We start from the raw sequence: 410107 nt of genomic DNA, 5'->3' as shown, positions 1-410107 counted from the left end.
GCCTGCGCTATTGGATGCCGTGTAAGTAAAACTGTCGGAGCCGGTATAGCCTATGTTTGGCGTGTAGGTAATGGATGTCCCGGAAGCGGTTGCCGTACCGTTTCCAGCTTGGTTCACAATCGCAACAGAAGACGCAACGCCGCCCGATAGGTTCAGCACGATTGGATTGTTCGCGCTATTTGCTGCTACTGTTTTCGATACCGCCCCAGCGATTGGAAGCTGCTCGGCGATGGCGAGGGTATAGCTGACGGAGCCGGAGGCGCTGTTGGCGTCGGTCATTGTGATGCTAAAGCTGGAATTACCAGCAACGGTCGGCGTTCCGAAGATTTCGCCAGAAGACGAATTGAGCGACAGGCCAGCCGGGAGACTATGACCGTTGGCAAGTCCGAAAATGTATGGAGCCATGCCATTGGAAACAGAAATTGCGCCACTGGAGTAAGCAGCGCCTTCGGTCGCTCCAGTCAATGGACCTGTCGCTGGCGACACACCGAAGGTCGGTGGCGATACGGTATTGGTCACGGTCGCACTTATCGACGAACCCGCATTGTTGCTCGCGGTATAAGCAAAGCTGTCAGGGCCGGAGTAACCAGCATTTGGCGTATAGCTGATCGAAGTGCCAGACGCAGTTGCAACACCCTTTGCGGCCTGATCTGTAACAACCACGGAGGACGGCGCACCACCAGTGATGCCCAAGGTGACAGGATTGCTTGTGGAGTTGGCAGCGACTGTGACAGACACATTACTGGCAACTGGCGCGATGTCGTTGATCGAGAGGGAGTAAGGCCTCGACGTCGTGAAAGGTGCACCGGTTCCAGTGGTACTGTCCGTGACGGCAATGGTGACGTTAAAAATACCCGTCGCTCCGGGAGTGCCAGAGAGGACCCCGCCGGGGGATAAGGTGAGACCACTGGGCAATGCAACCGCCGCAATCGCATAGGTATAAGGCGAGTTTCCGCTGGAGGCCGTAAAGCTTTGGCTACAGGCGCTATTGAAAATGCCATTTGACAGTGTTGATGGGCTGAAGACGATAGATGGTGGATCAATGGTCAAACTGTAAGCAGCATTATCGCTGACGGCGCCAGAATCCGTTGCAGTTATGGAGAAGCTGGTGCGTCCAACAGCAGTTGGGGTGCCTTCAAGCACGCCCGCACTGGAGAGCACGAGGCCTGCCGGCAGCGCACCACCGGTCACCACGTAGGTGTAGGGACCGGCTCCGCCAGACGCTGTCAATGTTTGACTGTAATTCACCGCTGCCTGCCCGGTTGGCAGCGTGCCAGCCATTGGCGAGAATGTCAGAGTGGGAACCACAACCGTTATCGTCACCGTTGCAGGTGTCGATACACCGGCGGAATTGGATGCCGTATAGGTGAAGCTGTCAGAGCCAACATAGCCTGCATCGGGTGTATAAGTAATCGACGTTCCGGAAATACCTGCCGTGCCGTTCGTCCCTTGAGTGGCAATGCCAAAAGATGATGCGGTGCCGCCAGACAGGTTCAGTACAATCGGGTTGTTTGTGCTGTTCGCATTCACCGTGGCAGACACAGAACCTGCGATGGGAAGCTGCTCGGCAATGACGATCGAGTAGCTGACCGATCCCGTTGCGCCATTGGCATCCATAACGTCAATGGTGACGTTAGAGATGCCAGCAGTCGTCGGCGTTCCGGTAATTGCACCGGAAGGACTTAGCGACAAGCCCACAGGCAGCGCCGAGCCATCGGCCAGCGCAAAATTGTAGCTGGCCTGACCGTTGGAGGCAACAATCGCGACGCCGGAATAGGCGACACCTTGAGTTCCATTCGTCAAGGCGCCCGCTGCTGGCGAAAATGCCAATGTCGGTGCCGAGACAGTTATCGTAACTGTTGCGCGTGCGGATGCTCCGGCAGAATTTGTAGCGGTATAGGTAAAGCTGTCAGAGCCGGAATAACCGGCATTGGGCGTATAGGTGATTGATGTGCCAGACGCAGTTGCAGTACCTTTTGTGGCTTGATCGGCGATCGCAAACAAGACTGGAGCGCCGCCTGTCGTGGTGCCGGTAATTGCATTTGCTGCGCTGTTTGCGGCAACCGTTGCAGATACGGCCTGCGCGACGGAAAGTTGCTCCCAATGACGATGGAGTAGCCTACCGATTCCGTTGCGCCATTGGCATCCGTGACATTGATGGTGAAGTTAGCGGTGCCCGCAGCCGTCGGCGTTCCGGTAATTGCGCCGGAAGAACTTAACGACAAGCCAACAGGCAGCACCGAGCCGGTGGCCAGTGCGAAATTGTAGTTAGCCTGGCCATTGGAGGCAACAATCGTGACGCCGGAATAAGCGATGTCTTGGGTTCCACCTGTCAAGGCGCCTGCTGCTGGCAAAAAGGCCAGAATTGGAGGAGAGACGGTAATCGTCACCGTTTCAGGTCTGGATGTACCGGCTGCGTTGGTGGCTGTGTAGGTAAAACTGTCGGGGCCGGAATAGCCAGCATTCGGCGTGTAAGTGATCGAGGTGCCGGAAGCAGTTGCCGTGCCCTTTGTCGCCTGAGACGCAACAGTCACTGAAGTAGATGTGCCACCGGAGATGTTCAGCGAAATGAGATGGTTTTCACTGTTGGCGGCGAGCGTTTGGTGACTGCTTCTGCAATCGGAAGCTCGTCCATCGTCATGGTGTAAGATGCCGACACCGAGGCGGTGACGGAATCTGTAACCGTGATTGTAAAGCTGTATTGACCTGCCGTAGTGGGCGTTCCGGTGATCTGGCCGTTCGAAGAATTGAGCGAGAGACCCACAGGGAGAGTGGACCCGCTGGAAAGCGCGAAGATGTAAGCCGGGGCACCACCTGCCGTAGAAAAAGTTGTCGCGTTGTAAATCACCCCAACCACGCCTGATGTCAGCGCTCCGGTCACGGGCAGAAGCTCTAGCGGCGCGGTATAAGTGAAGTTCTGTGTCTGCGTCGCATCACCATTCTCGTTTTTAACGCTAACGACGACCGCACCAGCTACGCGAGGCGGAGCGGTGGCGATAATCTTGGTGGGACTGATCACGGTGTAGTTTGTTGCGTCCACCCCACCGAATGTAACTTTATCTGTCATAAAGAAGCCTGTTCCTTCGATTGTGACGGACGCGCCTCCGGTTGTTGAACCTGCTGTTGGTGGATGTGACCGTAGGAGTATTGTTGTCGTAGCAAGCGATCTGAAGAGTCACCGAACTCGGTGAAGCTGGCTGCGAGTTATCCACGAAAACTCTGCGGTTACAGGCGACCAGACTGTTTCAGCGAAGGTCGCTGTGTCAGCAGCGACTGCGACATCAGGCCCTACAAACGACGCATATCTGGCGGCTCTAAACACAGCTTCACTGGGGATTTACTCCTCAACAACATCAAACTCTGTCTCACTTGGCGGCGTGAGCGCCACACTGGAAGGCTCTCCATCCATTCCAGCCCTGAGCCTGACAGTGCCGGATGTTGCGGTCGGCGGGCAGCGTTGCGGTTAGTGTCACCGGTGCTGGGTTTCCAATCGATATTCGTCCCTCCTCCCAAGCCATCAACTTCATTATTTGCATCAACGGAATATTCCCCACACGAGCGTAATGGAGGGAGAAGCGGTTGTGGATATTCAACTGCTTTCAGCAGACATTTTTCTTCCTCATATGGGCAGTGATTTTTCGCTGCTGAGTGATGGCGAAGTGTTTATGACACTGACGCTTGCAGATTGCCGAATGTATCCGCGAGGAACAAAGCCTGGAACGGCGAGGACGGCTTTCACCATGCTGCTAGAAGCGCCCGAGAGCCATGTGCCACTTGGCAACCATGGGTCTTTCATCATTCGGCATGAAGTTTTGGGAGAATTTGGCCCCGTACATGTGGGGCGGGTCATCAGCACCCGGCCGGATGTAGCTGTGCTCGAAATCATCTTCAACTGACGTGTACCACTCCACGATTTCAAAAATACATCAGCCCGTTTCGCTCACACAGAGACGGCTGATTTTCCGCTGTCCACACTGATTTTCCAAAGGTTGGCCTTTATGAACGGCTTCAACGGATCATTCGACCTTCCCGGTGGTATCGCCCTGCGCTTCTGCCGCGCCTCAGACGAGGATTTTCTTCTTGACCTGTTCATGCAAGCCCGCCCGTGGCTAGCATGGGCGTAGGGAAGGAAAGATTTCATTCGGGATTTGTATGAGCAGCAATATTCCATCATGCGACAAGGGCAAGAGAGTGTTTATCCCGAACACCTCGATCTTCTGATCGAGCGTATTGGCGAGCGCGTTGGGCGGGTTGTTGTAGACCTTGGATATGCAGACTGGCGGATCAGTGAAATCGAGATCATTTCCGCTGCAAGAGGATCAGGCATTGGCTCCAACGTCGTTCGCGGCTTGCAGATCGCCGCCAAACGGGGCATGCGCCCGCTGACGATTTCAACACCTGTCTTCGGCCCCAACAACAGCCAGCAGCTTTATGAGCGACTGGGATTTCAGGTGGCTTCGGTAGCCCCTCCCCTCGTGCATATGATCTGGCAGCCTTAACCTGCGCGATGAGAGGCGGACGAACGGCTGAGAATATCTATATTTGCCAGCCAGATCCCGCGAAGGCGCATAACTTCAGCTACAGCCAGTTACCGTTTCAAAGAGCACGATCGTTACAAGAAACCAACATCGAAACTTCTGCTTTCTCCTCCCGCAAAGCCTTCCATTATGACTGTCTTTGGCGAAAATTTCATGTCGACATTCACTTGAAATCTGATATATCAGATTTCAAGTGGCGCGTTTGTTGTCAATTGGGGATGTCTTTTCAGTGAACAAGACTATGGGCTTGCCGTCGTCGGACGACCGTATCGCACGGCTTGATCCGCAGCTCTTAACCACGCTTCGCGACCATGTTCACCGGACTTTGAGGACAGCCATTCTGTCGGGTCGTTTTTCTCCCAACGAGCGCGTGAACGAGCGTCAGCTTGCAGAGCAGCTTGGCGTCAGCACCACACCTATCAAAGAGGCACTGCGCCAGTTGGAGGCGGAGGGGCTGGTTGAAACGCTTGCCAGACGCGGCGTTATCATTCGTTTCGACGCAAGCTGGGCAGAGGAGATGATCCTTGCCCGTGCAGCTCTGGAATCCATGATCGCCCGTCTTGCGGCCAAACGGTTGAAAACAGACGCGATTGAAGCGCTGGAGCACACCGTCGATTTGATGCGAACAGCGACGGCAAACGCTGCAGCAGATGATCTCATCACGCTCAACGAAACGTTTCACGACCAAATCCATGTGGCATCGGAGTGCCCGTATCTGGCTCGCATGATCGAGCGTCAGCAGTTTTACGACGCGAGCATTCGTCGAGTCATTCATCTGGACCCGTCAGAACGCGCCAAGGCGCTTGCAGAGCATGTGGACATTGTCGCCGCCATTATTTCAGGCAACAGCGATCAGGCAGAGAGGGTGATGCGCGACCATGTCGTGCGTTCGGGAGACACATACTTGAGCATCGTTTTTAACCGTCAGGGGGAGATCTAAGGTGAGCGAAGCAATAGAGAAAGTCCGCAAGGCGCTTACGGGCATATCGGGAGTGCCCGTTACACCTTATGCGGCGGACGGAAGCATCGATACATCCAAGCTTTCAGCGCTAATCGAGGGACTCGCGGAGGCACGGGTTCAAAACCTGATGGCCGCTGGAAACACGGGGGAATTCTTCACCCTAACGCTGGACGAAGTTCGTCTTGTACACCGAACGGCAATCAAGGCTGCGGCTGGAAAAGCTTTGGTCAGCGCTGCGGTTGGTCGCTCACTGACCGAAGCTAAGGCATTGGCGCGCGATGCGATTGCCGAAGGTGCGGGCGCTATTATGGGACATCATCCCATGGACCCCTTTGCCGGACCGAGCTATCAGGCAAAATATTTTCTAGAGCTTGCAGATTTCTCGACGGTTCCTGTCATCGCCTATGTGCGGAGCGACAGCTTTTCCGTTGCTGATTTCCGCAAACTGGCACTGCATCCCAATATCGCCGGTATCAAATTCGCTTCTAGCAATCTCATGCTTCTGGCCGAGGTTATTCGCGCCACGAAGGATGCACCCGCAATCTGGGTGTGTGGTTTGGCCGAAGGCTGGGCACCAGCATTTTATGCGATGGGTGCACGCGGATTTACCTCTGGCCTCGTCAATGTCTTCCCGGAACGGTCCCACGCCATTCATCGCGCGCTCGAAGCAGGCGATTACAGGACGGCCCGTGATCTCATCGACGGTATTGCGGGCTTTGAAGCTCTGCGCACCAAATATCTCAACGGCGCAAATGTCACCGTGGTGAAGGAAGCGCTTGGCATGCTGGGCAACGATGTCGGTCCGGTGCGTGTTCCGGGCGTGGAGGCGCTCAATGAAGCCGAACGCGCCGAGTTGAAAGCCATCGTGGAGCGTGTGCGTAGCGAAGCGCGTGCCGCCTAGCTGAGAAAATAATGCCTACTATCGCAAAAGACCTGTATGCATTGGGTCGATGAACGTCCGCGTCCGTGTGTCAAAACAGAAGCGAGCGAAGGTAGTTCCGGCTGGGCAGGGTCATGATCACGGCCCAGCCTAGACGCTTCGGTCGCGTCGCCGGGTTGGTGGCTGGCGACCGGGCGAAGATGACTATTGTAGATGGGAGGATCGACATGAATTCGGAACGGGCGGCCAGCCAGATTGCATCGGACATGCACCCGGATCGGGAAGCGCTGCTGCAAATCATGACGTGGGAGCGCCAGCCAGACGATATTCGTTCTTCAGCACAACGTGCATTCAAAGCGAGACTTTCCGAGGTTGCGGGCGCAGACATTGCCGAGACGGCTTACATCGCACAGCAGGCGAACATTTTAACGTCCCGGCTGCAACTGGGCCACAATTCCTGGATTGCGGGCCACACCATTGTGCGTGGCGATGTGGAATTCGGCGCTCATTGTTCCGTCAATCCTTACGCCTGCATCTCCGGCAAAGTGACCTGTGGGGACGGCGTCCGCATCGCATCGCTGGTCTCCATCGTGGGCTTCAATCATGGCTTTGATGATCCTGACGTGCCGATCTATCTCCAAAAACATGAAAGCCTTGGCATTACGATTGGCGATGATGTCTGGATTGGCGCCAATGCCGTTGTGCTCGACGGTGTGAACATCGGTAAAGGTGCTGTTATTGCGGCTGGATCGGTTGTCGCAAAAGACGTGCCCGAAATGGCAATCGTCGGTGGGGTGCCTGCCAAAGTTATCCGGAAACGGGGCGAGAAGACGCCCGCAAAAAAATCCCGCCGCAGTGAAGCGGTGGCTGCCCTTCACCGGATCGGCGAAGCTGGCGCATCCCAATGGCGCACGATCCTTCAGAATGCCCAGAAGGACGGCCAATATATTTCAGCGGGAGCCGATGGCGTACCGCATGCAAGCCTTCGGCACCAATGCGATGCCATAGAAATCGCAGCCGGTTTTGGCCATGCGCCAACCGGCCAGGACGCTGAAGACTTGATCGCGCGTCTGAGGTCTTTGCAAGATCCAGCAACCGGTTTCTTTCCCGATCCTTTCCTGCCACCGGCCGCCAATTCCGACATTCGCGAGGATTATCCCGCACTCTATAACGTACTGGCAATCGGTTATGCACTGGAAGTCCTTGGCTCTCATCCGCAGCACCCCATCTCAGGGGTCCAACTGGATACGACGTCGCTATGCGCCTGGTTAAACGCACTGCCATGGAGCAGTCGCGCCTGGAGATCGGGAGATCGGGTGGACGCCATAGGCACTGCGCTTTATTTCAATAGCCGTTATTTCAGCGGTGGTTTGGAGCGTGAAGCATTGTTCGGCTGGTTGACCATGCACGCCGACCGGGCAACAGGGCTGTGGGGCAAACCCACCGCAAAAGAAGGACTGCTACAGCCTGTCAATGGTTTTTACCGCCTGACACGCGGCACCTATGCCCAATTTGGGTTGCCCGTCCCCTTTCCCGAAGCAGCCATCACATCGGTCATCACCAACTACCGCAACTATTCCAGCTTTTCAGGTGATACCTACACGGCCTGCAACTTGCTCGACACGGTCCACCCACTCTGGCTTTGCCTGAAGCAAACCGACCTTATGCGCACACAAGCGGAAGAGATTGCCGAAAGCGTCATTCTCCGTGGTGCAGAGCGCTGGCAGGAAAACGGCGGCTTTGCTTTCGCAGACGGTCAACTTCCCAGCCTGCAAGGCACGGAGATGTGGCTCTCCACGCTACACATCGCCGCAAATATTCTAGGAATAGCCGATAATTTCGCGTTTGTGCCGCAGGGCATACACCGGACACAGGCCGTGGGAATGGGACTATAAAGTTCGCTATGGAGAGAGAAGGGCGTGCGTATAGTTTTGCGTCGCAATCCCTCTCTCAACCATAGAGACAAGCGGGTTGCGCCGCGCTAGTATAGTCCTTGGCACAAAAGATAGCGTCACGACCCTATTGCAGAATGACTATACGGCAGTCAGCCCAGACCCCATTTCATGGTCTCGCATGTATTCGACCGTCAACCGTTCGACGGCCCATACCTAAAATATCGATCAACCTATCAACGTAAGGAGAAACCTCGATGGGTTTTGTAACGACAAAAGATGGTGTCGAAATTTTCTATAAGGATTGGGGTCCGAAAGACGCCCAGCCGCTGGTGTTCCATCATGGATGGCCGTTGAGCGCGGATGACTGGGACACTCAAATGCTTTTCTTTCTGTCAAAAGGCTACCGCGTTATCGCACACGATCGGCGCGGTCATGGACGTTCCACGCAGGTATCGGAAGGTCACGATATGGATCACTACGCCACCGACGCTTTCGCGGTCGTCGAGGCGCTCGATCTGAAGAAGGCCGTCCACATTGGTCATTCAACGGGTGGCGGTGAGGTCGCCCGTTATGTCGCCAAACATGGCGAACCGTCTGGCCGCACAGTGAAGGCAGTGCTGGTGTCTGCAGTGCCGCCAATTATGGTAAAGTCCGCAGCAAACCCGGAAGGCCTGCCTATCGAGGTTTTCGACGGCTTCCGTGCTGCATTGGCCGCCAACCGTGCGCATTTCTACCATGAAGTTGCCGCTGGCCCGTTCTACGGCTTCAACCGCGATGGCGCAAAAGTTGATGAAAGCGTGATCCAGAACTGGTGGCGGCAGGGCATGGCGGGTGGCGCGAAAGCTCACTATGACGGCATTAAAGCTTTCTCCGAGACGGATTTGACGGAAGATGTAAAAGCCATCAGCGTTCCCACGTTGGTTCTGCATGGAGAAGACGACCAGATCGTCCCAATCGCCGATTCCGCACATAAGTCAATCAAGCTGCTGAAAAACGGCACCTTGAAAACCTATCCTGGCTTTTCGCACGGCATGCTCACTCTCAATGCCGATGTTCTGAATGCTGACCTTCTAAAGTTTATTGAGACCTAAAACAAAAAGGGCGGCCGCATGATTGCAGCCGCCCTTTAGTATTGTTTGCCAAACCACTTCCTTAAAGGTCAGTGATAAAGCCAAGCGTCTTATTTCTTGATTGCTTCTACGTCGATGTCGAGCGCGAAGTTCGGGCCGAGGCCAAAGTCCTTCAGCTTGGTGATGCCAAACTCAGTACCGTCAAAACCACCAGTTGCCGAGAAGCCGGTCTTGATGGTTTTTGCGTCCCAAGGCAGCGGGGACTCATTGTTCCAAGTCACGTCAAGCGTTACTGGCTTTGTTGTGCCAGCCAGCGTCAGGTCGCCAGTCACTTTCGCAGTCTTTTCGCCGGTCTTTTCGATGGCTGTGCTTTTGAAGGTGATTTCAGGGAATTCCTCGACGTTCAGGAAGTCCGGGCTTTTGAGGTGCGTGTCACGCTTTTCGTGATTGGTGTCGATGCTGGCCGCATCGATTTTCAGCTCGATCGAGCTTTTCGTAACGTCGTTCTTATCGAAGGAGATGGTGCCGGAAACCGATTTGAAATCGCCATGGGCATTGGCCCAGCCTGCGTGGCTGGTCTTGAAGTTTACCCACGCATGCGTTGGATCGATCTCATAAGAGTCGGCAGCAAAAGCCGTGCCAGCGAGAAGGCCAAAAAGGGCCGCGGTCGTTGCAAGAAGCTTCATAATATTCTCCATTGGGAAGATGCCCGACGACATGTCGGGATGGGTTATCAGCCAGAAAATTGAAGTCCGGCGATGAGGATGCCCGCGATTGCGGGAATGGCTGCCACGAGACCATAAACAAGCGGTCGCACCGAAATGGCGGCCCCACTGAAACGGCGCGTGTAGACGGAAGACAGAGGAACGACCACAAGCGTTAAGCCCACTGCAATGAGTGCGGCCGACGACGCGACCGGTGCAAGCATGGCCGTGGTCAGCAAGCCCAAATAGGCGACCCATGCAAATGCCAGGCCACTGATGCCGCTGAGCGCGAATGCCGAACCATCGCCGCGCAGATGTCTGATATAGCTGACAAGCAGATAACCGCCGAAAAGGGCCGTGAGCGCACCGTTGAACATGGCCATGCCCATGTAGCCGCCGAGAATGGCAACAAGTGCAGTGGCAAGCGATGTTGCAAAAACAGCCTGCGGCAGAACGGAGTTTTGAGCCTCGTCACTCGTTTTACGTTGTACGGCAGACCAGACGACACCCGCAACGGCGATCGCGACCAAAGCCAATGTGATAATCAGTTTCTGGTTATTACTGGCAAGAATATTCTTCCCGATCCACCAGACCGGCAATCCGAGGCCAATCAATGCTGCCGCGGCAGCAAAAACCGTGGATCGCGAACGAAAGCGCCAAGCGGCAGCGGCCAAAACAACGGACCCTACGGCAAAAACATAGGGCAATTTGTGAACAGCGCGCACGGGCGGAAATGCTGGAACGCCTTCAAGAACGATAAATATCGCAACCGCGCTGAGCGGAACAAGCAGGGCAAGAACGGCGGTTTGAGCGTTTAAAAAGCGTCGGGAAAAAAGAGCAATTGCAACACCCAATGCCAGTGGAAAGGCAATAATTGTCGTCAGCATTGTTTGTAGCATTTGGTCGCTATACCTTTGAAATCTAAATTAGAATATCTTTCGATGCGGCGTAAAAATCCGCGTGATCTGCGCACGACGCTATTCTGACTTCTCTCCTCGTTGCAACCGGTCAGTCCACACGACCCCGTCACATTGGCGTGAGAGCGCGGGGTGACACTTCGTTCAATAAAAGTGAACAACGCAACCAATCATGCGCAAGCATCTTGCTTAAGAGGCTTTCGACGCATTAGTTACGCATATTCTTAAAAACTGCGGGGTTAGCGGTGGCAAAATTATCTGCGTTCGTCCGTCGAACGCTTATCATGTTGGGACTAGGTGTTGCCTTGCTTCTGGGCATGGTTGCGACGTCTCTGTGGTTGGTTCAGGTCAACAACAAATACTCGCAGGAAACCGCAGATCTGCGTCGCCTACGTGCATCCATCCTCGACGTTCTGACCACCGTGCAGGATGCCGAAACCGGGCAACGCGGCTATCTCTTGACGGGCGATGCGCAGTACCTCGCTCCCTATCAGGATGCGTTGGGAACGCTTGGAAAAAAACGTGCGCTTCTTGCAGAGCGCGTCGGCGTTCGCCCCGAATACGCCCCGGATTTGCAAAGTTTGCAAAGCAATATCGATAACAAACTGGCAGAAATCGGTAAGACGGTTGCCCTTGTGAAAGAAGGCCGCACACAGGAGGCCGTTGATCTCGTTCGTGGTGATACCGGCCTTGTCTATATGCGTGACATACGCGAAACGCTGGATGGTTATCAGCAGCGGGCGGATGACCGTCTTCGCATCATCGTTGCCGAACAACTGTCAGCAGCAGAAAACCTGCGCTGGGTCACGATCGTTGGCTCAATTGCGATCATAGGCGTGGTTGGCAGCGCTCTGTGGCTCATCACCAAATACATCCGCGAACTCATGCGCTCGCGCGAAGAGGTCGATGAGCTGAACCGGGGTCTGGAAGAGCGGGTGAATGAGCGAACCAGAGACCTGATCCGCGCCAATCAGGAAATCCAGCGTTTCGCCTACATCGTCACCCATGACCTCCGCGCCCCGCTTGTGAACATCATGGGCTTTCTGTCGGAGTTCGATGCCTCACTGAAACCCGTGCAGGCATTCGTTCTTGCTGACGGCAAAGCGATCCCGGAGCAGCAGATCAAAGATGCCAGAATTGCTGTCGAAGAAGATCTTCCCGAAGCCATGGGTTTCATCCGGTCCTCCACACGCAAGATGGACCAACTCATCAATGCGATCCTCAAAATTTCTCGCGATGGGCGCCGGAAACTGCAAGCCGAGAAAGTCGATATCAAAGACCTTCTGGTCACGGCAGGGGCCAGCGTTCAACATCAGGTCAGCGCCACCAACGGCGCCGTCGATGTGGATGTGCAAAGTTTCACCGTGATCAGTGACAGGATTTCACTGGATCAAATCCTTGGCAATCTGTTTGACAACGCCGTCAAATATCAGATGCCCGGAAGACCGCTGCAACTATCGGCCCGCATCCTGCCACAAGGGCGCGGCTCGGTACGGGTCGATATCAGCGACAATGGACGCGGCATTGCCGAAGACGATCATGAACGCATTTTCGAACTCTTCCGCCGTGCCGGACCGCAGGACCAGCAGGGCGAAGGCATTGGCCTTGCACATGTGCGTTCGCTAATCAGAAATTTAGGCGGAGATATTACGGTCGCATCCGAACTCGGCAAGGGAAGCACCTTTCAACTGACATTGCCGACAGATCTGCGGAAAATTACGCGAGGGAACGACATATGAAAGCAACAGGCCAGGAAGTCACGATCGTTATGGTCGAAGACGATGAGGGACACGCGCGCCTTATCGAAAAGAATGTGCGCCGCGCAGGCGTGAACAACGAGATCGTTCCCTTCACGCTGGGTCACAAAGCGCTGGATTTCATTCTTGGGCCGGAGCGCGATGGCCTCGTCAGCAAGGACCGCTACCTTCTGATTCTGCTTGATCTGAATTTGCCGGATATGTCAGGGATCAAAATTCTCGAACAGATCAAAAGCAATGAGCACACAAAGCGCATGCCGGTTGTGGTTTTGACGACAACCGACGATGAGACGGAAATTCAGAAATGCTATGATCTGGGCGCGAATGTCTATATCACCAAGCCAGTCGACTATGAGGGTTTTGCAACGGCAATCAGAAACCTCGGCCTCTTCTTCTCCGTAATACAGGTTCCTTGAAAGCTTAATGACGTTGCGAATACTCTATGTCGATGACGACCCAACGCTTGCAAAGCTCGCAGCCCGCGTGCTTGGTCGGCATGACATAACTGTGGTTCACGCAGCCTCTGTCGCGACTGGCCTAGAGGAGTTCAATGCCGGTGTGTTTGATGCTGTGGTCCTGGATCACTATTTCCAGAACGGCACCGGCCTTCAGTTTCTGAAAAGCATTGGTGACGCCTGCCGGAAAATTCCGGTTCTGTATGTAACTGGTGCCAGTGAAGCCCAAGTTGCCATCGATGCGCTGAAAGCCGGCGCTGCCGATTACGTCATCAAGAATGTTGCAGATGACTTTTTTCCGCTTTTGCTGAACTCCATTCAGCAGGCGCTGGAGAACTTCCAGCTTCGCCGTGAGAAGGAAGAAGCCGAACGGCTGCTTGTTCAGGCAAAAGAACGCGCCGAGCTGATGGCAAAGGAAATGAACCACCGCATCGCCAACAGCCTGTCTTTGGTCTCTGCCATGATCCGTATGCAGATGAATGCGGTGGCCACCGAAGAAGCCCGCACCGCGCTTCTGGAAACCCAAAGCCGTATTTCCGCCATCGCTGGCGTCCATCGCAGCCTTTACACGGCAGACAATGTCGGCGAGGTCGAGCTTTCCGCCTATCTCTCGTCAATCATACAGGATCTCGCCAAGTCTGCTCCAGACAGCGAAAAAATTCGTATCACGACGGATATGGAAACGATAAAGGCGTCACCAGATCAGGCCGTGGCGCTGGGTGTTATCGTCACGGAACTGACAACAAACGCTTTGAAATATGCCTATCCCGATGGGGTTGGTGACATCCGCATTCTTTTGAAGACACATGAAAACACCATGCGTCTGATCGTGGAAGATGACGGCATCGGCATGAGTGTCCAAAACCCACCAAAGGGAACAGGCCTTGGCACACGGCTGATCACCGCCATGGCGCAGAGCCTGCGAGCAAATGTCAGCCAGTCCAACACGCAATCTTCCCAAGGGGCATCTGTCTGCGTGCAATGGGAAGAACACGGCACCGCCCGCTAACTCAAGCGGGCGCTCTGAGGGACTGGATTAGAACCCCGGTGCCATTGCAACTGCCTGTGAGGCAGGCGCACCAGACATCACCACAATCGGTGCACGGTCAGGAACACGATTGTAGAGATCAATGATGTCCTGGTTCATCAAACGCACACAGCCGGACGACACCGATTTTCCGATGGTCCACCACTCCGGCGAACCGTGCAGACGATAGATCGTGTCTACACCATCCTTGAAGATATAAAGGGCGCGTGCACCAAGCGGGTTTGAAAGACCCGGTGCCATACCGCCATTCGCAGCGCTATAAGGTTCAAGCTCCGGCTGGCGCCCGATCATTTCCGTTGGCGGCGTCCAGCGGGGCCACTGGCGCTTGTACTGAATGACGCCCCTGCCCGCCCATTCGAAACCGGCACGACCAAGACCCACGCCATAACGCATCGCCTGATTGTTCTCGTAGGTCAGGTAAAGAAAATGGTTTGCCGTATCCACGACGATTGTGCCGGGGCGTTCTCCCGTCGGATTTTCCACCATCTGGCGGTAAAAACGAGGGTTGATTTTCTCGTAGGGAATGGCGGGTAGAGGGAACTGCTCGTCCGGCTTTGCACCATAGATTTCTGCGTAGAACGGATCCGCCACCGGCTTCGTATTCACGGCAGCCTCACGCGGTGTGGTGGTGCAACCGGCAAGCGCCGTTACTGCCAAACCTCCTGTGCCCAAAAGGAAAGACCGGCGGGTGGTGTCATGCTTCAACAATCTATGTCCTCGTCAATGTGTCATCTCGCACCCGCAAATGGGTCTGCGAGCGCCGCTTCGGGGCGGCTGATAGGGTATTTTGTGCCGGAAACTTTTTCCGCCATGCTTTTTGCGCCGTTGTTTTTCAACAAAGCTCGGAAACTGGGGTGCATTCCGCCGTCGACATAAGCGTTGGCAACGCTTGAAGTTCCCTCGCTGATGGCCAGTGCCAGCTTTTGTTGCTCGGCATCCAGTTTCGCAGCAACAGCCGGTTCCGTTTGGTTGATCGCAGGAGGGCAGCTTGCGATCGGGTCGGACGGCTCGCCATTGGCAAACTCGCTGTTGAACACGTACCGGCGACCGCAGACAGACACTTTCGGCTGACGCTTTGTCAGCTCGAAATAATCGTAACCTTCCTTCAGCGTTTTCCAGAATGGGAAGTTTGGATCGTTTTTATAAGCGGCCATGTTGCGGGTCGTCATGCGGAACGGATAGGCCTGAACCTGAAAGCGGTCCTGTCCGCCCTTCAACGCCCTGTCGGCAATTGCATAGATTTCGCCAACCTGCTGATCCGTCATGGCGTAACAGCCGGAAGAAGAGCAAGCGCCATGCACCATCAGCGCCTCACCCGTATAACCAAGTGCGGCTTCCAGGCGGTTGGGATAACCAAGGTTGAAGGACACGTAATATTGCGAGTTCGGGTTCATCATGCCCGAAGAGACATGATAGAAACCTTCTGGTGCCTGCCTGTCACCGCTCTTGGTTTTTGGTCCAAGTTTGCCGGACCAGCGACACATGGGATAGGTCTTGAACAGGGCATAGGCGCCTGTCTTGTCGACCTTCCAGACCTCAAGTTCGCTTTCCTGCTTGAAAATGCGGACAAGAACGGGACTTTCCGCTTTCATGCCTTTCGCAGACATGGCAGCGGCAATTTTGGACGACAATTTTGGTGGAGCCCTATCGGCGCTATCAAGACCCATGGATGTGCACGCCGCAAGCGCGCAGCACAACACAGCAACAGCCGTTGCTCTTTTCGATAAGTTCAGGATGTTTCGAAGCTTCGCTGGAACGAGCCTCGAAAAATTTGGATTGATCATCAAAACGCCTTGCCCGCCTCTGTAAGCGAAACCGTACATAGAGAAGTTGACCGCAAGACGGCAACCACCCTCGAGGACAAAGAGTCGTGAATTTACGTTACGTCTTCGTTAATCATACGAACACAACTAAGTGAGCCTGCCCACTCAGAGAACCATTGGTGGCTCGTCATTTTCGTCCGGATTTGGAACGGGTTGCTCATCCGGGAGGATGTCGGGCTCGGGTTCTTGTATTGGCGGAACCTCTGGTATGGGAGCGATGGGAGGCGGCATCGACGGAACTGGCTCGACCGGGATAACACTCATCACATCAACCTATCATTTAACAAACTGACGGGCAGCACTCTGTCCAAAATCGCCAATTGGTCCACTTGCGTTCGCCAACATAGGTCCATTCAAACTTGGTGCTGCCCGTATCTCAATTTACGCGAAGTAAACGATGTGCGTCGCGAAGAGTTCCAATTCAGTGCGGATCAGGCAAAACCGAGGGAGTTGCGCGCGATCTCCCGCTTATCGCCATAATCGCGCAAATGGGCGTCGTGGCCATATTCACGGGCAACCGTTCTGCTGACCTGAAGTTCAGGCATTTGCAGCAGCGCATCTGCGTAAGTACCCGTTTCATCTTCGTGATTAACGGTGTCCGGTGTGGTTTTTAAAAAATCAAACATGGCTTCCTCCCATTCACGATTTTTAACGCATCAGCTGGCGCTGTGTTCCCTCCGAATAACGCAACAACCGATGTATTCTAAAACAATCTTATACCACGCTTTTTTGACAATTTGTTACGGCACATCATTAAGAAAATATCAGTTTGCCGACCCGGACGATTGCCGCAACACCAGATCGACCGGCCAAAGCTCCTGACACTCGTCAACAGGTCGGCCCGCGATGATTTGCAACAGCAAATCCGTCACCCGCTCTCCCGCCATTCGCAGCGGAGATCGCGTTGTTGAAAGCGATGGCAACATGCTTTCAGGCGTCAGATAAGGGAACACGTCATCATGGGCGATGACAGAAACATCCTTGCCGATTGTGAGGCCAAGCTGGCTGGCGGCGCGGTACACCCCCTGCGCCGTCATCATGGCACCGGCAACGAAAGCCGTCGGGCGTGAGGCTTTTTCAAGCAGCGATCGTGCGAACTGAAACGCAGTTTCCTCACTGAACGGCGCAGACAGAACCATGCGTGGATCAAGCGCCATATCCATTGTTGCCAACGCATCGCGATAGCCATTTTCGCGGTCTATCACAAACGTCATGCCCTTGGGGCCGTTGATGAACGCAATGTTGCGATGCCCCCGCTCCAACAGGTGAACCGTAGAGAGATAAGTCACGGCGTGGTTGTCGATATCCAGCCAGGCATGTTCGAATTTCGAATCGGAGCGACCGTGGATGATGAAGGGAATGCCGAGCTTGTGCAGAAGCGCTATCCGTTCGTCATCAGGGCGCGGTGAGTGGATGATGATGCCATCGACCCGACCGCTCGCGGCCAATCTGCTGAAGATTCTGAGTTCGTCGTTGAGATCGTTATCCGTCGTCACACTGACGACGATATCCGTGTCCTCACCCTCCAGACGGCTGGCCATGCCGCCCATAAATTCTGAGAAAAAATAACCGTTGCCACTTCGGCCCATAACGACGCCGATGGCACCAGCCTTGCCCGTTGCCAGACGCACGGCATTCACATTCGGTCGATAACCAAATTTGCGAGCAGCCTCCATCACCCGTTCGCGCGTTTCCTGCCGCACTTCAGGATAACCGCCAAGCGCCCGGCTGACCGTTGTGGGCGACAACCCCACTTTTTCCGCAAATTCCTTGAGCTTCATAAGTCCCGCCGTTTTCTCTTGCATGCGTCGATATGCGGGAAGTTTCAAGACGTCAAAAATTGAAAACGATTTCAAATGTTAATTAGAAATGGGACTCGGACTCAAGCACGAAATTGACAGATCACGATAAACTCTATGAAATCTCCGAACAACAGCGACGAAAACAACCCTATTGACACGTCATCAGGAATTTGACAGCTTTCAAAAGTCGAAAGCGCTTTCAATTTAGAGGATAATTGGAATCGCCATGGAGGAGTTTGACAATGAATATTTCAATGAGAGTTTTGGCTTTGTGCGGCAGCGTGTTGTCCACGGGCTTTGCCGCGCAGGCCGCGGAAATTTCGATTGCTGCGAATTCTACAGGCAAGGGCCTGAATTTCATTCGCGAACAGGTGAGCGTGTTTGAGAAGCAAACCGGCCACAAGGTGAAGATTGTGAGCATGCCGCCGTCTTCGAGCGAGCAGTTTAGTCAGTATCGCCTGTGGCTGGCAGCCGGAAACACGGATGTTGATGTTTACCAGACAGACGTTGTGTGGGCACCGCAGCTGGCAGAACAGTTCGTGGACTTGACGGAGGCCACAAAGGACGTCATCGGCCAACATTTCCCTTCCATCGTTGCATCGCAAACAGTGGATGGCAAGCTTGTGGCAATGCCGATGTACACCGATGCTCCGGCCCTATTTTACCGCAAGGATCTGCTTGAGAAGTACAGCAAGCAGCCACCGAAAACGTGGACGGAACTGGCGGAAACCGCCAAGGACATTCAGGACAAGGAACGCGCGGCTGGCCTGAAAGACATCTGGGGCTTCGTGTTCCAGGGTAGCGCCTATGAGGGACTGACCTGCAACGCGCTGGAATGGATCGCCTCTGCCGGCGGCGGGCGCATTGTCGAGACGAATGGTGACATCAGCATCAACAATGAGAAGGCTGCGGCAGCCCTCGACATGGCAAAAAGCTGGATCGGCACGATTTCTCCGCAGGGCGCCCTTGCCTACAAGGAAGAAGAAGCGCGCGGCATCTGGCAAACGGGCAATTCTGTCTTCATGCGCAACTGGACATATACATATGCACTCGGCAATGGCGCTGACAGCGCAATCAAGGGCAAGTTCGGCGTTGTCCCTCTGCCTGCGGGCGCTGAAGGCATAGCACCCGCCTCGACCTTGGGCGGCTGGAATGTTGCCGTCTCCAAATATTCGAAACATCAGGATGTTGCGATTGCGCTGGTCAAATTCCTCGGCTCTGCGGAAACGCAGAAGAAGCGCGCGGTGGAACTTTCGAACATGCCAACCATCGCAGCGCTTTATGACGACAAGGACGTTGCTGCCGCCCAGCCCTTTATGCCGCTCTGGAAACCCATCTTCGAAACCGCCGTGCCGCGCCCATCGGCGGCAACCAAGGTGAAATATAACGAGGTGTCCGCAAAGTTCTGGGGTGCTGTTCACAACACGCTTTCTGGCACCGGCTCGGCAGCTGAAAATCTCGAACTTCTCGAAGTCGAACTCACCGACCTCAAGGGCAACGGCTGGTAATTCAGCTTTTACCCATCAAGCGGCTGTCACAGGCCGCTTGATGTCTCTTCAAACGGTGGGAATATTTGATGACCAAAACCGCCCATGACCGTCATGCGGCAGCAATCATGACGGGCTCCGATCTACAATCGGAACGTCTGCGCTCTGCCTGGCTGTTTCTAGCACCAACATTTTTGACGCTTGCGCTCGTCGCCGGCTGGCCGCTGGTAAGAACCGTGTGGTTCAGCCTGACCGATGCGTCTTTGACCAATCTTTCCGGCGCACAATTCGTCGGCCTGAAAAACTATCTTTCATGGATCACGCTCAGCAGCGGTCGCACAGTTTACCGTGGCCTTCTTGCCGACCCGGCCTGGTGGGGTGCCGTGTGGAACACCATGAAATTTACGCTGGTTTCCGTTTCCCTGGAAACCGTCCTCGGCCTGATCGTTGCACTGGTTCTGAATGCAGAATTCAGAGGGCGTGGCCTCGTGCGCGCCGCCATTCTCATTCCCTGGGCCATCCCCACCATCGTATCTGCCCGCATGTGGGCGTGGATGTTGAATGACCAGTTCGGCATTTTGAATGACATGATGCTGAGCCTTGGGCTCATTTCATCAAAAATCGCTTGGACCGCCAATCCTGAAACGGCAATGACCGCCGTGTTGATCGTAGACGTCTGGAAAACGACTCCGTTCATGGCGTTGCTCATTCTGGCCGGTCTTCAAATGGTGCCGAAGGATATGTATGAGGCGGCAAAAGTCGATGGCATTCATCCCATCAAGGTCTTTTGGCGCGTTACTCTGCCAATGATCCGCCCCGCGCTGATGGTTGCGGTCATTTTCCGGATGCTGGATGCGATGCGCGTCTTCGACCTCATCTACATTCTGACGCCGAACAATTCCCAGACCAGAACCATGTCGGTTCTTGCCCGCGAAAACCTGTTCGACTTCGACAAGTTCGCCTATGGCGCAGCGGCATCGACCATGCTGTTCCTGATTATCGCCTCCATCACCATCATTTACATGTGGCTTGGGCGGGTCAACACGGATGGAGGAGCACGATGACAGCCTCTCACCTCATCAAAAATACGGCGTTCTACGCTCTCGTCACCATCATCGTCGTCTTCGCCATCTTTCCATTTTATTACGCGATCCTGACGAGCTTCAAAACCGGAACGGCGTTATTCGATATCACCTACCTGCCGACGAGCATCTCCTTTGCAAACTATAGCGACGTGTTGGGCAATGACAGCTTCTTGCGCAATTTGGGCAATTCGCTGTTGGTCGCAACCTGCGTCGTCGTTCTGTCGCTATTTCTCGCAGTCACAGCGGCTTATGCTTTGGCGCGGGTGCGGTTCAGAGGACGTTCGCTTCTGCTTTTGACGATCCTCTCGGTATCGATGTTTCCGCAGATCGCCGTTCTGGCGGGCCTGTTCGAACTCATCCGCTGGGCTGGTGTCTTCAACACACCGCTTGCGCTGATTTTTTCCTACATGATTTTCACGTTGCCCTTCACCGTCTGGGTTCTGACAACCTTCATGCGTGACTTGCCAGTGGAAATCGAGGAAGCGGCGATTGTGGATGGCGCATCGCCATGGGTCATCATCACGCAGGTTTTCATGCCTTTGATGTGGCCTGCGCTGGTGACGACGGGGCTTTTGGCTTTCATCGCGGCATGGAACGAATTCCTGTTTGCTTTGACCTTCACCTCATCCAACGAGCAACGCACCGTGCCCGTGGCAATCGCGCTGCTGTCCGGCAGTTCACAATTTGAAATTCCATGGGGAACGATCATGGCGGCTTCCGTCATCGTTACCGTCCCCCTCGTTATCCTCGTTCTGATCTTCCAGCGGCGCATCATCTCCGGCCTTACGGCTGGCGGCGTCAAAGGTTAGGAGATACTTTCATGACCAGCATTCAACTGCGTAATATTCGCAAATCCTTCGGGGCCTTCGACGTTATCAAAGGCATCGACATGGATATTCACTCCGGTGAATTCATGGTGTTCGTCGGCCCTTCCGGTTGCGGCAAATCCACGCTTCTTCGCCTCATCTGCGGTCTGGAAGAAATCACCGGCGGCGAACTGTCTTTCGACAACGCGGTCGTCAACGCGCTCACCCCGGCCAATCGTGGCGTGGCCATGGTGTTCCAGTCCTATGCGCTTTATCCGCATATGACGGTATTCGAGAACATGGCATTCGGCCTGAAGCTTGCCGGTTCGACAAAGAATGACCGGCGGAAGCGCGTCGAAACAGCAGCGGAAATGCTGCAACTGACGCCCTATCTTCAGCGCCTGCCAAAACAGCTTTCCGGCGGTCAGCGCCAGCGCGTGGCCATTGGCCGCGCTATCGTGCGCGATCCGAAGGTGTTTCTGTTCGATGAGCCGCTATCAAACCTCGATGCCGCATTGCGTGTGGCAACCCGTCTCGAAATCGCCAAATTACACCGCAGTATGCATGACACGACAATGATTTATGTCACGCATGATCAGGTGGAGGCCATGACGCTTGCCGACAGAATTTGCGTGTTGCGCGATGGCCGTGTCGAGCAGGTTGGCACGCCGCTGGAACTCTACGAAACGCCTGTCAACACATTCGTAGCCGGCTTTATCGGCTCTCCAAAAATGAACTTCCTTACCGGAAAACCTGCCGAAAGTTACGGCGCTCACACCATCGGCATCAGGCCGGAACACATCATCGTGGACGGTGGATCAGGCGGCTGGACGGGCGAGATCATTCACTCGGAAATGTTGGGTTCAGACAGCTTTATCTATCTGGATATGGGAACGGCAGAGCCAATCGTTGTGCGTGAGGAAGGTGTTTCCAACCGCCAAACCGGCCAGAAACTTACCATCTCGCCGGTGGCCGAACATATTCACCGCTTCGATGCGCAAGGCATCGCAATCCAGAAAATCGAAACGCGCGGTGCCGCGTAAACAATCCAAGACCCTCTTCACCGGCAGTTCGTCTTAACGCGCCGGTTTTATCAAGGAGCATAACATGACTATCAATACCGTCGTCTGGGGCGAAAATATTCACGAGCATATCAACGAAACGGTTCGTTCGATCTATCCCAACGGCATGCACAACACGATTGCCGATGCGCTGAACAAGACTCCGGACATCAACGCCACAACGGCCACCCTTCAGGAACCTGAACACGGGCTTTCGCAGGAACGGCTGGACAGCACCGATGTTCTGGTGTGGTGGGGCCACAAGGACCACGGCGCGGTTCAGGATGAGATCGTCGAGCGCGTTGCGAAGCGCGTCTGGGAAGGCATGGGCCTTATCGTGCTGCATTCCGGCCATTTCTCCAAGCCGTTCAAGCGCTTGATGGGAACCCCATGCGCGCTGAAATGGCGTGAGGCGGGCGAGCGTGAACGCGTATGGACGATCAACCCTCGTCACCCCATTGCAGCCGGTCTGCCGGAGCATTTTGAACTGGAAAATGAGGAAATGTACGGCGAGCAGTTCTCCGTGCCGGAACCTCTCGAAACCGTCTTCATCTCATGGTTCCAGGGCGGTGAAGTGTTCCGCTCCGGCCTGACATGGCGACGCGGCGCTGGCAATATTTTCTATTTCCGCCCCGGCCACGAAACCTACCCCACCTATCACGATGCCAATGTTCAGACAGTCATCAGCAATTCGGTAAAATGGGCTTACAATCCGGCTGGCGCTCTCAAAAGCATCCATGATGCGCCTAATGTTCCGGTCGATCAGGCCCCGGAGCCGATTGAAGAACGCGGCCCGAAACTCCACACGGCCGGCGAAGCAGGTTACAGGTAATCGATCATGAGACTTCTTATTCTTGGAACCGGCGGCATGGCCAATAACCATGCCATGTATTTCTCACAAATCTCCGGCGTCGAGCTTGTCGCGGCGGTGGATGTGGATGATGTCATCGTGCGGGCTTTTGGAGCCCGCCACAACATTTCCCAGACCTTTACGTCACTGGATGAAGCGATTGCTTGGGGGCAGTTCGATGCGGCAGCAAACGTCACGCCAGATTCGATCCACCACGCCACCAGCCTAAAACTGCTGGCAGCGGGCAAGCATGTTTTCTGCGAAAAACCTTTGGCGGAAACCTATGTCAAGGCTGCGGAAATGGCAGATGCGGCAGAAAAATCAGGCCTCGTCGCCATGGTTAACCTCACCTACCGCAACGTCGCGCCGCTTCAGGCGGCCCGGCAAATGGTTCTGGACGGCAAGATCGGCAAGTTACGGCATCTGGAAGCGTCTTATCTCCAAAGCTGGCTGGTGTCCAAAGCCTGGGGTGACTGGATGACCGAGAGCAAATGGCTCTGGCGTCTCTCCACCAAACACGGCTCCAATGGTGTGTTGGGTGATGTCGGCATTCACATCCTCGACTTTGCTTCTTACGGCGCGGGCAGCGATGTGGAACGCATTTTCACCCGCCTGAAAACCTTCGACAAATATGAAGGCAACAAGATCGACGTCTATGACCTCGATGCCAATGACAGCTTCACCATGACGGCCGAGTTGGAAAACGGTGCCATGGGCGTTATCCATGCCAGCCGTTGGGCAACAGGGCATCTCAACGAGCTTCGCCTTCGTCTGCATGGAGACAAAGGCGCGCTCGAAGTCATCCACACTCCGGAATACTCCACACTTCGGGGATGCCTCGGTGAAGACGTCGAAAAAGCCATCTGGAAAGATATCGCAGTTGAGCGCGTTGAGACCAACTACGAAAAATTCGCCAAGGCTGTGATGCAAGGTGGACAAGCGGACCCGAACTTCCGCCACGCCGCCAATCTTCAGAAGGTCCTCGACCTCTCAATCGTCACCGACCGTGAGCGACGCGAGCTTGCGGTTTCGGACTGAGCCGAACCAGATTTGATACTCAAATCCAGAAGGCGGTCATTTTGGCCGCCTTTTTTATGTCGAGAACGTTCCACACCCTATATTTTGCGATGCATTAAAATGAGTGCGGTGCAGCATTCGAAATTGGCTTGCCTTGAAATCATAATATGACTTTAATGCCTACATACTATCAGTTTGCAGGTTCGATATGCAAGTCAGCCCACAGCCCTTTACGAAAATCGCCGCTGTCGGGAGCTATTATCGATCTCTCTAAAACCACATGAAACATAAGGGTTAGAGAAGTGAAAATCGCTATTGTCGGATGCGGGTCACGTCACAAGATGTTCCGCGACTCCGTGACCGAAGATTACCCGGACAAACACGAAATCGTTGCCCTGTGCGACAGCAACGCACACCGCTTGGGCGAGGCTGCAAAAGCCATTTCCAAACCCGGTACCAATGGCGTGCCGACCTATCTTGCCGAAAATTTTGATCAGTTGATTGCCGAGCAAAAGCCAGACACTATCGTTGTCGCTACGCCGGACTTTCTGCATTCGGATTACATCATCAAGGCGTTTGAGGCTGGATGTGACGTTATCTGTGAAAAGCCGCTGACCATCGATCTTTCACGCCTGAAACAGATTGTGGATGCGCAGGCCCGTACAGGCCGCAAGGTTATGGTCACGTTCAACTACCGCTATTCCCCTGCCCGCACACAAATCAAGGAAATGCTCTCGTCTGGTGTCATCGGTACGATAACCGCAGTTGATTTCCGCTGGCATCTGGACCGGGTGCACGGCGCGGATTATTTTCGACGCTGGCACCGCCACAAGGAAAATTCCGGCGGTCTTCTTGTCCATAAATCAACGCACCACTTCGACCTCCTCAACTGGTGGCTTGCATCCGCGCCGACCGAAGTTTTCGCCTCTGGCCAACGCGCCTTCTACCGTCCTGAGACAGCCGTGGAGCTGGGGTTGCAAGATCACGGCCCCCGCTGTGCAGACTGTCCCGTGGCGGAGAAGTGTGCCTTCCGGCTCGACCTCTCCGCCGATGCGGCTTTGCGTGCGCTTTATCTCGATGCAGAAGACGAGGATGGTTATTTCCGTGACCGTTGCGTCTTCGATGCAGATATCGGCATTGAAGATACGTTGCAGGCCCACATTCGGTATGCATCCGGCGTGACCGCCAACTATACGCTAACTGCCTATTCTCCCTGGGAAGGACTGGAAATCCGCTTTCAGGGCACCAAGGGCGAAATCACCCACAAGCATATCGAAGTGCATGGCGTGTTCGGTGGCATTCGCGACCACGCCGATGAAGAGGCGATCACCACAGAACTGCATCTGGCCGGTGAAAAACCGCAAAAAATCGACGTGCCAAAAGCCACAGGTCACCACGGCGGCGCAGACCCCGTTATGCTGGGTTATATCTTTGCTCCGGAAACCATGGAGCCGGATCGCTTCAACCGGGCATCCGACCATGTGTCTGGCGCGTGGTCCATTCTCACCGGCATAGCGGCAAACGCGTCGATTGAGACTGGTTCAGCGGTTAACATCCAGTCGATGCTGACATCACGCGGCATCAAAATCTGATACTGGTTATTTTTGGGAAATGACGGAGGCAGGCGGAAGTCTGCCTCAATTCGTTTGGGCGTGGCAAAGCAGGAACGTTGAAAAGGCCCATAAACGGAAAAAGCCTGCCGCGGGAGGAGGTGCGGCAGGCTTTAAACTTGATCGACAACTGGGAGGAGGAGTGTTGCCGATCCCATCTCGCGACGCTGGGAGGAGGAGTGCGTCGCTTCGATGATTTGAATATAGCGATCCCTACAAAATTTAATAGAGCAACTCTCGCAATGCAGCGATGCATTATTGCATAGCTTGAAAATCCGTGCCGAGTTTTTAAGCAGTGCCGGATATTCGTCGGTGATTATACGTCCCGATGCACCTGAAAACCGGCAAAGGACTGGTTCACTGGCATCAACTCAATGCTATTGATGTTGATATGCTTGGGCTGGGACGCGACCCAATGGATGGTATTTGCGATATCATCCGGCACGATTGGATTGACGCCCTTGTAAAGCGTATCGGACGCGTCCTGATTGCCGCCGGTGCGGACAACGGTGAATTCCGTTTCGCACATACCCGGTTCGATGGACGTGACGCGAACGCCTTTTCCATGCATGTCAGAGCGCAGGCCAAGCGAGAACTGGCGCAGAAACGCCTTCGTGCCCGCATACACATTGCCACCCGCATAGGGCCAGTGCGCCGCAACCGAAGAAAGGTTGATAATCATGCCGCGGCGTTCGATCAAGACCGGCAATAGATGATGCGTGATGTTCAACAGGCCGGTGATGTTGGTGTTGACCATAGTGTGCCAGTCTTTCAGCGGCACACCTGGAGCCGTCGCCGTGCCCAGCGCCAAACCGGCATTGTTGACCAGAATGTCGATGTCCTTGAACTCCGCAGGAAGCACATCGAATTCAGACTGCATCGCAGCTTCGTCCGTAATATCAAACACCATACCGTGAAAGGCAGGCCCAAGCTCCTCGCGAAGAGCGGCAATGCGATCTGCACGGCGGCCAGTTCCAACGACTTGCCATCCGTCCTTTGCAAAAAGTCTTGCTGTGGCCTGTCCAAATCCGGACGTGGCGCCCGTGATCAGAATTGTTCCGCTCATATGAATATCTCCGTTTTTAAACGTCTATTTTTAAAGAAGCTTTCGCGCCGCAATCGCAAGGCATTCCTTGAAGGCTGTGAGATCGGTATAGAGTGCGTCCGCAGGCGCATCGCTCACGACCACCACACCGCCGCGCCGAACAATGCCACCATGCAGCATCAAATTGTCCGCCATATCGAAGTTCTCGATGGAAAGACCGTCGGCACCTCTGTAGCGCCCGGTTTCATCCTGCGTCGAGACATCACCATAATAACGCATGATGCGCGTGAAATGGTTTGCCGCCACGTTCGTATAGGCGAAAACCGGCTTGCCCAGCGCGCACATGAAGCCGAGTTCGTAGCTCGTGCCGGTATCTGCGGCGATGCCGCGAAACGGCGTGAGGTTGGCGATGACGGCATCCGCCTCTATCATCATCTGCTCGTCCACGGCATTGATGTTGCAGCCATGCTCGATTTTCGTGTCTGCGGGCGGGATCAGGAGGTCGCCGGGTGAAATCGGGGTAAAACCCGCTTCACGGGCGAGGGCTGCTTTGACATCAAGCATTTCACGGGCATTCGAAAGGAAGACTTCCGGCCCGGCAAGGTATATTTTTACTGGCATGAATGACTGGCGCTTCTAAAAAACAGGAAACTTACATGCCAACCTAACCCGTGTTTCCGTTGCTAGGCAAGGCCATGTTGGCCACTGAAAAGCAACATAAGCGGTATCGCGCCCCCCGAGTTTCCGTTATACGCCCCATCACACATTCAGCAGCGGAGCAAACCATGGCAGCAAAAATCCGTTATCACGAAGGCGATATTTCCACGAGCGATGCAGCTCGTTATACCGGCGCCATCGCAATCGATACGGAAACACTTGGCCTCGTTCCGCGTCGGGACCGGCTGTGCGTGGTCCAACTGTCGTCCGGTGACGGCACCGCGGATGTGATCCGTATTGCGTCCGGCCAGAAAGAAGCGCCGAACCTCGTTGCCATGCTGGCAGACCCAGCCCGCCAGAAAATTTTTCATTATGGCCGCTTTGATATCGCCGTTCTTTTCCACACCTTCGGCGTTACTACTACGCCGGTTTTCTGCACCAAGGTCGCCTCGCGTTTGTGCCGCACCTATACGGATCGTCATGGGCTAAAGGACAATTTGAAAGAAATGCTGGAGGTGGATATTTCCAAAGCACAGCAGTCTTCCGACTGGGCCGCAGAAAAACTCTCCCCGGCACAACTCGAATACGCAGCCTCTGACGTGCTTTATCTCCACGCATTGCGTGACAAGCTCACCGCACGCCTCATTCGCGATGGTCGTTATGAGCACGCCGAAGCCTGCTTCGCGTTTCTACCGACCCGCGCCAAGCTGGATTTGCTCGGCTGGGATGAAACCGATATTTTCGCTCATAGCTAAAGCATATCTGGTAGCAGCGTGCAGCGGTTTTGCGACGAAGACATGCTTTAACGTCCGCACATATACTTAGCGGATCGTTAATCTTTCACCGCCATTCTTCAATCTGATGATTCGATGCGTTTTCATGCAACTGCGCTGCGAAAGCTGCGTTGTATCTGATCAATGCGCCGCATGAGCGGACGGGAATAACACCTGCGTCGTCGCCAAGGCTCGCCTCTTAGGAAACAAGAGCCATTTCAAGGTTGGTAGTGTTTGGGCCACCCAGGCACTTATCGACAAGAGGGAGCGCGCCATGCTGTCGCCTGTGAGTGCCGTTTCAGCGGCTGATATTTCTTTTCAGACATCCAGTTCGCGGCAGGAGACTACACCTCCCGTCAGCATTCAGCCTCCCGTTCTAAAAACAGAACCGGATGCAGCAAATATTTCAACAAGTGCCAATATTCGCGCTGTTTCAGGAGAGCTTCAACTTTCGCAAAATGCGGGCGTGCTTGCCGAAACGCTTGGCAAACTTATGAACATTGCGCGCATGGATGGCGAGCCTACCGATGCTTACGTCAACCGCTTGGTGGCAAGCATGCAGTCTTTGCCAGCAGACCAGAAGGCGATGCTGGAAAAAGAGTTGGGCAGCATTTTAAAGGGTGTGACCCTGTCCGTCCTCGCCGATGCTCTCAAAAACTCGGCGGGTCCGGATGCAGCAAGACTGGCCATCATGTTCGAGCTTGCGCGCTCCACCAATACGGCGCGTGGCACACGCAACGTTTCGTCCTATCTGCAAGACATCTTGCCGCAAAGCAGGGCGATGCCTCCGCTTTCAACATCTGTCTTGCCAGCGTCTGCCCTGGCAGATGACAAGCCACAGGCTGTCGCAGGCGGAGCGACCGGCCAACAGCCCGTGAAACAAACAGCTACGAGGCTGCCAGAGCCAGCGAATAACGCAGCGCTGAAACAATCGGCAGAGCCATCACTATCCAACACAGGGGCGGCGACGCGCCCTGTACCCCAGCAATCTGCCTCGGGGCAGGTTGCCGCTTCAGTGATGACCAAATCGCCGTCATCCATTGCAGAAATAGCATTGCCGGTACCCGGCACCATACTGGCCGGTGAACACGACACACCTGAGCAAGTTACCAAGCCTATATTAGCAATCAAACAAGAAACTCCCGCGACGAATGTGAGCGCCAATCCGGACGCCGATCTGCAAAACGCGGATACGGGTTCACGCTCGTCCATCGCGTCACCCACCCCGCAAGATGGCCGCCAAAATCTCCCGGCAATAATCAATCAATTCTCGGGCGCTAGTGCAAAGGATATGGAAAAGCTGCTTCTCGCTGTTCTGCTCGGCAAATTGCCAGCCAGTGCAGAAACGACTATGGCAGCGGCACTCGCTCTCAGCACACCTGAAACAAACGCCGAACCGATAACAAAGTCTCCATTGCCGCCCACAGCTGGACACGCAAAACCGGAAACTACGGCAGAAGAGACTGCGCTTTCCAACAGCCGCCCTGAAATGCTTGCGGCGCAAAAGGCGGCGCTGACCGCAGATCTTAAAACTGCGATTGCGGAGCACCCAACATTGTTTGCCGCTATTGCAGCCGTGGTGACCAAAGAAGGAATACCCCTGCCCTTCGTTCAATATCCAGCGGCAAAAGACGAGCAAGAATCCGACGCGCCCCCCAGAGGTCGGTGGCCGTCTTCTGGTGACGGCTCGGAGCAGGAAGAAGAGGGTGGAGAATCGCCCCAAGACGATTCTGCTGAGGAAGAGCGTGTCGCGGCCAATGACGAAAACGTCGACCGCTCTCTATCCGAAGGCGCGAATGAGGATGGCCGAACCGGCAACGCTGAATCCTATTATCTCAAGATGAGCAGTTTCAGCTGACACTTTTAAAAAGTGCAGACAACAAAAAAACCGCCGGATCGCTCCGGCGGTTTTCTTATTTCACAAGAACCGAACGATTATTCGGTGCGGTTCTTCAGAGCTGCGCCGAGGATGTCGCCGAGCGAAGCACCGCTGTCGGACGAACCGAACTGAGCAACTGCTTCCTTCTCTTCTGCGATTTCCAGAGCCTTGATCGAAAGCATGACCTTACGGTCTTTCTTCGAGAAGTTGACAACGCGGGCGTCGAGAACCTGGCCAACCGAGAAACGCTCTGGACGCTGATCGTCGCGATCGCGTGCCAGGTCGTTGCGGCGGATGAAGGACGTGATGTCTTCATGAGCAACGAGCTTCACTTCGATGCCACCTTCGTTCACGCCGATAACTTCAGCGGAAACGACAGCGTTCTTGCGCAGTTCGCCAGATGTTGCGGCTTCGCCGACAGCATCCTTGCCAAGCTGCTTGATGCCGAGCGAGATACGCTCCTTCTCAACGTCAACGTCAAGAACAACAGCCTTCACGGTATCGCCCTTGTTGTATTCCTCGATGACCTGTTCGCCTGGACGGTTCCAGTCGAGGTCAGAAAGGTGAACCATGCCATCAACGTCGCCTTCGAGGCCGATGAACAGGCCGAATTCGGTCTTGTTCTTGACTTCGCCTTCGACTTCAGTGCCGGCAGGATGGCTGTAGGCAAATGCCTGCCATGGGTTTTCGAGGGTCTGCTTGAGACCAAGCGAAATGCGGCGCTTGGACGGGTCAACTTCGAGAACGACCACGTCAACGTCCTGAGTCGTGGACAGGATCTTGCCGGGATGTACGTTCTTCTTGGTCCAGGACATTTCAGAGATGTGGATGAGGCCTTCGATGCCTGGCTCCAGCTCAACAAATGCGCCGTAGTCTGTGATGTTCGTAACAGTACCGGAGATCTTCTTACCAACTGGATATTTGGCAGAGATGCCATCCCAAGGATCAGACTCGAGCTGCTTCATGCCGAGCGAGATGCGGTGGGTTTCCTGGTTGATACGGATGATCTGAACCTTGACCGACTGGCCAATGTTGAGGATTTCCGAAGGATGGTTGACGCGGCGCCATGCCATGTCCGTGACGTGCAGCAGGCCGTCGATGCCGCCGAGGTCAACGAACGCACCATAATCGGTGATGTTCTTGACAACGCCGTCAACAACCTGGCCTTCTTCGAGGTTCTGAACGATTTCAGAACGCTGCTCAGCACGGGACTCTTCGAGAACCGTACGGCGCGATACAACGATGTTACCGCGGCGCTTGTCCATCTTGAGGATTTCGAAGGGCTGTGGGTTGTGCATCAGAGGCGTAACGTCGCGGATCGGACGAATATCGACCTGCGACCGTGGAAGGAACGCAACAGCGCCATCCAGATCGACGGTGAAGCCACCCTTGACCTGGTTGAAGATAACGCCTTCGACGCGTTCGCCAGCTTCGAACTTGGCTTCGAGCTTGACCCAGCTCTCTTCGCGGCGAGCCTTCTCGCGCGACAGAACGGCTTCGCCCAGAGCATTTTCAATGCGCTCAACATAAACTTCGACTTCGTCGCCGACCTTCAGGCCGCCGTCCTTGGAACGGGCGCCGAATTCCTTAAGCGCGATGCGACCTTCAACCTTGAGGCCAACGTCAACGATCGCAACGTCTTTTTCAATCGCCGTTACAATACCCTTGGCTACATAGCCTTCGGCAAGATCATTGGAAGAAAAGGACTCTTCAAGCAGCGCTGCGAAATCGTCGCGCGTGGGGGTAGCTACTGACATTAAATCTCCTGAGAGTGTCCGGCTGAAGGACACACAAGCACCGGGGGTTCGTGTTGATGATTCCCGAAATCCATGCCCGCCTCTTCTGTTTTGAGGCTTCCGGCGCAAGGCATGTTTTTAAGGACATTCCATTCTAAAACGAGGACCGGCTTGACCGGTTCCCGCAAATTCATTTGTTCAAGGCCGCATCGATGATCGACTTGGCCACCATAAACGCCGCCTCTATACTCATTTCTGACGTATCAAGCAAGTGCGCGTCTTCTGCTGGCTTCAAAGGGCTGTCCGCACGCCCCATATCGCGCTCGTCGCGCTTTTTCACATCCGCAAAAACGGCATTGTAATCCGCAGCCTCTCCCGTTGCGATAATCTCGTCATATCGGCGGCGGGCACGTACTTCAGGTGAGGCGCTTACATATAGCTTCACATTCGCATCAGCACACACAACAGTGCCAATATCGCGGCCATCCAGCACCGTTCCCGGCTGTTTGCTCGCGAAAGCGCGCTGCGCCTGAACCAGTGCGCGCCGCACAGCAGGCATGACGGCGACTTTGGATGCTGCCTCCCCCACCTCGTGCTTGGCCAGCACCGTACGATCAAGGCCGCTCAGGTCAAGGTTCAGCGCGGTTTTCTCCGCAATACTCTCATCATCAAGCGGCAAACCGGCGTCTAGCAGCGCCTTGGCAGTTGCGCGGTAGGTTAGTCCCGTATCCAGATGGTGAAATCCGTAAGTCTCGGCAATTTTGCGAGAGAGAGTGCCTTTGCCCGCCGCAGCTGGCCCATCGATGGCAATGGTGAATGTCATTATAGATATATCCTGCTTGCGGCCTGACCAGAATGCTCGGCAGATGCTTATTATAAGCGCCAGAGAGCATCATCAAGAGAGGGTGGACGTACGCGTGTATATCCCGATTATAAAGTTTATCTTTGACAGGAAAGGCATCAGCGATTAATGGGACCGGCTAGAATTTTATCGTCTACTGCCGGAAACACGGCGTAAACACCGAACTCATCTCACAATTTGAGGCTTAGACAGTGGCAAAAGCGGACCTTGGTACCAAGCGCACAGACCCGGATACCGGCAAGAAATTTTACGACCTGAATCGGGACCCAATCGTTTCTCCTTACTCCGGCAAGTCCTGGCCGCTTTCCTTCTTCGAGGAAACCACAGCTGCCAAGAAGATGGAGCAAGCCGAGGAAGAGGAAGAAGTCGCAGAAGTCGATACCGAAAATACGGAAGTCGAACTCGTGCCACTGGAAGACGCTGATGGCGACACCAGCGGCGATGACATTCCAGATATCGGCGGCGATGACGACGAAGTTGAACTCGACGATGACGACGACACCTTCCTCGAAGCAGACGAAGATGACGATGATGACGACGTTTCCGGCATTATTGGCGTAAACGGCGACGACGACGAGACCTGATTTCCACAGGATTCATCACCCGGCGTCAAAAAAATGTCGCCGGGTGAATTTTTCGACTTGCCATCTTCCAGAAGCGGAAGTATCAAGCGCCACCGAACGCAAACAACCGCGTCGGTTCCCGGAACCGGATCAAAAATGCCGGAACCCTTTGTGGGGCTATAGCTCAGCTGGGAGAGCGCTTGCATGGCATGCAAGAGGTCAGCGGTTCGATCCCGCTTAGCTCCACCAAATCTCCCCATACGGTTTTATTGATCAAAAATAACAACGACTTAAGTTGCGTTTGCGCGGCTTACAGAGCGAAGTCAATTCGCGGCTCACTCCACAAACACGCGTACGCTTGACGCCCTTCCATCCGCATCGATGACTGTCAGCGTGGAAAATCCTTGGCCCTCCGGTTTCCACTCGCTGCTGCGGCGGCGTGCGGGTTCTGGCAACGGCTTGCCATTTGCAAGCCAGCGAAAGGGTGCGCGGCCACCCTGCAATTTGAGAACGAGTGGTGAGAGTTCGCCGCTTTGGCTGGAGAGCTCTATGCGTGCGCCTTCGGGCGGATAGACGATCTGAGGTGAAGCTTCACGCCTTGAAGCCGAGAGAAGACCGCTTGACGTTACGCTAAACCGGCGCTGGTTTGCAGGCAGGTCATTATAGGCCAATCGTGATGTGCCTGATGGCGCTGGCGGAAACGGCGTGATCGCCACGCCTGATTTTGTGAAGGCTTCGAACAATATGGGTGCGGCGGAAACGTAACCTGCAAGCCCCGGCACAGAGCCATTGTCCGCACGCCCGGCCCAGACGCCAATAACGTATCGCCCATCGAAACCCACGGACCAAGCATCACGATAACCATAGCTGGTGCCGGTTTTGTAAGCGATGCCGCGTTGCTTCATGCCCAATGGAGGCAAAACGCCAGAGAGAACATCGGTAATGTTCCACACCGCTGATTTTGAGAACAGAGGATCGACATCCAGCACTTGCGGAGTGTTGCGCACTCCATCGCCGAGCTTTATCGGCTGGCCGCCATTGGCAAGAGAGGCGTAGAGTTGGACAAGATCGACAAGTGACAAACCGGCGCCGCCGAGCGCGATTGCCAAGCCGGGGGCTTCAGCTTTTGGCAGCGTCATTTGAACTGAAGCGCGGCGGAAGCGGACCATGAGGGCGGCCGGGCTGACGGCATCCAGCAGGCGCACCGCCGGAACGTTGAGCGACAATTGCAGGGCTTGGCGAATGCTGACATCGCCTTGATATTGCATGTCGAAATTGCGCGGCCTGTAACCCGAGAAATCCGCTGGGCGATCCTCAATGATGGTTTCTTGCGCAATGAGGCCGTTTTCGAAGGCAAGACCATAGATAAAGGGTTTGAGCGTCGATCCGGGAGAGCGCACGGCACGGCTCATTTCCACCCAGCCACGGCGGGACGTATCGAGGAAATCGGACGAGCCGACATCGGCAAGTATCTCACCCGTGCGACTGTCTGCCATGACGATGGCGACGGAGACTTTATCGCCGAGTTTCTGCCCGGCATGTTTCGCCAGCGTTTCCAATTCGCTCTGGATGGGGAAACGCAAAGTAGAGCGGATTTCGACCGATTGCGGAAACTTGGTGCGAGCGGCTTGAGCCAGATGCGGCGCGTAGGAGGGCAGATCACGGCGTTTGGTGGGGATAGAAGCGATGGCCGCACGGGCAGCCTCCCCCTCACCCACCACGTGTGAAACGGCAAGCCGTTGCAGTACGCGTTCGCGGGCCTGTTTGGCCGCTTCCGGGAAACGATCCGGGCGGCGTTTTTCCGGCAATTGCGGCAGGGAAACGAGGAGTGCTGCTTGGGCCGTGTCCAAGCGTCGCGGTTCCTTACCAAACCACGCGAGACTTGCGGCCCGCACGCCTTCCAGATTACCGCCATAAGGCGCGATGTTGAGGTAGATGTCGATGATATCGCTCTTGCTGAGCCGCCGTTCGATCTGCCATGCGCGCAGGATTTGCAGGAGCTTCGCGCTGAGTGAACGATCTGTACGCGGCTCTATCAACCGCGCCACCTGCATGGACAGCGTCGATGCACCGGAGACAATCCGGCCATTGGTCAGCAATTGCCAACCAGCACGACCCAATGCCTGAAAATCAACGCCGCTATGGTCGAAAAACCGTTGATCCTCATAGGCGATCAGCATCTTCACAAACTGTGGATCGACTTCTGCCTGTGTTGTGTGCAGCCGCCATCGGCCGTCCGGTGTCGCGAAAGCGCGCAGCAGCTTGCCGTCTGCATCCAGCACTTCTTGCGAAACGATGGCCGCGTTTTTAAGCGGTGGCGGATAGGCGCGGTCCAGACGATTAAGCCCATACACGGCAGCGCTGGTCAGCACTGCCGCCACGACGAAACCACAAAGGAAACCGCGCCACATGACCATTATTGCGCTGAGCGAACCTCCATGCGGCTGGTTGCCGTGCGAGCAGAGAATTGCGGGCGATACATATCTTCCACCGTTGCTGCCGGGTTATCATATGTTCCGGGCGTTACGGCGCGAACCACATAGGCCAGCGTGATTTCGGAGGCGTCGCCCGCTGCAAGGTCCATGGCCGCAACGAAGCGATCATAGCGGAACTCGGTGTGTGCGGCTTCGGTTTCCGGCAGCCAATCGAAGTTGGACAGGGCGGCACTGTTGACGAGGCCGGGATTATCGATCTCGAAGCCCGAAGGCAGAAGATCGGTCATGACGATGCGCGATTGCCAGTCGTTTTTCGGTGTGACGGTCAGAACCACGACATAGCGCTCGTTCTGTTGTGCCTCGCTGATATTCACCTCTCCACCCTCCAGAGAATAATAGGTTTTCTGGATTTCAAAGCCATTACCGCCTGCTGGCAGCGGTTGGGCGGGCGGCGCGACCGTGGTGACGACAGCCGTGACGGTTTCCGTGGACGCATTGGTAATTTTTACGGGCGATTGCAGCAGTTCATCACCGCTCAGGCTTTTGCTATAGCCACCTTCCAGCAACGCGCCGTTGATATCGAGTTTGACGTCCTTGTCTTCATCCTTCAAAGCGTGGGCCGCCAACAGCATCCATGCCTGCTCCTGCGTGCTGGTGTAAGGCTTGGCATCCCATGCCTTGGCAACGGCACCGGCCAGTTGCGGCACCACCGCTGGCACCGGACGGCTTTCTGCCGCAAGCGCCAGAGAGGCCGCACCATCGCGCAAGGCAGAACCATAATCCGCACGGGCAAAGCTGACTTTGGTGCTTGATGTTGCCATGCCGAGCGATGCGCCGAACACCGATTTGGAGCGGGCCGCATCGCCATACAGCGAAAGGGCCGCGCCAATCTGCGCTTTGGAAAGCGGGGTCGGGAAATCATTCAGCGCCGTGTCTGCATAATAGCGCAGATCGTTGATCGCCGCTTTGCGATTGCGGGCCAGAACATAGAGCGAATAGGCAATTTCATTGCCGCGATCTTTCACGTTGCTGTCAATGGCCAGCCCGTTTTGCAGGTTGGTCAGGGCCTGCACCATGGCCGTTTCCGGCACGTCATAGGATTGCTCCCGCGCCCGTGTCAGGAAGTCAGTGATGTAAGCGTCGAGCCACAAATCACCCTCCCCCGGCGACCAGAGACCGAAGCTGCCTGAGGAGGATTGGAAGGACAGCACACGATAGATCGCATCCTGTACGCGTTTGCGAAGGTCCGCATCATCCGCGCCGCCACGCTGCTTCATCAGCTCGGACACATAGAGCAAAGGCAATGCGCGGCTGGTGGTTTGCTCCGCGCAGCCATAGGGGTATTTATCCAGCATCATCACCAGTGCCGGAACATCGAAGGCCGGGGAGCGCGTGACATTGACTGCCACAGACGACCCGATCAACATGCTTTCGGCCAGCAAATTGCCATCCACCGTCAGGCTGCTGTTGGGGGCAATCTGAATATTGCGGCGTGTGGTGACAGGCAGCACGGCGGGGCGCACCGGAATGTTCAGCGCCTGTTCCAGTGAAAGACCACTGGCATTCGTGAGCTTGATTGTGATCGCTCCCGCACCGGGAAGTTCGCCGGTCAATGGAACGGTGAGTGAGGTTTCGCCGCCTTTTGCGAGGGCAAGCGTCTGCGACACTTCCCCCTGGTCCACAGTTAGCGCTGTGTTGCTGCTGATGTTCAGCGCGTAGTCGCCAGCATCGCCATCCGTATTGGCGACATCGATGCGCAGTTGCGAGATATCGCCGGGGCTAAGGAATTTTGGTGCGCTGGCGGTGATGACCACGGGATCGCGGATGATCACGTCCGACACTGCATGGCCGACCCCGTTTTTGGTCCATGCTACGGCCATCACCCGCGCTGTGCCGTTAAACTGCGGAATATCAAAGTTAATGGTGGCTTTGCCCTGCGCATCCAGCTCCACTGGACCTGCAAAAAATGCCACCAGCTTTTCTGTGGGCGGACTGCCCTGAAGGGCCACCTGCCCACCATCGCCGCCGGTTCTGAGACGACCTGTTGCGCCAAGCGAACCATCGATGAGACGACCGTACAGATCGCGGATTTCTAAGCCGAGGCGGCGCTGGCCAAAATACCATTCATCCGGTTTTGGCGGTTCATAGCGCGTGAGATTGAGAATGCCGACATCAACGGCGGCTATGGTGACATAGGCTTTGTCACCCGCACCGGCACCGGCAACTTGCACAGGAATTTCCAGCGCCTGCCGTGGCAATGTCTGTTTGGGAAGCGTGAGTGCGATTCCGAGTTTGCGCTCGCCGGGGTCGACTGCCAGCCATTTCACGCCAATAGCGCGCATGGGCATGCGGCTTTCTTGCGCATCGCCGGGGCGGAACAGTGTGGCGGTGACGTAGGAGCCTGCGCCCCAGTCTTCGGTTACCGGAATGGCGACCTCACCGCCACCTTCGCCGATATCCACGTTTTGAACGGAGATCAGTTTTTCCGAACCCGAAGCGACCATCAATTGGCCTGCAAAGCGCGACGTGACCTGCAATTTCGCGGTTTCACCGATTTTGTAACTCTGCTTGTCCAGAGCGATTTCCAAGGCATCCGGCGTTTCGGTAGAACTGGCGGACACGAACCATCCGGCGTCAAACTCTACGCTGGAAACAGGCCCATCATTCTGCGCGGATTCGACTTCCAGACGATAACGGCCCCATGTCACAGGCGCCGAAATCTCGCCGCCATTCGCATCCACAGACACAGTGCCGGTCTCGACCTGCTTGGTGTAAACCACCGGCTCGTAACGCCATGAATTGCCCTGTCGATACCATTGATAATTGCGTTCAACCTTGATGAGCTTCCACGTTAGCCCTGCCATGGCCTGTTTTGCGCCATCAACGGCAAGTCCGATGACGTGGAAACGGCCGATGGAATTTTCGGCCAGATCACCAGAAAATTCCGGCTTGATGCCGATCATGGCGCTATCGGATTTTACCGGAAGCGTCAGCGAACGCTCCACAGCGCGGCCACCGGCCTCTGCCATGCGCAAGGTGATGTTGGCGGAAAGGAACTGTGTGGTGGATGGCAGATCTGTGAGCGCTACATTGAATGTGGCTTTGCCGTTTTCATCGAGGGTGGGAAGATCATCCAGCGTGGTGCGGCTTTCCTCTTCCGTTTCTTCGTCTGCCAGACCGAAGACATAACCTTGGAAACCCGGATGGGTACGGGTTGGTTTTAGGGCCACATCACCCTCAAGCTCCAGACCGGCAGCGGGTGCGCCGTAGAGATAACGACCATCCACATCGATTGCAGTTTCGCTCGCGGGGTCGATTTCCTTTGCTTTGCTGGTCAGGTCGAATTCAGTGCGGTCAGGTACGAAATCATCAACGAGGAAGGATTTCTCGCTGATGGCAGTGGCTTTCGGATCGGTATGGATGCGCAGCGTCCATGTGCCGCGCATGGCATTTTGCTGCAAGGCAAGATCAACCGCGTAACCACCCAGCGCCTTGCCATCACTTACGAAGCGACGATCTTCCACACCATCGGGACGAGAGAAGATAAAGGTCAGCGGCAGATTTTCAACGGCGTTGCCTTCGATATCTCTGGCAAGTGCTGCCGAATGCACGGTTTCGCCAGCGCGGTAAATGCCACGTTCCGTCCAGCTGAAAACGTCGATTGCCCCCGGTGCGGCACGACCTGTCACGCCGCGGTCGGAAAGATCGAAACCGGCGCGGGTCATATCAAGGAACACGTAATCCTTATCGCCATCGCGTGCCGTGATGACGGCGGGGGCTTGGCCCGCGGTGCCGCGCATCAGACCTGCGGAGAACGTGGCGCGGCCTTGCGCGTCGGTGGTGGCAGAGCCGAGGATTTCGTTGTTTTTGGCCAAAAGCTGGAGTGTCACACCGTCCAATGGTTTGGCAGTGCTAAGGGCGCGCACGAAAACATTCAGGCCATCGGTTCCGGCATAGGTGGTGATGCCGGTATCGGACACAAGGAACCATTGTGTTGCCCGGGAATCCCAGTTTTCTGGAGGGGTTCCGGGCGGAACGGCGGTCAGAACATAAATGCCGGGTTTGCGCTCCGGCAAGGCCTCATCCACCGGGAAGCTGGTGACGACATCCTTGTTCAACTCGCTCTGGATATCGATCCCGCCCTGCCAGACGAGTTCACCGATTTCGTTTTCGATCCGCTCGGCATTATAGCCGTCCATCTGCGTCAAAAATTGCGAGTTGGTGAGCAAGGACGCGATGTTGCGGTCGCCGACACGATAAAGCTTCAAATCGGCATGATCGATATTAACGGATACCAGCGGAATACCACGACGGGCGGTGCCGGGAAGAACGAAGTTTTCGCCTGTAAAACGCACAGAGCCGGACCTGTCTCGAACGTAGATATCGAGATCGACCTGTTTCTCCAAAGGTTCTTCCACCGAGGACGGAAGACCGGCGCGCAGGGCGATTTTGTATCGCTGGCCATGCGTCAGGCCTTCCACGCAAATCTCGCTCCCTTTAGCCTCGATGGCTTTCGGGGCCGCGCCATCCAGTATGAGGAAGGACGAATAATCGACGCCGTTTTTAACGAGCGGCTCTGAAAATTGCACACAAGCACGGGGGCTGACGCTATCGGTATCGACCGTGTTGCCGATGACCCGGAAACCTTGGCGCGTTTTCAAATCCGCATAAATGGCGCGTGTCTGCGGAACATTGGACAGGGTGAGGCTTGTTTTGTAAGCATTCAACGCAGCGCGGTAGCTTTGGGTTTTCTCCAAGGATTGCGCAAGCGCATTCAAAGCACCCGTTCGGGCAGTAACCGTGCGGCTCAACTGATAGGCGTTGAGGGCAGCAGGCGCTGCTTGCCCCTGAATTTCATAATTATTGTCGATTTTTGTAGCCGTTCTGGAAAGCTCGGCCCAGATTGCGGCGTCATCAGGGTTGAGCGAAAGCGCGGCCTTGTAATTTTCTACAGCAGTTTGAATATCGCCCGTCGTTGCCTGCTGGCGGGCCAAAGAGAGAAGCGCTTCGCCGCCGCTTGCCTGAGAAGAGTCCGGTTCAGGAAGATCAGTCTTCAAACGCCGAGCCTGTTGGTAAAGGCTATCCTCAACGAAAGCCAGTTTCTGCGGCGCGCCGATATCCGGCTCGTTGGCAGTTTCCACGACCTTGCCTGCGATGGCACCGGGAAAGGCGTTAAGCTGATTGAAATCCGATTTGAGGAAACACCATTTCACCTTTGGATTATAGGTGAAGGCCTTGCAGGATTTATCATTTATGCAGATGGTTTCGCATTGCGGCAAAGAAACATTCTGTTCCGTGCGAAGGTCGAAACCAAAATAATCGCCATTTTGTGTTGTGACGACTTTTCGCGATGCCTCCTGTGCGGAGACAGGCTGGATGGCCAGCGTTGCACAGACGAAAAACAGGCTTTTCAGAATAGCACGCATGGACATCGGTAGCTCCCCCGGTAACGCATGACCGGCGCGACTCTGATCGAATTCCGCCTTAAAAGTCAACGTAAAGTGATGCGTTGCCGCTGGAGCCTCCACAATCGGTCATCCTATAAGTTTTGACCTGGCTATGGAGCTACCGCGATATGAATCTTCTAATATAAAATCATAAACTCATAGAAAGGTGGTTTTTCGATCCGGATTTTGTTGAGCGCATCCGTTGTTCAGCCACCTCGCTTCATTGACATACGATCGTCACCACATATATGTATGATGACTTTATCGGAAATATGATTGGGCAGACAATGAGCCAGACACACTATACAAATCGCTTCGCCATCGACCCGAAGACAGCCGCGAAATTCAACACGGAAGAGCTTCGCGAAAACTTCCTACTGCCACCGCTGTTCGTCAACGACACCGTGCAGCTGCATTACACAAATTACGATCGTATGATCGTGGGTGGCGCTGTGCCTGTTTCTGGCTCTCTCGAACTCGAAGCCATTAAGCCTACCGGCACGAAGTCTTTCCTCGACCGTCGCGAATTGATCGTTGTCAACATCGGCGGCAAAGGCACAGTGACTGTGGATGGCACGGCATTTGAAACCGGCACACGCGACATGGTGTATGCTGGCCTCGGCGCGAAAGTTTCCTTCGCATCCGCTTCTGCAGATGCCCCTGCCAAGTTCTACTTGCTGAGCGCACCAGCGCACGCCGCCTACCCTGCCAAGCACATCAGCATCAATGATGCAAAACGTGTGGACCTTGGTTCGCAGGCAACCAGCAACGAGCGCTCCATCTTCCAGTTCATCCACCCGGAAGGCGTGAAGACCTGCCAGCTGGTTGTTGGCATGACCAGCCTTGCACCGGGTTCGGTTTGGAACACCATGCCATGCCACATTCACGACCGTCGCATGGAAGCCTATCTCTATTTCGACCTCCCAGAAACCGCCCGCGTCTTCCACTTCCTTGGTGAGCCAAGCGAAACCCGCCATCTGGTTCTGAAAAATGAAGAAGCTGCCCTTTCCCCAGGCTGGTCGATTCACTCAGGCGCAGGCACGGCAAATTACTCCTTCATCTGGGCCATGGCTGGCGACAACGTCGACTATACCGATGTCGACCTCGTCACTATGGATGACCTTAAGTAAGGGACTGCAAACATGAGCCAGAGCAACGCCTTCGTAAGCGCCGATGACGGTCAGTGGACGCCCACTGAACCCGGCGTCTCACGCCGGATCATGGCCTATCTGCCGGAACTGATGATGGTTGAGGTTGCTTTTGAAGAGGGTGCCATCGGCTCCCTCCACTCGCATCCGCACATTCAGGCCAGCTACGTCGCCGAAGGCCGCTTCGAAGTGACGATTGATGGCGTGACGCAGGAACTGACGCAAGGCGGCACGTTCATCGTCAAGCCCGATCTCATTCACGGCGTTAAAGCGCTGGCAAAGGGGCGTCTCATCGATACGTTCACGCCGCATCGCGCTGAATTTTTGTGATGAAAATGGGCCAGCCTTCAGGGGCTGGCCTATTTATTCATGAGGATGACTTTTTATTCGGCGATATTTTTCGTCATTCCGGACTTGAGCCAGGATGAGGGAGTTTGAGGGGCCGTATTTTATAAAAGTGGCTCTATCAGCCAACGTCGCTCAATCCTCTATCCTGCGCGCTTCTGAAATCAGCATAATCGGAACACCATCCCGTATCGGATAGGCCAGCCTGCCGCTTTCAGAAATCAGCTCCTTGCGTTCGCGATCATAAGAAAGCCGCCCCTTTGTTAGAGGACAGACCAGAAGGTCAAGCAGCTTTGGATCGACATTGCTCAGCTTTTCATCCATTGCCGTGTCCTTACTGCAATATGGTTCCGCCTTCGGCGCCGCCCTGAGCAAGAACGATTTCCGTAATTGCGATTAGCGTATCTGCCCTTGATTTAAGGTCTGGCGCTTCCAGAAGGGCTTGTTTCTCCGCAGGGCCGAACGGCGACATCATAGCAAGGGAATTTACGAGAACGCGGTTTCCGGCGCGCTCCACGCTTTCCCAATCCGCTTCCAACTGGTTTGCATCCAGAAAAGCCCGGAAGACCCGCAGAAGATTTTCGCGGTCAACCGATTCCTCGTCGTGATCGCCGTTGAGGTCAGAGATGAAAGGCGCGTGCCGGAAGGTTCGATAGGGTTTGTTGACCACCACTTCCTCCAGCAATCGAAAACGACAAATGCCGCTGAGTGAGACGAGGTAGCGCCCGTCTCCCGTTTCTGAGAAGGACGTGATGCGGCCAAGACAGCCGACTTGGCTCAATGTACCGCCCTCTCCGCCACTAATAGGCGCCTGAAGGGATGGCTGCACCATGCCGATCAGACGGTCACCGGCAATCGCCGCATCGAACATTGCGAGATAGCGCGGCTCGAATATATTCAGCGGCAATTGCCCTTCCGGCAGCAGCAAAACACCCTGCAAAGGAAAAACGGGCACCAGTTCCGGCAGATCGGTGCTTTTCAAATATCGTGCGTTACCGACATGCATCAAATGAACCCTCAATTTCGAGATGTCTGCGCCCTTATTCATAAGTGTGGTTCGCAGACCTCCATCGCAAGACGTCGCTTACGAAAACAATATGGAAGACAGTTTTCGACGCCCGGAAACCGATGCCGGATCTTTAAAGCCCCAGCTCTCGAAGAACTCCACAAGCTGCTTGCGCGCGCCGTCGTCTTCAAAGGTACGATCTTTGCGCATAACGGTCAGCAGTTGATCTGCGGCCTCATCACGCCTGCCCTGGGCGTTGAAAATCTTCGCCAACTTTATGCGCGCATCATGATTGTCCGGATTGGTGGCAAGTTCGCGTTCAAGTGCCGTAGGATCGCCCAACAGGCGCGCTTCTTCATGTTGCGCGAGTTTCTTCGACACCGCCTGAATGGCCGCATTGGCACGTAATTCATCGGGAATAGATGCCAGAAGATCGCTTGCCCGCTGATATTCACCAACAGCTATCATGCATTCGGCAATGCCAGCCACTGCTGTGGCGTTTTCCGGGTCAACCTGCATGACGAAACCAAAAAGCTGTGCAGCCCCTTGGTGATCGCCGGCTGCCAGCAATTGATTTGCTTCCGCCAGAGCAGCGTCTATTTCTGCTTGTGGATCATTGGCGGCAGGTCCAGCGATCTTGTCGATGAACTCCTTGATCTGGCTTTCCGGAACTGCACCCATAAAGCCATCCACAGGGCGACCATCCACAAAGGCGACGATGGCTGGGATGGATTGGATGCCGAGCTGGCCGGGAATGGACGGGTGATCATCGATATTCAGTTTGACGAGTTTAACGCGACCGCCAGCCTCATCGACCACTCTTTCCAGAACTGGCGTCAATTGTTTGCACGGCCCGCACCAAGGCGCCCAGAAATCGACGAGAACGGGCTGACGCGTCGATTCCTCCATGACATCTTTGGAGAAGTTCGCCGTTGTCGTGTCTTTAACGTGGGACGGCGGTGCCGCGCTGCTTGGCGCGCTTCCATAATTCGCGGAGGCGCTCATTTGTCCACCAAGTGCTGATCCGTAAGGATTGTCTGTGCCGCTCATCCAAGCTCTCCATTAATCGCGCATCATTTCGCCGTGCTGGCGCAAAGATCGTACTTTACTCGGTCACTTTCAAGACGAGCGGCGTGTGACCTGTCGCATCCAGAAAACGAATGAGATCATCCCGACCGATCGTGGTCGTTGCGTCGTTCGAAAGTGGGTGTCCGTTGATCAGCTCATGTTTCATCAACTCACTATCAAGCACAAATGTCACTTTATTGTCCGTGTCATTGATTGCGCCAAACACTGTGACAGAACCGGGAATGACGCCCAGATATTCCAACATCTTTTCCGGCTTGCCAAACGACACTCTGCTTGATGCATCGATGACTTTGTGAACGGTTTTCAGATCGACCGCTGCGTTCTCTTCAACGGTCAGAACGAAATAGCGGTCTTTCTTGTCCTTCACAAAAAGGTTCTTCGTATGCCCGCCCGGAATGCGATCGCGCAGCGATTCCGACTCGGAAACGGTGAAAACCGGCTCGTGCTCTGTTGTTGTGTGTTTGATGCTCAGCCTGTCCAGCAGAGCAAAAAGGTCCTGCGCGGTCTTCGGTAAACGGTCTGTCATTGTGCTTTCTCGCGCTATTGGCCTCAGGGTTTCCGTGCCATTCTCATTAGGCCGTCAAACGGGCTTTTGCAATCGGCATTGAATTTTCCCATCAAAAAAACCAAGCGTTTTCCGTATGTTGAGTACTTTTTTGAATTTTTCTCTACCTTTTTGTCATTTCCCTGTTGCATTTAAAAAGGGGTTGAGCGATATAGCACTCGTCGCCGCAACGCAGCGACCCGCGGTTCAGCGAACTACCCCGAACCAGCGGATTATGAGCGGGTGTAGCTCAGGGGTAGAGCACAACCTTGCCAAGGTTGGGGTCGAGGGTTCAAATCCCTTCGCCCGCTCCAATTTTCTTCGAAGTGAGAAAATTGAGAAATAAGTCGTAAGAATGGACATTCCTTGTTGGGCAAATCGGCTGCTATATGCCTTCAAGCCTATTGAAGATCCAGCCTTGAAATTCAGCTAAAGCCTCCGCTATAAGTGTCCAATGTGTTTGCTAGCAACCTCATCTTGATGGTGATCCTCTCGTTGCGGCTTCATTGATTCCGATTTTTCGGTGGTTGGCCAAACCTGCATTTCACGATGTCAGCCAGAATCATATTCTGACTTTTTTTGAAGACCCTTCAGGATTCTCGATCCGAATGATCGCATTGGTTTGCATAAGCTTTTGGCAAACTTCGATTCGATGAACCCCAGTCTCCTCGCCATTGCGGCTATCGGTCAAGACAACATCGCCGCCAAGCAAAGACGTCAAAACACGCAAAAGGGCGCGTTATCCACGCGCCCTCCTGACATCACAAGCCCATCGAACAATTATCTGTTTTTGCTGACGACCTCAAAGCGCGAATACCAAGGGCTGACGATCATGCCTTTGATGTCGCTACGATAAGCAGCTGTATCAACCACCTCCGAGAATGGCTGGATCGAAATAACCAGCTCATCCATATAGGCCTGAATATCCTCATAGACCTTCGCCTGTTTGGCCGTATCACGCTCTACCAGTGCCTGCTCGATCATCTTGTTCAGCTTCTCATCGAAAAAGCTTGTGCGCCAACCCTGATAGTTCGTGAGCTTCGCCTCGTCGGCATTGTTTGGGTTATAAACCATGGCGCGCAGGTTGTTGTCCGGGTGCGGCTGCTGTCCACCGCCGCCACGACCAACGAGAAGTTCGAACTTACGCTCACGCATCGCGCCGTAAATCTGATCGCCGGAACCGCTGATCAGCTCAGCCTGAATACCGGCCTGCCCAAGCGTGTTCTGGATCGCCGTCGCCGCTTTCATGAAAGGGTCTTCGGAAAGGACGCGCAGAGTTGTCTTGAAGCCGTTAGGATAACCAGCTTCCGCCAGCAGGGCTTTTGCTTTTGGAATATCAAGTTTGAAGCCCTCGTCCGGCAAAGAACCGAGAACACCGGTGCTGATCGGACGCTGGTGAAGCTTGCCGTAATAAGGCATCACGGCCTTATCCAGACCTTCGTAATCGATCAGATAACGAAGAGCTTCTCGGACTTTTTTGTTGGCGTAGCGCTCATCTTTCATCGAAACGCCGAGGTAATAGAAGCCCGAACCCGGCGTGGATTCGATGGTGATGGCCTTATCCGCTTCAAGCGACTTCAAATCGGGCGCCTGTAAGGAATAAGCGACATCGATATCGCCCTTTTCAAGCATCAGGCGCTGCGACTGCGATTCTGGCAGATGGCGCATCAGAACGCGCTTCATAGCGGGCTTTTCACCCCAGTAATCGTCATTGCGGGCAAGAATGATGAACTCGTTGGATTTCCACTGACCCAGCTTGAACGGGCCAGAGCCGGCAGAGTTCAATGTCAGCCAAGCCGCGCCAAGGTCGCCGTCTTTTTCGTTTTTAAGTGCCACTTTGCTGTCGATGATGGAGCCAGGACCATTTTGGCCGAGAACCATCAGCAGCAGGTTCGGATCGTCAGGCTTGGGCAAATTCAGAACGAAGGTGTGCTCGTCTTCGGCAACGAACAGCTTGTCGGCCTCTTCAACCTTGTAACCGCGCGTCTTCAGAAATGAGGACTGTGCGAGGTTGCGCGAAAGCACCCGCTTCAGGCTCCAGACGACATCATTTGCCGTGATCGGATTGCCAGAGGCGAATTTTGCATCTTTGCGCAGATGGAACTTGATAGAATTTCGGTCTTCGGACACTTCCCAGCGCTCCGCAAGGCGTGGCTGAATGCTCCGGTCTTTTTCAGAGAGAATAACCAACGTGTCATACACGTTGTTAAGAACCTGTACGGTTTCGCGGCCCGTGATGGCGGCAGGGTCCAACGTCAGAATGTTACTCATCGTTGTTGCGACGACCAACTGGTCTTTCGGCGTTTCGGCCAGAGCGGTGAGCGGCATCGCTCCGATCAACAGCGCACCGAGCGCTACTGTTGTCAAAAACTGTCTCATATTTTCCTCCCAATAGGCCGCTTTTTCTTTGCGGCGTTCGCGTTTTGACTAGTCTGCCGCTCCTCTGCGGCAGAACTGATCACCAAAGAATGCTGCGGACAGGCGCGACGAGTGCCCGGCCGATTTTTGCCGTCGCTTCTGCTTCAAGATGAACGCCATCCACCGGCGATGCACTCGCAACCGATCCCGCATCGAAAAATGCACAATTCACCTCTGCAGCCAGCTTTTCATACAGCGGCGCCAGACGTTCAGATTCGGCGATACGCCGTCCGGCAGCGGGCGCTCCCGCAGGTCCGGCAACGCATGGCGGAGGCGCAACGATCAAGAGTTTCGGCTGCGCAGAGCGCGGCTTGTATGGAAAAGTCTCAACGATCTGCGCTAAACGCCGCATCCCGGAAAGCGCGCTTTCCGCCTGACCGCCATGGACGGGCTTGAGATCGTTCGTGCCGAGCATGATGATGACCAAATCAAGCGGCATATGGCTGGCCAGCGAAACCTCCAGTGCCTTTGCGCCGTTGCGGCAGGCAGGACCAGTGTGGTCATCATAACACGTGCTACGTCCGCCCAATCCTTCGGCAAGGACTTTTGCCTTACCGCCGAGTTCGGCCTCCAAAACTTCCGGCCAACGATACTCGGGTGGATGGCGCAACCCCGTTGCCGGGTCTGCTCCCCATGTCAGGCTGTCTCCAAAAGCGAGTATCGTTTTTACCATGGCTTTATCTCACCCGGTTGTTTTCGATGAAATTGAAGTCGATGTCTTCACCGAGACCCGGACGATTTGGAACATGCACAAATCCATCCCTATCCATTGGGTCAGAGAGGGATTTCAGATAGTCGAAACCATCATCATATTCCAGGAACGGATGGAGCAAGCCGCGCTCATACCAGCGGCAATTTTTGGTAGCCGCAACGACATGCAGGTTCATGGCCGTGTTGCCGTGAACTTCGCATTCTACGCCGAAAGACTCTGCCAGATGCATGGTTTTCAGTGCAGGCGTGATACCGCCAACATCGTTCACGCCGGTTCTGAGAATATCACAGGCGCCAGATTTCAACCATTCAGCGCGATGCCAATGCTTGCCAGCCGCACTTTCCGGGCCAACAACCGGGATATCGAGATTATCGGCCAGCCACTTGTAAGATGACATGGACTGCTCATCCATCGGCTCTTCGATCCAGTCGAAATCAAGCTTCTCAAGACCGCGACCCAGCGCCAGCGCATCCGTGCGGGAATACCAGTGGAAGGCGTCGATCATCAGGCTGATATCTGGACCAACCGCCTCACGCACAGCGGCGCAGGCCTTCAAATCCATCTTCACATCCGGCGCCCAGCTGACAGGTGGCATCCAGGTGTGAAGCTTGATGCCCTTATAGCCACGCTTGACCAGCGTTTCTGCGAAGCGACCGTAATCTTCCGGCGTCGCAAGACCGCCTTCCAACTCGTCACCGCACATGATCGACCCGTAAGCCAGCACCTTATCGCGATAGCCACCGATCAACTTGTATACAGGTTGGTCGAGCGTGCGACCCGCCAAATCCCACAGCGCGCAATCCACGACAGCAAGGGTGCGATCCGTCAGCTGCGCGGCGGATCCACGCTGCCAGTGTGCCAGATCCTGCCACAAGCGCTCACGGTCACGGTGATCCTGACCAATCAAGACCTTTTTTACGAATTTTTCGATGACATGAGGGCGCACAATCTCCGACGCGGTAAAGGAATGCCCTTCTTTTCCGTCTTCGGTGCGAATTGTGAGCATAGCCTGCTCGACCTGATGTGCTGGACCTGGATGAGCATGCCCGGCGCTATCGGAATGGCGACGGGTTGTTGTTTTGAACACCCGTACTTCGACGTCGGTAATAATCATCTTTCCTCCCAATGCAGCCCGGTGGCCGACGGCAATCTGTAATGCATCCTATTAGACAGATAATCACGTAATTGTCAAACATGTATGACATGTTTGTCGAAGCGCCTTTTGTATGCCCATGCGCTTAGACTCCTCAGGCGTTGTGCGACCGACCAGATCAACATCTAAATCACGCTTTTTCATCTTGGTGGTTTTCTATTGGCTCAGAACCATCTAAAAACCCGAGGCTTCCTCCGCAATCCATTGCCAGAACTCAGAGTTTTTCATGCCTTCGCAATCAACCGGCCAATCAACCGGATATCTCTACGCGCTTGCCGCTTTCACCATTTTTGCGGCGCAGGATGGCATCTCAAAACATCTGGGCGTGTCTTACCCACCAGTTTTTGTCGCGATGCTTCGTTATTGGGCGTTTGCAGTTTTCGTCGTGCTGCTGGCGGCAAGATCGGCAGGCGGCGTCAAAGGCGCGGCATTCGCAAACCGTTTCTGGCTTCAGGCAAGCCGGGGTGTTGTTCTTGCAGTTCAGATCGTTTTGTCGATCATATCCTTCTCCATCGTTGGGCTGGCGCATAGCCACTCGATATTCGCCTCAACACCGCTGATCGTTGCGGCATTGTCGGTGCCGATCTTGGGTGAGAAAGTCGGATGGCGGCGCTGGTCTGCCATCATGGTCGGATTTCTGGGTGTTCTAGTTATCCTCAAACCCGATGAGAACGGCTTTGATCTGACGCTGTTGATAACATTCGCAGGTGCAGTTCTGCTGGCACTTTATGGCGTGCTGACGAGGCTCGCCAGCCGCACGGATACAGCGATGACCAGCTTTTTCTATACCGGCGTTCCCGGAGCATTTGCCCTGACGCTCGTAGGTCCGTTTTTCTGGGTCAACATGGCACCCGTCGACTGGGGCTGGATGCTGGCGCTCTGCATCACCGGCATGAGCGGACATTACCTGCTCATCCGCGCCTTTGAGTTGGCGGATGCTGTGTCGATACAGCCGTTCTCCTATTATCAGTTGGTGCTTGTCTCCATTCTCGGCGTTAGCCTTTACGGAGAAGTTCTCAGCACGCACATGATCATCGGCGCCGCAATCGTCATCGGCGCCGGGCTTTTCACGATATGGCGTGAGCGAATGACAGCCCGCCAACGACGTCTGGAAAACCTATAAAATCTTTTCCATTGGCAGCGATGGCGCTCCGGCCATGGCCGCCTCACATCTCAGCAACATGCCATAAAGATCACGCGGTTCGTCGGGATCGGCCAGCAGATCAAGCTCCTCATAAAGACCCGTCGCCGCAAGCTTCGATCTGACATATCGAAGCGCCGAAAAATCTTCGATGGCAAAACCAACACTGTCAAAAAGCGTGATCTGCCTTTCGTTATTCCGTCCATAAACCAGCCCCGCCATAACCTGCCAAAGCTCGGTCACGGCATGATCTTGCGGCAATTGCTGAATTTCGCCCTCGATGCGGGTCTGTGGTGGATACTCCACGAAAATATCGGAACGAAGCAGGATGTCCCTGTGCAGTTCCGTCTTGCCGGGGCAGTCTCCACCCACCGCATTGATGTGAACGCCGGGACCAACCATATTGTCTGTCAGAATGGTCGCGCATTGCTTGTCAGCTGTCACAGTCGTGATGATGTCGGCACCCTCGACAGCTTCTTCAGCGCTCTTGCATATCGTGATAGAGAAACCTTGGCCCTCGAGATTTTTCTGGCATTTGAGGCTGGCCGAGGAATCGATGTCGTAGAGCCGCAGCTGGTTCACACCCAGAATGGCCTTGAACGCCCGTGCTTGAAATTCGCTCTGCGCACCGTTGCCGATAATCGCCATCGACCGTGATTCTTCACGAGCGAGATATTTCGCTGCAACCGCAGAGGTGGCGGCAGTGCGTAGTGCCGTCAATATCGTCATTTCCGACAGCAGCATGGGATAGCCATTACCCACATCGGACAACACGCCAAACGCCGTGACGGTCTGGCGGCCATTTTTCGTGTTTTTCGGGTGCCCGTTGACATATTTGAAGCCATACAGCGCACCGTCGCTTGTCGGCATCAATTCAATGACGCCCTCCTCAGAATGGGACGCGATGCGAGGCGTCTTATCGAATTTTTCCCAACGCAGAAAATCTTCCTCGATGACATCTGCAAGCTCACGCAAGAACGTGTCGAGGCCCACGCTCAGCACAAGCTTCATCATATGATCGACGCTGACGAAGGGAACAATATTGAGATTTGGTATGTTTGTCATTTTGACACCTCCCCTTAATCCGCTCTCGTGGGACGATCCATCACACGCTTGCCCATCAGGCTTGCGGTCAGGTCCACCATCAATCTGGCCGTGCGGCCACGTTCATCCAGAAACGGGTTCAACTCCACAAGGTCGAGACTGGACACGAGGCCGCTATCACACAGCATTTCCATCACCAGATGTGCCTCACGGAATGTGGCGCCGCCCGGCACAGTGGTGCCAACCGCAGGCGCGATGGCAGGGTCGAGAAAATCAACATCCAGACTGACGTGCAGCAAGCCGTTTACCGCTGCGACACGCGCAAGAAACTCACGCAACAGGACGGCAACGCCATGCTCATCGATCATGCGCATATCATGCACGGTAACCCCTGATTGCCTCAGCGCGGCACTTTCGGCAGGATCGACACTGCGAATGCCGATCATGCAAATGTTTGCGGGGTCAACAGGGTGGGTGAGCGCAGGGAAATAACCATCAAACCCTTCACGCCCACTATAATAAGCAACAGGCGTGCCATGCAGATTGCCGCTGCGTGTCGTTTCCAGCGTGTGATAATCCGTATGTGCATCCAGCCACAATACGAAAAGCGGCCGGTTCCGCGCCGCTGCACGGCGCGCCATACCCGCCACGCTGCCTGCCGAAATTGCATGGTCCCCGCCCAAGAAGATCGGCATCGCATTTTCACTTTCCTGAAACGCAATCTCGACCAGAGCTTCGGTCCAGGCCACGGTTTCAGCCAGGTGGTGAACTGCGGGGTTTGGGTGGACGAGTTCACCAAATGGCGCGGGCGCAACATTTCCAAAGTCACTGACCTTATGCCCCAGCTCTTCCAATGCAGATTTCAAACCGGCAATGCGAAGAGCACTCGGCCCCATTTCACAACCAAGTTGTCCCGCACCAATTTGCAGGGGCACCCCAATCAGCTTGCAATCCATAACGACCTCCGTGTCAGAATGAGCAATTGAAACACGGCGATGTGGCAGATCGAACAATAAATATTGGCAAAATAGCGTTATATGCCTACCATATTGATCAATTCATTTTTCAGAATGGAAACTCGTGGACGACCTTGATAAAAAACTGATCACGCTTCTTCGCCACAATGGCCGGCGCAGTATTTCCGATCTTGCACTGGAAACAGATACCTCGCGCGCAACCGTGCGCTCCCGGATCGAACGTCTGGAACAGAGCGGCTCGATCATTGGCTACACCGTTATCTTGCGCGCCGACACGGTGGAAGAAGCGGTGCGCGGCATTATGATGATCGAAATCGAAGGCCACGTCACAGACAGGGTCATCCGTGCGCTAGGAGGATTTCCTGAGATTTCAGAAATTCACTCCACCAACGGCCGCTGGGATTTGATCGTAGAACTCAGTGCCAGCACCTTAACGGATTTCGACGCGATCCTGCGCCGCATCCGCCTCGTACCCGGCATCACCGGCAGCGAAACCAGCCTTTTGCTTTCCACACCCCGCTCTACGAGAGCCAGACTTTGACCCAGGATGACAATATCGCTGACCAAACGCATTTTTCGACTTGCATAACGAGACAAATCATTTATACGACGCCCTTATCAAAGCGGCGCAGCCACTTAGACTGTGCTGGGGAATAGTTCAACGGTAGAACGACGGACTCTGACTCCGTTAATCTTGGTTCGAATCCAGGTTCCCCAGCCAAAACTTTTTATCCCAGTAATTTCAAAGCCTTACGGGCAACCGCGCACCTCAAAGCGTACTGCGTTATGTAGCTCTTATCAACATCGCATTAGATGACCAGCGTATGAGGGTTTGATTTTGGTAACTTGAGATGCCGACGCTTTCTCTAGCTTCGATATTTCGAACTCGCCAATGGCCACGTTATTCCCCTTGTGCCGCGCCTAGAAAGCCAGCATCCCTCTGATGGATAGCATGGGGTCTGCTACGTCCCAGAAGACCTTTCCGGACACAACGCAAATTATAGCCCAGCAGACTTTTCGATGTAACGCTGGACGGGTGGACTGATCGGTAATCTCAACAAGAGGGAATGCCCACTTCGTATAACTAAACAGAATGCGATAGGCCCATAGCCCGACGAAACCGAGATAAATGTAGGCTGCAGCGGCGATCACATGGCCGGTGCTTGGTAGCTGATTGTTGATAAAGTCAGACGAGAGCCAACATAGATAAAACGCGAACGGGATACCTATGATCATCTGAAAGAAGTCGTAGACGAAACTCCCGTGAAACCAAGTTCGAAACGGTCGTCTTCTAAAGATTTGCCTCTTGACCGTAGCCTCGATACCAGCGACCCAGCCGTCCCGAGGACCACCGATTGTAAGACCTGAGAGATTTTCTGTCGGTGAAGAAATCGAGCCGCTGGCATCTAGTAAGGCTGGCTGGGAAAAATCAAGCAAAAGCCCAAAGCGATGTTCAGGTTCGAACCCAGTTCTGTGCTTATAAGGTGCCACATTTGACATGTAGATGCGCGATATGTGTGGGCCATTCGCTTCTAAATCAATCACGTTTCGCGAAGACTCGCTTTTCGACGAGTTGTCGCTGAAGTCCACGGTCACAACCACCTTGAAGACCTGATCGCGAAGTTCCGCTTTCACACCAGCGAATTCCTCGTCTGTCTGGTCCGCTCTCTTCACTAATCCCGACAACTCAATATCGCATTGTTCCTGCACTATTCTAGTGAGGCCATCATAGATGCGGCGAATGCCTTCAAGGGTGAAGGCCACAGAGCCTAATTGAACATTTTTGAACGTTGAACTCGACAAAGAGCTACCTCCGATTTGGAGACAGGATACCGCATTTTTGACGAAAGGGAGCGTGTACGTGCGGCATTCAACAACTTCCTTGCTGAGCAGAGAACTTGGTAAATCAAATGGCGCGGACGGGATATCTACCAACGCGCACCCTGAGAGGCGCTTAGCAGGACACTTCAAATGAACCAGAGTTTCCCTCAACACCGCCTCCACGCTCACCATGTCCAGCCTTGAGATCGCAGAGCTGACGAAGAAGGCACACAAGAATGTGCTTGCCGACATCCGCACAATGCTGACCGGACTCAACAAAGCTGCGGCTGAGTTTTCAGCCACGGCTCAGTACGCTGGCCCGAACAACTCAAAGCCCTCGTTGACCGTCTTCCTTTTCCCTCAGCGCGAGACCTTCATCCTCATCTCCGGTTATTCGATCGAACTCCGTGCCCGCAGCTTCGACCGTTGGATGGAATTGCAAGAGCAGTAGGCGAAGACGTAGGTTGCTCCGATTAAGGCCACTGAAGCGTCCACTATGATCGCAAAGCATTCCGCCGACATGCAGGCAACGATTGCCAGACGAAACGTTGAAAAAATGCGGGCGAATTCCCTGTCTCTTCAAATGCTTCGTTGGAACCTATTCACATCGGGATAAGTTATTGAAAAATAATGATCTTGTTCGTCTTGACGAAACTCGATACCCAGAGTCTAACGGCATTGTTCTGGCCAGAACGCTTCGCTCTTAACCCGTTTCATGGACTCTCAAGATGCCCATTCAACTCGCCGCATTTGGCCACAGTATCGAAATCGACAACCGCCTTCCGCAGGCATTCTACATATTCACAAACAAGCACGAGTTCGTATGGAGCCGGGAGGAATGGTTCGAGTGGCCGTCAGGTAAATGGCGGCGATGGGTGATCGAGAAAAAGACCAGTCAATCACCACTCATTTAAGAGAGCAAGATAAGCCCATTTTAATTACCACGCACTTTAGGAGAAAACCGGAGAGGAAGACCAACATCTTGAATGAAAGGGAATAGAGGATAACTGATAAAATCAGAATGATCTCTATCTGGTATTTCATGAATTGATGATGGTGATGAAAACCTCAATCCACTTTTAGTCTTCCTTGATGTGCAAATAGAGGTTTCTTTAACAGCGAAACCCCGGCCACCTCCAACCCCGCACGGTCCACTCATGGACACTCGATTTCCGAGAGTGCGCAAGCTGGCCTTTCAACATAAACGTCAGCCGTTTTCATGGGTGTGGTGACCCTCGGCCCTCTTGTGGCGACTTCAAGGCTTAGCCTCGTGGTCAGCAGACTAGAGGGCCGTTTGCATTTCACCGCCCCGCAACCACCACCACAAAACCCTGAGAAATTATCATGCACAACGAAACATCCCTTGGTCGGGATGATGGCGCTTCCTGACCAGTGACGTGGGCAAGTTTCTGGAGCTGAACAACACCGACACCAACGACTGCCTTGAGATACTGGAACACTGGGGTGTGCCATTCGTCCAGGAGACGGTTACTGATCGTGGCAAGGTCATTGGCCCTGTCGGCCTGATCACAGAGCAAGATTACCGTAAGCTAGCAGTCGAAGCAACGAAACACCGCGCAGCATCGGTCTCTGTCGGTGAGATTTGCTGAAGACTCCGTCCGTCGGTTGATCCTCCACTGGCAATGTCTGGTGCGTTAGTAGACTTAGCAAAATTGGGAAGACGGCGTGCGAGCGCTCTCTCAGCTAGCAAAGCCCAGTGCTAAGCTGCTCGAAAGATTTGGTCCGAACACAGAGATTGGCCCGCAGATCATCGACACCATCATTTCTGGTGTTGAATTGCTGGCGATGAGAGGCCGGCCTCCGACTGAGTTAAGGAGCTGGCTCTCACACTTTCTGAACGCCGAGACTAGGAGAATTAATCGTGTCAACGCCTCGCATCACGTCCTCCTGGACGCACTCATGCGATCTTACTTTCTTTGTGAAGCCCTCGACGGTCGCACCGGAAAGGGTGCCGACCCGTTGGCTCCCAGAGCCAAGCCGGAAAAAAGGCCCGATATTGCCCGAGGCTATCAGGACACAAGTCAACACGATCGCGAAGTTCGTGAAGTGGTGGGGTCCGTCTCAAAAGTGTACGCATGGCGCGCCCAGGTCATAGCTTCAAACGGTGCACTAGGGGCCGCAGACGGCTTCGCCCAAGAGGCACTAAGGCATCTGTCCGAGAATGCGTGGAGCATCAACCGCCACTACGAATCGAACGGAATGCGCGCGAAGGCCGCAGAGAGCATTGCTGTTTTGGCTGGAGAGCCAACGCTTGCCAAAGATGTTGTTCAACTTGCGCTCACTGTCAGAAAAAGCTGGTCGTCGTATAGTGCGACGAATGCCAACACGCTGCTAGCTCGACTACGCAATGTGAAGGCTATTCACGACGATCTCTTATTGAGTATTGCCAATGAAGCTCGTGACGTCCGACGCGATAAAATTGGTGCTGCAGATAAGTCTTCTATTTTGGCTCGATTTGCTGAGGTCGTCCTCTCTTGGAAGGTTTCTGGCGGCCACCGCAGAGGCCGATCTCTGAATGGCGAACGGATGCAACGGATACTGAGATTCTCGCTGAGATCATGGTGTCCGACCGACCAGGCTATCTTGTGGTCGATCAATCAGCCACAACAGCGTCGCGAACTTTTCGCCATGAGGTGAGGGTACACACCAGCCTCGTATCTCCAGGTACAGCCCCCGCACTCGTGCGAGCCCTACAAACGACCTGGGATGATTCTGACTACCGGATTCCGCCAGAGGGAAATGATCTTGAAATCGATGACGGGGATTACGTGCTGCGGGGCTGGCTGAAAAGCAGCTTTGGTGACGGCCGATTTGATCATAATGACCGCTTTTCCAATTCGGCGCGCCGAATTGAATGCGAGCCGGGGCGCACAATTACAAGCGTGCTGGGTCTATCTAGATCGACTGACCGAGGCGTTCGTTGGTTTCGTTCAAATCATTCCGAACCAACTTTCATCTACGAGGCGTGGGGACATCCTGAGGTAGAGGACGATCGCGAAATTTACTACAACGACTATGTTCGGTCTGGCGGCTACCGACTCTTGGTCCGTATCTCGGACTTGGCTGAATTCCTTCATGGCCAAGGAATGGATTTGATTCTGGAAGCGGGGTTGTACCGTGACGAAAAAGGCAAAAGAAGCTCTTCCTATGACAATAAAGAATCGACCGAAGTTAGATTCGATCGGCTCTTCCTATTCAAAATGGACGGTACGATACAAGCTGCCGAACGAGACTTTGGAACTTGGCGACAAGATAGTGAGCGCACTTAATCTACATAGAACTGTGGACACACTGGGTCGGTGGAAAGCCCACCACCTCGCTGAAGTGGTACTTGCAGTCAGGGATGCCAGCGGATCTGAAAGGGCAGCGGCAGAAGCAAAACTCGCAAACTTAATGTATAACTTCAACCGCCCATCCCCTGGCCGCTTTCGTTATTCCGAAGGCTACGATCTGAAGAAGGTAGCGCCAATCCTATACGAAATTTTAGGTAAAGATTGATGTTTACTCAGGGTGGCCAAACCACAGATTGGAAGCGCTTTTGGCGTGCCCACACTCTTAGATCAATGACCGAAACGAGGGCGCAAAGCTGCCAGGCGCTTTATGACTGAGCCACCGCATACTTGGCCCTTTGTCATGCGGGCACAATGCACATTCACATAAGAATAGCTGCGGACCCTGTTCCTTTGATTTCGCTTTACCGCTTTTTGCAGACTGCTGCGTTGCAGATGCGGTGCGGATACTGCGATAAATCGTTTATCGCCCTCGCTGTGCTATCGCTTTCAGAATGGCAGAGGGTTGTCACCATGAGAAACTAGATCGCGTTATGTAGACTTGGATCGGTGCGAAACGTCAAAAGTCTGAGATCCTTTCCATCTCGTGGCATAAATTTCACGTTTATTTCGCCAGTATTTCTGGCTTCGTAGGTGCCATCCGGCAGCTTGGAACGTAAAGGCATCTGGTTCCCGCCGAGGATATAAATCCCGTCTTCAACTTCGGTAACAAAGAAGCCAACATGCCCATTCGCCGCCTTTCGCTTATGTTGAAAAACGACAATATCTCCTTGCGTCGGTTTCTCTGTGCCCGTCCCCCAATCGCTAAATGATAATGCGGCGGCACTTTTCGTACCCCCAATTGTAACTGAATTACTGCGACCCCGTAGTCCTTGCTCGATGCAGGAGTTTACGAATGCTGCACACCAGGGAGTTATGTCGCCATTTGGCGTACGCAGCACGGTAGCATCAAAAAAGCTGACAATAAGTGGATTTGCTCTAACGGGCCACTCTGTTCCGTAGGTAAAGGAATTGGCACCTAACTCATCGTCCAGAAGACCAGTAGACAGGCTGTAATAGAACTGCGCGACGTCGAATGCCGTAGCATTGGTCGGCGCCCGCGATAAAATCAGGCGTGCGAGCCTTACCTCGTCACGGTAAGGCGGGTCATTGCCTCTTGCAGGTGGGGCATTTGCAAGCAACTCATCTAGAGTCGGCACGATCACATCGGGCTCAAACCCAACCGGCGGGGCCTGGCCAAAAAACTCAGGAACCGCCTGAGCCCAACGCGGAGTTAAGAACTGCGCGCTGCCGACTCCGAATGCTAAGCTCATAAAAGATCTACGTCCGCAATGGGTCATGTCCATCTCCCTACCATTTCAATCTGTCGTGACAATCGCGAAAGCTGCCCAGTAGACAGGGTGGGCTTCCCTTATCGATTTGGCCGAAGCAAGCGTCGCCTTCATCGACGCTTGGAGCGAGTCGGCAATGCCGCCATTCCCGGCCATGACACCATCCATCATTCCGGCCAGGATCCGCGCCGTCGCCTGGGAATCGACGTCCCAAGACGACACAAGAACATTTCGCGTACCAGCGAGGAGGAAGGAACTTGTCAGGCCGGAAAATGCTTCCTGGGAGATGGCACTACCGGCGCCAGTCGAACATGCGGAGAGGATAACGAGGCGGGCTCCGATCCGGAATTGAGCGATCTCATCGGGGATCAGGAGCCCGTCATCCTCTTGACCGGAATCACCAGGGGGAGTCAAAACAATACCGGGTGCATTTGCGCCGTTTGCGCGGATCGCATGCGTCGCGAAGGCGATCACTTCGTACCGCGCCAGTTCGCCACTTTCGTTCAATTTCTTCAGCCGGTTTTCACGCGCTTGTGCCTGTGTCCATACATCTGCATGCTGGAATTGCGAGGCCATGTGGTTCAGCTCGCATTCCGTTTCGGGAAGTGAAACAAGCCCTCCAAGTACGCTCGAATCCGCGATCTGGTCTATCTCTCCCCTTGAACCAGGCATGTAGACGCTCCCTTCGACGGGATAGGCTCGAACACGACGGGACGCCCTTTCGAACACCTTTTCACAATCAACAGTGACCGCCTGTTTATTCGCGAATATCGGATTGCCCAAGCCAAGAAACGTGCCTTTGGAGACCTCTTTCGAGCCTTCCTCGTTCAGACGCCAGATCGCTAGCGAAGGCACCGTCTCAATTGAGAATTCGGAAACCAGCCATGGTGCGTTTCGATAGGCCGCTACACCTGCAAGCACGTCGGGCTTTTTTGCCGTTAACAGCGCAAAAGAGAGATCTGCCAGTTCGCCATCGGGGATTAGGATCAGTCGACGCTTGTTGGCGATCGCCGGCATCAACGGCTCTATCAGATGCTTGTATAGTTGCGTGGAGGCTTCGAAATCAAATACGTAATATTCGCTCTCGTGCCCCGACTGCATCGGCTTGGAAGAATCTTCGATGTTCTGTCTTACCGTTCCTGCAAGCAGAGAAAGCTTGGCTGCATCAAATTCGCGGTCTGTGAGAACATGCAACTCCGTGCGCTGTCGTGTTGCGACAACCGCATAGACTGTATCACCCAGAATGCGATAGTGAACCAGGGCCTCGTCTTTTCCGATACCGTTCAGTTGGTCCGGAATGCGGCCAGAGGCGTCGGCCACGGCCTTTGCGAAGGTCTGTACAAACCCGAATAGCAGCGGCGTATCATAAAAAATGGAAACTGCAGATTCCTTGATCTGCTGGATGACGTCTGTTTGCAGCGGATTTTCAGTAGCCGACGACTGCTTCAGTTGCTCATATAAGATCTCTCTCAACCGACTCCATCTTGAACCATTCAGAACCGTTCCAGTAGCATCGCCCAGCGAGATTTTTCGCAGAGCTTTCCCTCGAAAATACGCTGTCGCCGCAGCGCTCTGGTGAGAGGCTGCTATAACCTCCAACGCTTCTCTTGCCAGCGCGGTAGCGCGAGTAGGGTCGGATTCTGCCGTGTATTCCTGAGCGAGCGCCCGCATGTAATTTTCCGCTATCGCGTTTGGCAATATCGGCAGCGCCCGAGGTGCAGTGATCGGTTCAAGCGGATCCCGCGACAATCTTGCGAGGTACGATTCCTTTCCAATGTTCAAGCTAAGCCGGAGGACAGGAAGATCGCCGATGTCGTTCCCAACATAGTCATCTGTCAGGTAACGTAGCGCGTCTTCGGGAGGCCTTTTTGCAAGTTCGGATGCGATATCGACGCCGCGAGACTTGTAAGAATATGCTTTATCTTTGCTGTAAGCGAAATTCGCGATCCGTTCGTTATCGATTAGGAACGGCCTCGACAGTAACGCATGCCTTACAGTCAATGTTTCCTTTGCCCAACCTATCTTATCAAGAGCCTTTCCGACATCGACTAAAACCTCAGCGAATGCTTCGTTTGCAGGGTCGTCTTCCTGAAGCGCGGTTGTCAACTCAAGGATTTCCGCCAGATCGTCGCGAACGCGCTGATTGTCATGTGTTTCAACACGAGTTGCACCAAGGGCTTCTTCCCGAAATTCATCAACCGTCCAGAAACCGCTGGCAATCTTTGCAAGGTAGCGACTGCGTGTAGAAGCGTTCGCAATCTGCGTCGCGGACTGCATCGCCTCTCCGAATAGCCGACGCGCCAGCGGTATAGCTGTCGCATCCTCAGGTAGCGTCTCGGCGATCGCCATCAAGCCATCGACTCGATTATCTGCCGCCCCAAAGGTGGTTACAAAAGCCACAGCCTCATCGAACGCCCCAAGCCGCGCGAGAGCCTTTACTCTACCCAGCATATCATGTTCGTATTGGCTTCGAGCTTTGCTGGTTAGGAGACTCCGCATGTTCGTGGATATGGCACCGGGATCCAAGCCGCGATCCAACAAATCATTGACGATTTTTGCGGCAATGTTGGACCGATCCTCTTCCGGAAGTTCGGTGGTATAGGTTAAGAAGTCGGCCGATTTCTCTAGCAGACCAGAATTGGCCAGCCTTTCCGCGATGACGGACCTAGCCTTTCCGTAGGCCTTGATGAGACCTTCATCGAGAGCGTTGGAGGCTCCGGTCGGCTTGGGATAGAGGTCTTGAGCCACACCGTCGGCGAAGTCCTCGCCTTTAATATGAGTGGATGCCGAAAGAAGTAACGGAAAGGAATTGCTGTTTTTCGTGGACGCCGATTTGACGGCGTCGATCGCTAGCGACAAGACCTCATTGGCTTTAACGACCTCGCCACTGTCAAAGAGCCGTACCGCCAAGCGAGGCAGAAGGTCGAGATTTCCCGAATATGGTCCACCTGCAGCCAAAAGCCTATCCGCTTCCTTGCCTTGTCCGCACTTAAAAAGAGGCATCATGCCGTCCAGCGCGTCGAAAACGCTGCTGCCCGACCGAACAGAGCTCAACGCAGTGGATGAAAAGCGAAGAGCACTATTGCAATCCTCTTTAACGAAGGCGGACATCGATAGTCTGGCCGCCAAAGCTTGCCTGGAGCCCTGATCTTCAATACCCAGCAGACGTGATTCAGCCCTTCGAAGCAGAGCTGCCGATTTCTCTCCCGGTTCCAAGCCTTTCAGGTGTGAGAGGATTCTGCTCAGATCGTCGGCCGGTAGAAGCTGATCGGCAAATTCTTCCGCTAACTCGAACCTTTTGTGCCTCGTGGCCTCCAGTATCAACGCTCCGATACTAGCACTCGAATGCAACTCTTTCAGGAGAAGGCGCAACCCCGTATCCCCGCCTGCTAGAAGAGTAAGCGAAACAATTGCCGGCGCCTCGCTGCTGATTTCCTTTTCGTTCGCGGTGGCAACGAAGACTCTCATCGCCGCGGGCGAGAGTGCAGCCACCTGCTTTTTCCTAATCTCGCTATCCAAGCGATCAAGCGCTGCCGTTGAAAGAGAAGACGGGAGAGAGCTCTTAATCTCTTGTAGCGAAGTCATCGACAGCTTTGAAAAGAATTCTCCGTAAAAACTGTTGTCCGTTTGCGGAGGCAAATTGTGGTACAATTGGAGTGCTTCAGATTCTCTTCCGTGATCGGCAAAAAGTAATAAAAGTGATTTTATTCCACGACTGTCGCCGTCGGGTCTTATTGCGTGTTGACGTAATGAAATATCTGTCGCCAATAGCTGAGCAAGATGCGAGAATTTCCCACCTATCTTACTACGCTCCACTGTAAGACGTTCTTCGATAAGATCAAGAAATGGACGCGAGATACCGGTCCCCAAGGCCGTCAAATATATATTGCGGTGGGCATCAGCCTGCAGCTCCGAGATCGTCTCTTCAACCGGGTCGATCGACCACAACGCACGGACCCACTGAGCGACCACGTCGGCAATCTGCGTTAGGTCGCTATTGGTCTTGCGGACTTCGCTATCGTCGAGAAAATTCTTCGCGATCGTCAGCGCCTTCTGATAAGCTCGCGCCAGAACAACTGGTGACTTTGTCGCTCGCGCTTCCTCAACTAGCTTGTCCGTCACCGCATGGACTTGATCGATAGTGTTGAGACAGTTGAACACGGCATCAAAACGGATGGCTCCCGGCGCGCGGGCTGGATCATCCAGCTCTCTCACAAAGTCTTTTACGACAGGCTCCAATCCCACGTTCTCGTAGGTAGCCCCTATCTTCTCGTCCTCCAGGATTGAGAGCGAAAGGCGGAGCATCTTTGCTGCGAGTTCTATATGTGGAGAGATGTTGCAGACGTCTTTGAGCACCCTCACCTTCTGCGAAAAGAGCAGCATTTGCCCCAACTCCCCGAGGACAGTTGCCAACTCCGGTGTTCCTCTCGGAAGCTGAAGAAGTTTGGGCCCTATTTGCAATGCAAGATCACGCGCCTGGTCCTTCCGCCCTGTCAGCCCTGCAATAGACGCAACTAACTTTGCCTGCGATATGGTTCCGCCTAAATTGGCTTCTTGTGTGCCCAAGCGCCCAATCAACGCCTGGAAGGCAAGGTCTTCAAGATTCATCCTGTTAAGAGCATCCACCGCCCTGCTGTACTTCTCGTTGCGGGAAGCTGGATCGGGAATCGCATCGAAAGCCTTGAAGATCTCCATCGCCTTACGGGATATCATCTCTCGATCCGCTTCGCCTACTCCGCTAGACTTATAACTGGATGCCGCACTAAAAAGCGCGTCGCCGACTTCGCTTGTGGTTTGCCCATCCGCGCCGTTGTCTTTAGAAAGATCAAAGGCGGCCATAAGCATTTCGACAATGGAATGCGGACTGTCGTCGCCAATGGGAACGCTTGTTGCTACTCGTTGAGCGCTCTCCACAATGAACTTTACAAAGAATGGACTATCCCCCAAAGGGCCATCAGCAATTGCAGGCAAAAGTTTGCTGAATACCGTCGCTGCCCTGTCGCTGTTCGACTGTGAAGAGACCTCAACCCCCAAGACGAATGCTACCATAACCGGCAAGCATTTCGATTGGGAATCTACTCTTGAAGAGCACACAGCATTCTGCCCGGTGACAGGAGGTGGAAGAAGTTTGGTTACCCTTCGAAGGATATCGTTTACTGCAGATAATCTAGCTTTAACATTATCGGGGGATGGGTTTCCTAACGGATCTTGAAGGACCTCGTCTGTTGTATCAAGCAGCATGCCAAGCATGTGCGAAACATCACACACAATATTGCGGTCATCCGAAGCCTCTTTCAAAGAAAGGCTACAAACATCTTGCAGTGTGCCACGAATTGACTGCACATCTGCGCCATCCAGCGTTTCGGCAACCATAAGCCCGAAGGCTAGATTGCTTTCGTTGAAGAGCGGGGCCTCGGATTCCAAGTCTTTTAAAAGGATGTCCGAATAGAGTAGTTGGCCTTTGTAAGCCCTTGGGATTATTGAAGCAAGTCTTCTAAGAGCAACGCTGAAGCATTCCCTACGGGATCGCCCATTGCCTTCGCACGCAAGGATAGCCGACATCGTTGAAGGGCTATCAGCAGCAATCGCCATGGACCGTATCGGCATAAAAGATAAAATGAGAATGGCAGCAAGAATAACTGTATTGATGCGGCTCATATCTCCCTCCCCCAAGGTAACAGTACCTCCGCCCAAACATAAAACCGGTCATTGAGAGAATGCGTCTGGTCTCTATCTCAGTCAACGTGATTTTTGAAGCGGCGACGGCGGACCAAATCTACCCGGCGCCGATAGGCGCTTGCGGCACAAAATATTGTTTACTCGGGAAATTCGATTTTTATGACGAGGGTTGAAGATCAATGCCAGCGCGGCTTTCATCCGGAAATAATTACCGCTCCTTCCTCTGTTGACTGATGCCCTAAGCCAGGGCACAAAGGTGGCATCCACGGTCGCTCGCGATGGGAAAACAGAGGGAATTTCAAGGCGATTCCGATAAGTCATTGAAATCATGTGAGAATCCAAGCCCCCAGGCAGCACGTTTTTTTGGACCTATTCCCTCTTTCAGTGGTTGCCATACCCCACCAGAAAACGTGGCGTTTTTTCAGCTACTTAGCGTAATTTCCCGCCAATTAGAATTTGGCGTTTCCCGAATACCAGAGATGCTTCGAACTCTTAAAATGATGGCTGGGGACCCTGTTCGACTGCTTCAAACAGTCCAGGAATCTGCCTCTTCCTCGGCACGGATCGCTGCCATGGCCGTTTCTAGGTTTTCCAGCGCCAGATCGAACTGGTCGGGATGCTAGGCGCGCGACCGCCGAAGAAAGCAAGTGCATAAAGTTACCCTAAGGCCGACGCCTACTGTTGAGACTGACTGGCGATCCAATCGCGTATACCAGACAGCCCCTTAAAGTCTTCGGCACAGCGTGATCGCGTTCGCGGATCGACTTCGGTCGCCATAGCGCTCAAAGCGTGTCCAGGGCCTAGTTCCAGAAATGCACTTGCGCCAGCCTCCCGACAGCTCTCCAGGCAACTGGCCCATTCAACTGTATGCGATATCTGATCAGCAAGCTTGGTCGCACCTGATGAGACGTCAAGTACCATAGCGCCGTCGATGCCGCTGAAGAGACGAACCCCATTAGGCACCCCAGAGCAGATCGCCGCTTTCGCCAGAGAAGATGCGAACGCGGCAGATGCGTTGGCGAGTCTTGGCGTATGCGAGGCAACATGGACTTTAAGACGGACGATACGCTCGGCGCCGCTGCGAACTGCCCCTTCTTCGAAAGTTTGGAGGGCAGCAACTGTGCCGCCCACGACGAAGCCATTGCCGGGATTGGCGATCGCAATTGCAGTTTCCTGAGTACGGCAGAGTCGTTCGATTGCCTCCCGCTTCAGTCCCCGGACAAACGTCAATCCTTCGCGACCGCGGCTTGCCGCGTTCATCGCCTCCGCGCGGATCGCAACCAGCCGGAGCGCCTGTGTCCCGCTGATGAGCCCTGCCAGCGCCCAGGCGGCAACCTCGCCAACGCTATATCCGGCGACTAAACGGCGTGCGGAAAGCGCGTCGCCCAGCGCAGCCTGCAACGCGACCGCCTGCAGCACACACAGGATCTGCGCTGTACGATTTTCCTCGAGCGCTTCAGGCGATGCGCTGCGCACGAGTTCGCGGGGATCTTGGCCGTCCAGCAGTTCGGCCGCGACAGTGAAGAACTCCGCCGCCTCTGGTGCGTCGGCGACCAGATCGAACATTCGAGCGTGCTGTTGCCCTTGACCTGAACAGAGAATGGCGATCGGCAAAGCGGGCTCCTATCGTGGATAGAGGAAAAGGATGGCGGCGCCCACCGTGACCATGCTGCATATCGTGCTGGCGATGACCATCGAACCCGCCTCCCTGGAGGCGACATTGTAGTTGACGCCGAAAAGGATACCGAAAAAACCTGATGGAAGTGCCGCCAGCAAAATAGCGACAGCGGCAACATCGGGTGAAGTCGGAATGACCCGCGTGAGGCCGAAGACGAAAAGCGGTTGCGCGAGATTGGATAGAAGAGTAGCCGCCACGACCTGCCGGTCAAGCTGGAAAGGCTGCGAAGACAAAACCAAGCCGGTGAGGAACAATGCGACTCCGCCCGCAGCCTGGCCGATCAACTGGAGCGATGATGTTACCAACACGTCGAGCTGAAGGCCCGAAAGAGACACAAGAGTGCCGCACACCGGTGCAAGCACGATCGGCTTAGCTACCGCGTCGATCACGGCCTTGCGCAAGCGAGTAGCCGCGTTGGACTGCGTCCCATCTGCCCCGGTTCTCGACAGTTCGAGGATGAGCAGCGTGATCGGAGTCGGCAAGATGGAGCCCGCAGCAATGGCGACAGCCACATGGACCGTCGCCTGAGGCCCGATCACCGCCAGCATGATTGGCAGCCCGGCAGCGGCGTAATTCGGAAGCGCGATCGTCAACGCCTGAACTGCGGCTTCGCCGTGCGACGCATTGTCTCTCAACTTCAATCCATACCAAATGGCGTAGAAGGCCATCATGGTGACGGCAAGCAATAGGAAAAGAGTACCCTCTGCGAACATCTTCTCGCGCGCAGTCGTAGCCGTAGCGACGAACAGCGAAGCTGGCAGCGCAAACTGCATCACCAGCGCATTCAATTCGGTCACATGGTGGTTGTCTATCGTGCGATGCTTTCCAGCAAAATAGCCGAGTGCAATCACAAAGAAGATAGGGACCAAGGCCTGCAGAATGATCTCGATCATGGCGTCAGCTCTCCTGCAGCTCGACGAATAGTGCCATACCAAGCAGATCGGCACATCCGCCGGGGCTTAGCCTGCGTGCTACGAACGCGTGGTGCATTGCCACCGCTCGCCTGTACCATTCGGGTGCCACGCAGCCTCCCGCTTCGAGAAAGGCACAGGCCTCCTCTTGAGCAAACCGAAGGCCCTCCAGGCCTCCACGATATAGCAAGTTGGTATCTGTCACGCGCGCTACGAGCGTCATCAACGCATGAACCTGTGCGGCATCCGTATCGAGGGGCGCAAGCCGACGTCCATCTTGGAGCGCCGGTATCGCCACGGTGTAAAGAGATGGAAAGCCTGCTGCGGCTTCGGCACGGGCGCCGCCCGCACCATGTTGTCTTGCCACTTTGCTGCCGTGGCTGTGGAGATGAACCGGGCCACCGACGATATCTGCGCCCCAACGATGTGCAACCACGCGTCCGAGAGTGCCTGACACAGCGTAGCGCGCCCGGAAACCCGCTGCGGCACAGAGCAGCCCCATCCCAAAGATGGCCCCGCGATGCGTGTTTACCCCACCCGTCGCGATCATCATCGCGCGCTCCGCTTCGATCCCGATTGACCGAAGCCTATCCATTTCTGCACCTGCGGCCCCGGCCTCGGCGAGGCGTGCGAAAAACGGTTCGAGGACGTCCGCACTATGGTTCATCATCTCGGCGTCCATGTCGTGATGCGCGCCACTATCGACCGGACTGACGAGGCCCGGCTTTGGATAGGTCGCGATCTCTCGTTTCAAGCAAAGCGTCGCGGCCTGTCCGATTACGCCTGTATCCAGTCCAGTTGTCGGAGAAAGAAGTGCGGTCATGAGAACACCATGTCGCGAGCAACCAGCCGGTTGCTATCCGATGATTTGGCCAAGACCTCATGGGCTCCGCTTGCCCATTCGCGCCATTGGATGGCAAGCCCGCCAGGGGTTACAATCTCACCGTCAAGCGTCACCGTCGACGCCGCGTCGATCGGCTTGATCGCAGCAACTATGCGATCGACGTCGCCAAGCGTCGACGCGTACCACAGGAGATCGATATCTGACGTTTCCGAGAGATACGGCAGGTCTGTTAGAAATTGCCAGGCAAGGCTTCCGAAGCAGCGCGTATTGGGTTCGACTGCCAACAACGCCTCGAGAGCAGGTCGCCACGTGACAGGGGCAGCGTCGATCACATCCGCAATTCTTGGCGGACTGGCGATCGACGCTACAGCTTCGAGTGGTGCTGCGAAGGATAGTCGCCTTTTGCCCAATGAGGGTGGCAGGGGAAGGCCGAGCGGCACACTGTCTTTGCTGTCGCTGCAAAGCCGCCGACGTGCGATGAGCGGTCGTCCGAACATCGCCCAATCGGCGACCTCAGCGAGATCTCGGGTATCCCCATGCGCCTCGATGAGTGCACTCCAGGATGCGGGGTAGAGATAGACGAGCTGATGTCTTTCGAAATACATCGGATCATCCCCTTTCCCGTGCAAGGGTGACAATCTCGTCGACGATCCCTTCAGCCTTCAAACGCCCCCCCCGCTCATTACCAAGGGCCGCCCGATCATCGCCACTTCGAGGTCGGGCGAGCAGCGCTGCGAGCTGATCGGCCAACGGCAGTTCGGGATCCCATGTTTCGGCAATGGCGCCGGTCTGAGCGAGATTTTCGAGACCCGGCGCAAACACGGGGGTTGCCTTCGCTTTCTCCTTTAAAACGTCAATCGGCAGCTTGGTGACGCGCGCCATCGACGGCAGGTCCATCACCTCTGGGTGAGCGCCGGGCAATGCAACGAGCGTTCCGCACGCCAGCGCCGTCGCGATAAAGGCGCCGGCGGCACTGCCTCCATAGAGCAGGCCCACGGTCCGATGTCCCCTTGTTTCGGCGAGCAAAAGCGATTTGGCGAGGTGCGCGAGATATTCGCTCAACCCGAGAAGCTCGTCGCGCCTGCTCATTCGTTGGCTTGAGGTATCGATGAGCAGCATGATGGGACTCGCATCCGCAGTGAACGCAATCTTCAACACATGGTCTGCAAGACGTATCGCCTCATCGATACCGATCGCGCTGCCGCCGCCAACGCTGATCACATGGATCATCGTACCATCGAGTGCAGTCGCAGTACCAAACGAAAGATCGCCATCAGCCGTCAATTGGTGACCCGTCGGGGAAAGTGAATTTAGGATTTCAGCGGGTGTCATCTGCGCTCTCCCTGTGCTTAGCGGCAAGTACCGCGAACTCTTCTGCCGGCATTGCCGGGATGTCGTCCGGGATATCGATCCCGAGTGCAGCCCAAATGTCGGTTGCGTCAGGTGCATCGCCGAACCGGGTGATACGGCGCTCAAGCCTGTTCTGTTCGGCAACCAGCGTTTCGGTCGTCAGCGAGGCGGACCTGGCAAGGCCGGCAGCCGCCGCGGTGCGAAAGGCGGCGGCATCATCAGCGACGAAAGCATCGGCCCCACCGATAAGCATCCGATGTTTTCCGCCCATCGTCCGCCAGACGAATGCGCGATCGCGGGAATCAAACTCCTCGACGCCCTTGTTCGTCTCGATGACCTCCGGACCAGAGACGCTGATCCGCCCCTGCTCCGAAACAATCAGCATCGAGCAGCATCCAGCGATCAGCCCCCCGCCGCCGTAGCAGCCGGCGCGCCCGCCGATCAGCCCGACGACACGGCATCCCGCTGTCCGCGCTTCGAATATGGCGCGCATGATTTCGGCGATCGCCAGTTCACCGGCATTTGCTTCTTGAAGACGGACGCCGCCGGTATCAAACGCGATGACGACATCGCGCTGCATTAGCTTTGCGGCACGGAGGAGACCGGTGAGCTTGGCACCATGAACTTCGCCGAACGCGCCACCCATGAAGCGGCCCTCCTGGGCCGCAACCAAAACGTCTGTGCCCATGATGGTCGCCGCACCGACGACAATCCCGTCGTCAAATTGCGCGGGCAGATCAAAAACCGCGAGGTGCGGGCTGATCTCTCTGCGCTCCGGGCCGATGAACTCGGCGAAGCTGTTGTGTTCGACCAGAGCTGCGACGCGGTCGCGCGCACTCGCTTCGTACCAACTTTTGTGGGAAGCAGTCATTCCTCTGGCTCCTCGATCAAGCGGACGCCTTGGGCGAGCCGCAGTGAGACGGTATCGGGGCGCGCGCCGCCATCGTTTATGGCGATGCGCAGGCCCCCGGCGGGACGGCGTGCGACGAAGTCTGAGGTGACCGCCTCCCATAGTTCGCGAAAACCGTGGGCGGCCGTGTTTATCTCGATCGTGCAACGGTCAGGCGCGACGCCTCGCTCGAGCAATATTTCGAGATTGCCAGATGCGACGACTCCGACCAACGCCATCGGCCGCTTACCTTGCGCAGCGGCAGTTGCCGCCAGATCAAATCGTAGTTTTTCCATAACAGAAGCGTCTCCTTACCAGTTGCGAAAGCGGCTCGGCGGCTGGTAAAGCCCGCCTGAAGCCAGCATCAGGTCTTTGATGGATTTTGCGGCGAGCAGATTTCGGTTGGCATCGAGCGGATCGATCCCGAGATCTTCCGGTCGCTGGATCACTTTCCGTGCTCGCAACCTCTCGACCATCGCCTTATCGCGACGTCGGCCAATTTCTGTATAGCCGGCGACACCGCGGATTGCCTGCTCCCGCTCATCTGCGTTCTTGCAGAGCAGCAGGTTGGCGATGCCCTCTTCCGTAACGATATGCGTGGTGTCGTCCGCGTAGACCATGATCGGAGCGAGTGGCAGGTTGAGTTTTTCGGCCAGTTCCAAGGCGCCGAGCTTTTCGACGAAGAGTGGCGTATTGCCTTCGCCAAACGTCTCCCCAATTTGGACGACCAGCTTGCGGCCACGCCTGAGCGGTGATGGCGTGTCGGGATCTGCCTCGGCGCCCGCCTGAAGCCAGGGTGCGCTGGGATGGCGCCGCCCGCGGGCATCGGACCCCATATTGGGCGCCCCACCGAAGCCTGCGACGCGATCGGCCGTGACGGTCGAGCTGTGTCCGGAAAGGTCAATCTGCAGCGTCGAACCGATGAACATGTCGCAGGCATACAAACCGGCAATTTGGCTGAAGGCTCGGTTCGAGCGCAGTGAGCCATCCGGCCCGGTAAAGAAGATGTCGGAGCGTGCGGCAAGATAGTCTTCCATTCCAACCTCCGATCCGAAGGAATGGACCTGTTCGATCCAACCCGCCTCGATCGCGGGAATGAGCGTGGGATGCGGGTTGAGCGCCCAGTGCGTGCAGATTTTGCCCTTCAAGCCGAGTTTTTCGCCATAGGTCGGCAGCAATAGCTCGATCGCCGCCGTATTGAACCCGATGCCGTGATTGAGACGACGCACACCATATGGCGCGTAAAGACCCTTGATCGCCATCATCGCGGTCAGAATCTGGGTTTCGGTCATCGCCGCTGGGTCGCGCGTGAACAAAGGCTCAACATAGAAAGGCTTCTTCGCGTCAACAACGAAGTGGACCCGGTCGCCGGGAATGTCTACGCGGGGAACCTTGTCGACAATTTCCTCGACCTGGGCAATGACGAGGCCGCTCTTGAAACTGGTCGCTTCGACAATGGTCGGCGTGTCTTCGGTGTTCGGGCCGGTGTAAAGATTTCCGTCGCGATCTGCGCAGACGGCAGCGATGAGAGCAACGTTGGGCGTCAGATCGACGAAATAGCGCGCGAAAAGCTCAAGATAGGTGTGTACAGCACCGAGCTCTATTTGCCCGCCGAAGAGCAGTCGGGCAATACGCGCGGATTGCGGTCCCGAGTACGAGAAATCGAGCCGCTTTGCTATTCCCTTTTCAAAGAGATCCAAATGTTCGGGCAACACGACGCCGGACTGGATCATATGCAGGTCGTGGATCTTCCCCGCATCGACATTTGCAAGGGCCCTCGCAAGAAGATCCGCCTGTTTCTGATTGTCGCCCTCGAGGCAGACACGGTCTCCCGGTTTCAAGACTGCCTCCAGAAACCTCTCAAGCGCGGAGGCCTTTACGACCTTGCCGACAGCAAACGCAGTGCCCGCGTCGATCCGTTCTCGCAATGCCTCTCTCTGTGTGTTCCAGTTTTTCATTTCGCTATCCGATCCAATTCAAAGCTGGTGTTCATAATGCACCCTGAGCAGGGCCTTGTTTGACGGGGCGATCCAATCGGGTCAGGACGCACAACTTCACAATTCGCCGTGCGCCCCGGATTACCAATCCGCCAACCACTGTCTTTAGGGCAAGATCCTAACGGTACCGGGCGACCAATCGGCGTCCGCGTAGTCGCCGCGCGCGAAGTCAGCCCAGAGCTTGCGCATATGCCTGCCGATCGGCTCGATCTTAGACCAGTCGGAGCCGGCAACTGCGGGGGCGGATCGCCAGGCTTGTTCGCTACCCAATAAGAACGGCAGCTCGATGCAGTGGCATGCGCCTAGCCCTGTGCCGGGCGACTCCCAGTCAAAGCGATAAAGCAAGGCCCGATGTCCCTTTTCCGCCATATCGCGCACCAGACTTCGCGAACCGCCCTCGAACAGCTCGTTCATTTCGCGCGTCTCGTCGAGAAAGCGGGTCTCAGTTCCAGGACTAGGCTTGACCTGCTTTTGCAGAAGAACGAACGGCAACGCGTCATCTCTGCACCAGCCGGCAATGACATCGACGCCTAAGCCGCTATCGGCAGGCGGCAGAACCGCACTCCAGAGAGCCAGTCTTTTTAGCTTGGCAGCAAGTCTGCCTTGAGCGGCGATGAGTTCGTCGATTGTCGCGCTGCGTGGGTCGCCTCCGAGTTCGTCCAGAAACATATCCGAAATCGTGTCCGCCTCGGCGCGGGTGTGGGCGAGACCATACGCGCCGCTTTGCAAAATCGCGCGCTTAAAGAGGTCTCCGCCATGCCCCCAAGCAAGCATCGTAGCTATCGAAAAGCCACCTGCCGATTGCCCGAAAACCGTGATGTTGTCGGGATCACCACCGAACAACCCGATATTGGCCTTGACCCATCGCAGCGCGGCAACTTGGTCGGCCATAGCCGGGCTCGGATCGCTCCCGCCAGGCTGCTGAAAGTAGCCAAAAACGCCAAGACGATAGGTCACGGATACAACGACGAGGTCCTGTTCAGAGGCGAGCTTGTCGCCATCGTGCCAGGAAAGTTCACCGCCACCCGTCACAAATCCTCCTCCATGGAAGAAGACCATTACCGGCCGCTTGCCCGACAGCGCCGGGCTAAAGACCGAGAGAATCTGACAATGTTCACTCATCTCCATTTCAGGCATCGGCCCCTGCACCAACTCAAGGCGAGAAGGAAGCTGGGGGCATATTGGCCCCCGCTCGGTGAGACGCACGCCGTCCCAAGGAATCAGCTCAGGCTGCTCGAAACGAAGAGAATGGGCGTACCGTATGTTTCGGAATATCTCGATGTCGGGCATGACTTTGGTTCTCCTAGCGGCTTAGAAACAGATGGCTTTGCTCGGCAAGCCATCTATCAACTCATGCTCAGCCCATCTTTCAGCTACGAATCGCGCATGCCACTAAGCAGACGGAACAGCGCCTCACGAGTTTGCGGCTGGGCTTCCATATTGAAGCGTCTCGGTACTCCACCTGAGCGCTTTCTGCATCTTATGTATTTTTATAATTACATAAGGTCAACTAATGTATGCAATAAATCCGTATATTTTCTTTAATGAGTACATATGGACGATTTTTTGAAGTCGGTGTTTTTCGTCCCGTGGACATATTGGTGGTGATGTTTTAAGGGTTAAACACGATCAATCCGCGCGAGGGACCGAATGAAATATCCTGACGAAATCGACGCCGACGAGAGCGTGGAATCCCGTGGGCGCCTCTCTGATCGGATTCTAAACGCACTCACTGACGACATTGCTGCTGGGGTTTTGACAGCCGGTACGGCTCTTGATGAGAAGCAACTTGCTGACCGCTTTGGCGCATCGAGAACGCCTGTAAGAGAGGCCTTGCGCCAATTGGCAGCCAGCGGCCTGGCGGAAAATCGTGCCCGCCGTGGAATGGTTGTCACGCGCATGACGCCGGAACGGGTCATGGAGATGTTCGAGACGATGGCAGAGATCGAAGCGTTATGCGTTCGCCTCGCCACGTTCAGAATGACGCCGCTGGAGCGCAGTCATCTCATGGAACTTCACGCGAAGTCCGTTGGTCTCGTAAGTGCGGGAGACTTTGATGGATACGATGAGTTCAATCGCGACTTTCACGAAAGCATATATCGCAGCACTCACAACGATTTCCTCGCGGAGCAAGCAATCGGTGTAAGAAGCAGGCTCAACAGCTTCCGTCGTACGCAGCTTAGGCACGGCGACCGCCTGCTGAAATCTCGTGAAGAACACGAGGCTATCATGCAAGCAATAGCTGAAGGGGACGGAGAAGTCGCGGCGCGGAGGATGCGCGCTCACATGCTAAATGCGGCGACGTCTCTACGACAGTATATCGATATACATTCTGAATAGAGGTTTTGCGCCATTAGATGGCACCTGCGCGAAGTCTGGTAGACGGCTCATGATGAACGCACGAAGCCCAAATCGCCCCCGCCCCGCATAATCGGCACCCTAACGTTAGCGCGAGCTATAGGCTCCGCTGCGGTTCAACGAGGTCGAATTCGGTGAGCGTAATCTGTCGTTCGCAATACAGCGAGGTAGTCGGAATAGCTGCTTGCCGTAACGAAGCGTCGAAAGCCGCCATACCGCAATCGGCCCCTCATTGGTCATCTGAACCCGCGTAGCAGCGCCTGTTTCATAGCGCGCTATGGACGAGGCCGTACCCAAGGCGATACCGCTGGCTGGCAGCTAATTCGAAATTCGAAAGCGGAAATTATTTCCGCCAGCTCGCCCGGTCGACTGAAACCCAAAGCCAGGGCACAAAGGTGGCATCCACGGTCGCTCGCGATGGGAAAACAGAGGGAATTTCAAGTAATTTCAACTAAGCCTTTGAAATTATGTGATAATCCAGGATCCCCAGTCATTATTTCCTTTTTCAAAACAAACAGCCACTTAGACAAAAATCGACCGGAATATGTTTCCGGGCCATTTGGCTCGCGCTCCGGGGCATCCAACACCGGAGTCTGTCAGTTTTATTCTGCACCATACCTGTATCTGCTCAATATCTCTTGCGCCGAGCAGATTGGCTGGTGTGCGCCCTCAAGTGACGCACACCTCAAACTCTCTGCGAAACTAACCAGCGGTCTCCTGCTCCACGTCGCGATGAATTTTCAAAAGCTCTGCATATGCAGAACGGTTGCTGGCCAGAACCGGGTGGCCAACCAGCAGATCCTCTCCCTTGCATGGGAAAGGCATAAAATCACCGCCCGCCTCTTTCACTAGGCAGAAACCCGCCATGCAGTCCCAAGCGCGCATGTAGGGCTCGTAATAACCGACAAGGCGGCCAGCGGCGACGTAAGCGAGCATCAGTGCGCCTGAGCCGTTGCGGATGAAGTTTCCGCCCATTCCCAACAGTGCCGTGACAACGGCGCCAACACGCTCTGGCGTGACATAGTTGTTGCAGCCGATACCGGTGAGAGCATTCTGGATGGTGCGCGATGGGTCGAGAACCAGCGGCTTGCCATTCAGGCTGGCGCCCAGCCCTTTGGCCGATGTATAAAGCTCGTTTTCGCATGGCACCTGTATGACGCCAACGACGGGAATGTTGTCGTGCAGTACCGCAATCGATACGCACCATGATGGCATGCCGTTCACGAATGGGGCCGTGCCATCGATGGGATCGACCACCCATGTATAACCAGAGTTTCCTTCTTGATACCCGTATTCTTCACCCAGAAAACCATCGTCCGGCAAAGCTTTGGCGACTTTTTCGCGCAGAAGGGTCTCCACGTTTCTGTCCGCTATAGAAACGACATCCTGTAGATCGCGTTTGGTTTCTATCACCAGTGTTTCGCGCTTGTTGAAATAATCAAGCGCAAGCGCCCCTGCTTCCGCTGCCAGCGATTTTGCCAGAGCAAAACGCGCTTCAATAGCGCTGTCATGTGTCGTCATCATGCTGTCCTTTAATTGCATATCATATCTCAGCCGTTGATCAGGGCTATACCGCGGTTCTTGAACCCCAATGTGACATCACTGGCCGGAGAAAGGCTCGCCTCCATGGCATGGTCGATGATGAACAGAGTGCCAACATCGGTTTCCACCTCGTATTCAATGTGACCGCCCAGATAGGCACTGTGAAGCACCCGCCCCGCTAACCCTTGGCCGCCCGGAACGCCGATGGTGATGGAACCAGGTCTGATCGCCAGTTTCGCAGTACCGGGTTTTGCGCCATGCCCACGCACACGGTAATCGACGCCACCGACACGGATCAGCGCCTGCTCCCCATCCACATCGATGACTTCGCAGGCGATAACATTGGCCTCGCCCATAAAATCCGCGATGAAGGATGATGCCGGTGCTTCATAAAGCTCACGCGGTGCACCGGACTGAGCAATCTCACCGTCCTTCATAACGATGATGCGGTCGGAAACGGCCAGCGCCTCATCCTGATCATGCGTCACATAAACCGCCGTGAAACCCAGCCGCTGCTGCAATTCCCGAATTTCCGTTCGAACTCTACGGCGCAGGCGGGCGTCGAGATTGGACAGAGGTTCATCAAGCAACAGAACCTGAGGCTCAAGGACCAGCGCACGCGCAACCGCAACACGTTGCTGCTGGCCACCGGAAAGCTCTGCCGGAAGCCGCTGTCCCATCCCTGCGAGCCCAACAAGTTTAAGGCCTTCTTCCGCCTTTTCCCGTGCGTCTTTTTTGTTCAGGCCCGAAGATTGCAAACCATAGGCCACATTGTCGAGTGCGCTCATATGGGGAAACAGCGCGTAGGATTGGAACACCATCGAAACGTCGCGTTCATTGGCGGGCAACATGGTCACATCGGTGCCACCGATCAGAATGCGGCCGGAAGTGGGGTGCTCCAGTCCGGCCAACATGCGAAGCGTCGTCGTCTTGCCGCAGCCAGATGGGCCAAGCAGGGTCACCAGCGTTCCCGGCTCGATGGTCAGCGACAAATCCGGGATGGCCGTGAAAGCACCAAACGTCTTGCGAACATTTTGAAAGGTGACGGAGCCGGGTTTTACTTTGATCATGCGGTTTTCTCCTGAGCGAGAGGAACTGGGGCGGCGGTGGTGACACCGGCAACGCGATTTTCGCGACGCAGACGGCGTTCACCCACGAGAAGCTGGAAGCCTGTGATGACGGTGATCATCACGACGATCAGCATGGAAGAATAAGCAATCGCCACGCCGTATTCACCGTTTTCGACAAGGCCGACGATGTAGGAGGTCGCCATATTGTACTCGGCACTGACGAGGAAAATGACGGCACTGATGGAGGTAATTGCGCGGACGAACGAATAGACGAGCGCCGCCGTAATTGCCGGTCGCAACAGCGGCAGGATGACTTTGCGAATGGTGCGGAAACTATCCGCCCGCAATGTCAGCGAGGCTTCATCAAGGCTTTTGTCCAACTGGCTCATGGCTGCAATGCCGCCACGCACGCCGACAGGCATATTGCGGAACACGAAGCAGGCAATCAGGATCAGTGCCGATCCCGTCATTTCGATGGGTGGCAGATTGAAGGCCATGATGTAGCTGACGCCAATGACGGTGCCGGGAATGGCAAAGCTCATCATCAGCGCAAACTCGAAGATGTTCTTTCCAGCAAATTTCTGCCGTACGATGATGTAGGCGGTGAGCAGGCCGACCGCTGCGGTCAAGGGTGCTGAGACGAGTGCGATTTCCATGGTCGTCCAGAAGGAATTCCACGCAACGCCAGTCCACGCGATGCTGCCATTGTTGAAGCCGATGGAAAATGCACGAATATAATGATCCAGCGTCAGGGAACTGTCCAAGCCCCATGTTTTCACAAAGCCGCCGATCAGGATCATGCCATACACAACGATGGTGAACAGCATCCAGGGCACGACGACTGCGTGGACGCCGATAGAAAGACCACGGGGCAGCGCGATGTGTGCGCCGCTATCGCCCTTGCCTGTCACCGTCGCGAAGTTTTTGCCGGACAACCACACGCGCTGCGCAAGGAACGCCGAGAGCGTGAAGCAGAGCAGAACCATGGCGAGAACGGCTGCGCGGGATGGATCGTTTTGAGACCCGACAACCGCAAAGAAGATTTCGGTTGAGAGCACCCCGTGGCTTCCGCCAAGGACCAATGGATTGCCGAAATCGGCCATGCTCTCGATAAAACCAATCAGGAAGGCATTGGCAAGACCGGGCTTCATGAGTGGAAGCGAAACCCGCCAGAAGGTGCGCCAGCGATCTGCGCGCAGGGTCTGAGATGCCTCCTCCATGGACGGGCTGACGCCTTCAACGACGCCGATCAAAACCAGAAAGGAAATAGGCGTGAAGGACAGGACTTGCGCAATCCAGATGCCCGTCAAACCGTAGAGCCAACGTCCGGGTTCAATGCCGAACAGGCTTGAGAGACCTTCCGTAACAACGCCCGCGCGACCAAACAGAAGCGTCAGCGCCAGACCAATGACGAAGGGCGGCGTGATGATTGGCAAGACAGTCAGAAGACGCAGGCCCTTTTTGAACGGAAAGCGTGTTCGAGTTGCGACAAGTGCAAATCCCAGACCCAACAAGGTGGACGCAGATGCGGTCATGATCGCAAGAAGCAGCGTGCGCCACGCCACGCCACAACGTTCTTCACCCGTTACGCAGCCAAGGCTCCAGATGCCGGGGTCCTGCATATTGCGGATGAAGCCATCAGGATTGAAGGTGCCGTCAAAAGCCTGCACGGAAGCGATGAACATGCTGCCGATGGGATAAAATACGAAGATCGTCACGAGGAATATCAGCATCGAAATCGACGCAACGATGAAGGCATCCCCCTTCATCACGCCACGTTCCGCCAGCCCGAAAGCAAACAGCAGAACGAAAACCACCGCCATCACAATAGCACCGGCACCCATAGAGGGTTGACCATTGGAAAGTGCGCCGAACAGGTTTTCGCTGATGCTCCATGTCCAGCCGGTAAAACCGATTGCCAGTCCTTGAAGAGACAAAAACAGAAGACCTGCCCCGCCGATCCACGCCAGCAATGATCCGCGTTTCATAGGATCCTGCACAGGTCGCACCAGACAAGCAGCAAGGAACAGAAGTGGCACTCCGGCCAGCCAGACTTTTCCATAGAGAAAAATCTCTAGAAAGCCGGGTGCGGTACTTTCGGAAGAGAGAAATCCCGGGAGCCAGCTAAAGCCGAAAAAACCGCCTTCAATTCGATACCAAGGAACCAGAATGAGGGCAGCAGCCCCGAGCGCAAGGACGATGTCCAGCCTGCGATTGCCACGTCTCATGGCTTACCTCGCTTGTGTCGTAATCATAAAAAGGGGAGCGGCAACCCGGAGTGAATTCCGGGCCACCTTTTAATAGTCTCGTTGAAAATCAGTTCGCGACTGCGCCAACTTCACGGTCCCAACGTTCCAGCAAGGCCTTGCGCTTGGCCGGGTCGCCATAGGTTTTGAAGTCATAATCGATGAGCTTGATGTCTTCGAACTTCGGCGCTTCCTTCGGTACTTCTGCGGTTTTGTTGGAAGGCAGCTGGAAGGATTTTGCATCCTTCATGCGGGACTGCACCTTGGACGTTAGAGCCCAATCATACCAGGTCTTGGCGTTTTCCAGATTGCGGGCGCCCTTGATGATCGACATGGAGCCGATTTCGTACCCAGTGCCTTCGCATGGTGCGATGGATTTGACCGGGAAACCTTCCGCGGTCTGCGCGACAGCATCGTGCATGAAGACGATGCCCAACGCTGTTTCACCGCGTGCTGCGGCTTTAACTGGCGCCGAGCCGGACTTGGTGTATTGGGAAATATTGACGTTCAGCTTCTTCAGATAGTCAATTGCCTGGTCTTCTCCCATGATCTGCACCAGAGACGCGAGTGCGGTGTAGGCCGTACCGGATGAGTTGGGATTGGCGATCTGGATTTCGCCCTTCAGTTCCGGTGCCAGAAGATCGGCCCAGCATAGAGGCTCTTTATATCCCTTGGTTTTGAAGATTTGCGTGTTGTAACCCCAGCCAAGTGCACCGGCATAAACGCCGACCGTGCGATAACCCGAACTCGCCGCCTGCTTGGTGGCCCAATCCTGCAACTGGTCCAGCATAGGCGATTTATATTCTGCCGTCAGATTTTCAGAAGCGGCCTGCATGTGCGGGTCACCCGTACCAGCCCACCAAATGTCGGTTTTGGGATTGCGCGATTCTGCACGCACCTTGGCATAGGTTTCACCCGATGAGAGGCGAACCATGTTGACCTTGATATCGTGGTCCTTTTCGAAATCGCCCTTCATTTGTTCGCAAATCACCACGTCTGCGGAGCAGATGAGGTTGAGGTCACCGGCTGCCTGAGCCGAGACTGCGCTAAGAGCCGTTCCGGCAAAAAGCAGTGTGGAAAGAAGTGAAATTCGCATGCGTTATCCTCCTGTTGCTTGCGATAGGGTGTGATTGGAAAAGGCACAGCCTCTCCATCACGGCAGGGGAAACCCGCGCCGCGTCGTCTTGTGTTGCTGTGTTAAATCGTTGTTTGCCTGTTACTGGGAGACAGTTATTTCGGCATCGAAGCGCCTCAGAAGCCGACTTCGCTCTCCAGCTTGCCCGAAGGTGGCGAAATCGTAATCCACCATTTTAATCAAAGAGATATCCGGTGCGGCAGGCGGCAATGCTGCCCGCGCGTTCGATGGCACTTGATTTTGACCCGCAGCGGCGCCCGTGGCCTGACCTTCGGGGCTCAATGCAAATTCCACGAAGGCCTCCGCTGCTGCCAGATTGTGTGAGCCCTTTACGATGCTGACGGCACCAATTTCATAACCCGTACCTTCGCAGGGAGCGACGATAATCAATGGATAACCCTCCTCTTTCTGGGTCACGGCGTCATGCATGAAGGAGATGCCAATCAGGGTTTCGCCCTTGGCTGCCGCCTTTACAGGTGCGGAGCCGGACTTTGTGTATTCCGTAATATTACGGTTGAGAGAACCGATGTAACGAAACGCTTCGTCTTCTCCGAAAAGCTGAACCAGCGTGGCCAGCATGGTGAAGGCGGTGCCGGATGAATTCGGATTGCCGGATTGTATCTGCCCACGATACGCCTCGTTCGACAAATCCTTCCAGCATGTCGGTGCGGGCAATCCCCGCGCCGTCAGCAATTGCGAATTATAGGCGAAGCCCAACGCCCCGGCATAAATGCCAGACGCGTACTCTCCCGACATTTCAAAAAAGTTCTGCGCCCATGGCAACATATCCGCTTGATGTTTGGGCACATAACGCTCCAGCAGTCCTTCTGACGCGGCCTGCAAATGCGTATCGCCCGTGCCACCCCACCAGACATCCACCGTCGGCGCTGATTTTTCCGACCGAAGCTGATCGAGAATTTCACCGGTGCTTTTTCTGACGATAGCAACGTCTATGCCGGTGCTGGCCTCAAAGGATTGCTGCATGGTAACGCACCATGCTTCGTCCGTGCCGCACAGGACGTTCAACCGCGCATCGGCCAAGCCGTGACTTGCAGTACACAGCCACGCGGCCATGCCCACAGCTAAAGCCGATATTGCTTTCAAACGAACCTCCCTCTTGGAACCTCCCCGTTCCAATCTCCGCAGTCAGCATGTCAGATTTGGCGGTAGCCGCAATCGAAGAATGATTACCAATTTTGCACCGCAGCGCCGAAGAAAATTACATTCATTACAAATATGACGACGGCAATAATCAGCAACACTTTGAATATCCGCATTGAACGCCGTATGGTGATGACGGGAGGACTACGCAGTGCTGAATCAGAAGGTGCGAATTCTGATCGTCGAAGACGATCCGGACATGGCAGAGCTTATCTCGGATTTGATCGAGGCGGAGGATTGGACGCCGATTTGCGCACGATCCGCCGAGGAGGCAAGCGCCATATTGCTGCATGAGCAGGTGCATCTGGTTCTTGTCGATCACAATCTGCCCGGCACATCCGGCCGCACCTTTGCACAGCGGCTGCGCACGCAGTATGATCTGGGGATTGTGATGGTCACTGCCGCTGGCAGTGCGGCCGATCGGGTCTTGGGTCTGGAAACCGCCGCCGATGACTACGTGGTCAAACCCTTTGAGCCGATTGAGCTGACAGCCCGCATCAAAGCAGTCCTGCGACGCACCATACCGTCGCTCAAGCACGAGAAAGACACGGAAAAGGACCATACGCGCTCATCCCTGTTGCTTGGCGATTGGGCGATAGACCTCAATGGCAGACAGGCCACATGCCTCACCGACCGCAGCCGCACATTGACGTCGGCGGAGTTTGCCCTGCTTGAAATTCTGGCCGCGACACCGAACCAACCTGTGAGCAGGGCGCAGATTCTTGACCGGCTCGGCTCCGAAAGCGATCGCTACATCGACCGCAATGTGGATGTGCTTGTTCTGCGGCTGCGGCGCAAAATAGAACTCAACCCCGATCTGCCGCGCCACATCAAAACGCGCCGCGGAAAAGGATATGTTTTGCACACCGATGAAACAGAGCTTTTGCCGTGATCAGCCGCTCCTTCCTGTCATCCATCGCGTTTCGTCTGCCCTTTGCCATCCTGTTCATTTGTCTTCTAGTTTTCAGCCTCTCAGTCATCGCCATCTATGGTTTGCAGCGTGCCCGTGACGAAATGGCGGCTTACGGGCTACAGGCCTTTTCCAGTTTGGCCAAAGCATCCCTCGTCTCACGGCAGGTGTCCGATCTGGTGTCGAGCGCGCCGTTTTTGATGAATGCCGCCTCTCCCTACCGGGTTTCAAGCGAAAGTCGCGCTGTGGTTTCGCAGGTCGACGGTCTGCTGACCATGATAGGGCGTGATGCGGAAGAGCCTATCATAAAAGGTTTCGCAAGCGGACGGATTGTGGAACTGCTCGACCTTATTCGCACCCAGACACAAGCGCTGGCCAGAGATGCCGATGCAGCACAAAGCCACAAGGCAGAGGCCGCAGCGGCGCTGGGTGAGATTGCCACGGGCGAAGGCGTCAAAGACGGCGGTTTGAGGCGCCAGTTGAACAGCATCGTGCAGGCCGTATCTGCGTCTGACAGCCTTTTCCAGCTCGGAGAACTTCGCAGGCGTTATGTGGTTGAGACGGCCGCGCAGCAGGGCAGAGGCGAGCCGGACTTTCGCATCTCGCCAGCAGAGCTGCGTCCCTATGAGCGCGTGTTTGAAGCACAAACGCGTTATCTGCTTCAAATGTTTGGCATCCGCGCCGCCGTTTCAAAACTGCATGAGGTTTCGCGCGATCTTTCCCATGCCACGGAAACCCAAAGCGATGCGGTAGCGCGTGGGCTGAACGACGATCTGATTTCCACCTCCGATGCACTCAACAGACTTTTGATAATTGTTGCGATCGCCTCGCTTCTCGTTCTTGCCATGGCAGTTTTTTCAATCCGCTCCGTCATGCGCGTTTCACGCGGCATCGTGTCCCTATCAAACGGCATGAATGCACTTGCCAAGGGAGAGAAAAACGTTGGTCCTCCAACCTATCGCGGAAGCGAAACGGAACTTGTTCGCCTTCTCGATGCCTTTCGTGCCTTTAACGAAAGTGTCGAGCGCGTATCACGGCTGAGGCGCACAGCGGAGGCGGCCGCAAGAACCATCCGCTCCACCTTCCGCAACATGAATGAGGGTATCGCGCTGTTTGATGCAACAGGCCGACCGATCACCATGAACCGGCGCGTCATCGATCTGATCGGCAAGTCTGCGGTATCGCGCAAATTGCCTCTACAACGGTTTGTCGAGACCATTCCGGAAATCGATCCCGACCTGCTGCCCACACCAACACAGGACGGCTATTTGCAGGACCGCTCCGTGATACGTCATCGGGCCGAGGGTCAACAAGTCACCGAGATTTCCCTATCACGCCAGCCGGATGGCGGCATCGTCCTTCTGGCCCGCGATGTGACGGCTATGGATCGCCAGGAAGCGGAGGCCGCCAAAGCGCAACGGTTGGACGGCATCATGCGTATGACCCATCAGGTCAGCCATGAAGTCGGCAATATGATCGGTATCATCACCGGCAGTCTCGGCCTTCTGGAGCGGGAAGCCGGTTTCAACGACCGCCAGAAACGACATATCGCACGCATACGCAAGGCTGCGGATAGAGGGAGAGCGCTCGCAAGCAGTATGCTTTCGGTTGGTAGCCAGCAACCGATCCACCCGACCCCCATGGATATTGCCAACTTGCTTCGAGGCATGGTGGACATTCTGGAAATCGCTGTCGGTCCAAAGTGCCGTATCGAACTGGAGCTGGAAGAGCACTTGCCGACAATTCCGCTGGACCCCGCTTTGTTCGAACAATCCATTTTAAACCTCTGCCTAAACGCCGCAGCCGCAATGCCGAACGGAGGTCTGATCACTATCAGCGCTGCGCAAACCGGCGACGCGTTGCTGGTTCGTGTCAAAGACGAAGGCGTTGGGATGACGGCTGAAGCCGTGGACAAAGCATTCGAACCCTATTTTACGACAAGGGGCGACCAGGGTGGAGCCGGTCTCGGTCTGGCGGTTGTCTATGGATTCGTGCGCCAAAGCGGAGGGGAAGCGCATATCCATTCCACTGCCGGACAAGGTACGACAATTCAACTTACATTCCCATGCAGCACGTGCTGATGAAACCGAAACCGGTCGTTACGATCGATCAGCGAGCGGCACTGCGAGTGTCACTTCGTTGCAGCGTTTATCGCCGCTTTCCCAAGCGTCGTGCGGATCATATGGTTTTGCGGGGCATGGGCGCGGGCAGTGATCGCATCACGATGGTGGCGCTCCAGACCGTAATCTCTGCGAAGACCGCGATTGCCGCCGAGTTCGAGTGCGAGATCAGTCACGGAAACCGCATTGTCGATGACCACATGACGAACGGCAAGTGCATCCGTGCCGACCGGCGTTCCCCGGTCAACGTCCCGCGCAAGCGAGGTGAGCAGGCGTCTGTTGGTTGCCAGCAAGACTTCGATCTGGCCCAACCCTTCCTGAATGCGTGGGATAGAGGAAAGTGGCGCACCAAGGCTTGAGGGAGCATGGCCGTTGAGGTGCTTCAGCAAATCGTTGCGGGCCGAAAGCGCTACGCCCTGATAGACTGCAGGCAGAAGCGTGAAGAAGTTGTGGCCGTCTGCTTCGTCGCGACGCAAGGGTTCACTTGCGGGTTGTTCGGCAACAAGGTCGCCAAGCGGCACCCTGACGTTTTCCAGCACCAGATCATGGCTGGCCGTGCCATACATGCCTGCCGCTTCCCACGCTTTGACGTAGCTGATGCCTTTTGCGTCCAGCGGCACGAGAAGCTGGACCAAACGTGGCGCTTCTTCCTCAGTCAGTGCCAGAACAATCGCCCATTTCAACCCCGGCAGGCCGGTGACGAAACTTTTACGGCCACTGACGATCCAGTGACCATCTTCAATACGCGCGACCGTTTCAGGCCTCCCGCCATGTGCAGGTGAACCCATGCCAGGCTCTGCCTGCGCATTGTTGATGAGCGCCAGTCCGTCCACATTTGCCGTCAGAACCTTGGACGCCAAGGCTGCGGGCCATTTGCCACGCTTTACCGCAAAATGAACGCTGTAATGCATGGCGAGAATAAGCGCCGTCGACGGGTCGCCGCTGGCGATGGTCGAAATCACAGCCTGCGCCTTTTCCAGTCCTTCGCCCCACCCACCCTGTTCAGCCGCCGTGACGAGGCCGAGCAAGCCGGATTCGAACAATGCCTGAAAATTCGGATGCGAGAATTCACCAGTCTTGTCATAATCCGGCGCGGTTTTTGCAAACTCGACCGCCAATGTTTTGGCAATCTCAACCGGATCAACCGACTGAGTGGACGTCAATTTCACGGCGGAGAGTTGAGCACTCATGCGGCTTACCTTTTGGCTATGACTTTTGGATCAATGGCAAATCTTGAGCACTGGCTTATGATGTTGCCAGATAGGCGAATGCGAGGCTTCCCGCCGCACCCTCTGCGCCAACCGTGTGATCTGCCAGTCTCTTGTTGTAGATGGTAATTTCCGGCGTGCTGACGATGTCGATGGCTGGTACGTCTTCCACCAGAATCTGCTGGATATCCTTCCATTGCGCAAAGCGCTTGGACGGATCGATTTCAATCGCTGCGGCTTCCAGAAGCGCATCGACTTTCGGGTTGCTATAGGCAGCGCCGTTGGAGAAAGGCACGCCCTTCTTGAAGTTCTTGCTCCAATACAGACGCTGTACGCCAACCGTTGGGTCGAACAGGTTGCTCATGCCTTCATAGGCAAAGTCAAAATCGCGATCCGTGTAGATACGCTTGGTATAGGTCGCAAAATCCTGCGTGCGCACGCTGACCTCGATACCGACCTTCGCGAGCGCCTGGCGAATATAGTCTGCGCCGCGCGGATAACCTTCGCCGGGAACGTAATCGAGATTGAGCTTGGCACGAATGCCATCAGGACCGCGTTTGTACCCTGCCTCATCCAAGAGCGTCTCTGCCGCCTTGAGATCGATCGGATAGGTTTTCAGATCGTCCACATACCATTTCGACAACTTTACACTGATCGGTCCGGTGATAGGTGCGCCGTAACCGTAGTTGACGGTGTTGAAGATGACATTGCGGTCAATGACATGCGCGAAGGCCCGGCGCACACGCACATCCTTGAAAAACTCTCTTTCAAGGTTGAATTCGACACGGCTGATGCTGTTGATATATTGGTAGCCACGCGTATCCAAAGCGATATTCGGCAAGGCCTTCAAGCGATCAAGATCGCTGTAAGGAACAGGTGTGCCAGGCGCCAGATCGATCTCACCGGATTCGATGGCGATACTGCGCGCAGCGGAATCATTGATGAAGCGCACGACGAGACGGTCCAGATATGGGCGCGGCTGATCCCAATAAGCGGGGTTACGCTCATAGACGATGTGGCTGCCGCGCACCCATTCCTTAAAGATGAACGGGCCAGTGCCAACCGGGGCGTAGTTGGCCGGATTTTCCTGAACCTTCGTGCCTTCGTAGAGATGCTTCGGAACGATAGGCGTTTCACCCGCTGCAAGTGCAGTGATGAGATAAGGCGCAGGTTTGGAAAGCACCAGCACTGCCGTCAACTCATCCGGCGTTTCCACATCTGCCAGATTGAGGAAGGTGTTGCGCCCACGCGGATGCACTTCTTTCAGTGTCTTGACGGAAAAGGCGACATCGGCAGAGGTGAAAGGCTTGCCATCGTGCCATTTCACGCTGGGTCTCAGTTTGAATGTGTAGCGCAGGCCATCCGGGCTGATCTGCCATTCCGTTGCCAGAAGCGGCTTGGGATTGAGATCGAAATCGTAGGACAGCAGACCTTCGGTTACCTTCGGCGACACATAAAACGAATTGAGCGCCGTGTGGGCAATCGTCGTCAAAACCGGTGGTTCAGTGGCCAGCAGGAAGGTGGCCGAACCGCCACGCACGGGCTCTGCGGCACGAACAGTCAAGCCTGAAATTGACAGGGCACCCAGCGCCACCGAGGCATTCAGAAAGGCGCGTCTGGTGGGTTTCTTGAAATCACTCATGAAAACATCTTCTCTCTGAGCCCGAAAAAACAGGGCAATTCTTGTGATGGCGATTTTGAGGAATTTGTTTCGCGGGAACCTTCTGTTAGAGCATGAACGCCCAACAATCGCAATTTTGCGAAATTATCTTTCCTATTTAATCGATTTTTCTGACAAAATCAGAAAATATTTCCAATACTCTTTGACAAATTCCATAAACTTAGTCAACTAATAACGCGCACAGAATGGGCGCTCAGGGCCTTACAACGCATAAGAGTAAAGAGCCGATGTCGAATACCAAGAGGATATTACTCCGGGCACGCCGTGTCGCCATTCAAGCGATTCCGACGATATTTGGCATTGTCATATTGAACTTTTTCCTGCTGCAACTGGCGCCGGGTGATGCGGCAGATGTTCTGGCCGCAGAGTCGGGTTCTGCAACCGTAGAGACGATGGCAGAGCTTCGCTCGCGCTTCGGACTAGACCTGCCGGTGGTGCATCAGCTGACGAATTATCTCGGCAATCTTGCCCAATTCAGCCTCGGTTATTCTCCACGCTACGGCATGCCGGTTGCCGACCTCATCGGCCAGAGACTGCCGGGAACCTTGGCGCTGATGGGCGCGTCTCTCACTCTTGCCATTGTCGTCGGGGTGTTTCTCGGCTCCATCATGGCGCTGTTTTCAGGAAAACTGCCGGACCGGATCATTTCCATCGGTTCGTTGATTTTTTATTCTGTGCCCGGTTTCTGGATCGGGCTGATGCTCATCCTCACATTTTCCGTAAAACTGGGTTGGCTGCCTTCCGGCGGAGACAGCACGATCGGCAGCGGCCTGACCGGCTTTAGCGCTTTTGCAGACCGTGCACGGTACATTGTCTTGCCGGCGCTTTCGCTGGCGCTCTATTTCCTCGCCATCTATGCGCGCTTGACCCGCGCTGCGATGCTGGAGGTCAAGTCTCAGGATTACGTGCGTACGGCTCGCGCAAAGGGTGTCTCGCCCATCCGTTTGACCCTTCGCCACATTCTGCGCAATGCGCTCATTCCCATCACCACCATGGCAGGCATGCACATTGGCGGCCTGTTGGGTGGAGCTGTTGTGGTGGAAACCGTGTTTAGCTGGCCGGGGCTTGGACGCCTCGCATTCGAAGCCGTGATGGCGCGCGATTTCAGCGTTCTGCTCGGCATCCTGCTTTTGTCGTCCCTCGTCGTCATCATCGTCAACGCAGCCGTAGACCTTTTTCAGGCATGGCTTGATCCCCGCATTGGAGAAAGCCGATGAGCCTTTCCGACACCACCTCCATTCTGCATGGCGCGGACATTGTCGTGCAAAAACAAACGGATGCTGCTACCCAAAGGGCAAAGGAACAGAAACCTGACGATCAGGGCTGGCCTTTTATCCATGCGCCGGACGCCCTTTCTGCACGCACCACCACGGTGCCGCGTCGCGGGTTGCGCCGTGAAGTCAAGATTTTCCTGACCAACCCCAACGCCATCGTCGGGCTTCTGTTTCTGGCTACCGTGCTTATCACAGCACTGATCGCACCCATTCTTTATCCGGGCGATCCGCTGGAAATGGTGTCGCGACCATTTTTGTGGCCGGGCCAGAATGCTGCCTATCCGCTCGGAACGGACTCCATGGGACGGGATGTTCTGGCAGGCATCGTGCACGGCGCACGTATTTCGTTGACCGTTGGCGTCGTTGCAACATTGATCGGGCTGACAATCGGCATCACAGTCGGCGCCTTTGCCGGTTATTTCGGCGGCTTGGTCGATGATATCCTCGTCAAGCTGATCGAAATTTTCCAGACCTTGCCGAACTTCGTGCTGCTGGTGGTGCTGGTCGCCATTGCCCAGCCCTCTGTTACCACGGTCACATCAGCCATCGGCATCATCACCTGGCCGCTCGTTGCCCGCCTGACCCGTGCCGAATTTCGCGCCATTCGTGAGAAGGATTATGTGGTCGCCGCCCGCAGTCTCGGTTTCGGCCACGCGCGCATCGTCTTTACCGAAATTCTGCCCAACGCCTTGCCGCCGATTATCGTCACGTCCTCGGTCATGGTCGCAGGCGCGATCCTGATGGAAGCAGCACTTTCCTTCATGGGACTGGGCGATCCCAACCGTGTATCGTGGGGTTCGATGATCGGTTCTGGGCGCGATGTTATCCGCACCGCATGGTATCTCACCGCCCTTCCCGGCCTTGCCATCGTCTTCACGGTTATCTCCCTCAACCTCATCAGTGATGGGCTGAACGATGCGCTCAATCCCCGCTTTTCGGAGGAACGTCGATGAGCAATCTGATCGAAGTCCGGGATTTATCCGTCAGCTTTGGTTCGGCCCAACCGGTTAAGGGCGTCAGCTTTGACGTCACACCCGGTGAAATGCTGGCCATCGTGGGCGAAAGTGGTTCCGGAAAGTCGCTAACAGCACTTGGCTTGATCGGTCTCCTGCCGTCCCACGCCAAAATCGGCGGCAAAATCCTGTTTGAAGGCCGTGATCTGCTTTCGCAAACCGAGCGGCAGTGGAGAGGGATCCGTGGCCGCGATATCGGCATGATTTTCCAGGAGCCGATGACATCGCTCAATCCGGTCCTGACCGTTGGTGAGCAGATCATCGAAGTGCTTCGCATACATGAAAAAATCGACAAGCGTGAAGCACGCAAGCGTGCGATAGCGCTGCTGGACCTCGTCAACATTCCTGAGGCGGGACGGCGGGTGGATGATTATCCGCATCAACTTTCCGGCGGTATGCGCCAGCGTGTGATGATCGCCATCGGCGTGGCCTGCAATCCAAAACTGCTGATTGCCGATGAGGCCACGACCGCGCTGGATGTGACAATTCAGGCACAAATTCTTCAGCTTCTCGACAATCTTCGCCGCGATCTCAACATGGCCGTCATCCTCATTACCCACGATCTTGGCATCGTGGCGCAATGGGCGGACCGGGTGATGGTCATGTATGCGGGGCGCAAGGTGGAGGAAGGTCTGCCCGAGCCGGTGTTCGAGCAGCCCTACCATCCATACACACGCGGTCTTCTCGCCGCATCGCCGCGTGCTGAGGTGGGACAGCATTATCGTGACGGGCCGCTGCTGGAAATCCCCGGCTCTATCGTCTCAGCAACAGGTGAAAAAGGCTGCGCCTTTCGTCCTCGCTGTCCGAGCGCCCGCGGTTTTTGCGGGCAATATGTGCCGCCTTTGAGGCTCATTTCGGAAGGCCGTTATGCTGCCTGCCCATTCGTTTCCACCATAGACACGCAGGTATTCCATGACGCTCTTGTCAGTGCATAAGCTTTCCACCCACTATAAGGGAGGTCGCGGCACCGTGCGCGCCGTGGACGACGTCTCGCTGGATATTGAGTCTGGCGAAACGGTTGCGCTCGTGGGTGAATCCGGTTGCGGCAAATCCTCACTCGGCAAGTCGCTGATGCGACTGGTGGAGCCATCATCCGGCAGGATCACCTTCAAGGGGGCGGACGTGACCGCCATGTCGTCATCCGAACTGCGCGGTATCCGCCGCCGTATTCAGATGATTTTTCAAGACCCTTTCGCCTCGCTCAATCCGCGCCACACGGTCCGCACCATCCTCACTGCACCGCTGAAAGTGCATGGTCTTGGTGATGCGACACAGCGGCAGGAGATCGTTGAGTCGATTATCGCGCAGGTCGGTTTGCCACCGGATGCGCTTGACCGGTATCCGCACGAATTTTCTGGTGGGCAGCGCCAGCGCATCGGTATTGCCCGTGCGCTAATCCTCGAACCGGAACTGGTGGTGTGCGACGAGCCCGTGTCGGCGCTTGATCTTTCGATACAGGCGCAAATTCTCAATCTGCTGGTGGAGATGAAGAAGCGGCTCTCACTATCGTATCTTTTCGTGTCGCACGACCTGTCCGTGGTTCGCTATTTTTCGGACCGTGTTCTCGTCATGTATCTCGGCAAGATCGTGGAAAGCGCACCGACTGCGGAACTTTGGGCCTCCCCAAAGCATCCTTATACGCGTGCATTGCTGGCTGCCGTTCCAGATCCCGCCCGCCGCAAACAGGCGGCCCCGATTTCCGGCGACCTGCCAAGCCCGCACAACCCGCCATCCGGCTGCCGTTTCCACACGCGCTGCCCACTGGCAACCGATCTCTGTCGCGAAAAAGCGCCAGAATACAGCCTATTCGGCGAGAACCACGCAGTGGCCTGCCATTATGCCACCTGACATGACAAGGAGTTAAACCATGGTCGATTATAATTATCTCGGGCGCAGCGCGCTGAAAGTATCGCCGCTCAGCCTCGGCACGATGATGTTCGGCGGTCCCACACCGGATGACGTTGCCTTCCGCATCATCGACAAGGCGCGCGAACAGGGCATCAACTTCATCGATACGGCTGACGTGTACCACGACGGCAAATCGGAAGAAGTCGTCGGACGCGGTATCAAGTCCAGCCGTGACCACTGGGTTCTGGCAACGAAGTTTGTCAACTCGCACACCAAAGGCCCCAATCTCGGCGGCCATTCGCGCAAGTGGGTGATCGAAACCGTTGAAAACTCGCTGCGTCGCTTGAATACCGATTACATCGATATTCTCTATTTCCACCGCGCCGTTTTTGACGCACCGCTGGAAGAGCCGGTGCGTGCCATTGCCGATCTTATCCGCGCTGGCAAGCTGCGTTACTTCGGCGTTTCCAACTTCCGTGGATGGCGCATCGCGGAAATCGCACATCTTGCCGACCAGCTTGGCATCGACCGCCCAGTTGCCAGCCAGCCGCTTTACAACATCGTCAATCGCACCGCAGAAGCAGAACAGCTTCCGGCAGCGGACCATTACGGCCTCGGCGTTGTGTCCTACTCGCCGCTGGCACGTGGCGTATTGACCGGCAAATACCAGCCGGGTCGGGAACCGGGTGCAGATACCCGCGTCGGTCGTGGAGACAAGCGCGTTCTGGAAACCGAATGGCGCCCAGAATCGATCGAAATCGCTCAGAAGGTTGCGGCCCACGCAGCTGCAAAGGGCGTCTCCGCCGCCGACTTCGCCCTCGCTTGGGTTCTCAACAACAAGCTCGTCACCGCCGCCATCACCGGCCCACGCACAGAAGCCCATTGGGATCGTTACGTCCGCGCTCTGGATGTGAAGATCGATGCGGAAGACGAAGCACTGGTCGATAGCCTCGTGACCACGGGCCATCCCTCGACAGCCGGTTTCAACGACCCAAGCCATCCGGTGGAAGGTCGTGTTGCACGCAATCTTGAGCCCGCGCCGCGCCTGGCTGTCCAGCCGCGCGCCGTTGCCTGAGTTGCAACGATAACACCGTCTGCGACGTAACCCATGTCGCAGACCTCTGATCCTCCAAGGAATAGCGCGATGCCCAAGACCTTACAGACATCAGAAACCGTAAACCCTTCTTCTTTGGGCACCCCCACTCGCGAAGACATTCTGGCCAGCGCAAGAGAAATTGCGGCGGCGGCAGCAGAGGATGCGGCACGCCGGGAGCGGAACCGGGAACTGCCATACGACGTTTTTGCCCAGATCAAACAGGCGAAAATCGGGACGTTGCGCATTCCTCAATCCAAGGGTGGTCCGGGCGGCACTATTACGGACTACATGGACGTCCTTATGATCCTTGGGGAAGCGGACAGCAACATTCCGCACGCGCTGCGCAGCCATTTCAACTTCACTGAAAATTTAGCGCTTGCACCTCTCGAACTTGAAGATCGTCGCCACTTGGAAAATGTCCTTGCAGGCAAGCTCTTTGCCGGTGCCAGCACCGAACAGGGCACGAAGCGCCCCGGCGAAATCACCACGCGCCTGAGCCTGGATGGAGATCGGTTTCGTCTGAACGGGCGCAAATGGTACGCGACCGGCACGGCCTTTGCCGATTACGGCTCCTTCAGCGCGATTGACGAAGACGATCAACCAATCGGCGTACTTATCCCGCTGGATCGCGCGGGCATCACCGTTCTGGACGATTGGGACAGCATGGGCCAGCGCACGACAGCCAGTGGTGGTGTCATTCTGGATAATGTTGAAGTCCTGCCCCATGAGTTGATGACACGAAAACTGGGCACCCAGATCGGACGTCATTCATCCGCCATGCGCCAGCTTCACCTTGCAGCGTCTGCAACAGGCTCTGTTCAGGGTGCCGTCAACGAAGGCATCCAATATGTTTTGCGCCAGGCCCGCACCACGCTGCATAGCGCCGCTGAAACGGCAAACGAAGACCCCTTCGTGCAGAAAACGGTGGGGGAACTCAGCGCCGGTGCGTTTGCAGTTAAAACACTGATCCGCGAAGCAGCACGCACGCTCGATAGAACCGCAGCGGCGATTGCCACGGGTGATGAAGAGGCCATCGAGGCCGCGCTGCTGGAAGGTTCGCTTGCCGTGGCGCGCACGCAGATCATTGCCTCCCAGCTTTCGCTGACCGTTGCCACCAATATCTTTGAACTGGGGGGCGGTTCGGCCACATCGTCAGAGCGGAATTTCGACCGGCACTGGCGCAATATCCGCACGGTCTACAATCACAACCCCTTGCAACATAAAGCTCGGGTCGTGGGTGATTATCTTCTGAACGGCACCACCACCAACCTCAAAGAAGGCCGGGTATTCTGACACTGGGGGCAACGGTCATGAGAACAGAGCTCATCTCTCCTTCGAAGGGCCAGCCAGCCTTGCGGTTGCCGACCCTTTCGCGGTTGCCGCCCTTGACTGCCTTGCGCGCCTTCGTGGTGGCCGCGCGGCACGCCAGCTTTTCGCGTGCTGCCGATGAGCTGCACGTCTCGACCACGGCCATCGGCCAGCAGGTTCGCATTCTGGAAACCCATCTCGGCCAACCCCTGTTCAGCCGTCAGCGCGGAGAACTGGCGCTGACGGAAGCGGGTGCCGCGCTCTATCCCGGATTGGCAGATGCTTTCGACGCGATGATCGGCAGTCTATCCGATCTCATTCGTTCGGGCGCACGATCAAAACTGAGCGTTATGGTCGACCCCTCATTTGCCGCACGCTGGCTTGCGCCACGGCTCGGTCGCTTCAACGAGGCGCTGGGCGACATCGAAGTTTCCATTGAAACGCCGGGCAGAGGCACCATCGATCTGTCGCATTTCGAGGCGGATTGCGCGATTGTTGCCACCAACGAACGTGCACCCGGTTTCGTCTACGAGCCTTTGTTTGATGATGCCGTCGTCGCCGTCTGCACACCAGAATTTTCGGAGAGAAACAGGCTGTTCGGCCAGCCGGAAAGATTGCGCGACCTCGGTTTTGAAGTTTTACGCGGCAACAGCGCCGACCCGGATTTTGAATGGACGAATTGGCTGCGCGCCTGCCGCATTCCCCTTCGACTTGCGGCGACTGGCCCGCGTTTCGCCTATCAACCAGCGCTGATCGAAGCGATACTCGCTGGCCACGGCATCGGTCTTGCGCGTCTTTCCCTTATTTCAGATGAGTTAAGCCGCAGAAGGTTGATCACCCCCTTCGGTGTGTCTCAACCGGCCTCCAGCCGTTACCATCTGATCACCACGCAAGAAAGACGCTGGCAACCGGAAGTCATTTCGCTGCTTTCGCTGTTGAGAGAGGAAAAGTCCTCTCTCGAAGTCGCGGCTTGATGTTTTATGCGCTTTGACGCTGCGTTTCACGCGCAGCGTAAATATTCTCCGGCCTTGGCAATCCATAATGATCGCGCAATGTGCTGCCTTCATATTCTTCCCGGAATAGACCGCGCTTTTGCAGGATCGGAACGACCTGATCGATAAACAGGTCGAGACCGCCTGTTAGCCAAGGCGGCATGATGTTAAAACCATCCGCAGCACCTTCGCGGAACCAGGTTTCGATCCAGTCCGCCACCTGCTCCGGCGTGCCGGCAATGACCTTATGGCCGCGGCCGCCTGCCAGCTTGTGCAGCAATTGCCTGATTGTCGGGTTTTCCCGATCGATAATATCGAGAACCAGTTGATGCCGGCTGCTGCCTGCCTGCGCTCGCGTTGCATCCACCGCATCCTGCGGCAAAGGCTTGTCGAGATCGGCACTCCCGAGATCGATGCCGGTAATGCGGTTGAGTTGTGTCAGTGAAAACGCAGGCTGGATGAGATCGTTGAACTGCGCTTCCAGCTTGATCGCTTCCATTGCTGTCGCGGCGATGAAAGGGCTGATTCCCGGCAGAATCTTCACATGGGCAGGATTGCGGCCTGCGGCCGCAACCCGTTTTTTGATGTCCGAATAAAATGCCTTGCCGCTTTCCAAAGTCTGGTGCGCGGTAAAGATGGCTTCAGCATAACGCGCAGCAAAACCACGCCCCTCTTCCGAAGCACCGGCCTGCACATAAACCGGTCTACCCTGTGGGGAGCGCGGCAAATTCAGAGCGCCCTTGACCTGATAAAACTCACCCTTGTGATTGGCGGGGTGAATACGATCCGTTTCAGCAAACAGCCCGCTTTCCTTATCCGCGATAATAACGTCATCTTCCCAGCTATCCCAAAGCTTTGTGACAACATCGATGAACTCGGCCGCCTGTCGGTAACGATCCGCATTGGCAGGGTGCTTGGCCAAACTGAAATTGGCTGCTGCCGTATCGACAGATGTGGTGACGATGTTCCAGCCCACGCGCCCGCCGCTGATATGATCGACAGAGGCGAAGAGCCGGGCGAGATTATAAGGCTCGTAGTACGTCGTTGATGCCGTTGCGACGAAACCGATTTTTTCCGTTACCGCCGCGAGAGCGGCAAGCATGGTGATCGGCTCTAGCCTGTGTTTGGCAGAGTAACGAATATTGCTGTCCAGAACCGGGGCATCAGCAAAGAAAATCGCGTCCAGTTTCGCTGCTTCCGCTCTTTTTGCGATATGCTGATAGAGCTTTATATCGGTGACGCGATGCGGCTCCGACTCCGGGTGACGCCATGCCGCCTCGTGGTGCCCGCCCGGATAAATGAAAGCATTGAGAACCAGCTTTTCGGATTTTCTGCTCATGATTGTCCCGATCCTGATTTTATCAAGGGAGGAGTGCAGCTAGAGCTGCACTCACGCCTCCTTTGTCAGCCACGCCTTTGCCAGATTGCCACCCAAGCCCTCTGCGCCAACCGCGTAGTCCTTCACCCGCACGCTGCCGACAACCGGCTGGATGGGGGAAACGAGGTTGATGACGGGGAGGTCTTTTGCCACGATAACCTGAAACTCCTTGAAGAAGGCCGCGCGCTTTTCGATATCCGGCTCCACGGCTGCGGCTTCCAGCAGCCGGTCGACCTCAGGGTTTTCATAGTGGCTGGCATTGGAGAACGGCAGGCCGATCTTGAAGTTCTTGCTCCAGTAAACGCGCTGCACACCGGCTGTTGGGTCAAACGTGTTGGAAAGAGATTCCACCGAAAGATCCCAGGCGCGATCCGTGTAGACCACTTTCACGTAGGTCGCGAAGTCGAACTTCTGGATGTCAGCTTCGATGCCGATTTTTGCCAGAGCCTGGGAAATGAAATCCGAATAGGTCTGCGGGTTAAACGGGTTGGTGGTCACGCGCAGCTTGAAGCGTTTGCCGCCTTCCTTGCGTGGAAAACCGGCGTCATCCAGCAGCTTTTCCGACAGCTTGGTATCAAACTTGGCAAAGCCGATATCTGGATTGTGGAACTTCGGCAAGCCGGGACTAATCGGTGTTGGCGACGGAACGCCGTAACCGTAAAGCACGATGTCGATCAGAGATGGCACATCGATAGAGTGGGCAATGGCCTGACGGACTTTCAAATCCTTCAGATATTGGTTTTCAAGGTTGATGACGAGCTGGTTTTGCTGACCGGCATAGGCATAGATGCGGTCGTCCACCTTCAGCGTCGGAACGGCCTTCAGCCGCTCCAGATCAGCAAGCGCGACAGGGTTTGGCCCAATATCACCCTCGCCGGTTTCGAGGGCCGCGGCTCTTGCACCCGCGTCGTTGATAAGGCGCACGATGACGCGTTCCAGATGAGGACGTGGCGCATCCCAATATTCCGGGTTCTTTTCCAGAAGAATATGGCTGCCCGGCACCCATTCCTTCAGCACGAAGGGACCACTGCCGATAATCTGGGCCGTCTTGGGGTTTTCGGTCGGCTTGAAGGTTTCGAAAATATGCTTCGGAACGATGGGCGATTCAGAGGATGCCAGGGCTGTGATCAAACTTGGCGTTGGTTTCGCAAGCTTCACCTTGGCAATGTGCGGGTTGGACGTATCAACGCTTTCGACCTGCGAGAACGTAGCGCGGCCACGCGGGTGGGCTTCTTTCAGGCGCAGGATGGAGAAGGCAACGTCTTCCGATGTCACCGGCTTGCCATCATGAAACTTTGCCGCTGGCTGCAAATGGAAGACATATTCGAGACCATCCGGCGAAACGGTCCACTCCTTCGCCAAGCTTGGTTTCGGCGTCAGATCATAATCATAGGTCAACAGACCATCATAAATCTTCGATCCGATAAACTGTGGGCCGCCCGCACTGGTGTTGATGGCAACAAGCTGGGTTGGTTCCGGGAAATACACGATCTTGAGTGTACCGCCGTCAACCGGCTCTTCGGCGGCTGCAAAGCCGCCACCCGGCACGGCGATAAAAGCGCCAGCGGCGAGTGCGATTTTGTGAAACTGGCGTCTGGAAAAACTCATTTGCGTCTCCGAAAAATAAGAAAAACGGGCATCAATGCAGATGCGGAAAACCGTGGCGCTCGGCCAGAAGCTGAAGGATGCGCTTGGTGTCCTGAATGAAGCGCTTGTCGCCATGCGTGGCGGCGTCTGCCGGAGCATCGCCTGCGAAAATCAACAGCGGAAGCGGCTGGTTCTCCTCACCCACTTCGGCGATTACGGCCTCACGCGGACGCTGGAAACCGACGCGATGAATATCAAGCTTCTCAGCCAGTTGCGGAAAGCCAGCAAGCAGTCCTTCAATCTGGTTGCAATGCGGGCATACGAATTGGACACCCGGCTGTTTGGGGTCTTCAAAACCGGGCGAAATGAGAAAAAGCGTATCTTTAGCCATGGTATCCATCATGTTGAATTACAGTCTGATGGAACACTGCAAGGCAATCTTGTGCGGGTCTAGAAAGGTATTCTTGCCGACGCAGGAAGAATACCTTTCTTTAGAAATCGCATCGAAATGGGGTTCTTTAGAAAATCGTTTCAGCACGATTTCGTTTTACGCAACGTGAAAAAGGGGCAAACGGTTTGCTGCAAAGTCGGCAAGCACGCGACGGCACAAAAACGGCTTTCGAGAACAGAGGCAACAAAAAACCCGGCGAAAGCGCCGGGTTTTGAGTGAGGAAACAACGTCCATCAGCTTTGTGGCTGCTTCCAAGCCGTGGCGAGGTCGCTGTAAGCGATATCAATTGTAGTCACGAGCGATTGCAGATTGGCTCTGCGTAGAATGACGGTTGGCAGTGCGACGATTGAGAAACTCGGCAGATCGTCGCCGGTGATCTTCTGGATCGCCTTGAACTGAGCAGCGCGCTTTGTCTCGTCTCCTTCAATAGCCGCTGCGCGGAAAAGGTCATCCACCTGCGGATTGTTGTAATGCGCTGCATTGACGTAAGGAGCCGGGTTCTTGATGCCATCAGACCAGTATAGGCGCTGAACACCCGCTGTCGGATCGAACAGACGGCTGATGCCGTTTACCGTGATGTCGAAGCCACGTTCCGTGTAGACACGCTTGATAAAGGTGGCCAGATCGCCATCGACAATCTCGATCTTGACGCCCAGCTTGCCGAAGGATGAGCGCAGGTAGTCTGCCGTCTTTTTGAAGACATCGGACGGGAGATACGCGATACGCAAGGAAAAGCGTGCTCCATCCGCTCCCTTTGGATATCCGGCCTTGTCCAGCAATGCATTGGCTTTCGCAGGATCGAAAGGATAACTGAACGGCGCTTCATCGTTGTAAGCTGTAAAAACAGCCGGAATATTTGAACCGGCTGGCTTGGCCGTGCCATAGAAAATCGCGTCATTGATGAAGTTGCGATCAATCGCATGGGCCAGCGCGTGACGCACTTCCTTCTTGGCCAGAATGGAATTTTCAAGGTTGAATTCCAGAATGGCGGTGTTGTTGAGATAAGCGTCCGTGTAAACTTCCACCGACAGTTTCTTGTCCTGCCGCAGACGCTCCAGATCTCCAAAGGCAACATCTGACGCGTAATCTGCTTCACCCGTTTCGACAGCGATGGTTGCCGCTGTTGCATCCGCAAAGAAGCGTGCGACAAAACCCTCCAGATGCGGCAGACCGGCCTGCCAGTAATTTGGATTTCGCTTCAGCTTGACGTAGCTGCCGCGTTTCCACTCTTCAAACACGAATGGTCCAGTGCCAATAGGCGCATTGCCGTTCGGGCTCTCATTGTATTTATCCGTGGGGTAGGCATGTGCCGGCAAGATCGGCGTTTCCCCGCCCGTCAAAGCCCGAAGAAGATATGGTGTCGGCCTGGAAACAACCACAACCGCTGTTAGCGGGTCGGGGGTTTCAACATCGGCAATATTGGCGAAGGTGATCCGCGCACGCGGGCCGACCTTCTTGAAGGCCAGCAGCGAGAACTTCACATCCGCCGATGTAAAATCCTTGCCATCGTGCCATTTCACACCCTTGCGCAGCTTGAACGTGAGGCGCAATCCGTCAGCCGATAGCGCCCAGCTTTCGGCCAGAACAGGCTGCGGATTGAACTCGCCGTCGAACTTGACCAGCCCTTCATGAATTTTCGTTGAAATGGCGCGGGTGCGAGTGTTGCTGTCGGAAAGCGGCACCAGGGTCGTCGGCTCACCAAGTCCTGCGAAGGTTACGATCCCACCCTTGCTGGGTGTTTCGCCTGCCGCAAAAGAAATCGACGGCAGCAATGTCGCCCCACCTAAAGCGGCGCCCAGCAGCAGCGCCTTACGTCTTGTCAAATCCATGATCTGTTTCCTCTATTCTTTTTAAATTATTGCGTTTTCAGGCGATTTTCGACCAGCCGTGCGAACAGGGTTGAGCCGACCGGCAAGATGTCATCATCAACAATAAAACCCGGATTGTGGGCTGGAACGGTGCCGGAATGACCGAGCGTGAAAAACGCGCCCGGCGCATGTTTCAGAAAATCTGCGAAGTCTTCGCTTCCCAGAAAGCGACCCGGTTCGGTGGAAACACGCTCGGTTCCTAAAACCTCGCGGGCCACATTGGCCACGACGTCCACAGACGCGGCGTCATTGGTCAGAACTGAGAAAATATCGCGAATATCCACCTGCGCCGTCAGCCCATGGGCTGCTGCGACGTGGTCCGAGATTGTGCGGATACGCTGCCGGATGGTCGCGCGCACCGTGTCAGAAAAAGCGCGGACTGTTCCGGCGAGCGAGGCGGTTTCCGGTATGACGTTATACGCAGAACCGGCCTCGATGCGGGTGATGGAGAGTACGGCCGGTTCAGTGGCAGGGACATTGCGGCTGACGATGGTTTGCAATGCCTGAATCAGTTCGCCCGTGGCCGGAATAGGGTCATGCGCAACATCTGGATGTGCCGCATGGGCGCCTTTTCCCTTCAACCGGATATCGAAGAAATCCGCGCCCGCCAGCACGGTGCCATGCGACACTTTAAGGTGGTTGGGCGCGGCATGGGTCGAATTGTGAAGCCCATAAATCTCATCAACCGGAAAATCCTTGAACAACCCGTCCGCGATCATCGCGCGCGCGCCGCCCAAACCTTCTTCCGCAGGCTGAAAAATGAAAATGACCGTGCCGGAGAAATCCCGTGTCTCAGCCAAATAACGCGCCGTACCGAGCAAAATCGTCGTGTGAACATCATGCCCGCAGCCGTGAAATTTATCCGGATAAACAGATGCGTAAGGCAGTCCTGTTTCTTCCGGCATGGGCAGGGCATCCATGTCGGCGCGCAAACCGATCACACGATTGCCCGCCTGTTTTCCTCGCAGGACCCCGACCACGCCGGTCTTGCCATAACCCCGATGTACTTCGATGCCCCATGAGGCAAGCTTTTCAGCCACGATGCCGGATGTGCGAACTTCCTCGAAACCGATCTCCGGATGCCGGTGCAGATCGTGGCGAATGGAAACAAGCTCAGGCACATAGGTGCCGATCAGATCGATGATCTTGGGTTGCGATGTCTTGACGGGATCGACGGCGATATTCACAAGGCTTATCCTTCGGGCAATAGATAGACGCTTCCGCAATCGGTACGATTGCGGGTTCGGGCATTTCAGGAATTGTTTGTCTGTTGCTTAGAGCCGCAGACCCGCCTCTTTCATCAACGGCAAAATACGGTCGCCGAAATATTCGAGGTCTTCGCGGAAATCGTAAAAATTCAGTTGCACGCCATCGATGCCGGTCTTTTTCAGCGCCACGAGCTGCTCCACCACTTGCTCCGGTGAACCGATAATCTCGATGTTGCCGCCGAGATTGCGACCCTGCTTGTGGCTGGCATCACCACGCCCGCGCCAGGCGTGTGCATCGCTTTCATAGGTGTTCGTCGCAAAAGCGCGTTTTCCGACTTGGGGTTTTCCGGCTTCGATAGCATCCGCATAAGCAAAGGCTTCAGCCTCCGTATCGCGGCTGACGATAATCGGATTAATCAGCGTTTTCACGTCGCGACCATAGGATTTGGCGCGATTTTTCACCGTCGTCACATGGTCCGGCAGAGTTTCCAGCGCGCTGTCGATATGCGCACCGCCTGGCGAGGTGACGAAGACCAGATCGGAATGACGAGCAGCAAAATCGATCCCAGCCGGTGAGCCCGTTGCTGTGACAAGGTTTGGTCTCCCAAAGGCAGGTTTTGGTGTGATCCAGCCATTATTGATCGCCCACGGATTGAGCTTGCCCTCGTAGCTGAAGTTTTCCGTTTCACCCCAGAGACGGTTCAAAACATCGAACAATTCACCCGCCATATCGTAGCGCTTGTCATGCTCGATCCGCTGCCAGCCGAACATTTCATGTTCAATGGCGCGGTGGCCAGTGACGATGTTGATGCCCCAGCGACCCTTGGCGATGTGGTCCAGCGTCGCACCATATTTTGCCAGATGCAATGGATGCAGCGGGCCATATAGAACATGGATGGTGGAGATCAGCAGAATGCTTTTCGTCGCTGCTGCCATCGCACCAAGTGCAATGAAGCTATCCAGAGACGAGTCGCCGTCATATCCGCCCTTCGGCAGCCACTGGGTGCGGCTAAAGGCAATTTCAAAGCCGAGCTCTTCGGCCCGCTGCGTCACTTCGAGATTGTAGTCGAATGTCCAGCTGTTGCTGGTGGGGTGACTGGAAAAGTTGATATCTTGCAGATTGAGGAACAGTCCAAGCATCAAAGGCTGTTTGGCCGCGCGGCTGAGCGGGCTTTCCTCAAAATCGAATGGCCGTTTCAAATCCAGCCCTTCGGTCAATGACGGGTTAAGCGGCGCAGTCAGTGCCATGTTTTCTCACCTTTCGGATCATTCGTTTTTATTGGGGGAGCGGCAAACTGGTTGCGCACATAAGTCTCCACCGTCCGTGGCTGCTGGCCGGTAATCTGGGTGATGGTATCGGTCACGGAAGCCGCTAACCCTTCGCCAATGAGCTGGACGAACTCACCGATAGCGCGCTGGTCGAACGGATCGAGATGTGGCGGCAGTGCCGATGAGGGTTTTTGCGAAACGCCGATAGGGCGTTGCAGCACGCGCGCGATGATACGGGCGATTTCCAGTGCCGTCAGCGCCTCTGTGCCGGTAAGAATGAGCGGTCCAGTGATTGGTGCCTGCGCCACCAATGCATGGACTGCGACATCGGCAATATCCTGCGCATCGATAAAAGAAACGGCGGCATCGCCATACCGGGTTGGCAAATCTTCCCCCTTGCGGGCGGCAGCGATAACGGGTGCAAGCCCCACCTGCATCCACGCATTTGGCCGCAGCACCGCGTGTTCTATGCCACTTACCGTAAGGTGCTCTTCCACGGCTCTATGTGCGGCACCGGAGACCGAACGGTCTGCATTACGGATTGTCCAATCGGAGCCGGATATTTTGACGATCCGTGACACACCCGCAGCCTTGGCAGCATCGATTACCGCAGTCTGATAGGTCACCAGATATTCGCTGATCGGCGACAGCAGAAACAGCGCACGAGTCCCAAGCGCCGCTTCTTTAAGGCTTGCCAGATCGGCAAAATCGCCGCGCACAATCTCAACCCTATCGCCCCACAACACTAAGGCGTCATCCGGGCGTCTGGTCAGCACTCGCACGCGCTCGCCGTTGTCGAGCAAACGCTGAACAACAAGCTTACCAAGTCTTCCGGTGGCGCCGGTGATGAGAATGGGGCCGGTCATATATCAGCCCCCTATGTTTCAAGCGACTGGCGTGCCGTGGCCAACGGACGCGGATCGACCCAAGACTGCACATCGAAATCTGCCGGAATGAATTTCCACTGATAGAGAAAATCCTTAAAATGGCTGATGGCGTCGATTTCGGCAGGATCAAGATCGAGGACGAGATGGCGATATACCTGCGGGCCATTTGCGGCCAGAACCGCATCTTCGCTGATGCCGATTTCCCGTGCGATGGAGCGAACGGCTTCGCCCGGATTGTTATTGGCCCAATCCGCCACACGCTGCACCGTCGCCACCAGTTCGGCAACGAGATCGGGCCGCTCATCTGCAAATTTGGCATCCACCGTCAAAGGGCGGGGCGTTCCGTTGTTGATGCGGATTTTGGGATCGGGATGGAAACCAGTGGATACGATCACGCGCGCTCCAACAAGGTTAGCAATCGTCACTCCCTCGGCACCTTTAACGAAAAACGCATCAATTTCGCCACGATGCAATGCCGCAACCTCTTCACTGTATGGAAAACGACGCTTCAAGCCATGAAACCTGTCGTCTGTCGTGCCCAACAAAACCGGCTCGTTAGACACCAGATCGACCAGCTCCACATCGTCAACAGCAAGGCCCGAAATCGTCAGAGCCGACACAATTCCCTTCAGGGACGTTGCGCGCTGGAAATCGATGGATTCGTTTGGCCTTTTTGGCAGGCCGATCCGCCTGCCCTTCAAATCTTCACCCGTTGCAATTTTTGCACCGGGAAGAGCAATGACTGCCTGAAATTCGTCTGTTCGCGTCAACCCGATCAACCGCGTCTGGCGGCCCCCTGACCTTGCCCAGATCGGTGGGATATTGCCCCCTTGGCGGAAAGACCAGTCCAGACGGTGATCGAAATGGCTTTGCCGGATGGCTGGATCGGCCGCATCGCGAATGGAGGAGACGCTGACGCCATGCGTAGCAAAACTTTGTTCGACCCATCCCAACTGCGCCGCGATAGAAAGCGGCGTCGGTGCCGGGCACCGGGCGTACCAGACATTGTCAGGTTGGTTTATCTCGCGAAGCGCCGCATCAGCCATCAGCATCGATCCTTGCAAACTCTATCCAAGGATCACGCTACACGCTCATAAATATTTTCTATAGATATAGTATGCTATTTCGTGAGCGACAGGAGAAAACTGTTTCGCCTAATCGATGCTGTGTAAAGCGATTGCGCGACGCATATGGAATGAACGTCGCGCAAGCTTGTTTGCATTATGGTGCCAGTTTGTGCATGAGGTCCGCGATTTGTCTGTGCGGTGGCGGGCCTTTCTGTGGGCCGAGCGCTTCGGTTTTGCCGTCTTGGCGAACAAGATAGCTGGCGCGGACGAAACCATTATCGAAACGGCCCTGCACGGTTACGGCTTCATTCGCTTTGACAAGATCGCCATCGTCACCCGCTGGCCCGGTTTCGACCAGTGCTTTGCCGCTCTCATCCTGCAAGATGAACTTATTGCCATAGATTTCAGCGACCGTTCCCTTGATGGTGACGAGGCTTGATGTTGGCATGGTGGAAATTGCGACCGGCGTAACCGGTGCCATTTCAGGCGTTGGGCGTACCAGTTTCATGGCACCTGCCCCACCCACGACGCCGATGGCGAGTGCGACCGCTGCGGCGGCAATCGGCAAAGCGTAACGTCTGCTGTGTTTGTGTGGCGGTGGAACCGGCGCTGCATGTTCGTGAATTTGGTCTTCGTTCTGCATTGTGATGCTCCTCTTAATCAGTGACGATCACAATCTAGACCACGCATCCACTCGCCTCGCTGAACCTTCCTGTTCAGTTTGAGTTAAGCTGCCATCTTTAAGTTTTCGGTTTTCCCTCCTCAACGAAAGTCCACCTTATGCGCGTCTTGCTCGTGGAAGATGACGAAGATCTCAGTGGCCGGATTGCAAGCGCCCTTCGGCTAGAAAACTTCGTTGTCGACATTGCTCGGAATGGCGAAGACGCTTTGCATGCAGGACTGACGGAACTGTTCGATGTCGCGGTTCTGGACCTCGGCCTTCCGAAAATCGATGGGATTGCCGTGCTGAAAGGATGGCGTGAGGGGGAGCGAAATTTGCCAGTGCTGGTTTTGACGGCACGAGATGGTTGGCCGGATAAAGTGGCAAGCTTCAAGGCCGGAGCAGATGACTTTTTGCCAAAACCTTTCAAGGTGGAGGAACTGGTGCTGCGGCTTCGCGCGCTGGTGCGACGAGCGGCAGGCTATGCATCGGCAAGGCTGAACTGCGGGCCCCTGGTCTTTGATGCGCAGTTGGGAACATTCGAGCTGGATGGCCTACCGCTGAAATTGACCGCACTGGAATGGCGCGTGCTGTCGTGCTTGATGTTGCGCAAAGAAACCATCGTGGACCGGCGCGAACTGAACGAGCGTGTTTATGATGGCGATGCAGAGGTGGATTCCAATTCGATCGAAGTCATCGTTGCACGGCTGAGAAAGAAGGTTGGCGCGGAGCGGATAGAGACCGTGCGCGGGCGAGGTTATATGCTGACCGCAATGGTGGCGTCTTGAAAATAGTGCGCCTTAATCAACCCAAATCTATCGCGGGACGACTACTGTTATTTTCGGGCCTCTTCGTCACCGCCGCTCTTGTCGTTGCCTCGGTGATTTTATGGCTGGCTTTGAAAAACGTGGTGCGCGAACAGGTCGATCAGCGTCTCGACACGCAGATCGGCGCGCTCACCGGTGCCGTCACGCGGTTGCCGGACGGTGGACTTTCGCTGTCCACTGCGGTCGATCCTCCACCGTTTGATCGTGTCGGATCGGGCTGGTACTGGCAGATCGACGCGAACGAAAAACGTCTGACGTCACGCTCTCTGACGCAAAATTCAATAGATGCTCCACCTGCACGGCAAGACTTGCGGCATATTTTTACCGGAATGGCGTCCCCCGGTGAAAGCAAAGACAGCCAAGGGAAGGCACTTTACACACGCCAAGCCATCCGCAGCATCGACGGCGTGATGATGACGTTTACCGCAACGGCACCGATAGCTGCGCTGAATGATCCGGCCGTTCGTGCGCTTTTTTGGCTGATACCCTGCATGCTTCTACTGGGTGTTGTGCTGCTGGCTGGAACGCTTTGGCAGATACGGTTCGGCTTGCGGCCACTCTCACATATGGTTGGTGATATCGACGCGATCAATCGCGGAGAACTGGCGCGTCTGCCGCCACAGCAAACACCGGAGCTTGCTCCTCTATCGCTCAAGACAAACGCGCTCATCCTCTCAAACGAGGAGCGCCTGACCGCAACCCGCATGCAATTTGCTAACCTCGCGCACGGTCTCAAAACACCGGTTGCCAGTCTTTTGCTGGCACTCGACGATGGCAATGACCCGGATGGCAGTTTGCGTAAACTCAGCCGCCGGATCGATCAAAGGATCAAGCATCACCTCAGCGCTGCCCGCCATGCCATGGCATCCGGCGGCAGTGCTGCGAGCACCAGCGTTTCAACTTCGGTGACAGATTTGCATCTGGCAATCGGTTCGATCCATGCGGAGAAAAAGATCGCGTTCGAGACTGATATCGATGCAGCATTGAAGGTTGCGTGTGATGAAAACGATGTCGAGGAGATGCTCGGCAATCTGATGGACAATGCTTTCAAGTGGGCATCGTCGCGTGTCAGCGTCACTGCGCGGCGGCAGGAGGCCTTTGTGCGGATTACCGTCGCTGATGATGGGCCGGGTATTGCAAAAGACCGGCTGGACGCCGTGCTTCTACCGGGTATCCGGGAAGACGAACGCGTTCCGGGATCAGGTTTTGGCCTGACTATTGTTAAGGAACTGGCTGAACTTTACGGTGGGGCGCTGCTTCTGGAACCCGCATCTCCCACCGGCCTTGTCGCGACAATCAACTTGCCTGCATCTGTGCAATCGTCCAGCCGGCTATCGCGCTCTCGCTAGCTCGCTTTCACCACTCAATGGCGCTTCCATCATAGGCCAAGAAATGGCCTGATTGCTCTGGGTGTAACTGATCCAGCACAGACAGCATGGCAGTGGCGCTTTCAGACGGCGCCATGCGTGCGTGCCCGGCGGCGTATCCCTCTGTCAGCGTCGTTGCCACGGTTCCGGGGTGTATGGCCACAACAGCCGCATGCGGATGGGTACGTTTGATTTCGACTGATGCGGTGCGAACGATCTGGTTTAACGCCGCTTTGGATGCCCGGTAGGAAACCCAGCCACCGAGATGGTTGTCTCCAATGGAACCGACGCGGGCCGAAAGAAATGCCATCAACGACCTCTCGCCCCGCACAAGCTTGGGGGTGAAATGTTTCAGCACCAGCGCTGTGCCCAGCGCATTCAGTGCAAACTGCTTCATCATGGCGTCGGTCGTTATTTGTTTCAGGGATTTCTCCGGCCCGACACCCTCAATCGTCAGACCTCCAGTTGTGCAGAACACAAGATTGAATTGGCCCTCCAGTTTTGCGGCTGCATCTGCAACGCTGTTTTCATCGGTGACATCCAGACCATCATGCCGCCGGGACAACAATACAAGGTCGCCGCATCTGGGATCGTCACCGATCGCCTTAGCTACAGCGGCACCTATGCCGCCACTCGCACCGATCACGATGGCGCGGTATCCTTCCGGCAGTGATGTCATCGACATGGTCAGTCCTTCGTTTCTAGACGGCAACGCCATCGTCAAGCTTTTTCAAAAAGGTACGAGCACTGTCTTTATAAGTATTTTGCTGCCCTTCTTCCATGCGTCGCCAATTGGCGTAGGGCTGGGCGAGCCTGCGATTACCAGAAAGTTTTTCTTTGTTACGGTCCAAGAAATCCCAATAAAGCGCATTGAATGGACAGGCACCCTCGCCGGTCTTGCGGCGCACGTCATAGTGACAATCTTCGCAATAATCCGACATGCCGGAAATATAAGCACCGCTGGCGGCATAGGGTTTGGAGCCGAGCATGCCGCCATCGGCAAACTGGCTCATGCCGATAACGTTTGGCAGTTCCACCCACTCATAGGCATCGGCATAAACCTCCAGATACCATTCATGAAGGGCAAAGGGGTCAAGACCCGCAAGCATGGCGAAATTGCCGGTTATCATCAATCGTTGAATATGATGCGCATATGCGTTGTCGATTGTTTCACCGATGACTGTCGCAAGACAGGCCATGTCGGTCTTTCCAGTCCAGAAGAAACCCGGCAATGGCCGTGAGGCATCAAAGAAGTTGCGATGGGCATAGTCCGGCATAAACTGCCAGTACACGCCGCGCACATATTCCCGCCAACCGATGATCTGGCGAATAAATCCTTCGACGGCATTAAGAGGTGCCTGGCCCTGCAAATAGGCCCGTTCCGCCGCCTGACACAGCGATAAGGCGTCAAGGAATCCGAGATTGATATAGAAGGAAAGCAGCGAGTGATTGAGGAAAGGATCATCCTTCACCATCGCATCCTGCGTTTCTCCAAAACCACGCAGAAAATCTGCGATGAACGCATCCGCAGCCTTTTCGGCATCAGTGCGTGTGACGGCAAATGAGAAGCCTTTGGCAGAACCCATATGCTTGGGAAACCGCGCCTCAACCAATTCCATAACGTCACACGTTATCTGATCGGGCTTAAACTCCGGGTGTCTCGGGCGGAACAGGTCTGGTTTTGCAGGTGCGCGATTTTCGCTGTCGAAGTTCCAACGCCCGCCAACGGGTTGGTCGCCTTCCATCAGCAGGCGGGTCTTGCGTCGCATTTCGCGATAAAAAAACTCCATCCGCAACTCACGTCGCCCTTCCGCCCAAAGACGGAACTCCTCATGCGAGCAGAGAAATCGCGTGTCCGCGCGAATATCGACAGGAACTGCGATCTCCGCCTCCCACGCCTTTACTGCTTGCATCACACGCCACTCGCCGGCCTCGGTTATCACGATGCGTTCCGGGTGGAGTGTGGCAACAGCGCGCTTCAGCTCGCCAGAAAACGAACCGGAATTTCCTGCATCGTCCAGCCGCACGTAATGCACACTGAAACCCTGTGCGGACAACTCTTCTGCAAAATGCCGCATGGCCGAAAGCACAAGGACAATCTTTTTGCGATGGTGACGAACATAGGTCGTTTCCTCTGCCACTTCGCACATAAAAATGACGTCACGCTTTATGTCTGCTCCTGCAAGACTGGATATGCCCGCAGACAGTTGATCGCCCAATATGAAAATAAGATGTCGGCAGGAAGTCATAGAAAAAGCCCCGGTGTTGTCTTGTGAGACTACGAGCGAATGCGACGAGCGGATGACCATTGGCAAGGGTTTATTGTAACGACGGGCTTCCCCACTCGCATACCCATGACATCACTTTTCACCAGACATAACCGACCCGCTTGACACGAATGAACTAACTGGTACAAACATTCCAACGACTGATAATCGATATCCGGGAGGAGCCGGTGTAGATACGTCTATAAGTTGAAAAGATGAGGGAGCATTTCGGCGTTTTGATGTGTCGAAATGGGCTGAACAGGGCAGATACAAGCTCTGGACGCAATGGAGGAGGGTTTATGGCATATACGCTTGATTTTTCGGTGGTCTATGACCGCCTGCCAGAATTGCTTTTCGCGTGTCTTGCCACGATGGGCCTTGCCATCGCTGGTATGTCACTTGCCACCATCATCGGCGTTTTGGGCGTGATCGCACGCCGCTCAAGATTCAAGTTTCTGCACGGGCTGGTCATCGGCTTCGTGGAAATCATCCGAAACACCCCGTTTCTCGTACAGATTTTCTTTATCTTCTTCGCTTTGCCGCAGATCGGCTTGCGTCTCAACCCCACTGTAACAGCCATCGTGGCGCTGGCCCTCAACGGCGGAGCCTACGCCATTGAAATCATTCGTGGCGGTGTGGATGCGGTTCCAAAGGGCCAAGTCGAGGCCGGATTGGCGCTTGGGCTGCGGCGGGCACAAATCTTCCGCCACATCATTCTCACGCCCGCACTGCGCGCCGTTTATCCTTCGTTGACCAGCCAGTTCATCATGCTGACGCTGACGACATCCGTGTGCACCTCGATTGCTGCATACGAGTTGACGTCCGTTGCGCAGAAGATTGAGGCAGATACCTTCCGTTCTTTCGAGGTCTATTTCTCGATCACGCTGCTCTACCTCGTCATTTCCTCGCTGATGATGGGCGTTTTCGCGCTCATTTCCCGCACGTCATTCAGCTATCCGGTCAAGTGAGGAAAACACCATGGCAACCATCGGTCCCAACGAGTTGTTTTTCCTTATGCAAGGCCTAAAATGGACACTTGCACTGACCCTCATCGGCTTTATCGGCGGCGGCGTGTTCGGGCTCTGCGTAGCGCTTGCCCGCACCGCAGAAAATCCCCTCAGCAGACGTGTGACAGCTGGTTACATCGCCGTGTTTCAAGGCACCCCGCTTCTGATGCAGCTCTTTGTGGTCTATTATGGCGTGGCACTGGCCGGTCTTGATGTCGACGCGTGGATTGCCGTTGCCGTTGCATTCACCCTGCATGCCAGCGCGTTCCTCGGAGAAATCTGGCGGGGTGGCATTCAGGCCGTGCCGAAAGGGCAGGAAGAAGCAGCAAAGGCACTTGGCCTGCATTACGTCTCCAGAATGAAGGACGTTGTGTTGCCGCAAGCTCTCAAGATTTCCCTGCCTGCGACCATCGGCTTTCTTGTCCAACTCATCAAAGGCACATCGCTGGCAGCTATTGTCGGCTTCGTGGAGCTATCCCGCGCCGGGCAGATCGTGTCCAACCAGACGTTCAAACCCCTCACGGTCTTCGCCATCGTCGGCTTGATCTATTTCCTGATTTGCTGGCCGCTCTCGCTTTGGGGTGCGGGCGTCGAAAAAAGGCTTCAGACCACGTCCCGTTAAAAAAATCTTATCAGCTTTGTAAGGAGGAGCAAAAGATGAAGTCCAACACTATGACAATGAAACGCCGGGTATTGCTTGCGCTGGCCGCAGCAGCCGTCGCCATGCCGTTTGTCGCACCGGGCAACGCATTCGCTGGAACCGTTGAAGAAGCGAAAGCCAAGGGCAAGGTCGTTATCGGCATTCAGGGTGACAATTCGCCGTGGGGTTTTGTGAACTCCACCGGCGTGCAGGATGGTCTGGACGCTGACATCGGCAAGGCATTTGCGGAATATCTTGGTGTGAAGGCTGAGTTCGTACCGCTGGCCGTCGCAAACCGCATTCCAGCCCTGCTGACAGGTAAGGTCGACGTGTTGTTTGCCACCATGGGCATGACCGCTGAACGCGCCAAGACAATCCAGTATTCCAAGCCATATGCGGGCAACGTGCTGTCGGTTTATGGACCGAAGGAAAAAAAAATCGCTGGTTATGACGATCTGACCGGCGTTGCGGTCGGCGTGCCGAAATCCAGCGCAATGGATACGTCCATTACCGCCGGTGCTGGCACCAAGGCAAATATCCTTCGGTTTGACGATGATGCTGCCAACATTCAGGCGCTGATCTCGGGCCAGGTCGAAGTCGTGGGTGGCAACCAGTTTTACGGCGACAGGCTGAACACAGCGGCCAGCGGCAAATATGAGCCGAAGTTCGATCTGACGACGCTTTATAACGGTGCAGGGACACGTTTGGGCGAGAAGGATTGGAACGAAACCATCAATTCCTTCCTCGACAAGATCAAGTCCGACGGGCAGCTGGCAAAGATTTACGACAAGTGGATGAAGCGTGAGGTTCCGGCGTTTCCGGCTTCGCTCACCGACATTCCCTTCACCGTAAAGTAATCAGGAGGCTTCCATGACACAGTCCAACGCCGCACATGTTCCGCTAATCGCTCTCGAAGGTGTTGGGAAATGGTATGGAGGCTTTCATGCACTCAAGAACATCGATCTGACGGTTCGCAAAGGCGAAAAAATCGTTCTTTGCGGACCTTCCGGTTCAGGCAAATCGACGCTGATCCGCTGCATCAACCACCTGGAAGAAATTCAGGAGGGTAAGATCACGGTTGAAGGCACAGTCCTGACGGGTTCGACTCTTGCGGTGGACACGGTGCGCCGCGAAGTCGGCATGGTATTCCAGAACTTCAATCTGTTTCCGCACAAGACGATTCTCGAAAACTGCACGCTTGCACCCATGCGGGTCAAAGGTCTCAAGAAGGCCGAAGCTGAAGCGATCGCCCGAAAATATCTGGAGCGAGTGCGCATCATCGATCAGGCAGAGAAATACCCAGCCCAGCTTTCGGGTGGCCAGCAGCAACGTGCCGCCATTGCCCGTGCGTTGTGCATGGAACCGAAAGCCATGCTGTTTGATGAACCCACCTCGGCACTCGACCCCGAAATGGTCAAGGAAGTGCTCGACACGATGATCGGTCTTGCTCGTGACGGCATGACGATGATTTGCGTGACCCACGAGATGGGCTTTGCGCGGCAGGTCGCCGACCGAGTGGTGTTCATGGCATCCGGTGAAATCATCGAGGAAGGACCGCCGGAGGAATTTTTCCGCAGTCCGCAACATCAGCGCACGCGCACCTTCTTGGGCGAAATTCTCGCGCATCACTGAATTCAGTCGGAAGACCAGATTACCCCTTTCCCATGCCCGATGAGCAGTATCCAGCCATGACAGACACAAGATCATTGAAAGTCGGCCTGATCGGCGCCGACATACAGCTTTCCAAAACCCCCGCGATGCATATGCGCGAGGGTGCTGCACATGGGCTGGACTATTCCTATGAGTTCATCGACATCAACGCCAGAAACCTGACTGAAAGCGCCCTGCCCGCCTTGCTGGACGAGGTGGAGGCACGGGGCTTTGCGGGCGTTAATGTGACCCACCCATTCAAGCAGATGGTCATTGCCCACCTTGATGACCTTTCAGACGATGCGCGTATGCTGGGCGCGGTCAACACGGTTGTTTTTCGCGATGGAAAACGCATAGGTCACAACACGGATTGGTATGGTTTTTACGAAAGCTTCAAGCGCGGCCTGCCGGATGCCAAACGCAACCGCGCTCTTTTGATCGGCGCCGGCGGTGCGGGTGTTGCAGTCGCCCACGCGGCGTTGAAACTGGAAATTGGTCGTCTGGATATTTATGACCAGAACTCCATCCGTGCCGCGCAACTGGCTGCGCAACTCAACGCTCGTTTTGGCGAAAACCGCGCTTTTGCTGTCGATAGCCCCGAAAACTCCCTGCCGCACGCGGATGGCTTGATCCATGCGACCCCGGTGGGCATGCCTGCCCATCCCGGCATGCCGGTGCAAGCGGACTTACTCGAAGCACGCCACTGGGTTGCTGACATCGTTTATATGCCTTTGGTCACCGCCTTGCTGGAAACCGGCGCCACAAAGGGATGCAGTATTTTGCCGGGCGGCGGCATGGCCGTGTTTCAAGCCGTGGGCGCATTTCGTCTTTTCTCTGGAAAAGAACCGAACCCGGAACGCATGAGCGCGCATTTCACCGAACTTTGCGAGAGCGAGAGCGAGAGCGTGGAATGAGCCAGCGCCCCCTCACTCGCCGCCTTTTTCGTTGGCGCTGATATGATCGGCCCGGAGCACATAGCGCAACACCATATCCGCGACATGGCGCGACAGGGCTTCCTGACCGTTTTCCGTAAACAGGCTATCACCGAAAATAAACGAGAAGGTCGCAACGTTCGACACATTGAAAAACGAGAGGGCGCTGATCTGCCAGTGCAGTTCAAGCGCGTTGACGCCATTGCGAAAAATGCCCTGTGTCTGACCACGAGACAGAACACTCTCCAAGGCTTTAATGGCCGGGCGGTTGAGTTCGCGGATCGTTTCAGAAAGCTGCATATGCCGCCCGTGGTGGACGTTTTCGATCATCACCATGCGGATGAATGCCGGGTTGCGGCGATGGTGATCGAAGGTGAAACGACAGAGCTTATCAAGTGCTGCAACCGGGTCGAGATCATCCAGCTCGAGGTCGCTTTCACCGCCGCGCACTCTGGCATAGGCTTCCTCAAGCACCTGCTGATAGAGGCCTTCCTTGTCTCCATAGTAGTAATAAATCATGCGTTTGGACGTGCGCGTGCGCGCGGCAATTTCGTCGATACGCGCTCCGGACAGACCATTTTGAGAAAACTCATCCATCGCGACGGAAAGAATGTCGCGGCGCACGCCCTCGGGATCACGCTTGGCCTTCCGCGGTTCGCTGGCACTGCTCGCAGTCGCGGTTTTCGTCATCATCCACCCATCAGCGGTCGGCCAGACTCAAACCGAAACCGTGTTTATTAACCAATCAGTACATAACACTGGAAAGGAAGGCAATATGGTCACCTCTGCCACACATCAGCAAAAGCTGCCAATGCGGACGTCCATCGCAACAGTTTCCATCAGCGGAGAGTTTCCCGAAAAACTCGCGGCCATCGCCAAGGCGGGTTTTGCGGGCGTCGAAATTTTCGAGAATGATTTTCTGACCTATGATGCCTCGCCGCGCGAGGTTCGCAAAATGGTTCTCGATCATGGGCTCGAAATCACTCTGTTCCAGCCATTTCGTGATTTTGAAGGCATGCCTGACCAGCACAGGCAGCGTGCCTTTGAACGGGCCGAGCGCAAGTTCGATATTATGGGCGAACTCGGCACCGACCTCATGCTGATCTGCTCGAATGTCTCCCCCATTTCACTGGGCGGTGTAGACCGCGCTGCTGCCGATTTTCGCGAACTGGGCGAACGTGCCGCCAAGCACGGCCTGCGGGTTGGCTATGAAGCTCTGGCATGGGGGCGGCATATCAGTGACCACCGTGATGCGTGGGAAGTCGTGCGTCGTGCAGACCACGCCAATGTCGGGATTATTCTGGACAGTTTCCACACGCTTTCGCGCAAGATCGATCCCAATTCGATCCGCTCCATTCCCGGCGACAAAATATTCATCGTGCAATTGGCAGATGCGCCGCTGTTCGATATGGACCTGCTCTACTGGAGCCGCCATTTCCGCAACATGCCGGGCGAAGGTGATTTGCCGGTGGTCGATTTCATGCGCGCAGTCGCCGCCACGGGTTATTCCGGCCCGTTATCGCTAGAGATTTTTAACGATCAGTTCCGCGGCGGTTCAGGGCGCCTGCTTGCCGAAGACGGGCATCGGTCTCTGATCAATCTGATGGATCAGGTCCAGCGGCTGGAACCGGACATTCGCATTGCGGCGCCTGAGATGCCAAACCCGATAGAGGCTCACGGCATAGAATTCGTGGAATTTACGACCGGACCGCAGGAAAAGACCAGTCTCGAAGCACTGCTTCTCACCCTCGGCTTTACGAAATCGGCCCGCCATTGCAACCGCGATATCGAGCTTTTTAGCCAAGGCGATATCCGCATCGTCATCAACACGGACAGCACCGGCGATAGCTTCGCAGGTGCATCATACTCCGTCCACGGCACCAATGCTTACGCCTTCGGCATCAAGGTCAACGATGCGGAAGCGGCACGTCAGCGCGCCGCGTCGCTTGGCGCACCAGCCTTTGCGGAACCGCGCCGACTTGGCGAGACCACCGTTCCCGCTATTCAGGGGGTTGGAAATGGCGTGATCTATTTCCTCGACGGTTCACCCGCACTGGCATCCATATGGGCCAACGAGTTCGTTCAACTGCCCGTCGAGGAACCGGACAGCAATGCCGGACTGCTGCGGATCGACCATCTCGCCCAGACCACACGTTACGACGAGATGCTGACATGGTTGCTGTTTTACACCTCGATATTCTCCATGCGCCGCACGCCGATGGTCGATGTGATCGATCCCGGCGGTGTGGTGCGCAGTCAGGCCATCGAAAGCCTTCCAAGACCGGATTTTCGCCTGACGATGAACGGTGCAGATAACCGTAAAACAATTGCTGGAAAATTTCTGGCGGAGGGGTTTGGCACCAGCATTCAGCATATCGCCTTAGCCACCGACGATATATTCGCGACGGCAAAAAGGCTGCTTGAGCGCGGTTTTCGCGCCCTGCCGATATCGCGCAACTATTACGACGATCTGGAAGCGCGATTTGGCTTGGAACCAGAATTTTCGGATGCACTGCGGGACGCCAGCATCCTCTACGACCGGGATGATAACGGAGAGTATTTTCAGATTTACAGCCAGACCTTCGGCGAAAGTTTCTTCTTCGAGATCGTTGAACGTCGTGGACATTATAGCGGCTATGGAGCGGGTAATGCACCGTTCCGCATCAGTGCACAGAGGCGGCTGCTTCGCCCAGAGGGGCTTCCGCGGGACTGAATGCAGAGGCGGATGGGACGGCGAAATAAGGAAAAAGCCTGCCACCCGATGATCGGTTGATGGGTCGCGACATGGCCTTTTCAGATCACATCTATGTCTTGAGTTGATGTCGGCCTGCCCGCAACGGGATCGCGTTAGGTGAAGTGCGAGGCTTTTAAGCGAACAGCCTCTTATTTATTAACCGCTTAGGCAGGGGCTAAGCCAGTAGATTGCGTCATCACCTTGCCGATCTCACTTGCGAGTTGGTCTTGAGTATAGGGTTTACTCAACCGGCTGACGTCGAGACCCGTGCCCTCCGGCAAATCTGCGTAGCCTGTCGCAATGAGGATCGGTAGCGCCGGGATGAGTTCGCGGGCTTTTCGCGAAAGCTCGCCGCCATTCATTCCGGGCATGGAAAAATCCGTGACGAGAAGATCGAAACTCTGGTCGGCTTCTAATATCGCAAGTGCCTGCTTACCGGAATTCGCTTCAACCACATGATGGCCGAGGTCTTCGAGCATATCGACGGAACTCATCGCGATAAGCGCATCGTCATCGACCATGAGAATTTTGAGCGACTGGGTCGTCGCACCATTGCTTTTGGGAGCATCGACAGGCTCATGTACCGGCGTTGCCGTGCTGTGAGAAACCGGAACCCAGAGTTCAGCCGTCGTTCCGCAACCTGGCGTACTTTGCAACACAAGCGCGCCTTTGAGCTGCAAGGCCAATCCGTGGATCATCGATAATCCCAAGCCTGTTCCCTTGCCAAGTTCTTTCGTGGAAAAGAAGGGGTCGATGGCCTTCTTCAGCGTCTCGCTGTCCATCCCTTGGCCCGTGTCTGTAACGAACAGCACGACATAATCACCTGCGGTCAGTTCAGGAGTCGTGCGGTCCGGTCGTCCCAGTCGAAGCCCCACACTGATGGACCCTCCATCTGGGGTTGCATCACGGGCATTGACGACGAGATTGAGAAGAGCCAGCTCGATCTGGTTTGCATCGCCCAGCGCCGAAGGTATGTCATCTGCCAGCGAATAGTTGAGTGCAATGGCGGAACCGACGGACTTCCGCAGAAGATCGCCCATCTCATCGACAAGCTTGCGCATATCCACCGGCTTGACCTGAAGATCCTGCCTGCGCGCAAATGCCAACAACCGTTGCGTCAGAGATGCGCCGCGTTTGGCACCCTTCATCGCGCCGTCGATCAGCCGCATGGCCTTTTCGTCGCCGGCCGCATGTTTGCCGAGCAATTCCAGATTTCCCATCACGGCCATCAATAGATTATTGAAGTCATGGGCCACGCCTCCTGTCAGCTGGCCGATGGCCTCCATCTTCAACGCCTGACGAAGTTGCTCTTCGGCTTTTTCTCGATGCTCCACTTCCGCCATGACCGCCTTGTGGGCGGTTGTAAGCTCGGCCGTACGTTCGGCAACTTTCATTTCAAGCGTTTCATTGATGAGGCGTTGCTGCTCAAGGCGCTGCATGCGTTCGGTGATGTCGGCCGAAACGCCCACCATTTTGACGGCAACACCGTGCCTGTCCCGATAAAGCTGCGCTCTAATTTCTGCCCAGTGCAATGAGCCATCAGGCCAGATGGTGCGGTATTCTATTGAATATTCTTCGCCGTTTTCGATTGTGTCACGAACGGCGGCCTGCATGCGAGGCCTGTCATCGGGATAAACGCTGGCGAGCAAATCCTTGTAGTCAAACCGGGCGTCAGAACTGTAACCGAAGACGGATTTGCATGTATTGGAACAGCTAAGCGTGCCTGTTGCCAATTCAAGCTCCCATGAACCCAGTCGCCCGGCGCTGAGCGCAGTTTGAAGCCGCCGTTCGCCATCGGCAAGCGCTTCGATTTGCAAACGGGCATCATATTGGCGCAACCTGTTTCTAAGGGCTGTGCGCGAAACACTGATAAATGTCGTGGCGTGAAACGGGCGCTCGACAAAGCTTACATTTCCGAGAATTTCTGACAGGCGCAAGGCTGCCGGGTTTCGTTCAGGCCCACCGCCGCGATGCGTCAAGACAATGAACGGGAGATCCGACCACGCGGGTTGATTGTCAACCCAGGCGGCAAGCGTCCGCAAATCGGCAGAGCGGAGTGTCTCCTCCGTGACGACCACAAACGCGATGTCATCATTGAGGCCCGCTGCCATGTCGGCCATGGTATCGACGGGCGCAGAATCGATACCAGCCTCTTTAAGCAATGATACCGCAATCTGCGAGTCTCTGCCTGTGGGAGCGTAGACAAGTGCCACTTGCTCGAGATCAGAAATTTTCCGAACTCCCCTCTAACGGCAGAAGCGATTGCTTTTCCGAAATAAGAACCGGAACGCCGCGCAAGACACCCTGAAAACCAGAGAGTGGTTCGCCTAAGGTCAGTCCGCCATCTCCTATCTTGAATTCACGGATCGTATCCTCGTGCTTGCCTGTCCGCTTTTTGATGACGGAGATTGCACGCTTCACCTTACCGGCAGCCTCGAAATAACGCAGCAAAATCACAGTGTCGGCGAGGTAGGTCACATCGACAGGTGATTTCACATCACCGACAAGCCCATGCTGGGCAACGGTCAGGAACGTATTGGCGCCTTGCCTGTTCAAGAACTGCAACAGCTCGTGCATATGTAATATGAGGGCATTTTCTTCAGGCATCGCCGCCTGATAGCCATTCACACTGTCAATCAACACGGTCTTGGCGTCAAAACTTGCAGCCCGGTCTCTGACGCGCTGGGCAAATTCTCCGGGCGAAAGCTCAGCCGCGTCCAGCTGCTCGATATGAAGAAGGCCATCGTCACGCATTTTCTCCAGATCGATGCCCATCTGTTTTATTCGATCGAAGAGAAGACCAAGCTCTTCGTCGAAGATAAAGGCCGCAGCCTTCTCACCGCGTTTGATAGCCGCATCAATGAATTGAAATCCAAACAGGCTTTTGCCTGTACCCGCAGGGCCGATGAGCAAGGTGCTTGAACCACGCTGAAGGCCGCCGCCCAGAAGGCCATCAAGCTGGTCAATCCCGCTGCTGATCGTGTCGCGGGTGAAGGAGCTTTTATGTTCAAGAGCGCGCAACCGAGGAAATACCGACACGCCGCCCGTGCGGATGACAAAATCATGGTAGCCGCCGCGGTAGGACTGGCCGCGATATTTCAATATCCGCACCCGGCGACGTTCTGATCCGTAGGTTGGGGAAAGTTCTTCAAGGTGTACGACACCATGAACGACGCTGTGAACCGTCTTATCCAAGACATCGGCGGTCAAATCGTCAAGCAGAAGCACTGTCGCACCGGATTTCGAAAAATAGTGCTTCAACGCGAGAATTTGGCGTCGGTACCGGAGCGAACTTTGCGCGAGGAGGCGAATTTCCGAGAGACTGTCAATTACGACGCGATCAGGCCTCACGCGTTCAAATGCACCAAAGATCAGTCTGGTGGTCTCGCCAAGCTCTAGGTCCGAAGAGTACAGCAGGCTCTGTTGTTGTTCGCTATCAAGCAAACTCTCAGGCGGCACCAATTCAAATATTTCGATGTTTTCGTTGAGAACCATCCCGTGGGATGCGGCGCTTTCGCGCAGTTCTTCTTCCGTCTCAGACAGGCTGATGTAGAGGCAACGTTCGCCACGTACTGCACCTTCGATCAGGAATTGAAGCGAGATTGTCGTCTTGCCAGTGCCAGGAGACCCCTCCAGCAAAAAAACGTGACGCCGGGATAATCCGCCTGATAAAATATCATCAAGTCCGACAACGCCAGTGGTGGCTTTATCATTGTTTTCTTGCATAGTCATCCTTGCTTGGCCGCTCATTCGCATCGAATACAATATCGCTAAATTAGGCAAATCCGTGTATCGCGTTTGAGCGACAACGAATGAAATATAATCACTGCATCCAGCATAGAACGGTCATGACGCAATCTCGTTCCAAGTGTTTTGACGGAGGCTTTCAGCACCAGCATCCCTCCCATCACCCCTATTGAAAAAAAGGGAACAATAGCTCTCCCGGGTCGTTACCTCTCCACACAAAGGAGAAGACGATGGACCACACAAATCACATTCGCCTCACCACCGAAGAACTCACAAATGAGACACTGGAAGGCGCAACGATTTACGGCGCCGATGACCACAAGGTTGGCAAGGTCGATCATATTCATGGCGCGGGCGCTGGCAGCACAGCCATCATAGATGTCGGCGGTTTTCTAGGAATTGGCGCCAAACCAGTCGCTGTTCCGATCGGCGATCTGGAATTCATGCGTGATGAAGATGGCGATGTCCACGCGGTCACAGTATGGACCAAAGACCAGCTAAAAGAGATGCCAGAGCATCAGCACTAATCCAAAAAAGCCCGGTTTAACCGGGCTTTTTTAATGCAGCGAAACGGTAATTTAGTGCCTCGACGCGCCGTGCTTGACTGGCATAGAGAACGTAAAGCGCGTTTGAATATCGTCCGAGTGCACAGCTATTGTGCCTTGATGTGCCTTGGCAATCTCCGAAGCAATATAAAGGCCAAGGCCAAGGCCCTGCATATTGGGCCTAAGATCACCGCGATGGAACGGTTGAAAAAGCTTATCCAGCATCTCAGGCGGGATAGGCTTGCCACGGTTGCTGACGCAAATTTCCAAATGACCTTCTCTCACATCACCCACTACCCTGACAGGTCCATTTTCGCTGCCATGCGTCAAAGCATTCGACACGAGATTTGAAAACATCTGCGACATCCTCAAGCGGTCAACCGGCAGCGCCGCGGGAACATTCAACTCAACGACGATAGACCGCTCCGGATGGGCAACGCGCAATTCGTCGACGACATGTGAAAGCGTGGTCGCGAGATCATCTTCACATATATTTAATGATATGCCGCCGCCAAGCCTTGCCCGCGCCAGATCCATGACATTGTCCACAAGGCCGCCCATGCGTGCAATGCTCGACTTCATAAGACCAAGAATGAGAGGGCTGCGGTCGGTCCATCCTTCTTTCAACAGGCGCGATGTCCCTGCATCGATGGCGGCGATTGGGTTACGCAAGTCATGACCGAGAACCGCAATGAACTGTTCGCGCAATTCTGACAATTGCTGTTCCCGCCCAAGCTGATCCTGTGCAGCCTTCAGCCGCTCTCCGGCATCCAGATGATAACTAATCAATTCAGCGAAAAGTCTAAAAGTCCCAAGCACCTGCGGATTGTTCAGCTTCGCAGGGTCCGGATCGATCGCGCAGAGCGTTCCAAAAAACTGGCCATTGGCGCGCACAATCGGCACCGATATATAGCTGCGCAGCCCATAGACGCGCGGCGTGTGGTGGTCCCGATAGACAGGGTCTTCGGCGGAATCGTCGAACACGACGACCTCGCGGTGATCTCTTATTTCGTTGCAAATTGTGCTTTCTATCGGAAGCTCATCGCCGGGTTTGAGACCGAAACCCGCGTGATCGAGCGACTGGCAGGTAATCCACCTGTCTTCCGTTACCCGCGCAACGGCGGCGAAGCCCATGCCTGTCATGCGCAGAACCACATCGAGAATGGTCGGAACAGCAGCAATGCCCGCAACGCGTTCGATGTCCTTCGGAAAATCGTCCTTTTGTCCTGCATCGATCGATGGCGGTCGCTGGGCTTTTTCCAGATCATCAGACAGCGCACCGATCAGGCCAACTGTTTCAAGTGCAGATGCGGCGGCGCTGGCCAAAGCTTCGAGCGTGTCGATTTCCCATTGCGTCGGCTTGTGCGGGTACGACCAGTAGGCACCAATTGCCCATAGAGCATTCGGCGCTTGTACCGGCGCCATCACCAAAGCTTTGACGAACGTGCTTGCATAAAGCTCGTGTGGTATCCGCTCGTCTTTAGATATGTCGGGAACAACAGCAGTTTGCCCTTTGGTCATGGCCCAGCCGCTGATGCACGCGATAACTGGAAATTTCTGCCCTTTCCAGAGCGGTCCAATCGCATCCTCCTCCACATAATGGCAGAGGTCGCCGTCCTTTCGAATGATCGCTATGCCCTCGCATCCAACAAGCGCGCGCGCCGAAGACCGGATCGTTTCAACGATTTCGTCGTGTGTCCGGGCATGCAAAATCAGTGCCGTAGCCCTGGTCAGGCTTGCAAGTGACATAGTGGAGGTCGATGCGAAATCATGCAGCGCCATGTGGGTCTTCTTTCCCGGAACTATGGCCGTTTTGCACCAGAGAAAAGCACCTTCGCACATGTCTGCTGTTAGAGCAAATTATGCAACATTACGGATATGAAATGTATAGGAACGCCGCTCAAAAAATACAGTCAACGGCTCCATCAGATTGCTCGTTGACGGACTTGTAAAAGACAATGTCGCGCCAACGAAGAGGATGAGAGGGAGATTTTCCAAGCGGACCGCGAAGTTTGGCATGAGGTTTCAGATCAGCGGATTGACCTCAAAAAGCGCGCGCCCTAATTTCAAAATACATAAATTATATAAGATAGGTGGACTGATATGACGTCTGAACATTCCCGCCGCAACCTTCTGAAACTCGGCGTCGCTGGCGCTCTTGCTGCACCATTCGTTTCCAGCAGTGCATGGGCTCAAGCCACGTCGGACTTCCCGGCAGAGTTGAAACTGGATTGGGGATTTTATTCGTCTCACACCCTTCTCATAAAGAACAAGGGTTGGCTCGAAGACGCATTCAAGGATGGCGGTACCAAAATCATCTGGGTGCAGTCGCGGGGCAGCAATAACTCGCTTGAATTCCTGAAAGTCGGCTCGACGGATTTCGCGGGTTCTGCGGCTCTTTCTGCATTCCTCGCCCGCGCCAACGGCGTTCCGTTGAAGGTCATCTATGTTGCGAGCTGGGGCGGCTCTTCGATCATTCAGGTTCGCCCAGACTCGCCGGTCAAAACCGTCGCTGATCTCAAAGGCAAAACGATTGCAGTCACCAAGGGCACCGCGCCCTATTTCACGCTGCTGCGCGCTCTTGCCGAATCTAAGCTGACAATTGACGATTTGAAGGTGGTCAATCTTCAACACCCTGAAGGCTTCAATGCGCTTCAGCAAGGACAGGTCGATGCCTGGGTTGGCATTGACCCACACACGTCTCAAGCCGAGCTGGCTGGAGACAGAGCGATTTTTGACGAGCGTAGCTGGCGCGATGGCAGCGTTTTCAGCGTATCGGAAGAGTTTCTTGCCAAGCATCCCAAGGCGGTTGAACGGCTGCTTGGCGTTTGGGTGCAGACGCAGAAATGGATTCGCGAGAACAATGGCGAGTTTATTGACTTCGTTACCCAAGTCACTGGCAATGACCCAAAGATTACCAAGCTGACAATCGAAAAGCGCGACTGGAAAGATCCTGTTCCGGGTGAGGAATTGCTCAACTCGATCCGTATCGTCACACCTCTGCTGGGCGATGACGTGCTGCGCCCCGGCGTCAATGTCGACAATGTTCTGGCATCGCTGACCGACCCCGCCCCTGCGAAAAAGGCTCTCGGGGCATGAGTTCCAATCCGCGCGAATATGAGCGCGAGACGAAACTGGTGAAACCTCTTGCTGTTCAGTTAAAGCTCCTGCGCAAAGCGGTGGCTTTTCTGGCACGTTTTGATTTAAGAGGCGCAATTGTTCCGGTCGGCTCACTCGTGCTGCTTGAGTTTTTCGTGCGTATGGGTTGGGTCAGCCCATACGTGCTGCCGCCGCCTTCGGAACTTTACGACACATTTCTGCGCCTTGCAGAAGGCCCGTTGTGGACGAACATCGCGGCAAGTGGTGCCCGCGTTTTCATCGGCTTTTTCATTGGCTCCCTTCTGGCTGTTGTCGTCGGTTCGATTGTAGGATTGGTGGTCGTGGCCGAGCGTTATCTCGAGCCAACATTTCAGGCGCTTCGAGCGGTTCCCAGCCTCGCATGGGTGCCCTTGCTGATGATCTGGTTTGGCATCGGAGAAACTTCGAAAATCGTTCTGATCGCAAAAAGTGCGTTTTTTCCCGTCTATCTCAATCTGTTTTCCGGCATCCGAAATGTCGACCGCAAACTGGTGGAAGTCGGTGAAATGTATCGCCAGCCGCTGCCCGTTCTGGTGTGGCGTATTTTCATTCCGGCATCATTGCCGCACCTGTTCACAGGCCTGCGATACGGGCTTTCGCTGGCATGGCTGAGTGTTGTGGCAGCCGAGCTTTTGGCCGCGTCCGAAGGCATCGGTTACATGCTGTCTGATGGTCGCGAGCTGTCGCGCCCCGACTTGGTGATGATTGCCATCTTCTGCCTTGCGGTTCTCGGCAAGATTTCTGACAGCATCCTCAAGGCAATCGAAGATCGCTGCCTCAGCTGGCGCGATACCTACTCCGCTCCAGCAGGAGGTAGCATTCGATGAGTTTGCTCAATGTCGATGTTCGAGAAAAAGCGTTTGGAGACACTGTCGTACTACACGACATCCACCTGACGCTGGGCGATGGCGAGGCCGCTGTCCTTCTCGGCCCCAGCGGGTGCGGCAAAAGCACCTTGCTGCGCATCGCGGCGGGCCTCGACAGGCAGTTTTCCGGTGCGGTCAAGTTTCAGCAACCGGAGCAAGCCCCAGCCTCGGCGTCTCCGCCAATCGCCTTTGTTTTTCAGGAACCGCGCCTGATGCCTTGGCTCACCGTTGCCGAAAATATCGGCTATGCGTCAGGCAACAAATATGACCGTCAGCGCGTCGAAGAGCTCATTGGCGATGTCGGTTTGACCGGCCAGTCAAAGACGCTTCCGAAGGCTTTGTCTGGAGGCATGGCACAACGCGTGGCCATCGCCAGAGGTCTTTATACGCAGCCGAAAATATTGCTTCTGGACGAGCCATTCAGCGCGGTTGATGCTTTCACGCGGATGAAATTGCAAGATCTCGTGTTGAAACTTGTCGAGCAGCGTGGAATTTCGTTTCTGCTCGTAACCCACGACATCGATGAGGCTCTCTACCTCGGCGACCGCATTTACATGATGGGCGCACAGGATGGACGGATCCAGCAACAAATCGAAGTCGATGTGCCGCGTCCACGCGACCGCAGATCAGCGCGTTTGGCCTCCCTCAAAAATGAGGTTCTGACCGCATTGCAGAACGCCCATATCATCTGACAGGGTTGCGCCTCAGGCTTTCGCCACAACGATGCGGAAGCCATTGCCGCGCCAGAAACCGTCTGGTTCCAAGCTGCCGCGATAGGTGCAGCAGGCTTTCTGCTGACCGCTTGAAAAGCAGCCGCCACGCAACACCCGGCGCACGGACGGCGCAGCATCCAAGTCTTCCCGCCCATCGTCGCGATAGGGATACGTAAAGCTTGGCGTTGCCATGTCCTCGCCCCAAAGCGTCGTGCACCACTCCCAAATCTGCCCAACCATATCGTAACAGCCATAGGCCGAACGGCCCTTGGAGAAAAGTCCAACGGTGCAGGTGTTGTTAAACCCCGCCTCTTCCGAATTGGCGGCATCGTCCTGCCAGACGCTGCCCCATGGATAGATGATGGTATCGGTATCCGGTTGATCGCCTCGAGCAGCCCGCTCCCATTCCGGCTCGGTTGGAAGACGGACAATATCATCAGCACCGATGCGGCCCTCGTGCCGCCAACGCAGGGTCAGCCAGTCACAATAAGCGCGGGCATCGTGCCATGTCAGATCAGTGGCCGGGGCAGTGCGCCGGTCTTCTACAAAACCATCCGGACTGCGCCAGACCCGTCCTGTGTCGGTAACGAAGTCTCCATAAGCAGCGTTCGTTACGGGATAAATCCCAATCCGAAAATCATTGACTGTCACCGGATGAGCCGGTGCGGAATTGGGGTGCGTGCCGGAGCCAAAGGTAAAGATGCCACCCGGCACCGATGCCAGCTCCTGCAAATCACGTGGGTCGCCCCACAGCGAAAGTTTGCGACCAGCCTTTTCACGCTCCGGTGCGGAGAGTGCGCCGATGCGAATGATATCAAGCAGAGAAGCAGTGATGGAATCGCGCATTGGGCTCTCGCCATCAATGAGATCGGCGGCGAGAAGTGCGCCGCGCAAAACATCGTCCCCCTCACCCTCAATGAGCGCTGTCGTCAATGCGTCGGCTTTTTCGGAGCCCGACAATCGTGCCGCAAGGCTTTTCACGACCGGTGCCAAAAGTGCCGGATTGTCGCGAAATGCCTGTATAGCCTCTGTGACGGGTCGGAAGGCAAGATGCCGCGCCGCAAGCAATTGGCGCACGCGCGTCACGGGCAACACATCGGGATCATCAAGCTTTCCGATCAACGCATCGAATGCAAGCCCGCACAAAAAGCGCCCCGTTTGCTCTTCCCCCGCAATCCGCGCAAGCCACATATCAGCGATGGTCTCGGCAGAACTGCCCGCATTGCCCGCACTCAATGCGAGCGCGAATTGGGCGGGGTTTACAGCCGCCTCCCCCAACGCGATACCCGTCGCGCGTAGATCAAGCCCGGCGAGCCGGCGGGCAGCATCACAACGCTGAACTTTCAGCAGAGGCAGAAGATCGTAACGCACCACGGCAGGTGGCAACGGCCAGCTTTTGACAACAGAAATCTCACCAAGCGCAAGCAGACGGATACGCAGGTGACGCGCTTGAAAGGCCAGCGCATCATCGAGAAGACGACGCCCATCCGCGCCCGCCGCCTCTAAACCGTCCAGAATGATTAGCAGAGTTGCATCGGACGCAGCCCATGCCTCGTTGGAGAGAATAGCGTCAACGCCTTGATATTCGGCATCCAGCAATTCGGCAAACGTCTTGCCTGATTTGACGGGAACATAGACTGGAAGGATGTTTTCCAGCCCCCAGCTCTCCGCATGAACAGCGCCAAGTTCGTTCCGTGGCAAGGGCGTGGTGGCAATGTCACGGTTGGTCAGGCTGAAAGCCAGATGTTTTGCGAAGCTCGTTTTGCCACTTCCCGTTTCACCCACCAGCAGCAGCGCAGCATGATCCCGCACCATTTCCAGCGCAGAAAAATAGACCGCCGGTTCCGGCTCCGCCTGATCCTTCAGCTTGCGCAGACCTTTGGCCGCCTTGTCCTCGAAGCTGAAATTGACCAGCAGCGGAATGTAGCCGGTCTTCAAGTCCACAGGGGAGCCGTCCGGCAGAGCGAAAAGCGGTGCCTGTCCGAGCTCGCTTACCTTCGATAAAAGCAGATCGCGCCATTCGGCCAGTGCGGTGAAATGTTGGGTATTCATCAAAACAGCTTTGCTACATCCGGATTATGGAAACGCTGGATTTCGATTGCGTAACCTGCGGGGTCCTCGAAAAAGAAGTGTTCACAAAAGGTGCCGCGCAGGACGTCGGAAACACCCTTCACCCCAGCATCTGTTATGCGCTTATGCCAGCCTTCGACATCCGGCACCACAATGGTGAGAAGCACCGCGCTTTTTTCCTGATGTTTCAAGTGACCACGATTGCCATCGACAATACCAAAATAACATTTGCCGGCGATGCGGTAAATGCGGGCAAGTCCTTGATCCAGTACCAGTTCCAAGCCCAGCACGTTTTCATAAAAGGGTACGACGGCGTGGATATCGTCATAATAAAAGAAGGTGATTGCGTAGTCTTTTTCCATGATCTTGTCCTAAACTCAGCAAATGTTGAGCGTGCCCTTGTGGTCAATTGAAAGCCCACCAATGCCTTTGCGCCCCGCAAAAACATCAACCGGGTGTACGAGATAAAGCCAGGGTGGATTTTCGTGAAGCCGTGTCAGGCAGCGCGCATAAGCAGCCTCCCGGTCGGCATCATTCACCGCATGATTGGCTTTTTTGATAAGCTCTTCCGTCTCTGCATCATCATAACCCTGCCACCACACGGCCTGTGTTTCGCTCGAAATCTTATCGTTTAAAATGCGATAGGTGCTGTGCGGCGACGAGTCGAAAATCGCCATATCGCCCATCTCTTTGCGGCCAATCTGTCGGGCATATTCTGGTCGATCCAACTCAGTCTCAACATCAACCTTCAGACCCACAGCCTCCAGCGCGTCAGCGACGAAATGGCTCATTTCCGGCGCACGCTCCGGCATGAAAGTCGGCGTGCGCAACCGTATTATGGCGTCCGTATCAACACGGTCGAGCAGGCGCTTCGCCTTTTCGAGATCATGGGCGATGGGCGCGAGATTGGCCTTGGCCATCCCCAAATGGAATGGGCTAACGATAGTTGAGGACGGTACAGCCAAACCGTGGAATATCTCGCGTGCCATAGCCGCACGGTCAACCGCGTGGTTGACGGCAAGACGGGCATCGGCGGAGCGGAAAAGACCCTGACTACAATTCAGGTAATACATGACCGACAAGGTGTTGGTCGCCTTGCCCCACTGAAAAACATCGTCAAAGTCGAGCTTGCCTTCACTGCCTTCCAGATTAAGAACAGCGTCGGCAACGCCACTTTTTAGTTGAGCGTAACGAGCATCGGCATGTTTCTCCGCCAGCGCCACGATGCGCAGGGGACCGGCTACGCCATTTACCCGCTCCAGCACGGCACGCTTCAACGGTTCGAACGCCGCGACCCTGTATCGGCCCGTCCCAAGAATTGGGCGACCCGCAGCATCGAACCGGGAGATATAGAATTCCGAAAAGATGTCGAGAATATCGGCAATCGGCCGAGGATTTTCGACACGCACCACGTTAGCGGCTTCGGCGGTTATCTTCGCATCCTTCAGGTAGCGCGCATAGGACCACTTCATACCGAACGTGTCCACGGCTTCGAGGATACCGTCTATAAAAGCAATGATATCGTCCGCCACGCATGGCTTACCATCATGAAAAACCGCGCCATCTCGAATGGTGAAACGCCATTGGCGGCCATCCGGCGAATGCGCCCATTCACTGAAAAGCGCCGGTTGAATAAAACCGTCCACCCATTTCAGAAGCGGTTCGAAGGCAAGGTTCTTGAGTGTGAGAACGCTTGTGTCGTCCGTTACCCGTGTGGCCGGCAGGAAATCGACTTTTTCCAAGCTGATGGTCATTGTCGTCATGGGCTTCCTCAACCAAGTTCGCTGCGGCGACGCGGATTGAACCAATCCGCTAGGCTATCGCCGATGAGGTTGAAGGACAGCACGGCCAGCAGAATTGCCATGCCGGGAGCCAGCGCAACCCAGGCAGCACTGCGGACATATTGAAGGTTGGCTGATACATCCGCACCCCATTCCGCGAGCGGCGGCTGAGCGCCGAGACCAAGGAAACCAAGGCTCGCCGTCTGGAGAATGGCGCTGCCAAGAGCCAGCGTCGACTGCACGAGCAGCGGCCCCAACCCATTCAGAAAGATATAACGCAGCAATATACGGTGGGTGGGCAGACCGAGCGAAACGGCGGCCTCGACATAGGGTTTGACGGATATGCTCAGCGCCTGACTGCGTGCGACGCGCGCAAATTGCGGTGCAAGCGTAATCGCCACGGCCAGCATGGCGTTCTGAAGACTGGGTCCAAAAGCGGCGGCAAGCGCGATGGCCAGAACCAGCGCGGGAAAGGCAAGGATCGCATCGACGATACGCATGATGATGCTATCAAGCCAGCCTCCGACAAACCCCGCCAGCATTCCGAAGAAAACGCCGATGACGAAAGCAATCGTCACCACGCCGACGCCAATCGTCAGCGTTGCACGCCCGCCATGCATGATGCGGGTCAGCACGTCACGACCGAATGCATCAGTCCCGAGCCAGTGCGCGACGGTCGGCCCTTCCAGTTTGTGCAATATGTCCAGCTTGGTTGGCGTATAGGGTGAAAGCATGGGGCCAACGGCGATAAGGCCGATGAGCGCTGCAAGAATGATGAGACCGAAAACGGCCAGAGGATTGTGTCGCAGGAAGATCAGGAGTTCACGCATGGGCTCACTTCATTTTCTTGCGCACACGCGGATCAAGCACGCCATAGAGCGTATCCACGATGATGGATGTCAGAACAAAAAGCAGCGCGAAGACCAGTGTTGTTCCCTGAATCACCGGATAATCCCGATTCTTGATGGCTTCGAACATGTAACGGCCAACACCGGGCCAAGCGAAGATCGTTTCAGTGAGAATAGCGCCGCCCAGCATTTCAGCGAATTTCAAACCGATGATCGTCATGGCTGGCAGCAATGAGTTGCGCAGCCCATGTGTCAGTACGATATCGGCGCGGCGAAGCCCTTTGGCCTTTGCCGTGCGCATAAAATCTTCCCCCATCACATCCAGCATGGTGTTGCGCACGAAGCGGCCAAGCGTGGCGGCGAGAAAGGCGGCCAGCACCGCAGTCGGCAAAATGAGGTGCTGGATGGCGCTCCAGACAGCTGCCGGATTGCCGGTGATGATACCGTCAAGAATGGCGAAGCCGGTTATCGTCTCAACAGTGACGAAAGAACTCATCCGGCCCGAAACCGGCAGCCAGCCGAGATAGGTCGCGAAAATCAATTGCAGGATCAGCGCCAGCAGGAACGCTGGCATCGATACGCCCACCAGCGAAACAATGCGGGTGATGTGATCGAAAACCGAGTTGGGCCGCACGGCAGACAGCACACCAATCGGAATGCCGAAAATGATCGCGACGATGGTGGCGAGAACCGAAAGCTCTATCGTGGCCGGTAAGCGGCTCAGGATTTCGCGGGCGACAGGCTCTCCTGATTTCAGGGAAAAACCCATATCTCCCTGAAACAGTCCCACCACGTAGTTTACGAATTGCAGAACAACGGGTTGGTCGAGATCGAGTTGAGCGCGGAGCACGTCGATCTGCTCCTGCGTCGCACCGGGGCCAAGCAGCGTGACGGCGGGGTCGCCGGGAATGATCCTGACAAGCGAAAACACGATCACCAGAACGATGCACATAACCGGTATCAGCGCGATCAGCCGGCGTATGATGAAACTCGCCATGCTCTCCAACTTTGTTTGCCAGTATGCCCGGCACCGGCCGAACAAAAGAATGCGCCTATCAGAGAGGCGAAACACGGAAGCGGGCAGCTCCGAAAAGCAACCCGCCATGATGTTATAAAAAGATCGCTACTTCTTGTAGACGGACCAATATTCATTCAGCGGCGGCGCGCTGTTGACCACAAGGCCTTCAACATTCGAACGCAGGAAGACGATCAGCTTCGGGCTGAACAGATAAGCGCCGGGTACGGTCTTGGCGATTTCTTCCTGAACCTGGAAATAAAGCTGCTTGCGGGCGTCGATATCAGATGTCTGCTGTGCCTTGAGGATCAGATCGTCCAGAGCCTTGTTCTGCGGCATGCGGAAGGTCATGGCCGTGTTGGCAAGCGACGAAAGATAGCCAATGGTGATATGGGCATCGGGATCATTGTACCAGGGCTGACGGCCATCAAGCGCCACATCGAACTGTCCGGAGGTCTGCAATGCACGCAGCGCCGGAAACTCTGTCTGCTGAATGGTGGCGTTGATCCCGACATCAGCAAGATTTGCTTGAACGAAGGTTGCAACGGCACCCCAGAGCGGGCCTTGGAAGCTGTAAAGCTTCAGGTCGAGGCTGGACGGGTCGACCTTGGCTTCTGCCAGCAGCTTCTTGGCAAGGTCTGGATCGTATTTCGGAGCAAGCTCCTTGATCTTCGGGTTGAACGCCCAGCTGTTGCTGGTCAGCGGGCCGTAGACGCGCTCTGCGGTGCCGCCAAAGACACCTTGCAACAGACCATCATAGTCGATGGCATGTGTGATGGCCTGACGGACGCGGACATCTGCGAAAGGACCGTCTGTCTTGCTGTTGTTGAACTCAAGCTGGCGAATGATTTGGCTCGACGTCTCGAGAATTTTGACGTCCTTGTTGGTCTTCAACGCTTCGATGTCCGTTGCGACGATGGCAGAAAGCTGCCCCTGCTGCTGGACGACATCGACGCCGCCGCTTTCAAGCTCAAGACGGCGCGTGGATGCGTCCGGGATAACGCGGTAGATGATCTTGGAAAGCTTCGGCGCACCACGGAAATAATCTGCGTTTGCCTCCAGCACGACGTTGGTATCCGCCTGCGCACCCTTGAAGACGAAGGGGCCTGTGCCGACCGGGCTGGTCGCGAACTTGTCGCCCAGCTTCTGGACAGCGGTTGGGCTAACGATGGCAGACTGCGGCTGGGCGAGGATGGAAAGGAAGGCCGGATATGCCGCCGAAAGTGTGATCTTCACTTCGGTTGTGGAAACGATTGCGATGTCCTTGATCAGATCAAAGGTCGCCTTGACGTAAGGGTTGGACGCCTTGGTGCGCTCCAGCGAAAATTTTACCGCAGCCGCATCAAAGGGGGTGCCGTCCTGAAATTTAACGCCATCCCGCAGCTTGAAATCGAACTCTTTGCCATCTGCCGACACTGTCCATTTATCGGCCAACCGACCCTCAAGCTTGTCGAAATCAGGTGCCGTCCATGCAACCAGCGTGTCGAACACGTTGAGAATGATCTCGCTGCCAATCGGCTCTGCCTTGTTGGCACCCGGCTCAAGGCCGACCGGATCGGAAGGGACAGCAACAACCAGTGTTTTTGACTGATCCTGCGCATAAACAGGAGAAACCGCCGAGATGATCGGCGCGGCAATGAGCGCCGCCACAAAACCCTTCCAGATATTCATATTACGACCCTTCCCTGACCGTCGGCCTTTTTCGAAAATTCGAAACCCTGATAGAGCGGGCAGCAGCGCCGCTTTTCTCTGATATATTACGAAATATATCTGTCACTACGGCCCGTGTAAAGTCGAAGTGGCGCGCATTTGAACAAAGAGTATATACGCACATTTTTTATGCTAACCGCGCAAATACTGCCTATCAATAGCCCACAGCGCGAGCATATAGCTCCAAGAAAACCTGTCTTTTTAGTATTCCAACGTCAAAACGGATCGGCGCCCGTGACCACGGGTCTGGTGGGATCAGATACCCAGGCTGACCATGAGCCGGGATACATAGAGGCCGAAACTCCGATGGCTGCAAGTGCAAGTACCGTGTGCGCCGCCGACATGCCAGCACCACAATAGACCCCGACTTCGCAAGCACCATCCACGCCAAGGGCGCGGTACATTTCCTTTAACGTCGCGCTATCGGTGAAATTGCCGTAGTCCGTGACATTGTCTGGCGCGGGCGCGCTAATGGCATAGGGAATATGGCCCCGCGCAGGTTGGCCCTCAGCGACAGTACCACCGATATAATTGGGGCGGATGCGTGCATCCAGAAGCAGCCCTTCCTCGCCAAACCGCAAGGCATCATCCGCACCGAACTCCGGCATATGGCCGGGCGAAAGTTCGATCATGCTGGGCAGAGATGTCGTCAGCGCATCGGTTGTCGGCAGACCCGTCGCTATCCATGCGGGAAAACCGCCGTCCAGAACGCGCACGTCTTTCAAACCCGCCCACTTCAGCACCCACCACGCCCGGGCCGCCGTCATGCTGCGGTCGGCGTCATAGATAACAATGGTGCTTTCCGGGCGAAGCCCCCAGCGCCGAGCGTTGTCTTGTAATGTCGCAATTTGCGGAAGCGGGCGCTGTCCCGCCTCGAAAGACGGTGGCGACTGGAAATCCGTATAGGCTTCGGTGTCGATTGCGCCTTCAATGCGCTGGCCCTTGAAAGAGGGTTGGTCGGTATAGGGGTTGACCGAGTGCACCGCAAGCACCGTGACATCCGCGCCGGATTGGCGCATTTCATTCAGTTCAGACGGCGTGAGAAGAACGGATTTGCGAATATCGTCAGGCATCAGACAGTTATTTCCCTGTAAAATGTGTCTTACCTGATATTATCCTCGTTGATTGGAAGGTTCTTGGCAAGTTCAAATATCTTACGTAATATCTCACAGAATTTGCAGGCGCGATTGCGTATCTTTTTGTCTTTACATGCATGCAGGGGCCATTCGATTGACAGTTCTTTCCGTGCAAAACCTCACCACATCCTTCCGGCGAAACGGCGTGTGGACCCCCGTTGTCAGCGATGTTAGCCTGTCGGTCAGCGCCGGAGAAACGGTTGCCATCGTTGGCGAATCCGGGTCTGGCAAGAGCGTTACCGCAATGTCGATCATGCGGCTTTTGCCAGAAAAAATATCACGCGTTACCGGCAGAATCGAGCTGGTAGGCCGTGATCTGCTCAGCCTGCCGGAACGCGAAATGCAGGATATTCGCGGCAGCCGCATCGCCATGATCTTTCAGGAACCGATGACCTCCCTCAACCCGGTGATGACCATCGGGCGCCAGATTACCGAGGCCATTCGCCGCCACCGTTCGGCTTCAAACAACGAAGCAAAAGCGGAAACCATCCGTCTTTTCGAGCGGGTTCGCATACCCTCTGCCACTCAGCGTTTCGATGAATATCCCCATCAGCTTTCCGGCGGCACCTTGCAGCGCGTAATGATCGCGATGGCATTGTCCTGTCGACCCACACTGTTGATCGCGGACGAACCTACCACCGCTTTGGACGTGACCGTTCAGGCAGAAATCCTCCAGCTTATCAAAAGCCTGCAAGACGAAGAGAAGATGGGAGTTCTGTTCATCACCCATGACATGGGTGTGGTGGCGGAAATCGCTGACCGAACCGTCGTCATGTTCCGTTCTCGTGCCTTGGAAACCGGCTCGACAGAAGAAATTTTCGCGCGACCCGGCACTGCTTACACAAAAGCGCTGCTGTCTGCGGTTCCGAAACTGGGGTCGATGGCCGGTCAGGAAAACCCCTCCACCTTTCCACTCATCGATGTGGAAACAGGTGCGGCACGTCCTGAACGGCAAGTCTCGCCCGCACAACAAAATGTCGTGCTCGAAGTCAAAAATCTCGTCACGCGTTTTGACGTCAGAAGCGGAGTATTCGGTCGTGTCAACGCACGCGTCCATGCGGTCGAGGATGTTTCCTTTGATCTCAATGAAGGCGAAACGCTCTCGCTCGTTGGCGAGTCCGGATGCGGCAAATCCACCACCGGGCGCTCTATCCTGCGCTTGGTCGAGCCGGTCAGTGGCACGATCCGCATCAACGGACAGGACATCCGCAATCTTACGCTCGCAGACCTGACCCGCCAAAGACAGCGGATGCAGATGATTTTTCAGGACCCGTTCTCAAGCCTCAATCCGCGTATGCGCGTAGGCGACGCCATTGCCGAACCAATCATCGCGCACGGGCTTGCCAACAAGCCGGATGCCCGAGCAAAGGCAGTCGATCTGCTGGAAAAAGTCGGCCTTACGGCAGATATGGCGCGCCGGTTTCCGCATGAATTTTCCGGTGGTCAGCGCCAACGCATCAGCATCGCCCGCGCCCTGACACTGAACCCGGGCCTTATCGTTGCGGATGAAGCCGTGTCTGCTCTCGACGTGTCAATCAAGGCGCAGGTCGTCAATCTTATGCTGGAACTTCAGGAAAGCCTGAAGATCGCCTATCTGTTCATCAGTCATGACATGGCCGTGGTGGAGCGCGTCAGCCACAGGGTTGCGGTGATGTATCTGGGTGAGATCGTGGAAATCGGAACACGGGCGCAGGTTTTCGGCAGCCCACAGCACCCTTACACAAGACGCCTTTTGGATGCCGTCCCCATTGCAGACCCCGCCGGACGGCATCTGCGCAAAGCTCGCCCAAGCATGGAAATCGGCAGTGCCGTCAGACCCGCAGACTATGTGCCGCCAAGGGCTATTTACCGGGAATACGCGCCGGGTCATCTGGTCAAAGAGGACGCCTAAGAAACGTAACCCTTACAGCGAAATACCCGGCTTGGGGCTGGCAACCATGGCCGCCAACAGGCCTTTGCGCGTATTTTCGTTGTGTTCCATCATCGCCAGCCGTGCCTTTTCGCCGTCTCGCTGGCGAAGAAACGCAACGATGCGATGATGATCATTGGTGGTTTCTGGATTGATGTCGCGAAAGCGCGTTCCCATGTAAAACAGCCGCGCGCACTCTTCCAGATGGCGCATGACCAGAGCGTGCAGGCGCGCATTGCCAGAACCTTTGGCAATCGCGGAATGGAAGGTCTCGTTCGATGCGACGAAGGTTGTCGTGCTGACATTTTCACCCACGGTATAAGTCGCGTCGGCCAGTCGTTCGAGCGTTTCCAACTCTTCTACCGTCAGGTTTTGCGCGGCCAGAACAGCCGCCGTGCCTTCAAGTGCGCCACGAATTTCGAAAAGATCATTCATATCTTTCAACGTCACCGGTGTGACGCGATACCCACGGCGGGGGAAAGCCTCCATCAAGCCTTCGACGCAGAGGCGTGCCAGCGCTTCACGAACCGGCGTCTTGCTCATCTGCAATTGCTCGGCCAATTCAGGCTCGGAAACGTCGGCGCCCGGTGCAAGTTCGCCGGTTATCACACGTTCGCGCAACACCGAATAGGCCTGCTCCGTCAGCGATTTTCCCCGCTTCACCAAGGACAGCAGCGGCTTTTGCAAATTATCCAAATCCGTCTCCAGACCTTTTGAGGCCATAGTCTTCGATCTTCCGGCAGATGAGCCTTCATGCTCTTCTATCACGGAATTCGGCACCGCCAATCTCTACACGCTGCCTTTGACACGGCAATAGTCGTAATATATTACGTGAGATATCTACACCCTGCAACGGGCCGCTGCGCGCTGGCAATCACACGGTGAATTCGTGAGCAAAATCCTTGTCATAAATCCCAACAGCTCCGTTACCGTCACGAGATCGATGGAAGCTTGCCTCGGTTCCGTGCGTGCTGCAAGCCGCCATGAGATTGAATGCATAGAGCTTTCAAAATCCCCGCCGGGGATTGAAACCGATGACCATGTGGCTGCCGTTGTGCCCAACATCATCGAAGCGGTTGCTGCCTCGTCTGCGGATGCATTCGTGCTGGCCTGTTTTTCCGATCCGGGCATAGCGCGGGTTCGGCAGCAAACCGAAAAGCCTGTTTTCGGCATCGCCGAAGCGGCCTATCTGACTGCACTCGGTCTCGGGCCCCGTTTCGGCATCATCTCGCTTGGTCAATCTTCAATCAATCGGCATCTGCGCTATCTTCAAGCGCTTCAACTCGATCGCCGCTTGGCAGGCGATCGTTCCATTGACAAAACGGTTGTCGAATTGATGCAAAGTGATGTTGTTGACATCGTTGCCCGAACAGCCCGATTGCTTCGCGATCAGGACGGTGCAGACGTGGTGATCCTTGGTTGCGCGGGGCTGGGTTCTTACCGCGAAGCCTTGCAGGATAGCCTCGGCATTCCGGTCATCGATCCCGTACAGGCGGGCGTTGCGCTGGCCTCAAGCACGCTGGATTTGGGTTACAGGAGAACCGCACGATGACACTCGACCTGACAGTGAGCGGCACGCTGATATTGCCGGAAGGCCGCTTGGAAAACGCGTGGCTTGGCATCAGCGGCGGCAAGATCGTTTCAATCGGCACCGGTCCTGCCCCGGATGCCACAGAGAGTTACGATGCGGGCAGCGATCTCATCATTCCCGGCGTCGTCGATGGCCAGACCCATGCGACAAGCTACGGCGGCCTTCCCGGCCTTCGTTCAACAACACGCTCTGCCATTGCCGGTGGCGTTACCACCATCGTGGATATGCCCTATGACAATCCGGCTCCGCTCAACACTGTTGCCCGCCTTGAAGACAAGGTTGCGGCGATCCGCGAACATGCCCACGCCAACGTCGCCCTCTACGGCACGATCATGCCGGGACAGAGCACGACCGATATCCAGCCATTGATCGATAACGGCGTTGTGGCGTTCAAGATTTCCACTTTTGAAAGCAGCCCGACGCGGTTTCCTCGTATTGCATCTGAGCAGATACTCGCCACCTTTAACGCGCTGGCTGAAACCACGATCCCGCTTGGCGTGCACAATGAGGATCAGGAAATCGTCCGCGCCCATATCGCCGCCGCAAAAGCTGCCGGACGTGACGGCATCGCCGCCCATTCCGAGAGCAGACCACCAGCAGCAGAACTTGCCGCCACAGCGCAGTTTCTGGAACTGGGCGCTGCCGCCCATGCACACGCCCATATCGTGCATCTGACGACAGCGCGTGGTTTTCAACTGGTCGATAATTATCTGGCGGACGGCTTCCGTGCGACGGGCGAGCTTTGCGTACACTATCTCTGGTTCGATCCAGATAAGGACGGCGCTGAACTTGGCGCGAAGATGAAGGTGAACCCGCCGATCCGCCCGGGCCAGATCGATGCGCTGTGGGAAGAAATTCTGGCAGGCCGGGTTGCTTTCGTCAGTTCCGACCACTCAAGTTGGCCGGTCGATAACAAGCTGACGCCATCCATCTTCGATGCCGGCGCAGGCGTACCCGGTCTGGAAACGCTCCTACCAGCATTTTACACCGCAGCAGACAATCGCGGTCTTGATGCGGCGGCTATCACTGTGGAGCAGCTTTGTGAGCGGCCAGCGAAATTTTTTGGCCTCTGGCCCAACAAAGGCGCGCTGCGTATCGGTGCCGATGGCGATCTCGCCATTCTCTCATATGTCCCCCAGGTCTGGGATTCGTCCAGAGCGCATGATGAGTTGAACTGGAGCCCGTTCGATGGTCGGGAATTCAACGTGACTGTCACCCGCACCTATCTTGGTGGAAACCTCGCCTGGGATGGCAGCAAGGTCGTCAATCAACCCGGCTCCGGACGTTATGTCCAGCGCGGCCAGTCCCATTGGTTTGAATAGGAACGCATCATGTCGCTCATAAATTCCAGCACCAAAGGCGTGTTCGTCATTACCTGCACACCGTTTATGGAAGACGGCGCGCTCGACCCGGCAAGCATCGAGCGCATGACCGATTTCTATTATGAAAAAGGTGCGGACGGCCTGACCATCCTTGGCATGATGGGAGAAGCGCCGAAGCTTACCCAGGCTGAATCCATCGACGTGACAAAGCTGACGTTGAAACGCTCCGCAGACAAACCTGTGGTCGTCGGTGTTTCCGCACCCGGTCTTGCCGCTATTGGTGAACTGACGAAAGCGGTGATGGATTTGGGTGCTGCCGGGGTTATGGTCGCGCCTCCATCCGCGTTGCGCACGGACGAGCAGATCATCACCTATTATCGCAATGTGGTCGATACAGTTGGTACAGACGTCCCTATCGTGTTGCAGGATTTCCCGCTTTCGACCGGCGTTCAGATCAGCTCGAAAACCCTCGGCACCATCTTTGAGGCCCATTCCAGCATCGTCATGCTGAAGCACGAGGACTGGCCGGGTCTGCAAAAGATTTCCGACCTGCGCGACGCCGAAGCCAAAGGCCGTCGCCGTACCTCCATTCTTTGCGGTAATGCTGGTGTTTTTCTAACGGAAGAAATGCAGCGTGGCGCAGATGGCGCGATGACCGGTTTTGCCTATCCAGAAATGATGGTGGACGTGGTTCGCCTCAGCAGTGAGGGTCAATATGATGCTGCACAGGATCTGTTCGATGCCTACCTGCCGCTAATGCGTTACGAACAGCAGCCGGGCCTCGGTCTTGCGGTTCGCAAATATGTGCTCGCCAAACGCGGTGCGATTGCCAGTGCCGCACAACGCCGTCCCGGCGCACCATTGAACGCGCGGGCAGTGCAGGAAGTCGAAAAATTGATAGAGCGCCAGACCCGGAAACTGGAGCTGTTGAAGTGAGTGATTTCGACGCCGTCTACGAGCGCCGCGGCACCGGCAGTTCCAAATGGAGCAAATATCCAGCAGATGTCCTGCCCATGTGGGTTGCCGACATGGATTTTGCGGCGGCACCGGAAATCATTGATGCCATCCGCGACCGGCTGGACCATCCGCTTTTAGGGTATGGCGTTGCCAAAGACGAACTGCGTGACAGGGTCATTGTCGATATGCAGGAGAAATACGGCTGGACTGTATTGCCCGAACATATCGTCTTCCTGCCCGGTGTAGAGCCGGGTTTCAACATGGCTCTCAAGGCGATGTTACAGCCCGGCGATGGGGTTTTGGTGCAAACGCCCGTCTATCGACCAATCCTTAACGCCCCCGGACATTGGGGTCTGACGCGCCGTGAAGCACCGTTAATCCCGGCGGGAGATCGCTGGGCAATGAACTTTGATAGTTTCGGCGCTGAGCTTGCCCAAACGAAAGCCTTTCTGTTCTGTAACCCGCAGAACCCGACCGGCAAGGTCTTTACCCGTGACGAACTGACGGCCATGGCAGACCTGTGCCGCAAGCACGACGCGCTGATTATCTCCGACGAGATTCATTGCGACCTCGTTTTTGCAGGTCACCGCCACATACCGATTGCGACGATCTCAGCGGATGCTAGCGAGCGGACCATCACGCTTATGGCAGCCAGCAAAAGCTACAACATCGCGGGCATGAAGACCGCATTCGCGATCATTGCCGACAAGACAATCCGGGAAAAATTTGTTGCCTCACGGCTCGGCATGGTGGACAGCGTCAACGTACTGGGACTTGAAGCTACGCTTGCAGCCTATGCCAAAGCAGACCGGTGGAAGCAGGACATGCTGGCCTATGTGGAGGCCAACCGTGAATTTCTGAGCCGAGAAGTTGCCAGACGTTTCCCCGGCGTCACGATGATCAAACCGGAAGCAAGCTTCCTGGCTTGGCTGGATTGCACCGCTCTCAACCTTCAGCCGGACCCGCACGCCTTCTTCCTGGAACGTGGCAAGGTGGGTTTCAGCGCTGGCAGCGAATTCGGCGAAATCTATGGCCACTATATCCGCCTCAACTTCGGCTGCCCCCGAAGCATTCTCATTGAAGGATTGGACCGGATGCAGAATGCGCTCGTGAACCGCTGACGCGGATCACGAGGCACGCTTCATTTGATGCCGAAGCCAAGACGCCGCAATATCTGCGCCAGCTCTGCGCGGCCTTTCAGCGCGTCGGCATTTTCCACGCGTTGGGCAATCGGGGCTGTCCAGCCATTTTGCGGCAGGCCCTGTTTTTCCTGAAACACCTTTAAAACCTCGTCATAGGTATTGAGGTCATCCGGCCCGACGTCCGAATAGGTTTCGTGGAACAGGATGGACGATTGTGGCAGGCGCGGTTTGACGTCGGTTTTCACATCGGGGTCGGGATATCCGACGGTGAGACCAAACACGGCAACCGTTTCTGGCGGCAGGTTCAGTTCGCGTGCCACATCTTCAGGCTGATTGCGAATACCACCCACGTAGCAGGAGCCGAGGCCGAGTGAATCGATTGCCGCCACGGCGTTCTGCGCTGCCAATGCCGCATCGATGGCACCGAGCAGAAAACTTTCCAGATAATTCAGCGCCTCTCCGTCATTGCCATGGTCGGACGCGACCGTTCGCAACCGTTTCAGGTCGATCAGCCATACGAGGAAAACAGGCGCGTTCTTTATGTGGTTGTTACCGCCCGTAAAACCAGCCAAACGCGCCTTTCGATCGGCGTCCTGAACCGCAACCACGCTCCATGCCTGAAGATTGGAGGATGTGGGCGCTGATTGCGCTGCCGCGACCAGAAGTTCCAATGCACCATCCGGCAGCGGCTTCGGCAAATAGGCGCGAGCGGTCCGGTGGTTCAGCAACGCATCAACCGTCTCATTCCAGAATGGCGGAGAAAAAGCGGCTTGCGCGCCATAACGGGCGTCGACCCGCTGCTGCGGAATGTCGAGAGGGGTGATCGGGTTAGGTCGGGTCATCGTGTGAAACTCCGTCGCATGAGAAATTGGAGGGCAGACAATAAGAGGCGTATCATTTGATATGCTGCACAAGCCCGCCTGCCGAGCAACGCCCTACTCATTCGCCATCGTTCAATGAAACAACATTTCCAAGCCACATCTGGAAAAAAAATGATGTCGTTTCTTTTGGTGATGCCATTTGCAACAGATACGCAATGGCAATCCATAAGAAACACATAAAGCAGCACATTTTTTGGCAGGCTGCGGAATACGTAGAGAAATAAAATTTCGCAAGAAATGTTTTCTTCGCCGGATAAGAAGAATTTTATTCTTAAGAACTTCCCGTTTTGACCCGATGCTTTCGTTATCGAAACGACGCTTTCAAACGGGGATTATGATGACCATAGGACGCCGCCAGTTTAACAAATTGCTTCTTCTGGCTACAGCAGGAACTGCGCTGCCGGGTTCCGTATTTGCTGCGAACACCAATGCAAGCCGTCCTGTTTCCGGTGGCACGCTAAGGCTGCTCTATCGTGTCGACCCCGGCAATGCCCTGTTCGCCATCAACACTTCATCCGGCACCGGACAGGCAATCGGCCCAAAGATCGTGGAAGGCCTGCTGACATTCGATTTCGACCTCAAGCCACAGCCTTTGCTGGCGAAAGAATGGTCGGTTTCGGATGATCACCTGCGCTATACGTTCAAACTCCGCCCTAACGTGAAATGGCATGATGGACGGGATTTCACGTCTGAAGATGTCGCCTTTTCGATTTTCCGTTTGAAGGAAGCCCATCCTCGCGGTCGCATCACCTACCAGAACGTCACGAAGGTGGAGACGCCCGATCCGCTCACCGCCATCATCGTACTGTCCAAGCCAGCACCATTTTTGATCGCCGCGCAATCGAGTTCAGAATCTCCAATCGTGCCAAAGCATATCTTCGAACAGCTGAAGCCGGGCGATGGTCAGACATTGCAGACCGCCATTGGCACAGGCCCGTTCAAGTTGACGGAATGGACGCCCGGCAGCCATCTGATTTTCGAACGCAACCCCACATATTGGGATGCGGGCAAGCCTTATCTTGATCGCATCATTCTTCGCATCATCACCGACCCTGCGGCGCGGGCGGTCGCGCTTGAAACAGGTGAAGTCGATCTCGGTGACAATCCGGTTCCGCTGGCCGATCTTGAACGGTTGAAGCAGAATCCTGATCTTGTCGTGGACACGAATACCTATGCCTATGCGGGTCCGCAGCAACAATTGTTCTTCAACTACGACAATGAGATATTCCGTAAGAAAGATGTCCGTCTCGCCATCGCCAAGGCCATCAATCTCGATGAAATCGTCAATATCGCGCTGTTCGGTTATGCCCAGATATCACCAAGTCCCGTCAGCACGGCCTTGCCAAATTGGAACGATCCTTCGGTAAAAGCGCACCCTTATGACCCGAAAGAGGCCGAGAAACTATTGGATGCTGCAGGGTATCCGCGCAAAGAGGATGGCAAACGTTTTGCCGCACGGTTGACGTACAACTCCTATCTGACGCCGGGTTATGCAGATGTAATCCGCAACCAACTGGAGAAAATTGGCGTCGCCGTCGAAATCCGCAAATACGATCTTCCGACCTATCTGAAGACCGTTTACACGGACCGCGCCTTTGATCTGGTCGTGGAATCGCTGTCAAATACCTTCGATCCATCTCTTGGTATCCAGCGCGCCTATTGGAGCAAAAACTTCAAGATCGGCCTGCCGTTTTCCAACGCGGCCAACTACTCAAATCTACAGGCAGACGCCCTTCTGGAAGAAGCGGCCATCGAGCCAGATGCCAAAAAGCGCTGGGTATCGTGGAGCAAATTTCAGCACCTCATCCACGATGAAGTCGCCTCTGTCGATCTCGTCGCGGCGGGAAGTCAGATCGTGGCGCATAAGCGGGTCAAGAATTACGTCACAGGTGCGCAGGGCATAAACTGGAGTTTCGGCGATCTTTGGCTAGACCCAACCGCTTGAACGCCAAAAGGAGGATACGAGATGTCCGCGAAAGCTATAACCAAAGATAAGCTCATCGAGTGGCTGGCAGATGGCAAGGAACTTGCCGTTCTGGACATCCGCCCCGCTGAAGATGTGGGCTATGCCTCACCGCTGTTTGCCACCAACCTGCCAGTTGAGCGACTGGATGCGGAAATAGACCGCTTCATTCCACGCCCCGTTGTTCGCACCGTTTTGGTGGATGATGGCAAAGGTAGTGCCGAGCAAGCGGCTGAACGCCTTGCCGCGAAAGGCTGGGTTGATATTCATTTCCTTCAAGGCGGTATTCAGGCGTGGATTGAAGGCGGGATAGACGGTTTGCCAACCTTCGATATCCCCGGCGTTCCTTTCGTGCAGAAAGTGCGAGAGGAGAAGGCCACGCCTGTGGTTTTTGCCCGTGAACTGAAAGCCTGGCAGGAAGCCGGTGAAGACGTTGTCGTCATCGACACCCGCACATTGCCGGAATATGAAAAAGCGCATGTGCCGGGTGCCATCGGCGTACCGGGTGCAGAACTTCTGCTGCGCTTTGCCGATCTCGTTCCATCGCCAACCACAAGGGTCGTCGTGTCATGTGCGGGTCTGCCGCGCGCAATTCTCGGCGCGCAGACATTGATCGACGCTAGCGTCGCCAATGATGTCAGCTATCTGCACGATGGCACACGCGGCTGGACGGATGATGGTTTTGAGTTGGAAACCGGTAGTTCGCAAACCTATTCGCCCGTCAGCGACTATGCGAAGGGATTTGCAAAAGCGCGTTTGGAAGCTTTCTCGCATGACGATGACCTGAGTTTCATCGACCGTCAGACGACAGAGAAATGGCTGAAAGACACCTCACGGACCACCTACTTCCTCGACGTGCGAACACCGGAAGAATTCGTGTCTTCCCATTTGCCAGGCTCCATTTCGTCTGAAGGTGGCCAGCTTCTAGGTGTCGCCTATCGCACCATTGCGGTGCGTGGCGCACGGGTCATTCTGGTGGATGACCTGTTGGGTGCCCGCGCCAAGGTCGTGGCGCATTGGTTGAAACGCCGAGGGTTTGAAATCGCGCTTCACCTGCACGACTTCGAACAGGGCGCAGAGGCCGCCGCTGCATAGCCGGTTCCGATTTTGACCACACAGGAATTTGAAATGACCGATACCACGCAAGCCTGGGGTTCTGCGCCCAGTAACCGTTTTGACGCGATTGCGATAAAATTTCGCGGGCTTTTTTCCGAGATCGGCAAAAATGCTGTACAACACGATCTGGATCGCGAGCTTCGTTTTGTTGACTACCAAGCCCTGAAAGCCGCAGGCTTTTCAAAGCTGCGCTTGCCAGAAAAATTCGGCGGACTGGGTCTGACACTTCCAGAGCTATTTGGTCTTATTATAGAACTGGCGGAAGCAGACCCCAATCTCACCAATGCGTATCGCAGTCACCTTGGCTTCACGGAGGATTTGCTCAACGCTGCGCCATCCCCATGGCGGGATGCGTGGTTTGAACGGATCGGACGCGGCGAAACCATCGGCAGCGGTTTTTCGGAACTTGGAGATACCAAGCTTGGAACTTACTCCACGCAGCTCACCCGAGATGAAAATGGTTGGCAACTAAACGGTGAGAAATATTACACGACGGGTTCGCTGTATGCAGACTGGATCACACTCGGCGCCGTGGATGGCGATGGCGTACCTGTCGGGGCGCTTGTTCCCACCAAGGCGAAGGGCGTTGAGATCGTCAACGATTGGGATGGCTTTGGACAGGCGCTAACGGCCAGTGGCACCGCACGTTTTACGGATGTGGCAATCTCCGACGACCTCATCAAACCCAGCGCGCTTCGTTTCAGCTATTCAGGCGGATTTTTCCAACTCGTCCATCTGGCGTCACTCGCTGGGATTGGCCGCGCTGCGGCCTCTGATCTTGCCCGTCAGGTGGCGGAGCGCAAACGGGTTTACCAGCGCAGCAACGCCTCCCGTTTCGCAGAAGACCCACAGGTTTTGCAGGTCGTGGGACGGGTGAGAGGTGCGGCCTACAGCGCCGGCGCTATCGTTCTCAAGGCCGCAGAAGCCCTGCAAGCCGCTTACGACGCCAACGTCTCCGGCGATGAAGAGCGCATTGCGGTTGCCGATCGAAATGCGGATCTGGAAATCAGCCAGTCGGTTACAGTCGTCAGCAATCTCATACTCGACGCTTCGACCATTCTGTTTGATGCCCTGGGTGCCTCTGCCGCAAAACGAAGCCATGGACTGGACCGCCATTGGCGAAACGCCCGAACCATCACCTCGCACAACCCGCGCGTCTACCATGACCGTATCGTCGGAGATTTCGCCGTCAATGGCACGTCACCAGCACCACATGGCGGTGTGGGCATCGCGTCACACAGTGAGAACGAAAAAGCAGAGGCATGAGCTGCGAAATAACCGGCTGTTTTCTATTTGGCACCAAACCGTTTTGCGATGAGGTGATCGATAGAAAACATGCCCGGTCCTCTGGCAATGACCAGAAGTAGGCAGGCGGCCCAAGTGCCATGCGTGGGCCAAGCGTCTGGGTAGACGAATATTTCGATCACCATCGTCATGCCGAAAAGAGCGAGGGCAGCAAAACGGCTGGCGAGGCCAAAGACCAGCAGGATGGGAAAGAAATGTTCGTTGAATGCGGCCAGATGCGCCGCCAGCCACGGATCGATCAGCGGCAGTTTGTATTCTGTTTGAAACAGATAAACCGCGCTGTCCGTCACATGCCAGCCTTCAACCTTGGTTTGGCCGGATTGCCAGAACACCGCGCCGATCGATAGGCGCGCGACCAAAGCAATCAGATCATGGGGAATGCGACCAAGCAGGCCGATTGAACCTTGAACAATATTGGCGGGTTTAGCCGGTGTCATCATCGCTGTCATGTCACGCATCGGAATTCTCCTTGAATGGGTTCAGCGGATTTTGGTGAATGCACCAGCCTGCAAAATGCCTGCGAGGTTGGCGGAAAGGTCGAATGTTTCTGCCTCAGTCATGGCCATTTCAAACGCCGTGCCGAGGTTTAAGCCATTGCGCAGCGTATCAATGAAAACGGCTCCGCCGGGCGGCAATGTCTGGACGTTGACTGTCATGGCGGGGCGCACCACTAGCGCGTCCTCGGCCACCCAGTCATTGATCGGCACTAGCGGCATCTCGCCCGCATTCATCGCCCAGATCGTTACGACCGGATGAGCCGACCGGACGAGACCGAGCGAGGGGTGCGGTTCAAAAATAACCTCTGCCAGCTCTTCTGGCGGCACAATGGCTAAAACGGCTGGATCAAGCGGCGCATGGTCAGCGGCGTGATAGGCGCGGCCCCGCGCAGCCTCCAGCCGGATGACATCTGCGAGATAGGGCAGTTCAGCCGCTGGTTCGAATGTCTCTACAAAATCACCAAAATCATCACCATAATTGAGCAGAAGTGGCGATTTTGGTGGAAAGTCCGCGACAAAAATGCGCGCCATCCCAGTAAAAAATGCGTCCCCGACGATCTGCTGGGCCACCGGAAAACGGGAGGCAATAGCGCCCGAAAGACCAACGGCCACATTGTTGCGATAGACGTCGAAGCGTCGTTCAGGTCGTGGAAGGTTCCACGATGTCAGTCCTTGCGGAACCGCCTGCGCTTCATCGCGCAAGGCATTGGCAAACTGGTTTTGCGTGGAGATGGACATGATCGTGCCCCTCACGCTGCTTTGCGTTTGGCGGCATGATCGATGATGACCTGTGCTGCCTGCGCTTCACTGCGAAGAACCGGCCATGCCGGCACATCATTGTCCCACTCGATCAAGGTCGCAACTGGACCTGTTCGTGCCAGCAATTCGCCGTACAATGTCCAAACCGGATCTTTCACCGGCGTATCATGACTGTCGATCAGCAGAAGCGCACCGGCATCATCCACCGTTTCCGAATGGCCGCTGAGGTGGATTTCACGTACGGCCTGCACCGGGAAATCGGCGAGATAAGTGCGTGGATCAAGATTGTGGTTGGTAGATGCGACGAAGACATTGTTGACGTCCAGCAGCAATCCGCACCCGGTGCGGTTGACGATCTCCGCCAGAAAGGCGGTTTCAGGGATCGTGCTTTCCTCAAACAGCAGATAGGTCGCGGGGTTTTCCAGAAGCATCTGTCGTCCAAGATGGCTCTGCACCTGGTCAATATGTTCGACGATGCGCGCCAGTGTTTCCGGTGTGTAAGGCAAGGGCAGAAGGTCGTTAAGAAATACATCGCCATGGCTGGACCATGCCAGATGTTCGGAAAAACTTTCCGGTTCATAGCGGTCGCAGACGATCTTTAAACGCGCAAGGTGATCCCGATCCAGTGCCTGCATGGAGCCGATGGAAAGGCCGACACCATGAACCGACAGCGCATAATTCTCACGCAAACGTCCCAGTTGCGCATGGGGCGGTCCGCCCGCACCCATGTAGTTTTCGGCGTGCACTTCGAAAAAACCAATGGGCTGAGCACCCGAATTGATTTCAGCAAAATGCTCAGGCTTGAAACCGACACCTGCACCGGCGGGAAGTTGCGAGCGTTTCATATCACACCTCTGAAAACAGACGAAAACCCTTGGTAAAAGCGGCGGCGCGGGCCATGCCGCGCCGCGCGAAAAACGAACTGGCGTCAGGCCGGAGCTTTGCCCTGTTCGAGTGTTCCCATGCCGTGCGGCGTGGTCATGGTCGTGCAGGTGCCAGCGGGAACGAGCTTCCAGGAATTAGCCTGATAGTCGACCTTCGATGTGCCCGCGCATGTGGTGCCGACACCGGCGGCGCAATCATTCTGGCCTTTGAGGGCAACGCCGTAGCATTTTTCCTTGGCGTCTGCTGCGGATGCAGGAACGGCAACCGATGCAAGAACAGATGCCAGCGAACCAGCGAGAGCAAGAGAGATCAAACGAGTGTTCATTGTGTTTCTCCGTAAATTGAGCAGACCGTCATTGGCCTGCATCGAGGTCTACGGAGGGGGCATCGTGAATATTACAGAGGCTTCGAATTATTTTTTCGATTGGAGAATGTTTGTCAAAACGCTGCTCTTATGTGTAACAAAAGCAAACGCAGGTCCGTAGAGGGGAGTATCGCGTGAAGCATTCGGAGCGCGAGGAGCAGTGGGCCAGATGGATGCGTGCAGCGATGTCCGGCGACGAAAAAGCCTATTCCAGCTTTCTTGTCGCGGTTGCTCCGCACCTTCGTGTCATGGCCCGGCGACGATGCGAACATTTCGGGGCTCCGGTCTCGGAAGCGGAAGACGTGGTGCAGGAAGTGCTCATCACCATTCACCTGAAAAGGGGAACATGGGATACGGCACGGCCAATCGGACCATGGATTTCGACAATCGTGCGCAACAAGCTGATCGACAGCCTGCGGCGACGCGGACACCGCATCAACGTGCCGATAGAAGACGTGATCGACATATTGCAAGCGGAAGAACAGCCTGATGGCCTCGATATGCTTGACGTTGATCGCATGCTGGAACAATTGAAAGACCCGCAGAAGGACATCGTTCGTTCCATTTCCGTCAATGGCGCAGATGTCCGAGAGACCGCCGAACGCCTGCATATGACGGAGGGTGCCGTGCGTGTTTCACTGCATCGTGCATTGAAGACCTTAGCTGCCCTGTATCGGAGTAAATCCGGATGAAAACCGACGATCTGATCAAAATGCTGTCTCAGGACGCCGCAGTCACAACCAACGTGGCGCGCGCTATCGGCTGGGCTGTAGTCGGCGGCACGCTCATTGCGGGCCTTGGCTTCTTTGCCGTTATCGGTTTTCGCCCGGATATCGTACAGGCTCTGGAAACCGTGCGTTTCCCGTTCAAATTCGTCGTGACGATTTCACTGGCGATTGCCGCCATCGGCATGGTGTTGCGTGTTGCCCGTCCGGGTGTGCCTTTGAGCGGTTGGGGCTGGGCATTGGCCGCAGCGCCTATTCTGCTGGGTGCAGCCGTACTCATCGAACTCAGCGTGACGCCTGAGACCGTATGGGCGGTCAAGATGGTGGGCACCAATGCCCGCAATTGCCTCACCGTGATCCCGGTCCTGTCGATCGGGCCGCTTGTCGGTCTGCTTTTGGCGCTGAAGCAAGGGGCACCAACGCGACCGGGCCTCGCGGGTGCTTTGGCGGGACTGGCATCAAGCGCCATCGCGGCAACATTTTACGCCTCCAACTGCCCCGATGACAGCCCGCTCTTCGTCGTCACCTGGTATCCTATTGCCGTCGGAATCGTCGTGCTCGTTGGCTATGTGGCAGGAACGCGGCTGTTGAAATGGTGAGTTTAGCGTCTTGGAAAACAGGTTGTGATATAGGGAACCGCTCGTTTCGATAAGCCAGTATCTTTTCGAAGGTGGGATCGTACTTGACGACTGACTCTATGATGGTGTGCACGGCTTATCAGTGCGCCTGAGACCTCCCCTTCATCTCTCAAAATTTTTGCCCACATCGTCGGTTTTTCCAGATAAGGTGACGGCGGATAAAAAGGTGTAACTCGCCGCTCGACAATTCTTGCCGAAACGACGCTCTGCCTTCATATAGGTGCCATGAAACCCGATTCGAAAATATTCGTCAGCCTTAAATCTGGCAAAAAAAAAACAACGCCCGAAGTCCAAGCCACTGGTCCCAAGTGTCAGTGGGATGGCTGCGACAAACCTGGCCCGCATCGCGCGCCTGTCGGTCGCGAAGCCGAGGGCTTGTATCTGTTCTTCTGTCTTGAGCACGTCAAGGAATACAACAAGGGATACAACTTCACCACCGGCCTGTCCTCCGATGACATTGCCCGTTACCAGCGGGAAGCGATCACCGGCGGCCGTCCGACCTGGGGAAGTGGTGTCAACCAGTCCACTGAAATCCCTATTCCTTCGACTGCACGCTCCGGCTCTGCAAAAACACTGAACGCGCGCAAAACCGCCGCGCAGCGTCAGGCGCAAAAGGCTGATTTTGAGAAGCGCAAACTCAAGGTTCTGGAAGCCAAGGCCTTCGAAACACTTGGCTTAACGCAGGACGCGACACCGGAAGAAATCAGAACCCGTTATAAAGAACGGTTGAAGACCTACCACCCTGATGTCAATCAGGGAGACAGGGCCTCTGAAGACCAGCTTCGCGCATCGATCGAAGCTCACAAAATCCTCAAGCTGAACGGGTTTTGCTGAGACACTTCATCAGTGAGGTTTGTTTCAGGAGAAAATGGGTGCGGCCCGTAAGACCGCACCCATTGTTCGTTCGGTTCAAGCCTTGATGAAGGCCAGCAGGTCGGCGTTGAGCACATCTGCATTGACGGTCAGCATACCGTGCGAGAAGCCGGGGTATGTTTTCAAAGTACCGTTTTTCAGCGATTTGATCGCCTTGTGGGCAGCGTCGGCGATGGGCACGATCTGGTCGTCTTCGCCATGCAGAACCAGTGTCGGAACACTGATTGCTTTCAGGTCTTCGGTCTGATCGGTTTCTGAAAATGCCTTGATGCCATCGTAATGAGCCTTGGCACTGCCCATCATGCCCTGACGCCACCAATTCTGGATAACGCCTTCGTGCACCGTCGCGCCCTCCCGGTTGAAACCATAGAATGGGCCAGCGGGAACATCGCGGAAGAATTGCGCCCGGTTGGCGGCCAGCGCCGTGCGGAAACCATCAAAGACGTCCATTGGCAGTCCTTCAGGATTGGCAGCGGTTTTCAGCATCAAAGGCGGCACTGCGGACACAAGAACAGCCTTGGCAACGCGGCCTGCCGGTTCACCATGCTTGGCGACGTAACGGGCAACTTCACCGCCACCTGTGGAATGACCGATATGAACGGCGTTGCGCAAATCCAGCGCTTCAACAACGGCGAACGCGTCAGAGGCGTAGTGATCCATATCATGGCCCTCGGAGACCTGAGCGGAGCGACCGTGGCCGCGGCGATCATGGGCAACCACACGATACCCTTTCCCAAGGAAGTACAGCATCTGTGCGTCCCAATCATCGGACGACAGCGGCCAGCCGTGATGGAAAACGATGGGCTGAGCGTCCTTTGGACCCCAATCCTTGTAGAAGATTTCCGTGCCGTCTGTGGTTGTAACGAAGCCCATGGTCTTATCTCCTGTGGTGGGTTGAGTGGTGGTTGCAGCGGATGCTGCGCGTGTGGATCGGACCGGAAGAACTATACCGGCTGCAAGGACGGCACCGGCAAGCAGGGCGTCACGGCGGCTGATGGAAAAGGATGTTTTGGTCATGTCAGCTCCTGCTTGCTGGCCGTTTGTTGTGCGGCCTTGCTTTTGTCTATGCAGTGATATTGAACTGAAACCACCCCTCCAACAATGACAATAATAGTGTCTATTGAATTGCGAATTTTGCAATAAAAGAAAGAAGTGGCCGAAGCCGCTTCATCATTCAATCCAATGCTTTGCCCGGACGATTGATAGTCAGGAAATGCCGCACCACCGGCTTTTCGGCGCCTGAGTGATAGGCGAGAACCTTACCCTGCAAGTCGGCATCGGCCTGCGATACACGCTTGTGTTGCCTCAAATGCTCCGCCCACGATTCGACCATGAACCATTCGACGATCTTTTCCGGGTCGGCAGAATCCTCGGTCACACCCCATCCATAGGCACCATCACGGCGACGTTCATGTGACAACTCATCAAGCGAGCGAAGGAACACGGCGCGATGATGCTTTTCGACGTGGTATTCGATAAGGATCAGAACAGGGCCACGGTCATGCGCAACGGGTTCAGCAACAAGAGGCTCTGGCCAATGGTTCGACGGCACCAGATCCGTATCGCCAGATGGCAATTTTACGCGGTGCATAATCAATCCGGCCACAAGCAGGCCAGCGGCACCGATGAGCAACGCACCCTGTATGCCGGCCACTTCACCAATCGTACCCCAGCCAAGGCTGCCTGCGGTCATCGCGCCGTTGAAAACCGTGAGATATACAGCCAGTCCACGGCCACGAACCCAGTTCGGCAGGATTGCCTGTGCCGCGCCGTTCAGGGTGGTGAGCGCCGTGATCCATGCCGCACCGAGGAATAATAGCACCACAACGGCCAGCCATTGTGGCGGTGCCAAAGCCAGCGCTGCCATAACAAAAGCGGTGACGATTGCCGAGCAAAGAAGCAGGCCATCAGACGTCAGATGGTCGCGCAGTTTTGGCATAACCAAAGCACCGCCGATGGCTCCTGCGCCAACCGCACCGAGCAAAATGCCGTAGAAGCTGGCATCACCACCCAAAAGCTGACGTGCCACCAGGGGAAGAAGCGCCCAGACTGCGCTGGCAAAAGCGAAGAAGATCGCAGCCCGAAAAAGCACGACATGCAGTGGTTTGCTGGCGCGGGTGTAGCGAAGCCCTGCCCGGAACGCACCGAAGAACCCTTCAGAGAGTGTATCGTTGGCATCCTTGGCGCGTGGCCACCAGATGAGAGCGGCGATAACGAGGACGTAACTTGCCACGTCTGCACCATAGGTCATCGCAGCACCGAAGGCGGCAAGCAACAAGCCCCCTGCTGCCGGCCCGATGGAACGGGCGATGTTGATGCCGAGCGAATTCAGCGCGACGGCACTTTTGACATCCTGTCGCGGTACAAGCTCAGGCACAATCGCCTGCCATGTCGGTCCCATGAGCGCCGCGCCGATGCCACCCAGAAACGTCAGGGCGATCAAGGAGCTGACCGACAACATGCCCATGTAGGACAATGTCATTAGCGAGATACTGACGGTGGCCAACAAAAGCTGGATGCCGATGAGGAATTTACGGCGGTCGATAATGTCGGACAGAACGCCAGCGGGAATTGCCAGAAGAAAGATCGGCAAGGTGCCAGCCGCCTGTACCATGGCAACGGCAGCGGGTGCTGCCGAAAGATCGGTCATCAACCACGAGCTTGCAACGTCACGCATGAAGCTGCCGGTGTTGCCGAGAACGGTTGCCGCCCAGAGAACGGCGAACACCGGTTGGCGCAGTGGCGCAAAGCCGCCACCAGAGGATTTTGCAGCGCTCATTATTTCGCTCCCTTGGCAATATCGATTGTTGCGACGATGACGAATGCACCGGCAAGACCCAGATGCTCAAAAAAGGCGTTGGTCGCCATCATCCGCTCCATGCCCGGCGGGATTTCCCAGAAGCGAAGTGCGATGAATGTTGCGAGCAGTGTGAAAGCCGCGAGAGCAAGTGCGCCCAGCCAGCGCAGGAAACCGGAAACCACCATGGCGGAGGCCGTGAGTTCGAACGCGATCACGGCGACGGCAAAAAATGCTGCCGGATGCAGGCCAAAATGCTCCATCTCGGCAATCGCACCGGACAAGTCGAAAATTTTGGTGAATGGCCCCTGAATATAGGCCGCGCAAAGAGCAAGAAGCGCGACAGTTCGGGTTACTGGCGCTGCGAGGGTGCGCCCAAGACCCGCTTTAAGCTGATGGGTGATATGTGTTTGGTCGGTCATGGCTGCTCCTGCATGTTGACCCGGCTTACCGGGTATGGTCTTGCGATGGAGTGATATTGGCCTGAAATATTACCGCCAACAATTGCATCAATTGTTTCTATTTCATTGCGTTATTCGCAATTATGGAACCGGCGATTTTTTAAAGATGCTGTGCGAACAGGCAGCATTGCCTGTTCGCACAGTTACGACAATTTATACGGCCCAGCAGGCGCAACCTAAAGCGCCGAAAAAGCCCTTGAGATCAGCTATCGGCAGTTTCGATGTCCATGCACCAGCATGGTCATGACCGTGGACATTGCAATCATTGGCACAGGCACACGAGCTGATGGCGGTGCGACGCAACGAACGTTGACCGGCACCTTCCGGCTCACCCCAAGCGGCGTAACCGCCGAACTGTCGCACTGGCGACCAATCAGGCATGGCCGGTGGAACGGAGTTTTCGTCAAGTGCAGCGAAGTCGCCCGCGCCGTAAACAATTTTACCGCCAACCATGGTCAATAGCGAGGAAAGGAACGAGATTTCGTCTTCAGCGCAGGAGAAAAAGTCCTTATCTGGAACGACGAGATCGGCGAACTGGCCCGTTTCGATGCGGCCTTTCTTGCCTTCCTCGTTGGAGAACCATGTGACTTTTTCTGTCCACATGCGCAGAGCCGTCTCGCGGTCAAGGCAATTGGCCCGCGGATAAAGCTGCATTCCGCCAACTGTCTTGCCAGTGACCATCCAGGAGAGAGAAACCCATGGATTATAGGAAGCGACGCGGGTGGCATCCGTGCCTGCTGAAACGTTCACACCCTTTTCAAGCATACGCTTGATCGGAGGTGTGGCTTCGGCAACGCCGTGGCCGTAACGCTCGACAAAATATTCGCCCTGATAGGCCATGCGATGCTGCGTGGCGATGCCGCCGCCCAGCGCCGCGATGCGGTCGATGGAACGATCGGAAATGGTTTCGGCATGGTCGAAAAACCAGTTGAGGCCTTCAAGTGGAATGTCCTTGTTGACCTTCTCAAACACATCAAGCGAGCGTGAAATGGTTTCATCATACGTCGCGTGCATGCGCCATGGCCAACGGTTCTGGGCAAGAACACGAACAACCTCCTCGAGCTCGCCTTCCATCTCCGGCGCCATTTCTGGCCGTGGTTGACGAAAATCTTCAAAATCCGCAGCCGAAAAGACGAGCATCTCACCGGCACCGTTGTGGCGGAAATAGTCATTTCCCTGCTTGTATTTGACCGACTGCGTCCAGTTGAGGAAATCCTGCTTCTCTTCCTTCGGCTTTTGCGTGAAGAGATTATAGGCAAGGCGAACGGTCAGCTGGTCTTCGTCCGACAGCTTCTGGATTACCGCATAATCGTCCGGATAATTCTGAAAACCCCCACCCGCATCAATGACGCCGGTGATACCCAACCGGTTGAGTTCGCGCATAAAGTGACGAGTGGAATTCACCTGATATTCAAAAGGAAGTTTCGGTCCTTTGGACAGGGTCGAATACAAAATACCTGCATTTGGCTTGGCCAGCAAAAGTCCTGTTGGATTGCCATTCACATCGCGGGTGATCTCCCCACCGGGTGGGTTTGGCGTGTCCTTTGTGTACCCTACGGCACGAAGCGCAGCCCCATTCAACAGCGCACGATCATAAAGATGCAGTAAAAAGACCGGCGTATCGGGTGCGGCCGCGTTGATCTCATCGATTGTCGGCAGGCGCTTTTCTGCAAACTGATGTTCCGTAAAACCACCAACCACACGAACCCATTGCGGGGCGGGCGTAACGGCCACCTGCCTGCGCAACATGTCCATGGCATCGGCCAGCGAACGAACGCCATCCCAGCGCAGTTCCATGTTGAAGTTCAAACCGCCACGTACGACGTGGGTGTGGTTATCGATCAGACCCGGCAGCACACGCTTGCCCTTCAGGTCGATGATCTTCGTATCCGGCCCGGCAAGAGCCATAACGTCGCGGTCGTCGCCAACCACTAGAAATTTCCCGTCCTTGATGGCGACAGCGCTTGCAACGGGATTGGACTTATCGAGGGTGGTAAACTGGCCGTGGTGGAGGATGATGTCAGGATGCATGGCAGCGTGTCCCTGTGCAGTTTGAATGGGAAGTTCAATAGCTGGCAAGCGTGTCAGCCTGCCGTTTTGTTCGTGTCGCTTTGTCCCGCAACCTGTTTCGCGTCAAGGCCACCCTTTGGCAAATGGCCGAACATATGTGGCTTTATCTGGTGAAGCCAGGAAACGGCAGCAGGCTCACGGCTCCAGAGGTTTTTTGCCAAAGGCACGATCTGTTCACCCACCAGAATGCCCAGCAAGCCGACGAGCGCAACAACCGGTGGCGCGGGGGAGCGCACGTTAAGCAGACCATAGATGATACCGACGAGTAGGCCGACTGCGATGGAGAAAATATAGATTTTCATCTCAATAGTCCTTGTCCAAACGAGTTGCCTCACCCGGTTATTCGGATGAGGCGTCATCAGATCAGATTGCTGCCGGATTGGGGCCAATGCGCTTGCCGTGGCTGACGCGCTCGGCACCGCCGTGAACGTGGGTAACGGCGTAATCAATGCCCATGCCGTAAGCACCGGAATGTTCTTTCACCAGCGACGTCACAGCATCGTAGGTTTCTTTGCGTGCCCAGTCGCGCTGCCATTCGAGAAGAACCTGCTGCCAGGTCACAGGAATGACGCCGGCCTGCATCATGCGGTCCATTGCATATTTGTGGGCATCGGCAGAGGTTCCGCCCGACGCATCGGCCACCATGTAGATTTCATAATCGGTGTCATTCATGCAGGAGAGCGCGAATGTCGTGTTGCAGACCTCGGTCCACAGACCAGAGACAACAATTTTCTTGCGGCCTTCGGCAGCGTTTTTAGCGAGAGCATCCCGCACGTTCTGGTCATCCCAGGAGTTCATCGAGGTCCGTTCCAGAATGTCATTGTTGGGAACCACAGCCAGAAGTTCTGGAAAGGTGTTGCCAGAGAAACTGTCTGTCTCGACACTTGTGATCGTTGTCGGGATGTTGAAAATCTTCGCTGCCTTGGCAAGACCAACAACGTTGTTCTTCAACGTCTGACGGTCAATCGACTGGACGCCAAAGGCCATCTGCGGCTGCTGGTCGATGAAGATGATCTGGCTATTTTGTGGTGTCAGAACCTGAAGCTTGGACATTGTATAATTCCTCATGAGTTGTTGGCGCCGCGTCTGCAGCAGTTGGCCTTGGATTGGGAAACGTGGTTGTTTCGAAGTGGCGGACCGCTTCAGCAGTCCGCAGAAATTTTTCGATTACGCGGCCAGCGGAGTAAGGCCTGCTTCTATCCGGTTACGGAGAGGTTCGTATTGCGTCGGCAACTTCAGCGCCTCGCCCAGATGCGCGGTATCTTCGTCACGGTTGAAGCCGGGTTCATTCGTCGCAATCTCAAACAGCACGCCACCCGGAGTGCGGAAGTAGATTGCCCAGAAATAATCGCGGTCGATGACCGGTGTAACCTGATATCCCGTGTCCATCAGTGCCTTACGCACCTCAAGCTGCTTTTCGCGGTTTTCGACTGCAAAGGCGATGTGATGGACCGATCCTGCACCCTGGCGGGCAACCGGTGTCTGCGGCAGAGCTTCGAGATCAATCGTATCAGCGCCGTTGCCATTGGGGATCAGCAGGCGTGTCACATTGCCCTCTTTTTCTGCCCGCTCATAGCCCATAAAGCCAAGAAGCTCTTCCATCGCGCCGGTGTCGTGCAGGCTCAGTCTTGCGCCGGTGAAGCCACGGATCGCAGCCTCGTCTGGCACACCCGCCGCATTCCAGGCGGAACGCTTGTCATCGACGGTTTCGATCAGCGAAAGGCCGTCACCGTCAGGGCCGCTGAACCGCAGTCGGTTCGCACCAAAGGTTTTGTCCAGCTGGATGCCGCCGACGCCCTGCGCCGTCAAGCGATCCTGCCAGTAAGCCAGCGATCCTTTGGGCACCGAAAACTGGGTTTCGCCCACTTCGCCCACACCCGGACGACCGCGCATCATGTGGTCGAACGGAAAATATGTCATGACCGTTCCGGCCGCACCCGTCTCATCTCCGTAATAGAGGTGGTAGATGCTTGGCTCGTCGAAATTGACGGTTTTCTTGACCCGGCGCAGGCCGAGTGTATCGGTGAAAAACATGTTGTTCTGGCGTGCGTCTGACGCCATGGACGTTACGTGGTGTAGTCCTTTGATTGCCTTGATCATCGCATTGCCTCTAAAACTCGTTGGTCTTGTTTGCTGAAAACAAACCTACGCGGATTGCGGACAGTGCGGAATTGCAATATTAATTTCGAATGTATTGCTCTTTTTGAAATAATGAGATGAACGACTATAAAGCTCTCCGCACCTTCCTGCTGGCCGCAGAAAAGAAAAACTTCGCTCAGGTCGCCCGCGAACTCGATATGACGCCTGCTGCGGTGACGCGGGCGATTGCCGCTCTGGAGGCCGATCTTGGCGTTCAGCTTTTCGTGCGCACAACGCGACAAGTTTCGCTCACGACGGATGGCGCGATCTACGCGGCCCAGATCAAGCCCGCACTCGACACGCTTGAAACCGCGCGGCGCGATGTGATGAATGCCAACAAGGTAGAGGAAGGGCGTCTACGGATCAGCGCGCCCACATGGCTCGGTAAAACCGTCCTGCCCACGGTTATTGCGGGCTTCAAAGAACGTTACCCCAAAATGGCCTTCGAGGTCTCGCTGTCGGATGGGCTGGTGAACATCGTCGATGACGATTATGATCTGGCGATCCGTATATCCTTGCAGCCCTCAGACAAATTTACGATCTGGCGGAAGATCTGCACTATTCCACGTATTCTGGTGGCCGCGCCCGGAAGCCGTTTCATTGATATGACCCATCCCGGACAGCTGACGCCAGACGAATGCCTCGCCTATAGCAGCGAAAGCCGTCGCGAAAACTGGGTTCTTTCGGATGGAGGTTCCACCGTCAACATCTCTGCTGGCCGCACCTTCAGCGCCAACAGTGGTGACGTCCTCGCCGATATGGCCGCCGAGGGTCTGGGCGTAACGCTGTTACCGGGCTTTAATATCGACGAACATTTGCGCTCGGGAAAGCTGGTGCAGGTGTTCAAAGGCTGGGCACCACCGGATCTGTGGCTCACGCTCTACTATCCGCCCTATCAAACCTTGCCGCCCCGCATCGCCTCCTTCTCGAAATTCTTCGAACAGCAATTGTTGGCCTTCGTCATTCCTATCCATTGAGTTCAGCTGGAACGGCAGGGTTTTCGACCGGCTTTTTCCGCTTCCTGCTCCATAGTGATTTCAGGAAGTCGGAGAGCTTTTCGATCTCAACGAAAACAACCGGCGTCATGAACAGCGTCAGAATTTGACTGACGATGAGGCCACCCACCACTGCAACGCCAAGTGGCTGGCGCAGCTCCGAACTTGCGCCCGTACCGATTGCGATTGGCAGAGCGCCGAACAGCGCGCAAAACGTTGTCATCATGATGGGTCGGAGACGGCGCACCGCCGCTTCGTGAATTGCCTCCAGCGTCGGTATGTTTTCTTCGCGCTGCAAGGTCAACGCCACGTCGATCATCATGATCGCGTTCTTTTTGACGATACCGATCAGCATCAGAAGCCCGATCAGCGCAATGATGGACAGGTCGAAACCGAAGAGTTTCAGCGTCAGCAGCGCACCAAAGGCGGCTGATGGTAGACCCGACAAGATCGTCAGCGGGTGCAGAAAGCTTTCATAAAACACACCCAGCACGATGTAGATGGTGAGGACCGCCGCACCAATCAGCAGACCCGTATTGTCGCTCGTTTGCTTGAATATCTGCGCTGCACCCGCCAGATTGGTGGTCACCGTGGATGGAAGCTGGATCTGGTCTTTCAGTGCATCGATCCGTTCCGTTGCCGAACCAAGCGACACGCCTGCCGGAAGGTTGAACGACAGCGTGACGGCTGTGAGCTGTCCCGTCTGGTTGACCGTTACCGGACCGGACACGCGGGAGATCGTGGCGAAACTCGACAATGGCACCAAGGCTCCAGATGTGGAGGATACCCTGAGTGCGCCGAGCGACTGCTCGGTCCAATCGAGTGATGTATTGTATTCCAGAATGACGTTGTAGCTGTTGCCGGTCGTCTGGATTTGGGTTGCCACATAGCTGCCGAACGCCGCTTCAAGCGTCGTGCGCAAGGCTTGAGACGTAACGCCAAGGCTGTTTGCCCGGTCATTATCCACCTCGAGATGCGCTTGCAGCGCATTGTCCTGCAAATCGGATGCAACATCGACGAAATAGGCATTGTCTGCCCGCATGGCATCACCCAGCGTCTGCGACCATTGACGCGCCGCCGAGGCATCGATGGATTGCAGCACGACTTGATATAGGCTCTGCGTGCTACGACCGCCAAACCGCAAGCTTTGCTGTGGCGTAATGAATGTTTTGAGCCCTGCAACGCCAGCGAGTGAGTGCCGGAGCGCGGCGAGCGTGACTTCAAGAGCTGGCCGCTGTTCAGACGGCTTGAGCTGCACGAGGAGTGTACCGGCATTCAGGGCGGAGCCGCCCGGACCAGACCCAAGGGTCGATGTGACGTGCGCAACGGATGCGTCAGCAGACAGAATGTCGGCGGCTTTGGCCTGGAGCGCGCTCATGGCCTGATAGGATATGTCTTGGCGCGCCTGCGTCGAGACCGTTAGCAGGCCGATGTCCTCGGTTGGGAAAAAGCTGCGGGCAAGGCTGGAGAACATCCAGCCGGAGCCGATGAGCGTGAGCACAAACATCAGCATCACGATAAGCCGATGATTGAGGCACCAGCCGACAGAGCGGCCATACGCGTCGGTTGCCCGATCAAATAGAGTTGGTTTGGTGTTCTTATGCTCTGGATGCGGCAGACGGGCAGCAAGCATCGGCGTTACCGTCAATGAGACGACGGCGGACGACAAAATGGCCAGCGTTACGACCACACCGAATTCGTTCAACACACGCCCGACGATCCCGCCCATCAACAGAATCGGCAGGAACACCGCCACCAGCGAGATCGACATGGAAATGATCGTGCCGGTGACTTCCTTACTGCCTTCGATCGCCGCCTGAAAGGGCGGCATACCTTCCTCGACTTTGCGAACGATGTTTTCGAGCATCACGATCGCATCATCCACCACGAGGCCAACGGAAAGCGTCAGCCCCAAGAGCGAAATGTTGTCGATGGAGAAGCCGAGCGCGTACATGGCGCCGAGCGTTGCGACCAGTGACAAAGGCACGGCAAGGCCCGGAATAAGCGTGGCCCACACCTGTCGCAAAAACAGGTAGATGACGAGAATGACGAGACCAAGCGTGACCATCAGCGTGGTTTCGACGTCGGCAACCGCCGCGCGGATCGATACCGATGCGTCGTTGACCACGTTGATATGCATATTGGCAGGCAGGCTGGCTTGCAGTTCTGGAAGTTTATCCTTGATCGCATCCACCACGGCGACCGTGTTGGCACCCGGCTGGCGCTGCACCGCCAAGACGATGGCAGGTGTTCCATCAAGCCAGCTGCCCTGATTGAGAACAGCCACGCTGTCCTTGACGGTTGCGACATCTTGCAGCCGAACGATACGACCGTTTGGCTTGGCGATAATCAGTGTGCGGAAAGAGGCGGCGTCGACACGTTGTGTCGATGCGTCCAATGTCAGCGCCTGCGAGGAATTCTGCAAGGTTCCGATGGGGGATTGGTCGTTCGCGGCGGCCAGTGTCGCAGACAAGCCATCAAGCGATAATCCACGATTTGCCAGTTGCGAAGGATCGACCTCTACGCGCACGGCATAGGTTTTGGCACCGAAAATCTGCGCTTGCGCAACACCAGAAATTGTCGACAAGGCCGGAGATATGACGTTTTCGGCGGTGTCGTCCATCTTCGTCAGATCGGCGGCATCGCTTGTCAAAGCCAGAATCACAACCGCGGCGTCTGCGGGGTTGGCCTTGCGATAGCTTGGTGGCGACGTCATGTTGGTGGGCAATTGCCGCTGTGTGCGCGCAATCGCCGCCTGTACGTCAGCCGCCGCGGCATCAATGTTTCGCGATAGATTGAACTGAATGGTGATCTGCGTATTGCCGAGCGACGAGCTGGCACTGATCGTATCGATACCCGCAATCGTTTCGAACTGCTTGATAAGCGGCGTGGCAACGGAACTTGCCATCGTATCCGGCGCGGCACCAGCAAGCTGCGCCGACACATTGATTGTCGGGAAATCCGCCTGCGGCAAGGCTGCAACGGGCAGATTTCGATAGGCAGCTACACCCGCCAGCAACACGCCGATGATGAGAAGTATCGTCGCAACAGGGCGACGGATGAAGATTTCAGAGATGTTCATGGCGCTATGCCCTTGTCAGATGCATTGGCCTGTTCATTGGCATCATCATACGGTCCGTTGACGATGACGTGGCTGCCATTGATCAGGCTCGCCTGCCCTTCCGTCACCACCATTTCGCCATCTGCCAAACCGTGCGACAGACCGGCCACGTCACCTTCACTCAGCGCAACCGTAACCTTCCGCTGCTCGACGGTTTTGTCGGACTTAACGACATAGGTGATAAAACCGCCGCCTTTCGGCTGGAGAGCGACCAGCGGCACCGTCACCAGATCGTCCACCTTGCCCGCATTGACGGTGACCTTCAGAGACTGTCCCGGCCAAAAGGTCTCCGGGTCATTTTCAAGACGAAGACGCAGCTTGAACGTGCCGGATGCCGGATCGACGGTATTATCGATAAACACGATGTTACCAGAACCGGGCTGCGTATTGTCCTGCGCCTGTGTTGGAATGACTTGTGCCGTGAGGGTATTGCTAGCCATCGTCGAGCGCACGAGATCCAGATCAGGTTCCGGTAGCGTAAACTCCGCAAAAACCGGCTTCATCTGCGTCAGAAGCACTATGTCGGCACCTGGGGCCACATAGGCACCCACTGAAAATTGCACTGCCCCCAACTTGCCATCAAACGGCGCGCGAATTTGGGTTTGCGAGAGAACGACGTTGTCAGCCGCCAGATTTGAATTATCAACCGCAATGGTCGCTGCTGCCTGTTTGGCTGCGGCACCGGCATCGCTAAATTGCTGCTGCGTATCGACGCCCGATTTGCTCAGCGTTTCGACCCGGCTCAGAGTTGCATTGGCGGCATCCAGTATCGCCTGATCCTTGGCAAGCACCGCCTGATCACGCTGGATATTCGCTCTGATCGTGCGGTCATCAAGCTGAACCAGAAGGTCACCCGCTTTTACCTCCGCGCCGTCGCTGACAAGCACCTGTGCGACAATACCGGAAATCGGGGTGCTCAACGCGGTGGATGCCACCGGCACGATCGACCCAATTGTTTTACGAACAACCGGAAGAGAACCAGATTTCGCCACAGCAACGGTCACCGCAGAGGTCCGTGCTCCCGGCTGTGTCGCCCCCGCCCGTCGCCCGCCATTTTTCGATTGGCCATCCGCCGATGGACTGGCGCCTCCAGACTTCGCGGCAGGTTGGCTTGCCCATGCTGGCAGATAAGATGCAAATTCGTCCCGATTGACGAAAAGCAAGGCAGAACCGGCGGCAATGATCACAATTGTGATGATGTATTTCATGCGGAAGTCCTTTGGACGAAATTAATCCGATGGACGGGATGGACGCCGTACCAGCAGAACACACCAAGCAGGAAATAGTCGTCCCGCTCGTCAATACATGCGGTTACTCAGGCTATGCGTATTATTTCAGTAGCGTTATGCCGATGGAAACTTCGTATACGTCAACATACTTACTTCATACCCTTCAGTCACCCACTTGTACTGAAAGGCCGCAGGCATTCACGACAGCATCGCGATTCCTGCAGACACTTAACGCGCCAACTCTTCAAAACGAAAGATGATAGAATATTAAATTACTGTAACCTCAGAGCTTTTCGAGGCAGCCATTCCAACAGCACTGTTGAATCTCACCCTGCTTTTTTGATCTCTCCGGAGCAAGGCGACTTAGTTAGAGCTAGGGACATATCATGCCGGCCCCGTTTGGCCCGTCGAATAGTCGTCAACCCACCGCATTGTTCCGGTTCGGCCCGCGCCTGTCCAAGCAACCGCCATCGCTGGCCTCCCACTCAGCGCTGCGGCACCGATTGATCATTTCCCACCATACCGAAGGCAGAAGACATTCATAAAATTTCGTCGCGAGTGAAAAAACTCTGCGAGCCGGTCGTCTTACGTTCGTGGCACATCCAAAAGCTTGGCAAGGAACCGCATGATGAACGACGAAGGCTTCTCAGCAATATCACGCCATATGTTTTTGGCCGACGGTCTCGGTGAACGCGTGTTACACCCCGCGACCGAGTACGAAGCGTAATGTCTGTCGCCTGGAGAACTGCCGAGACAGCCACATTTAGAAGTTTCGCCAACTGCTACATGCGAGAGATCGACGCCGGCAAAGCCGTGTGTCATGAGGTATTCGGGCGGAAAATCGACTGCGTGGAGTGGGTGCTGCACGGCGAGCGAATGCTTGTGAGGGCTGAGGTGACATCCGCGTCACTCTGCGGCCCGCACCATTTCGGCCGAATATGGAAACGCGCACTGTCGGAAGCATCTTGGCATGATTGCCCGACGATGCCTGCTTTGCAGGCGCTGATGCGGGAAGCTTATCGACATCAGAGTGCCCCGGAAAACAGCAATTCGGATGGTTGTGAAACCGAGCTTCTGCTGCGCGTGATGGACAGCAATCAGCAGATCAAGCTCAATATTGAGCGTGCTTTGGAGAAGCCCGACGACAGCGACGATTTCATCGCTGCCGAGCAATCGCTCTTCTTCGGACACTGGCTGCACCCTACCCCGAAAAGCAGGCAGGGCATGACCTTCTGGCAACAGGAAACCTACGCCCCGGAGTTCCACGGCCGTTTCCAGCTGCACTATTTCGCCGCGAGAACCGATTTCGTTACCCATGCATCTGCGACCAAACAGTCTGCGGATCGGATTATCGCCAGCCTCGTTGGACCGAACGCGGGCAATTTCTCCATCAAGGACAATGAATCCCTCCTGCCAATGCACCCCTTGCAAGCGCAGGCCTTGCTGCTCGATCCCGATATTGGCGCGATGATGGCAGAGGGTACCGTTCGAACCCTCGGCCCGGCGGGTGCACACTTCACCGCCACCTCTTCCGTTCGCACGGTCTGGAACGATAATGTCGACTGGATGCTGAAATTTTCGCTGCCGGTGCGCATCACCAATTCCGTGCGCAGCAATGGTCGCGACGAACTGGATGCAGGCGTCGCCATGGCAAGGTTGATCGACAGGCTTGACCTTGCACGGCAGATGCCATCCTTCCGCATCATCCGGGATCCCGCTTTCATAACGCTTGATCTTCCTGGCCGGAAGGAAAGCGGATTTGAGACGATTTTCCGGGAAAATCCGTTCAGGGCGAAGGGTGGAATGGGTGTCATCACACTCGCGGCGCTGACTGCCGAACCACTTCCTGGCCAGCTGTCGCGGCTGGAACGGATCGTCAGGCAGGTCCATGCCAACGAAAGCGGCAATATCGCATCGACCACTGCCAGTTGGTTCCGGCATTATCTAATCTGCACCGTTGCGCCGTTGATTGAGCTTTATGACAGGCACGGCATTGCGCTTGAGGCGCATCAACAAAACAGCCTTGTGGATATCAGTACGGGTTATCCGCGTCTCGGTTACTACCGTGACAATCAGGGCTTCTATCTTTCCGAAAGACATAGGCCAACGATTGCCCGCGTCGTGCCGGAAACAGAAACCATCGACTCGCTCTATTTTCCGGAAGCAGATATCCGCGACCGCTTTGCCTACTATCTGATCGTCAATCAGGTATTTTCCGTCATCAGCCGTATGGCGCATGACGGGCTTATGGATGAGATGGAACTCCTGCGGATTTTGCGGGAGTATTTGGAACATCTCGCGCTCGGTCTAAACGGCCTTGGCCGCGATTTCATCCGGCACATTCTGGACGAAGGCGATATCGGCACCAAAGCAAACCTCGCAACGCGATTGGCCAATCTGGACGAGTTGACTTCGGGGGGTGGTCACTCGCTTTACCGAAAAATGCCGAACCCGTTGAGCCTTGCCCCAATCACCAGCATTGATATGGAGAGGCCACATGCCATTGCCTCTTGAAATTCCATCTGCTCCGCAGGATCGCGTTCTGCGACAGCTGGTGACCGCGGCCCTGTTCGAAGGCGTTGTGCCTTTTCGAATCGAAAAGCCGGACGATTTGGTCTGGAACCTCGATGGTCAGGATTACCGCTGCCGCGCCACGCTAGGCACCTTCGCCCGCCCACGTATTCGCCCGCGTTCCGTCGAGATGAAGGATGACGACGGCAACTGGGTGCCTGCGCCGCTTACCACCATCGTTAAAAGCTTGCCCGGCAGTGCCGTCATGCGCAGCAAATTGCTACGAGAGCTAGAACACACGATCACCCTTTGCCAATGGAATGAGGACAATATTCCTGCATTGAACCGGCGGGACATGGCATTCGCACGTTTGGACGGCGCGCTGCACGAAGGTCATCCATATCACCCATGTTTCAAGGCAAGATATGGTTTGACGATCGCAGACAACCAGCTTTTTGGCCCAGAGTCGGCAAAACCCTTCCAACTTTTCTGGGTTTTACATGCGCGGGAAAATATCCGGCAAGCCCTTGGCGGTGACGAAACAAGCTTCTGGCAACGCGAACTCGGCGAAGAAATTTGGAACAAGATCGAAATCGCGCGGCAGGAAAAAAATCTCAGCTGGCAGAATTTTGCACTGGTGCCGATGCACCCATGGCAATGGAAAAACCTGCAAGAGAGTGCGGGCGCGAACCTTGTCGCCAGTGGCAAGCTGCACGGGCTCGGGCAGTTCGGCGAGCATTATCTCGCCAGCCAGTCGTTACGCAGCCTTCACAATATTGATCGCCCCCTAGCCGCAAGCATCAAGCTGCCACTGGACGTCATCAACACGTCATCGCGACGTCTTCTCGATCCACATTCCGTCTGCACCGCGCCTGTTCTCTCCAAATGGATTGCGGGCATGGTCGATGGTGATCCGGTATTTTCCGAACGTTATCCGCTGACGATCCTACAGGAATATGCTGGGGTGGTGGCGGAACACGAGGATGATCTCTCCGGCCAGATCGGTGCCATCTGGCGAGAAAGTGCCTTAAAGGATTTGCATCCGGGCGAAGAGGTTATCCCGTTCAACGCACTGATGATGCTGGAAGCGGATCAGAAACCTTTCATGCAGCCATGGATCGAACGCTTCGGGCTCATGCCCTGGTTGAACCGACTGCTGGAAATCTCCGTCTTACCGGTCTGGCACCTGCTCGTTCATCACGGTCTTGCGGTGGAAGCCCACGGCCAGAACATGCTGCTTGTTCATCGCAATGGCTGGCCAGTGCGGCTGGTCCTGCGCGATTTTCATGAGAGCATCGAGTTCTGCCCGACCTTCCTGCGCAATCCCGACGAAGCGCCGGACTTCCTGACACTCGATGAACGATACCGCGGGGCCGCACCCAACCAGTATTATTGGATGGAAAACCTCGATGCCCTTCGGGAGCTCGTGGTTGATACGCTGTTCATCTATAATCTCGCTGAGGTCGCGCATCTCCTCGACCACGCTTATCAACTTCCGGAGGCCAGCTTCTGGGCAAGGGTCGAAAGTCTCATCGACACCTACGCGGCAGAACATGATGCCAGCCAACGAATGGCGGCGCTGGACTACGACCATCCGGCCATCAGGACGGAGTCTCTTCTCACCAAAAAACTGCTCGCCCGCGAGCCGGAATATCACCACACCGTGCCCAATTTTCTTGTGAAGCCTGCGGCAGAACGAAGGACAATGCCATGATCAAAATTGGCGACCAGTTTTATGACAAGGCCCATTTTGACAGGCGGTCGACAGAAGTTGCTGCCCTAACCGGTGTTTTGAAATCCGTGCGTTACGCGGTGTGCTTTAATGATGTTGCGGAATGGCTTGCGCTCTTCTTCGCCATTCGCAACACGGGTGCCAGCATTTTGCCGATACACCCAAGCACACCTCACGCGGCAGCGAAAAAGCTGGCCATGCAAGCAGGTTGCGAACGGCTGTTTTATAACAGCTTTGCTGGCGAAGTGCTGACAGACAGCGCTTCAAACAGCGGCGAAGGCGAGCTGTTGCAAATGAGCTCGGGCACAACAGGCGCGCCGAAACTGATTGCCCGCACATGGCAAAACATCGAAATCGAAATCGCCAGCTATGTGCAGACCTTCACGGCCCCGGCAGAGATGACCCCAATCGTCGCCTGCCCGACCACCCATTCCTACGGGCTGATCTGCGGGATTCTGGTGGCGCTCCACCGTGGCGTTACGCCTGTTGTGGTCGATACGACCAACCCCAAACATCTTTTGAAGGTGTTGCGCGAGACGGAGCGACCGATGCTTTATTCCTCGCCAGCCATTCTGCACATGCTGGCACAGCTGCTGCCAGCTGGCGAAAGAATCCATGCGGCCATGACCTCCGGCACGCTTCTGCCAGAACCGTGGTTCGTTCGTATCCGCGAAAAATGCGACAATCTTTTCCAGCAATATGGGTGCTCGGAAGCCGGATGTATTGCCATAAACCCGGACCTCACCGCAGCCAATGATATGGGTTATCTTCTGCCACATATTTCTGCGCAAACCGGTACTGCGCTCGAAGCGGCAGCCGACATCGTCATTCGCAAGGCCGATGGCCAACCGATCCACACACGCGATCTCGGATACCGTCGTGCCGATGGCATGCTGGTCTTTGTGTCGCGGATGGACGATATGATCAATGTGGCTGGCCTCAACGTTTATCCGAAGGATGTGGAAGATGCCGCGACCGCTATGCCGGGCATTTCCGATGCCGTCGCCTTCCGCAAGAACGATCGTTTTGCCGGGGAACGTGTCGCTCTCCTCTTCAGCGCTGAACGCCCGGTTTCGTCCGGCGGTTTGCGGGAGTGGCTGAGCCGACATCTGGCCAGCCATCAGCTGCCCTCGGAGATTATTCAGATCACTGAAATACCGCGACAGGCGAATGGGAAGATCAGCAGACGGGATGTTGCCGAGCGCCACGCCGCTGGCGCGTTTCTGCCAGTCCAGACAGGAGTGGTTTCATGACCCGCGATGACATTTTTTCCGCTATCGAAACCGCGCTTCGTGAACACATGGCGCATCCACACATGGCCGGATTTGCGCCAGATGCCCGTTTGAACGAAGATCTCTATCTCGATTCCGTCTTGATCCTTCAGGTGTTTTTGAACCTCGAACTCGAATTTGGCCTCGCCATGCCGGAAACGGCCATCAGCAGCCAGGATATTCAGACCGTCGATGATCTTGTCAGCCTCTACCTGCCGGAAACATCTGCCCTACCCGTCCCAAGCTTTCCGATGACCGGTGGTGAAAAGGATGAGGGTGTACATGGTGAAGCCTATTACGACATCAAGGTCCATTGCTTCGTCAGCTGCGTTTGCGACGGGCTGAAAAAATGTGGACTTGATCACCGGCTATTCTACGCGGGCATCTGGGACGCAAAATTCGCCGTCAGCGACCGCCACCAACTGCGTTATCATGCCAGCGATATCAACCAGGAATTTTTCCGCGCATGGTTTGAAAGGCTGTACGGCGTTGAGGTTCGCGAGTGGTACGACCCGGCCTTGAGCAAGGCGGACAATCTGGCCGTCATGACAGATCTGGTGCGCACACGCGGCGCGACGGATTGCGTGATGGTTATGCTGGACATGTTCCACATGCCCGAGCGCGAGAACAAGTTCAACCAGAACCCGTTTCCACACTACCTGATGCTACAGGAGACGGGTGATGCCGACACATGGTTTGTGCATGATCCCGATTATCGCTGGGAAGGCGTGATGGAGCGTGAAAAAGTGATCCACGCCATCATGCAGCCAACGGTCGGCGGTGGTTATGCCTTCGATATGTCCGAGGCGCAAACACCGAACCCGGAAGACCTGAAAGCCTATTTCGAAAGCTGCTTCATTGCTGAGCGAAATCCAATCACCGACGCGGTAAGAACCATTGTTACCGCACATCTGAATGGCAGGGACGGACTTTCGCTTTCTGACCTCGAACTCGCCGTTCGTGAACTGCCGATATTGACCATCCGTAAATATGCCTATGAGCACGGATTTGCTTTCTTCTGGCGCGCGTTGAAACTGCCGTCTGAAGAATTCGAGACATGGTGTGAGGAAATCGAAGCGCTGGTTCAGGCACTCAAAAACTTGCATTACGCCTGCATGAAGCTGTCCCAGACGAGAGACCCGGCACAGGCGGCAGGCGTGTTCGCGCAACTGGATGAAGCAGATCGCATCGAGACGAAACTCAAAGATCAGCTCGGCGATGTCTTCGCACAGTGGCGCGAAGAAAATTGCGCGCCACTTCGAACAAACGCGCAGAGGCTTGTCGGATGAACATTTCTCTTTGCACGATTACCTTTCGCCACCAACTCATCTCGCTTGCCGAAATCGCAGGATTTGCCCGGCAAAGCGGTTTTGATGGGATAGAGCTTTGGGGTGCCCATGGGCGCAATCTCAACATGCGGATGGACAAGGACGCGGACTGGCTGGACGATTACGGCCTCACCGTTCCGATGATCAGCGACTATCTACCGCTTGAGGGTGACGAAGAAGAACTGCGGCGCAGGACGAGGGAACTCTGCCAATTGGCGCGGCGCTGGAAGGCACGAAAGATCAGAACCTTTGCCGGTGGCAAAGCGAGCGTTGAAACGACGACAAACGAACGCAGCCATTTGATTGAGCGCCTCCGTCATGTCGCAGTCATTGTCGAAAGCTATGGCATCCAGCTTCTGGTCGAAACCCATCCCAACACGCTGGCCGATACGGCAGCATCGACCATTCAACTGATCGAGGAAGTGAACCACCCGGCGCTGGCGATCAATTTCGACGTTCTGCATGTCTGGGAAGCTGGCGACGATCCCGTCGCTCTGCATCGGTCGATCGGCGAATGGGTGCAACATTATCACTTGAAAAACATTACCGACCGCCGCCACCTGGCTGTCTTCGACCCCGGCAATGTCTATTCCGCAGCGGGAGATCGCACCGGCCTGACGCCGCTGTTTGAAGGAGCGGTGGACTACACGGCCGTCATGGCTGGAATCCCGGAAATGACGTCAGCTGATGTTTCTCTGGAGTGGTTTGGCAACGATGTTTTTCACGTTCTGGACCACGATTGCGACGCGCTTCGCCGTCGATTCGACTATGAAAATTCTCATGAATTCAAACGCGGTCCACGTTTTCTGCACTCTGTGCCGCAAACCAAAAGAAATATGACTTTCTAAATCATGTTTTTGCTGTTAGAGAGGTGCCCGCAGCGTCTTCCCAGGCGCGTGAGCAAATATTTTCGTCAATCTACCACCTATCGGAAGACAGCGTGCAAGAACGACAAGCAAAGCATCATTTGGATGTCGGCCTCGACGCGGACACTATTTTCATGGGGAATCGCACGGCTCTGATCAGCTACTCGGCGCGCATTCTCGGTTCGCGGGATGCCGCCGAAGACATCGTGCAGGAAGCCTATATTCGCTTTGGCCTCGGTAATTTTCCGCAACAAACGGCACGTCAAGGACTTGCCTGTCTTTACCGCATCGTGCGGAATCTTTCGCTCGACATTGTCAAGCGCCGCAAGATCGAACAGCGCACCCAAAACAACGACCCACCATTCTGGATCGTGCCACGCTCGACAGAAACACCCGAGCAGACGACGATGTTTTGTGATGAAGTCCGTATTGCTCAGCAGGTTCTCGCATCCCTGCCAAGGGATATTCAGATTGCCGTTGAAATGCATCGACACGGCGGTTGCACGCTGGAAGTCGTCGCGGAACATCTGGGTATATCGGTGGCAACCGCGCACCGGCACGTAAAAACTGCCATGGTGAAGATCGCCATGGCTCTTGATAGAAAAAATGCCTGATCTTCACAATCTCCGCGAAAAAACTGTCCGCTTCAATCGTTCTACTCTTGACAGGCAAACTCGGCTAAAAGCCTCTCAGGATCAGAAGCGGGTGTGATGTGACAAGGCACGACCAAATAGATGAAGAGCTGCTCGAAGAGGCGATGGACTGGCTTCTACGCCTTTGCGATCCGTCGCGCTCAAACAATGATGAGTTGGCCTTTGCCGCCTGGGTCGGTCGCTCACCGGATCACCAGCAGGCCTGGACCAAAGCCTGTCGCACCTGGGCAGTGATGGGAGAAACCATTCCGGTAAACCTGCAAGCATGGCAGGTGCCGCAACGCAAGCGTGCCGCCCAACCAAGGCGTTTTGGGCGCCGTCAGGCTATCGGTATCGGTATTGCCGCGATTGCCGCCTGTCTCGTCGCCATCGTTGTCGGACCGACTTTTGTGACGCAATACCAAGCCGATTACACAACCAAGACGGCAGAAAATCGCCGCATCACGCTGGAGGACGGCTCCACGGTGGATATGAGCGCCGCCAGTGCCATCAGCGTCGACTTTTCAGGTTCAGGACGGCGGGTTAGGCTACTCTCCGGCGAAGCCTTTTTCGATGTGACGCCGGACACACGACGTCCTTTCACCGTCGATGCGGGCGGCGAATTGAATATTACCGTGGTGGGAACGGCGTTCGACGTCAACATCACACCGCAGATCGCCAGCGTTCAGCTGGCCCATGGCGCGGTGGATCTCTCGACCCTGAAAACAGGCAGCTCGATGAAACTTCGCCCCGGCGATGTCGTCACGCTCGATCGCAGCACAGGCCAGCTGTCCCGGACAAGCACGGATGTGGATGTTATCGCCGCCTGGCGGGACGGTAAGCTGTTTGTGCAGGACGTCCCGATCTCGGCTGTCGTGGCGGAACTCCAGCGCTACCACCCGTCCTGGATCACCGTGGCGAGTGGTACACTCGGCGAAAGGCGGATTACGGGCCTCTACGATCTGTCCGATCCCGACCGGGCGCTGGAAGCTCTGGTCAGTCCCTATGGCGCTAAAGTTCACCACGTTTCACCTTATCTGCGCATTCTCTCTTTCTTCTAAAAAAGAAAATTTTCATGGAACGGTGAAAAATTCTGCCGCCGCAGTCGTCTCTATCCTGAATGCAAGCTGAGGGCTTGCAATGCAAGGGTATGGGGAGACGGGGCGGAATGACGCTTCAAGTTAATCGTGAACGATCAGGTAATTCTAACAGCGCGAAGGTTTTGGCATTCAGGCTGATGGCATCGGCAGCGATTGCCGCGGCAACGTTGATGCAGGCACCTTCTGTCATGGCACAGTCCGCACAGCGCAACTTCAACATTCCGGCTCAGCCACTCGCCTCGGCGCTGAATGTTTTCGGTCGGCAGTCCGGCTTACAGGTCTCGCTTGCCGCTTCCACATCGCAGGGCGTCACATCACGGACGGTGTCCGGCAATCTCTCGGCACAGGCGGCATTGGGGCAGCTTCTGGAAGGTACGGGGATCCCTTACAGCATTTCCAATGGCACGGCGGTCATCGGCCGCTCGGCGGCGGCACCCGTTGCCACTGGCAATGGGGACAGCACTGTACTCGCCCCAATCGTCGTACAGGGACAATCCGTCGGCCAGGGCGATATCGGCGAAACCGTGATCGGAGCGAAGCAGCTGGAAAGGATCAACCCCACCAGCATTGCCGACGTTTTTCGTGAAGAAGCGGGCGTACAGGTCGGCAGCTCGTTGCCGATGTCCCAGAAAGTTTATGTGCACGGCATTGAAGAAACCAATCTCGCCGTCAGCATCGATGGTGCACGCCAGAACAATAAGGTTTTTCACCATAACGCCACGAACCTGATCGACCCATCGATCCTGAAGGCTGTTGATGTCGATTCCGGCATCGCCCCTGCGGATGCTGGTCCGGGCGCTCTCGCTGGCGCAATCAACTACGAAACTCGCGATGCGAAGGACCTTCTTGAAGATGGCAAATCCTTCGGCGGTTTCGTAACGTCGACCTACAATTTCAACAGCGAAACCGTCGTGACCGGGCTGTCGGCCTATGGCGAAAAGGACGGACTGGATTACCTCGGCTACTTCACCTTCGGCAAGGGCAATGATTTTCATGGCGGAAACGGCGATGTTGTCCAGGGGACCGAGACCAACCTGTTGAGCGGCCTTGGCAAGATCGGTTATGAGTTCGAAAGCGGTGATCGCTTCGAGATCAGCCATGATCGACTGGTGGACGATGCACCCCGCCCTTACCGTGCCAATGCCGGTTTTGTACAGACTCCTCGTCCTTGGGAGCCTAAAATCCGCGACTATCGCCTCGAGCGGCAAAACACGGTCTTTACCTATACGGATGAAACACCCGAAGGTTGGTGGGACCCAAAAGTGATGCTGGCCTATGGCTCGACTAAGGTGACGCTCCCGATCTTCGGGCCTCCTGGCCGTTTACAGGACGACAGCGGAGAGACTTCCAGCTTCAACGGCAAGTTCGAAAACAAGTTCTCATTTGAGACTGGCAATGTTGTTGCTGGTTTCGATTTCTACAACGACAGGGCAACGCTGGATGATCCGGCAGATGCAGGTCGGGAAAAAGCGCATAATCTGGGCATTTACGCGCAGGCGCGTCTCGAACCATGGGAAAGGACACGACTGTCCTTTGGCGCAAGAGCCGATCAGCAATGGTTCACTGGCGTCAATAATTCCGAATTCAACAATAATGGCATCAGTGCCAACATTTCCGGCGAGTATGATCTGACCGACATCTTCACTGCAAAGGCTGGCTTCGCGCATGTCTGGGCTGGTGTGCCGCTGGCAGAGAATTTCATTATCAACCCGGGATGGAACTACGGTCCCGACGGTCCGGAGCCCGTCACGGCGAACAACTACATGATCGGGCTAGAAGCCAACCACAATGGCTTCACCGCAGAAGCGAGCCTGTTCCGTACCGACATCGATAGTGCCCGCGTTCCGGTGTATCGCATCGCCGACGGTGGTGCTCTGAACCAGCGTAATCTCGTGTCCAAAGGCTTCGAAATCGGCGCCGGCTACGAATGGACAAGCAGTTATATCAAGCTGAAATATGCTCATATCGACGTGGACGTTAATGGCGTGCCCGCCAATTCCGATAGTGGCAACTATCTGGGCTCCCCCGTTGGCGACATCATCACCATCACTGCCGCCCATACATTCGAGCAATGGAACCTGACGGTCGGCGGCGATATCGAAATCGCACCGAAATATGATCATGTCGTTGCTCCGACAGAACCCTACAAGGCGTACGAAGTCGTCAACGTCTTCACAGAATGGAAGCCGAAGCAGTTGCAGAACTTTACGTTCCGCGCAGAGGTCAAGAACCTCTTCGATGAAAGCCATTCCGACCGCGCCACCTATGGCCAAGAATTCGGCAACGTAACGCCTCTCTACGAGCCGGGCCGCAGTTTCCTCATCACAGCCAAGGCGACCTTCTAACAGGGTGGATCAAGCGTCACCGGCAATGAGATCGGTGACGCAAAAGGAGACGGCAATGATCAAAACCACGGCGACGCTGCGCACCGAGCATGCAGGCAAATACATCGCACAGCTCTGCAAGCATTTTGCCCATAAGGTCGATGTTTCCCATTCGGAGAACCATGGCGAATGCCGCTTCACCTGTGGCACGGCCACCATGGATGCGGAGACCGATGTATTGCAAATCCAAGTGACCGCGGCAGATAGAGACCTGTTGAGCGAAACGCAGAAAGTTATTGAAAGCCATCTCCTGCGGTTTGCCTTCCGGGAGGAAATACAGCCGCTGAAATGGATAGACCCCCTACGAGAAGATATGCCCGCTCCTGTGAAAACCGCGAAATGACATCCATGCGACCCTTAAGGCTTTTAATAATCGTCGGTCTGTTGGCGACCACCACACATGCGGCCGAGATCAGGACAGCACGCGGCCCGGTCGATATTCCCGAATTGCCGGAACGTGTCGCGGTCTTCGACCTTGCCGCGCTCGACACGCTCGACCGCTTGGGCATCAAACCCGCTGGCGTGCCGCAAAAGCTTTATCTTCCGCAGCTAGAGCATCTCAAATCCGGCACGAAAGCGGTCGGCGATATTTTTGAGCCGGATTTGGAAGCACTGAGCGAGCTTGCGCCCGATCTCATCGTGCTGGGTGGCCGAACATCGCCCAAACTCGATTCGACCGCACGCGTCGCAACCAGTGTCGACATGACGATGGATGGCGACGATCTGGTGGAGCAGGCAAAGCTGCGGCTTGCTGATTATGGCACGTTGTTTGGCAAACAGGCCGAAGCCGAGGCCATAGCCATGGAACTGGATCGCGATATCGAGGCTACTCGCGCGGCTGTGGCCGGTAAGGGCAAAGCCCTCATCGTGATGACCAACGGCCCGAAGGTCACGGCTTATGGTCCCGGCTCACGCTTCGGCTGGGTGCACGCCACGCTTGACCTGCCGCCTGCCATTGCCGCTGTGCAGCAGGCCATTCATGGTGAAGTGGTTTCTTTCGAGTTTATTCACAAGACCAACCCGGACTGGCTCCTGGTGGTGGATCGTGCCGCCGCGATCGGTTCCGGTGAACAGGGCGCACGCGCCACGCTCGACAACGAACTGGTTGCAGGCACAACCGCCTGGAAAAAAGGACAGGTCGTTTACCTTCCAGCCGCCGATTTCTACATTGCCGCTGGCGGCATTCAGGCCACACAGCGTGTGCTTGCCACGATCAGAGAGGCATTCTCCGCCGCAAAATGATTGTTTTAGCGCACAAGAATCCGAAACGACTGCCTCGACTGGCGGGCTTAGCGCTCGCCTTTCTGTGTTTGATCAGCCTTGGCATTGGTGCAGGGAATGTTTCTGTCACGACCCTATGGGTGCCGTCCGATAGCACGGAATTATTAGCGATCAGCCGCCTGCCGCGCACGCTGGCGGCCGTGTTGGCGGGTGCCGGTCTGGCAATCGCAGGCTTGATCATGCAAGCCATTGCCCGCAACCGTTTCGTAGAGCCCGCGACTGCGGGCACCGCCCAATCGGCAGAATTTGGTATTCTTCTCGTCACGATTTTATGGCCCGCTGCCACACTCGGCTATAAGGCAATCATCGCGAGCCTTGCCGCACTTGCCGGCACCGGCGTGTTTCTCATGACCGCGCATCGCTTGCCGCCGACCCAGCCTTATCTCGTGCCGCTGTTTGGGCTCGTTTACGGCGGCGTCATCGGCGCGGCAACGACCTTCATCGCCTGGCAGGCCGATCTTCTGCAATATTTGTCAGTGTGGAGCAATGGTGACTTCTCGGGTGTCCTGCGTGGCCGATATGAGCTGCTATGGCTTGGTGCCCTGCTGGTCGTGGCAGCTTGGTTTATTGCCGAACGCCTGACGATCATGGCTCTTGGACGCGAGACCAGCATCAGCCTCGGCATCAATTATCAACGCATGCTACAAATTGGTCTAGTCATCATCTCCGTGATTTCAGCCGTGACGGTGGTGGTCATTGGCGTTATCCCTTTTGTTGGCTTGGTGGTGCCAAATCTGGTTTCGCGATTGATAGGCGACAACATGCGCAACACGTTGCCAGTCACGGCACTTTTCGGCGCAATCCTCACCCTGAGCTGCGACATACTCGGACGGATCATCCGCTTCCCCTATGAAATTCCTGTGGGCACCACGATGGGCGTTGTCGGCGCAATCCTGTTCCTGCTTCTTTTGTTTCGCCGGCGTGCAGATGCGTAATCGGAGCCTTCTATGCCTGGCGCTGCTGGCGTTTGTCTGCATCGTCTGTTTCATGACCATCGGCTTGCGCGGCAACCTCGCATTCGTGCTCAGCCTGCGAGCCGTCAAGCTGGTCGCGCTGATCGAAGTCGGCATTGCCATCGCTATTTCCACGGTGGTGTTTCAAACCGTCACAGCAAACCGCATCCTGACACCCTCCATCATGGGCATTGATGCGCTGTATATTTTCGGACAAATCCTGTTCGTCTTCCTCTTCGGAGGACTTGCCTATGCAACATTGGACGCACGCCTGAAATTTCTCTTCGAAATCATACTTCTCATGGCACTGACATCCGGGCTGGTTCTTCCCATGCTGCGCGCACGCTGGGATATGGGGCTGATGCTGCTTTCCGGCGTCGTGGTCGGCGTGCTGTTTCGCAGTCTGCATTCACTTCTTGCCCGCCTGATCGATCCAAACGAATTCGCCGTGGTTCAAGGTGGCAGCTTCGTCAATTTCAACGATGTGCAGGCTGAGCTTCTCACCATCGCGTCACTCCTGACTGTTGGGGCACTCACCTACATCTGGCGCGCCCGTCATGTCTTCGACATCGTTGCGCTTGGCCGGGACACGGCCATCGGCCTGGGCATCGAATGGCCGAAAATCCAGATCACCTGCCTTCTTCTGGTCTGCGTACTGGTGGCAGTCTCGACGGCGCTGGTCGGTCCTGTCGCCTTTCTCGGCTTGCTGTTTGTTGCTTTAGCCGAGCGGATCGTCCAATCGCGCCGCCACGCGGTGCTGATCCCCGCCGCCGCTCTGGTCGCCATCATCGTGCTGGTTGGTGGGCAGACGCTGTTCCAGCACGGTCTTGGCAACAGTTCGACACTCGGCGTCGTCATCGAATTTATCGGCGGTATCGTCTTTCTCATTCTACTCTGGCGCGGGAGCCGCAGATGATCCGGATCGAACATGTCTCGCTGCGTTACGGTGCTGCGAAAATCCTCTCCGATATTTCCGTGACCATTCCCAAAGGCGGCATCACCGCCCTTATCGGCCCGAATGGTGCGGGCAAATCCTCCCTGCTCAGTTTGATCGCCCGAATGCAGCCATTACAAACCGGATGGATCAGCGTGGATGATCTGCCAATTGCCTCCACGCCAAGCCGGGAGCTTGCCAGAAAGCTCGCCATTCTGCGGCAGGACAATCAGATTGGCAGTCGGCTTACGGTGAAGGAACTGGTCGGTTTCGGGAGATTTCCACACAATCGCGGTCACCAGACACAACTGGACGGGGAAATCGTTGAGAAGGCCCTTAAACTTCTCGATCTTTCCGATTTGTCCGGCCGTTTCCTCGAAACTCTTTCGGGTGGGCAGCGCCAGCGCGCCTTGGTCGCGATGGCCTTTTGTCAGGACACAGACTACCTGCTTCTGGATGAACCGCTGAACAATCTCGACATGTATTTCGCTCGGGAACTGATGCGCTCATTACGGAAGATTGCCGAACAGGACCGTAAAACAATCATCATCGTTCTCCATGACATCAATTATGCCAGCGGATTTGCCGACAGGATTATTGCGATGCGCAACGGCGAAATTATCGCCGATGGACCACCTGAACGTTTGATGACCTCGGACACGTTGCAATCGATCTATGGATTTCACATTGCGGTGGCCGAGATTGATGGACAGCGCATCGCTATGCCATTTGTGGCGGGGAAAAGCGCTCCATGAATGGTTGCGACATATATAGCCAGTGCGTGATAATACGGTCGGCCTCTGCCCCTTTTCACAGGATTTCCGAAGTGCAGTGTTGCGATGGGAGCATTGTGCGACTTGGTCCACCCGCGAGGGACTGATAAGCCATTAGATCAGGAAGCCACCTATTTTGGAGTGCAGCAATCGCGTCACAAGGCGGCGTTACCCATCTTCCTGGCGGCCTGTCCATCCGCGTTAACGGCAAACTCGCCGGGGCGATCGGTGTCGGATCAGGTACAGGAGACCAGGACTTCGAGGTGGCGCGTGGGGCGTTGAAAGCAATAGGAGCCGATGACGTTTGAGATAGGTACCGGCTGGGCACGATGACCGCATGCCCCGCAGGGTCGCGACATCGCTCCTATTCCTCCTCCCCACAACGGTGAGTGATATAGCCTGCCTAGGGTCTGGTCATCGAGCAGATGGATAGGGTTGGAGCGTCTATCGCGCCTGCTGCGGAAGCTGCCGCACGCATCTGATCACAATCTCACGTCGCATGCTGAACAGGATCCGTCGCACTTCGTATCAAACACCCTACATCTTGCATTCTTATTGTTTCTTTCAAACGTGATTAATCAAATTTTTGCTGTTGCCAGTTTATGATACACGTGCTGCGCGTAAATTGGTGCGCGACGGCATCCCTTGATAGCCCCATGATAGGGCTCTCCTGCGCCGAATTGCATTTTGATAGTGTTTATCTGCTGCATCATTTCCGAGGTCATTATGTTGCTCTTCCGTCCGAAGTCACTTGCTGCCAAGTTGATACTTGTCACCGGCATCGCAATCGCTCTGGTTCTTTTCATCTCTAATTTTTTACTGATCGGCGAGACCCGTGACCGGGTGGAAACGCTGATCATGGACCAGGCCAATCTCGAAGCGAAGTCAATCGCCAACGAAGTTATCGGCTCCGTCGGAGAGCTTGCCGGTTCCGCCCGTTCAATGGCGGGCGTCATAGGCCGTGGCCACGATGGCAAGTATATCGATCGCAAATCCGTGATGGATATGCTGAAAGCCAATGTCGAGCGCAATCAGTTGGCTTTCGGCAGCTGGTTTACCGAGGCGCCCAACGCCTTTGACGGCCAATCGCCGCAGATGGCCGGCAAGACGGAACTCGGCTCAGACAAGAATGGCGCCTTCAATCCCTACTGGACCAAAACCAAGGCGGGCGGCTACACGTTCACCGTCGCCGAATCCGACTATAATGCGGAGTGGTATACTCTGGCCGCTGCCAGCCATAAGGGCGCAATCACCTCGCCCTATATCGATAGCAGCACCGGCGAAAATATTTCGATGACTTCGATTACCTATCCGGTTTTGTCCGACGGTAAACTGATCGGCGTCAGTGGCGTGGACGTTTCTCTCCAGTCACTTTACGAAAAGCTCAGCAAGCTGCATCCCTTTGGCTCCGGCCGGGTAACCCTGCTTTCCCAAACCGGTAAGTGGATTGTTGCTCCGAGCAAAGAGCTGTCGATGAAGTCTTACGAAGGCCAAGGTTTGGACGCTATCAAGACCGCGACATCGACGCTATTGCCATCAATCATCAGGAATCTGACAACCGACGGTGGCGGCGAGTTCGACAGGGTCGTTTATCCATTTGCTCTGCCGGATGCGAATGCCAGCTGGGTCATCCTCGTTGATGTGCCGCATAGCGCCACCAACGCACCTGTCAGCGAACAGACTTACGTTATGGTCATAAGTGGCCTGATTGTGCTTGCCGCAGTCATGCTCGCGCTGTTCTTCGCCGTCCGCACTGTCGTGCAGCAGCCACTCGGCGGCCTGGTTGCCAGCGTCAGCGATCTGAGCGCCGGAAATTACAGCGAGCCGGTGAAGAGCCAGGATCGCGGCGACGAGATCGGTCTGGTTGCAAAGGCCCTCGAAGGCTTCCGATTTGCACTTGCCGATACCCGCCGCCTGGAGGCAGACGCTGCCGAACAGCGGCATGCGGCCGAGGCGGAACGTGGACGTTCCGAAGCCGAACGCAACAGCACGGTCGCCGAACAGCGACACATCGTCGCCGTCCTTGGTAACAGTCTTTCCGAGCTGTCTCAGGGCAATCTACGCCACCGTATCGCCGAAACTTTCCCTGGCGAATACGCCCAGCTGAAGGAAGATTTCAACGCAGCACTCTCCAGCCTTGAAGATACCATTGAAACGATGGGCCTCAGCATCGGCAATATCGACAATGGTTCCGGCGAGATCAGCTCAAGCGCTTCGGACCTTGCCCGCCGTACCGAACAGCAGGCCGCAAGCCTTGAAGAAACGGCAGCTGCCCTCAACCAGCTGACGGTTCAGGTCAACTCCACCGCCGAGAATGCCCGGACGGCTGCGAGCAGCGTTAACACTGCCTCGCAGGATGCCGGTCAGTCAGGTGAAACCGTCCAGAAGGCGATCGCCTCTATGAAGGGCATCGAGCAATCGTCGACTGAAGTGTCGCGCATCATCGGTGTTATCGACGAGATCGCCTTCCAGACGAACCTGCTGGCCTTGAATGCCGGTGTCGAAGCCGCACGCGCCGGGGAAGCCGGCAAGGGCTTTGCCGTCGTTGCCCAAGAAGTGCGCGAACTGGCACAGCGCTCGGCCAATGCCGCCAAAGAGATTAAGACGCTGATCAACACTTCGGCCGTACAGGTCAAGGAAGGCGTCGATCTCGTCGGCCGTGCGGGTAGCGCGCTGCACAAGATCACCGATCAGGTGGTGGAGATCAACGGTCTCATCCGTCAGATTTCGGCCTCCGCCAGCGAACAGGCTCTTGGTCTGAAGGAAATCAACTCGGCCATGAACCAGATGGACCAGGTGACGCAGCAGAACGCCGCGATGGTCGAAGAAGCCACCGCCGCCAGTGTTTCGCTAGCCGACGAAGCGAGGACCCTGAAGGGACTGGTCACCCGCTTCCGCATCTCGGCTCAGCAGGGTGGCTCCGCAGCAGCCCTGCGCCAAACGGCACAGCAGATGCGCGCGCCTTCCCGGGGTGCTGCATCGTCTGCGCCCGCTCCAACCGCAGTTCGCAAACCACAGCTCCAGAGCCGCGGTTCGGCAGCCGTCGCACAAGATAGCTGGGAAGAATTCTGAGCCAACGCCAACAAAATAAATCAAAGGCCGCCGGAGTGATCCGACGGCCTTTTTCGTTTCACCGAAATGAAGACACGTCGATCTCAACAAACCACTCGGTAATAACAAAGGAATTGTAGCGTTTTGAATTGGGGTTCATGCCTATGGACGATCTGGACTTACTGAAGAAACGCTCCACAAAGTCGGGTGCCTTACGCCAGCGTGTGACCCAACCCCTATTTCTCTTCTGAAGTTGCTAAAAGCCGGGGTAAGGGAGCCGTCGATCATGATGAGATCAGCGTCGCAGGACAAAACTCTTTTTTAAAACAGAGTAAGCCACCCGTTAGACGACGCGGGACGTTGCACCGGCTGGGAGCGGATTGGCTCTGAGTTCAGCGCCGTCTCGCCCCGGTGGTTTGCCGAACATCCGTCGATATTCGCGACTAAACTGAGACGAGCTATCATAGCCGACGGCGAACGCCACTTCGGAGACATCTTCTTTCATGGCCAACAGTCGCGTGCGGGCGGCCTGAAGGCGAAGCTGCTTCTGGTATTGGATGGGTGTCAGGGAGGTAACAATCCGGAAATGCCTGTGCAGGGACGTCACGCTCATTCCAGCGATCTCGGCCAAATCCTCGATCCGCACTGAATCGGCGAAATGGCTGCCCAACCAGCGAACCGCACGGCCGATTTGAGACATCCGGCTATCGGTCAGTCCAATCTGGCGAACAATCGAACCTTGTGGCCCGGTCATCAAACGCCACAGGATTTCACGCTCAAGGGCCACTGCCAGAATCGGAACATCTTCAGGGCGATCCAGAAGGCGCAGCAGGCGCACGACAGCGTCCATGAGGTCGCTCGAAAGGTCATTGATCGCGATACCGGCGCGATCAGCAGCAACCGGTCGCGGACCAGTGGACTGAAGCAACAGACTGGCAATTGCTTCCGCCCTCAACGTCATACCACATCCCAGATAGGGAAGATCCGGTGTCGCTTGAAAGACATGGGCATCCACCGGCAAATCGACGGATACGACCAAATACTGCCCTTCGTGATAGTCGAAAGTCTGCTGTCCAAGCTGGACACGTTTGCTGCCTTGAGCAATCAACGAAAAAACAGGTTCAACCACAATCTGGCAAGGCACGGTTGGGGCAGATCGGGCGCCGAGAAGAAGATTGGGGATCAGCTGCGATGCCTTCGCATCCGGCGCCGTGTGCTTCAGGATCAGGGAGCGCAACTCATTCAGCAAAACAGTGTCCATTGCCAGATTATGGCATGCTTTGACCCAGATGTCACATCCTTGCCGTCTCGAGATTGGCAGGATTATGCATAAATCTGGTAGGATAATGTCTAACATCCGGGCATTAGCTATGACATTGTTCAGAGGCTTCGACAGTATCCGTCATAGGCGGCGGCACGTCATGGATGCTGGATGCCGCGCATCAGGCGCGTTCGGCTGAACGCTGACAGGTCGATGAATGTCTGGTCGAGCGTCTGGATGACTTAAGGCACCAGCGCCATGGAAACGGCTGCCGCTCGATGTTGAACACTTGCGAAGGACATTTTCCGATCAATCTCAGCTCAGGCTCACCATTATTGCTCAAGAAATACACAGGCCAATAGGTCAGCGCTCTGCATAAAGGATGCTAAAATGGCACTTAATGATTACATCACACTCGGTCGTTCCGGCCTGCGCGTCAGCCCTCTCTGCCTCGGCGCAATGACGTTTGGCGAAGGGCGCGGCTGGGGCTCGTCCGTTGAGGAATGCCAGGAGATCATGGACCGCTTCATCGATGCGGGCGGCAACTTCATCGACACCGCAAACGGCTATACGGCAGGCCATTCGGAAGCAATCATCGGCGATCACATCGGACGCGACGCGGCGAAGCGAGACCGCCTCGTCCTCGCAACCAAGTTCAGCAGCAATCTCTATCTTGGTGATCCCAATGGGGGAGGTTCCGGTCGCAAGGCCATCATCAAACAGTGTGAAAACTCACTCCGCCGCCTACAGACCGACTATATCGATCTGTATTGGCTCCATAATTGGGACGTGCACACGCCGATTGAAGAAACTATGGCGGCGCTCGAAGACCTTATCCGCTCTGGCAAGGTTCGTTATATCGGTATTTCGGATACGCCGGCGTGGAAGGTCGTTGAAGCAAACCTTATTGCGCGCTTCCGTGGCTGGTCCCAGTTCATCGGGCTACAGATCGAGTATTCTTTGCTGGAGCGCAGCGTCGAAGCAGAACTGGTGCCGATGGCCCAGGAACTTGGGCTTGGCATCACGCCTTGGTCGCCGCTCAAGGCTGGTGCGCTGAGCGGAAAATATACGCGCAAGAACGAAGGTGAATTGAAGGCCGACCGCGGCGCCATGGTCCCGCTCAACGAGAAGACCTACGCACTCATCGACGAACTGGAGAAGATTGCCGCAGCCCATGAGAGCACAATCGCCCGGGTGGCGCTGGCCTGGGTGCGTATGCGGCCCGGCGTCACCTCGACCATCATCGGCGCACGCCGTGTCAGCCAGCTTGAGGACAATCTGAAGTCCACCGACATCACACTGACTGCCGAGGAACTGGCCCACCTTGATAGTCTGACCAAACCAACCCCGCCATTCCCGCAGAACATGGAGGCCTATTTCCCGGCGATCCACAATGGTGGGACGACCATCAACGGCGTTGCGGGCGGGGCTTCGATGATCATCAGACCCGGTGAAAAACCGTACTGAGGCTAAACCGGATCGCGTACTGGTTGCCCTGCGGCCTGTACGCGATCCATCTGGACCGACAGAAAAGCACTCAGATAAAACAAATTGCCGAGACCTAGGAGGGGGCAACGCTCCTCCACCCCGTCTGCCGTGTCACAGTTCCGTAGTATCTCAGCCCAGCAATCAGGTTTTACCCCAATTCAGTCCATCTGAACGTTGGCATTCTTGACGACTGGACCCCATTTGGCAATTTCCTGCGCCACATGAGTTTTAAGCTCATCTGGTGAAGAGCCAACGATCTTGGCGCTAAACTCCGCCATGCGGGCGGAAACGCCTGGGTCCACCAGCGCCTTTTTCGCGGCGGCGTTTAGCTTGTCTATCGCCTCTTTCGGAGTTCCGGCTGGCGCAAACAGGGCGTTCCAGGTGTAGGTTTCATAACCCGGCACGCTTTCGGCAATGGTTGGGATATCCGGGAAGGACGTTGCCCGTTCCGCCGTCGTCACGCCCAGCGCCCGCAAGGTGCCGGATTTGATATGTCCGGAGGACGATGGCAAATTGTCGAACATGATGGAAATCTGGTTGCCGAGAAGATCGTTCAGCGCCGGGCCTGACCCTTTATAGGGAACGTGCTGCATGTTCACGCCGGTCATGCTTTTGAACAGCTCGCCCGACAGATGCAGTGGCGTTCCGTTGCCCGATGACGCGTAGGAATATTTGTCCGGGTTGGCTTTCAACAGCGCAATCAGCTCCGGCACCGTCTTCACAGGCAGTTCCGGGTTCACTACCAGAACGTTTGGCACAACGACCAGCAGCGAAATCGGCGCAAAATCCTTTTCAGGATCGTAAGGTTTGGTTTTGAGGATCAGCGGGTTCAGCGCGTGCGTTGCAACCGTGCCCATCAGCACCGTGTAACCATCTGGCTCCGCTCGCGCAACGCGGTCAGCGCCGAGATTTCCGCCTGCACCGGCGACATTTTCGACAATGACCTGTTTGCCAAGTTCATCACCCATCTTCTGCGCAATCACGCGTGCCACCACATCCGTGGAGCCGCCAGCGGCGAAGGGAACAACCAGCGTGATCGTTCGGTCTGGAAACCCTTGCGCGTGTGCTGCGCCATTGAGAAACAGAAACGAAGCTGCCGATGCGGCGAGAGCCAAAACATTCCGCCGTTTGAAAAACCGATAAGACATTGAACCTCCTATTGCGTGACCTCCCCGCCACGGCGTCAGTGTAACGTAATCAGGGTCGAGAACAAGCAATGCGAAAGTTTATGATGGTCGCTGGAAAATACGGTTCTTGCCTTGGTTGGGAACAAACAAAAAGTGCTCCCCATGATCGGAAAGCGCTTCGTTGTGTTCAACTGACATAGATTGGTTTTCAGGCCATCAGGCGCTGGGCATAGGCATGGACCTGGCGGAAAGCCGCTTCGGCACCGGCAATCGCCCGATTTTCTTCTTCTTCGGTTAGTGCAATCTCATCGAGAGCAGCAACAAAAGTGCGCCAGTGCAATCCGCGGCCTTCTGGTGCGCCTGCGAGATGGCGTGCACCGAATGTTTCTCCAAGTCCGAGCTTTCCGGCATATTTCAGCAGAAATGCGGCACCTAGGTTCGAGCCCTCGATCACGTAAAGCCAGCCCAACGTTTCTGGAAGGTCAAACGCGGCATCATTCTTCGTGAAACGAGGGGCTCCGGCTACAGGCGTGTTCAGCGTGAGATCGGCAAGATCCTGCTTGATAAACTCGAGACGGTTGCGTCCTTTGAGGTCTGGAAGGAGACGATCCAGTGTTTCGTTGGAAAACAGGGCATCAAGATCGCTGTGAAACAGATACTGCGTCTGAACGAATTTTCCGAAATTCTCGCGGCTGTCGAAAGGTTTCGCGGCCATGATAAACGCGTCCAGAGCCTCATGGGCCGAGTGCGTTGCTGCTTTCAGACGTTTCGTACGGCTTGGTTCGGCATGCGGCGTATCGATGATCAGTTCTGTAGCAGTCATATCCTGTTCCTTTTCCCAGTCGCTCCAGCGCACATAAAAATCTTTCCTTCTTGAGTCAAATTTTATTACGGGAGCTGGAGATTTAATTACCGTATTTCTTCTCAGTACAAGGCAGCACGGATCGCAGGGTCTGTCGATATTTTCGTCCGCAGAAGCGCCATGAGCATGGGTTTGATCGAAAATTGCTTGGCCCGCGCCTTTTCTGTGAGGCTGCGTAGATATCCGCCAGCAGAATTGATTTCGCTGGCACGCTCCAATATACACGCTATGATTGCGTTCGTATTGTGCATGCCCATGGTTTTTTCCGCCTCTTCATAAGCAGATTGGCTGATCGAGAGCATGGTTCTAACCACGCTGGTGGCTTGTTTCAGGTCATTCCAGCTTCTCACATTGCCGTTTGGCCCATAGAGCGCGATATCCGGGCAGGCTTTGAGCAGGGTTTGCAGATCACAGCCTTCTGGCCTCTCCGCTTTCACGACGATTGATCTGTCATCTGCGTCTTTCAACTCTTCAAAGCCAATATCGGTTTCTACAGGTCGGGTTGTCGTTGGGTTTTTCTCGTTATCCACATCACGCCGTTCAAAAATAGATTCGGATTCTGAACTCTGTATAAGCCGCTCATTTTGATAGGCATTGGCGCTTATTTTTTGCATTTCTACATGTTTTTCCAATTGGTTAGCCATTTCTTCGCGCAAATGCCCAAGTTCTTCCAGAATAAGCAACAGATGTGGGGCCTTTGACTTGCGATCCAGAGCCGATGTGATGACGAGATAACGGTGCATACAGGTTTCCCAGTCACCTTCGATGTTGTCCGCCGTGGCGACTTCATTGAATTTTATAATATCGCGTCGGCACAGGCTGATCTTTTCCCGAAGGCGCTGAAGCTGCAAACGATCTTCGATGACCTGATCGGCGAGATCCCGGATTTCATCGGCGCGTGTCATGAGTGGAGCAAGAAAAAAACCGTAAGCATCGCTGATGCTGCCTTTGCGGTCCTTGCGCGCATAGCGTTTTCCGTTTGGGCTGTCTTTGCGCAGAATAAGACCGGCATCGACAAGGGCTGCGAGGTGACGTCGTAATGTTTGCTCTGCCATGCCATGTGCACGAAGCGAAAGCTGTTGGTTTGATGGGAAGACCACCAGACCATTTTCTTCGGACAGTTCTGCTTTGGGATAAAAGCTCAACAGTGCATTTAGCACAGCCAAGGATCGATCCGAAATTCCGAGCAAAGGCCGTGCTTCGCAGATGGCGCGAAACAGCTTCCATTTATCGATCGACCGCGCAGGGTCAATGCTTCTGGACGCGAACTGGCTTGCAAGAAGGCCAACAGAGACCCCTCGCCGCCCGAAAGGCGTCGTTACAATATCGCTATTCATGTCTTTCACCTTCAAAAAGGCAAAAGAAAATCGCTCACCGAAGAAATATCGATGCCAAGACTCTTGACTATGATTCGCGGAAATGAGATTCTTTGGGTGCTTAGATCAAAGAAAGGCTTCCGTGCGGCAACGTTCGGGGGCTTTTTTCTTTTGGGCTTCGTGCTCCTGTAATGGGTTAAATCGAGAAATGATAATTACTGTTTGGAGCGATGCTCTTCGAACAGTGATTGTAAGTGTTCCAGAACGAAGGCGGCGAACTCTGGGGCCTGCCGACGATCAATGGAAATATCCACCCTGTGATCGGTCTCTACAATCTTCGCCAGCTTTTCACCGCTCTGCGAGGAGAGAACGCCTGTTTTCTTAGGCTCTACCTTTGGCTTCAAGAACTCCAGAATGGATTTGAAACGCTCTTCCGAGGCCAGTTTGGCGACGCTCTCATCACTCAGATAAGCGCGGGCTGCCTCATTGACTTTCGATGAGGAAAGCTGATCGGCAAGGTCCATCCAGCTGCGGCGTCCAACACCTGGCGCTGGTCCAATGATGTCGACAATATCATCGGGGATGCGTCCGACGACAGACAGCATGTTGGAGAGATCGCCCTTAAACAGAGACATGGCTGCCATGATGGTTTCACGAGGGAAACGCTGCTGAAGCTTTTGTGCGAAGCGGGCTTTTTCAATGTAGCTCAGATCGCGGCGCTCGTTGTTTTCCTGACCTTGCGCCACGACAAGCTGTTCATCCGTCAAATCCCGAACGACAGCGCGCACGGGAATGCCGATTTCAGCAATGGCGCGCAGACGACGGTGACCGAAGGCAACCTGATAACGGCCCGGATAATCCGGGTGTGGGCGAACCAGAATAGGAACCTGCTGGCCCTGTTCGCGAATGGCTTCCACCAGACCAACATCAGCCTCTATCGAAGCCGGCATACGGTCTGGAATGAAAGACGGATCGACATCGGCCGGATCAAGCGCAACAATCGTCAGGCCTTCCGCCAGCTTGCGCTCGATCTCTTCAGCACGCTTGCTCCGCTCGGACACTTCGTTGAGGGATTGGCCGATCATGCCCACGGGCGAGTTGATAACGTCTGTGACCAACTCTGGCGAACCGAGAATGGGACGAATACGCGGACGAACACGCTCGACAGGTGCGTCTGCGTTGTCAGCGGTCTTGCCGCCAAGATTTGCGAAGATTTCTTTTCTGCTCATGCGGCTCTACCCCAGGCTTTCTTGATCAAGCCTTCAATTTCGGCATTTACATTCGTCATGGACTCCAGAGCACGGTCATAGGTGGACCGTGTGAACTGTGTCCGTTCAACCTCGAAAAGTGTTTGGTTGGTTAACCCGGCATCGGAGACAGCCGTGGTCTTCAGCATCGGGTGGTTCAGCACATGATCACCAAAGATCGAGCGCAGGAAAGCCACCATCTGATTTTGTGGTCCGTCGCTCGGCTCGAAGCGGGTCACGAGATAACGCATCCAGTGATAATCCGACCGTGCACCAGCTCTGCCGATTTCAGACAGAAGATCGCCGGTCATGGCCAGAAACTGGTTCATCGACATCACATCCAGCATTTGCGGATGAACTGTAACCAGAACAGATGTTGCCGCCGTCAATGCCGACAACGTGAGATAACCAAGTTGCGGTGGGCAATCGATGACGACGACGTCATAAAAGTTTTGCGCCTGCGCAATAGCTTGGCCAATGCGGGCAAAGAACAATGTGTCACCCGGCGCACGCCGCAACAGTGCGCGCGGCGTGTCATGTTCGAATTCCATCAATTCCAGATTGCCGGGAATGATGTGAAGGTCGGGAATGTAGGTTCCACGAACGATCTCTGCGATGGGGCGCTGTTCGCTATCATAACGGATGGCGCCATAGAGTGTTTCGTTCGGTCCCACATCCAGTTCGGGCTGATGGCCGAAAAGAGCGGATAGACTGGCCTGCGGATCAAGATCGATGGCTAGCACGCGATAACCGCGCAGCGCTAAATATTGTGCGAGATGCGCAGAGGTCGTGGTTTTGCCAGAGCCGCCCTTGAAGTTCATCACGGCGATAACCTGCAAGTCTTCGCCTTCGCGGCGATGCGGCAGATAACGGCGTGTGCCACGCGCACCTTGATCGAGGAACTTGCGAATGGTGTGGATGTCTTCGACGGAATAGCTGCGGCGGCCCGCACCTTGTGATGCACTCAGGTCTGGCATCTCGGCAGCGATCTGGCGAAGATAGGCTTCACCGATGCCGATCAGCTTGGCTGTTTCCGACGGCGAGAAGTGCCTCATGCTTTTTTCTGCAAGCGGCGCGAATGTATTTGCGTTGTGAGCCTGCAATTGCGCAGACAACGCAGCCGAATGCTGTAAGATGAGCCCCGTGAGATCAGGGGCTCTGTCAGCAGATTTCAGGTCGGCGCCTTGGGTCATCTTTGATCTTTTCCACTTGTTGGATCAGTTGCGTTTTTTACCGCTGAAATCGGTTTTTTCCGCAATTGAGATATAAGCGCCGATTCTCTTTTTGGCGCAATAGCCATTCTTCCTGACTAAACATGAATCTTTTCAGCCGGCTAACCAGCGTTTTTCGTCCATTTCCTGAGTTAAGTTGCCAGTTGCGATTTGGTGAGGGTGAAAAGAACAAAAAGTTAGCCGCGGCTAACAGCTTGTCCGCTTGTTAATGAGTGGCCCGAAATATCCCGTTGTGAGCAGAATATAATTTATCGAATTCCTGTTTGCCTTTCTCAGCCGTTTACGCTCTTGTTCGGGCGCATATAGAAAGAGGAGATTCTGCGTGCTCTATGATGTCGCCATCGTCGGTTCCGGGTTCTCGGCAATCAGTCTTGTGACCAACCTTCTTCAACAGCTTCCCGCCAATGCGTCCATCGCCATTGTAGGAGATGATTCCAGTTTCGGCAGAGGAACTGCCTATCGCACCGAACTGCATTTACACCGTCTGAATGTACCAGCCGCCCGCATGAGCGCGTTTGCAGATAGGCCAAACGATTTTCTGGAGTGGCTGACGAAACGGGGGCGTACGGTTGACGGAATGAGCTTTGCATCCCGCCATGACTACGGCCTTTATTTGCGTGATACGCTGGCATCGTTGCTGCGAAACAAAGAGCAGCGAGCGCGTGTGGAGTTTGTGAAAGCGAAAGCGGTCTCCTGCCATGAGTGCGATGAAGACGGTGCGATCTTTCGGCTGAATGATGGCCGGAATTTTCGTGCGGCGAATGTCGCGCTCTGTTTGGGTGTCGGCACGGCAAGTTTGCCGCGGCTAACTGCGGATGCAGATACCGCTCTGTTGCGCCGGGTGGTTCGAAATCCGTGGCGTTTGAGCTGGCTATCAAAGGTCCATGCAGATGACACGATTGCCATTCTCGGCTCTGGCCTCACGATGATCGATCAGGTTCTGTCGCTGCGCAACTCCGGGCATCGCGGCAAAATCCATGTTCTGTCGCGGCGCGGGCTTGTGCCGCATGCCCATAGCCTAATGCCGGTTCAGCCGGTTGAACCGGCATTGACGTCGGAGCGGGCGGAGATCAGTGAAATCCTTTTTGATCTGCGCCAGCAGGTGAGGGCAGGGGTGGAGTGGCGGGCCGTGATGGACGGCTTGCGGCCAAAGACCCAAGCGCTGTGGCAAAGGTTGGGGCAGGCGCAGCGGGCGCGGTTTCTACGCCATGCTCTGGCGTGGTGGAATATTCACCGGCACCGCGTGGCACCACAAGTGCACGGCGTATTCGACGCGCTTCTCAATGACGGTACTGTCGCGGTTCATGCGGGCTTTGTCTCGAGGATCGCACGGGTCGACGGTACAAACCTTTTGTCTTACCGGCGGCGTGGCACAGCGCAGGAGCAATCGCTGGCATTTGATTGGTTGGTGAATTGTACCGGCATGGAACGGGCCGGTATCGGCCATTCACCACTGCTTCAGGATATGCAGCGCCAAAACATGATCGACATCGATCCGCTGGGTTTGGGGATTTGTGTCGATGATCATTCACGGGTTCTATCGTGTGACGGCGATGCGCGCCCCGGACTGTTTGCAGTAGGAGCCTTGACAGCGGGGCAGTTTTGGGAAATTACTGCTGTACCGGATATACGCGTCCAGACTCGCAAGGTGGCGGAAGAACTTGTTCTCCGCGTTAGCTCAACCAGCCAGTCACAGCCCATTCAAAGTACAAAATAGTCCATACGAAGTGGTGAAACGCAAGTTGCACTTAGCTTTGCTTTGAGGATTTTCCCCTAATGAAAACAAGGGGATGGTTTTGTGAAAATTATGTCAATTGCCTGGTAAAATTGATACCGGAGCGGCAATGCGCCGCTCTGGTAAAGTCTAGCACGTTAGGCGACACGCTTCAAAGCGTCACCAATGATGGAGACGATGGTGTCGATCTGGTGCTCTTCGACGATCAGCGGTGGAGATAGGGCGATGATGTCTCCGGTCACGCGAACCAGTAGACCTTTCTGGAAGCAATCCACGAAAACATCATAGGCACGTGTCCCCGGAGCGCCGTCACGTGGAGCCAGTTCGATGGCGCCGACCAAGCCGAGATTACGGATGTCGACAACATTCGGCGCGCCCTTCAGCGAATGCAGCGCTATTTCCCACTTTTCGGCAAGATCGGCAACACGCGTCAAAAGACCTTCTTCCTCGTAGACTTCCAGTGTGGCGATGCCGGCAGCACAGGCAACCGGATGGCCGGAATAGGTGTAGCCATGGAAGAGTTCGATCTGGTTTTCCGGCCCGTTCATCAGAGCATCGTAAACCGCACGCTTGGCGAAAACGGCGCCCATAGGAATTGCGCCGTTGGTGATGCCCTTGGCCGTGGTGACGAGATCCGGCACGACGCCGAAATAATCCGTGGCAAATGGTTTGCCGAGGCGACCGAAGCCAGTGATGACCTCATCGAAAATCAGCAGAATGCCATGTTTGTCCGCAATGGCGCGCAAACGCTCGAGATAACCCTTCGGTGGCAGAATGACACCGGCGGACCCGGACATGGGTTCGACGATCACGGCTGCGATGGTTTCCGCACCATGCAGGGCGACCAGACGCTCCAGATCTTCCGCCAGTTCGATGCCGTGCTGAGGCAGACCCTTGCTGAATGGGTTGCGCTCTACGTCAAGCGTGTGGCGCATATGGTCGGCAGGAATTTGCGGGAAAACCCGGCGGTTGTTGACGAGGCCGCCCACCGAAATGCCGCCGAAGCCGACGCCGTGATAACCCTTTTCACGGCCAATGATGCGACTACGGGTTCCTTGCCCAATTGCGCGCTGATACGCAATTGCGATTTTAAGCGCGGTATCGACAGATTCCGAGCCTGAGCCGGTGAAAAACACGCGGTCCAACTGACCCTCCCTGCCACCAGGGGCGACAGCGGCTAGTTTTTCGGCAAATTCAAACGCAATCGGATGGCCCATCTGAAACGTAGGCGCGAAATCCATGGTCGAGAGCTGGCGCTCAACGGCTTGGGCAATGCGCTTGCGTCCATGCCCGGCATTGACGCACCATAGGCCAGCTGTGCCGTCTAGAACCTTGTTGCCATCGACATCGGTGTAATACATGCCCTCGGCGCTGGCGAGCAGGCGCGGGGAAGCCTTGAACTGACGGTTTGCCGTGAACGGCATCCAGAAATTGGCAAGGTTGGGCGTATTGGGTTTGCTGTTGTGATCCATGGGATTTCCTTTTCAAGATGACATATCCATTCAGCACTTCGCATCATCGAACAAGTCTTTTTCTGAATGTCTATAAGTCATTGTTATTTATAGCTTTGAATGCCAAGATTTGTTATATTCCGAACATGTGAAACCGGGAGGCGTCAATGGTCGTGGATATTGGCAACAGATTGCGGCATTTGCGCTCTGTTCACAAACTGTCGCAACGCGAATTGGCCAAGCGCGCCGGTGTGACAAACTCCACCATTTCACTGATCGAGTCCAATTCTGCCAATCCGTCCGTCGGGGCATTGAAACGTATTCTAGACGGCATTCCCATCGGCCTTGCCGAGTTCTTTGCGTTCGAGCCGGACAAACCCCGCAAGGCGTTTTACGCGGCGGAAGAATTGGTGGAGATCGGCAAGGGGCCGATTTCCTATCGCCAGATCGGTGACAACCTGTTTGGCCGCAGTCTTCAGATTTTGAAAGAGTGTTATCAGCCGGGTGCGGGGACCGGGCGGGTGCCATTGGTGCATGAAGGCGAGGAGGGCGGTATCGTGCTGTCCGGACGGCTGGAAGTCACCGTGGATGACGAGCGCCGCATTCTTGGACCGGGGGACGCCTATTATTTCGAGAGCAGGCGTCCGCACACATTTCGGTGTGTCGGGCCGGTGCCGTGCGAAGTCATCAGCGCCTGCACACCGCCGAGTTTTTAACTCAGCGTGCGCAGTGCACATGTCCTACCTACACCAATAAGCTTAGCCGACTAATAAATTATGGCGTTTGTGTGCCTGTGGCGGTGACGTAAATCGCGTAGAGGGACTTTGTGGCGGTGATGAACAGCCGGTTCTTGCGCGGTCCACCAAAGGTGAGGTTCGCGACGGTTTGTGGCACGAGGATTTTGCCGAGGAGTTGACCTTCCGGTGAAAAACAATGAACGCCGTCTGCTGCACTGGTCCATAGATTGCCTGCGGTGTCGAGGCGGAAGCCATCCGGAAGGCCCTTGTCGAGCGCGCAGAATTCGCGCCCGTTCCTCAACCTTTTTCCATCCTCCACATCAAACACGCGGATATGGCGCGGGCGGGTGATATCATGGCTGGACGAAGAGTCGGCGACATAAAGCTTGGTTTCGTCTGGCGAAAAGGCGAGGCCGTTTGGCTGGCCAAAATCATCGATGACGATATCCAGTACGCCGGTGTCCGGGTCCAGCCGGTAGACATTGCGGGTTTGCTGTTCCGGCTCGGCCTTGTAGCCTTCGTAATCGGACAGAATGCCGTAAGTCGGATCGGTAAACCAGATAGAGCCGTCCGAGCGTACTATAACATCATTGGGAGAGTTTAGACGTTTGCCCTGATATTGGTCGGCAAGGACTGTGATCGATCCATCGATTTCGGTGCGAGTTACGCGCCTGCCGCCGTGTTCACAGGAAACCAGCCGCCCTTGACGGTCCCGCGTGTGGCCATTGGCGAAGTTGGATGGCTGACGATAGACCGAAACCGAGCCATCCGGCACCCAGCGCAGAATGCGTTGATTGGGGATATCGCTGAACAGCAGGCAGTTCAAATCAGCAAACCAGACCGGCCCTTCCGCCCAGCGGCAACCGCTGTAAAGCTCTTCAAGCTCGGCATTGCCGGTGATCAGATGACGGAAGCGCTCATCGCGGATGTCGTAAAGCGGGTGTTTTTCGTGAGCCATGGTGCCTGTCCAGAATGATACGTTTTAGCGATTGGGTTTTGGGCCGCCCGCAACGAGAATAACGGAGATAATAATGAGGCCGGTGAGAATGAGGCGCGCGCCTGCGCCAAAGCCGTAAGTATTCAGCATCGACACCACCAGGAACATGAAAAGCGATGCGCCCCATATTCCCGGCACGTTGGAATCCCCACCCGCCACGGCCGTTCCGCCGATGACGACAACGGCAATCGACATCAGCAGATATTCCGCGCCCATGTTGAGTGCGGCACCGCCAGAAAAGCTGGCGAGCAGATAACCGGTGATTGCCGCAAGAACCGAGCAGAGCACGTAGGTCAACAGGCGTGCGCCATCGACCGGAATACCGGTCATACGCGCGGCAAATGTGCTTTGGCCGATGGCGGAAATCCAGCGTCCATAGATGGTGCGATCGAGCAAAGCCCATGCGCCGATGGACAGGACGAGCGCCACCAGCGCTATGTTTGGGATGCCGAAGGTGCTGGAGATGGCAAAGTTTGCGAGGATTTCCGGTGGTTTGATACGAAGCCCACGGTTGGACCAGATGGCCGTCGATTGCACGATGAAACTCATCGACAGCGTGGCAATGATGGGCGGAATGCGCAACAGCTTGATAAGCGCGTAATTGCCGACGCCGATGACAATGCCAATCAGGATGGCGATGCCCAAACCGGGCAGGATAAAACCGTCCGAAACATCCATGAATTTAAGCGCTAATGTGCCGGAAAGCGTCATGGTGGCAGGCACGCAGAGATCGACATTGCCCGGTCCAAGCGTGATGACGAACATCTGACCGATGCCGACGATAACCGAGAAGGCAGCGAAGGTAAGCGCGGCATGGGTGAGGCCGAAGGAGCTTGACCCGCCGGTAAAAAGCACCGTCAGCAGCCAGACGACGAGAGTGGCAGCGAAAGACCAGATCCAAGGTTTGGCTTTGATGAAACGAAACGTGTTCATTGATTTTTCTCCCGCGTTTCAAGGCGGTTGAGAAGGATACGCAGGCCCAGAACGATGATGAGGATCGCGCCTTGTGCGCCGATCTGCCAATCGGGTGAAATGCGCATGAAGGACAGGAACGAACCTGCAAGCGTCAATGTCAGCGCGCCGATGACGGCCCCGATGGGGGAAACGCGACCACCCACGAATTCACCGCCGCCCAGAATGACGCCTGCAATGGAGAGCAGCGTATAACGAAGGGCAATATTGGCATCGGCAGAGGTTGTCAGCCCGACGAGGGCAATTCCGGCCAGCACGGCAAACAAACCAGCCAGTGCAAAAGCCGCAGCGCGGATGCCGACGACCGACCATCCAGAGCGTTCGACCGAGCGCGCATTGCCGCCGACACCGCGAATAAGAACACCGAGCGATGAGCGCATGATGAGGAAATGCGACGCGAGGGCGATGACGACGCTGGCGACGATGGCAACCGGGATGAAGGGCGGACGCGCAACCATGATGTTGCGCACCCATTCCGGTGCCGTTCCGCCAGGGGAAGGAAGAAGCAGCACGGCCAGCCCACCCCAGACGAAACTCATGCCCAAAGTGACGACGATGGAGGGCAGGGCGCGAATGTGAATGATGGCACCGAGCGCCGCATAAACGGCGATTGCCGCTGCGAAGATCAAGATGCCTATCAGCGGATCGCTTTGCAAAAATGTGGCGGTGACGCAGGCGCAGAAGCTGACGAAGGTTCCCATCGACAGATCAAGATCATTGACTGCCATGATGATCATCTGGGCAATGGTCGCAAGGGCGATGGGAACGGCGAGATTGAATAGCAGGTTCAGGCCCGTGTAACTCATGGCGCGTGGCTGCATGTAAAAAACCGCGGCCAGAAGGGCTGCCAGAGACAATGCCGGAATGATGAGGCGGATAGCGCCGGAAGACAATTTCATGGGGTATCTCCCCCGGTAAAGGAGGCGGCAAGCACATTCCGTTCGGTAATCTCGCTGCCCGTCAGCTCTGCCTGAATGACGCCTTCGCGGAAGACATAAACACGGTCGCAAAGACGGATTTCATCCATTTCGGTGGAATACCAGACGAAGGTGCGACCGGCAGCGGCTTCGGAACGGAGGATTTCATAGACCTCCTGTTTTGTGCCGATATCGACGCCGCGCATCGGATCATCCATCAGAACCGTTTCGGCTTTTGTGGCCAGAGCACGGGCAAAAAGCACCTTTTGCTGGTTGCCTCCGGACAGCGACAGGATGCGGTTTTCCATGTCTGGTGTGCGAATTTCAATGCGACTTTTCCAGTCTGCGGCAAGGGCGGCTTCCTTGTCGCGATCCACGAAGCCGACCGCAGAAGACAGGTCTCGCAACGGGCCGATGGTGAGGTTTTTCAGGATGCTCCACAGCGCAAAGGTGCCGTTCAGGCTGCGATCGCCCGCGACGAAAGAAATGCTCGAACCAGATTTCGGTAGCCAGCTACTGTTTTTTGAAAGATAGAGGTCGAGAAGGGCTTGCGTCTGGCCGTGGCCACCAAGTCCGGCAAGCCCAACGATCTCTCCGCGCCATGCCTCAAACGGCAGACCCTGTGCTTTGCGCGGTGGCATGGAAAGAACGGGCGCGCCGGTTTTGCGGCTGGCGTTTTTCTGCCAGTCGCGTTCCTTGACCACACTGCCCATGGCTTCCACCAGTGTGCGGTTGGTGAATTCGCCAGCGAGCCGGTTGGCAACAACACGTCCGTCTTTCATGACGACCACGCGGGTGGCGGTGGACAGGATTTCACCGAGAATATGGGAAATCAACAAAACCGCGCCGCCTTCGCGCACGAACTTGCGCACATAGGCCATCAATTGTTCGGCAAGGCCTGCATCGAGCGAGGACGTCGGCTCGTCCAGAATGACGAGCTTTGGTCTATCGGTCACGTCTGCAAAGTTGATGGCGATTTCCACCATCTGCCGCTCGGCAATGGACAGATCGCTGACGGCGAGCGTGCAGTCTATGCCGTTGCCGGGAAAAATGGCGTTCAGTTGTTTCTGGATAAGGTCCAGAGCGCGGCTGCGCCAATTGCCGCCTTTCATGGCCCTATGCATGACGCGCGCGTTTTCGGCAATGGTGAGGTTGGGGCAAAGGGACAACTCCTGAAACACACAACGCACGCCGCCTGCCCGCGCGGCAGAGATGCCATGCGCAACCGTATCTCCATAAGCTATCTCACCTTCATGTGGAGAGAGACCGCCATTGATGACATTGACGATGGTGGATTTTCCGGCACCGTTGTGGCCGACCAGACCGAGGCATTCGCCGGAGCGGATGGAAAGGTCTGCGCCATCCAGCGCCTTGACCGCGCCGAATGTGACCTTCACGCCGCGCGCGCTGACGACCTCTGCCTGCAATACAGTTTCATTCATGAGCAATTTTGCCATTTACAGAAGGTTGGCACAGGTAAGGAAGCCGGGCGGGGTTATGACAAACCCCGCCCGTTCCGGGAGGAAAGTCGAGACTTTCTTACTTCGCCGACGCGATGACCTTCTGGGCATCGGCCTGGCTGTATTCGACATTCGCAACGCCACCCTTCTGGGTGTTTTTCAGGTTTTCTTCCAGATTGGCCTGATCGATGCGCAGGAATGGTACGGTGAGGTCTTTCTTGACGTCCTTGCCGTCCAGAATCTGCTGCGCAACCCAGAAGGCCAGCGTTGAAACGCCGGGTGCGATGGAAACCGACATGGTTTCATAACCGCCTGCATCCTTCTGCTGCTTCCACCATTGCAATTCATCTTCGCGGTTGCCCATGACGATGGTGGGTGTCGGACGTTTTGCGGCGGCGAAAGCCTGTGCGGCACCGTAACCGTCACCCCCTTGCGTGACGACAGCGGCGACGTCCGGCAAGCTTGGCAGAACACCGGCAACAGCGCGCTGGGCGACGTCCTGCGCCCAGTCTCCGTTGACGGAGCCGACGATCTTGAACTGCGGATTTTTCTTCACGCCTTCGGCGATGCCCGCATGGATTTCATCATCCACCGACACACCGGCAAGGCCGCGAATTTCCAAAAGATTGCCGCCCTTGGGGAGTTTTGTTGCAAGGTAATCCACTTGGCTTGCACCCATGGCCTTGAAGTCCACGGCAATGCGCCATGCGCATGGTTCGGTCACGATGCCATCGAAAGACACAACGATGATGCCAGCGTTGCAGGCTTCTTTCACCGCGCCATTCAGGGCGGTGGGGGAAGCAGCGTTGATGACGATGGCGTCATACCCTTGCAGGATGAGGTTCTGGATTTGGGCAGCCTGTTCGGTTGCCTGATTTTCAGCGGTCGTGAACGGGTCGGCGGCAGCGACGGCGCCCTTGCTGACCGCATCCTTGGTGATCTTGTCCCAACTGGTCAACATGGCCTGACGCCACGAATTGCCGGCATAATTATTGGACAGCGCGATTTTTTTGGCTGCTGTGTCCGCGTGCGCGGCGGTCATTGGCAAAATGGCGGATGCAATTGCTGCGGATGCCACAAGCATCTTTTTAATGGTCATTGATGTTCCTCCCAAGTGCCCGCCCAATCGCAGGCTGAATTTCCGGCCCGCTCCTCAACGGTTTATCCAGAAAAATTTATTGCACTGAGGCTCCTTCCCCAGTAACCCAAGAATGACCAAGACAATCGGTCTTGTACAGGCTGTTCACAGCAATTGATTTGCGGAAACCCGCATAAAATTTGCGGTTTCCCGCAAGACGGCAGGGCCGCAACCGCGCAGAATGCAAGAACAGTTTAAAGCCGGTGCTTGGGAGGGCACCCGTTCATGCTTGATCAGGCGCGCCGTTCTCTTTTCGATCATTATCTCGGCATTTCCAGGCTACTCGCCGGACAGCTCGATTTCAATTCCATCATTCGGTCTGTCGCAAGCGAAATCATGCAGATCATTCCGCATGAGCACATGGATGTCTGCATCAAGCAGTTGGATGATAAATTCCATATTGCTTACGAAAGTGGCATGGAGAGCGAATGGAGCAAACATCCGCCAGCGCTTTTGACCGGCAGCCCCATACGCTCCTTGCTCTCGGGCGAGGTCGATTTTCTGCTATCGGGTAACGCATCCGCCGATCCGCGATTTCATTTCAAAGGTGCTTTTTCAAGTCCTATCCTGACGCTGGGTTTGCAAAGCCGGGTGCATGTGCCGCTGAAAGTCCACGGCGATATTATTGGCGCGCTGAGTTGCTCGTCGCGCCAGCGTGATCTGTATACGATGCAGGATGTGGTGGATGCGCGGGCGGTGGCTGATCTGCTGGCACCGTATTTTTACGCGATCCGTGCCAGCGAGCAGGCCAAACGTTCGGCCATCGAGGAGGCGGAGGCCAATGCGCGCGAGGAGGGTTTGCGGCTGGGCGCGCTGCGGTTGACGCAGGAGTTGGAAGCCGAGCGGCAGCGGATCGGCATGGATCTGCACGACCAGACCTTGGCTGACATCACGCGTCTGACTCGGCGCATCGAGCGGCTCTCGCATGTGCCGGATTTGTCCGGGGAGATGCTGGAGCCTGTCGTTCGCAGTCTTCACACCTGCATGCACGATTTGCGGCAGATTATCGAAGAGGCAAAACCGTCGATCTTGCAACTGTTCGGTCTCGTTCAGGCCATCGAAACCTACCTCGACCGGTCGATCCGCGATAGCGGCACCACAATCGAATGGGCAATTGTGGATGAGACGCAGGGTGTGGTCGACGCGCTGGAAGAAACGGTTGTGATCGCGTTGTTTCGCATCGTGCAGGAAGCCGTCAACAATGCGATCCGCCATGCGCAGGCCGACAAAATCACGGTGCGGCTCTCGATTGATGACGGGCCTGTTGTGATCGAGATCTCGGATGATGGTATCGGAATGCCGGTGGGTGAGCATCACACAGGGCGCGGCGTGGACAATATGAAAACGAGGGCGCGGCTGATTTCGGCGAGTTTTGAAATCGGGCGGGGAATGCAAGCGGGCACACGCATTCGCGTCACGTTACCCTATGAAAAGGAGCTGGTGGATGGACGTTCTGATCGTAGAGGATGATGCGCTGCATCGATCTTATCTCAACGAAGCCGTGCGGGCCGCGTTGCCGGAATGCGTCCATATTCTGGAGGCCAGCGATGGCCGCGCCGGTGAAAAACTGGCACGGGAAAATGACACGGCGCATATCGTCATGGACCTTCAGATGAATGAGCGCAATGGCATCGAAGCGGCACGGACAATCTGGAAGGAGCGTCCCGATACGCGCATTCTGTTCTGGTCCAATTATGCGGATGAGGCCTATGTTCGCGGCGTGTCACGCATCGTGCCGGAAGGTGCAGCGTATGGCTATGTGCTCAAATCCGCATCCGATGATCGGCTACGGTTGGCCTTGCGCAGCATTTTTATCGAGGCGCAATGCGTCATCGACCGGGAAGTGCGTGGTCTTCAGCAAAAAAGTCTTGGCCATATCAACGGGTTTACAGATTCCGAATATGAAATCCTGCTGGATATCGCACTGGGTTTGACCGACCGGATGATTGCATCGCGCCAGAACCTGTCGCTGCGCAGCGTGCAAAACAGATTGCAGCAGCTGTATGAAAAACTGGGCGTCTATCAGACCGCGAGCGATGAAAGTGGTGAGGGGCGTTACAATCTACGGTGCCGTGCGGTGACGGTGGCCTTGCTGCGCAAACTGTTGAACTACAGCGCAATCGAGAAAGCAGAGGCGGAGCTGAATGGATGGCTTCGGCAGAAGCAAGGGAAATCCATTTAGATATTCAAAGCGTTGCTTATTATGAGTTTTATTCCCTGAGAAACACTCCTATTGCATAAATGTTTCATCGTATAACGGGTTGTTATGCATGTTCTATTTCGCCCTATAGTTTTTCAGGCTCGAATGTTAATGATTTATTAACTCTCCCGGCGCGAATATTAGAACATTCTGATTACCCGCTATTCGGGTGATCATCTGCTGCGCGCCAGGGACCATCGGTGGCGTGCCAGCCGGAGGGAGAGAGCATGAAGTTCGCGACATCAGGCTACATCGTATCACTTGCGACACTGATCTTTACGCCAGCATCCAGCTTCGCACAGGTCGCCACGACAACTTTTAACGTGCAGATTACCATTGAGGCGTCCTGCCTGATCAACTCCGCAGGCTTGCTGAACTTCGGCACCAATGGCGTTTTAAGTGCCAATGTGGATTCAACCAGTCAGATCGTGGTGCAATGCACGACAAGCACGCCATTCACGTTGGGGCTGAGTGCTGGAACAGGCTCGTCCGCAACTGTTGCGAACCGTCTTATGACCGGGCCTGCCGCTGCAACGATATCCTATTCCCTCTATCGGGATTCCGGCCACACACAGTTGTGGGGAAATACGGTTGGCACGGACAGGCTGGCGGGAACGGGAACGGGTGCTGCACAAACCTTCACCATTTACGGGCGCGTGCCTCCACAGACGACACCTGCGGTGGGTGTCTACACCGATACGGTGACGGCTACGCTCAACTATTGATCGCCACAGGGAGAATCGCGCATGCGTCTTTTTACCTTAGCGGCTGCGTTTATTGCCGGTTTGTCTATTGTACCCTCACACGCCGCATCGTTGCGGGTTTCGCCTGTTATTCTCGATCTCAAGGCACCGACAGCATCGTCCAGCCTTCGGATATGGAATGAGGCAAAAAGCCCGATCAACGTTCAGGTTAGAATTTTCCGTTGGACCCAGCAAAACGGGTCGGATGTGTTAACGGCAGCGGACGATGTGGTTGCCAGCCCGCCGATGACGCAACTGAAACCGGGTGCGGAAAACCTTGTTAGGATCGTCCGGCTTTCCAAAGTGCCGATCAAGGCCGAGGAAAGTTACCGCGTGATCGTGGATGAGCTGCCGTCGCGGGGCAAACCCCAGTCCGGCACGATCAATCTGGTTATTCGTCACTCCATCCCCGTTTTCTTTGCGGATGCAGCGGCGAGCGATGCGGAACCGGTGTGGTCGGTCACGCCACAGGCTAACGGCTATAAGGTGTCTGTTTCCAACAAGGGTTTGAAACGGATACGGATTGCCAACCTCAAACTGTTGGGCGGTAACGGGCAAGCGGTTGCCCAGCAACAGGGTCTGGTGGGTTATGTGCTTGGCAAATCCAACGCAAGCTGGATGGTTCCGGCAACGGATAACAAGCGATCCGGCGGCACGTTGAAGATTTCGGCAGACAGCGAAGGCGGCCCCGTCAATGCGACGGCGCGCGTCACGGGCGGCTAGCCTCGCCGTTTTGACGATTGCAGGTTTGACGATCATTTCATCGAGCAGTTTCTCCGTGGCGCAGGATGTACCCCCTGCGGCGCCACCGGCTTCTTTTGCCGCAGAAGAAGCGGGGCAGTTGCAGCTCGAAGTCTACATCAACGATGTCTCGACAGAACTGATCGCCACATTTCGTCAAAACGGCACCGGGTCGCTGCTGATCGAGCCGGTCCAATTGAAAAATGTCGGAATTTCTCCAGTCGAAAGCGCCGCTGGCGAAGATGGCTGGATCGACATTTCCAAGCTGCCAGATGTAACGGCGCGTTACGATGAAGCCAGTCAGTCCGTCTATTTCACCCTGTCATCGGCAGCGCGGGCCAGCAAAGTTATCGATGCGTCCGGCAAGACCAGCCGGAATGACGATGAGGCACAAGGCAAAGCCACAAGCAATTTCGGAGGCTTGGTGAATTATACGCTCTATGGATCATCCGGGGGCAACAGATGGTCGGATATTGCCGACTTCAACGGTGTGTCAGCCCTGTTGGAAAGCCGCGTATTCGGCCCGCTCGGCGTGTTGTCCTCCTCTCAAATCTTGAGCACATCGCAGCTTGCGCAGTTCGACACAAAGCGCCTCGACACCACGTGGAGCTATTCGAACGAGGAGACGCTGACGACATACCGCGCTGGAGACCTGATAACCGGAGGGCTTTCCTGGACGCGCCCGACGCGGCTGGGTGGCGTGCAAATTCGCAGAAATTTCGACCTACGGCCTGACATCGTCACGATGCCGATGCCGGAATTTGCAGGCTCCGCAGCCGTGCCGTCCACCGTGGATGTCTATGTCGATAATATCAGGCGTATATCGCAGGACGTTCCTGAGGGTCCGTTTTCTATTACCAATCTTCCCGTTGTCAGCGGTGCTGGCAATGCGCGGCTGGTGGTGCGTGATGCGCTGGGCCGCGAGACGGTTTCGGAAACGCCCTTTTTTGCATCTGCCGATTTGCTGGCGAAAGGTCTCATCGATTTTTCCGCGGAACTTGGCTTTGCCCGACGCAATTATGGGACTTCGTCTTTTGATTACGATGAAAGATTGCTGGGGTCCGCAACGGTGCGATATGGATTCTCAGACAATTTGACACTGGAAGGTCACGCCGAAGGCGGGGAAGATTTTTACAATGTCGGCCTTGGCGGCGTTTTCACGCTCGGTAGTTTTGGACTGGGGACGGTGTCTGGTGCTACCAGCCATTTTGGTGCCGAAAGCGGTTATCAACTTTCCGGCAGCGTCGAAGCGGACTTGCTCGGAATGCAGGTCGTCGCCCGGTCTCAACGCACATTCGGCGATTACCACGATATGGCATCCGTTTCTGCCAATATGGGGAAAAATGAAACCATATCCGGTCTGTTGAGTGCGCGTGCGCCGCGTGCTCTGGATCAGATTTCTGTGTCCACCCGGCTGGGCTTCGATGAAACGAGCCTGAATTTTTCCTACACGCAGCTTGAAACCTTCGATGAAAGGAAATCCCGGCTGCTGGGTCTTTCCGCGACACGGCCGTTTGGAGAAAACGGCAACGTGTTCGTCACCGCTTACAAAGACCTTGAGGATAAAGGGTCTTACGGTGTTTTCGCCGGGCTTTCCTGGACATTCGGTGGAGGTATTTCCAGCTCTGTCGGTGTGTCGTCCGATGCAGATGGGTATTCGATGACGGCGGACGTTTCAAAATCCGAAACCCAGACCGAGGGAAGTTACGGTTGGCGGTTGCGTGGTTCCAGAGGCAGCAGTGATATCGTGTCTGCATCGGGCAGTTATCGCGGCAGCGTGGCGCGAGTGGCGGTGGGGGTAGATCAATTCAACCGGACGACACAGGCCTATGCGCAGGTGGATGGATCCATTGCGGTGGCGGGCGGCGACGTTTTTGTTGGAAACCGGATCGATGACGCTTTTGCCGTTGTGGATGCAGGGGTACCCGGAGTGGATATTCTGCTGGAGAACCGCCCCATCGGCCAGACCAACCGTCGCGGCAAGATATTGCTGCCGAACCTGCGGTCTTATGATTCCAACACGATCACGCTCGACCCCAGCAATCTTCCCGTCGATGCCCGCATGGAAATGACCAGGAAAACGGTCATTCCAGCCGAAAAGGGTGGTTCCGTTGTCGATTTCAAGGTGCAAACGCAAGGACGGGTGGCATTGGTGACACTGAAAAATGAAAGCGGAGACTATATCGAAACGGGATCGGCCGGCACGATCGATGGTCATGGCGAGTTTGTGGTTGGGTATGATGGGCAGGCCTATCTGGACAATGTTTCTGAAAGGCATAGGCTTTTCATCACGCAGCCCACGAAAGGCGATTGCGAAGCGCAGCTTATTCTGGGGAGCATGGTTGAAACCCGAGCAACTCTGGATGCGGTATGCAGGAGCGTTCCATGACGATGTTGATCCGCACAAGTCTGGGTGTTGCTGCTTTTCTGTCCGCCTCTCCAGTGCTGGCGCAAACATGCAGCTTCAGTATGTCGGACATGAATTTCGGGTTCGTCAATCTGGCAAGCGGCAGTGCGGTGGACAGCACGGCGACACTGAATGTGAGTTGTTCCAATCCCCTATCGCTTGCGCTTTCGGTGCGGATTTGCCCGAACATCAATGCGGGAAGCGGAGGCCAGTCCGGCGGTATTCGGCGGATGCTGCAAGGCAGCAACAGTCTCAATTATCAGCTCTACCAAAACGCCGGGCGGACCACGTCCTGGGGTTCGGCGGAGATAGCGGCGCTCGGGTCTCCTCCGGCGATTGATCTGGCATTGCCGCTTTTGTCCAACAGCACCACCCGCACGGTTTATGGCAGGATTTTGGGTTCCCAAGCATCTGCGACGCGTGGTTTGTATCTTTCCAGTTTTGCCGGTGCCGAAACACGCTTCAACTACGCCTCCTACACGTTGCTTGCGCCAAGCTGCGCATCTATGAATGACAACCCGACACAAGTGGCGTTCAACGTCACGGCTGCGGTGGAGCCGACATGCATCGTCACGGCGCAACCCATCAATTTCGGCGGTCATGGAGTTCTCAATACGATCGTCGATGCGACGGGCTCGATTTCGCTGACCTGCACCACCAACCTTGCCTACAGCATTGCGTTGAATGGTGGCTTGAGCAACAGCCCGCCGGCCTCTCGGCAAATGGTGCTTGCTGGCTCATCGATTACCTATGGTCTTTATCGTGATCTGGCCCGATCCAATGTCTGGGGAAGTGGGACGGGACAGATTGCCACCGGAACCGGAACGGGCACGCTTCAAACCTTGGCGGTCTATGGTCGCGTTCCCGTGCAAAGCACGCCGGCACCGGGGATATATTCCGACACGGTTGTCGTGACGGTCAGCTATTGAACAGTAGCCAAACCTCAGGTCCGAATATCCCGCGCCGTGTTTTCGAAAAACGGTATGTTAACACGTCAGCCCTAGACTGTTGATTGCGCAAAAGTCGGGCATCGTTTCTGTCTGGCACCAAGCAGATGAGACGGATATGGCGATGAACGACACCACATCTTACGAGCAGCCTTATCGTGAGCAGGCGCCCGGACCGGCAAATCTTTTCCGTCTGGCGGCTTTGCTGTGGCGCAATGCGCTTTTTATTCTTTTCGTTGGCATCGTGTGCGCGGCACTGGCTTTCGGCGCGTCTTTGCTGATCCCGAACTATTACGTCGCCACATCGCAAATCCTGCTCGACCCCGAAGGTTCGCGGGTTCTGGAAAGCGATCTGCCCGGCCAGCCGCGAGCGGTGGATTCGCACGTTCTCAATCAGCAATATATTATAACGTCTGCTCAGGTTCTGTCCCGCATCGTGGAAGGCCAGAAGCTTTATGACGATCCGGCATTCGGTGCCGCCGAGCCCGGTTATCCGGACCGGGAAAGCCGCAGCAATCTGGCGCTCGATACGCTGCGCAAGGTGACGTCCGTTGCCGCTGTGGGCAAGAGCTTTATCGTCAACGTCTCAGTCAAATCCGATAGTCCTGAGCGGGCGGCGGAACTCGCCAACCTTATCGCCACGACCTATACGCAAGTGCGTATTGAAATGAACAGCGATGTTCTGAAACGCACCGGCGGCGGGCTTTCCGCGCAGCTGGACCAGTTGCGCAAGGCTGTTGAAGATGGCGACCGCGCCGTGCAGGCTTATAGGGCCGAGCATAATCTGGCTGACATTCAAGGCAGGCCGGATGTCGAGCAGCGGATTGCCGACGCCAACACCGAAATTTCCAGACTGTCAGCGACGGTGGCGGAAAACGAAGCGCTTGTTGCAGAGCTGACGCGCGCCAGAAACGATCGCCAATATCTGCGCTCCATTCCCGACACATCGCTGACACCTGCGATTATCTCCCTGCGCGCCCGTTATCAGGAAAGCCGCGAGGAAGAATCCGTTCAGGCAACGTCGCTCGGTGCGCAGCATCCGTCATTGCAGGCCGCGCGGGCACGTAGCCAGTCGCTTGCCAATATTCTTGACGAGCAGTTGCGCAATTTTTCCACAGCGACCTCGGGCAATCTTCAAAGGTTGAGAAACCAGCTGGCTCTTTCGAAAACCAATGCCGATGCGCTGAAAACGACGCTCAACAGCGACGAGCAGACCATGGTGCGTCTGCGCGAATTGCAGCGCAAGCTGGAAAGCGACAGGGCGGTTTATGAAGCCTTTCTGTTGCGCACCAAACAGCTTTCCGAGCAGCAGGGAACGTCGAGCGAAAACCCGCAAATCATTTCCAGTGCCGAGCCACCTCTGCGCAAGGCCGGTCCTCCTCGCACATTGATGCTGGCTGGTGGCGGCATTTTCGGTCTTATTCTGGCCGCGGGTCTTCTCATCCTGCGTGACCAGTTCTGTGGTCAGCCAGTCGATACAAGACGGTTTGCACGCGCGCCGCTCAACACGTTCCCCGCCAGCGAGGTCAACGGCAAACCCGCCGTAACCCTGTTGCCGGTCCCTGCCAAAACCGAGACTGTGGCTGCTTCGCCCGGTGCCCGCTACGAAACCGTCATTCGTGATGAGGATGCGAAGGCACTGATCGCTACGGACGGTGAAGGCTTTGATGAGCTTGCCCGTTTCGTGTCCGCTTCGATCGAACCTGCTGCCAATCATTCGATATTCGTGGTCGCCACAGGTCCGAAAAACCGCTCGCCCTATGCAGCCTTCAATCTGGCCACCAATGTTTCCAGATTGGGAAGGCGTGTTCTTCTGGTGGACGGAGCATCCAATGATCCGCTGCTGACGGCCATGTTGTTGCCGGAGCACACCGGCCAAGGTGACGCGCGAAACATCGATGCAAAGGGCTTTCACGGCTTTGAATCTATGCCGTTGCTTCACTTCGCGCCCGCAGATCAGAGCGGCGGAGCTGAAAATATCAAGGCATCCAAGGACAATAACGGCGAGGCTTTTGACCTCATCATCGTCGATGGCGGCGTTGCCGCCAAGTCGCGGGTTCGGCCAAGCCTTCGCAATGCGCTGGACGAAGTGTTCTTGATGCAGCATGAAGAAGACACAGGCAGCGTGGTGATTGCGCTCGTGACCCTGGAAGAGAGCGGGCTGGAACAGATCAAGGTTCTCCGCATGACCCATTCCGGGCTTCAATATTGAGGGCAGACATTGGCTGAAAACAACAACCGGGCAGCCATGCGTATTCCTTTTTTGCAAGGCCGCTCAATTACAGGTCTGAACGTTATATTCAACATGGGTCTGCGCGGTTCGACCCTGGTGCTGCGTTTTGCGCTGTCCTTTTACATCGTCAAATTCATGGGTCTTGAGGCCGCCGGCATCTATGGCCTGGCGCTTGGTGTCGTCAACGCAGCACCGGCCATTCTCGGCTGGGGTCTGAACTATTTCATCGCCCGCGATGTCAGCGGCAAAACCTCTGGCGTTGCCGGTCTTTACATGAAAACGCGGTTGCTGGTGACGGTTACATCGCTCATCGCGATGACGGCGATTGGCCTGATCGCGGCCTACTTCATGGGCCACCCGGTTATTCCGCTGTATTTCCTCATTCTGCTGGTCGTCTGGCTCGAAACCATATCCTGCGACATTCATGTGCCGTTGATTGCGCAGGAAATGTCCAGTCAGGCCAACGTTCTGTTTTTCCTGCGAACATCCTCGTGGATTTTGCCGGTCATCGGTCTGGGTCTGGCGTTTGAATCCTTCCGGAACATAGAGACCATCATGGCCGCGTGGAGCATGGGTTATATTCTCATGTTTACCGGACTGTTTTTTTTCCTGCGCAACTGGCCGTTCAGGCGCATTCTTCAGGCACCGATGCGGCTCCGCTGGGTCAAGAAGCGCATGCGCAAGGCATGGCTGATCTACATCAGTGACATGAGCAATGTCGGGCTGGTTTATGCCGACCGGTACATCGTTTCGCTGCTGCTCAGCCTTTCGCTGACCGGCGTTTATACCTTCTACTGGTCGCTGGCCAATGCCTTGCAGACGCTGATTTCGACGGCAGTTCTGCAAGTGGCCATCCCTGCTTTGTTCAAGGCGTACAACACCGGCTCTATGAAAGAATGGCGCGAAGTGATGATCTGGCAGTTCACCAAAACAGCTGCCGTTGCCTTCGGGCTGGGCGCAGCGATTTTTGTGAGCGGCAATATTCTCGTGCATCTGATGAACATGCCGGAACTTGGCCAGCATCAGGTTATGTTTGCACTTCTGTTGCTGACAGCTGTGGTCCGGTCCTGCACGGACCTGATGGGGTTGGGACTGAACAGCCTGCGCAAAGACGGGCACTACGCTTTCGTCAACCTATCGAGTGTCCTGCTGTCTATCGGCATGAGTTTTGTGCTGATCAGCACCTTCGGCTTTATCGGGGCAGGGCTTTCCGCCTTCTTTACAGCGCTGGTGACGGCCTCGATATCCAGCACGATGTTGTGGCGGGCGTCGCGGTCTTAAGGGTATTGAAGCGTCGGATGGATCAAAAAAATTACGAGATAAGAGGCGATTGAAACCATGGCATCGGATCGGCAACAGCATTCTTTGATGCGCCGTATTTTTAAGAAGCTCTATCACAAGACGATCCAGAGCCTGCCGCTGAAGCAGGCCACGCAATTGCAATATTATCGCTATCACAAATTATGGGCCGATCTCGACAACCCCAAAACCCTGAACGAGCATATCGCCGCCCGCAAAATTGCATGGAGAGGACCGGAATCAGACCCGCGCCTCATTCTGCTGAGCGACAAAATTGCGGTGAAGGCCCATGTCGCCGCGGTGCTGGGCGAGAGGTGGGTGACGCCAACCCTGTGGCGCGGCAAAAACCTAGACGAATGCCCGCCGCTGCCATTTCCTTACGTCATCAAGGTCAACCACGGCTCGGACCGCAATATTTTCGTCTACGGACCAGACGATCTGATCGGCGCGAAGGCACAATGCGACATATGGCTTGCGGGCCGCACCGCGTGGCGACTGGCGGAAGAATGGTACAACCACATCGACCCGGAAATTTTCATCGAACCCTTTATCGGTGAAGCTGGCGAAGCGCCGGTCGATTACAAGCTTTTCTGTTTTGAAGACGATATTCCTTGCATCCAGATCGACACGGCGCGTTTTACCGACCATCGGCGCTGCTTTTATGATGCCCACTGGAAGAAGCTGGATTTCGGACATTATTATCCGCTGGAAACCAGAGATCTTCCCCGCCCGCCGCATCTGGATGACATTGTTGCTGCGGCTCGCAGGCTGGCGCAAGGGTTCGAGTTCGTTCGTATCGATTTTTACGACAAGCCTTCAGGGCCGCTTTTTGGGGAAATGACGTTCAGCCCGACCTCGGGTTTCGGCGCCTTCAGACCACCTTCGACGGATGCGTGGCTTGGAACCTTCTGGAACGACAAGCCAGCCGGCACGTTTCGCACCGGCGCGGAATAAGCATCAACTGCCGGTCGTCTGTGGCTTGCCGTTTTGCTCCGGCGTGGCCAGAAGGTAGGACAGAATGATGCCGCCGGTAAGCCACGCGACCACGACGTAAACGTAATAGAACCCCGGCGTGAACACGGCATTGAAGAGAAACAGGAAGGCGATGTAACCGCAGGCGACCTTTCGCAAGCCGAAACGGTTCGGCTGCAAATTGTCGTGCACCCACATTTGAAGTTTGCCGAAGTAATAACCGAACAGCGTCGCGATGAAGATCACACCGGGAACGCCGAAATTCAGATAGGCCTCGCCGAACAGAGTGGGGCGAAGGCCCGCATGGAATTGTGGGTCAAGACCCGCCAGTGTGCTGGTGATGATGCCCATGCGGAAATCATTTCGAAACTCGCTTATGAAGGACGGCACCAAGGCCATATATCCAGCGAGATAAGTCATCCCTTTATAGAAATGGCCATCGAAGCCGCTCAATATCCACGCATAATCGCGGAAATCCGAAAAATTATTGCCGTAGAATATTTGGTAGGACACGACCTGAAGAAAATCCACGCTGTCATTCCCATCGGCGGTGGAGCGCAAAATGCCGATGGCAATGGCGATGGTGACAAAGCCTAGAATGGACAAGGCGAAGGCGGCGATGTTTTTGTAGCGATAAGCGATGATGAGGCAGACGACGAAAACGAACAGGGTCTCGATGCTGGCCCCGCGCGTACCGATCATCAGACCCAGTGCACTGCACATCAGCCCCATGAAAACAAAAAATCGGCTGTAACCGAAGCCATACACCAGCAGGCTGAGGGTGATGGTTGGCAAGATCACAGAATAGAGGTTGATTGCGGGGCGCAGCGACGTGTTTTCAAACGAAAACTGCCGTCCCTCGAAGGGCCGCACGCCAAGAGCGATCAAACCCATTGTCGCGAAAATGATGACGACCAGTGATATCCAGACGCCCGGTTTGGTCTGCCAGAATTCATAACCCTTCTCTACGAAGGTAAACATGGCGCTTTTGCCGGAACTGAAGGTTGCCAGCCCCATGCCAACCAGAACGAAAACCACGCCGAGGACGGAGAGATAAAAGGCCTCGTTAATGTATTCACGGATAATGTAGAGCGAGTCGCCCACGGCCTCCATGTTTCCGTCTGATGACGCGAAGGGGGACATGACGAGGATGGGAAGGACGTTATAGCGGATCCAGAAATAGGATGAGAATGTCAGCACGCCCCATTTATAAAATGAGCTGACATAATAAAGCAGGAAAACCAACCAGCCGATGATGAGGATGAGCCAAGCCAGATTGGACATTTCAGACCTTGTTGCCCAAGCGGGTTGCTACAATCGGAGACGGAAAACTTACCCTCGACCGTCGCAGAAATCGGTTAAGAAGCTTTTAACCATGTTGCCAGAGGGGCCTCAGCGCTGTGCGGCGGAGAGCAATATTGTTTCCAAGCGGGCGTAGTAGCCGGATTGTTCGGCGGTGCCTTTGAAGTTGGCAAGTCCGGGAAAAATCTCGTCGCGTTTTTCCCACCAGTTTTTCTGGCCGATGGACAGCGCTTTTGCCAACAGGCCTGAAAGTGCATCCGGTTTATCGGGGTCGTAATGCCAGCCGGTCTGATGTTCGTGGATGATTTCTGTCGTTCCGCCACGCGATGTTCCGATGACCGGAACGCCGTAGATGGGTGCTTCGACCAGAATTCGGCTTTGCGGTTCGTGCCATCGCGACGGGACGATGATGACATCGGCAACGCGGTAAATTTCCTCCGGCCTTACGAAGCCTTTGAACTCCACCGGCGCATCTTTCGCCAATCGCTTCAACTTCGCCAGATCGGCGTCACGACCCCGCCCGGCAATGAGAAGTTTGGCGTTTCCGTGCTGGGGCAAGGACACGAAAGCACGCACAAGATCTGCCACCCCTTTTTCCGCGGCAATCGCGCCGAGATAACCGAAGGTGAAAACGGGTGCGGACGGGCGGTGTCTGCCAAGGATCGTTTTATCGTAACTTTCCAAGGTGGCATTTGTGTTGTGCATCACATGCCAGTCGGCATCCTGCAAAACACCATTATCGGCAAAGCGCTGGCGAAGTGCATCACTTACTGCGATGATCGTCATGCCAGCGCCAGCCATTTTGCGCATACGCCCGTTTAAAATCTTGCAGTCCAGACAGGGGCGATCGCAATTGTGGCCGTTGCGAAACATGCTTGTTTTGGGACAGAGCAATCCATAATCCCGCACATGCAGGCAAATCGGCACATTGGCGCTGCGGGCCGCCTGAAAAAGTGCTGGCTGCATATAGGCCGAGTTCTGGGCATAGATGAGATCGAATTTTTCCCGTTTCAGAAATTGGGTCAATTGCTCCGGGCAGATGGCGCCCAATGCGGTGCGCACATGCCAGCTGGCACGTCGCAAAATATTTGCGGAGGATTTGCGCGGCAGCGGCAGATAGCTGTTGTTCCAGGGCAGTCTCACAACGCGAATTCCACCCGGCAGACGTGTTTCACCCGGTGGTGCGAGAACATCCCCGTCCTTGCCCAAGGCAAGAACGGTGACATCGTGGCGTTGGCCAAGCTCGATCGCGCCCAGGCGCGCAGAGATTTCCGCGCCACCCTCCTCTTGGGGAGCAAAAGTTTGCGATACGATGCAGATCTTCAAATCCGCTTACCCTCTAGCCGCGAACGAAGCGCGATGCGGTTACCCTCTGCGCTACTTATGCCGCTCAACCATTTAAATATATTGAATCGCGCACATGCAGATCATGTAGTCTTTCGACGGAACATAGAAATAAACAAATTTTGTAAGCCGGCCACATAACATCGTTAAGGTTGAGTTCTTTTAAAACATGTTGATCCAGCCGTATTGCCTGCAATTTTTTGGCTGATCTTCCATCTTGATTAAGGAATTTGGGATTTAAGTCTAACCAGAAAGGGCAGATCCTCGTGTGATCATATGCCGTGAATGAGGTGGATCATGAGGATTCTGCATGTTTTTGAGACGATTCCCGGTGGACCCGCGACCTATTTCAATGAAACGGTTCCTACGCAGATAAAGGCTCTCGGCGCAGACAATGTTCGCGTCATCGTGCCTGATGCTCACGTGAGTTTTCTGAAAAACACGCCCGCGTCCTGCATTGCCACATTCAAAAGACGCAAACGATACCGCTCACTTCCGGCGCTGGCTTTGGCTGTTTTGCGGGAGGTGAAAGCTTTCCGTCCGGATATCATCCACGCGCATTCGACCTTTGCAGGCATCATTGTGCGCGCCATCGGCGTGTTGCCGGGCAGATTTCCGCCTATTATCTATTGCCCGCATGGCTGGGTATTCGACATGGAAACGCTCGGTCAATTCCGCCATCCCGCCCGTTGGCTGGAGCGCATGTTGTCGCCGTTTTGTAGTAGCATCGTGGCCATATCGCAGCATGAATATCGCCAGGGTTTGAAGGCTGGTATTTCTGCTAACCGTATGGTTGTCATTGAAAACGGCATCTCGTCGCAAACGCCACCCATTGTTCCAACAGAGTGGGTCGATCCTCGCACAAAAGTTCTGTTCGTCGGACGTCTGGACCGGCAAAAGGGCGTTGATATTTTATTGAAGGCGGCAGCCGAGCTGGATGGCAAGGCGGTGTTTCGCGTTATCGGTGCGCATGTGACGAACAAGACAGAAATCGTCGCAACTTTGCCTGCCAATGTCGAGCTTTTAGGATGGAAGTCGCCGGAAGAAATTGCCGGTCATCTGGCAGTCTGCGATGTGGTTGCCATGCCGTCTCGCTGGGAAGGTTTTGGGCTTGTTGCGCTGGAAGCCATGCGGGCCAGCAAACCGGTGATTGCTTCTGCCGTTGGTGGTCTGCAATCTGTCGTCAGCGATGGCAAAACCGGGCTGCTTTTTCCGACAGGAGATCACAAAGCGCTTGTTGCCGCCATCGCATCCCGTGGGCCGGGAGAGTGGGCGCAGATGGGATCGGCAGGTTACGAGCGCTTCATGGAGCGCTATAGAAGCGAGCGGACGAATGATGAGTTGATGCAGCTCTATCGCAGAGTATCCGATGACTGGCCGGTTGAAAGCCGCGAAATCGCATGAAATATTTTATCAATGGCCGTTTTCTAACCCAGAAAACCAGCGGCGTGCAGCGCTTTGCGCGGGAGATCGTCAAGGCGCTGGATAAGCGTCTTTCGTCATCAGGTCTTCGCGACGAATGGGTTTTGCTTGCGCCGAAAGGTGCGGCACTGGACTTAAAACTGTCTTCCATCGTGCAACGACATGTCGGTCATCTTTCTGGCCACCCGTGGGAGCAGACGGAGCTTTTCGCATCGTCGCGCAACGGCAGGCTGATCAATCTCTGCAACAGCGGACCTGTTTTGCACGGCAAAAGCCTGACCGTCATTCACGACGCCATGATTTTCCGCACGCCCGAAAACTTTTCACCATCCTACCGGCTGGTGCACAGTACACTCGGACGCGTGTTGGCGCGACGTGGACATATCGCAACCGTTTCGGAATTTTCCAAACGCGAATTGGCGGAAACGATCGGCGCGAAAAACGTTTCGGTCATTCCCAATAGCTGTGAACATATGGCGTCCATCTTACCAGACGAGGCGGTGTTGCAACGTTTGGGCCTTGTTGCCAAGGGATATGTACTTTTTGTCGGGTCTCCGACGCCCAACAAGAATATTCTGCGTGCCATTGAGGCTATCAAGCTTTTGGGGGAAAAGGCTCCGAAATTTGTTGTCGTCGGGGCTGCGGCATCGGCTGTTTTCAGGGCCGATGATGTGACCCCGCAGAATGACCGTGTTGTGTTTACGGGTCGTCTTTCGGATGAGGAAATTGTTACGCTCTACGCAAACGCCGCAGCACTGCTTTTCCCCAGCCTCTACGAAGGTTTTGGCATTCCTCCTCTTGAAGCGATGTTTCTAGGCTGCCCGGTTTTGTCGTCGCCAATTGAACCGGCGCGTGAGGTGTGCGGAGATGCAGCACTTTATTTTGACCCTCTCGACCCGGCCGATATGGCGAGGTCCATTGAGAATCTGGCTGCAACCCCCGATCTTCAGACCGAAATGATTGCGCGTGGACATGCAAGGGCTTCTGAATTTTCTTGGGACAGAAGTGCGGACGCTTTGCTGAAAAGCGTGTCTGGTCTTTGATGCTATGTTTACGCCTGTCGAAATAGTATGGGTTACCACCTTGCGGCCCTGCCGGACGCTGGGTGTGTGAGGGAGAAGAAGCGAAACCGATGAAGATCTGTATCGTCGCACAAACATTCGCACCCCAGGAGGAGGGCGGTGCAGAGATTGTGGCGCGCATGTGCGCTGCCGAGCTGTCGCGCTATCACGACGTGATTGTTCTTTCCCTCGGATTGGAAGGCGATGAGATCGCCCCGCCCGGTGAAAGCACGAACAGCGACGGCATTCGCGTGTTGCGCGTCAATTGGCACAACAGTTATCTTCCCGGCCCACGCAAACCGGCGATTGGCAAGCTTGCCAAACTGCTCTGGCATCTTCGCAGCGCCTTGGGTGCTACGTCTGCGAGTGACGTAAAACAACTGCTGCTGCGTGAGAAGGTTGATCTCGTTTACGCGCATAATTCCGCAAGAATGCAGCCGGCAATTTTTGAGGCGACCAGTGCGCTTGGCATTCCGCTGTGTTTGCATTTGCATGATTATGCCTTGCTCTGCCCCAAATCCAGCATGTTCCGCAGTTCCGGCAATTGCGAGAAACCCTGTCTTGAGTGTCGTGTTTTGACGGCGCGCATCAAATCCAGCAGCGGTGATGGCGTTACAGTGATCTCGGTCAGTGATGCGCTGCGCCAGCGTTTTCTCCGCAATGGCGTGTTGCCGAAAGCCGATTGGCATGTGCTGCTGAACGCCAATCGCAGCGAGGCGTTGTTTCAGGCGCCGCTGGTGGGGCGAGATCGCGGCACGAGCGAGCGCTTCACCTTCGGCTATCTGGGTGCTTTGGCAGAGGAAAAAGGCATCGAGGATCTGATCCGTGCTTTCCTCAAACTGCCGCTGCGAGATGATGCAACGCTGCTGGTTGCCGGGCGCGGGCGCGAGGATTACGTCCAGCATCTGAAGTCTCTGGTGGGGGATGCGCCAGTGACATTTCTCGGTTTTGTTCCGCCGGAAGAGGTTTACAAGGTAGCCGACGTTATCGTCGTTCCCTCGCGCTGGCACGAACCGCAAAGTCTTATCCTGATGGAAGCGGCAACCTATGGCGTGCCGGTCATCGGAACCGAACGTGGTGGTACGCCGGAAATTTTGAGGGATTTGGGCACCGGCTGGTGTTACGATCCTGACAAGGACACTGCGCTTGTCGACACGTTGGACAGGGCTTTGAGCATCGGGCGAGAACGTTGGTGGCTGGAGCGGAACAGGCATTTCCCGGGGATCGAAGGCTTTCGCGGAACATCGGAAGCATCGGGATATTACCAGCGGCTCAACGATATTCTCGTGGCCGCTGCCGAAAGGGCGCAGCCACCGAAAAAGACGGTTGCCTGAAGTGGCATATGAGCAGTGCATTGATTGGGTGCTGTGTTTTCAAACATTAGTTAATCGAAATGGAGCATTGTTGCGTTACTTTGGTTGGGATGGCCATTGGAGGGGAAAATATGAATGCCGGGTTCGATCTGCACAAGGTAGAGGGAAAAAGTGCGCAAGTCGCGGCTGATTGCCCTGTTACGTTTGCAGATACGGTTGGTCTTTTCAGGCCCGCCGATGCTTTGGCATCGCCTCATGATATTCAGTCGGAGATAATATCGCCCGCCACGGATACTGCAGTGCTCTTCGTCAGCTCTTGGGGTTTCGAAGAGCTGTGTGCCCGCAAATTCTGGCAAAGATTGGCTGTTGAATTATCGAAGCAGGGCATGGCCAGCATGCGGTTCGATTATCCCGGCACTGGTGATGCACTAGACCATCCCGATTATGCTGGCGGTCTTAATGTCTGGCTCGACACCATCACCGCTGCCGCCAAGATGTTGAAAGAATTGTCCGGTGCAAGCCGGATTGTGTTGATCGGCCATGGCATTGGCGGTGCACTTGCCTGGCGTGCGGCAGATGCGATGGACAATATTTCAGGCCTTGCCTTGGCAGCACCGGCTCTTTCTGGCCGTCACTGGTTGCGTGAATTCGTGGCCTTGAGCCGGATTGCCAATCAGGGCGCCATTCAAACGAGTTCCACCTTGGCCGGTCCAACGATGGGCGAACAGGTAATACCGGAGACTGTGGCAGGTGGATTGCGTGGCCTGAATATAGCCTCTGCGACGACTGCACCGGCTCCCAATATTCTGCTGCTACAGCAGGAAAATCGCCATGCCGATATCTCATTTGCAGATCATATCCAGACACTGGGTGTGAATGATCGTTCTCAGATTTTCGAAGGGTATGATCGGTTTATCCGCGATGTCCTGTTTTCTGTCCCACCTATTGCTGCCATCGACACCTTGGTGGAATGGGCAAGCGGCATCGCGACGCAGACACCAACGAACAGCGACAGAGCCGTGAGACCGCCAGCGCCGTCGGCAACGGCATTGGAGGGCGTGGGTTTTCGGGAAACGCCGGTGCGGTTTGGCGAGGCAAACCGTCTCTACGGTGTGTTGTCAGAGCCTGTGGGTCCGCGCACGGGCGCGACCGTTCTTGTGCTTCCAACCGGTTATGAGCGTGCTTCCGGCTGGGGGCGCATTACGGCGCAACTGTGCAGGGATCTGGCGCGGTCTGGCATCGCCAGCTTGCGGTTTGATATTGCCAATATTGCTGACAGCCCAGCGGTTTCTGCCCGGTCCGAACAGATCATGTATGGCGATGAACAGTTTGCGGATGTCGATGCCGCCATGGATTTTCTTCAGGAAAAGCGAATGTTCCCGGTGGTTATTACGGGCCGATGCAGCGGTGGCTGGACGGCGTTCAGAAGCGGTGTGCGGGATAAGCGTTTCAGTGGCGTTGTGCCTGTGAATGTGTTCGACTTCTATGTTCCACCCGGTTTGGACATTGAAGCCATGCTGATTTCATCACGCCAACCTTTGGCGAGTTATGGCGCAAAACTTTTGTGTGGCGGGTTCTGGCGCAGGGTACTGCGTGGCGAGGTTCGGGTTAAAAACGGCATCGTGAACCTGTGGGCGATGATCGTCGGTAAAGCGATTTCGTTCACCACGCCCATCATGGTGCGCTTTCCGTTTCTGTCGTCGCGGTTCAAAGCGCTATCGCAGGACTTCAAGGCCATCGCTGCCAATGATACTCGTATGTCGATTGTCTTCACCGAGGGCGATGTGGGTGCGGCCATGCTGGAAACCAATTTCGGTCCGCGTGGACGGCTGCTGACCAGTCGTTACGGTAACCCGCGCATCGTGTTTATTCCTGATGCCGACCATAACCTGACCACGGCGGAAGCGCGTCATGCGTGGGCTGGCGAGGTAAAAGCGATTGCGATGCAGTTTCCACCGCAAGAGTGACGACTGCGCTTTCAGCCGGTAAAGGCCGCTGACCGTCTGACGAATGTTTTCGTGGCAAAATTGGTCTGGATGCGCGCCACGCCGGGCACGGTGGTTAGAAAATCCAGGAGTTGTTGATAATGTGGAAGATCGCGCACCATGGCGTGGATAAGGTAATCCGAGCTGCCGCTGGTTTGATAACCGCCGACCACCTCCGGCATGGAGGCGACGCTGTGTTCGAAGGTGACGAGCGCATCCTTGATCTGCCGTTCCAGCGTCACTGAAATGAAGACGCCCATTGTGCCGAGCAGCCGGTTTTCATCGAAAACGGCGGTGTAGCCACGGATAATCCCTTGCTGTTCCAGCTTGCGAACGCGCCGGAGTGTTGGCGAGAAGGACAGGCCAATACGGACCGCAAGATCGCGCCAGCTTATGCGGCCATCCTCTGCCAAAACGTGCAGAATTTTCTGATCGAAGCTATCGAGTTCCATAGTGGATCATTTGATCTATTGATTTGGCGATTGTTGGATCAAACGTATGTTATTGGCAATAAATGTCAATCGAAATACCTTTGTAACCTTGAGCTGACAGTGTTACCGTTCACTCACGTTAGCCTTGGAGGAGGGTGACGTGGAAAACCGGGCTCTTTCCAAGGAGGTGGAAAGTGACTGTATGTGATTTCGGTATTGTTGGATTTCCGCCTGCCGCCTTTGTTTTGGAGGCGGCATGATCCTGAGCGAATCCCAGCAACAAATTCAGGATATGGCGCGGTCTTTTGCGCGCGAAAAGCTGTCGCCCGGTGCCGCGGAGCGCGACCGTCACAGCCGGTTTCCGCGCAGTGAATTGCGGGAGATGGGCGAACTAGGCTTTCTCGGTATGCTCGTTTCCGAAGAGTATGGTGGTTCCGATACCGGTGCTGTGGCCTATGCGCTGGCGCTGGAGGAAATCGCTGCCGGTGACGGGTCGTGCTCGACAATCATGAGTGTTCACAATTCGGTTGGCTGCGTTCCAATCCTCAAATTCGGAACGGAGGCGCAAAAGCAGCGTTTCCTGCCAAAACTGAGCAGCGGCGAATGGATCGGCGGTTTTGCTCTGACGGAACCGCAGGCCGGTTCGGATGCTTCGAACCTCAAAACCCGCGCCCGGCGTGATGGCGACGAATACGTCATCAATGGTGCCAAGCAGTTCATTACCTCTGGCAAGAACGGTCATGTCATCATCGTTTTCGCGGTGACGGACCCGGACGGTGGCAAAAAGGGCATCAGTGCTTTCATCGTGCCAACCGATACGCCGGGATACGAGGTGGTGCGGGTGGAGGAGAAGCTTGGGCTTCATTCCTCAGATACATGCCAGATTGCCTTTACCGATATGCGCATTTCCGCTGATCTGCGTTTGGGTGAAGAGGGTGAGGGCTACCGGATCGCGCTGGCCAATCTTGAAGGTGGACGCATCGGCATTGCCGCGCAAGCGGTGGGCATGGCGGGGGCGTCGTTTAAGGCGGCAAAGGAATATGCCAGCGAACGCAAGGCTTTCGGCAAAGCGATTGCGGAACATCAGGCCGTGGCCTTCCGGCTTGCGGACATGGCAACACGCATCGAAGCTGCCCGGCAACTCGTGCTGCATGCAGCCGCTTTGAAAGAGGCGGGAGAGCCCTGTCTTGTGCAGGCATCCATGGCAAAACTGTTCGCCTCTGAAATGGCAGAGCGGGTCTGTTCCGATGCAATCCAGATTCATGGCGGTTATGGCTACATGGCCGATTATCCGGTGGAACGCATCTATCGCGATGTTCGCATCTGCCAGATTTACGAAGGAACCAGTGACGTGCAGCGCATGGTGATTGCCCGCAATCTTTAAGTGGCAGTGTTTCAGGGGGAGTGAAGCGATGACGGAAACCACGCGTTTGAGCCTGCATGTGCCGGAACCTGCGGTGCGGCCCGGTGGTCAGCCGGATTTCTCCAATGTGAAAATACCCGCAGCCGGTGCTGTGCCGAGACCGGAAATCGATGCTGCACCGGAAACGATGCGTGATCTTGCCTATTCCATTATCCGTGTTCTCAACCGCCACGGCGAGGCGGTTGGGCCATGGGCTGGCACACTTTCGGACGATGACATTCTGGTCGGGCTTCGCAATATGATGCGGCTGCGGGCTTTTGATGCGCGCATGGTGATGGCGCAGCGGCAGGGCAAAACCTCTTTCTACATGCAGCATCTGGGTGAGGAAGCTGTCAGTTGCGCGTTTCGAAAAGCACTGTCCAAGGGTGATATGAACTTCCCGACTTACCGGCAGGCGGGGTTGCTGATTGCCGATGATTATCCGCTTGTCACCATGATGAACCAGATTTTTTCCAACGAAGAAGACCCGTTGCATGGACGGCAGATGCCGGTGCTGCATTCGTCCAAGGAGCATGGTTTCTTTACCGTTTCCGGCAATCTGGCGACGCAATATGTGCAGGCGGTGGGCTGGGCCATGGCATCTGCCATCAAGGGCGACACGAAAATTGCTGCGGCATGGATTGGTGATGGCTCAACAGCGGAATCGGATTTCCATTCGGCGCTGGTGTTCGCGTCAACCTATAAGGCACCCATCGTTCTCAACATCGTCAACAATCAATGGGCCATTTCCACGTTTCAGGGCATTGCACGCGGTGGGTCGGGAACGTTCGCAGCAAGAGGGTTGGGTTTCGGCATCCCGGCGCTTCGCGTCGATGGCAATGATTATCTGGCGGTCCATGCGGTAGCGCGCTGGGCTGTGGAGCGGGCCAGGATGAACCTTGGTCCGACGCTGGTGGAATATGTGACCTATCGCGCCGGTGCACATTCCACCTCTGATGACCCCAGTGCCTATCGCCCCAAGACCGAGTCCGAGGCATGGCCGCTGGGCGATCCGATATTACGGCTGAAAAATCATCTGATCGTGCGTGGTGTCTGGTCTGAAGAACGGCACAGCCAAACGGAGGCCGAGATCACGGACGAGGTGATAGAAGCCCAAAGGGAGGCGGAAAGCCACGGCACGTTGCACGCTGGAGGCAAGCCGTCCGTGCGCGATATTTTCGAGGGCGTTTACGCCGAAATGCCGCCCCATATTCGCCGCCAGCGCCAGAAGGCAGGGTATTGATATGAGCAGAATGACCATGATCGAAGCGGTGCGCAGCGCCATGGATGTATCGATGGGCCGCAACGAGGATGTCGTCGTTTTTGGCGAGGATGTCGGTTATTTCGGTGGGGTGTTTCGCGCCACGCAGGGGCTTCAGGCGAAATATGGCAGGACACGCTGTTTCGATGCACCGATCAGCGAATCCGGCATTGTCGGCACGGCCATCGGCATGGCAGCTTACGGTCTTCGGCCCTGCATCGAAATCCAGTTCGCGGATTATATGTACCCGGCTTACGATCAGATTACGCAAGAAGCGGCGCGCATCCGTTATCGCTCCAACGGGGATTTCACCTGCCCCATCGTCATCCGTATGCCGACAGGTGGCGGTATTTTTGGTGGTCAGACACACAGCCAAAGCCCGGAGGCGCTGTTCACCCATGTCTGCGGATTGAAGGTGGTGGTGCCGTCCAATCCCTATGACGCCAAGGGATTGCTGATTTCCGCCATTGAAGACCCGGACCCGGTGATGTTTCTGGAGCCGAAGCGGCTTTATAACGGCCCCTTCGATGGGCATCATGACCGGCCTGTTATTCCTTGGTCGAAGCATGATCTTGGGGAGGTGCCGGAGGAACATTATACGATTCCGATAGGCAAGGCGGAAATCCGCCGGGCGGGCGCACAAGTCACCGTCATCGCTTACGGCACCATGGTGCATGTGGCGCTGGCCGCTGCCGAAGAGACTGGCATCGATGCCGAGGTGATCGATCTGCGCAGCCTTTTGCCGCTCGATCTAGATACGATTGTCCAGTCGGTCTCCAAAACAGGGCGTTGTTTGATGGTGCATGAGGCGACTTTGACATCGGGTTTCGGTGCCGAGGTGGTGTCGTTGGTGCAGGAACATTGTTTCTATCATCTGGAAGCGCCGGTCATTCGTGTTGCGGGGTGGGACACGCCCTATCCGCATGCCCAGGAGTGGGATTATTTCCCCGGCCCCGCCCGCGTCGGCCGTGCGCTGACCGAACTGATGGAGGCCTGACCATGACGGAATATGTGCTCAAAATGCCCGATGTGGGTGAGGGCGTAGCAGAAGCCGAAGTGGTGGAATGGCATGTGAAACCGGGTGATCCGGTGCGCGAAGACATGGTTCTGGCCGCTGTCATGACCGACAAGGCGACGATTGAAATACCTTCGCCCGTTTCGGGCATTGTGACATGGATTGCCGTTGAGGTTGGCGAGACGGTTGCTGTCAAAGCGCCATTGGTTCGTATTGAAACGAAGGGGGGGGAGGTTGCGGTCTCTGAGGTCGTGAAGACCGAAAAAAAACCCGTCTCAACACCGGCTAAGTCCGTTGACGTGAAAGAAGCACCAGTTCGTTCAGAAGTTTCAGCGCCGGCGCAGAAGCCTCTGGCATCGCCTGCCGTTCGCCGTCGGGCGCTGGATGCGGGCATTGATCTTCGGCAGTTGGCAGGTAGCGGACCGGCGGGTCGTATTACCCATGAGGATATCGATGCGTTCAACACCTCTGGCCCTAGGTTGGTAGCACCTGCCGCTTCGGCCAAAAAGACGGCGGTGGAGGAGATCAAGATCACCGGGCTGAGGCGAAAGATCGCAGAGAAAATGGCGCTGTCAGTTTCCCGTATTCCGCATATTACCTATGTGGAGGAGGTGGATGTCAGCGATCTGGAAGAGTTGCGCACCACGATGAATGCGGGTCGCAAAGCTGAGCAGCCCAAATTGACCATCCTGCCGTTCCTCATGCTTGCCGTGGTGAAAACTGTTGCGGAACAACCCGCGATGAATGCGACATTTGATGATGCGGCTGGTGTTATCAGCCGGTTCGGTGCTGTGCATATCGGAATCGCGACCCAAACGCCTGCGGGATTAGTCGTTCCCGTGGTGCGTCACTCGGAGGCACGCGGGATATGGGATTGCGCGGCAGAACTTGCCCGTGTTGCGGATGCGGCGCGCAATGGCAGCGCCCAGCGTGAGGAACTGTCAGGCTCCACCATCACCATCAGTTCGCTTGGGGCGCTGGGTGGCATCGCATCCACCCCCGTCATCAATCACCCGGAAGTAGCGATTATTGGCGTCAATAAAATCGCCATCCGCCCCGTCTGGGATGGCAACCAGTTCGTGCCGCGCAAGATCATGAACCTGTCGTCCAGCTTCGACCATAGGGTGGTGGATGGTTGGGATGCGGCGCGTTTCATTCAGCGCATCAAGGCACTTCTGGAAACGCCGGCATTGATCTTCATCGAAAGCTGAGGGCAATATGAAAGAGATAAGTTGCAAGCTTCTCGTCATTGGTGCCGGTCCGGGCGGTTATGTCTGTGCCATCAGGGCCGGGCAACTCGGCATAGATACGGTCATCGTTGAACGCAGCAAACCCGGCGGCACCTGCTTGAATGTCGGCTGCATTCCCTCCAAGGCGCTCATTCACGCGGCGGACGAATTCGACAAGGTCCGGCATATGGCGGGTGACAAGGCAATGTTTGGCATTCGCGTGCAGCAACCGACGCTGGACCTTGCCGCGACAATGGACTGGAAGGACGGGATTGTTGACCGCCTGAACCTCGGCGTCACCGGCCTGTTGCAAAAGGCGAAGGTGAAAATTCTTGAAGGGACGGCGAAGTTTCGTGACGGCAAGACGGTGCTGGTCGAAACCGAAACGGGTTCTCAAATCGTGCGGGCTGAAAACATCGTGATTGCCACGGGCTCTGCGCCCGTGGAACTGCCTGTTCTGCCATTTGGTGGCGTGGTTCTCTCATCGGCAGATGTTTTGTCTTTGCGCGAGGTTCCACGCAAGCTGGTTGTCGTTGGTGGCGGTTATATCGGGCTGGAGCTTGGAACGGCGTTCGCCAAGATGGGCGCCGAGGTTACGATTGTCGAAGCGACCGAGCAAATTCTGCCGCACTATGATGCGGAACTGGTGAAGCCGGTGGTGAAACGGCTTGCTGAGCTTGGTGTTAACGTTCTGGTCGGGGCGAAGGCGGAAGGTCTTGATGACCAAGAAACAGGGTTGGTCATTAGTGATGGAGGCGAAAACCAACGCACTCTTCCTGCGGACAAAATTCTTGTCACCGTTGGCCGAAGACCGTGCACGGAGGGGCTTGGCCTTGAGGAACTCGATCTCGACATGGCGGGGCGTTTTGTCCGCATCGATGAGCGGTGCCGCACGTCCATGCGCGGTATCTATGCCATCGGCGATGTGACAGGCGAGCCGATGCTGGCCCATCGCGCCATGGCTCAGGGAGAAATGGTCGCGGATATTATAGCCGGTGGGCGGCGCGTCTGGGATAAACGGTGCATACCCGCCGTCTGTTTTACCGACCCGGAAGTGGTCAGTGCTGGCCTTTCTCCTGCAGAAGCACGGGCGCAAAGTATCGACGTAAAGATCGGCCAATTTCCGTTCAGCGCCAATGGTCGAGCCATGACCATGGCGGCGGAAAGCGGTTTTGTCCGTATCGTTGCCCGTGCCGACAATCACCTCGTTCTAGGAATACAGGCTGTCGGCTCTGGCGTTTCCGAACTTTCAAGCGCTTTTGCGCTGGCGATAGAGATGGGCGCGCGGCTGGAGGATATTGCGGGCACGATCCACGCCCATCCGACGCGCAGCGAGGCATTTCAGGAAGCCGCGTTTAAGGCATTGGGCCACGGACTTCATATGTAGCGTTTGCAGCAATACGGGACGGGAGGAAGGCATGACATCGATTGCATTTATCGGCCTTGGCCACATGGGCGGGCCTATGGCGGCAAATCTCGTCAAGGCGGGGCATGTTGTGCAGGGCTTTGATCTGGTGCCGGACTTGCTGGAAACTGCGGCTCAAAAGGGCGTTTCGCCATGTGCTTCAATGGAAAAGGCGGTAGAGGGCTGCGATCTGGTCATCACCATGTTGCCAGCGGGACACCATGTTATCTCTGTCTGGAGCAAGCTTGTTCCGCTGGTTCCAGCGGGAACGTTGCTGATCGATTGTTCGACCATCGACATCGATAGCACGAAAAAGGCCCATGAACTGGCAAAAGAACACGGCTGCCCGTCACTGGATGCGCCTGTTTCTGGTGGCACATCGGGGGCGGAAGCCGGGACATTGACTTTTATGGTGGGTGGAGAGGCGAAAGCCTTTGCCGCAGCGGAACCGATATTGCGGGTCATGGGTAAGCGCATCATCCACTGCGGGGACGCATCGATGGGGCAGGCGGCAAAAATCTGCAACAATATGATCCTCGGCGTATCGATGATCGCCGTGTCGGAAGCCTTCGTGCTTGCTGAAAAGCTGGGGCTTTCCCAACAGTCGCTATTTGATGTCGCCGCCGTGTCATCCGGGCAATGCTGGTCGCTGACAACCTATTGCCCGGTGCCGGGACCGGTGCCGACATCGCCCGCCAATCGTGATTATCAGCCCGGCTTTGCAACAGCGTTGATGTTGAAGGATTTGTTGCTCTCCCAAAATGCCGCTGAACTCAGCGGCGCCAATACACCGCTCGGCCATCAGGCGGCGGCGCTTTATCAGCGGCTCAATGATGACGGGTCTGGCAATAAGGATTTCTCCGCCATCATTGAAATGATCCGTAAACTATGAAATGCCTGACTTAAAACATGTTGCGCGAAAAAGGATTCACGCGACATGCTTTAACTCTCTGTTTTTCGCATGTCTTTATCGCAAAACCGCTGCACACTTTTGCGAGACAGGCTTTAGATGCGCTTGCCCGTGTTGTCGAAAAGATGGAAGCGGGCGGGATCAGCCGTGATCGTCACTGTTTCACCGATCTCGATTGCCGAGCGTCCCGGAACGCGAAACACGATGGCGTCCCCATCCGACATTTCCCCGTGGACATAGCTTTCCGCGCCCACCAGTTCTACGGCCGCGACCTGAACGGCAAGCTGGAAAGGGCTGTTGGACGTGCTGTTGGCGATGGTAATGTCTTCCGGGCGCACGCCGATGGTGGCCGCGTGGGACGGGATGGTTCCGTTTTCCGGCGCTTTCCACACCGCGCCATCCAGCGGCAAAAGGTTCATGGAAGGCGAGCCGATGAAGGTTGCCACGAAGCTGGTTGCGGGCTTTTCGTATAGCTCGATTGGCGTGCCGACCTGCTCGATGCGTCCGGCATTCAGCACGACAAGACGGTCAGCAAGCGTCATCGCTTCCATTTGGTCGTGCGTTACGTAAATGCTGGTCGTGGCGAGCGAGCGTTGAAGACGGCGAATTTCCACCCGCATCTGCACGCGCAGCTTCGCATCCAGATTGGAAAGCGGCTCATCGAATAGGAAGGCTGATGGCTTGCGCACGATGGCGCGGCCCATGGCAACGCGCTGGCGTTGACCACCGGAAAGTTGACGCGGTTTGCGATCCAGAAACTGTTCTATTTCCAGAGCGCGTGCGGCATCCGTAATGCGTCGGTCGATTTCGTCTTTCGGCGTGTTGCGGTTTTTCAGGCCGTAAGCGAGGTTTTGCCGCACTGACATATGCGGGTAAAGCGCATAGTTCTGGAAGACCATCGCGATATCGCGTTCTGCCGGTTCCAGATCGTTGACGCGTTTACCAGAAATATTGACATCGCCGGAGCTGATGCTTTCCAGCCCTGCCACCATGCGCAAAAGGGTGGATTTTCCGCAGCCGGAAGGTCCAACGAGAACGATCATCTCCCCGTCCTGAATGTCCAGCGAAACGCCTTTGATGGCCTCGACATTGCCAGCATAGACCTTGCGAACGTCTTTGAGTTCAATTGTTGCCATTATTTTTCAGTCTCCACCAAGCCTTTGACGAACCAGCGCTGCATCAGCACCACGACGATAACGGGAGGAATGATAGCCAGGATCGCAGTGACCATGACGTAATTCCAAGGGGTCGAGGCGTCGGTGAAATCCACCATGCGGCGCAGGCCGATTATGATTGTGTTCATTTCAGCGCGATCCGTGACCAACAGCGGCCATAGATATTGGGTCCAGCCGTAGATGAAGAGGATCACGAAAAGGGCCGCGATATTTGTCGTTGAAAGCGGCAGCAAAATATCGCGCATGAAGCGGAATGGCCCGGCATTGTCGATGCGCGCCGCCTCCACCATTTCGCCCGGTATCGTCAGGAAAAACTGCCGGAACAGGAATGTTGCCGTGGCGGATGCCATGAGCGGCAACGTCAGCCCGGCATAGGTGTTCAAAAGACCCAGATCGACGATGACCTTGTAGGTCGGCAAAATGCGCACTTCGACCGGGAGCATCAGCGTGATGAAAATCATCCAGAAGAAACCCATGCGGAATGGAAACCGGAAAAAGACGATCGCGAAGGCCGAGAGGAAGGAAATGACGATCTTTCCCAAGGCGATGGCGACGGCTACGACAAAGCTATTGAACAGCAGCCTTTCGAGGCTGACACCAACCACGCGCTCTACGCCGCCAGAAATGGCCTCGTGATAGTTTTCCAGCAGATGCCCGGAAGGCAACAAAGAGAGCGGCGGGCGAAGAATGTCGGTGGATGTCGCCGATGAGGCGATGAAGGTGTAATAAATCGGGAAAGCGACGATGATGATGCCGATAACGAGCATCAGATGCGCCATAAGCGTTGCGACGGGGCGGTTCTGGATCATTGTTTTCCCCTCAACCGTAATGGACGCGCCGCTCAACGAAGCGGAACTGGAATGCAGTCAAAGCGATGACGATGACCATCAGCACAACGGATTGCGCTGCGGATGAGCCGAGGTTCAGGTTGACGAAACCATCATTATAAACCTTGTAAACCAGCGTTTCCGTTGCCTTGGCAGGGCCACCGCCAGTGACGGAGTGGATGATGCCGAACGTATCGAAGAAGGCGTACACCGTGTTGACGACGAGAAGGAAGAAAGTCGTCGGCGCCAGCAGCGGAAAGATGATCGTCCAGAAACGCCGCGCACCGCGCGCGCCATCGATGGCTGCTGCTTCCAGTAGGGATTTGGGGATAGCTTGCAGGCCCGCAACGAAGAATAGGAAGTTATAGCTGATCTGCTTCCAGGCGGCGGCGGCAACCACCAGCGCCATGGCTTGATTGCCGTCCAACAGCGGATCCCAGTTGATGCCGTTCCGGCGAAGAATATAGGCGAAAGTGCCCATGGCCGGGTTGAACATGAACAACCACAACATGCCTGCCACGGCCGGTGCAACGGCATAAGGAATGATCATCATTGTGCGATAAAAACCCTTGCCGCGCACCACCAGATCGGCTGCTGTCGCCAACAAAAGCGCAACGCCCATGGAGAGCAGCGCCGTGGCGACACTGAAAATCACCGTGACTTTCAGCGCGTGCAAATAGTTTGGATCAGACAGGATGGCAGAAAAATTGGCGAATCCCACGAATGCGCTCTGAAGACCAAAAGGATCTTCTCGCATGGCAGATTGATAAAGTGCCTGACTTGCCGGCCAGAAAAAGAACACGACCGTCAGAATGATCTGCGGTGCGACCAGAAAATAGGGAAGAATTTTGTTGGGAAAGACAACGCTTTGCAAGGCGGCCTCCTTTGGAGCATCGAACCTAAAAATGTGAACAGAGTTGGTCCGACGTTCAAACAAAAACATCGAGTGGCGCAGGCGATCCCGCGTTTTGCGCCACTCTCATGCAATACGGCTGTTCTCGTTTTTTAAACGAGGACAGCCGGTTTTGCGTTAGTTGCCGATGGCTTGCTGAATGGCAGCGTTGCCGCGTTCCACTGCCTTGTCGAGTGCTGCCTTCGCATCCTGCTTTCCTGCAAGCATGGACTCGAATTCCTCGTTCATGATGTCGCGTACTTGCGGCAGGTTGACGAGACGAACACCCTTGGAATTGGCCGTTGGTGCCTTGCCCATCATTTGAAGCAGAGGTGTTTCGCGCGCAGGGTTCTTCTCGTAGAAGCCGGATTTCTTAGTGTCATCATAGGCCGCCAAGGTCACAGGCATGTAGCCGGATACCTGATGTAGACGAGCCTGGATTTTGGTTTGCGAGAGGAAGTGGAAGAATTCGGCCGTTCCCTTGTATTCTTCTGGAGACTTGCCGCCAAATACCCAAAGGCTTGCGCCGCCCGGAATGGTGTTTTGCGGACGACCTTCACCTTCATAATAGGGCAATTGTCCAATGCCGTAATTCATGCCGCTCTTGACGATATCGCCAAGACCGCCGGACGATTCCGTCAGAATGCCGCATTCGCTGGAGGTGAAGAGCTGTTTTGCCTCAGACGTGCGCCCGCCATAACGGAACGTGCCATCCTTGGCGAGATCGGCAATCGACTGGAAGTGTTTGACGAAAGGTTCAGCGTTGAAAGCCAGTTTCACATTCGTGCCGGCAAGACCGTTTTCTTCGCTCGCATAGGACAGATTATTCCACGCAGCGAAATTCTCGGTCTGAATCCAGGTCAGCCATGTGGATGTAAAGCCGCAAGGGGCAGCGCCGCTGGATTTGATTTTCTTGGCAGCCTCAAACACGGCGGGCCATGTCTTTGGCGGGTTTTCAGCGTCCAGCCCGGCCTTCTTGAAGATATCCTTGTTGTAATAGAGGATCGGCGACGAGGAGTTGTAAGGGAAGGACAGCATCGTGCCATCTGGCTTCGAATAATAAGACACGATGCCGGGCAGATAGTCGGCCTTGTTGAATTTGAAGCCGCCTTTTTCCAGCACATCGGCAACGGGTACGATAGCGCCCTGCGCGCCCATCATCACGCCGCTGCCTGCATCAAACACCTGAATGATCGCCGGTGGCTGTTTGGCGCGGAAGGCGGCAATGCCCGCATTCAGGGTTTCCGCGTAGGTGCCTTTGAAAACGGGCAGGATTTTGTAGTTCGACTGGCTCTCGTTGAACTCTTTCGAAAGTTGCTCGACAACCTCGTTGTTTGCGCCAGTCATGGCATGCCACCACTGGATTTCTGTTGCGGCGAGTGCACTTGACGCCATCAGCATAGCGGTTGCCGCGGTGATTACGGTAGTAAGAACGACTTTCATGGAATTTCCTCCCTGCCATGAATTCGAATATGAGGCGTTATAGAATCGCCTTTTCTACTTGTTGCTAACTAAGCTGACGGGCGCAACTCCAATCTACAAGCGAAATTTGCAGTGTGAGGGACGTTTCGCTGAATATGTGGGGAAGCGCGTAGTTTCGTTACCGCTTAATTAATTTAATTATGAAATTCGTATGGGTAATCTGGCGATGAGGCCAGCTGGCTGCACATTGTGTGGCATGACTTCGCAACGCTAGAAATGACTTCGGTGCGCAAGTGAGGCCATGTCCGTTCAGGAAATGTCCGATATGGTCATCATACCATTTCTCTACGTCAAATTTTTCACGTTAGCGGCTGGTTCCACCATACGCCTGTCGGCGCGATAGTTTCACACGCTGCGACCCTAAAACATTCCTGAAAAACTGTTCTCTGTTCCAGCGTCGAACGCGCGTGACGGACGGAGTTTCATCGACTTCCAAAGATTGAATATATTGCCTGCGAGGAGGGTAAAATTTTGAAAAACATGAGTATAAAGGCGAAAATTCTGTGTATTCTGGCGGTGCTGGCCGTGGTTTCGACGACGGTTTCATCTGTTCTGGTGGCCCGGCTGAACTCCGCTAGCGCGCAATATCAGGAACTGTTGCTCAAGGAAGGCGAACTGGCGACGTTGAGCGCCCGTGGCGCTGCTGCCGTCTGGACTGCGGTTTCGTTTTCTTTGCGCCTTGTTGAAATGGACCCAGCCTCTGCTGACTATAAGGCCCTTTCCGAGCGCTACGAGAAAAATTTCGTTTCGACCTATGAACGTTACGACCGTGTCGTAAAAGAGCTTCCGGTTCGCCGCGAGGCCGTGACGCAGCTCATTGAGTTCATCAAGCAGGTCAAATCCAAGCTGGACAGCATGTTGGCTGCGGCCAAGGCTGGCGATGCGGCAACCGTTGCAAAACTGAAAGCTGAGCATGCGGCGATGTTCACCACCCTTTCGACCATGGGTGGAGATCATAACGCAGCGATGCAGACGCTTTTGAAAGAGGGGACGGAGAAGCTTTCCACCGCCGTCTGGAACACGACGGTCAATAGCGTCATCGGCATTGCAGTTGGTCTGCTTGCAGCCTTCGCCACAGCTCTTTATTTTGCGCAAGTCGGTATCACAACTCCAATGGTGCGGCTGCGTGAACGCATGAATGGCCTTGCGAAAGGTGATGTAGAACAGGGAATTCCCGGCGCCGACCGCCGCGACGAAGTCGGCCAGATGGCCGGAGCTGTTGCCGTTTTCCGCAACAACGCGATTGAGCGTCAGCGTCTGGAACAGGAAGCCAATGCCAATCGCAGCCTGTCTGAGAAAGAACGGATTGCCCGCGAAGAGCAGAAGGCCAAGGAAGCAGCCGATACCAGCTTTGCGGTTGATAATCTCGCTTCGGCGCTCTCGCGTCTGTCGGAAGGCGATGTGTCATTCCGCATCACCCAGCCGTTCGTGGCCAATCTGGATGTGGTGCGCAACAACTTCAACGCGTCTGCCGAAAAGCTGCAATCTGCCTTGAGCCGCGTCGCCGAGAACGCCCGTGGTATCGATGCCGGTGCCAATGAAATCCGCTCGGCCGCGGATGATCTGGCCAAGCGCACTGAACAGCAGGCCGCATCGGTGGAGGAAACCGCCGCAGCCCTGGAAGAAATCACCACGACAGTGAAGGATTCGACCAAACGTGCGCAAGAAGCGGGTCAACTGGTGGCCAAAGCTAGAACCGGTGCCGAACAGTCCGGCAATGTGGTGCGCAAGGCCGTTATTGCCATGCAGCAGATCGAAAAATCGTCGTCCGAGATTTCCAACATCATCAGCGTTATCGATGAGATTGCCTTCCAGACCAACCTATTGGCATTGAATGCCGGTGTGGAAGCCGCTCGTGCCGGTGAAGCGGGCAAGGGCTTTGCGGTGGTTGCGCAGGAGGTGCGTGAGCTTGCGCAGCGGTCTGCCAACGCGGCAAAAGACATCAAGGCGCTGATCAACACTTCGAATACGCAGGTGAAGGAAGGTGTTCAACTGGTTGACGAAACCGGTCGCGCTCTGGAAACCATCGTGGTGGAAGTGCAGGAAATCAATCGGCATGTGGTGGCGATCGTGGAGGCGGCGCAAGAACAGTCTTCGGGCTTGCAGCAGATTAACACGGCTGTGAACCAAATGGACCAGGACACACAGAAGAACGCGGCGATGGTGGAAGAGCAGACGGCGGCAAGCCATGGTCTTGCACGCGAATCGGTTTCACTGAACCAACTTCTCGGCCAGTTCCGTCTTGGCGGCAATTACGAAGCACCGGTTCGTGGAGCGTCGTCTGCGGAACGCCCGGTCCAATCTCCAGCCCGTGCGCTTGGCCGTAAAGTCGCCTCTGCCTTTAACGGCAATGCGGCGGTCAAACAGGATTGGGAAGAGTTTTGATCTGGAACGATAGGTGAAATCCGAAAGAACCGGGCGCCAAAAGCGTCCGGTTTTTTGTTTGTGAGTCCGATAAGGCTCCAAGAACGATGAGCCATGCTCTGCCTCATGTTGCCCAACGGCCAAAGCCTTGAAGCACCCAAGCGCAGCCGCAGCCGTTGCCCTTCGAGACCTGTGGAATACCTCAGGGTTACATCTTCAACGCTTGATAAGTTTTGATCATATGACGGGCGTGCAGCGTGTCACGGACAGATCTCGGGGCGCCGTCGCAAACTAAAAAGGGCGTGCGTCCATTCACGCACGCCCTTTTTATTGACTGTCTCTTGTGAACATCAGCTCCGGCTTTTGGCGCGAGCCTCAAAATTCCTGCCAGTCATCCAGCTTTACTGCCGCATTGGAGCCTGTGTAAGCGCGGGCGATTTTCTTTTGCATGGATTGGACAGTTGCAGATGGAGCAGATCCAGCGCCAAGGCGGGCCGCGCGGTTTGTTGCAGTGATTTTACGGGTGTTTGCCGCGCCCAGATCGAAACGCCCGATCAGTTCGCGCAGCCTGTTGCTTTCGGTTGCCAGTGTCGCACTTGCCGCACTGGTCTCTTCGACCATAGCCGCGTTCTGTTGTGTGACCTGATCCATCTGGTTGACGGCGGTATTGACCTCTGAAAGACCGACGGATTGTTCGCGTGAGGATGTGGCGATGGCGTTCATGTGCTGGTTGACGCTGACAATCAGGCCTTCAATGGTTTTCAGTGCATCGCCCGTTTCGCTTACAAGTCTAACGCCGCTGGCAACTTCGCCCGTGGATGCTCGTATCAAGTCTTTGATTTCCTTGGCAGCCTGTGCAGAACGTTGCGCAAGCTCGCGAACTTCCTGTGCGACCACGGCAAATCCCTTGCCTGCTTCGCCAGCACGGGCGGCTTCCACGCCTGCGTTCAGTGCAAGCAGATTTGTCTGGAAGGCGATTTCATCGATGACGCCGATGATGTTGGCGATCTGGCTTGATGATTGCTCTATCCGTTCCATCGCGCCAACGGCATTGGCAACAACCTTACCGGAATGTTCGGCGCTGGCCGTTGCGTCTGCCGCCACGGTGCGGGCTTCTTCGGCGCGTCTGGACGAATTGCTGACGTTGACGGTGATCTGATCGAGAGCCGCAGCTGTCTCTTCAAGCGATGCGGCTTGCTGTTCTGTGCGCTTGGAGAGATCATTGGTGCTCTGGCTGATCTCGCGACTGCCATCATCGATGGAATCGGTGGATTGCGAGACGGCGGTGAGGGTTTCGCTCAGCTGCTGCACGGCCTTGTTGAAATCGGAACGCAAAGTTTCGAACTCCGGGGCAAATGGCGAGGACAGCGAGACGGTTAGATCGCCGCGGGCAAGTGCAGAAAGACCACCTGCGAGACTTGTCGTTGCCTCTGCCATGGCTTCTGCGCGAATGCGATCTTCCTGGGAACGTTTGGCGCGTTCGGCGTCCGACAGCTCGCGCTGTTCAACAGATTGCTGCTCAAGCCGTGCATTGGCAACTGCGTTGGAACGAAAGACCTCGACGGCGGCGGCCATCGCGCCGATTTCGTCCTTGCGCCCAATTTCAGGAACCGAAACGGCGGTATCGCCGCCTGCGAGTTGGCGCATCACATCCGTCATGGCTGCAATCGGGCGACCAAGCCCACGGGCGAGAACGATGCCCATCATCACAGCCACGATGCCGGTGAGTATGCCGCCGATAAGCAATGTCATCGTGCCGGTGCTGAAGGCGGTTTCCAGTTCGGCGTTACGGATCTCTGCCGCCTTGACTTCCCGCTCCGTTACGGCACCTAACACTTCGCGGATTTTCGTCAGCCGGGCCTTCGTTGCAATGGTCTGGCGTGTTGCTTCCAGCTGCGACTTATCTTTGGCGTTCGAAACTGTCTGAGCAACCTCTTCATTGAAGGTTGAAATAGTCTGTGTGAGTTGCGGAATGATCGACGCTGCCGAGACATTGCCAAGCTCGTTTTCGAGCTGCTGCAAAAGCGGTTTCACGGCATCTTGGTTCTTCTGGATTCGCCCAAGAAACTCGTCGTTCACGCTTGCCACATAGCCACGCATCGCATTCTGTTGTTCCACAAGCGTCGACAGAATTTCCCCAGACAACCGCAGAACGTTTTGTGTGTTGCGGTTGGAGGCGGTTGCTGACTTGATTTGACTGAGCGAAAGAAGCGCAACGGCGCAGAACGCGGTCACGATGATAAAGATCGTCGAAAAGGCGACCAGCAGCTTGCGGGATACTTTGAGGTTTTTCATGATCGGCTTTCGGAAGATAATTAGAATATTATGAAATATAACTAACCTCCGTTAATTTTCTCGAAAATGACCGCAGGTTGACGGCAGGGTTTCCTCAACCTGGTCGCTTGAAAAATGCGATGCCGATATCGACGACGTGTTAGAAAAACTACCGAATTGTTTCGACTTTCTAAATTGAGCTAAGCTCTGGTTCGTCATACCTTCCTTACGAAGCTGCTCGGGAGGCGGCTGGGAGTGGCGGTTATGCCGTGCTTCCCCGGAGGAAATTAAAGTGCATTCGGACTTTGGATAGCAGTGAAGCGTTGTGCTTTGCGGCTGCGGACCAATGCGCGCTGATGACAGCGGGGCACTCCTCATATTCATTCATTAGCTGAGGACGCTGTCTTATGAACCTTTCTTCTCTTCTTTCGCTGCGGGCTGCCGATGGTCGGCCCGTCAAAGTGGCCCTGATCGGTGCTGGTAAATTCGGCTCCATGGTGTTGGCGCAGGCACAGCGTATCAACGGGTTGCACATGGTTGCCGTCGCTGACCTCAATGTCGGCAAGGCACGCGAATCCATGCAGCGTGTTGGGTGGTCCAAAGAACGGTATGACGCGAAAAGCTGCGGTGATGCGCTGAAATCTGGCAAAACCTATGTGACGAACGATGCGAAGGATATTTTCGACTGCGACGAAATCGAATGCGTGATCGAGGCCACTGGCCATCCGATTGCCGGCGCACGTCACGCGCTTGGGGCCATCGATAGCAAGAAGCATGTCGTCATGGTCAATGTCGAGGCTGACGTTATGGTCGGCCCCATTCTGGCGGAAAAGGCGCGTGCGGCAGGTGTGGTCTATTCCATGGCCTACGGCGATCAGCCCGCGCTGATTTGTGAATTGGTCGATTGGGCGCGGGCGACGGGATTTGAGGTTACCTCTGCCGGAAAAGGCATGAATTTTGAGCCGCGCTACCGCTATTCGACGCCGGATACCGTTTGGGGATTTTTCGGTTGGAGTGAGGAAGAGGTTGCGGCAGGCGATTTCAATCCGAAAATGTACAACTCCTTCACCGATGGCACGAAGGCGGCCATCGAAATGGCAGCGGTGGCCAACGGCACGGGCCTGGATTGCCCCGATGACGGTTTGGCTTTTCCGCCTGCTGGTCTGCATGATCTGGCGCGTGTTTTCCGCCCTGCATCCGATGGTGGCCGCATGTCGCGCTCGGGTCTGGTCGATATTGCCGCCAGTCAGGAGCCGGATGGCCGCGAGGTCATCAACAACATTCGCTACGGCGTTTTCGTTACCTTCAAGGCGCATAATGAATATGCCCGCGCCTGCTTCAAACAATACGGCCTGCTGACGGATCCGTCGGGCTGGTACGCATCCATGTGGCGACCCTTCCACATCATCGGTCTCGAAACATCAGTCAGTGTGTTGTCCGCCGTGTTGCGCAACGAGCCAACCGGTTGCTCCAAGGAGTTCCGTGGAGACGCTGTTGCGACAGCGAAAAAGGATATGCAGCCGGGTGAGATGCTGGACGGCGAAGGCGGTTATGCGGTTTGGGCAAATGCCATTCCTGCCACACGCAGCCTAGATCTGAAGGCTCTGCCCATCGGCCTTGCCCATAATGTGAAACTCAAGCGCCCAATCAAAAAGGATCAGATCGTTTCATTTGACGATGTCGAAATCGTCAACGACCTTGATGTCGTCCAGCTGCGGCAGAATATGGAAGAGCGTTTCCGCCCGACCCAAATTGCCGCGCAGTAAACGAGGGTAGGTCAATGATGAATGCATTTGTGGTGATAGCGGAATTTCAGGTGAAGCCCGGTAAGCTTACGGCGTTTCTGGAGGCTGCAAAAGATGATGCCGAACATTCGGTGGCAGCTGAACCCGGTTGCCAGCAGTTCGATGTCATCTGCCCGGAAGGGTCAGACGATACGGTTGTCTTTTATGAGGTCTATGACAACCGTGCAGCGTTTGACGCGCATCTGCAAACATCACATTTTGCACGGTTCGCAGAGGCGTTTCCGCCTCTCATCGTTGAGGAGCGGCCCGTCCGATTTTCACAACGCCAACATCCTTAAAATGGAAAGGGGGGGAACCATGACGGACACCATTACCCGCATCGCGGTCATCGGCACCGGCATCATGGGTGGACCCATGGCCGTGCGGTTGGCGCAAGCCGGTTTTGAGGCGTCGGCGTGGAACAGGACATTGGACAAGGTTGCAGCCCTGCGCGACAGGGGCGTAACGTCTCACGAAAATGCCAACGCGGCAGCCGCGGATGCCGATGTGGTCATCTGTATGCTGAGTTCCGGCCCGGTTTGCGAGGCCGTTTTAACCGGCGCTGACGGCGTTATTGGAGCGATGAAACCGGGCGCTACGCTGGTGGTGATGAGTTCCATTCCGGTTGAAACGGCGGTTGCCATTGCACACGCAGCGGCGGCTCGCGGAATAGACTGCCTCGATGCGCCGGTCTCCGGCGGAGAAAAAGGTGCCAAGGAAGGCACATTGGCAATTATGGCGGGTGGTGACCCGTCGGTTGTCGAGAAGCTTCGCACCGTGTTCGAGCCTTTGGGACGGGTTACGCATGTTGGTCCCTCGGGCAGTGGTTCGCTGACGAAGCTTGCCAATCAACTGATCGTCGCCTCGACAATCTGCGCAGTTGCCGAAGCGCTGACCTTGGCAGAAAGGGGCGGCGCAAACCCGGCCCGTGTGCGTGAGGCTTTGCTTGGCGGCTTTGCCGATTCCACCATATTTCGCCAGCACGGACTGCGCATGGTGGAAGGCAATTTTGAACCGGGCGGCCCGGCAAAATATCAGGTGAAGGATACGTCCACGGCTCTGGGCTTTGCCCGCAGCCGTGGTTTGAAACTGCCGGTCAGCGAGGAGGTTGACCGGCTCTTCCAGGCCATGGTCCATCATGGCGATGGGGAACTGGATCACAGTGGGATCATCCGCGAATTACGGCGTATGAACCCAAACTAGGCATGCCCTTGGCATGTTGATTTCAACGATAAACGGGAGGAACAACCATGAAGAAACTGAGCATTCGCGGACTGCTTGCAATAGGCGCACTTTTGTCTGCGTCCATCGCCCACGCCGAAACGCTGACCCTGTCCACGCCGGATTCGGACACGTCCGAAATCACGCTGGCCGCCAACAAATTTGCTGAGCTGGTGTCCAGCAAGACCAATGGTGAGTTGAAGGTCAAAGTGTTTCCGAACGGAACGCTTTATGGCGGCGATCCATCAGCGGGCGTCAAGCAACTGGCCGGTGGTTCGCTGGATTTGCTGCTCAACTCCACCTCGCTTTATGCGACGTTCAATCCCAAATTCACAGCAATCGCCATTCCCTACCAGTTCCGCGACACTGACCAGTTGCGCGCCTATCTCGACAGCGATCTGGGTCAGGAACTGCAAACGGATCTGAGCAAGATCGGCATCAAGGGGCTTGATCTCTGGTCACGCCCGCTGCGCCAGATCACCAATTCCAAATTGCCGATTACCTCGCCGGCTGATCTCAAAGGCATGAAACTGCGCGTGCCGAACAACCCGCTTTGGGTTGAGTTCTTTGGCGCGATGGGTGCCGCACCCACACCGATGGCTTTTGCTGAAGTCTACAACGCGCTCCAGCTGAAGGTTGTCGATGGGCAGGAAAATCCGCTCAACGTTCCAGTCAGTGCAAAGCTCTACGAAGTGCAGAAATATGTCACCATTAGCAACCACATCGCGGACGCCTGGGTGGTGGGTATGAACCCGGCGCGTTACGAGCGTCTGGATGATAAATTCAAGACGGCGCTGAACGAAGCCGCCAAAGAAACAGAAGCATGGAAAGCTGCCAATGACGCTGCGGATATCGCCAAATCCTTGGCAACACTTCAGGCCAGCGGTATGCAGGTCAATGAACTGACCGGAGACCAACGCAAGGCCTTCGTTGAGGTCGCCGCCGGACTTTCGGAAAAGTTTTCAGCACTTGTGAAAGACAAGTCCTTCTCGGACCGCACCCGTACCTTCATCACCACAAACTGATGCATCGCCGGTGCTTTGATCTCTTGTCAACGTACCGGCACCCCATCGGCCATTGGACCTCTGTTGGAAAGGTACTGCCATGCGCGCTCTGCTGGGTACATTCGTAAAAATTATCGCTGACGTCGCCGCGGGCATCGCCTGTTTTGGCATATTGATCGTCGTTTTGTTGCAGGTGATCGGCCGTTTGACGGGCCATCCACTGCCATGGACGGAAGAGGCAACCCGTTTCCTTTTCATCTGGATGGTGTTTCTGGGGCTGGCGGCTGGTTTCCGTACCGTGGAAAGCGCGCGTGTCGTTGTTTTTCTCGTCATGGGCAGACGCTTCTTTCAGCATCTGGCCGTGCCGATCTACGTCGGTTCGTCGGTTTTCTTCTTCGGTCTGATGGGCTGGACGGGGCTAACCCTTATGCGCCAGCAGATTATGATGAACGAGACCGCCGCCACTCTGCCCATGCCCATGTGGGTCATTGGCATGGTGATGCCCGTCTCTGCCGCCATTGCCATACTGGCAATCATTGAATCGTTGCGCACGCGCCGCGATCTGATCGCCCTCCCGGAACTTGGTCTGCCGGCTGGCGAAATCGCCCATGCCGATGTCTCCATAACAGCAGGACATTGACCCCATGTCGCTCTTTCTTCTCATCTCATTTTTCGGCCTGAGCATGCTGGGCATTCCACTGGCTGTCGCACTGGCGCTGGCCAGCGTCGCGACCCTGTGGCTATTCACCTCCATGCCGATGGACCTGCTTTCGCACACGATGTTTTCGTCCATGAATTCGTTTCTGCTGGTGGCGGTCCCGCTGTTCATTCTGGTTGGAACGGTGATGGAACGGGGCCGCGTGGCGGAACGGATCTTTGATTTTGCCGAAGCCATCGTCGGCTGGTTGCCGGGTGGCCTTGGCCACGTCAACGTCATCTCGTCGGTTATTTTTTCCGGTGTTTCCGGCTCGTCGGTTGCCGATATCGCCTCTGTCGGCGCCATCGAAATCAAAGCGATGGAGCGCCATGGTTTTCCAAAGGGTTATGCGGTTGGAATGACGCTGTGCACAGCAACGCTGTCCTCCATCATTCCGCCGTCCATCCTCGTGGTGATTGCGGGGTCGATTGCCAACGTTTCCATCGGCACGCTGTTGGTGGCGGGGCTGGTGCCAGGCCTGTTTATCGCCTTTGCCTTCATGGTCTTCAACCACTTTTATTCGGTCTATTATGGTTACAACCCGCCTTCACCCTTCAATTTCCGGGTGGTGGTTGTCACGGGCCTGCGCGCAATTCTGCCGATGTTGACACCGTTGATCCTCATCATCGGTATTGCCAGTGGGCTTTTCACGCCAACCGAGGCTGCGGCAATCGCAGTGGTTTATGTCGCGGTGCTGGGGATTCTCGTCTACCGCACCTTGCCGGTGAGAGAAGTGCCGGAAATTCTGATTTCCACGGCGCGCATTTCCGGGACGATCCTGTTCATCGCCGCTACCTCGCAGATCGCCGCTTGGGTGTTTACCTATGATGGGTTGCCGGAACAGGTGGCTGAATTGCTGAAAGCCATGCATCTTGGGCCTTTGACCGGAATGCTTGTGATCTTCGTATTCCTGCTCATCATCGGCATTTTCATGGAGGCCATCCCGGCGATGTTTATCCTGATCCCGGTGCTGATGCCGCCGGTTCAGGCTATCGGCATCGATCCGATCCACTTCCTCATCGTCACGGTGATGACGTTGACGCTGGGGCTGGTGACACCTCCGGTCGGCGTCTGTTTGTTTGCAGCGGCACAGGTGGCGAATATGCGGGTGGAGGACGTCATAAGAGGATCACTTGCGCCGATGGCCGTACTGACGCTTGCGATCTTTGCACTGGTTCTTTTCCCGGTGCTGACACTGGGGCCAATCCGCCTGCTGGGCATGTATTGAAAAGACTGATCGCTGGACGTACATGGCCAGCGATCAGCGGTTTGCGGCCCATGCATCGCGCTCGGCGCGCAGCCAATCCAGAAAAATCCGCACTTTACGCCGCCGCAGATGTTCGAATGGGCAGACGATCCATTGAGTCACAAGCTTGATCTGCGGTGGTGATTTAACGGGGCAGACGAGACGCCCGGACGCCAGCTCTTGCCCCATCATGAAGGTACTTTCCAAAGCAATGCCCATGCCGTTGACTGCGGCATCGATTGCCATGTGGCTGCGGTCGAACAACACTCTTTGCCAATGTTCGTCTGTCGTCACCCCGGCCTGCGGGAACCAGCTTGTCCACTGGGCCTGCGATTTTGCGGAGTGGATGAGGCGGTATTTGACAAGGTCTTCCGGCAGTAAACTACCCTCCGCCGCATAGCGCGGTGAGCAGACAGGCACGAAATCTTCTTCCGCCACGCCTTCGACAAACAGGCCCGGCCAGCGACCATCGCCGTGGCGAAGTTCGATATCGACGATTTCCTGATTGAAGTCGGTCGGCTCGTTCGTTCCGTCGAGGCGAACCTCAAGATCAGGGTGCATATCGAGAAGCGAGTTCAGGCGCGGGAGAAGCCACTTGTTGGAAAGCGTCGGTGTCGCACGCACTGTCAGGCTGGTGACGGAACGGAAGCCTTTGATCGTTGCCGTCGCTTCCGAGATTTGCTCGACCTGATCCGCAATCATCGAAAAATAACGCTCGCCAGCTTCGGTGAGAACAATGCCGCGCCCCGCCTTGGCAAGCAGGGTGACGCCCAGTTGCTGCTCCAGTGTCTGGATTTGCTGGCTGACCGCCGAGGGCGTAACGCTCAGCTCTTTTGCGGCCATGGAAATACTGCCCGCGCGCGCAGCCGTGTGGAAAACGAAAATAGGCTTGATTGGGATGTGCATTGGCGTGGCTTCAATTTGCTTTTGAGGATTAAAGCACCTGCAAGCACCATCGCCAAGGCATGCAACACAGCAATGCGTAATCAGCACGTCAAAAGCCGTAGGAATTCTGTATTGTCACGGCAAATCAAACCAAGGTTAAACCAATGCGTCCGCACGATCATCTGAAATCACAGCCGCTTTTTCGTCATATCTGGGAATCGTTCGTCGTAACGCGTACCCATGAGGCGCGGCAGCTGGTGGAAGCTCAGCGCAAAAACCGAATCTGAACGTTTACGGCTCGGAAAATCGCCTCCGATCTCCGAGCCGTACTCGATCAATACAGGTCAGGTTTTAGTTATGCCGGCTCGAAGTCGTCCATAGGCAAAATTTCAAGCGAGGGACCATCGAGATTGAAAAACTTCGGTGTGCCAGGGTAGGGCGTGTCACACTGAATCACCAGCCGGTAAGGATAAATGCCGGGTTTGATGTCAGGCTTTATCTCGCCTGCCCAATAATAATAGACCGGCGTTGATGGACTGCGGATTTTGTCCGGTCCGCCAAAGACCCTGAGCGGATTGCAGGTCTGCGTTTCCCGCACCGTTCCGTCTCCGTTCAGGAAAACGATATTGACGATGCGTGCGTTCGGCGGCCAGCTATTGTCCGGCCTCTGCTGCATGTCTCTGGCATAGATCAACCAGTTCAGAATCTGGCCCTGTTTGCACACGGTCTTGAGGGAAGTGGTTCCCTTGCCCGTGCTTTTCGCGCTGTTGTCCATCAGGCCAGCCTTGCCGTCCAGACGCCCAGTATAAGTCGCACCTGCGACATCGATCGACGTCACGATGTTGAGTTGCACGGACGAGATTGTCGGCGGAGCCATCTGCCTGTTGTGTTGTGCCAAATTGCCTTGCGTCATGCTCTCCTGCCTTTCGTCATGAGTTGAGTTGTGGTCAGCGTTTTGCAAGCTCATACCAGCCCCGGAACTTCGACCACGCTTGGGATCGCATCGATCAGCCGAGACGCATCATTGTTGCTGATCAGCCGTGAACGACTGCCGATTTCAAACACCAGCCCGTAAGGCAGATCACCAACCGCCTGTTTCACCGTTGCCGTCCAGTAGGACACGTTGGTGCCAGGATAGGTGTTCTTTTGAACATCGCAGATGTCCGTTGGCAGATTGACGCTGTGCAGCGCGACATAGGCTTCGCATTCAATGGATTGCAGTGACCAGACAATGCGGTCGCCGGGAGACACCGCCGTGCTCAGATGGTCTGTGGACTGGTTTTGCGAACCGGCAAGCCGGTTGTTATCGATCATGTGCAGATGGCCTGACAGCCTATTGTCTTCCAGAGCGCCCGCAGGATCGACGATGACGCGGATGTTGATCAGTTTCATATGACATCTCCCGCGCAAAGAGGCGCAAGTGGCAGGACACCGGGGTAAAGACCTTTGGTAAAGCCGTTTGTCTTGAGGATGGATTGGACGTCGACACTGGCCGTCAAAACGAAATTGTGTGGTTCCCAGACCGTGACGCCATTGTCTTTGACCGCGGAGTAAAGCACCACATCCATGACATAGGCGTGGCGTCCCACCTGCGCCGTGTCTACGGCAGCGCTCCAGTACCAGCCTTCCAGACCAATATCAGGCGAGCCATAAAGTGCTGGATATATGACGCCCTGCTCTACGGCGGGTCCACGGATTTCCGTCACCAGAGGCGGAATGTTGGCTGCGGTTTCCTCATCAGGCCGTTGCAAAACCTCGCCCAGCACGTTGACGATGGCGCGCTCCACCTTCTCCACACCACCCTGTGGACTGCGGATCAGGTTGGATGTCGGTGCATTGTGTTCATCCTCTGCCAGAAGCTTTGCGATGGCGCCCGGATTGCGGGCCGATTTGATAGCGGTCAGAAGATGATTTTTGTTCGCGCTTTGGCTAAAGCGTCTGCTAAAATCGCGGGGCAGCGTTGTAGGCAAGCCTGCAACCCCAACATAAATCCAGTTCAGCACGACTTCTGAGGCCTGCGCGCCATTTGCCGTGTGTGTTCCGCGTGCGTAGGTCACCCTTTCATGACGCGGAAAAAATGGTGGAGCAAAAGCCTGCGTGTTATCGATAAGATAGGCGTTTCCCTCCAGCGTGTTTTCTTTGAGGGCAGTTTCGATATCGATGACAACGATGATGGAAATTTGCACGTTTCACCTCCTGATGTGTAAGGCTTTGAACGGGAATGAGGATCAGACGACACCGTCTACAATGGTGGCAACAGGTGTCGATATCGGTGCTGGCTGCGGCGGGAAACGAAGGACGAGACCCTCTACCGCCACGCGATAAGGTGTTAGTGCGCCAAACCGCAGTGTCAGCCGATAGGGATAATCGCCATCGGCGGAGAGTCCGTAAGCCGGAACATATCCCTCCCAACTTTCAGCCCAGGGGGTGGCGGTTTCCGGTGCTGGCTTTATGCCTTCTTCAGACGCTTCAGCGTCGCCGAAGGAAAGGTCGGAAATCCACACCGACGTCTGTACATCCACCGGCGTTACTGTCCAGCGGACCAGTTGGCCCGGCCAGATTGTGCTTTGCAAGGTCGGTGTGCCGTTGTTTTTACTGCCCAACGTGCTGTCATCGAAGGCAAACACGGCACCCTCTGGTGGATTGCCGAGAAGCAAAGCCATGACATCGACAAAAATCTGAATATTCAGTGGTTGCATCGTAAATATCCTTGTCTTTTGGAAGGGGCGTCACGCCAGATCGACAACAAGAGGCACTTTGCCGACACTGGTTCGCACCAGTCCCGGCCCGTCTGGCTCTACCAAACGAATACCGAAGCTGTAGCCGGAGCGGGCAAGGCTGGCCTCATTGGCTTCCAGCCCGTTGAAAACCGAGAGTGAGCGAGTCAATGCGGTGATGATGATTGGGGCAGACCCCTCCGGGCCAAGCAATCTTGCGACCTTCGGCAACAGCTCATTTGCCTCAACCGCGCCGATGACCAGATGAAATTGCCGGTTGGCCCGGTTGATCTGAAATTGCAGGCCGGTGGCAACAGCGTCGATGTCGAGTATCTGGCGTTGTACAAGTTCTTCCCGAATGGACGAGAGCGCCCGCGCTGCGGAATATTGCGTGTCACCGATATGCATGAAGTCGCCGCTGCGTCCGACATATTCGAATTGCAGGGCATGAAGCCGGGCCTCACGCCGATCCGCCCGACGGATGACCCTGTCCCCCACCTTGTAACGCAACACTGGAGCCGCGTTGCCAAACAGGCGGGTGACGACAAGTTCGCCCTCCTGATCCACATCCACATGACGGCCATCGTCATCGACAATTTCCACCAGATGCAGACCCGGAATGGTTGTCAGAACTGAGCTATCTGGATCAAGCTGCAAACCGATGGTTTCAGCCTGCGTGGCGGCGAAATAGCTCAGGATTTTCAGGTTTGGATAGGCGTCCTTCAGATCGGCGCGAACCCGTGGCGTCAAAACCCCGCTGCCATAAAGCGCGACGTGGAAACTCTCCCGTTCCGTCTGCGACAAACCCTCGGCAAAACTGGCCAGCAAGGCAATGCTTTGGGTAATGCCCATAATAGCTTTGGGGCCGGGATAAGACATCATAAGCTGGAAAACTTCGCGGCTCATTGGCCCTGCGCCAATGTAGTTCACACCGAGAATTTTCTGGAGAACACCACCGACCATGGTGCCGCTGCTCCACATCTGGTAATCGGCAAGTGTTGTGGCAACCCATTTGGGACCGTTGCCGCTCAGGTGGCGCCGCATCATGTGCCGCCCCATGAAAGCACCTGCCCACTCATAGGTGTCCTGCAATTCGTCGAGCGGATAAACCGTCTCCGATGGTCTGCCAGAACTGGTGCCGCCGCTGGCAACGACCTGAAAGCCATGTCGCTCAATAGGCACGACCATGCCCGGACGTGCGCCGGTAAACAGATCGGCAAAGGCTTCCTTGTCGGTGAGCGGCAGCGCCTGAAAATCCGCCATGCTGCCGATGGGTCCATCGCCAATGGCATCATAGATGCGCTGTCGCCAGACCGGATTGATGCGGGCGATTTCCACAAGTTGCGCCAAGCGGCGTTCGGTTAGAATGGCTTGCGTGTCGGGCTGCATCTCATCGAAACTGCATCCCAGAACCGTCTCGGCGTGGCGCAGGATGGACAAAAACGATGGCAGCTTCAGCACGTCCTCAATGGTGTGAGGGATCGGCAGAGACTTTTCTAGAAGGGGCAGAAGAGGGTCTTCGATGAAAATTGTTTGCGCGCCCATGATTATCCAACATTCAAACGGAGGGGTGCATAAGCGTCGGGGTTGCCCGTTAGACCTGCCTGCTCGGCGAGAATATCCTGGGCGTGGCTGCGGATTTCCTCGACCAGAGCCGCGATATCGGAAAGCTCGATCCGGTGGTTCATCAACACGATGCGCAGCACGGTTGCGCCATCCAGATCGACCTTTGAAATGAAGCGATGACCCGCCGCCCGCACCCGGTTTCTCAGTTGCAACTGCAAGTCTGAAAGGTCGGCATGGTCGATGCCGGATGGAGTGTGCTTGAAGCAGAGAATGTTGGTTTCCGGCTCATGCATCACCTCAAAGTCGGGCAATCCGTTCAAATAGGAATGCGCTGCCTCGGTCAGGGCCACAAGGTGATCAAGCTTCTGCTCGAAGGGCGCGCGACCATACAGCGCCCAGGCCAGCCAGAGGTTCATGATGGCCGGACGCTTGGTGCATTCGAAATTCTTGATGCCGCTCTGGAAATTGCTCATCTCATCTTCAAATGGATCGAAAACGTAGCTGTCCTTTTGCGGAAATGCAGAGTCTGCGACGCCTTTTTCGCGATAGAACAGCAAGGTGCAAAGTGCGGGCACAAACAGCGTCTTATGAGCGTCAAGGCAGAAAGAATCCGCCAGTTCAATGCCGCTCAAGCGAGGACGCAATCGGTCTGACACCAGAAACGCGCCGTTATGGGCGGCATCGACGTGAAACCACGCATCATATTGGCGTGCGAGTTCCGCGAGTTCCACCAGCGGATCATTGGCACCGACAGAAGTGGTGCCCGCAGAGGCTATGAGGCAGAAGACATCCAGCCCGCGTGCTGCCGCTGCTTGCAAAACCTGCTTCGTACCGGCAATGCAAATTTGCCGCTTGTCGTTCAACGGCAAACGAACAACCTGATCTTGCCCCACACCGATGATGCCAGCGATGCGGCTGACCGAGAAATGGGCATCCTCACCGATGGCGATCGCCGGGCGTCCGCGCTGCGCCTTCGGTCCCATTCCCTCATTCCAGCTTGCGGATAGGCGCCTGTTGCGCGCCGTCAAGACCGCAGTGGTATTTGCCAATGTGGCACCAGAGGTCGTCACCATCTCGAAACTGTCATCCGCCCAGCCGATGAGACGGCCAAACTCTTGGGCAATAATTTTGTCGGCGACATTCGCCAACTGTCCGGCTTCATAATACGACGCAGGCTGGGGCGACATGGCACTCACCATGTCAAACACGGCTGAAACGGGCAGAACCGAACTGAATTGCCGGGCCATGTAACCACGTGAATTCAGGTTTATCCCGGTCTCGACATAAAGATCGACAATCTTGGAGAAACGTTCAGCGTTGAAAACATCGCCATGCTCTCCGGTCATCAGCGCTCGCGCCGCTTCCGTCAGCTCTTTTGGACGTCTCAGTTCTACTCCGCCGGTCTGTCTGGGCTCCAAAACGCCGGTTAGTTTTTCAACAGCTATGCGTGCTGCATCTTCAAAGTCTGTGGGATTAAAATAGTCGTCCAGAGAGAGGGTGTTTGAAGCAAATGAATTCCAGCGTCCATCGACGCCACAGAGAGTGTTCAACCGTAGGGTTTCCATAGACGCATCCATTGCTTGGCATTGGCTGAAAATCATCTTTTGGTTTAATTATCAATGTAAACACTCATTAGTTGTATTGGCTTGGGCTGTCAATGCAACACACCCTTGAATTACATTAATTTCATAATTCTCCTTTTAGGTGTATTGGATGGCTTGGGGGAGAGGTGTGGGAAGTGTCGGTAAGGGCACTTTCGCAGAACCGGCCTAGACGTTGACCAACAGCTTGTGGGTGTCTCCGAGTGCAGTCCAGTGATCGGGCGGATGCCGGTGTCCGATGTATAGCCTGATATGTAAAATCCCATTCGCCATTTTACGGCGCACAAAGTTAAGCCCACCCGCTCGATGAGCGGGTGGGCTTAACTGCATAAAAGGGCATGGATAATTTTAGAGGTTGCGGCCGATATCCAGAAATTTCTGGCGGCGTTCCGTGCGAATCTGCTGTCCAGACAACGGCGTCAAATCCTTCAATGCGGCCTCAATGGTTTTACCGGCTGCGCTGATCACCTTCGCCGGATCGCGGTGCGCGCCGCCGAGTGGCTCTGGAATGATGCCGTCGATAACGCCGAGCGCCTTCAAATCCTCTGAGGTAATTTTCATATTGGTCGCAGCTTCCTTGGCCCGGGTCGAATCGCGCCAAAGAATGGAGGCTGCACCTTCCGGTGAGATGACCGAGTAGATTGCGTGTTCCAGCATGTAAACGCGGTTGCCGGTGGCAATGGCAATGGCGCCGCCCGAGCCGCCTTCACCGATGACCACGGACACGATCGGAACCTTGGAGTTCAGGCACATTTCGGTCGAGCGGGCGATAGCCTCGGCCTGACCGCGCTCTTCAGCCCCTACGCCTGGATAAGCACCTGCCGTATCGATGAGCGTGATAACTGGTAGCGAGAAGCGGTCGGCAAGTTCCAACACGCGGATGGCCTTGCGATATCCTTCAGGACGTGGGCTGCCGAAATTGTGTTTCAGGCGCGACTTGGTGTCGTTGCCCTTTTCCTGACCGATGATGGCAACGGGTTGGCCATTGAAACGGCCAAGGCCAGCCTGAATGGCGGCATCTTCGGCAAATTTGCGATCACCGGCCAGCGGCGTGAAATCCGTAAACAGCGCCTTGGCGTAATCCACGAAGTGCGGGCGCTGCGGGTGGCGCGCAACCTGCGTTTTCTGCCAGGCATTGAGCTTGGAGTAGATATCCTGCATCGCATCCTGAACACGGGATTCAAGGCGCGCAATCTCCTCTGACGTATCTATGCTCTCGTCTTCGGCGGCGAGTTTTTTCAACTCGAGAATCTTGCCTTCAAGGTCGGAGATAGGTTTTTCAAAGTCGAGGTAGCTGTGCATGAGATCCGTTTCCGATCGTTTTGCGCAAGGTTTAATAGGATAATTCAAGCGGTTCCGGTCGCTCTATTCAAGGTTTTTGGCCTGTTTGGCAAGAGGGTGGTGCGTTTGTACCAGCTCTTGAAGCCGTTCTTCCAACACATGTGTATAGATTTGTGTCGTGGAAATGTCCGAATGGCCCAGCAATTCCTGCACGGCGCGCAGGTCTGCACCGTTCTGCAAAAGGTGACTGGCGAAGGCGTGCCGCATGACGTGTGGCGAAATTGCAGAGGGCGTGAGACCCGCCCGAATGGCGATATCTTTCAGATCACGCGCAAAAACCTGCCTCGGCACATGACCTTCCTTGCCATTGGAGGGAAACAGCCAAGGACTTTCAGGCATGCCCTTTTCTTTTGGGGCCAATGTTTTTCGGGCCCGCTCATATTTATCCATCGCGTCAATCGCTGCACGGGACAGCAGCACCATTCGGTCCTTGTTTCCCTTGCCGCGGATCATCAGGAAACGGCCTTCCTGTCGTAGAACCTTGACCGGAAGTGAGACAAGTTCACTAACGCGCATGCCCGTTGCGTAAAGAAGCTCCAGCAACAGATGCATGCGGATGCGGGAAAGCTGGCCGGGGCCTTCCGTTTCCGCTTCTCGGGTTGCCTGCGCCAACAGTGTTGTCACATCTGCAACGCTCATGGTTTTGGGCAGAGTGCGGCCTTTTTTCGGGGCATCCAATATTCCGGTCGGATCGTCTCCACGAAGCCCTTCGGAATAGAGAAATTTGTAAAACTGCCGCATTGAGGAGAGCCGCCTTGCCTGCGACGCCGCCGCAAAGCCCTGCGTGGATAAACCGCCAAGATAGGCGGAAAGATCGGCAGTCGTTGCATCTGACAAGGGTGTTTCTCGTGCTCGCAGAAAGTCGCGCAGATCGTTGAGATCGCGGTCATACGATGTCAGCGTATTTGTCGCTGCCCCGCGCTCCGCGCTCATCATCTCCAGAAAACTCTCAATCCAAGCTGCGTCCTGACCGGCCATTCATTGGTGCTTTCGTTTCGTCAGGGGGTGGGCGGATTCATGCGCTCGGACGGGATGCGCACGGTCACTTCCCGCTCTTTCGGCTTTACCAATGAGACCAGCGATATCATGCTTCCATAGATGATGCCCGCAACAGCAGCGACCACGAAAATAAAGCGAAAAAGCGTTGGCATGGATACTCCGGTGACGTCTCAGGCTCAATATGAAGCGCGTTCTCTGTGAGAACAAGCTTCATCAGGCGTGCTCGGCGAGTGATTCTCTGTTCCATTAGCCGCAATTTGGCTTGACGCTTCGTAAACATTTGCAGATACCCATGCCAAACGGGCCATCATTCATGAGCGAAACCAACATTACTGTTCACCTCAATACGGGTGAAAAAGCACGGGCCAAGCTCGGAAAGCGCAATGTCATTTTTGTGGGGCTGATGGGCGCTGGCAAGTCCGCAATTGGCAGACTTGTTGCGCAGCAGTTGAGGGTTCCCTTCATCGATACGGATGTCGAGATCGAGCGCGTGTCGCGCATGACGATTGCCGAACTTTTTGCAGCCTATGGCGAGGATGAGTTTCGGGCACTGGAAACCCGGGTGATAAAGCGTTTGTTGCGCGGTGGACCAAAGGTCGTTTCCACCGGCGGGGGGGCTTTTATCAACGACAATACCCGCAGGCACATCAAACGCGGTGGCATTTCCATGTGGCTGAAAGCCGATCTTGAGGTGCTGTGGGAGCGGGTCAACAAGCGCGATCACCGTCCACTTCTGAAGACAGAAAATCCAAAAGCCACGCTGCAAGCGCTGATGGAAAAGCGTTATCCCCTCTATGAACAAGCCGACATCACCATCCTGTCGCGTGATGTTCGCAAGGAAATCATCGTGAATGAAGTGCTGGAAGCCATTGCCGGTACGGAAAAGAAGGCCCGATCCCATGATATCTCATAGTGCTCCTACCGAAGAACGCCTGGTGCATGTGCCGCTGGGTGAACGCGCCTATGACATTTTGATCGGTCCGGGCCTGATTGGGCGCGCGGGCGGAGAAATTTCCTCGCGCCTCAAGGGCAAACGCGCAGCCATCATCACGGATGAGCATGTGGCGCCGCTTTATCTGGAAGCGCTTGTGGATGGTTTGCAGACGGATGGCATCGAGGCTGTGTCGCTGACCCTGCCTGCCGGTGAAAAAACCAAGAGCTTCGAGCATCTGATGACGGTGTGCGATACCGTGCTTGCTGCACGCATCGAACGTAACGATGTTGTGATCGCGCTGGGCGGCGGTGTAATCGGTGATTTGGCGGGCTTTGCCGCTGGCATCGTCCGTCGCGGTGTTCGCTTCGTGCAAATCCCCACCTCGCTGCTGGCGCAGGTGGATTCGTCCGTGGGCGGCAAGACAGGCATCAACTCCCGCCACGGCAAAAACCTTGTCGGCGTGTTCCATCAGCCTGATCTGGTGCTGGCCGATACGTCTGTGCTGGATACGCTAAGCCCGCGTGAGTTTCGTGCGGGTTATGCGGAAGTGGTCAAATACGGCCTGATCGACAAGCCGGAGTTTTTCTTCTGGCTGGAAAAGAATTGGGACGATGTGCTGAAAGGTGGACCAGCCCGTATTAAGGCCATTGCCACCAGCTGTCAGGCCAAGTCTGACGTGGTGGTGGCGGACGAGAAGGAAAATGGTGTTCGCGCCCTGCTCAATCTCGGCCATACCTTCGGTCACGCGCTGGAAGCGGCGACGGACTATGACAGCAAACGTCTGGTTCACGGCGAGGGCGTTGCCATCGGCATGGTGCTGGCCCACCAGTTCTCGGCCCGCCTCAACCTTGCAAGCCCGGACGATGCGGCGCGTGTCGAGGCGCATCTGAAGGCCGTTGGCCTGCCAACGACGATGAAGGACATTCCGGGCGAGTTGCCGCCGGTGGAAACGCTGATGATGGCGATTGCGCAGGACAAGAAGGTCAAGGGCGGCAAGCTCACCTTCATCCTGACCCACGGTATCGGCCAGTCTTTCGTGGCGGATGATGTCGCACCTTCTGAAGTGCAATTGTTCCTGAACGAAAAGCACCCCGGTTGATAAACTGAGTTTAGAACCGGGTGGCTTCACCCGGTGCGGCAACCTCTATGGCCAATGCGTGCAGGCCGGCATCGAGTTCCGGCTTCAACAATGCGTTGATGGCGCGGTGACGGTCCACCCGTGACTTGCCGGAGAAGCTCTCCGACACTATCTGCACACGCATATGCGTCTCGCCGGTTCCGGTAATATCGGGCTGGTGACCGGCATGTTGGTGGCTTTCATCGATAACAGTCAGGCGTTCAGGCGTGAAAGCCTCGTTGAGCTTGTTTTCTATGCGCTCGCGCAGGGACATTTGTTTGGTCTCCAAATCCATCTATGGCTTGCAAGAGGGGGCTACCTAAAAGCCTGCAACATTCCGTTTTGTCAATTCTTGTCGTGCGCGCTTTCGCGCACCATAATCAGGTTATTATGAAATTGGATTCGAAATATTTCGACCGCATTCGCACGCGTCGCAGAAGGGAACCGGAGCCTGAGGTCAAGGCGCCGACCTGTCAGTGGGATGGTTGCGAAAAGCCGGGCGCTCATCGCGCACCCGTCGGCCGCAATGCCGAGGGGCAGTTTTTCATGTTCTGTTTTGAGCATGTCAAAGACTACAACAAGGGTTATAATTATTTCTCAGGCCTTTCTGACAACGAAATTGCCCGATATCAAAAAGAGGCCATCACCGGCCATCGCCCCACCTGGACCGTAGGTGTGAACAAGACGGCTGGCGACAGCCCGCTGCACTCGACGTTGCGCTCTGGCGCTGCCAATGCTCGTATCCGAGATCCCTTCGGCTTTACCGGGCAGGGGCGTTCCGGGGGGCCGCGGTATCAGCAGAGCCGCAAATTAAAGACACTGGAACAGAAAGCCTTCGACACGCTTGGGCTTTCGGTCAATGCAAAGCAAGAAGAGATCAAACGAAGCTATAAGGAGCTTGTCAAAAAGCACCATCCTGATGCTAATGGTGGCGATCGTGGTTCGGAAGAACGTTTTCGGGCTGTTATTCAAGCCTACCAATTGTTAAAGCAATCTGGTTTCTGCTAAGCCCTTTCGTGTGATCGCCTGATAGATATGTGGCCGGGTGGCTGCTACCCGCCTTGGAGACGTTATGAGCAAAATTGACCTGGATATTACCAACCTGCCGGATACAACCGTGTCTGTTCGCGAAGTCTTCGGCATTGATACAGATCTGCGCGTGCCCGCCTATTCGAATGGCGACGCCTATGTGCCGGATCTGGACCCCGACTACCTGTTTGACCGCGATACAACGCTAGCCATTCTTGCCGGTTTTGCTCACAATCGACGTGTCATGGTGTCCGGTTTTCACGGAACCGGTAAATCCACGCATATCGAGCAGGTTGCGGCGCGCCTCAACTGGCCGTGCGTGCGCGTGAACCTCGACAGCCATGTCAGCCGTATCGACCTCGTGGGCAAGGACGCCATCGTTCTGAAAGACGGCAAGCAGATTACGGAATTCAAAGACGGTATTCTGCCTTGGGCCTACCAGCACAATGTTGCGCTGGTATTCGATGAGTATGATGCGGGTCGCCCGGATGTGATGTTCGTTATCCAGCGCGTGCTGGAATCGTCTGGTCGCCTGACGCTGCTCGACCAGAGCCGCGTCATTCGCCCTCACCCTGCATTCCGCATTTTCGCAACGGCCAACACGGTGGGTCTGGGTGATACGACCGGTCTTTACCACGGCACGCAGCAGATCAACCAGGCGCAGATGGACCGTTGGTCCATCGTCACCACGCTGAACTATCTGCCGCATGAGCAGGAAGTGAACATCGTGGTCGCCAAGGTGAAGAGCCTCGACACCGCAAAGGGTCGCGAAACCGCGTCCAAGATGGTGCGCGTTGCCGATCTCACCCGTGCGGCCTTCGTGAACGGCGATCTTTCCACGGTCATGAGCCCGCGTACGGTTATCACCTGGGCTGAGAATGCGGATATTTTCGGTGACATCGCTTTTGCCTTCCGCGTGACCTTCCTCAACAAGTGCGATGAGCTGGAACGCAGCCTGGTGGCTGAACATTATCAGCGTGCCTTCGGTGTAGAGCTGAAGGAAAGCGCTGCAAATATCGTTCTGAGCGCCTGATATTCCCCGGGTTTCCCGGAGAGCATCACCGATGAGTTGAAAGCGCCACCCTCCTGCCGTTTGCGGGAGAAGGGTGGCGTTGCAGATCGACAGGAAAGACAATGGCAGGCCGTGGCGACAATGTGAGACCCAAATCCGGTACGGTAATCGATACCGAACCGTTGCGTCAGGCGATTACCGGCTGCGTGCGTTCCATTGCCGGCGATGCGGAAATTGAAGTCGTTTTCGCCAATGAGCGCCCCGGTCTGGCGGGCGACCGTATGCGCCTGCCGGAAATATCTAAACGGCCCACGGCGCAGGAAATTGCCGTCACCCGTGGCCTTGGCGATTCCATGGCGTTGCGGCTGGCTTGCCACAACAGCGATATGCACGCCACCATGTCGCCCCAAGGCGCAGATGCGCGGCTGATCTTCGATGCGGTGGAACAGGCGCGTGTCGAATCCATCGGTGCGCGGCGTATGCAGGGCATGGCATCGAACATCCGCGCCATGAACACTGAAAAATATGCCAAGGCGAATTTCGGCCTTATCAATACGCAGGAAGATGCGCCGCTGGCCGAAGCTGTGGCCATGATGGTGCGCGAAAAGCTGACCGGTGAAAAGCCGCCGGAAAGCGCTGGCAAAGTACTCGATTTGTGGCGCTCCTTCATCGAAGACAAAGCCTCTGCCGATCTCGATAATCTGTCGACTGTTGTTGAAGACCAGAAGGCGTTTTCGAAGCTCATCCGTAAAATGTTGACCTCCATGCAGATGGCGGAGGATTTTGGCGACGATGACGATCATCAGGAAAGTCAGGAAACCGAATCCGAAGAAGACCAGCCAGCCAGCAATGAGATGGAAGAAGAGCAGGTCGAGGAAGAGGCCGGTTCTGACGCCACCCCTGCCGAAGAGAGCGAAGCCTCTCAAGAGCAGATGGAAGATGGCGAGATGGATGGCGCCGAGATGTCTGAGGACGAAATGTCCGATGATCTCGATGAGGATTCCGAGACGCCCGGTGAAACCCGCCGCCCCAACAGCCCCTTCGATGACTTCAACGAGAAGGTGGATTACCGCATCTTCACAGAGGAATTCGATGAGGAAATCCGTGCTGAAGAGCTGTGCGATGAGGCCGAATTGGACCGTCTCCGTGCTTTCCTCGACAAGCAGCTTGCGCATTTGCAAGGCGCAGTCGGACGGTTGGCGAACCGCCTGCAACGCCGCCTGATGGCGCAGCAGAACCGTTCTTGGGATTTCGATCTGGAAGAAGGTTATCTCGACCCCGCGCGTCTCGTGCGCCTCATCATCGACCCCATGCAGCCGCTGTCCTTCAAAAAGGAACGCGACACGAAATTCCGCGATACGGTCGTATCACTGGTCATCGACAATTCCGGCTCGATGCGTGGCCGCCCGATTACGGTGGCGGCAACCTGCGCCGATATTCTGGCGCGCACGCTGGAACGTTCGGGCGTCAAGGTCGAGATTCTGGGCTTCACCACCAAGGCGTGGAAAGGCGGGCAATCGCGCGAGCAATGGCTGGCCAGCGGCAAACCTCCGTCCCCCGGTCGCCTGAATGACCTTCGCCACATCATCTACAAGTCCGCCGACGCTCCATGGCGTCGTGCACGCCGTAATCTCGGCCTGATGATGCGTGAAGGCTTGTTGAAAGAAAACATCGACGGTGAAGCGCTGATGTGGGCGCATAACCGCCTCATCAACCGTCCTGAGCAGCGCAAGATCATGATGATGATTTCAGATGGTGCGCCGGTGGATGATTCCACGCTGTCGGTCAATCCTGGCAATTATCTCGAACGGCACCTGCGCGCCGTGATCGAACAGATCGAAACCCGTTCGTCCGTCGAACTGCTTGCTATCGGCATCGGCCATGACGTGACCCGCTATTACCGCCGCGCCGTGACAATCGTGGATGCGGATGAGTTGGCGGGCGCAATGACCGAACAACTGGCGGCGCTATTCGAAGACACAAGCACCACGCCAAGCCGATCCGGCCGGATGCGCCGTGCCGGTTAAACAGCATGGTGACCGCAGAGTTTTGCGGTCGAATGGCGGTTTTAAAGCAAGAATGACGGCAGTTTCGGTCGTTCTTGCTGGTGCGCTCAACCCTTCCGGCATGGCTGCATCGACTGTCGATGTTCCGGTGAGCGTCCGGCCCATTTTAACGTTCAAGGTTGGGTCGGACCAGAAGCGCTTTGGCAAGCTGGAGTTTGTCGGCGGCTTGATAATGAATTCTCCAGAGCCGATATTCGGTGCCATGTCCAGCATTCGCTTTCGGCCAGACGGGCGGAATTTTCTTGCCGTGCTGGACACGGGACATTGGCTGGCTGGCACGATAGAGCGCAACGACACCGGCGCTCTATCTGGCCTTTCACATGTTCGCATCGATCCCATGCTGGATGAAAATGGCAATACGGCGAAACGCAAAGTGGACATGGATGCCGAAGGACTGGCCTTGCGCGGCAACCAAGCCTTCGTCAGTTACGAGCAGCGGCCCCGCATCGACATTTATGCCGATGCAGATCTTGCAAAAGCAAAGCCGGTGGGCCGTCTGCCACACATCATTCCAGAGCGTGAGTTTCGGCGCAACGCCGGAATGGAAACCCTGGCGCGCTCTCCCGTCGATGGGCTGCTCAAGGGTGCCATGGTGGTGGTTGCGGAGGCTAGCTTTGATAGCAACGACAATCTGTTCGCCGCTGTGCTTGAAGGCCCGCGCAAGGGCATATTTGCAGTCACCCACAACAGCTCCTTCTCCGTGACGGACGGCGCATTTCTGCCCAATGGCGATCTGCTGTTGCTGGAGCGTCGGTTCAATCTGGCTGAAGGTGTGGGCATGCGCATTCGCCGCATCGATGGAGACGCTATCAAGCCGGGTGCGGTTGTCGACGGCGAAGTTCTCATCGAAGCTGATTTGTCCAACCAGATTGACAATATGGAGGGCATGGACATCGTCACCGGACCTGACGGATCGACACGCCTCATCCTTGTGTCGGATGATAATCACTCATTTCTGCAAAGAAACATCATGCTGGAATTCAAACTAACGGAATAAAAAAGGCCCGCATTTGCGGGCCATTTGATTCAGAGTGTTTTCACAGGCGGCATCGGCTTCAGCGTGCTCATCAATGCGCCGTAGGGCAGCAGCATAACGATGCCGACGATCACCTTTACCGAAAGATCGCCCAGCGCCCATGAGACCCAGCGCGGTGCCTCGGTGGAGAAAATGCCGAGGATCGGTGCGGATTCGATTGCGAAGGCATCGTTGGGGCCGACGAAGGCGAAGGTGGCGGCAAAGGCGATGGAGAAGAACAAAGCCGTGTCTAGCACCGAGCCGAGCATGGAGCCAGCCAGCGGCGCGCGCCACCAGCTTTGGCGACGCAGGCGGTTGAACACCGAGATGTCGAGCAGTTGGCCGATCAGATAGGCGGTGCCAGATGCGACAGCTATGCGCGGGATCGACGTCCAAAAGGACAGCGTGACGCCGACCACGAAACCGGCCAAGACAACGCGACGGGCGATGGATGGGCCGAACTGGCGGTTGGTGAGGTCCGTGATCAGAAACGCGATGGGATAGGTAAAGGCACCCCAGGTCAGCAGGTCGCCGAGAGCGATACCGAAGAATGTGCCTGATAGCGGGTACTGAACCAGAATGTTCGACGCGACGACAACAAGTGTCATCAGCAAAACATAGGCAAATGTGTAGCGTGAGTAGAGCATTTTTTTATCCTGGGAGATGCCACCAGTTGGCGTTGGAATGGAAAAAAACAAAAGGCTTGAGCGGCAGATGCCAGTCAAGCCTTTCGAATATTTGCGATGGAAAAACTGCTATTAAGCAGCTTCAACCGTCTTTTTTGCGATCTGGCGACGCAGCAGACGAGCGCGCATCGAAAGGTCGTTTTCTGTGGACTTCAGAAGGAAGGCATCGAGGCCACCACGATGCTCAACGGAACGCAGGGCGGCTGCGGAAACACGCAGACGGAAGCGCTGGCCGAGAGAATCGGAAATCAACGTAACCTGGCAAAGGTTCGGAAGGAACCGGCGCTTGGTTCTGTTGTTGGCGTGGCTGACGTTGTTGCCCGTCTGGACGCCCTTGCCGGTCAATTCGCATACACGGGACATGGGTACACCTATTTGTTGTCGTCTGTTTGACCAATGGTTCACTTGCCGGCAAATCCGGTTCGCAATCCAACTGGCTATGATTGGAAAGTTGCGGTTCTATAGTCAGACAGAAACTTCCAGTCAAGCCGCTCACTCTTTTTTGTGGGCAATTTCACCTGATTTCCACGTCACTCTGCTTTTTTATTGCCATAAGTCGGCGTATATCATCGCGGCAGAGGATGGCTTTCGCTGTCTGCCGAGGTGTTACCTGAATGAATGTCACAGCACAAAGGTTTTTTGCAACGCTCGCCCTGACTTTGGCGAGTCTGTCGCCTACCATGGCCGCAGAAACACGGCATGATAGCGAATACAGCATCAGTCTGGGTGTGTTGCCCATTGCGCGGGCCAACTTTTCCACACGCATGGAAGGGGCCACATATTCCATATCAGGTTCGTTTACGTCAGCAGGTATCGCTAGTGTGTTGAAGGATATTTCCGGGCGCACCAATGTTGCCGGTGCCAAGCGTGGAAACCGAATGCAGGCCAATGAATATTCGCTGGTTTACAAGGACGGCAAGCGGACGCGCACCTATGATGTGCAATATCGCAACGGCAACGTGACATCCACAACCGTCAAGCCGGAGCCGAAAGCGCGTCCTGACAATTGGGTCGATGTGAAGGATCGCGATCTGCGCTCAGTGCTCGATCCCATTTCCGGACTGATGTTTCCGGTGGGCGGGCGCATTTGCCCCAGCCGCCTGCCGATCTATGATGGCGAGTCGCGTCTGGATCTGGTGTTGAGTTCTGGTGGCACCAAGCCGTTTACGACGAATGGTTTTACCGGTGACGCCATTGTCTGCAATGCGCGTTATGTGCCGAAATCCGGCTTTCGCAAGGGCCGCAAGGACATCGAATATCTAAAGTCGATTTCGATGGAAATATGGTTTGCCAAGGCCAGCAACATGGATGTTTACGCGCCGGTTTATGCGCGCATACCGACCAAGGTAGGCCAAGTGTATATCACCGCCACAAAATATGGCGGCTAATGATCAGCCCGGCGACCAGCCGGGCTCCGCCATAACGAAGCTATCAAATGTAAAACCGGGTGCCACGGTGCAGCCGACCAGCGTAAAATCTCCAAGACTTTCAGCAGCTTGCCAGCAATTGACGGGAGCTATCGCCTGTGGTCTTTCTCCGTCAAAAATAGCCGTGCCAAGCTTGACGGTTTCCACCGTTTTTCCATCTTGGCTGAGGTGAAGCAGAAGCGGTGACCCCGCATAATAGTGCCAAATCTCGGCGGCATCGATGACCCGGTGCCAGTGGGAGCGCCGGCCTTTTTCAAGCAGATAATAAATCGCGGTGGAATGGCCGCGTCCGCCATCTGTAGCATCTCTAAACGTCCGGCGATAAAAACCGCCCTCGGGATGAGGCTCAAGCTTCAATTCCCGGATAATCGCTTCGGCGGACAGTGCGCTGCTTGTCATCAAAACTTGTCCTTGCGCGTTCTGATTTCGGCAAAAACGTCCTCGTCGGCGGCGTCGGCAAGGCCAAGATGCGTGCGGATGGCGGCATCAGCCACGCGCATATAAGGGTTGGTTTGCTTCTCCAGGCCGATGGTTGTGGGGATGGTGAAGCGGCCCTCATTTCGCAAGGTATCCACCTCGACGGCGCGTTTTTTCAAAACTTCGTTTTCCGGGTCAACCGTCAACGCGAAGCGGGCATTGGATAGCGTATATTCGTGACCGAAGTAGACTTTGGTTTCATCCGGCAACGTCATCAGTTTCTGGAAGGATTTCCACATGTCAGCGGCGGGGCGCTCAAACAGGCGCCCACAGCCCATGGCAAATAAAGTGTCGGCCGCAAACAGCAATCCGTCATCCGGCAGGTAATAACAAATGTGCCCAGCGGTGTGGCCCGGCGTGGCGATGACCTGAACGCGGTGGCCGGAAAATTCAAATTCATCCCCATCGGCGGAAGATCGATCTATGCCGGGTATGGCGATGGCCTCGTCATGCGGACCATTGATTTCGCAGCCGAATTTTTCCTTTAGCGACAAATTGGCTTCGACATGATCGTGGTGATGATGGGTGGTGAAGATATGAGTGAGTGTCCAGCCGCGACGGTTGAGAGCCCCGATGATCGGTGCCTCTTCCGGTGCGTCGATGGAAACGGTGTTGCCGGTTTCGCTATCGTGCAACAGCACGCCAAAATTATCGCTGCGGCAAAGAAAGACCTCGATTTCCAACGGCTTCATGTTTTCCCTCCATCAAATTGCGTCAAATCCCATTTGAATTTCCAATGTAGGCGTCGTCGGCTTGAAGTCCAACCGGGTGCTGCTACATTCTGTCCATGAACACTGACATTGTCGATCTGCGCGAATTTTATCATTCCCCATTGGGCCGCTCGGCAGAGCAGGCCATTACCATGGCGCTATCGACGCTGTGGCCGCCTTTGCCGGATGAGAGACTGGTGGGCATGGGCTACGCCGTGCCGTTTCTGGATCGTTTTCGCCACGATACGGAACGCACCTTCGCGTTCATGCCTGCGGGGCAGGGTGCGGTAAACTGGCCTGCCGGAGAGCTGTCTTCTACGGCACTGGTGTTCGACGAGGAACTGCCGCTGCCGGATTCGTCCATCGATAGAGTGCTGCTGGTGCATTCGCTGGAGTTCGTCGAGAACCCGCGTGAGGCCTTGAAGGAGCTGTGGCGGGTGCTGGCACCCGGTGGGCGACTGATTATCGTCGTGCCCAACCGGCGTGGCGTGTGGGCGCGCATGGAGCATACGCCGTTCGGTTCCGGTCGTCCCTATTCGCGGGGGCAACTGACCAGTCTCCTGCGGGAAACAAACTTCACGCCCGGCTCGACAGCCGAAGCTTTGTTTTTTCCGCCGTCAAAAGTGCGTTCGGTGTTGAAGTTCCGTCGTTATCTGGAAAGCGCGGGACGCAAGCTCTGGCCGGTGTTTTCGGGTGTCATTATCGTAGAGGCGCAAAAGCGGCTTTATCAGGGTCTGCCGGTGCCGCAACGCGCGTCACGGCGCGTCTTTGTACCGGTTTTGGCGCCGCAGGGCGTGCCAACAACAAGAGCCTCTTCTGAACAGCCAAAGCCGCGCTGACACTCGACAAATGCCGCGTTCCGGTCTAATGCCTGCGGCATTGTCTTGCCGGATGTCCCGGCGTTTTTCCGAAGGTCTTCAAAATGAGTGCAGAGCCTAATCAACCTGTTCCACGCCCCGGTATTCTCGATATCGCTGCTTATGTTCCCGGTAAGGAACATGCAGAGGGCGTGGCGAAGGTTTATAAGCTCTCCTCCAATGAAACGCCGTTGGGACCAAGCCCGAAGGCAATCGAGGCTTTCAAGGTCGCTGCCGGTAATCTGGAAATCTATCCTGACGGACAGGCAACGGCGCTGCGTCAGGCCATTGCCGAAGTGCATGGGTTGAATGTCGCCAATATTCTCTGCGGCAATGGTTCGGACGAACTTCTCGGTCTGCTGTGCCACGTTTATCTGGCTTCTGGCGATGAAGCTATTATCACCGAACACGGCTTTCTGGTTTACAAAATCCAGATCATGGGCGCAGGCGCAACTGCTGTGACCGTGAAAGAAAAAGATTGCGCCGTCGATGTCGACGCAATCCTCGCCGCTGTGACGCCAAAAACAAAAATGATCTTCATTGCCAACCCTGGCAACCCAACGGGCACCTATGTTCCAGTCTCGGAAATCCGCCGTTTGCAGGCCGGTTTGCCGAAGCATGTCGTGCTGGTGCTGGACGCGGCATATGCGGAATATGTGCGCAAGAACGATTATGAGGCAGGGCTGGAGCTTGTTTCCGGCAATGCCAATGTGGTGATGACGCGGACCTTTTCGAAGGTTTACGGGCTGGCAGCGCTGCGCGTGGGCTGGATGTATGGCCCGGCGGCAATCATCGATGCGCTGAACCGCGTGCGCGGTCCCTTCAACATGAACGCACCTGCCATTGCTGCCGGTGCCGCGGCCATCCGTGACCAAGGCTTTATCCAGCAGGCGGTGGCTCATAATCTGGAATGGTCGGAAAAACTGACCAATGCGTTTACCGGGCTTGGGCTGACGGTGACGCCTTCTGTCACCAATTTCGTTCTCATCCATTTCCCTGATTTGGATGGCAAGCGTGCGGCGGATGCCGACGAGTTCCTGACGCGTCGCGGTTATATTCTGCGTGCCGTGCGCAGTTATGGTTTCGCCAATGCGTTGCGTATGACGGTTGGGTCGCAAGAGGCCAATCTCGGCGTGATCGATGCACTCACAGAGTTTATGGGTCAGGCGTAATGAGCGATATTCTGTTTGAACGTATTGCCCTGATTGGTATCGGCCTGATCGGCTCATCCATCGCACGCGATATAAAGGCACTTGGCCTTGCGCGGCAGGTGGTGGTTTCCACCCGCAGTGCAGAGACCTTAAAACGGGCAGAAGAGCTGCAACTGGGAACAGAGTACACCATCTCTGCGGCAGACTCGGTCAAGGGTGCCGATCTGGTCATCGTGTCGGTGCCTGTTGGTGCTTCTGAAGCTGTGGCACAAAAAATCGCGCCGCATCTGAAGGCGGGTGCCATCGTGACTGATGTTGGCTCCACCAAGGCGTCCGTCATTGCGCAAATGGCCCCGCATATGCCGGACAATGTACATTTTATTCCCGGCCACCCGCTTGCAGGTACGGAAAAATCCGGCCCGGATGCGGGTTTTGAGGGCCTTTTCCGCGACCGCTGGTGCATCTTTACGCCATTGCCGGAGACGGATGCGGATGCGTTTGGCAAGCTCAAGGGTTTCTGGGAAGCGCTTGGCTCGCGTATCGATGAGATGGACCCGGAACATCACGACAAGGTTCTGGCCATCGTCTCGCACTTACCCCACATCATTGCTTACAATATTGTAGGGACTGCGGATGATCTCGGCACCGTCACAGAATCGGAGGTCATCAAATATTCCGCTTCCGGTTTCCGCGATTTCACCCGTCTGGCCGCGTCTGATCCGACTATGTGGCGAGACGTATGCCTGCACAACAAGGATGCAATCCTTGAAATGCTGGCGCGATTCTCCGAAGATCTGGCGTCACTTCAAAGAGCAATCCGTTGGGGCGAGGGCGACAAGCTTTTCGAACTCTTCAGCCGCACCCGCGATATCCGCCGCTCGATTATTCAGGCCGGCCAAGACGTCGATGCGCCCGATTTTGGACGCCACACGCTGGATCAGAAGAAATAATCAGCTATCGCAACATAAGACCGAAAACCACCAATTGGTTTTCGGTCTTATGTTTGAAGCAGCCTTAGATCGGCGGGATTTTTCCGAGTGGAATAAAGCCGCTGACGGTGGCGCGCCCGCGCTCAACTACCAGATCGACGGATGCCCGGTCACGACCGCCTGCAAGAGCGCCGAGCAATTTGCGGGCGGTGTCGATGGTGGATTGCAGTTGCGGGAAGGTCTGTTTGGCGTTGTCGGCCCAATCACCAAGCTTTTCGATTTCCAGCTTGAACTGGCCGGAGAGATAACCCTGGTCATCGAATGAGAATGGCCCGCTGACGCGCATGGTGCGGCCTTCACCAATGTCCAGCATCACCCGGCGCAATTCGCCACTGGTGCCGTAAAGGCCCGAGCGGTCGCTGCCGTCGATCATGCCTGCCTTGCCTGCAAGCGTGATGTCCGCAATGGCATTGAGGCGCGGCAGAAGCTGTGGCCAGTCCTTGATGACGGTTGAGGCGTCTGTGAGCGTAATCGCGCCATCGAGGTCCGCGCCGTTCTGGCGAAGGTGAACCTCTGTCGTTGCGGCATCGAAATTGATCGTTTGTGCGGTGACGGATGAAACCGCGGTTGCCTTCAATCCCTCGATGACGAGAGCTGTGCGGTCAATGCCACGCAGCTTGGTCACAAGACTGGATTGCAGATTGTCCCACTGCGCGGAAACGTTAAGGCCGTGAGCGGTCTGGATTTGCGCGGGCGAATCAAGTTCCCAGACAATATGGCCGGGAGCGTAGATTTGGGCGGCGGAGCGCAGCGCGCCAAAAGATGCCGAGACATTGTTCTGCGCATCCTTCACGTCGACTTTCGAGCAGAAAAGACCTATGCGGAAAGGATATCCCTTAAAAGCAATATCGCTGCATTCGCCGCTAACACTTGCTTTGCCACCGGGTGCGAGTGTCCGAATAACAGTGTCCTGAAGCCGCTGCGCGGCATAAAACCAACCAGCGGAGTAGATGGCAACGAAAACTATTATCCCAATACCGAGAAAAAGGAATTTTCTGCTGATTCGGGATTGGCTTGACGCTGCCATGATGATCTCCAATGGTACACACAGGTGATTTGGTTTGGCTTGCGATATGGACGATTTTTGGGTCTTTGGCTACGGTTCGTTGATGTGGAACCCCGGCTTCCCGTTTGAGGAGCGTCAACAGGCGCGTTTATACGGATATCGGCGGTCGCTTTGCATTCGCTCGAATGTGTATCGTGGAACCGATGAAAACCCCGGATTGGTGCTGGGACTGGAACGCGGCGGCTCTTGCCACGGCGTGGCTTTCCGTGTTGCAGACGCAGAGAAAGGTCCGGTCCTCGATTATCTGAGGGAGCGTGAGCTTGTCAGCAATGTTTACAAGGAACGTGTGATTGCTGTCGGTCTCGCCGATGGCAGACGGCAAAATGCGCTAACCTATGTCGCCGATCCAGCGCATTCACATTACGTCGGTGGTCTGCCTGTGGAGGAAGCGGCGTCAATCGTACGCCACGCTTCAGGCCGCTCTGGCCCCAATGTCGATTACGTGTTCAACACCGTGCAGCATTTGCAGGACATGGGCATCCGCGACGCCCTGTTAGAGCGCGTCGCGGCAAAGGTGACGGCTCAATCTGAAACCGTTGCCTGAAGTTCTGCCAGCCGCTTGATGGCGGTTGGTGGCAGCGGAAGCTTGGGATTGTCGCGGGCCGTTTCGATCAACAGCTCGTCGCTTGCCTTTTCCGTGACTTCAATCAGCGTCTTGAAAAAGACGTCGGGGTTGAGACCGGGCTGGATGGGCGGCAGAATGCGAACCTTGAAATGACCGGGATAACGCATCGTGGAACGGCGAGGCCAGAATAGGCCTGGATGCATGGCAACCGGCACGACCGGCACTTTCAAATCCCGATAAAGGCGGGCAATGCCATAACGGTATTCCGGCTCGGCACCCGGTGGTCGGCGCGTGCCTTCCGGGTAGATGATGAGTTGACGTCCCTTCGACATCTCTTCTTTGGCACGTTCCATCACCTTCAGCATCACCTTGCCGCGTGCCGCCCGGTTGACCGGGATCATCCGTTGCTTCGCCACGTACCAGCCGAAGATCGGTATCCACATCAGCTCGCGTTTGAGAATGTAGACCGGGTCTTTGAGGTTGGGCAACAGGGCGTAGGTGTCCCAGAAGGACTGGTGTTTCGGTGCGAAAATGCATCCGGTTTCCGGGATGTTCTCCAATCCTTCGATTTCGAAGGTCGTGCCGACGATCTTTTCCATCAGCCAGTGATTGGAACGGGCCCAGCCCCTCGGTATCTCGAATGCCAGTTTGCGCGGCACGATGAAATAGATCGGTGCCAGTACGATCATTCGCATGATGAGGTTGAAATAAAACAGCGTGTTGAAGAGAACGGAACGCAGTCTGAGCATGAAAATGGCTTCTCCCGGCGCATCCTCATCAACGAAATGAGGGTATCTCTGTGTCGTGCGCAGAAACGAACGCCTACACGAAAACGGGGGGTTACAGCAAGACTTATCGTGGGCTGGAAGCCGGAAGCGCCTAGACGTTTGAAGACCCGTTGCGCAGGCCGTTTCCTTTGCCCAACCCCGTCAGATCGCGAACTGCCGCAAGGACAAACTTCATATACTCGGCTATCATGGTCCGCACGACATCCGGGTTCGAAAACCAGTTGGTGCGGGCGAGATCCGAGTTGATGACCGGGTACGCGATGAAATTCGTATCCGGACTGGTGCTGCGCAACTCATGCAGGCTGCGATGCATGTGGTAGTTATTCGTGACGACAACGACCGATGTATAGCCATGGTCATTGATCCATTTCGCCGCCTCGTTGGCGTTACCGATCGTGTCCACCGCCTGATATCCCATGTCCACGCAGCAGGTGAACAGATCGGAAGAGCTCTGCGTCATCTTGCGGATTTGCGCACGGGTTGTGGAGGGATTGACGCCGGAAATCAGCAATCGCTTGCCCACACCGTCCCGCAATAAGCCAACCGCCTGATCGATCCTGAGATATCCGCCGGTCAAAACAATGATGGCATCAGCCTTCGTTGCACGCGGTGGCCGCATGGATGCGACCGAGTCGGCAAACCACAAAAAGCCGCCGAAAACAGCGCCGATGATGATGAGGCAGACGAGGATGCTGACCCGGACGAACCGGCGCAAACGACCGCGCCGCGAAAGCAAGCCATTTCGCGGCGATTGTGCCGATTGGTCATCCGGGTCTGTGCGACTCATTGCCATGGGTTATCGATAAGCTCGGATTAAGGCAAGGAACAGGCAGTTGTGGCGTTCAAACCACGCACGTCACTGCCCTCAAACGCCCTCGCTTTTTGAAGGATCAGACCGCACGCGGTCTATGTCATCAATGGTGCGGATGACCGTCAGCCGTGCGGTGACTGTTGTTAACAAGGCAATGACCATCATCGTTGCAAAAATTCCAAGATACCCGTCCACACCGACAGAAAACGTGCCGAACAGGGCGCTGGCCTGATCGCTTTGGGGCGTTGCGAGAGAGCGGGATTGCCAGAAACCAGCGACGAGAAACACGGCGGCGGCAAGGGCGCTGCCGGCACCGGAGCCTTTGAGACTTATTTTCAGAAAATGTTTCTGAAATTCCCGTGCCACGAAGCTGCTTTCGGCACCGACAAAATGCAGAACCTCGACAATGTGCCGATTGCCGGAAAGTGCGCCGCGTGTCGCAAACACCACAGTCAAAACCATCGCGGTGAAAACGAGAATCAATACGCCGAGGCCAATCATGACGGTGGTGTGCGCCATGGAAACAAGGCGATCCACCCATGTGCGGTGGTCGTCCAGAAAGGCCTGCGGAATTTCCGCTTTGAGCATGGAGCGCATCGCCTCGAAATCCGGCGGATTGCTTTCATCGATGGTGATGATGACGAGGCGCGGCACGGGTAGTTCTGAAAGATCAAGACCGGCACCCAGCCACGGCTCCAGCAGGCGCGCCGTTGCTGCTTCATCCATAATGGTGCCTTCACGCGTCCCCACGAAGGTCAGCGCCAGATTGCGCGCCTTGTTTAACGCGGCATTCATGTCCAGCCCGTCTTCCGGCTTGATCTGAATGGTGATTTCGCGAGAAATCTGGCTCTGCCATGTTGAGGCGGTGGCACGCACCATGCTGACGGCACCCAGCGTAAGACAGGCAAGAAAAGCCATGATCGCGATGACCACGATCAGCGCGTTGCCCTGAATGTTGGAGGGTGGCAAAATGGGCGCCATGGGGCGAATACGCATCTGCGGCAGCTTTGGCGCGGCCTTTTCAGGCTTGAGGGCTTTGCGGTTCATCTCATTCATAAATGTCGAGCCGCCCTTCCGTCAAAATCATCCGGCGTGCATCCACCTGATCCATGATGCTGAAATCATGGGTGGCAATGACCACGGCGGTGCCAAGTCGGTTGAGTTCTAAAAACAGGTTCAGCAGGCGTTTTGCCATAGGTGGATCGACATTGCCTGTGGGCTCGTCTGCCAACAATATTTCCGGCTGATCCATGAGCGCGCGCGCGATTGCGGCGCGCTGCTTTTCCCCGCCGGAAAGGATCGGCGGCAACACATTGATGCGTTCGCCCAAGCCTACCCATTTTAAAAGCTCGATCACATCGTTGCGATAGGCACTTTCTTCCTTGCCCCGCACACGGAGCGGCAGGGCCACATTCTCGTACGTCGTCAGGTGATCCAGCAGCCGGAAATCCTGAAAGACGATACCGACACGGCGGCGCAGCAGCGGCAATTCGCTGCGTGGAATGCGCGACACATCGCGATTGAACATGCGGATATGGCCACGCGTCGGCTGAAGCGACATGAGAAGCAGGCGCAAAAGCGTTGTTTTCCCCGCCCCGGAAGGGCCGGTCAGAAACTGGAAAGACCCTTTGGGAATGTCAAAGGTCATGTCCCGCAAAATCTCCGGGCCCATGCCGTACCGTAACCCGACATTTTCGAAATGGATCAACGAACTTCCAGTCTTTTTCTTCCGCAGGGCGCGCTTTGCATGACGATTGAGTCTTTTACAAGCTGCGTGGCCCTTACGAGCGACTCACCAGACGATGTTTGCAAAGCATTAACCAATTAAATTTACGACTAGGCAGGATTTCATTCAATGCCCAGCTTTTATCGGGCCAAAAACGTGACCGAGGGAACTTCATGAGTATGTTCCGTTCATCTCGCCGACAAGCGGCACTCGATTTGGACCTTTTGATGCCGGAAACGCCGCTTCGCCAAACGTGGCGAACCCGCAACAGCCAGCAGGACATCATAGATGCCGAGTTTGTCACGATAAAGGAAACGCCCTTACGTGACTATGGAAACGACAATCGCCATGCGGCTTATCAACAGAGCAAGTCGCAAGCTTTGACGGCACTTGGCGCTTTTCGGTTTTTCATTCACCGTTTGGATAGGAAGCTGTCAGGTCTTTCGGTCGATGGATATTCGGCAATCGTCGCCGCAACCGTGGTCAGCGTTTTCTTTTTGTCCGGCGGTTTCACGATGATCCCGTACGAAAAGACGGCCGTTGCTGCTCCCGTCGATCCGCTTGGAATTACTCATGTCAGCATCACTCCGCAAGATGCAGGCGGGATGGAAGTTCTGCTGATCAACGGCATTGTGGAAAACAATGGCCATGACGTGCAAGCGGTGCCGACCATTCGTGCCGACCTCTTCGTGGCGAAAGGCGAGAAGGTGGCAAGCATGTTGATCGAACCGCCAGTGGCCGAAATCAGGCCCGGCTTGAGCCATGGTTTCTCGGCAAAACTGCGCCATCCCGGTGGAAAAACGCCGGAAATCCGGCTTTCCTTTGCACAAACGGATGTTTCTGACCGCTGACTGTGCTACCGGACGCCCTCGTTCCTTCCCGGTTTGACCTATCAGGTGGTAGGTCAGGCCGGATTCAGCGCAGGAGAAGACATGCCCGTCGTTCGTGGAAAAAATATCGAACCCCTCTACACTGCCGAGCAGATTGCCGAGCGTAATCGCGATCTTGCCAAGCGCATTGCCGGTGGGCCAACGAATGACTTGCTGGTTATTGCAGTTCTGAAGGGCTCGTTCATTTTCGCTGCCGATCTGATTCGCGCCCTGCACGATACGGGCCTGGCACCGGAGGTGGAGTTTATCACGCTGTCCAGCTACGGAACGGGAACCGTCTCTCAGGGCGTGCGGATCGTCAAGGACATCGACAGCGATGTGAAAGACCGCGATATTCTGCTGGTCGACGATATCCTCGAATCCGGTCGCACATTGTTGTTTGCGAAAGAACTGCTTTATGAGCGCGGTGCACGCAGCGTTTCGATTGCCGTCCTTCTGGATAAGAAAGTGAAGCGCAAGGAACAGCTTGAAGCGGATTATGTCGGCTTCGAATGCCCAGATTACTTCGTCGTCGGTTATGGCATGGACGTGGCTTATGCCTTCCGCGAACTGCCTTTCGTCGGTGTTGTCACGGGCGACGCGGAATAAGAGAGAGGCGTCTCAGTTTGACACGCAGCCGCCTTACGAGGGGCATGGATTGTTAACCATGCCTCCCGGATAGCACGCGGCATTTACCTCTTGCAAAGAGAAATGACCGAGTTTGTTGCTCGCTGGAATGAATACCAGGAGCAATGGAAAATGGCGAAAATTTTGATTACCGAAGACGAAGATGCTTTGCGCACCTTCGTGGCGCGTGCCCTGCGTCTGGATGGGCATGAAACCTATGAAGCCGCCGATGGCGAACAGGGTTTCGAAAAACTGAGCGAGCAAAATTTCGATCTTTTGCTGTCGGATATCCGCATGCCGGTCATGGATGGCATCGAGTTGGCGCACCGCGCTTCATCGCAGTTTCCGAATCTCAAAATCCTTTTGATGACGGGTTATGCTGAACAGCGCGAGCGCGCCGATGACCTGATGGAAAAAATCATCGACGTCGTGCCGAAGCCCTTTGCGCTTCCAGACATCCGCAAGGCAGTCGCCCGTGCACTGGCAGCCGTTCCCGCTTAAAAGCCGTCAGGTTCCCTCTGGACCATACCTTCATGCCCGTATTGCTGCGGGCTGAGCTTTTGGTTTTCGTCAACGCGTCTCCACAGATTACGCCGAGAAAACCTCGTTGCCGCCAATCCAGGTGCTTATCATATGGTAGTTTTCGGTCAGAACCACGAAATCGGCATCGTAGCCTACCTGTAACCGGCCTTTGCGGTCGGCGATGCGAACGGCTTGCGCGGGATAAAGGCTTGCCATCCGCACTGCTTCTTCGAAATCGAGGCCGAGTGTCTGGTGAACGAAGAGGACGGAAGACAGCATGTCGATATCAGCACCCGCAAGCGTTCCGTCAGCAAGCGTCAGGCGCCCGTCCTTGCGATAGATCTGGCGGTCGTTCAGGGTTAGGCCGGTCATGTCCGTGCCGATTGTCGACATGGCATCGGTTACGATGAAAATTCGCCCTGGCCCCTGCTTTGCGCGGAGCGCTATGCCCATGGATGCCGGGTGGACATGGAAGCCATCGGCGATAATACCGGTCGAAAGACTGCCAAGGTCCAGTGCTGCGCCGACCAATCCGGGTGTGCGGTTTTCCAGCGGGCTCATGGCATTGAAAAGGTGGGTTACTGTGCGTGCACCTGCTTCGGCATAGTTTTTTGCGGTCTCATAGGACGCGTTCGTGTGCCCAAGGCTGACGGTAAAGCCACCATCTGCCAAGGCAGTGACCTGTTCCAACGTGGTGTTTTCTGGCGCGATGGTGATCATCAATGCCTCGAAGCTATGGCCGATGGCCAGAAGGCGCTCGAGGTCGATATCTTCCATTGATCGGATCAGGCCGGGATGATGAGTGCCCTTGCGGGCCACGGAAAGATGTGGGCCTTCGAGATGCAGGCCCAGAAAACCGGGAATTTTTGCCGATTTGGCTTCTAAACCGGCTTTGATCGTTGCGGCCGTGATCTCCCGCGTATCGGTTATCAGCGTTGGCAGAAGAGCCGTGGTGCCGAATTTTGCGTGTGCTGCGCAAATGTGCCTTATACCCTCGACCGACTGGTCATCGTTCAGCATAACGCCGCCGCCGCCGTTGACTTGCAGATCGATAAAGCCGGGCACGATGGTCGCACCGTCTGCATCGATCTGCGTGGCACCGGATGGTAGTTCGATCTTTGCGACTATGCCCACGACCTTCCCGTCCTCAATCAGCAGGGCGCTATTCTCATGCCAATCGAAGCCATCGAAAATTCGGGCATTGGTCAGTGCTTTCACCATGATCAGTGCGTCTCCGTGACTTTCTTGAGGGCCGGTGGCGCATCCGGGTTGAACCCGCGTGAGCGCGACCATGCTTCGACAAAACCGTAAAATGGTACAATCAGAGCCAGGGAGTCGGTGAGCGGATGACCCGTTTCCACAAAGGGGAGGCGGCGTGCGTGGGCCGCACCATCTGCGGTGATGAACGCAAGCGCACCTTTTTTAGCAAGGCCATCAGCGGTGGCCAGCACGGATGAAAGGGCCGCATCGCGCGCTGCGAAGGTGACGACCGGAAAGCGGCGATCAACCAGAGCCACCGGCCCGTGAAGCACCTCGGCGCTGGAATAGGCCTCGGCGTGCATTTCCGACGTCTCCTTGAATTTCAAGGCGGCTTCGCTGGCAATGGCCAAGGACGGGCCACGACCCAACATATAAAGCGATTCCGCTTCACCCAGTTCGGCTGCGAGTTCATGCCAGTCCAGCGTTACGGCCTGAGCAAGCTTTTCTGGCAGTTGCTGGATGGAGCGCTGCAAATCCGCATCCGCGGTCCACTCGGACAGGATTGCCAGACCTGCCAACACAGAGTTGAAGAAGGATTTGGTTGCCGCGACCGCAAGTTCTGGTCCTGCATTGATATCGACAGCATGAGCCGACGCATCGGAAAGCGGTGAGGGTTGTGTGTTGGTAAGCGATATTGTCAACGCACCGGATGCTGCCGCAGATTGGGCAAGCGCGACGATATCCGGGCTTTTGCCGGATTGCGAAATCGAGATCGCTGCCGCCTGATCGAGCTTCAGTGATTTACCGTAGATCGACGCCAGAGAAGGGCCGATGGAGGCGACTGCGCGGCCAGCCTGTTGTTCAATCGCGTATTTGAGGAAATGTGCGGCATGATCGGACGAGCCGCGCGCGATGGTGATGAGAAAGGCAGGATCGCGCTCGCGCAGCGCTTTGCCCGCTGCTTGCAGAGTATCATGCGAACGGCTCAGCAGGCGGCTGGCTGCATCGGGAATTTCGTTGATTTCTTGGCGCATATGCGTCGTCATGGCATTCTCTTTTCTGGTATCAGCCGTCGGTCAATGTCATTTCGGCTACGAAATCATAGGCATCGCCGCGATAAAGCGAGCGGGTCAACTCCACCACGCGGCCGGAATCGAGATAGGATATCCGCTCGATGGCAAGACCCGCAGAACCTTCAGGAACGGCCAGCAATGCAGCGTCCTCGCGGGTCACATTGCAGGCCCAGATGCGCTGAACAGCGCGGACGGGCTTGTAACCCGTGCGATGAAGTTCGGCATAAAGAGAAGTTCCCACCGCCTTTGGATCGGGCAGGATATCGGAAGCAAGGCTGGCGCGTTCGATGGCAAGTGGCAATTCATTGGCGATGCGCAAGCGCTCCAGCCGTGCAACCATCATATCGACCTTGAGGCCCAGCATCATCATTTCGTCCGATGACGGGTGAAAAAGCCCACGCCCCAACCATTCGGAACGAGTGACATAACCGCGCCGCGCCATATCCTCGGTGAACGAGGTCAGTCGCGACAGCGGTTGTTGCAGGCGCGAGACGGGTTTCATGACGAAGGTTCCGGAACCGTGCTTACGGGTCAGCAGACCGTCTTTCACCAGATCATCCACGGCCTTGCGCACTGTTACCCGGCTAACATTCGCAAATTCAGCGAGATCTCGTTCGGGCGGCAATGCTTGGCCATGGCTGAGTTTGCCGGACAGGATGGCGTCTTCCAGCGATTGCCGAAGCTTCATATAAAGCGGTCCTGATCCGCTCGACTGTAGATCATCTGGGGACAGGAACTCGGACATTGCTTCTGTCATATTGCACCTGCCTCTACGTTCGAGAAGGCGGCTTTCGCCAGCGCAATCGAGCCGGCAAGCGCGTCTTCTGCTGGTTGAACGAGGCGCTCCCGGTGGCGCGCTGCGAGATATGGCGCATAAAGGGCAGACAGCCCGCCGAGAAGGCACAGTCTGCCACCGCCCGTTATTTCAGATACGCGGTCCAGTGACTGATCAATAAAACTTGCCGACTGCCTCAAAATTGCGAGTGCCGCTTCGTCGCCAATTGCAGCAAATTCGAAGACGCGGGGTGCGTAACGGCCATAGTCGCCGGGTTTGGCTGCCTGTGAAAAGGCCACCATTTTGCGCGGTTCATTGCTGAAGTCATCAAGCATGGCGCGGGTCATCGCAGTTTGTGGTGCTATCCCATCATAGGCAAGCAGGCTTTCCTGCAACGCCATTTGTCCCAGCCTGCCGCCACTGCCCAGATCACCGAGGTGATAACCCCAGCCGCCAACATAACGAACGTCTGCGCCAGTGCGGGCGATGTAAATCGTTCCGGTGCCGAGAATGGCGACTGCGCCATCACCATCGCTAAGAGCGCCTTGTAGCGCGATCAACCCGTCGGATTCGATGATCGACTGATGAAACGGCAGGCGCGGCATGACATAGGCGACGGTATTTTCGACATGGTTGCCAGCAAGTCCAAGATACGCGGAAGCATGTCTCACAAGGGCTGTGTCAAGTCCCGCATCCGTGAAAGCAGCTTTCGCTGCATCTGCAATGTTCAGGATTGCCGTGTCGGGCGCAGTCATAATGTTGGACGCACCGCTTTTGCCACGGCCCAGAATAAGGCCGTTGGCATCTGCGACTGCTGCCCGGCAACTTGTGCCGCCGCCGTCGATTCCCACGAGATATCGCTGCATGAAACTGTCTCCTGAGAAGAAGATACCAAAAAAATACCAATATCCAAGAGATAAAAATTAATTTTCTTTTATTGATAAAATATCGAACTTAAACAACGGTTTAATCGGTATCTTTGGTTTTGGGAACGTAAAAAATAAACGAAAAATTAAAAGTCGCTGGACAATTGGTATTTTTTTGGCATTAAATTCGATGACAGGGAGTTTTCGAATGAGCGCAGGCGGAACGGAAGGTTTGCACGAAAAAGCAAAGGGGCTCGACACGATGGTGCCGGGTGATGTTCTGTTGCTTTTGAGTTCGGGCCAGCAGGAAGCTGCGCGGGCTGTGGATGCGGTGCGTGATGCGATTGCTGCGGCGTCGGCACTTGCAGCCGATGCCATCGCGTCTGGATGCAAGCTGGTTTACGCCGGTGCGGGAAGCTCCGGTTTGATGGCGATGGCCGACGGGCTGGAATTGCCGGGAACCTACGGCATCGGGCGTGACCAGATCGAGATTCTGTTTGCGGGCGGTGCGAGCAATCTGTCCGATATGCCGGGTGCGCCTGAAGATGATGTGGAGCAGGCAAGGATAGATGCGCAGGCAGCGATCGGTGCGGGAGACTGCGTCGTTGCAATTTCCGCCAGCGGATCGACGCCTTATGCTTTGGCTGTCGCGGACGTGGCGCGGAAAAAAGGCGCGCGGGTGGTGGCCATTGCCAACAACCCGGATGCCAAGCTGTTTAATGATTGTGACGTTGCAATTCTGCTGCGCACGCCGCCGGAATTCGTATCAGGCTCGACTCGCATGGGAGCGGGAACGGCACAGAAAATTGCGCTCAATATGTTTTCGACGCTGATGGCGATCCGTCTTGGCCATGTGCATGACGGTTACATGGTCAATCTGCGGGCTGATAACAAAAAGCTGGTGGACCGCGCGGCGCGGATCGTATCCGGCGTCACGGGCGTAGACGTAAACGAGGCTGGACGATTGGTGGAAAAGGCGTCCGGCTCCGTGAAGATCGCGATCCTGCTTGCTGCAGGTGCGAAAGATGAGAATTCGGCTGAAACCATGCTCGAGACAAGCGGCCACAATGTTCGGCGCGCGCTTGGGCTGATCGGCGGATAGGACTGGGAAAAATCACAAGTGATGGGCGCCGTGGCGGCGTTACACCAAGAGGGAGAACAAAATGACCCGTAATCTCACGAAAACACTTCTACTGGGCGCGAGCCTGTTGGGCTATGCCGGCTTGGCATCTGCCGCAGACGTGACGTTGACCATCGAAAGCTGGCGCAACGACGATCTGGCAATCTGGAAAGACAAACTTATTCCAGCATTCGAGGCAAAGAATCCGGGCATCAAGCTCGTGTTCCAGCCAATGGCACCGACTGAATATAATGCCGCACTCAATGCCAAGCTGGAATCCGGCTCTGCTGGCGACCTCATCACATGCCGCCCGTTCGATGCCTCGCTTGAGCTTTTCAAAAAGGGCTATCTGGGTGATCTGACCAAGAACCCTGGCATGGAGAACTTCTCCGACGTTGCAAAAACCGCTTGGTCTACGGATGATGGTGCCAAAACCTTCTGCGTGCCGATGGCATCTGTTATCCACGGTTTCATCTACAACAAAGACGCTTTCGACGCGCTGAAAATCGAAGTTCCGAAGACGCAGGCCGAATTCTTCGCCGCTCTCGACAAAATTAAGGCTGACGGCACATATATTCCGATGGCCATGGGCACCAAAGACCTTTGGGAAGCCGCAACCATGGGCTACCAGAACATCGGTCCGAACTATTGGAAGGGCGAAGAAGGCCGCCTCGCGCTGATCAAGGGTGGTCAGAAACTGACGGATGCCGATTGGGTAAAGCCCTATGAAGTGCTTGCCAAGTGGAAGCCTTATCTCGGTGATGGTTTCGAAGCCCAGACTTATCCAGACAGCCAGAACCTATTTACGTTGGGTCGCGCCGCTATCTATCCGGCTGGCTCCTGGGAAATCTCCGGCTTCAATACGCAGGCTCAGTTCAAAATGGGTGCGTTCCTGCCACCAGTCGAGAAGGAAGGCGATGCTTGCTACATCTCCGACCACACCGACATCGGCATGGGCGTGAATGCAAAGTCCAAGCACCCAGAAGAAGCGGCCAAGTTCCTGACCTGGGTGTCTTCGCCGGAATTTGCTGATCTTTATGCAAACGCACTGCCGGGCTTCTTCAGCCTGAACAAAACTGCCGTGAAGATGGCTGATCCTCTTGCTCAGGAATTCGTGTCTTGGCGCGAAAAGTGCAAGCCAACCATTCGTTCGACCTATCAGATCCTGTCGCGTGGCACACCAAACCTCGAAAACGAGACTTGGGTTGAGGCAGCCAATGTGATCAATGGTACCGATACACCTGCTGTTGCTTCTGAAAAGCTGCAAAAGGGTCTCGACGGCTGGTACAAGCCTGCGAAGTAAGCCTCACGGTTTTTGGTACGATGGCGGTTTTGCGACCGCCATCGCGCTATGCATTCCAACTGCATAGCGCAACGATCCATTTTCAATTTCCGAGACAATCTGGACTGGTCCCATGAGCGCCGATATCACTTCAAATGATCAAAGATCGATCAGGCGACCGATCCGCTGGCATATCCTTGTCTTCATGCTGCCGGCATTTCTGGTCTATACCGCCGTCATGATCATTCCGCTCGGCGGCACGCTCTGGCTCTCCTTCTTTAATGAAGTCGATGGGCAGAGGGCTTTTGTGGGATTGCAGAATTTCAAAACGCTTTTCGGTGAGGACCGCTGGTCCGTCAGCTTCTGGAACGCGCTGCTCAACAACACCTATTTCTTCATCATTCACATGCTGGTACAGAACCCCATAGGCGTGGCGCTTGCGGCATTGCTGTCGCTGCCAAAGCTGCGTTTTTCCGCCTTCTATCGCACAGCCATTTTTCTGCCGACACTGCTGTCATTTGTTATCGTCGGCTTCATCTGGAAGCTGATCCTCTCGCCGCTTTGGGGTGTGGCACCAACGCTGCTTGATCTTGTGTATCTGAAATCCCTGTTTGCGCCGTGGCTTGGACGACCGGGTTCGGCGCTCATTGCCGTATCATTGATTTCGGTGTGGCAATATGTCGGCATTCCTATGATGCTGATTTATGCTGCGCTTTTGAACATTCCAGACGAAGTGATCGAAGCGGCCGAAATGGACGGTATCACCGGCTGGAGCCAGTTCTGGAAGATCAAGCTGCCACTTATCTTGCCTGCCGTCGGCATCATCTCTATCCTCACATTTGTCGGCAATTTCAACGCCTTCGATTTGATCTACACGGTGCAAGGCGCGCTTGCCGGGCCGGATGGATCGACTGATATTCTTGGAACCCTGCTTTATCGCACCTTCTTCGGTTTCCAGCTTCAGCTCGGTGATCGCTCAATGGGCGCAACGATTGCGACGGTGATGTTCCTCATCATCCTCGGTGGCGTCAGCTTCTATCTCTTCGCCATCCAACGCCGCATGCGCCGCTATCAGTTCTGAAAGGAGAAACAGAAATGTCGAAAGCCCGTTCCTCCTTCGCCCGCACGGCCTCCGCCCATGCGGTTCTGCTTGCCTACACCGCCATTGCGCTGTTTCCGGTGGTGCTGACGATTATCAACTCGTTCAAGTCGCGAAACGCTATTTTCCGCAATCCGATGTTGCCGCCGACGCCTTCAACGTTCGATCTCGTCGGCTACACCACTGTGCTGGGGCAGGGCGATTTCGTGCATTACATGCAGAACTCGCTGATCGTTACGGTCGTGTCGATTGCGCTGGTGTTGCTGTTTGGAGCGATGGCAGCGTTTGCGCTGTCGGAGTACCGCTTCAAGGGCAATATGCTGCTGGGCCTTTACATGGCGCTCGGCATCATGATCCCTATTCGGCTTGGCACGATTGCCATTTTGCAGGGTATGGTGGCGACCGGGCTGGTGAATACGCGCACCGCCCTCATTCTGGTCTACACCGCTCAAGGCTTGCCGCTTGCGATTTTTATTCTCTCGGAATTCATGCGCACCGTGTCCGATGATCTGAAAAATGCCGGGCGCATCGATGGACTTTCGGAATACAAAATCTTCTTCCGGCTGGTGCTGCCGCTCATCCGCCCATCCATGGCAACCGTTGCCGTCTTTACGATGATCCCGATCTGGAATGATCTATGGTTCCCGCTGATCCTTGCACCGAGTGAGGCAACAAAAACAATTACGCTCGGCACACAAATCTTTATTGGCCAGTTCGTGACCAATTGGAACGCCGTGTTGGCGGCGCTATCGCTGGCGATTGCTCCGGTGCTTGTCCTCTACACCATCTTCTCGCGGCAACTGATCCGCGGTATCACGGCAGGAGCGGTGAAATGAGCACGCAACCCCTCAAGGTTCTGGTCGCCGGTCTTGGCAATATGGGTTTGAGCCATGCTCTGGCCTACGCCGCCAATCCCGGTTTTGAAATCGTCGGTCTCGTCAATCGCTCGAAGCCCGTGCTACCGGAGCCGCTGGCGGGTCACGAAATCTTGTCTTCATTCGATGGGGCACTGGCAGAGCTGAAGCCTGATCTATGCTCCATCAACACCTATTCCGATAGCCATGCCGCCTTTGCGATCAAGGCTATGGAAGCGGGTTGCCATGTGTTCGTGGAAAAGCCGTTGGCGACCACGGTGGCGGATGCGGAGCGCGTTGTCGCCTGTGCCCGCGCCAATGGCCGCAAACTGGTGGTCGGCTATATCCTGCGCCATCATCCGTCATGGATAAAGCTGATCTCGCTCGCCCGCGAGCTTGGCGGACCTTATGTTTTCCGCATGAACCTCAATCAACAGTCCTCAGGCAAAACCTGGGATACGCATAAGGCGTTGATGCAGACCACGCCGCCGATTGTCGATTGCGGCGTCCATTATGTCGATGTCATGTGCCAGATCACCGATGCCAAGCCGGTATCGGTGCGCGGCATGGGCTTGCGCCTCTCCGATGAAATCGCGCCGGATATGTACAATTACGGCCACCTTCAGGTGACGTTCGAGGACGGCTCCGTCGGCTGGTATGAGGCGGGTTGGGGACCGATGATTTCGGAAACCGCCTTCTTCGTGAAAGATGTGATGTCGCCCAAGGGCTGCGTATCGATCGTGATGGACCCGAATGCCAAATCCGACGATATCGATACCCACACCAAAACCTCGACGATCCGTCTGCACAAGGCGCAAACCGGGCCGGATGGCAAGTTTATAGAGCCGGACCGGTTTCTCACGATGGAAGGCGAGCCGGGACATCAGGAACTGTGCGACCGCGAGCAAGCCTATGTGCTGAAAGCCATCCGCGAGGATATCGATCTCAACCGACACATGACCGACGCCGTACAATCGCTGCGGATCTGCCTTGCGGCAGATGAAAGCGCGCGCACCGGCCGCATGGTCGATCTTTGAATCTGGAGAAAATCGTTGGGTAATCTGACACTCAAATCCGTCGCCAAATCCTTCGGCCCCGTTGATGTGCTGAAAGGGATCGATCTGGAGGTCAAGGACGGCGAGTTCGTGATCTTCGTCGGCCCTTCTGGCTGTGGCAAGTCCACCCTGTTGCGCACCATTGCCGGGCTGGAAGATATCAGCTCCGGCGAGATCGTCATCGATGGTCGCGAAGTTTCCTCCGTGCCACCCGCCAAACGCGGCATCGCCATGGTCTTCCAGTCCTATGCGCTTTATCCGCACCTTACGGTGAAGGACAATATGGGCCTAGGCCTCAAGCAAGCCGGAACGCCGAAGGACGAGATTGAGAAGCGGGTTGCCAACGCGTCCTCGTTGCTGTCGCTTGGTCCCTATCTGGAGCGACGTCCGGCGGAACTCTCCGGTGGTCAGCGCCAGCGCGTTGCCATTGGTCGTGCCATCGTGCGCGAACCAACATTGTTTCTGTTCGACGAGCCGCTCTCCAACCTTGATGCCGCACTGCGCGTGCAGACCCGTCTGGAAATCGCCCGCCTGCACCGTCGCCTGAAGGCAACGATGATCTATGTGACCCATGACCAGGTTGAGGCGATGACGCTGGCCGACAAGATCGTTGTTCTGAACGCCGGTCGCATCGAGCAGGTTGGTTCGCCGATGGAGCTCTACAATCGCCCTGCCAATCTGTTCGTCGCCGGCTTTATCGGTTCACCTCAGATGAATTTCATCGATGCCGACCGTCTGCACGAGAGCAGCTATAAAACACTCGGAATCCGCCCGGAACATTTGTCGCTGTCTCGCGAAACCGGCACATGGTCGGGCAAAGTCGTGCATGTCGAGCATCTGGGAGCCGATACAATCGTCTATCTGGAAAGCGATACCGTTGGCCTTCTGACGGTGCGTCTGTTTGGCGAACATGCCTATGCGCCTGACGATGTGGTGTACGCATCTCCAAGCGGCGGTGCGACCCATCGTTTCGATGCGGATGGCAACGCCGTTCGGACATGAAAGACCATGACTGATATTCTGCTGGAAGTCTGTGTCGATGATGCGGCAGGTCTGCGAGCCGCAATTGATGGCGGTGCCGACCGCATAGAACTGTGCAGCGCGCTGGCCGTTGGCGGATTGACACCATCTGCCGGGCTGATGACCCTTGCCGGACGGTCTTCGGTTCCCTGTTATGCCATGATCCGGCCACGCGTTGGAGATTTCGTTTACTCCGCCGAAGAACTGGCCGTAATGGAAGACGATATCAGATTTGCGGCGTCGTGCGGCATTGCGGGTGTGGTGTTTGGTGCAAATCTGCCGGATGGTCGGCTGGACCACGATGCCTTGACCCAATTGTCAGAGGTGATCGCCTCCATGCCGCGCACTTTGCACCGAGCCTTCGATCTCGTTCCCGATATCGCGGACGCGATCGAGATCGCCACAGCTTGTGGTTTCGAGCGTATTTTGACCTCGGGACGCGCGCTTTCTGCGTCCGAAGGGATCGATGATCTGAAAACTGCGGTTGAGGTCGCCAATGGGCAAATTTCCATCATGCCCGGCTCAGGCGTCAATCTGGAAACTGTTGAAAAATTGTTGGCGCAGGTGGAGGTTTCCGAGATCCACTCATCCTGCTCGTCAAACGTCGATGTTGCTAATCCGGCGGTAGCAGCTTTCGGGTTTTCTGATCCTCAGATCAAACGAACCGACGCTCGCCTTGTCCACGCTATGAAAAAGATATTGCTCGATCACCGCGTCTAAAAATATTCTCAATAGGGCGAACGGCACTCAACTCGGGTGCCTTTAGACGTCGCGTAAGTATTATCTGAGGCGTGGTAAGATGATGTGTAGCGCTCTGCGCACCACTGAACGTGCATCAATTCTGCTGTCGATAAGAGAGAGCTATTGTCAGAACCTGCGCCATTTGCCCCACCTACGAACGCCACTGGAGCATTACCATAGGCAGAACTCTGCGCGCTCGACGGTCCTTCAACCGGTGCGATCAGGCTGAGAGCACTTGCAGGCCCACCCAAAATTGCGACAAGGCCACCGCTCAGAGCGAGTATAGACATGAATTTCGCAGCTTTGGACATGGGATTATTCCTCTTTTATCTTACCAAAAACAACGTGCACCCTTGGGTTTGGTTCCAAATCTTATAGAGCGGTAGAAAACCCGCATGCGCGCAAAGTGTATTTCCCTGTAAGAAACAAAGAAGCTGTGATCATTCTTGACCCTTTTATGGTGCGCGCCGATCCAGCTCGGTAAGGCTATGACGTAAATCGTCAGATCGGCATTGCTTCCCGCCTCAAACGCGTTACATTTTGGTGCCTGATGAAGAAAGCCTGGGAGGAGCAGTTTCATGAGACGAATGTGGCCCGATGAATTTAACTCCATATTGGACGGCGCAGAAGAAGTGACGCTGGATGTTCCGGCAAGTGAGCCGACTAGCCAGTCATCCGGTGAGGCGATCCGTCGCCAGGCTTTGAAAGTTCGCCTCTCGCAGCAGGATTATGAGCGCATCTGGCCACTGGCCGAGGCACGCTACCGGCTTCAGGGCAAGTTTTCCGGTAAGGCCATCACCCTGATTGCCAACAATCCACATTATCAGAACTGGCATCCGGTCGATGGTGGAACCGAGGAAACAACGCCGGACAGCGGCAGGCCTTACGAGACCAAATATGTCGTTGTGCATTTCCTGTTGGACGATGTGCGCGAAACAGTCGAGGCGTGATGCCATAACGGCGTTCTTTACTTCCCGGCAGAGCAGTTGTTTTGCCGGGAGGTTGGAGGTTGGTGATTGACGATCCATATCCGCGCGCAGTTACCATTAATCATATAAGCAAACACGTATATACATTCTCGCCGCAGGATGTAATCTGCTGAAATCGCGTCCTAGTTGTCGGTTTCAGATTTGAAAATATCCATCATTCTCAAAACGCTTAACGAAGAAAAGCGCATCGCCGCCGCAATCGAAAGCGTCATCGCGGCATTGGGGGGGCTTGAGGGCGAGATCATCATTGCTGATAGCGGATCACGCGATAAAACCGTGGAGATCGCCTCCAGATATCCGGTTATCATCGCGCAGATTCAAGCGCCAGCCAAACCGAGCTGCGGCGTGGGTCCACAACTGGGATTTCAATATAGCAAGGGCGAATTCATCTGCCTCATGGACGGCGATATGTTGCTCGACGCGACATTTCTGCCTGCGGCACTCGAGTATCTCGAGCATAATCCAAGGGTTGCCGGCGTGAGTGGCCACGTCAACGAAGTCAATCTCGATAATCTTGAATTTACGCGCCGGGTGCAACGAAACGCACCGGAAAACAGAAGTGGCGTGCTTGATCGCCTGAATGGCGGTGGCCTTTTTCGCCGTGCGGCGATTGAGGAGGTCGGTTATTTCACGGATCGAAATCTGCATGGATACGAGGAGTTCGATCTTGGACAGCGTCTGCGTATGCGGGGCTGGACGCTTTATCGCTTAGACAGGCGATTTGTCGATCACTTCGGACACAGCATCAACTCCTATGTGCTGCTGACCCGTCGCTGGTCATCCAAATATCTGATGGGCGTCGGCGAGCTTTTGAGAGCGGGCTCGGAACAATCCCGATTTAATGCCTTGGCAAAGGAATTGCCTGAAGTGCGATTGTGGTGCGGCGTTTATGTGTGGTGGGCTTTGTTGTTTGCCTGCCTGATTGCAGGGTTTTACAACGCGCTCGGTTTTCTCGCTTTCATCGTCGCGCTTCTGTTGCCCGTTGCGATCATGAGCATAAAGCAAAGAAGCATTTCCTTGGGATTTTATGCTGTTGTGGCGTGGTATTTCCACGCAGCGGCGCTGCCGCTTGGCTTCTTTGGTTCCCGCCAGCCACCGAATGCGTGGATTGAAAGTAGGCTTTTGAAATCGCCATGAAACGCATCGTGTTTGCTTCGCTCATTGCCACCTTGCTGATGACGCAAACGGTTTTGGCGAGTGACTGGCTTCCTGTGCGGGAGCAGTCGCTTCAAGTCCAACCGGGCAGTCCCTTGGACTTTTCCGGCATCCTTCAGAACAGGGCGATTGTTGAAACAGACAGAATTACGATCAATCCGGCTGGAAAGCTGGCGCGGATTGGAGAGAACGAGACACCACTTCGTTTCCTGTGTGCGTCTCTTGCCTGGAGTCCTGCTTCCGGAGGTTTCCCCGACCACGCGACCGCTGACCTTTATGCCTCTCAGTTAAAGATGCATGGCTATAATATTGCCCGTTTCCACTATGTCGATGCGGCGTTGATGGAAGGCAGGTCAACCGATTTCGACTTCAATCCAGACGTGCTTGATCGAATTCATTACCTCATGGCCGCGTTGAAACGGAACGGCATTTACTGGATAATGGATGGGTTGAGTTCTTCCCGTGGCGCCTATGGCGGCTTTAATGATCGATGGGAGGTCAAAGGCGATCTGAAACTGGGTGCTCAGATCGATGATGCGGATTTCGATCATTGGCTCAAGTTCCAGCAGCTCATTCTGGCCAAGGTCAATCCCTATACTGGCACGGCGCCTATTCGTGATCCAGCGCTGGTCGCCATCGTGCCGTTTAACGAAAACGGCTTGGAATTCGACTCGATGATGCAGGAGAATGTGCGTGGTAGCGTGTTTTCCGAGCGTCTCAAGCCACTGTTCAACGAATGGCTTTTCACACAATACGGCACGTCGGACGCGCTCAGGCAGCAATGGGGCTGGTGGGCGACAGAGGGTGATCTGTCGGATCGGTCCATTACTCTGCCAACGAACCGCTATGAGCGCAGTGAGCGGATGCGTGATCTGCAATCCTTTTTCATCGATGTCGAGAAGGCGGCGACACGACGAATGACGGCTTCGCTTCGCGATCTTGGTTTTCGTGGCATCATTCTGCCCTACAACAATTGGCCGACACTTCAGACAGCTGTGAGCCGCAGCATTCAGGATGCGGTGGCCATGAACACCTATCAGGATTGGGTCGGTTCCTATGCGCCCGGCACAAGTGTTCAAGGAACAAGTTCACTGGTGGATGGTCTTCGTTATCTGCGGACCATAGGTGCTGCGCGCTGGTTCGGGCGTCCGTTTTTTGTCACCGAATACGACCATCTTTTCTGGAGCCCCTACCGATATGAAGCGGGCCTTGCGGCGTCATCCTTTGCTGCCTTGCAGGATTGGGACGTGTTGTGCCGCCACGCTCATGGCCCGATCATCCTCTCCTATGGCGAGGACTTTCCGCATAAAAAACAGATGCTTCCCTATGCTATTGCGCTTGATCCGGTTGCCCGTGCCGGCGAAACGCTTGCCGCCCTCGTTTTTCGCCGGGGAGATGTCAAACCCTCCTCGCTGCGCATACCTTTCTTGACCGATGGGCAATCTGGTTTGACCCAGGGCATCAACGACATGGAGCCAGAAACCTTGACGCGTCTTGGGCTGGTAGGCGCGATAGGTCTTCAACCGTCCGCAGAACATCAAACCGGGTCTGTTGCAGTGGGTCCGGTACGTGATGGTCAGACACCGATGGATATTGTTGCGCGACTGAAAGCCAATGGAGATCTGGTCCCGTCCAGCCCTGCCGATCTCGATCAAGGTCATGTCGTCAGCCAGACAGGTGAGTTACGGCTGGATGCACCGGAAAAGAGCCTTGCCTTGCGCTCGCCCAAAACCGAGGCACTTGCCTTCGATAAAATCGATGCCACCATTGACCTTGGCTTCGTCAGTTTGCAATCGGCGGACGGTCGGGGCCTTTTTGCGATTTCCTCGCTGGATGGCCAGCCGCTTGAGACCAGCGAAAAGCAGCTTTTGATCCTGGCCTCCGACGCCCATAATACCGGCATGACGTTTCGGGATGCGGAGGAACGTGTCATTGTGGATTTCGGGCGCCTTCCGGTGATGATCCGGCGAATGGCGCTCAGCCTTCAATTTGCCAGCGATGGCGCGTTCAGGATTTCACCGGTCGGATTGGATGGTCACATATATCCACCTTTGATCAATGCCATTGGCCGTCAAAACATCACGCTGACCAATGACCCACCGAGCGGTCCCACAACCTATTTTCTCGTCGAAAAAACCGAGGCTCCTCAAGCCAATCAATAGAAATCGCGCACCAGACGGCTCCAGCTTTCGCCCGCGATTCCGCCAATATAGGCTTGGCCGTTTTGCATGGCCTGCTTGAATTCCGTTGATCTTGAAGCGGCGGAAACGCCGGTGACGTGACGATACCAGATGCCGTGATGCCTGGATAATGAAGGTATCATTTCCGGTCGAAGCTGGGCAGAGGCGAAAGCGAATCCGGCGTTCTTGAGCGCTTCCAGAGCCATGTCCAAGACGGCATCTTGCTTGCCAGTCTGCGCTAGAAGATCGAGTATCTGCGCTTCGCCACTCCGTGCGCCGGCAAAGGAAAACACCCCGCATATATCTCCGTTGTCGTCATGCACCTGTGCAAGAGTGAGCTGACCGTGACCATTTTCGTCGCTTGAAAGTTTGAGCGTCCATTCCAGTCCGGCAGCGGTATAAATGGGTGCAACTGCATAGCCGGACAGGAATCGATTGGCATAGTCCGCATAAACGTCAGGACTTGCTTTTCGAGCGCTGTAACCCGATGCAGATGATGTGCCAGCAACAGAAGATGCTGGGGGCAGATGGCCTGCGCTCAGCAGACTTGGATATTTCTGGGAGACCCGGCGTCTGATATAGCCGATTGCGGAGGGCAAGGGTTTGAAGATTTTGTACCAGCGCAATCCCTGAACCGGCAGTTCCACACCGCCGATAGCTTTTAAGTGGGATACACTCACAGGTGCCGCGCTATCGGAGAAGCAGATTTGACTTGGGCGTGGCCGTATCTGAAAAATGAGTGCGGCGATACTGCGTGGATTTGCATCCTCGGCAGCCATGAAGGCGCAGGCCAACCGCGCCGTAACGGGATCCTCGCCGATTCTGTAGGCCATTGGCAAAATGGTAAGAGCGCTTTTGACGCTCCCGGCGCCATCGACAGACACAATACTACCGTTTTCGGGCGTGTAGTTGGGGTGTGAAAACAACAGCTGCGATAGATAGTCGTTCAGGTCTGCCTTATTCGGCGTGGCGTTTTTTCTAAAGACCGACGTGAAGAGAGCACCGATTTGGGGAACATCAGCAGATTCTGCGGGTCTAACCTTTGTGACGTGATCTGATGTCATGCTTCAATCTCCCGACTTTTCGCCAATGAGCGCGTGACGTGAACCTTCACGACGAGCCACGCCGCCAAAACAATGCTCGCTTCGATCATGTAGCCGGCAATAAAAATGCCATAGGGCGGCCAAATCCAGGCTGCGACGCCGATCAGTATTGCGCCGATGCCGTTTGACAGGTTCAAAACCCACGCCCGTGATGAGTGCTGCCCAGCGGCCCCCAGCAAGTCAACCGCAATGGACCATACGGCAACGAAAACGATGAGCCATGCCATGATCCGCAAGAAGTGCGGCAGGGACACGTATTCGGGTCCGAAAATCAAAGGCATGAATGAAGCGGATATGTAGATAACGATGGCCGCGATGAACCCCAATGCCAGAGCCACGCCCAAGATGCGGATGGTCAGCCGGAAGGCGTGGTGAATGCCTGCCATGCTTGCGACGGCAAGCCGAGGATAGACAAGTCGGTTCAACGCATCGATGGCCATGTAACTGCTATCGGTGATCCTGCGTGCCACACCGTAACTTCCAACGACCTCCGCCCCGGCAACAAAACCAAGCACCAAAAGGTCAACGTTCTGTCGAATTGCGCGGAAAATGAACGGTGTCGCAAACAACAGTCCAAGCCGAATTTCCTCCCGCTCTATGACATATTGCGGCCGACCGATGCGGAACGCGAAATAGGCGTAAAGAACGAGGGTGAAAAGGTGGGCCGCAAGCTGCCACGTCGCCCAGCTTTCAACGGTCGTAACCTGAAACGCAAAACAGGCAAGTGCTGCTGTCACCGTGCGAATGAAAGCAAAGCCGACAACGGAAGCGTTGGCCGCTCCATATTTCGAGTGTGCGAGAAATATGCTTTCACCGAGCATGATAAGCCGAACCAGCACAACATTGGTCAATATCAGCTGGAACGTGGTCAGCACGCTCTGGCCTGTTGTCTGACCGAAGGTAATGAACTCCGGCAATATGATGGTGCCGAGAGCTACCAGAACTGCGCCGCTGACAAAGGTTAGAATGAGGTTATGGCCAAATATTCTTGGAAAGCACCGAGGGTCCTGAGGCACGCGGCGCACGAGACATTCCGAAGCGCCAAGACCGCACAGATGAACCGCAATGCTGGTTATCGCAATGAAAGAGACGTAACGACCAAATTCTTCCGCACCGAATGATCGTGCCAATATTGCGAAGGTGATGAGCTGTGCGGCGTTGGCGATCAACAGGCTTGCCGAGGATGCGCTATAAGACAGCAACATGCCGATCAACCGAGGCTTGTCCTTTTTGTCGCTGGAGATCATCCAGGTATCCCCATGTCAAAAAACCAACGTGCTATAAACCATTTGTCAGTGAACTATGTGATTTAGTAAGATCGTATATAATGAAAATGTTTCGTTTTTATTGACATAGAGGTTTTGGTCGCTCATGTACGAGTACCCTACTGCGAAGCGGAAAGAGCCGGGATATGACCGTGTGCCGCCCCGCGCCACAGCCGATACAGCGCCAGATCCCGTCATAACCCCTACAAAACTGTTGGCATGGCTGCGCAAAGGCGTGCCGTTTATTATCGTTTTTGCACTTTTGGGTGGTGTCGCGGGTGCCGGTTTTGGCCTTGGAATAAAGCCTCGTTTCACATCAAGCCTCGACATTCTTTTGCCACCGCCCACGGGGCAGGTGGTGCCCAACGAACTCACCACACCAAACATCCAGAGTGACGCGCAAATTCTTGACATATCCAGCAAGCTCTTGCTGATCACATCAGGCAATGTGTTGCGCCGAACCGTCGAGCGGCAAAATCTCCAGCAATTGCCTGAGTTCAACTCTGCCGCAGACACGGAGGAAGGGTTGTTCAGTTGGTTGAAGCTGACAAGTCCTGCGCCCACAGATGACGGCACAATCGCGGCGACGCGCAATCTTGCAAAGCGCATCAAGGTAGCGCGGCAGGGCGGAACCTATCTGGTTTCGATCAGCCTGTGGACCCGCGATGCCGACAGATCGGTAAACGTTCTTTCGGCGTTGGCGCAGTCTTTTCGGGAAGAACTTGAGGCGACGCAGACCGATCTTGCAAAAAATGCCAGTGCGGCGCTTTCAACCCGTCTGGAGGAATTGAGATTGGCAGCAACGCAGGCCGCGAATGCTGTCGCGCAGTTTCGCCAAGGCAACAATCTTCAGGATCTGGGCGGCACTGGGTCGGTGAATACCCAAAGCGTGTCTCAGTTGAACACACTTTTGAATGACGCGTCATTGAGGTTGTCAAATATACAGGCGCGATATGCGCGGCTGAACCAGCCTGCGACAGACAGCATTGTCCCCGCAGATACTCTGGATTCGCCGACCCTCGTTTCGCTTCGATCGCAATATAGCCTCCTCAAGCAGCAATATGACGAACTGACGATCACCTATGGTGCGCGATATCCAAAGCTCGTGACCACACGCGCCCAGCTTGGCACGCTTCGCACCGAAATGGCGCGGGAAACCGAAAGATCGTTGCAGGCAATCAAAGTCGATATGGATCAGGCGCAAAATTCCGTGACCATGCTGCGTTCGCAACTGGACGACGCGCAAAAGCGTGTGTCGACCGACGATACCGCACAGGTACAATTGGGAGAGTTGGAGCGCAACAGCCAGGCAAAGTCAGCGCTTTACGACACCTTCCTGAAGCGTGTTGGTGAAACCAGTGAGCAGCAGCAGATCAGCGTCTCCAACCTACGCATCGTCACAGACCCTGTTCCACCCGAAAAACGCAGTTGGCCACCGTCAACGCTGTTGCTCACCATCGGCGGTATTCTGGCTGGCCTGATATTGGGTGCCTTCGCGGTCGTGGCCACGCGCAGCTTGATCCTTCTTCGAGACAACAACTGGCGATTTGAGCGGGTAAGCTGATGCGGGTAGCGACGGCGTTGGAGGAGAGGGATACGGGTTTTCAGCCGAAGATCAGAACTCTGATCTTTATGGGGCTTTTCCTGTTTTTCTGGGTCACCACCAATCCGTTCGTCGATCTCGTTAGCGTGGAGGCAAGCGGATCGGATGCCACGGGTGGCTCCAACCTTATAAATCAGCTGACATTCCTCGCCTTGACGTTGATAACGATTTACGCCGCAATCACGCATCCGCTGCGGTCGCAGATTTGCCAGCCACAATGGCTCGTGGTCGCGCTTTTTGCATGGTTTTTGATCTCATCGGGCCTTTCCAGCTATCCTACCGACGCCATCAAAAGAACGATCCTTGCGATCCTGACCTGCATCAATGCTGGCATGTTTCTGCTGTTGCCGCGCTCGGAGCAACAGTTTGCGCGCCTCCTGCTCTACGGCACGGCGATCACACTTGGCCTAGCCTATTTCGGCGTGATTTTCCTGCCGACGCTGTCCATTCACCAGCCCACCGAGCTCATCGAGCCCATGAATGCGGGCTTCTGGAGAGGGCAATATTCGCATAAAAATCTGGCGGCGGCGGTCATGCTTGTCGCCGCCTTTTTCGGGCTTTATCTTCGCAGCGTCGGGTGGAAAAAGAGCGGCGTGGCCATCGTCATTCTGTCCGTTTTCTTTCTCATCCAGACTGGTGGGAAATCCTCCACCGCCATGCTTCCGCTTATCCTCACTCTGCAATGGATCTTCGAGAAGTTTCGCTGGAGCCGGTGGCCGATAGCCGTTGGCGGTATTGCGGCTTTTAATCTTCTGGCGCTCGGAGCGGCGCTCTCCGAAGGTGTTCGTAGCGTGATCTCGTCCTTGGGTGTCGATCCCACTTTCACCAACAGAACGGACATCTGGAAGATCGCTCTCGACGCAATCATGAAATCACCCATTATAGGATATGGCTTTCAAGGGTTCTGGCAAACGACCGACATCACGCAAAGCTCTGCGGGTCTGGAAACCTGGGCAGTGAAGGCATTTAACGGGCATAATGCCTATGTCGATGCGCTTCTGACAACGGGCATTCCCGGATTTGTACTGACCATCGCTCTCGTTGTTTTCGTGCCGTTACGCGCAGTCGGACGGCTTGGCCCGGCCTCCAACAGCCCGGCTTTGTCTCGGCTGTTCATGCGCGTCTGGCTTTACGTCATCTATGCGGGCTGTCTTGAGGTCATCTTTTTCCAGAGCGGCAGTCCGATCTGCTTTTTTATGCTTGTTTCCATCTTCGGATTGGAGATGCAATCCCGCATGAACCTCGTCAACGACCGAAAAGTCATGTGGGAGGGAGAACATGCCGTTCCTGTCTGAAGCCACGTCGAAACTGAAATATGTGCGGGACCGTATCACCGAGAGAGCCGTGCGTGCGTTACCCGTTTCCACATTGAATGTGACGTGCATACGCCCCATCGTTTCCTTCACCTTTGATGACGTGCCAGACACGGCGCACTCTGCTGGGGCCAAAATCCTTGAAGACAATGGTGTGAGGGGCACGTTTTACATCGCGGGTGGCCTGCTTGGAAAAAAGGAGCCCGACCGCGACCTCATTTCCGCCGAAGGTTGCCAGTTGCTCTCACAGTCCGGCCACGAAATCGGGTGTCATACTTTCGCGCACAAGGCAGTTCGAACACTGTCGGGCGAGGAGTTGAGACACGATTTCGACCGGAATGCCGAAGTGCTGGATAGCTTTGATCTGAGCATTGGACGACGAAACTTTGCTTATCCCTATAATCAGGGCTCCCTTCGGCATCGTCAGGCATTTGCAAAACGATATACGACGGCGCGGGGCGGTGGGGATCGCATCAATCGCGGCCTGGTCAATCGTTCCTATCTCTGGGGGATGGAAATCAGGCAGCCTGAGAGCGATGCACTGTCTCTCGTTCGCCAGATTGATGCGGTTGTCGCACAGCCCGGTTGGCTGATCTTTTTTGCCCACGATATCAGCAGGAAACCCACCCCTTACGGCTGCACGCCCGACACATTTTCGGTGCTGGTGCGCTACGCCGTTTCCAAGGGCTGTCTTGTTCTGCCGGTGCGTGATGCCCTTCAGCATATTCAGGAATAGGGAAGGCAGAGGATGGGGGGGACGCTGCTTGCAATCAACAACTACTTTTATCGTCGGGGCGGAGCAGAGGCGATTTTTCTCGACCAAATGGACATGTTTGAGCGGGCGGGCTGGCAAGCCGTGCCGTTCTCTATGCAGCATCCCAACAATCTGAAATCCGATTGGTCGTCCTACTTCATTCCCGAACTCGAATTCGGTCGTCAAAGCAGCCTGATGACGAAGATTGGGCACAGCCTCGAAGTTATCTATTCGCGAAAAGCACGCGCGCAATTGAGTGGTTTGATTGATCAGGTCCGTCCCGATATCGCCCATGCGCACAATGTCTATCACCACATCTCTCCGTCGATATTCCCGCTTCTGAAAGAAAAGGGAATACCTACCGTTTTGACGGCGCATGATCTGAAACTTGCCTGTCCCGCCTACAAGATGCTTTCGCCGCAAGGCATCTGCGAGAAGTGCAAGGGTGGCAAAATATACAATGTTCTGGTCAATCGCTGCATGAAGGATTCGGTGGCTCTGAGTGGTCTCGTGATGGTGGAAACCGCAGTTCATCGGACCCTTGGCCTTTATCGTAATTATATCGACAAGATCGTCGTCCCAAGCCGGTTTTATCAAGCCAAGCTCATGGAATGGGGCTGGCGGAGCGATCAGCTTATCCACATCCCAAACTTCGTGGATCAATCCATAACCGAACGTCCCGTCACGGCGGATGAGGGCGATTATTTTCTGTTTGCCGGGCGCTTGGCGCCTGAAAAGGGCATTGCGACTTTGATTAAAGCCGCAGGTCTTTCCAGACAACGCCTGCGGATTGCGGGCACGGGACCGAGTGAAGCAGCTCTTCGCGCATTGGCACAGCATGTGGGTGCGGACGTGGAATTTATGGGATACCTGACAGGACCGGCATTGCACGAAACCATTGCCGGAGCAAAAGCGCTGGTCCTGCCGTCCGAATGGTACGAAAACGCCCCTGTCAGCCTTCTGGAAGCCTATGCGCTTGGTCGCCCCGTCATCGGCACAAACATTGGCGGTATTCCCGAGTTGATCAGAGAAGGGGAAACCGGTTTGATCGCGAAACCATCTGACCCGCAGGATCTAGCACGGGTTTTGACGGTTATGAACGACCTGCCGAAGAGTGTCCGTCAGGACATGGGGGAACGCGGACGTTTATGGGTTCAGCAGGAATTTTCACAAGCCGCATATCTGGACAGAACGACGACACTGTATCGCGAGCTTGGCGTTCGACCTTGAGACCATCGTGTCTTTACGGGTATCGGCTGATAATGACCGCATCCAGCATATGCATGTCCATTTCTGGCGCGTTAAAGGGATCAGCAAGCCCTGATGTCAGTTTTCCGAGCTGGTCTCCCGGTATCGATTTTGCCGCGATCACCTCAATATCCACCCATCCATTTTGCTTGAAAGCTCGGACGTAGTCTATCGGCCGCTTGCGATTTGGTTGGCCGGGAAAAGTGAGTAACGAATAGAACCATGCCGAGAAACGATAGATATTATTGGGATCGCGTTGGCGAATGGCATTGGTGTGGGTTTGAAGGTCAACAATGTGCAGGCTGATGCAACCGCTTTGCGCAACTTTGGTCAGCCCGTTGATCGTTGTCTCTATTGCATCAAAATGTTCAAACGAGGCACAACTGAGGATGAGATCGAATTTTTGCCCGTTGCATAGGGCGGGAATGTCGAAACCGGCATCCACATGATAGCAAAAATTCGACGATTCGCCTTCCAAAGCTGTATGTGCAATTTCAACATGCGCGTCCTGAAGCTCACCATTAAATTGAGCGATGGCATCGCGGCGAAACTCTGCTGTGTCGTCCGCCGCCAGTCTGAAAGCATCCACCGCCGTGTAGGATTTTGCCCCATGGGCAAGGAGAAGTGCGCCTGTCGCCAGCGACGATCCCGGTCCAAGCTCAAGCACGGCGCGGTCCCTGACGGAAACGTCGGCAGGTAGAAATCGAAGCCATGATTGAACGACATCATGGACGTAGTCGATACGAGCAGCTCTATCGTCACTGGAGACTGTGTTCGGTTTTTTGTAACCCATCAGGCGATGTTTCGCCCACACCCCCAGCAGGATAAAGGCGCCGATAAGCTTGAACAGCACATTCCTTACAGCAATTGGCATCTGACACCCATGAAGCACTGAGTTTTAATGTGTTCGGTCACATTCCACGGTCTGAAGCCGCGATTTGAGAGCGGCTTCTGGAACGTGCAATCTTAGGCGGAAATTAGTTATTTTAGAATTTACTGCAATACGCTCGGCTTGCATGTTGTAGTCTGGCAATTTGATAAAGCGGAAGAGCAGGGTGCTATGCATTTTCCAGAAGGTCGTACAGCCGGATCATCGCAATCGGCCGGTCAAAGCGCTGCGAAAAAACCATCCAATCGGTATGAAAATATCGATGCGCTTCGCGCCATTGCTGCGCTTGCGGTCGTCGTTCAACATTTTTTCGGCGATGTCCTTCGCGAAGCTGCGGCCCAGCAAGGCGTCATCTTTCATGTCGCATCGTCAAGCACCTCATATTTCGATGCCGGTCGGTTCGGCGTGGTGCTTTTCTTTCTCATCAGCGGGTTTGTTGTTCCTTTCAGCATAAAAGGTAGCAACCCGCTCCAGCGTTTTGCAATCTCACGGTTTTTTCGCCTGTTTCCAGCCTTGTGGCTCGCACTTTTTTGTCTGGTCCTTATTGCTGCCATCCATGGCCAGCCTCCATCGGCGTTTAATCTGATCGCTAATATGAGCATGCTTCCCTCTGTGTTTCATCAGCCGTGGATGTCCGGCGCATACTGGACGTTGACGATTGAGCTCGTATTCTATGGGTTATCAGCAGGCTTGTTTGCCGTTGGCGCTCTTTATCGCCCCGCGGTCATTGCGGCCTTCGCGATCCTGCTGGCCTCAGGCACGGCCATCCCTATTTTCCTTCGCTCTGTCGAAATATCGCTGCCCGTTCAGTACATCAGTCTCCATGTCTCCTTCCTCTATCTTGGCCTGCTGTTGCGGATGATGCTGATTGATAAGCTTCAGGGCGCGCGCATTGGCACCGCATGTGTTTTGGTGACGCAAACCATTGTCCTTCTGACGATCGGCGACTTCTCGCTTTCACGGCAGGACGGCTTCTTTTTGGTCGGTACTTTTCCAGTTTTAGTGAGCTATCTGGCGGCGCTTTGCGTGTTTTTCTTTTGTGTAAAGACGGGCAAGCCAAAACAACCAGTTCTCTCATGGCTCGGCGCGCTCAGCTACTCGATCTATCTTTTTCACGGCATAGCAGCGCTTGTCGTGTTCGAGATTTTTCCGCTGACAGGCACTTGGAGCGACATACCCGTTGGCATCGCCAGCCTGCTCTTGACGCTGCTGATCTCGGTGTTGGTTTACGAGTTTTTGGAGAAGCCAATGATCAGTCTCGGGCATAGGTTGGTCAAGCGTGAGGATAACCGCGGATCACAGATGACGACATAGTGGCCGGATTTCGACAACTCTGCCGTTTACTATACAAACGAGATCATGCACCCGAATCCTCAATGCCCCTAGCCTATATCTCGTTTTAAGTTATTATATCCTAATGTACTAAAGTACCTTGGGAGCGCATGATGGATAACGTTCAAGCGGAAGAGCCCCGGCCAGCCTTGAAAACGAGTGGCACAGGTAGTCACCCCATTGAAGATACGCAATATCTCAAATCAATGCGCATCTGCATGATTGGTCTGCGCGGTATTCCCGATGTGCAGGGTGGAGTTGAAAAACATGTCGAGCAGCTTGTTTCCAACCTCGTTAATCTAGGTGCGGACGTTCACGTTTTTGCACGTAAGAATTATGTTGCTGGGACGGGGCCATACAACTGGCACGGCATCACGGTGCACCCGCTATGGGCGCCGCGCAGCACGCGTCTGGAAGCGATCCTTCACACAGCGCTCGCATTGTGGAAAGCCAGACTTCTCGATCCGGATATCGTCCATATTCACGCCGTAGGGCCATCTCTGGTCGCGCCGCTTGCGCGCCTGCTGGGGCTGAAGGTCGTCTTCACGCATCACGGTTATGATTATGACCGGGAAAAATGGAACTCGTTCGAAAAACGGATATTGCGGCTGGGCGAGTGGACGGGCATGCGGTTTTCACATGCTCGTATCGCAATCGCCAAACACATCGCAGAACGCATGCAGAAGGATTTTAACGAGCCCGTTTACTTCATCCCAAATGGCGTGAAGGTTGACACGAGAAGTCTGGATAATACGGTCTTGACCGAGTTCGGTCTGGAAAAACGTCGATACATTCTGCTCGTTGCGCGATTGGTTGCGGAAAAACGCCAGCTTGATCTGATTGAAGCCTTTACTCGAGCCAAGCTTAAAAACACGAAACTCGTTCTGGTTGGCGGGGGCGATGTGGGCAGCGAATATGCAAGAGAACTCCAGATGCGCGCATTGGCGGATCCGCGCGTTATTCTCACAGGCACGCAGTCCGGGCACAAGCTCGGCAGCCTGTTTGCAAACGCCGGTCTTTTCGTGCTGCCATCCAGCCATGAGGGAATGCCGATTGCCCTTCTTGAAGCCATGGCGCACGACCTTCCGGTTTTGGCGAGTGACATCGAAGCAAATCTTGGCTTGGGATTGGATGATGCCTCCTATTTCCCGCTCGGAAATATCGACGCATTGACGGCAGCGCTGCAACGCAAGCTCGAGAGCCAATCAATCCCACGCGCTCCTACCACGGACAGCGCCAAAATCGTTTCGAAATATGATTGGCAAACCATCAGCTTGCGAACTGCTGAAATCTATCGGTCAATTAGCAAGGTAAAAGCACGTCGAACGGTATCGCAGGAAAAGACGGCGACTGTTGACGCGTAATTGGCGGCGAATCCACACCATTGGGAAATCACAATCTGATGCAACCAGCTTGCTTGCGCGAAGACCCTATTGGCTGTTTACTCAGGGCTTTCAGCCACGCAAAACGTCATCTGACGTTCTGTGAAATTTAAGGTCCAAAAATTGAAGACAAGCAACACAACCACGCGCTTGATATTGAGCCGCATTAGAACCGAGATGAAAAAAGGTACGCCTGCGCACGAGGCCATCAAAATTGTCGAGGCGATGCGAGCAATCGACGTTGAACAGCAAAACGAATGTACACAACGGGTTTCTAAAAGAGCGTGAAAACTGGCATCTTGCACTCGTCAGACATACATGGTGATGTCCAGAGTGAGGGAACAGGACCATCGACACACAAACACGGTTTGAAGCAGGCGCTGCTGACGATTTTCCGCTTCCGGCGGATATAGAGAATATCCAGCGGCGAACATTCGAGTACTTCTGGCTCGGAAGTCATCCCGTTTCCGGCTTGCCAAGAGATCGCTTGCGATCCGATGGGACGCCGATCAGCGAGATCGCCTCGATGTCGGGCACGGGGTTCGGGTTTCTTGCCGTTATCGCTGGTACCGAAAGAGGGTGGATTACCAGAGATCAAGCCCTTGATCGATGCACAACGATGGTTCGCTCGTTAAATAGGGTCACACGGTTTCACGGCGCTTTCCCGCACTTTATCAATACGACCACCAGCGAGCTTATTCCATTCGGACCGAAGGATGATGGCGGTGATCTGGTTGAGACATCGCTGCTCATGCAGGGTCTGATCTGCGCCCGCCAATATTTTTCTGGTCTGACATTGGCTGAAACCACATTCCGGGCGCTGGCCAACGATCTGATAAAAGATGTTGAATGGGACTGGTTTACACGTGGACGCGACGGCGCGCTTTTTTGGCATTGGAGCCCAAAATATAGCTGGTCTTTGAATATCCCGATCAGCGGGTGGAACGAAGCGCTGGTGTGTTATGTCCTTGCCGCAGGTGCGAAAGATCACTTCATCAATCCCGTCAACTACCATCAAGGCTGGGCGCGATCCGGTGCAATGATGAATGGCCACGCATATCTTGGAACGGTTTTGCCGCTCGGGGAGCCATATGGAGGGCCACTTTTCCTGTCGCAATATTCCTTCTGCGCTTTGGACCCCAGAGGTCTTTCCGACCGCTATTGCAACTATTGGACCCAAATCGACGCGCATTCGAAGATCAACCGCGACTATGGCCTCAACAAGTATCCCAAGCTTGATATCTGGGGCATGACAGCAAGCGATGGACCCAAAGGATATCGCGTGCACTCTCCGACCTTAAACGATGGCGTTATCTCTCCGACGTCCGCCTTGTCCAGTTTTCCGTTTCTGCCCGAGGACGCAACGAAAGCGGCGCGTGCTTTTCTGAACTATGACGGGGGAAAACTTCAGGGTCGCTATGGTTTTGTCGATGCCTTCTCACCTGCAACGGGTTGGATTGCCGACAGCCATCTTGCTATTGATCAGGGGCCGATTGTCGCGATGATGGAAAACCACCGATCGGGTCTGTTGTGGAACTTGTTCATGAGCGCACCCGAAGTCATCCGCGGTCTGGATCGTCTTGGTTTTACCAGAGTTCCCAAACGGATCGATTATCGCCCGGTTGAGAACGCCTAATACAACACCGCTCCATTTCGCGTTTCAGTATCTCACGGCTGAGTATCGATGACCAATCAGGGTTGATTGGAACGCAATTGCATGTTTTGAGGTGACAAAAATTAGCGGAAGGTGATGAAAACACAAATGGCAGAACAGTTCGACATGTTTTCAGAATCCGCTGACGGAAACCGCCAGATTTCGCGTGGCGCGGCTCGATCTGCCAAGTTGGGAAACCAAAACGTCGGGCTGAGCGATGAGGACATGGTCCGGCATTTGTCAGAAACGGGTCGATACCGCATCCTCAAAAAACTTGTGCCACGCGACGTCGCATCATCCGTGCGGCCCGGATTCCCACTCAAAGGCATTATTCTGGATACCGAAACCACAGGTCTCAGTGCCCGCAAAGATGAGATAATTGAGATTGGCGTGATTGCGTTCACTTTCGATGCAGAAGGTCGCATCGGCGATGTGACCGGTATTTATGGTGGGCTGCGACAGCCGGGTGTTTCCATACCGGCAGAGATTACCAAGCTGACCAGAATAACCGACGCTATGGTGGCAGGACAGTCGATTGATATGGAAGCGTTGCAGGCGCTGATCGAACCCGCTGATCTGGTGATTGCCCACAATGCCGGTTTCGACCGACCGTTTTGCGAGGCATTTTCTCCCATGTTTTCAGGCAAGGCCTGGGCATGTTCAAACGCGGAAATCGATTGGTCGTCGCGAGGATATGAAGGCACCAAACTCGGTTATCTGATTGGGCAGGCAGGCTATTTTCACGAGGGCCATCGTGCTGTCGATGATTGTTTTGCGCTTCTGGAGGTTCTGGCCCGTGAGGCAGACGGAGCGACATCGACTGCCTTTGACGAACTTTATCAATCCAGCCAGCGGGTGCGCGTCCGGATTTTTGCGGAAAACAGCCCGTTCGATATGAAAGATCACCTGAAAGCGAGGGGCTATCGCTGGTCCGATGGAAGCGATGGTCGCCCGAAATCCTGGTGGGTCGAGGTGACTGAAGAGGCGCTAGATGATGAGCTTCATTATCTACAGACCGAAATCTACCGATATAAAGATGCCGATCCAATCATCAAGCGCCTGACGGCCTTTGACCGTTTTCGGGCGTAAAGCACTTAGGATGAACAATATTTATGCGACCTATGCACTAAATGCATGGCGGACGTGAGACCTTGTGTCTTATCGGATGGCGGGAATGGTCCTATATTCCAATCATCGAAACGACGTTGGAACCCAAGCGAGGTTGCTGGCGTCACAAAGACCTCACGAAAGGGGATCATCATGACTATAGCACGCTCTTTTAACGCTTGGCGCCAGTATCGTCAGACTGTCAACGAACTTGGCCGTATGAGCTCGCGTGAACTTCAGGACCTCGGCATCAACCGCGCCGACATTCGCAGCGTTGCACGCGCATCCGTGACTTTCTGATCATAAGAATTTATTTTTACTGACTACACAACGCCCGCTGATGACGCGGGCGTTTTTGCATCTGGATGATTGCCTGCCGGAGATCGTGGTTCTCGGTCTACAAAACAGCCAATCACTTTCTGCATGGCTGCACTGCGATAATGCGTATTTCATCTGTGTGCAGATGCGTTATCTTTATATCCAACGAAGCGATGCACCTCCTCCCGCAGAGCTTCGTATTCAGACGGCCCACTCCTCCTCCCAGGGACGTCTGTTGGAACAGCGGCACTCCTCCTCCCAGCCGTTGTTCGGTTCTTTTCGAAAAAGCCTGCCGCACCTCCTCCCGCGGCGGGCTTTTTTGTTTTGAGAATCCGCCAAATCCAACTTTGATCCATGCTCTTCGGAGCGGTATACCGTGACCACACGCTGACAAAGCGGATGTGGCCCGGTGCGGCTTGGTTCATAAGTTTATGCGTTTTTTACCAATACGCCCCCCGAAATTGATGTATCTTTGGGTCAATAACGAGGAACCGGAAAATCCGGGCCACAGGGGAATGTCGAAGAATGAGATACGTCGTCGATGATGTCGGCGGTCTTGCTGGAGGCGATGCCTGGCAGGCCGCAGTTACGGAAACCTACTTTCCGCTGGATACCGAATATCGCAACCGGCGGGAATTTACCGGCCAGTTGGAAACATGGTCTTTGGGGCTGGTGGGTGTTTCTCGAATGCAATGCGATGGCGTCAGTTACCGCCGCCACCGCCGCCATTTCCTCAATGAGCGTGATGCCAGCCTTCTGGTTTCCATTCCGGAAGTGAGCGAAATCAATTTTTCGCAGGGTTCGCGTAGCGTCAAATGCAATCCCGGTGGCTTCCTTTTAGAACGCGGGGATGCACCTTATGAATTCTGGCATGGTCGACCCAATGCCCTCTGGGTGCTGAAAGTGCCATCTGCGAGCGTGCGGTCCCGGATCGGATCGACGGACCGGTTCAGTGCCTTGAGCTTTGATGGAACGAGCGGTGTTGCCGCCTTGTTTCTCGATACGGTGCGCACCACAATCGGCCATGTGGCCGATATCAGCGAAGCGGCGCGCGAAATGACGGGTCGACATATTCTTGAAATGCTGTGCCTGTCTATCGTCAGCGATGACCGTGTTCTGGACAGCAGCGTTTCCTCCATCCGGGCCGGACATCTGCATCGCGCCGAGCAATATATTCGCGATAACATCAAGAACCGTTCACTTGGGCCTCAGGCTGTTGCAGAGGCAGGCGGAATATCGCTGCGCTACCTTCAGGGTCTGTTTCAGGAGAGTAATAAGTCGATCAACGGGTTCATTCGTGATAGCCGCCTTGACCATTGCGCTGAAGAATTGATGTCGGTGACCAACACCATCACGATTGCGGAAATTGCCTATCGCTGGGGATTTACAGATCAGTCGCAGTTCTGCCGACACTACAGATCCAGATTTGGGTGTTCACCGAGTGATACGCGCCGAGAGGCTGTACTTCAGGCGCGCATGTCGCCGGATATGCAACAACGCCACTAACGCAGTAGCGCTATTCATCTAGGAAAATGTCGATCCCGGCCACTGTGTGTGGCCGGGCAGGAAAAACATGGCCTTCCGGATGCTTGATCTGGGAATTCGTCATCACTGAACAAGAAAAAACGCTGCCCCGCATGGGGCGGGCGCAGGCCCTATATTGCCTGCCGAAACAGCCGGTAAAGGACAAGAGCATGACCAAGACGAGAGTGGCCGTGGATGTGGGGGGAACCTTTACAGACATCTGCATCATGGACGAGGAAACAGGTGCGATCCGTATCGAAAAAACCGGATCTACGCCCGATGACCCGATGCGGGCAATCCTGACTGGCGTGGAGCAGGCGCGTATCGATCTCTCTCAAGTCACGATGTTTTCACACGGTACGACGGTTGCAACAAACGCTCTTATTACCCGCCGTTTGCCGCGGGCGGCGATGATTTGTACGGAAGGATTTCGTGACGTCGTCGAAATTCGTCGTGCCAACAAGGAAGATCTTTGGGACACCTATAAGGATGTCGCCAAGCCCTATATTCCGCGCCGCGACCGTCTGACCGTTCGTGAACGGGTGGGTGCTGAAGGTACTGTGCTGGAGATCATCAACGAAGATGATGCCCGCCGCGTGGCGGAAATCCTCAAAAAACGCGATGTGAAATCCGTCGCTGTGTGCTTCATGAATTCCTATGTGAACGGCGCGAACGAACGGCGCATGCGCGATATTCTGAGCGAGGTCATGCCTGAAATCCCGGTGTCGATCTCGTCCGAAGTGATGCCTGAAATTTTCGAGCATGAACGGTTTTCGACCACTATGGCGAACGCCGTTTGCGCACCTGTTGTGGTCGATTACGTATCGCGTCTCAGCGACAAGCTGGCAGCCGGTGGTTATCGCAGCGACTTGCTGCTTCTGCATTCGGGTGGCGGCGTGATGACACCTGTCAGCGTCCGTGAGTTTTCTGCCCGTCTTGCCGGATCAGGCATCGCGGCTGGCGCTATCGCCAGCCGGTTCATCGGCAATCTTTGCGGTTTCCCCAACTCCATCGGCTTTGATATGGGCGGAACCAGTACGGATGTGTCACTGGCATGGAACGGCCAGTCGCGCATTACCAAAGACTGGTATATCGAATACGGCTACCCCATTCGCTTCCCATCGATTGAGGTTCTGACCATCGGTGCGGGTGGTGGTTCTTTGGCTTGGCAAGACGAAGGCGGCTCGCTTCGCAATGGTCCGCAATCGGCTGGCGCGTTTCCGGGACCGGCCTGTTATCACAACGGCAACCCCACCGCGACGAACACCGATGCCAATGTGGTTCTCGGCCGTTTGGGCAGCAGCCTTGCCGGTGGCAAGATCACGCTTGATCCGGCACTGGCCGCCAAAGCAGTTCAGGAAACGGTTGCCAACCCATTTGGAATGGGGCTGCACAGAGCCGCGGAAGCGATCATCGCCGTTGCCAATGCCAATATGGCCAATGCCGTGCGGCTTCTTTCCGTTAGCCGTGGTTATGACCCGCGTGATTTTGCCCTTGTTGCCTTTGGTGGTGCTGGCGCGTTGCACGGTGCGGCGGTTGCAAGAGAACTTTCCATCCCGACCGTGATCGTGCCGCCCAATCCGGGCGTGACCTCTGCGCTTGGCTGCCTGCTGGTGGATGTGCAGCACGACTTTTCCGAAAGCTTCATGACGGACGCATCCGATGTCGCGCCTGCGGACATGGAGATTGCATTCCAGCGCATGGAAACGCAGGCCTCCGAACGGCTTTCACATGAAGGTATTGCGCCCGCGGACATGGCTTTGCAGCGAACCGTCGAGATGATGTATCAGGGACAATGGCGTTCGCTGGCCGTCAATGCACCGGCGAAAATCGAGAGCATTGGCTCATTGATCGAAGCGTTTCATGCCGAGCACGAGCGTGAATTCAACTACCGCCGTGATGAAGCGCCGGTGTCGATCTTCCGCCTTGCCATCAAGGCCATCGGCATCGTGCCAAAGGCCGAACTGCCCAAATACGAGGTGAGAGACCATACGCCGGACCCGATAGCCCGCCGTGCCGTCTGGTTCGATGGTGTTTCTCATGATGCAGCGATCTACCAGCGTGAAGTGCTGGAAGCGGGCGCAAAATTCTCCGGGCCTGCCATCGTTGAACAGTTCGATTCCACCACCGTTGTTCCGCCGGGCATGGGTGCCAGAGTGGACGCATTTTTGAACATTCTTATTGGAACGAAAGGCTGAGACATGACCAAGTTTACGGAAATTGAAAACGGCCTTGATCCAGTAACATTCGAGGTTCTGAAAAATTCTTTCATCACAACGGTCGACCAGATGGCGGAGCAGATGCTGCGCACCTGCTACTCCTTCGTCATTTATAACCGCGACTTTTCCAATGCACTGCACGATGCGGACGGAAACTCGGTGGCGCAGGGCAACTACGATATCGCGGTGCATGTCGGCACTTTGCACAATACCTGCAAAGAGGTGATCCGCGTGTTCGAAGGCGATATGTCGCCCGGCGATGTCTACGCCATCAACGATCCTTACGCTGGTGGTACCCACTTCAGCGACGTGCGGCTCGTGCGTCCGATCTTTGATGAAGACACGCTGATTGGTTTTTCGCAATCGAACGGCCACTGGTCTGATCTGGGCGGCTCCGTGCCCGGTTCTTTCGATGTCACGGCACGTGATATGTTCCGCGAGGGCCTGCGCATCACGCCGATCCGGCTCTTCCGCGAAGGACGTTTCTGCTCTGATGTTGCCAACATGATTGCTGCCAACACCCGCGATCCGGCGTCCATCATTGGAGACATCCACTCGCAGGCGCAGGCAACGCAAGTGGCGGAACGTGAACTGCTGCGACTTGTCAAAAAATACGGGCGCGACAAAGTTGTGCGTGGCATGGAAGAGGTTCAGGACTACGTGGAGCGCGCCGTGCGGAAACGTTTGGCGGAACTGCCTGATGGTACGTGGGAAACCGTTGATTACATCGACCGGGATCTGGGTGCCGGAGAGGGGATGATCCCTATTCGCATCAAGATGACGATCAAGGGCGACACGGTGCATTATGACTTCACCGGAAGCCATTCCACCATCGCCTCCATGTATAATTCCGCACCCGGCGCGACCTTCTCCGCCGTGGTTGCGGGCATGAAGACTTTCTTCCCAGAGCTTCCGCTCAACAGCGGTTTTTACCGGATGATTCAGGTCACGGCACCAAAAAACAGTGTCGTCAGTGCCGAATGGCCGGTGGCGGTTACGGGCTTCCTCATGCCGTTTGAAAAGATCATGAATGCGATCTTCGAAATGTGGTCGCAGATCATTCCTGAACGCGCCATCGCTTGCGCTTTCAATCTGGAATATCTGCTGGCCGGTGGCCGTGATGCGCGCAAACCGGAAAAGCCGATTTTCATGTTTTATGAATGGCTGCCCGGTGGTTGGGGCGGTCGTAACGGCAAGGACGGCGCGGATGTCACGACGGCGTGTTTCGGCACGGGTTTGATGTCACAGCCGAACGAAGGCAACGAGCGCGTCAATCCCACGCGCACCACCGAATTCCAGATCAAGCAGGATTCTGCTGGTCCGGGAAAATGGCGCGGTGGTGTGGGTGTGCAGAAAACATCGCTGCTGCTGGAGGCCGAAGATGCCGTGATGTCTTACATCTGCGACCGCGAGCGGGCCGTGGTTTGGGGTGTCGAGGGCGGCCTTCCATCCATGCCGCATGGCTTGACGATCAAGCGTGCGGGTGACGATACAGAAAAATGGCTCGGCTCCGTGTTTTCGGATTATCCGGTTTACACGGGCGACGAATTCGCAAGACCGACTGCCGGTGGCGGCGGGTTTGGTGATCCGCTGGAGCGCGATCCGCTTCACGTTAAGGAAGATGTGATCGACGACTATGTCTCAATCGAACGTGCGGCCATTGACTATGGCGTGGTGCTGAACGTCATCGATCGTGATCTTTGCGAATACGAGATCGATGTGGCCGCAACTGAGGCGGCGCGTGCTGAGATCCGCGCAAAACGCAAGGAATGGGCGCGCATGGACCCACATGCGGTATCAGCGCGCTACAAGGCGGGCGAGATAAACTCGCTGGATGCCGTTCGCCGCTTCGCCGTCATTTTGGAATGGGAGAGCGGAGATGTGCTGGAAAAAACCACGGCGCAATTCCGCGAAAGCTTCGAAAAACGTAGCGTCGCCCATTGGGCATAATCGATCTGCCGCCGGGATCAATGCCGACTGATTCCGGCGGCATGGCGATATCTGTTTTATCGATATTACTTTCAAGAAACTACTATTTCACATGGATCGCGGACTGAGACACTATGCTGCAACGCCGCAAAAGACGGCACGCGAAGGGGTACAGAAACGATGTTCGATAATCTGGAACGGTCCTTGACCGTTGCCGGCAGTATCGAGGAAGCCCTTGCTGCACGAAAGCAGGGTGCTGCGATTTTGGCCGGTGGCACATGGTTGATGCGAGATGAGCGGCGGGGGCTGACGCTTCCGCAAGCGTTTGTGTCCCTTCACGCGGTTCCCGGCCTCAAGGCAATCGACATTGAAGACCATCAGATTACCATCGGCGCGGCGGTTACGCATGAGGTTCTGGGTAAGTTACTTGCCGGTATCGCTGGGCTTGAGGCTGTCACTGCCGCCGCGACCGGTGCCGCCAACCCTGCCATTCGCCGGGTGGCGACGGTGGGCGGCAATCTGTGCACCACAGATTTTGCTGCCGCAGACCTCCTGCCAGCCCTGCTGGCTATTGATGCCATCGTAGAACTACAAGCCGATCACGTTCCGCTGTGCCTACCCATCGCATCCTTTCTGGCCAACCGGCGGGATTTGCTGGCAGGCGCGATCCTCACCAGAGTGATCCTCTGTCGCGATAATCTCGCCAGTGCACATGCGCGGTTGCCGCTGCGTCGTGCGGGTGATTATCCCGTGGCAATCGTGTCCGTTGCTCTTACCGCCGAGCGGCAGATACGCATCGCGGTGGGTTCGGTTGAACATGTGGCGCGGCGCTGGACCACACTTGAAGAGGCATTTTCCGCAGAGCGTGATGGGCGCCCCGCGAGTGGCGAGATCGCCGCATCCCTTGCCGCCCAATGCAATGATTTTGAAGGCCGCGACGGCATCGAGGCAGACGGCTGGTATCGTCGCCAAGTCTTACCAGCGCTTGTGCGCCGCAGCATGGAAGCACTTTTGCAGGAGGATGCTGCGAGATGACTGTCACACTCCGCATCAACGGTTCCGCCTGCCGTTTCAACGGCGATCCCATGACGCCTTTGGTTGATCTGCTGCGCAACGAGCGCTTTTTGACCGGTACAAAGGCCGTTTGTCGTGAGGGTTTCTGTGGTGCCTGCACGGTGCATGTCGATGGGGAGGCGGTCATGTCATGTCTGCGGCCTGTCGGTTTGTTGGAGGGGGCGAAAGTCACAACCATCGAGGCCATGTCGAGCGGAGATGGGCCGCTTCATCCGCTCCAAGCGTCATTTGAGGCAGCGGATGCGGTGCAGTGCGGCATGTGCTTTCCCGGCATGGTCATGAGCCTTTCCCACTTTCTTCGGGATAATCCCGATGCGAGCCGGATCGATATAAAGGCGGCGATGGTGGGCAATATCTGTCGATGCACGGGATATGAGCGGATTATCGATGCCGCAATGGCTGTGGTCGCTGGAGAGCACGCACATGGCTGATGTTTCCACGACCGTGATGAATCTGCCCCGCCGCGATGCTCGCGACAAGTTGCGGGGACGCACCAAATACACCAATGACCGGGCCCGGCCTGATACGCTATATGCCGTTCTCTTGCGTTCTACCGTTCCAAGCGGTCGCATTGTCCGGCTTGATGTGTCAGCCGCTCTGAAATGCCCCGGCGTTCTGGCCATCGCGACGGCGGCAGATGCGCCCGGTAACTACGGCATCGGCATTGCCGATCATCCGCTTTTTGCGGTGGATGCCATTCGCTACAATGGCGAACCCATTGCCGCTATTGCTGCCGAAAGCGAGGCTGAGGCCCGCGCTGCACTTGCTGCGATCATCCTCGAAATCGAACCGCTCGAACCCGTGCTAACCATGGCCGATGCGCTCGCGCCGGATGCTCGGCTCGTTCACGAAGACTGGCGCAATTACGAGGTGTTGACCGAGGGTGGTGCGCGCTCAGGCAATATCGCATGGGAAGCGAAATCTGTGCGGGGCGATGTCGATGCCGCCTTTGCGCGCTCCGATGTGACCATCATCGAAAGCAGTTTTGAGGTTGGCAGGCAGAGCCATGTGCCGTTTGAGCCGCGGGTGGCGATTGGCCGTTGGGAGGATGGCCGCGCCCATATTGAAACCTCGACGCAGGTGCCATGGACCGTGCGCAATGTAACCGGTCGCGTGATGCAGCTGCCACCGGGCCGGGTTCGGGTCACAGTTCCCCCGGTCGGGGGTGCCTTCGGCTTGAAATTCGATGCGTCTATAGAGCCGATCACAGCACTTCTGGCGCGGATGACCGGACGCAGTGTTATGCTGGAAAACACCCGGCAGGAAGAAATGGCGACCTGCCTTTGCCGTGAAAACGCGGAAATCACCATCCGTTCGGCTGTGACGGCGGATGGCGAGATCGTAGGCCGTGAGGCCGTAGTGCTGATGGATTGCGGGGCTTATGGCGGTGAGCAGGTCTTTCTGACGACAATGACATCGCACACACTTGGCGGCACGTACCGGCTGGGTGCAGCACGCCTGGTTAGCCGAGCTGTTTACACGAACACCCCGCCAAATGGTGCATTTCGCGCTTGCAACGGTGTTTATAATAGCTTCGCTCTGGAGCGGCACACAGACGAGATTTGCGCAACGATCGGCATGGACCCGATTGAGTTTCGCAAGCACAATGTGCTGGGCGACGGTGATCTGGGGCCGACCGGCCAGGTTTTCGAAGGTGATGTGTTGCGCCCTATGCTGGAGCGTATGGATGCGTTGCGAGTGAAGACCGGAACCGTTGAGCACAAAGCCGATGGTCGTCTTTACGGTCGCGCCACTGCACTTGGAACGTGGTTTATATTCGTTGGACCTTCTGCTGCGACGATCAATATGAATGCGGATGGCAGCGCTACACTGGTGACATCTGGTGTCGAGATTGGGTCTGGCACGATGATGCAGTCGCTGCCGCAAATCGTGGCGGGCCAGTTAGGGTTGACGCCCGATCAGGTGGTGGTGAAGGAAGCCGATACCGATGCGGCTGGCCTTGATGTGGGTGTCGGCGGCGGGCGAACCACCGTCTCCATTGGGGCTGCCAGTGTTGGGGCATCCGCCGAGGTAAAAGAAAAGCTTCTGCGCGCTGCCGGCGAAATGTTGCAGACCGCACCGAAGGACTTGGTGTTGCGCGATGGGCGGGTGGAAATTGCCGGGCGTCCGGGCTCCGGTGTCTCGATTCCTTCTGTTGTTGCCCATGCGCAGACGACGACCGGGCCGATCACCGGCACGGGCAGTTTTACGGCAAAAAACACTCCGGCTATGTCAGGTTGCGCCATGGGGCATTTTATCGACGCCCTGGATATTCCCGTTTTCGTTGTGCATGAAGCGGAAGTTGCGGTTGATCCCGATACGGGCCATGTCGAGGTGCTGGCTTATCGTGTGGTGCAGGATGTTGGACGCGCACTTAATCCACGCGCCATCATGGGCCAGATACAAGGCGGCGTGGTGCAAGGTTTTGGTTATGCGCTGCATGAAGAAGTCACGATCACTAACGATGGCCGCATTGCGCAGGATGGTTTTGAAACCTACCGTGTACCGCTGGCGCAGGACGTTATTCCCATCGTTGCCGATCTTTACGAGGGTGCCCCGTCCATGGGGCCACTTGGAACGAAGGGCGCGGGTGAGGTGCCTATTCTTGCCGTTGGTTCGGCCATTGCCTGCGCGGTTGCCCGCGCCATCGGTAAGCCCGTATCACGCCTGCCGCTGACCCCGCCGCGTGTGTTGCGCCTGCTCAATGATGTCGAGCCTGGTGTCGCGCACACGCATATTGCCAAGAGTTGGGCGGCAAATACACTGGATATGAAGACGACGCCTCTGGCATAAAAGAATCAAAGACCACCACTACCGTTCGCTCCAGCCAATGAGATTGATATGACCGTGATTTCCAATTCGCTTGCCGCCGCCGACATCGCTTCGACGATGCATCCGAACACCAATCTGCGTCAGCATGAGCGCACAGGCCCGCTTGTGATCGAACGCGGCGACGGCATTCGCGTTTATGACGATCGCGGCAAGGAATATATTGAGGGGCTGGCCGGTCTATGGTCCGTCGCGGTTGGTTTTTCCGAGCCGCGTTTGGCGGAAGCGGCTTACAAGCAAATGCTGAAGCTTCCTTATTATCACACGTTCTCGTCCAAATCGCATGAGCCATCCATTCGGCTGGCTGAAAAGCTTGTGGAAATGACGCCAGCAAACATCACACGTGCATTTTTTACCTCGTCCGGGTCTGAGGCCAACGACACCATCGTGAAGATGGTCTGGTATATGAACAATGCGCTTGGCCGCCCGAAAAAGAAGAAATTTCTGGCGCGTATCAAAGGCTATCACGGCATTACCATTGCTTCTGGAAGCCTCACCGGATTGCCTATCAACCACCGTGATTTCGATCTGCCTGCTATTCCGGTTCACCACCTGACCTGCCCGCATTTTTATCGTTTCGGTGCCGAGGGTGAGGATGAGACGGCGTTTACGGCGCGGCTGTTGGCTGAGCTTGAAACGGTAATCGCGACGGAAGGGGCAGATACGATTGCCGCTTTCATCGGTGAACCATTGATGTCTGCGGGTGGTGTTTTGCCACCTCCGGCGGGATATTGGGAAGGCGTTGAACGCATATGCCGTGCCAACGATATTCTGATTGTTTCCGATGAGGTGATCTGCGGTTTCGGGCGTCTGGGCACGCCGTTTGGTTGCCAGAAATATGGCTTCACGCCGGATATTATGACGCTCTCGAAGCAGATTACTTCGTCCTATATGCCGTTCGCGGCAGTGATGTTCTCTGACGCTATTTATCAGGCCATTGCCGACAATTCCGAAAAGATTGGCGCTTTCGGCCACGGTTTCACGGCCTCCGGTCATCCGGTTGGTTCTGCGGTCGCGCTCGAAAATCTGGCGATCATCGAGGAACGGGATTTGATGGGCAATGCGGCGCGGCTGGAAGCGCAATTTCAGGCTGGAATGCAATCCTTCGCGGATCATCCGCTGGTGGGCGAGGCGCGAGGGGCTGGTTTGATCGGTGCTGTCGAATTGGTGGCGGACAAGGCAACGCGCAGGCCTTTCGAGAAAATCGGCAAAGCGGGCGCAGTTGCGTCAGTCATCGGTCACGAAGAAGGGCTGATTTTCCGCGCTATCGGCGATCAGCTCGCCCTTTGCCCGCCGTTGATCGTCACATCCGACGATGTGGACGAGATCATGTTGCGCATGCGCCGTACTCTGGACCGACTTCCCGCTGCAATCGCTGCGGAAGGTCTGGTCTAACGGGTTCACGTTTCGAGACAATTTCGGGCATTCATCCCCCGCCGCCCATGGTGACGGACATGAATGCCCGGAAGGTTGCCGCCGCAGTAGCGATGGGGCGAGACCGTGCCCAGGCAAGGCCGACATCCATGCTCGGAACGGGCTCGATCAAGGGGCGAAGTTCTATGCGCTGCCCTTCCAGCGACCACGGACGGTAAACCATATCTGAGAGGATCGTGACACCGACGCCCGCTGCCACCAGCGAACGCACTGCCTCCACAGAACTGGTTGTCAGCACCGTGCGCGGCTTTTGGCCTGCCTGTTCCCAATACCGCGCAGCCGTTTTGCTGGCTTCGTCAACGGTCAGCATAACGTAGTCCTCCTGTGCAACATCCGCGAGACTGATTTCGCTGCGCGACAACAATTGATGATCGGCCGACAGCCAGAGGCGGCGGCTTGATCGCATCAGAAGTTCCTGCTCCAAACCCTCCATATCGGTTAAGTTGGAAACCAGCATGAGAGCGATATCGAGTTCGCCGCGTGCGAGTTGGCGCTCAAGAGCTGCGCGTGGCAGCTCTTTCAACTCGATTGAGATCTGAGGATAGGTCTTGCGAAAACGCGCATAATATTTCGACATGAAGTAGCCGGTGACGGTATAGGTCATCCCAATCCGCAACGTACCGGACAGCCCGGAGCGTTCCCGCAGCGGGCTGCGCACCGCTGCAGCGACGGCGCCGGTGATCACTCGGGCATGTTCGAGAAAACGTGCGCCCTCCATTGTCAGCCTGACGCCCGCATGTGTGCGCTCCAGCAATTTTACACCGAGCTCTTCCTCCAGCGATTTGATGGCGGCGGTGACTGCCGATTGCGAAATATTGAGGTTAACAGCTGCGTGGCTGACCTGTCCGCTTTCTGCTGACGCTATAAAATAGTCCAATTGTTTCAGTGTGATACTCATTGTTCGTTGCCCTCTGAAGCATTATCTTTTTTTTTGATAATACATTAAAAAAATTACTATTTCACAAGATGCAAAACCTCAGACAAGATTTGTGCAACGCCGCAAAGACGGCAGAATAATAAGGGGCACGAATAGAATGAGCGTCACGCTGAACTGTGACATGGGGGAGAGCTTTGGCCTCTACCGACTGGGTGATGATGCGGGTATGATGCCGCTCATCGATGTTGCCAACGTCGCCTGCGGTTTCCATGCATCCGATCCAAACCACATGCGGGCCACCGTTCGCCGTGCGAAAGAAAACGGCGTCAAGGTCGGCGCACATCCGTCGCTTCCCGACCTTCAGGGTTTTGGGCGGCGCGAGATGAAGATGAGCCGCGAGGAAATCGCAAACTGCGTTCTCTATCAGGTCGGCGCATTGATGGGCTTCCTCAAAGCCGAGAACATGCCGCTTCACCACATTAAGCCGCATGGCAGCCTTTACGGCATGGCCGCTCGGCAAGAAGAGATTGCGCAAGGCATCTGTGATGCGGCGGAAATCTTCGGTGTGCCTCTGTTCGGCATGACCGACACGCTGCATCAAAAGGTCTATCAGCAACGTGGTATAAAGTTCGTTCCAGAGTATTATGCGGATCTGGACTATGCGCCCGGCGGCATTCTGATCGTCACACGCGAACACGACGCCAAAGACCCGGATTTGATGGCTGAACGCTGCGTGCGTGCCTTGAAGGAGAATAAGGGTACGGCAAACGACGGAAGCTTCTTCCCGGTTCGATGCGAAACGATCTGCGTTCATTCCGATACGCCTAATGCCATCGAGATTGCCAAGACCGTGCGCGGCGCAATCGCGCCCTGGCACTGATATCGACAGCCGCCTTGCGACGGCTCAATTGCCTGCATTCTTCTTGCATCGTCGGATTTCGGAGAACCTTGCTATGACACAGATTCTTTCACCCCTTCCCGGAACGTTCTACCGCAGTGCAGCACCAGGCCAGCCGCCTTTGAAGGCTGATGGCGAGGATGTGGCTGTGGGTGACGTGATTGGCCTGATCGAAGTAATGAAGTCCTTTCACGAAGTACGGTCTGAAGTGGCCGGCACTGGCATCAGCTTCGTCGTGGATAATGAAGACCCGGTTATGGCAGGCGCACCATTGGCGGAACTCGGCTGATGTTGAAAAAGCTGCTGATTGCCAACAGGGGTGAGATTGCGGTACGGGTGATCCGTGCTGCCCAAGACCTCGGCATTGCGACCGTTGCGGTCTATTCCGCTGCTGACGCAGATGCGCTGCATGTGCAACTGGCTGATGAAGCCGTGAACATCGGTCCACCCGCCGCCAAAAAATCCTATCTGAACATGGAGGCATTGCTGACGGCGGCACGCGAGACCGGCTGCGACAGCGTGCACCCTGGTTATGGGTTTCTGGCGGAAAATGCTGAGTTTTCGGATGCCGTCACAGCGGCAGGCCTGGTCTTCGTTGGTCCATCCGGCAATGCAATCCGGTTGATGGGCGACAAGGTTTCAGCCCGCTCGGCTGCCGCTGCCGCTGGCGTGCCGGTTGTTCCCGGCTCGCTTGGCCGGGTGGAAAGCATTGATGCGGCGCGTGATGTGTTGGCGCAAACGGGTTTTCCCGTGATGATAAAAGCCGCTGCCGGTGGCGGTGGTCGCGGCATTCGCATTGCCAACTCGCTTGCCGAATTCGAACAGGCCTACCCGCAAGCCCAAGCCGAAGCGCTGGCTGCTTTTGGCGACGGTGGCCTTTATATGGAAAAGGTCATCGGCCGCGCTCGTCATATCGAGGTGCAGGTTCTGGCGGATGGCCGGGATGCCATTCATTGTTATGAGCGTGAATGCTCGTTGCAGCGCAGACGCCAGAAAGTTTGGGAAGAAGCGCCTTCGCAGGCACTTTCCGATGCGCTGCGTGAAGAGCTTTGCGCATCGGCGGTGGCGCTTGCGAAGGCCGTATCCTACTCCGGTGCAGGCACGGTTGAGTACCTGTACGACGATGTTGCCGACCGCTTTTATTTCATCGAGATGAACACCCGTATTCAGGTGGAGCATCCCGTCACCGAGGCAATCACGGGCATCGATCTTGTCGCTGAAATGCTGCGTATTGCTGGCGGGGAACCGCTGCGGCTTTCGCAGAATGACATCACGGTCAAAGGCCACGCCATTGAAGTGCGGCTCAACGCCGAAGACCCGGCGAAGGATTTTGCGCCGTTTCCTGGCAAGGTCGACAATCTTCGTATCCCCGGCGGCCCCGGCGTTCGTTTCGATTCCATGCTCTATAATGGCTATCAAATCCCGCCATTTTACGATTCCCTTCTGGCAAAACTCATCGTCCATGGCGAGACGCGCGAAGCAGCAATCGTCCGATTGAAGCGGGCGCTGAACGAACTCGAAATCACTGGGATGAAAACGACAAAACCGCTGTTTCTGGCGCTTGCCACCGATCCTGCGGTGCAGGCTGGAGACGTGCATACACGCTGGCTGGAAGGTTGGCTTACCGAAAACGCAGCGGCACTTGCCGGCTGAAAAGGAGAACCGATGTCGATACGATTCAACTTCGGCGGCGACGAACACATCTTCGGGGAAGTGTCCGAAGACATGTCGCTTGCGTCATTTTTCACTGGGCTGTCGATGATCAATGCGGTGCGGCAGGCGGGCATCCGCGGTGTGACAGAAACCTGCCCCGCCAATGCCAGCTTTCAGATACGCTTCAACCCGGATGTGATCTCACCACATGATTTATTGAAAGAACTGAAATCCATGGAGGATGCGGCGTCGAAATCCGATGCCGCGCTGAAGACACGAATTATCGAGCTGCCGGTGTATTTTCAGGACCCATGGACGCACGAAACCGGAGCGCGTTTTCGTGAGCGCCACCAAGACCCGAGCTCGACCGATCTGGAATATTCGGCGCGGATCAACGGTTATCCGACAGTTGATGAATTTATCGCCGCTTACTCCGGCCAGCCATGGTTCGTTTCGATGGTTGGATTCGTGGCCGGACTGCCGTGGCTTTACCAGATGGTTGAACGCAAGAAGCAGATCGAAGCGCCGAAATATTTGCGGCCTCGCACCGACACGCCAAAACTCACAGTCGGCCATGGGGGTTGTTTTGCGGCGATCTATTCCGTGCGTGGCGCTGGCGGCTATCAGATGTATGGCGTCACACCAGCCCCGATCTATGACCCGACCCGTAAGGTGCGCTATCTGACGGACGAAATGTGCCTGTTCAAGCCGGGCGATATCGTCAAGTTCAAGTCGATCACCCGTGATGAGTATGACGCGACGCTTGAGGAGATCGACGCAAATCGCTGGCAGCCGGCGGTGCGCGATTGCACCTTTAGCCTTACCGATTTCAACAAGGACATTTTAGGCACCAACGCCAAACTGATGGAGCTTCTCAATGGCCGTTAAAGTCATCACTCCCGGCCTTGCCACATCGGTTCAGGATCTCGGTCGTCCCGGTTATTACCATTCCGGTATTCCCGAAGGCGGCGGCATGGATCGGTTTTCCACCCGCATTGCAAATCTTCTTGTGGGTAATGATCCCGGAGCTGCGGTGTTGGAAGCCACCTTCATGGGGCCGGAACTGGAATTCATGGCACCGGCGGTCGTTGCGGTTACCGGTGGCGAGTTGCCGCCAAAGGTCAATGGCGTGGAGCAACCGACGTGGGAAAGCTTTGCGGTCAAGGCGGGTGATCGCCTGTCGTTCGGATATCTCAAATCCGGTGCGCGGGCCTATATCGCGATCTCCGGTGGCGTAGACGTTCCTGTCGTGTTGGGATCGAGATCAACCTATGTTTTGGGTGCGCTCGGCGGTTTTGAAGGCCGCGTGCTGAAAGCCGGTGATGAGCTTCCCATCGGGGCTGGTCAAGGCAAGGCTGGATTGACGTTGCCGCCTGAACTGCGTGGTCTTGGTGCGCAGCCAGCGGAGCTGAGAATGCTTCCCGGCATTTACTGGCACCGCATTACAGAAGCTGCGGGTAAACGCTTCTTCGAGGATACATGGAAGGTCGCACCTGAGGCAGACCGTATCGGCTACCGCTTCCGGGGCGGCACACCGCTTGAGTTCATGCCGCGTGAACAGCCATTTGGTGCAGGCTCGGATCCATCCAATATCGTGGATGCTTGCTACCCGTATGGATCAGTGCAGGTGCCGAGTGGAACGGAACCCATCGTTCTGCACCGCGATGCGGTTTCGGGTGGCGGTTACATGATGCTGGGCGTCGTCATCTCGGCAGATATGGATCGTATCGCCCAGATGCAGCCACACACACCGGCGCAATTTGTGCCGGTCAGCCTTGAAGAAGCACTTGTCGCACGTGCGGATCGCCGCGCCGCTCTTGCCAAAGCAGAAGAATTTCTGACCGCTTGAAGCGGCCGGATTTTTCCGGTGGAGGAGCCGGGAAACAACAGGGAGGGGTTCGGTCAGCCAAAGCTGGCCCTCCGCCGCGCCAGAAGACTATATCCGGCGCGCACAACGACAAGACTAGGCCGTCAAACGGCGTGAATTTGGTAACCGAGCGGTCCGCAGAGATTGCCGGAATATAAAGGGGAACATCGCAGGAACCTTCTGGCCGTCATACGGTCCGGTTCCGCGTGCCCTTTCCTGAGACAACATAAGGAACAGGGAAATGGGTCATCTCAGTGCGGAAAACGTCTCCGTCGCCTTCGCGGGGCTCAAGGCTCTGTCGTCTGTGACACTGGATATCACGCCCGGACATATCAGCGGGCTTATCGGTCCGAATGGCGCAGGCAAAACAACTTTGGTGAACGTGCTGACCGGCTTTCAACTGCCGACAGAAGGCGCTGTGAAACTGGACGGCGCGTCGCTTGGCGGGTTGAAGCCGCATATGGTGCGGCGTCGTGGCATTGCCCGTACGTTTCAAGGCGGTCGGCTGTTCAAGGATTTGCCGGTTATCGACAATCTGGAGGTTACTGGCGTTGGCCTTGGTATGAGCAGACGCGCCGCAGTGGCCGAAGCGCAAGCCATGCTGGATTGGATGGGCATTGGCACGCTCGGTTCGCGCGTCGCCGGAACTTTGCCTTACACCGATGAGCGCCGGGTTGCGATTGGCCGCGCCCTGATGGGGCGTCCTGAATACATTCTACTCGATGAGCCAGCCGCCGGAATGAGCAGCCACGAAGCTGCCGATCTTTCGGGGCTTGTGCGCCGCATTGCCCGTGATCTTGGCTGTGGCGTTCTGATTATCGAGCACAATGTCGGTCTTGTTCTTGGCCTGTGCGACCATATTGTCGTGCTGGATTCCGGTGCCGTAATCGAAGAAGGCACACCTGCCGCCATCCGTGACAGTGAGAAAGTGCGGCACGCCTATATGGGAACCGCCGCCGAAACCAACCTTCCGATCGTGGAGGCACTGCAATGAGCATTCTCGCAGTCTCTGATATCGCAATCCGTTATGGCAGGCTCACCGCCGTGCGCGGAGTTTCCTTTTCCATTGATGAGGGAGAAATTCTTTTTATCACTGGCCCGAATGGCGCGGGCAAATCCTCCCTCATGCGTTCGATCGCAGGCGTGACACCCGCTGCGGCGGGGCGCATTGATTTTTCCGGTCAGGAAATTACAGGCAAGTCACCGGAAGACATCGCGCGGCTTGGATTTTCGATGGTGCCAGAAGGGCGCGAGGTGTTTGGCTCCCTGACTATCGAAGAAAACCTTCTGGTCGGCACGGGCATGCATGCGGCTGAGCGAGGTTGGCGCACTCGCGCCGCAAGCGAGCTGGAAGCGGTTTATGAGACGTTTCCTATCCTGAAAGAGCGCCGTAACGGTCAGGCCGGTCTTCTCTCCGGCGGTCAGCAGCAGATGCTGGTGATTGGTCGTGCACTCATGACCAATCCGCGCCTGATTGCCATTGATGAGCCGTCACTTGGGCTTGCGCCCAACATCACCGATCAGGTTTACGAGCGGTTGATGGCTCTACAGGCGCAACGGCGGCTGACGCTTCTGGTGGTGGAGCAAAGCTCCGCCCGTGCCGTGATGGTTGGCGGTCGCATGATCCTCATGCGGGGCGGCGAAATCGTCCTTGATGGTGATGCCCGCACACTCGGCAACAGCGAGGCCATTCAGGCCGCCTATTTCGGTTACGAGGATCATTGAGATGTTACAGATCGTCTTCGACTCATTGTCTCTCGGCTCACTTTACGCACTCGGCGCGCTCGGCATCGCGCTCATCTTCGGTGTCATGCGTCTGGTGAACTTTGCTCATGGCGACGTTATCGCCTTTTGCATCTTCGCGCTGCTTTGGCCTTCGACAGATGCCATGGCTATCGTGTTTGCCGGGCATATGCCTTGGTATCTGCTGGTGCCATTTGTTCTCATCGTCGGTGCTGGCTTGTCCGTGCTGTGTGAAATCGTGGTGTTTCGTCGCTTCCGGCGTGCCAGCCCGGCAACCATGATGATCGCGTCTTTCGCGCTTGGCTTTGTCATCCGCTATTTCCTGTTGATGCTGTTCACCAGCAGGCCGAAATCCATCTCCCTGCTGCCAATGCTGTCGCAGCCAGTGGAAATCTTCGGCGCACGACTGCCGCTTCTGCAATTGATCACCATCATTGCAACGGTGCTGATCCTCATCGGGCTTTCGCTGTTCTTGCGGCGCACGCGTTTCGGGCTGGAAATGCGGGCGGCGGCGGAAAACTTTACCATGGCACGTATGCTCGGCGTGCGCGCCAACCGGGTGATTATGGGTGCTTTTGCCCTTTCCGGCGCTCTTGCCGGTGCCATCGCTCTCATCTTCGGCAGTCAGACGGGTACGGCCGATATTCAGATGGGGGCATCAATCATGCTGATGGCCTTCATCGCAACCGTGATTGGTGGCCTCGGCAGTCTCGGCGGTGCTGTGCTCGCGGGTTTCCTGCTTGGCGCAGCATCGGTTGTGATGCAGGTCGTCCTGCCGGTGGATGCCCGTCCTTTCCGCGATGCCTTCGTCTATGGCGCAGTCATCCTCATCCTCCTCTTCCGTCCGCAGGGCCTGATTGCCGCACGCGGCACCAAGGAAAGGGTCTGATTTCATGACACTTGTAACCTCACCCATATTGCCCGCAGAATTGGCTCAACCGCGAAAGCCCGCACCCTTTTCCCTTGCGCGCCGAACCATCATGACGCCGATTCTGCTTTCACTTCTCATCATCGTCATCGCTTGCCTGACTGTGATGACCGGGTCGAAACCCTTTAACCAAGCCGTCATCGACGTTTTTGTCCGCGTCACGCTCGTGGTTGGGCTTTACATTTTCATCGGCAATTCCGGCGTGCTGAGTTTCGGGCATATCGGCTTCACCTGTCTCGGTGCCTATGCCGCCGCATGGCTCACCATCAACCCCATCATGAAGAAAAGCGCGCTTCCCGGTCTGCCGCAATGGTTGCTGGAAACCCGCTTGCCTTACTGGGAATCGGCAGCGATTGCCGCAGTGTTTGCTGGCGTTGTGGCGCTTATCTTCGGTCGAGTGCTGATGCGACTGTCCGGGATTGCGGCCTCGATTGCAACCTTCGCGGTTCTGGCGATGATCAATACGATTTACTCCAACTGGGAAGATGTGACCGGCGCAACATCCTCGGTGGTCGGCATTCCAATCGTGCGCACCATCTGGCCCTACATGATTGCTGCGGTCATCGCCATTTTCATCGCCTGGGCGCACGCCATCTCCCGTTCCGGTCTGGCGTTGCGTGCGGCGCGTGACGAACCGACCGCTGCCGCCGCCTCCGGCGTTGATATCCCCAAGGAACGCCTTGTCGCTTTCACCATCTCCGGTGCTGTCATGGGGCTTGGCGGCGCGCTGATGGCGCATTCGATCGGGGTCGTCACGCCCGATACGTTCTATCTCGGCCTCACCTTCATCACGCTTTCCATGCTCGTTGTGGGCGGCATGAGCAGCCTGTCAGGCGCGGTGATCGGTGTGGTTCTTCTGTCCGCTCTCATTCAGGCACTGCGCATGCTTGAGGCGGGTGTCCCTGTGGGCAGCATCACGCTGGCTCTTCCCAAAGGACTTCAGGAGATCGCTCTCGGAGTCATCATGATTGTGATCCTCGCGCTTCGTCCTGCCGGTTTGATAGGCAATCGCGAGATCACCTTATTTCGTCGCAGTCACAACAAATAGCCGACGGAGAGGAAACCGTACGGCAATAAAGGAGAACAGAATGGCTTATATGACGAGAATACTTGCAACCGTTCTGGCCACCACCATGGCCACATTACCCGCATGGGCGGATGACGACAAAATTGTCGTGGGCTTCGCCACTGGCGCCTCCGGTTTCATGGAGGCCTACGACAAGCCAGCGCAGGATGCGGCGATGATCCGCATCGATGAGATCAATGCTGCTGGTGGTCTACTCGGTAAAAAGATCGAGGTTGTTAGCGCTGACACCAAATCCGACCGTGCGGAAGGTGCCAAGGCTGGTCTATCTGTGATCGACAAGGGCGCAGATCTGGTGGTCGTCTCCTGCGACTACGATTTCGGTGCGCCGGCTGCGCTGGCAGCTGAAGATGCCGGTCTCGTCTCGTTCTTCCTCTGCGCGGAATCGGTGAAGGCCGGTATTCAGGGCGTTGGTCCACACAGCTTCTCGGCATCCGTACTCGCTGCCGTGCAGGGTGCGACAATGGCGGAATGGGCCTTCAATGAGAAGAAGGCAAAGACATATTATCGTCTGCTCGATACATGGACCGAATATAACAAGGGTATTTGCGACGGTTTCGACTGGATGATGCCGAAGCTGGAAGCCAAGGGGGCCAAGCTCGTCGGGAAGGACACCTTCAAGAACGAAGACGCCTCTATTGCCGCACAGATTACCCGCATTAAGTCTCTGCCGCAGGAACCTGACGCCATCATGCTGTGCACGATGATGCCCGGTGCTGTGTCTGCCATCAAACAGATCCGTGCCGCTGGCATCAACTCCATGATCCTCAACGGTTCTGGCGTGGACGGAAGTTACTGGTTATCGGCAGTGCCAGACTTGTCGAATTTCTTCACGCCGGTTCAGGGCTCGATCTATGGCGATGACCCCAATCCCGAAGTCCAGAAGTTCGGCGCCGTCTACAAACAAAAAACCGGCACTGACCCGTCCAGCCAATACGTCTATCCGGGCTATTCACTCATCGATGTGTGGGCCAAGGCCGTTGAACGTGCGGGGACGACGGAAGCTGACGCCGTTGTTGCCGAGCTTGAAAAGATGAAGGGCGAACCGACACTCTTTGGACCTCGTACTTTCACATCCGAACTGCACCACCAAAATCAGGCCCGCTACCTGATTGTGGAAACGAAAAACGGCAAGCCCGGTGTGGTTGGTAACTGGACAATTTCCGAGCCTATTCCGGTCAGCGCACTCGTTAAGTAACGTATGATTTGCGCATCGGCTGACATGCTTAGCCGATGCGCAGTTCACCAACGCAGAGCCACCCCGAACCCTTGTTCGCTCGTCAGCTTATTCGACCGGGCGCTGGTCAAGCACGCCAACACAACACTCTCCCTGCGGCAAAAAGGGAAACAAACGTGGTATCGCAATTACACGATCGCAAAGACGGTAATCCTCTTGTCACGGCAGAGGCTTGGAAACGGAGCGGCCGAGACGTTGCCATTGCGACTGTTATCGAAACATGGGGTTCAGCACCGCGCGGGGTCGGTAGTCATCTTGTCGTGGACAGTGACGGCAATTTCGAGGGCTCTGTTTCAGGCGGATGTGTCGAGGCTGCTGTCATCACCGCATCCATGGACGTTATTGCGGAGGGCAAAGCCGTAATGATGGAATTCGGCGTTGCGGATGAGATGGCGTGGCGTGCGGGATTATCCTGTGGCGGGCGCATTCGCGTTTATGTCGAAAGGCTCGATTGATGCGTCTCGATAGTCTTCAGCAACTGAATGCAGCCCGCAGTCAACGTGTTTCTGCTGGTTTGCTGACCGATCTTTCAACTGGTGAGGAGCGTGTTCTTTTCGAGGGTGATGCACTAGGAGATGACGTTGTGAACGCATTTCGCTCTGGCCGATCAATGACGGTTGAGACAGAGCAGGGTAGCAGTTTTCTGAATGTCTACCTGCCAGCGCCCCGTATCGTCATCATCGGTGCTGTGCATATCGGCCAGTTTCTCACGCAGATGGCCATGTTTGCTGGTTTCGATGTTTACGTCGTTGACCCGCGCACGGCATTCGCCACACCAGAACGCTTTCCGGGTGCAAAATTGTCGCCAGATTGGCCCGCCGATCACTTCATCACAAATCCACTCGACCGCTACACCGCCTTGGTGGCTCTAACCCACGACCCCAAGATTGATGATTCTGCACTTGTGGAGGCATTACGGGCGGGTTGTTTTTATGTCGGTGCTCTCGGCAGCCGCAAGACTCATGCCTCTCGCACCAAGCGCCTTATGCAAGATGGGTTTGATAGTCAGACTATATCAGCAATCCATGCGCCCATCGGGCTGGATATCGGCGCGACCAATCCGGCTGAGATAGCAATCGCAATCCTTGCCGAGGTCGTGCAATCCTTGCATTCGCCTTCGTCGCCTTTGGGGCCGAAGAGATGAAGTTTGGGCAGTTTTCCATTGCTGAGGCAGATGGTCTCGTGCTTGCCCACACATTAAAGCTGCCTGAAAGACAGTTTTGCAAAGGCCATATCCTCCAGGCCGCCGATTTGCTCCAGATAAAAGCAGCAGGCCTGAGCGACGTTACTGGCGTGCGAATGGAAGACGATGATGCCGGCGAGGACGAGGCGGCCTGGATGCTGTCACAATCCATTCCGGCAGAACATCTGCGATTTTCAGACGCAAAGACGGGGCGGGTCAATGTCTACGCAACGGTGAAAGGGGTATTTGCTGTAGAAAAGGCTGTCGTCGATCAATTCAATGCCATCGACCAGGCCATTACTTTTGCCTGCGTTGCCGATCACAGCAGGGTCAACAGCGGCGATATGGTTGCAACTTTCAAGATTATCCCGCTTGCCGTTTCACGAAAACAGCTTGGAAAGGCCTGCGCGTTACTGTGTAGGGAGGCGCTTCGAAGTCCGGCCATTTCGGCAACATGCTGTCAGCCTGATTGCAACGGAACTGCCCCAATTGAAGTCCTCCGTTATGGACAAAACAGCGCGCATTCTTGATCGCCGACTGGCCGTTTGCGACAACCGATTGCGGAGGGAGGTTCGAACGCCGCATAATGTTCCGGCCCTTGTTCACTCTCTCAAGCAAATTGTTGCCTTGCCCGATGACGCGCCAAAACTTGTCGTCGTTTTCGGTGCCTCCGCCGTCATCGACACGGCTGACGTCATTCCGCAAGCGATCCGAGAGGCCGGCGGCACGGTTCTTCGGGTTGGTATGCCTGTCGATCCCGGCAATCTCCTAGTGCTGGGTCGTCTTGGCGCGAGTTATATTATCGGTGCACCGGGATGCGCACGCAGCCCGAGAGAAAACGGTTTCGACTGGATTTTGGAGCGCATTCTCGCCGGGGAGAATCCGGACGAACACGATATCAGCCGAATGGGCGTTGGCGGATTGCTCATGGAAATCCAAAGCCGACCGATGCCACGCGATATACCGCAGGAAAAGGGAGGCCAGGTGTCTGTTGCGATCATTATTTTGGCCGCAGGACTGTCGACGCGAATGGGTAAAAGCGGCTCACACAAGCTTCTTGCTGAGTTCGATGGCATCCCGCTTATCCGCCGCACGGCCCAGATCGCGACCAATAGCATAGCATCCTCGGTCACGGCTGTTCTGGGGTATCGCGAGGACGAGTTGCGCAGTGCTCTGACGGACCTGGAGCTGAATATCATGATCAATCCCGACTACGCTTCGGGAATGTCGAGTTCGCTGGCAAGTGGTTTTATGGCAGAGCAAGCACGCAACGCTGATGGTGTGCTGGTCTTGATGGCCGACGTGCCGGCCATCAGCACCGCCGATCTCAACCGTCTGATCACCGAGTTCCAACGCGCGGGCGGAACATCCATCGTTCGTGCATCCTCACATGGTAAGCCGGGAAACCCGGTAATCCTGCCAAAAGCATTGCGGGACGCCGTGTTGCGATTGGAAGGAGACACCGGTGCCCGCCACCTGATTGAAACCTCGGGTCTAACAGTGATTGACGTCGAAATCGGACCTGCCGCGCAAGTTGATGTCGACACGCCAGAGGAGATTGCAAAGGCGGGTGGGGTTCTCCTCGGGCCATGCGATCAGGAGTCACGGGATCAATAGTCTCTCGGTCTTGAGAGCTTTTACACCATCGTTTTTGGGCGGTTATGAACGCTCAGTATTTGTTCTTGCGCACGGTTTTGTTGCCGCGTGGCCCGCTGACCACAGGTGTTCGGGCACGGTTTTCGGAAAGCAGATTGCGCCAGCGATCCAGACGATCGGCGCTCAGAGTGCCGCTGGCAACCGCCGCCTGCACGGCGCAGCCGGGTTCGTGGGCGTGTGTGCAATCACGAAATTTACAAAGCGGAGACAGTTCGGTAATTTCCGCGAACAATGTGTCGATGCCGTCGGTAACATCGCTGACAAATAGTGTTCTTATTCCCGGCGTATCGATAATCCAGCCGCCACCCGAAACGGCGTGCAAGGATCGTGCGGTCGTTGTGTGCCTGCCTTTTGCATCATGTTCACGGACACTTCCGGTCTTCTGCATGGCATCGTCCTTAAGGTCGGACAGGGTGTTTACGAGAGTCGATTTTCCAACGCCCGAAGACCCGACCAATGCCAAGGTTTGGCCAATGCCGCACCACGGTTTCAGATGGGATGCTGCATCGTGCGACCGCGCATTCACGACGACAACAGGCAAATCGCGCTGGAGTTCCTTGGCCTGTTGTTCGAATATGCTCGCGTCTTCGGCGGTATCGGCCTTGGTCAAGACGATCACCGGATCGGTCCTCGCCTGATTGGCCATGATGAGATAACGTTCAAGCCTCGCGAGGTTGAAATCTGCGTTGCACGACGTCACGATTAGCAGCGTATCGACGTTGGCTGCCGCGAGCTGTTGGCCATGTCCACCTTCCAAACGGCGTTGAAATACGGTTTTCCGGTCGAGACGCGTGACAAACATGCCCGTCATGGGATCAGCCAAAACCCAATCGCCGACCGCAAATTCAGCAGTGTTGGCATTGGCGGGAAGTTGAAGCGCAATCGGTCCGGCGACATTGATCGTATCTATGCGATCACGGTGAACAGAAGCAACGCGGCTGGGTAAGAGATCCGTTTCATCTGGCTTGACCTGATCCGCAAAGAAATCGGACCAGCCGAGCATTTCAAGTGACAACGACGGCTTGGGATTGGTCAAGTCTCGATCCTAGATTTCAGTGAAGCTGTTATGAGTCAGCGTGTTGCAGGTTGGGAACGAGCTATAACACGGATTGGATCGAAGATGCATAATGCTTCCTTGACGGAATCAACCTCTCCGATATCAGCCAATGCTGAGTACAGGCGTTCCTCCTCCAGTCCAGCCCAACGCATACAATCCGAGAACTTGGAATGGCGGTCGGCTTCCGTAAGAGGAGCCGCTATCGCGCCTTTGGCATGCAACCGCTCGGTCCGGAATATTCGCCCATCAAGCAGGGTGACGGTGACTTGATGCGCGATGCGTTCAACGCCGCGCTCCTCCTCTTCGCTGTAAGCCGTCATGGAAATTTTAGGCATATGGCGACGGATTTCCGGCCGGGAGATTGCATCACGCGTGAAGTCAGAGAGAGAAAGCCTGCCTTGAAGAAGCGCAGTCGCCAGGCAGTATTGCATCGAAAATCGTGCCTGCATTTCGTCCGCGGGTTCGGAATAGGTCAGATTGTCGACGGCAGACCGGCCCACCTTTGTTTCAATGCGCTGTACCTGATCAAGCGAGAACGGGTGGTCGGTTTTCAGGTCAAGGGCGGCATCGATGACGCGGTGTGTAGATGCGCAGCATGGGTGAAGTTTCGTTACCAGGCCTCGTATTTCAATGATGTGGCTTTCGTCCCATGAGAGCGCATCCCACCCCGTTGAATCAGTACCACCAAACAAATCGAGGAAGCCTTGCGGTCGTTCCAGAATGTCCAGCCTGCCAGTGATACCCGCTTGTGCAAGATAGGCGGCCTCAACCGCATTGCGGGCCGCCATGCCCGCATGAAGTGGTTTTACCGCTGTTCCAAATTGACCTTTCGGACCTGCGGCAAAGCTGGTTGCAATGCTCATCGCCTGTGCGATTTGCGCTTCACCGAGACCGAGGAGAATTGCCACGCCTGCCGCTGATCCAATGCAGCCGACGGTCGATGTTCCGTGCCAGCCTCTGTTGTAGTGGGAGGGATTGACTCCGAAACCAACGGCGGCCTGCGCTTCTAGGCCAGCCAGATAAGCACGTATAAACCGGGGGCCGGAGATGGAACGATCAGCCGTGGCAATCGCCAGCAAGGCAGGGACAAGAACTGCGGAGGCGTGGGCGCGAGCCGGGTGAAAATTATCGTCGAAATCCAGACAATGTGCGGCGGTGCCATTGATCAATGCGGAAATCGCGGGGGATGCCCGACCGCCGGTGAACATTGCTGACACACCGCCAGTCCCTATGTCATTGGAAAAAGCAGCTGCGACGGATAGAGGCGTCTGATCGCCGGCGCCTGCCACCATGCAGCCAATTGTATCGATGATGGCGTGTTTCGCTCGAGTTGTGGCGAGATGTGAAAAATCCATTTTCGAAACCACATGAGCGGAGATTTTTTCCAGAACTGTTGCCATTGACTAAACCCTCTACCCAGTCTTCGCTAAGGGGCGCAGTAATGTGCGGCTTTGTTCTATCGTGCAATCTTATGCAATTTGCGGGTGGTTCTATTCGTTTTTCAGGAGAAAGAATGGCGCAGGGACATGACATCACGATCAGCGTCAAACACATCCACGCCTATGATGCGATTGCTGCCACCGGCTCGACGATTGCGGCTGCTGCCGATCTGGGCATTTCCCAATCCAATGCGAGCCGCCTGCTGCATCAGCTTGAGCTTTATCTTGGGGTAAGGCTGTTCGAGCGTGACAAGAACAGGCTGTCGATGACGCGTGAAGGCTTGCAACTCGGCCCGGAAATCAGGGCGATTTCCGACCGGTTGACGGCGTTGAAGGTGACGGCGCAAGAGCTTGAGAACGGTCGCTCGCTGGAAATTCCGTTGCGGCTCGCCTTTCCGGCAAGTCTTTCTGTCACGCTGGTGCCGCGACTGATCAAGCGGTTTCTTGCAGAAAATGGACCCGTGCGTATCGAAGTCGCATCCGGCAGTTATGTGGTGATCGAGCGCATGGTTGCCGATGGTCAGGCGGATATTGGCTTTACCCGGTTGCCATCATCAACACCGGGTTTGCGGGAAGAGCATGTTTTACCGTCGCGCAATATCTGCGTCATGCGCCGTGACCACCCACTTGCGAAGCGAGAAAATTTGACTATCCCGGACCTCAAATCACACGACTTGATCCTGTTGAACCGAGAACGGCCAGTGCGGCACGAGTTGGAAGCGCTTTTCTACAAGCAGGGTCTGCGTCAGCGCCCAGCCATAGAGGCCCATTCCGTGGGTTGCGCCTGTGCTCTGGCGGCGGAAGGGTTGGGTATGGCTATCGTCAGCGAATTGCTGGCACGGGAATACACAGCGCTGCCGCTAGCCTTTGTACCCCTTGAACCTGATCTCACCGTCGATTACGCAGTGGTCAGTTCCGACCGAAATCCGCTGCCGAAATCGGCGGCACCTTTTCTGCAATATCTTCGGGAATGGACATAAGAGGCGAGATGCTGTTTCGCAGGACTAGCTGGTAATGGGGCCGCACCACACATGATCAATTTCAGACAATTGGAAGTGCTGAAAACCCTTCTTGCCACGGGGTCAACGATTGCGACCGCCAAAAGCATGGGGCTTAGCCAGTCCGGCGTCAGCCGTCTTTTGCAGCAATTGGAGGCAGATCTTTCGCTGAGGCTGTTTGATCGCGACAAGGGCCGTCTTATCCCAACACCGGAAGCCGGTATTCTGGCGCGGGATGCGGAAAACATTCTTCTTGGACTGAACCGTTTTGCTGGTCTGGCGGAGGATTTGCGCAGCGGTGCCACCGGGCCTGAGTTGGTGCGCATTGGCCTGCCCAGCAGCATGTGGGAAAACTTTGCGCCAGCCATGCTGGTCGAATATGCACGCGAATTTCCAACCGTGCGTATCGAAACCTTTTTCGAAACCACCTCCAGCATCGCAAGGTTGGTGGAGCAGCAGGTGATCGATTTCGGCTTTCTACGTTATGAGGATCAGGTGGGGCCGGGTATCGATATGGAGATGGTCGCTACCGGATCGAGCGTTTGCGTTATTCCCGAAGATCATCCGCTTGCATCCCTTGCTGAAATCACCCCGAAGGATTTGCGAGGCGTACCGCTGATTCTGATTGGCAGGCAGAGGCCGACGCGTATGTTGCTCGACCAAACCTTCAAACGCGCAGGTGTGAAGCAGAACGTCAAAATTGAGACGCATACCAACAGTTCGGCCTGCGCCTATGCGGCGCATGGTCTGGGTGTTGCTATTTTGAGTAGCTTTTTTGCCAATCTCTATCGGCACCTGCCTGTGATTCAACGTCCGTTCATTCCGTCCTCCAAACAGGAGTTCGGATTGGCCAAGCCGTCGGGCATCTCTTCGTCACTTGCCGCCAGAGCGCTGATGGAGGCACTCAAGCGACAGATCGTTATTTCCCAAAAAGATAAACACTAACAATATTTTGGGATCACATTCGGCCATATGCCGCTTGCCGTGCCGGGCGCACTATCCGCATAAGGCTATGATGAAAATGCATAATATTGCACAAAAATCCCTCATCGCTCATAGTCTCGGCATAAACAGCCGGTGACTTGGTAGATCCGGCCCCAACAATCGCGTTCAGGGGAACCGATGATTAGATTTATACTCAACCGCCTGTTGATGGCGCTGCCGACCATGGTGATTGTTTCCATCACGGTCTTCGCGCTGATCCGCTTCATTCCGGGTGATCCGGCCGCTCTCATGCTAGGCGACATGGCAACGCCAGATCAGATCGCCTCCATGCGAACCGAACTCGGTCTTGATAGATCGATGCCCGCGCAGTTCCTCGTCTGGAGCGGCAACGTTCTGACTGGAGACTTTGGACATTCCATCGTCAATAACGAAGCTGTCCTGCCGCTCGTCGTTTCGCGCTTTATGGTCTCAGCCGAAATCGTCATCATCGCGGTTATTCTGGCGAGCCTGATTGCGGTTCCAGCCGGTGTGATTGCGGCTTGGCGCCAGAACAGCATTACCGATCTGGCACTGGTCGGCACCGCGACGATCCTTTTGTCGATCCCGACCTTCTGGCTTGGCCTGTTATTGCTTCTACTCTTCGGCCTGAAACTCGGCTGGTTGCCGGTGCTTGGATATGTGTCGATCAGCGAGAATCTGGTGGGCGGCCTTCTCTATCTGGTCCTGCCGATCATGACGCTGGTGATCCATGAAGCAGGTGTTTTGATCCGAATGGCCCGTGCTTCGACGCTTGAAGTGCTGCGATTGGATTACATCACCCACGCCCGCGCCAAGGGACTCTCCGAGAGTGCCGTTTTGTGGAAACACGCCTTCAAGAACGCGTTCGGCCCAACATGGACAATGATAGGTCTGATCCTCGGAAATCTTCTTGGCGGCATCGCGGTCATTGAAACGGTCTTCACCATTCCGGGCCTCGGGCGACTGATGGTGGATAGCATTTTCCAGCGTGATTATCCGGTCATTCAGGGATGCCTGCTGTTTGTGGCGCTTTCCTACGTCGTCGTCAATCTCATCGTCGATCTCCTTTATCCTCTCTTTGATCCGCGTGTGGTGGCCGAATGAAACATTTTACTCTCAATGGTCTGATCGGCGGAGTACTCATCGCGATCTTGCTCATCGTCGCGGCTCTCAGCCTGTTCTGGACGCCCTTTGATCCGATGAAGCTCAGCTTCACCGCCCGCCTTGCTGCTCCCAGTGCCCAGCACCTGCTCGGTGCCGACGAGTTCGGTCGTGATGTCCTTAGCCGACTTATGATCGGTGCGCGCGCCAGTGTCTGGATCGGTTGTCTGACCGTGGGTTTCGCCACCGTCGCTGGCACGCTGATCGGACTGATCAGCGGTTATTCTCGCGGTTGGATCGATGGCGTCATCATGGCCATCAATAATGCGCTTCTTGCCTTTCCGGGCATTTTGCTAGCTCTTGGCCTGCTTGCCGTATTCGGTGCCAATCAATACGGCATCATCTTTGCTCTCGGCATCGCCTATACGCCGTCGATGGCGCGTGTGGTGCGCGGCGCGGTTCTGTCGCTGCGCGAGCGGGAGTTTATCGAAGCCTCCAAGATCATGGGCAATGGTGAGATTTACACCATGTTGCGGCATATCCTGCCAAATTGCCTTGCACCGATCACCGTTCTGGCGACCTCGATGTTTGGCTGGGCTATTCTGTCGGAAAGCGCGTTGAGCTTCCTTGGTCTCGGTGTGCCACCACCGGCACCCACGTGGGGCAACATGCTTGCGGCTGGCCGTCCCTTCATTGAACAAGCCGTCTGGCTTGGACTTTTCCCCGGACTTTGCATCGCTTTGACACTGCTCGGCATCAATCTGCTGGGCGATGCGCTTCGCGATAAACTGGATCCCCGCATGAGAGGTTTGAAATGACACAGGAAAAACTTCTCAGCGTGCGCAATCTCTGGATTGAGATTGCCCATCGCGGCGTGGATGTCGTGAAAGATGTCAGTTTCGATCTCGAACCCGGCGAAATCTTCGGCATCGTGGGCGAAAGCGGCTCTGGCAAATCCCTTGCGACCCGCGCATTGATTTCACTGCTTCCACCTTCGATCCGCAAAACCGGCGGTCAGATCATCTATAAAGGTCGTGATGTCAGCTCGATGAGCGAGGCAGATCTGCGCACGATGCGCGGTGCTGAAGTCGGCCTTGTTTTTCAAGAGCCGATGACCTCGCTCAATCCGTCGATGACCATCGGAAAGCAATTGGAAGAGGGACTTACCCTCCACACCAAGGATACGCCCGCCGAACGGCGCGCCAAAATCCTGGCCATGCTGGAGCGGGTCGGCATCCGCGATCCAGAAGGCGCGCTCACCTCTTATCCGCATGAGTTTTCCGGCGGTATGCGCCAGCGCATCATGCTCGCCTCGGTGATGCTTTTAAAACCCGCATTGCTGATTGCCGATGAGCCGACAACGGCGCTTGACGCCGTCATTCAGCGTGACGTCATGGAATTGATGGTCGAGCTGACGCAGGCGGAAGGCACGGCCGTTCTTCTGATCAGCCATGATCTGCCGATGGTTGCACGCTACACCAGCCGCATCGTGGTGATGGAGAACGGATCGATTGTCGAGGCGGGAACCACCGAGCAAATCCTTGAGACACCCCAGCACCACTATACGCGCAAGCTTCTGTCATCGTTGCCGATCCGTGGCGAGGTTCGGACAATTAACACCACGTCGGCACCGATGGTTTCTGCCAAAAATATCGTGGTCGATTATCCGGGGCGCAAATCGCTTTTGAAAAAGGGAGCCGCCAAACGCGCCTTGCATGGTGTGTCCATTGATATCCACGAGGGCGAGGTCGTCGCACTCGTCGGCGGCTCCGGCTCCGGCAAGACCACGCTTGGGCGCACCATCGCTGGTCTTGTGAGTGAAACCGAAGGTGTAATCCTGTTCCAAGGCCGCAAGCGTGATGCCGACTGGCAGGATTACCGCCTGAACTGCCAGATGGTGTTTCAAGACCCTTACTCCTCGCTTGATCCGCGCATGACGATTCTGGCGCTGGTGGAGGAAGCCCTTCGCCTCGTTCCGGGCATCAATCGCGCTGCCAAGACGAAGCGTGCCTATGAGACGCTGGAGGAAGTCGGGCTTGGTGCGGAATATGCGCTGCGTTATCCGCATGAACTTTCGGGCGGGCAGAGGCAGCGCGTGGCGATTGCCCGTGCCATTGCACGGCGTCCGCGTTTTCTGATTGCGGACGAACCCGTCTCCGCACTTGATGTGACCGTGCGCGCGCAGGTGCTGACGCTCTTTTCCGACCTGCAAAAGCGCTACGGCTTTTCCTGCCTGTTCATCAGTCATGATCTCGGCGTTGTCGAGCAGGTGGCCGACCGTGTGGTTGTCATGCAAGACGGTCGGATCATCGAGCAGGGTGATCGCGACACAATCTTCGACACGCCGAAAGAGGCGTATACGCGCCGCCTGCTTTCGGCCATCCCCGCACTCGACCTGAACGAGACTGGTGGCGTCAAACTCAAATGGCGTCTGGAGAACTGAACATGACCAATAACACTGCAACTCAGACCATAAATGACACCGTTGCCGAGCAGCTCAACGCCGTCTGCGACGCGCAGAATTTCGTCACGCGCTTCAGTATTCGTAACCTTTTGACAGGTGAGACGTTCGAGCGCGGCGCAGATGAAGAAACGCCATCGGCCAGCACGCGCAAGACATCGATCATGATGGCAGCGCTGAAGGCCGTTCATGAAGGCAGGCTCGATCTCGACGAACAGATCACCTACGAGGCACGTTTTGCCGAAGAAGTGGCCAGTGGCATGCTGCGCTACATGACGCCGGGACTGGTGATTTCGCTGCGCGATGCTATCACCGGCATGATGGTCTTGAGCGACAATGTCTGCACCAAAATGGTGTTCGAGCGGTTGACGCTGGAAGAGGTGGACACCTATTGTAAGTCCATAGGCATGAGCGGCACGCATCACCGTTTCCTCATTCCGCCGCTGGCATTGTCTCCCGATCACACGTTGAAGTCCGTAACCACGACAACGGCGAACGACCAGTTGTTTCTGCTACAAACCATCCTTGATGCGCAGACTTCGCCACAGGCTGCTGCAAAGCTCGGCTCGTCGCAGGAACTTTGCGCCTATGCGCTGCAGACGCTCAAGAACCAGATTCTGCGTTACGCCATTCCGTCACGACTGCCATTCGGCACCGTGGTGGCCCATAAGGGCGGCACCGGAAAACGTGGGCGGATGAACGCCGGTATCGTCTACCGCGACGGTGCGCCGTTTTATATCATCACAGCCTTTACCGATCAGGTGCCGCTGGAAATGCCAGACGGCACGCCGGGCTATACGCTGTCGCTGGAAACCATCGGCAGGCTGTCTCGCGCTTGCTGGGATGCATTCCAGGTCTGAAGACAATCAAAAACATCAACAAAAAAGAGGGTAACATGAAAAGCATTCTTCTCGCCGGAACGATCCTGATGTCGCTGACCGGCGTTTCCTCTGCCCGCGATATCGTCATCGCCCAGAGTTCTGACCTGCGCAGCAACAATCCAGGCGTCAACCGTGACGGCAATACCGATGGCGTCATTCTGCACATCGTTGAAGGCCTTGTTGGTTATTCCAACAATGGCGAGGTCAAGCCGCTTCTGGCGCAGTCCTTCGACATGTCCGCCGATGGCCTGACCTATACGTTCAAGTTGCGTCCCGACGTGAAATTCCACAATGGCAAAACCCTGACCGCCGACGACGTGGTGTGGAACTGGAACCGCTATATGGACCCGGCAACGAAATGGACCTGCATCAAGGATTTCGATGGCAGCGGCACCGTGAAAGTGACAGGGGCGAAGGCGGTCGACGTACAGACGGTGACGATGACGCTGGAAAAGCCTTCCGCTGTTTTCCTTGGCCTGATGTCGCGCCCCGAATGCGGTTATACCGGCATGATTTCGCCGGAATCGGTTGCCGCAGACGGCACGTTCGATAGGCCGATCGGTACCGGCCCGTTCCAGTGGGACCAGTGGAAGAAGGGTGAATATATCCATCTCGCCAAGTTCGACGGCTATGTCTCGCCCGCTAATGATGGCAAGCCGGACGGCATGGTCGGCTCCAAGCGCCCGTTGGTCGATGGCATTAAATTCATGGTCATTCCAGATGCCTCCACCGTGAAGGCTGGCTTGCAATCCGGTGTGCTGGACACGGCAGAAATCTCGCCCGATCTGATCCCGGAATTTGAAAAGAGCGAAAAAGCTCAGGTCATCATCTCGCAGAACAACGGCAAGAACCTGTTCTATATCCAGACCCGCGACCCTATCATGAGCAAGCCCGGCGTGCGCCGTGCCATGGCCATGGCGCTTGATCTGGATGAATTGGTTGCCGCAGCCTCCAACGGCACCGGCAAGGCGAACGGCTCAATGGTCGCCTCTGACTCCGTGTACTTCAGCGAAACACAGAAAAAACGCCTCCCTTATGATCTGGAAGCCGCCAAGAAAGAACTGGTCGAGTCGGGTTATAAAGGCGAGCCGATCAGCATCATCGCCAACAAGCGCGGCAATGTTCCAAGCTTCCCGGCAGCCGTGATCGCACAGGCGATGCTCCAGCAGATCGGTCTGAATGTGCAGATCGAAGTGCTTGACTACGCCACGCAGGTCGACCGCCGCCGTTCCGGCAACTACCAGATCATCTCGCAATCCGTCGCGCCGCGTCTCGATCCGGCTTTGATGTACAGCTTCTACACCGGCGATAAGGACAAGAACGCGTCGCTGATGTGGGATAATCCCAAGGCGATTGCGTTGATGAAGGCTGCCTATGCCGAAATCGACACGAGCAAACGTCAGGCGATCTTCGATGAGTTCCATGAACTGATGCTTCAGGAAATGCCCGGCATCTTCCTTTATGACATGATCGACGTCTGGGGCGCGACCAAGGCTTTGAAGGGCCAGCCCGTCTGGCAGTCCAACGCCCGTCTTTGGGAAGTTTCTCTCGACAAGTAATACATAAAACAGGCGCCGCACATGCTGCTGCGGCGCCTGTTTTGCATTGGCCCTTTTGCGCCAACATCACTCCAATATCGCCCCGAGGATATAGCATGCCCGATACTGCCGCTTTGCAGTCGCTCACCAAGACTATTGACATTTTGGCCCCCGATTTCACTGCTATTAGTGACAAAATCTGGACGTTTGCGGAGCTGAAGTTCGAAGAGGTTCAATCATCGGACCTGCTGGTGGAGACCCTGAAGCGGAATGGATTTTCCGTTCAACAGGATATTGCGGGGATGAAGACGGCTTTTGTTGGCGAATACGGGCGCGGCAAGCCCGTGATAGCGTTTCTCGGCGAATATGATGCGCTGGCTGGAATGAGCCAAAAAGCCGATGTGGATCAACCCGTGGCAATGGCACCGGGCGGGAGCGGCCATGGCTGCGGTCACAATCTTCTCGGCAGTGGCTCTTTGCTGGCTGCTATTTCGCTGGCTAAGCATCTGGAAGCCAATGGGTTGCCTGGAACCGTGCGTTATTACGGCTGCCCCGGGGAAGAAGGTGGTTCCGGCAAAACATTCATGGTGCGCGCCGGCCTTTTTGCCGATGTCGATGCCGCGTTGACCTGGCATCCAGCGCCTTTCAACGGTGTACGGTCAACGAACAACCTCGCCGTTCTCGAATATTATTATCGCTTCAGGGGCATCGCGGCCCATGCGGCAAATGCTGCGCATCTTGGCCGCTCCGCATTGGATGCAGTTGAGTTGATGAATGTCGGCGTCAATTTTCTGCGTGAGCACATGCCGCAGGATTGCCGCGTGCATTATGCCATTACCGATGCTGGCGGACGCGCTGCCAACGTCGTGCAGGCGAACGCGGAAGTCGTCTATCTGGTGCGCGCACCGGAGATGAGCCAAGCATTGGCACTGGCGGAGCGCGTCGATCAGGTTGCACGGGGTGCGGCGATGATGACGGGAACGGAAGTCGAAATCGTTTTCGACACGGCTGCCACCAATCTGCTTCCCAACCTGACGCTGGAAAACGCCATTCACGACAATCTTGTTTCGATTGGTCCGGTGCCCTTCGACGAAGCCGATATAGATTTCGCCCGCAAGATACAGTCAACGTTTACCGATGAGGCCATCAAAAGTAGCATCCGCCTCTACCAGATCAAGAAGGACGTTTTTTCGAACGATAAGATCGATGGTTCAACGCCGCTGCATCTCGGTCTGCGCGATTTCGAAGGTCAATCGCATTTCCGGGCAGGTTCGACCGATGTTGGTGATGTCAGCCGTGTAACCCCGACTGCGCAATGCTGGGCACCAACCTGGGCTATTGGGACAAATCCCCATACATGGCAGGTGGTTGCACAAGGCCAAAGCGCAGGCGCTCACAAGGCGATGATCCACGCTGCCAAAGCCATGGCAGCGACCGGACTTGACCTCATGACCTCGACACAACTGTTGAACGATGCGAAGGCGGAATGGCTCGAAAAGATCAAAGAGCAGCCTTATGTCTGCCCGATACCGGAGGATGTCATGCCAGCAGTTTAGAGCTTGCGTGCTTCCAGACGTCGTTTGTCGCGCTCGGCATATTCGAAGCCAAGCTCTGTCAGACGGAATTGTCGTTTCTGAAATTCCCCGCGGATCAAGATAAAGCCTTGTTCTTCGGCTTCGCTCAACGTCTTGAGGCTTGTGCCTTTGGGCGGAGACTGCCAATTCACGCCATCGGCGCTGTGCAGCAATACCATTATCTTTATAATTTTCTTCTCCATGGCTGATGCATGCAGCCGTGTTGCGTCGCTTTGCTCATTTGAAGAGATTGAGCCAACACTGATAAGTGTTCGTACGACCGGAACTTCAATCGCATTGGCATATGCCCTAGCTGCATCGAAACGTCGATCTAAAAGTTTGTTTCGTCGCCCGATGAAGTCTCGATGCCATCTCATAGCAGGATATTCCGGTGCCCAGAGACTGGACACCGGAATATCATTGCTACGAGTGGATATTACTTCTTTTTCGTCGTGCTTTCGCTGGATTTCACCTGCGAGCCCAGCGTCGGTGCTGCCGATGCCGCAACCTTATCTTTCTTCGGTTTTCTGACTTCTTTGTTGCTGCGAACTTGACCCTTGGCCATTGAATATTCTCCCTGCTTCGTTTTGCAATCTAGCTGTTATGTGGCTGATAAACGCAAGAGATTTCTGATCACATATGTTGTTGGCGCGCTGGTTTTGCAGAGGCTGGCCTGTGGTGTCATCAATAAGACCGAACTTTATTTTGCTATTTCAACTGCACGCGGACATGCCGTGTGACATCACATTCCAGTTTTATGCTCTGAAAATATCACAATCCTCCACGAAAATGGAGTAACAAAGGCTCAGCACGAGATAAGGAATAACGCTGAATGCTCATAAAATACGGTTTGGTTGGCTTAATTCTTTCAATTGCGTCGCCTGTCTATTCTCAGGAGGTTGCGACGCCTCCAGTTCTGGAGCCATCGCAGATCCAGGCGCAGGCGGCCAATCTGAGCGCGAAATTCTTAGGGCAATACGCCTACAAGCCAGTTCCGCTTGATGACGCTTTGTCTGTCAAAATCATGAACAATTTCATCAAGTCCCTGGATCCGGACCGAATGCTGTTCACGCAGACTGACATCGACACATTCACGGCCAATAGCACCAAGATTGATGATGCGATCCTGAATGACGATCTCGAAATCCCATTTTCGATTTTCAACGTCTATACGCAGCGCGTCGTGGATCGCATGACGGCCGCGCGAAGCATGCTGAAACAGAATTTCGATTTCAACGTGCAGGAAGACTATGTCATCTCGCGCGAGGACGCCCCTTGGGCTCAATCGGAAGCGCAAAGCAGCGAGCTATGGCGAAAGCGCGTTAAAAGCGATTGGCTGCGTTTGAAACTGGCGGGTCAAACGGATGACGCCATCAGAGATACACTCGACAAACGTTATAAGAATATTCTGGAACGTGTTTATCCATACAAGAGTGACGATGTGTTCCAGTCGTTTATGGCCGCTTACACAACCGCTGTTGATCCGCATACGGACTATTTTGGCGCGACAGCTTCCGCCGAGTTCGACATTTCAATGAAACTTTCGCTGGTTGGGATCGGTGCCGTGTTGCAGGAGCGCGACGGCTACACGACAATCCGCGAGCTTGTGGCGGGCGGTCCGGCACAATTGTCCGGAAAGCTGGCGGTTGGAGATCGCATTGTCGGCGTCGGTCAAGGCGATGACGGTGACATCAAGGAAGTGGTTGGCACGCGTCTCGATGAAGTCGTGAAGCTGATCCGTGGCGAGAAAGATTCCATCGTACGGTTGGACATTTTGCCAACCGAGGCTGGCGACAATGCAAGCCACCGCGTCATTAGCCTTGTGCGAGACAAAGTCAGTCTCGAAAAACAGGCGGCCAAGAAGGCCGTTGTGCCTGTGGTCAACAATGGCGTCACGCGCAACATCGGGGTCATTACCTTGCCCGTGTTCTACGAGGACTTCGAAGCACGGCGTAAAGGTGACAAGGATTACAGAAGCGCAAGCCGCGATGTCTCAAAGCTGCTTGGAGAGCTCAAGCAGGAAAACATCAATGATGTTTTGATCGATCTTCGCGACAATGGCGGCGGCTCGCTGGCTGAGGCGATTGAGTTGACGGGTCTGTTCATCGGCAAAGGCCCGGTGGTTCAGCAACGTGACGCAAAGGGCAATATCAAGGTCGAAAGCGATGATCTATCCTTGCCCGTCTGGGAAGGCACAGTTGGCGTCTTGATCAATCGCGGCTCCGCATCGGCGTCCGAGATTTTTGCCGCAGCGATACAGGATTACGGTCGCGGCGTGATCGTGGGAGAGCCTAGTTTCGGTAAAGGCACGGTCCAAACCGTGGTCGATCTTGATCAGGTGGCCCGCAATAGCAAACCGGAATTCGGCCAATTGAAGTTGACGATTGCGCAGTTCTTCCGTGTCGATGGCGGCACAACGCAGTTGCGCGGCGTCACGCCCGATATCAGCTTGCCAGGCTTTTCAGACCCCAAGATTTTTGGGGAGTCGAGTTATGACAACGCGTTGCCATTTGCTCAGATCAAGCCGGCAAAATATTCCGCTATGACCAATATGGCTGCGTTGTTGCCGCAACTGAAAAATCGTCATGATATTCGGGTTCAAAGCGATCCGGACTTCAAACGATTTGTCGAAGATGTTGCCGATATTCGTACTCAGCGTGAAAAGCGCACTATCTCTCTTAATGAAGCCGAACGTAGAACTGAAATGGCTGCTTTGGCCGACCGTCTCAAGGCACGCGAGCAGGCGGGTGATGATGTGGTTCCTGAAAAGGACGACGGTTTGCAGGCAAACGAGCGTAGCTTAAGTGCCAACCTTGCTATCGAGAACGCCCGCAAAAACGCAAAAGACGTTTTGCGAAACGAGTCTGCGGCCATCGTTGCTGACGCTGCGGATCTGCTGGAAGGCGCTGCGAAGGGTGTGAAAAAACGGCCTTAAATGCTCTGTCGCTTTGAAAAAGGCCTTATGTCAATTGTCCTCGCGAGTGATCTCTATCGCTGGCGAGGACAAGCCCCAGCTTATCGCTGCACTGTGGTGACGACGCTGGCTTGTATACCGAAGGTGAAATCCCGGACTGTATGTTGAGCATAAGACCTTATGTCTTATCGGGGTGCAGAGATGCGCTCGTATGTCGCTCATCGACACGGCGTTGAAACCGTCCTGTTATTTTCTGCATGGCTGAACTGCGATACAGCCAATCTAATCTTTGCGCAGATGCGTTATCTTGACATTCAACGGAGCAATAATTCTCATCCCGCAGAGCATACTCTTGGGCAGAGCAATTATTATCCCAGCCGTTGTTCAGTATTTTTAAAAAAAAGCCTGCCGCTTTTCCTCTCGCGGCAGGCTTTTTCTTCCGTCGCCTTACAGAACGCTGACGTTCTCGGCCTTTGACTTCCCGGTCTTGCGGTCTTGGCCGATCTCGAAGCTGACTTTATCACCTTCTCTGAGCGAACCACCCTGCTGCAAAGCAGATACGTGAACGAACACGTCAGTGCCACCGTTCTCGGGAGTAATGAAGCCAAAGCCCTTGTCGTCGTTGAAAAATTTAACAGTACCGGTAGCCATAACAGTTCCTTTTGTGTTTCTGTAACTTTTGTGTTGCAGACCGAACCCTATAGCGCGATTGCTTGCCAATCAATGCCCAACTATCGGTGATACCGACAGGAATAGCTCAAGAATGTGAAAGTGGTGGCCTTAAGGTGTCATAATTTAGCATTCGAGGAGGTATCTTGGGTGGGAATGCCTTGGTGGCAAGTTTGATGACCAACTTGGTTGTTGATTGTGTCCATGCGGGATGGCAACCTAAACTGGCAATGATTGCCCTTCCTTTTAGGTTAAAGAACGCGAATATTTGCCGAGCGCAAGGACCGGGGTGTCCTTCGGCAGAGCGCCACGGGCACTAACATGTGCATGCTTTTCAGGGTTGAGCGGTTCAACCAAAATCGGGAAAGCCCAGCCAATCGGGTTTGACACTGATTTAATGAAGAACGTCCGGCTCCAAATTTTTAGAATTTATCGTCCCATTTGCGGCATCATTCGCGAGAACCCGCCTCTATTCTCATCAAAATCACGCCGAAAAATCTGCTGAATAAATGGGCATTAAATTTACCCAACGATAAATATTTTATCATTTGATAAAAATAATAATTCAGCTAACTTATAAATCACTGTTTTTATTAGGCATAAGAAGACTGGCACGAAAACTGCATTTTATCTTTCAAAAGTTCAACACGGGAACAGGAACTGGAGGATGCAAATGGAAATCGGTGTTTTCATTCCGATCGGAAACAATGGTTGGCTGCTTTCGGAAAACGCTCCGCAATACAAGCCAAGCTTTGAACTCAACAAACAGATCACACTGACAGCGGAAAAATACGGTTTCGACTTTGCGCTGTCGATGATCAAGCTGCGTGGTTTCGGCGGCAAAACGGAATTCTGGGACTACAACCTGGAATCCTTCACGCTGATGGCAGGGCTTGCCGCCGTCACCTCGAAAATCAAGCTTTTTGGCACAGCCGCAACGCTTGTCATGCCACCGGCCATCGTGGCGCGCATGGCAACCACCATCGATTCCATCTCTGGCGGGCGCTTCGGCATCAACCTCATTACCGGCTGGCAGCGGCCGGAATATAGCCAGATGGGCCTGTGGCCGGGCGATGAATATTTTGCTGATCGTTATACCTATCTCAGCGAATACACGACCGTTCTCAAGGAACTGCTGACAACCGGCCAATCAGACCTCAAGGGTCAATATTTCACCATGGATGATTGCCGGATGAAGCCGGTGCCGGAAGGCGATGTGAAGCTGATCTGCGCTGGCTCCTCGAATGCCGGGATGGCTTTCTCCGCTGAATTTGCCGATTACAGCTTCTGCTTTGGCGTGGGCGTCAACACGCCGAAGGCTTTTGCACCCACCAATGAAAGACTGCTGGCGGCGACCGAAAAAACTGGTCGCGAAGTCCGTTCCGTCGTGCTGACCATGGTGCTGGCCGAAGAGAAATCCGAGGACGCATGGGCGAAGTGGGAACATTACAAGGCCGGCGCTGACCAAGACGCGATCAAATGGCTCGGCCTGCAAAGTTCCGTCGATACCAAGTCAGGTGCCGATACCAATGTACGGCATATGGCGAACCCGGTTTCAGCCGTCAACATCAACATGGGCACCATCATTGGTTCTTACGAGGAAGTGGCAGCGATGCTGGATGAGATGAGCGAGGTTCCCGGCACTGGCGGCGTGATGCTGACATTCGATGATTTCGTGGAAGGTATCGAGAAATTCGGTAAATATGTGCAGCCGCTGATGAAAAGCCGCCAGCATGTGCTCGCTTCTTTGGAGGCCGCAGAATGACGGATGCTGTGGTCGCGGGCTATCAACCACCCAAAAGCCGCTCGGAAAGTGTAACGCTGCCCGCAAGGCCAGAGCCGATTTCCCTGAAACCGAGCGAAACCGCCGTTGTGGTGGTGGATATGCAGAACGCCTATTCCACCGAAGGCGGTTATGTGGATCTGGCCGGTTTCGACATAACAGGTGCAAAATCCACCATTGCCAATATCGGCAAAACACTGGATGCGGCACGCGCTGCCGGTGTTCAGGTCATTTATTTCCAGAATGGCTGGGATAAGGACTATGTGGAAGCGGGTGGTCCCGGCTCTCCCAACTGGCATAAATCCAACGCGCTAAAAACCATGCGGGCGCGGCCAGAGCTGCAAGGACAATTGCTGGCAAAAGGCACATGGGATTACGCCATCGTCGATGAATTGCAGCCGCAGCCTGGTGACATTCTGGTGCCGAAGACCCGCTATAGCGGCTTTTTCAATACCAATATGGATAGTGTTTTGCGAGCGAGGGGCATCCGAAACCTCGTTTTTGTCGGCATCGCCACCAATGTCTGCGTCGAAAGCTCGCTGCGCGATGCCTTCCACCTCGAATATTTTGGCGTGATGCTGGAAGACGCGACCCATCATCTGGGACCGGATTTCATCCAGCAGGCGACCGTCTACAATGTCGAGAGGTTTTTCGGCTGGGTGGCAACGGTCAATGATTTCTGCGCCGTTATCTCACAGGCCGCCCCCATAGAAGATTGATACACCCAACGATAGAAGAGGAGAATGACATGCCGAAAAAAATCATCGTCCCGGAAGGCACAGCCAAACCTATTGCCCCCTATTCGCCCGGCACATTGGCGGATGGCATTCTTTACGTGTCCGGCACGCTGCCCTTCGATAAGAACAATGATGTGGTGCATGTGGGCGATGCGGGCGCGCAGACCCGGCATGTGCTGGAAACCATCAAGTCCGTGATCGAAACTGCCGGCGGCACCATGGAAGATGTCACCATGAACCACATTTTCGTGACGGATTGGGCAAATTATCAGGCGGTCAACAAGGTCTATGCGGAATATTTCCCCGGCGATAAGCCGGCACGCTATTGTGTTTTGTGCGGTCTGGTAAAGCCGGACGCGCTGGTGGAAATCGCCACCGTCGCCCATATCGGCAAGTGAAGGTCTGAGTAGCATTATGATATATTTCGAAACTCAAGGCCGTGATGAACCAGAGGCCGAAACCGTTCTTCTGTCCTCCGGCTTGGGTGGCTCCGGTTCTTACTGGGCGCCGCAGCTGGAGATGCTGCAAAAGCATTTCCAGGTGGTCGTGTATGACCATCGCGGTACGGGTAGAACGGGCGGGGAGGTGCCGCAGGATGGTGGCATTTCCGCGATGGCCGACGATGTTCTTGAAATCGTCGAGCAGCTGAAACTCGAAAAATTTCATTTTATGGGTCATGCGCTAGGCGGGCTGATTGGTCTGGATATCGCCCTGCGTAAACCCGGCCTGATCGATAAACTGGTGCTGATCAACGCATGGAGCAAGGCTGACCCACACTCCGGTCGCTGCTTCGATACACGCATTTCGCTGTTGGAAAATTCCGGCGTCGAGGCCTTCGTCAAGGCGCAACCGCTGTTCCTCTATCCGGCGGTGTGGATGTCGGACAATGCAGAGCGGCTTGCAAAAGATGATGCGCATGGCGTCGCGCATTTTCAAGGCCGGGATAATGTCCTACGCAGGATTGCGGCTCTACGCGCATTCGATGTTGATGCGCAGCTTGCAAACATCCCAAACCGGACTTGGGTTATCGCAACGAAGGATGATCTTTTGGTGCCCTACACCCGCTCGGTACGGCTGGCTGAAGGTTTATCCGATGCGCAGCTTTCCCTGTTTGAAGATGGCGCACATGCCGTGAATATCGTACATCCAGAACGTTTTAACGCAGAGCTGGAAACATTTTTGCTTGCTTCGTAACGGCTAAAAATTGAGGTTCATGTTCCATGGCATTGGATAATCAGGCACTCGCTACACTTTTTACCGAAGCTCGAACCCACAATGGCTGGGCCGACAAACCTGTCGATGATGCACTTTTGCACGCGCTGTATGATCTGTCCAAAATGGGGCCGACATCGGCCAATTGTTCGCCGGCGCGGTTTGTCTTCGTGCGCTCAATCGAGGCGAAGGAAAAGCTCAAGCCGGCGCTGTCTTCTGCAAATGTGGAAAAGACCATGACGGCGCCGGTCACGGTGATTGCTGCGTTGGATGGTGAATTTTACGAAAAACTGCCCCTCCTCTTTCCGCATGCGGATGCCAGGTCGTGGTTCACGTCCAGCCCGGCAGTGGCGGAAGAAACTGCGTTCCGCAACGCCACGCTTCAAGCCGGGTATCTCATTCTGGCGGCACGCGCTTTGGGGCTGGATACGGGTGCAATGTCCGGTTTCGACAAGGCAAAGGTGGATGAGGCCTTTTTCGCAGGCACGACGTGGAAATCCAATTTCCTCATCAATCTCGGTTATGGCGATCCGTCGAAACTCTTTGGTCGCTTGCCACGCCTGCCGTTTGAAGACGCCTGCGTTTTGGCCTGAGTGCCAGTTTGATGACTTATTAGGAAAGGTCCGTTTAGATGCAGACGGTGTCGCTGAAGAAGGAAGCTGCAATGGACACGAAGACTGCGGAGCAACGCAGCCTCGATTATCGCAACGCCATGTCGCAACTGGCGGGCGCGGTCAACATTGTCACGACCGATGGACCGGCGGGCCGGGCAGGCTTTGCCGCGACAGCCGTGTGCAGTGTTTCGGATAGTCCTCCGACATTGCTGGTCTGTCTCAACCGCAATTCATCGGCGCACAAGTTCGTGGTCGGCAACGGTGTCGTTTGCATCAACACACTGGCAGCCGATCAGGAACAATTGAGCGGTCTTTTCGGCGGAAAAACCCCGATGGATGCACGGTTTGAAGCCGGCGAATGGACCACACAGGAAACCGGATCACCGCTGCTCCACGGCGCGCTCGTATCATTCGATTGCCGCATTCGCACCATTCACGATGGCGGAACGCATGATATTCTGATCTGCGAGGTGCTGGACACCATCATCCGTGATGGCGAGGAAGCGTTGATTTATTTCAAACGTGCATATCGCCATCTTTGATGATGATGATGATGATGATGGCTGGCGGCTGATGACACGCCGTTCTTCCTCCCTTATTCCTGTGACAAGCACAGGAATAAGGGTTGGGGCTACGCAACTCTTAACAACTCCCAACTCAAAGGTTGACTTCAAAAAATTCTCCGCTTTACTACGCTGAAATTGGTATGACCATTTTACCAGATGGTTTGCGGAGAGTTTCATGTTTGTGGCCTTGGAGCCGCGCCGCCTGCACAGGCAGGTGGCGGACCAGATACGGGCGTTGATCGAAGCCGGCGAGCTTGGCGTAGGAGCGAAGCTTCCTGCCGAGCGTGATCTTGCCGAACGCTTCGCCATTTCGCGCCCGACAGTTCGCGAGGCGCTGATCGTTCTGGAAGTGGAGGGATATATCCAGATCAAGGTCGGGTCTGGTGTGTATGTCTGCCAACGCTCCTTCCAAACGACCAACCGGCTGCCGGTTGATGACGGGGACAGCCCGTATGAAATATTGCAGGCCCGCAGCATCATTGAAAGCGCCATTGCCGAAGAGGCTGCCCGTCTGGCAAAGCCGGATGATATCGCCCGTCTAGACAAGACCCTTCGCGACATGGAAGGCGCCATTGGCGATCCGGTCACTATGCTGGTCCATGACCGCGCCTTTCACACCGCTATTACCGATATCATTGGCAACGCTACGCTCCACCGTTTTGCCGGCCAGATATTCGACCGTCGCATGACACCCTATTTCGAAAGGCTGGCCAGCCATTTCGAAGGCCCGCATACGTGGCGTTTGGCGCTGGATGAACACATGATCATTCGCAACGCCATTGCGGCGAATGATGCCGCCGGTGCGCGAGACGCAATGCGGCGGCATCTAACTGCATCACAAAAGAGATTTTACGAAAGCTTCGGGGAGGAGGCTTAGAGCATGAAACATACATGGCGTTGGTTTGGGCCGGTGGACAAGGTCACGGTAAGGGATGCGGCGCAAGCGGGTGCGGAGGGCATCGTCAGCGCTCTGCACCACATTCCAACCGGTGCCGTCTGGCCGGTGAAGGATATCGCCAAGCGTCACGACGAGATTGCTGCAGGCGGTCTTTATTGGGACGTGGTGGAAAGCGTGCCGGTGTCGGAGGACATCAAAACCCAGACCAGCGATTGGAAAACCCATATCGCCAACTGGCAGGAAACGTTGCGGCGTCTGTCGGCCAGTGGCATTCGCACGGTGTGTTACAATTTTATGCCGGTGCTGGACTGGACGCGCACCGATTTGCGCTGGGAAACCCGCCACGGCGCAAAGGCCATGCGGTTTGATCTGACAGACTTTGCCGCGTTCGATATTTATATTCTCAAACGTCCCGAAGCCAAGGTCGACTATCCAGAATCCTTGGTGGAGGAGGCGGCAAGACGTTTTTCCGACATGCCGGATGCTAAAATCACCGCCTTGGCCAAGAACATTGGCGCGGGCCTGCCGGGTTCTGCGGATGGCTACACGCTGAATCAGCTTCTGGAAAAGCTGCGCAGCTATCAGGGTGTCGACCGTTTAAGGCTGCAAGCCAATCTGGTGGATTTCCTGTCGCACGTCGTGCCGGTGGCGGAAGAGGTGGGCATCAACATCTGCGCGCATGGCGATGATCCGCCGTGGCCGCTGCTCGGTCTGCCACGCATTCTGTCCACCGAAGCGGATTACGCGCATATGCTGGGGCAAGTCGATAGCCGGGCCAATGGCGTAACGCTCTGCACTGGTTCGCTTGGCGCGCACAAGGATAACGACTTGCCGTTCATCGCCAAGCGGTTTGCGGATCGCATCCATTTCGTCCATCTGCGCAATGTCACACGCGAGACGGACACCGTGCCTTGCTCTTTCTTCGAGGACGAACATCTGGAAGGCGGGACGGATATGGTGGCCGTCATCGCAGCACTTCTCGAAGAAGAGAAACGCCGCCGTGCGGAAGGTCGCGAGGATCACCGCATCGCCATGCGCCCGGACCACGGCCAGGAAATTCTGGATGACCAAACACGCGGCGCGCAACCTGGTTATCCGGCTATCGGTCGTCTGAAAGGGCTGGCCGAACTGCGCGGCATAGAGCGGGCGCTTCTGCATTCACAATTCGGTCTGGTGTAAACTATGGAAAAACTATCCTCTTTCACCACATTGCCGCAGGGCGTTTCCGGTCCCGGGTATGATCGAAAAGCGCTCACCCCGGGCATCGTGCATATCGGCCTCGGTGCCTTTCACCGCGCCCATCAGGCCGTATTCACGCATAAAGCATTGGAAAAAAACTTCGGCCCGTGGGGCATCGTTGCGGTCAATTTGCGCTCACCTGAGCCGGTGCGGGCGCTGGCCGAGCAGGACGGGCTTTATTCCGTCATCACGCGTAGCGCGGAAGGCGACCGCGCCGAGGTGATCGGTGCCACGGTCGATTGGCTTTGTGCGGCTGAACGGGGGGAAGATGTTCTGGCCACTCTCGCCAGCCCCGATATCCGCATCGTCACGCTGACCGTCAGCGAAAAAGCCTATGGGCTTGATCCGGTCACCGGCGGTCTAGACCTCAAACATCCAGCTCTCGTTGCTGATATCGCCAACCCGCATGCGCCGGTGGGTGCCGTGGGATTTTTGGTTGAAGGGCTTGCCAGACGGCGGGAACGTGGTGTGCCGCCTTTCACCGTGCTGTGCTGTGACAACCTGCCGTCCAACGGCCATGTGGTGCGCCGTCTGGTGCTGGAGATGGCAACGCGGCGTGATCCTGAACTGGCGCGCTGGATTGCGGATGAGGGCAAATTTCCATGCAGCATGGTGGACCGCATCGTGCCTGCGGCAACTGATGACACGCGAGGTTTGGCGGCAAAATTGCTGGGTGCGGAAGATGCGCTTGCTATCGAAACCGAACCCTTCCTGCAATGGGTGATCGAAGATGATTTCGTGTCCGGTCGTCCTGAATGGGAAGCCGCGGGTGCAGTTTTTGCACAGTCGGTCGAGCCATATGAAAACATGAAGCTTCGCCTGTTGAACGGATCGCACACGTTGATTGCCCATCTGGGCATTCTGCACGATCTGGAATTCGTGCGGGATGTGATGGCCGTTCCTGAGTTCGTTGAAATCGTGAAACGGCATATGCGGGCCGCAACCGCCACGCTCGACCCCGTTCCCGGCATCGATCTACCGTTCTATCGAAACCAGCTTTTAGACCGTTTTGCCAACCCCACCATCGCGCATCGTAACGAGCAGATCGCCATGGACACCAGCCAGAAACTGCCGCAACGCATTCTTGCCGCAGCGGTGGAGATTGTGTCTGAGGGAGGAGATGCGGCGGAATTCGCCTATGTCGTGGCGCTATGGATCGCGTCTATTCACAAGCGCGGTGATCTAAATGACCCGCGCAAGGTGGATATTTTGGCGGCGGCAACGCAGGCCAGCAAACTTGATCCTTCGGCGGTGTTTTTTGCGGTTGAAGGATTGTTTCCGCCCGAATTGGTTGAAAATCGCGTTTGGCGAAGTTTAGTCAATCGTGAGCTTTCCCTCCTCTCGTCATACCGGGCTTGACCCGGTATCCAGCTCGGTGCGTCTGCGCCGAGAAAGACTCTTTTGTGATCAAGTCCGGAATAACGGGTTAATCTACTGTCTTAGCAACAAAAACCCGGCGAGATACTCGCCGGGTTTTTCCGTTTCACATCAATGGATCAATCCATCTTATGAATATCGCGGTCCTTGGTTTCCGGCAGGAACAGCAGGCCGATGACCAGCGTGATGCCTGCGAAAATGATTGGATACCAGAGGCCGTAATAGATATCGCCCTTGGCGGCACTCATGGCGAATGCGGTTGCGGGAAGAAGTCCGCCGAACCAGCCGTTACCGATGTGGTAGGGCAGGGACATGCCGGAGTAGCGGATGCGGGTCGGGAAGAGTTCGACAAGCAAAGCGGCAATCGGGCCATAAACCATTGTCACGTAGATGACGAGCACGGTCAGAACCGCGATGATGGCGATCCAGTTGACCGCAGCCGGATCGGCAACCATGGCAAATGCACCGCCGCCAGCGACGGTGTAGACAGCCATTTCCGTGACGCCATTGATTTCCGCAGGTGTGAGCAGCTTGTCAGCCACCAGCTTGTCGGCTGGTACGGTTTTGGCTGGGGTTGCGCGAACGGCATCGACATTGAGGCCCAGTTCAGGGTTGGCGGCAATGAAGCCGTCCAGCTTCACAGCCGGAACCTGAGCGGCACCCCGCACCAGAGGATAACCGCCATCGTGAAGCGCGATGTTGATCTGCTTCTGGAAGGCGCGGTCGCTGGCAGCGGCGTTTGCACCTGCGGCAACAGCGTCGTAGCTGGTGATGGTTTTATCGCCGACTTTTACCGTTGCTGGCTGTCCGGCAGGGCCGTCGACGACATCATAAGGCACCGAGTTTCTGGTCAGAAACGAGGTGGCGATATCGCAAGATGTGGTGAACTTGGCCGTGCCCGTCGGGTTGAACTGGAACCGGCAATCGCCCGGTGCAGCTGTTACCGTTGCACGAACCGAGGCTTGCGCTTGCGCCAGCGCCGGGTTGCCCGCCCATGTCAGTGCCTTGAACAGCGGGAAATAGGTGAGCATCGCCAGAACGAGGCCCGCCATGATGATCGGCTTACGACCAATCTTGTCGGAAAGCCAGCCGAACAGAACGAAGAAGCCGGTGCCGAGAATAAGCGCGCAGGCAACCATGATATTGGCCGACTGTCCGTCCACTTTCAGAATGCTTTGCAAGAAGAACAGCGCGTAGAACTGGCCGGTGTACCAGACAACCGCCTGACCGATGACCGCACCCACAAGGGCGATAATTGCAATCTTTGCATTTTTCCACTGGCCGAAAGCTTCGCTGAGCGGCGCTTTGGATGTCTTGCCCTCTTCCTTCATCTTTTTGAAAGCAGGGGATTCGCTCATCTTCAGACGAATCCAGACTGATACGCCCAGCAGGATGACGGACAGCAGGAACGGAATGCGCCAGCCCCAAGCCGCAAAGGCTTCACGGCCCAGTGCAAACTGCACGCCGAGAATAACGACGAGCGACAGGAAAAGACCGAGTGTTGCCGTGGTCTGAATCCACGATGTGTAATAACCGCGACGGCCATTCGGCGCGTGTTCGGCCACATAGGTTGCCGCACCGCCATATTCACCGCCCAGCGCCAGGCCCTGAAGCATGCGCAGGATGATGAGGATGATGGGAGCTGCAATGCCGATCTGCGAGGCATTTGGCAGCACGCCAACCAGGAAGGTTGAGAAACCCATAATCAGGATGGTGACGAGGAAGGTGTATTTGCGTCCGACGATATCGCCGAGGCGACCGAACACCAACGCGCCGAAAGGGCGAACGAGAAAGCCTGCGGCAAAGGCCAGCAGGGCGAAAATGTTGCGGGTCGTTTCAGGATATTGGCTGAAGAAGTTCGCGCCAATGTAAATGGCCAAGGAGCCATAGAGATAAAAATCGTACCACTCGAAAACCGTTCCCAGAGAAGAGGCGAAAATCACCTTCTTCTCTTCACCCGTCATGGGACGGGCTTTCTCCGCTGTTGCGGTTGCTACATTCGCCATTCTCTGTCCTCCACAGATCGTAAAATGACACATCGCAGCAGCTCGTTTCTCCCCCGAACTGCCCATACGGCGCGATGCACCTGACGGTAGATTGACAGAAAATTAACGAAAGGAAGAGGGATGCTTTCGGCTTATGACTTTAGTCTAAGACGGCGTGTCAAACATTTTGAGGCGAAATTGCAGCGTGTTTGCGCTTGACAGAAAATTCAAACACCATAATAGCTTCTGCCACGAAAAGGAGCACGATTTTGAGCGAACATGTCCAGGACATGGTTGTCATGCACAATCCGGCACAGTCTGCCGGTGCTCCGTCGCGCTTTTCTTATACAATCCGAATTACGGCCAAAACGACGATTAAAACCGTCTAACGTCTCTGGCCCACCGCTCTCTCCCCGGTTTGGTCGGGGGAAGAAGGAAGCCGCAGTTCTTGCGGGTTCCCCTCACCAAAAAGAGGAGAGGCAGAAAGAGAGCTTAATCATGGGTTTCAAAGTTGCTATCGCAGGCGCCACCGGCAATGTCGGTCGCGAAATGCTCAATATTCTCGCAGAACGCGGGTTCCCGGCAGATGAAGTGGTGGCTTTGGCCTCTGCTCGCAGCCAAGGCACGGAAGTTTCCTACGGCGACCGCACGCTCAAGGTCTCCAACATGGAGAACTATGATTTCTCCGATACCGACATTTGCTTGATGTCTGCCGGTGGCGATATTTCCAAGAAGTGGTCGCCAAAGATCGGTGCGCAGGGTTGCGTCGTCATCGATAACTCTTCTGCATGGCGTTATGATCAGGACGTTCCGTTGATCGTTCCTGAGGTGAATGCCGATGCCATCGAAGGCTTTAGAAAGCGCAACATCATTGCAAACCCCAATTGCTCCACGGCGCAGCTCGTTGTTGCCCTGAAGCCTTTGCATGATGCGGCCAAGATCAAGCGCGTCGTTATTTCCACCTACCAGTCCGTATCCGGGGCCGGCAAGGAAGGCATGGACGAGCTGTTCCAGCAGACCCGCGCCGTCTTCGTGGCCGACCCTGTTGAAACCAAGAAGTTCACCAAGCGCATCGCCTTCAACGTCATTCCGCACATCGATGTGTTCATGGAAGACGGTTACACGAAGGAAGAGTGGAAGGTTCTGGCCGAAACCAAGAAGATGCTGGACCCGAAGATCAAGGTCACTTGCACAGCCGTGCGCGTTCCAGTTTTCATTGGCCATTCGGAATCGGTGAACATCGAGTTTGAAAACGAAATCACCGCCGATCAGGCCCGCGATATTCTGCGCGAAGCACCCGGTTGCCTCGTCATCGACAAGCACGAAGATGGCGGTTACATCACGCCAATCGAGTGCGCTGGCGAAGACGCGACCTTCATTTCGCGTATCCGCGAAGATGCAACGGTTGAAAACGGCCTGAACATCTGGGTGGTTTCCGACAATCTGCGCAAGGGTGCAGCACTGAACGCCATTCAGATTGCCGAGCTTTTGATCAACCGTGGCTTGATTAAGCCGCGCAAGGCAGCAGCTTGATACTGTTTTTTAACAACTATTAACTATAACCCGTTCATTCCACTGCGAGAATGGACGGGTTTTCAGCTTTGTTGCTTATCACGGGTAGTTCATTTGCCGGTTATGACGCTGACAGGCACTTTGAAAATCAGTGAATTCTCAAGTACAAGTGGCGACCGAGCTAGGGCACGTACCCAAAAAATATCGAAGGCAGATTCTGATGCGGGCAATGAAGGCTTTTTCCGTTGGCGTGGTAATAGTTTCAGCACTGGTGGCAACGCCGGTTCTGGCAGCGCAATGCGGCAACACATCGGCGGGGTTTGAGGCCTGGGTTGGTGCGTTCAAGCAGGAAGCAGCGGGCCGTGGGGTCAGCAGCTCGGTTCTCGACCGTGCGTTTTCAAATGTCACCTACAACAAGCCGACCATCAGCGCAGACCGTGGCCAGCACAGCTTCAAGCTTTCCTTCGACCAGTTCATGCAAAAACGTGGCGGTCAGGCCATTATTACCCGTGGCAAGGCGATGAAGAAGAACAATGCCGCATTGTTCGCCAATATCGAGCGCGCTTATGGCGTTCCCGCCGGTCCGCTTCTGGCAATCTGGGGTATGGAAACCGGCTTCGGCGGCTTCCTCGGCAACCAGCATACCCTGTCCGCCGTCGCAACGCTCTCCTATGACTGCCGCCGTTCGGATTATTTCACAGAACAGCTTTACGCCGCTTTGAAACTGGTTGGCAGCGGCTCGCTCAGCACCACAGCAAAGGGAGCTGCCCACGGCGAAATCGGCCAGACACAGTTCCTGCCGGTCAACGTCGTGCGCTACGGCGTAGACTTTGACCGTGATGGCCGCATCGATCTGGTTGGCTCACGCGCCGACGCTCTTGCCTCGACAGCCAACTTCCTGGTCGGTCACGGCTGGCAGCGCGGTGCAGGTTATCAGCAGGGCCAGACGAACTTCGCCGCTATTCAGGGCTGGAACGCCGCAAGCGTTTATCAGCAGGCTATCGCTTACATTGGTAAAGCAATCGACGGTCAATAACTCGACCCATCATCAATGCATTGGGGGCAATACCATTGCCTCACAACTCGCGACTTGATGCGAAACTTTTATGGTGCAAGCTTCCGATCCGTTTGGAGGGATGGAATCGCCATGATTCCGCATGAGGCCATCCTCGGGCTTGCCCCAGCGGCGAGCCGTCGAGCGCTACTGCACCCGCCTAGTCCTTTAATGCGATCATCTCTGCACCGCTGTGTCCAGCGTGTGCAATATCCAAGTTGGTCCACGTCGAAAGCTACAAACCCGCCTGTAAAAAGTTCAAATTGTATCCACTTGGCTACGTCCACATCGACCTCGCCAACGTCGGTAGTTCGCAGAGCGAGCTTCACATCTAGAGTCCCCTCGCGGATTGATTACCCGCTTCGCCCAACTCGAGCAAAACTCTTCTCAATCGCGGTACGGCGAAATCCATGAAGCGCCGCATCTTGATTGGCATCTGACCGCGCTCAGAATGCACGAGGTTGACGGGCGCCGTGTCGGGTTCGAAACGCTCTAGGATAATTTGCAAGCTGCGAGCCTGAACGGCGTCAGCAACCTGATAATGCAATAGCCGCGTGACGCCGACATGGCGAAGTGAGGCGCGAACGGCAGCCTCAGCCGTGGTGACTGACAGGCGCGTCTTGACTGGTACGAGCAGGGACTTTCTGGTTTTCGGGTCATTAAATTTCCATCCAGCCAAAGGTCCGGGACCGTCGAAGGTGATGCACGGCATATTCTGAAGATCGTCCATGGTCTGCGGTGTGCCATGAACGGCAAGAAGTTCCGAGCTGGCGCAGACCACTGTGCGCATTTCACCAATCGTCGTCGAGATCAGTGCACTGTCAGGAAGCCTGCCAATACGCACCGCCATATCGACCTGATCCTCTGCCAGTTGCACGTTTCGATCAAGCAGCAACAGCTTGATGTTGATCTCTGGAAAGGCCGCCAGAAAATCGGTTACGATTGGCAATACATGGATTTGGCCGAACTGAACCGGTGCGGTGATGGTGAGGTCTCCCTTCGGGGCCGTAAATTCACCCGCAACTTCGCGTTCAACCTCGTCCACTTGATCAAGAATGCGGCGCGCCGCCACAAGATAAGTAGCTCCGGCATCGGTCAAGCTGAGTTTGCGGGTCGTGCGGATCAAAAGTTCCGCTCCCAAAACGGCCTCCAGGTTTGAAATCTTCCTAGCAACCGTCGTCAAAGGAACGCGCAACCTGCGAGCAGCGGCAGAAAAGCTGCCGGTTTCCACGACCTCGATCAAGATTGACATGGCCTCAAGCCGATCCATTTGGCTTTCCATTTTTTGGAGAGATGGTTTCCATATTTAGCGTATTATTTCCAAAAAACGATAGGGTTACATTCGCCTTGAGTGGTCACCGATGGAGGGCAACATGTCCTATGGGTTTCTTGATATTGCGATAACACCGAGTGTGCGGGCGGCGCAGGCCGAAATGGGGGCGGACGCTATCTGGTCTGACTTCAGAGGGCACCGGGAATTCGACCAGTTTACGAAAAATGAAACGGCGTTCATTGGCGAGCGTGATGGCTTTTACATGGCGTCGGTCTCAGAGACCGGGTGGCCTTATGTTCAGCATCGCGGCGGGCCGCGTGGCTTTCTCAAGGTGCTGGACGACCGGACATTGGCCTTCGCTGACTACCGCGGCAATCGCCAATACATCAGCACGGGCAACCTTGTGGCCAACGACCGCGCCTGCCTGATTCTCATGGATTATCCAAACCGCGCGCGCCTGAAAATCTACGTGCATGTGGAAAAACTGGCACTCGATGACGAACCGGCCATGACCGAGCTTGTGACCGATAGTGTCTACAGGGCAAAGCTCGAGCGCATTTTTCGATTGCGGCTCGTGAGTTTTGACTGGAACTGCCAGCAGCACATCACGCCTCGCTTCACCCAAGACGAAGTGGTTGCTGCGGTTCAGCCATTGCGAGATCGCATGGCTCAATTGGAAGCAGAAAACGCGGAGCTGCGGGCGAAAATAGGCTGACGTTGAACAGGTAGGACCTCACCCGGTGCCCTGCCGATCGGGTTCGTATCTCTCCTAGGCATTTAAAAAAAGGGCGCGGAAAATCGCGCCCTTCCATTTTCGGTTTTGACACGGCAGGCCTGACGGCCTCCCGCCGACATCATGGGATCGGATCGAACTTCAGTTCGGTCAGCGGAACCACCTTGTCGTTGCGGACGATCTTGTATTCGGTGTTTGGACCAAGCCATTTGTTCCAGATATTGCCGAGTTCGCCGGACGTGTCGAGCGTGCGCAAAACTTCGTTGATCTTTGCGGTCAAGGCCGGTTGGTCCTTTGCCATGCCGATGCCGATCGGCTGGAAAAGCATAGGATCGGGAATCATGCGCATCTTCTTGCCCTTGGTCTGCGACTCGTTGACGAACTTGGTGGTCGTCATCGTATTGGCCACCATGCCGCGGGCCTTGCCTTGCTGTACTGCCAGATAGGCGGAAGCCGTATCCTGGAAGGTCAACGGATCGGACTTGTTGAGCTTGATTGACATTTCAGAGGTCGAGCCTTTGGTGGAGGCGATGCGCTGACCTGCGAAGTCGGCCTTCGACTGGCCTGGATCTTCGTCCGGAACGATCAGCATTTCCTTGGCAAGATAGTAGGGATCGCTGAACTGAATCTGTTCCGCACGGCTGAGCGTGTAGGCAAGGTTGGCGACAGTGATATCGACGCGGCCAAGCTTCACTTCCGGAACGCGAGCCTCAACGGATACGGGTTTGACTTCGGCTTTTACGCCAATCTGGTTGGCAATCGCCTTGCAGAGATCAACGTCGAACCCAACCATTTCGCGGGTCTTCGGATCTGGTGATGCGAACGGCGGCACATCTGCGAATGTTGCGCAGCGCAGCGTCTTGTTCGACATGATGTCGGCGAGCTGGTCTGCATACGCTGGAGCAACCGAAGCCACCGCCGCTAGTGCGAGACTGAGGGTGATGCATTTCATTTTCATGCTGTTCTCCTTTGATTATTATTGAGTTTTTAGTGCCGAAGGTCTGCTAGAAAGCGCTGTGCCCGCGGATGTTTTGGGCTGTTGAAGAATTCTTCAGGCGTCGCCATTTCCAGAATTTGGCCGGCGTCGATGAACCAGATCCGGTCGGCAACATCGCGTGCAAAACCCATTTCGTGGGTCACGCACAACATCGTCATGCCGTCGGCGGCAAGGCTCTTCATGACGGACAAGACCTCGCCAACCATTTCCGGATCAAGCGCGCTGGTCGGTTCGTCGAACAACATGACCGGTGGCTCCATGGCCAGCGCACGGGCAATGGCGACGCGCTGCTGCTGTCCGCCGGACAATTGGCCCGGATAGGCTTTGGCCTTGTCGGCAAGGCCGACACGGTCAAGCAGCAGCAGTGCCTTGTCATGCGCAACACTCGGCGTCACACCCTTGACGCGGATCGGCGACATCGAAACGTTGTCGACGACAGACAGATGCGGGAACAGGTTGAAGCTCTGAAAGACGAAGCCGATACGACTGCGAAGCCTGTTGAGTTCGCTCGTTTTCATTGGGGCGTGGATATTCTGCCCGTCGAAGCTGATGGAGCCACTGTTGATCTCTTCCAGCCGATTGATGGTGCGGATCAGCGTCGACTTGCCGGAACCGGAGGGACCGCAGATGACCACCACCTCTCCACGCCCGACCTCGGCGTCGATGCCTTTGAGCACTTCGTAATCGCCATACCGTTTGGACACCTTGGATATCTGGATAGCGTTATTATCCTGCGGCAATGCTGGGCTTGTCATAGCTGCTCCGATACGATTTTGGCGGGCGCGATCACCGCGGCTGTGGCACGGCCTCCGCCGAGGCCGGCGCGCTTGCGGGTGATGTGGCGCTCAAGACGATGGGCGACGAAGGTGATGCTCCAGCAGATCGCGTAGTAGATGACCGCCAGAATGAGAAAGACCTGAAAGGGCTGGGTCAGCAGCTGATTGTTGACCTGGCTTGCCGCGAAGGTGAGATCGGGAACGTTGATCACATACCCAAGCGTGGTGTCCTTGATGGTCGAGACGAAGGTGGAGAGAATGCTCGGGATCATGTTGTAGAGGGCCTGCGGCAAGATGATGAAGCGCATCGCGCCGAGATAGCTGTGGCCGAGCGCCTTGGCGGCATCCATCTGACCGTGGCCGAGCGACACGATGCCGGCCCTCACCACTTCACTCAAGAACGCGCCCTGATAGATGACCAGCGTGGTCAGCATGGTGACGAAGCTCGGGACATCTGCGCCAGTCAGCAATGGAACCAGAAAATAGCTCCACAGGATCAGCATCAGCAGCGGCACGCCGCGCGTGACATAAACCAGTACGGTCACTGGCCAGCGCAGCAGGCGCCATTTGGAAAGCCGCGCCAGCGCCATCAATATGCTGATCGGAAAGGCCAGCGTGATGCTGAGCGCAGAGAGGATCAGGGTATTGGCAAGACCACCGAGCGGGCCGTTTGGATATTGGCCAATCAGCAGCAGCAGCCAGTAATCCTGGAAGATTGTGATCATATCGGTGATCATGCCCTTGCCCTCCGTGCCGGATCTGCGCGCATCGAGATGAAAGCGCCGGCACCCATCACGAGCAGCGAGAAGAACAGGTAGAGGACGGTGCCGATCAGATAGACCTCGAACGTGCGGAAGCTGAGGTTTTCGATTTCCTTGACTGCATGCGTCAGCTCGGATGCGCCGATGACGATGCCAAGGCTGCTGTTCTTGAACAGTGAAACACTATGATTGATCAGCGGCGGCAGTGCGTTTCGAGCGCCCTGTGGCATCATCACGAACCGCATCGCCGAAAGATATCCGTGGCCGAGAGCCCTTGCTGCTTCCATTTGTCCGGAACTGACCGAACGAAGTCCGGAACGCAGGTCCTCGCTGAAATAGGCTGCCTGGCAGAGACCGAGGCCGATAACGGCAAAAATCGCCTCGGCATTGTGGCTTGCCAGCCAGTAGGTCAGCCAGTCCGGCATCAGTGTGAAGATTCCGAAATACCACAGCATCAGTTGAACCAGTGTGGGTACATTGCGGTGGTAGGAAACATAGCCTGCGACAAACGCGTTGCCGAAACGACCGGGCGAAAAGCGCAGTGCGAGAAGCAGGATCGCCAGCGTCATTGCGAGCAGCCAAGAACCGATGGCAATCACGAAGGTCATTTCGATGCCATGAATGAGCATCGAGACATACTCGGGATTGGTCAGGATCGCTGAGAGGTCGAACCCGCTCACGGCCTTGATACCGCTGGTTTGACGCGAGGCGTTTCCGGGCGCGCCGTCTGTAGACCGCCCATCACCTGAAGGGTGGGAGTGATTTCCATGTGGCCAATATTGACGGCTATCGGAGCCCCGATCGCATAGGCGATGGCATCGGCGATATCGGATGCTTCCGGTAGTTCGAAGCCATCGATGAAGCGTTCGCGGATCGACGGATCATCACCATGCACATGTGAAAAAATATCGGTTGCGACGCGGCCGGGGCAGATCTCCGTCACCCTGACGCGCTTGCCGAAAGCATCGACACGCAACTGGTTGGACAGCATGCTGACAGCAGCCTTGGTCGCGTGATAGGACGAATTCCCACCGAAATTATAAGCGCCAGCGATCGAGGAAATGTTGATCACATGCCCGTTGTCGCGGGCGACCATGCCCGGCACGACCATGCGGCAGAGATGCAGGACGGCACGCAGATTGACGTCGATGATAAGATCGATATCGCCATCGTCTGCCTGGAGAAACTTCTTCGGGCGGTCAACACCGGCATTGTTGATGAGAATGTCGAACTCTATGCGGCTTGTCAGTTCCGTGAGCGCAGCGCGGTCGGTGACATCGATCGCGTGAGGAATGCAGCCTGTTCTTTCGGCCAGTTTCTGCAATGGCTCGGCGCTACGAGCCAGAGCATGGACTTCGATATTCTCCCGGCGCAACCGTTCGACAACGGCTGCTCCAATTCCGGAAGACGCTCCGGTGACCAATGCGGTCCTGTAATCGGAAAATGACATTCTTTTTCCCCGTCTGTTTTCTGTACACTAATGGAACTTGTGGGCGCTGAATAAGACCGATTATCTCTGGAGCAATAAGCAAGCCTTATGGTGTTGAAAGATTGTGCAATTGGGTATCCGGCACGCCCGCTATTTTTGCAGCCGTCAGTGAATTTATGGCATTAAGCCTCTGAAATATAATGATTTTGGATTTGCAAAACAAAGGCAAGCCTATATGATAAGCGGAAAGACAAACGGACTAAAATCAGCGCGATGGATATCAGACGGCTTAAATCCTTTATCGTTATCGTCGATACCGGCAGTATTACGCGCGCCGCCGATATCCTGCATGTCGCGCAACCCGCGCTGAGCCAGCAGATCGCCGCGCTGGAAGAGCATTTCGGACAGAAACTTCTTCTGCGCAGTCAACAGGGCGTCAGCATGACTGACGCCGGGCACGCTGTTTATCGCCACGCCCAGATCATCCTGCGGCAGATGGAACAGGCGCAGGCGGATGCTTCCGCCGCAGGTAATTCGCTAGCCGGTCGTGTATCGGTCGGCCTTGTGCCGTTTAGCAGCGCCGCGACACTTTCCGTGGAACTGCTGGCGGAAACCCGCAAGCGACATCCTGGCATTCTTCTGCACCTGACCGAAAGTGTCGGCCAGACCTACAGCCAGATGATTATGACCGGTAGACTGGAAATGGCGCTGATCCATGGAACCGGACCGATCAAGGGCGTCAAGTTCGAGCCGATCCTCAGCGAAGAGTTCTTCCTCGTCGCGCATCCGAATTTTGCGATCGAGGCCGACGATAAGCCGGTCAATGTCACGGCGCTGGATGGTCTGCCACTGCTGATGCCACCGGCTTACAATTTTGTCAGACGCGCTGTCGATACCGCTTTCACACGTAGCCGGGTTAACCTCAAAGTGGTCGGTGAAGTGGAAATCGTCAGGACTCTGACGCGGGCAGTGAGTGCCGGGCTGGGTGCGACGATCATGCCGCGGGCGATTGCTGACCGGATTTTGACAGAGTCGAGCGAGCCGCTGATCTGCCGGATGGTCTCGCCCCGCATCGACGAGACGCTTTCGCTCTGTGTCGCCGATGGTATCTCGATGTCAGAACCTGCTGCTGCGGTTCGTGACATTCTGCTAGAGTTGACCGCGCGACTGAAAACGCCGCGCGGCCAATAGGAAATTAGCGAAGTTCAGAGCAGAACTGGCTGATACGGGCGCAAGCTTCGGTCAGTTTTTCCATGCTGGTGGCATAAGAAATTCGGAAGAACGGGCTCATCCCATAGGCCGCGCCTTGGACCGTCGCGACGTGATGTTCGTTGACCAGGGCCATGACGAAGTCCGTATCCGTCTCGATCTTGTGACCAGCCTTCGATGTTTTGCCGATCAGGCCAGACATATTCGGGAAGATATAGAACGCGCCCTCCGGCTTGTGGCAGCGCAGGCCGTCAATATTGGCCAGTTCCGAAAGCACGAAATCGCGGCGCTGCTTATAAATCGCGGCGCGCTCCTTCAAGAGATTCTGTGGCCCGTCGAGTACCGCAACAGCAGCGGCTTGCACAACTGTTGCCGTGCCGCCACCGTTCTGACCGTTGACATTGCTGATAGCCGAAATCAAATCTTTCGGGCCACCGCAAAAACCAAGCCGCCAGCCGGTCATCGCATATGCTTTCGATGCGCCGTTCATGGTCAGCACGCGGTCGTAAAGGCGCGGCTCGACCTCGGCGATCGTGCAGAATTCAAAATCGTCGTAGATCAGGTGTTCATAGATATCGTCTGTCATGATCCACACATGAGGGTGACGCAGCATGACTTCGGCAATCGCTTTCATTTCCTCGCGCGAGCAGGCGGCGCCCGTCGGATTGTTGGGGAAATTCAGAAACAGCCATTTGGTGCGCGGGGTGATCGCCGCCTCGAGGTCTTCGGCGCGGAGTTTGAATCCAGCCTGCTGCGGGCAGGCGACCGGCACTGGAACGGCACCAGCGAATTTAACGATATCGGCGTAGCTGATCCACGACGGTGTCGGGATCACCACTTCGTCGCCCGGATTACAGGTCGCCAACATCGCGTTGAAGATCACCTGCTTGCCACCGCCTGAAACGATGATCTGGCTTGCATCGTAATCGAGATTGTTATCGCGCTTGAACTTGCGCGAGATCGCGGCCTTCAGAGCCGGGGTGCCATCCATAGAAGGATATTTGGTATCTCCAGCCAGTGCTGCGGCATGTGCGGCGTCGATGGCATTCGACGGCGTGGCGAAATCAGGTTCGCCAGCCGACAGGCTGATGACATTGACACCCTGCGCGGCAAGGTCGCGTGCACGCTGGGTCATTGCGGCGGAGGCGGAGATGGAGACGTTCTTGAGACGATCGGCGATTGCTGGCATCGGACTTGGCTTTCGGTGACGTTGAATACAAGGATGATTACGAGGACTTACCCGACGATTTCGGATGCCGGAGCAAGTGTCGCCCCCGTCGCTTCGATCTCGCTGCGGACGATCCGCGCAAGCTCCAGCGATCCCGGCGTATCGCTGTGGACGAGAATGGAACGGGCCGGCATAGAGAGTGTGGTACCCTCGATTGTGGTCACAGTGCCATCTTTGAGGAACTGCCGGACGCGGGCGCGTAGAGTGTTCTCCTGCTTGATCACGGCTCCCGGAAGGCCGCGCGCCACCAGTTTGCCATCTGCGGTATAGGCACGGTCAGCAAGGAAAAGCAGCAGCGATTTCAGTCCCGCCCGTGTCGCCGCGTTGGCAATAACGCTGCCGGGCATGGCAAAGACGATGAGATTGGGATCGATGGTGCGGATCGTGTCCATCATCAGGTCGGCAAGGTGTGGATCGCGGTTGACCATGTTGCCCATCGCCGCATGGAAGCTGATATGCGCCACGGATACCTGTTCTGCCTTGGCAATCGCCGTCAGTGCACCCAGCTGATATAGCATCTGCTGGCGCAGTTCGTCGTTGGAGAACGGCATGTCCCGCCGACCAAAACCCTGCCTGTCCGGCAGGCCGGGATGAGCGCCGACGCCAACACCGTTGGCTTTTGCGAGACGCACCATGCGGGCCATTGTATCCGGGTCACCGGCGTGAAAACCGCAGGCGATATTGGCCGAGGAAACGACCTTCATCAACGCTTCGTCGTCGCAGAGGCTGTAAGGACCAAAGCCCTCACCCATGTCGGAATTCAAGTCGATCTTCATGGCTTTCTTCCCAAACTTCAACGGCTGGTAATGGTCTTAAGGGCACGTGCGACCATCTGCGACGTGCCGCATATGTCTGCGAGATAGTTTGCGATGGCTTGATCCAGTGCCCGGGCCTCGGCATGACTGGACCGCACGAAACGCAACCGGCTGCCGCTGCGCGCCTGACCCAGTCGCCAGAGATCGGCATCGATGATGCCAGCGATCTTGGGATAGCCGCCAGCGGTGTTGGCATCACTCATCTGGATGATCGGTTCGCCAGCGGGCGGAACTTGAACGACGCCGGCAACGATGCCGTGCGAACGCATTTCTACCGGCGCCACCAGCCGGATAGGGTCGCCGGAAAGCCTGTAACCGGTACGGTCGCTTTGCGATGAAATCTTCCAGCTCTGGCTCCAGAACCGCTCTGCATCTGCACCGAAAAGGTCATGTTCGCCAGCGGGTAGAGCCCTGATCAACAGCGTGCCATCGTCTTCGACAGGAAAAAGTGATGCCATTTCGAGCATCGGCGGAACGACGCCAAACCCATCTGCGGCAAGTCCGGGTATCACAGCCTCACCCAGTGGAAGAAGATCGCCCTTCTTCAGCGACCGACCCTCCATGCCACCGAACGCACCACGCAACGATGTGCTGCGAGAGCCCATAACCGGTGCAACATCGACTCCACCACCAAAGGCGACATAGGCACGGGCATACCCGACAGCAGGCGTTACTTCCAACACCTGTCCGGCGTCTGCCATCTGCATCCACCAGGGCGGCATTTCGATGCCATCAAGTGTGGCGCTGCCGCCTCCGGTGATGGCAACGGCTGTTTTTTTGTCAAAACGCACGCGGAACGGAAATGTCTGCAACTCTACAGCTGCCGAGCCCCCGTCATTGCCGACCAGAAGGTTTGCGACTTTGAGCGCTAGCGGATCCATCGCACCGCTCACCGTCACGCCGATATCGCGAAAACCTGTGCGGCCCAGATCCTGAATGGTGTTCAGCGGTCCGCTGTCGATGACCTCGATCACAGCTCTATCCTTTCAGGGATGAAACGCACGATATCGCCCGGTGCCATGATTGCCGGCGCCGCTGCACTCGGATCAAACATCGGCAGGTCGGCAAAGCCGATCGAATTCCAGCCGTTCGGACCGGTCAGGACTGCAACGCCGGTTTGCATGCCGCCGATGGTGACACAGCCCTTTGCCATCTTCAGCGATGGTACTGTCTTGCGCGGCATGTGGATGCGCGGATCAAGTCCGTGCAGGTATCCAAAACCCGGAGCACTGCCGAGCGCAAACACGGTGTAGGTGCCTTCGTGATGGATCCGCACGACCTCGCTGTCGCTCAAGCCCGAATGATCGCAAAGTGCTGCAAGATCGGTGGCATGCTCGCCGCCGTATGTCACGGCAATCTCGATTGTCTTGCCGTCGATATCGATGCTTTCGGCACGCGCCCACGCTTCCGCAAGCCGTTTTATCACGAGGTCTGGATTTTCGGGTACGGACTTCAGGATAGCGAGGAGATTGGTCATGCCCGGAACGGTCTCGACGACGTCGTCCCAGGTGCGGACCTCATGCGTCAACGCCCAGATGCGACGTTGTGCGGCCAGATCGAATTCGCCGGGTGCTTCGAGGAGGAAGGCTCGACCACCAATGACCGAAATCTGCGCCCGCTCCATCACGAGTGGAGTTCCGAGCGGCTGACTGGTGAGGGGCTGCGGTGCTTGCTTCATGAATGCCTCTCGATTTCGAAGAGGGGGGCGCCATAGCCGACAAGTGTGCCGTTTTCGGCGAGCACGCGTGTCAGGACACCTGCTTTGCTGGCCTTGACGGGCAGCAGGACGGGGCCAATACCGATAAAGCCTAGAATTTCACCGGCAGTGACATTACACGGCAAAGAGCTGGAAACCGTTCGGGAGTGGGTGAAGACACCGGCCAACTGTGCCTTGGCAATATTCGTTTCCGAAGCCTTTGCGGCGTCGTCCAGCACTGAGGCTGCGCCGGTGCGCTCCACCACGATGCGCAGTTTTTGGTGTCTTTGCTCGATTTCGATGCCATCGACACCCGCCGTCGTCAGCGCTGCGGAAAGAGCAGCGATCACTGTGGAATCGCTGAGATTGATGCCGCTCATGACACGCTCCGCCGCTTCAGCCATTTTTCGAGATAGTGGATGTCGGTGCCGCCAGCAGCAAAACCTTCGTCTTCGAACAGCGCGCGCAAGAGGGGCAGATTGGTGGAAATACCGTCGATCTCAGTCTCCGCGAGCGCGCGCCGCATGGCAATGATGGCCTCGGCGCGGGTCGGTGCATGGACGATCAACTTGCCGATCAGAGAATCGTAATAGGGCGGCACCTTGTAACCGGCATGCACATGCGTATCGACGCGGATACTAGGGCCAGAAGGCAATCGCAAGCCGGTGATCGTGCCAGCCGAGGCCAGAAATGTCTCCGGGTCTTCGGCGTTGATACGGCATTCGAACGCATGGCCTTCGGTCACGACGTCTACTTGGGTAATATCAAGTGGTATACCCTGCGCTGCCTTGATCTGCGCCTGGACAATATCCACGCCGCTGGTCATTTCGGTTACCGGATGCTCGACCTGTAGACGGGTGTTCATCTCAATGAAATAAAAACCGCCGTCTTCATAGAGGAACTCGAACGTGCCGACACCGCGATAACCGATCTGCTGGCAGGCGGTGACGCAGGCAGTGGCAACCGGCTCGATGATGTCCACTGGAATGCCCGGTGCCGGTGCTTCTTCAACCACTTTCTGATGGCGACGCTGCATCGAGCAATCGCGGTGGCCGAGCCAGACAGCGTTGCCATGCACGTCGCAAAGAACCTGGATTTCGACATGGCGCGGATGCTGAAGGAATTTTTCCATGTAGAGCGCTGGTGTGCCAAAAGCCTGGCGCGCTTCTTCGCGTGTCGTGGAGATCGACTCATGCAGCACGCTGGAATCTGTCACCACCCGCATACCGCGTCCACCACCGCCACCGGCTGCCTTGACGATAACCGGATAGCCGATGTCCGCAGCAATGGCTTCGACCGCAGCCTTGTCGTCAGGCAGCTCGGAATCGGGTCCGGGGACGCAGGGAACGCCAGCGGCAATCATTGCAGTCTTGGCGGCAATCTTGTCGCCCATCGTGGCGATTGACTGCGCCGTCGGGCCGATGAAGACCATGCCAGCGTCTTCGACCGCCGCCGAGAAGGCCGCGTTCTCCGAGAGAAAACCATAGCCAGGATGCACGGCCCCTGCACCGGTCATTCGAGCCACCAGCAGGATGGCATCCTTGTTGAGATAGCTCTTGCCAGCACTTGCCGGGCCGATGCAGATGAAATTGTCGGCGAGGGCGCCATAGCTCGCCTGCCTGTCCGCTTCTGAGCAGACCATAACCGTTTTCAGCCCGAGATCTTTGCAGGCCTTGAGGATACGAAGAGCAATTTCGCCCCGGTTGGCGATCAGGACGGTATCGAAACCTGGCGTCCGTTCATCGTGTTGGGCAACCTGCGGCATCAAACGATCTCCGCCAGAAGATCGCCAACCTCGACTTCGCCGCCATCCACGGCAGGCAGGCTGACGATGCGCCCCGTGCGTGGCGCAGAGATACTGTTGAAAACCTTCATTGCCTCGATGATGAACAATGTCTGGCCGACGTCGACCAGATCGCCCAGCGCGACGAATGGCTTTTCACCGGGTGCGGAGGCTGTATGCAGCAGGCCGAATATTGGCGACGTGATAGGGGTGGATGTTTTTGTCGGGGCAACGCTGTCTGCCAGCGTTGCGGCTGGAACATCCGGGCGCGCCGCGTCAGACTTGCCGTTGCGAAAAATCCTTACGGTCGTGTCTTTTTCCGTGACCGTCAGTTCAGTGATGTTCGATTGGCCGACGAAGTCGATCAATGTCTTGATTTTAGAGAGATCCATACCTCACCCATGCCAAGGCCACTATTGTTCCGCTGGCAGATGCAGCGTCAGGCGCCATTCTGAGTACATCAGTGCTGGAGCGATGGGGTCAGACGAAGTTTTAATGGAGTGCTTTTCCGGTTCTCTCCTGACGCAGTTCATGTTGAAAAGGCAGTCGGGAGGTTTATGAATGCGGTGAACAGTCATGAATCCCAGAAAAGGAATTGCCCTCAAGGTGCTATCAGCGCTGTGCGCAACGTTGATGGCGGCAAGCATTAAAGGGCTGGATGGTCATATTCCGACCGGCGAGGTGGTTTTCTTCCGCTCCATTTTCGCGCTGCTTCCCCTTCTCATCTGGCTCAGCTTGCAGGGAAGCATTCTCGCGCTGACCAAGACCCGCCATTTGGGTGGTCATGCGGTGCGCAGTATTTCCGGCACAGGTGGGATGTTCTTCAGCTATCTGGCGCTGGCCTATCTACCGCTCGCCGACGCAACGGCGCTGAGTTATGCCGCGCCGTTGTTCACGGTCGTGCTCGCCGCAGTTCTGCTAGGCGAAGTCGTCCGAGCTCATAGGTGGACGTCCGTGGCGATCGGTTTTTTCGGTGTGCTGATTATGCTTTCACCGCATATCGACTTGTCCCATGCGGCAAATACAGCCGCAATGTTTGGCAGTGCGGCTGGCCTGCTGGCAGCGCTTTTTTCCGCGGTATCTTCTGTGCAAATCAGACACCTTGCCAAAACCGAGCAGCCAGGGGCAATCGTGCTCTATTTCTCGCTGATCACCACGGTCATCGGTCTGGCGACTGCGGTATTCGGTTGGACATTGCCAACGCCTCTGCAATTTTGCCTGCTTGTCAGCGCAGGAATATTCGGCGGCCTGGCGCAAATCCTGATTACACTGAGCCTGCGTCACGCACAGGCATCGCTGGTGGCTCCATTTGAATACACGACGATGCTGTGGTCAGTCCTGATCGGTTACATCGCGCTCGGACAGTTGCCCGTCGCAACGACCGTCATCGGCGGTATCGTTGTTGGCGCAGCCGGTCTTTTCGCCGTGTGGCGGGAGAGCCGGCTGAAGCGCAGTATGCAGCTGGCAGAGAACGCGCTGGCCTCATCAGAGTGTTGACGCGTTCCCTTGATCTGCTGATCAGATGTCAGACTTGAAGCCCTTGGACTTCAGAACCGGCTCGAGATTGCTGACCTCGATCACCGACTTGCCAGCCTTGTAGGCAGCGATAAAGCCGGCTTCAGCATCTTCGCGGGCCTGCGAAAGCTTCGCGACTTCCTGAGCCTCAGCACGGCGCACGACGACCAGGCCGTCTGCATCACCAACAATGATGTCGCCGGGATAGATGAGCTCGTCGCCGACGATGATCGGATCGTTGACCGAAGTAAGGGTTTCCTTGACTGTGCCCTTGATGCAGACGCTGAGTGAAAACACCGGAAAGCCGAGGTCACGAAGCTGCAAGGTATCACGAACGCCGGTGTCTGTGACGAGTCCACCGATGCCTTTGGCAAGGCAGGCATTGGCCAATACATCGCCAAAAGACCCTGCCTCCTCATATTCACCGCCCGAGACGACGATGATATCGCCCGGATTGGCGTAGTTGATAGCGAGTTGCAGCATGATGTTGTCGCGCGGCGCACTTTTGACGGTGAAGGCAGGGCCGCAGAGTTTCATCCGGTAATCGACCGGCTTGATCCGCGACGACAGCGCGCCACGACGGCCCTGCGCCTCATGAATGGTGGCAGGCGAGAACGGCGCCAACGCTGCAATGTCTTCCTGGCTTGGACGTTCTGGAATCTGCTTGATGTGGATCATGGTCGTCTCCGTAAGGATGCTAGTGATTTCGATGAATGGCGGACATGAACCCCTGAACGTCGGGGTGTGTGTCCTTTGAGAAAAACACGTCCGGTGCCGCGTCGAAGGTGAGTTCACCTTTCTTGAGGAACCAGATTCGGTCGGCGACTTCGCGTGCGAAGCCCATTTCATGGGTGACGCACATCATGGTGATGCCGCCACCGGAAAGCTCTTTGAGAAGCCTCAGCACTTCGCTGACCATTTCCGGATCGAGCGCGCTGGTCGGTTCGTCGAGGATCAGAACTTCTGGTTTAAGGATCAGCGAGCGGGCGATCGCCACGCGCTGCGACTGGCCACCGGAAATATCGGCAGGCAGCGACTTCGCCTTGTCGGCAAGACCGACCCGTTCCAGCATCAGCATTGCTGTCGGCAGCGCTTGTTTGCGCGACTGGGCACGCAAACGGCGCAGCGGCATCATGACATTATCGACGACCGAAAGGTGCGGAAACAGGTTGAACTGCTGGAAGACGAAACCGATGCCGGTCCGCAGTTCGTTCACATCGACGGACTTTTCGTGAATGTCCCTGCCAGCCAAGGTGATCTTGCCCTTCTGGATAGGCTCCAGCCGGTTGACCGTTCTCACCAGCGTCGACTTTCCCGAACCGGAGGGGCCACACAGCACGATGGTGGTGCCTTTTTCGACCCTGGCACTTATGTCTTGGATAACCCGCAGCGCGCCGTACCATTTGGACACATTCTGAAACTCGATCATGCCACGGCCTCCACGACGACCCGCCCGGTGCGGCGGTTGGCAACGCGCCTTTCAAGAACGCCGGTGGCCTGGCTCAGCGCGAAGCAGAGAACGAAATAAGTGGCAGCGAGAATGCCGAATATCTGTAGGGGCTTTGTGACCTCGTTCGAGTTCACTTGCAGCATGGCGTAGGAGAGTTCCGGCACGGCAATGATCGAGCCAAGCGAGGATTCCTTGATGATGGTCGTCAGTTGATTGACGATGCCGGGAACAACGTTGAACAGCGCCTGTGGCAATACAACCTTGAATGTTGTGGGAATGTAGCCGAGGCCCAGTGCCTTGGCGGCCTCCATCTGACCTTTCGGCAGACCTTCGATACCAGCGGCGATGATCTCGCCGAGATAGGCGGTCTGGTAGATGACGATGGCGATGATCAGCGTATAGGTCGCGTCGATCGGAAAGCCGATCACCACGGGCAGGGCGAAATAAGCCCAGAAAATCAACATCAGCAGCGGAATGGCACGCACGCAATGCACGAAGCCGCTCGCAATTGATTTCAACGGCTTCGAATTGCCGGTCCGGGCAAGCGCGATCAGGATGGCGCAGGGAAACGTGACGATCAAACTGACGAAGGAGATGATCAGGGTCATCGCCAGACCGCCAAGCTTGCCATGCGGGTATTCACCGATCAGAAGCAGGACGCCGTATTCTTGCAGGATATCCAGCATCTACTTCACCCTCAGCCGGTAGCGCGTGGACAGGATCGACGAGCCCCACATGATCGCAAAGGAGATCAGCATGTAGATTGCCGTCACGAGACCATAGGCTTCGAAAATCCGGAAAGATTGTTCCTCGACATAGCGCGCCTGATAGCTCAGTTCCGCGACGCCTATGCCGGCGGCAAGGCTGGTGCCCTTGAACAGAATCAATGTCTGTCCGAGCAGCGCCGGAAGTGCCAGCCGCCAGGCTTGCGGCAGGATGACCCAGCGCATGGCGCCGAGATAGGTCAGACCGATAGAACGCGCCGCTTCCATCTGCGCCGGATGGATGGAGCGAAGGCCGCTGCGGAAATCCTCCGACATATAGGCGGCCTTGTTGAGCGCCAGCGCGACGATTGCATAGCCAATCTCGGCACCGATATCGTTGAGATAGTCGTTGACGACATCCGGCAGCACGACCGCGAAGCCGAAATACCAGACGAACAGCTGGATCAGGATCGGTACGTTGCGATGATACTCGACGAAGGCTGCGACGAGCAACTGCGTCGGTTTGAATTCTATCGCCCGCACGACAGTGAGGAAAATTGCCAGAACCAGCCCGATCACCCAGGAAATCGCAAACAGGACCATCGTGGTCTGTAGCCCCTGGAGGATGAGATCGAGATACTCCCCCTGTAGAACCTTGCTGAAATCGAATTTATAGCCCATGTCGATACGGTCTCGCTCCAGCGCGCCGTCAAGTTCATCAGAACCCATGACAGCAGCGCTCACTTTTTATTTTCGGTCATCATTGAGGGCTGACCGGCAGACGGATTTGCCTGCCTGCCGGAGTGTCTTTAAGAACTCTTATTCCGGGAACCAGGTTTCTTGCGGCTTGCCGAATTCGAACTTGCGCTCTGCCTTCAGCTCGGAATCCTTGCCCAGCCATTTGTCGTAGAGCTTCTGGCCTTCGCCCGACGTTTCAAGTCCGGCGAGAAACGCGTTGGTTGCCTTGACCAGTTCCGGAGAGCCCTTGCGAAACGCAAAGCCAGACGGCATCGACAGCAGCGGCTCGTCAAGGAAGCGAAGGGGTTTGATGTCAGCGCCAGCATTGCGCTCAACCGCCTTGCCTTCGGAGTAGCGATAGACGGTGGCCTTTACCTTGCCCTGCTGCAACGCGAGGAAGGATGCAGCGCTGGTCTCAAACGACAGCACGCGCGCGTCTGGAATGCGCTTTTCGGTGATCGGAATCAGAACCGAGCCTTTAACGAGGCCGATGCGCTGGCCGGAGAGATCATCGACTTTTGCAATATCGGATTTATCGAGGACAACGAAGTTGAAGTCTTCAGCGACATAGGCGCCACTGAAATCTACTTGTTCGGCACGCTGCTTGCTGTAGCTCAGCAGTGAAGCCAGGATATCGACGCGGCCTTGCGTCAGTTCGGCCATGCGGGTTTGCGGCGACACTGCGATCAGTTTCGGTGTCACGCCGAGATATTTTGCCAGCATCTGGCAGATTTCGATTTCGTATCCGGCTGGCTCACGGGTCTTTGGATCCTGAAAGCCAAGCGGTGGCGAATTGGTCAGCACGCCGCAATTCAGCGCGCCCGCAGCTTTGATGTCATCGAGCTGTTCGGCAGAAGCGATGGTCGAAAGGCAAGCGGCGCCTGCAAAAACGGCGGCGGCCAGGATGTGCTTTAGTGTCATTACGGTCCTCCTCGGCAGCATCCTCCTGCTGCAATATCGATTTGTAGAGGCCACCCACTATTCAAACAAATAGATATTGAGGATAACTCATATATCGATCCGGTATATCGAGATGGGACGACGCGATGGCACTCGACCTTTTGAAAATGCGGTATTTTGCCAAGATCGCAGAATTGGGCTCATTCACGCGCGCCTCCAGCGAACTCGGAGTCGCGCAGCCAGCGCTGAGTTCGCATATGCGGGCGTTAGAGGAGCAGTTGGGCGTTCTGCTGCTGAACCGCACGCCCAGAGGCGCTGTGGCGACAGAGGCAGGGCAGACGCTGTTAACCCACGCGCAGGCCATCCTGCGCGCCATGGATCAGGCCGAAGCCGCGACAAAAGAACAGGCGAAATATCCGACCGGGGACGTATCCCTCGGCATTCTCAGTTCCATCTGCCCGACTCTGGCGGTACCGGTGATTGAAGAGTGCTCGGTGCGGTTTCCGAAAATCCGACTGACGGTGAGCGAAGGCGACAGTCAGGCACTGCGCACCGCAGTGGAGACGCGGGTGCATGACCTTGCCGTGACGCTGGAAAGTGTTGCCAAGTCGACCGCGATGCCACTGTTCGATGAGACGCTGTACGCGTTGGGTCCGCAGGGGAGGTTTTTACGAGATGACGTACTGACAGTCGAGGACGCGCTTGGCTTGCCGCTCATCCTGCCGACGCACCGGCACGGTATCCGCATTTTGCTTGAGCGGCAGGCGCTGATGCTTGGGCGGGAGCTTAATATCGTCCGGGAAATCGAAGGCGTCGCAAGCACCAAAGCGGCGATCCGTGCCGGGCACGGCTTGACCATTTTTGGTCGGGCCGCAGTCTATGCCGATCACGATAGTGGCAATCTTTCCGCCGTACCGCTATCGCATCCCGGCCTGACACGCCGGCTTGTGCTCGACATGCCTGTCAATCATCCCGCAACCCGCGCCGTCATCGAGGTGCGCAACATATTGCTGACTGTCGTAAAACGGCTAGGTCTGGAAGGCCACTGGGCCTGCCTGCCGCAGATTTAAGAAAAAGCAATTTGCTGCGTCGCTCTGTCGCTTAGTCAAGCAGCGGAAACACTTCATCATGCGTAGCGACAAAGAACTTTCCTTTTGGCGTAACCCAGCCGCGGAACATACCGTCTGTATTGTAAGGCGTTGCAATCGAGCCATCAGAAGCAACAGCAACCAGTCCAGCACCTATGTCGTATGGTTTCAGATCATCGTGAATAACCTTTGAGGCCGCCTTTTCCAGTGTTTCGCCTAGATAGCCGATGCGGCTCGCCACCTCATGACCCACCGCGTAGCGGATGAAAAATTCACCTTTGCCGGTGCCGGATACGGCGCAAAGACCATCCCGTGCATAGGTTCCCGCACCGACGATTGGGGTGTCGCCAATCCGGCCGACCGGCTTGTTGTTGTAGCCGCCAGTCGAGGTTGCTGCCGCCAGATGCCCTGCTGCGTCGAGAGCGACTGCGCCAACGGTGCCGTGTTTTTCGGATTCACTGGCAGCTGCTGCTGTGCCTGCCGCTGCATGAGCTTTCATCGCGGCCAATGCTTTGACGCGCTTTTCAGTGGTGAAGTAGTCTGGTTCGACGATGTCCAGGCTTTCTGCTTCGGCAAATTGATCGGCGGCGCTACCGCCCATCAATACGGCGTCTCCCTTCTCCATCACGCGGCGTGCAGCTTTGACTGGATTGCGGATACGCCGCACCAATGTTACCGCACCCGCTTCCAGCGTCGCGCCATCCATAATCGAGGCGTCGAGTTCATGTTCGCCATCAGCATTGAGTGCCGCACCATAACCGGCATTGAAATGCGGGCTGTCTTCCATCACGACGACGGCGGCCTGCACGGCATCGAGTGCTGAGCCATTCGATGTGAGCACAGCCCAACCGGCTTTCAACGCATGACCGAGATCGACGCGCGCCGCCTCCCATTCCGCGTCGGTGAGGCCGAGCTTTGCCATCACACCGCAGCCCCCGTGAATTGCCAATGCGATTTTGCTCATTGTACTTCCTTCTCCCAACCCAATCGGCCGGGCAAAACGACCCGGCCGAGGTTTTTTAACGTTTGCCCAGCTTACTTCGCAGGACGGATGTTCATGGCCAGCGTATCTTCATCCGAACGCGGCACGATGGTGATTGTCTTCTTCATGCCCCATGCCGAGATGATCGAGGCAATGGAAAGGTTGGGACGATCTGTTGCAACCAGTGCATTGGCGTCCTTTAGATATTGCTCACGCTTTGCAGCATCCATTTCAACGCCAGCGGACTCGATCAACTTGTCCAGTGTCGGGTTAGAGTAACCACGAATGTTAAACGCACCCAGTTTCTTGGCGGGTTCGTTGGTGTGAACCAGCGACGAGAGCGTGTAGTTGGACTCGCCCGTCAGAGTTCCCCAGCCGGACATGGTCAGCGAGTAATCGCCACGCGTGTTGGCAGGAAAATAAACCGCGCCAGGCTGGGCATTGGCTTCGACCTGAATACCGATCGCGGTCAGCATCTGGGCAATCGTCGTACCGGCATCTTTGTCGCCGGGAAGACGGTCGTTGGTGAACGAGAAGGTCACTTTGAAGCCGTCAGGATAACCCGCTTCTGCCAAAAGCTTCTTGGCCTTGTCCACGTCTGACTTGGTCGGCTTTACATCCGGATTATAACCGAAGATGTTCGGCGTCACGAGCTGCGACTGGACCGTGCCCATGCCTTCCATGGCAATCTCGGTGATGGTCTCCCGATCAATGGCGAGATCGAACGCTTCGCGAACCTTCGGATCGGTGAAAGGATTCTTCGCCAGCGGGGAGCCATCTTTGGCGCTGATCTGCGGCGACTTTTCACGGAAGTCGAATGCGATATTGAAGAGGTAGACGCTGTCCTGGCGTACGATGGTAAGTTTGGAATCCTTCTCGAGCGTCGGTACGTCAGAAGCGGGAATACGGGCGATGAGATCGACCTGACCGGCCTTCAACTGGGCAACGCGGGCGGCATCATTGGGAAGCTCCTTGCGGATAACCTTGTCCCAAGGCTCTTTGCCGCCCCAGTAGCCATCGAAACGTTCCAGAACGAGTTGTTCCTTCGGGGTCCATGAAACGAACTTGTAAGGACCAGTGCCGATGGCGGCCTTTCCGGAATTGAAGCCTTCGGATGCCTTTTCGGCGCTATCGGAGTAATCCTTCGCAGCGATGTGCGAGACGACGAACAGGCGAATGAAATCATTCGGCAGGGTCGGAGCGGGGCCATCGGTCTTGACCCGGATGGTCAGCGGATCGACGATCTCGACGGCTTTGACGCGGCGCACATAGATGGTGGTTGGGTTCGGGCCGGCAACGCGTGGAATTCGCTCGATTGAGAACTTTACGTCTTCGGCAGTGAAATCAGAACCATCATGGAATTTGACACCGGGACGCAGCTTGAATTCCCAGGTTGTATCGTCAACCGCCGTCCAGCTGGTGGCGAGACCGGGCTCGAGTTCAAGATGATTGCCGGATTTGATCAGAGAATCGTAAATATGCTTCATGGCCTCGGCATGGGTGCCAGCGGCGGTGAAGTCGGGATCGATCGATAGTGGTCCGGCGCGCACGCCGATTGTCAGGTCGGCTGCAAATACTGCACTGGAAACGCCGCCAATCAATGCCGTTGCAAGCACAGCCGCGCGGAATGTTTTCGAGATCGTCATTCTTCATTCTCCTCTGTCGTTGTCATTGGGGGCCAGTTCGGTGAATCCACGACGACCTTGGCGAGTAGCTCCGACAGCATCAGCTGTTCGGCTGGTGTCAGCGACGAGACCATCGCTTTCTCTCGCTCGACCATTGGCTGCATGGCCTGTTCGACGATGCGTTTGCCTTCGTCGGTGATGTAGAGGACAAAACTTCTCAAGTCCGCCTGATCGATTTCACGACGGACAATGTTCTTGTCTATGAGCTTTTGAATCGCCCTGCTGATCGTATTCTTCGGAAATCCTGAGGAACTACAGATCGCACTCGCGGTCAGCCCGTCGGATAAGCCGAGCGAATACAGGACGACAAATTCCGGTCGGGGAATGCCGTGCTCTTTTTCGATCAGCCGGTAGATCGGCTCGTTGAATTGCAACGCCAGAAAGTTGAAGCGAAACGACAGCCAGCATGGATTATGCCAGAGTTTGACGGAGACCAGATCTTCGACGCCATGCCTGCCGGCGGCATCCTTCCCGCCTTCCCGCAATAACGTTTCAAGTGTCGGCCCTCGTGTTTGTCGCACGTGTATCTCGCTTTTACTGTTTCTTGTGTTAGTCCCGTATGGAACTTGACGTGCGTTTAAATGCCTGTCAATTTCTTTTTTTAGTTCCATTTAGAACTTTGTTTCGTGGGACGCAGCCGCGTAAAAAGCACAAATATTGTGCTTATCTGCCAAATAGTGGGCGTTCTTTGCGCGTTTGCATCAAGAGTTAGAATGAGGATAGCGAGTTGAAGATAGCCGACATGAACTGGATGCAGGTTGAAGAGCGCGTTGCAGAAGATGATCGCTGCATTTTACCGATCGGCAGCGTCGAACAGCATGCCTATCTCAGTCTCGCGACGGACATGATTCTTGCCGAAAAGATATCTGTCGATGCCGCCGAGCCGCTCGGCGTTCCGGTTTTTCCGGTCGTATCGTATGGCTTGGCATCGTCGTTTGCGTCTTTTCCCGGAACACTGACCCTGTCTTTGTCTACCTATATTGGCGTTATCCGTGACCTGCTCGACAGCATGTACCGTTCCGGCTTCCGCCGCATCCTCGTGGTCAACGGCCATGGCGGCAATGTGCCCGCCACTACGGTCATTTCCGAGTGGCTGAACACGCATCCGGATGCATCCGTCAAATTCCACGACTGGTGGCGGGCGTCGAAGACGCTGGCAAAAGTGCAGGAGATCGATCCGGCTGCCTCGCACGCCTCATGGATGGAGAACTTTCCATGGACACGCACCTCTGACCAACGCCAGCCAACGACATCGAAGCCGCAGATCGACTACGCAGCGCTGGCCCGCGTCGGCGCAGCCCGCAAACGGGAATTGCTGGGCGATGGTAACTATCATGGTCTCTATCAGCGTCCCGATGAGGATATGCTGGCGATATGGGATGTGGCGGTAAAAGAGACTCGAGCGCTTCTGGAAGCGGACTGGCACTGACAATCACACGGATTCTAACGATTTCGAAGAGACGGGCAAACCCGCAAAAGATGGGAGAACTGGGAACGAATGTTTGGTTTCATCCTGCAAAGACTATGGCAAGCGCTCATCGTGGTCATCGCCATGTCGGCGCTTGTGTTCTGCGGTGTTTACGCCGTCGGCAATCCGATTGACGTCTTGATCTCCCCAGATGCGACGCAGGACATACGCGCTGCTGTGATTGCGCAATATGGCCTCGACCAACCGCTCTGGCAGCAATATTTCACCTTCGTTGGCCGCATCCTGCATGGCGATTTCGGACGATCCTTTGTCTACAATATGCCTGTGAGCGAATTGATCCTGACGCGTATGCCCGCGACCCTTGAACTAACGCTTGCCGCAGTGCTGTTTGCAAGCCTCGTCGGCGTTCCTATCGGGATGTATGCCGGGTATCGTCCGCACAGCCCGGTGTCCCGTGCCATCATGGCCATTTCTATCCTCGGTTTTTCGGTGCCGACCTTCTGGTTCGGCTTGATGCTGATCATGGTTTTTGCCGTTCAATGCGGCTGCATGCCCGCCGGTGGGCGCGGAGAGACGGTCAGTCTGTTCGGCGTCGATTTCAGTTTTCTTACCGGCGATGGACTTGCCCACCTTGTATTGCCTGCGTTGAACCTGGCTCTGTTCAAGTTTTCGCTGATGATCCGCCTTGCACGGGCCGGAACGCGGGAACTGATGTTGAGCGATACTGTGAAATTTGCCCGTGCCGCCGGGCTTTCGGAATTCACTGTTCTGAGTCGCCATGTGTTGCGGCTGATCTCGATTCCGCTCGTCACAGTCTTTGGTCTGGAGCTCGGCTCGACACTGGCATTTGCCGTCGTCACCGAGACGATTTTTTCGTGGCCCGGACTTGGCAAACTCATCATCGACAGCATCACTTCACTCGACCGACCCGTGATGGTCGCCTATCTGATGTTTGTCGCCCTTCTCTTCATCGTTATCAATCTTGTGGTCGACCTTGTTTACGCGCTGCTCGACCCGCGTTTGAGAAAGGGGCGTGCCTGATGCGCGATACTCCACTCTCCCGGTTTCTGGAGGAATTTCGTGGTAACAAGGTCGCCACCGGCGCTGCCGTGATGGTGTTCATCATCGTGCTGGTCGCGCTGATCGCACCGCTGGTCACGCCGCAGGATCCGTACGACCTTGCCCATCTGGTGCTGCGCGATGCGCGCAGGCCGCCGGGTTATGTTGGCACCGGCGGTTACACGCACTGGCTTGGCACGGATTCGCAAGGTCGCGATCTCCTGTCTGCCATCATTTACGGCCTGCGCATCTCGCTGCAAATGGGCATCATCGCCGGGGGTGTCGCCTTCGTGATCGGGGCGGTGGTCGGCTGTGCCGCCGCTTATATCGGCGGACGTTTCGAGAGTCTGGCGATGCGTATCGTCGACTTGCAGCTCTCGTTTCCGGCCATTTTGCTGGCCTTCGTTATTGCCGCTGTGCTTGGCCAGGGTCGTTACCAACTCATTCTGGCGTTGATCTTTGCGCAATACGCATATTTTGCCCGCACCGCCCATGGTGCGGCGGCTGCCGAACGACAAAAGGATTATGTTGAAGCGGCTTTGTCGATCCCGCTCTCACCGTGGCGGGTCGTGCTGAAACACATCCTGCCAAACTCGCTGCCGCCGCTCATCGTGGTCGCGACAGTGCAAGTCGCAAGCGCCATTTCGCTCGAAGCGACACTATCATTTCTCGGCGTCGGTCTGCCGCCCACCGAACCATCGCTCGGCATGCTCATTGCCAATGGGTTCCAGTACCTGCTGTCGGGCCGCTACTGGATTTCGATCTATCCCGGTCTCGCACTGATCCTCTTCATCGTTTCGCTCAACATTGTTGGCGACCAGATTCGCGACCAGCTCAACCCGAGGCTTCGCAGATGACCCCAACACCGACACACGCATCTGCAACCCCTCTTCTCGACGTCCGTAATCTCAAGACCTGGTTCCCAAGCGGACGAGGCGAGGTAAAAGCCGTCGATGGCATTTCCTTTTCCGTAGCGCCCGGCGAAGTGCTGGGGCTGGTTGGTGAATCCGGTTCCGGCAAGTCGATTACAGGATTTTCGATCATAGGGCTAATCGACGAGCCGGGCCGCATCGTCGAAGGTTCGATCAAGCTAGAGGGCAGGGAACTGGTCGGTCTGTCCGGCCATGAATTGCGTGCCATTCGTGGCAAAGTAATTTCCATGGTCTTTCAGGATCCGATGATGACGCTGAACCCGGTGCTGAGCATCGGTACGCAGATCAAGCTTGCCTTGGAAGCCCACGAGAATATCAGCAGTTCGGAAGCTCGCGAGCGGGCCATCAAGGCCTTGGCGCAGGTGCGGATCAGCGAGCCTGAACGGAAGGTCGACTTTTTCCCGCATCAGTTTTCCGGCGGTATGCGCCAGCGCGTGGCAATTGCCATTGCGCTGCTGCATAGACCCAAGCTGATCATTTGCGATGAACCGACAACCGCGCTCGACGTTTCGATCCAGGCTGAAATTCTGGCCGAGATGAAGGAACTCGTCGCGGAACTCGGCACCGCATTGATTTGGATCAGCCATGACCTCGCTGTCGTCTCCTCCATTGCTGACCGTGTTGCCGTGATGAGGTCCGGCAATATTGTCGAAATTGGCCCGGCGCTAGGCGTCCTGACAAAACCGCAGCATGACTACACCAAGGCACTGCTCGAAGCGCTGCCTTCGCGCGCCAAACCGAGCGAGTTGTTGTTGCGCGGCAGCGGCATCGCAGATGCGGCACCACCACCCCGAAAATCCGCCACCGCAAATTTACCACCGCTCGGCAGCCCTTATCTGGTGATCGACAATGCAGCGAAGCGGTTCGAGAAGCCGGTTGGGGTTCTGCATGGACTTGCGATCCGATCTGGCCTGTCGCAACCGGTCGCCGTCGTCAAAGCCGTGGATGGGGTCTCTATCACCGTCAAACGCGGCGAGGTGCTGGGGTTGGTCGGCGAATCCGGTTCCGGAAAATCGACGCTGGGGCGAATGGCCGCCGGTATCACCGTGCCGACATCTGGCGCCATCCGCCTCAACGGCCAACCTGTGATGAGCGCCGGCCGTAGTCCATCAAAGATCACCACCCGGATTCAGACTATCTTTCAGGATCCATTCGCCTCGCTCAATGGCCGGATGCGGATCGGCGACATCGTGGCAGAGGGGCCGCTGGCACACCGGCTGGTCAGCCGTGCCGATGCCCCAGACTACGTCAGAGAATGGCTGGCGGCAGTCGGCCTCGACCCCGCATTCACCAACCGTTTTCCGCACCAGTTTTCCGGTGGTCAGCGGCAACGCATCGCCATTGCCCGCGCGCTTGCCATGCAGCCTGACGTTATCGTCTGCGATGAACCAGTCGCCTCGCTGGATGTGTCGATACAGGCGCAGATCATCAACCTGCTGATCCGTCTGCGGTCAGAGCTTGATCTATCGCTGCTGTTCATCAGCCACGATCTGTCCGTGGTTCGCCACCTCTGCGACCGTGTCGCCATCATGTATCAGGGTCGTATCGTTGAGGAAGGCGAAACAGGCGCAATCTACGCACATCCGCAGCACGTCTATACCAAGCGATTGCTCGCAGCCGTGCCAGTCCTACCGCAAGCCGCCGAATAAAGAGAGGGAAAACGAGATATGGAACCTTGGGAATGGGACGAAACCACATGGCGCGGCAAGGTCGATAAAGTGCGGGCTGGTCGTTCACTGAAGCCGAAGACCTGGAAGAACGGTGCTCGCTGCGCCGTTGCACTCTCTTTCGACAGTGACCACGAGACCAATGAATTGCGCGATGGCGGGGAATCCATCGGTCGATTGTCGCAGGGACAATATGGCAACCGCCGAGGCGTACCGCGTATTCTGGAAACGCTGAAAAAAGCCGAGGTTCCCGCGACCTTTTTCGTACCAGCCGTTGCGGCACTTCTTTATCCAGATGAGCAGAGACGTGTGATCGCCGAGGGCCATGAGATTGGCTTGCATGGCTGGATTCACGAGGTGAACACAAAAGTGCCGCCTGACAAAGAGCGCGAACTGCACCTGCGTGCCGCCGATACGATTGAAAAGGTCACCGGCGTGCGCGCCGTGGGCATGCGCACCCCATCCTGGGACTTTTCCGCGGTGACGCTGGAAATCGAACGGGAACTGGGTCTCCTCTACGACAGCTCTTTGATGGCCGACGATGATCCTTATGAGTTGGTCGAAGACGGCGAGCCGACTGGCATGGTCGAACTGCCGGTAGAATGGATCAGAGACGATGCGGTCTATTTCAATATGAACCGCTTCACCGCCCACCGCCCATACACGCCGCCACCCGCTGTACTCGATATCTTCAAACGGGAATTCGACCGTGCCTATCAGGAAGGCGGCCTGTTCCTTTTGACCATCCATCCACATGTCTCCGGTTATCGCTCCCGCATTTTCATCCTTGAGGAGCTGATCCAGCATATCCAGCAGCATGACGACGTGTGGTTCGGCACCCATGCTGACATCGCCCGTTATGCCAAGGAGAATGCCGATGTCTGACGCGATCCGAAAAGTGGCGCTGGTCACTGGAGGCGGTCGCGGAATTGGCCGGGCCTGTGCTTTGGACTTGGCGAAACATGGGTTCGATATCGTTCTGGTCGATCTGATCGAGGACGATCTGGCGCGCACCGCCGCAGAAATCCGCGAGCTGACCCGCAAGGTGCTGACCTTCGTTGCCGATGTACGTGAGCACACGCGTGCCGCCCAGATCGTGGCAGACGTCGATGCGCAATGGGGCCGAATCGATGTGCTGTTCAACAACGCCGGTCGCCCGATGCCGAAGGGGATAGAAGACATTTCGGAGGAAGAGTTCGATACCACCATCGACATAAACCTCAAAGGTGCGTTCAACTACATTCAGCCCACGGTACTCGTCATGCGCCGCAATGGCGGCGGGCGCATCATCAACATGTCGTCGATGAACGCTCATACCGGCGGTGTTACCAGTGCCGTCAGCAAGTTTTCCTATACGGCGGCCAAAGCTGGCATTCTGGGAATGACCAAAGCACTGGCAAAAGAACTCGCCCCGAACATCGTCGTTAACGCCATTTGCCCCGGCGTCATCAAGACTGAGCGGTCGAACGCGATGATAGACGCTCGTGAGGAGCAGCTCGCGGCCGGCATCGCGCTGAAACGGGTCGGCACGCCACAGGATGTTGCAAACGTCGTCACGTTTCTCGCGACCTCCGAGCCCAACTTTATCACGGGTCAGGACATTCAAATTGACGGCATGCAGTGGGTGCGTTGAGAGATATTTTCATCGTTCTCAGGATCATAACCTGGAATATCCAAGAGTTTGAGCTGATTGGGCATAAGGCCCACGATTGCCCAAGCACATAACGCGTTTGACGGTCGCGATCCTTGATCGCGCTGTTCATTCGTTCGACCCAGCTGTCCAGATATGTTTGGGCTTGGTCGATCATTACCTCCTCTTCCTATTGCAAAACCGCTTCCTTGGCGAATGTCCCCGGTTGATCATGTAGCACGTCGCAAGACCCCTCACATTCGCTCGCCCGAAAGCCCGATATTGGCGTCATCGTGAACACGCTGCCGTGCCAATAACGCTGCGTCCAAAAAAGCAAATGGCAAAAATTCCGATTTGCATACTTGATATGCATCTCAATACATATTAAGTATGCGTCAAAATTAGGAGGAGGATGTATGGCGAACGTCGAAGTAGTCGATATCCGCAAGAATTTCGCGGCCGTAGAGATCATTAAGGGCATCAACATCAGCATTGATGAGGGTGAATTCGTCACGCTCGTGGGGCCGTCGGGATGTGGCAAGTCGACCTTGTTGCGGATGATCGCCGGTCTTGAACAGATCAGTGGTGGCGAGTTGCGGATTGGTGGCAAGCGGGTCAATGACTTGCCGCCGAAAGAGCGTGATATAGCCATGGTGTTTCAGAGCTACGCGCTCTATCCGCACCTTACTGTCGCAGAAAACATGTCTTTCTCGCTGATGCTGCGAAAAGCCGGTAAAAGCGAAATCGAGACCAAAGTGTCTCGGGCGGCTAAAATTCTCGGGCTCGATCCGTTGCTTCACCGGTATCCGCGAGAACTGTCCGGAGGTCAGCGGCAGCGCGTGGCCATGGGGCGTGCGATCGTACGTGATCCGCAGGTGTTTCTGTTCGACGAACCGTTGTCAAATCTCGATGCCAAGCTGCGTGTCCATATGCGGGCCGAGATTAAGAATCTGCACCAGCGGCTGAAGACCACGACGGTGTATGTCACGCACGACCAGATCGAAGCCATGACCATGGCGGACAAGATCGTCGTTTTGAACGCTGGCCATGTTGAGCAGATCGGGGTGCCTATCGATCTTTACGATAAGCCTGACAATGTTTTTGTGGCCGGGTTTATCGGGTCGCCCGCAATGAACCTTCTTCGCGGGGTTGTTCGTGGTGGCCGTTTCATCGCCAAAGATGGAGGATCTTGGCCGCTGGAGCGAACCGACCTTGAGGGTCGCGACATCACATACGGAATTCGTCCGGAGAACATGCGGATTGCTGCCGGTGGCGTAAACGCGCAAGTCGATGTCATCGAGCCGACCGGATCGGAGACCCACGTTTCCTTGTCCATCGGAGGGCAACACGCCCTTCTCCTTATCCGCGAGCGTATCGCGTTGCAGGTTGGCGAAACGATTTCGGTCCTGCCGGATATCTCGAAAATTCATGTTTTCGACGGGAGCACCGGTCGCCGTTTGTGACTGGTCGATAAACAAATTTATTCATCAACGGAACGGGAGGTTCAGATGAAATTCAGAGCAGCGCTTACAGCATTTTTATTGACGGCAACGTCAGGCGTCGCCTTTGCCGACACCACGGTGCGCATGTTGCATATCGAGACGAATCCGGAAGTCCTGAAAATCTGGAACGAGGCGAAAACCGACTTCGAGGCCGCCAATCCGGGTGTGAAGGTCGAATTCCAGGGAATGGAAACGAATGCCTTCAAGGCGCGTTTGACCACTCTGCTTCAGGCCGATTCCAAGCCAGACATCATCTACAGCTGGGGCGGTGGTCTGGTTGACAGCCGCATCAAGGCTGGCGTTCTTCAAGACGTGACGGCGGATGTTGATCCTAAATTTCTATCGACGCTTATTCCGGCAGGCGTGAAGAGCTACACGCGCGATGGAAAAATTTATGGTCTTCCTTACCTCACCACCGAAATCGGCTTCCTCGTTAATAAGGAACTGCTCGCCAAGGCCGGTGTCACCATCGACTCGCTATCGACCTGGCCCGGCTTTATCGAAGGCGTGAAAAAGCTGCGGGCGGCGAGCATTACGCCAATTGCGATCGGCGGCCAGGACAAATGGCAGTTTGGAAGTCTCTACGGATCACTGGCGCTTAAAATCGGCGGCGAAAAAGGCCTGAAAACAGCTATGAACGGAGAGGGCGGTGGCTTTACGGCGGACACCTTCGTCAAGGCGGGCGAAAAACTCAAGGAACTCGCTGAGCTGAAGCCTTTTCAGAGTGGTTACCTCAGCGCAAAGGCACAGACCTCCGGCAGCCTCTTTTCGGATGGAAAGGCTGCGATGTTGTTGTATGGCACGTGGTTCTTCCGCCTGAACCCGACACTTGCGGCAGACAAGGTCGGCCTTCCCCTGGAGAAGATGGAGTTCATCGGTGTGCCGAATGTTCCCGGCGGCGCGGCTACCGATAAAGAAGCAGTCGGGCAGCTGAACGGCTGGCTGTTTACCAAGGGCGCTTCGAAGGAATCCGTGAAGTTCATGGAGACCTTCCTGAGCCAGAAGTATCAAGAGCAACTTGCATCCGGCGGCTTCATCATTCCGGTTTCTGTCGCGGCGCAAGCCAAGATCACTCATCCTATCCAGGCGCGCGTGGCAAAGGCAATCAACGACCTGAGCTTCCTGCAACTGAACTATGATGTCCAGCTTGGGCCGAATGCTGGGGCAACGTCGAACGATATCGCCGTTGGTATCGCTGCTGGACAATATACGCCTGCTGACGCGGCGAAAATCCTCGAAGATGCCCGCAAGACGGACGCTTCATCCCAATAAACTCAACATCATAAACCTTTGAGGTGCCGCTGCGGCACCTCAAAGGACTGATCGGGTGACAACATGTCCATTTCAGCGCAAGCTCCAACAACAGGTTCTCCGCAGTCGCGAGAGTTCTGGACGGCCACAGTCTTCATCGTCCCGGCTCTTTTGGCATTCTCGATATTCGTCGTCTTTCCGATGGCTCAGGCTGGCTGGTACAGCTTCTTTAACTGGGATGGTTACGGAACGCCGACGGATTTCATCGGTTTCGGAAACTTTATCGAGGCGTTTCGTACGCCGGCCTTCAAGGTCGCACTTATCAACATCTGCTGGACGGTCGCAGCATCGGTATTCGTGCAAATTCCGCTCGGACTCGCAATGGCGCTGTTATTGGCCAACAAGTTGCATGGTGCGGTCTACTTTAGGCTCATTTTCTTTCTTCCCTACGTGCTGGCAGAAGTTGCCACGGGTCTAATTTTCAGCTTCGTCTATGACGGCGACTATGGCCTTCTCAAGCCGATTTTCGCTCTGTTCGGTCAGGATGCTCCCTATCCGCTCGCGGAGCCGGATACGGCTATATATGCGATCCTGTTTGTGGTTGTGTGGAAGTACTTCGGTTTCCACATGATGCTGATTATCGCGGGTCTGCAATCTATCGATAAGTCTCTGCTCGAAGCGGCAACGATCGATGGCGCAAGCCGCTGGCAGATCACGCGCTATCTTGTCGTTCCTTTGCTAGCTCCCATCCTAAAACTCTGCATTTTCTTCGCTGTTCTCGGTGCCGTTCAATTTTTCGACCTGATCATGCCTTTGACCGGCGGCGGTCCACTGGACTCCACACAAACCCTGGTCACCTACCTTTACACCAATGGCATCACCCGTATGCGCATCGGTTACGGAAGCGCCGTCGGCGTCGTTCTGTTCCTGATCTGCGTCGTGTTTGCCTTCACCTACAAGAAGTGGATTCTCCGCGATGAATGACGTGCGCGATCCATTCACGATCTTCAAATACTTCCTCCTCGCCATCGTGGCGCTGGTCGTCCTGATACCGTTGGTCGCGTCTGCGCTCGGTGGTTTCAAGTCTCTGCCGGAGCTACAGTCGAATGCCTTCGGGCTTCCCCAGACCTGGGATACGACAGCCTATCGTGGCATCCTCGTCTCCAGCAGGTTCTGGCTCTACCTCGGCAATTCGCTGATCATTACGATTTCTGCCGTTGTCCTCACCATCGCGCTGTCTTCGCTGGCGGCGTTCGCCTTTGCGTTCACCAAGTTCAGAGGTCGGGACAATTTGCTCAACTATTTCACGCTCGGCTTGATGTTCCCGGCGGCAACCGCTGCGTTGCCCATTTTCATCAATGTCCGAGATCTGGGCCTGCTGGACACATATCTCGGCGTGATATTGCCAAATGCTGCGTTCGGCCTAGCCATGAGCATCATTCTCTTCAGGCGGTTTTTCAAGGAAATCCCGGATGAATTGCGAGAAGCAGCACTGGTCGATGGTGCCAGTTACTTTTTCTTCTTCCGCCGGATCATTCTGCCGCTATCACGACCGATCATCGCCACGGTTGCAACGATCCAGTTCGTTCACTCTTGGAATAGTTACATCCTGCCGCTCGTGCTTCTCAATTCGGAGAGCAAATATCCTTGGCCGCTCGGAATCATGCAGTTCCAGGGGGAATACCTTCAGGAATGGAACGTGATCCTGGCATTCATCACGCTGACCTTGATTCCAACGATCGTGGTTTTCCTCGTCTGCCAGAAACACATCGTCTCAGGCCTCACATCCGGCTCGGTAAAGGGCTGATACTCTAGGAATAGGTGTTTTCATGTTCACCATGTTCACTTCACATTTCACGCGGCATTGGTTTGATCAACGCAGCCTGAACGTCTGGAGCGACAACTCGACCTTGCAAGCATGGCTTGATGTTGAGGTCGCTCTGGCAAAAGCTCAGGCAGAAGAGGGCATCATACCGGAGTCCGCAGCAGCAAAAATCGCGGAAATGGGCCGGAGCGAACTGTTCAATCTTGAACATATCTCGGCTGGCATCATCAGCACCATGCATCCGCTCGTTCCAGTGTTGCGCGAATTCGAAGGCCTTTGCGGAGAGGAAGCCGCAGGCATGTTGCATTGGGGCGTGACGACACAAAACATCTTTGAAACCGGAGCGGTCTTGCAGCTTCGGGAGAGCCACAAGATTATCATGGAAGGTCTGGAGTCGGCGCTCACCAAACTAGGCGTGCTGGCCCGTGACAATCGCGATGTGGTGCAGGCCGGACGAACCCATGGCCAGCACGCACTGCCGATTACCTTCGGCTTCAAGGTCGCCGCATGGCACGCGGAGCTTCGTCGTGAGCGTGATCTTCTGGCGTCTGCCGGAGAACAGGCGTTCGTTGTTCGTCTGGGTGGTGGCGTAGGAACATTTGCGGCCATGCTGGGCAACGGAACGAAGGTTCAATCCCGTGTCGCGGAAATCCTCGGTCTCGGCGTTGAGGACATTCCTGTCAGAAGCGCTTTCGACAGATTTGCTCACTACATATCGGTTCTGGGTCTGATTGCAGCGACAGCGCAGAAGATTGCCGAGGAGATCGTATTTCTCCAGCGCACCGAAATTGCAGAGGTGGAGGAGAGTTTCCACCATGGCAAGGTTGGAAGCAGCACGATGGCGCAGAAGCGCAATCCTCAAAAGTCTCAAAACCTCATCGGCCTGAGCAGGATGCTGCGCGGCAGGGTTCCTCTCGCGTTCGAATCCATGGTCCGCAACAATGAGGGTGATGCCTCGGCCAGCAACGTTTCCGACGTGCTTGTTCCTGAGGTGGCGGTGATCGGCGCCTCGGTCGTATGGCTTCTCGACAGCCTCGTCGGTGGGCTTACGGTCAATAAAGACCAGATGAAAAACAACCTTCGTCTCTCGGGAGGAATGATCCTTTCTGAAGCTGTGATGATGCAACTCGCCAATGTTCTCGGTCGCCACACCGCCCACCACGTCTTGTACGACGCAGCCATGGAAACGGTGGAACATGGCGGAAGCTTCGAAGACGCGATTACAAGGCATGAGAAAGTCCGCGAGTTGGCAGACAGCCTTGATCTGAAAACGCTTCTTGATCCCGCGTCCTATCTTGGCGAGGCAGGAAAGTGCGTCGACGAAGAAGTTGCACGCTAGCGCTAGTCTTCTTTTAGTGGTTCAACACCGGGTGTGCATACATCCAGTGGGAGTTGACGTGTGAAGAACGGAAAGTCATCGGTCGGTACGCCAAAAAGAGCATCGTGGTCTGGCGGCTGGGCGTCCCTTCGAGATTTTGAGGTTCTGCACGCTCTTATCGAGACGGGAAAGACAACGGCAGCCGCAGCGCGTCTCGGTATTGGGCAGCCCGCCGTCTCGCGGATGATTTCGCAACTCGAAGCGCGTTTTGGGAATCCATTATTCATTCGGGATGGCGCAGGGCTATCGCCGACAGCTGATGCTCTGGCGATCTACGAGGAAGTGGTCGCGATTCTGGCTTCCCTGAACAGGATCGAAACGTTTTCGTCGAGTTCAAGCGCCGCGGGCTCTCTTCGGATTGCCGTTCCGCCGACAATTGCCCATTGCCTGCTGGACGAACTGACGGCGAAGTTTCTCATCGAACACCCGGGTATTCATGTCACGCTGGATGTCATCACCACGCCGCAGGTTCTGGAATATATCATCGACGGACGCGCTGATCTGGGTTTGGCCGAGTTGAGATTGTCAGACCTTCCAACGAATGTTCGCAAAATACCCTATCGCAGATCGCAATATGTCTGTGCGCTGCGCGACGATCACCCGCTTGCCAGCAAGGAATCCATCGATCCCATCGATCTTCATGACCTCCCGTTCATCGCTTTGGTTAAGCGCAACTCAGCGCGGGCGATGATCGATCGGCATTTCTCGAAGGCCGGAAGCGCACCGAATGTTGTGGTTGAGACGTCCAACGCGGTGTCGGCGATCAATTATGTTGCCGCAGGAAACGGAATCGCAGTTGTGAATTCGTTTCCGTTGACAAGGATCAAACGCGAGCATGTGATCTATAGACCCTTCAACCCTACGATTTTCGGAGAGCTCGATATTTATCTTGCGAGCGGCTCTCGAGCGCGTGCGCTTCCGACCTTGTTCGCAGAGTTCTTGAAACAGAACTCAGTGCCGAAAGACATTTACTCCGACCCAATTTAGGGCGCTTGCTAGGCAAGGGACTGCGCGAACGAATTCAGGTTCAGGGCCAGTTATTCTCCGGCCCTGAGGGGGGGCGATCAGAACTTGATCAAGTTTTGAAAGACCAGAGCGTTTCTGGCTTGGATGAGGCGACCACCTTCAGCAATCTTGCCGACTTCGATGGGTGCAAATCCGAGGTCTTGTGTGAGAGAAGCGACGGCTGCGCTCGCCTCTGCATGGTCACTGGAAATGAAGATGACACGACGACCGCCAGCCGGCACGGGCGCGGTCAGACCCTGCATAGGGAGTTGGTTAAAAGCCTTAACCAGCTGTGCGCCAGGAACGCGATCCGCATTCACCTCCGACGATAGGCGACCTTGAAGTTCATGCTCCTGCACTTCTGGAGGAAGAAATGCCGAGTTCGTCACATCGATGACGATCTTTCCTGACCAGTCTGCGCGCAACTTGCCAACGTCCTTGAAGTTCAAGAACTGGACGGCAAAGAAAATGATGTCCGCTTCCAGAGCGTTTTCGATGGTCGATGGTTGAATGCTGTTGCCGAGACCCTCGACGGCGGAAACCACAGTCGATGGACCGCGTGTATTTGCCACAGCCACTGGGATGTCGTTTTTTGCGAAGAAACCCGCAAGTGTCAGGCCGACGTTACCTGTTCCGATGATGCTGTATGTCATGACATTCTCCATTTAAGATGCGGTTGTTGTGAGAGATGCAAGGGTGGACCGGGTTGCGGCGGCGGATGTGAGGGCGCCAAATTCCTCGACTGCCTTCTCGCCATAGTCGCCAGCGCGAGCGCGTCCTGCCAGCACGAAATTGACGTCGATAATACCAATCCAACCCAGAACCTGCCGCAGATAACCGCTTGCCTGATTGTACTGTTCGACCGGAGACCCCGGCGAAAAATCACCGCCCGTCGCGAGAATAATGTCAGCCTTCTTGCCGATGAGAAGACCCTTGTTATCGGTTGAGACTGTCACGCCGACGCGCACGATATGGTCGATATAGGCCTTCAAGACAGCCGGGATGGAGAAGTTGAACATCGGAGTGCCGATGACGATCTGATCCGCCGTCTGCAATTCGGCAACAAGGTCATTCGATACCTTGATTGCCGCAGCGCTCTCGGGAGAATGGGTGTCTGCCGGCGTGAACGCACCCATGATCCAGGGGAGATCGACAAACGGCAGATTGGTTTTCATCAGATCGCGGACGATCACCGTGCCGCCAGGGTTTTCGGTTTTCCACCGTTTCACGAACACAGCGGTCAGCTTGCGGGACGTGGAGTAGTCATATCGAGGACTAGCCTCAATCACGAGAAGCGTAGACATTTTTGACCTCTTGTTGTGTGTGCCGACGAGTGACGGTTTCTGCGCTCTGAAAAGGTGGAAGACGTTGTCCAGCCATTGGCCTAATCTGAGCAAGGAATGTATTTGAGCAGCCATGATTGGCCTTCCAGAGTTCACTGTTAACGACGTTGTGGATGTATTTACGCCCATTGCTCCATCTATGTAATTGACGTAATATCGCTGCTATCGATCTACTCTTTGGATGATCCCATGCTTGACGGCGTCACCATCAATCAACTCCGCACCTTCGTGGCCGTGTGTGATGCAGGAAGCTTTTCCGGAGGCGCGAAGAGCCTTTCGCGTGCGCAGTCTGCGGTCAGTCATGCCGTTGCCGCTTTGGAGACGGCATTGTCCGTGGAGCTTTTCGAGCGTGATACGCGGCGGGCGGAGCTAAGCCCGGCGGGGAAGAGCTTGCTCCCGGATGCCAGGGCGGTCATCGCCCGCACCGAGGAGATGAAGACCCGGGCTCGTTCGATTTTCACGTCGGGTGCTCCGCAGCTTTCAATCGCCGTAGACGTTTACTTTCCACGCAAACATCTGATTGCATGTCTGCAACAGATCAGTGTGGTATCACCCACCGCGATCGTGAACCTGCGAATGACAACGATGCAGGGCGGTGAGGCGCTGGTTCTGGACGGCGAATGCATGTTCGCGGTCACAGCTGCTGATGTTCCGGAGTTGAAACCGAGCGCCATCGAAAGGCATCGACTGTGCGATACGGTTATGGTGACGGTCTGCGCGCCATCGCATCCACTTGCCAGTCTCGGTGTTCCGGCGTCGCGTGATGAATTCAGCCGGCATGTTCAGATCGTCGTGACAGACAACCAGCCCAATTCTGAAAAATCATCCATCTCGGTCGCTGGAGAGCGGAAGTGGCTGGTGAACGAGCTTGGGGCGAAACACGACTTGCTTAAAGCGGGGCTTGGCTGGGGTCATATGCCGGAAGATGTTGTTGCCGACGATCTCGCCAGCGGAGCGCTCGTCAAGGTCGATCGGCACGCATGGCACTTGCGCCCATTGACGTTCATGATCTCGCGCCGGAGAGGTCATGCCCCGTCCCAAGCCGAAGATCAGCTCGTCAGTATGCTGGCTGGGGAAAGTGGTGTCGAACACCGTAGCTAAGAGCGTTGTCATCCGCCAGAGTCCGCATCCCATTGTCCGGCAAGATAGAGAGCCGCATGGTCATGCTCTACAAATTTTGCCGACAATGCCAAAGTCGATGTGTGTGGCTAGCTGCATGCATTTCTATCGCAACAAGCGCTGACGTCATCATCGATACCAATCGTGGTGTTGCCTTCGACGATACTTATCCGTGCTCGCCACGAGGGCTCGATCTCCTTGCCTGCGATGATATTGAGCAATGCCTCGGCAGCAGCTTCACCGATTGCAAGCCGAGGAACATCGACGGTGGTGAGCTTTGTGCGGACTGTGTTGGGTATCGAGGTTCCGTTAAAGCCGATAACGGATATCTGTTGCGGAACCGATATGCCTGCCTCGTGCAGATAGGCCAGACCGCCTAGCGCCATGGCATCGTTGAGATAATGAATGCCTTGAATATCGGGATATTTGGCAATCAGTTGCTCGGTCAGCAGGCGCCCGGAGGCGGCTTGCCTCGGCATGGCCTCGGAGATTTCAGAGACCAGTTCCAAGCCGTTGGCTGCGAGCGATGCACGCAAGGAAAGATAACGTCGGCGCGCGCACAGATCCTTCTCGAGCTCGGCTCCGACATAGGCAATCCGTGACAAGCTGCGCGATCTGAAATGGTTGGCCACCAAACAGCCAGCTTCATCATGCGACGGCCCGGCGCTGAAATCCAGGCTGCTGTTCTCGCAATCCCAGAGCTGCATGGCAGGACAATGCCGATTTTCAAGAAGGCGGCTTGCTTCATCGTTGCGAACCATGCCGCCGTTCAACAGGAGGCCTGCCGGTTGAAACGACAGCATGGCGCTGATGAGGGAGGCTTCGATTTCGGGGTCGAAATGGGATTCGCCCATAAATGTCTGAAAGCCTTGCGTCCTGAGAACCGAGGTTACGCCGCTCAAGACTTCCGAGAAGACCGTGTCGCTCATCGACGGAATGATAACAGCAACGAGGCGGCTTTTGCGTGAACTGAGTGATCCGGCCAGACTGTTGGGCAGATAGCCAAGATCTCTGGCGGCTTCGCGCACCTTGAGGCGCGTTTTCTCCGATATGTTGCCAACATTGCGAAGCACTTTTGACACGGTCATTTTGCTGACCGAAGCGCGCTCGGCAACGTCAAGCAGTGTGGCCACTTTTTGTGCCGGGATATACTGCATGCCGATTTTTCCTGAAAGGGTTCTTGACCCCGCTAAATGTTATCGATACCATCTGGACTAGGTTAACGATAACCCTTGCTACGGGAGACCGCAAGGAGATTGCTGACCGCGCCACATGCAGGAGGGTAGAGCTTACGGGAGAAATTTGTGTCGGGAGTGCGCAGATGGGCCTTCAACCTGTCTCGTGGTTGCTCTTTTCGAGGGTTGACCGTTCGACTTCCCGTGCAATGCGTCGCGCGTTGAGTGCGTAAAATGATAACATCAAGTGGAGGAATAATGATGGGATTGCGGAAATATATGTGCGCGGCGATTGCTGCGGTATCAATGGGAATTGTTGGCCTCGGCGCTGTTGCCGAAGCAAAGGCCGGATCGCTCAATGACATCATTTCCAGAGGCAAGGTTCGCATTGGAGTTCTGACCGGTGCGCCGCCGATGGGCATGGTGGATGAGCGCGGCAATCCGACTGGTTATGACGTCGACGTAGCCAACCTTCTGGCCGGATACCTCTCACTGCCGGTCGAACTGGTGCCGTTGACGCCGCCAGCACGCATACCGGCCTTGCAGACGGGAAAGGTTGATTTTCTGGTCGCCACTTTGGCTCCGACCGGAGAGCGCGCCAAGACCGTTATGTTTACGCAGCCTTACAGCGCCTTCAACATGGATATCATTTCCGGGCCTGACCAGAAGTTTACAAAACTTGCCGATCTTGAAGGCAAACGGGTGGCTGTCAATCGTGGCTCCTCTCAGGAAACTGCCCTGCGTAAAGCCGCTGTACCCGGCCTCGAAATTGTTGTCTTTGAAGATGACTCCACCAGCGCACAATCCGTTATCGCAGGACAAGCGGATGCCGTAGCCCTGCCTTCAACGGTGGGCGAAGCAATCATCAAGCAGCGGCCTGATGCGCAGTTGCAGGTTGGGTTCACCTTTTTCCAGCAGGGTAATTCCATGGCGACCAAGCTTGACGATTTCGAGCTGCGCCAGTGGCTGAATACATCGATCTACTTAATGAAGATTTCCGGCGATCTTGACCGGATTGCGATCAAGTGGACCGGTCGCCCGCTACCGACTTTGCCGACGTTCTGATCGAGCTGAAATCAGACCTGCCGGGGTATCGTGGCCCGGCAGGCATTCCACTCGACGGAGCCTGTAACAATGTCATACACTTTCCAATTTGGTGCCTTGGCACCTTACCAGAATGAAATTCTGGCCGGCATCTGGCTGACCATAAAACTTTCTGTTGTTTCGATCGTTCTCGGCGCTTTGGCCGGCACAGTGCTGGCATCTTTAAGGTCCACGTTTGGTCGACCGGTCCGTATCCTCGTGGATACCTATGTGGAGATCATTCGCAACACGCCGTTTCTCGTACAGCTGTTTATCGTCTATTTCGGTTTGCCCGGTCTCGGTTTGCGGGTTGGGGCAGACACGGCAGCATTGATTGGCATGACCATCAATCTGGCCGCCTATTCGACGGAAATCATCCGCGCCGGCATCGAAGCTGTTCACAAATCACAGATCGAGGCAGGCGAAGCGCTGGGTTTCACGCGGTTCCAGATTTTCCGGCATGTCATCATCATACCGGCTATTTCAAAAGTCTATCCGTCTTTGTGCAGCCAGTTCGTGCTGATGATGCTTGCTTCCAGTATTTGCTCGGCCATCTCGACCCGCGAGCTTGCCGCAGTCGCAGCCTTTGTCGAGTCCCAGACCTATCGTTCTTTTGAGGTCTACATTGTTGTGACCCTGATCTATCTGGCACTCGCACTCACTCTGCGCGGAGTGCTTGCGCTTCTGGGCATGTGGCTGTTCGGCCGTCGGGTCGCCCGCCGTACGTTGACGCAATTACCAGAGGTGCGCACATGACACTTCGCAGTTTCGGTTTAAGCGAATTTGGTTTTCTTCTTCAAGCTCTGCAATGGACAGTGCTGCTCACGATCATCGCGCTTGCCGCTGGTGGCCTGTTGGGTTTCGTTATCGCTTTGGCGCGCACATCGCGTTCTCAACCCGTTCGCATAGCCGCCGCTACCTATATCCAGATCATCCAGGGTATTCCCGTGTTGATGATCCTGTTTCTTTCTTATTACGGTCTTAGCCTCGCGGGACTGGAATTGCCGCCTTTGGTCGCTGCGGGAGCATCGATGGCGATCTATGCCTCGGGCTATCTTGCGGAAATCTGGCGCGGATGCATTCAAGCCGTTCCCAAGCAACAGTGGGAGGCCTCGGAATCTCTGGCGATGTCGCCTTTGCAGCAATATCGCTACGTTATTCTGCCGCAAGCGATCCGCATATCACTGCCACCGACGGTCGGTTTTGCCGTTCAGGTGGTCAAGAATACCTCGGTCACGTCGATCATTGGCTTTGTTGAACTGGCCCGTGCGGGCACGCTCATCAACAATGCCACGTTCCAGCCTTTCAGGGTCTTCGTGGCGGTCGCCATTCTTTATTTCGCCGTTTGCTATCCACTATCCCAACTCTCGCGTTGGCTGGAAAAGAGGCTTCATGTCGGAAGTAGTCGTTGAAAATGTTCACAAGAGCTTTGGTGCCCTCGAGGTTCTCAAAGGTGTGTCTCTTACTGTCGGACGCGGTGAAGTCTTCGCCCTGATCGGTCGGTCCGGTTCCGGTAAAAGCACGCTTCTGCGCTGCATGAACGGGTTGGAAAAGATCAACTCCGGAAAGATCGAGATTGCCGGACATCCGCTGGGTGGCGATGCGAAATCACTGCGCAACCTGCGCACCGACGTCGGTATCGTCTTCCAGAGCTACAATCTCTTTCCGCATCTCAGTGTCGGCGAAAACATCATGTTGGCACCCCGGATCGTCAAGGGTGTGGCCCGTGGGGAGGCGTTGCAGATCACGCAGGAGGTGCTGCAACTGGTGGGTCTTTCGGAGAAGTTTGATTCCTACCCGGATCAACTGTCCGGTGGGCAGCAGCAGCGCGTTGCCATCGCACGTTCTCTTGCCATGCGGCCCAAAGTCATGCTGTTCGACGAGGTGACATCCGCACTCGATCCCGAACTGACGGAGGAAGTTCTGTTGGTTATGGAGCAGCTTGCGCGTGATGGGATGACGATGATCCTCGTCACGCATGAGATGGCTTTTGCCCGTCGAGTGGCGACGAACACGATCTTTATGCATCAGGGACGCATCTGGGAGGCCGGACCGTCCCGCGATCTTTTCGCCAATCCACAGACGCCTGAACTGCGGCAGTTCGTGAAGGCTGACGTAAAATAAGTGATGCCTTTGTCGGGTCCAGACCAGGCTGGTGTTTTCATAGGAAATATGATGCACCATCATGTGATGGGTCCGACATAATTATCAGCGCTAAGGGAGGAAACGATTGTGACCAAGACGGCGAATGATGGACGGGGAAAGGTCGCGCTTGTGACCGGTGGTGGCACGGGAATTGGCCGGGCCATCTCCAAGGCACTCGGTGCGGCAGGCTATAAGGTGGTGATTTCTGGGCGGCGCGCAGACGTGCTGGAAACGGCTGCCGCGCAACTGTCTGGTGAGACTGGCGGCGAGGTCGTAGCGCTGACCGCCGATGTCGGTGATCCTGCATCCGTACAGGGGCTTTTTGATGCTATTTCAACCCGTTATGGCAGGCTTGACCTGCTCGTAAACAATGCCGGCGTCAGCGTTCCCAACGTATCTTTGGAGGACATCCCCTTCGCAGATTGGACTGCAATTGTCGCCGCCAATTTGACGGGCGCGTTCCTGTGCACGCAGCACGCTTTCCGCTTGATGAAGAGCCAAACTCCGCGCGGTGGCCGGATTATCAACAACGGTTCAATCTCTGCGACAACACCACGGCCCAACAGCGCGCCTTACACTGCGACCAAACACGCCATCACTGGTCTGACGAAATCAACGGCTCTTGACGGTCGCGAGTTCGACATCGCCTGTGGCCAGATCGATATTGGTAATGCAGCATCCGATATGACCACGAAGATTTCCCAAGGTGTCTTGCAGGCAAATGGAATGCTTGCAGCGGAAGCCACCATGGACCCGGTGCATGTGGCCGATGCCGTACTGTATATGGCGGGTCTTCCATTAAGCGCAAATGTGCTGACAATGACGGTTATGGCGACAAAGATGCCGTTTGTCGGACGGGGATAATCCAGACCCTTTTCTGTCCCGTGATTACAAAATGTCGCGCTCCAGAATCTGGTGCGCGACATTTTGACGTTTAGGCTTCATCCGCGGATTACAGGCTGTACTCGTTAGCCAGCGTTACGTGATGATGAATTCGACCTTCGAAGAATTCGGCCAGAACCTCCTCGGTCGCGGCGCGTGCTTCACTGCGCACCGGGCTTGCCAGGGCTTCTTCTACCGCTTGCAGGTTGGGATAGTTAATTGCGAGGATCATCGGCAATTCTGGTGCGCCTTCGTCGCGAGCCTCGGCAAACGAAACGCGGACATCGGTTGCCTGCGGAAATTGCTGCCATTTTGGCAGAATACGTTCGATGACGGCCTTGCGAAACGCTTCGGTTTTGCCTTCTTTGACCTTGCCTTCGAACAGTGCGTAGCGGGTAATCATTCCAAATTCTCCCTTTTTGGTCCCCGAAAAAACTCCATAAGTGCCGCCTGATCCTCGCCGCCCAGCCCAGCGGCTGTCAGCATTCGATGAATCTCGGCACACATAGCTGTCAACGGCATTGCCGTGTTGGTGCGGCGGGCAAGGTCCTGCGCGCCGTTCAAATCTTTCACCATGTTGTCGATGCGGCCGGTGCGGCGGTAATCTTTCGCCACGAAGCGCGGCATGTATTCCTGGAGAATGGCGCTGTCGGCGCGTCCTCCTTTCAGCGCCTGCGGTATCTTGGCGGCGTCCACGCCTGCGTCGAGGGCAAGCTGTGTCGCCTCGGCAACCGCCAGAAAGCCAAGGCCGCAGAGCACTTGATTGATCAGCTTTGTCGTCTGCCCGGCTCCAACCGGTCCCATATGGGTGTAGTTGGTCGATACATGTTTGAGCACATTATGCGCGTCCGCAACATCATCCACCGAACCCCCGGCCATCAGCGTCAATGCACCTGTCAGAGCCTTTGGCGCCCCACCCGAAAGCGGACTGTCCACCCACCGAAGACCTTGTTCCGCCGCTTCAGCAGCCAGTTGCTTCGTCACATCAGGGTCGATGGAGGACATGTCGATAATCAATGTTCCGGGCTTGGCGCCAGCTATAATGCCGGTTTCGCCAAACACAGCCCGGCGCACGATGCTCGGGGAATTAAGACTTAAGATAACATAGTCACTGACGGCTGCGGCCTCGGCAGCGGTATTGGCAGCAAACGCGCCGTGGTCGACCAGTGCCTGAACCTTTTCGGAATTCGGATCAAATACGACGAGATGATTGCCCGTTTGGGCAAGGCGCGTCCCGATAGCGCCGCCCATGGCACCCGCGCCAATCAGCGCGACCCTGTTGCTCATGGTGAATTCTCCTCCAGTTTGGTGACGATATCGTCGACGAGCGCGGCCAGAGGCTGATCGATATCGACGGTGATTGCAGTTTCGTCCGGTGCTGGTGGTTCCAGAGTGGCGAACTGGCTGTCGAGCAAGCTCGTCGGCATGAAGTGACCAGCCCTTGCACCCATCCGCGCCGAAATCAGCGCCTTCGTACCGGCGAGATGCACAAAGATGACCGGCGCGGCAGCCTCTTTGCGGATAAAGTCACGGTAGCACCGCTTCAACGCCGAGCAGCCGATGATCAAAGTCTTGCCAGATGGCGCCAGCTTTTGTCCGACGAGCGAAAGCCATGGCCACCGGTCGGCATCCGTCAAAGGTTCGCCGCGACTCATCTTTTCGATGTTGTGTGCGGGGTGCAGGTCATCGCCATCCAGATAAACCCCGCCGAGCTCTTGCGCGAGTGCAGCGCCGACAGCAGATTTTCCCGAACCTGCCACGCCCATCAATACGATGCGCAATTCCATGTCAAAGTGACGCGGTTATGCCGCCATCGACATACAATATATGGCCATTGACGAAAGATGAGGCTTTGGAGGACAGAAAGATGCAGGCGCCAACAAGTTCTTCCACATTGCCCCAGCGACCGGCCGGCGTGCGTTTTTCAAGCCATGCGGAGAACGCCGGATCAGCAACGAGAGCGGCATTCAGCGGGGTGTCGAAGTAGCCGGGTGCGATGGCGTTGCATTGCAGGCCATATTTCGCCCAATCGGTTGCCATGCCTTTGGTCAGGTTGCCGACAGCGCCCTTCGTTGCCGTATAAGGGGCAATGCCGGGGCGGGCGAGTGCTGTTTGAACGCTGGCAATGTTGATGATCTTGCCGGTGCCACGCTTGATCATGTGGCGGGCAACAGCCTGGCCGACATTGAAAACGGTTGAGATGTTCGTCTTCAGCAGGCGCTCGAATGCATCCGCCGGGAAATCTTCAAGCGGCGTGCGGTGTTGCATGCCAGCATTGTTGACGAGAATATCGATAGCACCGTGCTCGGTTTCGAATGCATCGATGGCAGCGCGAACAGCCTCATGATCCGTTGCATCGAATGCGAGCGTATGCTGGGCGCCAAGGCTTTCGGCCGCAGCCTTCAGCTTGGCTTCATCGCGCCCGTTCAGGATAATTTCGGCACCTGCTGCGGCAAGGCCACTTGCCAGTGCAAAACCAATGCCCTGCGAAGAGCCGGTGATCAGGGCGCGTTTGCCCGTCAGGTCGAAGAGTTCAGTGCTCATATATCCTCCCGAAGCGTTTATCGCTTGGTCTTAACTAAAGGCGATCTGGGTTTTCATCGATTGCCCCTTATCCAAGGCAATTTCAAAAGCCTTGGGTGCATCCGATAATGGCAATGTGTGGGTGATCAATGGTTTGACATCAATCAGCCCGCCTTGCATCAACCGGACGGCGGTGGCGAATTCCTCGTGAAAACGGAAGGAGCCTCGCAGGTCCAGTTCCTTGGCAGTAATCGCCATCATGGGCAGCGACATATCGCCACCAAGGCCAAGCTGGACGATAACACCACGCGGACGCAGCGCCTGGATGCCGCTGATAAGGGCGGGTGCTGCACCCGAGCATTCGTAGAGAACGTCGAAATAGCCCTTGTTCTGACTATATGGCACAAGGCCTTCCGGGTTTTCAGAGAGGTTTACCGTATGGTCAGCACCAACGGTGCGCGCAAAGCCCAGCGCCTTTTCAGAAATATCCGCAGCAACGATCTCACTGGCCCCGGCACGACGGGCGGCGAGAATTGACAATGCGCCAATCGGCCCACAACCGGTGATGAGAACGCGCTTGCCCAGGATTTCACCTGCGCGGCGCGTTGCATGAAGCGTGACCGAAAGCGGCTCCGCCATCGCGGCTTCGCCCGCCGTCAAACCTTCCGCCTTCACACACTGGCTGGCCTTGGCAACCAGCCGTTCGCGAAACGCACCCTGAATATGCGGGAAGGGCATGGCCGATCCATAGAACCGCATGTTGAAGCAATGGTTCGGCAGTCCTTTGTGGCAATATTCGCAAGAACCGCAGGGACGTGACGGTGAAACGGCAACGAGGTCGCCGATTGCAAGCCCGGAGACGCCTTCGCCAAGTGCTGCAACATGGCCAGAAACCTCGTGACCAAGGATCATTGGTTCTTTCAGGCGGACGGTGCCGAAGCCGCCATGGGCATAATAGTGCAGGTCAGACCCACATATGCCGCCGGTGGCCAGGCGGATTTCCACCTCGCCCGGTCCAAGTGCTTCAACGGCGCTTTCTTCGATCCGCAAATCTTTTGGCGCATGAATAACGATCGCTCTCATCGGATGCCTCACAAAACCGGAGTGGGAAGAGGGCGGCCAGTGAAATGCGCCGAGAGATTTTCAAACACGAGCGCACCCATCGCCTTGCGGGTTTCCACGGTGCCGGACGCCATATGCGGCTGTAACAGCACATTGTCGAGAGCGAGGAATCGCGGATTGAGTTTCGGTTCGCCTTCGAAAACGTCGAGTGCGGCAGAGCCGAGTTTCTTGCTTTCCAAAGCGTCGAGCAAAGCCTCTTCGTCGATATTGGAAGCACGGGAGATATTGATCAGCATTCCCTCCGGCCCCAGCGCTTCGATCACCTTGCTGCCGACGATATGGCGCGTTTCGGCGGATGCCGCGAGTGTGACAAAGAGGAAGTCGGAGCGTGCCGCAAGCTCGACCGTATCGGCAATGAAAGTCCAGTCCTTGGCAAAGTCTTTCGGCCCGGTATCGCTGTAAGCAATATCCATATCGAAACCAGCAAGACGCTTGGCGACCTCAAAGCCGATACGGCCAAGACCAAGCACGCCGACCGACTTGCCATGGACACGGGATTTCAGCGGATAGAGACCCTTCGAGGCCCAGTTGCCGCTCTTAACCCAGCTCTCGCCGCCGATCACGCCGCGCGCCTGCGCCAGCAGCATGGCGACGCCGAGATCAGCGACGTCCTTGGTCAATACGTCAGGTGTGTTGGTGACGCGAATCCCGCGTTCGCGGGCGGCATTGAGATCCACTGCATCGAAGCCTACGCCATAGACACTGATGACCTCAAGATTTGGCAAGGCGTCGATCATTGCACGGTTGGCGCCCAGTTCACCACGGGTAGCAATGCCGCGAATGCCGTTTCCATGTTCCTTCAGGAAATCAGCCTTGTCTGAGGCTTCGAAATAGCGGTGCATGGTGAAGTTGGCGTTCAGGCGCTCCTCGTCCCAGGCAGGGTAGGGGCCAACCTGAAGGATTTCGATCGTGCTCAAGATATTTCCTCCAATTCCAATTTTGTTATCGATAACATAATGAGCTTTGTCGCTTTGTCTAGTCCATTTTTCCGACAAATCGGCGAAATGGAACTCAAGCGTTGCTCGTTACATGCACTCCGCAATTTCCCGCTTGACTTATATGTTATCGATACCATAGCGTTGGAAATCACGCTTTGGGAGGAGCAGATGGGGAGCAGTAAATTTCTGGAGTTCCGTGCCGTCTCGAAGGATTTCGGAGGCACGAAGGCGCTCACGGATGTGTCGCTTGAGGTGGGGCGCGGAGAGATTCTGGCTTTGCTCGGCGAAAATGGTGCGGGCAAGTCTACGCTCATCAAGACGCTGGCCGGAATCTATAAGCCTGATGGCGGCGAGATTCTTTTTTGTGGTGAGCCTTATCATCACCGCCCTCCAAAGCCCAACGAGCGTCAGCCGGTCGCGTTCATTCACCAGGATCTCGGTCTTATCGAATGGATGACCGTGGCGGAAAATGTTGGTTTGGCCCAAGGCTTCTCCTTGCGCAGCAAATTGATCTACTGGAATGCCACGGCGCGGCGCACCGCCGAGGCGCTAAAGCTCGTAGGTTGTGACTTCGATCCTTCGACACGGGTGCAAAACCTGACCCGAACAGAAAAATCGCTGGTCGCCATCGCTCGGGCGCTGGCTGTCGAAGCCGACGTTCTCGTGCTGGACGAGCCGACTGCCAGCCTTCCCGCCAATGAGGTCGAGCGTCTTTTCGATGCTATTCGCCCGCTGAAGGAACGCGGTGTGGCGATGATTTACGTGTCGCATCGTCTGGACGAAATTTTCCGCATTGCGGATCGCGTGGCCGTGCTGCGCGACGGTTGCCTCGTGGGAAATACGCCAGTCAAGGACACCAACCCGGACGAATTGATCCGTATGATCGTTGGTCGAAAAGCGGATCAGCTTTTCGCCAAGGCCCATACGACGCCGGGCGAAGTTCTGGTCGATATCAAAGATCTGGCCTGCCGTGGTGCTGGTCCGGTTTCCTTCGATCTCAGGCACGGCGAACTGCTCGGGCTTGTCGGATTGCGAGGAGCGGGGCAGGAACTTATTGGCCGGGCGTTGTTCGGTGCAGAGCCCGCCACCGGAGACGTGACGATCCGTGGCATAACGCCCGACCTTCGAAACCCCGAGACAGCAATTGCCTCTGGCATCGGCCTGATTGCGCGTGACCGTACCGAAGAATCGGTCGCCATGTCACTGTCATTGCGTGAAAATACATTCCTCAATCCAAAGGCCTCCGGGCGCGGTCTGAAAGCGTTCTTGTCCCCTGCGCGGGAGGCGGAGATGGCAAGGGCCATTGGTGAAACGGTGGGCTTGCGACCAAACGATCAGTCACTGGCAATTGAAGCGCTGTCCGGCGGCAACCAGCAAAAAGTTGTCGTTGGTCGCTGGCTGACAACCGGGCGCAAGTTTCTGATCGCCGAAGACCCGACCGCGGGCGTCGATGTCGGTGCGAAGGCCGATATCTATCGGCTGATCGCCGCAGCTGTTGAAAGCGGGCTCGCTGTTCTGGTGATTTCCACCGACTTCGAAGAGATCGCTCATATCTGCCACCGTGCGCTCGTCTTTTCGCGCGGGACGATCGTGCGTGAGCTTACCGGCACCGAACTGACCACGTCAGCTGTCATTGCTGCGGCCTCCGCTTCCGAAGTGGCCTGATTTTCTGGAGAAAGACCATGCAATCCATTCAATCCAACGCGCTTGAACCCACAAAATCAGAGCTTCAGGGTCTGTCGACAGGCGAAAAATTGAAGCGCCTGTTGCCCGTCTACGGTCTCGTGATCCTGACGGTGCTGCTTATTCTGGTTTTTTCGGTCCTCTTGTCCGATACGTTTCCGACGCTGCTCAACCTGCGCTCGATCATTGCCAACAAGACCATCATTGCCATTTTGTCGCTTGCGGCGATGATTCCCATGGCCTGCGGTCGTATCGACCTGACAATCGGCTACGGCATCGTGTTGTGGCATATTTTGGCGATCAGCCTGCAAACCATGTACGGATTTCCATGGCCGATTGCCGTGTTGGTTGTCTTGGTGCTCGGGGCTTTGACGGGGTTGCTCAATGGCCTTCTCGTTGAGGTCGCCAAGATTGACAGCTTCATCGCGACCTTGGGTACTGGCACGGTCATCTATGCTATCGCGCTTTGGTACACGGGCGGTCGCCAGGTGGTGGGTGTGCTGCCGGATGGGTTCCTTGCGCTCAACGGAACGCTTCTTTTCGGCCTGCCGATTACCGGCTTCTACGTGCTGGCACTGGCACTCATCATGTGGATCGTGCTCGAATATCTGCCGATTGGCCGTTACACCTACGCGATTGGTGCCAACCCCAAGGCCGCAGCGCTGAATGGTATCCCTGTTCGCAAGTTCGTCGTTGGTGCTTTCATTGTCTCTGGCGTGCTGTCGGCTGTGGCCGGTGTGCTTCTGGCGTCCCGGCTGCGCATCGGTCAGGCAAGCGTTGGGCTGGAATATTTGCTTCCTGCGCTGGTCGGAGCATTTCTAGGCTCGACCACCATCAAGCCGGGGCGGGTCAATGTCTGGGGCACGATGACCGGGGTTATCATCCTTGCCGTCGGTATCGCGGGTATTCAGCAGTTTGGCGGCTCTTTCTTTGTCGAACCACTCTTTAATGGCGTCACGCTGCTGGTTGCCATTGGCATCGCTGGTTATGCCCAGCGCCGCAGGGGAATTGTCGGCGCACTCAAGCCCAAAGGCATTTCACCGCCACCAGCAGAAAAGTCATCCTGATAGACCAAGTGCATCGCAGATCAGTTCATGTTCAATGGGAGGATAAACTATGAAACGCAGAGATTTTCTAGCCACGACTGCATCGGCCCTGATTGCCATCGTGATGGCGGGTCCGGTTTTCGCTGATGCGCTTACCGACGCCAAGGCCGTTGTCGATAAATACGCCAGCAAGGTTGAAAAGTGGGATGGTCCGACAAGCGGGCCGAAAGCTGCCGCCGATAAATCCGTTGTCGTGGTCGCCGCCGATATGAAGAACGGTGGTATTCTCGGCGTCGTCAACGGCATCGAGGAAGCGGCCAAGGCCATTGGATGGAAAGTGACGGTGCTGGACAGCGCCGGTTCTATCGAAGGTCGCACGGCCTCCTTCGGTCAGGCCCTGACTTTGAAACCCAACGGTATCATCATCACCGGGTTTGACGCGGTTGAACAAAAGCCGGCAATGGCTGAGGCGAAGAATGCCGGTATTCCGATGGTTGCCTGGCACGCGGCACCCGGCGTCGGTCCCGTTGATGAAGTCGGCGTTTTCGCCAACGTCACAACGGACGCCATGGAAGTCTCCAAGGCTGCGGCTGACTATGCATTCGTTGATGCCAAGGGTAAGCCGGGCGTGATTATCTTCACCGATTCCACATATGCCATCGCGATTGCCAAAGCCGACAAGATGAAGGCGGAGATTGAGGCACTCGGCGGCACCGTCCTGGAATATGTCGACACCCCGATTGCCGAAACGTCGCAGCGTATGCCGCAGCTGACAACCACGCTGTTGCAGAAATACGGAGCAAAGTGGACCCACTCGCTGGCGATCAACGATATCTATTTCGACTTCATGGGGCCATCGCTTTCCGCTGCTGGAATTGCCGGTGACGGCGCACCGAAAAGCGTCGCTGCCGGTGATGGTTCAGAAAGTGCCTATCAGCGAATCCGCGCCAAGCAATATCAGTCCGTCACGGTTGCCGAGCCTCTCAATCTCCAGGGTTGGCAGCTTGTCGATGAACTCAATCGTTCCTTTGCAGGGGTAAAGTGGTCCGGTTACGTCTCGCCGCTGCATGTTGTAACAGTCGATAACGTCGAGTTCGATGGTGGACCAAAGAATACGTTTGATCCCGACAATGGTTATCGCAACGAATACAAGAAGATCTGGGGCAAATAAGATATTCGCACCTTGTTCCGGGAGGAGGACAACTCCTTCCGGAACAGATATCTGCATACCACATGCACGGCCTTGTCGTGCGTCGTGGTATGCGTATTTTGCGCCGCAACGTGTTTTAAGGGAAGAGTTGGCTTTATGTCGTTTTTCGAAGTGGATGACCCGGTATTTTCGCGGTTCGTGCTTGGCAATGCGCCACTGAAAAAACTCGCCACCGGGTTCGATTGGGTCGAAGGGCCGGTCTGGTTCGGCGATCACGATTGCCTGTTGTTTTCCGATATACCCAACAATCGCATTCTGCGCTGGAGCCCTGTCTCCGGCATCACCACGTTTCGCGAACCGTCCAATTTTTCCAACGGTCACACCCGCGACCGGCAGGGCCGTCTCGTCAGTTGCGAACATGGCACGCGCCGCGTGACCCGCACCGAGCATGATGGAACGATCACCGTCATTGCTGATCGCTACGAGGGAAAACGTCTCAATTCCCCGAACGACGTGATTGTGGCCTCCGACGACGCGATCTGGTTTTCCGATCCGCATTATGGCATTTCCACAGATTATGAAGGCACGAAATCCGAGCAGGAATTGCCCTGCAATGTCTACCGCGTTGATGGCCAGTCGGGTGAAATCCGGGCTGTCCTGACCGACTTCAATGGGCCGAACGGCCTTGCATTCAGTCCGGACGAGAAGCGTCTTTATGTTGCTGATACGGGTCGTATGTTCTCAAGCGATCCGCAGCATATTCGTGCTTTCGACGTTGGTGAGGGCTGGGCGCTCAAAGGTGGCGATGTTTTTCATGCCATTGCACCCGGCGCGGCGGATGGTATGCGGGTTGATGCCGCGGGCAATCTGTGGTCGTCGGCTGGTGATGGCGTCCATTGCATTGCTCCAGACGGGCATCGTCTCGGTAAAATTCTCGTACCGGAATTGGTATCGAACCTGTGTTTCGGTGGTCGTCATGGACATCGGCTGTTTATAACGGCCACGACCTCCATATATTCCGTATCACTCGCTATTCGCGGCAAGTGAGTCCAAACCGATAGAGAGAGTGCGGGAAGTGGTCATCAGCACATGAAGCAGCCCAGAATACGCAACGACAGATCTCCGACCATGGCAGATATCGCCCGCAAAACGGGTGTGTCACCTATGACGGTTTCGCGTGCGTTCAAATCGGGAAGCCTGATCAACGAAGCCACGCGCGATGCAATTCTGAAGGCTGCCGACGAACTAGGCTATATGTTCGACGCGACAGCCTCGAACCTGCGTTCACAAAAAACCGATTTCATCGCTGTTACCATTCCTTCGATCAATAATGCCAACTTTGCCGATACTGTGGGTGGGTTGTCGGAAGTGCTGAATGCGCGAGGATTCCAGATACTCCTCGGCTACACGAATTACGACATGCAGGAAGAGGAGCGCTTGATCGAGCAACTCCTGCGCCGTAAGCCGCAGGCCATCGCGGTCACCGGCGGCAAACACACACGGCGGGCCAGAAAGCTGCTGGAGAACTCCAATATCCCCGTTATCGAGACATGGGATATGCCCGCTGAACCGATAGGGCATTTTGTCGGTTTCTCGAACGCTGATGCGGTCCGCAGCATGGTGGATCATTTCGTAAACGTCGGCTATCGCCGCATCGCCTTTATCGGCGGTGATGTGAGCCGCGACACGCGTGGCAGCGACCGTAGGTTAGGCTTCATCACCGCCCTGAATGATCACGGGCTGGATGCTTCGCGGCTCATCGATGCCGGTCCTCCACCAATTTCCATGCGCGAAGGGGCCAATGCCATGGCCCGCCTTCTGTCGGAGTTTCCAGACACCGAAGCGGTCATCTGTGTCTCCGACCTTTCGGCGTTTGGCGCCCTGACGGAATGTCAACGCCGTGGTGTCGCGGTCCCCGATCTCATGGCCATCGGCGGTTTCGGTGATTATGAGATCGGCGGAATCTCTGTTCCCGCATTGACAACCATCAACGCGCACGCCCGCCAGATCGGTGCACGCACAGGCTCGCTGATCCTTGATTTACTTGACCACAAAGACAACATTCCCGACGTCACAATTCGTCCCCAGTTGATCGTGCGAGAAACCAGTCGGTGATCGCCATTTAAAAGCCGACTGTACCGCAGCCAGCCAGCCTCATGCTTTGAGTGATGGTCACGTTTAACCAGCTGTTCCTGTTTTTAAGCGCAGGACAGCTGAGCTGCTATAAAAGTGCCGTGCAGATGCTTCCTGCCTTCTTATCAAGCATATCCATCGCAAAAACGGTTATCTCTTGGCTGTGATTTAATGTGTTCTGAGCAATCGCGCTTGCTGTTGGAGCATCTGAAAGCTTTGATAACGCTGCGCGTGGGCACTGGCGATATCGCCCGCGACTGGATCATAGATATGTTGGGCTTGGCTCATGCTTTTCATGGCAGATGCAATATCTGCGAATGCGCCGCTTGCGACGGCACCGAGGATTGCAGAACCAAGCAATACCGGTTCGTCTGACTGCGTGGCGACCACCTGCTTTCCACACGCGTCGGCCAGAATTTGGCGAACCAGATCATGCTGGCCAGCACCACCACTAATGACGACGCGCTTCACATGTGCACCTGCCTCAGCCTGAGCATCGATGATCTGTCGGAGTCCATAACCAATGCCGCAGAGGCCTGCAACATAGAGAGCGACCAGGCTTTCGAAATCCTGATCCACACCAAGGCCTGCGATGACGCCACGCGCGTGCGGATCGGCAAATGGTGCACGATTGCCCAGAAATTCTGGCACGACATGAAGCCCCTTAGCGAGCCGAACAGCGTCAGATAGAGAGCCGACTCGCGATGCGGCTGCGCTGGCGAT

Annotated in this window: 370 protein-coding genes, 3 tRNA genes and 3 pseudogenes (2 of these 376 only partly in view); 209 read left to right on the top strand and 167 right to left on the bottom strand. The window is 55.7% G+C overall.

Annotated elements, in window-relative coordinates; translation table 11 throughout:
• From RMR16_RS19675 to RMR16_RS19660, 4 genes and pseudogenes are all read right to left on the bottom strand, one after another.
• Window positions 1-1803, bottom strand: partial view of a beta strand repeat-containing protein gene (locus RMR16_RS19675; protein ID WP_432355084.1) — the 5' portion only. The gene continues 942 nt to the left of window position 1, outside the view; the window shows 1803 of its 2745 coding nt (coding positions 1-1803); it begins with the start codon at window positions 1801-1803; its stop codon lies beyond the left edge, outside the window.
• A gap of 93 nt (window positions 1804-1896) precedes the next feature.
• A pseudogene (locus RMR16_RS19670) lies at window positions 1897-2037 on the bottom strand (Ig-like domain-containing protein); the annotation flags it as partial.
• A 77-nt stretch (window positions 2038-2114) separates the two neighbouring features.
• Window positions 2115-2558: pseudogene (locus RMR16_RS19665) on the bottom strand (Ig-like domain-containing protein); the annotation flags it as partial.
• A 2-nt stretch (window positions 2559-2560) separates the two neighbouring features.
• Window positions 2561-3148, bottom strand: coding sequence for an IPT/TIG domain-containing protein (locus tag RMR16_RS19660; protein ID WP_320199020.1), 588 nt, complete (start codon window positions 3146-3148; stop codon window positions 2561-2563).
• A gap of 433 nt (window positions 3149-3581) precedes the next feature.
• Here RMR16_RS19660 and RMR16_RS19655 point away from each other — a divergent pair, with 433 nt between their 5' ends.
• The 6 genes from RMR16_RS19655 (at window position 3582) to RMR16_RS19630 (ending at window position 9365) form a co-directional block, all read left to right on the top strand.
• Window positions 3582-3896 carry a DUF6916 family protein gene (locus RMR16_RS19655; protein ID WP_320198993.1) on the top strand — a complete coding sequence of 105 codons (315 nt, stop codon included), beginning with the start codon at window positions 3582-3584 and terminating at the stop codon, window positions 3894-3896.
• 276 nt (window positions 3897-4172) lie between these two features.
• Window positions 4173-4499 (top strand): GNAT family N-acetyltransferase, encoded by a 327-nt coding sequence (locus tag RMR16_RS19650; RefSeq protein ID WP_320198992.1) that lies wholly within the window; start codon window positions 4173-4175, stop codon window positions 4497-4499.
• Between the two features lie 280 nt (window positions 4500-4779).
• Window positions 4780-5478 (top strand): GntR family transcriptional regulator, encoded by a 699-nt coding sequence (locus tag RMR16_RS19645; protein WP_320199019.1) that lies wholly within the window; start codon window positions 4780-4782, stop codon window positions 5476-5478.
• Between the two features lie 13 nt (window positions 5479-5491).
• Window positions 5492-6400, top strand: coding sequence for a dihydrodipicolinate synthase family protein (locus tag RMR16_RS19640; RefSeq protein ID WP_413785969.1), 909 nt, complete (start codon window positions 5492-5494; stop codon window positions 6398-6400).
• A gap of 206 nt (window positions 6401-6606) precedes the next feature.
• Window positions 6607-8274, top strand: coding sequence for an acyltransferase (locus RMR16_RS19635; protein WP_320198990.1), 1668 nt, complete (start codon window positions 6607-6609; stop codon window positions 8272-8274).
• Window positions 8275-8528: 254 nt separating this feature from the next.
• The gene (locus RMR16_RS19630; RefSeq protein WP_320198989.1) at window positions 8529-9365 is read left to right on the top strand and encodes an alpha/beta fold hydrolase; all 837 of its coding nucleotides are present in this window, start codon (window positions 8529-8531) and stop codon (window positions 9363-9365) included.
• A gap of 89 nt (window positions 9366-9454) precedes the next feature.
• Here RMR16_RS19630 and RMR16_RS19625 read toward each other — a convergent pair whose 3' ends face one another.
• Together RMR16_RS19625 and RMR16_RS19620 are read right to left on the bottom strand one after the other, a co-directional pair.
• On the bottom strand, window positions 9455-10030 hold the full coding sequence (locus RMR16_RS19625) for a YceI family protein (RefSeq protein WP_320198988.1): 576 nt from the start codon (window positions 10028-10030) through the stop codon (window positions 9455-9457).
• Between the two features lie 47 nt (window positions 10031-10077).
• A complete protein-coding gene (locus RMR16_RS19620; RefSeq protein ID WP_320198987.1) occupies window positions 10078-10935 on the bottom strand; it encodes a hypothetical protein in 858 nt (285 codons plus the stop codon).
• Window positions 10936-11249: 314 nt separating this feature from the next.
• Here RMR16_RS19620 and RMR16_RS19615 point away from each other — a divergent pair, with 314 nt between their 5' ends.
• From RMR16_RS19615 to RMR16_RS19605, 3 genes are read left to right on the top strand one after another with little or no spacing between them, the layout of a single operon-like run.
• Window positions 11250-12704 (top strand): sensor histidine kinase, encoded by a 1455-nt coding sequence (locus RMR16_RS19615; RefSeq protein ID WP_320199018.1) that lies wholly within the window; start codon window positions 11250-11252, stop codon window positions 12702-12704.
• Window positions 12701-13138 (top strand): response regulator, encoded by a 438-nt coding sequence (locus RMR16_RS19610; protein ID WP_320198986.1) that lies wholly within the window; start codon window positions 12701-12703, stop codon window positions 13136-13138. The genes RMR16_RS19615 and RMR16_RS19610 overlap by 4 nt, the downstream gene beginning before the upstream one ends.
• A 7-nt stretch (window positions 13139-13145) precedes the next feature.
• On the top strand, window positions 13146-14186 hold the full coding sequence (locus tag RMR16_RS19605) for a histidine kinase dimerization/phosphoacceptor domain -containing protein (RefSeq protein WP_320198985.1): 1041 nt from the start codon (window positions 13146-13148) through the stop codon (window positions 14184-14186).
• A gap of 27 nt (window positions 14187-14213) precedes the next feature.
• On the opposite strand, the gene RMR16_RS19600 is transcribed toward RMR16_RS19605, so the two are convergent.
• From RMR16_RS19600 to RMR16_RS19585, 4 genes are all read right to left on the bottom strand, one after another.
• Entirely contained in the window at window positions 14214-14930 is a 717-nt protein-coding gene (locus tag RMR16_RS19600; RefSeq protein WP_413785964.1) for a L,D-transpeptidase, read from the bottom strand.
• 23 nt (window positions 14931-14953) lie between these two features.
• On the bottom strand, window positions 14954-16009 hold the full coding sequence (locus RMR16_RS19595) for a L,D-transpeptidase family protein (RefSeq protein ID WP_413785963.1): 1056 nt from the start codon (window positions 16007-16009) through the stop codon (window positions 14954-14956).
• A 470-nt stretch (window positions 16010-16479) separates the two neighbouring features.
• Window positions 16480-16674 (bottom strand): hypothetical protein, encoded by a 195-nt coding sequence (locus RMR16_RS19590; protein WP_320198983.1) that lies wholly within the window; start codon window positions 16672-16674, stop codon window positions 16480-16482.
• Between the two features lie 138 nt (window positions 16675-16812).
• Window positions 16813-17829, bottom strand: coding sequence for a substrate-binding domain-containing protein (locus RMR16_RS19585; RefSeq protein WP_320198982.1), 1017 nt, complete (start codon window positions 17827-17829; stop codon window positions 16813-16815).
• Window positions 17830-18092: 263 nt separating this feature from the next.
• Here RMR16_RS19585 and RMR16_RS19580 point away from each other — a divergent pair, with 263 nt between their 5' ends.
• The 7 genes from RMR16_RS19580 (at window position 18093) to RMR16_RS19550 (ending at window position 25748) form a co-directional block, all read left to right on the top strand.
• Window positions 18093-19358 carry an ABC transporter substrate-binding protein gene (locus tag RMR16_RS19580; RefSeq protein WP_320198981.1) on the top strand — a complete coding sequence of 422 codons (1266 nt, stop codon included), beginning with the start codon at window positions 18093-18095 and terminating at the stop codon, window positions 19356-19358.
• A 68-nt stretch (window positions 19359-19426) separates the two neighbouring features.
• Window positions 19427-20401, top strand: a complete 975-nt coding sequence (locus RMR16_RS19575) for a carbohydrate ABC transporter permease (RefSeq protein WP_320198980.1) — start codon at window positions 19427-19429, stop codon at window positions 20399-20401.
• Window positions 20398-21231 (top strand): carbohydrate ABC transporter permease, encoded by an 834-nt coding sequence (locus tag RMR16_RS19570; RefSeq protein WP_320198979.1) that lies wholly within the window; start codon window positions 20398-20400, stop codon window positions 21229-21231. The genes RMR16_RS19575 and RMR16_RS19570 overlap by 4 nt, the downstream gene beginning before the upstream one ends.
• Before the next feature lie 11 nt (window positions 21232-21242).
• Window positions 21243-22271, top strand: coding sequence for an ABC transporter ATP-binding protein (locus RMR16_RS19565; RefSeq protein ID WP_320198978.1), 1029 nt, complete (start codon window positions 21243-21245; stop codon window positions 22269-22271).
• Window positions 22272-22335: 64 nt separating this feature from the next.
• The gene (locus RMR16_RS19560; RefSeq protein WP_320198977.1) at window positions 22336-23121 is read left to right on the top strand and encodes a ThuA domain-containing protein; all 786 of its coding nucleotides are present in this window, start codon (window positions 22336-22338) and stop codon (window positions 23119-23121) included.
• A gap of 6 nt (window positions 23122-23127) precedes the next feature.
• Entirely contained in the window at window positions 23128-24177 is a 1050-nt protein-coding gene (locus RMR16_RS19555) for a Gfo/Idh/MocA family protein (RefSeq protein WP_320198976.1), read from the top strand.
• A 281-nt stretch (window positions 24178-24458) separates the two neighbouring features.
• The gene (locus tag RMR16_RS19550; protein WP_320198975.1) at window positions 24459-25748 is read left to right on the top strand and encodes a Gfo/Idh/MocA family protein; all 1290 of its coding nucleotides are present in this window, start codon (window positions 24459-24461) and stop codon (window positions 25746-25748) included.
• A 334-nt stretch (window positions 25749-26082) separates the two neighbouring features.
• Here RMR16_RS19550 and RMR16_RS19545 read toward each other — a convergent pair whose 3' ends face one another.
• Both RMR16_RS19545 and RMR16_RS19540 read right to left on the bottom strand, forming a co-directional pair.
• Window positions 26083-26832 (bottom strand): SDR family oxidoreductase, encoded by a 750-nt coding sequence (locus RMR16_RS19545; RefSeq protein ID WP_320198974.1) that lies wholly within the window; start codon window positions 26830-26832, stop codon window positions 26083-26085.
• Between the two features lie 30 nt (window positions 26833-26862).
• The gene (locus tag RMR16_RS19540; RefSeq protein WP_320198973.1) at window positions 26863-27432 is read right to left on the bottom strand and encodes a nucleoside 2-deoxyribosyltransferase; all 570 of its coding nucleotides are present in this window, start codon (window positions 27430-27432) and stop codon (window positions 26863-26865) included.
• A 164-nt stretch (window positions 27433-27596) separates the two neighbouring features.
• Here RMR16_RS19540 and RMR16_RS19535 point away from each other — a divergent pair, with 164 nt between their 5' ends.
• A complete protein-coding gene (locus RMR16_RS19535; protein WP_320198972.1) occupies window positions 27597-28223 on the top strand; it encodes a ribonuclease D in 627 nt (208 codons plus the stop codon).
• Window positions 28224-28515: 292 nt separating this feature from the next.
• Window positions 28516-30099: a hypothetical protein gene (locus RMR16_RS19530; protein ID WP_320198971.1), complete on the top strand. Its 1584-nt coding sequence runs from the start codon at window positions 28516-28518 to the stop codon at window positions 30097-30099.
• A 77-nt stretch (window positions 30100-30176) separates the two neighbouring features.
• Here the strand turns inward: RMR16_RS19530 and rpsA are convergent, their stop codons facing one another.
• Complete coding sequence (rpsA, locus tag RMR16_RS19525; protein WP_320198970.1) at window positions 30177-31877, bottom strand: 30S ribosomal protein S1; 1701 nt, start codon at window positions 31875-31877, stop codon at window positions 30177-30179.
• A 169-nt stretch (window positions 31878-32046) separates the two neighbouring features.
• Window positions 32047-32679, bottom strand: coding sequence for a (d)CMP kinase (gene cmk, locus RMR16_RS19520; RefSeq protein ID WP_320198969.1), 633 nt, complete (start codon window positions 32677-32679; stop codon window positions 32047-32049).
• A gap of 230 nt (window positions 32680-32909) precedes the next feature.
• On the opposite strand from cmk, the gene RMR16_RS19515 reads away from it, so the two are divergent.
• Window positions 32910-33302, top strand: coding sequence for a TIGR02300 family protein (locus RMR16_RS19515; RefSeq protein WP_320198968.1), 393 nt, complete (start codon window positions 32910-32912; stop codon window positions 33300-33302).
• Between the two features lie 152 nt (window positions 33303-33454).
• Window positions 33455-33530: transfer RNA gene (locus tag RMR16_RS19510), tRNA-Ala, on the top strand.
• Window positions 33531-33616: 86 nt separating this feature from the next.
• On the opposite strand, the gene pbpC is transcribed toward RMR16_RS19510, so the two are convergent.
• On the bottom strand, window positions 33617-35698 hold the full coding sequence (gene pbpC, locus RMR16_RS19505; protein ID WP_413785962.1) for a penicillin-binding protein 1C: 2082 nt from the start codon (window positions 35696-35698) through the stop codon (window positions 33617-33619).
• Window positions 35698-41148, bottom strand: coding sequence for an alpha-2-macroglobulin family protein (locus tag RMR16_RS19500; protein ID WP_320198966.1), 5451 nt, complete (start codon window positions 41146-41148; stop codon window positions 35698-35700). The genes pbpC and RMR16_RS19500 overlap by 1 nt, the downstream gene beginning before the upstream one ends.
• 302 nt (window positions 41149-41450) lie before the next feature.
• Between RMR16_RS19500 and kduI the strand changes: the two genes are divergently transcribed.
• Window positions 41451-42293 carry a 5-dehydro-4-deoxy-D-glucuronate isomerase gene (gene kduI / locus RMR16_RS19495; protein WP_320198965.1) on the top strand — a complete coding sequence of 281 codons (843 nt, stop codon included), beginning with the start codon at window positions 41451-41453 and terminating at the stop codon, window positions 42291-42293.
• A 12-nt stretch (window positions 42294-42305) separates the two neighbouring features.
• Complete coding sequence (locus RMR16_RS19490) at window positions 42306-42641, top strand: cupin domain-containing protein (RefSeq protein ID WP_320198964.1); 336 nt, start codon at window positions 42306-42308, stop codon at window positions 42639-42641.
• A 150-nt stretch (window positions 42642-42791) separates the two neighbouring features.
• Here RMR16_RS19490 and RMR16_RS19485 read toward each other — a convergent pair whose 3' ends face one another.
• The 4 genes from RMR16_RS19485 to RMR16_RS19470 all read right to left on the bottom strand — a co-directional run bounded on the left by RMR16_RS19485 (window position 42792) and on the right by RMR16_RS19470 (window position 45277).
• A complete protein-coding gene (locus RMR16_RS19485) occupies window positions 42792-42980 on the bottom strand; it encodes a Trm112 family protein (RefSeq protein WP_320198963.1) in 189 nt (62 codons plus the stop codon).
• 10 nt (window positions 42981-42990) lie between these two features.
• Window positions 42991-43662: an LON peptidase substrate-binding domain-containing protein gene (locus tag RMR16_RS19480; RefSeq protein WP_320198962.1), complete on the bottom strand. Its 672-nt coding sequence runs from the start codon at window positions 43660-43662 to the stop codon at window positions 42991-42993.
• 78 nt (window positions 43663-43740) lie between these two features.
• A complete protein-coding gene (gene trxA / locus RMR16_RS19475; RefSeq protein WP_320198961.1) occupies window positions 43741-44712 on the bottom strand; it encodes a thioredoxin in 972 nt (323 codons plus the stop codon).
• Window positions 44713-44767: 55 nt separating this feature from the next.
• Window positions 44768-45277: a prolyl-tRNA synthetase associated domain-containing protein gene (locus RMR16_RS19470; RefSeq protein WP_320198960.1), complete on the bottom strand. Its 510-nt coding sequence runs from the start codon at window positions 45275-45277 to the stop codon at window positions 44768-44770.
• Between the two features lie 257 nt (window positions 45278-45534).
• Between RMR16_RS19470 and RMR16_RS19465 the strand changes: the two genes are divergently transcribed.
• Window positions 45535-45609: transfer RNA gene (locus RMR16_RS19465), tRNA-Gly, on the top strand.
• A gap of 466 nt (window positions 45610-46075) precedes the next feature.
• Here RMR16_RS19465 and RMR16_RS19460 read toward each other — a convergent pair.
• From RMR16_RS19460 to RMR16_RS19450, 3 genes are all read right to left on the bottom strand, one after another.
• A complete protein-coding gene (locus RMR16_RS19460) occupies window positions 46076-47674 on the bottom strand; it encodes an ABC transporter substrate-binding protein (RefSeq protein ID WP_320198959.1) in 1599 nt (532 codons plus the stop codon).
• Between the two features lie 79 nt (window positions 47675-47753).
• Entirely contained in the window at window positions 47754-48386 is a 633-nt protein-coding gene (locus RMR16_RS19455; protein WP_320198958.1) for an SGNH/GDSL hydrolase family protein, read from the bottom strand.
• A 4-nt stretch (window positions 48387-48390) separates the two neighbouring features.
• Window positions 48391-49539: a mandelate racemase family protein gene (locus RMR16_RS19450; RefSeq protein WP_320198957.1), complete on the bottom strand. Its 1149-nt coding sequence runs from the start codon at window positions 49537-49539 to the stop codon at window positions 48391-48393.
• Between the two features lie 265 nt (window positions 49540-49804).
• On the opposite strand from RMR16_RS19450, the gene RMR16_RS19445 reads away from it, so the two are divergent.
• Entirely contained in the window at window positions 49805-50701 is an 897-nt protein-coding gene (locus tag RMR16_RS19445; protein WP_320198956.1) for a DMT family transporter, read from the top strand.
• On the opposite strand, the gene RMR16_RS19440 is transcribed toward RMR16_RS19445, so the two are convergent.
• Together RMR16_RS19440 and rocF are read right to left on the bottom strand one after the other, a co-directional pair.
• Window positions 50696-51784, bottom strand: coding sequence for an ornithine cyclodeaminase (locus tag RMR16_RS19440; protein WP_320198955.1), 1089 nt, complete (start codon window positions 51782-51784; stop codon window positions 50696-50698). The two genes, RMR16_RS19445 and RMR16_RS19440, sit on opposite strands and share 6 nt — an antisense overlap.
• Window positions 51785-51798: 14 nt before the next feature.
• The gene (rocF, locus tag RMR16_RS19435; RefSeq protein ID WP_320198954.1) at window positions 51799-52719 is read right to left on the bottom strand and encodes an arginase; all 921 of its coding nucleotides are present in this window, start codon (window positions 52717-52719) and stop codon (window positions 51799-51801) included.
• Between the two features lie 124 nt (window positions 52720-52843).
• On the opposite strand from rocF, the gene RMR16_RS19430 reads away from it, so the two are divergent.
• Together RMR16_RS19430 and RMR16_RS19425 are read left to right on the top strand one after the other, a co-directional pair.
• Window positions 52844-53281 carry an Lrp/AsnC family transcriptional regulator gene (locus tag RMR16_RS19430; RefSeq protein ID WP_320198953.1) on the top strand — a complete coding sequence of 146 codons (438 nt, stop codon included), beginning with the start codon at window positions 52844-52846 and terminating at the stop codon, window positions 53279-53281.
• Between the two features lie 106 nt (window positions 53282-53387).
• Window positions 53388-53461: transfer RNA gene (locus RMR16_RS19425), tRNA-Gln, on the top strand.
• Window positions 53462-53661: 200 nt separating this feature from the next.
• Here the strand turns inward: RMR16_RS19425 and RMR16_RS19420 are convergent.
• Window positions 53662-54675, bottom strand: a complete 1014-nt coding sequence (locus RMR16_RS19420) for a hypothetical protein (protein ID WP_320198952.1) — start codon at window positions 54673-54675, stop codon at window positions 53662-53664.
• 76 nt (window positions 54676-54751) lie between these two features.
• Between RMR16_RS19420 and RMR16_RS19415 the strand changes: the two genes are divergently transcribed.
• From RMR16_RS19415 to RMR16_RS19400, 4 genes are all read left to right on the top strand, one after another.
• Window positions 54752-55012 (top strand): Rha family transcriptional regulator, encoded by a 261-nt coding sequence (locus RMR16_RS19415; RefSeq protein WP_320198951.1) that lies wholly within the window; start codon window positions 54752-54754, stop codon window positions 55010-55012.
• Between the two features lie 946 nt (window positions 55013-55958).
• Window positions 55959-56171, top strand: coding sequence for a hypothetical protein (locus tag RMR16_RS19410; RefSeq protein WP_320198949.1), 213 nt, complete (start codon window positions 55959-55961; stop codon window positions 56169-56171).
• A 76-nt stretch (window positions 56172-56247) separates the two neighbouring features.
• Entirely contained in the window at window positions 56248-57219 is a 972-nt protein-coding gene (locus RMR16_RS19405; protein ID WP_320198948.1) for a hypothetical protein, read from the top strand.
• Between the two features lie 480 nt (window positions 57220-57699).
• Window positions 57700-58080 (top strand): hypothetical protein, encoded by a 381-nt coding sequence (locus RMR16_RS19400; protein WP_320198947.1) that lies wholly within the window; start codon window positions 57700-57702, stop codon window positions 58078-58080.
• 313 nt (window positions 58081-58393) lie between these two features.
• On the opposite strand, the gene RMR16_RS19395 is transcribed toward RMR16_RS19400, so the two are convergent.
• The 11 genes from RMR16_RS19395 to RMR16_RS19345 all read right to left on the bottom strand — a co-directional run bounded on the left by RMR16_RS19395 (window position 58394) and on the right by RMR16_RS19345 (window position 73841).
• A complete protein-coding gene (locus RMR16_RS19395; protein ID WP_320198946.1) occupies window positions 58394-59185 on the bottom strand; it encodes a CHAP domain-containing protein in 792 nt (263 codons plus the stop codon).
• Between the two features lie 45 nt (window positions 59186-59230).
• The gene (locus tag RMR16_RS19390) at window positions 59231-64861 is read right to left on the bottom strand and encodes a CHAT domain-containing protein (RefSeq protein WP_320198945.1); all 5631 of its coding nucleotides are present in this window, start codon (window positions 64859-64861) and stop codon (window positions 59231-59233) included.
• Window positions 64862-65557: 696 nt separating this feature from the next.
• The gene (locus RMR16_RS19385) at window positions 65558-66496 is read right to left on the bottom strand and encodes an acyltransferase domain-containing protein (protein WP_320198944.1); all 939 of its coding nucleotides are present in this window, start codon (window positions 66494-66496) and stop codon (window positions 65558-65560) included.
• A 9-nt stretch (window positions 66497-66505) separates the two neighbouring features.
• On the bottom strand, window positions 66506-67453 hold the full coding sequence (locus RMR16_RS19380) for an AEC family transporter (RefSeq protein WP_320198943.1): 948 nt from the start codon (window positions 67451-67453) through the stop codon (window positions 66506-66508).
• A gap of 4 nt (window positions 67454-67457) precedes the next feature.
• On the bottom strand, window positions 67458-68294 hold the full coding sequence (mdcB, locus tag RMR16_RS19375; protein WP_320198942.1) for a triphosphoribosyl-dephospho-CoA synthase MdcB: 837 nt from the start codon (window positions 68292-68294) through the stop codon (window positions 67458-67460).
• Window positions 68291-68920 carry a malonate decarboxylase holo-[acyl-carrier-protein] synthase gene (gene mdcG / locus RMR16_RS19370; protein ID WP_320198941.1) on the bottom strand — a complete coding sequence of 210 codons (630 nt, stop codon included), beginning with the start codon at window positions 68918-68920 and terminating at the stop codon, window positions 68291-68293. Before mdcG ends, mdcB begins: the two co-directional genes overlap by 4 nt.
• A gap of 4 nt (window positions 68921-68924) precedes the next feature.
• A complete protein-coding gene (locus RMR16_RS19365) occupies window positions 68925-69647 on the bottom strand; it encodes a biotin-independent malonate decarboxylase subunit gamma (protein WP_320198940.1) in 723 nt (240 codons plus the stop codon).
• On the bottom strand, window positions 69634-70536 hold the full coding sequence (locus RMR16_RS19360) for a biotin-independent malonate decarboxylase subunit beta (protein ID WP_320198939.1): 903 nt from the start codon (window positions 70534-70536) through the stop codon (window positions 69634-69636). Before RMR16_RS19360 ends, RMR16_RS19365 begins: the two co-directional genes overlap by 14 nt.
• Window positions 70533-70850, bottom strand: a complete 318-nt coding sequence (mdcC, locus tag RMR16_RS19355; protein ID WP_320198938.1) for a malonate decarboxylase acyl carrier protein — start codon at window positions 70848-70850, stop codon at window positions 70533-70535. The genes RMR16_RS19360 and mdcC overlap by 4 nt, the downstream gene beginning before the upstream one ends.
• A 15-nt stretch (window positions 70851-70865) precedes the next feature.
• On the bottom strand, window positions 70866-72512 hold the full coding sequence (gene mdcA, locus RMR16_RS19350; protein WP_320198937.1) for a malonate decarboxylase subunit alpha: 1647 nt from the start codon (window positions 72510-72512) through the stop codon (window positions 70866-70868).
• A 144-nt stretch (window positions 72513-72656) separates the two neighbouring features.
• Window positions 72657-73841, bottom strand: a complete 1185-nt coding sequence (locus RMR16_RS19345) for a carboxylesterase family protein (RefSeq protein WP_320198936.1) — start codon at window positions 73839-73841, stop codon at window positions 72657-72659.
• Window positions 73842-74201: 360 nt separating this feature from the next.
• On the opposite strand from RMR16_RS19345, the gene RMR16_RS19340 reads away from it, so the two are divergent.
• On the top strand, window positions 74202-74891 hold the full coding sequence (locus tag RMR16_RS19340; RefSeq protein WP_320198935.1) for a GntR family transcriptional regulator: 690 nt from the start codon (window positions 74202-74204) through the stop codon (window positions 74889-74891).
• Window positions 74892-75611: 720 nt separating this feature from the next.
• Here the strand turns inward: RMR16_RS19340 and RMR16_RS19335 are convergent.
• The 5 genes from RMR16_RS19335 to RMR16_RS19315 all read right to left on the bottom strand — a co-directional run bounded on the left by RMR16_RS19335 (window position 75612) and on the right by RMR16_RS19315 (window position 81976).
• Window positions 75612-76430 carry an inositol monophosphatase family protein gene (locus RMR16_RS19335; RefSeq protein WP_320198934.1) on the bottom strand — a complete coding sequence of 273 codons (819 nt, stop codon included), beginning with the start codon at window positions 76428-76430 and terminating at the stop codon, window positions 75612-75614.
• A gap of 29 nt (window positions 76431-76459) precedes the next feature.
• The gene (locus tag RMR16_RS19330; RefSeq protein WP_320198933.1) at window positions 76460-77521 is read right to left on the bottom strand and encodes an ABC transporter ATP-binding protein; all 1062 of its coding nucleotides are present in this window, start codon (window positions 77519-77521) and stop codon (window positions 76460-76462) included.
• A complete protein-coding gene (locus RMR16_RS19325; RefSeq protein WP_320198932.1) occupies window positions 77518-79749 on the bottom strand; it encodes an ABC transporter permease in 2232 nt (743 codons plus the stop codon). The genes RMR16_RS19330 and RMR16_RS19325 overlap by 4 nt, the downstream gene beginning before the upstream one ends.
• A gap of 88 nt (window positions 79750-79837) precedes the next feature.
• Entirely contained in the window at window positions 79838-80863 is a 1026-nt protein-coding gene (locus RMR16_RS19320) for an ABC transporter substrate-binding protein (RefSeq protein ID WP_320198931.1), read from the bottom strand.
• 120 nt (window positions 80864-80983) lie between these two features.
• Window positions 80984-81976 carry an ABC transporter substrate-binding protein gene (locus RMR16_RS19315; protein WP_320199016.1) on the bottom strand — a complete coding sequence of 331 codons (993 nt, stop codon included), beginning with the start codon at window positions 81974-81976 and terminating at the stop codon, window positions 80984-80986.
• 238 nt (window positions 81977-82214) lie between these two features.
• On the opposite strand from RMR16_RS19315, the gene RMR16_RS19310 reads away from it, so the two are divergent.
• Both RMR16_RS19310 and RMR16_RS19305 read left to right on the top strand, forming a co-directional pair.
• Window positions 82215-82955 (top strand): response regulator transcription factor, encoded by a 741-nt coding sequence (locus RMR16_RS19310; RefSeq protein ID WP_320198930.1) that lies wholly within the window; start codon window positions 82215-82217, stop codon window positions 82953-82955.
• A complete protein-coding gene (locus tag RMR16_RS19305) occupies window positions 82952-85054 on the top strand; it encodes a sensor histidine kinase (RefSeq protein WP_320198929.1) in 2103 nt (700 codons plus the stop codon). The genes RMR16_RS19310 and RMR16_RS19305 overlap by 4 nt, the downstream gene beginning before the upstream one ends.
• A 50-nt stretch (window positions 85055-85104) precedes the next feature.
• Here RMR16_RS19305 and RMR16_RS19300 read toward each other — a convergent pair whose 3' ends face one another.
• Both RMR16_RS19300 and RMR16_RS19295 read right to left on the bottom strand, forming a co-directional pair.
• Window positions 85105-86283: an acyl-CoA dehydrogenase family protein gene (locus RMR16_RS19300; RefSeq protein ID WP_320198928.1), complete on the bottom strand. Its 1179-nt coding sequence runs from the start codon at window positions 86281-86283 to the stop codon at window positions 85105-85107.
• Window positions 86284-86338: 55 nt separating this feature from the next.
• A complete protein-coding gene (locus RMR16_RS19295) occupies window positions 86339-87943 on the bottom strand; it encodes an ABC transporter substrate-binding protein (RefSeq protein WP_320198927.1) in 1605 nt (534 codons plus the stop codon).
• 266 nt (window positions 87944-88209) lie between these two features.
• On the opposite strand from RMR16_RS19295, the gene RMR16_RS19290 reads away from it, so the two are divergent.
• The 7 genes from RMR16_RS19290 (at window position 88210) to RMR16_RS19260 (ending at window position 95495) form a co-directional block, all read left to right on the top strand.
• The gene (locus RMR16_RS19290) at window positions 88210-89199 is read left to right on the top strand and encodes an ABC transporter permease (protein WP_320198926.1); all 990 of its coding nucleotides are present in this window, start codon (window positions 88210-88212) and stop codon (window positions 89197-89199) included.
• Window positions 89196-90209, top strand: coding sequence for an ABC transporter permease (locus RMR16_RS19285; protein ID WP_320198925.1), 1014 nt, complete (start codon window positions 89196-89198; stop codon window positions 90207-90209). The genes RMR16_RS19290 and RMR16_RS19285 overlap by 4 nt, the downstream gene beginning before the upstream one ends.
• Window positions 90206-91204, top strand: coding sequence for an ABC transporter ATP-binding protein (locus RMR16_RS19280; RefSeq protein ID WP_320198924.1), 999 nt, complete (start codon window positions 90206-90208; stop codon window positions 91202-91204). Before RMR16_RS19285 ends, RMR16_RS19280 begins: the two co-directional genes overlap by 4 nt.
• Window positions 91182-92117: an ABC transporter ATP-binding protein gene (locus RMR16_RS19275; RefSeq protein WP_320198923.1), complete on the top strand. Its 936-nt coding sequence runs from the start codon at window positions 91182-91184 to the stop codon at window positions 92115-92117. Before RMR16_RS19280 ends, RMR16_RS19275 begins: the two co-directional genes overlap by 23 nt.
• A gap of 19 nt (window positions 92118-92136) precedes the next feature.
• Window positions 92137-93192, top strand: a complete 1056-nt coding sequence (locus tag RMR16_RS19270) for an aldo/keto reductase (protein ID WP_320198922.1) — start codon at window positions 92137-92139, stop codon at window positions 93190-93192.
• A gap of 69 nt (window positions 93193-93261) precedes the next feature.
• A complete protein-coding gene (locus tag RMR16_RS19265) occupies window positions 93262-94506 on the top strand; it encodes an acyl-CoA dehydrogenase family protein (protein ID WP_320198921.1) in 1245 nt (414 codons plus the stop codon).
• 17 nt (window positions 94507-94523) lie between these two features.
• Window positions 94524-95495: a LysR substrate-binding domain-containing protein gene (locus RMR16_RS19260; protein WP_320198920.1), complete on the top strand. Its 972-nt coding sequence runs from the start codon at window positions 94524-94526 to the stop codon at window positions 95493-95495.
• Window positions 95496-95499: 4 nt separating this feature from the next.
• Here the strand turns inward: RMR16_RS19260 and RMR16_RS19255 are convergent, their stop codons facing one another.
• From RMR16_RS19255 to RMR16_RS19215, 9 genes are all read right to left on the bottom strand, one after another.
• Window positions 95500-96852, bottom strand: coding sequence for an LLM class flavin-dependent oxidoreductase (locus RMR16_RS19255; RefSeq protein WP_320198919.1), 1353 nt, complete (start codon window positions 96850-96852; stop codon window positions 95500-95502).
• Between the two features lie 51 nt (window positions 96853-96903).
• Window positions 96904-98499, bottom strand: coding sequence for an ABC transporter substrate-binding protein (locus RMR16_RS19250; protein ID WP_320198918.1), 1596 nt, complete (start codon window positions 98497-98499; stop codon window positions 96904-96906).
• A 31-nt stretch (window positions 98500-98530) separates the two neighbouring features.
• Window positions 98531-98881 (bottom strand): DUF3088 domain-containing protein, encoded by a 351-nt coding sequence (locus tag RMR16_RS19245; protein ID WP_320198917.1) that lies wholly within the window; start codon window positions 98879-98881, stop codon window positions 98531-98533.
• A 281-nt stretch (window positions 98882-99162) separates the two neighbouring features.
• Window positions 99163-100758, bottom strand: a complete 1596-nt coding sequence (locus RMR16_RS19240; protein WP_320198916.1) for an ABC transporter substrate-binding protein — start codon at window positions 100756-100758, stop codon at window positions 99163-99165.
• Between the two features lie 26 nt (window positions 100759-100784).
• The gene (locus RMR16_RS19235) at window positions 100785-101984 is read right to left on the bottom strand and encodes a M20 aminoacylase family protein (protein WP_320198915.1); all 1200 of its coding nucleotides are present in this window, start codon (window positions 101982-101984) and stop codon (window positions 100785-100787) included.
• A gap of 87 nt (window positions 101985-102071) precedes the next feature.
• Window positions 102072-103253 carry an LLM class flavin-dependent oxidoreductase gene (locus RMR16_RS19230; RefSeq protein WP_320198914.1) on the bottom strand — a complete coding sequence of 394 codons (1182 nt, stop codon included), beginning with the start codon at window positions 103251-103253 and terminating at the stop codon, window positions 102072-102074.
• A complete protein-coding gene (locus RMR16_RS19225) occupies window positions 103244-104140 on the bottom strand; it encodes an SDR family oxidoreductase (RefSeq protein ID WP_320198913.1) in 897 nt (298 codons plus the stop codon). The genes RMR16_RS19230 and RMR16_RS19225 overlap by 10 nt, the downstream gene beginning before the upstream one ends.
• Window positions 104141-104151: 11 nt before the next feature.
• The gene (locus RMR16_RS19220; protein ID WP_320198912.1) at window positions 104152-105207 is read right to left on the bottom strand and encodes an ABC transporter substrate-binding protein; all 1056 of its coding nucleotides are present in this window, start codon (window positions 105205-105207) and stop codon (window positions 104152-104154) included.
• A 175-nt stretch (window positions 105208-105382) separates the two neighbouring features.
• Complete coding sequence (locus RMR16_RS19215; protein WP_320198911.1) at window positions 105383-105871, bottom strand: hypothetical protein; 489 nt, start codon at window positions 105869-105871, stop codon at window positions 105383-105385.
• A gap of 137 nt (window positions 105872-106008) precedes the next feature.
• Between RMR16_RS19215 and RMR16_RS19210 the strand changes: the two genes are divergently transcribed.
• Window positions 106009-106677, top strand: coding sequence for a response regulator transcription factor (locus tag RMR16_RS19210; protein WP_320198910.1), 669 nt, complete (start codon window positions 106009-106011; stop codon window positions 106675-106677).
• A gap of 2 nt (window positions 106678-106679) precedes the next feature.
• Window positions 106680-108065, top strand: a complete 1386-nt coding sequence (locus RMR16_RS19205) for a sensor histidine kinase (RefSeq protein ID WP_320199015.1) — start codon at window positions 106680-106682, stop codon at window positions 108063-108065.
• Between the two features lie 7 nt (window positions 108066-108072).
• Here the strand turns inward: RMR16_RS19205 and RMR16_RS19200 are convergent, their stop codons facing one another.
• Window positions 108073-108762, bottom strand: coding sequence for an SDR family NAD(P)-dependent oxidoreductase (locus RMR16_RS19200; protein ID WP_320199014.1), 690 nt, complete (start codon window positions 108760-108762; stop codon window positions 108073-108075).
• Window positions 108763-108784: 22 nt separating this feature from the next.
• Window positions 108785-110332: a cryptochrome/photolyase family protein gene (locus RMR16_RS19195; protein WP_320198909.1), complete on the bottom strand. Its 1548-nt coding sequence runs from the start codon at window positions 110330-110332 to the stop codon at window positions 108785-108787.
• A gap of 317 nt (window positions 110333-110649) precedes the next feature.
• Here RMR16_RS19195 and RMR16_RS19190 point away from each other — a divergent pair, with 317 nt between their 5' ends.
• Genes RMR16_RS19190 through RMR16_RS19170 form a run of 5 tightly spaced genes read left to right on the top strand, consistent with a single transcriptional unit; the run spans window position 110650 to window position 114561 of the window.
• Window positions 110650-111318, top strand: coding sequence for an amino acid ABC transporter permease (locus RMR16_RS19190; RefSeq protein ID WP_320198908.1), 669 nt, complete (start codon window positions 110650-110652; stop codon window positions 111316-111318).
• A gap of 10 nt (window positions 111319-111328) precedes the next feature.
• Entirely contained in the window at window positions 111329-111979 is a 651-nt protein-coding gene (locus RMR16_RS19185) for an amino acid ABC transporter permease (RefSeq protein WP_320198907.1), read from the top strand.
• 35 nt (window positions 111980-112014) lie between these two features.
• Window positions 112015-112854, top strand: coding sequence for a transporter substrate-binding domain-containing protein (locus RMR16_RS19180; protein ID WP_320198906.1), 840 nt, complete (start codon window positions 112015-112017; stop codon window positions 112852-112854).
• 13 nt (window positions 112855-112867) lie between these two features.
• Window positions 112868-113629 (top strand): amino acid ABC transporter ATP-binding protein, encoded by a 762-nt coding sequence (locus RMR16_RS19175; RefSeq protein WP_320198905.1) that lies wholly within the window; start codon window positions 112868-112870, stop codon window positions 113627-113629.
• Window positions 113630-113685: 56 nt separating this feature from the next.
• Window positions 113686-114561 carry a shikimate dehydrogenase gene (locus RMR16_RS19170; protein WP_320198904.1) on the top strand — a complete coding sequence of 292 codons (876 nt, stop codon included), beginning with the start codon at window positions 113686-113688 and terminating at the stop codon, window positions 114559-114561.
• Window positions 114562-114573: 12 nt separating this feature from the next.
• Here RMR16_RS19170 and RMR16_RS19165 read toward each other — a convergent pair whose 3' ends face one another.
• The gene (locus tag RMR16_RS19165) at window positions 114574-115269 is read right to left on the bottom strand and encodes a TetR family transcriptional regulator (RefSeq protein ID WP_320199013.1); all 696 of its coding nucleotides are present in this window, start codon (window positions 115267-115269) and stop codon (window positions 114574-114576) included.
• Window positions 115270-115390: 121 nt separating this feature from the next.
• On the opposite strand from RMR16_RS19165, the gene RMR16_RS19160 reads away from it, so the two are divergent.
• Window positions 115391-117292, top strand: coding sequence for a bifunctional sugar phosphate isomerase/epimerase/4-hydroxyphenylpyruvate dioxygenase family protein (locus RMR16_RS19160; RefSeq protein ID WP_320199012.1), 1902 nt, complete (start codon window positions 115391-115393; stop codon window positions 117290-117292).
• A gap of 185 nt (window positions 117293-117477) precedes the next feature.
• Here the strand turns inward: RMR16_RS19160 and RMR16_RS19155 are convergent, their stop codons facing one another.
• Together RMR16_RS19155 and RMR16_RS19150 are read right to left on the bottom strand one after the other, a co-directional pair.
• Complete coding sequence (locus RMR16_RS19155) at window positions 117478-119544, bottom strand: PAS domain-containing protein (RefSeq protein ID WP_413785968.1); 2067 nt, start codon at window positions 119542-119544, stop codon at window positions 117478-117480.
• Window positions 119537-121063: an ATPase domain-containing protein gene (locus RMR16_RS19150; protein ID WP_432355055.1), complete on the bottom strand. Its 1527-nt coding sequence runs from the start codon at window positions 121061-121063 to the stop codon at window positions 119537-119539. The genes RMR16_RS19155 and RMR16_RS19150 overlap by 8 nt, the downstream gene beginning before the upstream one ends.
• Window positions 121064-121290: 227 nt before the next feature.
• Here RMR16_RS19150 and RMR16_RS19145 point away from each other — a divergent pair, with 227 nt between their 5' ends.
• The gene (locus RMR16_RS19145) at window positions 121291-121587 is read left to right on the top strand and encodes a PRC-barrel domain-containing protein (protein ID WP_320198902.1); all 297 of its coding nucleotides are present in this window, start codon (window positions 121291-121293) and stop codon (window positions 121585-121587) included.
• A gap of 51 nt (window positions 121588-121638) precedes the next feature.
• On the opposite strand, the gene RMR16_RS19140 is transcribed toward RMR16_RS19145, so the two are convergent.
• Window positions 121639-123387, bottom strand: a complete 1749-nt coding sequence (locus RMR16_RS19140) for an ATP-binding protein (RefSeq protein WP_320198901.1) — start codon at window positions 123385-123387, stop codon at window positions 121639-121641.
• 321 nt (window positions 123388-123708) lie between these two features.
• On the opposite strand from RMR16_RS19140, the gene RMR16_RS19135 reads away from it, so the two are divergent.
• Genes RMR16_RS19135 through RMR16_RS19125 form a run of 3 tightly spaced genes read left to right on the top strand, consistent with a single transcriptional unit; the run spans window position 123709 to window position 126301 of the window.
• Window positions 123709-124704: an aliphatic sulfonate ABC transporter substrate-binding protein gene (locus tag RMR16_RS19135; RefSeq protein ID WP_320198900.1), complete on the top strand. Its 996-nt coding sequence runs from the start codon at window positions 123709-123711 to the stop codon at window positions 124702-124704.
• Complete coding sequence (locus RMR16_RS19130) at window positions 124701-125570, top strand: ABC transporter permease (RefSeq protein ID WP_320198899.1); 870 nt, start codon at window positions 124701-124703, stop codon at window positions 125568-125570. Before RMR16_RS19135 ends, RMR16_RS19130 begins: the two co-directional genes overlap by 4 nt.
• A complete protein-coding gene (locus RMR16_RS19125; RefSeq protein ID WP_320198898.1) occupies window positions 125567-126301 on the top strand; it encodes an ABC transporter ATP-binding protein in 735 nt (244 codons plus the stop codon). The genes RMR16_RS19130 and RMR16_RS19125 overlap by 4 nt, the downstream gene beginning before the upstream one ends.
• A gap of 12 nt (window positions 126302-126313) precedes the next feature.
• Here RMR16_RS19125 and RMR16_RS19120 read toward each other — a convergent pair whose 3' ends face one another.
• From RMR16_RS19120 to RMR16_RS19090, 7 genes are all read right to left on the bottom strand, one after another.
• Window positions 126314-128374 (bottom strand): SUMF1/EgtB/PvdO family nonheme iron enzyme, encoded by a 2061-nt coding sequence (locus RMR16_RS19120; RefSeq protein ID WP_320198897.1) that lies wholly within the window; start codon window positions 128372-128374, stop codon window positions 126314-126316.
• Window positions 128374-128754, bottom strand: a complete 381-nt coding sequence (locus tag RMR16_RS19115; protein WP_320198896.1) for a VOC family protein — start codon at window positions 128752-128754, stop codon at window positions 128374-128376. Before RMR16_RS19115 ends, RMR16_RS19120 begins: the two co-directional genes overlap by 1 nt.
• A gap of 15 nt (window positions 128755-128769) precedes the next feature.
• Window positions 128770-130146 carry an ABC transporter substrate-binding protein gene (locus RMR16_RS19110; RefSeq protein ID WP_432355051.1) on the bottom strand — a complete coding sequence of 459 codons (1377 nt, stop codon included), beginning with the start codon at window positions 130144-130146 and terminating at the stop codon, window positions 128770-128772.
• A 17-nt stretch (window positions 130147-130163) separates the two neighbouring features.
• Window positions 130164-131003, bottom strand: coding sequence for an ABC transporter permease (locus tag RMR16_RS19105; RefSeq protein WP_320198894.1), 840 nt, complete (start codon window positions 131001-131003; stop codon window positions 130164-130166).
• Window positions 131004-131007: 4 nt separating this feature from the next.
• Window positions 131008-132018: an ABC transporter permease gene (locus RMR16_RS19100; RefSeq protein ID WP_320198893.1), complete on the bottom strand. Its 1011-nt coding sequence runs from the start codon at window positions 132016-132018 to the stop codon at window positions 131008-131010.
• 126 nt (window positions 132019-132144) lie between these two features.
• A complete protein-coding gene (locus RMR16_RS19095; protein WP_320198892.1) occupies window positions 132145-133707 on the bottom strand; it encodes an ABC transporter substrate-binding protein in 1563 nt (520 codons plus the stop codon).
• 254 nt (window positions 133708-133961) lie between these two features.
• Complete coding sequence (locus tag RMR16_RS19090) at window positions 133962-134819, bottom strand: sulfurtransferase (protein ID WP_320198891.1); 858 nt, start codon at window positions 134817-134819, stop codon at window positions 133962-133964.
• A 136-nt stretch (window positions 134820-134955) separates the two neighbouring features.
• On the opposite strand from RMR16_RS19090, the gene RMR16_RS19085 reads away from it, so the two are divergent.
• The gene (locus RMR16_RS19085; protein ID WP_320198890.1) at window positions 134956-136773 is read left to right on the top strand and encodes an ABC transporter ATP-binding protein; all 1818 of its coding nucleotides are present in this window, start codon (window positions 134956-134958) and stop codon (window positions 136771-136773) included.
• A 12-nt stretch (window positions 136774-136785) separates the two neighbouring features.
• Here the strand turns inward: RMR16_RS19085 and RMR16_RS19080 are convergent, their stop codons facing one another.
• On the bottom strand, window positions 136786-137487 hold the full coding sequence (locus RMR16_RS19080; RefSeq protein WP_320198889.1) for a GntR family transcriptional regulator: 702 nt from the start codon (window positions 137485-137487) through the stop codon (window positions 136786-136788).
• Window positions 137488-137680: 193 nt separating this feature from the next.
• On the opposite strand from RMR16_RS19080, the gene RMR16_RS19075 reads away from it, so the two are divergent.
• Genes RMR16_RS19075 through RMR16_RS19060 form a run of 4 tightly spaced genes read left to right on the top strand, consistent with a single transcriptional unit; the run spans window position 137681 to window position 141782 of the window.
• Window positions 137681-138343: an aspartate/glutamate racemase family protein gene (locus RMR16_RS19075; RefSeq protein ID WP_320198888.1), complete on the top strand. Its 663-nt coding sequence runs from the start codon at window positions 137681-137683 to the stop codon at window positions 138341-138343.
• Window positions 138340-139704, top strand: a complete 1365-nt coding sequence (locus tag RMR16_RS19070) for a dihydroorotase (RefSeq protein WP_320198887.1) — start codon at window positions 138340-138342, stop codon at window positions 139702-139704. The genes RMR16_RS19075 and RMR16_RS19070 overlap by 4 nt, the downstream gene beginning before the upstream one ends.
• Window positions 139705-139713: 9 nt before the next feature.
• On the top strand, window positions 139714-140640 hold the full coding sequence (locus RMR16_RS19065) for a dihydrodipicolinate synthase family protein (protein ID WP_320198886.1): 927 nt from the start codon (window positions 139714-139716) through the stop codon (window positions 140638-140640).
• Complete coding sequence (locus RMR16_RS19060) at window positions 140637-141782, top strand: MalY/PatB family protein (RefSeq protein ID WP_320198885.1); 1146 nt, start codon at window positions 140637-140639, stop codon at window positions 141780-141782. Before RMR16_RS19065 ends, RMR16_RS19060 begins: the two co-directional genes overlap by 4 nt.
• Window positions 141783-141802: 20 nt before the next feature.
• On the opposite strand, the gene RMR16_RS19055 is transcribed toward RMR16_RS19060, so the two are convergent.
• Window positions 141803-142645 (bottom strand): NADPH-dependent oxidoreductase, encoded by an 843-nt coding sequence (locus RMR16_RS19055; protein WP_320198884.1) that lies wholly within the window; start codon window positions 142643-142645, stop codon window positions 141803-141805.
• 376 nt (window positions 142646-143021) lie between these two features.
• Here RMR16_RS19055 and RMR16_RS19050 point away from each other — a divergent pair, with 376 nt between their 5' ends.
• From RMR16_RS19050 to RMR16_RS19040, 3 genes are read left to right on the top strand one after another with little or no spacing between them, the layout of a single operon-like run.
• A complete protein-coding gene (locus RMR16_RS19050; RefSeq protein WP_320198883.1) occupies window positions 143022-144629 on the top strand; it encodes an ABC transporter substrate-binding protein in 1608 nt (535 codons plus the stop codon).
• 21 nt (window positions 144630-144650) lie between these two features.
• Entirely contained in the window at window positions 144651-145742 is a 1092-nt protein-coding gene (locus tag RMR16_RS19045; RefSeq protein WP_320198882.1) for a rhodanese-like domain-containing protein, read from the top strand.
• A 33-nt stretch (window positions 145743-145775) separates the two neighbouring features.
• Window positions 145776-147029, top strand: coding sequence for an acyl-CoA dehydrogenase family protein (locus tag RMR16_RS19040; RefSeq protein WP_320198881.1), 1254 nt, complete (start codon window positions 145776-145778; stop codon window positions 147027-147029).
• A 23-nt stretch (window positions 147030-147052) separates the two neighbouring features.
• Here RMR16_RS19040 and RMR16_RS19035 read toward each other — a convergent pair whose 3' ends face one another.
• The 4 genes from RMR16_RS19035 to RMR16_RS19020 form a co-directional block, all read right to left on the bottom strand.
• Window positions 147053-147517, bottom strand: coding sequence for a DoxX family protein (locus RMR16_RS19035; protein ID WP_413785967.1), 465 nt, complete (start codon window positions 147515-147517; stop codon window positions 147053-147055).
• Between the two features lie 30 nt (window positions 147518-147547).
• Window positions 147548-148303: an HvfC/BufC N-terminal domain-containing protein gene (locus RMR16_RS19030; protein WP_320198879.1), complete on the bottom strand. Its 756-nt coding sequence runs from the start codon at window positions 148301-148303 to the stop codon at window positions 147548-147550.
• A gap of 11 nt (window positions 148304-148314) precedes the next feature.
• Window positions 148315-149169, bottom strand: a complete 855-nt coding sequence (gene bufB, locus RMR16_RS19025) for an MNIO family bufferin maturase (protein WP_320198878.1) — start codon at window positions 149167-149169, stop codon at window positions 148315-148317.
• 83 nt (window positions 149170-149252) lie between these two features.
• Entirely contained in the window at window positions 149253-149534 is a 282-nt protein-coding gene (locus tag RMR16_RS19020; RefSeq protein WP_320198877.1) for a BufA1 family periplasmic bufferin-type metallophore, read from the bottom strand.
• Window positions 149535-149707: 173 nt separating this feature from the next.
• Here RMR16_RS19020 and RMR16_RS19015 point away from each other — a divergent pair, with 173 nt between their 5' ends.
• From RMR16_RS19015 to RMR16_RS19005, 3 genes are all read left to right on the top strand, one after another.
• Window positions 149708-150265 carry a sigma-70 family RNA polymerase sigma factor gene (locus tag RMR16_RS19015; protein WP_320198876.1) on the top strand — a complete coding sequence of 186 codons (558 nt, stop codon included), beginning with the start codon at window positions 149708-149710 and terminating at the stop codon, window positions 150263-150265.
• Window positions 150262-150897 carry an NrsF family protein gene (locus RMR16_RS19010; RefSeq protein ID WP_320198875.1) on the top strand — a complete coding sequence of 212 codons (636 nt, stop codon included), beginning with the start codon at window positions 150262-150264 and terminating at the stop codon, window positions 150895-150897. Before RMR16_RS19015 ends, RMR16_RS19010 begins: the two co-directional genes overlap by 4 nt.
• A gap of 264 nt (window positions 150898-151161) precedes the next feature.
• Entirely contained in the window at window positions 151162-151770 is a 609-nt protein-coding gene (locus RMR16_RS19005) for a J domain-containing protein (protein WP_320198874.1), read from the top strand.
• 75 nt (window positions 151771-151845) lie between these two features.
• Here the strand turns inward: RMR16_RS19005 and RMR16_RS19000 are convergent, their stop codons facing one another.
• The 7 genes from RMR16_RS19000 to RMR16_RS18970 form a co-directional block, all read right to left on the bottom strand.
• Window positions 151846-152682, bottom strand: coding sequence for an alpha/beta fold hydrolase (locus RMR16_RS19000; RefSeq protein WP_320199010.1), 837 nt, complete (start codon window positions 152680-152682; stop codon window positions 151846-151848).
• A 301-nt stretch (window positions 152683-152983) separates the two neighbouring features.
• Entirely contained in the window at window positions 152984-154588 is a 1605-nt protein-coding gene (locus RMR16_RS18995; protein ID WP_320198873.1) for an MFS transporter, read from the bottom strand.
• Complete coding sequence (locus RMR16_RS18990) at window positions 154588-155028, bottom strand: DoxX family protein (RefSeq protein ID WP_320198872.1); 441 nt, start codon at window positions 155026-155028, stop codon at window positions 154588-154590. Before RMR16_RS18990 ends, RMR16_RS18995 begins: the two co-directional genes overlap by 1 nt.
• A gap of 192 nt (window positions 155029-155220) precedes the next feature.
• Complete coding sequence (locus RMR16_RS18985) at window positions 155221-157098, bottom strand: amidohydrolase (RefSeq protein ID WP_320198871.1); 1878 nt, start codon at window positions 157096-157098, stop codon at window positions 155221-155223.
• 53 nt (window positions 157099-157151) lie between these two features.
• On the bottom strand, window positions 157152-157439 hold the full coding sequence (locus RMR16_RS18980) for a XapX domain-containing protein (protein ID WP_320198870.1): 288 nt from the start codon (window positions 157437-157439) through the stop codon (window positions 157152-157154).
• A gap of 61 nt (window positions 157440-157500) precedes the next feature.
• Entirely contained in the window at window positions 157501-158190 is a 690-nt protein-coding gene (locus tag RMR16_RS18975; protein ID WP_320198869.1) for a hydrolase, read from the bottom strand.
• Between the two features lie 114 nt (window positions 158191-158304).
• Window positions 158305-159237 (bottom strand): VOC family protein, encoded by a 933-nt coding sequence (locus tag RMR16_RS18970; protein ID WP_320198868.1) that lies wholly within the window; start codon window positions 159235-159237, stop codon window positions 158305-158307.
• A gap of 116 nt (window positions 159238-159353) precedes the next feature.
• On the opposite strand from RMR16_RS18970, the gene RMR16_RS18965 reads away from it, so the two are divergent.
• Window positions 159354-160253, top strand: a complete 900-nt coding sequence (locus tag RMR16_RS18965; RefSeq protein ID WP_320198867.1) for a LysR family transcriptional regulator — start codon at window positions 159354-159356, stop codon at window positions 160251-160253.
• Here RMR16_RS18965 and RMR16_RS18960 read toward each other — a convergent pair.
• Complete coding sequence (locus RMR16_RS18960; protein WP_320198866.1) at window positions 160243-163353, bottom strand: efflux RND transporter permease subunit; 3111 nt, start codon at window positions 163351-163353, stop codon at window positions 160243-160245. The two genes, RMR16_RS18965 and RMR16_RS18960, sit on opposite strands and share 11 nt — an antisense overlap.
• Window positions 163350-164600: an efflux RND transporter periplasmic adaptor subunit gene (locus RMR16_RS18955; RefSeq protein ID WP_320198865.1), complete on the bottom strand. Its 1251-nt coding sequence runs from the start codon at window positions 164598-164600 to the stop codon at window positions 163350-163352. The genes RMR16_RS18960 and RMR16_RS18955 overlap by 4 nt, the downstream gene beginning before the upstream one ends.
• A gap of 747 nt (window positions 164601-165347) precedes the next feature.
• Between RMR16_RS18955 and RMR16_RS18950 the strand changes: the two genes are divergently transcribed.
• The 15 genes and pseudogenes from RMR16_RS18950 to RMR16_RS18880 all read left to right on the top strand — a co-directional run bounded on the left by RMR16_RS18950 (window position 165348) and on the right by RMR16_RS18880 (window position 183458).
• The gene (locus tag RMR16_RS18950) at window positions 165348-167135 is read left to right on the top strand and encodes an IucA/IucC family protein (protein WP_320198864.1); all 1788 of its coding nucleotides are present in this window, start codon (window positions 165348-165350) and stop codon (window positions 167133-167135) included.
• Window positions 167119-168846 carry an IucA/IucC family protein gene (locus RMR16_RS18945; protein WP_320198863.1) on the top strand — a complete coding sequence of 576 codons (1728 nt, stop codon included), beginning with the start codon at window positions 167119-167121 and terminating at the stop codon, window positions 168844-168846. The genes RMR16_RS18950 and RMR16_RS18945 overlap by 17 nt, the downstream gene beginning before the upstream one ends.
• Window positions 168843-170117, top strand: coding sequence for an AMP-binding protein (locus RMR16_RS18940; protein WP_320198862.1), 1275 nt, complete (start codon window positions 168843-168845; stop codon window positions 170115-170117). Before RMR16_RS18945 ends, RMR16_RS18940 begins: the two co-directional genes overlap by 4 nt.
• Window positions 170114-171424 carry a DUF6005 family protein gene (locus RMR16_RS18935; protein WP_320198861.1) on the top strand — a complete coding sequence of 437 codons (1311 nt, stop codon included), beginning with the start codon at window positions 170114-170116 and terminating at the stop codon, window positions 171422-171424. The genes RMR16_RS18940 and RMR16_RS18935 overlap by 4 nt, the downstream gene beginning before the upstream one ends.
• The gene (locus tag RMR16_RS18930) at window positions 171421-172311 is read left to right on the top strand and encodes a sugar phosphate isomerase/epimerase family protein (RefSeq protein WP_320198860.1); all 891 of its coding nucleotides are present in this window, start codon (window positions 171421-171423) and stop codon (window positions 172309-172311) included. Before RMR16_RS18935 ends, RMR16_RS18930 begins: the two co-directional genes overlap by 4 nt.
• Window positions 172312-172463: 152 nt before the next feature.
• On the top strand, window positions 172464-172943 hold the full coding sequence (locus RMR16_RS18925; RefSeq protein WP_320198859.1) for a sigma-70 family RNA polymerase sigma factor: 480 nt from the start codon (window positions 172464-172466) through the stop codon (window positions 172941-172943).
• Between the two features lie 98 nt (window positions 172944-173041).
• A complete protein-coding gene (locus tag RMR16_RS18920; RefSeq protein WP_320198858.1) occupies window positions 173042-174022 on the top strand; it encodes a FecR family protein in 981 nt (326 codons plus the stop codon).
• A 107-nt stretch (window positions 174023-174129) separates the two neighbouring features.
• On the top strand, window positions 174130-176406 hold the full coding sequence (locus RMR16_RS18915) for a TonB-dependent receptor domain-containing protein (RefSeq protein ID WP_320198857.1): 2277 nt from the start codon (window positions 174130-174132) through the stop codon (window positions 176404-176406).
• A 55-nt stretch (window positions 176407-176461) separates the two neighbouring features.
• Entirely contained in the window at window positions 176462-176788 is a 327-nt protein-coding gene (locus RMR16_RS18910; protein ID WP_320198856.1) for a DUF2218 domain-containing protein, read from the top strand.
• A gap of 5 nt (window positions 176789-176793) precedes the next feature.
• On the top strand, window positions 176794-177687 hold the full coding sequence (locus RMR16_RS18905; protein WP_320199009.1) for a siderophore ABC transporter substrate-binding protein: 894 nt from the start codon (window positions 176794-176796) through the stop codon (window positions 177685-177687).
• Window positions 177684-178661 (top strand): ABC transporter permease, encoded by a 978-nt coding sequence (locus tag RMR16_RS18900; protein WP_320198855.1) that lies wholly within the window; start codon window positions 177684-177686, stop codon window positions 178659-178661. Before RMR16_RS18905 ends, RMR16_RS18900 begins: the two co-directional genes overlap by 4 nt.
• Complete coding sequence (locus tag RMR16_RS18895; protein ID WP_320198854.1) at window positions 178654-179595, top strand: iron chelate uptake ABC transporter family permease subunit; 942 nt, start codon at window positions 178654-178656, stop codon at window positions 179593-179595. The genes RMR16_RS18900 and RMR16_RS18895 overlap by 8 nt, the downstream gene beginning before the upstream one ends.
• Complete coding sequence (locus RMR16_RS18890; protein WP_320198853.1) at window positions 179592-180368, top strand: iron ABC transporter ATP-binding protein; 777 nt, start codon at window positions 179592-179594, stop codon at window positions 180366-180368. The genes RMR16_RS18895 and RMR16_RS18890 overlap by 4 nt, the downstream gene beginning before the upstream one ends.
• A gap of 158 nt (window positions 180369-180526) precedes the next feature.
• Window positions 180527-180694: pseudogene (locus RMR16_RS18885) on the top strand (heme-binding protein); the annotation flags it as partial.
• A 418-nt stretch (window positions 180695-181112) separates the two neighbouring features.
• Complete coding sequence (locus RMR16_RS18880; RefSeq protein ID WP_320198852.1) at window positions 181113-183458, top strand: methyl-accepting chemotaxis protein; 2346 nt, start codon at window positions 181113-181115, stop codon at window positions 183456-183458.
• A 322-nt stretch (window positions 183459-183780) separates the two neighbouring features.
• On the opposite strand, the gene RMR16_RS18875 is transcribed toward RMR16_RS18880, so the two are convergent.
• Complete coding sequence (locus tag RMR16_RS18875; RefSeq protein WP_320198851.1) at window positions 183781-184698, bottom strand: AraC family transcriptional regulator; 918 nt, start codon at window positions 184696-184698, stop codon at window positions 183781-183783.
• Window positions 184699-185088: 390 nt separating this feature from the next.
• On the opposite strand from RMR16_RS18875, the gene RMR16_RS18870 reads away from it, so the two are divergent.
• Window positions 185089-186165 (top strand): aldo/keto reductase, encoded by a 1077-nt coding sequence (locus RMR16_RS18870; RefSeq protein WP_320198850.1) that lies wholly within the window; start codon window positions 185089-185091, stop codon window positions 186163-186165.
• A 179-nt stretch (window positions 186166-186344) separates the two neighbouring features.
• On the opposite strand, the gene RMR16_RS18865 is transcribed toward RMR16_RS18870, so the two are convergent.
• The 5 genes from RMR16_RS18865 to repA form a co-directional block, all read right to left on the bottom strand.
• Window positions 186345-187334, bottom strand: a complete 990-nt coding sequence (locus tag RMR16_RS18865) for a Bug family tripartite tricarboxylate transporter substrate binding protein (RefSeq protein ID WP_320198849.1) — start codon at window positions 187332-187334, stop codon at window positions 186345-186347.
• A gap of 187 nt (window positions 187335-187521) precedes the next feature.
• Window positions 187522-188136: a biliverdin-producing heme oxygenase gene (locus tag RMR16_RS18860; RefSeq protein ID WP_320198848.1), complete on the bottom strand. Its 615-nt coding sequence runs from the start codon at window positions 188134-188136 to the stop codon at window positions 187522-187524.
• 101 nt (window positions 188137-188237) lie between these two features.
• Window positions 188238-189512: a plasmid replication protein RepC gene (repC, locus tag RMR16_RS18855; RefSeq protein ID WP_320198847.1), complete on the bottom strand. Its 1275-nt coding sequence runs from the start codon at window positions 189510-189512 to the stop codon at window positions 188238-188240.
• 194 nt (window positions 189513-189706) lie between these two features.
• A complete protein-coding gene (gene repB, locus RMR16_RS18850; RefSeq protein ID WP_320198846.1) occupies window positions 189707-190720 on the bottom strand; it encodes a plasmid partitioning protein RepB in 1014 nt (337 codons plus the stop codon).
• Window positions 190717-191931, bottom strand: a complete 1215-nt coding sequence (gene repA, locus RMR16_RS18845; protein WP_320198845.1) for a plasmid partitioning protein RepA — start codon at window positions 191929-191931, stop codon at window positions 190717-190719. Before repA ends, repB begins: the two co-directional genes overlap by 4 nt.
• 361 nt (window positions 191932-192292) lie before the next feature.
• Between repA and RMR16_RS18840 the strand changes: the two genes are divergently transcribed.
• The gene (locus tag RMR16_RS18840; RefSeq protein WP_320198844.1) at window positions 192293-193687 is read left to right on the top strand and encodes an FAD/NAD(P)-binding protein; all 1395 of its coding nucleotides are present in this window, start codon (window positions 192293-192295) and stop codon (window positions 193685-193687) included.
• 155 nt (window positions 193688-193842) lie between these two features.
• On the opposite strand, the gene RMR16_RS18835 is transcribed toward RMR16_RS18840, so the two are convergent.
• Window positions 193843-195177 (bottom strand): aspartate aminotransferase family protein, encoded by a 1335-nt coding sequence (locus RMR16_RS18835; protein WP_320198843.1) that lies wholly within the window; start codon window positions 195175-195177, stop codon window positions 193843-193845.
• 146 nt (window positions 195178-195323) lie between these two features.
• On the opposite strand from RMR16_RS18835, the gene RMR16_RS18830 reads away from it, so the two are divergent.
• Window positions 195324-195872 carry a cupin domain-containing protein gene (locus tag RMR16_RS18830; RefSeq protein ID WP_320198842.1) on the top strand — a complete coding sequence of 183 codons (549 nt, stop codon included), beginning with the start codon at window positions 195324-195326 and terminating at the stop codon, window positions 195870-195872.
• 58 nt (window positions 195873-195930) lie between these two features.
• On the opposite strand, the gene RMR16_RS18825 is transcribed toward RMR16_RS18830, so the two are convergent.
• From RMR16_RS18825 to RMR16_RS18805, 5 genes are all read right to left on the bottom strand, one after another.
• Window positions 195931-196851 (bottom strand): SMP-30/gluconolactonase/LRE family protein, encoded by a 921-nt coding sequence (locus RMR16_RS18825; RefSeq protein WP_320198841.1) that lies wholly within the window; start codon window positions 196849-196851, stop codon window positions 195931-195933.
• A gap of 24 nt (window positions 196852-196875) precedes the next feature.
• Window positions 196876-197823, bottom strand: a complete 948-nt coding sequence (locus RMR16_RS18820) for an ABC transporter permease (protein ID WP_320198840.1) — start codon at window positions 197821-197823, stop codon at window positions 196876-196878.
• A complete protein-coding gene (locus RMR16_RS18815; protein WP_320198839.1) occupies window positions 197820-198761 on the bottom strand; it encodes an ABC transporter permease in 942 nt (313 codons plus the stop codon). Before RMR16_RS18815 ends, RMR16_RS18820 begins: the two co-directional genes overlap by 4 nt.
• The gene (locus RMR16_RS18810; RefSeq protein ID WP_320198838.1) at window positions 198758-200221 is read right to left on the bottom strand and encodes a sugar ABC transporter ATP-binding protein; all 1464 of its coding nucleotides are present in this window, start codon (window positions 200219-200221) and stop codon (window positions 198758-198760) included. The genes RMR16_RS18815 and RMR16_RS18810 overlap by 4 nt, the downstream gene beginning before the upstream one ends.
• A 97-nt stretch (window positions 200222-200318) precedes the next feature.
• A complete protein-coding gene (locus RMR16_RS18805; protein WP_320198837.1) occupies window positions 200319-201338 on the bottom strand; it encodes an ABC transporter substrate-binding protein in 1020 nt (339 codons plus the stop codon).
• 264 nt (window positions 201339-201602) lie between these two features.
• Here RMR16_RS18805 and RMR16_RS18800 point away from each other — a divergent pair, with 264 nt between their 5' ends.
• From RMR16_RS18800 to RMR16_RS18760, 9 genes are all read left to right on the top strand, one after another.
• Window positions 201603-202847 (top strand): GAF domain-containing sensor histidine kinase, encoded by a 1245-nt coding sequence (locus RMR16_RS18800; RefSeq protein WP_320198836.1) that lies wholly within the window; start codon window positions 201603-201605, stop codon window positions 202845-202847.
• Window positions 202822-203559, top strand: a complete 738-nt coding sequence (locus tag RMR16_RS18795; protein WP_320198835.1) for a response regulator transcription factor — start codon at window positions 202822-202824, stop codon at window positions 203557-203559. Before RMR16_RS18800 ends, RMR16_RS18795 begins: the two co-directional genes overlap by 26 nt.
• 245 nt (window positions 203560-203804) lie before the next feature.
• Window positions 203805-204302: a Csu type fimbrial protein gene (locus RMR16_RS18790; protein WP_320198834.1), complete on the top strand. Its 498-nt coding sequence runs from the start codon at window positions 203805-203807 to the stop codon at window positions 204300-204302.
• Window positions 204303-204323: 21 nt separating this feature from the next.
• On the top strand, window positions 204324-205043 hold the full coding sequence (locus RMR16_RS18785) for a fimbrial biogenesis chaperone (RefSeq protein ID WP_320198833.1): 720 nt from the start codon (window positions 204324-204326) through the stop codon (window positions 205041-205043).
• Complete coding sequence (locus RMR16_RS18780) at window positions 205015-207450, top strand: fimbria/pilus outer membrane usher protein (protein ID WP_320198832.1); 2436 nt, start codon at window positions 205015-205017, stop codon at window positions 207448-207450. The genes RMR16_RS18785 and RMR16_RS18780 overlap by 29 nt, the downstream gene beginning before the upstream one ends.
• Complete coding sequence (locus RMR16_RS18775; protein WP_320198831.1) at window positions 207447-208397, top strand: Csu type fimbrial protein; 951 nt, start codon at window positions 207447-207449, stop codon at window positions 208395-208397. Before RMR16_RS18780 ends, RMR16_RS18775 begins: the two co-directional genes overlap by 4 nt.
• A gap of 142 nt (window positions 208398-208539) precedes the next feature.
• Entirely contained in the window at window positions 208540-210627 is a 2088-nt protein-coding gene (locus RMR16_RS18770) for a GumC family protein (RefSeq protein WP_320198830.1), read from the top strand.
• A 9-nt stretch (window positions 210628-210636) separates the two neighbouring features.
• Window positions 210637-211929, top strand: a complete 1293-nt coding sequence (locus RMR16_RS18765; RefSeq protein ID WP_320198829.1) for a lipopolysaccharide biosynthesis protein — start codon at window positions 210637-210639, stop codon at window positions 211927-211929.
• 87 nt (window positions 211930-212016) lie between these two features.
• The gene (locus RMR16_RS18760) at window positions 212017-212901 is read left to right on the top strand and encodes an ATP-grasp fold amidoligase family protein (protein ID WP_432355028.1); all 885 of its coding nucleotides are present in this window, start codon (window positions 212017-212019) and stop codon (window positions 212899-212901) included.
• A 3-nt stretch (window positions 212902-212904) separates the two neighbouring features.
• On the opposite strand, the gene RMR16_RS18755 is transcribed toward RMR16_RS18760, so the two are convergent.
• Together RMR16_RS18755 and RMR16_RS18750 are read right to left on the bottom strand one after the other, a co-directional pair.
• On the bottom strand, window positions 212905-214203 hold the full coding sequence (locus RMR16_RS18755) for an O-antigen polymerase (protein ID WP_320198827.1): 1299 nt from the start codon (window positions 214201-214203) through the stop codon (window positions 212905-212907).
• Between the two features lie 108 nt (window positions 214204-214311).
• On the bottom strand, window positions 214312-215547 hold the full coding sequence (locus tag RMR16_RS18750) for a glycosyltransferase (RefSeq protein WP_320198826.1): 1236 nt from the start codon (window positions 215545-215547) through the stop codon (window positions 214312-214314).
• A gap of 315 nt (window positions 215548-215862) precedes the next feature.
• On the opposite strand from RMR16_RS18750, the gene RMR16_RS18745 reads away from it, so the two are divergent.
• The 4 genes from RMR16_RS18745 to RMR16_RS18730 all read left to right on the top strand — a co-directional run bounded on the left by RMR16_RS18745 (window position 215863) and on the right by RMR16_RS18730 (window position 221328).
• Window positions 215863-216969 (top strand): glycosyltransferase family 4 protein, encoded by a 1107-nt coding sequence (locus tag RMR16_RS18745; protein WP_320198825.1) that lies wholly within the window; start codon window positions 215863-215865, stop codon window positions 216967-216969.
• Complete coding sequence (locus RMR16_RS18740) at window positions 216966-218030, top strand: glycosyltransferase family 4 protein (RefSeq protein ID WP_320198824.1); 1065 nt, start codon at window positions 216966-216968, stop codon at window positions 218028-218030. The genes RMR16_RS18745 and RMR16_RS18740 overlap by 4 nt, the downstream gene beginning before the upstream one ends.
• Window positions 218031-218119: 89 nt before the next feature.
• Window positions 218120-219382 (top strand): glycosyltransferase, encoded by a 1263-nt coding sequence (locus RMR16_RS18735; protein ID WP_320198823.1) that lies wholly within the window; start codon window positions 218120-218122, stop codon window positions 219380-219382.
• 110 nt (window positions 219383-219492) lie between these two features.
• Window positions 219493-221328 carry an alpha/beta fold hydrolase gene (locus tag RMR16_RS18730; protein ID WP_320198822.1) on the top strand — a complete coding sequence of 612 codons (1836 nt, stop codon included), beginning with the start codon at window positions 219493-219495 and terminating at the stop codon, window positions 221326-221328.
• A gap of 11 nt (window positions 221329-221339) precedes the next feature.
• Here RMR16_RS18730 and RMR16_RS18725 read toward each other — a convergent pair whose 3' ends face one another.
• Window positions 221340-221798 (bottom strand): Lrp/AsnC family transcriptional regulator, encoded by a 459-nt coding sequence (locus RMR16_RS18725; RefSeq protein ID WP_320198821.1) that lies wholly within the window; start codon window positions 221796-221798, stop codon window positions 221340-221342.
• A gap of 235 nt (window positions 221799-222033) precedes the next feature.
• On the opposite strand from RMR16_RS18725, the gene RMR16_RS18720 reads away from it, so the two are divergent.
• Genes RMR16_RS18720 through mmsB form a run of 6 tightly spaced genes read left to right on the top strand, consistent with a single transcriptional unit; the run spans window position 222034 to window position 228981 of the window.
• Entirely contained in the window at window positions 222034-223161 is a 1128-nt protein-coding gene (locus tag RMR16_RS18720) for an acyl-CoA dehydrogenase family protein (protein ID WP_320198820.1), read from the top strand.
• A gap of 28 nt (window positions 223162-223189) precedes the next feature.
• The gene (locus tag RMR16_RS18715) at window positions 223190-224422 is read left to right on the top strand and encodes a 3-methyl-2-oxobutanoate dehydrogenase (2-methylpropanoyl-transferring) subunit alpha (RefSeq protein ID WP_320198819.1); all 1233 of its coding nucleotides are present in this window, start codon (window positions 223190-223192) and stop codon (window positions 224420-224422) included.
• Window position 224423: 1 nt separating this feature from the next.
• The gene (locus RMR16_RS18710; protein WP_320198818.1) at window positions 224424-225437 is read left to right on the top strand and encodes an alpha-ketoacid dehydrogenase subunit beta; all 1014 of its coding nucleotides are present in this window, start codon (window positions 224424-224426) and stop codon (window positions 225435-225437) included.
• Window positions 225438-225439: 2 nt separating this feature from the next.
• Window positions 225440-226666, top strand: coding sequence for a dihydrolipoamide acetyltransferase family protein (locus RMR16_RS18705; RefSeq protein WP_320198817.1), 1227 nt, complete (start codon window positions 225440-225442; stop codon window positions 226664-226666).
• 7 nt (window positions 226667-226673) lie between these two features.
• Window positions 226674-228071: a dihydrolipoyl dehydrogenase gene (gene lpdA / locus RMR16_RS18700; RefSeq protein WP_320198816.1), complete on the top strand. Its 1398-nt coding sequence runs from the start codon at window positions 226674-226676 to the stop codon at window positions 228069-228071.
• A gap of 31 nt (window positions 228072-228102) precedes the next feature.
• A complete protein-coding gene (gene mmsB / locus RMR16_RS18695; protein WP_320198815.1) occupies window positions 228103-228981 on the top strand; it encodes a 3-hydroxyisobutyrate dehydrogenase in 879 nt (292 codons plus the stop codon).
• 113 nt (window positions 228982-229094) lie between these two features.
• On the opposite strand, the gene RMR16_RS18690 is transcribed toward mmsB, so the two are convergent.
• The 4 genes from RMR16_RS18690 to ugpB all read right to left on the bottom strand — a co-directional run bounded on the left by RMR16_RS18690 (window position 229095) and on the right by ugpB (window position 233336).
• Entirely contained in the window at window positions 229095-230135 is a 1041-nt protein-coding gene (locus RMR16_RS18690) for a sn-glycerol-3-phosphate import ATP-binding protein UgpC (protein ID WP_320198814.1), read from the bottom strand.
• Window positions 230135-230983 carry a sn-glycerol-3-phosphate ABC transporter permease UgpE gene (ugpE, locus tag RMR16_RS18685; protein WP_320198813.1) on the bottom strand — a complete coding sequence of 283 codons (849 nt, stop codon included), beginning with the start codon at window positions 230981-230983 and terminating at the stop codon, window positions 230135-230137. The genes RMR16_RS18690 and ugpE overlap by 1 nt, the downstream gene beginning before the upstream one ends.
• Before the next feature lie 10 nt (window positions 230984-230993).
• On the bottom strand, window positions 230994-231875 hold the full coding sequence (ugpA, locus tag RMR16_RS18680; protein ID WP_320198812.1) for a sn-glycerol-3-phosphate ABC transporter permease UgpA: 882 nt from the start codon (window positions 231873-231875) through the stop codon (window positions 230994-230996).
• Window positions 231876-232031: 156 nt separating this feature from the next.
• Window positions 232032-233336 (bottom strand): sn-glycerol-3-phosphate ABC transporter substrate-binding protein UgpB, encoded by a 1305-nt coding sequence (gene ugpB, locus RMR16_RS18675; protein ID WP_320198811.1) that lies wholly within the window; start codon window positions 233334-233336, stop codon window positions 232032-232034.
• A 519-nt stretch (window positions 233337-233855) separates the two neighbouring features.
• On the opposite strand from ugpB, the gene RMR16_RS18670 reads away from it, so the two are divergent.
• Complete coding sequence (locus RMR16_RS18670) at window positions 233856-235760, top strand: methyl-accepting chemotaxis protein (protein WP_320199008.1); 1905 nt, start codon at window positions 233856-233858, stop codon at window positions 235758-235760.
• Between the two features lie 354 nt (window positions 235761-236114).
• On the opposite strand, the gene RMR16_RS18665 is transcribed toward RMR16_RS18670, so the two are convergent.
• A complete protein-coding gene (locus tag RMR16_RS18665; protein ID WP_320198810.1) occupies window positions 236115-238034 on the bottom strand; it encodes a methyl-accepting chemotaxis protein in 1920 nt (639 codons plus the stop codon).
• A 386-nt stretch (window positions 238035-238420) separates the two neighbouring features.
• Here RMR16_RS18665 and RMR16_RS18660 point away from each other — a divergent pair, with 386 nt between their 5' ends.
• The 6 genes from RMR16_RS18660 (at window position 238421) to RMR16_RS18635 (ending at window position 243947) form a co-directional block, all read left to right on the top strand.
• Window positions 238421-239779, top strand: coding sequence for an NAD(P)H-dependent oxidoreductase (locus tag RMR16_RS18660; RefSeq protein ID WP_320198809.1), 1359 nt, complete (start codon window positions 238421-238423; stop codon window positions 239777-239779).
• Between the two features lie 14 nt (window positions 239780-239793).
• Window positions 239794-240096: a putative quinol monooxygenase gene (locus RMR16_RS18655; protein WP_320198808.1), complete on the top strand. Its 303-nt coding sequence runs from the start codon at window positions 239794-239796 to the stop codon at window positions 240094-240096.
• Between the two features lie 19 nt (window positions 240097-240115).
• The gene (locus RMR16_RS18650) at window positions 240116-241000 is read left to right on the top strand and encodes an NAD(P)-dependent oxidoreductase (RefSeq protein ID WP_320198807.1); all 885 of its coding nucleotides are present in this window, start codon (window positions 240116-240118) and stop codon (window positions 240998-241000) included.
• Window positions 241001-241047: 47 nt separating this feature from the next.
• Window positions 241048-242043 carry a DctP family TRAP transporter solute-binding subunit gene (locus RMR16_RS18645; protein WP_320198806.1) on the top strand — a complete coding sequence of 332 codons (996 nt, stop codon included), beginning with the start codon at window positions 241048-241050 and terminating at the stop codon, window positions 242041-242043.
• A 79-nt stretch (window positions 242044-242122) separates the two neighbouring features.
• Window positions 242123-242662 carry a TRAP transporter small permease gene (locus tag RMR16_RS18640; protein ID WP_320198805.1) on the top strand — a complete coding sequence of 180 codons (540 nt, stop codon included), beginning with the start codon at window positions 242123-242125 and terminating at the stop codon, window positions 242660-242662.
• A 4-nt stretch (window positions 242663-242666) separates the two neighbouring features.
• The gene (locus RMR16_RS18635; protein WP_320198804.1) at window positions 242667-243947 is read left to right on the top strand and encodes a TRAP transporter large permease; all 1281 of its coding nucleotides are present in this window, start codon (window positions 242667-242669) and stop codon (window positions 243945-243947) included.
• A gap of 33 nt (window positions 243948-243980) precedes the next feature.
• Here the strand turns inward: RMR16_RS18635 and RMR16_RS18630 are convergent, their stop codons facing one another.
• The 10 genes from RMR16_RS18630 to RMR16_RS18585 all read right to left on the bottom strand — a co-directional run bounded on the left by RMR16_RS18630 (window position 243981) and on the right by RMR16_RS18585 (window position 253226).
• Entirely contained in the window at window positions 243981-244871 is an 891-nt protein-coding gene (locus RMR16_RS18630; RefSeq protein WP_320198803.1) for a LysR substrate-binding domain-containing protein, read from the bottom strand.
• A gap of 334 nt (window positions 244872-245205) precedes the next feature.
• Window positions 245206-245763 carry a hypothetical protein gene (locus RMR16_RS18625; RefSeq protein ID WP_320198802.1) on the bottom strand — a complete coding sequence of 186 codons (558 nt, stop codon included), beginning with the start codon at window positions 245761-245763 and terminating at the stop codon, window positions 245206-245208.
• A 50-nt stretch (window positions 245764-245813) separates the two neighbouring features.
• Window positions 245814-246242 (bottom strand): hypothetical protein, encoded by a 429-nt coding sequence (locus RMR16_RS18620; protein ID WP_320198801.1) that lies wholly within the window; start codon window positions 246240-246242, stop codon window positions 245814-245816.
• Complete coding sequence (locus RMR16_RS18615) at window positions 246239-247036, bottom strand: hypothetical protein (RefSeq protein ID WP_320198800.1); 798 nt, start codon at window positions 247034-247036, stop codon at window positions 246239-246241. The genes RMR16_RS18620 and RMR16_RS18615 overlap by 4 nt, the downstream gene beginning before the upstream one ends.
• Window positions 247037-247078: 42 nt before the next feature.
• Entirely contained in the window at window positions 247079-247549 is a 471-nt protein-coding gene (locus RMR16_RS18610; RefSeq protein ID WP_320198799.1) for a hypothetical protein, read from the bottom strand.
• A 30-nt stretch (window positions 247550-247579) separates the two neighbouring features.
• Window positions 247580-249112: a hypothetical protein gene (locus tag RMR16_RS18605; RefSeq protein WP_320198798.1), complete on the bottom strand. Its 1533-nt coding sequence runs from the start codon at window positions 249110-249112 to the stop codon at window positions 247580-247582.
• A 2-nt stretch (window positions 249113-249114) separates the two neighbouring features.
• Complete coding sequence (locus RMR16_RS18600) at window positions 249115-250698, bottom strand: pyridoxal phosphate-dependent decarboxylase family protein (protein ID WP_320198797.1); 1584 nt, start codon at window positions 250696-250698, stop codon at window positions 249115-249117.
• Window positions 250699-251082: 384 nt separating this feature from the next.
• Window positions 251083-252036 carry an acetyl-CoA carboxylase carboxyltransferase subunit alpha gene (locus RMR16_RS18595; RefSeq protein WP_320198796.1) on the bottom strand — a complete coding sequence of 318 codons (954 nt, stop codon included), beginning with the start codon at window positions 252034-252036 and terminating at the stop codon, window positions 251083-251085.
• Between the two features lie 63 nt (window positions 252037-252099).
• Window positions 252100-253053, bottom strand: coding sequence for a site-specific tyrosine recombinase XerD (xerD, locus tag RMR16_RS18590; RefSeq protein WP_320198795.1), 954 nt, complete (start codon window positions 253051-253053; stop codon window positions 252100-252102).
• A gap of 20 nt (window positions 253054-253073) precedes the next feature.
• Window positions 253074-253226, bottom strand: a complete 153-nt coding sequence (locus RMR16_RS18585) for a hypothetical protein (RefSeq protein ID WP_320198794.1) — start codon at window positions 253224-253226, stop codon at window positions 253074-253076.
• A 161-nt stretch (window positions 253227-253387) separates the two neighbouring features.
• Here RMR16_RS18585 and RMR16_RS18580 point away from each other — a divergent pair, with 161 nt between their 5' ends.
• Together RMR16_RS18580 and aroB are read left to right on the top strand one after the other, a co-directional pair.
• Complete coding sequence (locus tag RMR16_RS18580) at window positions 253388-253987, top strand: shikimate kinase (RefSeq protein ID WP_320198793.1); 600 nt, start codon at window positions 253388-253390, stop codon at window positions 253985-253987.
• Window positions 253974-255107, top strand: a complete 1134-nt coding sequence (gene aroB, locus RMR16_RS18575) for a 3-dehydroquinate synthase (RefSeq protein ID WP_320198792.1) — start codon at window positions 253974-253976, stop codon at window positions 255105-255107. Before RMR16_RS18580 ends, aroB begins: the two co-directional genes overlap by 14 nt.
• A 10-nt stretch (window positions 255108-255117) precedes the next feature.
• Here the strand turns inward: aroB and RMR16_RS18570 are convergent, their stop codons facing one another.
• A complete protein-coding gene (locus RMR16_RS18570) occupies window positions 255118-255399 on the bottom strand; it encodes a BolA family protein (RefSeq protein ID WP_320198791.1) in 282 nt (93 codons plus the stop codon).
• A 116-nt stretch (window positions 255400-255515) separates the two neighbouring features.
• Between RMR16_RS18570 and RMR16_RS18565 the strand changes: the two genes are divergently transcribed.
• The 4 genes from RMR16_RS18565 (at window position 255516) to RMR16_RS18550 (ending at window position 260229) form a co-directional block, all read left to right on the top strand.
• Window positions 255516-256133, top strand: a complete 618-nt coding sequence (locus RMR16_RS18565) for a J domain-containing protein (RefSeq protein ID WP_320199007.1) — start codon at window positions 255516-255518, stop codon at window positions 256131-256133.
• A 64-nt stretch (window positions 256134-256197) separates the two neighbouring features.
• Window positions 256198-257187, top strand: a complete 990-nt coding sequence (gene cobS / locus RMR16_RS18560) for a cobaltochelatase subunit CobS (RefSeq protein WP_320198790.1) — start codon at window positions 256198-256200, stop codon at window positions 257185-257187.
• Window positions 257188-257288: 101 nt separating this feature from the next.
• Window positions 257289-259193 (top strand): cobaltochelatase subunit CobT, encoded by a 1905-nt coding sequence (gene cobT, locus RMR16_RS18555; RefSeq protein ID WP_320198789.1) that lies wholly within the window; start codon window positions 257289-257291, stop codon window positions 259191-259193.
• Between the two features lie 52 nt (window positions 259194-259245).
• Complete coding sequence (locus RMR16_RS18550) at window positions 259246-260229, top strand: esterase-like activity of phytase family protein (protein ID WP_320198788.1); 984 nt, start codon at window positions 259246-259248, stop codon at window positions 260227-260229.
• A 29-nt stretch (window positions 260230-260258) separates the two neighbouring features.
• Here the strand turns inward: RMR16_RS18550 and RMR16_RS18545 are convergent, their stop codons facing one another.
• Both RMR16_RS18545 and rpmB read right to left on the bottom strand, forming a co-directional pair.
• Entirely contained in the window at window positions 260259-260894 is a 636-nt protein-coding gene (locus RMR16_RS18545; RefSeq protein ID WP_320198787.1) for a queuosine precursor transporter, read from the bottom strand.
• A 111-nt stretch (window positions 260895-261005) separates the two neighbouring features.
• Complete coding sequence (gene rpmB / locus RMR16_RS18540) at window positions 261006-261296, bottom strand: 50S ribosomal protein L28 (protein WP_320198786.1); 291 nt, start codon at window positions 261294-261296, stop codon at window positions 261006-261008.
• 251 nt (window positions 261297-261547) lie between these two features.
• Between rpmB and RMR16_RS18535 the strand changes: the two genes are divergently transcribed.
• Window positions 261548-262321, top strand: a complete 774-nt coding sequence (locus tag RMR16_RS18535) for a DUF3108 domain-containing protein (protein ID WP_320198785.1) — start codon at window positions 261548-261550, stop codon at window positions 262319-262321.
• Between the two features lie 3 nt (window positions 262322-262324).
• Here RMR16_RS18535 and RMR16_RS18530 read toward each other — a convergent pair whose 3' ends face one another.
• Together RMR16_RS18530 and gloB are read right to left on the bottom strand one after the other, a co-directional pair.
• A complete protein-coding gene (locus tag RMR16_RS18530) occupies window positions 262325-262759 on the bottom strand; it encodes a cupin domain-containing protein (RefSeq protein ID WP_320198784.1) in 435 nt (144 codons plus the stop codon).
• Window positions 262759-263529, bottom strand: a complete 771-nt coding sequence (gene gloB, locus RMR16_RS18525) for a hydroxyacylglutathione hydrolase (RefSeq protein ID WP_320198783.1) — start codon at window positions 263527-263529, stop codon at window positions 262759-262761. The genes RMR16_RS18530 and gloB overlap by 1 nt, the downstream gene beginning before the upstream one ends.
• A gap of 95 nt (window positions 263530-263624) precedes the next feature.
• Here gloB and RMR16_RS18520 point away from each other — a divergent pair, with 95 nt between their 5' ends.
• The 3 genes from RMR16_RS18520 to RMR16_RS18510 all read left to right on the top strand — a co-directional run bounded on the left by RMR16_RS18520 (window position 263625) and on the right by RMR16_RS18510 (window position 266505).
• Window positions 263625-264386, top strand: coding sequence for a class I SAM-dependent methyltransferase (locus RMR16_RS18520; protein ID WP_320198782.1), 762 nt, complete (start codon window positions 263625-263627; stop codon window positions 264384-264386).
• Window positions 264387-264469: 83 nt separating this feature from the next.
• Window positions 264470-265576, top strand: coding sequence for a histidinol-phosphate transaminase (gene hisC / locus RMR16_RS18515; RefSeq protein ID WP_320198781.1), 1107 nt, complete (start codon window positions 264470-264472; stop codon window positions 265574-265576).
• Window positions 265576-266505: a prephenate/arogenate dehydrogenase family protein gene (locus RMR16_RS18510; RefSeq protein WP_320198780.1), complete on the top strand. Its 930-nt coding sequence runs from the start codon at window positions 265576-265578 to the stop codon at window positions 266503-266505. The genes hisC and RMR16_RS18510 overlap by 1 nt, the downstream gene beginning before the upstream one ends.
• Window positions 266506-266569: 64 nt before the next feature.
• On the opposite strand, the gene RMR16_RS18505 is transcribed toward RMR16_RS18510, so the two are convergent.
• Entirely contained in the window at window positions 266570-267571 is a 1002-nt protein-coding gene (locus RMR16_RS18505) for a DUF2125 domain-containing protein (RefSeq protein ID WP_320198779.1), read from the bottom strand.
• A 46-nt stretch (window positions 267572-267617) separates the two neighbouring features.
• Between RMR16_RS18505 and RMR16_RS18500 the strand changes: the two genes are divergently transcribed.
• The gene (locus RMR16_RS18500; protein WP_320198778.1) at window positions 267618-268154 is read left to right on the top strand and encodes a gamma-glutamylcyclotransferase; all 537 of its coding nucleotides are present in this window, start codon (window positions 267618-267620) and stop codon (window positions 268152-268154) included.
• Here RMR16_RS18500 and RMR16_RS18495 read toward each other — a convergent pair.
• From RMR16_RS18495 to ftsE, 4 genes are all read right to left on the bottom strand, one after another.
• Entirely contained in the window at window positions 268133-268924 is a 792-nt protein-coding gene (locus RMR16_RS18495; RefSeq protein ID WP_320198777.1) for a lysophospholipid acyltransferase family protein, read from the bottom strand. The genes RMR16_RS18500 and RMR16_RS18495 overlap by 22 nt on opposite strands.
• A 130-nt stretch (window positions 268925-269054) precedes the next feature.
• The gene (locus RMR16_RS18490) at window positions 269055-269756 is read right to left on the bottom strand and encodes a YdcF family protein (protein ID WP_320198776.1); all 702 of its coding nucleotides are present in this window, start codon (window positions 269754-269756) and stop codon (window positions 269055-269057) included.
• Window positions 269757-269828: 72 nt separating this feature from the next.
• Window positions 269829-270830 carry a cell division protein FtsX gene (locus RMR16_RS18485; RefSeq protein WP_320198775.1) on the bottom strand — a complete coding sequence of 334 codons (1002 nt, stop codon included), beginning with the start codon at window positions 270828-270830 and terminating at the stop codon, window positions 269829-269831.
• Window positions 270823-271482 (bottom strand): cell division ATP-binding protein FtsE, encoded by a 660-nt coding sequence (ftsE, locus tag RMR16_RS18480; RefSeq protein WP_320198774.1) that lies wholly within the window; start codon window positions 271480-271482, stop codon window positions 270823-270825. Before ftsE ends, RMR16_RS18485 begins: the two co-directional genes overlap by 8 nt.
• A gap of 197 nt (window positions 271483-271679) precedes the next feature.
• On the opposite strand from ftsE, the gene RMR16_RS18475 reads away from it, so the two are divergent.
• The 3 genes from RMR16_RS18475 to RMR16_RS18465 all read left to right on the top strand — a co-directional run bounded on the left by RMR16_RS18475 (window position 271680) and on the right by RMR16_RS18465 (window position 273497).
• A complete protein-coding gene (locus tag RMR16_RS18475) occupies window positions 271680-272351 on the top strand; it encodes a hypothetical protein (protein WP_320199006.1) in 672 nt (223 codons plus the stop codon).
• A gap of 81 nt (window positions 272352-272432) precedes the next feature.
• Window positions 272433-272978 carry a hypoxanthine phosphoribosyltransferase gene (gene hpt, locus RMR16_RS18470; RefSeq protein WP_320198773.1) on the top strand — a complete coding sequence of 182 codons (546 nt, stop codon included), beginning with the start codon at window positions 272433-272435 and terminating at the stop codon, window positions 272976-272978.
• 150 nt (window positions 272979-273128) lie between these two features.
• Window positions 273129-273497 (top strand): response regulator, encoded by a 369-nt coding sequence (locus tag RMR16_RS18465; protein ID WP_320198772.1) that lies wholly within the window; start codon window positions 273129-273131, stop codon window positions 273495-273497.
• 87 nt (window positions 273498-273584) lie between these two features.
• Here the strand turns inward: RMR16_RS18465 and nagA are convergent, their stop codons facing one another.
• Genes nagA through RMR16_RS18445 form a run of 4 tightly spaced genes read right to left on the bottom strand, consistent with a single transcriptional unit; the run spans window position 273585 to window position 277432 of the window.
• Window positions 273585-274745, bottom strand: a complete 1161-nt coding sequence (gene nagA / locus RMR16_RS18460; RefSeq protein WP_320199005.1) for an N-acetylglucosamine-6-phosphate deacetylase — start codon at window positions 274743-274745, stop codon at window positions 273585-273587.
• Window positions 274742-275764: an SIS domain-containing protein gene (locus RMR16_RS18455; RefSeq protein WP_320198771.1), complete on the bottom strand. Its 1023-nt coding sequence runs from the start codon at window positions 275762-275764 to the stop codon at window positions 274742-274744. Before RMR16_RS18455 ends, nagA begins: the two co-directional genes overlap by 4 nt.
• Before the next feature lie 19 nt (window positions 275765-275783).
• Window positions 275784-276548, bottom strand: coding sequence for a GntR family transcriptional regulator (locus RMR16_RS18450; protein WP_320198770.1), 765 nt, complete (start codon window positions 276546-276548; stop codon window positions 275784-275786).
• A complete protein-coding gene (locus tag RMR16_RS18445; protein WP_320198769.1) occupies window positions 276545-277432 on the bottom strand; it encodes a BadF/BadG/BcrA/BcrD ATPase family protein in 888 nt (295 codons plus the stop codon). The genes RMR16_RS18450 and RMR16_RS18445 overlap by 4 nt, the downstream gene beginning before the upstream one ends.
• A 208-nt stretch (window positions 277433-277640) precedes the next feature.
• Here RMR16_RS18445 and RMR16_RS18440 point away from each other — a divergent pair, with 208 nt between their 5' ends.
• The 7 genes from RMR16_RS18440 (at window position 277641) to RMR16_RS18410 (ending at window position 284582) form a co-directional block, all read left to right on the top strand.
• Window positions 277641-278534 carry an N-acetylmuramic acid 6-phosphate etherase gene (locus RMR16_RS18440; RefSeq protein WP_320198768.1) on the top strand — a complete coding sequence of 298 codons (894 nt, stop codon included), beginning with the start codon at window positions 277641-277643 and terminating at the stop codon, window positions 278532-278534.
• A gap of 61 nt (window positions 278535-278595) precedes the next feature.
• Complete coding sequence (locus tag RMR16_RS18435; RefSeq protein WP_320198767.1) at window positions 278596-279855, top strand: ABC transporter substrate-binding protein; 1260 nt, start codon at window positions 278596-278598, stop codon at window positions 279853-279855.
• Window positions 279856-279967: 112 nt separating this feature from the next.
• Window positions 279968-280915 carry a carbohydrate ABC transporter permease gene (locus RMR16_RS18430; protein WP_320198766.1) on the top strand — a complete coding sequence of 316 codons (948 nt, stop codon included), beginning with the start codon at window positions 279968-279970 and terminating at the stop codon, window positions 280913-280915.
• A 14-nt stretch (window positions 280916-280929) separates the two neighbouring features.
• Window positions 280930-281769 carry a carbohydrate ABC transporter permease gene (locus RMR16_RS18425; protein ID WP_320198765.1) on the top strand — a complete coding sequence of 280 codons (840 nt, stop codon included), beginning with the start codon at window positions 280930-280932 and terminating at the stop codon, window positions 281767-281769.
• Window positions 281766-282824, top strand: coding sequence for a Gfo/Idh/MocA family protein (locus RMR16_RS18420; RefSeq protein WP_320198764.1), 1059 nt, complete (start codon window positions 281766-281768; stop codon window positions 282822-282824). Before RMR16_RS18425 ends, RMR16_RS18420 begins: the two co-directional genes overlap by 4 nt.
• A 15-nt stretch (window positions 282825-282839) precedes the next feature.
• Entirely contained in the window at window positions 282840-283844 is a 1005-nt protein-coding gene (locus RMR16_RS18415) for an ABC transporter ATP-binding protein (RefSeq protein ID WP_320198763.1), read from the top strand.
• Window positions 283845-283850: 6 nt separating this feature from the next.
• Entirely contained in the window at window positions 283851-284582 is a 732-nt protein-coding gene (locus RMR16_RS18410; RefSeq protein ID WP_320198762.1) for a copper homeostasis protein CutC, read from the top strand.
• Between the two features lie 8 nt (window positions 284583-284590).
• Here RMR16_RS18410 and RMR16_RS18405 read toward each other — a convergent pair whose 3' ends face one another.
• Window positions 284591-284698, bottom strand: a complete 108-nt coding sequence (locus tag RMR16_RS18405; protein WP_320199004.1) for a BA14K family protein — start codon at window positions 284696-284698, stop codon at window positions 284591-284593.
• A gap of 492 nt (window positions 284699-285190) precedes the next feature.
• Here RMR16_RS18405 and RMR16_RS18400 point away from each other — a divergent pair, with 492 nt between their 5' ends.
• The 3 genes from RMR16_RS18400 (at window position 285191) to RMR16_RS18390 (ending at window position 288909) form a co-directional block, all read left to right on the top strand.
• A complete protein-coding gene (locus RMR16_RS18400; protein WP_320199003.1) occupies window positions 285191-285553 on the top strand; it encodes a hypothetical protein in 363 nt (120 codons plus the stop codon).
• Window positions 285554-285733: 180 nt separating this feature from the next.
• Window positions 285734-286729, top strand: a complete 996-nt coding sequence (locus RMR16_RS18395) for a glycosyltransferase family 2 protein (RefSeq protein ID WP_320198761.1) — start codon at window positions 285734-285736, stop codon at window positions 286727-286729.
• Complete coding sequence (locus tag RMR16_RS18390; RefSeq protein ID WP_320198760.1) at window positions 286726-288909, top strand: glycoside hydrolase; 2184 nt, start codon at window positions 286726-286728, stop codon at window positions 288907-288909. The genes RMR16_RS18395 and RMR16_RS18390 overlap by 4 nt, the downstream gene beginning before the upstream one ends.
• Here the strand turns inward: RMR16_RS18390 and RMR16_RS18385 are convergent.
• Together RMR16_RS18385 and RMR16_RS18380 are read right to left on the bottom strand one after the other, a co-directional pair.
• The gene (locus RMR16_RS18385; RefSeq protein ID WP_320198759.1) at window positions 288903-289991 is read right to left on the bottom strand and encodes a hypothetical protein; all 1089 of its coding nucleotides are present in this window, start codon (window positions 289989-289991) and stop codon (window positions 288903-288905) included. The genes RMR16_RS18390 and RMR16_RS18385 overlap by 7 nt on opposite strands.
• Window positions 289988-291277, bottom strand: a complete 1290-nt coding sequence (locus tag RMR16_RS18380; RefSeq protein ID WP_320198758.1) for a lipopolysaccharide biosynthesis protein — start codon at window positions 291275-291277, stop codon at window positions 289988-289990. The genes RMR16_RS18385 and RMR16_RS18380 overlap by 4 nt, the downstream gene beginning before the upstream one ends.
• A gap of 124 nt (window positions 291278-291401) precedes the next feature.
• Between RMR16_RS18380 and RMR16_RS18375 the strand changes: the two genes are divergently transcribed.
• Genes RMR16_RS18375 through RMR16_RS18360 form a run of 4 tightly spaced genes read left to right on the top strand, consistent with a single transcriptional unit; the run spans window position 291402 to window position 296195 of the window.
• The gene (locus RMR16_RS18375; RefSeq protein WP_320198757.1) at window positions 291402-292859 is read left to right on the top strand and encodes a GumC family protein; all 1458 of its coding nucleotides are present in this window, start codon (window positions 291402-291404) and stop codon (window positions 292857-292859) included.
• Window positions 292859-294193: an O-antigen ligase family protein gene (locus RMR16_RS18370; protein WP_320198756.1), complete on the top strand. Its 1335-nt coding sequence runs from the start codon at window positions 292859-292861 to the stop codon at window positions 294191-294193. The genes RMR16_RS18375 and RMR16_RS18370 overlap by 1 nt, the downstream gene beginning before the upstream one ends.
• A complete protein-coding gene (locus RMR16_RS18365) occupies window positions 294177-294947 on the top strand; it encodes a polysaccharide deacetylase family protein (protein ID WP_320198755.1) in 771 nt (256 codons plus the stop codon). The genes RMR16_RS18370 and RMR16_RS18365 overlap by 17 nt, the downstream gene beginning before the upstream one ends.
• A gap of 12 nt (window positions 294948-294959) precedes the next feature.
• A complete protein-coding gene (locus RMR16_RS18360) occupies window positions 294960-296195 on the top strand; it encodes a glycosyltransferase family 4 protein (protein ID WP_320198754.1) in 1236 nt (411 codons plus the stop codon).
• Window positions 296196-296208: 13 nt separating this feature from the next.
• Here the strand turns inward: RMR16_RS18360 and RMR16_RS18355 are convergent, their stop codons facing one another.
• The gene (locus RMR16_RS18355) at window positions 296209-297087 is read right to left on the bottom strand and encodes a class I SAM-dependent methyltransferase (RefSeq protein ID WP_320198753.1); all 879 of its coding nucleotides are present in this window, start codon (window positions 297085-297087) and stop codon (window positions 296209-296211) included.
• A 138-nt stretch (window positions 297088-297225) separates the two neighbouring features.
• Here RMR16_RS18355 and RMR16_RS18350 point away from each other — a divergent pair, with 138 nt between their 5' ends.
• From RMR16_RS18350 to RMR16_RS18295, 12 genes are all read left to right on the top strand, one after another.
• Window positions 297226-298416: an acyltransferase family protein gene (locus RMR16_RS18350; RefSeq protein WP_432355004.1), complete on the top strand. Its 1191-nt coding sequence runs from the start codon at window positions 297226-297228 to the stop codon at window positions 298414-298416.
• Window positions 298417-298547: 131 nt separating this feature from the next.
• A complete protein-coding gene (locus RMR16_RS18345) occupies window positions 298548-299798 on the top strand; it encodes a glycosyltransferase family 4 protein (RefSeq protein ID WP_320198751.1) in 1251 nt (416 codons plus the stop codon).
• Between the two features lie 505 nt (window positions 299799-300303).
• A complete protein-coding gene (locus RMR16_RS18340) occupies window positions 300304-301452 on the top strand; it encodes a glucoamylase family protein (RefSeq protein WP_320198750.1) in 1149 nt (382 codons plus the stop codon).
• A gap of 114 nt (window positions 301453-301566) precedes the next feature.
• Window positions 301567-302559 (top strand): 3'-5' exonuclease, encoded by a 993-nt coding sequence (locus RMR16_RS18335; RefSeq protein ID WP_432355002.1) that lies wholly within the window; start codon window positions 301567-301569, stop codon window positions 302557-302559.
• Between the two features lie 171 nt (window positions 302560-302730).
• The gene (locus RMR16_RS18330; RefSeq protein ID WP_320198748.1) at window positions 302731-302877 is read left to right on the top strand and encodes a DUF1127 domain-containing protein; all 147 of its coding nucleotides are present in this window, start codon (window positions 302731-302733) and stop codon (window positions 302875-302877) included.
• Between the two features lie 543 nt (window positions 302878-303420).
• Window positions 303421-304401, top strand: coding sequence for a helix-turn-helix domain-containing protein (locus RMR16_RS18325; protein WP_320198747.1), 981 nt, complete (start codon window positions 303421-303423; stop codon window positions 304399-304401).
• A 188-nt stretch (window positions 304402-304589) separates the two neighbouring features.
• Window positions 304590-306617 (top strand): hydantoinase/oxoprolinase family protein, encoded by a 2028-nt coding sequence (locus tag RMR16_RS18320; protein WP_320198746.1) that lies wholly within the window; start codon window positions 304590-304592, stop codon window positions 306615-306617.
• Between the two features lie 3 nt (window positions 306618-306620).
• Window positions 306621-308588 (top strand): hydantoinase B/oxoprolinase family protein, encoded by a 1968-nt coding sequence (locus tag RMR16_RS18315; protein ID WP_320198745.1) that lies wholly within the window; start codon window positions 306621-306623, stop codon window positions 308586-308588.
• Window positions 308589-308747: 159 nt separating this feature from the next.
• On the top strand, window positions 308748-309602 hold the full coding sequence (locus RMR16_RS18310) for an FAD binding domain-containing protein (protein ID WP_320198744.1): 855 nt from the start codon (window positions 308748-308750) through the stop codon (window positions 309600-309602).
• Complete coding sequence (locus RMR16_RS18305; protein ID WP_320198743.1) at window positions 309599-310072, top strand: (2Fe-2S)-binding protein; 474 nt, start codon at window positions 309599-309601, stop codon at window positions 310070-310072. The genes RMR16_RS18310 and RMR16_RS18305 overlap by 4 nt, the downstream gene beginning before the upstream one ends.
• Complete coding sequence (locus tag RMR16_RS18300) at window positions 310065-312434, top strand: xanthine dehydrogenase family protein molybdopterin-binding subunit (RefSeq protein ID WP_320198742.1); 2370 nt, start codon at window positions 310065-310067, stop codon at window positions 312432-312434. The genes RMR16_RS18305 and RMR16_RS18300 overlap by 8 nt, the downstream gene beginning before the upstream one ends.
• A gap of 48 nt (window positions 312435-312482) precedes the next feature.
• Complete coding sequence (locus tag RMR16_RS18295; protein WP_320198741.1) at window positions 312483-313865, top strand: aspartate aminotransferase family protein; 1383 nt, start codon at window positions 312483-312485, stop codon at window positions 313863-313865.
• 31 nt (window positions 313866-313896) lie between these two features.
• Here the strand turns inward: RMR16_RS18295 and RMR16_RS18290 are convergent, their stop codons facing one another.
• Entirely contained in the window at window positions 313897-314802 is a 906-nt protein-coding gene (locus tag RMR16_RS18290) for a LysR family transcriptional regulator (RefSeq protein ID WP_320198740.1), read from the bottom strand.
• A gap of 136 nt (window positions 314803-314938) precedes the next feature.
• On the opposite strand from RMR16_RS18290, the gene RMR16_RS18285 reads away from it, so the two are divergent.
• The 14 genes from RMR16_RS18285 to RMR16_RS18220 all read left to right on the top strand — a co-directional run bounded on the left by RMR16_RS18285 (window position 314939) and on the right by RMR16_RS18220 (window position 326991).
• Complete coding sequence (locus RMR16_RS18285; RefSeq protein WP_320198739.1) at window positions 314939-315661, top strand: LamB/YcsF family protein; 723 nt, start codon at window positions 314939-314941, stop codon at window positions 315659-315661.
• Between the two features lie 73 nt (window positions 315662-315734).
• Window positions 315735-315968: an acetyl-CoA carboxylase gene (locus RMR16_RS18280; protein ID WP_320198738.1), complete on the top strand. Its 234-nt coding sequence runs from the start codon at window positions 315735-315737 to the stop codon at window positions 315966-315968.
• On the top strand, window positions 315968-317332 hold the full coding sequence (locus tag RMR16_RS18275; RefSeq protein WP_320198737.1) for an acetyl-CoA carboxylase biotin carboxylase subunit: 1365 nt from the start codon (window positions 315968-315970) through the stop codon (window positions 317330-317332). Before RMR16_RS18280 ends, RMR16_RS18275 begins: the two co-directional genes overlap by 1 nt.
• Before the next feature lie 12 nt (window positions 317333-317344).
• Entirely contained in the window at window positions 317345-318220 is an 876-nt protein-coding gene (locus tag RMR16_RS18270) for a 5-oxoprolinase subunit B family protein (RefSeq protein WP_320198736.1), read from the top strand.
• The gene (locus RMR16_RS18265; RefSeq protein ID WP_320198735.1) at window positions 318210-319181 is read left to right on the top strand and encodes a biotin-dependent carboxyltransferase family protein; all 972 of its coding nucleotides are present in this window, start codon (window positions 318210-318212) and stop codon (window positions 319179-319181) included. Before RMR16_RS18270 ends, RMR16_RS18265 begins: the two co-directional genes overlap by 11 nt.
• Before the next feature lie 259 nt (window positions 319182-319440).
• Window positions 319441-320193 (top strand): ABC transporter ATP-binding protein, encoded by a 753-nt coding sequence (locus tag RMR16_RS18260; protein ID WP_320198734.1) that lies wholly within the window; start codon window positions 319441-319443, stop codon window positions 320191-320193.
• Window positions 320190-320924, top strand: coding sequence for an ABC transporter ATP-binding protein (locus RMR16_RS18255; RefSeq protein WP_320198733.1), 735 nt, complete (start codon window positions 320190-320192; stop codon window positions 320922-320924). Before RMR16_RS18260 ends, RMR16_RS18255 begins: the two co-directional genes overlap by 4 nt.
• Window position 320925: 1 nt before the next feature.
• Window positions 320926-321831, top strand: coding sequence for a branched-chain amino acid ABC transporter permease (locus tag RMR16_RS18250; protein WP_320198732.1), 906 nt, complete (start codon window positions 320926-320928; stop codon window positions 321829-321831).
• A 4-nt stretch (window positions 321832-321835) separates the two neighbouring features.
• Window positions 321836-322918, top strand: a complete 1083-nt coding sequence (locus RMR16_RS18245; protein ID WP_320198731.1) for a branched-chain amino acid ABC transporter permease — start codon at window positions 321836-321838, stop codon at window positions 322916-322918.
• Window positions 322919-322958: 40 nt separating this feature from the next.
• A complete protein-coding gene (locus RMR16_RS18240; protein ID WP_320198730.1) occupies window positions 322959-324152 on the top strand; it encodes an ABC transporter substrate-binding protein in 1194 nt (397 codons plus the stop codon).
• A 155-nt stretch (window positions 324153-324307) separates the two neighbouring features.
• Window positions 324308-324646 (top strand): XdhC family protein, encoded by a 339-nt coding sequence (locus RMR16_RS18235; RefSeq protein WP_320198729.1) that lies wholly within the window; start codon window positions 324308-324310, stop codon window positions 324644-324646.
• Window positions 324646-325335: an XdhC family protein gene (locus tag RMR16_RS18230; protein ID WP_320198728.1), complete on the top strand. Its 690-nt coding sequence runs from the start codon at window positions 324646-324648 to the stop codon at window positions 325333-325335. Before RMR16_RS18235 ends, RMR16_RS18230 begins: the two co-directional genes overlap by 1 nt.
• The gene (locus RMR16_RS18225) at window positions 325332-325904 is read left to right on the top strand and encodes a hypothetical protein (protein ID WP_320198727.1); all 573 of its coding nucleotides are present in this window, start codon (window positions 325332-325334) and stop codon (window positions 325902-325904) included. The genes RMR16_RS18230 and RMR16_RS18225 overlap by 4 nt, the downstream gene beginning before the upstream one ends.
• Window positions 325879-326991, top strand: a complete 1113-nt coding sequence (locus RMR16_RS18220) for an NTP transferase domain-containing protein (protein ID WP_320198726.1) — start codon at window positions 325879-325881, stop codon at window positions 326989-326991. The genes RMR16_RS18225 and RMR16_RS18220 overlap by 26 nt, the downstream gene beginning before the upstream one ends.
• Before the next feature lie 52 nt (window positions 326992-327043).
• Here RMR16_RS18220 and rsgA read toward each other — a convergent pair whose 3' ends face one another.
• Window positions 327044-328033, bottom strand: a complete 990-nt coding sequence (gene rsgA / locus RMR16_RS18215) for a ribosome small subunit-dependent GTPase A (protein ID WP_320199002.1) — start codon at window positions 328031-328033, stop codon at window positions 327044-327046.
• A 68-nt stretch (window positions 328034-328101) separates the two neighbouring features.
• Entirely contained in the window at window positions 328102-329487 is a 1386-nt protein-coding gene (locus tag RMR16_RS18210; RefSeq protein ID WP_320198725.1) for an MmgE/PrpD family protein, read from the bottom strand.
• A 113-nt stretch (window positions 329488-329600) separates the two neighbouring features.
• Between RMR16_RS18210 and RMR16_RS18205 the strand changes: the two genes are divergently transcribed.
• From RMR16_RS18205 to RMR16_RS18170, 8 genes are all read left to right on the top strand, one after another.
• Window positions 329601-330506 (top strand): LysR family transcriptional regulator, encoded by a 906-nt coding sequence (locus RMR16_RS18205; RefSeq protein ID WP_320198724.1) that lies wholly within the window; start codon window positions 329601-329603, stop codon window positions 330504-330506.
• A gap of 54 nt (window positions 330507-330560) precedes the next feature.
• On the top strand, window positions 330561-331469 hold the full coding sequence (locus RMR16_RS18200) for a LysR family transcriptional regulator (RefSeq protein WP_320199001.1): 909 nt from the start codon (window positions 330561-330563) through the stop codon (window positions 331467-331469).
• Between the two features lie 177 nt (window positions 331470-331646).
• Window positions 331647-332591: an ABC transporter permease gene (locus tag RMR16_RS18195; protein WP_320198723.1), complete on the top strand. Its 945-nt coding sequence runs from the start codon at window positions 331647-331649 to the stop codon at window positions 332589-332591.
• On the top strand, window positions 332588-333406 hold the full coding sequence (locus RMR16_RS18190; RefSeq protein WP_320198722.1) for an ABC transporter permease: 819 nt from the start codon (window positions 332588-332590) through the stop codon (window positions 333404-333406). Before RMR16_RS18195 ends, RMR16_RS18190 begins: the two co-directional genes overlap by 4 nt.
• The gene (locus RMR16_RS18185; protein WP_320198721.1) at window positions 333403-335031 is read left to right on the top strand and encodes an ABC transporter ATP-binding protein; all 1629 of its coding nucleotides are present in this window, start codon (window positions 333403-333405) and stop codon (window positions 335029-335031) included. Before RMR16_RS18190 ends, RMR16_RS18185 begins: the two co-directional genes overlap by 4 nt.
• Before the next feature lie 2 nt (window positions 335032-335033).
• The gene (locus RMR16_RS18180; RefSeq protein ID WP_320198720.1) at window positions 335034-335909 is read left to right on the top strand and encodes a serine hydrolase; all 876 of its coding nucleotides are present in this window, start codon (window positions 335034-335036) and stop codon (window positions 335907-335909) included.
• 35 nt (window positions 335910-335944) lie between these two features.
• On the top strand, window positions 335945-337489 hold the full coding sequence (locus RMR16_RS18175) for an ABC transporter substrate-binding protein (RefSeq protein WP_320198719.1): 1545 nt from the start codon (window positions 335945-335947) through the stop codon (window positions 337487-337489).
• A gap of 95 nt (window positions 337490-337584) precedes the next feature.
• Window positions 337585-339024, top strand: coding sequence for a M20 family metallopeptidase (locus RMR16_RS18170; RefSeq protein ID WP_320198718.1), 1440 nt, complete (start codon window positions 337585-337587; stop codon window positions 339022-339024).
• Here RMR16_RS18170 and RMR16_RS18165 read toward each other — a convergent pair.
• Both RMR16_RS18165 and RMR16_RS18160 read right to left on the bottom strand, forming a co-directional pair.
• The gene (locus RMR16_RS18165) at window positions 339021-339452 is read right to left on the bottom strand and encodes a hypothetical protein (protein WP_320198717.1); all 432 of its coding nucleotides are present in this window, start codon (window positions 339450-339452) and stop codon (window positions 339021-339023) included. The two genes, RMR16_RS18170 and RMR16_RS18165, sit on opposite strands and share 4 nt — an antisense overlap.
• A 26-nt stretch (window positions 339453-339478) precedes the next feature.
• Window positions 339479-339607 carry a hypothetical protein gene (locus tag RMR16_RS18160; protein ID WP_320198716.1) on the bottom strand — a complete coding sequence of 43 codons (129 nt, stop codon included), beginning with the start codon at window positions 339605-339607 and terminating at the stop codon, window positions 339479-339481.
• Between the two features lie 267 nt (window positions 339608-339874).
• Here RMR16_RS18160 and RMR16_RS18155 point away from each other — a divergent pair, with 267 nt between their 5' ends.
• On the top strand, window positions 339875-341977 hold the full coding sequence (locus RMR16_RS18155; protein WP_320198715.1) for a carboxy terminal-processing peptidase: 2103 nt from the start codon (window positions 339875-339877) through the stop codon (window positions 341975-341977).
• Window positions 341978-342403: 426 nt separating this feature from the next.
• Here RMR16_RS18155 and RMR16_RS18150 read toward each other — a convergent pair whose 3' ends face one another.
• Window positions 342404-342607 (bottom strand): cold-shock protein, encoded by a 204-nt coding sequence (locus RMR16_RS18150; protein ID WP_320198714.1) that lies wholly within the window; start codon window positions 342605-342607, stop codon window positions 342404-342406.
• 691 nt (window positions 342608-343298) lie between these two features.
• Between RMR16_RS18150 and rutA the strand changes: the two genes are divergently transcribed.
• From rutA to RMR16_RS18105, 9 genes are all read left to right on the top strand, one after another.
• Complete coding sequence (rutA, locus tag RMR16_RS18145; RefSeq protein ID WP_320198713.1) at window positions 343299-344390, top strand: pyrimidine utilization protein A; 1092 nt, start codon at window positions 343299-343301, stop codon at window positions 344388-344390.
• On the top strand, window positions 344387-345127 hold the full coding sequence (gene rutB, locus RMR16_RS18140; RefSeq protein WP_320198712.1) for a pyrimidine utilization protein B: 741 nt from the start codon (window positions 344387-344389) through the stop codon (window positions 345125-345127). Before rutA ends, rutB begins: the two co-directional genes overlap by 4 nt.
• A gap of 29 nt (window positions 345128-345156) precedes the next feature.
• Entirely contained in the window at window positions 345157-345543 is a 387-nt protein-coding gene (gene rutC / locus RMR16_RS18135; RefSeq protein ID WP_320198711.1) for a pyrimidine utilization protein C, read from the top strand.
• A 16-nt stretch (window positions 345544-345559) separates the two neighbouring features.
• On the top strand, window positions 345560-346339 hold the full coding sequence (gene rutD / locus RMR16_RS18130; protein WP_320198710.1) for a pyrimidine utilization protein D: 780 nt from the start codon (window positions 345560-345562) through the stop codon (window positions 346337-346339).
• A gap of 26 nt (window positions 346340-346365) precedes the next feature.
• Window positions 346366-346950 (top strand): malonic semialdehyde reductase, encoded by a 585-nt coding sequence (locus tag RMR16_RS18125; protein ID WP_320198709.1) that lies wholly within the window; start codon window positions 346366-346368, stop codon window positions 346948-346950.
• Between the two features lie 38 nt (window positions 346951-346988).
• Window positions 346989-347513, top strand: a complete 525-nt coding sequence (locus RMR16_RS18120) for a flavin reductase (protein WP_320198708.1) — start codon at window positions 346989-346991, stop codon at window positions 347511-347513.
• Between the two features lie 199 nt (window positions 347514-347712).
• The gene (locus RMR16_RS18115) at window positions 347713-348414 is read left to right on the top strand and encodes a FadR/GntR family transcriptional regulator (RefSeq protein ID WP_320198707.1); all 702 of its coding nucleotides are present in this window, start codon (window positions 347713-347715) and stop codon (window positions 348412-348414) included.
• A 3-nt stretch (window positions 348415-348417) separates the two neighbouring features.
• Window positions 348418-349614 (top strand): mannonate dehydratase, encoded by a 1197-nt coding sequence (gene uxuA, locus RMR16_RS18110; protein WP_320198706.1) that lies wholly within the window; start codon window positions 348418-348420, stop codon window positions 349612-349614.
• Between the two features lie 3 nt (window positions 349615-349617).
• Entirely contained in the window at window positions 349618-351033 is a 1416-nt protein-coding gene (locus RMR16_RS18105) for a mannitol dehydrogenase family protein (protein WP_320198705.1), read from the top strand.
• Between the two features lie 137 nt (window positions 351034-351170).
• Here the strand turns inward: RMR16_RS18105 and RMR16_RS18100 are convergent, their stop codons facing one another.
• Window positions 351171-353057 (bottom strand): MFS transporter, encoded by a 1887-nt coding sequence (locus RMR16_RS18100; RefSeq protein WP_320198704.1) that lies wholly within the window; start codon window positions 353055-353057, stop codon window positions 351171-351173.
• 477 nt (window positions 353058-353534) lie between these two features.
• Between RMR16_RS18100 and RMR16_RS18095 the strand changes: the two genes are divergently transcribed.
• The gene (locus RMR16_RS18095) at window positions 353535-354569 is read left to right on the top strand and encodes an aspartate-semialdehyde dehydrogenase (protein ID WP_320198703.1); all 1035 of its coding nucleotides are present in this window, start codon (window positions 353535-353537) and stop codon (window positions 354567-354569) included.
• Between the two features lie 199 nt (window positions 354570-354768).
• Window positions 354769-355584, top strand: a complete 816-nt coding sequence (locus RMR16_RS18090) for a lytic murein transglycosylase (protein ID WP_320198702.1) — start codon at window positions 354769-354771, stop codon at window positions 355582-355584.
• 349 nt (window positions 355585-355933) lie between these two features.
• On the opposite strand, the gene RMR16_RS18085 is transcribed toward RMR16_RS18090, so the two are convergent.
• Window positions 355934-356872, bottom strand: a complete 939-nt coding sequence (locus RMR16_RS18085; protein ID WP_320198701.1) for a LysR family transcriptional regulator — start codon at window positions 356870-356872, stop codon at window positions 355934-355936.
• A 103-nt stretch (window positions 356873-356975) separates the two neighbouring features.
• Here RMR16_RS18085 and RMR16_RS18080 point away from each other — a divergent pair, with 103 nt between their 5' ends.
• The gene (locus tag RMR16_RS18080) at window positions 356976-357590 is read left to right on the top strand and encodes a pyridoxamine 5'-phosphate oxidase family protein (protein WP_320198700.1); all 615 of its coding nucleotides are present in this window, start codon (window positions 356976-356978) and stop codon (window positions 357588-357590) included.
• 139 nt (window positions 357591-357729) lie between these two features.
• Here RMR16_RS18080 and RMR16_RS18075 read toward each other — a convergent pair whose 3' ends face one another.
• Genes RMR16_RS18075 through RMR16_RS18055 form a run of 5 tightly spaced genes read right to left on the bottom strand, consistent with a single transcriptional unit; the run spans window position 357730 to window position 361592 of the window.
• A complete protein-coding gene (locus tag RMR16_RS18075) occupies window positions 357730-358566 on the bottom strand; it encodes an ABC transporter substrate-binding protein (protein WP_320198699.1) in 837 nt (278 codons plus the stop codon).
• 29 nt (window positions 358567-358595) lie between these two features.
• Entirely contained in the window at window positions 358596-359360 is a 765-nt protein-coding gene (locus RMR16_RS18070; RefSeq protein ID WP_320198698.1) for an amino acid ABC transporter ATP-binding protein, read from the bottom strand.
• Complete coding sequence (locus RMR16_RS18065) at window positions 359357-360118, bottom strand: amino acid ABC transporter permease (protein WP_320198697.1); 762 nt, start codon at window positions 360116-360118, stop codon at window positions 359357-359359. The genes RMR16_RS18070 and RMR16_RS18065 overlap by 4 nt, the downstream gene beginning before the upstream one ends.
• Window positions 360115-360822: an amino acid ABC transporter permease gene (locus RMR16_RS18060; RefSeq protein WP_320198696.1), complete on the bottom strand. Its 708-nt coding sequence runs from the start codon at window positions 360820-360822 to the stop codon at window positions 360115-360117. The genes RMR16_RS18065 and RMR16_RS18060 overlap by 4 nt, the downstream gene beginning before the upstream one ends.
• Window positions 360819-361592 carry an SDR family oxidoreductase gene (locus RMR16_RS18055; protein WP_320198695.1) on the bottom strand — a complete coding sequence of 258 codons (774 nt, stop codon included), beginning with the start codon at window positions 361590-361592 and terminating at the stop codon, window positions 360819-360821. Before RMR16_RS18055 ends, RMR16_RS18060 begins: the two co-directional genes overlap by 4 nt.
• Before the next feature lie 252 nt (window positions 361593-361844).
• Between RMR16_RS18055 and nac the strand changes: the two genes are divergently transcribed.
• Entirely contained in the window at window positions 361845-362762 is a 918-nt protein-coding gene (nac, locus tag RMR16_RS18050) for a nitrogen assimilation transcriptional regulator NAC (RefSeq protein WP_320198694.1), read from the top strand.
• A 4-nt stretch (window positions 362763-362766) separates the two neighbouring features.
• On the opposite strand, the gene RMR16_RS18045 is transcribed toward nac, so the two are convergent.
• From RMR16_RS18045 to RMR16_RS18015, 7 genes are read right to left on the bottom strand one after another with little or no spacing between them, the layout of a single operon-like run.
• Window positions 362767-363969 (bottom strand): pyridoxal phosphate-dependent aminotransferase, encoded by a 1203-nt coding sequence (locus tag RMR16_RS18045; RefSeq protein WP_320198693.1) that lies wholly within the window; start codon window positions 363967-363969, stop codon window positions 362767-362769.
• A gap of 47 nt (window positions 363970-364016) precedes the next feature.
• Entirely contained in the window at window positions 364017-364784 is a 768-nt protein-coding gene (locus RMR16_RS18040; protein WP_320198692.1) for a 5-oxoprolinase subunit PxpA, read from the bottom strand.
• A 17-nt stretch (window positions 364785-364801) separates the two neighbouring features.
• Window positions 364802-365797, bottom strand: coding sequence for a biotin-dependent carboxyltransferase family protein (locus RMR16_RS18035; RefSeq protein ID WP_320198691.1), 996 nt, complete (start codon window positions 365795-365797; stop codon window positions 364802-364804).
• Window positions 365794-366447, bottom strand: coding sequence for a 5-oxoprolinase subunit PxpB (pxpB, locus tag RMR16_RS18030; RefSeq protein WP_320199000.1), 654 nt, complete (start codon window positions 366445-366447; stop codon window positions 365794-365796). Before pxpB ends, RMR16_RS18035 begins: the two co-directional genes overlap by 4 nt.
• 50 nt (window positions 366448-366497) lie before the next feature.
• On the bottom strand, window positions 366498-366899 hold the full coding sequence (locus RMR16_RS18025; RefSeq protein ID WP_320198690.1) for an acetyl-CoA carboxylase: 402 nt from the start codon (window positions 366897-366899) through the stop codon (window positions 366498-366500).
• Window positions 366896-368284: an acetyl-CoA carboxylase biotin carboxylase subunit gene (accC, locus tag RMR16_RS18020; protein WP_320198689.1), complete on the bottom strand. Its 1389-nt coding sequence runs from the start codon at window positions 368282-368284 to the stop codon at window positions 366896-366898. The genes RMR16_RS18025 and accC overlap by 4 nt, the downstream gene beginning before the upstream one ends.
• Window positions 368284-368694, bottom strand: a complete 411-nt coding sequence (locus RMR16_RS18015; RefSeq protein ID WP_320198688.1) for an acetyl-CoA carboxylase biotin carboxyl carrier protein — start codon at window positions 368692-368694, stop codon at window positions 368284-368286. The genes accC and RMR16_RS18015 overlap by 1 nt, the downstream gene beginning before the upstream one ends.
• A gap of 184 nt (window positions 368695-368878) precedes the next feature.
• Between RMR16_RS18015 and RMR16_RS18010 the strand changes: the two genes are divergently transcribed.
• Window positions 368879-369799 (top strand): DMT family transporter, encoded by a 921-nt coding sequence (locus RMR16_RS18010; protein ID WP_320198687.1) that lies wholly within the window; start codon window positions 368879-368881, stop codon window positions 369797-369799.
• Between the two features lie 21 nt (window positions 369800-369820).
• Here the strand turns inward: RMR16_RS18010 and RMR16_RS18005 are convergent, their stop codons facing one another.
• The 5 genes from RMR16_RS18005 to RMR16_RS17985 form a co-directional block, all read right to left on the bottom strand.
• On the bottom strand, window positions 369821-370495 hold the full coding sequence (locus tag RMR16_RS18005) for a 4-carboxy-4-hydroxy-2-oxoadipate aldolase/oxaloacetate decarboxylase (protein WP_320198686.1): 675 nt from the start codon (window positions 370493-370495) through the stop codon (window positions 369821-369823).
• 19 nt (window positions 370496-370514) lie between these two features.
• The gene (locus RMR16_RS18000; RefSeq protein WP_320198685.1) at window positions 370515-371246 is read right to left on the bottom strand and encodes an amino acid ABC transporter ATP-binding protein; all 732 of its coding nucleotides are present in this window, start codon (window positions 371244-371246) and stop codon (window positions 370515-370517) included.
• Window positions 371243-371953: an amino acid ABC transporter permease gene (locus RMR16_RS17995; protein WP_320198684.1), complete on the bottom strand. Its 711-nt coding sequence runs from the start codon at window positions 371951-371953 to the stop codon at window positions 371243-371245. Before RMR16_RS17995 ends, RMR16_RS18000 begins: the two co-directional genes overlap by 4 nt.
• Window positions 371954-372715, bottom strand: a complete 762-nt coding sequence (locus tag RMR16_RS17990) for an amino acid ABC transporter permease (protein WP_432354981.1) — start codon at window positions 372713-372715, stop codon at window positions 371954-371956.
• A gap of 75 nt (window positions 372716-372790) precedes the next feature.
• On the bottom strand, window positions 372791-373630 hold the full coding sequence (locus RMR16_RS17985; RefSeq protein WP_320198682.1) for a transporter substrate-binding domain-containing protein: 840 nt from the start codon (window positions 373628-373630) through the stop codon (window positions 372791-372793).
• A 125-nt stretch (window positions 373631-373755) separates the two neighbouring features.
• Between RMR16_RS17985 and RMR16_RS17980 the strand changes: the two genes are divergently transcribed.
• Window positions 373756-374679, top strand: a complete 924-nt coding sequence (locus RMR16_RS17980; RefSeq protein ID WP_320198681.1) for a LysR family transcriptional regulator — start codon at window positions 373756-373758, stop codon at window positions 374677-374679.
• Between the two features lie 31 nt (window positions 374680-374710).
• On the opposite strand, the gene RMR16_RS17975 is transcribed toward RMR16_RS17980, so the two are convergent.
• From RMR16_RS17975 to RMR16_RS17965, 3 genes are all read right to left on the bottom strand, one after another.
• Window positions 374711-375661 (bottom strand): isoaspartyl peptidase/L-asparaginase family protein, encoded by a 951-nt coding sequence (locus tag RMR16_RS17975; RefSeq protein WP_320198680.1) that lies wholly within the window; start codon window positions 375659-375661, stop codon window positions 374711-374713.
• Window positions 375662-375732: 71 nt separating this feature from the next.
• The gene (locus tag RMR16_RS17970; RefSeq protein ID WP_320198679.1) at window positions 375733-377325 is read right to left on the bottom strand and encodes an ABC transporter substrate-binding protein; all 1593 of its coding nucleotides are present in this window, start codon (window positions 377323-377325) and stop codon (window positions 375733-375735) included.
• Window positions 377322-377975, bottom strand: a complete 654-nt coding sequence (locus RMR16_RS17965) for a MarR family winged helix-turn-helix transcriptional regulator (RefSeq protein WP_320198678.1) — start codon at window positions 377973-377975, stop codon at window positions 377322-377324. The genes RMR16_RS17970 and RMR16_RS17965 overlap by 4 nt, the downstream gene beginning before the upstream one ends.
• A gap of 116 nt (window positions 377976-378091) precedes the next feature.
• On the opposite strand from RMR16_RS17965, the gene RMR16_RS17960 reads away from it, so the two are divergent.
• The 12 genes from RMR16_RS17960 (at window position 378092) to RMR16_RS17905 (ending at window position 391024) form a co-directional block, all read left to right on the top strand.
• Window positions 378092-378793: a creatininase family protein gene (locus RMR16_RS17960; protein ID WP_320198677.1), complete on the top strand. Its 702-nt coding sequence runs from the start codon at window positions 378092-378094 to the stop codon at window positions 378791-378793.
• A gap of 69 nt (window positions 378794-378862) precedes the next feature.
• On the top strand, window positions 378863-379834 hold the full coding sequence (locus tag RMR16_RS17955; protein WP_320198676.1) for an ABC transporter permease: 972 nt from the start codon (window positions 378863-378865) through the stop codon (window positions 379832-379834).
• Window positions 379834-380709 (top strand): ABC transporter permease, encoded by an 876-nt coding sequence (locus tag RMR16_RS17950; RefSeq protein ID WP_320198675.1) that lies wholly within the window; start codon window positions 379834-379836, stop codon window positions 380707-380709. Before RMR16_RS17955 ends, RMR16_RS17950 begins: the two co-directional genes overlap by 1 nt.
• The gene (locus tag RMR16_RS17945; RefSeq protein WP_320198674.1) at window positions 380706-382433 is read left to right on the top strand and encodes an ABC transporter ATP-binding protein; all 1728 of its coding nucleotides are present in this window, start codon (window positions 380706-380708) and stop codon (window positions 382431-382433) included. The genes RMR16_RS17950 and RMR16_RS17945 overlap by 4 nt, the downstream gene beginning before the upstream one ends.
• Before the next feature lie 18 nt (window positions 382434-382451).
• On the top strand, window positions 382452-383336 hold the full coding sequence (locus tag RMR16_RS17940) for a polysaccharide deacetylase family protein (protein ID WP_320198673.1): 885 nt from the start codon (window positions 382452-382454) through the stop codon (window positions 383334-383336).
• Window positions 383329-384084, top strand: coding sequence for an SDR family NAD(P)-dependent oxidoreductase (locus RMR16_RS17935; protein ID WP_320198672.1), 756 nt, complete (start codon window positions 383329-383331; stop codon window positions 384082-384084). Before RMR16_RS17940 ends, RMR16_RS17935 begins: the two co-directional genes overlap by 8 nt.
• 413 nt (window positions 384085-384497) lie before the next feature.
• The gene (locus RMR16_RS17930; protein ID WP_320198671.1) at window positions 384498-385544 is read left to right on the top strand and encodes an ABC transporter ATP-binding protein; all 1047 of its coding nucleotides are present in this window, start codon (window positions 384498-384500) and stop codon (window positions 385542-385544) included.
• Between the two features lie 45 nt (window positions 385545-385589).
• Window positions 385590-386855 (top strand): extracellular solute-binding protein, encoded by a 1266-nt coding sequence (locus RMR16_RS17925; protein ID WP_320198670.1) that lies wholly within the window; start codon window positions 385590-385592, stop codon window positions 386853-386855.
• 63 nt (window positions 386856-386918) lie between these two features.
• Entirely contained in the window at window positions 386919-387818 is a 900-nt protein-coding gene (locus RMR16_RS17920) for a carbohydrate ABC transporter permease (protein ID WP_320198669.1), read from the top strand.
• The gene (locus RMR16_RS17915; protein WP_320198668.1) at window positions 387811-388641 is read left to right on the top strand and encodes a carbohydrate ABC transporter permease; all 831 of its coding nucleotides are present in this window, start codon (window positions 387811-387813) and stop codon (window positions 388639-388641) included. Before RMR16_RS17920 ends, RMR16_RS17915 begins: the two co-directional genes overlap by 8 nt.
• Window positions 388642-388663: 22 nt before the next feature.
• Window positions 388664-389998: a class-II fumarase/aspartase family protein gene (locus tag RMR16_RS17910; protein WP_320198667.1), complete on the top strand. Its 1335-nt coding sequence runs from the start codon at window positions 388664-388666 to the stop codon at window positions 389996-389998.
• A 60-nt stretch (window positions 389999-390058) separates the two neighbouring features.
• On the top strand, window positions 390059-391024 hold the full coding sequence (locus tag RMR16_RS17905) for a LysR family transcriptional regulator (RefSeq protein ID WP_320198666.1): 966 nt from the start codon (window positions 390059-390061) through the stop codon (window positions 391022-391024).
• Window positions 391025-391101: 77 nt separating this feature from the next.
• Here the strand turns inward: RMR16_RS17905 and RMR16_RS17900 are convergent, their stop codons facing one another.
• Together RMR16_RS17900 and RMR16_RS17895 are read right to left on the bottom strand one after the other, a co-directional pair.
• Window positions 391102-391695, bottom strand: a complete 594-nt coding sequence (locus RMR16_RS17900; RefSeq protein WP_320198665.1) for an NADPH-dependent F420 reductase — start codon at window positions 391693-391695, stop codon at window positions 391102-391104.
• A 12-nt stretch (window positions 391696-391707) separates the two neighbouring features.
• On the bottom strand, window positions 391708-392346 hold the full coding sequence (locus tag RMR16_RS17895) for an FMN-dependent NADH-azoreductase (RefSeq protein ID WP_320198664.1): 639 nt from the start codon (window positions 392344-392346) through the stop codon (window positions 391708-391710).
• Window positions 392347-392574: 228 nt separating this feature from the next.
• Between RMR16_RS17895 and RMR16_RS17890 the strand changes: the two genes are divergently transcribed.
• Window positions 392575-393486, top strand: coding sequence for a LysR family transcriptional regulator (locus RMR16_RS17890; protein WP_320198663.1), 912 nt, complete (start codon window positions 392575-392577; stop codon window positions 393484-393486).
• A 107-nt stretch (window positions 393487-393593) separates the two neighbouring features.
• Here the strand turns inward: RMR16_RS17890 and RMR16_RS17885 are convergent, their stop codons facing one another.
• Complete coding sequence (locus tag RMR16_RS17885; protein ID WP_320198662.1) at window positions 393594-394661, bottom strand: LacI family DNA-binding transcriptional regulator; 1068 nt, start codon at window positions 394659-394661, stop codon at window positions 393594-393596.
• A 297-nt stretch (window positions 394662-394958) separates the two neighbouring features.
• Here RMR16_RS17885 and RMR16_RS17880 point away from each other — a divergent pair, with 297 nt between their 5' ends.
• The 5 genes from RMR16_RS17880 to RMR16_RS17860 all read left to right on the top strand — a co-directional run bounded on the left by RMR16_RS17880 (window position 394959) and on the right by RMR16_RS17860 (window position 398771).
• Window positions 394959-395744 carry a transporter substrate-binding domain-containing protein gene (locus RMR16_RS17880; protein ID WP_413785966.1) on the top strand — a complete coding sequence of 262 codons (786 nt, stop codon included), beginning with the start codon at window positions 394959-394961 and terminating at the stop codon, window positions 395742-395744.
• 69 nt (window positions 395745-395813) lie between these two features.
• Window positions 395814-396518: an amino acid ABC transporter permease gene (locus tag RMR16_RS17875; protein ID WP_320198661.1), complete on the top strand. Its 705-nt coding sequence runs from the start codon at window positions 395814-395816 to the stop codon at window positions 396516-396518.
• Complete coding sequence (locus RMR16_RS17870) at window positions 396515-397174, top strand: amino acid ABC transporter permease (RefSeq protein WP_320198660.1); 660 nt, start codon at window positions 396515-396517, stop codon at window positions 397172-397174. Before RMR16_RS17875 ends, RMR16_RS17870 begins: the two co-directional genes overlap by 4 nt.
• Complete coding sequence (locus tag RMR16_RS17865) at window positions 397155-397886, top strand: amino acid ABC transporter ATP-binding protein (protein ID WP_320198659.1); 732 nt, start codon at window positions 397155-397157, stop codon at window positions 397884-397886. Before RMR16_RS17870 ends, RMR16_RS17865 begins: the two co-directional genes overlap by 20 nt.
• Before the next feature lie 108 nt (window positions 397887-397994).
• Window positions 397995-398771, top strand: coding sequence for an SDR family oxidoreductase (locus RMR16_RS17860; RefSeq protein ID WP_320198658.1), 777 nt, complete (start codon window positions 397995-397997; stop codon window positions 398769-398771).
• A gap of 88 nt (window positions 398772-398859) precedes the next feature.
• On the opposite strand, the gene RMR16_RS17855 is transcribed toward RMR16_RS17860, so the two are convergent.
• Genes RMR16_RS17855 through RMR16_RS17830 form a run of 6 tightly spaced genes read right to left on the bottom strand, consistent with a single transcriptional unit; the run spans window position 398860 to window position 403351 of the window.
• Entirely contained in the window at window positions 398860-399192 is a 333-nt protein-coding gene (locus RMR16_RS17855) for a hypothetical protein (protein ID WP_320198657.1), read from the bottom strand.
• Window positions 399189-400076, bottom strand: a complete 888-nt coding sequence (locus RMR16_RS17850; RefSeq protein WP_320198656.1) for an NAD(P)-dependent oxidoreductase — start codon at window positions 400074-400076, stop codon at window positions 399189-399191. Before RMR16_RS17850 ends, RMR16_RS17855 begins: the two co-directional genes overlap by 4 nt.
• On the bottom strand, window positions 400073-400576 hold the full coding sequence (locus RMR16_RS17845; RefSeq protein ID WP_320198655.1) for a gluconokinase: 504 nt from the start codon (window positions 400574-400576) through the stop codon (window positions 400073-400075). Before RMR16_RS17845 ends, RMR16_RS17850 begins: the two co-directional genes overlap by 4 nt.
• 1 nt (window position 400577) lies before the next feature.
• Complete coding sequence (locus RMR16_RS17840; RefSeq protein ID WP_320198654.1) at window positions 400578-401333, bottom strand: SDR family oxidoreductase; 756 nt, start codon at window positions 401331-401333, stop codon at window positions 400578-400580.
• 30 nt (window positions 401334-401363) lie between these two features.
• A complete protein-coding gene (locus tag RMR16_RS17835) occupies window positions 401364-402395 on the bottom strand; it encodes an L-idonate 5-dehydrogenase (protein ID WP_320198653.1) in 1032 nt (343 codons plus the stop codon).
• Between the two features lie 8 nt (window positions 402396-402403).
• Window positions 402404-403351 carry a 2-hydroxyacid dehydrogenase gene (locus RMR16_RS17830; protein ID WP_320198652.1) on the bottom strand — a complete coding sequence of 316 codons (948 nt, stop codon included), beginning with the start codon at window positions 403349-403351 and terminating at the stop codon, window positions 402404-402406.
• Between the two features lie 189 nt (window positions 403352-403540).
• On the opposite strand from RMR16_RS17830, the gene RMR16_RS17825 reads away from it, so the two are divergent.
• From RMR16_RS17825 to RMR16_RS17805, 5 genes are all read left to right on the top strand, one after another.
• Window positions 403541-405037, top strand: coding sequence for a sugar ABC transporter ATP-binding protein (locus RMR16_RS17825; RefSeq protein WP_320198651.1), 1497 nt, complete (start codon window positions 403541-403543; stop codon window positions 405035-405037).
• A gap of 17 nt (window positions 405038-405054) precedes the next feature.
• Window positions 405055-406122, top strand: a complete 1068-nt coding sequence (locus RMR16_RS17820; RefSeq protein WP_320198650.1) for an ABC transporter permease — start codon at window positions 405055-405057, stop codon at window positions 406120-406122.
• A gap of 49 nt (window positions 406123-406171) precedes the next feature.
• Complete coding sequence (locus tag RMR16_RS17815) at window positions 406172-407272, top strand: ABC transporter substrate-binding protein (RefSeq protein WP_320198649.1); 1101 nt, start codon at window positions 406172-406174, stop codon at window positions 407270-407272.
• Window positions 407273-407407: 135 nt separating this feature from the next.
• Window positions 407408-408298 carry an SMP-30/gluconolactonase/LRE family protein gene (locus tag RMR16_RS17810; RefSeq protein WP_320198648.1) on the top strand — a complete coding sequence of 297 codons (891 nt, stop codon included), beginning with the start codon at window positions 407408-407410 and terminating at the stop codon, window positions 408296-408298.
• Window positions 408299-408379: 81 nt separating this feature from the next.
• The gene (locus RMR16_RS17805; protein ID WP_320198647.1) at window positions 408380-409366 is read left to right on the top strand and encodes a LacI family DNA-binding transcriptional regulator; all 987 of its coding nucleotides are present in this window, start codon (window positions 408380-408382) and stop codon (window positions 409364-409366) included.
• A 186-nt stretch (window positions 409367-409552) separates the two neighbouring features.
• Here the strand turns inward: RMR16_RS17805 and RMR16_RS17800 are convergent, their stop codons facing one another.
• Window positions 409553-410107 carry the 3' end of an FGGY-family carbohydrate kinase gene (locus RMR16_RS17800; protein ID WP_320198646.1) on the bottom strand. It continues 1083 nt past the right edge of the window, so 555 of the gene's 1638 nt are visible here — the last part of the coding sequence; its start codon lies beyond the right edge, outside the window — the gene reads right to left on this strand; the stop codon is at window positions 409553-409555.

This window comes from Agrobacterium sp. rho-13.3, from assembly GCF_033957765.2.
GTDB lineage: Bacteria > Pseudomonadota > Alphaproteobacteria > Rhizobiales > Rhizobiaceae > Agrobacterium.
The sequence above is the reverse complement of the archived record's forward strand: the minus strand, read 5'-3'. Positions and strand labels throughout refer to the sequence as shown.

What these genes read in the sequence shown, in the direction of transcription:
- RMR16_RS19650 (WP_320198992.1), top strand. Translation starts at nt 4,173, where the DNA reads ATGCGACAAGGGCAAGAGAGTGTTTATCCCGAACACCTCGATCTTCTG.
- RMR16_RS19645 (WP_320199019.1), top strand. Translation starts at nt 4,780, where the DNA reads ATGGGCTTGCCGTCGTCGGACGACCGTATCGCACGGCTTGATCCGCAG.
- RMR16_RS19635 (WP_320198990.1), top strand. Translation starts at nt 6,607, where the DNA reads ATGAATTCGGAACGGGCGGCCAGCCAGATTGCATCGGACATGCACCCG.
- RMR16_RS19630 (WP_320198989.1), top strand. Translation starts at nt 8,529, where the DNA reads ATGGGTTTTGTAACGACAAAAGATGGTGTCGAAATTTTCTATAAGGAT.
- RMR16_RS19625 (WP_320198988.1), bottom strand. Translation starts at nt 10,030, where the DNA reads ATGAAGCTTCTTGCAACGACCGCGGCCCTTTTTGGCCTTCTCGCTGGC.
- RMR16_RS19620 (WP_320198987.1), bottom strand. Translation starts at nt 10,935, where the DNA reads ATGCTGACGACAATTATTGCCTTTCCACTGGCATTGGGTGTTGCAATT.
- RMR16_RS19615 (WP_320199018.1), top strand. Translation starts at nt 11,250, where the DNA reads ATGTTGGGACTAGGTGTTGCCTTGCTTCTGGGCATGGTTGCGACGTCT.
- RMR16_RS19610 (WP_320198986.1), top strand. Translation starts at nt 12,701, where the DNA reads ATGAAAGCAACAGGCCAGGAAGTCACGATCGTTATGGTCGAAGACGAT.
- RMR16_RS19605 (WP_320198985.1), top strand. Translation starts at nt 13,146, where the DNA reads ATGACGTTGCGAATACTCTATGTCGATGACGACCCAACGCTTGCAAAG.
- RMR16_RS19595 (WP_413785963.1), bottom strand. Translation starts at nt 16,009, where the DNA reads ATGATCAATCCAAATTTTTCGAGGCTCGTTCCAGCGAAGCTTCGAAAC.
- RMR16_RS19590 (WP_320198983.1), bottom strand. Translation starts at nt 16,674, where the DNA reads ATGTTTGATTTTTTAAAAACCACACCGGACACCGTTAATCACGAAGAT.
- RMR16_RS19585 (WP_320198982.1), bottom strand. Translation starts at nt 17,829, where the DNA reads ATGAAGCTCAAGGAATTTGCGGAAAAAGTGGGGTTGTCGCCCACAACG.
- RMR16_RS19580 (WP_320198981.1), top strand. Translation starts at nt 18,093, where the DNA reads ATGAATATTTCAATGAGAGTTTTGGCTTTGTGCGGCAGCGTGTTGTCC.
- RMR16_RS19575 (WP_320198980.1), top strand. Translation starts at nt 19,427, where the DNA reads ATGACCAAAACCGCCCATGACCGTCATGCGGCAGCAATCATGACGGGC.
- RMR16_RS19570 (WP_320198979.1), top strand. Translation starts at nt 20,398, where the DNA reads ATGACAGCCTCTCACCTCATCAAAAATACGGCGTTCTACGCTCTCGTC.
- RMR16_RS19565 (WP_320198978.1), top strand. Translation starts at nt 21,243, where the DNA reads ATGACCAGCATTCAACTGCGTAATATTCGCAAATCCTTCGGGGCCTTC.
- RMR16_RS19560 (WP_320198977.1), top strand. Translation starts at nt 22,336, where the DNA reads ATGACTATCAATACCGTCGTCTGGGGCGAAAATATTCACGAGCATATC.
- RMR16_RS19555 (WP_320198976.1), top strand. Translation starts at nt 23,128, where the DNA reads ATGAGACTTCTTATTCTTGGAACCGGCGGCATGGCCAATAACCATGCC.
- RMR16_RS19545 (WP_320198974.1), bottom strand. Translation starts at nt 26,832, where the DNA reads ATGAGCGGAACAATTCTGATCACGGGCGCCACGTCCGGATTTGGACAG.
- RMR16_RS19540 (WP_320198973.1), bottom strand. Translation starts at nt 27,432, where the DNA reads ATGCCAGTAAAAATATACCTTGCCGGGCCGGAAGTCTTCCTTTCGAAT.
- RMR16_RS19535 (WP_320198972.1), top strand. Translation starts at nt 27,597, where the DNA reads ATGGCAGCAAAAATCCGTTATCACGAAGGCGATATTTCCACGAGCGAT.
- RMR16_RS19530 (WP_320198971.1), top strand. Translation starts at nt 28,516, where the DNA reads ATGCTGTCGCCTGTGAGTGCCGTTTCAGCGGCTGATATTTCTTTTCAG.
- rpsA (WP_320198970.1), bottom strand. Translation starts at nt 31,877, where the DNA reads ATGTCAGTAGCTACCCCCACGCGCGACGATTTCGCAGCGCTGCTTGAA.
- cmk (WP_320198969.1), bottom strand. Translation starts at nt 32,679, where the DNA reads ATGACATTCACCATTGCCATCGATGGGCCAGCTGCGGCGGGCAAAGGC.
- pbpC (WP_413785962.1), bottom strand. Translation starts at nt 35,698, where the DNA reads ATGGTCATGTGGCGCGGTTTCCTTTGTGGTTTCGTCGTGGCGGCAGTG.
- RMR16_RS19500 (WP_320198966.1), bottom strand. Translation starts at nt 41,148, where the DNA reads ATGTCCATGCGTGCTATTCTGAAAAGCCTGTTTTTCGTCTGTGCAACG.
- kduI (WP_320198965.1), top strand. Translation starts at nt 41,451, where the DNA reads ATGAGCCAGACACACTATACAAATCGCTTCGCCATCGACCCGAAGACA.
- RMR16_RS19490 (WP_320198964.1), top strand. Translation starts at nt 42,306, where the DNA reads ATGAGCCAGAGCAACGCCTTCGTAAGCGCCGATGACGGTCAGTGGACG.
- RMR16_RS19485 (WP_320198963.1), bottom strand. Translation starts at nt 42,980, where the DNA reads ATGGATGAAAAGCTGAGCAATGTCGATCCAAAGCTGCTTGACCTTCTG.
- RMR16_RS19480 (WP_320198962.1), bottom strand. Translation starts at nt 43,662, where the DNA reads ATGCATGTCGGTAACGCACGATATTTGAAAAGCACCGATCTGCCGGAA.
- trxA (WP_320198961.1), bottom strand. Translation starts at nt 44,712, where the DNA reads ATGAGCGGCACAGACAATCCTTACGGATCAGCACTTGGTGGACAAATG.
- RMR16_RS19470 (WP_320198960.1), bottom strand. Translation starts at nt 45,277, where the DNA reads ATGACAGACCGTTTACCGAAGACCGCGCAGGACCTTTTTGCTCTGCTG.
- RMR16_RS19460 (WP_320198959.1), bottom strand. Translation starts at nt 47,674, where the DNA reads ATGAGACAGTTTTTGACAACAGTAGCGCTCGGTGCGCTGTTGATCGGA.
- RMR16_RS19455 (WP_320198958.1), bottom strand. Translation starts at nt 48,386, where the DNA reads ATGGTAAAAACGATACTCGCTTTTGGAGACAGCCTGACATGGGGAGCA.
- RMR16_RS19450 (WP_320198957.1), bottom strand. Translation starts at nt 49,539, where the DNA reads ATGATTATTACCGACGTCGAAGTACGGGTGTTCAAAACAACAACCCGT.
- RMR16_RS19445 (WP_320198956.1), top strand. Translation starts at nt 49,805, where the DNA reads ATGCCTTCGCAATCAACCGGCCAATCAACCGGATATCTCTACGCGCTT.
- RMR16_RS19440 (WP_320198955.1), bottom strand. Translation starts at nt 51,784, where the DNA reads ATGACAAACATACCAAATCTCAATATTGTTCCCTTCGTCAGCGTCGAT.
- rocF (WP_320198954.1), bottom strand. Translation starts at nt 52,719, where the DNA reads ATGGATTGCAAGCTGATTGGGGTGCCCCTGCAAATTGGTGCGGGACAA.
- RMR16_RS19415 (WP_320198951.1), top strand. Translation starts at nt 54,752, where the DNA reads ATGTCCAGCCTTGAGATCGCAGAGCTGACGAAGAAGGCACACAAGAAT.
- RMR16_RS19395 (WP_320198946.1), bottom strand. Translation starts at nt 59,185, where the DNA reads ATGAGCTTAGCATTCGGAGTCGGCAGCGCGCAGTTCTTAACTCCGCGT.
- RMR16_RS19390 (WP_320198945.1), bottom strand. Translation starts at nt 64,861, where the DNA reads ATGAGCCGCATCAATACAGTTATTCTTGCTGCCATTCTCATTTTATCT.
- RMR16_RS19380 (WP_320198943.1), bottom strand. Translation starts at nt 67,453, where the DNA reads ATGATCGAGATCATTCTGCAGGCCTTGGTCCCTATCTTCTTTGTGATT.
- mdcB (WP_320198942.1), bottom strand. Translation starts at nt 68,294, where the DNA reads ATGACCGCACTTCTTTCTCCGACAACTGGACTGGATACAGGCGTAATC.
- mdcG (WP_320198941.1), bottom strand. Translation starts at nt 68,920, where the DNA reads ATGTATTTCGAAAGACATCAGCTCGTCTATCTCTACCCCGCATCCTGG.
- RMR16_RS19365 (WP_320198940.1), bottom strand. Translation starts at nt 69,647, where the DNA reads ATGACACCCGCTGAAATCCTAAATTCACTTTCCCCGACGGGTCACCAA.
- RMR16_RS19360 (WP_320198939.1), bottom strand. Translation starts at nt 70,536, where the DNA reads ATGACTGCTTCCCACAAAAGTTGGTACGAAGCGAGTGCGCGCGACCGC.
- mdcC (WP_320198938.1), bottom strand. Translation starts at nt 70,850, where the DNA reads ATGGAAAAACTACGATTTGATCTGGCGGCAACTGCCGCTGCGCAAGGT.
- mdcA (WP_320198937.1), bottom strand. Translation starts at nt 72,512, where the DNA reads ATGAAAAACTGGAACACACAGAGAGAGGCATTGCGAGAACGGATCGAC.
- RMR16_RS19345 (WP_320198936.1), bottom strand. Translation starts at nt 73,841, where the DNA reads ATGCCCGACATCGAGATATTCCGAAACATACGGTACGCCCATTCTCTT.
- RMR16_RS19340 (WP_320198935.1), top strand. Translation starts at nt 74,202, where the DNA reads ATGAAATATCCTGACGAAATCGACGCCGACGAGAGCGTGGAATCCCGT.
- RMR16_RS19335 (WP_320198934.1), bottom strand. Translation starts at nt 76,430, where the DNA reads ATGACGACACATGACAGCGCTATTGAAGCGCGTTTTGCTCTGGCAAAA.
- RMR16_RS19330 (WP_320198933.1), bottom strand. Translation starts at nt 77,521, where the DNA reads ATGATCAAAGTAAAACCCGGCTCCGTCACCTTTCAAAATGTTCGCAAG.
- RMR16_RS19325 (WP_320198932.1), bottom strand. Translation starts at nt 79,749, where the DNA reads ATGAGACGTGGCAATCGCAGGCTGGACATCGTCCTTGCGCTCGGGGCT.
- RMR16_RS19320 (WP_320198931.1), bottom strand. Translation starts at nt 80,863, where the DNA reads ATGCGAATTTCACTTCTTTCCACACTGCTTTTTGCCGGAACGGCTCTT.
- RMR16_RS19315 (WP_320199016.1), bottom strand. Translation starts at nt 81,976, where the DNA reads ATGGCCGCGTGGCTGTGTACTGCAAGTCACGGCTTGGCCGATGCGCGG.
- RMR16_RS19300 (WP_320198928.1), bottom strand. Translation starts at nt 86,283, where the DNA reads ATGAGTGCTCAACTCTCCGCCGTGAAATTGACGTCCACTCAGTCGGTT.
- RMR16_RS19295 (WP_320198927.1), bottom strand. Translation starts at nt 87,943, where the DNA reads ATGAGTGATTTCAAGAAACCCACCAGACGCGCCTTTCTGAATGCCTCG.
- RMR16_RS19290 (WP_320198926.1), top strand. Translation starts at nt 88,210, where the DNA reads ATGTCGAATACCAAGAGGATATTACTCCGGGCACGCCGTGTCGCCATT.
- RMR16_RS19285 (WP_320198925.1), top strand. Translation starts at nt 89,196, where the DNA reads ATGAGCCTTTCCGACACCACCTCCATTCTGCATGGCGCGGACATTGTC.
- RMR16_RS19280 (WP_320198924.1), top strand. Translation starts at nt 90,206, where the DNA reads ATGAGCAATCTGATCGAAGTCCGGGATTTATCCGTCAGCTTTGGTTCG.
- RMR16_RS19275 (WP_320198923.1), top strand. Translation starts at nt 91,182, where the DNA reads ATGACGCTCTTGTCAGTGCATAAGCTTTCCACCCACTATAAGGGAGGT.
- RMR16_RS19270 (WP_320198922.1), top strand. Translation starts at nt 92,137, where the DNA reads ATGGTCGATTATAATTATCTCGGGCGCAGCGCGCTGAAAGTATCGCCG.
- RMR16_RS19265 (WP_320198921.1), top strand. Translation starts at nt 93,262, where the DNA reads ATGCCCAAGACCTTACAGACATCAGAAACCGTAAACCCTTCTTCTTTG.
- RMR16_RS19260 (WP_320198920.1), top strand. Translation starts at nt 94,524, where the DNA reads ATGAGAACAGAGCTCATCTCTCCTTCGAAGGGCCAGCCAGCCTTGCGG.
- RMR16_RS19255 (WP_320198919.1), bottom strand. Translation starts at nt 96,852, where the DNA reads ATGAGCAGAAAATCCGAAAAGCTGGTTCTCAATGCTTTCATTTATCCG.
- RMR16_RS19250 (WP_320198918.1), bottom strand. Translation starts at nt 98,499, where the DNA reads ATGAGTTTTTCCAGACGCCAGTTTCACAAAATCGCACTCGCCGCTGGC.
- RMR16_RS19245 (WP_320198917.1), bottom strand. Translation starts at nt 98,881, where the DNA reads ATGATGGATACCATGGCTAAAGATACGCTTTTTCTCATTTCGCCCGGT.
- RMR16_RS19240 (WP_320198916.1), bottom strand. Translation starts at nt 100,758, where the DNA reads ATGGATTTGACAAGACGTAAGGCGCTGCTGCTGGGCGCCGCTTTAGGT.
- RMR16_RS19230 (WP_320198914.1), bottom strand. Translation starts at nt 103,253, where the DNA reads ATGGCACTGACTGCGCCGCTTAACCCGTCATTGACCGAAGGGCTGGAT.
- RMR16_RS19225 (WP_320198913.1), bottom strand. Translation starts at nt 104,140, where the DNA reads ATGACCGGCCCCATTCTCATCACCGGCGCCACCGGAAGACTTGGTAAG.
- RMR16_RS19220 (WP_320198912.1), bottom strand. Translation starts at nt 105,207, where the DNA reads ATGGCTGATGCGGCGCTTCGCGAGATAAACCAACCTGACAATGTCTGG.
- RMR16_RS19215 (WP_320198911.1), bottom strand. Translation starts at nt 105,871, where the DNA reads ATGCAGAACGAAGACCAAATTCACGAACATGCAGCGCCGGTTCCACCG.
- RMR16_RS19210 (WP_320198910.1), top strand. Translation starts at nt 106,009, where the DNA reads ATGCGCGTCTTGCTCGTGGAAGATGACGAAGATCTCAGTGGCCGGATT.
- RMR16_RS19200 (WP_320199014.1), bottom strand. Translation starts at nt 108,762, where the DNA reads ATGACATCACTGCCGGAAGGATACCGCGCCATCGTGATCGGTGCGAGT.
- RMR16_RS19195 (WP_320198909.1), bottom strand. Translation starts at nt 110,332, where the DNA reads ATGACTTCCTGCCGACATCTTATTTTCATATTGGGCGATCAACTGTCT.
- RMR16_RS19190 (WP_320198908.1), top strand. Translation starts at nt 110,650, where the DNA reads ATGGCATATACGCTTGATTTTTCGGTGGTCTATGACCGCCTGCCAGAA.
- RMR16_RS19185 (WP_320198907.1), top strand. Translation starts at nt 111,329, where the DNA reads ATGGCAACCATCGGTCCCAACGAGTTGTTTTTCCTTATGCAAGGCCTA.
- RMR16_RS19180 (WP_320198906.1), top strand. Translation starts at nt 112,015, where the DNA reads ATGAAGTCCAACACTATGACAATGAAACGCCGGGTATTGCTTGCGCTG.
- RMR16_RS19175 (WP_320198905.1), top strand. Translation starts at nt 112,868, where the DNA reads ATGACACAGTCCAACGCCGCACATGTTCCGCTAATCGCTCTCGAAGGT.
- RMR16_RS19170 (WP_320198904.1), top strand. Translation starts at nt 113,686, where the DNA reads ATGACAGACACAAGATCATTGAAAGTCGGCCTGATCGGCGCCGACATA.
- RMR16_RS19165 (WP_320199013.1), bottom strand. Translation starts at nt 115,269, where the DNA reads ATGACGAAAACCGCGACTGCGAGCAGTGCCAGCGAACCGCGGAAGGCC.
- RMR16_RS19160 (WP_320199012.1), top strand. Translation starts at nt 115,391, where the DNA reads ATGCGGACGTCCATCGCAACAGTTTCCATCAGCGGAGAGTTTCCCGAA.
- RMR16_RS19150 (WP_432355055.1), bottom strand. Translation starts at nt 121,063, where the DNA reads ATGAGCGGCCAAGCAAGGATGACTATGCAAGAAAACAATGATAAAGCC.
- RMR16_RS19145 (WP_320198902.1), top strand. Translation starts at nt 121,291, where the DNA reads ATGGACCACACAAATCACATTCGCCTCACCACCGAAGAACTCACAAAT.
- RMR16_RS19140 (WP_320198901.1), bottom strand. Translation starts at nt 123,387, where the DNA reads ATGGCGCTGCATGATTTCGCATCGACCTCCACTATGTCACTTGCAAGC.
- RMR16_RS19135 (WP_320198900.1), top strand. Translation starts at nt 123,709, where the DNA reads ATGACGTCTGAACATTCCCGCCGCAACCTTCTGAAACTCGGCGTCGCT.
- RMR16_RS19130 (WP_320198899.1), top strand. Translation starts at nt 124,701, where the DNA reads ATGAGTTCCAATCCGCGCGAATATGAGCGCGAGACGAAACTGGTGAAA.
- RMR16_RS19125 (WP_320198898.1), top strand. Translation starts at nt 125,567, where the DNA reads ATGAGTTTGCTCAATGTCGATGTTCGAGAAAAAGCGTTTGGAGACACT.
- RMR16_RS19120 (WP_320198897.1), bottom strand. Translation starts at nt 128,374, where the DNA reads ATGAATACCCAACATTTCACCGCACTGGCCGAATGGCGCGATCTGCTT.
- RMR16_RS19115 (WP_320198896.1), bottom strand. Translation starts at nt 128,754, where the DNA reads ATGGAAAAAGACTACGCAATCACCTTCTTTTATTATGACGATATCCAC.
- RMR16_RS19110 (WP_432355051.1), bottom strand. Translation starts at nt 130,146, where the DNA reads ATGACCATCAGCTTGGAAAAAGTCGATTTCCTGCCGGCCACACGGGTA.
- RMR16_RS19105 (WP_320198894.1), bottom strand. Translation starts at nt 131,003, where the DNA reads ATGCGTGAACTCCTGATCTTCCTGCGACACAATCCTCTGGCCGTTTTC.
- RMR16_RS19100 (WP_320198893.1), bottom strand. Translation starts at nt 132,018, where the DNA reads ATGGCGAGTTTCATCATACGCCGGCTGATCGCGCTGATACCGGTTATG.
- RMR16_RS19095 (WP_320198892.1), bottom strand. Translation starts at nt 133,707, where the DNA reads ATGAATATCTGGAAGGGTTTTGTGGCGGCGCTCATTGCCGCGCCGATC.
- RMR16_RS19090 (WP_320198891.1), bottom strand. Translation starts at nt 134,819, where the DNA reads ATGCCTGACGATATTCGCAAATCCGTTCTTCTCACGCCGTCTGAACTG.
- RMR16_RS19085 (WP_320198890.1), top strand. Translation starts at nt 134,956, where the DNA reads ATGCATGCAGGGGCCATTCGATTGACAGTTCTTTCCGTGCAAAACCTC.
- RMR16_RS19070 (WP_320198887.1), top strand. Translation starts at nt 138,340, where the DNA reads ATGACACTCGACCTGACAGTGAGCGGCACGCTGATATTGCCGGAAGGC.
- RMR16_RS19065 (WP_320198886.1), top strand. Translation starts at nt 139,714, where the DNA reads ATGTCGCTCATAAATTCCAGCACCAAAGGCGTGTTCGTCATTACCTGC.
- RMR16_RS19055 (WP_320198884.1), bottom strand. Translation starts at nt 142,645, where the DNA reads ATGACCCGACCTAACCCGATCACCCCTCTCGACATTCCGCAGCAGCGG.
- RMR16_RS19050 (WP_320198883.1), top strand. Translation starts at nt 143,022, where the DNA reads ATGACCATAGGACGCCGCCAGTTTAACAAATTGCTTCTTCTGGCTACA.
- RMR16_RS19045 (WP_320198882.1), top strand. Translation starts at nt 144,651, where the DNA reads ATGTCCGCGAAAGCTATAACCAAAGATAAGCTCATCGAGTGGCTGGCA.
- RMR16_RS19040 (WP_320198881.1), top strand. Translation starts at nt 145,776, where the DNA reads ATGACCGATACCACGCAAGCCTGGGGTTCTGCGCCCAGTAACCGTTTT.
- RMR16_RS19035 (WP_413785967.1), bottom strand. Translation starts at nt 147,517, where the DNA reads ATGACAGCGATGATGACACCGGCTAAACCCGCCAATATTGTTCAAGGT.
- RMR16_RS19030 (WP_320198879.1), bottom strand. Translation starts at nt 148,303, where the DNA reads ATGTCCATCTCCACGCAAAACCAGTTTGCCAATGCCTTGCGCGATGAA.
- bufB (WP_320198878.1), bottom strand. Translation starts at nt 149,169, where the DNA reads ATGAAACGCTCGCAACTTCCCGCCGGTGCAGGTGTCGGTTTCAAGCCT.
- RMR16_RS19020 (WP_320198877.1), bottom strand. Translation starts at nt 149,534, where the DNA reads ATGAACACTCGTTTGATCTCTCTTGCTCTCGCTGGTTCGCTGGCATCT.
- RMR16_RS19010 (WP_320198875.1), top strand. Translation starts at nt 150,262, where the DNA reads ATGAAAACCGACGATCTGATCAAAATGCTGTCTCAGGACGCCGCAGTC.
- RMR16_RS19005 (WP_320198874.1), top strand. Translation starts at nt 151,162, where the DNA reads ATGAAACCCGATTCGAAAATATTCGTCAGCCTTAAATCTGGCAAAAAA.
- RMR16_RS19000 (WP_320199010.1), bottom strand. Translation starts at nt 152,682, where the DNA reads ATGGGCTTCGTTACAACCACAGACGGCACGGAAATCTTCTACAAGGAT.
- RMR16_RS18995 (WP_320198873.1), bottom strand. Translation starts at nt 154,588, where the DNA reads ATGAGCGCTGCAAAATCCTCTGGTGGCGGCTTTGCGCCACTGCGCCAA.
- RMR16_RS18990 (WP_320198872.1), bottom strand. Translation starts at nt 155,028, where the DNA reads ATGACCGACCAAACACATATCACCCATCAGCTTAAAGCGGGTCTTGGG.
- RMR16_RS18985 (WP_320198871.1), bottom strand. Translation starts at nt 157,098, where the DNA reads ATGCATCCTGACATCATCCTCCACCACGGCCAGTTTACCACCCTCGAT.
- RMR16_RS18980 (WP_320198870.1), bottom strand. Translation starts at nt 157,439, where the DNA reads ATGAAAATCTATATTTTCTCCATCGCAGTCGGCCTACTCGTCGGTATC.
- RMR16_RS18975 (WP_320198869.1), bottom strand. Translation starts at nt 158,190, where the DNA reads ATGTCCAAGCTTCAGGTTCTGACACCACAAAATAGCCAGATCATCTTC.
- RMR16_RS18970 (WP_320198868.1), bottom strand. Translation starts at nt 159,237, where the DNA reads ATGATCAAGGCAATCAAAGGACTACACCACGTAACGTCCATGGCGTCA.
- RMR16_RS18965 (WP_320198867.1), top strand. Translation starts at nt 159,354, where the DNA reads ATGAACGACTATAAAGCTCTCCGCACCTTCCTGCTGGCCGCAGAAAAG.
- RMR16_RS18960 (WP_320198866.1), bottom strand. Translation starts at nt 163,353, where the DNA reads ATGAACATCTCTGAAATCTTCATCCGTCGCCCTGTTGCGACGATACTT.
- RMR16_RS18955 (WP_320198865.1), bottom strand. Translation starts at nt 164,600, where the DNA reads ATGAAATACATCATCACAATTGTGATCATTGCCGCCGGTTCTGCCTTG.
- RMR16_RS18950 (WP_320198864.1), top strand. Translation starts at nt 165,348, where the DNA reads ATGTCTGTCGCCTGGAGAACTGCCGAGACAGCCACATTTAGAAGTTTC.
- RMR16_RS18945 (WP_320198863.1), top strand. Translation starts at nt 167,119, where the DNA reads ATGCCATTGCCTCTTGAAATTCCATCTGCTCCGCAGGATCGCGTTCTG.
- RMR16_RS18940 (WP_320198862.1), top strand. Translation starts at nt 168,843, where the DNA reads ATGATCAAAATTGGCGACCAGTTTTATGACAAGGCCCATTTTGACAGG.
- RMR16_RS18935 (WP_320198861.1), top strand. Translation starts at nt 170,114, where the DNA reads ATGACCCGCGATGACATTTTTTCCGCTATCGAAACCGCGCTTCGTGAA.
- RMR16_RS18930 (WP_320198860.1), top strand. Translation starts at nt 171,421, where the DNA reads ATGAACATTTCTCTTTGCACGATTACCTTTCGCCACCAACTCATCTCG.
- RMR16_RS18925 (WP_320198859.1), top strand. Translation starts at nt 172,464, where the DNA reads ATGGGGAATCGCACGGCTCTGATCAGCTACTCGGCGCGCATTCTCGGT.
- RMR16_RS18915 (WP_320198857.1), top strand. Translation starts at nt 174,130, where the DNA reads ATGACGCTTCAAGTTAATCGTGAACGATCAGGTAATTCTAACAGCGCG.
- RMR16_RS18910 (WP_320198856.1), top strand. Translation starts at nt 176,462, where the DNA reads ATGATCAAAACCACGGCGACGCTGCGCACCGAGCATGCAGGCAAATAC.
- RMR16_RS18905 (WP_320199009.1), top strand. Translation starts at nt 176,794, where the DNA reads ATGCGACCCTTAAGGCTTTTAATAATCGTCGGTCTGTTGGCGACCACC.
- RMR16_RS18900 (WP_320198855.1), top strand. Translation starts at nt 177,684, where the DNA reads ATGATTGTTTTAGCGCACAAGAATCCGAAACGACTGCCTCGACTGGCG.
- RMR16_RS18895 (WP_320198854.1), top strand. Translation starts at nt 178,654, where the DNA reads ATGCGTAATCGGAGCCTTCTATGCCTGGCGCTGCTGGCGTTTGTCTGC.
- RMR16_RS18890 (WP_320198853.1), top strand. Translation starts at nt 179,592, where the DNA reads ATGATCCGGATCGAACATGTCTCGCTGCGTTACGGTGCTGCGAAAATC.
- RMR16_RS18880 (WP_320198852.1), top strand. Translation starts at nt 181,113, where the DNA reads ATGTTGCTCTTCCGTCCGAAGTCACTTGCTGCCAAGTTGATACTTGTC.
- RMR16_RS18875 (WP_320198851.1), bottom strand. Translation starts at nt 184,698, where the DNA reads ATGGACACTGTTTTGCTGAATGAGTTGCGCTCCCTGATCCTGAAGCAC.
- RMR16_RS18870 (WP_320198850.1), top strand. Translation starts at nt 185,089, where the DNA reads ATGGCACTTAATGATTACATCACACTCGGTCGTTCCGGCCTGCGCGTC.
- RMR16_RS18865 (WP_320198849.1), bottom strand. Translation starts at nt 187,334, where the DNA reads ATGTCTTATCGGTTTTTCAAACGGCGGAATGTTTTGGCTCTCGCCGCA.
- RMR16_RS18860 (WP_320198848.1), bottom strand. Translation starts at nt 188,136, where the DNA reads ATGACTGCTACAGAACTGATCATCGATACGCCGCATGCCGAACCAAGC.
- repC (WP_320198847.1), bottom strand. Translation starts at nt 189,512, where the DNA reads ATGAATAGCGATATTGTAACGACGCCTTTCGGGCGGCGAGGGGTCTCT.
- repB (WP_320198846.1), bottom strand. Translation starts at nt 190,720, where the DNA reads ATGAGCAGAAAAGAAATCTTCGCAAATCTTGGCGGCAAGACCGCTGAC.
- repA (WP_320198845.1), bottom strand. Translation starts at nt 191,931, where the DNA reads ATGACCCAAGGCGCCGACCTGAAATCTGCTGACAGAGCCCCTGATCTC.
- RMR16_RS18835 (WP_320198843.1), bottom strand. Translation starts at nt 195,177, where the DNA reads ATGGATCACAACAGCAAACCCAATACGCCCAACCTTGCCAATTTCTGG.
- RMR16_RS18830 (WP_320198842.1), top strand. Translation starts at nt 195,324, where the DNA reads ATGGTCGTGGATATTGGCAACAGATTGCGGCATTTGCGCTCTGTTCAC.
- RMR16_RS18825 (WP_320198841.1), bottom strand. Translation starts at nt 196,851, where the DNA reads ATGGCTCACGAAAAACACCCGCTTTACGACATCCGCGATGAGCGCTTC.
- RMR16_RS18820 (WP_320198840.1), bottom strand. Translation starts at nt 197,823, where the DNA reads ATGAACACGTTTCGTTTCATCAAAGCCAAACCTTGGATCTGGTCTTTC.
- RMR16_RS18815 (WP_320198839.1), bottom strand. Translation starts at nt 198,761, where the DNA reads ATGAAATTGTCTTCCGGCGCTATCCGCCTCATCATTCCGGCATTGTCT.
- RMR16_RS18810 (WP_320198838.1), bottom strand. Translation starts at nt 200,221, where the DNA reads ATGAATGAAACTGTATTGCAGGCAGAGGTCGTCAGCGCGCGCGGCGTG.
- RMR16_RS18805 (WP_320198837.1), bottom strand. Translation starts at nt 201,338, where the DNA reads ATGACCATTAAAAAGATGCTTGTGGCATCCGCAGCAATTGCATCCGCC.
- RMR16_RS18800 (WP_320198836.1), top strand. Translation starts at nt 201,603, where the DNA reads ATGCTTGATCAGGCGCGCCGTTCTCTTTTCGATCATTATCTCGGCATT.
- RMR16_RS18795 (WP_320198835.1), top strand. Translation starts at nt 202,822, where the DNA reads ATGGACGTTCTGATCGTAGAGGATGATGCGCTGCATCGATCTTATCTC.
- RMR16_RS18790 (WP_320198834.1), top strand. Translation starts at nt 203,805, where the DNA reads ATGAAGTTCGCGACATCAGGCTACATCGTATCACTTGCGACACTGATC.
- RMR16_RS18785 (WP_320198833.1), top strand. Translation starts at nt 204,324, where the DNA reads ATGCGTCTTTTTACCTTAGCGGCTGCGTTTATTGCCGGTTTGTCTATT.
- RMR16_RS18780 (WP_320198832.1), top strand. Translation starts at nt 205,015, where the DNA reads ATGCGACGGCGCGCGTCACGGGCGGCTAGCCTCGCCGTTTTGACGATT.
- RMR16_RS18775 (WP_320198831.1), top strand. Translation starts at nt 207,447, where the DNA reads ATGACGATGTTGATCCGCACAAGTCTGGGTGTTGCTGCTTTTCTGTCC.
- RMR16_RS18770 (WP_320198830.1), top strand. Translation starts at nt 208,540, where the DNA reads ATGAACGACACCACATCTTACGAGCAGCCTTATCGTGAGCAGGCGCCC.
- RMR16_RS18760 (WP_432355028.1), top strand. Translation starts at nt 212,017, where the DNA reads ATGCGCCGTATTTTTAAGAAGCTCTATCACAAGACGATCCAGAGCCTG.
- RMR16_RS18755 (WP_320198827.1), bottom strand. Translation starts at nt 214,203, where the DNA reads ATGTCCAATCTGGCTTGGCTCATCCTCATCATCGGCTGGTTGGTTTTC.
- RMR16_RS18745 (WP_320198825.1), top strand. Translation starts at nt 215,863, where the DNA reads ATGAGGATTCTGCATGTTTTTGAGACGATTCCCGGTGGACCCGCGACC.
- RMR16_RS18740 (WP_320198824.1), top strand. Translation starts at nt 216,966, where the DNA reads ATGAAATATTTTATCAATGGCCGTTTTCTAACCCAGAAAACCAGCGGC.
- RMR16_RS18735 (WP_320198823.1), top strand. Translation starts at nt 218,120, where the DNA reads ATGAAGATCTGTATCGTCGCACAAACATTCGCACCCCAGGAGGAGGGC.
- RMR16_RS18730 (WP_320198822.1), top strand. Translation starts at nt 219,493, where the DNA reads ATGAATGCCGGGTTCGATCTGCACAAGGTAGAGGGAAAAAGTGCGCAA.
- RMR16_RS18725 (WP_320198821.1), bottom strand. Translation starts at nt 221,798, where the DNA reads ATGGAACTCGATAGCTTCGATCAGAAAATTCTGCACGTTTTGGCAGAG.
- RMR16_RS18720 (WP_320198820.1), top strand. Translation starts at nt 222,034, where the DNA reads ATGATCCTGAGCGAATCCCAGCAACAAATTCAGGATATGGCGCGGTCT.
- RMR16_RS18715 (WP_320198819.1), top strand. Translation starts at nt 223,190, where the DNA reads ATGACGGAAACCACGCGTTTGAGCCTGCATGTGCCGGAACCTGCGGTG.
- RMR16_RS18710 (WP_320198818.1), top strand. Translation starts at nt 224,424, where the DNA reads ATGAGCAGAATGACCATGATCGAAGCGGTGCGCAGCGCCATGGATGTA.
- RMR16_RS18705 (WP_320198817.1), top strand. Translation starts at nt 225,440, where the DNA reads ATGACGGAATATGTGCTCAAAATGCCCGATGTGGGTGAGGGCGTAGCA.
- lpdA (WP_320198816.1), top strand. Translation starts at nt 226,674, where the DNA reads ATGAAAGAGATAAGTTGCAAGCTTCTCGTCATTGGTGCCGGTCCGGGC.
- mmsB (WP_320198815.1), top strand. Translation starts at nt 228,103, where the DNA reads ATGACATCGATTGCATTTATCGGCCTTGGCCACATGGGCGGGCCTATG.
- RMR16_RS18690 (WP_320198814.1), bottom strand. Translation starts at nt 230,135, where the DNA reads ATGGCAACAATTGAACTCAAAGACGTTCGCAAGGTCTATGCTGGCAAT.
- ugpE (WP_320198813.1), bottom strand. Translation starts at nt 230,983, where the DNA reads ATGATCCAGAACCGCCCCGTCGCAACGCTTATGGCGCATCTGATGCTC.
- ugpB (WP_320198811.1), bottom strand. Translation starts at nt 233,336, where the DNA reads ATGAAAGTCGTTCTTACTACCGTAATCACCGCGGCAACCGCTATGCTG.
- RMR16_RS18670 (WP_320199008.1), top strand. Translation starts at nt 233,856, where the DNA reads ATGAGTATAAAGGCGAAAATTCTGTGTATTCTGGCGGTGCTGGCCGTG.
- RMR16_RS18665 (WP_320198810.1), bottom strand. Translation starts at nt 238,034, where the DNA reads ATGAAAAACCTCAAAGTATCCCGCAAGCTGCTGGTCGCCTTTTCGACG.
- RMR16_RS18660 (WP_320198809.1), top strand. Translation starts at nt 238,421, where the DNA reads ATGAACCTTTCTTCTCTTCTTTCGCTGCGGGCTGCCGATGGTCGGCCC.
- RMR16_RS18655 (WP_320198808.1), top strand. Translation starts at nt 239,794, where the DNA reads ATGATGAATGCATTTGTGGTGATAGCGGAATTTCAGGTGAAGCCCGGT.
- RMR16_RS18650 (WP_320198807.1), top strand. Translation starts at nt 240,116, where the DNA reads ATGACGGACACCATTACCCGCATCGCGGTCATCGGCACCGGCATCATG.
- RMR16_RS18645 (WP_320198806.1), top strand. Translation starts at nt 241,048, where the DNA reads ATGAAGAAACTGAGCATTCGCGGACTGCTTGCAATAGGCGCACTTTTG.
- RMR16_RS18640 (WP_320198805.1), top strand. Translation starts at nt 242,123, where the DNA reads ATGCGCGCTCTGCTGGGTACATTCGTAAAAATTATCGCTGACGTCGCC.
- RMR16_RS18635 (WP_320198804.1), top strand. Translation starts at nt 242,667, where the DNA reads ATGTCGCTCTTTCTTCTCATCTCATTTTTCGGCCTGAGCATGCTGGGC.
- RMR16_RS18630 (WP_320198803.1), bottom strand. Translation starts at nt 244,871, where the DNA reads ATGCACATCCCAATCAAGCCTATTTTCGTTTTCCACACGGCTGCGCGC.
- RMR16_RS18625 (WP_320198802.1), bottom strand. Translation starts at nt 245,763, where the DNA reads ATGACGCAAGGCAATTTGGCACAACACAACAGGCAGATGGCTCCGCCG.
- RMR16_RS18620 (WP_320198801.1), bottom strand. Translation starts at nt 246,242, where the DNA reads ATGAAACTGATCAACATCCGCGTCATCGTCGATCCTGCGGGCGCTCTG.
- RMR16_RS18610 (WP_320198799.1), bottom strand. Translation starts at nt 247,549, where the DNA reads ATGCAACCACTGAATATTCAGATTTTTGTCGATGTCATGGCTTTGCTT.
- RMR16_RS18605 (WP_320198798.1), bottom strand. Translation starts at nt 249,112, where the DNA reads ATGGGCGCGCAAACAATTTTCATCGAAGACCCTCTTCTGCCCCTTCTA.
- RMR16_RS18600 (WP_320198797.1), bottom strand. Translation starts at nt 250,698, where the DNA reads ATGGAAACCCTACGGTTGAACACTCTCTGTGGCGTCGATGGACGCTGG.
- RMR16_RS18595 (WP_320198796.1), bottom strand. Translation starts at nt 252,036, where the DNA reads ATGCACAGCTACCTCGACTTTGAAAAACCTATCTCCGACCTTGAAGGC.
- xerD (WP_320198795.1), bottom strand. Translation starts at nt 253,053, where the DNA reads ATGGCCGGTCAGGACGCAGCTTGGATTGAGAGTTTTCTGGAGATGATG.
- RMR16_RS18585 (WP_320198794.1), bottom strand. Translation starts at nt 253,226, where the DNA reads ATGCCAACGCTTTTTCGCTTTATTTTCGTGGTCGCTGCTGTTGCGGGC.
- RMR16_RS18580 (WP_320198793.1), top strand. Translation starts at nt 253,388, where the DNA reads ATGAGCGAAACCAACATTACTGTTCACCTCAATACGGGTGAAAAAGCA.
- aroB (WP_320198792.1), top strand. Translation starts at nt 253,974, where the DNA reads ATGATATCTCATAGTGCTCCTACCGAAGAACGCCTGGTGCATGTGCCG.
- RMR16_RS18570 (WP_320198791.1), bottom strand. Translation starts at nt 255,399, where the DNA reads ATGTCCCTGCGCGAGCGCATAGAAAACAAGCTCAACGAGGCTTTCACG.
- RMR16_RS18565 (WP_320199007.1), top strand. Translation starts at nt 255,516, where the DNA reads ATGAAATTGGATTCGAAATATTTCGACCGCATTCGCACGCGTCGCAGA.
- cobS (WP_320198790.1), top strand. Translation starts at nt 256,198, where the DNA reads ATGAGCAAAATTGACCTGGATATTACCAACCTGCCGGATACAACCGTG.
- cobT (WP_320198789.1), top strand. Translation starts at nt 257,289, where the DNA reads ATGGCAGGCCGTGGCGACAATGTGAGACCCAAATCCGGTACGGTAATC.
- RMR16_RS18550 (WP_320198788.1), top strand. Translation starts at nt 259,246, where the DNA reads ATGACGGCAGTTTCGGTCGTTCTTGCTGGTGCGCTCAACCCTTCCGGC.
- RMR16_RS18545 (WP_320198787.1), bottom strand. Translation starts at nt 260,894, where the DNA reads ATGCTCTACTCACGCTACACATTTGCCTATGTTTTGCTGATGACACTT.
- rpmB (WP_320198786.1), bottom strand. Translation starts at nt 261,296, where the DNA reads ATGTCCCGTGTATGCGAATTGACCGGCAAGGGCGTCCAGACGGGCAAC.
- RMR16_RS18535 (WP_320198785.1), top strand. Translation starts at nt 261,548, where the DNA reads ATGAATGTCACAGCACAAAGGTTTTTTGCAACGCTCGCCCTGACTTTG.
- RMR16_RS18530 (WP_320198784.1), bottom strand. Translation starts at nt 262,759, where the DNA reads ATGACAAGCAGCGCACTGTCCGCCGAAGCGATTATCCGGGAATTGAAG.
- gloB (WP_320198783.1), bottom strand. Translation starts at nt 263,529, where the DNA reads ATGAAGCCGTTGGAAATCGAGGTCTTTCTTTGCCGCAGCGATAATTTT.
- RMR16_RS18520 (WP_320198782.1), top strand. Translation starts at nt 263,625, where the DNA reads ATGAACACTGACATTGTCGATCTGCGCGAATTTTATCATTCCCCATTG.
- hisC (WP_320198781.1), top strand. Translation starts at nt 264,470, where the DNA reads ATGAGTGCAGAGCCTAATCAACCTGTTCCACGCCCCGGTATTCTCGAT.
- RMR16_RS18510 (WP_320198780.1), top strand. Translation starts at nt 265,576, where the DNA reads ATGAGCGATATTCTGTTTGAACGTATTGCCCTGATTGGTATCGGCCTG.
- RMR16_RS18505 (WP_320198779.1), bottom strand. Translation starts at nt 267,571, where the DNA reads ATGGCAGCGTCAAGCCAATCCCGAATCAGCAGAAAATTCCTTTTTCTC.
- RMR16_RS18500 (WP_320198778.1), top strand. Translation starts at nt 267,618, where the DNA reads ATGGACGATTTTTGGGTCTTTGGCTACGGTTCGTTGATGTGGAACCCC.
- RMR16_RS18495 (WP_320198777.1), bottom strand. Translation starts at nt 268,924, where the DNA reads ATGCTCAGACTGCGTTCCGTTCTCTTCAACACGCTGTTTTATTTCAAC.
- RMR16_RS18490 (WP_320198776.1), bottom strand. Translation starts at nt 269,756, where the DNA reads ATGGCAATGAGTCGCACAGACCCGGATGACCAATCGGCACAATCGCCG.
- RMR16_RS18485 (WP_320198775.1), bottom strand. Translation starts at nt 270,830, where the DNA reads ATGAATGAGATGAACCGCAAAGCCCTCAAGCCTGAAAAGGCCGCGCCA.
- RMR16_RS18475 (WP_320199006.1), top strand. Translation starts at nt 271,680, where the DNA reads ATGTTCCGTTCATCTCGCCGACAAGCGGCACTCGATTTGGACCTTTTG.
- hpt (WP_320198773.1), top strand. Translation starts at nt 272,433, where the DNA reads ATGCCCGTCGTTCGTGGAAAAAATATCGAACCCCTCTACACTGCCGAG.
- RMR16_RS18465 (WP_320198772.1), top strand. Translation starts at nt 273,129, where the DNA reads ATGGCGAAAATTTTGATTACCGAAGACGAAGATGCTTTGCGCACCTTC.
- RMR16_RS18455 (WP_320198771.1), bottom strand. Translation starts at nt 275,764, where the DNA reads ATGACGACGCATATGCGCCAAGAAATCAACGAAATTCCCGATGCAGCC.
- RMR16_RS18450 (WP_320198770.1), bottom strand. Translation starts at nt 276,548, where the DNA reads ATGACAGAAGCAATGTCCGAGTTCCTGTCCCCAGATGATCTACAGTCG.
- RMR16_RS18445 (WP_320198769.1), bottom strand. Translation starts at nt 277,432, where the DNA reads ATGCAGCGATATCTCGTGGGAATCGACGGCGGCGGCACAAGTTGCCGG.
- RMR16_RS18440 (WP_320198768.1), top strand. Translation starts at nt 277,641, where the DNA reads ATGAGCGCAGGCGGAACGGAAGGTTTGCACGAAAAAGCAAAGGGGCTC.
- RMR16_RS18435 (WP_320198767.1), top strand. Translation starts at nt 278,596, where the DNA reads ATGACCCGTAATCTCACGAAAACACTTCTACTGGGCGCGAGCCTGTTG.
- RMR16_RS18430 (WP_320198766.1), top strand. Translation starts at nt 279,968, where the DNA reads ATGAGCGCCGATATCACTTCAAATGATCAAAGATCGATCAGGCGACCG.
- RMR16_RS18425 (WP_320198765.1), top strand. Translation starts at nt 280,930, where the DNA reads ATGTCGAAAGCCCGTTCCTCCTTCGCCCGCACGGCCTCCGCCCATGCG.
- RMR16_RS18420 (WP_320198764.1), top strand. Translation starts at nt 281,766, where the DNA reads ATGAGCACGCAACCCCTCAAGGTTCTGGTCGCCGGTCTTGGCAATATG.
- RMR16_RS18410 (WP_320198762.1), top strand. Translation starts at nt 283,851, where the DNA reads ATGACTGATATTCTGCTGGAAGTCTGTGTCGATGATGCGGCAGGTCTG.
- RMR16_RS18405 (WP_320199004.1), bottom strand. Translation starts at nt 284,698, where the DNA reads ATGCACGTTCAGTGGTGCGCAGAGCGCTACACATCATCTTACCACGCC.
- RMR16_RS18400 (WP_320199003.1), top strand. Translation starts at nt 285,191, where the DNA reads ATGTGGCCCGATGAATTTAACTCCATATTGGACGGCGCAGAAGAAGTG.
- RMR16_RS18390 (WP_320198760.1), top strand. Translation starts at nt 286,726, where the DNA reads ATGAAACGCATCGTGTTTGCTTCGCTCATTGCCACCTTGCTGATGACG.
- RMR16_RS18385 (WP_320198759.1), bottom strand. Translation starts at nt 289,991, where the DNA reads ATGACATCAGATCACGTCACAAAGGTTAGACCCGCAGAATCTGCTGAT.
- RMR16_RS18380 (WP_320198758.1), bottom strand. Translation starts at nt 291,277, where the DNA reads ATGATCTCCAGCGACAAAAAGGACAAGCCTCGGTTGATCGGCATGTTG.
- RMR16_RS18375 (WP_320198757.1), top strand. Translation starts at nt 291,402, where the DNA reads ATGTACGAGTACCCTACTGCGAAGCGGAAAGAGCCGGGATATGACCGT.
- RMR16_RS18370 (WP_320198756.1), top strand. Translation starts at nt 292,859, where the DNA reads ATGCGGGTAGCGACGGCGTTGGAGGAGAGGGATACGGGTTTTCAGCCG.
- RMR16_RS18365 (WP_320198755.1), top strand. Translation starts at nt 294,177, where the DNA reads ATGCCGTTCCTGTCTGAAGCCACGTCGAAACTGAAATATGTGCGGGAC.
- RMR16_RS18360 (WP_320198754.1), top strand. Translation starts at nt 294,960, where the DNA reads ATGGGGGGGACGCTGCTTGCAATCAACAACTACTTTTATCGTCGGGGC.
- RMR16_RS18355 (WP_320198753.1), bottom strand. Translation starts at nt 297,087, where the DNA reads ATGCCAATTGCTGTAAGGAATGTGCTGTTCAAGCTTATCGGCGCCTTT.
- RMR16_RS18345 (WP_320198751.1), top strand. Translation starts at nt 298,548, where the DNA reads ATGGATAACGTTCAAGCGGAAGAGCCCCGGCCAGCCTTGAAAACGAGT.
- RMR16_RS18335 (WP_432355002.1), top strand. Translation starts at nt 301,567, where the DNA reads ATGAAAACACAAATGGCAGAACAGTTCGACATGTTTTCAGAATCCGCT.
- RMR16_RS18330 (WP_320198748.1), top strand. Translation starts at nt 302,731, where the DNA reads ATGACTATAGCACGCTCTTTTAACGCTTGGCGCCAGTATCGTCAGACT.
- RMR16_RS18325 (WP_320198747.1), top strand. Translation starts at nt 303,421, where the DNA reads ATGAGATACGTCGTCGATGATGTCGGCGGTCTTGCTGGAGGCGATGCC.
- RMR16_RS18320 (WP_320198746.1), top strand. Translation starts at nt 304,590, where the DNA reads ATGACCAAGACGAGAGTGGCCGTGGATGTGGGGGGAACCTTTACAGAC.
- RMR16_RS18315 (WP_320198745.1), top strand. Translation starts at nt 306,621, where the DNA reads ATGACCAAGTTTACGGAAATTGAAAACGGCCTTGATCCAGTAACATTC.
- RMR16_RS18310 (WP_320198744.1), top strand. Translation starts at nt 308,748, where the DNA reads ATGTTCGATAATCTGGAACGGTCCTTGACCGTTGCCGGCAGTATCGAG.
- RMR16_RS18305 (WP_320198743.1), top strand. Translation starts at nt 309,599, where the DNA reads ATGACTGTCACACTCCGCATCAACGGTTCCGCCTGCCGTTTCAACGGC.
- RMR16_RS18300 (WP_320198742.1), top strand. Translation starts at nt 310,065, where the DNA reads ATGGCTGATGTTTCCACGACCGTGATGAATCTGCCCCGCCGCGATGCT.
- RMR16_RS18295 (WP_320198741.1), top strand. Translation starts at nt 312,483, where the DNA reads ATGACCGTGATTTCCAATTCGCTTGCCGCCGCCGACATCGCTTCGACG.
- RMR16_RS18290 (WP_320198740.1), bottom strand. Translation starts at nt 314,802, where the DNA reads ATGAGTATCACACTGAAACAATTGGACTATTTTATAGCGTCAGCAGAA.
- RMR16_RS18285 (WP_320198739.1), top strand. Translation starts at nt 314,939, where the DNA reads ATGAGCGTCACGCTGAACTGTGACATGGGGGAGAGCTTTGGCCTCTAC.
- RMR16_RS18280 (WP_320198738.1), top strand. Translation starts at nt 315,735, where the DNA reads ATGACACAGATTCTTTCACCCCTTCCCGGAACGTTCTACCGCAGTGCA.
- RMR16_RS18275 (WP_320198737.1), top strand. Translation starts at nt 315,968, where the DNA reads ATGTTGAAAAAGCTGCTGATTGCCAACAGGGGTGAGATTGCGGTACGG.
- RMR16_RS18270 (WP_320198736.1), top strand. Translation starts at nt 317,345, where the DNA reads ATGTCGATACGATTCAACTTCGGCGGCGACGAACACATCTTCGGGGAA.
- RMR16_RS18265 (WP_320198735.1), top strand. Translation starts at nt 318,210, where the DNA reads ATGGCCGTTAAAGTCATCACTCCCGGCCTTGCCACATCGGTTCAGGAT.
- RMR16_RS18260 (WP_320198734.1), top strand. Translation starts at nt 319,441, where the DNA reads ATGGGTCATCTCAGTGCGGAAAACGTCTCCGTCGCCTTCGCGGGGCTC.
- RMR16_RS18255 (WP_320198733.1), top strand. Translation starts at nt 320,190, where the DNA reads ATGAGCATTCTCGCAGTCTCTGATATCGCAATCCGTTATGGCAGGCTC.
- RMR16_RS18250 (WP_320198732.1), top strand. Translation starts at nt 320,926, where the DNA reads ATGTTACAGATCGTCTTCGACTCATTGTCTCTCGGCTCACTTTACGCA.
- RMR16_RS18245 (WP_320198731.1), top strand. Translation starts at nt 321,836, where the DNA reads ATGACACTTGTAACCTCACCCATATTGCCCGCAGAATTGGCTCAACCG.
- RMR16_RS18240 (WP_320198730.1), top strand. Translation starts at nt 322,959, where the DNA reads ATGGCTTATATGACGAGAATACTTGCAACCGTTCTGGCCACCACCATG.
- RMR16_RS18230 (WP_320198728.1), top strand. Translation starts at nt 324,646, where the DNA reads ATGCGTCTCGATAGTCTTCAGCAACTGAATGCAGCCCGCAGTCAACGT.
- RMR16_RS18225 (WP_320198727.1), top strand. Translation starts at nt 325,332, where the DNA reads ATGAAGTTTGGGCAGTTTTCCATTGCTGAGGCAGATGGTCTCGTGCTT.
- RMR16_RS18220 (WP_320198726.1), top strand. Translation starts at nt 325,879, where the DNA reads ATGGACAAAACAGCGCGCATTCTTGATCGCCGACTGGCCGTTTGCGAC.
- rsgA (WP_320199002.1), bottom strand. Translation starts at nt 328,033, where the DNA reads ATGCTCGGCTGGTCCGATTTCTTTGCGGATCAGGTCAAGCCAGATGAA.
- RMR16_RS18210 (WP_320198725.1), bottom strand. Translation starts at nt 329,487, where the DNA reads ATGGCAACAGTTCTGGAAAAAATCTCCGCTCATGTGGTTTCGAAAATG.
- RMR16_RS18205 (WP_320198724.1), top strand. Translation starts at nt 329,601, where the DNA reads ATGGCGCAGGGACATGACATCACGATCAGCGTCAAACACATCCACGCC.
- RMR16_RS18195 (WP_320198723.1), top strand. Translation starts at nt 331,647, where the DNA reads ATGATTAGATTTATACTCAACCGCCTGTTGATGGCGCTGCCGACCATG.
- RMR16_RS18190 (WP_320198722.1), top strand. Translation starts at nt 332,588, where the DNA reads ATGAAACATTTTACTCTCAATGGTCTGATCGGCGGAGTACTCATCGCG.
- RMR16_RS18185 (WP_320198721.1), top strand. Translation starts at nt 333,403, where the DNA reads ATGACACAGGAAAAACTTCTCAGCGTGCGCAATCTCTGGATTGAGATT.
- RMR16_RS18180 (WP_320198720.1), top strand. Translation starts at nt 335,034, where the DNA reads ATGACCAATAACACTGCAACTCAGACCATAAATGACACCGTTGCCGAG.
- RMR16_RS18175 (WP_320198719.1), top strand. Translation starts at nt 335,945, where the DNA reads ATGAAAAGCATTCTTCTCGCCGGAACGATCCTGATGTCGCTGACCGGC.
- RMR16_RS18170 (WP_320198718.1), top strand. Translation starts at nt 337,585, where the DNA reads ATGCCCGATACTGCCGCTTTGCAGTCGCTCACCAAGACTATTGACATT.
- RMR16_RS18160 (WP_320198716.1), bottom strand. Translation starts at nt 339,607, where the DNA reads ATGGCCAAGGGTCAAGTTCGCAGCAACAAAGAAGTCAGAAAACCGAAG.
- RMR16_RS18155 (WP_320198715.1), top strand. Translation starts at nt 339,875, where the DNA reads ATGCTCATAAAATACGGTTTGGTTGGCTTAATTCTTTCAATTGCGTCG.
- RMR16_RS18150 (WP_320198714.1), bottom strand. Translation starts at nt 342,607, where the DNA reads ATGGCTACCGGTACTGTTAAATTTTTCAACGACGACAAGGGCTTTGGC.
- rutA (WP_320198713.1), top strand. Translation starts at nt 343,299, where the DNA reads ATGGAAATCGGTGTTTTCATTCCGATCGGAAACAATGGTTGGCTGCTT.
- rutB (WP_320198712.1), top strand. Translation starts at nt 344,387, where the DNA reads ATGACGGATGCTGTGGTCGCGGGCTATCAACCACCCAAAAGCCGCTCG.
- rutC (WP_320198711.1), top strand. Translation starts at nt 345,157, where the DNA reads ATGCCGAAAAAAATCATCGTCCCGGAAGGCACAGCCAAACCTATTGCC.
- rutD (WP_320198710.1), top strand. Translation starts at nt 345,560, where the DNA reads ATGATATATTTCGAAACTCAAGGCCGTGATGAACCAGAGGCCGAAACC.
- RMR16_RS18125 (WP_320198709.1), top strand. Translation starts at nt 346,366, where the DNA reads ATGGCATTGGATAATCAGGCACTCGCTACACTTTTTACCGAAGCTCGA.
- RMR16_RS18120 (WP_320198708.1), top strand. Translation starts at nt 346,989, where the DNA reads ATGCAGACGGTGTCGCTGAAGAAGGAAGCTGCAATGGACACGAAGACT.
- RMR16_RS18115 (WP_320198707.1), top strand. Translation starts at nt 347,713, where the DNA reads ATGTTTGTGGCCTTGGAGCCGCGCCGCCTGCACAGGCAGGTGGCGGAC.
- uxuA (WP_320198706.1), top strand. Translation starts at nt 348,418, where the DNA reads ATGAAACATACATGGCGTTGGTTTGGGCCGGTGGACAAGGTCACGGTA.
- RMR16_RS18105 (WP_320198705.1), top strand. Translation starts at nt 349,618, where the DNA reads ATGGAAAAACTATCCTCTTTCACCACATTGCCGCAGGGCGTTTCCGGT.
- RMR16_RS18100 (WP_320198704.1), bottom strand. Translation starts at nt 353,057, where the DNA reads ATGGCGAATGTAGCAACCGCAACAGCGGAGAAAGCCCGTCCCATGACG.
- RMR16_RS18095 (WP_320198703.1), top strand. Translation starts at nt 353,535, where the DNA reads ATGGGTTTCAAAGTTGCTATCGCAGGCGCCACCGGCAATGTCGGTCGC.
- RMR16_RS18090 (WP_320198702.1), top strand. Translation starts at nt 354,769, where the DNA reads ATGCGGGCAATGAAGGCTTTTTCCGTTGGCGTGGTAATAGTTTCAGCA.
- RMR16_RS18085 (WP_320198701.1), bottom strand. Translation starts at nt 356,872, where the DNA reads ATGGATCGGCTTGAGGCCATGTCAATCTTGATCGAGGTCGTGGAAACC.
- RMR16_RS18080 (WP_320198700.1), top strand. Translation starts at nt 356,976, where the DNA reads ATGTCCTATGGGTTTCTTGATATTGCGATAACACCGAGTGTGCGGGCG.
- RMR16_RS18075 (WP_320198699.1), bottom strand. Translation starts at nt 358,566, where the DNA reads ATGAAAATGAAATGCATCACCCTCAGTCTCGCACTAGCGGCGGTGGCT.
- RMR16_RS18070 (WP_320198698.1), bottom strand. Translation starts at nt 359,360, where the DNA reads ATGACAAGCCCAGCATTGCCGCAGGATAATAACGCTATCCAGATATCC.
- RMR16_RS18065 (WP_320198697.1), bottom strand. Translation starts at nt 360,118, where the DNA reads ATGATCACCGATATGATCACAATCTTCCAGGATTACTGGCTGCTGCTG.
- RMR16_RS18055 (WP_320198695.1), bottom strand. Translation starts at nt 361,592, where the DNA reads ATGTCATTTTCCGATTACAGGACCGCATTGGTCACCGGAGCGTCTTCC.
- nac (WP_320198694.1), top strand. Translation starts at nt 361,845, where the DNA reads ATGGATATCAGACGGCTTAAATCCTTTATCGTTATCGTCGATACCGGC.
- RMR16_RS18045 (WP_320198693.1), bottom strand. Translation starts at nt 363,969, where the DNA reads ATGCCAGCAATCGCCGATCGTCTCAAGAACGTCTCCATCTCCGCCTCC.
- RMR16_RS18040 (WP_320198692.1), bottom strand. Translation starts at nt 364,784, where the DNA reads ATGAAGATCGACTTGAATTCCGACATGGGTGAGGGCTTTGGTCCTTAC.
- pxpB (WP_320199000.1), bottom strand. Translation starts at nt 366,447, where the DNA reads ATGGAGCGGGCGCAGATTTCGGTCATTGGTGGTCGAGCCTTCCTCCTC.
- RMR16_RS18025 (WP_320198690.1), bottom strand. Translation starts at nt 366,899, where the DNA reads ATGAGCGGCATCAATCTCAGCGATTCCACAGTGATCGCTGCTCTTTCC.
- accC (WP_320198689.1), bottom strand. Translation starts at nt 368,284, where the DNA reads ATGCCGCAGGTTGCCCAACACGATGAACGGACGCCAGGTTTCGATACC.
- RMR16_RS18015 (WP_320198688.1), bottom strand. Translation starts at nt 368,694, where the DNA reads ATGGATCTCTCTAAAATCAAGACATTGATCGACTTCGTCGGCCAATCG.
- RMR16_RS18010 (WP_320198687.1), top strand. Translation starts at nt 368,879, where the DNA reads ATGAATCCCAGAAAAGGAATTGCCCTCAAGGTGCTATCAGCGCTGTGC.
- RMR16_RS18005 (WP_320198686.1), bottom strand. Translation starts at nt 370,495, where the DNA reads ATGATCCACATCAAGCAGATTCCAGAACGTCCAAGCCAGGAAGACATT.
- RMR16_RS18000 (WP_320198685.1), bottom strand. Translation starts at nt 371,246, where the DNA reads ATGATCGAGTTTCAGAATGTGTCCAAATGGTACGGCGCGCTGCGGGTT.
- RMR16_RS17995 (WP_320198684.1), bottom strand. Translation starts at nt 371,953, where the DNA reads ATGCTGGATATCCTGCAAGAATACGGCGTCCTGCTTCTGATCGGTGAA.
- RMR16_RS17985 (WP_320198682.1), bottom strand. Translation starts at nt 373,630, where the DNA reads ATGACACTAAAGCACATCCTGGCCGCCGCCGTTTTTGCAGGCGCCGCT.
- RMR16_RS17980 (WP_320198681.1), top strand. Translation starts at nt 373,756, where the DNA reads ATGGCACTCGACCTTTTGAAAATGCGGTATTTTGCCAAGATCGCAGAA.
- RMR16_RS17975 (WP_320198680.1), bottom strand. Translation starts at nt 375,661, where the DNA reads ATGAGCAAAATCGCATTGGCAATTCACGGGGGCTGCGGTGTGATGGCA.
- RMR16_RS17970 (WP_320198679.1), bottom strand. Translation starts at nt 377,325, where the DNA reads ATGACGATCTCGAAAACATTCCGCGCGGCTGTGCTTGCAACGGCATTG.
- RMR16_RS17965 (WP_320198678.1), bottom strand. Translation starts at nt 377,975, where the DNA reads ATGGAACTAAAAAAAGAAATTGACAGGCATTTAAACGCACGTCAAGTT.
- RMR16_RS17955 (WP_320198676.1), top strand. Translation starts at nt 378,863, where the DNA reads ATGTTTGGTTTCATCCTGCAAAGACTATGGCAAGCGCTCATCGTGGTC.
- RMR16_RS17950 (WP_320198675.1), top strand. Translation starts at nt 379,834, where the DNA reads ATGCGCGATACTCCACTCTCCCGGTTTCTGGAGGAATTTCGTGGTAAC.
- RMR16_RS17945 (WP_320198674.1), top strand. Translation starts at nt 380,706, where the DNA reads ATGACCCCAACACCGACACACGCATCTGCAACCCCTCTTCTCGACGTC.
- RMR16_RS17940 (WP_320198673.1), top strand. Translation starts at nt 382,452, where the DNA reads ATGGAACCTTGGGAATGGGACGAAACCACATGGCGCGGCAAGGTCGAT.
- RMR16_RS17935 (WP_320198672.1), top strand. Translation starts at nt 383,329, where the DNA reads ATGTCTGACGCGATCCGAAAAGTGGCGCTGGTCACTGGAGGCGGTCGC.
- RMR16_RS17930 (WP_320198671.1), top strand. Translation starts at nt 384,498, where the DNA reads ATGGCGAACGTCGAAGTAGTCGATATCCGCAAGAATTTCGCGGCCGTA.
- RMR16_RS17925 (WP_320198670.1), top strand. Translation starts at nt 385,590, where the DNA reads ATGAAATTCAGAGCAGCGCTTACAGCATTTTTATTGACGGCAACGTCA.
- RMR16_RS17920 (WP_320198669.1), top strand. Translation starts at nt 386,919, where the DNA reads ATGTCCATTTCAGCGCAAGCTCCAACAACAGGTTCTCCGCAGTCGCGA.
- RMR16_RS17915 (WP_320198668.1), top strand. Translation starts at nt 387,811, where the DNA reads ATGAATGACGTGCGCGATCCATTCACGATCTTCAAATACTTCCTCCTC.
- RMR16_RS17910 (WP_320198667.1), top strand. Translation starts at nt 388,664, where the DNA reads ATGTTCACCATGTTCACTTCACATTTCACGCGGCATTGGTTTGATCAA.
- RMR16_RS17900 (WP_320198665.1), bottom strand. Translation starts at nt 391,695, where the DNA reads ATGACATACAGCATCATCGGAACAGGTAACGTCGGCCTGACACTTGCG.
- RMR16_RS17895 (WP_320198664.1), bottom strand. Translation starts at nt 392,346, where the DNA reads ATGTCTACGCTTCTCGTGATTGAGGCTAGTCCTCGATATGACTACTCC.
- RMR16_RS17890 (WP_320198663.1), top strand. Translation starts at nt 392,575, where the DNA reads ATGCTTGACGGCGTCACCATCAATCAACTCCGCACCTTCGTGGCCGTG.
- RMR16_RS17885 (WP_320198662.1), bottom strand. Translation starts at nt 394,661, where the DNA reads ATGCAGTATATCCCGGCACAAAAAGTGGCCACACTGCTTGACGTTGCC.
- RMR16_RS17880 (WP_413785966.1), top strand. Translation starts at nt 394,959, where the DNA reads ATGTGCGCGGCGATTGCTGCGGTATCAATGGGAATTGTTGGCCTCGGC.
- RMR16_RS17875 (WP_320198661.1), top strand. Translation starts at nt 395,814, where the DNA reads ATGTCATACACTTTCCAATTTGGTGCCTTGGCACCTTACCAGAATGAA.
- RMR16_RS17870 (WP_320198660.1), top strand. Translation starts at nt 396,515, where the DNA reads ATGACACTTCGCAGTTTCGGTTTAAGCGAATTTGGTTTTCTTCTTCAA.
- RMR16_RS17865 (WP_320198659.1), top strand. Translation starts at nt 397,155, where the DNA reads ATGTCGGAAGTAGTCGTTGAAAATGTTCACAAGAGCTTTGGTGCCCTC.
- RMR16_RS17855 (WP_320198657.1), bottom strand. Translation starts at nt 399,192, where the DNA reads ATGATTACCCGCTACGCACTGTTCGAAGGCAAGGTCAAAGAAGGCAAA.
- RMR16_RS17850 (WP_320198656.1), bottom strand. Translation starts at nt 400,076, where the DNA reads ATGAGCAACAGGGTCGCGCTGATTGGCGCGGGTGCCATGGGCGGCGCT.
- RMR16_RS17845 (WP_320198655.1), bottom strand. Translation starts at nt 400,576, where the DNA reads ATGGAATTGCGCATCGTATTGATGGGCGTGGCAGGTTCGGGAAAATCT.
- RMR16_RS17840 (WP_320198654.1), bottom strand. Translation starts at nt 401,333, where the DNA reads ATGAGCACTGAACTCTTCGACCTGACGGGCAAACGCGCCCTGATCACC.
- RMR16_RS17835 (WP_320198653.1), bottom strand. Translation starts at nt 402,395, where the DNA reads ATGAGAGCGATCGTTATTCATGCGCCAAAAGATTTGCGGATCGAAGAA.
- RMR16_RS17825 (WP_320198651.1), top strand. Translation starts at nt 403,541, where the DNA reads ATGGGGAGCAGTAAATTTCTGGAGTTCCGTGCCGTCTCGAAGGATTTC.
- RMR16_RS17820 (WP_320198650.1), top strand. Translation starts at nt 405,055, where the DNA reads ATGCAATCCATTCAATCCAACGCGCTTGAACCCACAAAATCAGAGCTT.
- RMR16_RS17815 (WP_320198649.1), top strand. Translation starts at nt 406,172, where the DNA reads ATGAAACGCAGAGATTTTCTAGCCACGACTGCATCGGCCCTGATTGCC.
- RMR16_RS17810 (WP_320198648.1), top strand. Translation starts at nt 407,408, where the DNA reads ATGTCGTTTTTCGAAGTGGATGACCCGGTATTTTCGCGGTTCGTGCTT.
- RMR16_RS17805 (WP_320198647.1), top strand. Translation starts at nt 408,380, where the DNA reads ATGGCAGATATCGCCCGCAAAACGGGTGTGTCACCTATGACGGTTTCG.